The following is a 329,528-nucleotide window of genomic DNA, read 5'->3' on the forward strand; positions in this document are numbered from 1 at the left end:
CAGCCGTCCCAGGTCCTCGCATAGGACGGGTGGTTGTTGAGCTGGACGAAGTGGACGTCGCCCACATCCCACGAGTACGCGAGGCTCCCGCTATGGTCCCTGCGGTACGACGGGAACTCGTAGTAGTCGTCGCTCTCGGAGTAGTCGAACAGGAAGGTGCCGTACGTGCGGACCTGCTCCTTCAAGTGCCACACCATCGTCGAGTTGCAGTGGTTCTCGGAACAGTCATCCACGTAGTTGTCGTAGTCGTGGTTGCCCAGCCCCGCGTACAGGTTCATGTCCAGCCCGCGCTCGTAGATGGAGACGTAGTCGCCCAGGTCCGTGTCCTTGTCGCCGGTCTCGGTGAGATCTCCGTTGACGACCACGCCCGCCACCTTCGAGTCACCGAGGTGGGCCTTCACCGCGTTGAGGGCGATGACCAGATTGGAGTTGTAGTACCTGGCGAGCTCCTCCTCGGACATCGAGCCAAACATATGGGTCTCCTGGGCGCAGAGCTGCGCGGGGACGTCATAGTCGTCGCAGAGCTTCCAGCTGAACTGCGGGTCCGACGCGAAGAGCATGTAGAAGTCATTCGTCGAGAGGTCGCCCCAGGAGAAGGCGGAGATCTTGTCGTTGAAGAGGCCTCCCAGGGAGGGAACGTCCTGGTAGTAGGTCCTGCTCAGCCCCGTACGGTCGCTGTGCTCGAAGGCCCGGAGCCTCATGCCCTTGGGGATGCGGAACGATGAGTACTCATCGTTCAGGAACGAGCCAGTGCCGCCACAGAAGATCGACGCCGTGCCGGCGTAGTTGCTGTCCGTGAACGCGGTGAAGCAGTACGAGAGGCTCCCATGGCTCGTGCGGAGCGTGAAGTCTCCGGTCTGATCGAAGCCGGCGGTCGCCGCGACCACCTGATACTTGCCCGGGCCGAGAAGGAGCGTGAGGCGGCTGTTGGTGCCATCTCCGCTGTCATTGTCGTTGCCCAGGATGACGCCTCCCGCCGCGTCCAGCACCCAGAGGAAGGGGTCGACGCTGGGAGACTCCAGATCGACGGTGACGAGCGCCGTCTGCGAGAGCGTGAGCGTGAACCGAGGGTTGTTGAGCCAGAAGAACGGGCCCCCCGAGACGGTCCAGGCACTGCTCTTCGTCGCGGCCCAGGCGCCATCCACGGAAGACACCAGACCGATCATCAACGCCAGTCCGAAGGAGAGGCGGGGCAAGGCAGTACCGCGCATCGAGCAACTCCTGAGCGAGAGGGAAGCCGCCGGGCCTCGTGGCCGGCGGGCGCCGGAGCATCTCTCTTCAGGTCCTCGATGTCACCAGTTGTTCTGGTATTGCTAGATAAGCGGCGATGTCTGGGCCCGGCGGCGCACCTCAATACCGGCCGCGCAGCCGCTCCCGGGCTGGGAGGATCTCCAGACACGTGGTCCACCAGCCCGTGAGGATCGTCTCCACGAACTCCTCCGGGAGGCGCTCCTCGCGCATCTCGCGGACGAGCTGGTGGAAGTCGTACGCCACGGGGATGAGCTCCACCGGCTCGGGCTTGCGCGTGTCGAGCAGCGCGTACCAGACGTGCGTGGCGCCGTCGTTGGCGGGCCGGCCCAGGGCTCCCACGTTCACCACCCGCCGCCCCGAGCGCAGCCGCCGCTGCCAGTGCAGCCCGGTGTGGGTGCACAGCAGCACGTCCGCCCCTGCCTGCTCGAGCAGCCGCTCCAGGAAGGGGTCGGGCGTGGTGCTCTCCCAGAGGAACTCGTTCTGCTGCCGGGGCGAGCCGTGCACCATCACCAGCCGGGTGCCCTCGGCGTCCACCGAGAGGCGCTCGGGCAGCCCCGCCAGCCAGGGCCGGTGCACCGAGGACGTCTTCTCCTGGGTGTACGCGTAGCTGATGCGCGCGAAGTGGTTGTCTCGCGGATCCGTGTAGCCGCAGCCGCAGTCTTCCAGCCCCAGGCCGATGGAGTGATCGTAGTTGCCCTGCACCGTGGGCATGCCGCTGGCGCGCAGCAGCTCGAGCGAGCGGTCCGGGTGCGGGCCGAAGCCGCCCACGTCGCCCAGGCAGTAGAGCGCGTCCACGCCTCGGGCCCGCGCGTCCGCCATGGCCGCCGCCAGGGCCAGGTGGTTGTTGTAGATGCCGCCGAAGAAGGCCGCGCGCATGGGTGTCTCCGCCTCTCAGGTGTTGCAGCGCAGGCCGTCGAGCACGCACGTGCGGCACGCGTCCCACTTCAAGGAAATGTCCCGGGTGGCCTGTCCCACGCTGTCTCCGAGCCTCGCGTCCGGCTTCTCGATGAGGATGGGGCAGGTGAACACCCCCTGCGCCGTGACGATGCGGCTGGAGGCGCACAGCAGCGAGGACTCCACCGACGCCGCCAGCGCGTGCGCGCCCCAGGCCTCCTCGGGCTCGTACCCGTGCGTGCGTCGCACCTCGCGCCCCAGGCGCAGCAGGGGCAGGAACTTCACCCGGGGCTGGCGGATGCCCAGTCCTCGGACGAACTCGAGGAAGGCCTGGCGCGCGGCGTTTCCCTCCAGCCCCGTCTCGTGCTCCACCACCGTCACCACCGGGGACAGCCCCGCCGCTCCGAGCCGGCGCAAGCAGGAGACGACGCGCTCGAAGGTGCCGCGCCCGCGCACCGGATCATTCTGGGCGGCCGTCATGCCATCCAGGCTCACGCGCAAGTCCAGCGAGTAGCGCGCGGTGCGGAACCGCTCGGCGAGCCACTCCACCCGGGCGTCGTCCAGCAGCAGGCCGTTGGTGATGATCGTCAGCGGGGCCAGCGCCAGCGCCCGGTCCACGAGCGCCTGAATCTCGGGATGGAGGAAGGGCTCGCCGCCGGTGAAGTAGACCTCGCGCATGCCCAGCCGGGTGCCCTCGGCCAGCGCCTCCTCGCAGGCGGCCAGGGTCATCATCGGCACCTGGTCCGCCTTGGGGCCGCAGCTGATGAAGCAGTGCTGGCAGGCGATGTTGCACAGCGTGCCGGTGACCTGGAGCCACAGCGTGTCCAGCCAGCGGAAGCGCACCGTGGGGGCCGGGGCCAGGGGACGCGGCGTGTCGGTCGTGAGCATGGAGAAGTAACTCCCGAGGGTGGGACGAGATGCCCGCTCAGCCCGGCGGCGCGCGGTGGGACACAGCGGCGTGCCATGCGACGCCCAGCCCGTAGCCTACGCCGCTCAGCACCAGCCCGTACACGTTGGCGCCGAGCAGGGCCCGGTAGGCGCCATCTCCCAGCGTGAGCAGCTCCGGCCAGGCGGCGGTGTTCGCCCAGACCCCCACCACGAGCCCCGGGAGGAAGGAGAGGACGAAGGCGGCGGGAGCGGGCCGGTGCCAGCGCCACAGCAGGAAGGGGAAGGTGAACCCGAGCACCATGGTGCCGCTGATGGTGGTGGCCTTGAGCACGTCCGCCGTGGCGAACAGGGGCAGGTTGCCCACCACGGCGAAGAGCACCATGGCAGCTCGGCCGAGCCTCAAGCCGCCGTCCTCGCGAGCCCGCCGGGCCAGCGGCTCGAGCAGGCCGCGGAAGCCGGAGGGGTGGGCGCCTCCCTCGCCGGCGAGGTCCACCGAGACGTGCCGGGCAATCGCCGCGAAGGCCGAGTCCAGCACCGCCCCCGCCGAGTTCATCATCAGCAGGGAGATGATGAGCAGGGCGCCCGTGTCGAGCGCCCGGGCCACGCGCATGGGCGCGTCCCCCGCGCCGGACAGCCCCGCCAGCTTCGCGTGCACGCCGATGAAGCTGTAGAGCACGATGAAGAGGGCGCCCAGCAGCCCCGCGAGCAGGTAGGCGGTGAGCATCCGCCGGGGCGGGGTGACGAAGGCCCGGTCGGTGAGGACCGGATCATGGAAGGGGTAGCTGGCCACCTGCAGCAGGGCGACGAGGAGCAGATCCAGCCCGCCACCCAGCGACCAGGTGCTGGTGGAGAGCAGCGGGCCCGGGCCGTGGGCGGGCAGGATGAAGCCCAGCACCGCGGCGAGTAGCGCCACGGCCAGGGCCAGCTGGAGCCGGTCGGTGAGGATGGAGCCGCGCAGGCCTCCGCGCAGGCTGTAGAGCAGCACGGCCAGGGTGAAGGCGAACGCGGCGGCGTAGTAGGGCAGGGTGCCCGCGGTGCCGAAGTAGCTGGCCACCACGGCGGTGTTGCTCCACACCTCGTTGAAGAGGCGCACCAGGATGGTCAGCGAGAAGAGCACCGCGGCGGGAGTGCCGAAGCGCGCCACGAGGAAGGGGACCAGGCCCTCGTGCCCGGCTCGGCGGATGGTGAACAGGAGCAGGCCAGCCACGGGGATGGAGAGGTACCAGGTGGCGTAGGCCATGCCACCCAGGAGGCCGAAGCGCTCGCCCAGGTTGGCCGCGTTGGTGATGCTCTTGGCGAAGATCCACGTCACGAGCACGCTGCCGGTGAGCAGCGCCGTGGAGGGAGCAGCCCCGCCGGGCGCCTGGGCCCAGAAGAAGCTGCGCGCGGTGTGGGCGCGCGGCACCAGCAGCAGCAGCAGGGCGCCGTAGCCCGCGAGGACGAACCAGCCGAGGGAGGAAGTCACCGACACTGGGAGTCCATCTAGCACGTGCGGCAGGGCGCTGGGCTGCCCCGAGCACGGGAGGTTCTCCCCTTGACGCAATGAGGTGACGGCCCCGCGAGCCTGTCGTCGCGGGGCCGTCAGTGCTCGCTCAGCTCGCGCTCACTGGCACGCGCCAGGGGTGATGGTGCACGTGAGGGAGCAGTAGCCCTGGACGCACGCCTGCGCGTCCGCATCCGAGAAGGCGTGCACCGTCACCGTGCTCCCCGGATCAATCGCGGACTTGGAGCAGAAGTTGTAGGTGTTGCCCACGTTCGGGAACTGCGTCGGGGACTTGAGCTCGACGTAGCCCGAGAGGCCGAGCTGTTGCACCACTCCCTGGGCGCAGGTGGTCGCCTCCGCGGCGCTGTTCGCCATCACCGCGATGGGCTCGATGGCGCACCGGGTGGTCAAGTCCAGCATCCCGACGAAGAACTGGGTCGAGCCGTTGCACTGAGAGGTGTTGGACGTGATGCACGTCTTGTTGTTCCCGTTGCACGTGAGGCCCGGCGCGCAGACGTTGCTGCTGCAGCACTGCTTGTTGAGCTGGCCACACGTCGAGGAGCAGACGTCGGCGGAGTTGGGCTTCGGATCGCACGTCAGCCCTCCCTGACAGGTGTTGTCGAATCCGCAGCACACCTCGCCCGAGCCGCCGCAGGGCAGGCACGTGCCCTGGACGCACCGCGTCCCGGAAGTGCACATGCCAGGCCAGCTGGGGCACGCGCCGCCCTCCTCGCCCGGGGACTTCCCGATGAGCGGGCAGGCGCCCGGCTCGGGGTAGGGCACCTGTGGATCACAGTGCCCCTGGCAGTCGTTGCAGCCGGCAATGACAGCCGCCATCGCCAGCGCGATGAAGAATCGGTTCATCATGATGGAATCCTTTTTCGTGGGAGACGGGGACAATCACAGGCCGACGACGAAGAGCTCTTCCTTGCCGTCCACCGTGCCCTTGATGACGATCTGCTTGTCGTTGGTGACCTTGAGCGCCTCGGTCACCACCAGGCCTTCCCGAGGATCCGCCAGCCGGTTGAGATCGATGAGGCCGTCCTTGGGCGTCCAGAGGAAGCCTACGGACGTCCTGCCGTTGGAGGCCGTGCCGACGATCCAGCCCAGGTCGTTGATGGAGGTGGCCCAGGAGCGCGGGTAGCCCGACAGCTCCCCCAGCCGCTGCACGTTCCGCGAGGCGTCGATCCGCACCGCCGTGCGCAGGCCCTCCACATCCTCGCTGTGTCCCGCCATGACACCGAACTGGTTGACGGAGACCGGCACGGTGGTGGCCCCGGTGGCCATCGCGGGGAGCTCCACCACGCGGCCCTCTCGGAAGGCGAACCCCTGCTTGCTAGAGGACGTGCCCTTCACGCCCACCACATGCCCTGCCTCGCTCATCGCCAGGGCCTGGCTCCAGGTGGCGTCGATGGGCAGATCCGTGAGCCGGCTGCCGTCGTGCATGGCCGCCACCATCCCGCGCTCCGTCGTCAGGCGGTTGCCGAGCACCATGCCGTGGGCATTGATGGCCACGGGCGAGAAGCTGCCCAGCATCACCGCCTGGGTATCGAGCGCCTCGAAGTTCGCCTTGAACGCCTGCGTCGCCCCGCTCTGGGTGGTGAGCGTCCCCGTCATCCACCCCGTCGTCGACAGGGACACCGGGGACACGCTGGCCGCCCCGAAGTGCTGCTTCAGGTCCACGAGCTTCGTGGGGGTGAAGTAGACCGCCTTCTCGGAGACCTGGGCGATGCCCAGCCGCCCCTCGGTCAGATCGATGTAGCGGGTGCACCGGATGCACCCCGCCAGGATGTCGGGCACGTAGAGGATCTTGTCCCAGGGGTGGCGCTTGCCCTCCGACTCGGAGTCCGGGCTGACGTGGATGATCCGCTGCATCACCGCGCCGTTGGTGGCCGCCTTCACCGTGATGTAGCCGGTGAAGTTCGGCTTGAGCGTCGCGGTCACGGTGGCCATCGACTTGCCCTGGGGGATGACCACGTTCGGAGGCAGCTGGAGGTAGCCAGGGGCCGAGCTGGTGAGGCTGACCTTCGTGCCGCCCAGGGGCGCCACCGAGCTCACCCCGGCGCCGATGGTGAGCAGCTGGTTGGTCGTCTTGGCGTACACCTCGCTCGGAGCACCCAGGCTCGAGAGGTTGGGCCGGGGGATTCCCGCCAGGGCCCGGAGCTGCTTGACGGTGACCTGCCGGGTCCACCCGATGCCCAGCATGCCCGAGCCCTCGACGGTGACGTGCGTGCCAGCAGCGACGTACAGAGTCGCGTTGCGGGAGCAGGGGTTCACCGAGCACAGCGCCTGCTGGAAGCCGCTCAGGGGCTGGGCCTTCACCACCAGCTGCCCGTAGGCGCGCTCCAGCGAGTTGGTGCCGTCGATGTCGACGGGCGGGTTGAAGGTCTTGTTGAACGTCCAGGTGATGTAGTCGCCGTTGACCGAGGCGGTGGCGTGGATGAGCTGGTTGTCATTGACGCCGAAGTCCGACAGCCGGACATCCAGCGCCAGGTTCCCTGCGGGCTTGGGGATGTCGTAGCCGAGGGCGCTGTACTGCTCGCCGTCGAGCTCCACGACGAGGTTGTTGAGGAACAGGTTCTGCCCTGCCTGGACATCGGCGACGACGCCCGCCCAGGCCGCGTGGGCCACCAGGCCCACGAGAGCGCACCAGCCCCTCACACAGGACACGAATCGCATGCGTGTACTCCTTGGGTGAGAGTTCTGGGGTATGAACGAAATCCCCGGAAAATCTTCCCGAGCCGCAGCGAAAAAAATGTCTGGGAGGGCCGGGCCCTCGAACTACAGCCGCACGAGCAGCTCGCGGAGGATGGAGAAGCCCTGGCGGAAGTCCTCCAGCCGGGCCTGCTCGTTGGGCGCGTGGTAGTACGCCATCTCCCCGAAGCCGGTGATCTGCACGTCGCAGCCCTGGCGCTGCAAGTCCCTCACGAGCGGCAGCGAGCCGGTGAGCGAGAAGGGCGTGGGGGCCGCGCCGCGCACCTGCTCAATGGCCTCCTTCAGCGCCTGGAGCCCCGGCGAGTCCAGCCGGCAGGCGATGCCCTCCGTCCCGCTGCCCTGGAAGCGGAACGCCAGCGTGCCGCGCTTGCCGGCCGCCGTGCGGGTGCGCGGGAAGCCAGGAATGGCCTCGTCGCGCTCCAGCCGGGCGTCCAGCTCGAGCATGAAGTCCGTTACCGCGCGCTGCATCTCCTTCAAGTCGTGGAAGGGCGTGAGGCGCACGTCGCCGCGCAGCGTGACGTCGGACGGAATCTTCGTCTCCTTCGTGTTGGGCGCCTCCACCACCGTGGCCTTGAGGCTGGAGGAGGAGAGGAAGCCCCACCGCTTCTCGTCCTCCGTGGGAGGGAAGCGCTCGCGGAAGAAGCGCGCCAGCTCCAGCGACGCGGCCATGCCCAGCTCCAGCGCGTTGACGCAGTTCTGCGGCATGCCCGAGTGTCCACCCACGCCCGTCACCTTCAGCTCCCACAGGGCGATGCCACCGGTGCCCAGCGTGGGGCCGAAGTTGGCGCTGTCCAGCCAGTACACCGGCTGGCCCACCAGCTCCTTCAGCCGTCCCTGCTCGGCCACGTAGCCCAGGCCCAGGCCGGGCAGGCCCGTGGACTCCTCGTTGGAGATGAGCACCACCTTCAGCGTGCGGCGCGGGCGCTCACCGCGCTCGGCGAGCTGCGCCAGCAGGTCCGTCAGCACCGCCACGTGGCCCAGGCAGTCCGTGACGCCGCGCCCGTAGAGGATGCCGCCGGGCCCCTCCCACAGCGCGAAGGGGCTGTGCTCCCAGCCCTCGCCCTTCTCGTCCGCGGGCACGACGTCGAAGTGCGCGCCCACGAAGCCCAGCGCCCCGGCACCGGCGTCCTGGCCCCGCACGGTGAGCACCAGGCAGGGGCGGGCCTCGTTGCCGGCGGCCGCCAGGGACTCGGCCTGGATGAAGCCGCTCTGGATGTGGGGCGCCAGCGTGTCCAGCACCACCTGGGCGGCCAGCCGCTCCTCGGGCACCAGCCCCGCGCCAGGGTTGTTCTGCAGCCTCGGCGTCAGGGCGATGAGACGCCGGAGCACATCCAGGAAGCGGTCCTCACGAAGGGCGAGTGCATTCATGGGGGCGGATTGGAGCCGAGCCCCCGGCGGAAGTCACCGGAAACCCTTGGAAGGGCGGGCGAACACCCGCGTCCGCATGGCGACCCTGCCCGCGAATGGACCGACGGGTGGCTACTTCCACCAGGAGCAGCCCCTGCCCTGGTAGGAGCCGCCCCGTCAGTCCAGGCGCTGGCTACTCCGCGAGCGTCCCGAGCTTCTGGGGGGTGGCCAGCGTCAGCTTCTCGGTGCGCAGCGGGAGCGCATCGTCACGCAGATTGAGCGGCTCGTGCATGATGGCGCCCGGGATCCGGTCGGGGAAGCGGTTCGGATTCGGGGCCAGCTGGGTGCCCGGCTTGCCGTGGCGAGCCAGGTCGCGGTCGGCCGCGTCGAGCTTGCGCTCCAGCGAGCCTTCCTTGTTCAGGGGCTTCTTGTCGAAGAGGGTGTCGAGCTTGTCGCCGCCGAGGGAGGGGCCGCGGGCCTCGGAGATGTCGGCCTGCTTGCCGAGCAGCTTGGAGGCCTCGGAGTTGGTGATGTTGCCGTTGGAGATGCCCTCGGCCAGCGTGTCGATCTGACCGGCCTGGCGGGAACCGTCCTCCTCCTTCAGACGGATGCCCAGGTCCGGGATGCCCTTCTCGCCGGCTTCCGAGATGTTCATGCCGGCCAGGGTCTGCATCAGGTTGAGCTTGCGGCGCTCATCGAGGCTGAGCTTGCCGTCGGCCACGGCGCTCCGGGTGGCATCGGAGATGCCCTGCTGCTCGGTGAGCAGCTTCTGGGACTCGCCGGCGGAGATGGTGCCGTTGCGCACGCCATCGGCGATCTGGTTCAGCTGGTTGCTCTGGGTGGCGTCCACGCCGCGCTCGCCCAGGGGGCGCTTGTCGGAGAAGGAGTCGATGAGGGAGTGGCCGGCGAGCTTCTTCTCGGCGAGGGGCTTGGTGAAGATGGCCGCCTCGAGGCCCTTGGCGGGCACGGCCTCGGCGGTGGGCTGGGAGGCGGGGGTCGTCGGGGCCGGGGGAACGAGGTTCAGGGCGGGGTTGGCAATGCGCATGACGAGGCTCCTGGGAGAGACCGACGGGAGGGGTCGGTGAGTACGGGCAGTCTCCACTGCACCCGGTGTGCCACCAGATGCAGCAGGGGCGCCGGGCGGCTGTGCTCCAGTCGTTTCCAGCAGTTATGCGCTCACCCTCGCCAGGCGGCGGAGCGCGGGTGACGGCGCTCACCGGGCTGCCCTGGTGACGGCAGTCATTCTCTGATGACAGCCGTCACCGCCAGCACCTGGGAGCGGTGCGCAGGCGCGGTGTGAGCTGAACTCCCGCAATAGCTCGGGGGCTGCGGAGCCCTCTACGAGCTCACGCAGCCCCCGTGGACATCATCGTTGCCGCCTTACTTCTTGCCGGCGCCCATCACGGTCGACAGCTTCAGCTCCTCGGGGCTCAAGCCCCACTGCACGATCGACAGGCCGCCCGCGGTCTGCTTTCCGCTGTGGGTGGCCGCCAGCTCATGAGGCTCGAACTTCTGCAGGGCCCACGACCCATTCTGCTGCTTGACGTACATCTCGAGCGGCCTGGTGGGGTCGACCGCGCTGGACGGGAACGGCTGATGGGTCCGCAGGTGCTGCTGGACCGCGTTGGTTCCCCCGACGATCTCGTTGCCGTTGCGCAGCGAGCCCGGGCGCAGGCCCCCGGCCTGTTCGATCTGCTCCAGCCGGCCCTGCTTGCTCGTGTCGGTGGCCAGCGTGTAGCGCCGCTGCGCGTCCATCTGGCTCTCGAGCCCGGTCCGCTGTGTCTTCAGCGTGTCGAGCTGCTGCTTCTGGGGGTTCTGGGCCTCCCACTGCTTGATCATGGGGCCCAGCTCCTTCCTCGGCACGCCCTGAGCCACCAGCTGCTGGGTGTACGCCTGGCGCTGGCTCTTCAGCGCCGTCTCCGCCGTGCTGATCTGCGAGGTGAGCTGCTGATGATGGGTGGTGAGCTGCTGCCACTGCTGGGGTTTGGCGCCCACGGGCATCTTGTTGTCGCCCCCCGTGAACTCGGAGAAGTAACCCTTCGACTTCAGCTGGTCGAAGTTCTCATTTCCAAGGTTCTTCCTCCAGTCGGCCTCGTTCCAGCCGGCCTTGTCGCCCTTCTGCAGCGTCTGCTTCTGCTCAGGGGTGAGGTTCAGATTGGGGGGGGTGGCGTCCAGCTTGGTGGGGCGCGCGTACGAGTAGTCGATCAGGTGGACGAGGCCCTGGTTGCGCCCGGCGCCGTTGGTGTTCCATTGGTTGAGCGCCGCCTGCTCCTGGGCCTTCCGGTCGAAGTGGCTGTTCAGGTGCGAGTAGTTGCCCTGGAGCTTCCCGGGCTGAGGCGTCCGGACCGACTGCGTCGGGACCTGCTGCGTGACGTTCGGCAGCTGTGGGGTGGTCGGGGAGCGGGGCGAGGGAGGGGCGCTGCGGGGCGGGGTGCCCGTGGGCCGGGGCATCGACAACGAAGGCAGCGAGTTCGAGCGGAGGGGACGCATCTTCATGGGCGGGCTCCTGAGGGCCTGAGGTGTCCGCCTGTAGAGCATCGCTCGTGCCAACCCCTGCGTGTCTTACAGTGTCACGCAAATCCATGGATTTCGGGTGCTTGCATGATTCGCCGACGGGCCCGGGCTGGCTCGCACGGTGACTGCGGTCATCAACTGGTGACGGCGGTCATCAGGCCCCGAGCGGCGCGAACAGCGTCACGCCCCAGCGGGACTGCACTCCGCGTCTTCACCGTTGCCATGCACGAGGTGCTCGAGGTGCCTTTGAAGGCCCCGTCAGCCCTGCTGCTGCGAGAGCTGGTAGGTGTTTCCCAGCTCGTCCTGGACGATCGTCGCGACGCCGTCGATGGCGGTGACGAGGAGCTGCTGGGAGAGCTGGCGCGTGCGGTAGGTCCACCCTTGCGGCGGAGACAGCCGCGAGCCCAGGTCCGCCAGGGCGTCCTGGCTCAGGTGGCCGAGCTGCACGCTGAAGGACTGCATGACGAAGATCCGGCCCTCGGGGTCCACCAGCTCGTGGACCGGCTTTCCCGGCTGGAACACATAGGTGGTGTTGCGGGCCACCGTGCGCGTGGCGTAGGGCGAGCCCATGCGCAGGCCCTCCGAGAGCGGAATGCGCAGCTGCCCGGCCTTGCGCATCTCGATGCCCCCGAAGCTCTTGCTCTCCGTATCCAGAAAGGCGCTGTGGGTGAACGCGTCGATCATCCAGTATCGAGGCCCGTTCAGGATGACGGCCGAGGCCTGGAACTCCTGCTGGAGCTGCTTCGAGTCCAGGCGCTGCCAGGCCTCCTCCGGGCAGTCGTTGAGCAGGTAGGTGTTGTAGACGTCGACGCGAAGCCCGAGGCCCTCCTGGTATGCCAGCAGCACCTCGCAGTACCTCGCGCCTCGAACGTCCTGGGACTGCTGAGGGGGCGGAGCCTCCGGGCTCTGCGCGGGCTCCGGAGCATTGGCGCAGGCACAGCAGAGCAGCAGCGGGAGCAGCCAGAGTCGCAGGGGAATCAGGGGCAGTCCGTACGTCGTCTTCATGGGGTCCTCGCGGTGGGGGAGGCGCTCGTTCGCCTCGATGCGGTGGACGCACGCCGCGCGGGATGTGAAGCGACGCTGGCTCCGGCTGGCCGGCGGGCGGTAGCGGAGTCGTGATGGAAAGTCGACGCCTACGCCGGAGCTCATGCAGCTCGGGGGATGGCGCCTGGCCCCAGGTCCCGCTGGCCGAGCGTGGGCAGCACCGGGTGTGGATCTGATCCTGAGCGTTGGACAAAGTCGAGAGGATCTGGTGATGAGCGAATCGCCAGAAGCGGTCTCTTCAACGGGGGATGGTGCACGCTCGTTGCTCCCGGATGAGGTGCGGTGAAGAGTAGGGCGTCAGGGGATCAACTCGCAATTCACCGGCCCCCGCCCCATCCCGTTTCGTCCCGCCTGGTTCCTCTCTAGCGGGTCGCATCGAACCCGAGGCTCATGTGTCGGCCTTGGCGAAATGAGCGATCTGGTCGGCGTGGGCCTTCACGAACGCGGGCCGCGCCGTCGCGCGCTTCAGGTAGTCACGCGTCGCGGGATGCGCCGCGAGCCCTTCGAAGCGATCGACGAGGCGCAGCACGTCCGCCATGAGGATGTCGGCGACGGAGAAGGAGCCCGCGAGCCACTCGCGCTTCGCGACCACCGGCTCGAGGCGATCGAGGCGCAGCTTCAGGAAGTCGTCGAAGCGCTTCTCGCTCTGCCCCGAGAACTTGAAGAGGGACCACGGGAGGCTCGCCATCTCGACGGAGTTGAGCGCGGCGAAGATCCACTCGATCACCTCCGCGCGCCCCGTCGGATCGCGAGGCATCAGCGCCTCGCTCCGCTCGCCGAGGTGCAGCAGGATCGCGCCGCTCTCGAAGATCGAGATATCGCCGTCCTTCAGCCACGGCACCTGTCCGAACGGCTGGTGCGCAAGGTGCTCGGGGCCGCGTTCCTTGAACGACACGCTCTCGACGCGATACGGGAGCTTCGCCTCCTCCAAGGCCCAGCGCACGCGGATGTCCCGCACGAACCCGCGCGGCGGCGGAGGAACCCAATCGTAGGTGGTGAGAACGAGATCGCCCATGCGTCGCGTCTACCAGCCCTGATCGACGCTTGCCAGCGCCGCCGCCGCGATCGTCAATCGTCGTTGTCGACGCTGAACACGACGACGCGGTCCGGGCTCGACGAAACATTGCGGGGTGGAGGACCTGCGCGAGGCACTGGGGCATCTGCGCGCGGCCTCCGCCAGCAAGCCCGTCCCCGTCGAGGATGTGTCGCTCGTGCCAGCGGCATGAACGGTGGCACCGTCTTCCGGCTGGGGCGGGATGCTGTGCCACTCGTCGTGTTCATCCTGGGGACCCATGAGGTAGGGTAGGGCGAGCGGTCGGAGGAGGCTGTCCCGTACTTCGGAGAGCACTCATGGGGAAGAAGCGACCCAAGCAGGAAGTGGATCCACTCTTCCTGCCAGTGGGGATGCGGGTGGGGGAGTGGCGGGTGCAAGGGTGGAGAGGCCGGGGCGCCTACGGCACGCTCTACCGAGTGGAGCGGGTGGGGCAGGAGGCAGCTGGCTCGTTTGCGCTCAAGCTGGCCACCCATCCTCGGGATGAGCGCTTCGAACGCGAGGCCTGGCTGCTGTCGCGCATCCAGAGCCCCCATGTGCCCCGGTTCCTGGGGCAGGGTGTGTGGGAGCACGCCTGTGGAGCCTTCCCGTACGTGGTGATGGACTGGGTGGAGGGAGAGACGCTGTACGAGTGGGCCGAGAGGCGCAACCCGACGTGGCGCCAGGCGGCGAGGCTGCTGGCGCAGGTGGCACGGGCGCTGGAGGCCACGCATGCGGTGGGAGGACTGCACCGGGATGTAAAGGGTGAAAACGTGCTGGTGAGGCCCGCGGATGGGCGGGCCTTTCTGACAGACTTCGGTGCGGGGCACTACCGAGGTGCGGCCACGCTCACAACGAAGTTGCTGCCTCCGGGCACGCCCGCCTACCGCAGCCCCGAGGCGCGGGGCTTTCTGCGCGTGTTCCTGCGCCACCCGACGGCGCACTATCCGGCGAGCGCGTGTGATGACTTGTTCGCGCTGGGAGTCATGGCCTACCGACTGGTGACGGACGAGTACCCGCCGTCCACACGCCCCGAGGAGAGCGGCTCCGAGGTGTGGAGTGCGAACGGGCCGGGACCGCGCCCACCGCGCGAGCTCAACCCGCGAGTGCCCCTTGAGCTGGATGCGGTCATCCAGCGACTGCTTGCCATCGCCCCGGAGGAGCGTTTTGGAGGCAGGGCGAGGGATGCCGCCGAGGCGCTGGAGCAGGTGGCGGAGAGTGCGGAGGCTGAGGCGGAGGGCCCGTTGTTCTTCTGGGGGGATGAGCAACGCCCGCGCCTGCGTGCTCCCGGGAGTGTGCGGCGGGCTGAGCTGCAGGACGCCTCTGCGAGGGAGAGAGCGCTGCGCGGAGCGGGTGCGCGGAGTGAAGCGGAGGCCCACCGGGAGCAGGCTGCGCCGCAGCGCTGGGAACCGGTATGGGGAGTGGAGATGGCGGTGGCTCTGCTGGGACTATTGCTCGCGGCGCTATCCGTGGCGTTGCTGTACCGTGGGCAGGGACTGGCCGGGATGGCTTCAGCGATAGTGTCACCGAAGGGAGAGCGCGTGGCGGTAGGCGATAGCATCACTCCCTCTGCGACGCTCGCCCCCATGCGCAGTCACGAACTGCCATCGGCGATCGGGCTGGCGCTGCCCGAGAAGCCCTTTCCCGGTCAGCGTACGCCTCCGTGCACCCGGTATGGCGAGGTGGAGATCCGTGGCGGTTGCTGGTACCGCCTGGGTGATGCCCCAGCGCCGTGCAAGGAGGACGCGTACGACTGGAGGGGAGCCTGTTACCTGCCGTCGTATCCACCTCGGCGCCCGTCTGCGTCCGGGACTCCGTGATGCTTCGTCGCAAGGGCGTACAGGGGCATGAACCCCTGGGCGATAGGCCCTAAAACCGCAGAAGCACACTCCTTTCGTCGTTCCTTAAGAGGTCCTAACAAAAGTCAGGTTTGAGGGTTCCGTCCCCTCGGGAGAGGGCTCCAGTCCTTACTTTTGTTAGGCGCTCTAAACTAAACTGGGTACTTCGGGTCCTCGGAGAAGCCCCTGGCAGTCCCGCCTGCTTCCCAGCGCTCCCTCCACTCTTGGAGACGTCGTTGACGGCGTCAGGAGAGCACTGTAGCTGTAGCCAAGGCATGGGTTCCTCCTATCGCGGGGGTGTGGTTCTCATCCTGAGCACGCTCCGAGGAACCGCCAGGGGTCGGCATGGGCGACCTTTGAAAATTCAGCTACTTGCGAGCCTGCGTAGCCTCTGCGGAGGTTCTGCTCAGGATGAGATCCACACCCTATCGCGGGCATGATGGCTCCATGGCGCGATGCAGGTTACTCGGATCTTGACTTGGGAGATAGGTGGCCTTGCCTGGGATACGAATCTTTGTACTGCTCATCAATAGCTGCCCAGCTGGCCGCGCCGGATGCGAGTCTATTAGCGAATACACTGAGGTCAGGCTTTACTCGCCGATCTCTTTGGCATTCCGTTGATGTAGACGATCTCGGATGAGGGTTGCTTCTCCTGTATTGCGCGCGCGCGAATGTTGTCGAGCGTTTCGATCTTCTTACCCTCGTCGCCCACCTCTAGCACGACGTACGTTGCTGAAAGCGTCTTTTCGCCTTTCTTGTACAATTCGAGTTGCTTGGTGTAGCCCTGCACGAGTTTCACATTAGAAGAAAGTTTGATTTCAACAAGGTGCCGTAGGGTGCTGCCTTTTGAGAACTTGAAGTCCACGGCACCTTGACCGGTCTCGGTCTCAGGATTGATGTCTAGATCGTTGGCTTCGCAGTAGGCGAGGGCGATGGCGAAGAACATCCGCTGAGCAGCCTTCTCTGGACGCCGCTTCCTATGGTGCCAGAGTTCGCGCCAGAGATCACGGTTTTCGATCAAATGCGTGAACTGATCGATGATCTTATCGACGACTGTCTTCATCGACTTGGCGTCATGGACCTTGGGTTTCTCGATCGCTAGCGGCTCTCGGGCGGTCAACTCCTCAATGCCTCTCTTCCAGAAGAGCAACCCGTCTGGATCGGAGTGCACGTCGTAACCGACCTTCGGGATAGAATGGATACTCGCGAGGTAAGCCTCGAAATTCGCTTTGCTGGCGAGCATCTCTTCGCGAAGCTTGTCCTTATCTTTTTGACGGACAGCATCGGCCCAGAGTGCCGCAACCTTCTTGTTGACGTTGCTTCGGAGTGCTTCGCTGATGGCGATGGCGTGCTGGATTCCATCCCAGTCCTTCGCAATTGGCAGGGCACGAAGGATGTCTTGCGGAACGAGAATGATTGGGCTGTCTGGATCGTAGGGGTTCGGAATCAGATTCCCTTTGGACGACCCCACCTTCATCTCCTTCGTCGGAATGCCTAACGTCTTGGCAACGCCCTCGTTCAGTTTGACGAGTGCGGGCATGATCACGTTCGTAGTCATGTCACTGATCAGGTCGGGACCGATCTCCTTCTCGAACAGGGACATCGCAACGAACAAATCTGGATCGGTGACGCCGAGGTTCACAATTGCTTTTGCCGTCTCCAGCAACTGTGCCGTCTTCTTGCGCCCAAACGCCGAGCCAGCGGTTGACACGGCGCCGTAACCAAGGCAGGTGCCCCGAATTTCGGGAAATCGGAGCAGATTTGTGGCGGTTTTCCAATAGGTGTCGCCCATGCTCTTGGATTCATGCAGAAACTTGATGACCAGTTTGAAACGCTGCTCGTAGGCCTCTTTCGCGTCTTTGCTAATCGTCGGATTCGAGCTTGCTGCGAGAAGCAAAGGGTCGATGAACAGTGGTGTATCGACGTTCAAACTCGGCTCGAAGAGCCCAAGCGGGGCCCATATATTCGGCTTAACGTTGAAGTGCTTCGTGAAGAGCACGGGTTTCGGCAACTTGGCCACGGTTCCCCCCAGCAGACTCGGGTGTTCTCAATCTTATAGAATTATATACTGGCAGGCGTGCCCGTTGAGGAGGAGGAAGAGAAGCCAGAAAGAGAGGCAACTCGCAACTGAGTGCGCGGCGACCAAGCGCGCAACGCTAGAGATGTACATAGTCCATGCAGGCCTCAGAATCTTTGGAGGCACCTTGGGGACGAGGAGCGCGTCGAAAAAGCACCCGAGAAGTTGTGAAAGCGAAGGGCTTGGAATCTTTGAGGTTTTTCTCTCGATTCGGGGCTCGTCTCTTGACGAAGATTACGGAACTTGAACCCAAAGCCCAGAGGTAGCGGCGGTCTGTGACTTTCAGCGTTCCGAGGTCATGAGTGACACCACTTCCTCCGCGCAGCCCCAGGACAGGGTGACGCCCGCGCCGCCGTGGCCGTAGTTGTGGATGACCTGGCGCTCTCCCACGCGCTCTTCCTCGAGGCGCACTGTGGGGCGTCCGGGTCTCAGGCCCACCTTGTGCTCCAGGACCTGGAAGTGCGCTCCAGCAGGCAGCAGTCGCCGGCAACGCGCGAGGATCTCCTGCGCCTTTGCTGAGTCGGGCACTAGCGACGCGTTCTCGCCCTCGGCCGTCCCTCCCAGGATGCAGTCGGCGGAGCGGGGGATGACGTAGGCAATCCCTCGCTCCTCGCTCTCATCGAAGAAGAAGCGCGACACGGGCGGCGGAGCCACTCGCAGCACTTCGCCTCGAATCGGGAACAGCGAGTCGTCTCCCACCAGCGTGCGCGCCCCCAGGCCCGTGCAGTTCACGACCACCGGAGACTCCCGCCACGCCTCATCCAACGAGCGCACCTCGCGCTGCAGCAGCCGGCCTCCCAGCTCCCGGAACCGCGCCATGAGGAACGGCAGGTAGCGCGGCATCTCGATGATGGGCGCCTCGAACGAGTAGCCGTGCGAGTACCCCGGCACCATCTCCTCCGCGGTGGTCGCACGCAGGCTCGGCACGCAGGGCGCCCACCAGGGCTCGGGCGGCGCCTCGGTGAACAGCTCAACCCCTCGCACCACCTGGATGCCCGCCTCGGGGTTCGCCGACAGCTCGCGCAGCACTTCGAAGGTGCGCCGCGCCCAGCCCGTCACCCGCTCCTGCGGGAAGGCCCGGTACGGGTACCAGACGGCAGCGGCCACATCCGAGGTGGTGTGCGGCGTCAGCTCCCGCGCCCAGAGCTCCACCGTGTGCCCGGCCTCTCGCAGCCGGATGCCGCACGAGAGCCCCGAGACGCCTCCTCCCAGGACCACGACGTGCATGGCGTCCCTCGCCTCACTGCGCCCGGCGCTCGTCCGCCCGGCGGCGGCGCTCGGCCTCGGCGGGCGTCTCCGGCGGCACCAGCGCGTTCGGCCCCCGGCCAATCAAGTCCTTGCGGCCCGCCTGCTCCAGCGCCTCGCGCGCCAGCGGCCAGTGCTCGGGGTTCCAGTAGAGCAGCAGCGCCTTCTGCAGCTTCTTCTCGCGCAGCCCTCGCGCCGTGTACACCGGCTCCATCTTCAGCGGATCGAACCCCGAGTAGTACATCGCCGTGGCCACCGCCATCGGCGTGGGGATGAAGTCCTGCACCTGGCGTGGCCGCTTGCCGTTCTTCTTCAGCCACAGCGCCAGATCCACCATGTCCTCCAGCGTCGAGCCCGGGTGCCCGCTGATGAAGTACGGGATGTCGTACTGCTCCTTGCCCGCCTCCTCGCTCGCGCAGGCGAACATGTGCTGGAAGCGCTCGAAGCTCTCGATGCCCGGCTTCTTCATCTTCTCCAGCACCCGCGGCGACACGTGCTCCGGCGCCACCGAGAGCTGCCCGCCCACGTGGTGCGCCGCCAATTCCTTCACGTACTCCGGCGAGCGCTCCGCCAGGTCGTACCGCACGCCGCTGGCGATGAAGACGTGCTTCACGCCCTCCTCCTGGCGCACCTCGCGCATCAAGTCGATCAGCGGCCCGTGGTCCGTCTGCAGGTTCTCGCACACCCCCGGGTGCACGCAGGACAGCTTGCGGCACTTGCTCTCGATCGCCTCGCTCTTGCACTTGAGCTTGTACATGTTGGCCGTGGGGCCACCCAGGTCGGTAATCGTGCCGCGGAAGTCTCCCATCCGCCGCAGCGCCCGCACCTCGCGCAGCACGCTCTCCGCCGAGCGGCTCTGGATGACGCGGCCCTCGTGCTCGGTGATGGAGCAGAACGTGCACCCGCCGAAGCAGCCTCGCATCAGCACGATGGAGTGCTTCACCGTCTCGTAGGCCGGGATGCGCTCCTTGTACATGGGGTGCGGCACGCGGTTGAACGGCAAGTCGTACATCTCGTCCATCGCCACCGCGCCCTCCGCGGTGCCCGCCCCGTCCTCTAGCGGCTTCGCCGGCGGGTTCATGTAGATGGCCCGGTTGCCGTGGCGCTGCGCCATCGCCCGCGCGTTGCCCGGGTTGGTCTCCATCTGGAAGTCCCGCGACATCACCGCGAAGGCGCGCTTGTCCGCCACCACCTCCTCGTACGAGGGCAGCACCACCGTCTTCCGGTCCGCCGCACGCTTCGCCGGGTCCGCCTCGTGGGCCTTCATCTCCGCGTCGTTGATGAGGTACGCGGTGCCCCGCACGTCCCGAATCTGATCGATGGACTCGCCCCGGCGCAGCCGGTCCGCCACCTCCCACACCGGGCGCTCGCCCATCCCGAAGATGAGCAGATCCGCCTTGGCGTCGAAGAGGATGGAGCGGCGCACCTTGTCGCTCCAGTAGTCATAGTGGGCGATGCGTCGCAGCGACGCCTCAATCCCCCCCAGGACGATGGGCGCGTCCGGGTACGCCTCGCGGCAGCGCTGGGCGTAGACGATGGTGGCCCGGTCCGGCCGGCAGTTGGTCCTCCCGCCGGGGCTGTACTGGTCCTCGGAGCGGTTCTTCTTCTGCGCCGTGAGCCGGTTCAGCATCGAGTCCAGGTTGCCCGCCGCCACCCCGAAGAAGAGCCGCGGCGGCCCCAGCACCTTGAAGGGCTCGGCCGAGTGCCAGTCCGGCTGGGGGATGATGCCTACCTTGAACCCTCGCCCCTCGAGGAAGCGGGCGATGAGGACGGGACCGAACGCGGGGTGGTCCACGTACGCGTCCCCGCTGACGATGATGATGTCGAGCTGCTCCCACCCCCGCGCCTTCATGTCGGCGCGAGTCGTGGGCAGGAACGGGTGGGGGAAGCGAGCGAGCGTGGCCATGGTATCCGCCTCTCCCCTAACCGCTGGGTGTGTGGGGAGGCAATACTCCCTAACACACACCCGGGCCCCGCTCATGCCGCTACCGCCAGGGAGGGCGGGTTACTCGAAGTCCAGCGTCGAGCCGCCGCTGAGCTCCTTCTCGAGCACCGTGGGCCGGCCGACGATGGTCAGCTTCGAGCCGCCCGAGGCCGACACGCGCAGGCTGTCCGACACCTGCAGGGTGGTGACTCCACCCCCGCTGGAGTCCAGCGAGGCCTTCCGGACGGAGAGCCCGCGCGCGTGCAGGGAGCTCCCGCCCGAGGTGGTGCTGGTGAGCTCCGTGGCCTGCCCCTCCAGCTGCGCCTCGCCGCCCCCGCTGATGTCCAGGGAGAGCCGCTCCACGGCCAGCCCCTTCGCCTTCAGCTTGCTGCCGCCACTGGTGTCGATTCTCAGGGACGGGACGGAGATGGTGCCGCTCAGCTCCACCCGGCCACCGCCCGAGCAGTCGATGTCCTCCATCCGCGGCACCGTCACCTCCACGCGCAGGGGGTTGGGCGAGCTCCAGCCCCGCCCGAACTCATTCTTCTCGTCGAAGTAGATCGAGAGGGTCTCCCCGTTGCTGTCCGTGTGCACGTAGCGCAGCAGGTTGTCATCGCCCACCACGCGGACAGCGGTGGGCTTCGTCGGGTCCACCACGATGGTGGCCGTCAGGCCATTGCTCACCTCGAGCGCCACGAAGTCGCCCGTCCTCCGCTCCTCCTCCACCGAGTTCCCGCTGCCGGAGATCTCCCCGATGCCACACCCGGTGGCGAGCACCGCCCACAGCGAGAGACCCACCCAGCGCGCGCGATTCACGAAAGCCATGGTTCCACTCCCAAAGTTCGGGCCGGTCCTGCCGGCGTCGGCGGGTGGAACACCGAGGCCCGCTCGAACTGTCACTCGCGGAGCCCCTTTTCTTCGCACCCAGGCTCCAGGGAGCCCTGCCGGGGGCAGCGCCACTGGAACCCCCGGGCGATTTGCTTTATGTGTGGGGCCGCTCGACCCCTGCATGACATGACAGACGAACCTCCTCCCCGGCCGCGCCGCTCTCCCTGGTTCCCCCGTGCCTTCCTGGCGCTGGGGCTGTTGCTGTGGACGGCCTGTGGCCAGAAGGAGGCTTCCGGGCTCGAACGCGTGCAGCGCGCGGGCGTGCTCCGCTGGGGCGCCGATGCGCAGGGCGGCGAGCCCTACGCCATGGAGGACCCCGAGCACCCCGGCCGCTACCGAGGCTTCGAGGTGGAGCTGGCCGACGCCCTGGCCCGCGAGCTGGGCGTGCGCGCGGAGCTCGTCCAGAACGACTGGTCCAGCCTCATCCCCACGCTGGAGCGGGGCGGCTCGTTCGACGTGGCCATGAACGGCATGGAGATCACCCCCGCCCGCGCCGGCCGGGTGCTCTTCACTCGCCCCTACTACCTCTTCAACCTGCGGCTCATGGCGCGCAAGGAGGACACCGCCGTCACCGGGCTGGAGTCGCTGCGCGGGCGCCGCGTGGGCACGCTCTCCAACTCCCTGGCGTGGGACCTGCTGCTGCGCGCCGGAGCCCAGGCCATCCCCTACGAGGGCGTCCAGGAGCCGTACATCGATCTGGAGCAGGGGCGGCTGGAGGCGGTGCTGATGGACGACATCATCGCCCAGCGCTACGGAATGCCCCGCCCTGGCCTGCGCGTGGTGGGGGACGTGGGCGAGGGCTACTACGCCATCGCCGTGAGGCCCGGCGAGGAGGACCTGCGCCGGGCGCTGGATGACGCGCTGGGCCGCATCGCCCGCTCGGGCGAGCTGCGGGAGGTCCTCCGTCGCTGGGGCATCGACAACGCCGCCGAGCAGCGGATGGTGGAGTGGACGGAGGCCCAGACGCGCGAGGTGCTCGCCGAGACGGCCACGGCGGAGCTGGGCTGGAGCCAGGTGCTGCTCTTCCTCCGGGCCTCGGTGGTGACGCTGCTCGTCTCCGTGGGAGCCATGCTCCTGGCCATCCCGCTGGGAATGTCGCTGGCGCTGGGCCGGCTCTACGGGCCGAAGTGGGTGGGCGGCTTCATCACCGGCTACGTGGAGCTGCTCCGCGGCACGCCGGTGCTGCTTCAGCTCTACGTCCTCTACTACGGGCTGGCCGCCGTGCTGCGGCTGGATCCGCTGAGCGCCGCCATCCTGGGCCTGGGGCTCAACTACGCGGCCTACGAGGCGGAGGTGTACCGCGCCGGCATCCTCGCGGTGCCCAGGGGGCAGATGGAGGCGGCGCTGGCCCTGGGCATGCCCACCGGGCTTGCGCTCAGGCGGGTGGTGATCCCCCAGGCCTTCCGGGTGGCGCTGCCGGGAGTGACCAATGACTTCATCGCCCTGCTGAAGGACAGCTCGCTGGTGTCGGTGATTTCGGTGGTGGAGCTGACCAAGCGGATGACGATTACGGCGGTGGATGTTCGGAGCTGGTTGTTGCCCGGGGCGCTGTGCGCGGCGCTGTACCTGGCGATGAGCTACCCCTTGTCCCGCCTCGCGAGACATCTCGAGGCGAAGCTGGAGCGGGCATGATCGAGGTACGAGAGCTGACCAAGCGCTACGCGGACCGGACGGTGCTCAACGGCATCAGCGCCACCTTCGCCCGGGGCGAGGTGGTGGCCCTGCTGGGGCCCTCCGGCGGCGGCAAGAGCACCCTGCTGCGCTGCCTCAACGGCCTGGAGTCGTTCGACGCGGGCTCGGTGCGGGTGGGCGACTGCGCGCTCGAGCCGGGGCGGGGCCGGGGCCAGTCCGCCCAGCTCTGGAGCGTGCGGCGGCGGGTGGGCTTCGTCTTCCAGCAGTGGCACCTGTTCGCCCACCGCACCGCGCTGGGCAACGTCATCGAGGCCCCCGTCCACGTGAAGGGCCAGAGCGTGAAGGAGGCCACCGAGCGGGCCCGAGCCCTGCTGGCCAAGGTGGGCCTGTCGCACCGCGAGGGCGCCTACCCCTCGGAGCTGTCCGGAGGCGAGCAGCAGCGGGTGGCCATCGCCCGGGCGCTGGCGATGGAGCCCGAGGTGTTGCTCATGGACGAGCCCACCAGCGCGTTGGACCCGGAGCGGGTGGGGGAGCTGGTGGCCCTGCTGGAGCAGCTGCGCTCCGAGGGGCTCACCCTGTTGACGGTGACGCACGAGATGCGCTTCGCGCGGGCGCTGGCCTCCCGGGTGCTGGTGCTGCACGGCGGGCACATCATCGAGGAGGGCACCCCTGGCGAGGTGCTCGCCAACCCCCGGCACGAGCGGACCCGGGCCTTCCTGGGGCTCGGGCACGCCGCTGCGAGCTGAGCCCTCCCTGGGGGAGGGCCCTCCGCCGGGCCTACTGCGCGGCCAGCACCGAGGCCAGCCGCCGCATGCCCTCGTCGATGAGCTCGGGCGGGCGGTTGGAGTAGTTCAGGCGGATGCACTGGGCCTTGGGGTGGGCGGCGAAGAACGGGCTGCCCGGCACGAAGGCCACCTTCTGCTCGATGGCGCGCGGCAGGATGTCCTCACCCCGCATGCCCCGAGGCAGCTCCGCCCACAGGAACATGCCGCCGTCCGGGCGCGTCCACCGGGTGCCCTCCGGCATGTGCGCCTCGAGCGAGTCCAGCATCGCCTGGCACCGCTGGCCGTAGACGGCGCGCAGCCGCGTCAGGTGCGCGTCGTAGTCGAACTTCGCCAGCAGCCGAGCCGTGGCCCGCTGCGCCAGCGTGCCCGTGTGCAGGTCCGTGGACTGCTTCACGATGGTGAGGCTGCGCGTCAGCTCCCTCGAGCCCACCGCCCAGCCCAGGCGCAGCCCGGGCGCCAGCGTCTTGGAGAACGTCCCCAGCTGCACCACCACGCCCATGTCGTCCAGCGAGGCCAGCGACGGCAGCGCCTCGCCCCGGAAGCGCAGCTCGCCGTACGGGTTGTCCTCGAGGATCAGCACGCGGTGCTTCTGGGCGAAGCGCACCAGCGCGTGCCGCCGCTCCAGCGACAGCGTGGTGCCCTTGGGGTTGTGGAAGTTGGGGACGATGTAGATGAGCTTGGGTCTGCACCGGGTGGCCAGCGCCTCCAGCTCGTCTACGCGCATGCCTTCGTCGTCGCTGCCCACATATTCGATGCGGGCCTGGTAGCCGTCGAAGTTCTGCAGCGCCGCCAGGTAGCTGGGATTCTCCACCACCACCACGTCGCCCGGATCCAGCATCACCTTGGCCACCAGGTCGATGCCCTGCTGCGAGCCGGCGGTGATGATCACCTGATCGATGGTGGCGCTCAGGCCGCGCTCGGCCAGGTGCGCGCAGATCCACTCACGCAGCGGCCCGTAGCCCTCCGTGGTGCTGTACTGCAGGGCCGCCGGGCCCTCGTGGGCGAACACCTCGGCGTGCGCCTGGGCGATGGCCTCCACCGGGAACAGCTCGGGGGCAGGCAGCCCCCCCGCGAAGGAGAGGATGTCCGGTCGCTCGGCCACCTTGAGGATCTCGCGCACCGCGGACGTCTTCATCCGAGACATGCGCTGAGCCAGAGGCAGGGAGACGGCGGGAGTGTTGAGGTGGGTGGTGGCAGCCAGGGTCATGGGTCAGTCTCCTTTCAGCAGCTCGGGGGCGACCTGGACGAGCGTCTCCTCCTTGATGGACGTCAGTACGATGGTGGTGTGCGTCCGCGTGACGCCGGAGATGGTCCGCAGCGTCTCCACGAGGAGCTGATCCAGCGTCTTCGTGTTCGCCGTCTTCACCTTGAGGATGTAGGAGTCCTGCCCCGCGACGCGGTGCGCCTCGAGCACCTCCGGCAGCGACATCACCTTCTTGGCGAAGCTCTCGAAGTACTTGGGGTGCTCGATGTTCACCCCGATGAAGGCCGTGATGTCCTTGCCGAGCTTTCCCGCGTCCACCCGCGCCGTGTAGCCGGTGATGACGCCGCGCTCCTCCAGCTTGCGGATGCGCTCGGCCACCGCCGGCTGCGACAGACCGACCGAGCGGGAGATCTCCAGCTGGGTCGCCCGCCCGTCGCGCTGCAGCATGTCCACTATGCGGTAATCCAGGGTGTCCATGGCCGGAGACCTTATAAATATAAGCCCGTAAGGTCGACGGCATATAGACTATATGTGGTGTGCCAAGCTTTCAAGGGGCACACGCAAGGGCGGCGTCGGCTATTCGAACTTCCCGTGCCGGCCCGCACCCTGAGCGAAGCGCTGGGCTCCGGCAATGGACTCGGCCTCGAGCACCTTCACACCGCCGGTGAACTCCTGACGCAGCGCGGCCTCCAGCGGCAGGCTCGCCTGCTCGTACGCGGAGCGGCGATCGGCGTTCATGCAGGCCTGGGGGAAGGCGGCGATCTCCCGCGCCAGCGCCTCGGCGGCCTGCCGGGCCTGGCCTCGCGGCACCACGCGGTTGACGAGCCCCATGCCCAGCGCCTCCTGCGCGGACACCGGGCGCCCGGTGAGGATGAGGTCCATGGCGCGGGACAGGCCGATCAGGCGCGGCAGCCGCACCGTCCCTCCGTCGATGAGCGGCACGCCCCAGCGGCGGCAGAAGACGCCCAGCACGGCGTCCTCCTCGGCCACGCGGAGATCACACCAGAGCGCCAATTCCAGCCCGCCCGCGACGGCGTGCCCGGAGATGGCGGCCACCACGGGCTTGCCCAGCACCAGGCGCGAGGGGCCCATGGGCCCGTCTCCCTCCGGCGACAGCCGCGGCATCCGCCCCTCGGCCACGGCCTTGAGGTCCGCGCCCGCGCAGAAGGTGCCCCCCTCGCCGAAGAAGACGCCCACCTTCGCGTCCGGATCCGCGTCGAACGCGCGGAAGGCGTCCGCGAGCTCCCGGGCCGTGGCGCCGTCCACCGCGTTGCGCACGTCGGGGCGGTGGAGGAGGACGGTGGTGACGGGGCCACTCTTCTCGACGTGGACGCTCATGGGCGCGGCAGCCTCGCACGGGCCTTCGCTCGGAGGAACCGGCTCGTGCGGGCGGGCCCCGGAAATGCCCGAGCCCCGGGACTGGCGGGGTGCCAGGTCCAGGGGCTCGGGTTCAACACGGCTCGGTGAGGACTAGTCGCCGAGGGCGGAGTTGACCAGGAAGGCCACGGCGCTCATGCCCGCGTCCTCGTTGTTGTAGTTGTTGGCCGGCTCGTAGATGCGGACGCGCTGGTTGTCGTTGATCCAGCGGCTCAGGAAGACGTCCATGGGGACGAACTCGCTGTAGCACTTGTAGCTCTGCCACGGCGCGTCCAGGTACTCCCAGAAGTACTTCTTCTTCTCCATGCGCTGGCAGGCGTGCGCGCCGATGAAGGTGATGACGGTGCTGCAGTGGCTGGAGTTGATGGGGCGGTGGTGCGGGATGAAGTAGCTGAAGTTGTTGAAGAGGTTCAGCTCCTGCACCAGCTTGTCCTGGTCCACCTTCCAGTAGGCGTGGACGGAGGCCTCATCGTTCGGCGTGCGGAAGCGCTCGTACGAGAAGCGCGAGTAGTTGTAGTCCTGCGTGTAGCCCGTGTAGGCCAGCTGATCATTGGGGAACTCGGTGGCCACCATGCGGTTGATGCTGCCGAAGTTGTTCATGTTGAACGAGGCGGGCAGCAGCGCGAACACGGAGTTCAGGTTCCAGGACTGGCGGATCTTGTCGTGCAGCGCGCGGGACAGGTCCGTCGCGTTCGGCGCCAGGAAGATGGGGCCCGAGTCATTCAGCAGGTAGCCGCGCGCCGGGTTCATGATCTTGCGCACGAAGTAGTACGAGGACGAGGTGGCCGCGCCGCCCGCGCTGTAGCCCGTCACCAGCAGCTTCTGCACGCTGGGGAAGCGCGTCTTGGCGTAGTTGGCCGCGGCGATGGTGTTGGCGTAGCCGTTGTGGCGCCACACCAGCGGCGGGTTGGCCCCCGTGGGGTCCGTATAGGTGGCGGTGTTGTTGCCCACGTGCACGTCACCGGTGCAGTACGGCATGTAGACGATGTTCCAGTCCTTGGTGACCAGGTCCCGCTTGCTGCGCAGCGGCAGGCCCGGGTCCGCGCCGTTCACGATGGGCGAGACGTACTTGGCCGTGAACTGGGTGATGTAGTCGTCCGCGATGCCGTTGGGGTTGGCGGCGCCCAGTACTCCGGCGCGGCCGCTACACGTCTCGTAGTCCCAACACGCGCCGCCGCCCTCGAAGAGGAACAGGAGGTTGGGCGAGGTCGTCTTGCGAATCCAGAACTTGTACTGGGAGCCGTTGCCACAGACGGTGCCGGGAAGGGCCACCTTCTCCCAGGCGTAGTTGTTACCGCCGTCGACCAGCACGTCGATGATCGAGGGGAGCAGCACTTCGGCGCGGGAGACCGCCGGCGCAAGCATGAGGGCCAGCAGGCTCGGCAAGAGAAGGCGCTTCATTCAGGTTCCTCCTGTTTCGGGGGGATTGCCTGTTACACCTGTAGCAAATCGAAAGTCCAGGGGTCTTCTAAACCCCAGGGATAGCCGGAAGGCGTGACAGGTAGGAGAGGTGCGGTTGCGAGGAGATGGCACGCCGCGCTATCTGACGCCCCCATGAGCTCGACGGCCCGATGGAAGCTCCCGCTGGCGATCGGTTTGGTCGCCGTGGTGGTTGCGGTCCTCTTCGCGGTGCTCGGCGGCAAGCCGACGGTGGAGCCCCCTCCGCGCGAGGCGACCACTCCAGCTCCTGCTCCGCCGCCCGCCGCGCCCGCGCGCCCAGCGGCTCCGGCCCTGAGCGCGGGCAGCCAGGCCGATCCGCTCGATCGGTTCCTCATGACGCAGCCAGACGAGGCCGCTGCCGCTCCGGCCGGTAGCCCGGTGAAGCTGGAGGAGCTGCGCGCGAAGCTGCCCGACAACCTGTACTGGGAGCTGGACGCCCCCACGACGGATCCGCAGGTGCTCGAGAAGCGCGCCGAGGCGAAGCGGAAGTGGAACGAAGTGTTCGGAAAGATTCAGTCGGGGGATGCCACCGAGGAGGAGATCCACCGCTACTACGATTACCGGCGGAAGCGCTCGGAGGACAACCTTGCGATCGCCAACCTGATGATCTCCGAGTATGGCGACAAGCTCCGGGAGGAGGAGCGAGGGCTGATCGATCTGAGCATCCGGATGCACCAGGATCGCCTGAAGGAAGTGCCTCGGCAGACCGCGGATGCGCTCGAGCGCAAGGCGCTCCAGGACAAGCGCCGCGAGGAGTGGATCCGCAACGGCAAGAAGCCCTGAGCCCGAGGAAGGGCGCTAAGGTGCGCGCCCATGACTCGGTCTCCCGCTCTCTGTGCCCTGGTCCTGGTGTGTGGCGCGCTCGTCGCCCAGGCGGCGCCTCCCGCGCGCCCCGCGGCGAACCCGCGTGGCTGGCAGCTCGAGTGGGCCCGTGGCGCCGTCTTCTATGAAGTCTTCGTCCGCAGCTTCGCGGACTCCAACGGCGACGGGGTGGGGGACTTCAACGGGCTCACCGCGAAGCTGGACTACCTGAGGGAGCTCGGCGTGGAGGGGCTGTGGCTCATGCCCGTCTTCGAGTCGCCCAGCTACCACGGCTACGACGTCGTCGATTACGAGAAGGTGGACTCGGAGTACGGCACGCAGGAGGACTTCGAGCGGCTGCTGCGCGAGGCCCACCGGCGCGGAATCCGCATCGTCGTGGACTTCGTCATCAACCACACCAGCTCCAAGCACCCGTGGTTCGAGGAGTCCGCGTCCTCGCCGAGCTCTCCCAGGCGCGACTGGTACGTGTGGCGCGCGGATGATCCGGGCTGGACGCAGCCGTGGGGCGGCACCCACCGCGTGTGGCACCCGAAGGGGGACGCGCACTACTACGGCATCTTCTGGGGCGGCATGCCGGACCTCAACTACCGCAACCCCGAGGTGCGCGCGGAGGTGAAGCGGTTGGCCTCGCTGTGGCTGTCGCGAGGCGTGGACGGCTTCCGGCTGGATGCCGCCCGCCACCTGGTGGAGAAGGGCCCGGGCGAGCAGCAGAACGACACCCCGGAGACGCACGCCTTCTGGAAGGAGTTCTCCGCCCACGTGCGCGGCGTCCGCCCCGATGCGCTCCTGGTGGGCGAGGTGTGGAGCGAGTCCAAGAACATCATTCCTTATTACGGCGCGACGACGCGGCTGCCGGGCGGCGACGAGCTGCCCATGCTCTTCAACTTCCCCATGGGCGAGTCGATGCTGGGCTCGCTCCAGGCGGGGGATGGGGCGCGGCTGGCCACGCAGCTCACCGAGGTGAGCACCGCCTATCCCCGGGGCGTGCTGGTGGCGCCGTTCCTCGCCAACCACGATCAGGTCCGCGTCGCCACCCAGCTCGAGGGCCAGGAGGGACGGATGCGGATGGCTCCGGCGCTGCTGCTGACGCTGCCCGGCACGCCCTTCCTCTATTACGGAGAGGAGATCGGCCTGCCCAACGGCCCGAAGAGCGAGGGAGATCCCGGCAAGCGCCGCCCGCTGCCGTGGGACGGCACGGAGAAGGGGGGCTTCACCACGGGCAAGCCGTGGGCGCCGTTCGTCGAGGGCTGGCAGCAGCGGAACGTCGCCGCGCAACTGGGTGACACCGGCTCGCTGCTGCACCGCTACCGGCTGCTCATCCACGTGCGCCGCGCGTCGCCCGCGCTCAGGGTGGGTACGCTCCGGCCGCTGCCTCGGAGCAGCGAGGCGCCCTCCGTGGTGGCCTACCTCCGCGAGGTGGAGGGCGAGCGGGTGCTGGTGGTCCACAACGTGGGGGCCGCGCCGGCCACCGTGAGCCAGGTGCTCCCGGGCACGCCCATGGAGCAGCTCTTCGCGGATCCGGACGTGAGCGCGACGGCCGAGCCCGGCAAGAAGGGCACCTGGAAGGTGTCGCTCCCCGCGTACTCCAGCGCCGTGTGGCGGCTGCGGTAGCCAAGGACGGAGGCTCGAGCGATGGCGAACAGGGCGATCCTCACGGGAGCGAGCGGGACGGTGGGCTCGCGCCTGTCCGGCTTCCTGCGGCAGCAGGGCTTCGACGTCATTCCATGGGACAGGAGGCACGTCCCCGTGGACGACTACGCCGCCATGGAGCGGTTCGTTCGCGAGGCGGCGCCCGAGGTGGTCTTCCACCTGGCCACGGCCTCGCAGCCCACGGGGCGGCCGGGGGAGTCCTGGCTCATCAACTACGAGTGGACCAGCGAGCTGGCGTGGATCACCCGGACGCTGGGCATCCGCTTCGTGTTCACCAGCAGCGTGCTGGTATTCACGAACGATGCCCGCGGGCCCTTCACGCGGGACTCCCAGCCGGACGCCACCGAGGGCTACGGCTACGAGAAGCGGCGGGCCGAGGAGCGCGTCTTCCACCAGAACCCCCAGGCCCGGGTGGCGCGGCTGGGCTGGCAGATCGGCGAGGAGCCCACGGGCAACAACATGCTGGCCTTCCTCGAGGGGAAGATGCGTGAGGAGGGCAGGGTGCGTGCCAGTGCGCGCTGGTACCCGGCATGCTCGTTGCTCGATGACACGGTGCGTGCACTGCATGAGCTCTCGAGCGCCGAGCCAGGCCTCTACCAATTGGACTCGAACGAGCGGTGGACCTTCTACGACATCGCCCGAGCGCTGAACGCCCGCCACGGGAACCGGTGGACGGTGGAGCCCTCGGAGGACTTCGTCTACGACCAGCGGATGAAGGAGGAGCGCATCCGGCTCCCCTCGCTCGGAGAGCGTCTGCCCGGGCTGCCCTGAGGTGCCCGTGTCGGGCCCGAGCTCCACCAACTGGTATGCTTGTCATACCAGTTCGCAAGAAGTCCGGCCGACAGCCCGGTCCTGTCAGGGGGAGGCGGGGCCGTGCGAGCAGGCGGGGGCAGGGGCCTCAGTGCTCGGCTGCCTTGTCGCTGGGGACGTGCCATGCTGCCTCCGCGATGAGTGACGCGAGCGGTCGGCCGGCGCGCAAGCCGATGATCGAAGTAAAGGGCCTCTACAAGTCCTTCGGGGGGCAGGAGATCCTCCGAGGGGTGGACCTGGTGGTGGAGGAGGGGACCACCTGCGTGCTGATGGGGGTGTCCGGCTCGGGCAAGACGGTGCTGATGAAGCACCTGGTGGGGCTGCTGCAGCCAGACCGGGGCACGGTCATCATCGACGGCCAGGACATCTCGAAGCTGGACGAGGCGGGGATGGATCAGCTGCGGCGCAAGCTGGGCATCCTCTTCCAGGCCAACGCTCTCTTCGACTCGCTCACCGTCTTCGACAACGTGGCCTTCCCGCTGCGCGAGCGCACGAAGATGTCGGAGGCCGAAATCCTGGAGTCCGTGAACAAGTCGCTGGCCGTGGTGGGGCTGACGCACGCGGCGAAGAAGTTCCCGGGCGAGCTGTCCGGCGGCATGCAGAAGCGCGTGGGCTTCGCGCGCGCGGCCATCCTCCAGCCGAGCATCCTCCTCTATGACGACCCGACGGCCGGTCTGGATCCGCTCACCACGGCCTCCGTCAACGAGGTCATCTTCACGGGCAAGCAGCAGCTGGGGGCCACCTCGCTGGTCATCACCCCGGACGTGGCGTCCGGCTTCCGGGTGGGAGACACCCTGGCCCTCATGCACGAGGGGCGCGTCGTCCAGGCCGGCCTGCCCGAGGAGTTCCGTCGCGCGGAGCACCCGGCGGTGAAGTCCTTCCTGAACACCTGGCTGCAGCGCCAGAACCAGCGCCCCCGCGGAGGCGGAGACGCTCAGGGGACCAGGTAGTACTGCTCCTGCCGGGGGGCGAAGAGCTTCCAGCCCTCGTCCGTCAGCCGGGCGGGATCCTCCTGCATGACGAGGACCTTCTGGCCGCCCCACTCCGGCACCTCGCTCAGCGTGTTCAGCTCCAGGGCGATGTACGAGCCCTGGCGGAGCCGGGGCGGGGGCTCGCGGCGCGCCGTCCCCTCGTCGATGCCCGAGCCCAGGCCGTGCCCGTGGTTGCCCAGCGGATGGCTGTAGATGCGGGCCTGGATGCCTCGCTCGCTCATCTCCGCCAGGGCCGCGTCATAGACTTCGGCGACGGTCCGCTCGGGCCTCGAGGCGCGCAGCATCAGCGCGTCCTGCAGCGCGTGGGTGTGGGCCAGCGCCTGCTTCAGCCCCGCGGGCGCGTCCTCCTCTCCCTCGCGCAGCAGGTACGCCATCCGCTGCCAGTCGCTGTGCAGCCCCATGTAGCTCAGGCCGAAGTCCAGGTGGATGAGGTCTCCCCGCTGGAGCACCAGCTCATCCGTCGCGGGGGATATCAGGTTCCCGAAGCCGCCCGGGGGGACCAGCCCCTGGCGCTGGACGCGCAGGTCCGGCTGGAACCACATGCCCAGCCCCAGCGCTCCCGCGCGATCGTAGAGCCAGCGCCGGATGTCCCCCACCGTCGTCCGGCCCGGAGAAATCACCTCTTGCGAGAGCGCCTGGCGAGCCACCCGCTCGGTGACGGCGACCAGGGTGGTGTAGTGCGGCAGCTCCTCGGGCAGCCGGGTGTCCAGGTACTCCTCGATGAGCGGCTCGGCGCTCACGAAGCGCTGCGCCGCCTCGGGGCCCATGCCCTCGGTGAGGAAGGCGTGGCTGGCCACCGTCAGGCTGCGGGTGATGCCGCGCCGGCCTCCCAGGCTCAGGCCGATGGCGCGCGGCTGGTACTGGAGGAACAGCTCGGACAGCGCATAGGCCTGTCCCGAGGGCGTCCGCGGCGTCTCGAAGAATCTGGAGACGTGCTCCTCGGGCTGGAACGGCAGCGCCACCTTCTTGAGCCCCTGCTCCCCCGCGTCGATGAAGACGAAGATGTCCCGCGTGCTGGCGTACGGGCGCGGCGGGGCGACGAACTGGGTGAGCGGATCGTCGTGGAACTCCTCGTTGACGATGATCCACATGCCCACGCCATGGCGCCGCATCATGGGCAGCAGCAGCTCGTGGCGCCGGGTGAGCCAGCCTTCCCGCACCTCGATCTGCCGGGACCAGGGCAGGAGCTTGGACTCCGGGGGCGGCTCTCCCGAGGAGCCCGAGCGGCAGGCCGACCCGAGGACGCAGCACAGGATCAGCAGGTATCCCCGCTTCATCGCGACTCCTCGTTCCATGCGGCTCTTGCTCCTGCCCGGAATCCCGAGCAGCTTGCCACTTCCTGGGCTTGGATATTCGAGGATCGCGCGGAGCGAAGGAGACCGGAGGGAGCATGAGGCGAGCCATCGCAGGCGGGGTGCTGCTGATCGCGGTGGGGTGGGCGCTGTGGTGGTTCACGCGCCGTCCCGAGGCCACGACGTCCACGGCTCCAACTCCCTCGGCGGAGCGGGTGGAGGTGGCGCGGCCCATGCCAGTCGGGGATGGCAAGGGGGCGGCGGCGCGGCCCGGGGCTCCGCGCGAGACGCTTCCGATCGAAGCGCCCATGCAGGAGCAGGAGGGTGTGCTCGAGCTCTCCGTGCGTGGCCAGTCCGGACCGGTGCCGGGGGCCGCCGTGTCCCTCTTCCTCCGGGGCGCCGAGGACCCCTCGACGCGAGAGCCCTCGTGGCGGCTGGCCGGACGCGGTGAGAGCGATGCGCAGGGCAACCTCCGCCTGCCGGCGCGGCCCGGGAGCTACCTCGTGCGCGCGACGGCCAGCGGCTTCGGCGCGGGCACTCTCGCGGTGCGCCGGCCCGCGGGAGAGGCGGTGACTCGCGCGACGCTCGCCCTCCAGGCACCGCTGCGCCTCGAGGGACGGGTGGTGGAGAAGGAGTCCGGCAACGGGCTGGCTGGAGCCGAGCTGCTGCTCACCCTCGGAGGCTCCTTCCGGCAGCGCGCGCAGGCCCCGGCGGAGCTGCGCCACACCACCGTCGCCGATGTGAAGGGCCAGTTCCGCTTCGAGCAGCTGGCGCCGGGCCGTTACGAGCTCATCGCCACCGCTCCCAGCCGCGCGGCCCGGCGGCTCGCGGACGTGCAGGTGCCCGCGGCGCAGCCCCTGGTGGTGGAGCTCGCCAGCTCCGCCTACGTCGAGGGCTACGTGCTGAGCGCGGCGGGCCAGGGCGCGGACAGCGCGCTCGTCGTCGCGGCGGGCGGCGAGGAGCCCCAACAGACGATGACGGGGCCCTCGGGCTCGTTCTCGCTCGAGGTGGTGCCGGGCACGCTCTCCCTGTCGGCGCGCAAGGGCTCGCTCACGGGCCAGCTGCCGAAGCCGCTGACGATCGCGGCGGGGGCGACGGTGAAGGACGTGAAGCTGGTGCTCTCCGACGCGTGCCGGCTCAGCGGGGTGGTGCGGCGCAAGAGCGATGGCCTCCCGGTGCCTGGGGCCTTGGTGGATCTCACCCCTCATGGCGCGGTGGGGCAGTCCGGCCAGTCGGTGACAGGGGAGGGGGGGCAGTACCAGGTGGAGGCGCCGTGTGGCACCCACGACGTGACGGTGCGAGCCCTCGGGCACGCCGAGCGGAGCCAGCGCGGGCTGGTCCTCCGCGAAGGAGCGCGCTCCGAGCGGGACTTCGAGCTCGAGGAGTCCGGCACCATCACCGGGAAGGTGCGGCGGGAGAGCGGAGAGCCGGTGGCCGGCGCGAAGGTGTCATTCGGCTCGCACCCAGGCTTTCCGAGCGAGGACGTCGCTCCGGCGCTCACCGGCGAGGACGGCAGGTACGTGCTGGAGGAGGTTCCTCCAGGCCAGGGCGTGGTCGAGGTGCGGCCTCCCGGGCTGGATGCCGGGCCCAGCCAGCGCGTGAAGGTGCCCGGAGGCGAGGTGACGCGCGCGGACTTCACCGTGCCGGGGGACGTCGTCCTGCTGAAGGGGCGGGTGCTCGAGGCGAGCGGCGAGCTGGTGGGCAAGCGCGTGGACATCTCCGCCTCCACCTCCGGGCTGGCGTCCCGCTCCCAGTCGGCGACTGACGGCACCTTCGAGCTGTCGCTGCCGCCGGGCGACTGGAAGGTGATGGCCTTCGATGGAAGTCGTGAGAGCAAGCAGGTGCAGGTCTCCCTGAGGCCCCCCGGCCCCGCCGAGGTGGTGCTGCCGCTCGAGTCGCTGGGCGAGGGGATTGCGGTGCGGGTGGTCGAGGCCGACGGCACTCCCAGCCCGAAGGCGAAGGTGGTGTTTCGCGGGGGCCCGAAGAACCAGATCTTCTTCGGCCTCTACGCCGATGCGGAGGGCGAGGGCCTCTACAACCCGAAGCTGTGGCCCGCTCCGAGCGAGCGCTTCACCGCCGTGGCCTACCAGGGGCTGCACAGCGGCTCGGTGGAGACGAGCGTCAAGGCCACCTCCATCGTGGTGCCGCTGGCGGCGCCCGCGTCCATCGAGGGGTGGGTGCGCTCGGCCTCCAGCAAGCCGGTGACGCGGTTCACGCTGCACGTGCCCATCAACGAGTGGATGGGCGTGGAGCGGCTCGAGTTCTTTGGAGATCGCTTCGTCGTCGAGGAGGTGCCCGCGGGCAAGTGGAAGCTGAAGGCCGTGACGCCCGACGGAACCTCAGGGGAGAAGGAGATCGAGGCGGTGCCGGGCCAGCGCACGCAGGTCCAGCTCGAGCTCCAGAAGGGCGCGTCGATCCGGCTGCGGATCGTCGACGCCGCCACCGGCGCACCGCTCCAGGGGTGGGCGCAGCTCGACGGGAGCGCCGAGTATCACGAGACGGTCGACGGCGTGGCCGCCTGGAGCGACGTGGCTCCGGGCCGGCACCTGCTGCGGATCGGCTCGGGGCTTCGGCAGCGCGTGGAGCGGGACATCGAGGTGAGGGTGGGACAGCAGCTCGACCTGGGGGATGTGCGGCTGGTGGAGGGAGAACGGCCCGGCGGGCTGGGCGCGCGCTTCGCCTGGGCACCCACGGGCGTGGAGGTGAGCTGGGTGCTGCCCGAGGGCCCCGCGCAGCAGGCGGGCCTCCGCCCGGGAGACATCGTGGTCGCCTGTGAGCAGGCCACCATTCTTTCGCTGGCGGATCTGGCGCCCTTCGAGCAGGGCACGCCGGGCGCGCCAGTGAGGTTCCAGGTCCGCCGTGGCCCTCGGACGCTCGAGCTGACCCTCGTCCGCGCGAAGTAGGCGCGGCTACCCGTACTTGGACTCCCAGGTGAACACGCCGCTGTCGCGCTCGGCCAGGGGCGCGAGGAAGTCGCGGTACTGATCGAAGCGCGGCTCCAGGTGCTCGTCCGCGAAGCGCTCGAGCTGCGCCGCAGTGGGGATGAGGCTCCCCTTGGGCAGCGTGAGGCGGAGGTAGGCTCGGAACCGCCGCAGCGCCCGGGAGAAGTCCGGCGGACGCACCGGACGCTGCTGCAGCTTGTCCATGAGCGCCCGGGCCCGGATGAAGCCGAGCGAGGCGAACGGATCATCCAGGTACTGGTTCAGCCATGCTCCATAGAGCGAGCCCTCCCACGAGGAGGAGAAGCCGCGCAGCAGCGACACGCCCTGCAGCCAGCCCATGAAGGGCTGTGGGAGCGCGGGGATGCAGAACTGCTCTCCGCCCCGAGGATCCGGCGTGCACGCGGAGATGAGCTTCTGCGTCCAGCGCAGCGAGTCCGCGCGTCGGTCCGGGCTCACCGCCGAGGCGTCGATGTTGATGGAGACGACCTCGCCCGTGTGGCGCTTGAGGAAGTTCTCCAGCGGCGCGGAGATGCCGTAGGTCCGCGCCGCGGGCAGCAGCCGCAGCAGCTCCTCCACGCGAGCGGGCAGCGCCTCCTGCGCGAAGTACCAGTACCTGGACCAGGCACGTTCGAGGATGTCACGCTTCGAGGGCTTGCTGGAGACGTCTCTACCCTCGTTGGCCTGTTCGCTCATGCGGAGGATCACCCGGGCCTGCGCGCGTGTCCCGCGAAGGCCGGCGGCAGCATGTCATGGGGCGCGGCGGGCGGGAACCAGGACGAACGCTCTTCTCGGGGGCCTGGAATGATCGACCGGAAGGGAACGGAGCCAGCAAGCGACGCGCGCGCAGGATCGGAGCCCGTGTAGTTGACGAACACCCCGGCGAGCCACAGGGCCAGCTCTCCGACAGTCGAAGTTACCGGTGTAGCCGCCAGTCGTCCTTTTCGGGGAATAGGCGCACGGCGCATACCGTGCGTCATTCCGTCACGCCGCCACGAGCGCCTTGCGGTGCAGGGCCACCCAGAAGTCCGCGGCCGTCCGCGCGCCTTCGAAGAGGGGCTCGGGCTCTTCTCCGGCGATGCGCGCGCAGAGCTCTCGGGCGCGGGCGCCGTGCTCCAGGTCGGCGTCGAGGTGGACGAGCAGGAAGCGCGCCTGGCTCCGCTGCAGCCCGAGGCGGCCTAGCGCCTCGCGCGTCTCCCGCTGGAGGTGGTGGGCCACGCCCTCCAGGACGATGAGCGCGCCCAGGAACGCGAGCTGCCGCTGCGCGGGGATGCTCTCCCAGAAGGTGTGGAAGGCGGACACCTCGCGGGGCACGTCGGGAGAAGGCGTGCGCCCGAACGCGGCGAGGTCCGCCCTGGCCAGGCGGTAGTGCTCCTGCTCCTCGCGTGCGAGCTCCTGGAAGAAGGCCTTGAGCTCGGGGTGCGTGGCGCGCTCGGCCGCGAGCCGGAGCCGGTCCCCGCTCCTCGAGGTGTAGTGGTACATCATGTCCAGGAAGGCCACGTACCGCTCGGGCGTCACGGCGGGCAGCCAGCTCTGGACCTGCCGCGCCATCACGGCGGTCACTTCCTCCAGCGCATCCATCATGGGGGACATGCTCACTTCCTCCGGCCAGCAATCATCAGGGGCTCCAGGGTCCGGCGGGCGTGCGCGAGGTGGTGCGCGGCCCGCTCCGGCTCCAGCTCGTCCAGCGTCATCACGCCCGCGTCGAGGAACGCCGCGCCGCCCAGCCCTCGCCCGCACGCGGTAGGCACTGCGCGCACGTCCCTGGGCTGGAGCTGGCCGCGCGCATCCCGGGACAGCGAGAGCTGGAGCACGGCGCCGGTCTGACAGGCCCGCGTGGGCATGATGCTCAGGAAGTTCCCGAGCGACCAGGCGATGAGGCCGATGCGAGGCGCTCCCTCGCGGCGCAGCTGCGTGGGGCACCAGGGGTCCGCGCCATTGATGGAGACGAGCTCGACGGGCTGGAGCACGTGGGGCGACGTGCCCAGGATGATGTCCGCGCCGCGCTCGATGAGCCGATAGGCGTGCTGACGCTGGAGGGCCTCGGGCCAGTACTCGTACTCGAAGCCCCAGTGGGGCATGAGCACCACGAGGTCTGGCCCCGCGGCGCGTGCGGCGTCGATGAGGGCGCCCAGCCGTTCCCAGTCTGGCTCGTGCCGGGGGCTTCCGAAGCGCGTGACGGGCACACCCGCGGGAGGGGCTCCGGAGAGGTGGTTGATGTCATACGTCACCGCGGCGATGCCCATCCGCACGCCGGAGACCTCCAGCGAGGCCACGGCCTGCGAGGCCTCCGGGCCGCCCACGCAGCGATGCTCCGGGCGGGCCAGCACGGCGCGGCGGGTCTGCTCCAGTCCGTCCAGGCCCTGATCGAGCGCGTGGTTGTTGCAGAGCGAGAAGACCCGGTGGCGCGCCGTGCCCTCCCAGGCGTCGAGGTACTCGGGTGGGGCGTTGTAGTGGAGCGTCTCGTAGACCCAGCGGGGCACGGGGCGGGAGGCAGCCACGGGCGTCTCCAGGTTGGCGAAGGCCACGTCGGCGTCCGCCAGCACGGCCCGGACGCCGGGCGAGAGCGCCTGACGGAAGCCGCTGCGGATCCACATCACGTCTCCCACGGCACACAGCGAGAGCGCCTGGGGCTCGGTGTGCCTCCAGGTGTCCGAGGCGAGGTGGCGGGCCACGCTGGCGAAGTGCTCCGCATCCTCCGCCAGCCGCGGCTCCGGTACGTGGAGCAGGCTCTTGGTGATGTAGCGGAGGTTGAGATCCCAGCGCGAGAGCGGCCAGCGACCGTCCTCGTAGCGGATGTCCGTGTACAGGTGGCGGAGGGCGCTCATGGGCTCTTTCGCTCCAGGGTGACCAGGCGGACGTCCTCGTCCACGAGGGAGGGACCGGCGCGCAGGGCTCGCCACATGACCTGGAGGTAGCTGTCGAAGACGCAGGCGCCGTGCGCGAGGAGCACCGGCCGGATGCGCGCATGGAGCCGTGCGAGGTTGTAGCCCGGCACGCGCGGGAAGAGGTGGTGGTCCAGGTGGTGGTTGAGCCCGTTCCAGAGGAAGGTGACGAGGCGGGTGCTGCGCACGGTGGTCGCCGTGTGGAAGCGGTCTCCCCGCCAGGCATTGTCGTAGTGGTCGGCGATCGACTTGAGGCCGTTGAGCGGGCTGGCGAAGAGCACCGGCAGGAGCCAGCACTCCGCCGCCGCGCCGAGCAGCCCCTGGGACGAGAGGACCCAGAAGAGGCCCGCGTAGAAGGCGCCATAGCCCAGGAGCACTGCGGCATGTCGGCGCAGGCGGGCCGGCTCGAAGTGCTGCAGGGGATAGAGGACGTTGAAGTAGATGAGGCTGAGCGGGATGCCCAGGAAGACGGTGGAGTAGTAGAGCGCGCTCAGTCCGAACGAGCGCCGCCCCGCGTTGTAGGCATCGGGATCCTTCTCGGTGCGGTTCCAGCGGTGGTGCGCGAGGTGGTCATGTCGCATGGGCTCGTAGGCGATGCCCACGAGCAGGCTGAGCGCGTTGCCGAAGAAGCGGTTCTGCCAGGGCTGGGGGAAGAGGTTCTCGTGCCACGCGTCGTGGTCGAGCTGGATGAGCCCCATCACCGCGCTCCCCGCCAGCATCCACAGCGGCAGCTTCGCCCAGAGGCTGCCCACCTGGGTGATGGCCACGGCGGCCGCGATCCACAACCCCAGGTGGAGGGCGCTCATGCCCAGGGCGCGGAGGGGGCGGATCCGCAGCAACTCCACGAGCTCCGCCCGAGACAGGCCGAAACCGTGCTGCGGGGCGGCGGAGGAAGCAGTGAGGGGCGCGGTGGCGGGCATGGCAAATCAGAGGTAGCGGGGCACTCGCAGGAGGTAGCGCGCGTAGCTCTCGCCGAGGCGCGCCGCGAGGTAGCGCTCCTCCTGGAGCACCAGCGCATGGAACAGCGCTCCCAGGCCGGCGAGCGACGCGAGGGTGAGGAGCGAGGGAGCCCAGAGCGAGGCGCCCACGAGGTAGAGGTAGGAGAACACGTAGATCGGGTTGCGGGAGTACCGGTGGAGCCCGCGCTCGTGCAGGACAGGCGGCTGCTCGCCCGCGTCGACGCCGATCCGGAACGCCGCGCCCATGCCGTACTGGGCGGACAGCATCCCGATGAGCCCCACTCCGCCCAGGACCCAGCCGGCGATTGGCGGGACGGAGAAGAGGGGACGGCTCCAGGGCAGCGTGGACGCGCCGGGCCAGAGCGCCGCCATGACGACGGAGCCCGCCCAGAGCAGGGAGACGCCGCTGATGAGCCGCGTGACGCGCGCATGCGAGGGATCGGCCGCCGTGCTCCGGTACGCCAGGGGGCTTCGTCCGAAGCGCAGGCGATAGAGGAGGCTCGAGCCCAGGTGCCCCAGCAGCAGGTGGAGCGAGATGAAGCCCAGGTAGAGCCCGGGCGCCTCGGCGATTGTCCTCATGGCCCGACCACCTCCGCCGTCAGGCCAAAGGCCGAGCAGGCCCAGTCGGCCAGGCGCCGGGTGAAGTCGCGCAGCTCGCTGGCGCTCCAGAGCCCCTCGAACGTCGCCGGGTTGATGCAGAGCGTCTCCTGGAAGGTGAAGCCGGTGGCTCCCCACGTGGGCGTATGGCTGCGCAGGGAGCGGATGCGCAGCGGCGCTCCGATGAAGTGGCGGTCCAGCCGTCCCATATAGGTGGTCACCAGCGTGTTGGTTCGCGGCTCGGCGATGAGCCCGGGGCGCGCGTTCTTCCGGAGCACCCGGCCCGGGGCCACCCGAGCCACCGCCATGCACTCGAGCGCCGTGGCCCAGTGGACGCCGGTGTCGAGCACCCGCTGGATCTCCGAGCGCACCCACCGGACGAGCCCGGGAGGATCCTCCAGCCGCGCGTGCACCTCTGGGAAGGGCAGCTCGATGGGAACGGCGGAGCAGCCGTTGCCCAGGGTGCGCCCGAGCCCCAGCTCCCGCCGCAGGTCCACGGGCATGCGCAGGCGGATCATCCCGTCTCTCGGGGGCTCGCGCAGGGCTACGGCCGCGAGCAGGGCGGCGAAGAAGACATCGGAGGCGGAGAGGTCCGGTCGCTCGGCAGGCAGCCGCAACCGCGCCGTGGCCATGAGCGAGCGTCCCGCGACATCCCCGCTGCGACGCAGCCCCAGCCCGCGCATCGCCAGCAGCCGGTGGCGAGGGCTCGCGACGGCGAGGCTCTGGCCGGGCCGGCTCAGCGCGGCCTGGAGGACCTTGCCATCGGTGAGCGTCGATGCCGCCAGGGGTGGGGCCTCCGCTCCTCTGCCCGCGCACAGCCCCCAGAGCCGCTCGAGCAGGTGCCCGAGCGCCTTGGCGTCGCCAATGGCGTGGTGGAGCTGGATCGCCAGCATCCAGGGGCCCTGGGCGGCATCGGCCATGGGGTGCAGGTGCAGCCGCAGGGGCAGGTCTCGCGAGAGGTCCATCCGCGCGTTGATGACGCGCGCCACGGCCCCCGGCTCCTCCAGCGGCTCGGAGCCTTCGAGCAGCGCCGCGTTCGCGTCTTCGTCGGAGCGAGGCACGGGGAGCCACTCACACCGGGCATCGTTCCATCCGACTCGGAGGCGCGGGTTCTCGCGCACCAGCGCGCGCAGGCCTCGCCGCAGGGTGGCCACGTCGGGGCGCTCGTCGAGGCGCAGCAGCACCGTGGCCCAGATCGTCGCCACCTCGCCATCCAGGCGGGCCATCAGCGTGTCTACGAAGTTCGCGCGCATCGCTCGATCCAGCCGGCAAAGAGGGCCTGGGAGTCCTTCCCCGCGAGCCGTGCGCGGCCCAGTGCCTCGCAGGCGGCCTTCACGTCTCCCACGTGCTGGAAGACGAGCTCGTCGGGCGCTTCCTGGTGCAGGCGGATGCCGGTCGGGCGGTAGCCCGCGGCGAGCAGGACGGGCGTGGCCTCGGCCACATGTCGCGCATCGCCCATCGAGAGGTGGAGGAGGTCCACACGGGCCCGAGCGGACAGCAGGGTCGGCTCACCCTCCTCGGGGCCCGACGTTCGGACGAGCTCTCGCCGCTCGATGCGCAGGGACTCATTCCAGTCGATCGGCCGCAGGACATGGCGCACGGGGCGAGCACGAGGCTCGGCGGGGACGAGGACGACGGATCCCGACAGTCCCACGCCCGCGAGGATGGACCGCAGCCACTCTCCCCAGCAGCCCTCGGGCAGGTAGCGCGTGCGGGGAGGCAGCGGCCCGAGCACGGTCGTCATCTCCAGCGCCTGCATCGGGAGGCCAGAGCCCTCCACGCCGATCAGCGTCTCGCCGCGCGTGTAGTGGACGATGAGCCCCACGGGCACGGCACTCATGATGCGCGCGGCGTACCGCTGGGCCATCAGGTGCAGGGTGGAGGTGTGCTGGTGCACGAAGCCGACGTGGCCCCTCAGTCGCTCCAGGAGGTAGCGCCACATGCGCGCGTGCTCATCCCGGTCCATGGCCGTGCGCAGGGTGGGGTGGGTGAGGGAGAGCCCCGAGTCCACCGAGTCCCTCCCCGGCGCCGTCCACAGCCCGGTGTGCGAGACGATCGCTCCCTGGGCGTTCAGCTCCCCCAGGCTCAGCAGCCGACCCGAGCGCCACAGGCGCGAGGCGCCTCCGGGCTCATAGAGGACGGGGTAGGAGTACGTATCGCCGTAGCGAGCGTGGAGCAGCTCGCGGAAGGCGGGCTCCTCGGACTCGCTCAGCCAGCGGGAGTGCTCGGTGGGCGCGGCGGAGCGGAGGTCGTCAACCAGGGAGGCGGTGCAGTCTCGGCCCATGCCCTGGGGCAATGCACCTCAGGGGCCAGCGCGGAAGTCCGCGACGTCCCGTTCCTGCTCGGGGCAGGGACGTGCAGCCCTGCTCGCAGGTGTGCCACCGAGTGCACGCAGGCTCCCGAGTAGCTGCACACGGAACCAGCGCCTTTGGGAAGGCTCAGGGCTGGATGTTCAGCTGGCTCGGCAGGCCCATCGGCCAGGTCGTCGCGGTGCAGAGGGCCGCGCCTTCGCAGCGCTCGGCGGGAATGAGCCACTCTCCCACCCAGTACACATCCACCCGGCCCGCGGGGAAGTCCGAGGGGATGGTGAAGCGCACGCCGCCCGCCTCGGGTGTGGCGGGCACCTCCTGTCCATTCAGGGTGACGGCTTCGAACTGGGAGATGTCATCCGTGGGCGGCTCCCACTTCAGGAACACCTCCTGGCCCGGCTTCACGGCGGGGGGCGGAGCGACCAGCTCGAAGCCGTGCCGAGCGTAGTAGTTCGTGAACTCCGCGACGATGCGCTCGTCGCCGTCCTGGATCTCCATCACCGCGTTCCTCGGGTCTCCGAAGAACGGATCGGTGTCCAGCTTGCCGGTGAAGTTGGGCGGCGCATTGAAGCAGCGATCGGGATCGACGATGGGCCCCCCGGGGAACACCTGGAGCGGCGTGCCGTCGAAGCTGGCCGACACGTCCGGGTGCAGCTGGAGGCATCCCGCCTCGGGCTTCAGCTGCTCGAGGAGCGCCAGGAAGTTCCCGTCCCGGGAGACCATGGTGGCCCGCAGGTGGCGACCCGAGAACCGCTCGAGATCGTTTCCAGGCTCGCAAGCCACCAGGGTGGAGGCGCACAGCAGCCCGGGCAGGGCACGTCGGACCAGGAGCGAGAGCACGGAGCGCATGAGCATGCGACGAAGGCTAGCCTAGGAGCCCGGGGGCCCCATGAATCACTTGCGGAGCAGTGTAGACAGGCCGTCAGCGGCGCCCGAGGAACTGGGGATCCGACCAGTCCCACAGACGCTCCGGATGAAAGTCCAGGTCCACCGGTGTGCTGTTCCACTGGTACACCTTGCGAGAGCTGGCGCCGTGGACGTGGATGAGCAGGCTCACCAGCGCCAGCACGCCGAAGGTGGCCGTGAGCGGGCGCCGGGCCTGGGCTCCGCGCCAGCCGAGCGCGCCCACCACCGGGATGAGGAAGAAGGTGAGGTAGGGCACCATGTCCGTGAAGAAGCGCGGCCCGTAGGAGTGCCCCGCCCACCAGTGGGGGAAGGTGGAGATGGCCAGCCAGTGCAGCACCACCACGGCGAGCAGGAAGCCGTGCAGCCGGGTGAAGGTGCGCGCGCGCAAGTCCAGCCACAGGCCCCAGAAGCTCAGCAGCACCACTGGCGTGAAGACGAGCAGCCCGCGCGCGGGGGAAATGAGGTTGCCGGCGAGCGCCTCGCTCATCAGCGCCAGGTTCGTCTCCAGCCGATCCGAGTGATAGTAGGGCGCCAGCAGCTCGCCATAGTTCGCCAGGTTCACCGCGCACCAGGGCACGGCCACGGCGACGGCCCCCGCGAAGAACTTCACCGCCTGCCGAGGGTGCGTCCACAGCACGTACGCGGACAGCAGCAGCACCGAGAGGCTGTTGGTGGGCCGCATGACGTAGGACAGCGCCAGCGGCAGCCCAGCCCACCCGGCCCACCGGGGCTCCGCCTGGGCCTTCACCAGGCACAGCAGCACCAGCGACAGGCAGAGGATGGAGGGGCCGTGCTGCCACAGGGCGCGGCTCGCGGTGGACAGGGCGGGCGTGCAGAAGAGGAAGGCCGAGGCCAGCAGCAGCGCGCGCGGACGGGACAGCTTCAGCGTGCCCAGGACGTACATCACCACGCCGGCCAGGGCCACCAGCACCGAGGCGATGAGGCGCTGCGGATCGTTCCACTCCTCCAGGGGAATCTCCCCCTTCGCGTCGTAGACGTGGCGCCAGCGCTCCACGGGCCGGGCCAGCGCCGGGTGCAGTCCGCCGAGCGGCGCGGCCACCCGGGCGCCCACGTCCATGAGCACCACCACCGGCAGCGCCGCCAGCGAGGGCCCCAGGGGGAAGAAGTTGTAGACATGCCCGCTCTGCTCGTAGACGCCGTGCTGGTACTTCTCGAAGGTCGGCGCGTACTCGTCCAGGGCGATGTTCCCCTCGCGCAGGATGGAGACGGTGGTGGGCAGGGTGAGCTTCGAGTCGAACGGCGTGTTGACGGGGAATGCCGCCAGGATGGCCAGGTAGGCCACGAAGAGCAGCACCCGCTCGCGCCAGACGCGCGGTCGCGAGGGAGCAGGGGCCGTGGGCGAAGGGTTCATGGTTGCTGGACTGCCCGAGTACCACAACACGGCGCGAATGGCTCAGAAGGCCTGCCGGAGCGCCACCGTGAAGCCTCGCTCCGTCCGTCCCCCACCGGCGATGCCCAGGCCGTAATAGAGGTCCAGCTGGAAGACGTCCGCGATGAGCGCGTGGAAGCTCGGCCCGAAGCTGCCCACCACACGGGGGCGCTCGCCGCCGCTGCCCCGGTCGATCAGCCCGAACACCGCCACGTCCACGAAGCCTCCCACCTTGTAGATGTCGCGCGTCAGGGAGAAGCGCACCTCCAGCCCGCCGCTGGCGACATGTCGGGCGTAGAAGCGCTCGTCGAAGACACCGCGCACGTGCAGCCCACCCACCGGCTGCTCCTCGACGAAGGGCACCGTGCCCCAGAGCCAGGCCCCCCGGCTGGTGAGCCACAGGTCATGCCAGCCCACCTCGGTGACCTGCTGGTAGCGGAAGGCCGTGATGCCGTAGCCGCTCCCGGACTCGCGGGGGTAGTGGCGCCCCGAGAACTCGAGCTCGGTGTGGCGGTCGCGGCGGATGTCGTCGGCGTCGAAGACGAGCTGCGCCGTGCCGCTCAGGTACGGCCGGAGCGTGGAGCTGGGGCCCACGCCCGCGGAGACCCCCTGGCCCTCCACGGGGCGGAGCGCGAACACGTCGAGCTGCTCGGCGCCCAGGCCCACGGCCACCGTGGCGCCGCGGAAGATGTCGTAGCTCAGGCCCAGCGAGAGCTGCACGCGGGTGGCGAAGTAGCTCTCCAGGCCGATGTCGGGGCGCTGGCGGCTGGTGAGCTCGCCCCGCGCCGACAGCAGCGGCCGCAGGCCCAGCTTCAGGCGCGGCGTGTACCACTGCACCTCGGCCAGCGCCCGGGTGAGCGCCGGGTAGGCGCGATCGTCGGCGATGCGCGAGCGCATCTTCGCGCCGGCCTGGAGGGTGGCGGCCCAGCGGCTCTTGGGGAGCCAGAGGTTCTCTCCCCGGTACTCGACGCCCAGGCGCACGCCATCCACGCCGCTGAGCCCGGCGACGATGCCCGGGCCCGTGGGCCACTCGCGGCGGCGGAAGACGATGTGCAGCTCGTAGTCGGCCTGCGGAGGGATGAGCGGGTGGCCCACGAACCGGCCGATGTCGTCGATGATGGGCCCGAGGTCCTCCACCTGGGGCCCCACGTGCGTCTTCTCGTTCGTGCGGACGAGCTCGAAGCGCTCCACCTCCACGCCGTTCTCGGCCTTCAGCGCCGCGAACTGGCGCCGGAGGTAGGGCCGGTTGAAGACGTTGTGCGGCAGGCTCAGCCCGAGCAGCACCTGCACCGTGCGCAGCGAGCTCTGGCCGCGCAGGATGATCTTCTCGACGCGCCCCTCGTCGATGTCCACGAGGATGCGGCCCCCCTCGGCGGCCGTCTCGACGCGGGCGAGCTCGTAGCCGGCGCGGCGCAGGAAGCCGAGCAGCCGTGAGCGCACCAGGGCCGCCCCCGCCTTGTCCGCCGAGAAGTCGGCCGGCAGATCCAGGACGGCCAGGTACACCTCGTCATTGAGCACCAGGTTGCCGCTGAAGACGATGGGCGGACGGCGGCGGGCGTGCTCCTCGGCGGCGGCCGGGCTCCAGAGCGCGAGCAGCATGCCGAGCATCGCGAGGCATCTTCCTGCCCCCCGCCAGCTCTTCCACCTCATGTCCCTGCGGCGCTTCATCCGGCTCGTCCCACGCCTCCATCGTACCCTGGACGGTGGAGGCGCGCCTGGGGCGATTGCGGACGGACGGCGAGTCCGCAGCGACTCGCCGCCCGAAGTCACGTCGGATCAGCGCTGGAAGGTGTCCACCGCCTGCCGGCCCACCGCGGGATCATCGGTGAAGAACCCGTCGATGCCGACCTTGAGGTACTCCTGGATCTCCTTGATGGAGCCGGCCGCGTTGTGCGTGGTGTCCGGCCCCTGGGCCTTGAGCGGAGCGTGGAGGAAGGCGTTCTCCGGGCGGAAGGTGAAGGGGTGCACCAGCAGGTTGGCCGCGTGGGCGTTGGCCACCAGCTCGGTGGGCTTCTGGAAGTTGCCCGCGCTGTCCACGCTGATGATGTTCAGCTTGTAGGGGCCCACGCCGTTGGCGTAGGCGGCGATCTTCTGCATCTCCTCCTTGGAGGCCATGTCCCCGTAGGTGCGCGGATCATTGGCCACCACGAAGTCGTAGGGCCGCTTCTCCACCGAGTCCATCAGCTGCACCAGCTTCCAGTTCGGCTGCGTGTTGCCGATCTGGGCGCGGATGGCCTTCAGGTTCGCTACCTCGAAGGACTGGATGAAGACGGTGGCCTGGCTGGCGGTGAACGGGTCCTGCTTCAGCACGGTGATCAGCCGGTCCTCCAGCGGCAGCCCGATGCCCTGGAAGTAGGTCGGGTGCTTGGTCTCCGGGTAGATGTGGATGGTGCGGCCCGTCTCGGCCGACTTCTGCCTGGCCAGCGCGATCACCTCGACGAGCGTGGGGATCTCGTACTGATCATTGAACTGCTGGTTGCCCGGGCGCGTCTGCGGGATGCGCTCGCGCGCGCGCAGCTCCTTGAGCTCGGCCAGGGTGAAGTCCTCGGTGAACCAGCCGGTGATCGACACGTTGTCGATGGTCTTCGTCTTCCGGCGGTCGGCGAACCTGGCGACCTCGGCCACGTTGGTGGTGCCGGAGATCTCGTTCTCGTGGCGGGCCACGAGGTGGCCGTCCTTGGTCGCCACGAGGTCCGGCTCGATGACATCCGCGCCGTCCTCGATGGCCTTGGTGTAGGCGGCCAGGGTGTGCTCCGGCCGCAGGGCGCTGGCGCCGCGGTGTCCGAGCACGAGGACCTTCTCCGCCAGCGGACGTGGGGTCTCGGGCTCCTCCTCCTTCTTGTCCTCGCCGCAGCCCATCAGGCCGATGGCGCAGCCGGTGGCGAACGGCAGCACGGCGGACAGGTGGAGGAAGCGGCGGAGGGAGGCGCGCAGCGGGTGACGCGGAGAGGCGTGGTTGTGCAAGCGAAGCTCCTTGTGGAGGGGGCGCGGAATCTATCCCAACGCCCTGACTCAAAGGAGGCAGCATGGCGGCGCCACCGAGAGGTGACGCATCCGTCACTCACGCTTGCCGAGGAGGATGTCCCCCACGTCCGCCGCCTGTCCCTCTTCCAGTGTAACGGGCACGCGCTCCACGTCCTGGCCGCTGACGACGAGCAGGATGCGCTGACCGGCCGCCACGCCCTCCAGGGTGAAGCTCCCATCCGCCGCCGTGGCCTTGTCCGGATCCATGGGCCGATCCTCCAGGATGAAGACCAGGGCGCCTCCCACGGGAGCCAGGCTGACCGCGTCCACGACGCGACCGCGCACGCTGGCCGTGCCCTTCAAGGGGACCTCCAGCTCGGTCACGACTCCTGGGGCCGGAGTGATGAGGGCGTTGCCTCCGGCGCCGTCCGTCGTGCGGACCAGCACCCGGACGGGCTCGGCGGGCACGTCGCGCAGCTCGAAGCGATCGCCCGGGAACTCCCAGGTGCCGTTGCCCATCGGGAAGCTCATCACATCCTGGGCCTGGAGGGTCATCGTGAAGCCCTTCACGGGCTCACCCCCGCCCGCGCGCACCACCCGCCCTCTCAGCGAGGCTCCGGGCCGCAGCTTCACCACGAGCGTCTGCTCTCCGGCCTTCACTCCCTGCAGCTCGCCCATGCGTCCGCCACTGCGAGCCAGGAGCCTCAGGCGCATGTCGCGCTCGGCCGCCTGGACGGGAGGGGAGAGCGAGAAGTGCCCCTGCTCGTCCGCGACGGTGCCCTGGCGCGTGGCGTGCGGCTCTCCCTCGGGGAACACCATGACGTAGGCGCCCGGGGAGGGCGTGCCGTCCGGCTCGAGGACGACGCCCCGGAGCCTGTCCTTCTCGCGCGCTTCGCCGAACCAGAGCAGCTCGACGCGGGCCGTCTCCCTCGCGGTGACATCCACCGGCTCCGGCTCGGAGATGCCGTTGCCCCGGAGCTCCGCGTGCCGCGCGCGCAGCTCATATCTTCCCGGTGGCAGCGTCATCCGGAAGCTGCCTGACTCATCCACCTCGATGGGGCGCAGGTCCGCGGGGCGGAAGCTCTTGCTCCGGACCAGGGCCACCACGACGAGGGGCTCGTCGGGCAGGGAGCCGCTGACCGCGCGCACCCGTCCCTCCACGGTGCCCATCTCCTCCAGGGTGAAGTCCGCCCGGGTCGTCTGCCCCTCCGTGACGTCCACCAGCTGGCTCACTCCGAGCGAGGCGCCCTCCCTGCGAGCCGTGAGGTTCGAGGAGCCCACGGGCATGCCCTCGAGGCGGTAGCGCCCCTCTGCGTCGGTGCGGGCCTCGCCGGGAGACTCCTCCGCCGAGCCTCCCCAGAGGTCCGTCCTGAGCACCTGGGCTCCGGCTATCGGCTGCCCGGCGCCATCCCTCACCTGGCCCTCCACCGCGCCCGTGCCCGTGAGGTGCAGCTCGATGGAGAAGTGCTCGCCCGAGGCCACCGTCAGCGCGCGCCGGCTGAGCGGAGCGAAGCCCGGGGCCGTCACCACCACGTCATAGCTGCCGGGGGCCAGGTGCTCCACGGCGAAGTGGCCGGTGTCGTCCGTCACGGCGCGGCCACAGTCGCCGCTGCTGCCGTAGGGGCTCACGTCCACGCGGGCTCCGGCGACGGGCGCTCCCGTGCCGCGAGCCACCACGAGCCCCTTCAGCACCGCGCTCGGGCCCAGCTGGATGCGCACGTCGCGCACCGTCTTCCCCGCGCTGACGATGAGGGCCTGCTCCAGCGCGCCCGCCTCGGTGCCTCGCCGCGCGGACACGGTGTGCTCCCCGGCCTCCACCTCCACGGAGAAGCCGCCGCCCGCGCCCGTGGTCGTCACCTCGGGCACGCGTCCGCTGACGAGCACCTCGGCGCCCGCGGCGGGGTGGCCCTGAGCATCCACGACGAAGCCCTCGATGACGCCCGCGGCCTTCAGCTCCACGGTGAGCGGGCCCGCCGTGGGCACCTTGACGCGCCGCAGGACGGCCAGGGTATGCCCCGGCGCCCGAGCCTCCAGCTGGTAGTCCCCCGGCGCGAGCCCCTCCACGCGGAAGCTGCCCCGCTCGTCGCTCGCGGTGTGCACCCGCTCCTCGGTGGGGGCCTCGATTCTCTGCCAGGGCTCCACCATGCGGCCGTGCGCCGTGAGGACGAGCTCCACCAGCGGCAGGGGCTCCTTGGTGCCATGCACCACGGTGCGGCCGGTGAGGGACTGGCCCCGCTCCAGCGTGAGGCGCAGGAGCGTGCGCGCCTCGCCGAACGGGCGCGTCACGTCGCGCAGCAAGGAGCCGTAGCCCGGGGCGCGGACCGCCACCAGGTAGTTGCCGGGCCGCGAGGCGAGCCGGGCCCGCCCCTGCGCATTGGTGAGGCCCGTGCTCGCCAGGCGCCAGGACACCTCGTTGAGGTTCGGATCGCGAGCGCCGCGCCAGTACAGCCGCGCGCTGGCACCGGGCACGGGCTGCCCGCCCGCAAGCACCTCCAGCTCCAGCACCCCGTCCTCCTCGGACGGAGGCTCCACCAGGGAGGGAGTGCTGCCGGCGTCCGCGGTGCCTCGCACGCCCACATCCTCGGGGCGCTCCCGGTACCGCCGGGCGTCGGCGCGGCCGGTGGAGCTTCCAGCCTCGCGGGGCTCGACGGTGGCGGCGATGCCACGGTCCGCCGAGGCGCCGGAGCCTCCCAGGCTCCGGAGGAACAGGAGCACGGCTCCCACAACCAGCAGGGCCGTTGCCGCGATGATGACCTTGCGCATGGAGAGGACTCGGAGGAGGGGCGTGCCGGGAGTGGACCTTATCCTGCTCCTGGTCGACCCGCGCGAATGCTCGCCTTGGCCCGTAAGTTGAAAGGGCGCTCTCCGCGGGCGCGGACCCACTGGAGGGCCGCCACATCAGGCGGTCTCGTTCGCCAGGGAGCTCATCGAGGACTCGGTGCAGCTTGGCGAAGGGCGCTACCACCTGATGGGGGGCAGGTTGAGCCCTCCATCGGTCCGCAGCTCCTCCAGGCGGGTCTGGTTCTGGCGCACCTGAAACCAGGAGCCGGTCCCCTCGGCGCTCTTCTTCCGCGCCTGCTCGAGCGCCTGCTCGACCCGCTTCAGCTCTGCTTCCGTCATTCCTCCGGATGGAGGGTCTCCGTCTCCCGCATCTCGAGCCCCTTCGAAGTCATCGCCCGCATCCCGGCCACCATCCGCTCCCGCGTCCTGGCCCGCGTCCTGCCCTCCATCGCCCCCCGCATCCTGGCCGCCGTCCGTGCCGCCATCCGAGCCACCATCCGAGCCGCCATCGCCTCCTCCGTCCGCCCCACCGTCGGCACCGCCATCCGCGCTCTCGGAGGAGGGCGGGGGCTCGCACTTCTCCACCTCGTCCAGCCACGCGAGCTGGCTGTCGAGGAAGCTCCCGTTGCTCGCCGCCCGGTCCCGGAGCGTGTCCCAAGGCCCGCTCTTCTCTTCCACCTGCGTGAAGCGCTCCCGCGCGCGGGTCCACAGCTCTCGGGTTCGCTCCACTCGGCAGTTCTTCACGTCGAGCTCCGCCGCGCCCCAGTCGTACAGCACGGCGCCATCGCCGAAGAGCCCCTCCAGGAAGCCCGGGTTCATCAAGAGGGCCTCCTCCATGAAGCGGTGCGCCTCGGCGTATCGCCCCTCCCGCGCATGTACCATCGCCAGGTTGTGGGTGGGCACCCACGGGCGGACCTGGAACACGGCGCTCTGCTCGAACGATGAGCCCGCCGCCTCCCACTCGCTCCGGCCGAAGCTCTTGCGTCCCTGCTCGTTGAGCTCGTGCGCGGTCCGCTCCTCGGAGGTACACCCCGAGCCCTGCGCCGTGAGCAGGAGCGCCACCAGCAGGGGCAGCTTCCGGCGGAACACGCGGGACTCCGCGAGGAACAGGAGCACGAAGAGCGCCACCAGCACCCAGCTCCAGTCCCGTCGCGTCATGTGGCGCAGGGAGACCGTGCGTCCGGGCACCGACTCCAGGGCTGGCAGCAGCTCCTCCACCCAGTGGTCCTCGGCCACCACCGCCTTGCCCCCCGTGACGCTGGAGAAGTAGCGCAGGGTGTACGTGTCCCGGGCGGTGCTGTAGTTCAGGACGATGCGCGGCTCCTTCTTGCCCTGGGCGACCTCCTCGGGATCGTAGATGCCGGACGAGTAGGGCTCATCCGCCCCGAACGCCACCGTGTGCACGGGAATGCCGAGCCGCGCGAGCGCCTCCAGCGGGCCATCGCTGGGCTCGGGAGAGGAGGAGGTGTCTCCATCGCTGAGGAACACCACCTGCAGCGGGGACTCGCGGTTGCGCCACAGGTGGACGACGGTGCCCAGGGCCCGGCCGAACTCGCTGCCCGAGGCCTGGGTGAGCCGGTGATCGCGCAGGCTCTGGAGCTGCAGCAGCACCGCCTGCCGGTCCACGGTGATGGGGGCATGGATGGCGGTGCTGCCGCTGAAGCTCACCAGCGCGAACCGCGCGTCCGGCAGCGCCTCGATGAGGTCCTTGGCGAAGGCCTTCGCGGCCTCCAGCCGGTTCGCGTACTTCATCTGGGTCTTCGGGTTGGGGTGCGCATCCGGCACGACCATGCTGAGCGACGCATCCACGATCAGGACGATGTCGCGCGCCTGGCGCTTCACCGGTCCCTCGGAGTGGGTGTATGGCCCGGAGGCGGCGGTGATGAGCAGGGCGCCCATCGTCCAGAGCCACAGGAAGTGCCAGCGCGGGCGGATGCGCGTGTACACGGTGAGGCGGGCCAGCGCCCCCGCGGAGACGCGCTCGCGCAGCCAGTCGACGGCCTCCTTCTGCCGGCCCATCACATGGAGGACCAGGAGGGTCCAGGGAAGCACCAGCAGGAGCGCCCAGGCGTGCTCGAGGCCGATCATCGCAGGGGCCTCCGCAGCCAGAGGCCGTCCAGCGCGAGCCAGAGCGCCACCAGGAGCACGAGCCCCATCGCGCCATACGCGCGCAGCGAGTGCTCCACCTGGGCGCCCTGGACCTGGAGGGGCTTGTGCTCGAGCCGGGTGATCTCATCGAAGATGCGCCCGAGCACGTCGTTGCTGTCGGCTCGGAAGTAGGTGCCTCCCGCCTGGGCCGCTATCTGCTTGAGCTGGGTGTCATTGAGCCGGGTGGTGAGCTGCTTGCCAGCGTCTCCAGGCAGCGGCTTGCCATTCACCCACACCGGCACGGGCTCGTCCTGGCCGATGCCGACCACGTAGAGCCGCATGCCCTTCTCCCTCAGGAAGCGGGCGGCCAGGAGCGGATCCGCGCCGAGGTGGCTCTCGCCGTCGGTCACCAGCAGCACCACCTGATCACGCCCCGGCTCCCGCAGCTCCAGCATCGCGGAGCTGGCCATGAGCAGGGCGTCCCCCACGGCGGTGCCACCGACGCGGTAGTGGTCGACGGACTCGTACGAGATCGAGTCGATCAGATCGACGACGGCCTGGGTGTCGGTGGTGAACGGCGCCTGCGTCACGCAGATGGCGGCGAAGGCATAGACGCCGACGCGGTTGCCGGCGCTGCGGCGGACCAGCTCGGTCGACAGCTTCTTGAGCACCTCGAGGCGGTTGGGAGGGAAGTCAGCCGCCTGCATGGAGGCGGAGACATCCAGCACCAGGGCGAGATCGATGCCATCCTCGTCGAAGAGCTGCACCTCCTCGACCTCCATGGGCCCGGCGAGGGTGAGCACGGAGAGGGCGAGCAGCGCCCCCTCGAGCCCCAGCAGCCACCCCCATCCTCCGCGCGAGCGGGAGGCGACCTCGCCGAACTGGAGCGGCGGGAAGGAGGCCGCCTCGCTCAGGAGCCGCCGCTTCCTCCACAGCACCCACGCCGGCACGGCGGCGAGCAGCAGCAGCAGCCAGGGCAGCTTCCAGGAGATCACGGCTTCCCCCGGAGCTCGATGCGCTTCCACAGATCGAACAGCTGCCTGGCATCCCGGCAGAGCATCCTGAAGGTCTCTCGCTCCGGGGGCCTCTCCCCGTACTGGGCGTCTCGCAGGCTGATGAAGAACCGGCCGGCGCGAGGGTCCGACAAGGCTTCAGCCAGCTCCGTGGCGGTGAGTGCCTCCATCTCCCGGCCGAGCTCACGCTCCAGGAACGAGCGAAGGAGGCTGGCCAGCGCGTGGCATCCCGCCCGGTAGTCCTGGGAGACCATGTAGCTCTCCTCCAGCGCGATGAGCCTGGTGGAGAGCGGCGATCTCTGTGGGCCCACGGGGGCGGCCTGGACGGGGGCGGGAGGGGGCGCCGCCGCCGGGGCCGGAGCGGGAGGCTTCTTGCGCAGGCGCCGCCAGAGCCACCAGGCCGCCAGGGCGAGGAAGGCGACGTGCCACCAGGCGATGGGCCACACCGAGAAGATCGGCAGCGGCTCGCCCAGGGGCTCTGGCAGAGGCGCTATCGAATCCATTGCTGCTTCCGGTGGAAGAAGTCCGACAGGGTGCGGCCCACGGGCGCCTGGGTCGACACGGAGACCGTCAGCAGCCCATGGCGGGCGCCTGCCTCGGCCAGGAAGCGCTGCATCGCCTCCAGCGAGCCCGAAGCGTCCGGCGGGACGGAGCGCGCCTGCGTGGGGCCCTCCGGCGCCATGGCCAGGAGCCGCACGGGGCCCGGCCCCGCGTACTCGAAGGGATCGTAGACGTGGACGAGCGAGACGTCGTGCCGCTGGCCGATGAAGCGCAGATCGTCCGGCACGTCGTGGTCGATGAAGTCGGAGATGAGGAACACCACGAAGCGGCGTCCCCGGAGCGACTGGATGGCGTGGATGGCGGCGCGAGGGTCGGAGACGCGCGTCCTGGGCGGCGGGGCCTGCTGCTGGCCGGCCAGGGCGCGCAGGAACGTGTAGAGCTGCCGGCGGCCTCCCAGCGGGCGTGAGAAGTCCACCACCCGCTCATGGAAGGTGAGAAAGCCCAGGCGATCTCCGGCCTCGATGGCGGACAGCCCGAGCGTGGCGGCCAGCTCCATGGCCGTCTCCAGCTTGCTGCGCTCCTGCCAGCCCGAGTGCATGGAGGCGCTCACGTCGACGGCGACGATGACCTCGCGCTCGCGCTCCTCCAGATAGGTCCGCACGAAGGGCTCATCGAGCCGCGCGGTCATGTTCCAGTCGATGTGGCGCTCGGGATCTCCCTCGGAGTAGTGGCGGGCCTCGTTGAACTCCATGCCGGAGCCGCGCACCGTCGTGACGTAGTTCCCGGAGTAGAGGGAAGAGACGTTGCGCTGGGCGACGAGCTCCAGCGCCCGGACCCGCGTCAGGATTCCGCTCTCGCCGGCCACGGCGTGCCTCACTTCACCGGGACGATGCCGAGGATGTCGCTGACGATCTGGTCTGCCGTCACCCCTTCCGCCTCGGCGTGGTAGGTGAGCAGCACGCGGTGGCGCAGCACGTCGGGGGCCACGGCCTTGATGTCCTCGGGGAGCACCGAGTTCCGCCCCTCGAGCACCGCCCGGGCCCGGGCCACCTGCACCAGGGCGATGGAGGCGCGGGGCGAGGCGCCCAGCGCGATGTGGCCCTTGTGTCGGGCCAGCTCGAAGCGCGCGGGATCGCGGGTCGCCTGCACCAGGTTGGTGGCGTAGGTGATGATGTGCTCGTCGACGTAGGTCTTCTTCCGGGTCTCCGCCTGGAGCTCCAGGATGTCCCCCGCCGCGATGGTCTCCTTGCTCGAGGGGACCTCCCGCTCGTCCATCACCATCCGGACGATCTTCCGCTCATCCTCCACGGAGGGGTGGCGGATGATGAGCTTCATCAGGAAGCGGTCGACCTGGGCCTCGGGGAGCGGGTAGGTGCCCTGCTGCTCCACGGGGTTCTGGGTGGCGAACACCAGGAACGGCTGGGGCAGGGGATGGGACTGATCGCCCAGCGTCACCTGCCGCTCCTGCATGGCCTCCAGGAGCGCGGACTGCACCTTGGGCGCGGCGCGGTTGATCTCGTCGGCGAGGACGATCTGGGCGAACACGGGACCCTGGCGCACCTCGAACTCGCCGGTGTCGCGGCGGTAGACACGCGTGCCGATGATGTCCGCGGGCAGCAGATCCGGCGTGAACTGGATGCGCTTGAAGGTGGCGTTGCACGCATTGGCCAGCAGGCGCACGGCGCGCGTCTTGGCCAGGCCCGGCACGCCCTCCAGGAGCACGTGTCCGTTGGCCAGGAGAGCCAGCAGCAGCCCTCGCGCCAGCTCGTCCTGACCGACCAGGCCGGCCCTCAACCCACGGAGGATCTGATCCGTGCTCTGCTGAATGCGACTCATTCCGCCTCCCGGAGCGGACTATAGCCTCCGAGAGGTGGAATGGGCCTACCAGTCCCGAGGCCAGTCGTAGGCCTCGACCGCCCGGATGAAGTCGCCGAGGCTCGCGGCCTCGAGGAAGATCTGGCCGGTGGGGCGGCGGAAGCCGTCGGCGTGCTCCGGGTAGAGGGGACGCCCCGCGGCCTGCTGGGCGCGCGCGAATGCCTCGAAGCCCTCGTGATCGAAGACCGCCTCGCGGATGCGCCAGGCGCCGTTCTCGCGCACGACACCCGCGAAGACGATGGGACTGCCGAGCGGTCTCGGGCTCGGCTCCGCCCCCTCATCGAGGGAGCGAAGCCAGGTGAGGATCGCGGCACGGCCAGTGGGAGCGCGAGGAGCCATGGGAGGTGAGGATACCTGCACGCTCACCAGATGCGCACGCGCTGCTCGGGCGCGAGGTAGAGCGCCTGTCCGGGCTTGACGTCGAAGGCCTGGTACCAGGCATCGATGTTGCGCACGGTGGAGACACGGGCATCGCTGGGGGCGTGTCCGTCCGTCATCAGCCGGCGACGCAGGGCCGGCTCGCGGTACTTGTTGCGCCAGACCTGCCCGTAGCCGAGGAAGAAGCGCTGGTCTCCGGTGAAGCCGTCGATCACCGGCGCGGGCTTGCCCCCCAACGAGTTCTTGTAGGCGTCGTAGGCGATCGACAGGCCCGCCGTGTCGGCGATGTTCTCGCCGAGGGTCAGCTCGCCATTCACCGCCAGGTCGGGCAGCGGGCGGTAGGCGTTGTACTGCGCCACGAGCGCCCGGCCCGCGGCCTTGAACCTCTCCGCGTCCTCCTTCGTCCACCAGTTCGCCAGCTTGCCGCGCGCGTCGAACTGCGCGCCCATGTCGTCGAAGCTGTGGACGATCTCGTGCCCGATCACCGAGCCGATGCCGCCGTAGTTCACCGCCGGGTCGGCGTTCGGATCGAAGAAGGGAGGCTGGAGGATGGCCGCGGGGAAGATGATGGAGTTCTGCTGCGGAGAGTTCAGCGCGTTCACGAGCTGCGGCACCATGAACCACTCCGAGCGGTCCACCGGCTTGCCCAGCTTGTCCAGGTTGCGCTGATACTCGAAGCGAGACGCGCGCCAGGAGTTGCCGTACGCGTCACCGCGGATGATCTCCAGCCCCGAGTAGTCCCGCCACCTCTCCGGGTGGCCGATGCCGACCTGGAGCGTGCCCAGCTTCTCCTTCGCGCGGGCCTTCGTCTGGGGGCTCATCCACTCGAGCGCGTCGATGTGCTGGCCCAGGGCCGCGATGATGTCGCGCACCATCTTCTCGGCCTCCGCCTTGGCCACCGGCGGGAAGTACTTCTCCACGTAGCGCTTGCCGATCGCCTCGCCCATCGCCTCGCCGGTGACGTCGACGGCGCGCTTCCAGCGCTCGCGCTGCTGCTGCAGGCCACTGAGCACGCGGCCCTGGAACGCGAAGGACTCATCGACGAAGGCCTTGGACAGGTAGGGCGCGGCGCGCTCGAGGGCGTGGAAGGTCAGGTAGTCCTTCCAGGTCTCCAGGGGCTCGCTGCCGACGAGCTTCGCGATGCCCGTGATGGCGCTCGGCTGCCACACGATGAGCTCGCGCTGCTGCCCGAGCCCCGCGGCGGTGAACCAGGCCTCCCAGTCCAGCCCCGGCGCGCGCCTGGCGAACTGGTCCCGAGGCCACGGGTTGTTGCTCTTGGCGGTGTCCTGCGTGTCCACCTGGTTCCAGTGCACCTGGGCGATCTTCTTCTCCAGCTCGAGGATGCGGCGGGCCCGGCCCTCGGCGTCGGAGCTGCCCGCAAGGCGCAGCATGTTGGCGATGTGCTGCTGGTACTTCTGGCGGGCGTCCGTGAGCTTCTCGTTGTCGCCGAGGTAGTAGTCGCGATCCGGCAGGCCCAGCCCGCCCTGGAACAGGTAGGCGGCGTAGCGCGAGGGCTCGTTGAAGTCCTCGCTCACCCACAGGCCGAAGAGCCGGGCGGTGGTGACGTCCCCGATGTTGAGCGCATCGACGTCGGTGCGCAGCGTCTCTCCGAGCGCGGCGGAGAGCTCCTTCCGGTTGGCGATGGAGGCGATGCGGCGCAGCTCGGGCTCGAGCGGCGACAGGCCCTTGGCCTCGATGGCCGCCTCGTCCATGAAGCTGGCGAACAAATCCCCCAGCTTGCGCAGCTCGCTGCCGGCGGGAGCGTCGGCTCGGGCGGCTTCCTCGATGATCTCTCGCGTGCGCTGGCTCGCCTGCTCCGCGAGCTTCACGGCCAGGCCGTAGGCGGAGCGGTCCGCGGGGATCTCGGTCTTCGCGATCCACGTGCCGTTGACGTACCGATAGAAGCTGTCACCGGCAGGGACGGACAGGTCCATCCCGGCGGTGTCGACGCCGAAGGTGCCGTAGGTGGGCTTGGGGGCATTGGCCGAGGCGGCGGGCGAGGCGGAGGCCTGGACCTGCGGCGGCGGTGCGGCCGTCTTTTCGACGGGGGCAGAGGAGGCGCACGCGCAGAGCCAGGCGGAGGCACTGACTGTGAACACGGCACGGGGGACACGTCGGAAGGAAGAGGACATAGGAGTGTGCGAACTCATGGGGAAACGGGAGACAGGCGCTCAACGGCCAGGCCCGCTCCTTAATCCCCGGACATGCGCGGCGGGACGCGTCAAAAATACCTGACAGAAGGCTGTCACAGGGACTGGCCAGAGTGAGGGCATGACCAAGACCGGTCCATACCCGCTCTACTGGAGGAAGACCCCATGACTACCCGCAAGTTCACCGGCAGCTGCCACTGCGGCAAGGTTCGCTTCGAGGCCGACATCGACCTGAGCAAGGGCACCGTCAGGTGCAATTGCACCATCTGCGCCAAGGCCCGCGCCTGGGCAGCGATGATCAAGCCGAGCGCCTTCCGGCTGCTCTCGGGGCAGGACGCGCTGGCCGACTACCAGCGAGAGTCGAAGATGGGGCACTACCTGTTCTGCAAGCACTGCGGGATTCGCCCCTTCGCCACCAACAACGTCGAGGCCCTGGGCGGCGAGTACGTCTCGGTGAACATCGCCTGCCTGGATGACGTGACGCCCGAGGAGCTCGGCCAGGTGCCCATCGAGTACCTGGACGGGCGCAACGACAGCTGGTGGAACCGCCCGGCCGTGAGCAGCTACCTCTGAGAGTGAAGTGGGCCCTCCACGCAATCGGCCGTCGCTGGACGCGTATTCTACATTGTAGTAACTGAATCCCGTCAGCGAGCCGAGGTGCGCGTGTCGCAGTCAGTCCCGAGGAATGAAGGAGGGCGCTCGAAGGCCCCCCGTCTCCCTCTGGCCCTGCTGCGGGCATGGCTCCCCTACGCCGAACGGGACGAGGTGATTGCCGAGCTCACGGCCGAGCTCGTGGCTCGTGAGGCCCGAGAGGGTCGCCGGGCCGCGCGCGCGTGGCTGTGGCGGCAGGTGCTCGGCTCGGTGCCGCCGCTGGTGCGGCGGACGTTCTCTCGCGGCTGGACCGGCTTCGAGCCGGGCTCCAGCCGTCTACGGCCTGGAGGGCCCCGGATGGAGAGCCTCATCATCGATGTGCGGTACGCGGCGCGGCGGCTGCGCTCGCGCCCCACCTATACGTTGCTGGCGATCCTCACCCTGGCGCTCGGAGTGGGCGGGACGGCGGCTGCCTTCGGGCTGGTGCGGGGGATGCTGCTGACGCCGCTGCCGTATGCCGCGGAGGAGCGGCTGGCCCTGTTCTGGAATCAGGGAGACTGGTCCGAGCGGGAGTTCCTCTACCTGTCGCCCGACTGGGCCGGCTTCAGCTCCGTGGCGGCCTACAAGCAGCGGGATCTCCCGATGCGGCGCGGCACGGACTCCACGCCGGAGCTGGTGGCGGCGGTGCCCACGACGGCGGGGCTCTTCGACGTGCTCGGGGTGCGCCCCATGCTCGGCCGCGGCTTCGAGCCCAATGAAGATCGCCCGGGGGCGGCTCCGGCGGCGGTGCTCAGCCACGCGCTCTTCGAGACGCTGGGCGGACAGCCGTCGCTGCTGGGCAGCACGGTGGAGCTGGACGGACGCACGCACACCGTGGTGGGCGTGATGCCCAAGGACTTCTGGTTCCCGGACCCGACGGTGCGCCTCTGGGTGTCCGAGGAGCTGAACGAGGACGATGGCTCCGGCAACTACACCATCGTGGCCCGGCGCGCGCCGGGGACGGACGGCGCCGCGATGGAGCTCGCCCTGAAGCGGCTGGCCTCGCGGCTCGGCGAGCGCTTCCAGTACCCGGCGCAGTGGGACAAGACGCGCTCGCCCGCGCTGACGCCCCTGCGCGAGTACCTGCTCGGGCCGCTCGAGGCCCCGCTGCTCGCGACGCTGGCGGCCATGGGGGTGCTGCTGCTGATCGCGTGCGCCAACGTCGCGGCCCTGATGCTCGGGCAGGTGGACAGCCGCGCCACCGAGCTGGCGGTGCGGATGGCGCTCGGGGCCGATGGCCGGCGGATGACGCAGCAGCTGCTCGCGGAGGCGCTCCTGCTGGGACTGGGCGCGGCGGGGCTCGGCGCGGTGATCGCGGCCCAGGGCTTCCGGCTGCTCTCCGAGGCGCTGCCGCTCGGGCCCCTGGCAGCGCGCGGCTCGCTGGACTGGGGCGTGTTCTTCGCGGCGCTCGTGCTGGCGCTGCTGGCGGCGCTCGCGGTGGCGCTGCTGCCGGCCCGCTCGCTGCGCAAGTCCAACCCGCAGCGCGCGCTCGGGAACTCGCGGACGGGTGGCATCGGGGCGCGCGGAGGAAGGACGGAGGGCGCGCTGGTGGTGGGGCAGGTGGCGCTCGCGGTGCTGCTGACGGCGGGGGCCGCGCTGCTGGTGCGCACGGTGGCGAACCTGCGCGCCATCGATCCGGGGGTGGACACCGGCGGGGTGGCCGTCCTGGACGTGGTGATGGAGGCCAACGTCACTCCGGAGGCGCGGCGGCGGCTGGTGGCGGAGCTGGAGACGGCGCTCGCGGCGGTGCCGGGCGCCCGTGCGGCGGGAGCCACCCAGAAGCTGCCCCTGCGGGGCTCGGGCGACAGCTGGGGCATGGCGGTGGAGGACAAGCCGGACCTGCCCAGGACCACCACCTTCGTGCGGCTGGTGACGCCCGGGTACTTCGCCACGGTCGGCATCCAGCTCATCGAGGGCCGTCTGCTGAGCAGCGACGACCGGGAGGGCTCGGAGCGCGTGGTGGTGGTCAACCAGGCGCTCGTCGCGAAGTACTTCGCCGGTGAGAGCGCCCTCGGGCGGCGCATCGCCACCGGCAGCGGCGAGTGGGCGCGCATCGTGGGAGTGGTGGAGAACGTGGCGGAGGCGGGCCTCACCGACGGCGCGGTGCCGGCACGCTACATGCCGTACGCGCAGATGACGGAGTACTCGCCGACGCGGCACGTCCTGGTCCTCCGCGCGCAGCCGGGCCGCGAGGCCGCGTCGATGCTCGAGGATGCCCGGAAGCAGGTCATCGCCGTCGCGCCCTCGGTGGCGGTGCAGCGCTCGACCACCATCGACGCGGTGCTCGCGCAGGCGCTCGGGCCCGCGCGGCAGGTGATGTCGGTCCTCGTGCTTCTGACGGCGCTGGCGGTGGTGCTCGGCGCGGTGGGGGTCTACGGCGTCACGGCGCACTTCGTCCGCCGGCGCCAGCGTGACCTGGGTATCTGCATCGCCCTGGGGCTGCGCCCCTCGCGCCTGGTGGCGCAGGTGGTGGGCCGGGGAGCGGCGCTGGTGCTGCTCGGGAGCGTGCTCGGCACCGTGGCGGCGCTCGCGCTGGCGCGGCTGCTCTCCTCGTTCCTGTACGGGGTGAGCGCGGTGGATCCGCTGTCGCTGATGGGCTCCATCCTGGCGCTCCTGACCGTTGGAGTCATCGCGGCGCTGGTGCCGGCGTGGCGTGCCAGCCGCCTCGATCCCGCCGCCGTGTTCCGCGAAGTGTAGTCGCTCGCCCGTCCCATCCGCTGTCGTTGCAAGAGGAGGAACCCATCGTGTCGCCCGCACCCAGCACGACATCTGACGCACCGCTCGGCACCTTCGAGGAGCAGGTGCTGCTCGCCGTGGTGCGCACGGGGCGGGCCCCGGACGGAAGTGGCGCCTACGGCATGGCCGTCCGCCGGGAGCTGGAGGAGGTGACGGGGCGCGAGGTGGCTATCGGCGCGGTGTACGCCACGCTGGACCGGCTCGAGACGAAGGGGCTGGTCGCGTCGGAGCGAGGGGAAGGGAGTGGCGGAAGCTCCCGGCGGCTGTTCGTGGTGACGCCTCGGGGGGCGCGCGCGCTGGCGGACTCGCGGGAGATGCGCGAGCGGCTCTGGCGCGGAGTGGATCTCGTTCCCCTGCTGGCTGGCGCGGGGGCACGCAGGGCGACCTGACCAGACGGGTACCCCCGGCGGCCTTCGCCGTGATAACGAGGGGCGCCATGGCTGAGATCTCGGATGTGGAGGTGGGTCGGTTCATCGAGGAGGGCTTTCTCCGCCTCGACGGCGCCTTTCCTCGTGAGCTGGCGGATGAGTGCCGCGCGATTCTCTGGCGCGACACGGGATGCGATGAGGGCAACCCGGCGACGTGGACGAAGCCCGTCGTCAGGTTGAACCAGTACACGCAGGAGCCGTTCCGCCGCGCTGCGAACACGCCTCGGCTTCACGCCGCCTTCGATCGGTTGGTAGGGCAGGGGCGCTGGGTGCCGTGCGGCAGCCTCGGCACGTTTCCGGTCCGCTTCCCGAGCCCCGAGGATCCGGGCGATGCCGGCTGGCACATCGACGCCGGCTTCCCAGGGGACAACCCGGGGGACTTCTTCTCCTGGCGCATCAACGTGTCCTCGAAGGGGCGCGCGTTGCTGATGCTCTTCCTGTTCTCCGACGTGGGGCAGGACGACGCGCCGACCCGCATCCGGGTGGGCTCTCACCTGGATATCGCCCGGCTCCTCGAGCCGGAGGGAGACAGCGGGCTGACGTTCATGGAGGTGGCCGGAAGGCTCGACTCGACGGTGGAGCGTCCGGTGGCGTTCGCCAGTGGCGAGGCTGGCACGGTCTACCTCTGCCATCCGTTTCTGGTCCACGCGGCCCAGCCGCATCACGGCACCCGGCCGCGCTTCATGGCCCAGCCGCCGCTGTTGACCAGGCAGGCGGTCCAGCTTCATCGCGACGACGGCGCCTACTCACCGGTGGAGCGCGCCATTCGCCTGGGACTCGGTCGCGAGAGCCCGCCCCGCCAAGGCGGCTGAACGAAGCTGGCTCGAAGGCGAGCGGTAGGCGAGCGGCCGGGCGCAGGCGCGGTCCCCGCTCCCCATGACCCCTGGTCCTTCGTTGCACCCGGCACCACTTTCACGAACACGTGCGAATGCCGAAACCGCGAGCTCAACACCGTCCAGAGTCCTCCAGCGGCGCGAAGTCAGGAGTCGTCCGGGTCCGAGGGGCTCGCCAGCACAACCTGAAGAACGTGGATGTGGAGATTCCGCGTGACGCGCTGGTCGTCTTCACGGGGGTCTCCGGCTCGGGCAAGTCGTCGCTGGCGTTCGGGACGCTCTACGCGGAGGCGCAGCGGCGGTACTTCGAGTCCGTGGCGCCCTATGCCAGGCGCCTGATCGATCAGGCGGGAGTGCCCGAGGTCGACGCGATCGACGGGCTGCCTCCAGCGGTGGCTCTCCAGCAGCACCGGGGCGCGCCGACGACGCGCTCGTCGGTGGGCAGCGTGACGACGATCTCGAACTCCCTGCGCCTGCTGTACTCGCGTGCCGGGACGTACCCGCCCAACCAGTCGCACCTGGACTCCGACGCGTTCTCGCCCAACACCCCGGCGGGGGCTTGCCCCCGCTGTCACGGCCTGGGGCGCGTCTATGAGGTGACGGAAAAGTCGATGGTGCCGGATGACTCGCTGACCATCCGCGAGCGGGCGATCGCCGCCTGGCCGCCCGCGTGGCATGGCCAGAACCTGCGCGACATCCTGGTGTCGCTCGGCTACGACGTGGACCGGCCCTGGCGGGAGCTGCCCCAGAAGGATCGGGACTGGATCCTCTTCACGGACGAGCAGCCGACCGTCCCTGTCTACGCGGGCTTCACGCCGGCGGAGACGCGCCGCGCGCTCAAGCGCAAGGAGGAACCCAGCTACATGGGGACCTTCACGGGCGCTCGGAAGTACGTGCTGCAGACCTTCGCCACGACGGAGAGCCCGCTCATCAAGAAGCGGGTGTCGCGGTACATGGTGAGCGGCGAGTGCCCGCTCTGCCAGGGCAAGCGGCTGCGCCGCGAGTCCCTGTCCGTCACCTTCGCGGGCCTCGACATCGGAGAGCTCTCCAAGCTGCCGCTGAAGCGCGTCGCGGACATCCTTCGCCCCGCCGTGGACGGGACGGCGCCGGGAGCGGCGAAGCTGGCGAAGGAGCATCCGGAAAAGGCGCTGGTGGCCCAGCGGATCGCCAAGGATCTGCTGGCGCGGATCCAGGTCCTGACCGAGCTCGGGCTGGGCTACCTCTCGCTCGAGCGGAGCACCCCGACGCTCTCGCCGGGAGAGCTCCAGCGGCTGCGGCTGGCCACCCAGGTGCGCTCCAACCTGTTCGGCGTGGTGTACGTGCTCGACGAGCCCTCCGCGGGCCTCCACCCGGCGGACACCGAGGCGCTGCTGCGGGCGCTCGATCAGCTGAAGGGCTCGGGGAACTCGCTGTTCGTGGTGGAGCACGAGGTGGATGTGATCCGCCACGCCGACTGGATCGTCGACGTCGGGCCCGCCGCGGGGGAGAGGGGCGGACGCATCCTTTATAGCGGTCCGCTCGAGGGGCTCGAGGCCGTGGAGGCCTCCCAGACGCGGCACTACCTCTTCGGGGCCGAGACGGTGCGGCGCCGCAAGCCCCGCCCGCCCAGGGGCTGGCTCCGCCTGGAGGGCGTCACGCGCAACAACCTGCGCGACCTCGACGTCTCCTTCCCGCTGGGAGTCTTCACCACCGTGACGGGCATCTCGGGCTCGGGGAAGTCTAGCCTGGTGAGCCAGGTCCTGGTGGAGCTGGTCGCCGAGCGGCTCGGCCACGAGCCACCCTCCGAAGAGGACGAGGTGGAAGAGCTGGAGCGCACCGTGGTGCTCACCACGGGCGGGCGGATCGCCGAGGGGATGGAGAGCCTCAAGCGGCTGGTGCGGGTCGATCAGAAGCCGATCGGTCGCACGCCTCGCTCCAACCTGGCGACGTACACGGGGCTCTTCGACAACGTCCGCAAGCTCTTCGCGGCGACGAAGGCCGCGAAGGCCCGTCGCTACGACGTGGGGCGCTTCTCCTTCAACGTGGCCAAGGGGCGCTGCGAGACGTGCGAGGGCGAGGGCTTCGTGAGCGTCGAGCTGCTCTTCCTGCCGAGCGTCTACGCGCCGTGTCCCACCTGTCACGGGGCCCGCTACAACGCCAGCACGCTGGAGATCCAGTACCGGGGCAAGAACATCGCCGAGGTGCTGGGGATGACCGTGGACGCGGCCCATGAGTTCTTCGAGGGAGAGCCACAGGTGCTCCGCTCGCTGGGCGTGCTGCGAGAGGTGGGCCTGGGCTACCTGCGACTGGGCCAGCCCGCGACGGAGCTCTCGGGGGGCGAGGCGCAGCGGATCAAGCTGGCCACCGAGCTGCAGCGGGTGCAGCGGGGCACCACGCTCTACATCCTGGACGAGCCCACCACGGGCCTGCACCCCGCCGACGTGGACAAGCTCATGGCGCAGCTCGACGGGCTGGTCGAGGCGGGCAACACGGTCATCCTGGTCGAGCACGACATGCGAGTGATCGCGGCGAGCGACTGGGTCATCGACATGGGCCCGGGCGCTGGTGTCGAGGGCGGCCAGGTGGTGGTGGCCGGCACGCCCGAAGAGGTCGCCGCCTTCTCAGGGAGCCGCACCGCGCCTTTTCTGGCGCGTGTCATCGGGTGAGCTGGCGCCCTGGGCGCCCACGTCACTTCTCAGATGCCTCGTCCTCGTCGAAGAGGCCGGTCGGCAGTCCGTCGATGCTGCGGACGTTCTTCTCGTGCTTGTAGGCCTCCAAGCCCTCGGGGCCCTTGGCCTCGGCCCAGCGCTTGAGCGTGTCCCGCTCGCCTCGGTGCTCGAACAACGGCACGCCATAGCCACAGGAGGTCTGCACGAGCTCGACGTCGAGCAGCACCATCTGTCGAGCTCCCAGCGGCTCCGTGCCCCCGTACTCCGAGGCCAGCAGCTGGGCATACTCGGGGCTGCCATGACGAATCACGCGCCCGCGTCCGTAGAGGCGCAGGATCATGGGCGGGCCCTCGAAGGCGCACATCATGATCGTCAGTCGCCCGTCGGCGCGCAGGTGCGCCGCCGTCTCGTTCCCGCTGCCGGTGAGATCGAGGTAGACGACCGCGTTCGTGCCGAGCACGCGCAGCGCGTCCGTGCCTCGGGGCGACAGGTTCACGCGGCTGCCCGCGGCGGCGGAGGCGGTGAAGAACACCCGCTGGCGCTGGATGAACTCGCGGTGCGTCTGCTCGATGCGAGGGAACTGTCTGGCCATGGAGTGGTACCTGGTGCCCGCCTGCTCTAGAGAACCTCGGCGCGGAGATCCGGGAAGACCTTGCCCACCTTGCCGAGCAGGTAGTCGCCATAGGTGCCACGAAAGGCGTGGACGCTCTGCCCATCCCAGCGCTCGGCCTGATCATCGACGCCCGCCTCCGCGAGGACAGCGGCGTCGACCGGACGCACCTCGGCGGTCCAGCTCGGGTCGAAGAAGAACGGCAGGGACAGGCGGTCGCGCCCGGCGCGGTTCCGCACCCGGTGAGGCGTCGAGCGGTAGAGTCCGCGAGTCATCCGGTCGAGCATGTCGCCGATGTTGCACACGAACGAGCCCGGCACGGGTGCCGCTTCGATCCAGCGCACCTGCCCGCCCGCCCGGGACTTGACCTGGAGGCCGCCGGCCTCGTCCTGCTTGAGGATGGTGAGCACGCCATAGTCCGTGTGCTCGCCGACGCCCCAGACGGGCTGCCCGTCCTCGGCCAGCTCGGGGCCGGGTGGGTAGTTGAAGATGCGAAAGAGCACGAGCGGATCGCCGGTGTAGCGCGCGGCGAAGTAGTGCTCGTCGAGGCCCAGGCTGAGCGCGATCCCTCGCATGAGCGAGTGCCCGAGCTGGGTGAGCGCGGCCATGTACTCGAGGACCGCGTCGCCCAGCCCGGCCGGCTCACGCGGAAAGAGGTTGGGGCCATGGAGCGGCGTCCCGGCACGGACGAGCGGGTGCCCGGGGTCGAGCTGGGCGCCGAAGTAGAGGCCCTCCTTGCGATCGGGGCGGCCAGAGGTCAGCTCACCGCCGACGGGGAAGTACCCACGCCACGCGCGCCCGCCCAGCGCCATGCGGATGGCCATCTTCTCCTCGAGCGGGATCGAGAAGAACTGGCGGCTCAGCGCCTCGAGGCGTGCCTGGAGCCCGGCATCGACGCCGTGGCCGACGACATAGAAGAAGCCGCTCTCGCGACAGGCCGCGCCGATCTGGGCGGCGACCTCGCGGCGCGCGGCCAGGCTCGACGAAGGATCGACGAGCGCCTGGACATCCAGGATCGGGACGTGATCGAACCCATCTCCAACGGGCACGGCAGCCATGCGGGAAGCTCCTCGAGGACCGGGAGTATAGGCGGGAGCGCGCCGCTGCTCCTCAGAAGCGACCCGTGAGGCCTCCGAGGACTCCTCCTCCCGGCGTCACGCTGAACACCGGAATCATCTGGAGATCCGAGCCGGCCTTCAGGGCCACCCGCGGCTCATCTCCCCGCCAGGAGTGGGAGACCTCATAGCCGATGATCGATCCAATGGCGGCCAGCGGCGGCATGAGGATGATCCCCGTGTAGCCGGCGAAGGCGGCGACCACCATCCCGACGCCCGTGCCCGCGAATGCCCCCAGCACGGTGGGGAGGAGCGAGCCCTGCCCGTTGAAGAGGGAGCCCACCCCGTACACGGTCATGGAGGAGAGGGCCACGGTCCCGAGCAGCGTAGGGCCGGCGATCAGGACGAACTCCTCGTCATCGCAGACGTCATCGAACGCGTTGCAGTCGCTCAGCGCGCTGCCTCCCAGGAACCCCAGGACGGCTCCGGCCGTCCCCGTCGCTGTCCCCAGCACGGAGCCGAGCAGGAGCCGAGGCACGAAGAGGTCCGCCCCCTTTCTCCGCCGGGGGATGAGCTCTCCCTGGGCCGGAGGCGTCTCCGACTCCGGAGGAGCGGTGACGAGCGGGGGCGTCGAGGAACGCTCGGGTGAGGCCACGGGAGCATCCGACGTCTGGGCGAGCCCCTGGAGCGGCAGGATCATCAGGAGCGCGAGAGCGATTCGGGGCGGGAGGTACATGTCCCGATGCTACTGGCAGTGACTCCGCCCCACACGGTCGGCGCTTCCCTCACTCCAGCAGCCAGGTGGGGCGGTCTGGACCCAGGTGGTTTTTCGTAGGCTTCAAGCAACTCCTTCTCACCTCTTACGACAATGAGCTCAAAGCCTTCGCGCACTTTCTTGGGAGTTGATCTTGAGCACCTACTCGGTCCGTCGCGGTGACACCCTGAGCTCGCTGGCCAAGCGGTTTGGCACCACGGTTTCGTCGCTGGCCAAGGCCAACAACATCAAGAACGTGAACCTGATCCGCGTCGGCCAGAAGCTGACCTTCAAGGATGGGTTCGATCGCCCGACCACGCGTCCCTCTACCCGTCCCGCGGGCGGCACGACCCAGTCGGGCGGCGCGGCGCGTCCCGGTGGCACGACGGGCACCGGTGGCACGCAGAGCTCGGCCCCGGTGGGCGGTCCCGCTCCGGTTGGCAACGGCAAGGGCGTGACGGTGGAGCAGCTGCGCAAGATCATGCCGAGCCTCTCGCAGGCGAAGGCCGAGCAGTACCTGCCGCACATCAACGCCGCCATGCAGGAGGCGGGCATCACCACCAAGAAGCAGCAGGCGGCGTTCCTGGCCCAGCTCGGTCACGAGAGCGGCGGGCTGCGCTACATGGAGGAGATCGCCTCGGGCGCCGCGTACGAGGGCCGTCGGGACCTGGGCAACACGCAGCCGGGCGACGGCACGCGCTTCAAGGGCCGCGGCCCCATCCAGCTGACGGGCCGCGCCAACTACCGCGCCGCGGGCAAGGCGCTGGGCCTCGACCTGGAGAACAACCCGCGGCTGGCCGCGGACCCGTCCGTGGGCTTCCGCACCGCCGCCTGGTTCTGGAACAGCCGCAACCTGAACTCGCTGGCCGAGGCGGGTAACTTCCGCGAGGTCACCCGCCGCATCAACGGCGGCTACAACGGCCTGGCGGATCGCGAGGCCTACTACCAGCGCGCGCTGAACGCCCTGTAGTCAGCGGGCTATTAGCGCAGCGGGACCTTGCAGCAGGATGGTCTCGTCCAGCTGCTCCGCGGGCAGGAGCTCCTCCTGGGGCCCGTCCGCGGAGCTGGCTGTTGGAGATGTAGACGAAGTGAAGCCCCGCCGAGGTAGAAGCGGACGATACGTCCGCGCCCTCGGTCGTTCTGGACGCGGCTCGAGCGGCTCTTCGCCAGCGTGGCGCTCGTGATCGCCACCCTTCAGCGCGTCTCGAGATGGGCTCAGTACCCGCAGCTCCACTCGGGCGGCGGGCACGCCATGCACCAGCCGTTGACCTGGGGGCCCAGCATGCACGCCCCGCCGCAGATCTCGAGCACCGTCCCGGTGGGCACGTGGATGTAATAGCCGGGCCCGTCGACTTCGATCTGGCAGTTGATGAAGGCCAGCTCGCCGCAGGTGCTCTCCTTCTTGCACCTCCCGGAATCGAGTCCCTCCCGCACCCACTCGGCGCTCCGCGAGTAGTTCTCGCGGTACTGATGGTCCTGCATCAGCTCCGTGGCGGACGTGGCCTCTTTCGTCTGGCCCCCACAGCCCAGCAGCAGCGCCCCCGCGGCCAGGCATCCAACGACCGGGATGTTCCACCCGTGAGCTCGAGACATGTCGTCCTCCCATGAAGGCTGGCGGCCCTGTAGGCCTTCGCTCGACCGACTGCAACATGCGGACCAGGACTCGGGTGGAGCGAGCGTGAGGTGCGGACCGGAGCCGGGCTCAGAATTTCGTAACGAAAAAGTGGGATAGTCTGGGACCCGAGGAGTGCTCACCCGGAGGAGTTCGCGGCATGGCGGATGGTTTCGAGTCAGCAAAAGGCCCACGCGCCGCCAGCCCCGCGCAGCCCCAGGCCCAGATCGATGCCGCCCTCCGTTTGGCGGGCGTGTCCGACGCGGAGCGCGCTCGCATCGCCGCGCACCTCAAGAGCCTGAGCGGCGCCGACCTCCAGCGCGAGCTCCTCCTGCTCCAGCAGGTGCTGGCGACCCCCAACGCGCGAGCCGCCATCGGCACCTACGATCGAGTGCTCGGCATGTCGAAGGAGAGCCCTCGGGCCGCGCAGCGGTTGCCGCCGGAGCTCCGCCATGCGTTGGTCAAGGGCGTGGCGGACCCGCGCACCACGACGACCACCGGGCACGAGGGCATCCTGGTGCAGGCTCAGGCGGAGCTGGCTGCTCGGACGCTGCTGCACATGCCGCAGGCGCAGTTCGAGCAGGCGAAGCTCCTGCTGTCCCGGGCAGGGCAGGGCGGAGCGCACGGGCTCAACGAGGCGCGGGCGGATGCCGGGGCCGAGCGCGCCTTCATCCTCAAGTTCATCGCCCAGCGCAGCGAGCGGCTGCGAGCCAACCCCGCGGACGCGGCCACCGGCGGCTCGGACACCGAGGCCAGCCGGACGATGGATGAGATCTCCGGCATGGCCGACGACATGCGCGCCATGAGCCGCACGCAGCTCATCCGCGTGAACTCGTGACGAGCGGATGAGCGCCAGGCGCCTCGACGCGCGGAGCTCATCGTCCTACTCCGACCGCTGGAGGACTCCGCAGGCGATGCGGTCTCCGGAGTTGCCTGACGGATCGGTCACCTGATCATCGGGGAGGGCGTGGATGACGAGCGCGGTGCCGTCCGCATCGAAGACCGAGAGCGGGCCATCGCTGAGCGTCACCCGATCCGTCGTCATCGTGGTGGCGGCCCTGCCGCTCGGGTCCACTTCCAGGTTGGGGAGATCCCCGGCATGCGCGCCGTTGGGTGACTCCAGCCCGTGCTGCTTGTCCCGCGGGTTGAAGTGAGCTCCCGCGCTGGTGAAGGCCGGCCCCTCGCACTTGCCCACCTCATGGAAGTGGATTCCGTGCTGGCCTGGCGCGAGCCCCGTGGCTGCGATCTGGAGCTCCACCTCGTCTCCCTTCTCCACGAGCGTCACCGTTCCGATGCTCTCACCGCTCGCGTTCATCAGAGTGGTCGTGGCGCGCGGCCCGTTGCCGCAAGCCGCCAGTGCCAGTCCGCCTGCCAGCCAGATCATCTTCCGCATGTGTAGTCCTCCCGATCGCTGGCCACTGTAGGGAGGCGGCGGGAGCCATGACGGGGCACATCGCTCCCCTGGAGCCCGGTCAACACTCCGCGTGTCGGCCATGGGGCAGAACCCGCTCCGCGCTACCGCCCTTATTCAGTGGACTCACTTCATCGTGGAGGACGCCCGGAGGCTTGATCGGCTCGAGTCGATCGTTGAAAGTCACGAGCGACCCTTGATAATGATTTTCAATATCAAGAGTCGTTTCGACCTGGACCGTGGATGTTCTCGCCTCGCCCTTCGTTTGCCCTGCTTCTGACGCTCCTCCTGCCGGTGGTCTCCCTCGCAGCCGCCGAGCCGGTGGTGGAGCCCCCTCGTCGAATCGACACCGTCGAAGTCCCATACCCGGCGGAGGCGCTCGCGGCGCGCCGGGAGGGCGAAGTCGTTCTCCTGCTCACCATCGACGAGAAGGGGAGCGTTACCGCCTCGGAGATCGCCAGGTCTGGAGAGGCGGCGTTCGACGAGGCGGCCCGGTCCGCGAGCCTCACCTTCCGCTTTGAACCCGCTCGGGTGGACGGCGCGCCCGTGGCGTGTCGGATCGAGTTCGTCCAGCGCTTCCAGCTCGCTCCTGAGACACCCGCCCCTCCAGAGCCCGTCCCCTCCAGGCCGGATGACGCGGCCGCCACCGCTCCACCCAAGGAAGAGAAGGTGACGGAGACCACCGTCCGTGCCCACTCGGAGGCGGAGCGCAAGCGCCAGTCCGCGGAGGTGGTGAAGGTGGTGGAGATCCGACGCGCCAGGGAGCAGTCCGCGGATCTCGGTCAGGTGCTCGCGCAGCAGGAAGGAGTGTCGGTTCGCCGGACCGGGGGCCTGGGCAGCACCGCGCGCTTTGCCCTCAACGGGCTCACCGACGATCAGGTTCGCTTCTTCATCGACGGCCTTCCGCTCGAGCTCTCGGGCTATTCCTTTGGCGTCGCCAACGTGCCGGTGAACTTCGTGGATCGGATCGAGCTCTACCGTGGCGTCGTGCCAGCCCGGTACGAAGCCGATGCCCTCGGCGGGGCCGTCAACCTCGTCAGCGCCCCCTTGCGAGAGGGCGCCCACGGAGCCCTGTCTCTGCAGGGCGGCTCATTCGGTACCTGGCGCCTCACCCTGGCCGGCAGCTACCAGCCCGAGCCGAGTGGCTTCTTCGTCAAGGCACACCTGTTCGCGGACACCTCCCTTAACGACTACCGCGTCGACGTCGAGACCGCAGACGAGCAGGGTCAGGTGCTTCCCGCCTCGGTCAAGCGCTTCCATGACGGCTACCGAGCCGTGGGCGGTGGCCTCGACGTGGGGCTGGAGTCCCTCGGCTGGGCGGACCGGCTGGTCTTCCGGGCGTTCGGCTCCGGCCATGACAAGGAGCTGCAGCACAACCTGGTGATGCGCGGCACGCCTTATGGAGAGGCCTCCTATGGCGTCACCACCGCTGGCGGCCAGCTCCTCTACGACAAGGCCTTCACCGAAGCGCTGCGCCTGGATGCGGTCGTCGGGTACGGCTGGCAGGCCACGGACTTCGCCGACGTCTCGCGCTGGGTGTACGACTGGTTCGGCCAGCAGGTCCGCGAGAGGGCCCTGCCCGGAGAGATCAACGAGCAGGCGACGGATCAAACCCTCTGGCAGCACGCCCTCTACAGCCGGGTCCACGCCGAGTGGGTCTTCGCCGACGCCCAGAAGCTTCGGCTCTCCATCGCCCCTTCCCAGACCTGGCGCACCGGCGAGGATCGGCTCTCCACTCCCGAGGAGGATGTCCTCGCGGCGGAGCGGACGCTCTTCACCTCCGTGCTCGGCCTCGAATACGAGGTGGAGCTCTTCGACGACACGCTCCAGGTCATCCTCTTCGGCAAGGACTACCGCTACGCGGCCCGGGCCCAGGAGCTCGCCGAGGGTGGTGGCTTTCGGCGCAAGGACCGCGACCTGCAGCGCTTCGGGGGCGGGCTGGCCATGCGCGTGCGCCTGGGCGAGCCGCTCTACCTCAAGGCGAGCTACGAGCGGGCCACGCGCTTTCCCCGCGTGGACGAGCTGTTCGGCAACGGCGTGCTGATCCACGAGAACCTCGATCTGGCGCCCGAGGGGAGCCACAACCTCAACCTCGGGATCGCCACCTCGCCGCTGCGCTCGGGGCTCGGCACCTTCCGCGCGGAGCTCAACGGCTTCGCCCGCCTGCTCAGCAACCAGATCATCCTGCTGGGCGATGCTCGCGAGTCGAGCTACCAGAACGTCTTCGGGGCCCATGCGCTCGGCGTCGAGGCCTCCGCGGGCTGGAGCTCCGCCGGCCGCCTCTTCCACGTCGACGCGAACACCACCCTGCAGGATCTGCGCAATACCTCGGGGGAGGGGACCTTCGGTGCGTTCGAGGGCGACCGGCTCCCGAATCGCCCGTGGCTCTTCGTCAACGGCTCGGTCCGGATGACGCTGCGTGGGCTCGTCGCGGAGCAGGACGAGCTGTCGCCCTTCTGGAACACCCGCTATATCCGCACGTTCTTCCGGTACTGGCAGAGCGTGGGGGCCGGAGAGACGAAGGACGTGATTCCGAACCAGTTCGTCCAGTCCGCCGGCGTCAGCTATCGCCTGACGCGAGAGAAGACCACGGTGGGCCTCACGGCGGAGCTGGAGAACCTGGGCAACGCGAGGAACTTCGACTTCTACGGAGTCCAGAGGCCAGGCAGGGCTGCCTGGCTCAAGGGGACCTTCGAATACTGAAGCGCGCTCGTCAGCGAAGCTTCACCAGCTGGTAGGCCCAGCCCAGCGTCTCGAAGCGGGGCTCGGCCGCGCCCTGGACTCCGAGCTCGTAGACCGTGGTCTTCGCATAGTCGGCGCTCGGGAGCAGGAGGAAGGTGCGACCGTCGAGGCGGAAGGCGTAGTAGCCGCCGGCGAACCTGCCCAGCCCCTCGACGGGCTGGCCCGTCCCCGCCTCCACATTGACGCGCCAGAGCCGCCAGTGGCTGCCGCCCGTGACGGCGGTCGGCTCGGTCTTGTCGTCGATGGTCATGTCCTCGGAATGGAGCACGGCGACGAGGCCCACCCCGTTCGCCAGGTAGCGGAACCCCACCGTCTGACGACCGCCCACGATGTCCGAGAGCTTGCGGGTCCAGCTCGCGTCCAGCGCCAGCTCACCGGCCTTGATGCGGACCGCGCAGTTGTCCGGCCCGTCCTCGCTCAGGACCGGCGCCGCGGTGCTGAAGACCCAGTTGCTGAAGTAGAGGTGACCGGCCTCGTCCTGCGTCGCCATGTCGAGCCCCGGGCAGGGCGCGTCGATCAGCTTGACCAGGCTGTCGTCCGCGTTCGAGTACACGGCGATCTGCGAGAGCTGCGAGAACCGGTAGAAGCGGCTGTCCGTCCAGTAGAAGGGCTGGAACGAGTAGTCGCCGCGCACGGCCGTGCTCCGGTCGTAGCCCGCCTTCACGACCAGCCCGTCGCGCGTGGCCAGGAGCCCGGGTGCCTCGGCGGTCCCGGAGATGCGCATCGTCTCCGGATTCCAGATGATGCGCCGAGACTCCTCGAGCTGCATGTACGCGGTGGACGCGTCGACGAACACGTTCTTGTAGAGCGGCGTCACCGTGGGGCCATAGTTGGCGAAGCTCAGCCGGCCGTCCTCCTGCAGCCCACACCCGTCACTCACCGTGTAGCGGTGGATCTCCGGCGCCTCTCCATCCCCGACGAAGAGCTTTCCGCCGACCGCGCCAATCGTCGCGAACCCCGCATGCTCCGAGGCCTGCTCGAGGTCGATGCTCTGAACGTCGAGAGACTCCAGGAGGCGCACGTACGTCGAGGAGCCCTCGTTGCCGAAGATGGACGTGGCGATGGCGTAGACGGGGTCCGTTCCGCTGGCGGAACACGGCTGGGCGGGCTCGGGCTTGGGCTCGGGGTCGGAGCCGCACGCGGCAAGGACCGCGCCGAGGAGAAGGGCTGCGCTCACAGGCGCTGTCGTGGAACGACGAGTCAGGTTCATGGGGATGCTCCGGGGGGTGTTCGTGCGAGAAGAGTCAGGGGGTTGAAGGGGTGGAGTCGTTGGCCAGCTCCTCCAGCGGGAGCGGTGAGCCTCCGTGACGCTCCATCCGGGAGACGGCTCGAGCGGCGCCCGCCAGCAGCAGCCCGAGCAGGACGAGGCCGAGCTCGGTGGCGAGGATGAAGGAGGAGCCGGAAGCGAAGGGGAGGCGAGAGGTCCGCGCCGCATCGATCAGCGGCACCGCGAAGAGCAGCGCGCTCGCGCCGATCAGCAGCCTCCGCGCGGAGCGTGCGGCGGAGCGCTCGACGAAGGCGTAACCGACCGCTCCCGCCCAGGCGACGAAGAAGAGCGCGTGCTCATATCTCGGACGCTCGTGGAGGGCGGCGGGAAGGAGCTGGTTCGCGACGAACAGCGAGGCCACGGCGAAGGTGAGCCCCGCGCATCCCCCCGCCGTCAGCTTCTCGAGCAGCAGGTCGAACGAGCCGAGCCCTCGGCTTCGTCGGCGCTCCAGCCAGAGGAGGTTTCCCGCCACGATGCCGAACGAGGCGAGCAGCGCCATCAGCGCGTAGATCGCCTTCACCGAGAGGTCTGCCCAGGCGGCGAAGTGCCACCCGTAGAGGGTCTCCATCGTCCGCGAGTAGCTCGTCGCGCCACCTCTCCCCCGGACCCGGATGACCTCGCCGGCCCGTGAGACCCAGACGTGCTCGAACGCGTTGAGGCTCCCGCCGCTCTCGCCAGGAAGATGGACGACGGCGTTGGCATCCCCGAGGTTGTCGATGAAGAACCAGCGGTGCGTCGCCTGGGGGAACCGCTGCCGGGCTCTCTCCAGGGAGAGCTTCAGGTCAGGCGCCGTGGCGGACTCGCCTTTCCGAGGCAGGGGCGACGGCCAGTCGACGGCGCTCTCGACGGCGCGTGCGTCGCCATCGAGGGTCGTGGCCACCACCGCCGGCTGGAGCCAGGCGTACAGGCAGAGCACGGCGCCTGTGAGCGCGAAGAGCGACAGGAAGGGCGCGTTGACCACCCCGAGGACCTTGTGCGCATCGGACCAGAGCACCCGCCGGGCCTGGTGGGGGCGGAACTGCACGAGCTCGCGCACCAGCTTGCCGAGCTGGATCAAGACCCCTGTCACGATGAGCAGCAGGAGCACGATGGACGCGATGCCCGCCAGGTACTTCCCTCCCGGGATGGGATCGAGGAAGTGCATCGCGTTGAGGAACTCGCCCAGATCGCTTCGCTCGCCGAGCAGCTGCCCGGAGACCGGATCCATCCACGAGGACTGGACCGTCCCAGCGGGAGTCAGGCGCCAGATCCGCAGCCAGGGCTCCTCCTCGGCGGGCAGCGAGAGCCCGAACCACGCGGGCTTCGCTTCGACCTCCGCATCCACGATGCGCTGCGCGAGCTCGAGCGCGCGCTCCTCGGAGACGGCGACGGGTCCTCGGAACGCGGGCTCCTGCCAGGGGGCCAGCTCCTCGGCGAAGAGCGCGAAGGCTCCGAGAAAGAAGAGGGCGAAGAGCACGATGGAGGAGAGGGCACCGACCCACGCGTGCGCATCCCAGAGGATCTCGTAGGCCCGAGGAGACAGCTTCACGTCAGCACCATCACGGCCACCGACGCGGCGCCCACCACCGCCGAGCCGAGCCAGGCCCGCTGCCAGCTCCGGGCGAGCAGTGCCAGGCATACCGCCACGACGACCGCGGGGGCCGCCGCCAGCAGGGCGACGAGGAACCGGACCTCCCCGGGCATGGGCAGCGCTCCAAAGAGGGAGAGGTCCGCCAGAACGGCGGCCACCGGCGCGGCCGAGACCGCCGCGGAGATCCGCCCGAAGCCGTGCACGTCCTGGCGTGCCATCAGCCCCCTCCGAGCCACGCCACGACCAGGGCCAGTGCGCCGAGCTGAACCGCTCCCCAGGTGCCACGAGGCCAGAGCGGAGCGCAGAGCGCCAGGAGCGAGAGCGTGAGCATCAGCACCAGCACCACGACCGTGAGCCCCACACCCCAGCCCTCCGCCATGCCACCGGCCACCGCCCCGGCCACCAGCAAGCTGGCACCCGCCACGCGGACGCCCACCCGGTTTCGATGGAGCACCTGCAGCCACCTGCCTCCAGAGCGGGCCGGCACGACCGCCGCGAGGTAGACAGCGGTGGCCCCCAGCAGGCTCAGAAGCATCGAAAGCGCCATGTCCTCACTCATGACGGCACGTTGATAACGATTCTCATTATCAGGTGCGGACGCCCTGGACTTCACCTCCGAGAGCGAGGGGTGTCAAGGAGGAAGAGAGGGCAGTGGGCCCTGGGCGTGTTCAACGCTCTGGCTGAGCGGTGACGCCCAGGCCCTGCGTCGCTGCTCGCCCCCTGGCCCTGGCGCGTGATGCGCCCACCTCACACCAGTGCTCACCGCCTGCCGGGGAGGTGCCCGTGTCGGGCCGGAGCGCCAGCAACTGGTCTGCTTGTCATACCAGTTAGCAACCAGTCCGGCAGACAGGCAGGGGCCCGGACCACGAAGGGAGTCTGTCCCCCAAGGGGGTTGGTTCGGGCTTTCCGGTCCTTCGATGCCGAGGAGGTAGGCCAGGTACTGGTCCTGCGCCACGCCCGTGGGATCCGCGGGCACGTCGATGTCCTCCGTCAGCGTCTTGTAGATGAAGTCGTTGACCTCATGCAGATTGCCCTGCTGCTCGATGGTTTCCAGCACGGCTTCGGTCAGCTCCTCCCCCGCAGCCCGACGGACGTGGCGATCTCGATGAGCTGCGGGAGCACGTGATCCGGGTCCGGGCCCGCGTTGTAGACCAGCCCGAACACCTCTTCCCGGCTCAGGCCGGTGGACTCCGCGATGTCGCCGAGGTCGTAGTTGGTCCCGTCGGCGACCCGCCCCGCGACCTTGCCGAGCTGCTCGGGGTGATCCTTGAAGTAATCGTCCTCCCGCCAGATCTCCTCGAGGATCGCCTGCTGATCGTTGTTGCGCGTCTCCTGCTTGGAGGCCTGGCCGGCGATGATGCCTATCGTGCTGATCAGCGCGCCAACGGTCTCCACCGCCTTGCCGAAGATCGCCGCGGGCGGGAAGAGCTGGATCGCGGACCCGAACGCGTCGGGTGCGGTGGTCAGGAGGGACCACGCAGGTCATCGAGCTGGGTGGAGGGCCACCGCTGCTGCTCCTCCACGGCGGAATGGGCGAAGCGGTCCAGTGGGGCAGCATCCTCCCAGCGCTGGCCCGGAGGCACCGCGCCACCGGTGGTGGTGCGTGCCTTCCGAGACATGCTGGCGGAGGCGATGAAGAAGCGTTCGTTCATCTGAGGGACATCGTCTTCCGGCTTCTGGACGGAGTAGCGTGCGCCTCCGCAGTCCACACCCACTCTCCGGAGTTTCCATGTCCAGACGCCTCCCCCTGCTGATGGCCGCTCTCTGCCTCGCGCTGTCCACCGCATGCGGCTCCGACCCCGAGGCGGGAGACTCCTGCTCAGTCGGGGAGGGCTACTGCCAGTCCTCGAGCGAGGCGCTGGTCTGTGATGGCGGCTCGCTGAAGCTCCTCAACTGCCGTGGCGCCAACGGGTGCTCCAAGGACGACGATGGCGACGCGACGTGCACCTTCGGAGACTTCCGTGCCGGCGATCCGTGCCTCTCCACCCAGGAGAACGCGGCCCAGTGTGACGCCAGCAACGCGAACCAGCTCCTGCGCTGCAGCGGTGGCTCCATGAAGGCGGAGGCCTGTAAGGGCTGCGCGGTCCAGTCCGGCACCATCACCTGTCAGCCGTAGCTGGAGCGCGGGGCCGGGGGCAGGCGCCGCTCTGACGCCTGCTCGGCTGCGCTGGGGAGGGCAGCCAGGGCCGAGCGTGCCCCAAGGTGGGCGCAGGGCCTGGGCCGCGGCCCTCCTCGCCCCCTGTGCGACCAGGCAGGGGCACCGACACTATGTCGGGTCTCCCTCCGCCGCGCTGTAGTAAGTTGGCGCCAATGGTACGTACCTCAGTGCTGGTGTTGATCGGGTTCCTTGTTTTCGCCTCCATCGATGATGCGTTCGCCGCGCCGCCCGAGCCGGTTGCCGCGAAGTCTGTTGGGGAGGCAACGAAGCGGGTCGAGACGGCTCGCGCCGCCCTCGCGACGGCCGTCCAGCGGATCGAGAAGGATCCGCCGAGCAACCCCGACCTCGATGCCGCCCTCGCGGCGGTGGAAGCGCTCAAGGACGCGCTCAACGCGGGCGCGAGCTTCGAGACGGAGGATCTCGACTACGCGAAGATCGTCCTGGCCGCGCGCAAGGAGCTGCGGACGCAGCGCGAGTACGTCGAGGATCGCCGCGCCAAGGTCCACATCCACGAGTTCCGCCGGCGCATCGACGCCGCGCTCGCGCCCATGAATGAGCGCGTGGCGAAGGTGACGGCGAAGGACTCGGGCCCCAAGGAAGTGGACGAGGCTCGGGCCGCGGTGGATGCGCTCAAGAAGCTGGCGGAGGAGGGCCGGCCCCTGACGAAGCAGGATCCGAAGTTCGCCGCGTACCTCTCCGAGCTCGACGCGACCATCTCCCGTCACGAGAAGACGATCGACGAGCGGTGGCTGCAGCAGTCGGCGCAGAAGCAGCGGGGACTGCTGGACGAGAGCCGCAAGGCGCTGGCCAACGCGCTCGCCGAGGTGGGCAAGGCCTGGTCGGACGACAAGTTCTCGGCCGCCGACAAGGCGACGGTGGCGCTTCAGAAGCAGCTCGACGAGGGCCGGCCGCTCGAGGAGAAGGACAAGACGTATCGCGCGGAGGCGGACAAGGCCCGCGCCGAGATCGCCCAGGCGAAGCGCCGGATGGACGAGCTGGTGGTGCAGGCGGGTGTCTCGAGGGTGAAGGCGGAGATGGGGCCCGCCCATGACGAGCTCATCGCGGCCGGCAAGGCGCTCCGCGCGAGGAAGCCGACGCCCGAGCAGTTCGCCGAGGCCAAGACCGCGGCGTTCGTCGTCCGGAAGCTGGTGGAGAAGTACGAGCCGCAGGCCGCGCGCAGCCAGCCCATCGGCCAGTACATCACCGAGGTGAAGAACCTGCTCGTCGAGGTGGAGGTGGCCCTCCAGGTCCGCAGCCTCGATGCGGCCCGCGCCGACGTCATCCAGGCCTTGCGCAACCTCGAGAGGCGGGCGCCGACCCCGGAGCAGTTCGAGGAGGCGAACACGGCGATGGTCGTCCTCCAGAAGACGCTCGAGACGGTGCACGCGAAGAACCCGGCGATCAGCCCGTCCGCCGCCGAGGCGCGGCAGCTGCTCAAGGACGGGAAGGCGACGATGGAGCGGCGCCGCTACGAGGTCGATCTGCAGCAGCAGCGCGCGAAGGTGGACGAGGCGCGGAAGAACGCGGCGGCCCTGGTCATGCAGATCCAGAAGGAGAAGCCCACCGAGGCGCAGCTCGCGGAGGCGGAGAACGCCGTCAAGCAGATCGGCGTGGTGCTGGACGCCGGCGTCGCCTTCGTCAAGAAGGACCGCGACTACTCGCTGTACGCCAAGGAGTCCAAGGAGCGCATGGCGGAGCTGGCCGACCGCATCAACCGGCGGAGGATCGTCCTGTCCGCGGCGGAGGCCCGCGCCCAGCTCACCGAGCAGCTGACCACGGCGAAGGACAAGCTCGAGGCGGCGAAGCGTGCGTCATCGACCGACGCCGACCTCGAGGCGGCCAACAAGGTCGTGAACGACATCATGAAGACGTTCGAGACGCGCGCGGAGCTGGAGCAGCAGGACGCGGGCTACGCGGGGTACGCGGAGCGGGCGCGCAACGAGCTGCTCAAGCTGGTGGAGGCGCTTGAGTTCGCGCGGCAGGCGCGGGCGCTGCGCCGGACGACTGGTGAGGCCCTGGCCGCCGCCAGCGCGACGTCGGAGGCGGCCGCGTCCGCGGCGGACCTGCGCAAGAAGAAGGAGCTGTACGCGAGCGCGCTGGACAAGCTCAAGGCCTGCCAGGAAGACGGCGCCAGGATGGTGAAGGAGAACGCCGGCCTCGGCTCGGTGGACGTGCTCGTCGGCGGTCTGCCCACCAGCCCCCAGGAGGTGATGGCCCAGTGCGCCCAGAAGGCGGCGGCGCTGCAGGAGCCCCAGAAGAAGGTCGACGTCCAGCTCCGGTTCGACGATGGACCGAGGAAGGCCTACGACCTGGCGAAGTCCCTGCTCTCCAAGGGGAAGAAGAGCGAGGCGCTCGATCAGTACAACAACTGCGTCGCCGAGGGGCGCATCCTGGAGAACCGCTACCCCGAGTTCAAGGAGCAGAAGTTCACCGTGGCCGGCACCAGCATGAACGTGCTCGAGCTGATCCAGGTCTGCGTGAAGGAGCGCAAGCCGCTGCAGGCGGCCCGCTGACCCCGAGGCGGGACGTCCACCCCGTCCCGCCCCGGCGGTACCGCTGCGAGGTCTACTCGGCGCGGACCCAGTGCTGGGTCCGCCCGATGAGCGACAGGCCGATGTAGCCGCGGACCTTCAGCTTCTTGCCTCCGTCCTCGACGGAGATCTTGACCTTGTAGGTCTTGCCGTTGCTCGGGTCGAGGATCGTTCCGCCCGACCACTCATCATCGTCCTTCTTGAGGTCGCGCATGATGACCATGCCGATGATGGGCTTGTCCTTCAGCGCCCCCTCGCACTTCTTGCAGACCGGGTTCTGCTCCTCGTTGGGCTCGGGGAAGGTCTTCTCGATCTTCCCGAACAGCTTGCCGCCCTCCTCGTAGATGGCGATGACGGACTTGGGCTTCTTCGTCTCGTCATCGATGGTGGTCCAGCGCCCCACCGGACTCGGGGCCTGGGCCTGGGCCTGGGCCATGGCGCTCGAGGCGAACAGCACGGTCAGCGTGGCCAGTCCCAACCAACGGTTTGCAGTCATTCTGAGATCCTCCGGCACCAGGGAGACATCTCGGGAGGAGCCATGCGCCGTGGTGACGTCCTCCCGCCTTCCAGCTGTACTCCGCGGTGGAGCCTAGCCGCCGGGTGGTGTTCTTCACAGCATGACGGGCTCCGTCATGCCTGTGCCGGTCCCGGCCCTCTCGGAGGGGCCACGCTGGCGCTGTGCCTGGGGCCCGCTGCCGAGCCGTCTGAGGGTGCGGCGGGCGTTCCAGGCCACGGGGGCCCAGGCCCCGAGGAGGTCCAGCACCTTCGACTCGAGCTTCGCGAAGGTGCCCGCCTCCAGCGCGTCGAGCGCGAGGCACTGGGCCTTCGGGGCATCGGAGCCCAGCGCCGCGGCGAGCTCATCGGGGTGGCGCGGCTGGGACTGGACGGCCTGCTCGTACGCGCCCGCCTCCTGGAACCAGAAGTGGTACCGGGAGGGGCACCTACCAGTAGCGCGTCCGCTCACTCTCCCAGGAGGCCTGGCGCCAGCGGCATCCAGGCCTCATTCGGAAAGTCCTGCCTGTCACCGGGCGCACCTGCTCGTGCGAGGACTGGGGCCGGAGCCCTCCCGCTCGAGGCGCCCGAGGTGGCCTCAGCGCATGTTGTTGATGATCGCCATGTTGGCGTCGTGCATCTTCTTCATGATGTTCGAGATGAGGGTGATGGCCTGCTCCTCTTTCTGCAGCTTCAGTGCGGTCAGCTGGAGGTCCCTCAACTCCTCGGGCATCGCTTCGATCTTCTTCATGTCCTCCGCGCTCACGCTCTTGATTTTGCCGAGGACATTTCCCACCAGGTCTGCGGTGATACCCATGTCGTTCCCCCATTCGCTGTCAGCGAGGACCCAAGAGATGGAGGCGGGGGCGATGCATGTCTACGCCAGGCGCTGGTCGCAGGAGACTGTCTTCTGCTGGCGTGAGCCTCGTTCTCGGAGCCTCACCTCGAGGGTCAACACTTCTGCCCCAGGAAGCACGTCCCACGCAGCCCGTAGGCCGAGTCGTACTCAGGCGTAGGGCTGCCCTTGCCCGGCGTCGTCATCCAGTTGTTGGGATCCTTGTCTCCACCGGGCCCCCGCTCCTGGAAGACACGGAAGCTCATGTAGAAGGTGGAGGGATCGAAGTTGCCCGGGGTGCCCCCCACGGTCCGCTCGGCGAGCATCCTGGCTGCTCCCATGGGGGGCAGGTGCTGCTTGTAGACGAGCCGCACCGACTGGAAGTAGGCGGGGTTGCGGCACTCTCTTCCCTCGAGCACCTCGCACTCGTTGAGCTCGTCATCCGTAGCGAGGCCCCAGTCGTCCAGCAGGAGGCTGAAGCCCCGCTCGCAGGAGGTGCCTTGCGCGCGGTTGACTCCACAGACGGTCATCGTCAGGGGATTGAGGTGGCGCTCCTGGAACAGGGCTCCGGGGCCTGAGTCGAGGAAGCTCTGGGGGAACGCGTCCAGCACCCGCACCGTGGCCTGGGCGCGACACCGCATCGTTCCCACGTCCTTGAAGACTTCGCCGGTCCGCTTCACCGGCTTGAAGTGGGGGCGGTGCTCCATGCGCTGGGGACCCGCATCACACGTCACCCGGAGTCCGCTCGCCTGGGTGAAGACGAGCCGCGCCTGGGCCTCGCCCTGCTTCGAGGTACGGCCATCGAAGTCCTGGTAGCGAGCGGTGGTCTCGCGGCCTGGGCTGTCCTGGGCGATGAGCTGCTCGAGAGGCGAGAAGTCTCCGGGAAGGCGGTGCATCTTCGCGGAGCTGGCGTGCCAGAGCGCGCTCGCATTGGCCTCCGTCACCTCGAGCATCACGTAGCCCGTCTCCGCGAAGTGGAGACCGAAGACCAGGACCGTGACGAAGACGAGCAGCCCGAGCGCCAGCTCCACGGTGGCCTGTCCCCTGAGAGCCGCGGTCACCATGCCTGATACCCCTGTTTCGCCAATGCGGCCGCCACCCGGCCAGCCTCGGTATCGGTCGCCCCGAGCGTCGAGACGATGTCCGGGACGTCTCGTGTCTGATCGACGTCCGCGCCCACGAGCGTGGCGCGCCAGAACGGGTTGAGAAAGTTGGGCGGCTCGCGCCATTGTTCCGACCCCACCACACGGTGGTAGTAGGCAATGCCCGCGGACAGCGCCACGGCCCGGGAGATGTCCGTGCCGTCAGACAACAGCAGACCCCTGTTGTCGAACCTCGTGCCCGCACCCGCAGGGCGGAAGTGGAAGCGGAAGAACAGGTTCCAGGGGTCCCCCGGCCGCGACCCGTAGTCGCGCTGGAGCACGGCGTAGTTCTTCGGCTGCCCGTAGAGGTTGCCGGCACTCGCCAGGACGCCGGTGTTGTAGTCCATGTGAGGTGGCCACATGCCTGGGCAGTTGGTGCAGTCGCCCAAGGTGTGCCTCTTCCGCCGAGCATTGGGATCCTGGCCCCCAGTCCACGTGTGCTGGTCCGTGTCATTCCGGGAGTCATCGCTTCGGACGAGCGCCTCGGCTTCCTTGCGCATGGGTGGAAACGTCGGGCAAGGCGACCGCGCACGACGAAAGACGACGATCACCTGTCCATGGTCGTCCGCGTAGGCCGCCTCGCCGCTCACCTTGGCCGCATGCGTCTTGTCCAAGGCGAAGTAGCCACTGCCCTCATCGGATACCCAGACGAGCTCGTTGGAGGGCATGGCTTGGGTGAGCTTTCCGCGAATGAGGTTCGCCCCACCTTTCCTCCCGGTGACGAAGGCGCTGCCCCGAGCGCCCATGGCTGCCGAGATGACGTGCCCCAGCTTCTTGGTCTCGCGGCGCTTGCAAGCAGCTCCCTCGCCGGGGCACGCGCCGCCCAGCTCCCTGCCATTCACGGCGACGGTTGCCTCGAGCGCGGAGACATCGCCCCCTATTTCCCGAGCGATGGCTGGCGCGATCGGATCATAGGTGCTGAAGGGGCGCAGGAGCATGGCCTCCTGCAGGCCTTGGAAGACTTCGAGCTGATCCTGGTGGATGGAGGAGAGCTGCAGGGAGCGCGCCTCTTCTCCCGCGCGCCCATCCAGGTTCCTGAAGATCTGCTCCGCCCGCTGCTCCGCCTGTGTCAGCCTGTCCTGGGTGTCGCTGATGTCCCGGATGGCCTGCGTGGAGCACCGACACAACCGCGCGCACCGGCTGCTCTTGGAGGCACACCCGCAGAAGGCGGTGAGCGGCATGTAGCCCGACACCTTGATGTCCTCGTACGCCTTCTTCGCCGACTCGATGGTGGCGCGGTAGTAGCCGCTCCAGGAGATGAGGCTCTCGACCCCCGTCATGGACACCATGTGGCTCATCAGCGCGCGGTTCATCAGGGAGATGCTGTTGAAGGCCCGGGCGGTGGCTACCGCCTGCGAGTAGGCCGCCGCATCCGCCGCGGTCTCCAGCTCCATCTTCTCCCGAGCCTTCACGGCGATGGACAGCGTGAGGCTCACCATCAGGGTGAGCAGCAGCAGCGTGAGAGCGAACAGGACGAGCGTCTGCCCTCGCTTCATGGAACGGGCCATCGCGACCTCACAAGCTCTGCGGAGCGCTGCCGCAGTTCTGGTTCTGGAAGTGCCTCGCCCGAGCCGGCGTCATCATCCGCATGCCGTGCGTGGCCTGGATGGGAAAGACGTACTGCCTGGCCGCCAGGCGGCTCACGAGCTCTTCCCGGATTCCGTCGTCCAATGACCGGGGCGACTTGCCCGCCTTCCAGCCCGCCTGCCTCCGCGCGAGCATCAGCGGGTTGGCCCCGTTGAAGTCCCTCAGGCCGAGGGATGCCAGGAACATGTGGCTCATCACCCAGTCCGCGAAGGGGATCTTCAGCGGGAACCAGTAGATGAGACGCACCTCCAGCCGCATGCCACCGCCTTCCTGGAAGGGGGCGTCGAACCTGAAGTCCTCCGGATGAGGCACGTCGGCGGACAAGGGCTGCTCGCGCACCAGCCAGAAGACAGGCCCGTCATGCGTCCCGTCCACGCCTGGCAGGTACCGGGGATCAGGGTTCTCCGTGCTGCCTACGCGCTGGCGCCAGGCCATCGCTAGCTTCTCCTCGGGAGTGCTTCCCGGCGTCCCGTTGCCGAGATAGGGCACGATGCTCGGCAGCAGTCCCGCCAGGGCCGCGTGCGCCATGTGCTTGCAGTCGCCGTGGTGCCGGCTGCCCGCGCGCGCCGCCTCGAAGGCCGCGTACTCAGCCATGACCCGACCCTGCAGCATCATGAAGAGCTGCAGCGTCCCGAGGATCAGGAAGAGGGTGAGTGGCAGTGTCAGCGCGGACTCGACCGCCGCCTGACCCGACTCCCCCCGTTGAGGTCCGATCGTCCGTGGAAACATTTCCACACAGGGTGGAGGGAGTTCTTCACGGTGGGAATCCTCGTGGACTGGCGAATGTCATGAAGCACGCGAGGATCCTCGCGCCTCTGCGCGATGGTCGACCGTCTCAGCGGCGGCTGCCTGCGTGAAGACAGCTCATCGCCCTCGAGGGCAGGGCTGCCTTTCTCCGCTGAAGCCGACGATGCAACGACACGGCGATCCAGCGTTGGCCACGCCGGATCGCCGTGCCTTTCAGGGTGAAGCTTCCCTGAGGCGCGGACTCACCACTCGACGCCGCACTCGATGCAGAGCGTGAGGATCTCGCACTGCTGCGGAGTCAGCTCGTAGTCCAGGCAGAGCCGGTCGGCCCGATCGCACTGCGCGGGCGTCGGACACCACAGGGCCTGCGCGCCGGGAGCCCCCTCCACCTGCTGCGCCGGAGCCCCGCTGGCCGCCATGGCCGCGCCCGCCGTCACGCCCACCGCCAGAGCCAGCGCCATCGTTCCCATCTTCCAAAGCTTCTTCATGTCTACCCTCGGCATGATGTGTTTCCAAGGCAGCGGGCCGGACAGCTCCGCTGCACCAGCTGCGCGAGATTGCGAGCGGGTGTGGCCTGTCTATCGGGGCGGCGTGATGGGCGCGTGACGAGGGCGAGGAGGGCTGCACGGCGCCGCGACACGCGAGCCCCATTTTCTGGGACATGCGAGCTTTCATCGTGGAGACACGCGAGCCTCAATTTCTGGGACATGTGAGCTTTGAATGACGGGCGGGTGCGAGGCTGAGCATGTTTGGGAATAATCATCTGGATTCGGGCCTCCAGAGGCCTGGTCATGCTTCGGGGAAGTGATGTGGATGTCCTCACGGGCCGGAGTCGCGAGCGGGACACCGCATCATTCGCGTCCAAGGAGAACCCAGGTGGTGGCGACTGCATGGAAAGCTCAGGTGCTGGGGCTCGCCCAGCTGGAGGGCCCGGAGGGGCAGCGGGTGAGGTTGGAGCGGCGGGCCGCGGCGCTGCTGGCCTATCTGGGTTTGGAGGGGCCCTCGCCCAAGTCCTCCGTGGCGACCCTGCTGTGGCCCGACTCTCCTTCTGCCACGGCGCGCGGCAACATGCGCCAGCTCCTGCGTCGCCTGCGGCTGGCGTCCGGCGGCCTGGAGCTGGTGGAGGCGGACTCCGAACGGCTGGCCCTGGGGTCCTCGCCGCGGCTGGATGTCGCGCTCCTGAGGCACGCGGCGGTGGCTCAGTCCCACGCCGAGGTGCTGGAAGCGGTGCGCGCTGGCGGCGGCGGCGTGCTGCTGTGTGGCCTCGACTTTGACGACTGCGAGGAGCTGGCCGGATGGCTGGATGGCGCCCGCGCCGCCGTGGAGGGCTGGGTGCGCAATGCGCGCGAGGCGGAGCTCCGGCGCCACCTGGCCCTGTGTGATTGGACGGCCGCGCTCACCCTGGCCCAGGACTGGGTGCGGCAGGAGCCCTCGTCAGAGCAGGCCGGCTGTCACCTCATCCGCCTGCACCACCTGCGAGGAGATCGGAGCGCGGCCCTCACCGCCTTCGAGCGCCTGCGCTCGACGCTCGCGCAGGACCTGGGGGTGACTCCCATGCCCGACACCCTGGCCCTGGTGCGCCAGATCGAGAAGGGCACTTCGCTTCCCCGCCCGGTACCTGTCGCCTTCCCCTCGCTGCCCGTGTCCGTGCTGCGCCCTCCGGTGCTCGTGGGCCGTGCCGCCGCCTGGCGCCAGCTGCAGGACGGGTTGAACTCGGGCCAGCTCCTGTTCATCTCCGGCGAGCCGGGGAGCGGAAAGTCCCGCCTGGCCGAGGAGTTCGCGGCCTCGCAGGGGCGGTGGGTGCGGATGGAGGGGCGCCCCGAGGATCCGGACATCCCCTTCTCCTCGCAGGCACGGACCTTCCGCGTGCTCCTGGCGCGCCGACCGGACGTGAAGCTGGCGGACTGGGTGCGCGCGGAGCTCTCGCGCATCGTGCCGGAGCTGGGAGACGCGCGCCCGTTGCCGCCTCTGGCCTCCGAGGCGGCCGAGCTGCGCTTCTACGAAGCGAACGTCGAGGCGATGGGGCAGCTCCTCGCGCATGAGCGCCTCGTCGTCGCGGATGATGTGCAGTACTGGGACAGGGCCAGCGCCCGGGTGTTCGTCTACGCGCTCAAGCGGATGCTGGAGTCCGGTGCTGGCTCCTCACCGCGCCCCTGCTTCATCGACTGTTACCGTCGCGGTGAGCTCCCCCCGTACGCGGAGGCCTACGTCCGGCAGCTCGTGGACTCGGGGATGGCGCGCATCATCGAGCTGGGGCCGCTGTCTCCGGAGGAGGTGCGTCAGCTGCTGGCGGGGCTGGAGCTGCCCGGCGCCGAGGCCCACGCCGACAACCTGGCGCGTTATACGGGAGGCAACCCGCTGGCCATCATCGAGACGCTCAAGCACCTCATCGAGACCGACTCCCTGCACCAGGAGTGGCCCCATCGCCTGCCACCTCCTGGCCGCGTAGGCCCGCTCATCCAGCGCCGGCTGGCGCGGCTCTCGCCCCTGGCGCTTCAGACGGCCCAGCTGGCCGCGCTCGCGGACTCGCACTTCCGCGCCGCGCTGGCTCCCGAGGCGCTCGAGGTACCCGCCAGCGCGGTGCACGCGGCGCTCTGCGAGCTGGAGGCGGCGCAGATCCTGGTGGGGGAGCGCTTCAGCCATGACCTGGTCCTCGAGGCGGTCCGGGCCTCCCTTCCCTCCGCGGCCGCGCGGCTGCTCCATGGCCGGCTGGCCACGGTGCTCGAGCGGGAGAGGGCTCCGGCCAGTCTTCTGGCCCACCACTGGAGGGAGGCGGGGCGAGAGGAGCGCGCACTGCCGCACCTGCTCGCCTCGGCGCACGCGGGCGAGGTGCTCCAGCTGCCCGTGTTGGGCCTGGAGGTGCGCGCCTCCTGAGGGCTTCGCTTCACCCCTCCTCATGCCCTCGAGACAGCGAACCGCAATCTGCGTTTCGTTCAAGCCGCGCCAACGTTGCATGGTTTCAAGTAGCCGGCGCCCATCCTCGAAGGAGCTCCCGATGTCCGCGCCCGGCTTCGCCCGCACGGCGATAGCATTCTCCCTGCTTCTGGTCGTCTCCGCGTGCGGAGGTGACAGCACCACCACCTGCGACGCCTCCAACTGTCTCGGCTGTTGTCAGAGCGACGGCGTCTGTGCTCCAGGCGACCAGGCTCTCGCCTGCGGCTCGGGAGGCGCCGCGTGTGGAGGCTGTGGCTCGCTGGAGCAGTGCGTCGCGGGCGTGTGCAAGCTCGCGAGCTGCCGCGACACCTGCCAGGAAGGCGCAGCACGCTGCGAGGCAGGCAAGCGCGCGGAGTGCGTCCGCGGGGCCGACGGTTGCCTCGCCTTCGCCGCGGCGCAGGCCTGCCAGGGTGGGCTCGTCTGCAGTGGCGGCGCGTGCGTGGAGCGCTGCAGCGATCAATGCACCCAGGGACAGGCCCGGTGTGACGGCGCGGGCGTCCAGACCTGTGAGCGACAGATGACCGGCTGCACCGAGTGGGGCGCGACCACCAGCTGCGGGGCGGGGGTCTGTCGTAACGGCCAGTGCTCGACCGACTCCTGCACGGACACCTGTACCGCTGGGGCGCAGCGATGCGCCAGCGACCGGCGGCAGGAGACCTGTCAGCTCGTCCAGGGGGGCTGCCTGGACTGGGTGGGGAAGGACTGCACGGCGTCGGAGTCCTGCACCCAGGAGCGCTGTGTGGCTACCAGCCCCTGCTCGCCGCCTTGCCCCAACGGGTTCACGTGCAGCTCCGCGCTGGTCTGCGAAGGCGGATCGCTGACCTCCCTCATCCTCAACACGGACATGGTGACGGTGAACGGTCACCTGACGGTGAACGGCGCGATCCCCACCTATGACTCGAGCTATTGCAGCTATCCCTCCCGCGAGCTGGCGAGGCTGACGTTCCAGCACAAGGCCAGCGGCGCGGAGTTCGTGGCGTCCGTGCGCTGCAACCACAATGGGTTCAACTTCTCCACGAGGGTCGCGCCCGGCACCTACGACGTCTTCGTGGAGCCATACTCCTCCAACGACGCCAACCTGCGGATGGCGCCGCTGCGGATGCGCGCGGCGAGCAATGTGGACATCCATGCGGACCAGCCGGACCTGAAGATCAATGAGCTCGTGTATCCGGTCTCCGGAAAGCTGACGGTCAATGGGAGCGTCCCCACGCTCGCGAACACCGCGGCCTGCGCCAACGCTCCAGGCACCCATCTCGTGGATATCTCGTTGAGCCGGGTGACGACGCCTGCTGGCGAAGGCAGCCTGGCGAGCGTCTACATCAACTGCGCCCAGAGCAGTCAGTTCACCTTCGAGACGCTGCTCCCCGCCGGGGAGTACAAGCCCACCATCAAGCCGGCCTTCGGGTCGGGCACCGTGGGGCCGCGCATCCTCCCCGGCTCGATGAACATGACGCCCAACCTCGTCGTCTCGGGTCCCGTCTCCAACGTGGTCTACAATCAGGTGGCGCATGCCGTGAGCGGGAAGATCACCGTCAACGGCGCGACACCCACCTTGAAGTCGGGCACCTGCACCAGCTCGCTCCGGGTCGCGCGCCTCGTCGCTTCCTCCGAAGATCTGCGGTTCCTGGGCTCCATCGACGTCCCCTGTACAGCGGACTTCAGCTTCTCGACCCTCCTGCCGCCGGGCAGGCACTCGGTGTACGTGCACGACGGAGGGGACTATGGCCCCCCGGTGTCGAACCTGTCTCCCGTGGGGGTGAAGCAGTCCCTCAACGTCACGGGGGCCCTGTCGAACGTCCTGTTCAACGAGGTGGTGTACCCGGTCTCCGGGAAGCTCACGGTCAACGGTGCCGCTCCCATCCTGAAGAACCCCTGCCGTTCAACGGACCGGATGGCCATCCTGACGTTCGATCCCGCGGACGGCTTCGACGGCACGGTGACGCTGAGCTGCTCCGACAACTTCCTGTTCTCCACGGTGCTCCCCGCGAATGCCTACGGGATCAGCGCTCGGCCTTTCGATAGCGAGACGACGAATCTCGCGAACGGGAGCTACGCCTTCTCTCAGCTCACTGTGTCGGGGGCCATGAGCAACGTCGTGCTGAACGAGGTGATGCATCCGGTCTCGGGGAGGATCACCCTCAATGGTGGGACGCCCACCGGTCACGAGGCGTACTGTGGCCTGAATGAAAACAAGACCTCGAAGCTCGCGGAGGTGCTCTTCGATAACGCGATCATCTCGGGGACTGACGCCAGCGCCTCCATCACCTGCCAGAAGCCCGACTTCAGCTTCTCGACGCTGGTGCCAGCGGGGAGCTTCAAGGTGGAGACGCGGAAGGGTTTTTACGCGGACTCCTCCTCGACGAACTTCGTTCACGGGACATACCCCGACCTGACGGTCAGTGGGCCGGTGACAAACCTCGTGCTCGACCGAGTCGTGCGCACCGTGTCGGGCCGGCTGACGGTGAACAACCTGGCGCCCACCCTGGATGCGTCCTATTGCGCGAACTCGTCGAGCCAGAACTCCACCCTCGCGAACATCTCGTTCAAGGACGTGTCCTCCAGCTTCGTGCAGACCGCGTCCGTGCGGTGCAAGGATCCAAGCTTCAGCTTCACCGCCTTCCTTCCGCCCGGGACGTATGACGTCCGTGTGTACAAGGCGAACGAGGGCGCGGGCCTGAACTTCACCGACGGCTTCGCGCAGGTGGTGGCGAAGCTCCGCGTTCCCTGAGAGCGCTACACCGCCACTCCGAGCGCCTTGCACACCTCGACCAGGGCGACCTCCGCGCCGGCGGCGATGGACGTGACGTCATCGTCGCTGATGCGCGGGGTGGGGTCGATGTTGAAGACGGGCACGTCGCGCATGCGTGCCGCGCGCAGCACCATGTCCGTCACCCCCACCGCGAACGACGTGCCAGCGAAGATGACCAGGCGAGCCTCCTGCTCCGCGGCACGGCACGCGGCGTGCCAGCCATAGTCCCGGTGCTCGGCGTAGTACTCGTCGAACCACAGGACGTGCATGCGCAGGAAGCCGCCGCACGCCGGGCAGCGCGGCACGTTGGCCTCCACCGGCTCCTTCCGGAAGGCGGTGAGGTCGACTTCGCTGGCGGCGATGGAGCCCTCGGGCTCGCCCAGCGAGCAGTCCGGCACGGAGCAGCGGAAGCGATCGCTGCTGCCGTGCACCTTGATCATGCGCTGGGTGCCCGCCTGCTCGTGCAGGGTGTCGATGTTCTGCGTGACCAGCAGGAAGTCGCCGCCCCGGGCGAGCTGGAAGCGCTCCAGCGCGGTGATGGCGAGGTGCCCCGGGTTGGGCCGCGCGCCCTCGAGCTTCGCGAAACGCGAGAGGTACCATTGCCAGGAGCCCGCGGGGTTCTCGCGGAAGAACCGGTAGGTGCCGAGCTCCATGACATCGCGCTTCCAGATGGCGTCCTTGTCGGTGCCTCGGAAGGTGGGAATGCCGCTGGCATGGCTGACGCCCGCGCCGGTGACGATGAGGATCTGTCCGGGGTGCGTTGCCTGCACGGCCTCGATGAGGGCGGAGAGAGCTTCCTGCATGGGGTGCGAGGGTAGCACGCGAGGGCTCACCCCGAGGCGGCCTTGCGCACCGCCGGACGTTGAGTGTGGCGCCTGACGTACTCCACCAGCTGGGGATGCCCGTCGAGCAGCTTCAGCGTGTTGGCCAGGTGAAGGATGGACGCCATCACCACATCGGCGGCGGTGAAGGACTGTCCCACGAGGAACTCACGGCCGCCGAGGCCCGCGCGGACGACGTCGAGCACGGGCGTGAGGCGGGCCCTGTGCCTGGCCAGCTCCGCGTTCGAGTGCGCGCTGTCCTTCTGCTCCTCGGGCAGCTGCACGTGCCTGTAGAGCGCCATCACCGCCGGATCGAGGGTCAGCTCGGCGAAGGCCATCCACTGGTAATAGGGGCCGCGCTCCACGGAGCCCAGCGGCGGAGCCAGGTGCTTCTCCGGGAACCGGTCGGCCAGATGGAGACAGATGGCCAGGGACTCGAGCAGCGTGACGTCTCCATCCACCAGGGCGGGGAGCTCGCCCAGCGGATGCACCGCCAGGTAGGCGGGGGTGCTGTTCTCCTGTCGGGCGAGATCGAGCCTGACCAGCTCGTAGGGTACCCCGAGCTCCTCCAGCAGCCAGCGGGGACGGACCGCTCGGGTTCGGGGGGCAAAGTAGAGCTTCATGGGCGCGCTCCTGAGGGTGGCGGGAGGCGGCAACATGCGGCGGCTGGGGACTCCCAGACAATCCGGCCCCAGGCGAACTCATTGTCAGGCTAGGCTTGACAGTCATGATCCCACCCGCCGACATGATGCTCTTCGTCGCGGTCGTCCGAGAGGAGAGCTTCACCCGGGCGGCGCACCGGCTCGGCGTCACCAAGCAGACCATCAGCGAGCGCATCCGCAACCTGGAGGAGCGGCTCGGGGTGCGGCTCCTCGAACGAACCACGCGGCGCCTGCGGGTCACCCAGGCCGGAGCGACGTACTACGAGCGCTGCTCCGCCATCGCCGCGCAGATCGACGAGGCGAACAGTGAGGTGCAGCAGCGGCAGGCGGAGCCCACCGGCCTGCTGCGGGTGTCTTCGCCGGTGCTCTATGGCCGGAAGTACCTGACACCCGTTATCTCGGAGTACCTCGCCCGCTATCCCCAGGCGCGGGTGGAACTGATGCTGGCGGACCGCCGGGTCCACCTCGTCGAAGAGGGACTGGATGTCGGGATCCACATCGGCCCGCTCGATGATTCGTCGCTCGTGGCGCGAAAGCTCGGCGAGGGTCCAATCCATTTCGTGGCGAGCCCTCGCTTCCTGGCGAAGTACGGCACGCCGAGCGCCAGGGAGCTGCGCTCCGCGCGCTGCATCGGCTTCAATGCGTTCGAGACGTGGGAGGCGGAGGGAGTGAAGTCTCGAATCGATCCGGTCCTGACCGTGAATGATCTCGAGCTCGCGTGCGAGGCGGCGATCGCCGGGGTTGGCATCGCGCGAGTCCCGGCCATCCTCTGCCGGGACGCGGTCCATGACGGCCGGCTGAAGACCCTCTTCGGTCCCAGGCCCGCGGCGCTGCGGGCCATCCACGTCGTCTACCCGAGCCGGCTGAACCTTCCGGCGAAGGTCCGGCTCTTCGTGGATGCCCTGGCGACGCTGGCCGAGCCGGTGTTGCCGCTGCCCGGGGGCTCACGGCGAAAGCGCTCGTGATGAGCCTCTGACGCAACGGGCCCCCTCCTGTATCCGTACACCCAGGGGGACGGTATCGATGGGGAGAGCACGGCGAGCGACGTCCTCGTGGAGGACAGCTACTTCCGGGGCTCGGAGGACGGCTGCATCGACACCAGGGTGGGCAACATGCTCATCCGCAGCACCGTCGCCGCCGAGTGCAAGCGCAACCTCCGGCTGTGGCAGTCCGTGACGCCGGGGCCGCGCGTCGAGTCCGTGTCCAGCTACCAGCCGCGCGACGCCCACTTCTTCATGCGCTCGGGGCAGACGACGGCGCGCTCCATCGCCGTCCACTCCAGCAATGGCGCGCGGCTCGTGGCCTATGACTGCGACACGCAGTGCCTCTTCCACGCCGAGGACATCAGCGGCACCGCCGTAGTCCCAGCGGCGCCCGGGGCCTTCACTCCCCTGGCCCCGGGCGTCGGGCGCGTCAGCGCAGGAACCACTTCTGGTTGGCGGTGCCGCCGCACTCCCAGGTCTGCAGGCGGGCGCCGCTGGCCCCGTTCCAGTCCTTGATGTCCACGCACTTGTTGGCCTGCGGGTTCACTAGGTCCCCCGCGGCGCTCAGCACGAACTTCTGGGCCGGGTTGCCGTTGCAGGCGACGAGCTGGATGGTGGCGCCATTCGCCGTGGAGCCCCAGGCCACGTCCATGCACTTGCCGAGCGCCCGGACGGTGCCATCGGAGTAGAAGGTCCAGCTCTGGGCGCCGGTGCCATTGCAGTCCCACATCTGCAGCGGGGTGCCGTCGGCGTTGTTCGAGTTGGGAATGTCGATGCACTTGCCATTCCAGCGCGAGACGATGGCGCGACCGCCGGCGGGGGCGGTGGTGGTGAGCGTCAGGCCATAGGCGGAGAGGATGGGCCTGAGCGGCTGGAAGAACGTGGTGCCACCCGTGGTGCAGTTGCCCGAGCCACCCGAGGTGACGCCCTGGGCCTGGTCACCGGAGAGCCAGGAGCCGCCGGAGTCGCCGCCCTCGCAGCAGGCGTTGCTCTGGGTCATCCCATAGACGGCGCCCTGGGCGTAGTTGACGGTGACGTTCTTGGCCTGGATGGTGCCGCAGCGCCAGCCGGTGGTGGAGCCCGAGCGACAGATGGAGGCGCCCACCGCGGCCTCGTTGGAGCCGGCGACGTGGGCCACGCCGCCCGCGTAGTTGTTCACCCACGGCTGCGAGAGCCAGGAGCCGTTGACCTGCACCCACCCGTAGTCGTTGCCGGGGAAGCTCGAGCCGCGCACGGTGCCCTGGGCCGCCCAGTTGGAGCCGGAGGTGGTGGTGCCCACGCCGCCGCAGTGGCCCGCGGTGACGAAGCCTCCGTTGACGGAGAAGCCGATCGAGCAGCGCGCGTTGCCCGGGTAGTAGGCATCACCGCCGCGCAGGTCATACATCGTGCGGGGCTCCTCCTTCGAAGGCACCACGCGAATCGCGCCGTCCGCCGCCACGCCGAGGCCGGCGAGGAAGGAGCGGGCGCTCCACAGGGCGGAGTCCTGGGCGGTGACGACGACGGTGTTGGTGGTGACGTCGACGTACCAGCTGTGGACGGACCGGCCCGCGCGCAGGGCATTGCGGTCCAGCTGCGCCTTCACCTTCTCGAGCTGCTTCTCGCTGCGCGCCACCAGTCGGGGCTCGGCACCAGCGCGGCGGATGGCGTCGGCGCGGGACGCGTCGGTGATGCCGACGATGAGCTTGCTGCCGTCCTCGTTCATCCAGGCACCGCCGAAGGTGTCGCCCAGCTCCTCGCGCAGCGAGTGCTCGAGGCGCGCGGCCACCGCCTCCGTGGCCAGCCGGCGCTGGGCCTGCTCCGGGGGCAGGCGCAGGTCGCGCTGCATCGCGGAGAGGACCTCTGGCGCGGCGTCCGGAAGGGGCACGGCCTCGGGCTCGGCCGCCGTGGCGGTGACAGAGAAGGTGGTCAGACCGGCGAACAGCGCGGTCAGGGTGGTGAGCCTGCTGAGACTGCGGTTCATGAGGGTTCCTTTGAGGTGGGGCTGCGGCCGCCGCCTCGAGCAGGAGGCGTGCCAGCCTGGCAGGGAAGGCGCGGTCCTCTCGAAAGGCGGGGCTTTCCTGGAGAGGTCGGCGATGGTTCGGAACCCGGGAGCGGTGACTCCTGTCACCGCCAGGGACGCGGAGAATTCCGCGACTCCCCTCTGAGTGGCTCGCCTGGTGACTGCGGGCACCGCGTGGTGACTGCCGTCCAGCATTCCGGACAGCGCGGGCCCGCTGGTGATGAGCAGCGACGAGTCCACCGGCCAACAGCTCATCGAGCAGCGCAACCTGGTGCGGTACGCCGGGGCCCCGGCGCGCGATGCGCACACCGCTCCCGCGTCCCTACCGCCTCCCGGCGAGGTGCCCGTGTCGGGCCAGAGCGCCACCGACTGGTATGCTTGTCATACCAGTTCGCAACCAGCCCGGCCGACAGGGAGGGGCCTGGTCCACGCCCCAGGACCCTGCCTCCTTCGAGCTGAACCCGGGCCGGGTCTTCCACCGGACGAGAATGTCCGAAGCACCCCACACAGTGGACAGTGCCCCCCGCGGCGGGAATCCGCGGCGGCTCAGAGCAGCTTCGCCATGATCTCGCGCTCGCGCTGCTCGAGCTTGATCGAGGCGATCGTCCAGTCGATGAGCTCGTCGGCGACCGACACGTCGAAACCGAAGGCGCTGGCGGCCTCCTTCACCGACGCGCGCTCCTCGTTCGCGATCTCGCCGTCGGCGCACGCCACCTCGACGAGCATGCGCAGCAGGGAGACACGCAGCTCGCGGATTCGAATCTTGCTGACGATGTCGGTGAGGCGGCCAGGCTTCTGGAACTCCTTCTCGATGAGCGCGGTGACCTGCGCATCGCGGGGCGACAGGCCGATGCCCGCCACCACATCATCGAGCTGCTGACGCTCGTCCTCGGTGACGCGGCCATCGCTCGCCGCCACGTTGGCCATGGCCTGGACGAACGCCAGTAACTGCTCCTGGGGGTACTCGCTCGACATATCGTCTCCTGGGCGAGCGGCGCGCGGCTGGCCAGGGGCTCGCGGACAGAAGCGGGGCCGGGCTGCTCGGGGGCGCAGGATAGTGGGCGCCCGTGAGGACCGGAAACGGTTTTTCGGTGGGCCTCCTGGGCAGGCGTGTCGCCCCAAGGGGCTGCACCGCCTGTCCTGGCCCGAACAGATATGCCTAGCGGTTGTCGTAGAGGGCGTTGAGCAGCGCACCGTTGCTGGTGTCACCCGACAGCTCCCAGAAGAACGCACCGCCGAGGCCCTGCTCCTTCTTGTAGCTCAGTTCGTGCCTGCCTCGCCCGCCCACCCACGGCCGTAGTACCCGATGCTGGGTGCTGGTGCCGCTCGTCTGCGCCACCAGGGACGTGCCGCTGTAGAGATCGTAGCCCACGAGGCTGCAGCCCGTCCCCGCCGCTGGCGCGGTCCACGACATGCTGACCGACGTCGAGGACTTCGAGGGCGAGGTGAGGCCTGTCGGAACCCCCGGAAGGGTCGAGCAGGTGGCAGCCGATCCGCCGGGGGAACGGGTTCCGGCTCAGGTGACTCGGAGGCTCCCGAGCAGGCCGCCAGGGCCACGAGAAGAGCGCTGCCGAGGATGGCGCGCTCGCACTGGAAACGGGTGCGCTTCATGAGGTTTCTCCCGACTGTTCGCGGCTTCTCGAGACAAGGGGGCGCTGTGCTCCGCCATTGCGAGGAGGCGGGAGCCGCAGCCCCCCTCCCGCGAGCCAGGAGAAGGGAGGCGAATTTTTCGGGTTAATCCCCTCGCGAGTCGGAGGTTCCGCCCAGGCTCGACGACTCCGTGGCACGCGCGGGCGCAGGACGCATGGGCTGCGCGCGGCCGTAGGTGAGTGAGCGCCACAGCCACTCGGCCGGGCCGAAGCGGAAGCGCGACAGCCACACGTGGCTGATGGCCACCTGAAGGGCGAAGACGGCCAGCGTGAGCGCCACGCAGCGCGAGGGCGGCAGCCGGCCCACGAGGCCCAGCCCCCATCCGTCATAGAGGCAGAGGCTCACCACCGACTGGAGCAGGTAGTGGGTGAGCGCCATGCGCCCCACCGGAGCCAGCACCCGCATGCCCTGGCGCCACCGCTCGCGCTGGAAGAGCAGGGCGAAGGCCGCCACGTACACCGCGGCCAGCCCCAGAAAGCCCAGCTCCTGGATGGCGGGCATGAGCACCATCCACGCATCCCTCGCCGGATCCACCACCCCCGCGGCGCGCAGGTGCATCACCACCACCCATGCGCCATTGCCCAGCAGGCCCGGCACCAGCCCCCAGACGAGCAGCCGGCGATGCCAGGGGCGGTTGCGCTCCACTTCCTGCATGAGCAGGTGCCTTCCCGCGAGCAGCCCCAGCAGGAAGCGGCCCAGGATGCCCAGCATCCAGAGCAGGCGGTTGACCTGGGGGAGCATCTCCCAGAGGAAGTAGCGCGCGTTCTCCCTCTGGCTCGTCCAGAAGGAGTGGCTCGAGAGGCCCGCGAGGAACCGTGCGCGCATCTGGGCGGAGTGCTCCTCATGGACCTTGGCCGCCTGGGCCGCGGCCTCGGCGCCGTGCAGCAGGACGGGACCGAAGCGCTGGAGGATGGGGATCAGCAGCGGCGCCGCCACCAGCAGCACCAGCGCCCAGGCCAGCACCGTGCGGTCGGAGCGCTGACGGAAGAGCAGCAGCACGAAGCCCAGCACCGCGTAGGTGGACAGCACGTCGCCTGCCCACACCCCGAAGAGGTGCACCCCGCCGAAGCCCAGCAGCACCAGCAGCCGTCGCGAGTACAGCGGGACGACGGGACTGCCCCGAGCCTCGGCGCGAGTGAGCTGGATGGAGAAGCCCAGCCCGAAGAGGAAGGAGAAGAGGGTGACGAACTTCTGGTTCACCAGGAAGTGGTAGAGGGCATTGACGGCCGCCTCGAGCGGAGGTGCCGCCAGTGCCTGGGCCTGCGCGCGCGGCAGGAGGTTGCGGCCGCTGAACCAGGTGAAGCTGTTGGAGACGAAGACGCCGCACAGCGCGAAGCCGCGCAGCACGTCCAGGAGGACCACCCGCTCGGAGTCATCCACCGGGCGGGCTGGGGCCTCGACCGCCGAGACGGGAAGAGGGGTGGCGGACATGCCGCCAGCAGACGCCCGCCTTCCCCCTGCGTCAACCGCGGCTCCCTTGGAACGACCAGGGCCCTCGGGTGAGCGATCGTGTCCACCCCGGGGCGAGGGGCTGAAGCCGGCTTGGGCCGCCAGGCGTGGGCTTCGAGGCGTTCATCCATTCAGTGGCTTTTCTGTGACTTTATTGTTTCTTCTGATTTCACCGAATTTTTGGGATCGCTCGAATAGCGCGTGCTAGCTTCCGCGCCGCCATGCGCACTTCTCTCCCACTTTCCGCCCTCCTCCTCGCCTCCTCCGTCGCTGCTGGCTGCCTCGGCCCTGAGACGGATGGGGACTCCCCCGACACCCTCCAGGCCATCGAGCAGGAGGTCACGGACCCCACGTTCCGCGTCTACAACATCGTCGAGGCCGTGCTCCCCGCCGGCAACTACGACGGCGTCGCCGGCAACGAGTGCATCGCCCTCCTGAACCCGGAGCACCGCCTCCGCAAGGTCATCCTCGTCGAGACCGCCGGCGCCAACGGCTCCTGCGCGCTCAACGCCTACACGGCCGGCACCGCCTTCAGCTTCACCTGGGGCGACACCTCCGTCTACCAGGGCTCGGCCGGCATCACCTCCATCCGCGCCGCGCTCTCCGACACGGACGGCGCCGTTCACCGCCTCACCGGTGCGATCACCTCCGAGGCCGCCGCCCTCGCCCAGCTGCACGCCTTCTTCACGCAGACCGACGCTCAGCAGGCCAATCAGATTTCCTCCTTCGCCGCCACCCGCGTCCACTCCCTCTACGACTTCGAGGGCCAGGAGGAAGTGTTCGCCGAGGCCGCCTACCAGGCCGTCCGCGTCACCCAGCCCTGCGAGAACCCCGGCTCGCCCGAACTCAACGCCCGCGTCCACAACGGCTTCGTCTACGGCTACACCGCCAGCAACACCGGCAGCTGCCACAGCGGCTGGTTCACCCGGCGCCACACCTACAACCGCAACTGGCGCCGCGTCGCCACGTACGAGTACTCGGAGTAGCACTCCGCGCCGTCATCACAGGAGCGCATCAGCGCGGCTCACGACAGTCGCGCTGATGCGCACGCGCACCGGTCAGGGCTGTCTCGCGCGGCTGCTTCGAAGCCCGCGCAGCTCTCGCTCTCCTCATCCCACGCCCGCTTGCTGCGGCCTGGCACGCCCGCCCCCGGACTGCCGCCGAGCCCCTGAAGCGGACGCTCCTCTGCTTGCGAGCACTGCCTGAGTCGCTCCCCGGGTCCCGGGGCGTGGCCCCTTGACGCCCGATATATGCATCGATATGTATATGCATGAGCATGAGACTCGATGCCTTTCAGACGCTTGCGGACCCCACCCGCCGCCGAATCGTGGAGACGCTGCGGCAAGGCGAGCGACAGGTGAATGACATCGTCGAGGAGGCGGGAATCCACCAGTCAGGGGTCTCCCGGCACCTCCGCATCCTCCACGAGTCCGGCTTCGTCTCGGTGCGACCGGATGGACAGCGGCGGCTCTACTCGCTCAGGCCGGAGCCGTTCCATGAACTGGAGGAGTGGCTCGCTCAGTACCGCGCCTTGTGGGAGGCGCGGCTGGACCGGTTTGGAGCGGCGCTGGAACAACGACAGAAGCAGAAGAGGGGACACAGCCATGAGTGACAGGAAGAACGTGGTGATCGAGCGCACGTACAAGGCGCGGGTCGAGGAGCTGTGGGAGCTGTGGACGACGAAGGACGGCTTCGAGTCGTGGTGGGGGCCGCAAGGCTTCCGCGTGGAAGTCAAAGCCCTGGAGGCGAAGCTGGGCGGCCTCCTGCACTACGACATGATCGCCGACGCGCCCGAGATGGTGGCGCAGATGAAGAAGATGGGCCAGCCCGTCTCCCATGAGACCCGGGGCACGTTCTCCGAGTTCAAGCCCCACCAGCGGCTGGCGCTCACCCACATCATCGACTTCCTGCCCGGGGTGAAGCCCTACGACAGCACGATGGTGCTGGAGCTCTTCCCCTCGGGAGGCAGCGTCCGGATGGTGGTCACCCTGACCCCCATGCACGACGCTCAGTTCACCGCGATGCAGATCGAGGGCTTCACCAGCCAGCTCACCAAGCTGGACAAGCGGTTCCACCTCTAGCTCGAGGTGGGATGGGCACCACGGAGGCGAGCACCGCCAGGGCTCGCTGGCGGTGCCCAGGCGCAGAACAGGGCGTGCTGGCCTGTTGGCGCGCAGATGTTGCGCGAGGCCGCTCGCTCGGCGGCCTGGCTTCAGCACCGGGAGGAGCAGCGCTCATGCCTCGAAGGGCTCCGTGGCGCGAGGGTTGCAATCTCGGGGAGCTGATGGCGCAAGGAGCTGACATGAAGCGAACTGGCGAAGCGGAGACGACGGCGCACTTCCCCGTTCAGGTGCGGTCCACCGAGTACAGCGAAGGCCAGAGCGAGGAGTCGCGCTCGGTTCACTGCTCCGTGGCGAAGGGCTCGGTGCCGCTCGAGCGCTGCATGAGCTGCGAGCGCTACGTGAGCCTGCTCTCCACCGCCTCGGGGGCCGCCTCGCTCCAGTGCAGGGTTCCCTCGGCCAGCGCCGAGGCGGAGGGCACGCCGGACGACCTGGGCACCAGGCTGAGGACGACGCCGGTCTCCGAGGTGATGACGGCGAAGGTCACCTGCGTGGACAGCGAGCTGAACCTGGATGAGCTCGCGCACGTCTTCGAGAAGAAGCACATCCGCGCGGCGCCCGTGGTGGAGGACGGGGGCGTGCTCATCGGGATGGTGTCGAAGAGTGATCTCGTCCGGGGCTGCACCCACGATGAGGAGGACGAGGAGGACGCGCTCGAGGAAGGCGGCCACTTTCCTCCCGACTGCCTGGGCGTCATCGTCGAGGGCATCATGACGACGGACGTCGCGCGGCTGGTCGAGACGGCCTCCCTGGCCGAGGCCGCTCGGATGTTTGCCTCCAGGGGCGTCCATCACATCCCGGTCGTCACGAAGGACGATGTCGTCGTGGGGATGCTCTCCGTGATGGACCTGGCGCGCTGGATCGCGAGCCAGGCCGAGGGCCCCGCGGACAGGTAGGCGCTCATCGTCGTAGGCCCTTCGAGGGGAGAGGGCTCAGCGCGCGGGAGCGGGCAGGGCGGGCGGCTTGGGCGCCGTGAGGCGTGCGAACATCTTCGCCACGAAGGCCCGAGGGAAGAGCGGAACCAGGGACGTGCCCACCCTGTTCGCGAAGCCATGGACGACCGACGAGCGGTTCTTCTGGAAGGCTTCGAGCCCGAGCCGCACGACGCCTTCCGGTGGCACTCGCCTCACGCCTGCGCTGGCCGCATCGCCCGCGCGAGCGAAGAACTGCGTGTCCGTGGCTCCAGGGGATACGCACACCACGCGCACTCCGCGGTCCTTGTACTCGGCCCAGAGCGCTTCACTGAACGAGAGCACGAAGGCCTTGGTCGCTCCGTAGACGGCGAAGTACGGCGTCGGCTGGTACCCGGCGACCGAGGCGACGTGGATGATGCCTCCCCGCCGCCGCTCGAGCATGGGGAGGAAGGCGTGCGTGAGCTCGACCAGGGCTCCGATGTTGAGCTCGATCTGGCCCCGCTGGGACTCGAGGGGGACGTCCATGAACGGCCCATGCACCCCGAAGCCCGCGTTGTTGATGAGCACGTCGAGCTCCAGCCCGCGCCGCGTCACTTCATCGAGCACGCGTCGGGCGGCGTCCGGCTTCGCCAGGTCTTCCGCGATGACCTGGGCGCTCTGGAGTCCTGATGCGAGCGCCTCGAGCTTGTCCTTGCTGCGCGCGACGAGCACGAGCTTCGCGCCGCGTGCGTCGAGCTCCCGCGCGAAGGCCTCTCCGATTCCCATGGAGCTGCCTGTGACGAGTACGGTCTTCCCCGCGAAGTCGAAGTCGTTCATGGGCTGATGAGTAGCGGGCGGTGCGTTTTCTGGAAACGGGCAGGGTTGGTAAGCTGGTTTCCACGCATGGAAACCCCTTACGAGCCGTCATGGGATGATCTGCGGGTGCTGCTCGCCCTCCACCGCCACGGGAGCTTCCTCGCCGCGGGCCGCGCGCTCGGGATGTCGACCTCGAGCACCGCTCGACGGATCGAGGCGCTCGAGAAGGCTCTCGGCCGGCCGCTGGTGCATCGCTCGAGTGCGGGGACCTCCGTGGAGCCGGATGCGCTCGAGCTGATCGATCTCGCGGAGCAGTTCGAGTTTGGGCTGCAGGCCGTGAGGCGCGATGAAGGCGACTCGGCGGCGAGCGGCTCCGTGCGGCTGTCGCTGTCCGAGGGCTTCATCGCGCCCGTCACCCGGGTGCTCTCGGACCTGCGGCGGACACATCCCGCCCTGCTCTTCGAGATCGTCTCCGAGACACGCATGGCCGATCTCTCGAAGCGCGAGGCGGACATCGGTATTCGCCTGGCTCGCTCGACGTCGCCTGTGCTCATCGAGCGCGAGGTCGGGCGGATCCAGCTCGCGCTCTATGCGGCGCGCTCGTATGTGGAGCGCCGGGTTCGGGATGGCCGCATCAAGCGGGACGACATGGGCCGGCACGACTTCCTCGGCTTCGAGACCCACCTGAACAAGATGCCTCAAGCCCAGTGGCTGACAGAGCAGGGCGCGAAGCGGTTCGTGTTCCGGAGCAACTCCTACTTCGCGCTGCGGGAGGCGGCCGAGCAGGGGCAGGGCATCATCGTGATGGCCGCCGGGACGGTGACGCCAGGCTCGGAGCTCATTCAGCTCGAGACGGAGGCCCGGCTCCCAACGGTGCCGTTGTTCCTCGCCTACCACCGCGAGCTGCGCTCCGTGAAGCGCGTCCGGCTCGTGCTCGGTGCGCTCGAGCCCCTGATGCGGGCCGCGACGGCATAGCGGCGGGCCTGCCATTTCTCGAATCTCGGGATTTGATAGTCACGGTAAAAATGCATTTGTAACTGAATTCCACTTGCGCCCCTTTCAACACCTTAGGTAAAAGATTCCTACCTCGGCGGCCATGATCCGACTTCGTAGAGGGGGAGCGCACATGAACTTTCATATCGATAACCTCTGGAATTCAGGGCGGAATCTGGTGGTGGTTTCGCTCGCTCTGCTGACAGCCTGCGCGGATGTCGCAGAGAGCACTCCCTCCCACGACACCCGGACCACCTCCGCTCAGGTGAGTGTGGCGGAGTCGGGGTGCATCGATGTGAACCTGGCCGACTACAACCTGTTCGTCCTGGAGGACTACTCCGGCGGCCATGACGTGGTGGGCAAGGTGGCCGTGGGTGGCAACCTCTCCATGACGAACTTCTCCGTCGGCAACGGGCTCGACGCCAGCGATACCGCCAACGTCCTGGTGACCGGAGGCAACCTCGCCCTGTCGCGTGGCGCTGTCTTCGGGGACACCCGGTACGGCGGCACCTTCACCACGGACCCGTCCGTCATCTTCCCGCGTGGAGCGCCGGCCCAGGGCACGCCCATCGACTTCGCGGCTCGCGGCGCCCAGCTCAAGCAGATGTCCGCTCAGCTGGCGGCCCTGCCCGTCAACGGCACCACCCGCCGTGAGGGCTGGGGAGGCATCTTCGTGCGCGGCACCGACGCCTCCGCCAACGTGGTGGACGTGGCCGCCAGCGCCTTCACCGGCGCCAAGTACTTCTCCATCGAGGCGCCCGCCGGCTCGCTGATGGTGGTGAACATCCGCGGCGCCTCCGCCACCTTCACCGGCTTCGGCATCGCCTTCAGCGGTGGCATCGACCAGCACGGGGTGCTCTTCAACTTCGTCGACACCACCCGCATCGAGGCTCGGGGCTTCGGCTTCTGGGGCACCGTCCTGGCCCCCTACGCCCATGTGGACTTCAGCGACGGCAGCTTCGACGGCGGCATCTACGCCAGGTCCTTCACGGGCAACGCCGAGGGGCACATCAACCCGCTGCCCCGCCGCTCGCTATGCCTGCAGCAGCAGCCCGAGCCCGAGTGCATCAAGGTGAAGCTGGACGACTACAACCTGTTCCTGCTGAAGGACTACTCCGGCGGCCATGATGTGGTGGGCAAGGTGGCCGTGGGCGGGAGCATGTCCATGACGGACTTCTCCGTCGGCAACGGGCTCGAGACCAGCGACACCAACAACGTCCTGGTCGTGGGCGGCAACCTGTCCCTCTCTCGCGGGGCTGTGTTCGGCGATGTCCGCTACGGCGGCAACTTCAGCACGAACCCCTCCGTCATCTTCCCGCGTGGAGCGCCGGCCCAGGGCATGCCCATCGACTTCGCGGCTCGCGGCGCCCAGCTCAAGCAGATGTCCGCTCAGCTGGCGGCCCTGCCCGTCAACGGCACCACCCGCCGTGAGGGCTGGGGAGGCATCTTCGTGCGCGGCACCGACGCCTCCGCCAACGTGGTGGACGTGGCCGCCAGCGCCTTCACCGGCGCCAAGTACTTCTCCATCGAGGCGCCCGCCGGCTCGCTGATGGTGGTGAACATCCGCGGCGCCTCCGCCACCTTCACCGGCTTCGGCATCGCCTTCAGCGGTGGCATCGACCAGCACGGGGTGCTCTTCAACTTCGTCGACACCACCCGCATCGAGGCTCGGGGCTTCGGCTTCTGGGGCACCGTCCTGGCCCCCTACGCCCATGTGGACTTCAGCGACGGCAGCTTCGACGGCGGCATCTACGCCGAGTCGTTCGAGGGCAACGCCGAGGGTCACATCAACCCGCTGCCCGAGCAGACCCTCTGCCGGTAGCGGCCCCCCCGCCCGGTAGGGCTCCCTGCCGGGCGCGGTCTTTCCGAGCTGGTCTGCTTGTCATACCAGTTCGGACCAGACTGGCCCGGGAGGCGGGGCCAGCCGCAGACGGAGAGTCGATGGGGCCGGTCTTCTTCAGCGCCCGTTGGCCACCATGAAGCCCAGGACCGTCAGGCCCCACAGGATGCCCAGCACGCCCAGCACGATGCCGGCGATGGCCTGGCCCCTGCGCCCGATGGGCGGGTGCGCCGTCGGGTCCACGCGTCGCAGGCCGATGATGGAGCACAAGAGCGCCACTGGCGCGACGGGGGGCATGAGGATCCCCAGGATGCTCAGAAGGAAGCCCGCCCGAGCGATGCGGTTGTTGGAGTACAGGTGCCACGCCTTCTGGAGCGCCTCGGGAGACACCTCCTCGCGGAAGAAGAGCTTGTTGCGTGTGTCATTGTAGATGACGAGGGTGATGATGAGGGGCATCACGCCGGACGCGAGCCCCGCCGGGCCCTGGGTGGCCACGCCCACGATCATCGACACGACGGGCACGAAGCACAGCGCCAGCCGGGCGAAGGACAGCCCCGCCCAGAAGCACATGCCGACGGCCGCCGAGACCAACGTCATGAGCGCGAAGAGCAGCTGCTCCGCGCCCGAGGCCAACAGCACCAGCCCGACGATGGCGTTGATGAGCGCGCCGAAGCCGATGAGCCAGGCCCAGAGGTCGCGCTTGCCCCAGTACTTGAGCCGGAACGCCTCCAGATAGTCCACCTCCGGGCGCGTCGCGCAGGAGGCACAGTAGTCCTTGCTGTCGACGGTGCGGCGGTCCTGCGCGCAGAAGAAGGTCCCACACCGCGTGCACGCGCCGAGCGCGGGCATTTCAGGGTGGACAAAGCAGCGCGCCTCCTGGGTGGCAGGGGGGGCGGGTACAGGCTCTAGGGTCACTGGCGGAACTCTCGGGTGGGAGGAAGCAGGGAACTTCCTGGGTCACATCAGCCTACCAGAAGAGCCGTGCGGGCTCCCAGGCGCCCAGGCAGCGATGCAAGCGGCATCCGAGCGACTTCGCGCCCCATTGCTCGACCCTCTGGTCGATAAGGCGCCGGGAACACCATGCGTCAATGCTCCTGGTATATGAGCGCGGCAACCACCCCTTCTCCCGGCATTGCCAGTTGGAGCTCTCCCATGCCCGTAACCCTGCTCAACCCTGACGGAATGATGAAGACCGATGTGTACCGACAGGTGGCGATTGCCACCGGCTCCCGGCAGGTGCACATCGCAGGGCAGGTCGCGTACGACGCGAATGGTCAGCTCGTCGCGCGGGGGGACCTGGCGGGACAGGTGGCGCAGGCCTACCGCAACGTCGCCATCGCCCTTGCGGCTGCCGGGGCCACGTTCCGCGACGTCGTCCGACTGACCTTCTATGTGGTGGACTGGAAGCGCGAGAAGATGCCCGACTTCCTCGCCGGCATCGAGCAGGTCGCCCAGGAGCTGCAGATCGTGCCGGCGCCGGCATCGCTGATCGGGGTCTCCGTGCTCTATGAGCCGGGCATCCTCGTCGAGATCGAAGCCACCGCGGTTGTGGACTGACCCAGGAGGGAGCAGTCCTAGACGTTGGACGGGCAGCCGCTGGGCCGGCTCGATTCAGCTGGAAAGAGGTGGAGCGTTGGACCCTGAAGAAATGCGCAGGGCGTTATCGACGCGTCGGGCGGGCCCGCTGGAATTCCGCGCGGCGCTGACGAGCGTGCCTGCGAGCGAGCGCGATGGTTGGCTCGATCAGGTCTTTGGGCTCGAAGGGCTGCCGCCAGATGGTCCTGAACTGCCGCGCGGGTGCGTTCCGTATCTGCCGAGCTCGGTCGATACGCTGCTGCGCGTGATCGATGGCGCGAAGGTGGGCGCCGAGGATGTGTTCGTGGACATTGGCTCCGGTCTGGGGAGAGCCACGGCGCTGACGCACTTCTTGACGGGGGCGGGCGCGATTGGGATCGAGATCCAGCCTGAGCTCGTCCGCGGCGCACGCGAGCTCGCGTCACGATTGAACGCCGAACGGGTCTCGGTGGTCGAAGGCGATGCCGCGGAGCTTGCGAGCTACATCACGAACGGCACGGTGTTCTTCCTCTATTGCCCGTTCAGCGGTGAGCGGCTCGACCGAGTGATGGCCGACCTCGAGTTGATCGCTCGGACGCGCGAGATACGCGTGTGCAGCGTCGATCTGCGGTTGCCCTCGTGCTCATGGCTCACACCGGTGTCGCTCTCCGGTGACCTCGCCATCTATCGGAGCCTCCGCTGAGTCAGCAGCGCTCGAGCGCCTGATTTGAGCGAGGCGGGTGTCAAGGCAGCTCACGAACCGTCTCGACGAAGAGCCCGAGCGAGGCAGAGCGCTGGGTTTGACTCGGATAGTAGAGATAGAAGTCGGGAACAGACGCGGCTTACGGCTCGAGCACGCGCCGGTGAGCTCATCGTCGAAACCGAGGGCCACCCGTTCTGAGCCTCGCGCTTCTTGCGCACGGCACCTGGCACACCCACAAGGCACGCTTCGAGGAAGATTGGGAACGGCGTTCGTCCGAACGTTCGGACGGAGGCAGGGGTTCGTTCGGAACGCTGCCGAACCGAACGTTCGGATGGAAGCGCTGGGCCTACGCGGGCAGAGTGCCGTTGCCCGTCTGGATGGTGTCCCAGAACTGCTTCACCTTGGTGACGTAGGTGGCGTCACCCGTGCCGGCGGGAATGGCGTTGGGGTTGCCGCGGTCCACACCGTTGGGACCCGAGTTGTAGGCGCGCAGCGCCAGGTCCCAGCTCCCGAACTGCTCCTTCATGTCCTTCATGTAGAAGGCGCCGGCCAGGATGTTGGTCTCCGGATCCGCCAGGTTCTTGCCCTGCAGCTCCGGGTACTTGGCCTGCAGCTCGCCGAAGGTGTTGGGGTTGACCTGCATCAGGCCGGTGTCCGTCAGGCCGTTGCCACCGTTGGTGGTGACGGCGGCGATGTTGCCGCGGGACTCCTGCCAGATCTGCGCGGTCAGCATGGACGCGGGCACTCCAGCCTTGGCAGCCGCGGACTCGATCGCGCCCTTGAACTGGCCCAAGGCCGAGGGGAACCCGGCTCCCAGCCTGGCGTCACCCGACGCGCTGACGGAGCCGGAGTCCGTGGTGGGAGTGGACGTGGGCTCCACGGGGGCCTGCTGGGGAGCGGCGACGCTGCCACTGTCGCCCGCGGGGGCCTGCGGAGCGGCCGGAGCCGTCGGGGCGGCGGCGCTGGCGCCACCGACCGCCTCAACGCCACCGGCGGGCGGGGTGGCCCCGGCGGCGCCCTGGAGCATCTGCTGCTGCTGCTGAATCATCTGCTGCAGCTGCTGAAGCTGCTGCTGCACCTGGGCCTGCACCATCTGCTGGTGAGCCTGGATGATCTGCTCCTGCTGCTTGCCCGCGTCGAGGCCCTGCAGCCCCTGCAGGAACTGGTTCCACTGCGCACCGGGCTGCGGGCCCGCGCTGAAGCCGTCCTGGTGCATGTTCACCCCGCAGGTGCGCCTGGCTCCACCCTCCAGAGCAGCACCGGGCTGGCTGGCGGTCTGCGCGACGCCCACGCGGGCAGCGGCGACGTCCTGGGTGGGGAGGCGAACGGCGGTGTTGCGAGGGGCGATGGGCGAGGTCATGGCGGGGATTCCATTCGAGGCAGTGGAGATGCCATGACCTGGAGCAGGGAGCATGCCAACGGCTCCTGGGCTCCCTAAAGGCCTGAAATGAGCCGTTTTCCCTCGAGAGCGGCCCCGTAGAGGGGAGGGGAGACTGGTGACTGCCGTTCTGCCTGCTGACTGGAGTCACCACCTGGCCGCCCGGGCCGCCCAGGTGCAGGACTCCTGGCCGCGCTGCTGGCCACGTCCGTGACAGCCGCGTGGGCCGACGTTCCCAAGACACGTGAGGCATGGCTGGGGGCGTAGAGTCCGCGCATGGCGAGCGAACGGGATGTCGAGCTGCGGGACGGACGGCGTCTGCGCGTCCACGATACGGGTGACACGGGAGCGCCGACTGCGCTGACGGTCGTGTGGCACCACGGATCGCCGCAGACGGGAGCGCTGCTCGAGCCGCTCGTCGCGGCCGTGGCGGTGAGGCGCATCCGGGTCGTGTCGTACGGCCGGCCGAGCTACGGCGGTTCGACACCGAACGTGGGCCGGGACGTGGCCTCGGCGGCGGGTGACGTCGAGCAGGTGGTCGACGCGCTCGGTGTCGACCGGTTCGCGGTGATGGGCGCGTCTGGCGGAGGGCCGCATGCCCTCGCCTGCGCTGGTGTCCTCTCCGGCCGGGTGGTGGGCGCGGTGTGCCTGGCGGGGATCGCTCCTTACGAGTCCTCCCCCGACTGGTTCGCCGGAATGATTTCCCCCGGAGGACTCCGCGCCGCGGTGCTCGGCCGCGCGGCGCGAGCCCGGCATGCGGAGACGGAGGAGTTCGACGAGGAGAGCTTCACCTCGCTGGACTGGGCCGCGCTCAACGGGCCGTGGAAGTCGCTCGGTGAGGACGCTGTGCGCGCGGGCTCGGCGGGACCGGATGGCCTGGTGGATGACGACATCGCCTTCGTCAGCCCATGGGGGTTCGAGCTCGGCCGCGTCGCCGCGCCGGTGCTGCTCGTGCAGGGAGGAGAGGACCGGGTCGTGCCGCCCGCCCACGCCGAGCGGCTGCTCCGGCTCTGCCCGACGGCGGAGCTGTGGCTTCGCCCTCGGGACGGACACGTCTCGGTGCTCGGGGCCGTCCCAGTCGCGCTGGACTGGTTGCTGTCCTCTGTATCGCACGCAACCCATGGAGGCTGACCTTCAGCTCTTCCGTACGGGCTGGCGGATCAGGGGCTTGAGCTTCTTGGCTGGGGTCTTCCGAGGATCACCGATGGCGGAGAGCTCTCCCAACTTGGACGCGCTCCGGGGCTTGGCTTCCTGAAACGTCTCCTCGTCCACGAAGTCAGGGACCATGATCATCAGGGTCCAGTCCCACTCGTCCTTGCGCCTCGCAGTGAAGCTTTCGGGGTTCGGGGCTGACCAGAGGCTTTCCAGCGGCGACACAACGAAGTCGCGTCCCTTGGCCTTGCAGATGAACTTGGCGGCATAGGCGGCGGGAATCGAACCCGCCTCAAGGCGGAAGCAAACCCCAAGCAGGTCGCGCGGTGGTGAGCGCTACGCAGTAGAGCCGGGAGTGTGGCGCGGCACCCACCCCTGGGGTAGGGTGCGCTGCGGCCTACCTACCTGGAGACGTGCCATGCAGGTCCGCGAGACTCATCCACATCCCGAGCTCGTTCCCGGAGTCGGGATCGGCCCATGGCTGGTGCGTGAGAGGCACGACCGGGGCAGCTTCGGCGTCGTCTTCCGCGTCGAGCGTGCGGGTCATCCCGAGGCGGGACCTTTCGCCCTGAAGGTGGCGGTGGCTCCTGACGATCCGCGCTTTAGCCGGGAAGTCACACTGCTCCAGAGCCTCCAGCACCCTTCCGTGCCGCGCTTCGAGGACAGGGGCTGGTGGACGTCCTCGCGGGGCACCCACCATCCCTACCTGGCCATGGAGTGGGTGGAGGGCATGCCCTTATACCTGTGGGCCCGGGCGCAGCCTCGTACCTCCCGTCAGGTACTCCAGATCCTCGCGCAGCTCACCAGCGCGCTGGCTGCCGCTCACGCCCTCGGTGGCGTGCACCGGGACGTCAAGGGAGCCAACGTGCTCGTCTCCGCCGAGGGACGCGCCGTGCTGCTCGACTGGGGGTGCGCCGTGCACCTCGGGGCCACTCCGGTCACGGAGAGTTCACTCGGGCCTGGCACTACCTCCTACAGGAGCCCGGAGAGCCTCCGCTGGCACTGGGCACACCGTCGCTCTGGTGAGCGGTACGAGCCGAATGCCGCTGATGATGTGTATGCGCTGGGCGTCACTGCCTACCGGCTCGTTACCGGCACCTACCCGCCTCCACTCGAGGAGGTGTCCGGCCCTCCGCGCCGGATCCTCCCTCCGAGGGACCTCGCGACGGTAAGCTCGAGCCTCGACGAGCTGCTGCTCGCGTGCCTCTCCGAGGAGCCCCTCCGGCGACCTCGAGCTTCGTCGTTGGTCGCTGCTCTCGGCCTTGCCGCGCAACAGCCCGAGGCCCGCGCACCCATCCTCCCAACCCCCGCTGCAGCCGCCACGGACCGGACGTCCCGCCCAGGCCCACGCCGCAGGACCGCCCCTTGGCTCCCCGCTGGAACGGCTCTTGCCACCCTGGCGGTGCTCGTGGGGGGCTCTTTGGCTCTTCGGGAGCGGACGGTAACGGTGTCGAACCCCTTCGAGGAGGAGAGGGCTGAGGCGCCGTCTCCAGAGACTCCAGACGCCGGGGCCGCGGAGGAGGCGCTCACCAGTGTGGAGGCGGCCGGAGTCTCGCTGCCGCCCTTCCTGTCACTGGGCAGGCCCATGCCCACGAACGGGGGCCTGCCCGGACAGCGCAAGCCTCCTTGCGCTCCGCGTGCGGAGCGAGAAATCAAGGGAGCCTGCTGGATAGGTCCTCTCGAGGGCCAGACATCCCCGTGCGGCGACCTCATGTATGACCATGCCGGAAAGTGCTACCTCGCATCGTACCCAGCTCCTCGCCAGCCAACCTCGGACGAGCCGAGATGAAGCAGGCCAACAAGCCTGCGCCGGGCTGCCGAGCCGAAGTGCCGGCTTGCACGACAAGTCTACCGATAGTAGTAGGGTGCAACTGGTTGCAGTTTGCAATCACGACTGGAGGAATCCCATGGGAATCTTGACCTTCGCGCTCAACGTGACCTTGGACGGGTGCTACGACCATCGGGAGGGGATCGCGGACGACGAGCTGCACGACCACTTCACGCAGCTCATGGAAGCGGCCGGGGCGATGCTGTGGGGGCGCATCACCTACGAGATGATGGAGAGCTACTGGCCGGCGGTGGCGCGCGACGAGAAGGCCCCCCGAGCGATGCGGGAGTGGGCGCAGAAGCTGGATGCCAAGCCGAAGTATGTCGTCTCGGCCTCGCGACACGACTTTCCGTGGAACAACACCTTCCGCCTCGCGGGGGATTTGCACGAGGCCGTGACGCAGCTCAAGGAGAAGACCCCGCGCGGCGTCCTCGTGGGCAGCCCCATGCTGGCGGCTGGGCTCGAGCGGCTGGGGCTCATCGATGAGTATCGCTTCGTCGTCCACCCGGTTCTCGCCGGCCATGGCCCGACCTTGTTTCAGGGCCTCGAGCGCTCGCGGCGCCTCGAGCTCCTCTCGACGAAGCGCCTCGCATCCGGCGCGATGGCGCTGCATCACCGCCGGGTCGACGCAAAGTAGAGCAGTACGTTCGGACTCACGGAAAGAGGAGCCGCCCCCGATGGCGACGCTCCACTTCATCCGCGGCAAGGCGGGCGCGGGCAAGACCACGCTCGCGCGCGAGCTCGGCCGGCCCCTCCCGGGCGTGTCGGTCGTGTTCGGCGGTACGAAGCGCCTGGCCGTCCTGCGCGCGGGACGGCAAGCCGCCAGGTGACCGCCGGCCCCGGCCTGGTAGACTCCTCCAGGCGCGCCATGAGTTCGTCATCCTCGCAACGCCCCTGGGCCGGCTTTCTGGGCACCTGGGTTCTGATTCCCGAATCCTGCAACTACGAGCAGGGGCTGCCCCCGCGCGCGGGCCGGTACGTCATCTCCGAGGCCGAGGGGCGCCTGACTTTCACGATCGACTGGGTAGACGCCGCTGGTGCGAGCCACCAGGTCACCTTCTCCGGCATTCCTGACGGCGAGCCCGCTCGTTTCGCGGGCGGCGAACTGGCCGATGCGCTCGCCGTCTCGGTGCCTTCCGCGCGTCGCCTCGATTCGGTGGCTTTCAGGGGCGGCCAGGCGCTGATGTTCGCCGAGCGGCAGCTCGACGACGGAGGCACGATGATGCGCGTCGTCCAGCAGGTGAAGCTTCCCGACGGATCGCGCCCCACGAACGTCAGCCTGTACCGGAAACATCTTCCGAGCTGAAGGGATGTCGACGGGCCAGCCGGACTTCGAGCGGTACGGGCCCGGACCCACTCGACCAGCTGGGCCTCGACGGCGCTCTCGAGTCGACGGTTGTTCCACGGCGCGCTCTTTCGGGGTGCCCCCGGCGAGTGTGCACCTGGCCCCTGCGCGAGGGCCGCTCCAGAGGGCGTGGTGTTGAAGCTCAAGCCGCCACAGCCGGCCAAGAGAGCCAGGCCCCTGCCGCGTCCCGGCTGGGAAGGCGGCAGGGCTGGGCAGGAGTGTGGCTGCTGGAGCTGAATGGCTTGCACGCTGGCCTGGAGTGCGGCTCATGGGCTCCCCGTCAGCGTCCCTCACCTCCGCGCTGCTCCCGCCCGCTACGCCCAATAGGGCTCATGTCCTCCTTCTGCTCCTGTTGTTGCCTCGGCCGCCGATGAGCACGTCGTTGCCAGCGCCGCCCGAGAGCCTGTCATTGCCTCGGCCGCCTGCGAGTACGTCATTGCCGCTGTCGCCGGAGAGCCTGTCGTTGCCGCGACCGCCCAGGAGCACATCGTTGCCGTTGCCGCCCGAGAGCCTGTCGTTGCCGCGACCGCCGATGAGCACATCGTTGCCGTCGCCGCCCGAGAGCGTGTCGTTGCCTCGGCCGCCGATGAGCACGTCGTTGCCGCTGTCGCCGGAGAGCCTGTCGTTGCCGCGACCGCCCAGGAGCACATCGTTGCCGTTGCCGCCCGAGAGCCTGTCGTTGCCGCGACCGCCGATGAGCACATCGTTGCCGTCGCCGCCCGAGAGCGTGTCGTTGCCTCGGCCGCCGATGAGCACGTCGTTGCCGCTGTCGCCGGAGAGCCTGTCGTTGCCTCGACCGCCGACGAGCACATCGTTGCCGTCGCCGCCCGAGAGCGTGTTGTTGCCTCGGCCGCCGATGAGCACGTCGTTGCCGCTGCCGCCGGAGAGCGTGTTGTTGCCTCGGCCGCCCAGGAGTACATCGTTGCCATCGCCGCCGGAGAGCGTGTTGTGGCCCTGGCCGCCGATGAGCACGTCGTTGCCGCTGCCGCCGGAGAGCGTGTTGTTGCCTCGGCCGCCCAGGAGCACATCGTTGCCATCGCCGCCGGAGAGCGTGTTGTGGCCCTGGCCGCCGATGAGCGTGTCGTTGCCGCTGTCGCCGGAGAGCGCGTTGTTGCCTCGACCGCCCAGGAGCACATCGTTGCCATCGCCGCCGGAGAGCGTGTTGTGGCCCTGGCCGCCGATGAGCGTGTCGTTGCCGCTGTCGCCGGAGAGAGTGTTGTGGCCCTGGCCTCCGGTGAGCCTGTCGTTGCCGTCGCCGCCGGAGAGCGTGTTGTGGCCCTGGCCGCCGATGAGCACGTCGTCGCCGCTGTCGCCGGAGAGCGTGTTGGTGCCCTGGCCCCCGATGAGCGTGTCGTTGCCACTGCCGCCGGAGAGCGCGTTGTGACCCTGTCCGCCGATGAGCCTGTCGTTGCCGTCGCCACCGGAGAGAGTGTTGTGGCCCTGTCCGCCGATGAGCACGTCGTCGCCGCTGTCGCCGGAGAGCGCGTTGGTGCCCTGGCCCCCGATGAGCGTGTCCCCTGTCCGCCGATGAGCACGTCGTCGCCGCTGTCGCCGGAGAGCGCGTTGGTGCCCTGGCCCCCGATGAGCGTGTCATTGCCACTGCCGCCGGAGAGCCGATTGTTACCCCGGCCGCCGATGAGCGTGTCGTTGCCACTGCCGCCGGAGAGCGTGTCGTTGCCCCGGTCGCCTCTCAGGACGTCATGTCCGCTGCCGCCAGAGAGCCGATCGTGACCCTGCCCCCCGATGAGCGTGTCGTTGCCACTGCCGCCGACGAGCCGATCGTTGCCTTGGCCACCGTTCAAGACGTCACGGCCGTTGCCGCCGGAGAGCGTGTCTTTGCCCTGTCCGCCCACGAGCCTGTCGTTGCCGTTGCCGCCGGAGAGCCTGTCGTTGCCGGTGCCCCCGGAGAGCGTGTCCTTGCCCAGACCGCCTTTCAGGACGTCATGGCCCTTGCCCCCCGAAATCCGGTCGTTGCCCTTGCCGCCGATAATCGTGTCATTGCCGCTGCCGCCATCGATGCGCAGCCCCACCTTGACGCTCTTGTCCGCGACGATGGTGTCTTTGCCAGCGCCTCCGTGGATGACCATGTTCCGAGCTTGCTGCGCGGTGAGCTTCACGGTCCTGCCGTCCGAGGTGACCGTCAGCCCGCCGTCCTTCTGCTGGCGAATGGTCGCGTGGTTGTTGCCAGAGCCGAGGTCCACGATCGTCTTCCCGTGCTTGTCGGTGCGTACGTGAGGCCCTGGTGCTTCGAAGCTGTCCTGCGGGACAGGGGCCTTGGCCTTGGCTTTGGCCTGCGAAGCAGAGGGCTGCGCGCCCTTGGACTCCACTTTATTCGTGGCAGGTGTTTGCTTGCTGGTGCTCGACGTCTTCACGGGGGTCGCCGTGCTCTTCTTCGAGATCTTGGACATGTGTGTTTTACCTGTAGCGAGGTTGAAGGCATTATCCAGACGCCCCACCCGCTGTGGATTCGCCAGAGGGAGTACGCCGATGCTGCCTACGGCTGCGCCTACGGAGGCGACCTGCTGGGCAACAGCGCGGAGCATCCAGGTGGCTTGACCTGATTCCCACTTCCATACCCAGAGGTATCGAACATGCGTAGGTCTCTCATCCCTGGTCTCATGCTCTCCGTCGTCGTTGCCCTCGCGTCCGGCTGTGGCGTCGAGGAGGAGGCGGCGGGGGCCGATCCCATGGCGGGCGCGAGCGAGGAGCAGGCCGCGGCGCCCGGCGAGAACCTCGGCGAGGTGGAGCAGGCCGTCTGTAGCCCCGGTGATCACGCCATCTGCATGGGCTGGGATGCGGGCGGTCGCCGCTGCCTCGCCAACTGCGGGGGGACCAACTACTGGAGGGACACCGGCGAGGCCGCCTGGGGGCTGATCTCGGTGCGTGCTCCTACATCGGCCATGGGGAGTGCGGGTTCTGGCCGCAGGCTACTGCAACAGCATCGGCCAGCCCTACCAGGGCGCTTGCTGGGGCCGCCGCGGCTGATACCCATCCGTTCTTCACCACCAAATCCCCGGGGAGCGTGCACGGGGCTGGGGCTGGCCGTGGCTCATGGCATCATCACCGAGCACGGCGCTCCGCCCCCTTCTCAGAGCGAGAGCGCTTGAGAGCGGCGGGTTGCTCTATGTGGAAGCGGCGGGAATCGAACCCGCCGCCAGGGGATACGCGCTCAGCGCAACGGTAGCTCGTGGAAGAGCAGCCCCTCGAGCCGGAGGCACTGGACAGCCTCTTTGAAGCGCTGGGTGCCGACGAGCACTGTGGCGAAGTTGGCCAGGCAGAACACGTCGGCATGTGTTGGGAGTGAGTCCTTGTCGAGGATCAGTTGTCCGGGCCGAGGGCCCCACCTGAATGCGCGGGGCCCTCACGGCCGTGCCGTCACTCGAGCGTCATGAACTCCGGGTTGGACACGGACCTCGTCATCAGCGCTCCCGGGCCGCCGCTGTTGACGCAGTAGCCCGTCGGGTTGTCGCAACCGCTCGCGGGGTTGCCCCAGGCGGCGGTGATGTTCAGCCAGGCCAGGCTTCCCGTATAGCTCCCCAGCGGCTGCCAGGGGATGGCCACCACATTGTCCCAGGTGTTCCACGCCAGCCCATAGCCCGTGTCATCCGCCAGGAAGTCGCCGTTGAAGATCGTCTCATAGATGTGCCGGGCCGCATCCGGGTACAGGCCGTGGGAGCCGTGGGCCGCGAAGACCTCCGGGTGCCAGCCCGTGAAGAGCATCCCCTTGTCTCCGAAGGTGAACGTCTGCCCATTGGCGTGCTGGCTCAGATAGACCTGCGCCGGACGGCCGTCGATGAAGCGCACCGTGAGGTGCTCCCAGTCACCCACGTGGTTGCCGAAGGTGGAGTAGCCGCCCACGCAGCCCCAGGGCGAGTACCACCCGATGCACACCCGCTTGCCATTGTTGTACGGGTAGAAGGTCCAATAGAGGATGTCCGTCACGTTCGTGGGCTGGCCGCCCTGGGTCCGGCGGATGATCTGGGCGTAGACGGGCACGGACGTCTGATCCGGCCGCTGGCCGTCCAGGAACTGGGGATCCGTGCAGGAGTCACAGCCCAGCGGCTGGTTGGTCACCAGGTGGCCGTTCTCCTCGTGCACGTTGGCCAGATGGAACTGGGTGGAGGAGGGCCAGTAGTACTCGTCCGGAGCCAGCCACACGCGAGGAGCGAACGCCGTGACGGCCCACGTGTCCACGGCCCCACCCCTCAGGTGCTCGTTGGCCGTGGCGCTCTTGTTGAGGGCCCAGTAGCGGTTGCCCCCGGTATCCCCGTGGTTCGGCCGGGCCACGAAGGTGGACGGGCTCAGGCTCCGATGATCCTGCGGAGCAGCCTGCCAGAGCGACACGTCATGATCCGCGCCCGAGCCACTGTCGTTCCACACCCAGCTGGGCACGGCGGGCAGCACGTACTCATTCTTCACGCAGCGGATGAGGTCCGTCGAAGGCTTGGAGTAGCCCAGCGCCGCCACCGCGCCCAGGCAGGTATAGCCCGCGGGAGCCACGGGCTCCCAGAAGGAGCCGTCGTGAGTGCCGCCGGAGCCCCAGTCGCTCCAGATCCAGTTGTAGTCGAGCGGCCTCGCCAGCACGTCACCCTCGCCCCGCACCACGAAGGTCATCCCGGGGGCCCGCCCGTGGCTCCCCATGGCGACATCGCCGAGCGAATAGAAGCCCGGGGTCTGACTGAGGTCCGGCCGCCAGACGGAGACATCGTTGTCGGCACCCGAGCCGGAGTCATCGTAGATCCAGTGGAAGCGGCTCGAGGGCTGGAGCTCCAGCCGCTGCGAGTAGCGCAAGCGGGCCTTGTCCGAGCTCAGCAGGAACTCCGCGCTCTGTCCCGCCGTGGTGGTCGCCGCGACCAGCTTGTAGCTCCCCGGTGACAGGGTGAGGGACAGACGGGCGTGGCCGCCTCCACCTCCGTTGTCGTCCTGGGCGAGCACGTTGCCGCTCGCGTCGAGGAGGTAGAGATAGGAATCCGCGGAGGAGGTGAGGGTGAAGGTCTGGGTTTCCGCGACGCCCGTGTGGTCCAGCAAGAACACGCGATTGCCCGTGCTGTATGGGTTCTGTCCGCCGGAGCCCTGCCAGTGGCCATAGAGCGTGTTGCCGCCGGAGCTCGGGGGACGCTGGGAGGGATCCGGCTCGACCGTCCAGTCGCCAGAGCTCCAGGTGGTGACGCCCTGCGGGCTGTCGGGGCGGTGCAGGTAGTCGCCCTTCCACGAGCGCAGCCGGACCTTTCCTCCTTGCGCGTTCTCGGCCGTCCACTCTCCAAAGCCCCAGGTGGTGACGCCCTGCGGGCTGTCGGGGCGGTGCAGGTAGTCGCCCTTCCACGAGCGGAGCTGGAGCTTCCCGTTGGCCATACACTCGACGGTCCAGATGCTGCCGGAGATGTTGCCCCAGGTGGTGACACCCTGCGGACTGTCGGGGCGGTGCAGGTAGTCGCCCTTCCAGGACTTCAAGAGCACCCGGTCATTGCAGGCGGCCGTGCCCAGCACGGCGCTGGTGCTCGCCTGTCGAACCTCACCGGTAGCCGGCTCGTCGCCTTCGGGCATCCCGCACCCCGTGGAGAGGAGCAGGGCCGTCAGCGATGCACCGGCGCGGAGCATGCTGGCACGGGACGGCGCAAGTGTGTCTCTGACGAGTCGACGAAGCGTGAGGCTGCGGAGGGCAGGCATGTGCTGATTCCTTGCAAAGGGGCGATGGAAGAAGCGCTGCGATTCACGGCGCCGCGCCGAGATTGCACGGGGCACGCCAGCACGACTGTCAGCACATGGGGAGAGGAAGATTCTGGGGTTGGCTCGGCCAGCAGGGCCGCGGGAGAGGCGTCAGTCCTGGCGCCTTGTTGCGCCCCAGACAACAGCCGTTGCGCCTGGCGCAACGGGGAGGGCGGACGGGCCGCGATGCGCGCAGCGGGTACTATACGCCAGCACTGAGAAAGCGCGCCGTCGTCCGGGTGACGGCGACGGCCAACATCGTCTTCAGTCAGTGGAGGCAATGCCTCGGGCGGCGGAATCGTCCTGGATCCGCTCCCGGCCCCCACGCCCAGCCAGCGCGTCTGGTACTCGTTCGACGGCACGGTGGTGGAGAACAACACCGTCTGGACCAGTGGCCGGGGCTACATCAAGATCACGCTCTCGGTCGGCTCACGTCCGTGGTTCGGGGACTATGTCCCCGCGGATGGCTGCGTGGCCCCGTTCGCGTGGCCGCCACCCTGGCGCTAGCCCCCGGCAGCGGCTCGGAAGTGCTCCGCGCGGTGGCCCGCTCCAAGGGCCATCGCGCGTGTCATCACGCGGAGGTGGGGCGCGCGGTGTGCGGCGCGTGCGGCGGCGGGGACTGGCGCCTGCCCGCGGGCTTCCAGAGATCGAGCGCGAAGCGGCCCGGCCCGTAGGCGAAGATGAAGAGGAACAGGAAGCAGAACACCACGGCCAGCTCGCCCATGTTGAGGGTGGGGATCCACTTCCCATCGGCGAAGGCGAACTTCCAGTGGAACTGGATGTAGGCGACCGCCATCGTGCCCGACGACAGGAAGGCCGCGGGCCGGGTGAGCAGACCGAGCGCGATCAAGCCGCCGGCGACGAGCTCGATGACTCCGCCAAGCCAGAGCTGGGTGCCGAACGTTTGGACGTTCCCACCGTAGATGCCGAAGAGCTTCTGCATGCCGTGAAACGCGAAGAGCGCGCCGGTGACGATGCGCAGCGCCGCATAGGAGTACGGCTCGATGAGGGTGGGGAGGGTCTTCCAACGAGTCTGGGCCATGGTTGGCTCCTTCGGGTGCAAGCACGACGTGTATGGAAGGTGTGCACCAAGCTCGTTGGACGTGCTATGCCGATTCGTCCAAATGATTTGACCGGCCGTCCAAGTGGCTGGGACGATTCATCCAGGGAGCTGCTCTTGCGCCCCGGCTCCGCCCCCGCTCGAGGGAGCTTCGGGCTCCCTGGTCGCTTCCTCCTCCCTCACTCGAGGGAGCGCCCTCCGCGACGGTGGGAAGTCGCCGCTACCGCCGCGTTCCCCAGCCACTAGTCGTCATCGTCATCGTCATCGTCATCGTCATCGTCGTCCGAGTCATCGGGGAAGAGGTGGGTGTAGTCCGACCACTTCATCCGGGTCGTCATGGGCCGGTAGCTCACGCCATTGACGGAGCAGCTCGCGTAGTACGTGCCATGGGGCCCTGGCGCACAGCGTTGCGAGCACCGGCCGACGAAGCGCATGGGGGCGCACTGCGTGGATGGAGCCCCAGAGTCCACCGCTCCGCAAGCCCGGGTGAGGTACTCGCCTTCGTCATTGATGGGCCGGTCGACTCCGAAGAAGAGGCTGTTCGGGACGAAGATGTTCCCGAAGAAGCAGGCCTCACGAACGGAGTAGGCCGACAGCTCGCTGGCGGTGAAGGGGATGGGAGTGCCCCCCGCACTCATTCCCAGCACGGAGATGGTCACGTGCTCTCCGTAGCGGTTGACGTGGGCCAGCAGGCAGGCCGTGACGACCTGCTGGTCGTTGGTGCTGGCCGGGTGACCGTTGGCCCAGTCCGGTGCGAGCCCCAGTCCTCCCGCCCAGGTATAGGTCTGCCCCGTCTGGCTGTGGGTGTACGAGCGGCTCTGCCCCGCCGGCACCGCGCAACGCACGACATACGTCATCAGCATGTTCGCGTTCGCGGGGTTGTGGGTGAACCATTGGGTGAAGGCCGCGGCGGACAGGCCGTTGGCGGACAGGCCGTTGGCGGACAGGCCGTTGGCGGACAGGCCGTTGGCGGACAGGCCGTTGGTGGACAGGCCGTTGGCGGAGGTGAGCTCCTGGGACGTGCTCTCCAACGACAGAGGCTCGGTGAGGGACGCCTCGGGGCCGCAGGCCGAGATGCCCACGCCCAGGCACAGGGTGGCGAGCCAGGCAACGGCCCACCGTTTCATCCCCACACCCTGGACGGTGCAGGGAGCTTCCATCATCGGAGCCTTCTTCATGGGGTTCTCCTCGCGGGTGTCAGCGTGCCCATGGGTTCTGGGTATTCCGATTGATAGGTATTTCCTTGCCGTTCGCCCTCCCTCCCGGTGCAGGAGGGCGTGAGGTATCCAACAGGCGGGAGCCCTTTTGTCGGGCTCCCGATATTCTCACCACGGGCACAGCTGACTCAGTCGTCCAGGTTGCCCAGGAAGATCTGGCCGCGGAGCTCGCCGTTGGGCCGGGTCTCGGTGTTGAGGAGGATGTACATCCCGCCGCTCTTGAACTGCTCCACCTCCGAGGTGCTCAGCGCCCGGTCGCCGCACGAATCGGTGCCCTGGCCCAGCTCGAACGCTCCGCTCCGAGACGTGGGCACCTGGAGTGAGCAGAAGACGGGACCGGTGCTGCTCTCGTCGGCGGGGCCGCGGATCTGCGCGGACACGGCGTTGCTCTCCAGCCCCTCGAAGCTTCCGAAGATATCCAGCCTCTTGCCGTCCAGCTTGAGGAGCGCCGATCCCCAGCCCTCCGAAGGGGGCCTGGGGCGCAGCTGCCCGCGAAGCTCGCCGCCGGCGTGCAGGGTCGTGTGGATGTTGACGTAGAGCTTGCCGCCCTGGAGGTTCGCCACGTCCGCGGCGGTCAGCTCCATGGTGCCACAGGAGCCAACCTCCGTCCCCGAGGCGATCGCCCCGGTGGCGGCAATGGGCACCCGGAGCGAGCAGAAGACAGGAGCGGTGCTGTTCTCGTCGGCGAGTCCATGGAAGTGAGCCGCCGTGGCGTTCGCCGAGAGGCCGCGGAAGCTGCCCTGGACGATGAGCCTCGTGCCTTCCACCCAGGACACGACCGAGCCCGAGCCGGCGGTTTGAACGGGGTTGGGCCTCTGCGCCGCACCCGACAAGGAGGCGGTGAGCTCCCGGGGCCGCACCGCCTCGGGCGACAACAGAGCGGCGAGCTCCGTCTCACGGCCACATGCCATCAGAGCCAGAGCCGCGGCACATGCGAAAGAAAAACGATCTACCCTCATCGTGTATCCCCCTCTTTGGGAACTGGAGAGACGCTGCCACACTCGACAGCCTGGCGCTGCTGGCGTGCGGGGTGGCCAGGCTGGAGCCTCGAGAGGGAAGATGGGGCTGCGATGTGCAGTTCGTGGAGGAGGGTTCGCGGTTTCTCTTGCCGGCGGCTGGCCAGCGGCCCACTCTCCGGGCATGGAGAAACCTGGGTCTGAATGGAAGTTGCCTTGGGAGGGTGGGTGCCGCTGCGGGAAGGTTCGCCTGCGGGTCACCCTCCCGCCGCTCCTCACCATGGCGTGTCACTGCACCGGCTGTCAGCGCATGAGCTCGAGCGCTTTCAGCCTGTCGATGGCGATCCCGACGCCCGGCTTCGAGGTTCTCTCCGGAGAGCCGGTGGTGGGTGGGCTGCACGGGCCGACGCAGCACATGTTCTGCGGCTACTGCATGACGTGGATGTTCACGCGGCCGGAGGGCATGGACTTCTTCGTGAACCTCCGGCCGAGCATGCTCGACGACTGGAGCTGGTTCGTGCCGTTCATCGAGACCTACACGGAAGTGAAGCTGCCATGGGCGGCGACGGCGGCCGTGCACTCCTTCGAGAGGTTCCCGGAGATGACCGAGTACGAAGGCCTCACTCGCGACTTCGCCGCGAAGGGGGCACGGCCCAGGTAACCCGCGAGAAGTTGCCGCAATCCTCCGAGGCGAAGGCGATCGACGTCGCCGCGACGCAGGAGGATCAGGCGCGCTTCGAGCAGGTCTTCTTCGATACGCTCAGCGACCGGTAGCTTCGAGGAGGATGGCCGGCATGGCGAACACGGACCCGTCTCGAACGCGCGCGGAGCCCAAGGCATCTCGGCCCGGCAGCTCCCCACAAGAGGCCGAGACGCTGGAACCCGGTGCGCCACTGGCCTCGGTCGAAGCGCAGGGGCCCGCCTTTCCCGTGCCCGGCTGGGAGCGCTATCAGGCGGTGCGCTTCCTCGGGCAGGGTGGCATGGGCCGGGTGTTCCTCGCCTATGACGTGCAGCTGCGCCGCAACGTGGCCCTCAAGTTCGTGCGCGACGCGGCTCCCGAGCTGGCACGCCGCTTCCTCTCCGAGGCCCGTGCCCAGGCCCGTGTCCGGCACGAGCGCGTGTGCCAGGTGTACGAGGTGGGGGAGATCCGGGGCGTCACCTATATCGCCATGCAGTACGTGGAGGGGCAGACGCTGGGCCAGCTCGCGCCGGGGCTCTCGCTGGAGCAGAAGGCCCTGGTGTTGAGGGAGGTGGCCGAGGGCGTGCACGCCGCTCACCGCGCCGGCCTCATCCATCGGGATCTCAAGCCCTCCAACATCCTGGTGGAGCGCTCGGAGGATGGGCGCCTGCACCCCTACGTCCTGGACTTCGGCCTGGCGCGCGACTGGCGCGAGGAGTCCCTGTCCACGGGGACGGTGCTCGGCACGCCCCACTTCATGGCTCCCGAGCAGGCCCGGGGCGAGGTGGCCCGGCTGGATCGACGCGCGGACGTCTACAGCCTGGGCGCTACGCTCTACCACCTGCTCACCGGCCAGCTCCCCTTCACCGGGGGCAATGAGCTGGAGGTGCTCGCCCGCATCCAGTCCGAGGAGCCTCGCCCGCCTCGCGCGCTCGACGCGGACGTGCCGGCGGACCTGGAGGCCATCGCCCTCAAGTGCCTAGAGAAGGAGCGCTCGGCGCGCTACGACTCGGCGCGCGCGCTGGCCGAGGACCTGGAGCGCTTCCTCAATGGCGAGCCGGTGCGCGCACGTCCGGTGGGGCCGTGGCAGCGGCTGGCGCGCAAGGTGCGTCGACACCGGGCCGCGGTGGCCCTGGGCGCCGTGGCCCTGCTCGGGGTGATGCTCGCCCTGGGGCAGGCCGTCTGGACCCGCCGCGAGCTGGCCCTGCGTGAGCGCATCTCCCGCGGCTTCACCGAGAAGGTGGAGCGCATCGAGGCCCAGGCCCGCTACTCAGGGCTCTCGCGGCTGCACGACACGCGCGAGGATCGACAGGTGCTGCGTCAGCGCATGGAGGAACTGGAGGCGGAGATCCGCGAGGGCGGCGAGCGCGCGGTGGGCCCCGGCCACTACGCCGTGGGCCGGGCGATGATGGCGCTCGGAGACGTCGAGGGCGCACGGGCCCGACTGGAGTCCGCGTGGCAGGCGGGCTTCCGCGAGCCGCGAGTCGCCTATGCGCTGGCGCTGGTGATGGGGCAGCTCTACCAGGAGAAGCTCCTGGAGGTGGAGCGGGTGCGCAACCCCGAGGAGCGCGAGGCCCGCCGCCGCGAGTTCGAGCGCCAGTACCGCGAGCCCACCCTCTCCTGGCTGAGGCGGAGCGAGGGCGTGGAGCTGCCATCCCCCCACTACGGCGCGGCGCTGTTGGCCTTCTACGAGGGGCGCTACGACGAGGCGCTGACCCACCTGGACGCCATGGGGCCCGGTCTGCCCTGGTTCCACGAGGCGCCCCTGCTGCGAGGCGATGTGCGGGTGGCCCGCGCCACGGCGCGCTGGGGCCAGGGAGATCGCGCCGGAGCCCTGGCCGATTTCGAGGCCGGGAGGCAGGCCTACGCCGCGGCCGCCGCCACCGCCGAGAGCGTGCCGGCCGTGCACTACTCCCTGGCGCGGCTGGAGTACGGCGCGCTGCTCATGGAGCTCTACGGCCAGGGAGAGGTGAAGCCCCTCTACGAGCGGGGACTTCAGGCGCTCACGCGCGCCCTCACCGTCGCGCCCGACCATGCCGACTCCTGGGTGCAGCAGTCCCGCTTCCACCGCAGGCTGGCCGAGTTCCTGGCTCCTCGTGGCGGACAGGTGGAGCCGCTGCTGGAGCAGGCCACCGCGGCTGCTCGCGGCGCCCTGGCGCTCCAGCCTCGACACTCGCGGGCCCGCCTGGAGCTGGGCCTGAGCCTGCGCCTGCAGGCGCGCGCCCTCCAGGAGCGAGGCCAGGATCCGAGAGAGCTGCTCCGTCAGGCCCATGAGGCCTTCGAGAGTGTCTCCGCCGAGGACCGCAGCTACGGCTACTTCACGAGCCTCGGGCTGATCTTCAACGCGTGGGCCGACTACGAGGATGACACGGGCGCGGACTCGCTCGCGCATCGCAACCAGTCCATCGAGGCCTACCGCGACGCCATCAAGCTCGACGAGCGGCAGATGGATGCCTGGGTCAATCTCGGCGCCGCCTACCTCAAGCGGGCCTCGCGTTCACAGGAGTCGGAGCGCGATCTGGAACAGGCCTTCAGCGCGCTCGAGCGGGCCCGCGCGCTCAACCCCCGCAGCTACGTGCCCTGGTTCTACGAGGCTCGGGTGCAGGAGGCGCGAGCCCGCCGTCTGCGCGAGCAGGGACGCGATGCCGGGCCCGAGCTGGAGCGGGCCGTCTCGCTCTACCAGGAGGCGCTGGCCATCAATCCCCAGCAGCCGCTGCTTCACAACGGGCTGGGCATCGCGCGGCTCCTGCAGGCCCGCCAGGACTGGGAGCTGGGGAGGAGCCCGGATCCTTCACTCGAGCAGGCCCAGGCCGCCCTCGAGCAGGCCCGGAAGCTGGATGCGCGGCACGGCCTCGTGGACCAGAACCTCGGCGAGGTGAGTGCGTGGCGCGCCGTCTACCAGCGGAAGCGGGGAGAGGATCCCGGCCCGAGCGTCCGCGCGGCGCTCGGGGCCTATCAGCGGGCCATGGAGGGGATGCCAGGCTCGTCGCTCCCCTGGACGGGCACGGGTTGGGCCTGGCTCACCCTGGCCACCTGGCAGCTGGAGCACGGGAGCGATCCCCGGCCGAGCCTGGAGCAGGCCTCGAAGGCGCTCCAAGGGGCGCTCGAGCGCAATCCCCGGGATGAGGAGGCTCGGCGCCATCTGGGAGAGGTCCAGGCGGTGAGGGAGCGCTGGCTGGCGAGCCGGAGCCAGGCTCGCACCACGACTCCCTAGTTCGCCCGCGGCCACCGTCGGTGGCGCTACTTCTGCTCGTGATCCTTTGGATCTGGATCCGGCTGCACTTCCACTTCCCCTTGCTTCGTATCACCCAGAGGCCCCGACTTCAGCTTCCTGACCTCGAAGCAGAAGTGGTACTTGCCAGGCGGCACGTTCCCGACGGTCACGGACTGGGCCATGGGCAGCGGCTGGTCTGGGCCGGTCGTCGTGGGTTGTGTGAGGGTGAATCGGTTCATTTCGGGAGACAGGCCCCAGTTTTCTTTCAGCGTGACGACGGTGGAGCCCTTCACGCTCGACCTGCTCAGGAACTGGATCTTCTGCCCGGGTTTCAATACGGGCAGTTTGTCTGGAGGATTGGGCTCAGGCTCGTACGTGTAGCTGTCCGCATGGATGGTGACGGTCAGCGCGATGGTGTCGGGCATGGCGGGGACTCCATTCTCTGCGAGGGAACGACACGCGCCAGCGGCAGGGGGCGCGTAGCTCGAGCAGCCCACCTGCCACTGGCAAGCGTGGCATTCTCAGTTGGCGGTCGTGCTCAGGTCCACGGAGCTCCAGCTCTGGCCGTTCCACTGCATCTCATAGAGGTGGTTGTTCGTCCCCTCGTAGTAGGCGCGCGAGAGGTTTCCGTTGAGGGTGAAGCTCGCCATCGCGCTGCTGGCCGCCGCGGCCCCCGCGCCGGGAGCGCTCGCGAACAGGTTGCGGTAGTACCAGCGCTGGCCCAGCCACAGCTCGTAGACGCGGCTGTCGCTGCCCACATAGTACACGCGCGGATTGGTCTGCCCCGTGGCGTCCTGCACCGAGGTGGCCGTCAGGCCGCTGCTGGCCGAGGCATCGCGCACCGGCCCGTAGACGGGGTCGGCCGGGATGATGGAGTTCAGGTCCGTGTGGCTCCACGTCGCGCTCGCGTTGTTCCACTTCAGCTCGTGGATGTGCTTGTCGGCGGCCATGTAGTACAGGCCCGAGTCACCGTTCGGCATGGCGGCTCCGGCCATCGCGGTGCCCGGCGCGGCGAGCGCGGCTCCCGGGGCGCTCGCGGTGAGATCCCGGTAGTTCCAGCGCTGGCCCAGCCACAGCTGGTAGATGTGGCCGTCGTTCCCCACATAGGCCACGCGCGGGTACATCTGGCCGCCGGGCTCCTTCACCACGGTGGCCAACAGCGGGCTGTTGGGCGCGGCGTTGCGGACCGGACCTTGGACAGGGTCCGCCTGGACGATGGCGTTCAGGTCCGTGTGGCTCCACGTCATGCTCTGCTCGTCCCACTTCAGCTCGTGGACGTGGTTGTCCGCGGCCAGGTAGTACACACGCGAGCCCCCGTTGCCCACCACGGTTCCCGCCAGGGCGGCCCCCGGCGCGGCGAGCGGCGCTCCCGAGGCGCTCGAGAGCAGATCCCGGTAGTACCAGCGCTGCCCGAGCCACAGCTCGTACACGCGGTTGTTGCCGCCCACGTAGTACACGCGCGGGACGCTCTGGCCGCTGGAGTCCTTCACCACGAAGGCCGCCAGGCGGCTGTTGGGCGCGGCGTCTCGAGCCGGGCCGTAGACAGGATCGGCCGGGACGACCGAGTTCAGATCCGTGTGCACCCACGAGCCGGTGAACTTCATCTCATGGACGTGGTTCTCCGAGCCCAGGTAGTACAGGCGTGAGCCATCGGAGCCCACCACGGTCCCCGCCAGGGCACTCTGGGGGGCCGCGAGGAAGCCCGTGCCGAGGCGGGCCTCCGTCGTCGTGGGGGCGAGCGGCTCGGTGGACTCGCTCGGGAGCGCCTCCGTGCCGCAGCCGGGGCCAAACGCCATCGCAGGGGTGAGCATCAAGAGCGGCAGGAACTTCTTCATGGGGTCCTCCAAGGGAGAGGCTTGGGCGCCAGCACCGTGCTGGCGTGCTCGGACCCAGAGCACACGCCGTGCCGGGCGCTCTCTCCGAGCGCGCGCTCGGTGCGAGGGTGCCGGGCGTGCCGCCCCGGTGTGTCGGCGGCGCGAGAGGGTGTGCCGGAGGTGTGCCGGAGCGTGCCGGCCGGCACTCCGAGCCTCGGAGGGCGCTCAGGAGCCGACCGGCGCCAGGCCCAGCTCCCGCAGGCGGCGCAGCAGCCCCCGCCGGGAGACCTCAAGCCGCTGCGCCATGGCGTCCACGTCGCCCCGGCACTCCTGGAAGCAGCGGTGAACCTCCTCCGGACTCAGGGCCTTGGAGGTGCGCACGTTCGGGCTCTTGTCGATCAAGTCGTAGAGCGAGGCCCGGGAGATTCCCAACCGGCTGGCCGCTGCCTTGACGTCCCATGCGCTCTCGCGCAGGGCCGCCAGCAGCTCCTCCTGGCCCACCTCCGAAGCCTTGCGCCGGGTGGGCGTGGGCGTGGCTGGCTCTTCGGATGGTCGCGAGGCGGGCGCCACGGTGAGAGCCGGAGTGGCCACCGGCTCCAGCTCCTGCTCGAGCTGGGGATTGACCTGCGCCTGGGGTTGGCCTCGGCTGCGGACGACGAGCTGCCGCGCTACGTTGCGCAGCTGGCGGATGTTGCCCGGCCAGGCATGGCGCACCAGCCGAGTCGCCAGGGAGGACGGCAGCCATGGCTCCGCGCGGGGATCCTCGGGCTCCAGGCGCCAGGCTTCGCCGAGCGCCTCCAGCTCCTGTCGGGCGAAGTGGAGGAAGAGCGGGCCGATGTCCTCGCGGCGGGAGCGCAGCGGGGGGACACGGATCTCGAAGCTGGCCAGCCGATGCAGCAGCGGGGCCTTGAAGAGGCCCTGGCGGATCTGCTCCTCCAGGTGCGCATCCGTCGCGGCCACCAGCCGTACGTCCACCGCCACCGGCGTGTGCCCTCCCACCGGGTAGAGCTCTCCCGTCTCCAGCGCGCGCAGCAGTAGGACCTGGACCTCGGGGGAGGCCTCGCCCACCTCGTCGAGGAAGAGCGTGCCTCCGTGCGCGGCGCGGAAGTAGCCCTCGCGATCGCGCGTGGCACCGGTATAGGCGCCACGGTGGGCACCGAAGAGCTCGGCGGCGGCCAGCTCCTTGGGGATGGCGCCCAGGTTGACGCTGACGAAGGGGCCCCGGCGGCGGGGGCTTCGCTGGTGGATGGCCCGGGCCACCAGCTCCTTGCCGGCCCCTGTCTCTCCGCGGATGAGCACCGGCAGGCCCAGGTCCGCCACGCGGGCAATGTCCTCGCGCACGCGGCGCACGCCCGCGCTCTGCCCCACCATGCCCAGCTCGTCGCTGCTGGCAGCCGTCGGGACGGGCACCAGGTGGAGCAGCAGCGCGACGCGCTGGGACAGCTCGAGCGGCACGCCCGCGGCCAGCTCCTCACGGGTGAACTCTCGCTCGCCCTGGAGCGGCACTCCGGCCACCTCCACCCGGATTCCACTGTCGCCGAGCTGGAGGCTCACTCCTCCGCCCGCGGTGGGCGCGAGCACCAGCGGCTTGCGGCTGAGGAAGGGATCGGCCAGAGGCTGGCCCAGGGAACTGCCGGGACGGGTGAAGTCCGGAGCGTTGCGAGACAGCGACACCTCCCGCGCCACCGTCAGCCCCTCGAGCAGCAGCTGCTCTCCGGCGCGGCGCGCCACGGGATGGGAGATGATCGTCAGGGCTGGCACGAGCGAGGCGCCCGCCGGTCCCCCGGGACGTGCGGGAGCATCGACCGTGGAGACATCCGTATACGTCGTCTCGGGCATGGGAACCGCTGGGAACGCCGACGGCCGGTGACTCTACCGCAGCCGCCGGGTGTACACCCAGGCGAGGCCAGTCCGAGCGAATGCTCGCGCCTCACGTCACGGTCGCGGCGACGGGGCGGTGAGCCGACAGCTCGAAAAGACGAAGGGCCCGGAACCTTGCGATTCCGGGCCCTTCTTTTTGGCGAGGAGTACGGGACTTGAACCCGTGGCCTCCGGCGTGACAGGCCGGCGTTCTAACCAACTGAACTAACTCCCCACAACCTTGGGCGGAACAGGGATCGAACCTGTGACCCTCGCCTTGTAAGGGCGACGCTCTACCGCTGAGCTATCCGCCCTGGGCGTCCGCCGCTTGCGACAGGGCGGCCTTGTATCGACGGCTCCCGCCACTGTCAAGCCTACGTTTTAGCCGGCCCAATCATTCCCCCGGGCCGTGCCGATGACCCTGGGTCCCGGACGACCAGTCGTGCCACCGCCTGACATTTCGGTGAAGCCCGGGCTGGTCGCGTTGACTTCACTCCCCGAGAGGTGCTGGAAGTCTGCTCTACGGGCAAGCGCGGGCCCGCCCGCAGCGCCGAATGAGCCGCGCCGGAGCTTTGGACCCATGACCCCTGCCACTGACCTCCCCCGGGGAGCCTTCGGGCTCCTCCGGTGGCGCCCCCTCCTGTCCGCCGGCCTCGCCGCCTTCCTGGCTGCCTGCGGAGCCTCTGACCACAACACGTCCCTGCTCGCGGAGGAACTCGCGGACACCGGCGTACAGCAGCAAGAGGCGGTGACCTGGACGCTGGGTGCCAACTACGACGCGACGAAGGCCAACATCGACTTCCGCGTCTACTCCTCGCGCGCCACGCGCATCGAGCTCTACATCTACAAGACGCCGTTCAACGCCGCGGAAGTGGTGAAGTACGTGATGACCAAGGACTCGGCCACGAACATCTGGTCGAAGACGGTCTCGGTCGCCACCCTGTCGAGCAGCTACGGGCTGACGGGCACCGTGTACTACGGCTACCGCGCGTGGGGCCCGAACTGGCCGTACAACTCGACCTGGACCAAGGGCTCGAGCGTCGGGTTCGTCTCGGACGTGGACTCCGCCGGCAACCGCTTCAACCCCAACAAGCTGCTGCTGGATCCCTACGCCAAGGAGATCAGCCACGATCCGAACAACGCCAACCACACCGACGGGACGGTGTTCGCCAGCGGCGCCCACCGCAACATCGACAGCGGCCCGAAGGCGCCCAAGGGCATCGTGCTGGCCGGGGACACCCAGTCCATCGGCACCCGGCCCACGCGCGCGCTGAAGGATGACGTCATCTACGAGGTGCACGTGCGTGGCCTCACCAAGAACGACGCGAGCATCGCCGCCGCCTACCGCGGCACGTACAAGGGCGCGGGCCTGAAGGCCCCGGCGCTCGCGGCGCTCGGTGTCACCGCCGTGGAGTTCCTGCCGCTGCACGAGACGGACAACGACTCCATCGACAACGTGCTCAGCACGGCGGGGGACAACTACTGGGGCTACATGACGCTGAACTTCTTCGCCCCGGACCGGCGCTACTCCTATGACAAGTCGGCGGGCGGCCCCACGCGCGAGTTCAAGGAGATGGTGAAGGCCTTCCACGACAACGGCATCAAGGTCATGGTCGACGTGGTCTACAACCACACCGGCGAGGGCGGAGCGTGGAGCGGCACCGATCCGAACACCTTCAACGTCCTGAGCTTCCGCGGCCTGGACAACCCCACGTACTACAGCCTCACGTCCGACATGAAGTTCAACTGGGACAACACGGGCGTGGGCGGCAACTACAACACCTTCAACCCGACGGCGCAGAACCTGATCATCCACTCGCTGGCGTACTGGAAGGACACGCTGGGCGTGGACGGGTTCCGGTTCGATCTGGCCTCCGTGCTCGGCAACACCTGCCAGCACGGCTGCTTCAACTACGACAAGATGAACAGCGCCACCGCGCTCAACCGCATCCTGACGGACCTGGCGCCGCGTCCTCCCGCTGGTGGCGCGGGCACCGACTTCGTCGCCGAGCCGTGGGCCATCGGCGGCAACTCGTACCAGGTGGGCAACTTCCCGGGCATCTGGTCCGAGTGGAACGGCAAGTTCCGCGACTCGCTGCGCAAGGACCAGAACCAGATGGGGGTGGAGACCGTGACGCCGGGCGAGCTGGCCACGCGCTTCGCGGGCTCGTCGGACCTGTACGGGGATGACGGCCGCAAGCCGTACAACTCCATCAACTTCATGGTGGCGCACGACGGCCTCAGCTTGAAGGATCTCTACACCTGCAACTCGAAGGACAACCTGCAGCCGTGGCCGTACGGCCCCTCGGATGGTGGCGAGGACAACAACCACAGCTGGGACCAGGGCGGAGTGGCGGCGGACCAGCGCAAGGCGGCGCGCAATGGCATGGCGTTCCTGATGCTCAGCGCGGGCACGCCCATGTTCACCGGCGGCGACGAGTTCCTGCGCACCCAGTACTGCAACAACAACGTGTACAACCTGGACTCGGACAAGAACTGGCTGAACTACGCGCTGACCACGGACCAGACGAACTTCAAGACGTTCACCCAGCGGCTGATCGCGTTCCGCAAGGCGCACCCGGCGCTGCGGCCCGCGAACTTCTACAGCACCAACGACACCAACGGGAACGTGATGGAGCAGCACCGCTGGTTCAAGCCCGACGGCACCGTGCCGGACGCGGCCTACTTCGGCAACGGTAACAACCACGCCCTGGCCTTCCGCGTGGACGGCACCGAGTTCGGTGACACGGCCAGCGCCATCTACGTGGCGTACAACGGCTGGTCCGGCGCGGTGAACTTCGTCCTGCCGTGGCCGGGCAACGGGAAGAGCTGGTATCGGGTGACGGATACCTGCAACTGGGCGGAGGGGCCCAACCAGGTGGCCAGCCCCGGCTCCGAGGGGCTCATCGGCGGCGAGTTCACCAACTACAGCGTGTGTGGCCGCGGCCTGCTGCTGCTGATCGCGAAGTAGGGCAGGGGTGAGGCGGCGCGGGGGCGGATGACTGCCCCCAGCGCCAGGGGCCGGGCTTGCTCCAGGGAGCGAGTCCGGCCCCGTTCATTTGCGGGGAGAAGAGGCGCGAGAGGCAGGACTTCCGCGGCGAAGTCCGGTATGGGCGGAATGACGGCGCCCGGCGGCGCCGGAGGGCTCTCCCATGAACGACAGACTCCTGAAGGCGGCACGTCGCCAGCCCACCGACACCACCCCGGTGTGGCTCATGCGCCAGGCGGGCCGCTACCTGCCCGAGTACCGCGCCATCCGCGGCAACATCGCGTTCCTCGATCTGTGCAAGCACCCGGACCTGGCCGCCGAGGTGACGGTGCAGCCCATCACCCGGCTGGGCGTGGACGCGGCCATCATCTTCTCGGACATCCTCATCCCGGTGGAGGCCATGGGCATCGCCCTGGAGCTGGGAGACAAGGGGCCGCACTTCCCCAACCCGGTGCGCACCGCGGCGGACATCGAGCGGCTCGGGGTGCCGGATCCGGTGCAGGGCACGGGCTTCGTGGCCGAGGCCATCCGCCGCACGCGCAAGGCGCTGAATGACTCGGTGCCCGTCATCGGCTTCGCGGGCGCGCCGTTCACCCTGGCCGCGTACATGGTCGAGGGCGGCGGCTCCAAGAGCTACATCCTCATCAAGCGCCTGCTCTTCGAGCAGCCGAAGCTGGCGCACACGCTGTTCCAGAAGCTCACCGACACGCTCATCCCGTACCTGAAGATGCAGGTGGAGGCGGGGGCGAAGATCGTCCAGATCTTCGACTCGTGGGGCGGGGAGCTGGGGGCGTACGACTTCGAGCGCTTCAGCCTCCCGTACCTCACGCGGATGGTGAAGGAGCTGCAGGCCACCGGCGTGCCCGTCATCCTCTTCGGCACGGGGATGTCCACGCACCTGCCGCTGCTCAAGCGCACGGGCGCGGACGTCATCGGCCAGGACTGGCGCATCCAGATGGATGAGGCGCGTCGCATCCTCGGGCCGGACGTGGCGGTGCAGGGCAACCTGGATCCGCTCCACCTGTTCCTGCCGCGCGAGGAGCTGGAGGGGCGGGTGGTGGACATCCTGAACCGCGCCGGGCCGGTGGGGCACATCTTCAACCTCGGCCACGGCATCCTGCCGCCCACGGATCCGGAGGCCGCGAAGTTCATGGTGGAGGCGGTGCATCGGCACGGCATCGCGCTCCGGCAGGGGCAGGCTCCCCAGCGGTAGCGGCACCCGACCTCCCTCGTCCTCCCCGAAGTGTCAGAGCCAGGAAGTAGGGATGCCTGCGAGCCGGAGGTGGGGCTCGCGGGGAGGGTGGCGTGTCGGCGGCGGCGAGAGGGAAGGAAGCGGAGTATCGGGAGCGGGTCGCTCGGCTCGACATCGCTGGCTTGCGCAGGATGTGGGAGGTCCTGTCTGTGGGAGACAACCTTTCAGGTTGGCCTCCAGGCAGGGCCTTGGAGTACCTTGTCCTGAGGGCATTCCAGCTGGAGGGCGCCGAGGTGACGTGGCCGTATGAGGTTCGAAGGAGGGGCGTGCTCCTGGAGCAGGTCGATGGGGCCATCTACGTCGATGGAGTGACCTGCCTCATCGAGACCAAGGCTCAGTCCGAGCCCATCGACTTCATGGCCATCTCGCGGATGAAGGCGAGGCTGATGCGGCGCCCACGCACCGTCATCGGTGCCGTGTTCAGCGTCGGGGAGTTCACGCAGGCCGCCCTGCATCTCGTGGAGTGTCTTCCTCCCCCGGACGTCCTGCTCTGGACGGGGGATGACATTCGATGGGCTCTCGAATGGCAGGCCATGCGCGAGGGCCTGCGGCGGAAACTGCGGCACGCGATCGAGCAAGGCTTCGTGGACCTGGAACTGCCTGATCCAGGAGGAGACTCATGACCACCTACGTCGTGACCAAGGGGCCCATCGAGCAGGCCATGGTGAAGCGGCTCCTGCGGGAACATCCCATTCTGCGGCGGCGGGACATCCAGGTTCTCGTGAGGGAGCGAAGCACGCTGACCTCCGTGGCGCGCACCATTCTGTCCACGAGACACGAGCCGGTGGCCGTGATCCTGGACACGAAGACGATGGACCCTGGCGCCATCCTGGAGCAGCGCCACCTGGCCGAGTGGCACGTGGGGGCCGCTGGCCTCCGCGAGGAGTGGGAGATCGTCCAAGGGGTTCCCGAGTTCGCGGTCCTCCTCTTCCAGGACGAGGACGCTCTGCGCTCACTGCTGCCCGTCTCTCTCTCGTTCGAGCAGCGCATCGTTGCTCGCTATGAGCCCAAGCGGGTGCTCACCGAGGTCTTTGCCCAGGCGGGCAAGCCCTACCCCGAGGCGCTCGTCCGGCGCATCGCCCGGACCCGGCTGTCGCACCTGTGGAAACTGCCCGTTCTCCAGCCTCTCGAGCGCTTTCTGCACGGGGGCTCGCAGGCCCAGCACGCGGGCGACCCGGCCTGAAGTCCGCCGGTTGACTCTAGAATCAATTCTCGTTGACGCGTCGCATCAAGGCTCGTTACAAGCCACCTCACTCGCTGTCAGGAGGGTGAGGCACATGGCACAGAACAACGGCCACCGGCGGGTGGCCATCGTCCGCGGGCTGCGGACTCCATTCGTGAAGGCGGGCAGCGTCTTCGGTGGGCTCACCGCGCTGGAACTGGGCCGGATGGTGGTTCAGGAGCTCGTTCAGCGCGCCGACCTGGACCCCAACGAGATCAACCAGGTCGTCTTCGGACAGGTCATCCCCACGCTGACCTCCCCGTCCATCGCCCGTGAGGTGGTGCTGGCCGCGGGCCTGCCCCGCAGGATCGAGGCCTTCACCGTGGCGCGCGCCTGCGCCACCTCCATCCAGGCCATGACGACGGCCGCCAACGCCATTGCGGTGGGCGAGGCGGACGTGGTCATCGCCGGTGGCACCGAGTCCATGTCGGACGCGCCCATCTTCACCAGCCGCCCGCTGGCGCATGCGCTGGTGGCCGCCTCCAGGGCTCGGAGCCTCCCCGAGAAGCTCAAGCCCTTCCAGAAGCTCAAGGCCAAGGATCTGCTCCCGGTGCCGCCGGCCATCGCCGAGTACTCCACCGGCCAGACGATGGGCGAGAGCGCCGAGAAGATGGCCAAGGAGAACGGCATCTCCCGCGAGGAGCAGGACCGCATCGCCCTGGCCTCGCACCACAACGCCGCGCGCGCCTGGAAGGAGGGCCGCTTCGACGGCGAGGTGATGCACGTCGTCGTCCCGCCGAAGTACGAGGACGTGGCGGCCAGGGACAACATCGTCCGCGAGGACACCAGCCTGGATGCGCTCGGCCAGCTCAAGCCGGTGTTCGACCGCAAGTACGGCACCATCACCGCCGGCAACGCCTCGCCGCTCACGGACGGTGCAGCCGCCCTGCTGCTCATGAGCGAGGAGAAGGCCAAGGCGCTCGGGTATGAGCCGCTCGGTTTCCTGCGCGCCCATGCCTATGCCGCCACGGACCCGGGCGACCAGCTGCTGCAGGGCCCTGCCTACGCGGCGCCCGTGGCGCTCCAGCGCGCGGGCATGACGCTGGCGGACATCGACCTGGTGGAGATGCACGAGGCGTTCGCCGCCCAGGTGGCCAGCAACCTCCAGGCGCTCGCCTCGCCCGCCTTCGCGAAGAAGGCCGGCTGGAGCGCCCCGGTGGGCGAGGTGGACCGCGAGCGGCTCAACGTGAACGGCGGCTCCATCTCCCTCGGTCACCCCTTCGGGGCCACGGGTGCGCGCATCGTCACCCAGGCCCTCAACGAGCTGAAGCGTCGGAACAAGAACACGGTGCTGTGCACCGTCTGCGCCGCTGGCGGCCTGGGCGCCGCCGTGGTCCTGGAGCGTGCGTGATGGCCATCAAACTCGAAGAGCTCGAGGCGAAGCAGGGCTTCACCTACCAGGTCGAGGAGGGCGTCGCCGTCCTCACCATCGACCAGCAGGGCGAGTCGGTGAACACGCTCTCCCCGGAGACGGGCGAGGCGTTCTCGGACCTGCTCGGCCGCGCGGAGAAGGATCCGGCCGTGCGCGCCGTGGTCTTCATCTCCGGCAAGAAGGACAACTTCGTGGCCGGGGCGAAGATCGACTTCCTGCAGACCATCAAGACGGCGGCGCAGGCCGCCGACGTCTCCCGCAAGGCCCAGGAGGGCTTCGACCGGCTGGACGCCTTCCCCAAGCCGGTGGTGGCGGCCATCCACGGCGCATGTCTCGGCGGCGGCCTGGAGTGGGCGCTGGCGTGTGACTACCGCGTGGCCACCGACAGCCCGAAGACGTCGCTCGGCCTGCCCGAGGTGCAGCTCGGCCTGCTGCCGGGCGCGGGCGGCACCCAGCGGCTCCCGGCGCTCATCGGCGTCCAGGCGGCCCTGGAGCTCATCCTCGCCGGCAAGACGGTGAAGCCCTCCAAGGCGAAGCGGCTGGGCCTGGTGGATGAGGTGGTGCCGGTGCCCATCCTTCGCTCGGTGGCCATCCAGCGCGCCCGGGAGCTGTCCGCCGGAGCGCTGAAGGTGGAGCGTCCGCACGGCCAGCGGCTCAAGGCGGTGACGGCGCAGTCGAAGAAGGGCCTGGCGGGCATGCTGCAGAGCCTCGCCAACAAGGAGATGTGGGCCGAGGTGGCGCTCGAGGCCAACCCCATCGGTCGGAAGATCCTCTTCGAGCAGGCGCGCAAGCAGCTCCTGAAGAAGACGCGCGGCAAGTACCCCGCCCCGGAGAAGGCGCTGGAGGCCATCCGCGTGGGCGTGGAGTCCGGCCGCAAGGCGGGCCTGGAGGCCGAGGCCCGGCTCTTCGGCGAGCTGGTGGTCTCCGACGTCTCCAAGCGACTGGTGGAGATCTTCTTCGCCACCACGGCGCTCAAGAAGGAGAACGGCACCTCCAACCCGACCGTGAAGCCGCGCGAGGTGAAGAAGATCGGCGTGCTCGGCGGCGGGCTCATGGGCGGCGGCATCGCCTACGTGGCCTCCACGCTCCAGGGCGTGCCGGTGCGGGTGAAGGACAAGGACGACGCGGGCGCGGGCCGCGCGCTCAAGCAGGTGCAGAGCGTGCTGGACGAGCGCGTGAAGCGGCGCTCGATGACGTGGCGCGAGGCGGCGGCGAAGCAGGCCCTGGTCACCGCTGGCACGGACTACAGCGGCTTCAAGAACGTGGACCTCGTCATCGAGGCCGTGTTCGAGGACCTGAAGCTCAAGCACCGCGTCATCGCCGAGACGGAGGCCGTCACCCGCGAGGACTGCATCTTCGCGTCCAACACCTCCAGCCTCCCCATCACCGAGCTGGCCAAGGGCAGCAAGCGGCCGGAGCAGGTGATCGGGATGCACTACTTCAGCCCCGTCCACAAGATGCCCCTGCTGGAGATCATCACCCACCCGGGCACCGCCGAGTGGGTGACGGCCACCTGCGTGGAGGTGGGCCGCAAGCAGGGCAAGACGGTCATCGTCGTCAACGATGGGGTGGGCTTCTACACCTCGCGCATCCTCGCCCCGTACATGAACGAGGCGGCGTACCTGCTGGCCGAGGGCGCCGACATCGCCGAGCTGGACAAGGCCCTGGTGGAGTTCGGCTTCCCCGTGGGCCCCATCACCCTGCTCGACGAGGTGGGCATCGACGTGGCGCACAAGGTGGGCCCCATCATGGAGGCGGCGTTCGGCAAGCGGATGGCGGCGCCCAAGACGCTCGAGAAGATCATCGAGGACGGGCGCCTGGGCCGGAAGAATCAGAAGGGCTTCTACACCTACACCGGCAAGAAGAAGGAGGTGGACGCCTCCATCTACGCGCTGCTGCCCAACGGCCAGGAGCGCAAGCGCTTCGACCGGACCGAGATGGCCGAGCGGTGCGCCCTGCAGATGGTGAACGAGGCCATCCGCTGCCTGGGCGAGGGCATCCTGCGCAGCCCGAGGGACGGCGATGTGGGCGCCATCTTCGGCCTGGGCTTCCCCCCGTTCCTGGGCGGGCCCTTCCGCTACGCGGACAGCCTGACGCCCGCGGTGCTGCTCAAGCGGCTGGAGCACTACCAGGACAAGTACGGCGAGCGCTTCACGCCGGCGCCGTATCTGGTGGATGTGGTCAACGGAGGCAAGTCCTTCCACGAACGCTGAGCCGACTTGACCCTGGAGCGGTTCTGGACGAAGTCCCACCGCCATGAACCGCTCCGCCCCCCGTACCCTCGCGCTGGTCGTGCTGGTGGCCACCGTCGTCTGTGGCGCCGCCGCCGCGCTCGGTGCCTGGCGCCTCCACTACAAGACGCCGGGGGCCGTGGCGCTGGGCCTCTCGGACTACCTCTCCATGGGGTGGGTGGCCTGGGACTCCGGCTGGTACAAGTTCATCGCCGAGCAGGGCTACGCCTATCAGCCGGGCGTGCAGAGCTCGGTGGCCTTCTTCCCGCTCTACCCGCTGGCCATCCGGGCCTTCATGGCGCTGGGGGCCTCCGTCTACTCCGGAGGCATCCTCGTCTCGCTGCTCTGCGGGCCCCTGGCCGTGGTGCTCTTCACGGCCTGGGCGCGCACCCGGGTGGATGAGCGCACGGCGCTCCAGGCCGGGCTGCTGCTCGCCCTGTACCCCTTCTCCTTCTATCTGTACGGCGTCATGTACTCGGACGCGCTCTTCGTCCTGCTGGTGGTGAGCGCCTTCTTCCTGCTGGAGAAGGGGTACCTGGTGCCGGCGGTGATTCTCGGGGCCATCTCGACGGCGGCGCGGCCCGTGGCTCCCGCGGTGGTGCTCGGGCTGCTGGCGCGCCGGCTCGAGTGGAAGTACTCGCGAGGCGAGCGCTGGAACGTCTGGGACTTCCTGCCCGTGCTCTCCGCGCTCGGCTTCATCTGCTACGTGCTCTACCTGGGCCAGACGTTCGGTGAGCCCTTTGCCTTCGTGGAGACGCAGGGCTCTCCAGGCTGGGATCAGGCCCCCGGTTGGCGGACGTGGTTCAAGGTGCAGTGGTTCCACTCCGTCTTCCTGGCGGGCAACAACGCGGACGTGGTGGTGCGCTATGTCACCCATGCGGTGCTGACGGTGATCGCCATCGTCCTCGTGTGGCCGACCTGGCGCCGGCTGGGGTGGGGCTACGCCGTCTTCACCCTGGCCATCGTCGGAGTGCCCGCCGTGGGGACCAAAGACTTCATGGGGATGGGGCGCTACCTCATCTCCGCCTTCCCGCTGTTCCTCACGCTCGCGCTGCTGCTGAAGGAGCGCCCGCGGGTCCGCTACGCCATCGTCGGGGTGGGGGCGGTGGGGCTCGTCCTCCTCTCGTGGGCCTTCGGCCGGGAGCTGTACATCTCGTGAGCGCGCTCGTCGAAAACGCCGTGTCGCTGTTCTCGAAGCTCCCGCCCGCCGAGCGCTTCCACGTGCGCGCTCGCGCCTTCTCCGCCCCGCTGGAGGCCGTTGCCTGGCGCGTGCCCGCCGGAGGCACCGTCGCCGACGTGGGCTGTGGCCACGGGCTGCTCTCCGCGCTCCTCGCTCTCGAGGATCCCACCCGCACCGTGCACGGTGTGGATCCAGATTCGCGAAAGATCATGTGGGCCTCGCAGGGGCCGGGGCGGCTCCCCAAGGTCCACTTCGAGCAGGGCACCGTGGAGAGCCTCGCGGAGCGGCACCCGGCGGAGTTCGATGCCGCGGTGGTGTGTGACGTCCTCTACCTGCTGCCCCGGGAGCGGTGGCCGGAGTTCCTCCGCACGGTGCGGCGCCTGCTGCGCCCGGCAGGCCGGTTCCTGTTGAAGGAGGCGGAGGGAGACGGCTCCTGGAAGCACTACAAGTGCCTGGCCCAGGAGTGGGTGATGGTGAAGATGCTCGGCCGCACGAAGGCGGGCGGCGGGCTGGTGCTCGAGCCTCGCGGCACCGTGGAGTCCCTGCTGCGGGAGGCGGGCTTCACGGTGCGCGAGACGGTGGAGCTGGATGCGGGCTACACCACGCCCCACATCCTCTATGTGGCGGAGGCCTCCTGAGCAGCCCCTGCAGGGCAGTTGGGTGAAACTCGTGGCCTTGTCCCCTGCCTGTCGGCCGGACCTGCTGCGAACTGGTATGACAAGCAGACCAGTTGCTGGCGTTCTCGCCCGACACGGGCACCTCCCCGAGCAAGGGGCGCGTTCATCGCCGGAAGCAGCAACGGTGGGGTGAAGGTGGCTCCGCCAGCGGTCAAGGCCGGATCAGTCCAGGAAGTAGTCCGGCAGCAGGTCCGCGCCCTTCTCCATGGCGTACTGATCGAAGTCGGTGACGCCGCGTGAGCGCAGCAGATCCTCGTCGATGAAGAAGTTGCCGGTGCAGGAGCGGCTGTCGCTGGTGAGGATGGCGTGGGCCGCGTCCGCCATGATCTCCGGCTTGCGGCTCTGGCGCATCATGTCCTCGCCGCCGAGCATGTCGATGGCCGCGGTGGCGATCGTCGTCCGGGGCCAGAGCGCGTTGACGGCGATGCCCTCGTCCTTGAACTCGGCGGCCATGCCGAGCACGCACATGCTCATCCCGTACTTCGCCATGGTGTAGGCCACGTGGCCCTGGAACCACTTGGGCGACATGTTGAGCGGCGGCGAGAGGTTGAGGATGTGCGGGTTCTTCGCCTTCTTCAGGTACGGGATGCACGCCTGCGAGGTGGCGAACGTGCCGCGCATGTTGATGGAGTGCATCAGGTCGAAGCGCTTGAGCGGCGTCTCGAGCGTCCCGGTGAGGCTGATGGCGCTGGCGTTGTTCACGCAGATGTCGAGGCCACCGAACGTCTCCACCGTCTTGGCGACCGCCTCGGCGATCTGCTCCTCGGAGCGGACGTCCACCATGAGGGGCAGCGCCTTGCCTCCGGCGGCTTCGATCTCCTCGGCGGCGGTGTAGATGGTGCCGGGCAGCTTGGGGTGGGGCGCGGCGGTCTTCGCCGCGATGGCGATCTTCGCGCCGTCACGGGCGGCTCGCAGCGCAATGGCCTTGCCGATACCGCGGCTCGCGCCGGTGATGAACAGGACTTTTCCTTCGAGGGTGGACACAGAGCACTCCTTCAGGTTTCGCGGACGAGCTTACCGAATGGGGCCAGGGCCAGCAGCGCCAGCTTCACGTGCTGGATGGCGAACGGGATGCCGATGATCGTCACCGCCAGCCCCAGCGCGAGCCCGATGTGGCTCAGGAAGATCCAGATGCCGGCGATGATGATCCAGAAGACGTTCAGGGCGCAGCCGATGGCGCTGCTCCCAGGCGCGTCCTGGATGTCCTTGCCGAAGGGCAGCAGCGCCAGCCCGGCGATCTTGAAGCACTGCACCCCGAACGGGATGCCGATGACCGTCAAACAGAGCAGCAGCCCACCGATCAGGTACTCGAGGCAGATGATGATGCCTCCGCCGAGCACGACCCAGAGGATGTTCAGGAGCAAGCGCATGGCCCATAGCTCTACCAGGAAGGCGGGGCTACGTCAGGCGCGGATCTCCGTGCGCCGGGCCTCAGGGGCTCACGGCCGGCAGCCCGAGCGCTCCCTGCAGCTCGCGCAGCTTCGCCTGGATGGCGCGGGCGTTGGTGGGGCCCATGCGCAGCAGGTGCTTCTGGGCGGCACTGAGCTGCTCCAGCTCCGGAGCCGCGTACGCGTAGTTGACCCCAGGGGTGTCCACCACCTCGAGGTCCCCCTCGGGCACCCGGGTGTTGATCATCCGCTGGATGGCGCGCGCCAGGGTCTGGTCGAAGCGCTGACCCGGGGGCGCGATCTCCCCGAAGGCCTGGTTGAGGAGCGGCCGAAGCGTCCTGTACACGCGCGCGGAGGCCTGCGTGTCCAGCGAGGTGAGGGCGCGCGCCACGGCGTCATAGCGAGCGAAGCTCTCCGGAGCGATGAAGGTGCGGCCATCGCGCTCGACGACCTGGAACGTGCCCTGGGGGGCCAGGAACGGCAGCACGGCGCGCGGGCTCTCGCCCTCGGCGATGTTGGCGACCGCCGCCGTGAAGCGCCGGATCAACCCCTCGGTGGCGAGCCAGTTCCGTAGATCGGGATCCTGGGACAGCTGGCCGAGCAGGTCTCTCGCACGGGGATCGCTCTGCTCCAGCGCGGGGAGGGGCTCGCCCGTCGCTTCGTCCTTTTCCGCGGCAGCCGGAGGCGGGGTGGGGGCCGACACCACGGGCGCGGACGGCGCGGGCACCGAGGCGGGGGGCGCCTGTCGGCCGCGCAGCGCGTACACGCCGACCCCCACGCCTACCGCCACGACGAGGACGATGAGGCCCACCAGCAGGGGCTTGCGCGAAGGAGCAGACGGCTGCGGTTCGCTCATGGCTTCTCCGGAATGGCTGGACGGTGGAACGGCCCGGCCTTGTCTGGCAGCCACGCTGGCGTGCTGTCAAACCTCCGCGGAGCGAAGGCTTCCGTAGGTCGACAGAGTGATGCCGCGCTCCTGGACCCGAGCCTTCACCCGAGGGCTCGTGAGGGCGTCCAGCTCCGCCTGCCAGCCATAGGTCCACGCCGGGTCCTCGAGGACGTGGGGAGTGCCTTCTCCCGGGTGGCAGCCCACCTCGAAGTCCCCCTCGGGCAGCGAGTCCAGCAGGGCCAGCAGCGTGGACTCATCGAGCCGGCCCGCCTCGAAGACGCCCCCGGCGCTGACCCGCTTCACCCCCGGAGGAGGGCGCGGCGCCGTGCGAGCCAGCACGGTGAGGATCAGCGTCTTGAGCGCGGGCCCCGGCGCGCGGCGCCACGAGGCGCTCGGGAGCTGGTCCGGCCAGCGCACGGGCAGCCCCTCGCGCCGCGCGAGCGCCTCCACCAGCGGTCGGATGCCGGGAAGCACGTGGAGGTGCTGGTGCGCATCCAGGTGGTCCACCTCGGCGCCCATCGCGCGGGCCCGGGTCAGCTGCGACTCCAGCTCCCAGGCCACCTCCTCGCGCCGCACCCGGCCGGTGAGCCACGCGCGAGCGAACTGCGCCCAGCTCGCGCGGAGCCGGCCACCGGGAGCCACGGTCGGCACCTCGGTCGGAGGCGCGGCGCAGGGCAGCCAGGTGGAGAGGGCCAGGTGGACGCCGAGCGCCAGCCCCTGGGCCCGTGCTCGGGAGATGGCCTCGGGCGCGCTGGGGCCCATCACCAGCAGCGTGGCGCTGGTGACGATGCCCTCACGGTGCGCGCGCAGGATGCCGGCATCCAGTGAAGGGTGCAGCCCGAGATCGTCCGCGTTGACGATGAGGCGCCTGCCACCGCGTCCCACGGCCGAGCCCGCCTACCCGTGCTGCCGGCGCTTGCCAGCCCCGGTGGAGTGCAGCGGCGCCACGTCGGGCGGCAGCCGGACCGGCGTCACCGGAGCCGACGGCGCGCGCGTCTCCGGGTAGAGGTCCACCAGCTCGCGCAGCATCTTCATGATCACCGAGCCGGAGGCCAGCGTGGACACACCGCGAGTGCGTGGGAAGTAGTCCACGCCCATCTGGAAGACGCGGAAGCCCTTGCGGATGGCCTTCACCACCAGCTCCGCGTCGATGAACGAGCCCAGGCTCTTGAGCTCCATGGACTCCAGCACCCGCCGGTGCATCACCTTGAAGCTGAAGTTCACGTCCTTGATGTTGATGTCGAACAACGTGCGGATCAGCATGTTGTAGACGAACGAGTAGATGATGCGCTTGGGCCCCTCGCTCGTGCGGTCGAACCGGAAGGCGCAGATCATGTCCGCCTCCAGGTACTCCATCAGGTGCAGCGCCCGCTCCAGCTCCCGCAAGTCCCACGGCAGGTCGATGTCCGAGTAGACGACGATGTCCTTGGTGGACGCCGACAGCCCCGTGCGCATCGCCCCACCCAGCTTCAGGTTCGTCTCGTGGGTGATGACGCGCAGCTGGGGAATCCGCGACGCCATCTCCTCGCAGAGCTCCTTCGTGCGGTCCGTGGAGGCGTCGTTGACGATGATGATCTCGAAGTCATCCGTGAGCCGCGGCAGCACGTCCAGGGCGCGCGTCACCGCGCGTTCGACGTAGTCCTCCTCGTTCCAGGCGGGAAAGAAGAGGCTGATGCTCGGGTAGTTGGCCACGGAGAATCCTCACGACGGGTAGGACGGGCAGGCTGGCTACCAGAGGGCGCAGTCCCGCGCAATCGTCGGGGTCGCTCCCAGTCGAAGGCCCATGCTACCTTGCTGCTCCGACCTTCGACGGGGACACTGTGGGAGAGAAGCCCTTCGTTCTGCTGCTGGTGGATGACTCCCGGTCGACGGCGCAGACGCTGGCGCGGACTCTCGGCTCCCCCCAGTACGCCCCGCGCGTGGTGCCCGCCAGCCCCGAGGTGCCTCGGCTGGCAACGGAGGTGGACCTCGTCCTGCTGTGCCTGGACGCCTCCGAGGACACGAAGCTCGAGCTGCTGCGGCGCCTGATGGACGTGGAGGGGCCGGGCCGGGGGGCGCCCGTGCTCGTGATTGCGCCCGCCGAGGCCCGCGAGCTGCGCCTGGCCGCGCTCCGGCTGGGCGTGGAGGTGGTGGCCGAGCCCTGGGACGATGAGGAGCTGCGCGCCCGCATGCAGCGCGCCTTCTCCGCCCACCAGGTCCTCGTCACGCTGGCCTCCCAGGTGTCCGAGCTGCAGAAGCTCTCCGTCCTGGACGGGCTCACCCTGCTGCACAACCACCGCTACTTCCAGGAGCGCCTGCGCGAGGAGTTCCGCGTCGCCCAGCGCTACGACGACGCCCTGTCCCTCATCCTGGTGGACCTGGACCACTTCAAGACCATCAACGACACCTACGGCCACCCCGTCGGGGACGATGTGCTGCGCAAGGTGGCCCGGGCGCTCCAGCAGTGCGTGCGCGAGACGGACATCGTCGCCCGCTACGGCGGCGAGGAGTTCGCCGTGCTCCTGCCTCGCACCCCCCTGACGGGCGCCATCACCGTGGCCGAGCGCATCTGGAAGGAGCTGGGCCAGCTGCGCGTGGGCCCCGAGGCCAACCTGAAGGTGACGGCCTCGCTGGGCATCTCCGGCTTCCCCCACCGGACCGTGCTCTCGGCTGATCAGCTGCTGCTCACCGCGGACGAGGCCCTCTACCGGGCCAAGCGAGAGGGCCGTAACCGCGTCTGCCTGCACTCGCCGGTACCCGCCCTGCCGGGTTCCCAGCGGGGCTAGAAAAATCCATTGGCCTTTTGTGGCCGCTGAGAATTGACCCGGGTCATCTCTCTCGAAGTGGGGTCATTCTTGACCCTTTGTCACACGAGGGGTATAGAATGACACCCTTCTGGGATCGTGACGAAACGGAAAACCCAGAAGAATCAACACGTTGTAACGACGGTTTCCCCAAAGGCCGATGGCCACAGCATTGCAAATGTTTGACGGGGAAAGATAGGCGAGGGCTGAGTGGGGCTTGCGCATACACAAGAGGCGGGTTCCCGCGGGCGACTGCTGTTGGTGGACGATGAGGAGAACATCCTCAAGTCCATCCGGCGCGTGTTGCGCCGGGGGGATTGGGACATCGAGACCGCCACGGACGCCGAGGAGGGCCTTCGGCGGCTGGAGCAGTTTGCCCCGCAGGTGGTCATCTCCGACTTCAGGATGCCGGGGATGAACGGGGTGGACTTCCTGACCCGGGTCAAGGAGCAGGTGCCGCTGGCTCAGCGCATCATGCTCACGGGCCAGGCCGATCAGCTCGCCATCGAGGAGGCCATCAACCGCTCGGAGATCTTCCGCTTCATCTCCAAGCCGTGGAACGACAGCCACCTGGTGCTCACCGTCAAGAGCGCGTTCGAGCAGTACGCGCTGGTGGCGGAGAACCAGCGGCTGATGCGGGTGACGAAGGAGCAGAACGCGGAGCTCAAGCAGCTCAACACGGAGCTCGAGGCCCGCGTCGAGTCGCGCACGCTGATGCTCAGCCAGGCCAAGCGGGACTGGGAGCAGACGTTCGACTGCATCGAGTCCCCGCTGTCGGTGATGCAGTCGGACTACATGGTCCGGCGGGCGAACCTGTCGTACCTGAAGGTGGCCTCGGCGGGCGAGGGCGCCAACGCCTCGGCGGCCACGTGCTACCAGTACCTGTTCGGGCGGGACACGCCGTGCCAGGGCTGCCCGCTGCCGGCGGCGCTCGAGAGCGGCAAGAGCGCGCGCGGGGAGATCACGCAGAAGGGGCGCACCTACGTGGTGACGGCCTTCCCCATGCCCGGCGACAAGCGCGTGGTGTGCAGCTACCGCGACGTCACCGAGGAGTACGCGCTCACCAAGCGCCTCATCGAGACGGAGAAGATGGCGGCGGTGGGGCAGCTGGCGGGCGGCGTGGCGCACGAGATCAACAACCCGCTGGGCGGCATCCTGGCGTTCGCGCAGCTGATGAAGCGCGACTCGGGCCGCAGCGAGGCGGACAAGGAGTCCCTCGACCTCATCGAGGAGAGTGCGCTGCGGTGCAAGCGCATCGTCGAGAGCCTGTTGAAGTTCAGCCGGCACAGCAAGCCGGATGACCGGCGCCACTTCGACCTGTCGAAGTGCGTGGAAGACTCGGCGGTGCTGTTCAAGGCGCAGCTCAAGGCCAACCCGAAGGTGAAGCTGGAGCTGAACCTGGCCAACGGGCTGCCCAAGCTGTTCGGAGATCCGGCCCAGCTGTCGCAGGTGGTGCTCAACCTGCTGCAGAACGGCCTGCAGGCGTTGCCACACGTGGAGAACGAGCTGGAGGGTGTGCTGAAGGTGGACACGGGACGCGAGGGCGATCGCTGCTTCTTCGCCGTCTCGGATACGGGCTCTGGCATCGAGGAGCGGCACTTGAACCGCATCTTCGAGCCGTCCTTCACCACCAAGGCCCCCGGCGAGGGGACAGGGCTCGGCCTGTCCATCGCGTACCGCATCGTTCAGGACCACGGTGGTGTCTTCCAGGTCGACACCCGTGTCGGCGAGGGCTCCCGCTTCACCGTGTATCTCCCCGTTCCCCTGCAGCTCGAGAGGTTGCCGTGACCCAACCCAAGCGCGCCAAGATCCTCGTGGTGGATGATGACACCGTCGTCCTCAAGGCCGTGAACCAGATCCTCCAGCGCGAGGGCTACCCCGTGGTTGCCATCGACGACGCGGTGGAAGGTCTGGCCGCGGCGAAGGACCCGTCCATCGATGTCGCGGTGCTGGACATCAACATGCCCCACCTGTCCGGCATGGATCTGCTCAAGGCCATCAAGGCCGAGCGGCCGGACGTGGAGGTCATCATGATGACGGCCTACGCCACGGTGGAGACGGCGGTGGAGGCGGTGAAGGCGGGGGCCTACGACTACCTGACCAAGCCGTTCGAGAACATCGACGACCTGAGCCTCACGGTGGGCAAGGCGGCCGAGCGCAAGGCGCTCAAGGACCGCACCCGCGCGCTGGAGGAGGCGCTCACCGTCCGCAGCCAGTTCGAGGATCTGATCGGGCAGTCCTCGCAGATGCGGGCGGTGTTCAAGCTGGTGGAGACGGTGAGCCACTCCACTGCGACCGTGCTGATTCAAGGGGAGAGCGGCACGGGCAAGGAGCTGGTGGCGCGCGCCATCCACTACCGCAGCCAGCGCAAGGACAAGCCCTTCGTGGCGGTGAACTGCTCGGCGCTGACCGAGACGCTGCTGGAGAGCGAGCTGTTCGGCCACATGAAGGGGGCGTTCACGGGCGCCACCAACAACAAGAAGGGCCTCTTCGAGGCGGCCGACGGCGGCACCATCTTCCTGGACGAGATCGGCGACGTGCCGCCGGCCACCCAGGTCCGCCTGCTTCGCGTGCTGCAGGAGGGCGAGGTGAAGCGGGTAGGCGCCAACGAGCCGGTGAAGGTGGACGTTCGCGTCATCGCCGCCACGCACGTGGACCTGTCCCGCGCCAAGTCCGAGGGCAAGTTCCGCGAGGACCTCTTCTACCGCCTGAACGTCATCACCATCGACCTGCCGCCGCTGCGCGACAGGCCGGAGGACGTGCCGCTGCTGGCGCACCACTTCCTGAAGATGTACTCGGCCAAGCTGGCCAAGAAGGTGACGGGGTTCACGCCGCGCGCCATGGAGGCGCTCACGGTGAACCGGTGGACGGGCAACGTCCGCGAGCTGGAGAACGTCATCGAGCGCGCGGTGGTGCTCACCTCCAACGACTTGCTGGACGTGGAGGACCTGCCGCCCGGCTTCCAGGAGTCCCCGCAGGCCGGCTCGCCGGTGGAGGTGTTCAGCCTGGCGCACCTGCCGTACGCCCAGGCCAAGCGCCTGGCGATGCGCGCCTTCGAGCGGCGCTACCTCACCGCGCTGCTGGAGAAGAACAACAACAACGTCTCCAGCGCCGCGCGCGCCGCGGGAGTGGACCGCTCCAACTTCCGCCGCCTGCTCAAGCAGTACGAGGTGGCGGGCCGCACCATGAAGCAGCGCAAGAACGGCAGCGACAGCGACTCGCCATTAGAGGTCGCCTAGCCCGCCTCACCCGTCCTCGCCCGGCTCGCGGGGCTTCTCCGCGAGCTGGCGCTGGAAGGCCTGGTAGCGCTCGGTCAGCTCGTGCTCCAGCCCGTTGGTCGAGGGCTTGTAGAAGCGCCGGGCCTTGAGCGCCTCCGGAAGGTAGTCCTCCGGGACGTAGTTGCCCTCGAAGTTGTGGGGGTACTTGTAGCCGCCCCCGTAGCCCATGCCCTTCATCAGCCTGGTGGGCGCGTTGCGCAGGTGCATGGGCACCGGCAGCGCGCCCTCCTGCGTCACCGCCGCGCGCGCCGCGCCGTAGGAGGTGAGCACCGCGTTCGACTTGGGCGCCAGCGCCAGGTACGTCACCGCCTGGGTGAGCGGGAGCACCCCCTCCGGCATGCCCACGAACTGGAAGGCCTGGAGCGCGTCCACCGCCACCGCCAGGGCCCGGGGGTCCGCGTTGCCGATGTCCTCCGAGGCGAAGATGACCATGCGCCGGAAGACGAAGACGGGGTCCTCTCCGGCCTCCAGCATGCGCGTCATCCAGTAGAGCGCCGCGTCCACGTCCGAGCCGCGCATGGATTTGATGAAGGCGCTGACGACGTTGTAGTGCTCCTCGCCGCCCTTGTCGTAGAGGAGCATCTTCTGCTGGAGCGCCTCCTCGGCGGCCTTCTTGTCCACCTTGGCGCCCCCGTACGCCGCCGCGGCCTCCAGCGCGGTGAGGGCCTTGCGCGCGTCTCCGCCCGCCGCCTCGGCGATGAACTGGAGCGCCTCGTCGTCCACCTGCACCTTGCCGGCGAGGCCCTTCGGGTCCGCCAGCGCCTTGCGCATGACGGTGATGAGCTCCTCCTCCTCCAGCCCGCGCAGGGTGACGACGCGGCTTCGCGAGAGGAGCGCCGCGTTCACCTCGAAGGAGGGGTTCTCCGTGGTGGCGCCAATCAGCGTCACCGTGCCCTTCTCCACGTGGGGCAGCAGCGCGTCCTGCTGGGACTTGTTGAAGCGGTGGATCTCATCGATGAAGAGCAGGGTGCGCTGGCGGTTCATCTTCCAGCGGTCCTGGGCCCGGGCCACCGTCTCGCGGATGTCCTTCACGCCGGAGAGCACGGCGGACAGGGACTCGAAGGCGGAGCCGGTGGACTGGGCGATGACGCGCGCCAGCGTCGTCTTCCCCGTGCCCGGGGGGCCCCAGAGGATGAGCGAGGGCACCTGATCGTTCTGGATGGCCCGGCGCAGGAAGCGGCCCTCGCCGGTGAGGTGCTCCTGCCCCACGAAGTCCGCCAGGGTGGTGGGCCGCATGCGCTCGGCCAGGGGGGCCTGGGCCTGCTGGTCCTTCTGGCCCGCGTGTTCGAAGAGGTCCATATGGTCGGAACCTATCGCTTCGCGCCATTTCCTCCAGCACGCCTTGCCTGCCTGGACTAGAACCATCCGCCACAGTGCACACCCTGGCCATCGTCGCGAAGAGGGACACGCAGGAAGCCGTAGCGCTCGCGGCGCGAATCCGTGAGCGCTATCCCCACCTCACCGTGCTCGGTGAGCGCTACCTGGCGCATGCGCTGGGCTGGACGCGGATAGAGGACCGGGAGCTGGCCCAGAAGGCCGACCTGGTGGTGGTGCTCGGCGGGGATGGCACCCTCATCTATACGGCGCGGCTGCTGGCCGGGCGGGACGTCCCCATCCTCGGGGTGAACCTGGGCAGCCTGGGCTTCATGACCGAGGTGCCGGTGGACGAGCTGTTCACCACCTTGGATGAGGTGCTCGCTGGCCGCTACAAGGTGGACTCGCGCATGAAGCTCACCTGCCGGCTGGTGCGCGACGGCAAGATTGTCGCCGAGGACGAGGTCCTCAACGACGTGGTCATCAACAAGGGCGCCCTGGCGCGCATCGCGGACCACGAGACGTCCATCGACGGCGTCCCCATCACCACCTACAAGGCGGATGGGATGATCCTGGCGACGCCCACGGGCTCGACGGCCTACTCGCTCTCCGCGGGCGGCCCCATCGTCCACCCGTCGGTGGATTGCACCATCCTGTCGCCCATCTGCTCGCACGCGCTCACCCAGCGCTCCATCGTGGTGCCCGCGGACCGGACCATCCGCGTCACGCTGCGCCGGGAGACGGCGGACACCTATCTCACGCTGGATGGCCAGACGGGCCACCCGCTGCAGGGTAACGACTGCATCGAGGTGGTGCGCTCGCCCAACCGGGTGAACCTGGTGCGCAACCCGCACATGGCCTACTTCACCATCCTCCGGCAGAAGCTCCACTGGGGCGAGCGGTGAGCGGTGGCCGTGTCGGGGCCTCGCCGCTGCTGATAGGGTGAGCGCCTCGTGCGCGAGGACAAGGCCACTCCCTTCGGGAAGTACGAGCTGCTCGAACGCCTGGGCGTCGGGGGGATGGCGAATGTCTACCGCGCGCGCTACACGGCCGCGCCCGGCATCTCCAAGCAGGTGGTCATCAAGCGGGTGCTGAGCGCGTATGCCGAGAACCCGGTCTTCGTGGAGCAGTTCATCCACGAGGCGCGCATCTCGGTGGGCCTGAGCCACGGCAACATCGTCCAGGTCTTCGACTTCGGGCAGGTCAACGACGAGTACTTCCTGGCCATGGAGCTGGTGGAGGGGCAGCCGCTCTCACGGGTGCTCAAGCGCGCCCAGGCCCAGGGGCTCTCGAAGCTGCCGCAGCCCTTGGCGGCGAGCATCGCCATCGAGATCTGCAAGGGGCTACACCACGCCCACACGCGCACGGACGAGCAGGGCCGGCCGCTGGGAGTGGTGCACCGCGACGTCTCTCCGGACAACGTGCTCATCAGCTACGACGGAGAGGTGAAGCTCACCGACTTCGGCATCGCCAAGGCGGAGCTCGCGGGGCGGCCCGTCACGGCCGCGGGGACGGTGAAGGGCAAGCTCTACTTCCTCTCGCCGGAGCAGGCGCGCGGGGACGAGCTGGATGCGCGCTCGGACGTGTACTCGGTGGGGGTGGTGCTCTACCGCATGCTGTGTGGCCGCCTGCCCATCGATGGGCAGGAACCCCTGGTGATGGAGCGCATCGTCCGGGGCGAGCTCACCCCGCCGCTCGAGCTCAACCCGGAGCTGGATGGCCTGCTCGTCCGCATCGTCATGCGAGCGCTGTCCACGTCGCGCGGGGCGCGCTTCCAGAGCGCGGAGGAGCTGCAGCAGGAGCTCTCTCGCTGGATGGCCACCCGGGCGCCGCTCTTCACGAGCAGCACCTTGAAGCATCTGATGGGGTGGCTCCACGTCCAGGAGCTGAAGGCGCTGGGACGGCCTCCCGTGCTGCCCCAGGAGTTCATGAATCACCTCGCGCTGTGGCGCGATCCTCCGGCGGATGGGACTTCAGGAGGGGAGCGGCCGACAGGGCGCCTGGATGGCCCGGGCACCTCGCTTCGAGCGACGAGGCCCGCGACGGACGTCGTGGACGAGGAGAGGCGGGAGACGGAGCTCCTGCCTCGGGTGACCGGAGGGGGCGTTGCCCGCGAGGATGGCTCTGGCGGGCGAAGGCGCCTGCTCTGGAGGGCGCTGGGCGTGGCCGCGGTGGCCTGGGCGCTTCTGCTCGTGTACCTCGCGGTGCGGGGGCCTCCGCCGCTCGAGATCCACTCCGAGCCGCCGGGGGCCCAGGTGCGCCTCGATGGGGAGATCCGAGGCGTGACGCCCCTGACGCTGGAAGACGTCGAACGCGACAGGCCCCACACCGTGGAGCTGATCCTCCTGGGCTGGAGGCAGTGGGAGGAGAAGTTCGAGGCGAAGGCGCTCGGGACGAAGCTGGAGGTGGAACTGGAGGAGCTGGATCGGCCCGCTCCGGCGCAACCGGTGGCCGTCGTCGCGCCTGATGCTGACTCCGACGAGCCCCCCGCCGACTCGACGAGCAAGGACTCCGCTCGTCCCAAGTCCTCGACGCGTTCGTCAGCGCCCCGGCTGCGGATCACCGCCGCTCCCAACCCTTCCGCCGAGGTCGCTGTCACGAAATACAAGCAGGGGCTGAAGCAGCTGTCCCGGGGGCAGCTCGCCAAGGCCAAGGAGCTGTTCTGGGCGTGCCTCGCGAATGATCCCAAGGCCGCCCGCTGCTTCCGGCGTCTCGGCGAGGTCTCCGCGCAGCTGGGCAGCACGGAGGAGGCCCGGGAGTACTACACTCGCTTCCTGGAGCTCGATCCCCAGGGCGAGGGCGCCGAGGAGGCTCGAGCCTATCTTCGGCAACCGCCCGGCAAGGGAGCCAGGTAGCGCCGCCTCCATGTTCCTCGTCCTCTCCAAGATCCTCGACCTGTTCCTCGGCCCGCTCACGTGGGCGGTGCTCTTCCTCGTGGCGGGGCTGCTCCTGCGCCGACGGGCGCGGCTGGCCATCGGGCTGCAGGTGCTGGGGCTGGCGGTGCTCTACGTGTTCTCCATCGAGCCCGTGTCCGGGGCGCTCATGCGGTGGACGGAGAAGGGGGCCAGGGAGACGTATCGGCCCGACGTCGTCTACGACGCCGTCATCGTGCTGGGCGGCGGCCTGGATCCGGACGGTACGGAGGCCTCCGGTCGCCCCGAGTACAACGCAGCGGGCGATCGCATCATGCGTGGCTACGAGCTGCTGCGAGAGGGCCACGCGCGAAATGCCTTCATCGTCGGAGGCTCGCTGGACCCCAGGCCCGAGGCCGTTGTCGAGGCGGGTGTGCTCGCGCGGCAGCTCCAGCAGTGGGGCATCGAGCCCGAGCGCATCTTCACCGAGGGCAGGAGCCGCAACACGCGGGAGAACGCGGTGGAGGCGGAGAAGATCATCCGCCAGCACGGGTGGAAGACGCTGCTGCTGGTGACGAGCGCGGCGCACATGCCCCGGGCCTACGGGTGCTTCGCGGCGGTGGGCATCCGGCCGGACACCTTCGTGGCGGACATCCGGGCGCCTCTCGGGAAGCGGCCGCCGAGCTGGTTGCCCAGGGCGCATCACCTGAGCGTCAGCTCGGATGCGCTCCGGGAGATGGCCGGGCGGTGGGTGTACCGGATGCGCGGCTGGACGAGCGAGTAGCGGCAGGCCCGCTCGCTCAGGGCAGCAGGGCGCGGCGACATTGATGCAGCAGCACGGTACGGTTGGCAGGCCGCTGCTCGTCAGTCCGGCGGCTCCTGATCTCGTCACCGGGAGCTGCGGCGGCGTTCCGCTTCGGCTCTGCCTCTGTCATGGCGTAGGCCTTCCGTGGTGGAGCAACCCGATGAAGATGCTCACTGAGGGCCTGTGCAGGAGCCTCGCGAAGACAGCTGCGGACTCCTCGGGACGGAGCGGGAACGCACGCCTGGTCGCTCCCTGTCACACCGGAGCGGGGCTCACCGGGAGGCGGAAGCCGGCGCGCACTCCCCGCCCGAGGGACTGGTGCCCTGGAGGCGCTGGATGCGCCCGTCGCCCTTCTGCATCGGAGGCGGCTTGCCGCTGCTCAGGGCATCGCTCAGCACTTCTCGTGGCGTGCGGCCCTCCGGGAGCGCGGGCGTGGCGGGGAGGCCTCGGAACATCTCGTAGCCGTCCTTGCCGCCAGCCAGGAAGCTCAGCGTGGCCAGGCTGTACTTCGCCGTCGGGGACAGCGGCTTGCCGGCCACCGTGACGCAGAGGACGCGCTGGCCCTTGGGGCGGCTCGCATCGAAGGCGAAGCGCAGCCCGGAGACCTGGAGGAAGCGTCCGGGTGGATCGGCCACCTCCTCGCTCTTGCTGACGGCGTTCTCCAGCGCCGCGCGCAGGATGTCCCCCGTCACCTCGAGCCGCACGAGCTGATCCCGGTACGGGAAGATGGAGAGCATCTCGCGCCGGGTGAGCTCGCCCGCGGGGAAGATGGTGTCGCCACGGATGGCGCCCCCGTTGACCAGGGCCACGTCCGTGCCGGCGACCTGGCGCAGCGCATCCGCCACGAGCGAGCCCAGGTTCGTCTCCTGGCTGCGGACCGCCGCCTTGCGCGCGTCCAGCGGGACCGAGGTGGTCCCCACGTGCTGCGACAGCTCGGCGATGAGCGGGGAGTACTTCCCCAGCGCCTCGACGAAGGTGGCATCGTCGGCGATGGCGTCCGTCACCGGGTACACCTTCCAGTCCACCTTCTTCACCGTGCCGGTCTCGCCATCCACCTCCAGCGTGACGCGGCCCAGCTCGATGGCATCCGCGGCCACCTTGAAGATGGGCACGCCGGTGGAGCGGTCCTCGACCCGGAAGTGGTCATGCCCGCCGATGATGACGTCCACCGGGGCGCAGCGCGCCAGCTCCAGGTCCTGCGCCACCTCCAGGTGGGTGAGGGCGATGATGACCGTGGCCCCCTGCGCGCGCAGCCGGGAGATGACGGGGATGGCCGTCGAGCAGATGTCCCGGATGTTCGTGTCCTGCGACACGCTGGAGGACACCTCGGTCTCCGGCAGGAGCAGGCCGAACAGGCCCACCTTCACGCCCTCGAGCTGGGTGAGCAGGTAGGGGTGCATCCCCGCGAAGGGCTTGCCCGTGTGGTTGTCGAAGATGTTCGCGGCGAGCCAGGGGAAGCGCGAGGCCTTGATGCGCTCGCGCAGCACCTCGTCTCCGAAGTCGAAGTCATGGTTGCCGGGCACGGCATAGTCCACGCCCAGGGCGTTCCAGGCGTCGATCATCTGCTGGCCCTGCAGCGGCTTGCCGCCCATGGGGCTGATGGACTCCACGGAGGGGGCCAGGGTGTCGCCGGCGAAGAGCGTCAGCGTGTTCTTCGGGGCCTCGGAGAGGATCTGCTTTCGCAGCGTGGCGACGCGGGCGAGCCCGCCCACGCGGCCCTGCTCCATGGGCGTGAACTGGTACACGTCATTGAGGTGGAGCAGGTTGATGCGGACCGTCTCCGGCGGAGCCACGGTCTTCGTCGTCAGGCTGCAGCCCAGCCCGAGGCACAGGACCAGCACCAGCGACGACCAGCGAGGGAGAGGGCGGCGCACGGCGTTCAAGGATGTCACCTCCAAGGACCGCGGACCTTACCCTCCCGGAGGCCGCGCTACATCCACTTGAAGTAGCGTACCGCGATCAGGAAGGGAACGATGCCCCATATGCCCAGTATCAGCACCTGGGGCCCGAGGGCGAGCAGGGAGGTTCCGTCCAGCATGATGGCGCGCAGCCCGTCGTTCAGGGCGGTGAGCGGCAGCAGCTGGATGAACGGCTGCATCCAGTCCGGGAAGTTGCCCGAGGAGAAGAACACTCCGGACAGCACCGTCATCGGCATGGAGACGAGGTTCATCAGCCCGCTGGCCGACTCCATGGTGCTCGCCCGGCTGACGACCAGGAGCGAGAGCCCGCTGAAGCAGATGGCGCCCCAGAGCCCCAGCGCCATGAAGGACCCGAAGTCGCCGAACATCTGAACGTCGAAGAGCAGCCGCGCGAAGAGGATGAAGAAGGCGATCTCGGCCACGGCGAGCATCGTCCGGCCGAGCATGAAGGAGAGCAGGAAGTGGCTGCGCTTCATGGGCGTGGCGATCAGCCGCTTGAGCAGCTTGCCGGAGCGCAGCTGCACGATGGCCCACCCCACGCCCCACAGGCCGGAGGTCATCAGCCCGAAGCCGAGCAGCCCTGGGATGAGGAAGTCGATGTAGCGCGCGCCCGGCAGCGTCACCTGCTGGTTGCGCACCGTCACGCGGTCCTCGCGCCCGTTCAGCCGCTCGAGCGCATCCACCACCATCAGGCGCGCGGTGCGCCCATCCGCCTGGGCGGGGTCCGTGATGAGCTCGGGCTGTGCGCCGGGGATGAGCACCAGGGCTACCCGGCCACGGCGCAGCGCGTCGCGGCCCTCTGCCTCGGGCATCCGCTTCGCCACCAGCCCGTCGATGGCCTCCAGGGCGGGGGCGATCCGGACGGCGTCCGGCCCGTCCACGACGGCCACGGCCAGCTCCGGCAGCTCGCGGTTGCGGAAGGCGAGCCCGAGCGCCAGCGAGGTGAGCAGCGGGAAGACGAAGACCCAGAAGAGGGCGCCGGGCTCTCGCAGGAAGCCCCGCATCCGGAAGAGCACGAGCTGCGACAGCGGCTGCCAGAGGTTCATGAGGCGGTGTCCTCGCGCAGGCTCCGGCCGGTGTAGGCCAGGAACACGTCATCGAGCGTGGCCTGTCGGGTGGAGAGGTGCGCCAGTCTCGCGCCCCGCGCCGTGACGAGAGAGACCAGTCCGGGCAGCGCCCGGTGCAGCTCCTTCACGGACAGGATGTAGCCATCGCCACGGGACCGGGTGGCCACGAGCGAGGGGACCTCCGAGAAGGTGTCGGCCGGGAGGGAAGGGGTGGTGGCGAACTCGATGACCTGCTCGGCGCCGATCGAGGCGATGAGCTGGGCCGGGGAGCCCCGGGCCACGATGCGCCCGTGGTCCATGATGATCACCTGGTCGCAGAGCACCTGGGCCTCTTCCATGTAGTGCGTCGTGAGGACCACGGTGCGGCCCCGGCCCTTGAGGGCCTCGATGACGTCCCAGAGGGAGCGGCGTGACTGGGGATCCAGGCCCGTGGTGGGCTCGTCGAGGAAGAGGATCTCCGGGTCCGCGGCGAGCGCCACCGCCAGGGCCAGGCGCTGCTTCTGGCCGCCGGAGAGCTTCATGACATGCGCCTTGCGCTTCTCCTCCAGCTTCACCAGGGCGATGGCCTCCTCCACCGACAGCCCCTGCCGGTAGAAGGAGCGGAAGAGGCGCACCGTCTCCTCGACGGTGAGGCGATCGTGGAAGTGCGTCTCCTGGAGCGCGATGCCGATGCGCTCGCGGATCTCCTCCGCGTTGTCGCGCCAGCTTCGCCCGAGCAGCCGGACCTCTCCGGAGGTGGGCTGCTGCAGCCCTTCGAGGATCTCCACGGTCGTCGTCTTGCCGGCGCCATTGGGGCCAAGCAGCCCCACGCACTGGCCTACGGGCACCTCGAAGTCGGTGCCGGCGACGGCCACGACGTCATCGAAGCGCTTGATGAGCCCTCGTACCTCGATGGCGAGCGCGGGAGTGGAGGGAGTGGGGCCGGGCGAGGGTTCCAAAGGATGCGAGCTCCCAGGGCACGCCACGGAAGTCCGTGGGGTGGGGACCCTCTCATACCGTGTAGCGGCGGCCCTGCGCGAGCGGCTCGATGACACTGGCCTGGAGATCGAAGTCATCCGGGTAATGGATGAGCCGCATCCGGGCCCGCAGCTCCGTGGGCAGCGCGGCGAGCTTCGCGTAGGGCGTGTGGACGCCGTAATTGGTCTCGTGCACCACGAGGTCCGCCTCGGCCAGCCAGGCGATGAGCCCTTCGTCGAAGGCGGTGTCCGCGCTGTAGCCCAGGCACCGCCCACCGGCGCGGATGCGGAAGGCCGTGGTGGGCAGGTGGTGGTAGGTGCGGCGGCACTCGATGGAGAAGGGGCCGAAGCGCACCGCCGACTCGGTGGAGAGCGGGGTGTGGCTGAAGTAGTCCTCGAAGTGCTTGGGCTGGGGCTGCTCGCCGTGCTTGGGGATGAGGCACTCCATGCCGGCGGCGAGGTGCCCCTCCCATAGCCGATGGGCCACGTCCGGATGGGCGAGCAGGGGCATCTTCCGGCGCAGCAGGAAGAAGGAGAAGTAGCCCAGGCCCTCCAGGCCCGAGCTGTGGTCGGCGTGCAGGTGCGTGAGGGCTACTCCGGCCACGCGGTCCACGTCGAGCGGGACGCCGGAGGACTCGGAGGCCTCGCGCATCATCTTCCGGATGGGATGCGGGCAGTCGATGAGCAGCACCTGGTCCTCCGCCTCGACGGCGAGGCAGGAGGAGTAGTGCAGCGCGGAGAACGCATCCCCGACGCCGAGGGTGACGAACGAGAGGCTCATGACGGGCTCCGAGTTTCGAGCATCCGGGGCGGATGGAAGGTGAGTAGCACGTAGAGCACGCCCACGGCGCACATCACCGTGGCCAGGAGGAAGTGCTCGTAGGGCAGGCCCTGACAGAGGTAGAGGCTCGACAGCAGGCCGATCTTCGTCGAGGTCTTCATGACTCCTCCGTCGGCTGCGCCTCGTCGAGCAGCCCCGCGGCCATGCGCTTCACGGTGTTCGCCGCCGAGCCCGGAGGCACCAGCCCGGGGACGGACGCGGCGAGCACGAAGTAGCCCTGGATCGCCGCGAAGAGGCCGGCGGCAAGAGTCCGGGCCCGACGCTTCCCCGCCACCGCGCCCACCAGTTCCTCCAGCTGCTGAAGGTCCGCGCGGACCACCTTCTCGTAGATGGCGCGCACCTCGGGCTGCCGGATGGCCTCCGCGCTGATGGTGACCCAGCTCGCCACCGCGGCCGGATCCGCGTCGTCGCCCGTGGCCAGGAAGGCGTCCAGGAACGCATCCACCCGCGCCCGGGCACCGCCGCCCTTCACCCGCGCCAGCCGGGACGCCACGCGCTCTCGCACCCGCGCCGAGAGCTGCTCCGCCAGCGTCAGGAGGATCTCCTGCTTGTCCTGGAAGTGGTAGTGCACCAGCCCGGGGCTCAGGCCCGCGGCCTTGGCGATCTCCGCCACCGAGGCCCGCTCGTAGCCGCGCTCGGCCATGACCTGCAGCAGCCCGGCGACGATCTGCTGACGACGCTCTTCGGTGTTGGAGGGGCGGCCCACGGTGGCTTCCTGGTTAAATTGGTTGATTAACCAATTTATAGGCAGACACGGAGCGGGTGTCAACGTCGCTCCGAGGGCACGCCAGGGGGGCCTACAGGGTGATGATGCTGCGCACGCGGTCGGCGCCCAGCCGCTTCGCGCCGTCCAGGAAGCCCAGCACCATGAGGAAGCTGAAGCCCACCAGCTCGCCGCCCAGCTGCTGGGTCAGCTTCGCGGTGGCCTCGGCCGTGCCGCCAGTGGCCAGCACGTCATCGACGACGAGGACCCGCTCGCCCTTGAGCACGGCGTCCTGGTGGATCTCCAGCCCGTCGGTGCCGTACTCCAGCGAGTAGCGCTCGACGACGGTGCGGTGGGGCAGCTTGCCGGGCTTGCGCGCCGGGACGAAGCCCGCGTTGAGCGCCAGCGCCACGGGCGCGCCGAGGATGAAGCCGCGCGCCTCCACCCCGATGACCTTGGTGACGTGCTGGCCTCGGAAGGGCGCCGCCATCCCGTTGATGACCCGACCGAAGAGGGCAGGGTCCGCCAGCATCGGGGTGATGTCCTTGAAGACGATGCCGGGGCGAGGGAAGTCCTGCACGTCGCGCAGGCGAGCCTTGACGTCATCGGCGAGAGAGATGTCGGCCATCATGCGAAGAGCTCCGGGTTGACGCAGTGAGGAGGGCGCCGGCCTTCCAGCGCGGCGAGGAGGTTGTCCACGGCCATCGAGGCCATGCGGCCCCGGGTGGCGTGGGTGGCGCTCGCGATGTGCGGCGCGATGAGGACATTCGGCAGCGTGAGCAGCGGGCTGTCCATGGGAAGCGGCTCGGGATCGGTCACATCGAGCGCCGCGCCTCCCAGGTGCCCCTGGGCGAGTGACTCGGCGAGCGCGGCCTGATCGACCACGGGGCCGCGCGCGGTGTTGATGAGCATGGCGCCACGCTTCATCGCGGCCAGCTCGGCGCGCCCCAGCCAGTGGCGCGTCTCGGGAGTCAGCGGCGTGTGGAGGCTGAGGAAGTCCGACTCGGCGAGCACGGTGGCCTTGTCCACGCGCCGCAGGCCCAGCTCCGCCTCCAGCTCCGGGCGAGCGTGCCGGTTGACGTACAGCACGCGCATGCCGAAGCCGCGCGCCCGCCGGGCCACCGCGGCGCCAATCTTCCCCAGTCCCACCAGCCCCAGCGTCGCCCCATGGATGTCCGAGCCCAGCAGCAGGCTGGGGGACCAGGTGCGCCACCGGCCCGCGCGCACGTACGCGTCCGCCTCCGCCACCCGCCGCGCCAGCCCCATGAGCAGGGCGAAGGCGAAGTCCGCCGTCGTCTCCGTGAGCACCCCCGGCGTGTTCCCCACCGGAATCCGGCGTGCCGTACATGCGGGTACATCGATGTTGTCGTACCCCACCGCCACGTTGCTCACAGCCCGCAAGGAGGGAGCGGCGGCCAGCAGACCCTCGTCCACCCGGTCGGTGAGCAGGGTGATGAGCCCTTCCACTCCGCGTACGAGCTCCAGGAGGGCCTCCCGAGGCGGAGGCAGCTCGTCCTCCCATACTTGCAGCTCCACCTGCCTGCCCAGTCGGCCGAGGGCCTCTCCAGGGAGCTGGCGGGTGACGAGGACACGGGGGCGGACGGGAGGCGCCATGGCAGGCGTTCATGCTCTCACAGCCGCGAGCCATGTGGGGGCGCGGTGTGCCTCGGTCTGAACGGAGGCTCGTATTCCCTTCGACCCGGGCAGCCATCTCTGTGGTACACGAGGGGGTTCCCCTCGCCTGGGGCCTCTGCGACCCGTGCAATCGACCGTCGACACCCGAGAATCTCTTCCTCCGCAGGACGGCCAGTGGCTTCGTGCCCTCAAGGCCGAAGTGCAACCAACGACCTTCAAGAAGGGCCGGGAGTGCGCGGAGAGCCGCCGCGTCTTCGGGCTCAACCGTGAAGGAGACCGCATCCGCGCCCAGGTCGCCGGCTCGTCCGGCGAGCGCTACGAAGTGGCCCTGGAGCCCAAGGACGGCAAGGTCACCTCCTCGTGCACCTGCCCTTCGTGGAATGCCTACGGCCCCCACTGCAAGCACGTGGTGGCCGCGGCGCTCATCTATGCCGCGCGCTTCCGGCCACCTCCTCCACCCTCCCAGGCGGCTCAGTCCGCCCAGCCGAATCAGGCGGCGGCTCCGCGCCCGGCACCCCGGGAGGACGAGCCCGTCGAGGACATCGAGTCCGCTGACGCCGAGGAGGAGATCCCCGCCTCGATGCTCCCGCCCGCGGTCGATCCGGTGAACCTGCCGGCGCTGGCCAAGGTGGAGAGCTGGCTGGGGCTCTCGTCGCTGCCGGACTACGAGTTCCTCTACCGGTTGACGCCCTCCAACACGGGCCCGAGCGGTCGCCACTGGGTGATGGACGTGCGCCGCCAGGACGCCCAGATGAAGGGCCCGGTGCACGTCAAGCGGCTGCTCCAGGCCGGCACGCGCATCGCCCCGGCCGACGAGCGCGTCTTCCTCGTGCTCGCCAAGCACGAGCACCGCTATGACTCGCGCATCGTCCTGTCCGACGAGGACCTCGGAGAGATCCTCGATCTGCTGCGCCAGCGCCGCGTCATCTATCGCGGCACGCAGCTGATGTACTCGGAGGCGCCGGTGCGCCCGCAGATCCACCTGGAGTCCCGGCCGGACGGGGCCACCGCGCGCATCGAGCTGCTCTTCCCGGACGGCGCCAGCTACTCGCTCAAGGACGTCATCCTCCTGGCGGGTCGGCGCACCTGGGTCATCCAGGCCCAGGCGCTGCACCAGGTGGAGCCGGACTTCCCGCCCCGGCTGCTGCGCAAGTGGCTGCTGGAGCCCACCATGTCGTTCCCCGCGTCGCAGCTGGACCGGGTGCTGACGTTCTTCGCCGCGCACCTGCCGCGCTTCCGCATGGTGCTCAAGGCGGACAACCTCGACGTGGACGAGTCGGTGGAGCCGCGCTTCGTGCTCACGCTGGAGGGCACGCCGGACAAGGTGAAGGTGATGCTCGCGGCGCGCTACGGGCAGACCACCGTCCCCGTGTCGCCCACCGCCAGCCACCTGGGCTACGCCAGCGGCGTGGGCGGAGAGAGCCGCAAGCTCTACCGGCGCCGGGAGGACCTGGAGCGCTCGGCGGGCAAGCAGCTCACGGAGATGGGGCTGCGCTACGACGGGCAGACGCACGCCTACGAGGCCAGCGGAGACGCGGCGCTGGAGTTCTGGGCGCGCGGCCTCTCCGGGCTGCCGGAGACGTGGGAGCGCTTCGGCGTGCAGGCCCCCAAGGTGCGCCTGCGCCCGAAGCTGCGTCCGCGCATCCGCGTGGGCATGAGCGGGGTGAACTGGTTCGATCTGGACGCCGAGTTCATCACCGATGATCAGGCGGTGGACCTGGGCGCGGTGCGCATGTGGCTGGAGTCCGGCCGGCGCTTCGTGCCGCTCAAGGACGGCTCCTTCGCGGAGGCCGATCCCGCCGAGCTCAAGCGCGTGGCGGACATCCTCGAGGAGGCCGGCGCGATGCCGGGCCGCACCCGCACGCGGCTGCCGCTGCACCAGGCCGTGGCGCTGGATCTGCTCGCGGACCTGGGCGAGTTCACCGAGGTGGAGGCCAAGGCCCGCCAGGCGATGATGGAGCTGCGCGACACCGCGGGCGTGCCCAAGGTGGCGCTGCCCGAGGGGCTCCAGGCCACGCTGCGCCACTACCAGGAGACGGGGCTGTCGTGGCTCTGGTTCCTGCACCGCCACGGCCTGTCCGGCATCCTCGCGGACGACATGGGCCTGGGAAAGACGATCCAGTCCTTGAGCCTGCTGCAGAAGGTGAGCAACGAGGAGGGCCACAAGCCGTCGCTCGTGGTGGCCCCCACCAGCGTGCTCGCCAACTGGGAGCGCGAGGCCGAGCGCTTCACCCCGGCCCTCAAGACGATGGTGTGGCACGGCCAGGACCGCAAGGAGCGCGCCGAGGACCTCAAGGACGTGGACCTGGTGCTGACCTCCTACGCCCTGGTGCGGCGCGATCTGGAGCAGCTCTCGCAGGTAGGCTTCCGCTACGTCATCCTCGACGAGGCGCAGAACATCAAGAACGCGGACAGCGCCACGGCCCAGGCCTGCAAGTCGCTGCCCAGCGACACGCGCCTGGCGCTCACCGGCACGCCGCTGGAGAACCGCCTCAGCGAGCTGTGGAGCCTCTTCGACTTCCTCATGCCGGGCTTCCTCGGCAGCGCCGAGGGCTTCAGCGACCGCTACGAGCAGCCCATCCAGGTGGCCAATGACGCCACGGCCCGCGACAGGCTGCGCCGCCGCATCCAGCCCTTCATCCTGCGACGCCTGAAGACGGAGGTGGCCAGCGATCTGCCGCCCAAGACGGAGAGCGTGGCGTGGTGCGAGATGGAGCCCGGCCAGGCCGCGCTCTACCGCGAGGTGCTCGAGGAGAGCCGCCGCAAGGTGAACGAGAGCATCGAGAAGGTGGGCTTCAAGCGCAGCCGCGTGTCCATCCTGGCGGCGCTGATGCGGCTGCGGCAGGTGTGCTGCGATCCGCGCCTGCTCAAGCTGCCGCCCAACACGCTCCTGCCCTCCAGCGCCAAGCTGGAGCGCTTCGGCCAGCTCGTGGACGACCTGGTGGCCGAGGGGCACCGCGCCCTCGTCTTCAGCCAGTTCACCGAGATGCTGGAGCTGCTCAAGGGCGAGGCCGACAAGCGCGGCCTGAGCTACCTCTACCTGGACGGCCGCACCAAGGACCGCATGTCCAAGGTGGATGACTTCAACCGCCCGGACGGCCCTCCGCTGTTCTTCATCAGCCTCAAGGCGGGCGGCACCGGCCTCAACCTCACGGCCGCCGACTACGTCATCCACTACGACCCCTGGTGGAACCCGGCCGTGGAGGACCAGGCCACGGACCGTACCCACCGCATCGGACAGACGCGGGCCGTCATCAGCTACAAGCTCATTACCCGAGGCACCGTGGAGGAGAAGATCCTCTCCCTCCAGAAGCGGAAGAAGGACCTGGCCGCCGGGGTGCTCGGGACGGAAGGGGACTTCGGTAAGTTGTTGACGGAACAGGACCTCGAGGACCTGTTCACCGAGAGCTGACCCCCCACGTCGCTCACTCTCCCACCCATCCGCCAGGCATGTGCCTGTACGGAACGTCTGTGCAGTGCCGCCAATACCTGCTAGGGTGTTCAGTAGCAGGGCTCCAAGTGGATTTCGGAGGGCGTGTGCTGCTGGGACTTCGGATTTCGAACGTGGCGGTGATTGAAGAGGTGGAGGTCGGGTTCGGGGCCGGATTGACGGTGCTCACCGGAGAGACCGGTGCGGGCAAGTCCATCCTCGTCGACGCACTCGGCCTGTTGCTGGGCGGGCGGGCGGACGCGGACGTCATCCGGTCCGGGCGGGACGATGCCTCCGTGGAGGGCGTCTTCGCGCGAACCCCCGCGATGGCCGAGCGCCTGGAGGAACTGGGCATCCCGGACCTGGGCGAGGAGGTGCTGGTGCGCCGGGTGGTGGGGCGCAACGGGCGCGGCAAGGCGTACGTGAACGGCTCGCTGGTGACGGTGGGCGTCCTGGCCCGGCTCACCCGAGGGCTGGTGGACATCGCCGGCCAGCACGAGCACGTCAGCCTCTTCGACTCCAGCCTGCACCGCACGCTGCTGGACCGCTACGGCAACCTCACCGAGATGCTCGAGGTGTACGGCCAGCACTACGGCGCGCTGCGCGAGGTGGAGACGCGCATGGAGTCGCTGGGCGGCGACGAGGCCCGCGTGCGCGAGCGCGCCGAGTTCCTGCGCTTCCAGCTGGATGAGATCAACCGCCTGGACCCGGCGCCCGGCGAGGACGTGAAGCTGGACGTGGAGCGCCGCCGGCTGGCCGGGGCGGAGAAGCTCCGGCGCCAGTCCGCCGAGGCCGAGCTGCTCCTGTCCGGAGACGAGAGCTCCGCCCTGGAGACGGTGGGGCGGGCGCTGGGGCTGCTCAACGACGCGGTGCGGTGTGACGCGACGCTGGCGCCCATCGCCCAGTCGCTGGGCACGGCGATGTCGGAGCTGGAGGACGTGCAGCGCCGGCTCAACCGCTACTCGGAGGGGCTGGAGTCCGACCCGGCCCGCCTGGGCGAGGTGGAGGAGCGCCTGGATGCCATCAAGCGGCTGTGTCGCAAGCACGGCACCACGCTGGAGGGCGTGCTCCAGAAGCGCGGCGAGCTGGAGACGGAGCTGTCCACGCTGGAGAACCGCCAGGAGATCCTCGAGGGGTTGGCCAAGGAGCGGCAGGCGGCCGAGGCCCGTGCGAGAGAGAGTGCTACAGGCCTGTCGCGGGCCCGCTCGGCCTGTGCGGGGCAGTTCTCGCTCCAGGTGCGGGAGGGGCTGGCGGGGCTGGCCCTGGGCAAGGCCGCCTTCGAGGTGCGGGTGACGCCGGGGGGCGCGCTGCGGCCCGAGGGCACCGACGAGGTGGAGTTCTTCTTCAGCGCCAACCCGGGCGAGCCGCCGCGTCCCCTGGCGAAGGTGGCCTCGGGCGGTGAGGCCAGCCGGCTGCTGCTGGCGCTCAAGCGGGCCCTGGCCGACAGCGACGGGTGCGGCTGTTACGTACTGGACGAGGCGGACTCGGGGGTGAGCGGGGCCATCGCGGACGTGGTGGGCCGGATGATCAAGGAGGTCAGCGGCCATCGCCAGGTGCTCTGCATCACCCACCTGCCCCAGGTGGCGGCCTATGCGGACGCCCACCTGCTCATCCGCAAGGGAATCAAGGGGGAGCGGACCGTCTCCGAGGTGGTCCCCCTGGCCGCCGGAGCCGAGCGGACGCAGGAACTGGCCCGGATGCTCTCCGGCGTGGAGGTGACGCGGGAGGCCCTGGGGGCGGCGGAGGCCCTGGTGCGCTCGGCCCACCGGTCCCTGGGGACGGCCCCCCGGCCGAGGCGCGAGCCGGCACCCGGGGGAGGGGCCCGGGGAAGGCTCCGGCAGAGCGCCTGACGCAGGTCGAAAGATCCGCGTCCTTGCCCCGCTCCGAGTCGTCACATAGCATCGCCACCGTGTCCAAAACCGCAGGACAGAGCGCGGCACCTCAGATGAAGGTCGTCTCGGCGGGTCTCACCGACGTCGGTCGGAAGCGCAATCACAACGAAGACAGCTTCCTCATCGACGACGAGCTGCAGCTCTACGTCGTGGCGGACGGCATGGGAGGCCACGCAGGTGGTGGCACGGCCTCCCGCATCGCCGTCGAGACCATCGACAAGGAGATGCGGCGCGCCCGGGAGAGCCGGGACAACCCCTTCGTCTCCACGCCCAACCTCCAGGATGCCCTCATTCCCGAGGCGCTTCGCAGCGCCGTGGAGAAGGCATGTCTGGCCATCTACACCGCGGCGCAGGAGGACCCACGCCTGTCCGGCATGGGCACCACCGTCATCTCGCTCGTGGTGAAGGACGACCAGGCCTTCTTCGCCCACGTGGGTGACAGCCGCGCGTACCTGATCCGCGGCGAGCTCATCCAGCAGATCAGCGAGGACCACTCGCTGGTCAACGAGCAGATCAAGGCGGGGATGATCACGCCCGAAGAGGCCAAGCACTCCCGCTACAAGAACATCATCACCCGCTCGGTGGGCTTCGAAGAGGAAGTCCAGGTGGACGTGATGGGCGTCATCACCGAGCCCAAGGACGTCTTCCTCCTGTGTTCCGACGGCCTGGCCAACATGCTCGAGGATCGGGAGATCCACGAGCTGGTGCTCAACACGCCCAACTTCCAGGACGTGCCCAAGCGCCTCATCGACATGGCCAACGAGCGGGGCGGCGACGACAACATCACCGTCATCGTTGTACAAATGCAGGCCTGACGGATCGCCTCGGGCCGGTAGAACCTTCCAGGTGGGGCGGGCGTACTGTTCACCTTGACACCCTGGAAATGCGGATGATAGCAGCGCAAACTGTTCCAGTTCCGGCGAAATGCCGGTGGCTGACGGACTCGAAGGGGAAGGGCGAGGGCGGCAGGTGTGGCGCGCGAGCGGAGGCCCTAGCTTTGCGTGCCGTAGAGCCCACAGAGTGAGCACTTAGGGGAGTTGTTGCGTGGCGAAAAAGTCCTACACCCTCATTGTGGTCTCGGACCACAACGCCCCGGTCAAGCGCTACCACATCCAGAAGTCCTTCCTCGTGCAGCTGGGCGTGGGAGTGTTGCTGCTGGGTGGTATGGCCCTGGGGGCCACGGTTCATTACTTCCACGTGGCGAAGGATGCCGCGGAGAACCGCATCCTGAGGGAAGAGAACCTCACGATGCGCAGCCAGCTGAAGTCGGTGCGCGAGCGCATCGAGCACATCGGCACCACGCTGGACCGGGTGGAGCGCTTCGACCAGAAGCTGCGTGCCGTCACCCTGCTGTCTGATCCGCAGCGCAACCTGGCGATGGGCCCCACGGAGCCCGGCGCCACGGCGCCCACCTCGGACACCCAGTTCACCCAGCTGACCACCACCGAGACGCCCACGGCGCTGATGGGTCGGCTGGACAAGCTGTCGGCCGAGGCGACGCGGCAGGAGCAGAGCCTCCAGGAGCTGCAGGCGTACTTCCAGGATCAGAAGTCGCTGCTGGCCTCCACGCCGTCCATCTGGCCGGCGCGCGGCTGGGTGACGAGCGACTTCGGCTCGCGGCTGGATCCGTACACGGCGGACCGGGTGATGCACCAGGGCCTGGACATCGCGGCGCCGCACGGCAAGGAAGTGTACGCGCCGTCGGACGGCACGGTGGTGTTCTCGGGCCTCGAGGGCGGCTACGGCAACGTGATCGTCATCGACCACGGCTACGGCATCAAGACGCGCTACGGGCACCTGTCCCGCATCATGGTGAAGGCGGGAGACCGCGTGAAGCGCGGCGCGCTGATCGCGGCGGTGGGCAACACCGGCCGCTCCACCGGTCCGCACCTGCACTACGAAGTCCGCGTGAACGGCATCCCGCAGAACCCGCGGAAGTTCATCCTCGAGGAGTAGCCGGCCCGGGGACGAAGCCGTCGAGGCGCACGCGCCTCCGCTGGATGACGTCCGTCGTCCGCTCCAGTCGCTCCATGGCGTGGGCCCGCTCCAGCTCGGCCCACAGCAGCGGCCCCAGCACCTGCCAGTGAGAAGGTTGGTCCACGGTGAGCTCCAGCAGCGTCACCGTGTGCCGGGGCACGTCCTGCGCGGCGGTGTCCGCGGGGAGCACCCGGGCCACATCCTCGGCGAGCCGCGCGCGCGTGGCCTCCTTCTGCTGGGGCTGGACGGTGAGCTGGGAGGTGGGCGTGAGCAGCGCGGCGAAGGCATCCGGGTGGATGCGCACCACCTTCGCGCCCGGGTACTGCGCGGCGAGCGAGTCCACGGTGGCCTTGAGCACCGCGTCTCCCACGCCGAAGCCGAAGCGCGCGTTGACGCCAATCATGCCCTGCACGTCCGCGATGACGGCGCCCACCTTCCAGCCGTCGTGGTGGGCGTGGGTGGACAGATCGAACTCCTCCTTGAGGAGGTGGCCCTGGGTGAGAGCGAGCGCCTGGAGCGCCCCCAGCTTGTCTGGCTGGCCCCGGCGAGCGCGCTCGGCCTCGAGCAGGGTCTCCACGGCGAGCTGGACGGGCTGGGCGCTGCGGGCAACGGCCCAGGGGTGCAGGGCGATGAGGGCGGTGGCGGTGGTGTCGTCGATGGGGTAGGGCATCGCCGCTCTTGTAGCGCGGAGCCCGTGCGCGCGCAGGTTCTGCTCAGCGGCGGTGCGCCGTCACCGTCACCTCGTCGCGGTCATGGTAGAGCTGGCGCACGGTCAGCCCCTTCCAGCCGCCGTCCTCGGTGAGCGTGTGGCGCACGCGCAGGAGGATGGGGTTCTTGTCCTTCATGGGCAGCTTGATGTTGGCCACCAGGTGCGAGGCCCAGCCGCGCCGCCCCCACTTGGCCAGCAGCTGCGCCACCTCGAGCGGGCGCCAGGCCATGTCGCAGAAGAGCCAGTCCGCGGGCTCCTCCGGGGCGAAGGCGAAGGCGCTCTCCTGCACGTGCCGCACGCGAGGGTTCGAGGCCAGCTCGGGCATGAGCTTCGCGGGATCCACGGCAATCACCCGCGCGCCGCGCGCCACCAGCCGCTGCGTCCAGCCGCCGGGAGCCGCTCCGAGGTCCACGCAGACGTCGCCCCGGCCCGGCTCGAAGGGCAGGCCATCGAGCGCCTCCTCCAGCTTCATGGCCGCTCGGGAGGGAGACTCGCCCTCGCGCCGCATCCTCCGCCGGCCGCCGGGTGCCAGGGAGAGGGCATCGCGCGCGTGCACCGCGCCCACCACGGTGACGCCCGGGGCCACGCACAGCGAGACGAGCCGGGCTCCCTCCTCCCGGGCGCGATCCGCATCCTCGAGGAGACGGCCGCTCGGAAGGAGTCCGCGTACGGCCTCGCGAAGCGCCTCGGCCTGGGCCGCGAGCGCGTTGCCCTTGGGGGTGTCCGGCGTGAACGCCTGGAGCACCAGCGGCGACGAATGCGGCAGGGCGCCCACCGCCTGGGCCACCGCGGCGGCGAGCGACTCGGGCGCCTCGTCCTGGAAGCACGCCACCACGCGGCTCCCCTGCCGGGCGAAGGCGGGAGCGAGCCCCTGCTTCCCCTCGCTCTCCACCAGCGCCTCGCCCAGCAGTCGCGGCTCCGCCGAGGCCCAGGCCAGCTCCTCATAGAGGTGGGGCTCGAAGCCGGCGCGGCATGTCCAGAGCCAGCGCCCGGGCCGGGCTTCCAGAGTCTGTGGGGGCATGGGGGGCATCCGCACCCGGGGTGGGATGCGAAGGGCGGGCGAGGCGGGAGCAGGCTTCTCCGCGGGCCGGCCATGGGCACGCGGCGAGCGCTGCGCGGAAGGGTGGGCGGGGCGACGGTTCTGGGGATTTCGGCGTCGTGGCATTGCGTGGTCTCTGTTCCGCTTTACTCTGTCCTGACCGCGCGTAGGGCAGACAGGCAAGAGGAATGCCTCGGGTGCGCGCGTGGTTTTCCCGAGACTCCCTCTTACATCTCCTGGGATTTCCCTTCACTCGCCGCCGCCCTTCGGGGATTCTCCGGCCCGCGAGAGAGCCGAACGAATGATCGAATGGACTTTAAAGAAGCTCATCGGGACCAAGAATGAGCGCGAGCTCAAGAAGGCCCGCCAGAAGGTGATCCGCGTCAACGAGCTCGAGAGCCGGATGCGGGAGCTGAAGGACGAGGACTTCGCCGCCGCCACGGCCCGGTTGAAGCAGGAAGTCGCCAACGGCAAGTCGCTGGACGACGTGCTGTTCGAGGCCTTCGCGCTCACGCGCGAGGCCGCCCGCCGGGTGATCGGCCAGCGTCACTACGACGTGCAGCTGATCGGCGGCATGTTCCTGCACGAGGGGAACATCGCCGAGATGCGCACCGGCGAGGGCAAGACGCTGACGGCCACGTTGCCCACCTACCTCAACGCGCTGTCCGGGCGCGGCGTGCACGTGGTGACGGTGAACGACTACCTGGCCCGCCGCGACGCCGAGTGGATGGGCCGCGTCTACCGCTTCCTGGGCATGACGACGGGCTGCATCCTCCACGAGCTCAACGACAAGCAGCGCCAGGAGGCGTACCGCGCGGACATCACCTACGGGCAGAACAACGAGTTCGGCTTCGACTACCTGCGCGACAACATGAAGTTCCGCCTGCAGGACTACGTCCAGCGCGAGCTCAACTACGCCATCGTGGACGAGGTGGACTCCATCCTCATCGACGAGGCGCGCACCCCGCTCATCATCTCGGGCCCCACCGAGGACAGCACCGACAAGTACTACCGCGTCGACCAGGTGATTCCGGGCATGGTGCCGGACCAGGACTACACCCTGGACGAGAAGGCGCGCTCGGTGTCGCTGACGGACGAGGGCATCGAGAAGCTGCAGAAGCGGCTGGGCGTGGCCAACCTGTACGATCCCAGCGAGATCGAGACGCTCCACCACGTCGAGCAGGCCCTGCGCGCGCACACGCTCTACAAGCGCGACAAGGACTACGTGGTGAAGGACGGCGAGGTGATGATCGTCGACGAGTTCACCGGTCGCCTCATGCCCGGCCGCCGCTGGTCGGACGGCCTGCACCAGGCCGTCGAGGCCAAGGAGGGCGTGAAGATCGAGAACGAGAACCAGACGCTGGCCACCATCTCGTTCCAGAACTACTTCCGCATGTACTCGAAGCTGTCGGGCATGACGGGCACCGCGGACACCGAGGCCGAGGAGTTCGCGAAGATCTACAACCTGGACGTGCGCGTCATCCCGACCAACCGCCCCATGGTCCGCAAGGATCAGGAGGACGTGGTCTACAAGACGGAGCGCGAGAAGTTCGAGGCGGTGGCCAAGCAGATCGAGGAGCTGCACCAGAAGGGGCAGCCGGTGCTGGTGGGCACCGTGTCCATCGCCAAGAGCGAGGTGGTGGCCAGCTTCCTCAAGAAGCACGGCGTGCCGCACAACGTGCTCAACGCCAAGCAGCACCAGCGCGAGGCGGACATCATCGCGCAGGCGGGCCGCAAGGGCGCCGTCACCATCTCCACGAACATGGCCGGCCGCGGCACGGACATCCTCCTGGGCGGCAACGCGGAGGTGATGACCAAGGCGGCCATGGGCGCCGAGCCCGAGCCCCCCGAGCCCGTGGAGGGCCAGACGCCGGAGCAGGCCGCGGAGGCCAAGGCGGCCTACGAGCAGCAGCTGGCCGACTGGAAGAAGAAGTACGACGAGACGCTGGCGAAGTTCTCCGAGCAGACGAAGGCCGAGCGCACCGAGGTGATGAACATCGGCGGCCTCTTCATCCTGGGCACCGAGCGCCACGAGTCGCGGCGCATCGACAACCAGCTGCGTGGCCGCGCCGGCCGCCAGGGAGACCCCGGTGGCAGCCGCTTCTTCCTGTCGCTCGAGGATGACCTGATGCGCATCTTCGGCACCGAGCGCATCCAGGCCCTGATGGAGCGCATGGGCATGGAGGAGGGCGAGGTCATCGAGCACAAGTGGCTCAGCCGCGCCATCGAGGGGGCCCAGAAGCGCGTCGAGGGCCACAACTTCGACATCCGCAAGAACCTCCTCGAGTACGACGACGTGATGAACCAGCAGCGGCGCACCATCTACAAGCTGCGCCGCCAGGTGCTCGCCGCGGGTGCCGGCCTGCCGCTGGTGGAGTACGACGAGGACAAGAAGACCAAGGCGAAGATCCGCACCGAGCGGACCATCTCCTGGGCGGACTTCAAGGAGATGGTGCTCGACTCGCTCGAGGACGTCATCGTCTCGCTGACGGACACCTACCTGCCGACGAAGAACCCGGGCACGTGGGATCTCGAGGCGCTCCAGCGCAACGTGAAGGACGTCTTCAACCTGGAGATGAGCTTCGAGGGCAAGGGCGACCGCGAGTCGGTGGAGGAGGACATCTACAAGGCCGCCGAGAAGGTCATCCTCCAGCGCGATCAGGAGTTCGGCGAGGAGTTCCTGCGCTTCCTGCAGTACCGGTACCTGGCGACCATCGATCAGCTGTGGAAGGACCACCTGCTGGCGATGGACCACCTGCGGCAGGGCATCGGCCTGCGCGGCTACGGCCAGAAGGACCCGAAGCAGGAGTACAAGAAGGAAGGCTACAACGGCTTCATCCAGATGCTGGGAGCCATCAAGACGCAGTTCGTCAGCCAGATGATGCGGGTGCAGGCGCGCAACACCGCCGAGGAGACGGCCCGCATCCAGAAGCAGATGGCCCAGCGCCAGAAGCAGGCGATGGAGGGCCGGGCGAACGAGGAGGGCAAGATCGAGGAGGCCACGGCCGCGCCTCGGGCTCCGGCCAAGGCGGACGGGCCGCGCGTGGGCCGCAACGATCCGTGCCCCTGCGGCAGCGGCCGCAAGTACAAGAAGTGCCACGGCGCCGCCGAGGCGAACGTCTAGACAGTCCGCCCATCCGGCTGCATCGACCGGCGCGGTCTCTCCTCCCCACGGAGCGAGGGCCGCGCCGGTGCCTTTTCAGGGCTCCTGCCTGCTGCGCTCATGGAACCTGGCCAGCGCACGGCCGCCTGCTGGACGGGCGGGCGAGCCCGGTGTGGAGATGTAGGCAAGCCTGAAGCGGTGAAAGCTTGCGGACTCCCGAGGGGTTTTGTTAGGAACCCGCCCGCCCTGGGCTCCACCCTGGGCGGTAGGACGCAGCAAACCACTACTCACACGCTCGTGTCCGGCACCCGGTGCTCCTCTCCACGAGGGGCAAACGGCCGGAGCTTCCATCGAGCGTGGCGGAACAACCGGAGAAGAACCACATGTCGATGGACACGCAGCAGGAGAATCAGGCGCAGGCGATGGCCGCCGCGAGCGGCATCACGATGAAGCAGCTGCTGGAGGCCGGCGTTCACTTCGGCCACCAGACCAAGCGCTGGAACCCGAAGATGAAGCCCTACATCTTCGGCGCTCGTAACGGCATCTACATCATCGACCTGCAGAAGACCGTGGTCATGGCCCGCGCGGCCTTCCGCTTCGTGGCGGACATCACCTCGCGCGGCGGCCACGTGCTCTTCGTGGGCACCAAGAAGCAGGCCCAGGACGTCATCCGCGAGGAGGCCGCTCGCGCCGGTCAGTTCTTCGTCACCAGCCGCTGGCTCGGTGGCACCCTGACCAACTTCAAGACCATCAAGCAGGGCATCGACCGGCTGAAGGCGCTGGAGAAGATGGCCGAGGACGGCACCTTCGAGCGTCTGCCGAAGAAGGAGGTCGCCCAGCTCGAGCGTGAGCGCGAGAAGCTGGAGAAGAACCTGGGCGGCGTGAAGGAGATGTCCAAGCTGCCCCGCTGCGTCTTCGTGATCGACCCGAAGAAGGAGCACATCGCCATCCACGAGGCCACCCGCCTGGGCATCCCCGTGATCGGCGTGGTGGACACCAACTGCGACCCGGACGGCATCGACTTCGTCATCCCGGGCAACGACGACGCCATCCGCTCCATCAAGCTCTTCACCTCGAAGATCGCCGACGCGTGCCTCGAGGGTGCCGCGCGCTACCGCGCCTCGGGCGCCGCCGAGCGCGACGAGCAGGAGGAGCGTGAGGGCCGTGACGACCGCCGGGACCGTGACGACCGCCGTGGCCCGCGCCGTGGCGACCGGGGTGACCGCGGCGACCGCCGTGGCGGTGACCGTGGCGGCGAGCGCCGTGGCCCCCTCGTGGAGATGAAGGGCGCGCCGGCCGCGGCCTCCGAGGGTGGCGAGGCGGCCGAGGGCGGCGAGGGTGGCGAAGAGGCGCAGGCCGAGTAGGCCCGCTGTCCAGCACCCGTACTGAAGTCGGCCGGGTGGTGGGGCCTCCTCACCGCCCGGCCTTTCCATTTCCCCAACCGAAGTACTTGAACCTCAACGCCCCGGACGGCGCATGGCGCCGGGCAGGCGGGGCCTGGAGAAGAACATGGCTGAGATCAGCGCCACGATGGTGAAGGACCTCCGCGAGAAGACCGGCGCGGGCATGATGGACTGCAAGAAGGCGCTCGCCGAGAGCGGCGGAGACTTCGTCAAGGCCGAGGAGTGGCTGCGCAAGAAGGGCATCGCCAAGGCCGGCAGCAAGGAGGGCCGCGTCGCGGCCGAGGGCATCATCGCCACCTACGTCCACAGCAGCCGCATCGGCGTGATGGTGGAGGTCAACTGCGAGACGGACTTCGTGGCTCGCAACGAGGACTTCCAGGCCCTGGCCAAGGACATCGCCATGCACGTCGCCGCGGCCAGCCCGCAGTACGTGCGCCGCGAGGAGATCCCCGCCGACGTGCTGGAGAAGGAGAAGGAGATCCAGCGCGCCCAGCTCCAGGAGCAGAAGAAGCCCGAGGCCATGTGGGACAAGATCCTCGTGGGCAAGATCGAGAAGTTCTACGAGACGGTCTGCCTGGTGGACCAGGTCTGGGTGAAGGACGACAAGAAGAAGGTCGGTGAGATGGTGACCGAGCGCGCCGCGAAGATCGGCGAGAAGGTCTCCATCCGTCGCTTCACGCGCTACGTGGTGGGCGAGGGCATCGAGAAGAAGAAGGATGACCTGGCCGCCGAGGTCGCCAAGACGCTGGGCACCGGCAAGGCCTAAAGGGCACGTCGTCGGCCCGCTGGGCTGACGTGGGGCCGCGCGCTCCGGTCCGAAGAGGACCTGGGCCCGCGGCCCTTCGCGTTTTCCGGGGCCTGCCCGGAGTCCCGGCCGGGAGGTTCACCAGCGACGGTTCTTCCCCGGTCCGCCGACTCCAACGTTGATCGGGGGCGGGGTGGGGGATATGGAGCGGAACCGCATGTCCGACCCGACCCGCTCCCTTCGATACAAGCGCATCCTCCTCAAGCTCTCGGGCGAGGCCCTGATGGGCGATGGCAAGTACGGCATCCACCCGCCCACGCTCACCCGCATCGCCAGCGAGGTGAAGGAGCTGGTGCAGGCCGGCATCGAGCTGGCCGTCGTCATCGGCGGAGGCAACATCTTCCGCGGCGTGGCTGGCGCCACCGAGGGCATGGACCGCGCGAGCGCTGACTACATGGGCATGCTCGCCACCTGCATCAACTCCATGGCCATGCAGGACGCGCTGGAGAAGCAGGGCGTCTTCACCCGGGTGCTGTCGGCCATCAAGATGGAGCAGATCGCCGAGCCCTACATCCGCCGCCGCGCCGTGCGCCACCTGGAGAAGGGGCGCGTGGTCATCTTCGCCGCCGGCACCGGCAACCCCTACTTCACCACCGACACCGCCGCCAGCTTGCGCGCCATGGAGATCAACGCCGAGGTGATTCTCAAGGCGACCAAGGTGGACGGCGTCTACAACGCGGACCCGAAGAAGGACGCCACCGCGCGGCGCTACCGCTCCCTCACGTACATGGACGTGCTCAAGCAGAACCTGAACGTGATGGACTCGACGGCCATCTCGCTGTGCATGGACAACAAGCTGCCCATCATCGTCTTTGACCTGACGACGCGCGGCAACATCGGTCGGGCCGTGCTGGGCAACGGGGATATCGGTACAGTGGTGGGCGCGGCCGAGACGGCCTGGGCCTGAGCTTCTCCTTCCTAGGAGCACACAATGGCGAACGAGGAAGTCGTCACGCAGTTGAAGAGCCGTATCGACAAGACGCTCGATGACCTCAAGAAGGACCTGTCCAAGGTGCGCACGGGCCGTGCCAGCACCAGCCTGCTGGACGGCATCCGCGTGGACTTCTACGGCACCCCCACGCCGCTCAACGGCGTGGCCAGCGTGCAGTCCCCCGAGCCCCGGCTCATCACCATCAAGCCGTGGGACAAGAGCGTGCTGAAGGAGATCGACAAGGCCATCCGCGAGGCGAACCTGGGGCTCAACCCCATGAACGACGGCGAGATGATCCGCCTGCCGTTCCCGCCGCTGACCGAGGAGCGCCGCAAGGAGATCGCCAAGCAGGTGAAGTCCAAGGGCGAGGAGCACAAGGTCGCCATCCGCAACATCCGCCGCGACGCCAACGAGCTCCTGAAGACGCAGCTGAAGGACAAGAAGATCACCGAGGACGACAACAAGCGGCTCCAGGAGAAGGTGCAGAAGGAGACCGACAACGGGGTGGCCGAGGTGGACAAGATCGTCGCGGCCAAGGAAAAGGAAGTCATGTCGGTCTGATTTGGGGGTTTAATGGGGCGCCATGCGCTCCGCCCTCATCGCCGAGCCCGCCATCCCCGTCGCCACGGCCCTGCGCAAGTTCCTCGAGAGCGCGGGCTACGCGGTCATCGTCGTCAGTACCGCCAGCGAGGCGCTCCGGGAGGTCCGTACGAGTCCTCCCGAGCTGCTGCTGGCCTCGCTCTCCCCCTCGCTGGATGGCGAGGCGCTGTGCCGGGAGGTGAAGGAGGAGTCTCCCGAGCTCCCGGTGCTCCTGCTCTACATGCCGGAGGAGGAGAACCCCGAGGAGCGCGCCACCGCCGCCGGGGCGGATGCGTGCCTGGTGGGCCCCCTCAAGCGCACCACGGTGGTGACGTGCGTGGGGCTGATGCTCCAGGTGGCCGAGGCTCGTGCCGCCGCCCGCTCCGCCGCGCCTGCCACGCCTCCCGCGCCTCCGCCGTCGGCCGAGTCCGATGACCTGGCGGCCCGCAAGCTCGGGCTGGAGGGCCCGGGCTCCGCGGACTTCGACTTCCTCAAGCGGCTGCTGCTCATGGAGGTGAAGCGCAGCCGGCGCTACCGTTACCCCATCGCCCTGCTGCTGCTGGAGCTGGACCGCCTGAACGAGCGCACGGCGCAGTTGGGGTCCTCTCAGCGCACCACGCTGCTGGCGGAGACGCTGGGGCTCATCTCCGGGGGCGTGCGGGACATCGACGTCATCGTCCCCACCACCGAGGGCAAGTTCGTGGCCTTCCTGCCGCACACGCCCAAGGTGGGCGCGCTGGTGGTGGCCGAGCGGCTGCGGCAGCGGGTGAAGAGCCTGTCCCGCCTGCCCAACATGTCGGTGTCCATGGGGCTGTCCGTCTTCGAGCCCTCGCCCGTGCGCGGCCAGACGCAGGTGAGCTTCGGCAACCTGATGAAGGACGCCAGCGAGGCGCTGCGCAAGGCCCAGAACGCCGGAGGGGACCGCGTGGAGTACATCGAGCGGGAGATGCCGGAGGACGAGGAGCCGCCGCCGGAGGACTGAGCCGGGGCTCAGGCCGTGTAGGCGAGGTCCGCGCCGCTGATGTCCCGCACCACGTCCGCGACGAAGGCGAAGAGCTCCAGGCCCTTGCCCTTGTCGTCGCGCCAGGTGCCGGTGGCGTCGTCGTAGGTGAAGTGGATGCCCTGGCTCTTGCCGGCCACCCAGATCTGCCGCACGGCGCGCTGGGTGTTGACGATGCACTTCTCCCGCGAGCGGGAGGTGAGGGTGAGCATGTCGCCGGTGCTCTCCGCCTCGAGGATGTCCGGATCGATGGCGTCCGCGGCGGCGAGCATGCGCTTGAAGACCGCGGCGACGAGCTGGTTGTAGCGGGCTTCGTCCATCATCGGCGGCACCCGCTCACTGGATGACGTCGATCACCTGCTGGCCGGGAGGCGCGTAGAACAGGAACTTCATCTGGGGCGCGTCGCCCTCGCCACGCTCCAGGGCGATGACGGTGCCGGGGTTCACCGGCTTGGGGAACGACTGCATGCCCAGCAGGTGGGCGGCCAGCGCTCCCATGGAGGGCTGGTGCCCCACGAGCACGAGGTTCTGGTCCGCGTGCTCGGCGATGACGGGCTCCACGGCGCCCACGGGCATGTCCGGCAGCAGGCAGCGGTGGACGCGCAGCAGCCCCTCGTGCCTGGTGGCGAAGGAGAGGATCTGCGCCGTCTGGACGGTGCGGACCAGGGGGCTCGTCAGGATGAGCGAGATGGGCCCCATGCGCTCCGACAGCGAGGTGAAGTGCTGGGCGGTGTTCGCGCGGGCCTTCGCGGTCAGCGCGCGCGCCTCGTCGCCAAGACCCTCGGGGATCTCCGCGTCCGCATCGCCGTGCCTTACCAGGAAAATCCTCAAAGTCCCTCCACCGCTGCGCGACAAATCGAACCGCGGTTCGTACACGACCGTGGCCGGGTTGGTCAAAGGTAATGCGGGGATTGTTCAGTGGCGGGGATCCCCCCCGGTAGGTTGTCGAGGAGGCGCTGAACCCTGTCCCGCGAGGCGGGAGAATATACTGTGCGCTCGATTCCGTCCCCGTCAGGAGTGGGCATGCGTCGGTCGCTGTGGGTGCTGTGTGTGGTGCTGGGCTTCTCAGGTTGCAAGAAGGAGAAGGCGGAGCCAGCACCCCGGGCGGCCGAGGTGGCCCGGCCCTCGTCCGCCCCGCACGAGGGCGAGCAGGCGCCGGAGGACGGAGCCGGCGGCGCCGAGTTCGGCCCCCACGCGTACACGGTGACGAAGCCGAAGCTGAACGCCTATGTGGGCTACCAGCGCAAGCTGCTGGAGGCCTACGAGAGCCTGCTGAAGGACGTGGCCATGGCCAAGGTGAAGCCGGACGCCGGGCGAGGGGACGCGATGGCGGAAGTCAACGCCACCATGAAGCTCATCGAGGGCAAGGCGAAGGCGGAGGAGGCGGCGCGCAAGGAGGCCGGGCTCACCGAGGAGGACGTCAACGGCATCGCCGAGGTGGTGACGGCCGTCATCGGCCAGCGTCAGCTGACCCAGTCGCTGAAGTTCGACGAGGAGCTGACGAAGCTGGAGGAGATGCAGGCGAAGCTGACGCCGGAGCAGCGCGAGGAGCTGGCGCCGCAGCTGGCCGCCATGCGCGAGCGCATCGAGGACCTCCAGAAGCTCACCGAGGCGCGGCGCACGTACGGGGACGCCAACGTGGACATGGTCCTCACCCGTGAGGAGGACCTCACGAAGAACTACCAGGACATGCTCAACACCTTCAGCAAGAGGTGAGGCGCCGCAAGGGACACCTCACCTCGGTGAAGGCTAGACGCGCTTGAGGGTCGGCGCCTTCTGGAGCAGGTTCGCCAGGAAGACGTCGGAGACCTTCTCCAGCACGGTGTTGCCGCGCAGGCGCTGGTTCAGGTTCACGAAGTCCACCTGGTCCAGCTTCTGGTCCTGGTTGAAGCAGGAGAAGACCCACGTCTCCTTGCCCGTGCGCGGGTCCACGTGCTTCTGGAGGCACTGGGCGCAGATCTCCTTCATCATGCACTGCATCGGCGAGTTGATGGAGCCGATGGCCTCGTGCTCGGGCTTGAGGAAGGGCTGCAGCACGCCGTGGCGGGCCTCCTGCACCGCGCGCATCATCCGGTCCGAGCCGATGGCGATGATGCGGTCCACCTCGCCGAAGGAGATGAACGGCTTGGGCCCCAGCGTGCCCTGCGCGTAGGCCACCATCGCCTGGACGACGTTGCCTCGGAAGGCGGAGTCCTGCGGGCGCCGGGGCTGGATGAGCTCTCCGCCGTCCACGGACCAGACGATCTGGTCCGTGCCGGCCTCGATCTCGTCCTGCTTGAAGCTGTCCAGCCTGGTCCGGTAGCCGGCGAAGTAGAGGACGCGGCAGCCGGCCGCCTTGAGCGAGCGGGCGATGGAGAAGAGCACCGCGTTGCCCAGGCCGCCACCCACGAGCACCACCGTCTCGTTGTGGCCGATCTCCGTGGGCGTGCCGGTGGGGCCCATGAGCACCACGGGCTCGCCCGGCTTGAGCGCGGCGCACAGGCGAGAGGAGGAGCCCATCTCCAGCACGATGGTGCCCATCAGCCCCTTCTCCTTGTCCACCCACGCGCCGGTGAGGGCCAGGCCCTCCATCGTCAGCCGCGTGCCGTCCACCACGGGGGCCAGGCGCTCGAAGTTCTGCAGGCGGTAGAACTGGCCGGGCTCGAAGTGGCTCGCAGCGAAGGGCGACTTCACCACCACCTCGACGATGGTGGGCGTGAGCCGGTTGACGGCCACCACCGTGGAGCTGAACGCCTCGTCCATCTTCCCGAAGTGGGCCGCCAGCTGCTCGTCCCGCTTGCGCTGGGCCAGCTCGTCCGAGAAGTCCGTGGCCTTCAGCTCGCGGGCGAAGAGGCGGGACACCTGGGGGTACCCGTCCTTGGCGCTGGCCATGGCCTTCACCACGTTGCCCGCGTAGGTGGGGTGGTTGTCTCCGTAGAAGGAGATGAAGCGCCCGTCCTTCTCGTACGAGGTGAAGAAGCCCACCCGGGCCAGCAGATCCTCGCTGGCGGGCTCCACCGGCTGGAGCTTGAAGCCCTCGCCTTCCTCCGCCAGATCGAAGCCCTGGAAGTACTCCTTGTTGGCGTCGAGCCGGAAGGTGCCAGGGTACTCCTTCTCGTAGGTGACGTTGGGCGAGGTGCCCGCCGCCACGCAGACGGTGCGCGCGGGCAGCTCGAAGAACTCACCGCTGCCCTTGAGCTTGCCGTCCTTCGTCACCATGCGCTCGAAGCGGATGCCGCGCACCGCGCCCGAGGCGTCCGGCAGGGCCTCCGTCGGGCTCATGCGCTCGATGAAGCGGATGCCCTCCTCGAGCGCCTTCACCACCTCCTCGTGGTTGAGGCGGTAGGCGGGCGACTCGGTGAGGCTGCGGCGGTACACCAGGCTCACGCCGCCCCAGCTGCGCACCAGCTTGATGAAGTCCGGGGCGCGGCCCTCCGCCTGGGCCTTCTCGCGCTCGGCGCGAACCGCCCGCCCGTGCTCCAGGAACGTCTGGTAGGTGGCCTTCTCCTCCGCGTCCAGCCTCGCGAGGATGGCCTCCTCGCCGATCTCGGCCGCCAGGCGCTCGTGGCGCTCGATCATCCGCTCCACCTGCACCGGGTAGTAGGCCATCAGCTCCGTGGCCGTGTCGATGCCGGTGAGGCCGCCGCCGATGACGATGGCTGGCAGCTGCACCTGGAGGTTGGCCAGCGAGTCCCGCTTGAAGGCACCCGTGAGCTGCAGCGCCATCAGGAAGTCGCTCGCCTTGCGGATGCCCCGGATGAGGTTGTTCTTCATCCCGATGATGGTGGGGCGGCCGGCTCCCGCGGCGATGGCGATGTGATCGAAGCCCAGCTTCCACGCGTCGTCGATGGTGAGGGTGCCACCGAAGCGCACGCCGCCGTAGATGCGCAGGTTCTCCCGGCGCGCCAGCGTCAGGTGGATGAGCGTGAGGAAGTTCTTGTCCCAGCGAACGGTGATGCCGTACTCGGACACGCCGCCGAAGCCCTCGAGCACGCGCTCGTCCAGCTCGCGGGTGATGCGCTTCCAGTCGTGGATGGGCTGGAGCGGCTTGCCGTTGCGGCCGACCAGCTCGTCCTCGAAGGGCTCGATCTTCAGGCCGTCCACGCCAGTGACGCCGAAGCCCTCGTTGAGCAGGTAGTGCGCCAGCGTGTACCCGGCCGGGCCCATGCCGACGATGAGCACGTTGCGGCCTCGGTACGGCAGCGCGTACGGCTGGCGGACGTTGAGGGGGTTCCAGCGCGTGAGCAGGCCGTAGATCTCGAAGCCCCAGGGCAGGTCCAGCACGTCCGTGAGGGTGGCCGTCTCCGCCAGGGGGATGTTCACCGGCTCCTGCTTCTGGAAGATGCAGGCCTTCATGCAGTCGTTGCAGATGCGGTGGCCGGTGCCGGGGCACATGGGGTTGTCCAGCACCACCATGGCGAGCGCCGCCACCGAGTTGCCCTCGCGCTTGAGGGCGTGGGCCTCGGAGATGCGCTCATCCAGCGGGCAGCCGATGAGGGGGATGCCCAGCGGGTTCTTCTTGAAGGAGTGGCCCTCGGCGACCGGGTCCTTCGCCTTGAAGCCCTTGGAGCAGGAGTCCTTCTCGCGCTCGTGGCAGATGACGCAGTAGTCCACCTCGTTCATCACGTCGCGCGGGGTGCCGCGGCGGTCGGTGAGCTTGAAGCCGTCGCGGTGGCGCAGGTGGTGCTCGGAGCCCTCGGCGATCTCCGGCAGGTTCGCGTCCGGGCGGTGGAGCTGGACGAGCTGATCGAACACCAGCGGCTTGGGCAGCCGGTGCGTGGGCCAGGTGTGGAACAGGTGCTGCTGCTCCGGGTGGAGCGCGCGAGCGAACGTCCAGCGGTCCGCCAGCGAGAGGAGGGCGCGCACGCCCTGCAGCTCGGCGGCGTCATCTCCCTTGGTGACGAGGCTGGAGCCGAAGGCCTCGCGGCCCTCCGGGGTGGCCACGAGGGCCTCTCGCAGGGTGGCCCAGCGGGAGCGCAGGCCCTCGGCGCGCGACTGCTGGTCGGCGGGCAGCGAGCCGGAGAAGAGGCGCTCGAGGTCCATCAGGGTGAGGATGGAGGTGGCCAGCCCGCGCTCGGGGTCCTCCTTCATCGGGGCCTCGGGGAAGCCGAGCTGCAGCAGCAGGCGCATCCGGGCATCGAGCGAGGGGAACTCGGCCAGCGTGGGCCGGTCCGCCGCGCCCTTCTTGAAGACGCGGCGGGTGATGAAGTCGCGCTTGTAGTCGAACAGCGGCAGCTCGCCCGTGAGGCGCTGCGCCAGGGTCTGCTGGTCGCCCTCGATGTTGAAGAGGCGGGCGATGAAGCGGGAGACGTGGCGGGAGACGCGAATGAGCAGGTCCGACTGGGCGGGGCCGGAGAGGTTGGTGCCTCCGGACTTGCGGTATGTGTCGAAGGCCTGGAAGAGCTCGGGCTCGTGCTCGGTCAGCCAGGCGTCGAAGCGCTCCGCCAGCCGGCGCAGCCCGCGAGGACGGTAGAGGTCCTCGAAGGAGAACCCGGGCAGGCCCAGGGTCAGGGTGGGGCTGGAGTCGGTCGGGGTGGCAGTCGAAGCGCGCATATCACGGGAGGTGTAAGGGGCAACCAGGGGTGACGGCCCCTGAAAAGTGCCTATTTCGCGGGCCACCGCCTGGAATGCAAGCAGGCATCGGCCTTCACCGCGCGGCGGGGCGATGGGAACGATTTCGCTGGCTTTCGTCGCCAGGAGGCCAGCAGGGCGGGCGAGGGTGCTACAAAGGCGCGCCGTGCCTACTGAATCCTCCAACCCCGCTCCCGCCCTGGCCGAGGCGAGGACGGTCCCCAGCGATGGCTGGTTCCTAGCCGCCTGCTGTCTGGCAGCGGCCACCGTGCTGGGACTGACGCTGCAGCTCACCGACGGGACGCTGCGGGAGGATGCCCTCCAGGGGCTGGGGATGACCCTCGCGTTGTGCGCGGCGGCCGTGGTGGGCTCGCGCCTGGGGCGGTGGCACTCGCTGGTGGAGGTGGGGCTGACGCTGATGCTGGCGGGGGCCCTGTTGCTGCAGCTCAAGGAGTTGTGCCTGACGCACCCGGGCCGGCATCTGCATCTCGAGGGCCCGTGGCCCTATGCCCCGCTCTACTGGGGGCTGGCCGCGCAGGCGCTGGCGGCGGGCGCCTTGCTGGCCAGCTCGGACCGCCTGAGGCCCTGGCTCGTTCCGCTGCTGCTGGTGGCGCACTTCGCGCTGGGCGTCTGGATGCTGAAGACCTCGCCGGCGCCCTTCATCGACGTCTTCGTCTTCCAGGTGCAGGGGCCGGATGCGCTCCTGAACGGCAGCAACCCCTACGCCATGACGTTCCCCAACATCTACGGGCACGGCTACTTCTATGGCGAGGGCGTGGTGCAGGGCGGACAGCTGATGTTCGGCTTCCCGTACCCGCCGCTGAGCCTGATGCTCTCCGTGCTGGGGAAGGTGCTCGGAGGGGACCCCCGGTACGCCCAGCTGGTGTTGATTACCCTGGCGGCGGGGCTCATGGCCTACGCTCGGGGCGGGAGGCTGGCGGTGGGGGCGGCGGCGCTCCTGCTGCTGACTCCTCGCGGGCTCTTCATCCTCGAGATGTCCTGGACGGAGCCCCTGCTCGTCGGCCTCCTGGCCGCCGCCGTGTTCTGCGCGTGCCGGTACCCCCGCGCGCTGCCCTACGTGCTGGGCCTGATGGTGGCGGTGAAGCAGTACACGGTCTTCATGCTGCCGTTGATCCCGCTGCTCACGCCCCTGCGAGGGCGCCAGCTCTGGGGGCTGCTGTGGCGAGCGGGGGCCACAGCGCTGGCGGTGAGCCTGCCGCTGATGATCATCAACCCCAAGGCGTTCATCTGGAGCGTGGTGGAGCTCCAGTTCCACCAGCCCTTCCGGAGGGACTCGCTGAGCTACCTGTCCTGGTGGGTGGCGCAGGGGCGCCCGCAGCCGCCGGTGTGGATCGCCTTTGCCGGGACGGGAGTGGCCCTCGCGCTGGCACTCTGGCGCGCGCCCCGGACGCCCGCGGGCTTCGCGGCGGCGGTCGCGCTCGTCTATTGCGTCTTCTTCGCGCTCAACAAGCAGGCCTTCGCCAACTACTACTACTTCGTGGTGGGCGCGCTCTGCGTCGCGGCGGCGGCGGCGAGCCGGCCCGTGGAGGCGTCCGCTCCAGCCAGGTGAGCCTTCGGGCTCAAGCCGTGCGGCGCGGTGGCCTCTGGGAGGGCTTCTCGGGGGAGGCGGGGCCCTTCCCATCCGGAGGCGTCTTGCGCAGCTGCTGGGCCCGCATGGCGCTCTTCTCCTTCGAGTCCTTGAGGACGAAGCTCACGTCGGGCGTCGTCTCCGCCTCGACGTAGATCTGGTACGAGAAGAGCGACTTGCTCAGGCGGATGAGGGCCAGGTTCGCCCCGAGGGCCGCCTTGCCGAGCACGCCGTTGCCGAGCACCTTCGGGAAGGGCGCCGGCACGCCGCGGACCTCCTTGATGCGGAAGCCGTTGTCGCGCAGCAGGTGGCGCAGGCTGCGGAAGGTGAACAGGCGGGTGTGCGTCCGGTCCAGGATGCCGGCCTTGCCGTAGTTGAACTGGCCGCCCAGCAGCATGAGGCGCTGGACGATGAAGGCCACGTTGGGCGTGGTCAGCACCAGCTTGCGCGGCGTGTAGTCGAACTGCTGGCGCAGCTCCGCGAGGAAGCGCTCGGGATCCTTGAGGTGCTCGATGACGTCCAGCAGGAGCAGGTGATCGTAGTCCTTGACGCTGAAGCGCAGGGGCTCGTCCAGGTTCTGGACGTGGACCTGGATGCGCGGGTCGGGCTCGGCGGGCGGGTGCTGGTCCACCACGGCGGTGGTGCAGCCCTTGTTGACGAGCTCGCGCGCCATGCCTCCCGGGCCGGCGCCGATGTCCAGCACCCGGGCGCCGCTGGGCACCGCGTCCAGGGCCCACGAGTGGCTGCTCGCGTAGCCGAGCTTGAGATCATAGTGCCGGTTGTCGTCGCTGATGGCGTCGTAGCGGCGCTGGTAGAGCACGCCGGCGCGGTGGAGGACGTTGCGCACCGTGGCCAGCATCACGTCCTTGGCGTACTTCATCCCGTTCACCCGGGAGATCTCGTCTCCGTAGTAGGTGGGGATGGACAGCTCCTGGATGCGCGCCCCCGAGTTCAGCAGCTGGAGGATGATCTCGGTGTCGAAGTGGAAGTCGTTGGAGTTGAGCTGGAAGGGGATGCGGCGCAGCGCCGCCACCGAGTAGATGCGGTAGCCGCTGTGGAACTCGGACAGGCGGGTGCCCAGCAGGGCGTTCTGGACGGTGGTGAGGATCTTGTTCCCCACGTACTTGTAGAGCGGCATGCCGCCCTTGAGCGCGCCGAAGCGGCTCATCATCCGGCTGCCGAAGACGGCGTCCGCCTGGCTGGAGCGCAGGGGCTCCATCAGGCGCGGCAGCTCCTCGGGGGCGTACTGCCCGTCGCCGTGCACCATGGCGACGAAGTCGAAGCCCTCGGAGATGGCGTAGGCGTAGCCCACCTTCTGGTTGCCGCCGTAGCCCTGGTTGTGCTCGTTGCGCAGGACGGTCATCCGGATGTCCGGATGGTTCTCCTGGTACTCGCGGCCGATCTCGAACGTGCGGTCCTCGGAGGCGTCGTCGACGACGAGCACCTCGCAGTCGTATGTCTGGAAGACCGATGCGGGGATGCGCTCCAGCACCCAGCGCAGGGTGGACTCGGCGTAGTAGGCGATGACGAAGATGAGCAGCCGAGGCTGCTTCGACGGCGCGGTCATGGAGGGCCTCGGGAGCGGGTCTATCGTGAGGCGCGGGGCGCTTCAAGGAAGTGGAGCGGCCGGTGTTCACGGGAGGCGGCCCTCGGCCTCCTGCCCGCCCCTCGGGCGGGGCCTACTTCGCCCGGGGGCGGCGGGGACGCACGGGCACCACGGGGGGCTCGCCGGGCGGAGTGGTGGGCGCCTTCGCGGCCTTGAGCTCCTCTACCTCGCGGCGCAGGCGGATGACCTCGGCCGAGAGCTGGGCGTAGGAGTCCCGGACGTGCCCGTTGAAGACGCGCTGGCGGCTCAGGGTCTCGTTGATGAGCACCTGGCACGTCTTGCGGAAGGCCCACTTGGCCACCACGACGAGCTGGCCCACGCCTCCCCGGTGCGTGTGCAGGGGCATCGGCCGGGTCGGGTCGCTGTGCTCCTCGAGAGCCTGGAGATTGAAGGACAGCGGGTCCACCCGGGGCTCGACGCCCTCTGGAGGGACCTCGGTGGCCTCGGATGTCGGGAGGCCTCGCAGGCGCAGGCGCTCCTCGATGCGGGCGAACAGCTCGCGCGCGGGGATGTCTCGTCCCAACAGCTTCATCGGCGCTTCTCCTCGAGAATGCGATCCATCTCCTGCTGGTAGGCAGCCACTACCTTCGTCCACGAGTACCGCTTCGCGTAGGCAAGACCCTTCTTGCCCATCGGGCCGCGCTCGTTGCCCACCTCGCGCAGGCCGGTGATGAACGAGTCCAGATCCTTGTACGCCCGGCCCGCCCCGCTACGCTCGACCTGGCCCACCAGCACGTCCGAGTGTCCATTGACGAGCACTGGGGTGGACTGGGCGAAGGCCTCGAGCGTGAGCAGCGAGAGGCTCTCGAAGCGCGAGGGCACCACCACGGCGAGCGCCCCGGCCAGCGCGTCGTGCTTGTCCTGCTCGTCGATGCGCCCCACGTAGCGTACGCCCTCTCCGGACAGGTCCATGTGGGCCTCGCCCGCGAGGACCAGGTCTGGCGCGTCCGCGAACCGCTGCCTCAGCGCGCGGTGGTGCGAGAGCAGCTCGGGGATGCCCTTTCCCGGCTCCAGACGGCCGACGTAGAGCAGGTAGGGACGGTGGACGCCGTGCTTCTGGCGGAAGCGCCGGGGCGTCGCGGAGGGCCGGTCCACTCCCACGCCTACCACTCGGGCGCGAGCGTGGTTCGGGTAGTAGCGCTCGATGAGGGAGACCTCTTCGGGGGTGTTGCACATGAGCGCGCGGGGACGCTCGAAGACGTCCGCGTACACGCCGAAGCGGATGGGGGGCTCGTCATGCGCGGTGGGGACGAGCAGCGCCCGGTTGGCCACCATGGGCAGACCCCACACGGTGGGCGCGTAGAGGTAGGTGAAGAAGATGAAGCCGTCGTAGGCGTCGCGGGACGTCTCGAGGTGCGTGAGCAGGCCGGGGGACAGCGGGCCCTGCTCGGCGACCCAGTGCTCCTCGCGCAGCCGCTCGAGACGGCGGTTGAACACCGTGTTCGACAGGGCGTTGAAGGGGCGGATGTTGCGCGTGCGCCTCACCGGGAAGCGCAGCACGGGCAGCCCGTCCTCCCGATCCGGACCTGGAGGGAAGACGTTCTCCCAGGACAGGTGGTTCTTGGCGCAGGTGGTGAGCACGGTGAGCTCGAAGTGCGGCGAGAGGTGCTCGGCGAGCTGCTGCGCGTGGCGCTCGGCACCGCCTGTCACCTGTCCGTAGCGCTGCACCACGATGGCCACGCGTGGGCGCTTGGGCTTGCGCGTGGTCCGGCGCGGTTTGGGAGCGGACGAGGCTGTCTCTCCGAGCGCGGTGGCCAGGGCGCGCTGGGCGTTCTCCGCGGAGAAGTGGGCGAGGCGCCGGGTCTGCCCCTTGAGGATCCGGGCGCGCAGCTTCGCGTTCTCGCTCGCCTCGATGACCAGCTCGGCGAGGAAGGAGAAGTGCTTCTGATTGAAGGCGATGCCCGCGCCTCCGAGCGTCTCCGGGACGGCGGCGGCTCCGAAGGCGAGCACGGGCACCTCGGCGGCCATGGCCTCGATGAGTGGGACGCCGAAGCCCTCGTGCTCGCTCATGGAGACGAAGACGTGGGCGGAGCGATAGGCCGCCACCAGCTCGGCGTGGTTGAGCCGTCCCAGGAAGTGCACTCCCGGCAGGCCCTTGGCGGTGCGCTGCAGGGACTTGAAGTAGCGGCTCCCGGCGTCGTAGCCGCCCACCAGCAGCAGTCGGGCCTCCGGGCGGATCCGCACGAGCTCCGCGTGGAGGGCGAGGAGGTCCTCGAAGCGCTTGTGTGCAGCCACCCGGCTCACGCTCAGCACCGTGGGAGCGCCGCCTTCGAGGCGCTTGCTCAGGGCGGGGTCGGCGTAGGTCTGGGCGAAGCGCTCCGGCTCGATGAAGAGAGGGACGGTGTGGACGTTGCGGTAGCCGGCGGCGCGCAGCTCGGCCGAGTTGAAGTCCGAGACGCCGATGGCCAATTCGACGAAGGGCGCCATGGCGGCGAGCTGGGCCCGGCCAGAGGTGAGCGCCTCGGCCAGCGGCGTGCCCGTGTAGAAGCGCGCGGGGCTGATGTTGTGGAAGACGAGCCCCCGGCGGCAGGGCAGGTGCATCAGGTGGCTGCTCAGGGCCGAGGCGATGCCGTGGTGGTAGAGGACCAGGTCCTCCGGGGCCGGCCGCAGCGCGGAGACGGGGTGGGCCAGGGACTCGAGGCCGGAGCCGACCTCGCCGGCGAAGAGCTCGCCGAAGTGGCCCATGCGGCGCAGGAGCAGCTGCAGATGCAGCGCGGCCTGTCCGGAGGCATCACCCGCCACGAAGCTGGGAATCAACTGATGGACCGCCATGGGGCGCTCTGCCTATCACACGCTCGTGGTATGAGGCGCCCCGTGTCCATTGGCCCCATCGCTTTCGACGCGACCCTCTGGGACGAGCCAACGACGGGTATCGGCCTGTACACCCGCTGTCTGGCCTCGGCCCTGGAAGGGGAGGGTGTCTCGCTGGAGCGCTTCGGCGCACGCGTCTCGGGAGAGCACCCACGAGGGCGGATGGGTCGCACGGGCTACGCGCTGGCCCGCCTGCCCGGGGACTTGAGGGGCTCTCGGGCGCGGCTCTTCCACGCGCTGGGGAACTTCAACCTGCCGCTCACTCGCACGCCCGGCAAGGCGTACGTCCTCACCGTGCATGATCTCATCCCGCTGACCATGCGGAAGACCGTGTCCACGGCGTTCCGGTGGCAGTTCCGCCTGTGGCTGGCGCGCAGCCTGATGCTCGCGGATCGGGTGATCTGCGTGAGCGCGCACACGCGGGACGAGTTGCTGGCCCGCTTCCCCGAGGCCGCCGGGCGCACCGAGGTGGTGCACAACGGGGTGGACCACGTGGATGCCGAGCACCTTGACCTCACGGGCGAGGCCTTCGTGCGAGCCCTGGCGCTGCCCAGGGACTTCGTGCTGTACGCGGGCTCGCTGGATGTCCGCAAGAACGTGGGGCTCGTGCTGGATGCGCTGGAGCGCCTGCGCGCCCGAGGCCGCTCGGCATCGCTCGTGCTGGCGGGACAGAGCTGGTTCGGATCCGGCGCGGTGGAGATGCGTGTGGGACGCATGCGCGCCGAGGGCTTCGACATCCGCCCGCTGGGCTACCAGTCCGCGCCCGTCTTCTACGAGCTGATGCGGCGCGCGGCCCTCTTCGTCTTCCCGTCCCGAGGGGAGGGCTTCGGCCTGCCGCCCCTGGAGGCCATGCGGCTGGGAACCGCCACCATCGTCTCCAACGCGGGCTCCCTGCCGGAGGTGTGCGGAGCCGCGGCCCCCGCGGTGGATCCGGACGATGCCGAGGGACTGGCGGAGGTGGTGGACCGGCTGCTGCGCTCACCGGAGGAGCGGCGGAGCTGGGCGGAGAAGGGCCGGCGCCAGGCCGCGGCCTTCACCTGGAAGCGCGCCGCGGAGCAGACGCTGGCGGTCTACGAGACCGCCCTCGGGAAGGCGTGAGGCGCGCCCCTCAGGCCGTGCCCAGCTCGAGCACCTCGCGCAGCGCTTGCGTCAGGGTGTGCTTCGGCTCCCAGCCCAGGGCACGCAGCTTGTCCGGTGAGCCGACGAGGCTCGGGATGTCCGCGGGCCGCAGCCGCGCCGGATCCTGCTCGATGCGCGCCGGCACTCCCGAGAGCGCCAGCATCTCCTCCAGCACGGAGCGGATCGTCCGGCCCGTGCCGCTGCAGACGTTGTACGTCTGCCCCGCCACCCCCGCCGTCAGCAGCAGCCGGTAGGCCGCTACCACGTCCCGGACATGGGAGAAGTCCCGGATCGCCTCCAGGTTGCCCGTGCGCAGCACCGGCTCCACCTTCCACTTGCCGATGGCTCGCAGCTGCGCGGCGAAGGAGGGCACCACGAAGGTGGCATCCTGTCCCGCTCCCAGGTGGCTGAAGGCCCGCGCCACCACCACCGCCAGCCCGTAGTTCCGGTGGAACTGGAGCCCCGCGAGCTCCGCCGCCATCTTCGACGTGGCGTAGGGGTTGCGCGGCAGGAGCGCCGCATCCTCGGTGGCGCGGCTGCCCTCGGGCACCGGGCCGTACACCTCTCCCGCGCTGATCAGCAGCACCCGGGTCTCGGGGGTGCTCTCGCGCACCGCCGTCAGCAGGTTCACCGTCCCCAGTGCGTTGACGGCGAAGACGCGCGCCGGGTTGCCGTGGCTGCGCGCCACCGAGGAGAAGCCCGCCAGGTGGATGATCCCCTGCGGCTGGGCCTTCTCCACCGCCGTGCGCACCGCCGCCTCGTCCGCGATGTCGAAGTTCAGCGCGTTGCTGTTGGCGCCCTCGGCTCGAGGCCCGTGCGCCTCCACCACCTCGTCGCCCGCCGCGCGCAGCAGCGCGCACAGGTGGCGCCCCGCGAACCCATCCGCCCCCGTGACGAGGATCCGCATCTAGTTCCCACCCGTGGCGAGGTGGAGGGTTTCCTGTCCCATGGTGTCCAAGATGATCGAGCGAGGGGTGTGCATTCCGAGTGTTCCCTGGACGAAAGCCGCGCGGTTGTACCCGAGGCTCTGCCTTGCGCCAACCCTCGGGCCCCAAGACTTCTTGCGCCCCCCAGCTCGCATGGCTAGGTAGGTACGACCCCGGAGGCCGTCATGCGGATTGCTACCCCCGTCGTCATGCTCCTCGTCCTGGCCGGGCTCCCCGTCTGGGCCCAGCCGGCCAGCGTCCAGCCTCTGGCCGAGACCCAGCCGGTGGTTCGAGCGGGCAACGCCCCCCAGGATGTCGCCATCTGGCCCAGCACCAGCGACGGGGGGACGGGGCTCTTCCTCGTGGCGGACTCCGCCGTCGGCCTCATCACCTTCCGGCTGGACGGCAGCGAGTGGCAGGCGCTCCTGTCGGACGGCGTGGCGTCCGGCGTGGACGTCAAGGAAGGCTTCGCCCTGCCCGGGGGGAACGTGCCTCTCGTGGTGGCGGCCAATGGGACGTTCCAGGCGCTCCTCGCGTACATCGTGGATCCGGTCACGCTGCAGCTCCGCCGGGTGGACACGGGGACGGTGAGCATGGCCGGCTTCGCCCCGAGCACCGTGGCGCTCTACCGCAGCCCCACGTCCGGCACCCTCTATGCCTTCACGGCCAATGCCGCGGGCACCATGCAGCAGTTCGAGCTGCGCGCCAACATGGATGGCGGCGTGGAGGGCTTCCCGGTGCGCAACTTCGCGGTGGGCGGAGCCGTCGCGGGCGCGGTGGCGGATGATGAGCAGGGCTTCCTCTTCGTTGCCCAGCAGAACACCGGCATCTGGCGCTACAACGCCGAGCCGGATGCGGGCACCTCGCGCATCAGCGTCGCCCCGGCCTTTGAGCCGCTCACGGCGCCGCTGGGCGGGCTCTCGCTCTACTCGCTCCCCGGCAGACAGGGCTACCTGCTCGCCGCGAGCGCCGGGGGGGATCAGGTCGTCGTCTTCAATCGTCAGGATCCTCACGACTCGGTGGGCACCTTCGTCGTCGTCCAGGATGGAGGCATCGACGCCGTGAATGGCCCGACCACCGTGGAGAGCACGTCCCGTCCGCTCGGGCCGGCCTTCCCCGCCGGGTTCGTGGCCGTCCACGACGCGGTCAACGCCCCCATGCAGAACGACAAGTTCATCTCCTGGACTGCCCTGTCCAGGGCCTTCTCGCCGCCGCTCCAGCTCCCCGCGGATGGAGGCACCACCGACGGTGGAGTCTCCGACGGAGGCACGGATGGCGGCGGTGTCACGGATGGCGGCACGGATGGCGGTGGGGGAGTGACCGGAGGCAATGGGCCCGGCGGCGGGCAGACGTACCCCCCCGACGACAGCGGGTGTGGCTGCGCCACGGCCTCGGTGCCGGGCACCCTCCTCTTCCTGGTGCTGGCCTCCGCGCTGCGCAGCCGTCGGCGGCGGAGCTGATGCCGGTTGCCAGCGGGCGGGCTCCGCGCTGAAGTGCCCGCCCTCATGTCTCGACTCCGCCTCTCCCTCGTCCTGGTGGCCCTCGTGGCCGCCGCGTGCCGCAGCGCCCCTCAGCCCGCGGAACCCTCGACGGCCGCTCGCTCGCAGCCCGTGGCGGCTGCTCCCGCCGAGCCCATCCGGCTCACCATCGTGGGCACCAATGATCTGCACGGCTGGATCGCTCCCCTGCGCACCGCGCACAAGAGCGGCGTGGAGCTCGAGGAGGGCGGCGTGGCCACCCTCGCCAGCTATGTCGCCCGGCTGCGCGCGGACAACCCGGATGGCGTGCTGCTGCTCGATGGAGGAGACCTCTTCCAGGGAACGCTCGCGTCCAACCTCACCGAGGGCGCCGTCGTCGTCGACGTGTACAACCGCCTCGGCGTGACGGCCGCGGCCCTCGGCAACCACGAGTTCGACTACGGCCCCGTGGGCCCGGCCCCCGTGCCCGTGAAGCCTGGAGATGATCCGCTGGGCGCGCTCAAGGCCCGCATCCAGCAGGCCCGCTTCCCCATCCTGTCCGCCAACATCCGCGAGGCGGACGGCGGCCAGCGCCCCGCGTGGCTCGGCAATGACGGCACGCTGCTCGTCACCCTCCGGGGCGTGAAGGTGGGCATCGTGGGGCTGTCCACGCCCTCCACCCCGACGACCACCAACCCCACCAACGTCGTCTCCCTGCGCTTCGAGCCCCTGGCTCCCGCCACCGTGGAGGCCTCGAAGCGGCTGCGCGAGCAGGGCGCGGAGGTGGTCATCGGCGTCATGCACGCGGGCGGCAAGTGCCCGAAGCTGGAGGATCCGAGGGATCTCTCCAGCTGTGAGCTGAAGAATGGGGAGATCTACGATGCCCTCGGCGAGCTGCCCCCGGGCACCCTGGATGCGGTGATCGCCGGGCACACCCACCAGGTCATGGGGCACTTCCTCCACGAGGTGCCCGTCATCGAGACGTACGGGCTGGGGCGCTCGTTCGGCTACATCGAGCTCTTCGTGGACCCGACGAGCCGCCAGGTGCTGCCGACTCGCACTCGCATCCACGCCGGTATTGCCCTCTGCGCCCAGGTGGACGCGACGAGCGGCACGTGCGATGCGCGCAAGCTGAAGGACCAGCCGGAGGTGCGGCTCGTGCCCGCGACCTTCCTCGGCGGCCCCGTGGTTCCGGACACCGACATCCAGACGCTCATCGCCCCGGCGCTCAAGCGCGTGGAGGAGGAGCAGCACCGCGAGCTCGGCGTCACCATCCCCGTGGTGCTCAAGCGCGACTACCAGGGCGAGAGCGTGCTCGGGAACTTCCTCTCGGACTCGCTGCGGGAGGCGGCTCGCGCGGACGTGGCCCTGATGAACCCGGGAGGCCTGCGCGCGGACATCGACGCGGGCCCTCTCACCTTTGGCGATATCTACGAGGTGCTCCCCTTCGACAACACCGTGGCCCTCGTGACGATGTCGGGGGATGAGCTGAAGCGGCTGCTCCAGATCGCCTATGGCATGAAGAAGGGGGGCGTCTTCCAGGTCTCTGGGCTCAAGGTGTCCCTCGCCCGCTGCCCTGGGCCGGAGCGCTTCCAGAGCGCCACGCTCGCCAACGGTCGGGCCCTGGAGCCCGCGAAGCTCTACCGGGTCGCCATGCCCGACTTCCTGGCTCGCGGCGGGGATGGGCTGGCGCCGGGCCTCGACAAACTCCCCCCCGGACGGGTGGATCTCGGGCTGACCCGCCCGGGGAGCCTCCGGGATGAGCTGATCGCGTACTGGCAGAGCCGCAAGACGCCGCTCACCGCTCCCTCCCTGGGACGTATCACCTACCTGGGCGGCACCGCCGAGTGCCCTCCGGCTCCGGCCCACAGAGGGCCGTACTCCCTGTGAGGTAGGGCCTGCGGAGGCGTGGGGGGAGGGGTTACACCCGCAAGTCGGCGAGATTTCAGTGGAATCGAGCCCGGGGCCGATTTTTCGGCCTGGGAGCAGTTTTCAAAACCCGATTTCCTCCTTACTCTAGGGCATGCCGTGCTCGGTCGGAGGGTTCTGTCTGAGCCTGGGAGACCAGGGCACGTGGCGGTAGTTCGGGAGGGATGGACATGCTTTACAAGGTGACCCCGATGATGGCGCCTCCGGCGCCTGAGAAGGCCAAGCCGCGCGAGCAGGGTCAGCCGCGCAAGAAGCGCAAGTCGGCGGTCTATGACGCGGATGGGCACGAGGTGCTCATCTCGCTGATGTGCCTGAAGTGCCGCACGCTCAAGCCGCTGGCGCAGTTCGGTCTGCGCAAGATGGCGGATGGAGCCATCCGGAACCAGCCCTGGTGCCGGACGTGCCGCTCGGGCGCCGGGACGAAGAAGCCCAAGGGCAAGGCCGCCGAGGCCTCGGTCGAGGTGGCCTCCGAGGCCATCGAGGCGCCGGCCTCCGCCGCCGAGGAGTCCACGGCCGCGCTGCAGGTCATGGCCGCCGAGGCCGAGCTGCCGGAGTCCGCGATCGCCGCGGTCGCCCTCGCGGATGATCCGGGCGACGAGGCGGGGGCCGAGGAAGAGCCCAAGGCCGCGTCCGCTCCCGCTCCCGCTCAGGGCTGAGCGCCCACGAGCCAGGATTTCCTCTGAGGTGAGAGTTGGCTCTCACCTGCCGGGAGGGATCCGCCCGAGGGGGAAGCCCCAGCGGAGGCGCTCCGCCGGGGTGTTCACATCGACAGCCGGAGGCCCGCGGGCAGCGTGTCGCCGAGAGCGCGCGCCTCGTCGGCCGCCTCCAGCGCGAGCACCTCGTTCACCATGCGCACCCAGGTCTCCGCGGCCTTCGCCGCGACGAGCGCCTGGGCCGTGCGGGCCCTGAGGGCCGGATCGATGTCGCGCGTGCGGTCGCCGGTGAGCCGCGCGAGCTGCGCCGCCGCGAAGGGGGCTCCGTCGATGCGGCGCAGATCCATCTCCAGCAGCAGCGTGAGCCACGCCTCGGCGGTGTCCACGTCCACCACCTTGTGGCTGCTCCCATAGAGGGGCACTCGCGCGCCCAGTCGCCCGAGCGACCACGCCCAGGGGCCGCCGGACTTCGCCTCGGCGCGGAGGCGGGAGGCTACCCAGCCGCCCAGCTTCGCCTTCTCGGCGGCGGGCAGGTGCTCCAGCGAAGCAGCCGCGCGCACCATCTCATCCAGGCCCTCGGGCTGGATGCCCTTGAGCTTGCCGGCGGGCGGCGCGTCCGGAGGCACCCGGCGGGCCAGGTGAGGCTCCAGGTAGGCCCAGAGCTTGGACTGCTGCGCCTCGGTGAGACCGCCGGAGATGCGGCGCCACATGACCCAGAACTCGATCCACACGGCCTTGTCCGTGTGGAACTGCACGAGCTGTTCGAACAGGCCGAACGTCTGCTCCGCGCGCCAGTGATCCAGCGGATAGCCGAAGCCGGGGCGCAGGGTGTAGCCGGCCAGGCTGTAGAAGACGCGCTCGTGGTCCGCCGAGCGGCGGCGCTTGCTGGCCCCGGCGAACAGGGAGCTCCACAGCTCGCGCAGCACGGGCACGCGCCATGTCTCGCGCGGGCCGAGCACCTTCTCCAGCGTCTTGGACAGCTGCTTCACGTCCTTGGGGCCGATGGGCAGCGGCTTGTTGCCGTAGACGCGCTCGACGTTCTCCTTCGCCTCGGCGAAGCGCGCGGGCATGGACTCGGTGACGGTGATGTCCTGGCCCGAGCCGGAGCCCCGGAGCTCGAACTCGAGGCGCCAGCGCTCGTCGGCGACGTTGGAGACGCAGAACAGCTCCAGGGTGCCGATCTCCGTGAGCGCGGCCCGCAGGTGCACGGGCACCTCCGCCGTCTTCCCCGAGGCCCCCTTGAGGAGCGTGTGGATGGGCGGCAGGGGCTTGAGGTCCTCGGCCAGGGGGATGATGTCGCCCGGCTTGTCGATGCGGTCGCTCGTCGTCGAGTACAGGGTGAACTGCACCGGGCGCCCGAGCGTGAGGGTGAAGGGGCGCTCTCCGAGGTCCACCGCCTGTCCCTCCTCGAAGCCGCGAGGGATGAGGCAGAGGACGGGCTGGTCTCCGCTGTCCGCGGGGCGCTCCAGGCCCACGTAGTAGGCGCGAGCCGCGCCGCCGCCGATGCGCAGGCCGTGGCCGCGCCGGACGAGGCCGTAGTACGCCGCCCCGCGAGCCACCGCCTTCTCCAGCGAGTCATGGCGGAGCAGGGGAATTCGGGGCGCGCCCGGCCACCACGCGGAGATGGCGTCCACCAGCCGCTCGGAGATGCGGGGCGAGTTGAAGACGCCACCATTGAGGAGGATGGCGTCGGGGCGGGGCAGGGCGCCCTCGGAGGGAGGTGCCTCGCCCAGGGCCGCGAAGCCGCCCGCCGCGTGCTGTCCGAGGAAGGCGGCCAGGTGGCGGGTGACCGCCGCGTCCTGGGCGTACGGCAGTCCCAGCTCCTGCAGGGCCATGCGCGCCGCGCGCCGGGGCCTGTCCGTCGGGCCCGAGGTGGGGAAGAAGCCGTCCAGCACGAGCCCCTCCGCCTCCGCCCGTGTCAGCTCCGTGGAGAGCGCCCCACCCAGCAGCCGGCTGCCCTCGGCCACCAGGGAGATGCCGTAGCGCTCCGGCGGGTTGGGGCCGAGCAGAGCCTCCTTCGCGGTTCGCGCGGCCTGGATGGCCTGGGTCCACTGGGTAGCGGACAGGCGCCGGCCATCGGAGAAGAGCTTCTCCTCCACCTTGCGGGCGAGGGCGGCGTCCATGTTGTCGCCGCCGAGCATGAGGTGCTCGCCCACCGCGAGCCGCCGGAGCATGGGGCCTTCCGGCGAGACGCCCGCGTGGACGAGGGTGAAGTCCGTGGTGCCGCCGCCCACGTCCACCACGAGCACCAGACGCACGTTGGCCAGCACCTTGGCCAGGTCCGTGCGGTGGCGCGCGGTGTAGTCGTAGAAGGCCGCCTGCGGCTCCTCGACGAGAGTGAACTTCTCCAGGCCCGCCTTGCGCGCCGCGCTGACGGTGAGAGCGCGCGCCGCCTCGTCGAAGGAGGCGGGGACGGTGATGACCACTTCCTGCTGGGCGAGCGGGGCCTCCGGGTGGGCGAAGTCCCACGCCCGAGCCATGTGCGAGAGCAGCAGGGCGCTGGCCTCCACCGGCGAGAGCTTGGCCACGTCCGCGGGAGCGCCCCACGGCAGGATGGGGGCGGAGCGATCCACGCCCGGGTGGCACAGCCAGCTCTTCGCGGAGGCGACGAGCCGGCCGGGCACGCGCGCTCCCTGCCACCGGGCGAACTCGCCGACGACGTTGGGGCCGGCCTCGCCCCAGGGGAGCTTGAGCGACTCGCCCGCCAGCTCATGGCCTGCGGGGACATAGATGCACGAGGGCAGCAGCGAGCGTGGAGCCACCTCGCCCTGCCGCACGAGCTGGGGAAGGGGAAAGTCCTCGATGGGGGCGCTCGGCCCGCGAGCGGGGTCAATCGACGCGACCGCGCAGTGGGTGGTGCCCAGATCGATTCCGATGATGCGCATAGGCCTCCCGTGCCGCGGTGCTTCTTACTCCTTCATGCGCACGTTGAGCTCCAGCTTCCAGCGGCCCGCGCCGTTCTTCTCCAGGCACCGCAGCTCCAGGGTGCCCACCTCGGTGACCGCCGCCTGCAGGTTCACAGGCGTCAGGTCTCCAAACGGCTGGGGCTGGCCCGGCAGCGTCGTCTCGATGGGCGCCAGCTCCTCCAGATCCTCCCGGCCGGCCACGTCATCGATCATTCCGCCCACCTTGTCGTCGCGGCGGACGGACGAGGCGAAGAAGCGGAACTGCGTGGGCTCGCCTGTCACGAGGCCGAACTCCTGCGGCGGGACGTCAGCCTGGGTGCCTTCCTCCATGCCGAAGGGCGCCACGCACAGCGCCTTCACCGGAGGCTCCATGCCCGGCACCGCGGGCATCGCCGTCTCCACGCCCACGTAGTACGCGCGGGCCGTGCCGCCGCGGATGCGCAGGCCGTGCCCCTGGCGCACCCAGCCGTAGTACGCCGCGCCGCGAGCCACCGAGAGGTCCAGGTCCGCCCCCTCCAGCTCCTTGGCCGGAGCCCCACCATCCGCCGTCAGCCAGCTGTTGAGCACCTCCATGACGCGGGCCTTGAGCGGGCCGGCCTTGAAGACGCCTCCGTTGAAGAGGACGGCGGTGGGGTGGAGGAAGGACTTGCCGCCCACATCCACCGGCGCGTCCGGAGAGGACGCCAGCGCCTGGGCCTGCCGCGTGAGGAAGGCCGCCAGGTGCCGCGTCACCCCGGGATCCTGCGCGTACGGCAGCGCCATCTGCGCCAGACCCGTGCGGCGAGCCGTACGCGGTAGCTCCGTCACCGGCGATGTGGGGAAGAAGCCATCGGTGAGCAGCTGGTCCAGGTCCGCCCGAGGCAGCTCCGTGCGCAGCGTGCCCCCAATCAAGGACGAGCCCCGACCCGGAATGGCGATAGGCACGCGCTCCAGCTTCGGATCCGCGTACAGAGTCTCCTTCGCCTGCCGGCAGCCATAGGTGAGGGCGTTGAACTGCCACGCATCCAGCTTCCGGCCCTCGGCCGCCATCCGCTGGTTCAGCGTGTGCGCCAGCGCCAGGTCCATGTTGTCGCCGCCCAGCAGGATGTGGTCGCCCACGGCCACGCGGACCAGCTCCACCTCACCCTCGCGCTCGCGCACGGTGATGACGGAGAAGTCCGAGGTGCCGCCGCCTACGTCCACCACCAGAATCACCTCGCCGGGCTTCACCCGCTTGCGGAAAGCCTCGCCCTGGGCCTCCAGCCACGCGTAGAGCGCGGCCTGCGGCTCCTCCAGCAGGGTGATGTTCGGGATGCCGGCGGCCTGGGCGGCCTCCAGCGTCAGCTCGCGCGCCGCCGCGTCGAACGAGGCGGGGACGGTGATGATGACGTCCTGCTGGGCCAGCGCGTTGCCGGCCTCCTCGCGCGTGCGGGCAAACGTGTAGTCCCACGCCTCGCGCATGTGGCGCAGGTAGCGCGCCGAGGCCTCCAGCGGTGACACCCGCTGCACCTCCGGCGGCGCCTGCCACGGCAGCATCGCCGAGCGCCGGTCCACCCCCGGGTGGCTCAGCCAGCTCTTCGCCGAGGACACCAGCCGTGTGGGCACCTTGGCCCCATGGGCCCGGGCGAACTCGCCCACCACCGTGGTGGCCTCCGGCTTCCACGGCAGCCCCATGCTGCCGGCGGGGAACTCCTGCTCCCCGGCCAGATAGAGGAAGGAGGGCAGCAGCGTGCGCGCCTCCACCGTGCCCGGAGCCGTCAGCTGTGGCATGGGCAGCATGGACTGCGTGGAGCCTCGGGGCTTGCCCTCCTCGAGGTTGAAGTACGACACCGCGCAGTGCGTGGTGCCCAGATCGATGCCGATCGCGTAGCGGGCCATGGACGGCGTCAGCTCCTTGCCGAGGCTCAGGCGAGCTCGACTTCAGCGGGGGCCAGCACCCGGGGGTCCATCGCCGGGCTGACCGTTGGGAACTTCACCTCCGTCGTCACCCACCCGTGGTGCTTGAGCGAGCCGGTGTACGGAGGCTGGCCCGCCACGTTGCCAGTCAGACGGATGCGCTGCGCATCGAAGCCGGCGGGCACCGGAACGCTCGCCCCCTCGGACTCCTGAAGGATGGGCTTGAGCGCCAGGTACTGCTGGACCACCTTGCGGCAGCCCTCGTGGACGATGCGCGCGGCGGCGCCCACGTCCGCGTCCGGGAACCCGGCCACGTTCTCCTGGAGGAAGTCGATGAGCCGTCCTTCCCTCTGGAGCATGGACAGCAGCACCAGCGCCGAGGCGTGCTCGCGCTCGGGGGGCAGGGCCGGGGGCGGCGCTGGCTTGGGCTCGGGCTTGGGCAGCGATGGGGTAGGCGTGCCCGCCCCCAGCGTGCCCGCGTCATAGGCCTGGCTCAGCGGGTGGACCGCCTGGGCGAAGGCCCCGGAGAACAGGACGCGCCAGAAGCAGAGGAACGCCAGCCAGAGGCGGGCGAAGAACGAAAGCGATGGCTGTTCGGTCATCGGCCCCGGATAACAAAGCCGGCAGCCAAAGCAATTCGCTTGTGCCCAAAATGCAAAGGGCCTCACTGTCTCCAGTGAGGCCCTCTGCTACTTCCTGGTGGAGGTGACCGGGATCGAACCGGTGACCTTCGCATTGCGAACGCGACGCTCTCCCAACTGAGCTACACCCCCACAATGTACCTGCCTGGCTGCTGCTCACTGCCGATCAGTTTGGGGCTGATCAAGTGGAACGGGCAGATACCGGACCCCTGTGAGGCTGTCAAGCGAGAGGAAGGAAACTGCCTTCTCCCATTTGACGCAGAGCATGGCGGGTGTCATAAAAACCCTCCTTCCCAGGCGCATCTTCCTGAATGTCTACCTCCCCCATGAAGACGTTGAGCCCGGCCGAGCTTGCCAAGCTCGAGCACGCGTTCGCCGCTGACCCGTCCTCCGACGCATACAAGCCGCTCGCCGAGGCCTATCTGGGCATGGGCCGCTTCATGGAGGCGATGGTCGTTTGCAAGAAGGGCGTCAAGGCGCACCCGAATGCGGCCGACCCTCGCCTCCTGCTGGCCCGTGTCTACCTCCAGCAGGGCAAGGACAAGAAGGCCCTCGAGGAGGCGCTCGGCGCCCTCCAGGTCCAGCCCTCCGACAAGAACTCGCTGCGCATGGTCGGCATGCTGCAGCTGAAGACGGGTGAGCCCGACCCGGGCAAGGCCAACCTCCTGAAGGCGTGGGAGGCGGATCCGAACGACTCGGAGACCGTCACCCTCCTGCAGCAGTACAAGGTGGAGCCTCCCAAGCCCGCGGCGCCCGCTCCGGCGCCCGTCGCGCCGGTGGCCCCTGTCGCCGCGCCGGTGGCCTCCGCGCCCCAGGCGCCCGTGACGGCCAGCCCCGCGGCCACGCCCGCTCCCGCGCCGACGCCCGTCGCCAGCCCGACCCCCGCGGCCAGGCGCCCCTCGGCCACCGGCACCCCCGCGGTCCGTCCGATTCCCCAGGGCACCCAGTCCGGAGGGACGAGCCCCGCCCGGCCCGTTGCCCGCCGCCCCGTCGTCGTGGACGAGGTGGATGTCGACGACGACGATGACGAGGTGAGCTCGCGGCGCCGCTCGTCCAAGCAGAACCCGACGAGCAAGTACATCACCCTGGGCCTCCTGGTGGTGGTGGTGCTCTCCACCGTCGGCTACGCCTGGTACTCGAGCCACACCAAGAAGCTCAACCGCGAGTACAAGAAGCACCTGGACGCGGCCACCGAGCAGCTCAAGCACGACTCGTTCGCCTCCTACAAGAAGGCCTGCGAGGAGGCCGACAAGGCCCTCGAGGTGTTCTCGGACGGCACCGCCGCGCATGGCTACCTGGCGTATGCCTGGGCCATCCGCTGGGGTGAGCACGGCGGCGGCGACGACGCGCGCCGCAAGGCCCAGGAGCACCTGGAGGCGGCCCAGAAGGGCAAGGAGGACAGCTCGCACCTGTACGCCGCCGAGGCGCTCATCCAGACCTATGGCGGCAAGGGCAAGGAGGCGCTGAGCAAGCTCGAGACGCGCGTGAAGGAGTTCGACGCGCAGGGCAAGGCCAGCTCGCTGCTGTACCTGACGCTGGGCCTCATCCAGATGAACGCGGGCGACCTGGAGCACGCCCGCGACAGCCTGGACAAGGCGCACAACCTGGCGCCGGACGATCCGCGCATCTACGCCGGCCTGGGCGCGGTGTACCGCCGGCTCGGCCAGGACGTCACCGCGTTCCAGCAGTACGACTTCGCGCTGCGCTACGAGAAGGACCACCCCGAGTCCATGCTCGGCAAGTCGCTGCTCATCCTCGACCAGGATGCGCCTCAGCTGGAGCTGTACGAGCTGGCCGCGCGCATGCTCAAGAAGCTGCTGGAGGCCGATCCTCCGCCCTCGCCCAGGCAGCTGGCCGCCTCGCAGCTGGCGCGCTCGCTGCTGATCAGCCGCGTCTCCGTGGCGATGGGTGAGCAGAAGCCGGAGATCCAGACGAAGCTCTCCGAGGTGACGGGCGTGCCCACCGACAAGGAGAAGGCTCGCGCGCTGATGCTCAAGGCCGAGCAGGACGGCTTCGCGCTCGACAAGACGAACCCCGAGCTGCACCTCATCAAGGGCCGCCGCCTGATGCTGGAGGGCCAGACCGACCAGGCCGTCTCCGCCATGCGCGAGGCCATCAAGATGGACAGCACCCGGGCCCAGTTCTACGTGGAGCTGGCCAAGGCGCTCATGGCCAAGCCCGGCGGCGAGAAGGAGGCCGCCGAGGCGCTCACCACCGCCCTCAAGACGATGGGCGACAGCCCCAAGCTGGTGGTGATGCTCGGCAACGCCTACCGCCGCCAGGGCAAGCTGGACGAGGCGCTGACGCAGTACCAGCGCGCGGTGAAGGATCCGAAGGCCAAGAACCCCGAGGCGCGCCTGGCCATGGGCGCCATCTACCGCGAGCGCTCCGACTGGGAGAAGGCTCGCGAGCAGCTCGAGAAGGCCGTGCAGGAGTTCATCGGCCAGCCGGACCGGGCGGCGCTGGCGCTCACGGAGCTGGGCCGCGTCTTCCAGGGCAAGGGGGACGCCACCAAGGCCGAGGAGTACTTCCAGAAGGCCATCGAGTCGGACGGCAACTACGGGCCGGCCTACTACTTCTACGCCACCATGCTCAGCAAGGACCGCAAGCAGAACGACAAGGTCCGCATGCTGGCGCAGGAGTACCTCAAGCTCGAGCCCAAGGGAGAGCACGCCCCCGAGCTGCAGCGTCTGGCCTCGGGCGGGTAGCGCCGCCGGTGCCTTCGACAAGCCGGGCTGATAGCCCCGGCTTGCCGTCGGGCCAGGATGGCTGTATGGGAGGGGTCGCCCAGGGTAGGGGGTGTTTGTCCTACCCGGGCTTCACCGCGCCGGCAGCGAGCCTGTCGAGCCTGACCCTGGAGTCTGCGTGAGCGCGCGCGCCGTGTCCGTACCGAACATCGCGAGTGACCTGGTGTCCCTCACCAAGCCGCGGCTCTCCAGCCTGGTGCTGGCGACCACGGCGGGCGGGGTGTGGCTGGCCCCCGGTGAGCTGAGCGTGCCCCGAGTGCTGGTGACGCTGCTGGCCACCGCCGGCACCGTGGCGGCCGCCAACGCCCTCAACTGCTACATCGAGCGGCAGAGCGATCGCTTCATGGCGCGCACGCGCAACCGGCCGCTGCCCTCCGGGCGCATGGAGCCGGGCGTGGCGCTGTGGTTCGGCCTGTCGCTGGCGGCCGTGTCGCTGCCCGCGCTGGCGCTGGGCGCCAACGTGCTCACCGCGTGCCTGGGCCTGGTGGCCTTCCTGAGCTACGTGCTGGTGTACACGCCGCTGAAGTCGCGCACGTCCGCGGCCATGCTGGTGGGCGCGGTGCCCGGCGCGCTGCCGCCGCTGATGGGGTGGACGGCCGTGACGGGGCAGGTGGACACCGGCGGCTTCGTCCTCTTCTCCATCCTCTTCCTGTGGCAGATCCCCCACTTCCTGGCGATCGCCCTGTTCCGCAAGGAGGAGTACGCGGCGGCGGGCCTCAAGTCCGTGCCGCTGGAGCGCGGGGACGAGTCCAGCCGGGCGCAGATCGTCCTCTACCTGGTGGCGCTGGTGCCGATGACGCTGCTGCCGTACCAGCTGCGCATCGCCGGGCCCTGGTACCTGATGGTGGCCGTGGTGCTCGGGCTCAGCTTCCTGGGGCTGGGGGCATGGGGTTTCTTCCGGCAGCTGGGAAAGCCCTGGGCACGCCAGACGTTCTTCTTCTCGCTGCTCTACCTCACGGGCCTCTTCGTCGCGCTGATGCTCGACAGCGGCATGAGCCTCTAGCAGGCCGCCGAGCAGACGCAGTCGTCGATGCCTGACCCCCTCTGTCTGACCAAGGAGCTTTCTCCCATGAAGCTGCGCACGTTCAGCCTCGCCATGATCGGGGCCGCCGGACTGGCGGTCCTGCCGGGCTGCAAGAAGGACGAGGCGCCCGCCGCGCCCTCCACCCCCGCGGCCACCCCCGAGCCCTCCAAGCCGGCGACTCCCGAGCCGGCCCAGGCGCAGACGCCGCCTGCCCCTGCTGGCAAGAGCACCATCAAGGGCGTGGTGAAGTTCACCGGCACCGCCCCGGCTCCCACCGACGTGGCGCCGAGCTCTGATCCGGCCTGCGAGGGCATGCCGCTGAAGGATCAGCCGGTGATGGTGAAGGACGGCAAGCTGCAGAACGTGCTGGTGCGCGTGAAGGGCAACGTGGCCGGCGCCCCCGCGGCGAGCGCGTCCAGCCCCGCGGTGGTCATCGACCAGGTGAAGTGCACCTACACGCCGCGCGTGATGGGCGCCCAGGCCGGTCAGCCCATCCAGGTGAAGAACAGCGACCAGACGCTGCACAACGTGCGCGCCATGGCGGGCACCAAGCCCATCTTCAACATGGCGCAGCCGCCGTCGATGCCGCCGGTCAACAAGACGACGCCGGCCGACACGGAGCTGCTCCAGCTCAAGTGCGACGTGCACCCGTGGATGAAGGCCTTCATCCACGTCAGCCCGCACCCGTACTTCTCCACCACGGGGGAGGACGGCGCGTTCACCCTCTCCGGCCTGCCGGCGGGCACGTACACGCTCGAGGCGTGGCACGAGACGCTCGGCACGAAGACGGCCGAGGTCACCGTGAAGGACGACGAGACCGCCGAGGCCTCGTTCGAGTTCACAGCGGGCTAGCTCCACGCGGGCGGGCGCGGGCACTGGCCCGGGTCCGGCCGGTCACCCTGGAGGGAGGGCAGCCGCGGCGGGCGGACCTTCCCTCCGGACGCTGAAGCCCACCCGGGCGCCGCCGCCAGGGCGGTTCTCCGCGAACGTCTCGCCGCCGTGCGCGCGGGCAATCCGCTGCACCAGCGCCAGGCCCAGCCCGAGCGAGCCCGCCTCGCGAGCCTCTCCGCCCCGGTCCTTCCGATAGAAGGGCTGGAAGATGCGCGTCTCCTCGCCTGGGAGCAGGCCCGGGCCCCGGTCGTCCACGCAGAAGGCCAGGTGGCCGTCGCGCTCGAGGACTCGCAGCGCCTCCACGCCCTGGCCGTGCTTGCGCGCGTTCTCCAGGAGGTTGGCGAGCGCCCGGCCCAGCAGCGTCGCATCGGCCACCAGGGACGTCCCCGCGGCCTCCACCGAGAGCAGCTCCGTGGACAGCCCGGTCCGCTGGAGAGCGCGGGCCGCCAGCTCCGTGGCCTCCAGGGGGCGGGCCGTCACCTGGCCGAAGTCCAGCCGGGAGCTGGCGAGCAGCTCGCCCACCAGCGCGTCCAGCTCCACCACCTCACGGTCCACGTTGTCCAGCGTCTTCGGGTCGCCGCCGCCGTCCCGGAGGATTTCCGTGAGCACGCGCAGGTGCGCCAGCGGCGTGCGCAGCTCGTGTGACACGGCGGCGAGCAGCTCGCGCTGGTCCGCCATCTGGCGCTCGATGCGGGCGGCCATGTCGTTGAAGGCCTGGGCGAGCATGCTCACCTCTCCCGTGGCACCCTTGCCGAGCGTCACGCGCGTCTCCAGCTTTCCTTCGCCCAGCGCCTTGGCGGCACGGGCCAGCTCATCCATGGGCCGGGTCAGCCGCCGGGCGATGCCTCCGGACATCATCCACATGATGGCCCCCGCGAGCATCAAGGGCAGCACGGTGCGCCAGGGCGTCCAGCGCCGGGAGCGCGCGTAGCAGGCCTGGACCGAGCCGAGCTGGACTCCCTGGCGCGTCACCGGCACGGTGATGGTCGGTCTGTCGCAGGCGCCGCCCGCTCGAAGCAGCAGGGCTCCGGTCGTGTCGCGCAGCTCCAGATCGACGTCCAGGTCGCGGGAGATGCCTTGCACGAGCTCCGCCCGCCGCTCGGGATGCTCCCACACCTCGGCGAAGCGGTTGCCGGCGAACGTCCGAGCCCGCTCCATCTCCTGGCGCCAGGCCGAGCCGCCCACCAGGTTCATCACCGTGGCGACCACCAGGCCCGTGACGAGGATGGACAGCCCGAACCAGATGAAGAGCCGCCGGTGCAGGTGCTCGAAGAGGTAGCGCCCCATGCGCGTCATCCGCAGGCGGTCCCGGTGCCAGCCTCCGTGGTGCCAGTGGCCATGCTTCCAGCCATGCGGCCCATGGTGCTGCATCCAGCGCTCGCGAAGCCGGGAGGCCGGGGCGCAGCTCTCCGGGGCCTCGTCGCCCTCCGGCTCGGGGGCTTGAGGGCGCTCGGGGGACATCACGCACCCTCTTTGGCGAACACGTAGCCCACGCCGCGCACCGTCTTGATGAGCTTGCCTGCCTCATCCCCCAGCTTCTGCCGGAGGTGGGAGATGTGCACGTCCACGGTGCGCTCACCCACCACCGTGTCGCTGCGGCCCGCCTCGCCCAGCAGGGCGTCGCGGGGAATCACCCGGCCCGCGCGCCGCATCAGCGCCACGAGCAGATCGAACTCCAGCCCGGTGAGCTCCACCGCCCGGCTCCCCACCTTCACCTCGCGCCCGGACACGTCCACGGAGATGCCGCTGGACTCCAGCCGGTCCGCCACGGCGGCGGGCTGCGCTCGCCGGAGCACGGCTCGCAGGCGCGCCAGCAGCTCGCGCGGGCTGAAGGGCTTGGCCAGGTAGTCGTCCGCGCCCAGCTCCAGGCCCACCACCCGGTCCGTCTCGTCTCCGCGGGCGGTGAGCATGAGGATGGGAATCTGCCCCTTGGCGCGGATGCGCTTGCACACCTCCAGGCCGTCCATGCCCGGCATCATCACGTCGAGCAGCACCGCGTCGTAGGTGTGGGCCTCCAGTGCGGCCAGCCCGCGGCCTCCGTCCGGTGCGTGGGCCACCGTGATGCCGTTCTGCCCCAGGTACTGCGCGAGCAGCTCGTACATCCGGGTGTCATCGTCGATGAGGAGGACGCGGGTAGGCATGGAGGACTCGGGACTCTAGCGTGGCTCCGAGGGCGTGGGAGCCTCGGCGCGCAGGCCCGCGGGAGACTCGGCGCTGGTGGGGCAGGGCGCGCACGTGCGGGCGGCGCGCTCCTCCATCCAGGCCCGGCGGCACTGCGAGCGGTAGCGAAGGCTGGCGACGCCGGAGGTGTAGCCTCCGAGGGTCCCCAGGGCGAGCACGGCAATCAGGATGCGACGGCGCATGGCGGTATCTCCTTGAAGGGGTGGGGTGTCCAGAGGTGCTCAGCAGTGCCGGTAGCCGCCGTGCCAGCCGTAGCCGCGGTAGCCGTAGCCCCAGCCGTGCTCGATGAGGTCCGCCAGCTCGCGGCGCTGGCGCGGATCCAGCGCCTCGTGCACCTGGGACATCGAGGCCCGCATCGTCTCGCGCAGGTTGGCCAGCAGCGCGTCATGCTTCGCGTGCAGCTCGTTCAGCGCGGCGGAGTCCAGGTGCTCGGCGCGCAGCGCCCGGGCGATGGCGGCGCGGCTGGCGCTCACCTCGTCGCGCATCTTCTCGAAGGCCTCGGTCAGCTCATCCGCCGCCTTGACGAAGACCTTCTCCTGGCCCGGCGAGGTGTCCAGCCGCTCGAACAGCCAGCGCATCTTCCCGCGCCAGCTCCAGCGCCCGCCCCGCCCGTGGCGGTGGTGCCAGCGGCCCCGGCGCAGCGTGAAGATGAGGCCCGCCAGGCACGCGGTTCCAAAGATGAATCCGAACATGGTCCTGCTCCTTGAGGGACCGGGCGACCGTGCGCCCGGGTATCGCGTTGTGCGGAGCAGAAAGTAGGCAGCGGGTGTGAAGGCCATGCCCGGACCCGCGTGAAGAAGTATGAAGCCCCTCGGTGGGGCCCAAAGGAATGAGGGGGGCGACGTGTGGGGTTACAATTGCGGCGCTCCGGTGATAGAGGGGCGGTGCCGGGGCGATGTCCGTCTCGGCCACGGGCGGTCTGGCAATGTCGGCCGTCATCGCAGAAAGAAGAAGAGCAATGGCAACTGGTACCGTGAAGTGGTTCAATGATTCCAAGGGCTTCGGCTTCATCGCGCAGGAGGGCGGGGAGGATGTGTTCTGCCACCACACCGCCATCCAGGCTGACGGCTTCCGCACGCTCGCCGAGGGGCAGCGCGTGGAGTTCGACGTGAAGCGGGGCCCCAAGGGCCTTCAGGCGGAGAACGTTCGCGTCGTCGGCTGACGCGTAATCATCTCGCCATACCGAGGCCTGGCCCTTATGAGGGGCTGGGCCTTTTGTTTTGCTCGTCGGCTACAGAGGGCTGCTCAAGGAGGGCACCGTGCCACAACACCCGGGAATGTCGAAGCGCCAGAAGGAACTGGCCCGCAAAGAGAAGAACAAGGAAAAGGACGTCCGTCGCGAGCAGCGCAAGAAGGAGAAGGCGGAGCGTGCAGGTCAGCCAGGCGAGGCCGGAGTGGATCCGGACATTGCCGGCATCATCCCCGGCCCCCAGCCGCCGCTCGAGGGCTACTGAAGTCACGCTGAGGTCGAGCCCCTGCTCCCTTCCCAGGGGAGGGAGCAGCCGGGCACCCTCGGACTCACCCCATCCCACGCCTCACCTTACCTTCTGCCAGAGACGTTCAGCGGACAACACACCGCGAACCGGAGAAGGAGCGAGGCATGGGTGACACCAGCGTCAAGAAGGTCGAAGCGCGCCACTCGCCGCGAGGAGAGATGGGGCAGAAGTACCTCGCCTCGGGCATCCGCGTGTCCATGCGCCTGTGGGAAGAGGAGCAGCCCGCGGAGCCGGCCGAGCCCGTCGCCCGTGACTACGAGACCGTGGGCTACGTGGTGAAGGGCCGCGCCGAGCTGCACCTGGAAGGACAGGTCCTCATCCTCAACCCTGGGGACTCCTGGCTCGTCCCGCGCGGCGCCCGCCACACGTACAAGATCCTCGAGCCGTTCACCGCCGTGGAGGCCACCAGCCCGCCGGCGTCCGTGCACGGCCGCGACGAGAGCGGCGCCAAGGGGCCGGCCCGCGCCTGAGCGCGGCGGAGGCGGGGAGGGCTCTTGGGGGTGTCGCGAGTCGGACCCTGGTAGTACACAGAGCCCTCCATGGATGAGCGGAAGGAAGGACAGCGAGGCAAGCCCCAGGGCGCGCCGAAGAAGCCCCGGAAGGCGTCTCCGCGCTACCTGGAGAACGCCGCGCTGCACTACCTGAAGCGTTACTCGGCCACGGTGAGCCAGCTCAAGCGGGTGCTCATGCGGAAGGTGGACCGCTCGCTGCGCTTCCACGGAGGGGACCGCGCCGAGGCGCTCGGCTGGGTGGATGCGCTCGCCGAGAAGCTCATCCGCAACGGGCTCATCAACGACCAGGCCTACGCCGGACAGAAGGCCTGGTCGCTGAGGGCGTCGGGTCGCAGCGCCCGGGTGATTGCCCAGAAGCTGCGGATGAAGGGCGTCGCCGCGGACGTCGTCCAGCAGAAGCTGGCCGAGGCCACCGCGGAGGTGTCCGAGGAGGCAGCGGCCCGTATCTGGGCGCGAAAGAAGCGGCTGGGCCCCTTCCGGCGCGACGAGAAGACCCGGCAGGAGCACCGCCAGAAGGATCTCGCCGCCCTGGCCCGAGCGGGCTTCTCGTTCTCGACGGCGAAGAAGGTCGTCGACGGCGCGCCCGAGTAGCCGGGGCGCTACCGGCGCTCGCTGTCCAGGTGCTTCATATGCTCGTCGCTGTAGCGCTCGCCGGCGACCGTCCCGAGCGACTCGAGCGCCGCCAGGTCCTCCTTCGACAGCGGGTGCTCCAGCGCGCCGAGCGCGTCGTCGAGCTGCGCGACGGTCTTCGAGCCGACCACCGGAACGAAGGCCGGCTGGCGCGCGAGCACCCACGCGATCGCCAGCTGTCCCGGCGTCATGCGACGCTCCTGGGCGAAGCGCTGGAGGGTCTCCACCACGCCCTCGTTCTTCTCGCGGTTCGAGCCGGTGAAGCGGGGCAGGTAGGCGCGGTAGTCACCCGGGCCCTTTGGCTTGCTGCCGGTGAGCAGGCCTCGCGAGAAGACGCCGTAGAGCGTCGCGCTGATGCCGAGCTCGGAGAGCACGGGGAAGATCCGCGCCTCGGGGCTGCGGCTCGCCAGCGAGTACTCGATCTGCAGATCGACGATGGGGTGGACGCGGTGCGCGCGGCGGATCGTCTCGGCGCCGACCTCGGACAGGCCGATGTGGCGCACGTAGCCCGCCTTCACGAGCTCCGCGATGGCTCCGATGGTCTCCTCGATTGGAACGTTGGGATCGAGCCGGGCGGGGCGGTAGATGTCGATGGCCTCCACGCCCAGGCGCTTGAGGCTGTAGGCAACGAAGTTCTTCACCGCTGCCGGGCGGGTGTCGACGCCTCCCCAGCTCCCATCCGGCCCGCGGAGCGCGCCGAACTTCACCGAGAGCTGGACCCGCTCCCTGCGGCCGGCGATGGCCTTGCCCACGAGCATCTCGTTGTGGCCCATCCCGTAGAAGTCACCCGTGTCGATCAGGGTGACGCCGCGATCGATGGCGGTCTGGATGGTCCGGATGCTCTCGGCGTCATCGGTCGCGCCGTACATGCCGGACATTCCCATGCAGCCGAGTCCCAGGGGAAATACCTCGGGCCCCGTGGAGCCCAGCTTCAGCGTGCGCTGCGTCTTCTTCGTGTCGTTCGTGCTCATCGTGCGTCCCTCCATCTGCACCAAGGGTACGCATCGACATCATGAAATCCAATGAATAGGATGTATCCAACTCATGCACGGCATCTATGAGAAGGATCTCGACCTGAACCTGCTCCGCGTCTTCGTCGTGGTGGCGGAGGCGGGCAGCGTCACGGAGGCGGCCAGCCGGCTCTACCTCACCCAGCCCGCGGTGAGCGCGGCGCTCCGGCGACTGACGTCCGCGGTGGGGGCTCCGCTCTTCGTGCGCGCGGGACGCGGGCTGGCGCTCACCACGCGCGGGCAGCGCCTGTTCGCGACCGCGCAGCCGCACCTCCAGGCGCTCGTCGAGGCGACCGTCTCTCCGGCCACGTTCGATCCCAGGACGAGCGAGCGGACCGTGCGGCTTGGCCTCTCGGACACGAACGACACGTGGCTCCTGCCCTCGCTCCTGCGGCTGCTGGCGGAGGAGGCCCCGCGCATGCGCATCATCGTGCTCCCGGTCCAGTTCCGCACCGTCGGCGAGGCGCTGAGCTCCTCGAAGGTGGATCTCGCGGTGACGGTGGCGGACGAGCTGCCAGCGGACATCCGGCGCATGTCGCTGTTCAAGGGAGGCTTCGTGTGCCTCTTCGATCCGCGCCACGCCCGGCCCGGCAAGCGCCTGACGATGGAGCGATACCTCGAGCACGAGCACGTCATCGTCTCGTACAACGGAGATCTGCGAGGCGTGGTCGAGGACGTGTTCGGGGTCCAGCGGCGCGTGCGGGTGTCGGTGCCGAGCTTCCACAGCATCGGCGCCATCGTGGAGGGCAGTGCGCTGCTCGCCACGGTGCCGTTCATGGTGGCGCGAGAGCTCACCGCCCTGCGCCCGAACCTCCAGACCACGACGCTCCCGTTCGACTACTCGGGAGCGTCGATGGAGCTGCTCTGGCGGAGCGCGGTCGAGGATGACGAGGCCATCCGCTTCATCCGCGGGCTGCTGGTCCGCGTGGTGAAGATGAAGGAAGGCCGCATCGTCTAATTAGGCGAGGTTGCGCATGATGGTCATGCGCGTGTCTTCCTTGAGGAGCTTGGTGAGCATCTCGGTCACCTGCGTCTCGTTCTCGAGCTTGAACTGGGACTCGAGGAACGGGCGCTGCTCGGGGGGCGCGGCGGCGACCATGTCCGCCTGCACCCGGCTCAGGGTGTCGCGATGGGCGCTGAGCTTGTCGAAGGTCGTTCGCTTGTCTGCATCGACCGCCATCGTCCACTCCTCCGAGAAGACCGTGCGCCTTCCGTCGCGGGAAACACGGACTACCGGTGAGATTATCGCCGTGGAGCGCAGGGAGTTGCCTGGATGATGCAAGGGGCCGGAATCATTGCGATACCCGGCCTGCCTATGCCCGTCATCGGCCCTGGAGCCAGTGCTGATCGGTCAGCTCCCGGAGGCGGGCGTTCTCGGGCACCTGGCGCAGGAAGCGCTTGAGAGCCTCCAGGTCCGGAATGGTGGCGGAACGGGCGAGGAGCAACTGCAGGCCTTCGAGCAGGGCCAGCTCTCCCGAAGCGGTATCTCCCAAGGCGAAGCAGGCCTCGGCGAGCACCTGGAACAGCCCCACGCGGGCCATGCCTCCCGCCTTGCTCGCTTCCAGCTCGCGCAGGGCGAGCTCCACGGTCTCACGGGCTTCGGCCACCTGGCCCTGGCGCAGCAGGATGGCGCCCAGCTGCCTGCGCGCCTCGGGCAGGAAGGGCGCGAAGGGCGCCAGGGTCTCGCACGCCTTGCGGGCATGAGGCTCGGCCTCGTCCAGTGCGCCATCGGCCGTGGCGATCTGCGCGAGCACCAGGTGCGCCACCCCCAGGTTCAGCCGGTTGCTCGTGCAGGACTCCACCCACTTGATGGCCATGGCACGTGCCTCCTGCCGATGGGCCGGATCGGGGCTGACGGCGAGCACCCTGGCCAGGTTCTGCTGGGCGAAGGTGACGCCGAAGCGCGGAGACACCCGCAGGGCCAGGGCCATGCTCTGGCGCACCCGCTCCATGGCCCCCTCCATGTTCCCGAGCGGCAGCAGCGCCTGGGCCATCCGGATCAGCCCCACCACCTCGCCTCGCTCCGCGCCCACCTCGCGGAAGGCCTCGAGGGCCTGCTCGGCCCAGTTGAGCGCCTTCCAGGGATCTTCATGCAAGGACAAGGCGCGGAAGCTCTGCTCGAGGCCCCTCCAGCCGCGCACCAGGCCGTCCCGGGCGATGACGTCCTGTCCGGTGCGCTCCAGTCGCTCGAAGCACGCCTCGGCCTCTCGCTGGGCGCCCAGGTACCAGGTCATGCTGCCCATGAAGCACAGGGACACGCAGTACGCGCTGCGCGCCTCCGGCTCCGGCTCGGTGTCCAGCAGCAGCCGGCACAGGGTGAGCAGGTACTCCTTCTGGGCGCTGTAGCCGCAGCCCAGGCTCAGGCCATCCATCAGCTTGCACCACCGGATGGTGCCCGGCTTCATCTCCGACTGGACGGCCTTGCCCACCTCGTCCAGGGTCGCGAAGTCATTGCGCCAGAAGGCCGTGGCGGCCCGCAGCGCGCGCAACTGCACCGAGGCCTCTCCCGTGGGGCCCAGCGCCAGCGCGGCCTGGATGCACCGCTCCGCGCCCTGCATGTCGTCGTGATCGAAGAGCCGCTCGGCGGCCTGGAGGTAGAAGCGGATGGCGCGCTCGGGCTGCTGACCGAGCCGGGCATGCTCGGCGAGGACGCGGGGATCCGTCTCCCCGCGCTGCTCCAGCCACTGGCCCGCCAGCTGGTGGCCTCCTGGCTGATGGCTCTCGGGCACCAGCGCATAGGCCGCATCCCGCACCAGCGCGTGGCGGAAGCGGTACTCCGTCTCCCCGGGAAAGCGGCTCGAGGGCTGCAGCTCCACCCACTCCCGCTCCACCAGCCGCTTCAGCCAGTGCTCCAGCTCGGAGGCCGTGAGCTCTCCGCCCAGCAGCGTCTGCACGGCGCCCAGCCAGAAGGTGCGGCCCATCAGGCTGGCGGCCAGCAGCACCTGCCGGGCCTGCGGCTCCAGCCGGCCCAGGCGGGCCTGGAGCATGGCGATCACCGTCTGCAGCGTCGCCTCGCCGCGCCCCTCCGCCGCGCCGCGGATGAGCTCCTCCAGGAGCAGCGCGTTGCCGGCGGCCTGCTCCACCAGCCGATCCATGAGGGCCTCGGGCACCTCCGAGCCGAGCACCTCGCACACCAGCCGGGCCACGGCCTTGCGGCTCAGGCCTCGCAGCGGCACCTCCTGGAGCCGGCCCGCCCACAGGTTGGGGAAGATCTCCTGCACCTCGGGGCGGGCCAGGGCCAGGACCATGAAGGGCTGCTCGGCCAGCTCGCGCAGGGCCTCGTCGATGAGCCGGACACTGAGCGCGTCGCCCCAGTGCAGATCCTCCAGCAGCAGCAGCACGGGCTGGTGAGCGCACTCGGCGCGGAGGAAGGCCACCAGGGCCCGGCCGACCTGGGTGCTCATCAGCTGCGGATCTCCCCGCGCGACGCGCAGGCGCGCGCTGTGCTCGTCCGGGAAGGGGATGCCGCACAGCTCTCCGAGGAACTCGGCGACCTCCTGGCCCTGGGGCGCGGGCAGGTGCCGGCCGAGGTGCTGGGTCAGCCGGGCCCTGCGGACCTCGAGGGGCTCGGTGCTGGAGATGGAGCAGAGCCGGCGCAGGGCCTGGCCGAGCAGTCCATCCGCCGAGCCCGCGCTCATGGGATCGCCTCGGCCCACGAGCACCCGGAGCTCATGCCCCTGGCGCTCCAGGCGGCGCAGGAACTCGTGGCGCAGCCGGGACTTGCCCATCCCCGCGGGAGCCGTCACCAGCACCGCCTGCGCGACCGACTCCTGCACGCAGGTGTTGAAGGCCAGCTCCAGCAGGGTGAGCTCCTGCTCGCGACCCACGCAGGGGGTGGGCTTGCCCAGCAGGGGGCGCGAGGCGTCCGCGCCCAGGCTCTCGCCGAGCAGCAGGAACAGATCGGGCCGGGGCCGGGAGAGCTGGAAGCCGGGCCCCAGCAGCCCCGCGGTGACTTCGTCCAGCAGCACCGAGGCCGAGGAGTCCGGGGGCAGCGACTCGTGCTGGCGCAGCAGCTGGCCCGCGCGGTCCATGGCCTCGCCCACGGGGACGTGGGGGGCGGTCCTGGCGCGGCCGGTGGTGAGCACCACGGTGGCCTCGGGCCAGCGCTCCTGGATCAGCAGGGCGCAGCGCGCCGCCAGGGTGGCCGGGTCGGTGGCCGAGCCATGGGTGGCCTTCAGCGTGGCCACCAGCGCGCCATCGGCCAGCAGCTCCACCTGGGCGCCGTGGGGCGTGAGCAGGTTGCGGAGCGTGTCGCGCAGGGCCCAGCGCGAGTCCGGGGAGCGGGGCTCGACGGCCTGCGGCTCCGTGGCCCGGGGCGCGGCCAGCAGCACGCTGACCAGGTGCTGCTCGGAGCCCGTCAGGCGCAGGGGCGGAGTGCTGGAGGACAGGAGCCCGGAGGACTCCGACGCCAGTCCCGCCCCGATGGACGCCATGGCCTCCAGCAGGTGGGAGGCGGCTGGAATCCGGCGCTCCGGGGCCTTGATCAGCATGCGCTGGATGAGCTCCTCCAGGGCCGCGGGGAGCTCGGGGCGAAGGGAGCGGAGGGGCTCGGGCTCCGTGAAGAGGATCTTTCCCAGCGCGGCGACGAAGTGGGGAGCGGAGAAGGGCGGCTTGCCGGTGAGGCACTCGTAGAGGACGCAGCCCAGGGAGAAGATGTCCGCGCTGGCGGTGAGCTGGGCCTGGGAGGAGACCTGCTCCGGAGCCATGTACCCCGGAGTGCCGATCACCATCTGGCTGGCGGTGAGCGCCACGGAGGGCACCGTGTGCCGTGCCAGGCCGAAGTCCAGCAGGACCACGTCCTCGGTGCGCCCGTGGCGCAGGAAGAGGTTGGAGGGCTTGAGGTCCCTGTGGATGATGCCACGCTGGTGGGCCAGGGTGAGCGCCTGCGCCGTCTGCCGCAGCAGGGCCAGGGACTCCTCGAGGCTCAGGGGCTGGCGCGCGAGGCGCTGGGCCAGATCTTCCCCCTGCAGCCACTCCATGGCGATGAAGGGCCTGCCATCGGGAGTGGCGCCATGGGCGATGTAGGAGACGATGCCCGGGTGGCGCAATTCGGCCAGGACGGCGGCCTCGCGGGAGAAGCGCTGGAGGGCCTCGGTGCTGTCGACGTGGAGCAGCTTGAGCGCCACGGGCTGGCCGGTGAGCGAGTCCCGGGCCCGGTAGATGGAGCCCATGCCGCCACGGCCCACGAGCGCCTCGAGGCTGAAGCGGCTGGCCAGGACGGTGCCCGCGGGGAGGGTGGCCGCCTGGGGCGGGGAGGGCGCGGGCTGAGGCGGAGGAAGCAGGGGGCTGTTCATGTCCATGCGCAGCCGTGCGTGTGGCCACCACGCGGCTGCGGAGACTTCGCCACGCAGCCATCGGCGCCGAGCCTGCCTAGCACACGTGCCCGACGCCCTGGCCGGAATCCGGCGCCCGGCAAGGCAGGCGCTCAGGGAGCGGGCTGCCGGGCTGACGGATGAGGGGCTGGTGTCTGTGTCACCTCAGGAGGAGTCTGGCCCACCTGGGGCCCGTGCCTCACTCCGTTACGATTGTAACGGACCTGGCAGCCAGGCGGACGGAGGGACGCGGATGTCGTCGCAGGGCACGCAGGTGTCGGAGCACCTCCCCCTTCCACTGCATCCGCCCGCCCGCCTCACGCACGAGTTCTACCGCGACGAGCGGTGCCTCGGACTCGAGCCGGACGGCCACGTCGAGCAGCAGCTCCGCGGGACACTCCATGCCCGGGAGCTTCAGTGAGGCACTGACAGCCGCCTCGAGCGCCGCCAGGAAGTGGGGTTCATCACGAGCCTCCAACGCCAGCTTGCTCAGCACCTCCGCCGTTGCCGATGAGTCCTTCCAGGCGAGGGGAAGGACGCGGAGCCGGGCGGACAGGGGCCACAGCGACGGATCCGGGGCGAGCGCGTGTGCCACCTCGGCGAGGCGGGGACGCAGGCTCAGCAGTTCCGGGCGAGGCAGGAGCAGCAATGCCTCGATGAGCTTCCGCAGGCGCTGGAGCGCGGGAAGATCCCTCTCGGGTCCGGCCTCCTGCTCCTCCAGTACGGGCGCGGAGACGAGCGCCGACGCGCAGGCCACCACGTGCTCGAAGCCGCGTCCATCGCGTGTCACCTTCACCAGGGCGGTGACGGCCTGTTCCCACCCGATGCGACGGGAGAGATCCTGGATGCGAGCCGCCGCGGCCCGAGCAATCCGCTCCTCGCTGCCCACGGTCCAGGCGTCCAATATCTCGAAGATCCGCTGCTGCACCGCGGGGGCTGGATGCTCCGCCAGCTGGAGGAGGAGCGTGGCATAGCGCGGGCGCAGTCGCGGGGGGAGGGACGCGGGGAGCTGATCGAGGAGGCTCTCGGCCACGAACACGTCCGGGCTTCGAGCCATGGCCTCCACGATTTCCCAGGAGGACTCCTCCGTCGCCAGGAGCTGGCGCGCGGAGTGCCCCACGGCGATACGCACGTCCCGGTGGAGCTGGGGGCAATCCCACTGTTGGCGAAGCAACGCCAGCGCGCGGGCTCCAGGCAGCGTCGCGAGCAGCCGCACCACCTCCTTGCGCACCGTCACCTTGAGGCGGTCGCGAGCGAGCAGCTCGGACAGTGTGGAGAAGCGGGTCGCCACGGGCAGCTGCCGCAGCACCTGGGAAGCCGCGGACATGGCCACCGGGGCCCGCTCTCCGTCCAGGTGCTCCAGGAGGAGCGGGAGCGAGGCGGCGGGTTGATCCAGCCGCGCGAGTGCCCCCAGTGTGGCCTCCACCGTGGGAACGTCTCGCTCCTCGAGGAAGGGCTGGAGGTCTCTGGGCGTCACCACGGGGAGACAGGACAGGATGCGCAGCACCGGCGTCCGTTTCCAGTCGATGTCCACCTCGCCACGCACGACGCGCAGGAGGTAATCGCGGTAACGGGCCTGCTGCCGAGGCAGCAATCGATGGAACCCATGCTCGAGGTGCGGCATCCAGCCCTTGCCGTCCGTGCCGAAGCGGCCTCCCAGCGGGCCGCCGTCGAGATAGGAGTCCAGCCACTCCTGGCGATGCCGGTGGAGATGCTCGAGGACCCTGGGCAGCTGGATGGCCGACGCATCCCGCGCCAGCATCTTGCGCACGCGCTGGTCCCGAAGCCGGGACGGCCTCAGCCAGAGCTGGCTGGCTCGGTACGTATCCCATCCGGACCCCGACTCGGTGATGGATTCGAGCATGGCCTGGAGCATGTCCATGTTCCCAGTGCGCTGGCGGAGCACCTCGCACATGGAGTACAGGAGCTCGTAGCGCTGCTCCTGTCCCAGGGCGCGAAGCCTGGGGAGCAGGGCGGCGAAGAGGTGATGCTCTCCTCCTCGGGGCGGCTGGACGGAGGGGCAGAGGTCGATGCCGTCAGTCCGGCTGGGAAGCCTTTCCAGAATGGTCAGGGCGAACTGGATGAGGGCGCCCCGATGATCCATGAAGTGGGCGCGGATGAGGGAGTGGGCCAGCGTCAGCAGCAACTTCAGGATGGCACTCGAGGTGTCCCGGGCCTCGAGCGTGTGGGTCACCAGCGAATCCAGGAGGGGAATGTGCTCGGGCGTGAAAAGGGAGCCCGGCACTCGGGCGAGCTCTCCGAGGACGTGACGGCGGACCGGCTCTTGTTCGTTCTCGAGACGCGACAGGTCCGACAGCGTCCGGGTCAGTCCCCGGCGGGACAGGGCCGTGCTGCGCACGAGGTGCCCGAGCGCGCTCGCGCGATCCTTGGCCCGGGGGGAGGCGGCTTGTTCGAGCAGCGGCTCGCGCGCGTGCTCGATGGTGCGGAAGGACAGCAAGCGGCTCCTCCACTCGGGACGCTCCTGGGCCTCGGGCAGACCGAGCAGGCGCACCACCTCGGCATCTCGCAGGGTGTCGGGCAGGACGGAGAGGAGTTCGTCGCTCGGATCTCGAGGGAGGGTGTCCTGGAAGGCGTGGGTGTAGAGAGCAGCTCGCTCGGAGGGAGGCGCCCAGCGCAGGAGCCAGACGAGCAGGTTCGGGTCGTCGCGAAGCGCGCGCGCGAGGGTGAGGCGCTGCGGCAAGGACAGGGCCCGTAGCGCATCGCGGAGCGCGCTCCGTCGCAGCACATATCCGTGCTCGTCCTTGCGGAAGGCGGGGTGGATGAGGAGCTGGAGGACCTGCTCCGGATGCTTGCGCATGAGTCCGGGCAAGCCCTTCATCACGAGACGGGGGAGCCATGACGGGACGTACTCGCGCACGAGCGTGAGCACCGCCTCGCTTCGGAGGATGAGCAGCTTCCTCAGGGGCACGCGCCAGGTGGAGAAGAGAGTGCCGCGTTCCGCCCTGGGGGTTTCGGCGAAGCGGGCCTGGATGAAGGCCGTCACCTCGTCCGTGTGGAGGCGCACCATCGTAGGCCAGGCCTGCACGGCATGAGCGAGCTCGGGCAGCAAGCGCCGCACGCCTTGCGCATCGATGGCGGGGAGCAGGAGGGCTGCCTCGAAGTCGCCGTGGTGCTCGCGGACATACGGGAGGAGCCGGGCCGCGAGCCCCGTGCGCCCGGCAAGCGCCACGCCCTTGAGCACCCGCCGACGAATCTGGGGAGACAGCTCGGGGAGTACACGCTCGAGGGCGGCATCGTCTCGGATGGCAGGGCCGGCGAAGCTGGCGGCGCGTATCCGCACCAGGCGCGAGGGGTGGGTGAGGCCACGGAGGAGCACGGCCTCGTCCTGGGCGGCGCGGGCCATGACCAGCGCCAGGGTTGCCTCGTAGGCATCCCCGGCCATCAGCTCCGCCATCAGCGCCGGGAGGGACGGGCTGCCTCGAGCATCGCGGCCGAGCGTGGCCGCTCTTGCGAGGCGTGCCCTGTATCCCAGTGAATCCAGCTCCCCCAACAGTGCGCTGCGCGTCGGAACCTGCAAGCGACCTCTCCCCGAGTGGATGCCGATGGAGCCGCCGCCTGGACGGACATCACCCGCGCGCCTGACATGCCGCGGCGCGTCTCTCAGGGCGTCTCACTGTTGCCTGCCTGCGTCAGGGCGGCCGGGACGGGCTGCCCCACCTCGCCGCAGAGCGCCTCGGCCTTCTTCAGCTCCTGCCGCAGCGCCTTGAGGTGGTTGCGGCTCTTCACCAGCGACTCGCGGCCCACCAGTCGGAAGGCCTCGTCGCGCCCCACCTGCAGCACCGCCTCGGCCAGCACGAAGCCTCGCAGGCTCTCGGCGAAGTCGATGTCGAGCGGGGCCCGCCGTCGCTGCGCCTCCTGCACGAAGGCTCGCGCCGCCTGGCTCATCGCCTCCACCAGCGTGCTCTGCTTCCCTCCTTCATAGGTGAGGGCCTGCTGGATGTGCGTCTCGCGCAGCTCCAGCTCCCGGGTGGCGCCTCCCTGCTGCACCAGGGCCAGCGTGTAGGCGCGGCGGATGATGTTGTCGAGCTGTCGCAGGTTGCCCGGCCAGGAGCCCTGCTCCAGTTGCTGCTCCGCGTCGGGGGCCAGCCGCACCACGCCCTCCGGGTTCTTCTCCCGGTGGTGGCGCGCCAGCATGTAGCGCGCCCAGGCGCCGATCTCGTCCCGCCGCTCGTCCAGGGAGGGCACCCGCACGGGCAGCACGTTGATGCGGTAGTACAGGTCCTCCCGGAACGTGCCTCGCCGGACCGCCTCGGGCAGGTCCGCGTTGGTGCCGATGATGAAGCGCACGTTGGCGCGGTGCTCGCTCGAGGCATCCCCGAGTGTGCGGTACGTGCGCTCCTCCAGCACGTGCAGCAGGCCCGCCTGCGCCTTGAGCGACAGCTTGTCGATCTCGTCGATGAACAGCGTGCCGCCATGGGCCCGCGCCAGGAAGCCCGGGTTGTCCCGCACGGCTCCCGTGAAGGCCCCCTTGCGCCAGCCGAAGAGCTCGCCCATCTGCAGCTCCTCGGGGACCATCGTCAGATCCATGCTCTCGAAGCGCCCCTGCCGGCGCGGCGAGCGCTCATGGCACCAGCGGGCCAGTCGGGACTTGCCGGCTCCGGTGGGGCCGCTGACCAGGAGCGTCTCCTCCTGCTGGGCGAAGATGCGCAGCACCCCCACCAGGCTGGCCATGGAGGCGCCGACCACGGGCAGGAACTCGTCTGTCTCCGGCGCGGCGCCCGGCTGCGGCGCGAGCCCCGAGAGGTAGGGCGCCGCCAGGTCCACCGCGAGCTGGAGCCGAGGGCCCATCTCCCGCCAGATGAACTCCTGGCCGAGCGCGGCCATGCAGTTGGCCTCCAGCGCGATCATCCCATCGATGCGCCCTCCGGCCATGCGCAGCGGCAGGACGCAGACGTGCGTGGCCTCGCGGCTGAGCAGTCGCTGCTGGCTCTCCTGGGTGAAGGAGGCCGTGTAGCGCGCCGGAGCGAGGCTCCGGGCGGACTCCTGGTGCGGCTGGAGCGTGCCCAGGCCCACGTCGATGGAGACGGCGCAGCCATGCTCCACCACGGCCCGCCAGGCGGAGGCGGAGGCCAGCAGCGCCACCTGAGGCCCATCCGCCAGCAGGAGCGAGCCTTCCTTGGGTGGCCAGGGCTCCACCGCCTCTCGCTCGAGCGCCGCCAGTCGCCGGTAGGCATCCGCCGGTCGCAGGTGCACCACCCCCCGCAGCAGCCGCCCCTGCCGGGCGAAGCGGCTGGCCTCCAGGCCCTGCTCGGAGATCAGCAGCAGCGTGCGCAGGGTGAGGAGCGCGGCCTGCTCGAAGTGGCGAGCGGCGTGCAGCCCGGTCACCAGCGATGTGAGTTCCTCGGACATCCCCTTCCTCCCGACGGCCCTCCCAGGAAAGGGAGGAGCCCCGGGATGTGACCACAGCTCCCACGGCCCGTCGCGGAAGGAATGGATCAGTTCATGTCCGTGCGGGTGTGTGGCTGGAGGAGTTTGTGGAGCCTGGCTCGGGCGTCATGCAGGCGTTTGGACACCGTTCCCACCGGGAGACCGAGCGAGCGCGCGATGTCCTGGTACTTCTTGCCCGCCGCGTGCAGCTCGAAGGTGGTGCGCAGCTTCGGGCTCAGGCCACTCAGGGCCTGGGCGAACTGCTCGTTCGTGAGCACGTCGTAGGCGGGGCGCGCGGAGGACTCGGGCTCCTCGGTGAACTCGCGCCGCAGGTGCGGATCCTTGGCCCAGTGCGCCCGGACCTTTCGTCTCCGGCACTGATCATAGAAGAGGCGGGTGAGGGTGGTGCTCAGCCACGTCTCGCAGGCGTATCCGTTGGGAGGAACCTCCGCCTTCTCGAACGCCTGGAGGAAGCGCAGGAGGACTTCCTGCGCCAGGTCCTCCGCGTCATTCACATCGCCACACACGTTCCGGGCCTGGGCCACGAGCCAGCTCCTGTACCGCACGGCGAACGCCCCGCTCCCGCTCTCGTACTGCGTCCTGCTGCTGTGAATGCTGTGGGTGCCTGTCATCGAGGGATTCATCGACGGCGGCATTGAGCATCGGCCGTGCCATCCATCCGCACGGGGCCCGGTGGGCCCGAGGGCCCCAGACACGGCGGCAAAATGCAGCGCGGGCGTGGATGGATGCGGACTGCTGTAAGAAGGGAGAAGTTCTGCTTCCAGCTCGAGGCGGATGCCGCGTGGAGCGGACACGCGGCTGCGTGGTGGCATCACGCGGCGGCAGCTCCTCCGCGGGGCAGGCATCCAGCCACAAAAAGAGAGCGCGCCGGAGCTCCCTTGGAAGCCCCGGCGCGCCCGGACTCACGTGCTGCGTTCCCCCTGCTTTACGGCGCCTGGTTGTTCTCCACGGTGACGTTCAGCGTCATGTCGTCCGTGGAGAAGGCCTCCGCGGTCTTGATGTAGAGGTGCAGCGGTCCCGTCCCGTCCCTGGCCACGATCGCCGTGGTGGTGCCGCTGCCGTCGAGGTCGTCGTTGTCGCAGGACTGCTCCTCGTAGAGCCAGCCGTAGGCATGTGACTTGACGGTGACGTTGTCGGTCTGCAGGGACACGACCACGGTCACGGTGGCGCGCACCTCGTTCTCCACGCACATCGAGTGGGTGAAGGAGGCCACCGGATTCTGCGGGTTGACGTGGAGGACCTCATCGATCCAGAGGGTCTTCCGCTCATCCTCGACGTCGTCCTCCAGCGCATCCAGCCGACCGTGGACACGGACCGCGCGGTAGTACTCGGGGTGCGGCGTGGGGCCCGACTGCGGCGTGACGATGACGTCACGCGTGTACGTGGTGTTGTAGGTGCGGCCGTGGCCGTCGCTCAGCGCGGTGATCTTGAGCTTCTTGGTGCCGGCCGTCGTCCACGTGTAGCGCTTGTCGAAGGCCTGGTCGAACTGGACGCCAGTGAAGGTCTCGGTCGCGCCATCCCAGTCCAGCTGGTAGTGGATGGTGTTGTTCAGCAGCAGCCCCTCCGGGGCCGCCCGCTCGTTGTCCTTCTGGAACGGGAAGCAGGGGCGCATCTGGATGCTGTACCCGGTGATGTCGTGCTGCCCCGTGCTCGAGGGCCCCCGGATCATCGGCTCGAAGGGCGTCCACCGCCCCGCCGCTGGGGGCACCAGGTTCTTGAAGTAGATGTGCTGCCTGCCGGTGGAGAAGACGTCGGTCCACTCCTTCCGACCGATCACCAGGGCGCCGACCTCGGCGGTGACGTTGAGGCGCCAGTTCAGATCGAAGTACCCGCCCTGGACGAGCTCCTCGGCGCCATCGCCGTCGGCATCGCCGCAGTTGTAGCCGTTGTAGCCCCACAGGTCCGCGTCCAGGTAGGGACGCACGCCCACCTGCGCGTACACCGCATCGAAGATGCCGGCGCGCACGGCGGCCTGGACCCACACGGACGGCTGGATGCGGCCCTGGATGCTGGCCGTGACGGGCGTCTCGTCCGAGGGCGCCGGCTTGCCGAAGGTCGTCTCGGAGGTGCAGCCGTCGAAGGTGCACAGGGCCGTGTACTTCACCGAGGCGCTCTTCTCGGCGGTGTAGCTGATCTCCCCGGTGACGCTCGTCTGCACGTCGACGCCCGCGGTGAGCGGCAGGCTGATGTCGATGGGGATCGCCACGGGGCCCACCGGGATGGGGATGATGCCCAGCGTCGGACGGGCGATGGGGAACTGCCACGTCTTCGAGGTGGAGATGCTGCCCTGCAGGGTGGCGCCGTAGTTGAGCCCGCCCTCGGCCACGAGCTTGAGGTAGTTGAGATCGAAGCCTGCCGTGACGCAGCCGAAGAACAGGAACGGCTTGCGGATCTTCAGCACCTGCACCTCGGCATCCGCCTTCGCCGTGATGTCGCCCTTCGTGGTGAGGCTGCCCGTCATGCCCCCGTCCAGGTCCTTCTTGAGGGCGAGCGGCTTGTAGAAGTTGAACGTCTTGGTCTGCGTCCCGAGCGTGTCCGGGCACCCGTCACCGCCGGCCCGCATCGTGGGCTCCATCGGCTCCAGGATGGACTGCAGGTAGGGCGTGGGCGAGCCCTGCTGCTCGGAGAGGGCCAGCTCGTCGAGCACCTTCTTGTTGAGGAAGAAGACCGTCGTCTTGTTGGCGGAGATCGCCGCCAGGTCCTGGCGGAGCTCCTCGGACACCGGCACGTGGGCGATGCCCGTGTCGTCACCCACCACGTACATGTTCGAGTCGTACGCGGGCAGCTCGTCCGTGTTGGCGCCGCTGACGTTGAGGAGCTCCCAGCCGGTGCCCTGGTCGAGGAGGACCTTCACCTGGGCGGCGGAGAACACCTCGGCGGAGGCCTGGTCGGTGTTGCTGAGGCCGCCGGACACGAGCACGCGGCCGTTGCTCAGCAGCGTGGCCGTGTGCTGGTAGCGCGCCACCCCCATCGTGGGCATGACGTCCCACACGCCGCGGACCGGATCGTAGAGCTCGGCGAAGCCCTGGATGCCGGCGTAGCCGTCATAGCCGCCCGTCACGAGCACGCGGCCGTTGGCCAGCAGCGTGGCCGTGTGCTGGCGGCGGGCCTTGTTCATGGGGCTGGTGGAGGACCAGGTCTGCGTGGCCGGGTCGAACAGCTCGGCGCGGGTGGAGGGCTCGCCGTCCGCGGCGCCGCCCGTCACCAGCACCTGCCCGTTGGCCAGCAGCGTCGCCGTGTGGCGCGAGCGGGCCGTGCCCAGGCTCCCCACGCTCGTCCACGTGCCCGTGGCGGGGTCGAACAGCTCGGAGGAGCTCAGCGCGCCCGAGGTACCCTCACCGCCGGTGAGCAGCACCTGGCCGGAGGAGAGCAGCGTGGCCGTGTGCTGGCTGCGCGCCGCGCTCGGGGAGGCCACGGCCGTCCACGTGCCCGTGGAGGGATCGTACAGCTCGGTCGAGCCCAGCACGGTGCCGCCATGCTCGCCGTCCCAGCCGCCCGTCACGAGCACCCGGCCGTCCTGCAGCAGGGTGGCGGAGTGGTGGTAGCGCGCGGTGGCCATCGCGCCAGTCGCCGTCCACGTGCCCGTGGCGGGATCGAACAGCGACGCGGTGATGCCCAGATCGTTGCCGCCGGTGACGAGCACCTTGCCGTTGGTCAGCAGCGTGGCCCTGGCGTGGCGGTAGTTGGCGGGGGCGTCGCCCGTGCTGCTCCAGGTCCCCGTGGCCGGATCGTAGAGCTCGGCGGTGGGGTTGTAGCCGCCCAGGACGAGGACGCGGCCGTCCTGCAGGCGGGTCGCGGTCTGCTGCAGGTGGGCCGAGGCGAGGTTGCTCGTTCGCGTCCAGCCCGTCTCCTCCGAGGTCGTCACGGTGCCCAGGGCCTGGGTCTGGGACTTCGGAGAGGCCAGCGCCGCGGTGGGCTCCTCGGCTTTCTGGAAACTCGAGTCCTCGCAGCCGCTGGCCAGCAGCAGCGCGAGGGCTCCAAACTTCAGGGTTCGCTTCACGATGTCTTCTCCACGATGGGTGCGGATGCTCCGCCGCAGGGGGGCCTGCTCAGTGGCTGGCCTGCGCGGCGGACGTGGAGAAAAACGCGCTCGTGAGCGTTTGTTACCTGGGCGGATTTTCCCGGCATTGGGGGCTCGAGGAGGACACGCGACGCGCGTGCCTCCCACGAGCCCCGCTCCTACCGAGCCGGGATCACGGCCCCGAGCACTTCACCGGGCCACGCGAGCCCTTGAAGAAGTACGCGTAGAGATCCGGCGAGAGCGAGAAGTTGCACGTGTTCATGGCCTCCGGATCGACGTCGGGGTGGGTCTGGAGATAGCGGGCGATGTAGTCACGCACGCCGTCCGCCGAGGTCCACAGCACCTTGCCCTCCTTGAACATGGAGTAGCCGCCACCGCCACCGGCCCGGTAGTTGTTGATGGCGATGCGGAAGACCTGGCTGTCGGTGACGTCCAGCCCGTTGAACTTCAGCCGGGTCAGCCGCGAGCCCACGGGTCTGGAGATGTCGTACGCGTAGTCGATCCGCGAGTAGAGATCCCAGTTGTAGTTCTGCACGGTGGCCACCTTCGCCGTCTCGGGCTTGGAAGGGTCGGGCGGGGCGCTGGCGTTCCACTGGAGGAAGTACTGGGCGTTGTGCTCCAGCGCGCGGCGGAGGATGGAGCCGTTGATCTCCATCACGTACAGCGTGTTGTCGTAGATGTAGATGCTGTACGCGTCGCGCAGGGTGATGTTGCCGGCGGGCAGCATTCCGTCATCGGTGAAGAGGGCGGCGAGCGAGAAGTCCACCGGGTGGCCGTTCTCCTCGGCGGCCTCCTCCTGGACGGTGTTGATGAGGTCGGCCAGGGCATTGTCCACGTAGCGGGCGGCATAACCTCCGGGGAACGGCGCGCGCGTGGAGCCGATCCGGGCGTTCACGTACGAGAGCGTCGTCTCGTGCTGGCTCCGGGTGAGCTCGGCCACCTGGGGATCCATCGCGACAGCGGCGGTCACCGCGTGCAGCCGCGAGTCCTTGCCGTCCACGGTCCAGTGGCCCTCCTGGTAGACGAGGGAGAGATCCACCTGGCCCAGGTGACTGCCCCAGCGGTTGGGCTGGATGAGCAGCACGTCCTGACCCTGGGTGTTCTTCAGCAGCATCTTCGGGATGGGCTGGTGGGTGTGGCCCGTGAGCATCACGTCGATGCCTTCGACCTGCTGGGCGATCTGCACCGCCTCGTTCTCGCCCGGCAGGCTGCCGCGGTCGGCCCACTTCGTGGTGTCAGAGTAGTCCTCGAGCCAGGATGCCGGATTCGACGCACTGCCCGTGGGCTGCTTGTCCGGGCCGCTGTGGATGGCCACGACGACGATGTCGGCCCCCTCCTTTCGCAGCTTCGGCACATAGACTCGAGCCGTCTCCAGCGGATCATCGAAGCGCAGGCCAGGGATGTTCTCCGGGCGCTCCCAGGTCGTCACGCCCGGCGTCACCATGCCGAGCACGCCCACCTTCACCCCGCACACGTCCTTGATGACGAAGGGAGGGAAGGCCTCGCTGCCGTCGGCGCTCTTGCGCACGTTGGCGCCGAGGACGGGGAAGTCCACCTCGCCCCTGAACTTGTTGAGGACGTCGAGGCCGTAGTTGAACTCATGGTTGCCGAGCGCCATCACGTCATACCGCAGCTCGTTCATGGCCACCGCCATGGGGTGCTTGGGGGCGTTGTCCACCAGGGCGTAGTAGGTGCCCAGGGGTGTTCCCTGGATGGTGTCCCCGGTGTCGATGAGCAGGTTGCAGTCGGGGTTCTCCTCCCGGGCCTGTTTGACGAGCGTGGCCACCTTGGCCAGGCCCCGCTGCGCATCCGCGGTCCCGGTGAAGTAGTCCCAGGGATGGATGTTGGTGTGCAGATCGCTGGTCTGGAGCAGCCGCACCGTGCGCGGCGAGGTGTCCACCGGCGGCTGCGGCTCTGGGTCGTCGCAGGCGGTCAGCTGGAGGAGGGCGCAGGAGCCCAGGAGGGAGAGCCAGGCTGCGCGGCGAGGAGTTGCGAGGGGAGACATGGAAGAAGGGACCTCGGAAAAGAGATGCCCGGGAGACGGATTCCCGGGCGCGCGACCCTACTACTCCGGGGAGACATCCCCAGGACGATCGTCTCAGGGCGAGTACAGCTCTCCGGCCGTCGCGTAGTCGAGGTTCTTGCCCGTGTAGCCGCCGACGATCAGGGCCTGCTGGGAGGAGAGCACGGCGATGGGCCTGTCCCGAGGCCAGTTCATGAAGTCGGTGGCCGTCCAGGTATTGGCGGCCGGGTCGTACAACTCGGCCGAGGTGACGGGGGTGCCGCTGCGGCCTCCCGCGACGAGGACCTTGCCCGAGGGCAGGAGCACGGCGGCGTGCTGCATGCGCGACACCACCATGGCGCCGGCGGGAGCCCAGGAGTTGGTGGCCGGATCGTACAGCTCCGAGGAGGCCAGGGTCGACGCGCCAGACCCGCCGGTGACGAGGAGCTTTCCCGAGGGCAGCAGGGTGGCCGTGTGCCCGGAGCGGGCCGTGGCCATGGGCGCGGCGGGGGACCAGGAGCGGTTGGTCGGGTCGTACAGCACCGCGGAGGCGGTGGCGACGGTGTCGACGACGCCGCCGGTCACGAGCACCTTCCCCGAGGGCAGGAGGGTGGCCGTATGGAGATCGCGAGGCGCGGTCAGGGCTGCGGCGGGGGACCAGGTGTTGGTGGCCGGGTCATATTCCTCCGCGGTGGCGCGCCCGACGCCCGCGACGACGAGGACCTTGCCGGAGGAGAGCAGGGTGGCCGTGTGCCCCTGGCGAGCCGTGGCCATGGAGCCGGCGGCGGACCAGGTGTTGGTGGCCGGGTCGTACAACTCCGCGGAGGCGTGGACCGTCGTGCTGCTGGAGGCATCCACTCCACCGGCGACGAGCACCTTGCCCGAGGAGAGGAGGGTGGCCGTGTGCTCGTAGCGGGGCACGGACAGGGGCGCGGCGGCGGACCAGGAGTGAGTGGCCGGGTCATACAGCTCGGTGGAGGAGAGATACTCGAGGTCCGTCCGGGTGATGAGGCCTCCGGTGATGAGCACCTTGCCGGAAGGGAGCGCCGTCGCGGTGAGCCCCGTGCGCGGCGTGCCCAGGGGCCCTGTGGCTACCCATGCGCAGGTCGGCAGCTGGGCGAAGGCGAACGACGTCGACGTCGAGAGCTCGTAGGCGTTGGTGACGACCACGGTGACGGTCGGGGCGCCGCCACAGGAGGTCAGCGTCCAGTCGACCTTGCTGCGGGTGGCGGTCGTCTCACGCTCCACGATCGAGCCCGAGGTGGCACTCCAGGTGAAGGTCAGCGCGCTGTTCTGCGGGTCGCTGGCCGTGACCTCGAAGGTCACGGTCTTGCCGGGGGCAGTCGTGGTGGCGGATTGGAGGACCTCGGTGAAGGTGGGAGGCTTCCGCTCGCCCGTGGGGGGACCTCCAGGGTTGTCCGGGCCATCCGGCGGCGTGTTGCTGTCGCTGCCACAGGCGGTGAAGGAGAGCAGCAGCGCAGCGAATGGGAGGAAGAAGTGCCTGGGGAGGGGTCTGCGCATGGCCTGGTTCCGTTCGGGTGGGGCTCGGGGAGCGATCCCGTCTCGACGAGCTGAGGTATACCCACTATTAACCTGCCCGGGCCGGGTCCACAGGGACCCGAGCTCCAGGCAATCCGTCGGCCGTTTCTCCGAGACGCGTGGAAACAGGGAACCCTCATGGCTGGTAGCAACCTGCTGACTCTGATCGATGACATCGCCAGCTTGCTGGACGACGTCGCCGCGATGACCAAGGTCGCGACCAAGAAGACCGCCGGCGTCCTGGGGGACGATCTGGCGCTGAACGCCCAGCAGGTTGCGGGCGTGAAGGTTGACCGCGAGCTGCCCGTCGTCTGGGCGGTGGCGAAGGGCTCGCTGGTCAACAAGGCGATCCTGGTGCCCGCCGCGCTGGCCATCAGCACGCTGGCGCCCTGGGCCATCATTCCGCTGCTGATGGTGGGCGGCGCCTTCCTCTGCTTCGAGGGCTTCGAGAAGCTGGCCCACAAGTTCCTGCACGGGAAGGAAGAGGACGAGGCCCACCACGGGGAGCTCGTCCAGGCCGTCGCCGACCCTGCGGTCGATCTGGTCGCCTTCGAGAAGGAGAAGATCAAGGGTGCGGTGCGCACCGACTTCATCCTCTCGGCGGAGATCGTCGTCATCTCGCTGGGCACGGTGGCCGCGGCGACCTTCGGTCAGCGAGTGGCGGTGCTGGTGGGCATCGCCCTCATCATGACCGTCGGCGTGTACGGCCTGGTCGCCGGCATCGTGAAGATCGACGACGCGGGGCTCTACCTCAGCCAGAAGCCGAGCAGCTTCGCGCGCACGGTGGGCCGAGGGCTGCTGGCGGCCGCTCCCGTCCTGATGAAGGGGCTGTCCATCGCCGGCACGGCGGCCATGTTCATGGTGGGCGGCGGAATTCTCACCCACGGCATTCCCGCGCTGCATCACCTCAGCGAGGGCATTGCCCATGGGGTGGCAGGCGTGCCGGGAATCGGAGGCGTGCTGGCGGCGGTGGCGCCGACGCTGGTGGATGCGCTGGCCGGGATTGTGGCCGGGGCGCTCATCCTGCTGGTGGTGACGGTGGGCAAGCGCATCTACCAGGCGGTCACCGCGAAGAAGCCCGCCGCGTAGGGCCTCGTCGCCAGCGGCCGCTGAAGCGGGGAGCCACGCCCTCCCGCCCCCGCGCCTCGGTGGAAATCCCGAGGCGAGGGGAGGGGACTGCGAGTGGGCCCTCCCGGATTCGAACCGGGGACCAATCGGTTATGAGCCGACAGCTCTGACCGCTGAGCTAAGGGCCCTTCTGAAACGACGACGGGCGACGGGATGGATATCCCGCCGCCCGTAGCACTGACAAGGGGCTCCGGCTCCCTCGGGAGCCGGGCTCACCGCCGCAGGCTCAGCTCTCCACGAAGGAGCGCAGGCGCTTGGAGCGGCTGGGGTGGCGCAGCTTGCGCAGCGCCTTGGCCTCGATCTGACGGATGCGCTCGCGCGTCACCTCGAAGTCCTGACCCACCTCCTCCAGCGTGTGGTCGCTCTTCTCGCCGATGCCGAAGCGCATGCGCAGCACCTTCTCCTCGCGCGGCGTCAGCGTGGCCAGCACCTTGCGGGTCTGCTCCGCCAGGTTCATGTTGATGACCGCGTCCGCCGGCGACACCAGGCTCTTGTCCTCGATGAAGTCGCCCAGGTGGCTGTCCTCCTCCTCGCCGATCGGCGTCTCCAGGGAGATGGGCTCCTTGGCGATCTTCAGGACCTTGCGCACCTTGTCGAGCGGCAGCTCCATCTTCTCCGCGATCTCCTCGGGCGTCGGCTCGCGGCCGATCTCCTGCACCAGGTAGCGGCTGGTGCGGATGAGCTTGTTGATCGTCTCGATCATGTGCACCGGGATGCGGATGGTGCGGGCCTGATCCGCGATGGCGCGCGTGATGGCCTGCCGGATCCACCACGTGGCGTACGTGGAGAACTTGTAGCCGCGCTTGTACTCGAACTTGTCCACCGCCTTCATCAGGCCGATGTTGCCCTCCTGGATGAGGTCCAGGAACTGCAGGCCGCGGTTGGTGTACTTCTTCGCGATGGACACCACCAGGCGCAGGTTGGCCTCCACCAGCTCGCTCTTGGCGCGCTCGGCCCGCTTCTCGCCCAGGCGGATGGCGTCGTAGTTGCGCCGCAGCGCCTCGACGGGGAGGTTGGCCTCCTCCTCCACCTTCTTGATCTTCCGCACCGCCGTGCGCACGTCGCGGTCCAGCGCCTCGAGCTGCTCCGGCGTGAAGTTCAGCTGCTTCTGCAGCTTCTTGGCCGTGTTCGGGTTCTCGCGCGCCTCCTTCAGCTGAGGCCGCAGCTCCTTCATGTTCACCGCGTTGCGGCGCTCGATGTCCCGCAGCTCCTCCTCGGCCTTGTCCACGCGCTCGATGAGCTGGCGCAGGTTGAGGACGATGCGGTCCACCTGCTTCTTGTTGAGGCGCATCTCCTCCAGGACCTCCATCATCTTGGTCCGGAGATCCTTCACCTCCTGCTTCACTTCCTTCTTCTTGACGTCGGTGAGCTTCTTCTTGCCGCCGAGGTCCTCCTCCAGGACCTCGCAGTCCTTGGCGAACTTGCGGAAGCGCTCGATCTGCTTGTTGATCTGCTCGATCTTGTTGAGCTCGCTCTGGGCCAGCTGCTGGGGCTGCTCACCCTCGACGCCCTCCTCGGGAGCGTCCTCGGCACCCTCGGCCTGAGCCTCCTCGGGCGCGTCCTTGATGACGTCGCGCACGCGCAGCTTGCCCGTCTTCAGCTTGTTGCCGATGTCGAGGATCTCCGCCACCGCGACGCGGCAGGCCAGCAGCGCGCGGAGCACTTCCTTCTCGCCCTCCTCGATGCGCTTGGCGATCTCCACCTCACCCTCGCGGGTGAGGAGGCTCACGCTGCCCATCTTGCGCAGGTACAGGCGGACCGGATCGTTCGACTTGCCACCCGGCTCGTCGTCCTCGTCCTGCTCCTCCTCGTCGGACTCCTGCTTGTTCTCTTCCTCGACGGCGACGGTGGGCTTGATCTCGTTGGACTGCGCCTGCTTCTGCGCGTCGACGATCTCGATGTCGTTGTCGCCGAACATGCTCATCACGTCGTCGATCTGATCGGACGACACGATGTCCGCGGGCAGCGCGTCATTCACCTCGTCATAGGTGAGGAAGCCCTTCTCGCGCCCCGCGGCCAGCAGGTCCTTCACTTCCTTGCGCTCGGCGATGGCCTCCTCTTCGACCTCGTCCTCCACCGCGTCGGGATCGACGTGGACGGCGGCGGCGGCCTCTTCCGCGGCCTCCTCGGGATCGATGTCGTCGGCGGAAGCCTCGGTGGTGCTCTTGCGCTTCTTGAGCTTCTCCGTGGCGGTGGCGACGGCCTCCGCGCGCTCCTCGGCAATGGCGGCCGCAGCCTTCGCTGCACCCTTCGCCGCCGCGGCACTGTCCGCCCCCGTCTTCTTCTTGCGGATCATCGGATCCACCTTCTTCTTGGGCTTCACGGACCCCTTCGAGGGCTTCTGCGTCGGCATTCGGGTACTTCTCCTTAGAAAACAGGTGCTTGGCCTGGAGCGAGCCGGCCGATCTACCGCAAAGTGCTAGAAAGTTACAAACGCGAACTCAAACCGGTTGCAGAGGGGCCTTTGTTCCCGGCACCGAGGGGCGGAGTTCTTCCTTGATGCGCTTCTGCAGGGACACCAGCGCGGTGCGTTCCACCAGCAGCCTCTTCGTCTCCTCCGTGAGATCGGACGCACCCAGCGTCTGCTTCGTGGCCTTCTCAATATAACGGAGCTGCTCCTCGACTCGCCGCAGCGTCAGCTTCCGACACACCGTGAGGAAGGCCTGTTCCAGCGCGGCGCCGCCCTCGGGGAGCTGGCGCAGGGCCACCTCGATGGCGCGCTTCACCGGCTCGGCGGCCTCGAAGAGCGCATCCTCCGTCCCGCTGCCCGAGGTCGCCTGCGCCAGGAGCACGCGCAGTCCGGTGTGGGATAGTTCATCACACGCCCGGTACGGGTCTCTCGCCAGGAGGCGTGGCTCGCGCAGGGCGGCGGCGACGTAGAAGGCCTCCATGGCGTCCGGAGGGCGCGTCGGAGCGGGCTGGGCGGGCGCGGCGGGCCGCTGCTGGGCGCTGGCGGCTCCCTGGGGGGCCGGAGGCGCCGCGGGCTTGGGAACAGGCTTCGCGGGGCGCAGGGCGGCTTCCAGGTCTCCCACGGGCAGGCCGAAGTGGCCGCCCACGGCGTTGAGGAAGGCCGAGCGGACCAGGCCCATGGGGAGCAGGGCTGTCATCGGCTTCAGCCGCTCGAGCGCCGCCATCTTTTCCTCGAAGCTCGCCTGGGCCCCATGGGGCAGGACGGTGGCGAAGATGTGGGAAGTCAGTGGCTGGGCGCCCTGGAGGAGCCGCTCCACTCCGTCTGCCCCTTCTCGACGCGCGAAGGTATCGGGATCATCCCCCTGCGGCAGCAGGGCCACTCGGGCGGCTGCTCCGGCAGCGAGCAGGGGACCGGCAAGCCGCTCGACGGCATTGAGGCCGGCCTGATCCCCGTCCAGCAGGAGGACGAGCTGCTGGGCCTCGGTGCGGCGCAGCAGCTGGAGGTGGCCGGGGGTGATGGCGGTGGAGCACAGGGCCACCGCGTTGCGCACCCCCACCTGGTGCAGGCCGATGCAGTCGAAGTAGCCCTCCACGAGGATGGCCGTCTTGCGCCGGCGGATCTCGTCGCGGGCCTGATCCATGCCGTAGAGCGTGTCGCTCTTGTTGTAGAGCCGGGACTCCTTGGAGTTGAGGTACTTGGGGCCCTCTTCCACGCCCAGCAGGCGACCGCCGAAGGCGATGGGGCGGCCCTCGGGGGCGCGGATGGGGACCATCACCCGGCTGCGGAAGAAGTCGTAGTAGCCGTCGGAGTTGTGGCGGCGCTGCACGAGGCCGGCGTTCACGCCCCACTCCGTCATGCCGTTCTTGGTGAGCTTGTCGGCCAGCAGGCTCCAGGCGTTGGGCGCCCAGCCGAGCCCGAAGGCGTGGGCCGTCTCCTCGGAGACGCCGCGGTTGGCCAGGTACTGGCGGGCGGTGCGGCCCTCGTCCTGCCAGAGCATGGCGCGGAAGTGCTCGGCGGCCAGATCCGTCACCTCCTTGAGCTGCTGGCGCTCCCTGGCGGTGGGGTCCTGGGCGGCCTCGATGTCCACCCCCACCTCGCGGGCCAGATCCTTCACCGCGTCCACGAACGTCTTGCCCAGGTAGCGCTGGACGAAGGAGACGGCGTCCCCGCTCGCGCGGCAGCCGTGGCAGAAGTAGAAGCGCTTCTCCGGCACGACATAGAAGGAGGGCGTCTTCTCCTGGTGGAATGGACAGCGGCCCTTGAACTCGCGCCCGGCCTTCTTGAGCTCCACGTGGCGCGAGATCAGGCTGACCAGATCCACCCGATCCAGGATTTCTTCGATCTTGTGCTCAGGGATCACGTGGCCCGACCCTCGGCTGGGAGAGTGCCGGAGAGCTTGCCCCACGGCTCCGACGTCCAGGGTTGAGACGTCCAGGGTGGCTTCCCCGGCCCCATGACTCCCCTGAATCTAGTCCTCTGGCGGCTGTAGGGAAGCGGGGGAGGCAGCCTCGCTGGCGTGGCGTCTGGCTGTGCGGCTCCAGCGAGGTAGGCACGGGTGGGGCTCCTCCTACCGGATCAGCGCCGCCCGGAGGGGCGGACGCGACTGGCGGGCTGGGAGTAGCCCTTAACGTTGGATCGACGGCAGGGCAAGCTCCCGACCCGAAGCGCGGGTCGGAAGCCTGGCTTCCCGAAGGATCAGGACAGCTTGGCCAGCTGCGCTTTGACTTCCTCGGAGATGGCGCGGCCCTCGGCGCGGCCCTGCACCTTGGGCTGCACGGCCTTCATGACGGCGCCCATGTCCTTGGGGCCCTTGGCGCCCACGGCGGCGATGGCGGCCTGGACTTCGGCGCGCAGCTCGTCGGCGGAGAGCTGCTGGGGCAGGTACTTCTGGAGGATGGAGATCTCCGCCTCCTCCTTCTGGGCCAGATCATCGCGGCCGCCGGACTTGTACTGATCCACGGAGTCGCGGCGCTGCTTGATCAGACCGGCGATGACCTTCTCGATGCCGGCGTCATCCAGGGCGGAGGCCCCCGGCTCCACTTCCTTGTACTTGATGGCGCTCTTGAGCATCCGGATGACGCTCGTGGACAGCTCGTTCTTGGACCTCATCGCGTCCTTGAGGTCCGCGTCGAGGCGCTCTTTGAGGGTGGGCATGGCAATGACTCCGACCTGTGAGGGGGAGGGGACGACGACGGTCGCGAGCCAGGGCAGCTGACTTGGAGGCAGCGCCCCGGCTCACTCAGGGCGCTAGAACGACTTGCGCGCCTTCTTCACCGCGCGCTTCTTGGCGGCGAGGGCCTTCTTCTTGCGCTTCACGGAAGGCTTCTCGTAGTGCTCGCGCTTGCGGATCTCGGAGAGGATTCCCGCCTTCTCGGTGGCCTTCTTGAACCGCTTGAGGGCGCTCTCGATGGACTCACCCTCCTTGACTCGAATACCGGGCAATGCAGTCACCTCCTTCCGCTTTGCGTCAAAAGTCGTGAAAAGGCAGCGGATATGGCGCAGCGGCGGGGAAAACGCAAGAACGGCCGCCAGAACGTGTGTGCGTCTTCGGCTAGAGTAGCGCCCCCGTGACGCCCGCTCTGCTCCTGCTCATGGTGCTCTCGGCTGATCCTCGTGGCGGCGCGGGGACCACCGACTGTTGGAAGGCCTGCCAGCGGCACGTGCAGGAGGCGCCCCTGAGGGCCAAGCTCTGTCGGCTGTGCATCATCCAGGGCGGCACCACGGAGTGGGTGCTGAAGCTCGGAGAGGTGAAGCCGGTGCCGCAGAGCTCGCTGCGCTCGGCGCTCACGGACGAGGACTGGCGCATCCGCTGGGCCGCCGTGCGCGCCAGTGCCAAGGCGCGCGGAGTGCCCGAGCCCCGCGCCCTGGCCGAGTGGGTGACGGAGACCCAGGCCAGGGCCGACCTGGCCGCCTGCCTCACCGCCGCCCGAGCCGCCGCCGAGGCGGGGAGCACCCCCTCTGCCTTCCTGCAGGGGGCCGGGGACAAGGGCGCCGCGGCCGCCTCCCGCGTCCAGGCCAGGAAGGACGCCATCCGCACGGCGCTGGAGGTGGAGCTGTACGCCGAGGATGTGGGGACGCGGCTGCGGGCCTTGTCGCACCTGGCCACCTTCCTCAAGGCGCCCGCCGCGCGGGTGGTGCTCGACGCCATGGAGGGGCGCCCGGAGTCCGCCGACAAGGCCGTGGCGGGAGCCCTGCTCGCCTACGCCGAGCGCAATGAGCTCTCCGTGGGGAAGATGCTCGTCGACGCGGCCCAGCCGCCGGATCAGGCGCGCGTCAACCGCCTCTTCGCCCTCTACTCCGAGGAGCTGCAGGCCCTGCAGCAGGAGCTGGCCTCCAGCGACGCGACGCTGCGGGCTGGCGCGGTGCGCAAGCTGCGCCTCTACGGCCCGCTGGCCCAGCGTGAGCTGGAGCGCGCCCTCCAGGACGCGGACACACATGTGCGACAGGCCGCCGCGCGCGGGCTCGCCCAGGCCGAGGGGCTCACGCTGCTCCAGGCCGCCGGCAAGCGGCTGCAGACGGGGGCGGAGCTCGCCATCCAGCGGCCCTGGCTGGAGGCCCTGGCCCACGAGAAGACCTGCCAGGCGGCGCTGCTGACGTTGGCGGAGGACCCGAGGCAGCCCGTCGCCGTCCGAGGCGAGGCGCTCGGCCAGCTCTCCGAGTGCGACGGGAACCCCCAGGAGCGGGCCCAGCGCGTGGCGCCGTTCCTGAAGGAGGCCCAGCCCCCGCTGCGGGCCGGGGCCCTGCGCGCGCTCTCGGGGCCCTGGTCGGGCGAGGTCGGCGAGGTGCTCACGCCCGCCCTGGGTGATCCGGCTCCCGAGGTCGTCGTCGCGGCGGTGGACACCGCGGTCTTCAAGCGGAAGACGGGCATGGCGGATGACATCGCGGCGCTGCTCGGCTCGGAGCATGCCGAGGTGCGTCAGGCCTCGGCCCGGGCGCTCGAGCGGCTCGGCAAGGACCGCCACGTCAAGGCGCTCACCGAGGCGCTCCGCAAGGACACCGTGGCCGCCGTCCGCGTCTCCGCGGCGCAGGCGCTGGGGCAGCTCGGAGGCCCGTTCGCCGTCTCCGCGCTGAGCGAGGCGGCCGCGAAGGATCCGGACACCCACGTGCAGCACGTGTCGCGCGAGGCGCTCAAGCGCCTGGGGTTCTCCAACCGCTGAGGTGCTCCGGGGACGGGCTCAGGGACCGCTGACGGCCTTGGCGTCCACCCGGTTCCGGCCCGCGCGCTTGGCGCGGTAGAGGTACTTGTCCGCCGCGGCCAGCAGGTCCTCCGGCTGGGCGAAGTCCGAGTCCAGCAGCGTCGCCACGCCCAGGCTGATCGTCACCTTGATGGGCGTGCCGCTGAAGATGAAGTCGCTGCGGTCCACCGCCTGCCGGCACCGCTCGGCGCACGCGTGCGCCTGCTCCTCGGCGGACTCGCGCAGCATCAGCGCGAACTCCTCGCCGCCGTAGCGCGCCAGCAGATCCTCGGTGCGCACCGTGTCGCTCACCCGCTGGGCGATGCGCGTCAGCACGTAGTCACCGGCCGGGTGCCCGTAGACGTCGTTGATCTTCTTGAAGTGGTCCACGTCGAACATCACCAGCGACAGCGGCACCCGGTGACGCAGGCAGTAGGCGAACTCCTTGCGCAGCGTCTCCATGAAGTACTTCTTGTTGTAGAGCCGCGTGAGGCCGTCGCGCGTGGCCGACTCGTAGATGCTGCGCTGGTACTGCTCCTCGAGCTGGTCCTGGATGGAGAACTTGAGGACCGTGTTCGAGCCGATCTGGATCTTGTCGCCGTCGTACAGGGGCGCGGTGTTGACCCGCAGGCCATTGAGGTACGTGCCGTTGGTGCTCCCCAGGTCCACCAGCTGGAAGCGCCCGTCTCCCAGGGCCACCACCTTGGCGTGCTTGCGCGAGATGCCGTCGTCCTCGACCTGGAACTGGGCCTCCGAGCTGCGGCCCAGCACCGTCTCCGAGCGATCGAGCTTGAACATCCGTCCGATGCCCGCCGCGGACTTGGCGCTGATCACGATCAGATAGGCGCTCTGCTGCTGAGCGTTGCTCAGCAGGTCCGCGATCGAATGGACGTTTGTCTTCTCCTCGGACATCTCCCCCCCATCTTAAGGGCCGGTATTTCGTGGCGGCAAGCACACACACCGCCTATGTGGCACAGGAGGCGCCTTTCACGGGGTGTGGGGCTTGCGCCTGCGCCTCCGGGGCTCGGCGGCAGGGGAGGGGGGGCGCCCCACCGTGAGCTCTCCCGCCACGGACGTCTGGATGAAGCGGCGCACTGCCTCCAGGGAGGTATGGGAGCCCAGGGCCTGCATCAGCTTCACCAGCGCCGCCGAGGGCGTCATGTCCCCCCCGCCAATGGCCCCCTCCTCCAGGGCCGCCACGCCGGACTCATATAAGGAGAGGTCCACGCCGTTGCGGTAGGCCTGGCTCACCACCACCACGGGGATGCCTCGCTCCCGGGCCTGGGCGAACAGGGGGCGCAGCGAGCGGCCGAGCGAGGGATCGATCGGGAAGTTACCCGCCCCGTACGCCTCCAGCACCAGGCCCCGCAGGTGCGGCAACAGCGCCAGGGGCAGCGCCGGGTCCAGCCCCGGGTACACCTTGAGGAGGAAGACGCGCGGATCCAACCGCTCGAAGAGGCGGAAGGCGCCCTTGGGGCGCAGGCCCGGCTCGAAGGTGGCGTCCACTCCCAGGGTGCCCAGGACGGGGAAGTTGGGGCTCTCGAAGGCGTCGTACTCGGCCACCTTCACCTTGCGGGTGCGGTTGCCCCGGTAGAGGTGGGAGTCGAAGCAGATCGTCACCTCGCGCGGGCCGTTGAGCGCCGAGAGCACCGAGTCGATGAGGTTGAGCCGCGCGTCGGTGCGGATCTCCCCCAGCGGACGCTGGGAGCCGGTGAGCACCACCGGACGAGGCAGTCCTCGGAGCATGAAGGAGAGCGCACTGGCGGTGTAGGCGAGCGTGTCCGTCCCGTGCGTCACCACCGCGCCGTCGAAGTCCGGCAGCCGACGGTGGAGGTGGGCCGCCATCCCGCTCCACAGCTCTGGCTGCATTTCCGAGCTGTCCAGGTTGGAGAACAGCTCCAGCTCGATGTCGGCCAGCTCGAAGAGCTCGGGGACACGCGCCTTCAGCGTCCGGAAGAAGGCAGAGGGGCGCAGCGCGGAAGGCCGCCCTCCAGCCATCCCCAGCGTTCCCCCGGTATGCAGCAGCAGGACTTTGGGCATGAACGGTCCTTCACTGGCAAAGCCCGCCTTCCTTTACAAGCCCCGCGCGCGTAGCTAAGACCCCCCGGCGTGTCCTCCTACTGCTGGAACCGCGCCGTCCTCCTGCTCGCCGCCGTGTCCCTGACCGGGGTGGCCTGTACCAAGAACCCCGAGGTCGCCCCCGCCGACAAGGGTGCGTCGACCTCTCCGCCCGCCACCCCGGCGGCCCCGCCCGCCACGCCTCCGACGGCCAATCCGGCGGCTTCCGGCTCGTCGCTCGCGGGCATTCCGGGCATGGACTTCTCCTCGCTGCCGCCCGCGGCCCAGCGCGAGCTGGCCACCGTCCTGAGCGACGAGTTCTGCTACTGCGGCTGCCCCCACTCCCTGGGCGCCTGCCTGCGGCAGCACACCCCCTGCAAGCACGCCAAGCGGATGGCCCGGCTGGCGGCGTCGGCCGTGTCCCAGGGCGCCTCGTCCAGCGAGGTCATCGTCGCCCTGTCCCAGTACTACGCCGCGTTCCGCGAGCCGCGCGCGGACCTGAAGGTGGACCCGCGCATGTGCATGGGCGACGCGAACGCCCCGGTGACGGTGGCGGAGTTCTCCGACTTCGAGTGCCCCTACTGCGGCAAGGCCCGCCCGGTGCTCGAGGACTTCGCCCGGAAGAACCCCACCAAGGTGCGCTTCTGCTACCTGCCGTTCCCCCTGCCCATGCACGCCAACGCCATCCCCGCCGGCCAGGCGGCGCTGTGGGCTCGCGACCAGGGCAAGTTCTGGGAGATGCACGACACGCTCTTCACCCAGCAGGAGAACCTGTCGCCCGCGGCGCTGGTGGCCATCGCCAACAAGCTCGGCCTGCCCGGCGCCAAGCTCCAGGAGGTGCTCAAGGGGGACGCCTACAAGCAGGAGCTGGAGGGCTTCCGCGCCCAGGGCAAGGCGGCCAACATCACCGGCACCCCCTCCATCTTCTTCAACGGGCGCGCCTACAAGCTGGTGCCCGACCTGGACCAGCTGACGCACAGCCTCGAGGACGAGCTCGAGTGGCGCGCGAACAACAACGCCTGGCCCGCGGACTGATCGCCCAGGGATGAGTCCTCCCCGCTTCCGCATCGACGGGTCCTCGCAGCTCGTCCCCGAGGAGCGCACCAGTCCGCCAGCCCTGGCGGGCCGCTCGGGTTCGTACGCCCTGATGCCCACGGGGCCGGACCTGCTGGTCTTCTCGCGCGTGCCCGCCGAGGGCCGCTCCATCCCCGCGCCCCGCGTGGTGCTCGCCGGAGACGCCGGCGGCTTCCCGCTCTCGGACCTGATCGCCTTCCTCAGCCAGTCGCGCTGGAGCGGCGTCATCCGCGTGCGCACGCCCGGCGGCGAGCGCTCCATCACCCTGCGCGAGGGCGAGGTGCGCGGCGCCAGCTCCGACGATCCGGCGGACCGGCTGGGCGAGGTGCTCATCCGCCTGGGCTACGTGGATCGGGCGAAGCTCGACGAGGTGCTGCGCGAGCAGTCTCCCTCCAAGGTGGGCCGCGCCCTGGTGGAGAAGGGCTACCTGCAGGCGCACGATCTCTTCAAGTGCGTCACCCACCAGGTGAGCGAGATCTTCCACGCCATCGTGCTGTGCCGCGAGGGCTCGTTCTTCCTCATCGATCAGCCGGTGGACGACAAGGCCGCCCACAACATCCAGCTGACCACTCAGAGCCTGCTGATGGACAGCATCCGGAAGATCGACGAGATGGCGCACTTCCGGAAGCGCATCCCCCACGGGCGGCTCTACGTGGGCCAGAAGCGTCCCTCCGACGGCAAGCTGGAGGCGGACGAGGACCGGGTGCTGGCCATGCTGGACGGCCGGCGCACGCTGCTGGAGCTGGGCCACGCCGCCAAGCTGTCCGAGTTCGACATCACCAAGGTCGTCTTCCGCCTGCTCGAGGGCGGCTACGCGCTGCTCTCCGAGAAGCCGCTGGTGCCGGTGGCCCCGCCCTCGGAGAAGGTCTCCGCGCCTGCCTCCTCGCGGCCGGCCGCCACCGCGAAGCAGAGCCGCGTCGACCACCGCGAGGTGGCGCGCGTCTTCAACCGCATCTTCCGGGAGATCCATGACGAGGTGGCCCGGCAGATCGTCGACAGCGAGTTCATCGCCTCGGCCAACGCGGCCCTCTCCGGACAGGCGCTGACGTCCTCGCCGGTGCTGGAGGGGCTGTCGCTCGCGCCCGATGGCACCATCGACGAGCAGCAGCTCATCGGCGCCTTCGAGCGCCACCGCACGCGCCTGGGCTCCGAGCCCATTGCCTCCTTCAAGCAGGCGCTCAGCGACGTGATGTTCTTCCTCCTCTTTCAGGCGGGAGAGCTGCTGGAGTCCCGCGCGGACGAGGATCTCGCCCGGCGCGTGAAGGAGCTGCTCGCCACCCTCGAGACGCCGTGACGGACCTGCCCCGGCTCACCGAGGACGTGCCCGGCTGCGGGGGCGCCTTCAAGCTCGTCCCCGAGGACTTCGAGGTGGAGGAGCTACCGGCGTACCTGCCTGGCGGGGAAGGGGAGCACCTCTACCTCTGGGTGGAGAAGCGCGGCCGGGACACTCGCGAGGTGGTGAAGGCGCTGTCCCAGGCGCTGGGCTTCCCCGAGGGCGAGGTGGGCGTGGCGGGCATGAAGGATCGGCACGCCGTCACCCGGCAGCTGCTCTCCGTGCCGGCCCGGGCCGAGGCACGGCTGGCCGACTTCTCCATGGAGGGCGTGCGCGTGCTCTGGGCGCGCCGGCATGGCAACAAGCTGCGGACCGGCCACCTCAAGGGCAACCGCTTCCGGCTGCGCCTGCGAGGCGTGAAGGACGTGGGCGCCGCCCGCGAGACGCTCTCCCGGCTGGCGGCGCGAGGCCTGCCCAACTACTTCGGAGAGCAGCGCTTCGGGCGTGAGCGGGACAACGCGGACCGCGGCAAGCTGCTCCTGCTGGGCCAGCGACTGCCGCAGCGGCCAGATCGCTTCCAGCGCAAGCTGTACCTGTCCGCCTTCCAGTCGCGCCTCTTCAACCGGGCGCTGGCCGCGCGCCTCCGGGCGGGCACCTTCGATCAGGCGCTCCTGGGGGACGTGCTGCGCAAGGAGGACACCGGCGGCCTCTTCGTCTGCGAGGCGCCCGAGGTGGACGGCCCGCGCGTGGCCGCCTTCGAGGTGAGCCCGGCCGGGCCCATGTTCGGCCCGAAGATGACGCCCGCGGCCCACGGCGTGGCGGAGGCCGAGGCGGCGCTGCTCGCCGAGGAGGGCATGACGCTCTCGGACTTCACGCGGGGCGGTGGAGAGACCGAAGGCACCCGCAGGCCCTACCGGGTGCGGCTCGGAAACCTCGAGCTCACTCCCGAGGCAGAGGACCTGGTGCTGGCCTTCGAGCTGCCGCGCGGGGCCTACGCCACCGAAGTCCTCGCCGAGCTGCTCAAGGACGGGTGAGCCCGGGGCAGGGCGGGGTGGGACTCGAGGTCCGCACCCCCTCTGGCCGGGCGCCAGCCCCCGTTACGGAGCGGGGGCCGGGGCTCGCTCGTCGATGATGTTGAACTCGGTCCGGCGGTTCTCCGCGCGGCCCGCCTTCGTCGCGTTGGACGCGATGGGCCGCGTCTCTCCGAAGCCCACCGCCTCCAGCCTGCCCGGATCGATGCCCAGCTTGATGAGCTGCGCCATCACCGAGTCCGCGCGCTTCTGGGACAGCTTCAGGTTGGCGGTGTCGTTGCCCACCGTGTCCGTGTGGCCCTCGATGCGCACCTTCTTGATGGACGGCGTGTCCTTCAGCACCTGCGCCACGTCCGCCAGGACGGCGAGGCTGTCCTTGCCGATGATCTTCGCCGAGCCCGTGCCGAACCGGATCTGCTTCTTGATCTGGATCTTGTCCTTGGTGACCTCGACGTTCTTGTACTTCTTGGCGCAGCCCTTCTCCTCCGGGACACCGGGCTGCTCGGGGCAGGCGTCCAGCCGGTCGACGATGCCGTCGCGATCCTTGTCGCTGTCGGGGCAGCCGTTGTTCTCCGCCGGGCCGGAGTCGGCCGGGCACTTGTCGAGCCGGTCGTTGATGCCGTCCTTGTCCAGGTCGGTGTCGGGGCAGCCGCCGTTCTCGGCCGGGCCCTTGTCGGTCGGGCACTTGTCCTGGCCATCCGGCAGGCCGTCACTGTCGTTGTCGAGATCCGGGCAGCCGTCGGTGTCCTCGAAGCCGTCCTTGTCCTCGGGCTCGTCCGGGCACTTGTCCTGCGGATCGTTGATGCCGTCGCCGTCCTTGTCGACGATGGGGCAGCCCAGGTTCTGCATGGGGCCCGCCTCGTTCAGGCACTTGTCCGCGCCGTCGACGATGCCGTCGTTGTCGTTGTCCAGCTCGGGGCAGCCGTCGTCGTCCTGGAAGCCGTCGCGGTCCTCGGCCTGATCCGGGCACTTGTCCTGCTTGTCGACGATGCCGTCGTTGTCCCGATCCTTCGGCGCCTCCTCCGGGCAACCAGCATTGTCCTTCAAGCCGGGGATGAGCGGGCACTTGTCGTCCCCGTCCAGCACACCGTCCTTGTCGTTGTCCGGCTCGGGGCAGCCGTCGCGATCCTCGAAGTTGTCAATGTCCTCGGGCCGGTCCTGGCAGGGATCGTCCTTGTCGAGGATGCCGTCACCGTCGGTGTCCGTCTCCTCGATGCGCACCACCACCTGCTGCTGCTGGGGCTGAGGCTGGGGCTGCTGCGGCTGAGGCTGCTGCGGCTGATCCGGCTTCTCGCGCACCACCACCCGCTGCGGGCCGCAGCTCTTGGACAGCTCCAGGGCCCGCTTGATGGCGGTCTCCGCGGAGCGGATGTGCTCGGAGGCACGGAAGCTGCTGCCCTGGCTCAGCTCGCCCCGGGCGAAGTCCAGGTTGGCCTCCGCCGTGGCCAGCTCCACCGGGGCGCAGCGCAGGGCTCCACTGCGGCGGGCGCGCTCCACGTCCGCCTGGATGACCTCGGAGTCGGCGCGGATCTTCGAGCCGCTGACACAGGCGGAGCAGGCCAGGAGCAGCGCAGTGACGAGGAATCGCTTCATCGGAGGGCGCTCTCGCTTCACGGGTTGGGGCGGCCGTCGGTCGAGGTGGGCTCGGCGCCGGCGGTGGCCATGGCCTTCTCACGGGCCTCGTTGGCGTACTTGGAGGCCTTCACGGCGAAGTCCACGCCGGCCTGGTAGTCCGAGTAGCCCACCTCCTCGCGCGCCTTGTAGATGTAGAGGTTGGCGGCGGTCCACTCGTAGGGGGCCAGCTTCTCGGCTCCCGCGGTGCGCGCCGCCTGGATCTGCACCTCGGCGTCGAGGATGTTCGCGGTCGAGCGCACCGGGCCACACCCGGTGAGGGCGCCCACCACTGCCACCAGTACCGTCAGCTGCTTCATGGACAGGCCTTGAGGTGAGAGGCTGGAAGACGAATGTTCAGGTCGTATCAATCGTGTCCAGGGGGGTCAAGAATCGGGCACATCCAGCGGGCGACCAGGCCTGGAGGCCAGGGTTTTGACAGGCTGGCACGGGCCTTGTCATCGTCCGACACCGTGCGCATGCCCTCCCGTTCCATTGGCCTGGCCGTCCTCCTGCTCGCCTCCCTGGCGTTGGCGGGGCCTCGCTCCACCCAGAAGCGGATCAGCGCCCGCGCCCAGGTGGACGAGCAGGTGGAGCAGCTGATGCGGGGCGCCTCGGTGCCCAGCACCGTCTCGCGCCTGCGCTACATTGGCGAACGCGAGTACGCGGCCGGGCAGCTCCACTCGCTCCTGAGCAAGGTGCTGGAGGATCGCACCCGCCGTAACATCGTCGCCGTCCTGGCCGGGCTGGAGGTGCGCAACGCCGAGTCCGCGCTGGCGCGCCTGGCGGGAGATGAAGACAGCACGGTGCGCATGTACGCCGCGCAGGGCCTGGGGAAGCTGCGAAGCCGCCAGGTGGCGGTGCTGATGCCGCTCTTGGAGGACAAGAGCCTGGGGGTGCGCAAGGAGGCGGCCAAGGCGCTGGGAGCCTCGGGCAACCCCGCCATGAGCAAGGTGCTGCTCGCCGCCCTGAAGAAGGAGACGGAGCTGGAGGTGCGCGCCGAGATGCTCGTGGCGGCCGGACGCGCCGGAGACTCCAAGCAGGCCCCGGCCCTCAAGGGCTTCCTCACCAGCGACTCGGAGAGCACCCGCTTCGCCGCGGCCAAGGGGCTGTGCCTGATGGGCTCCGAGGACGGCTTCGCCTTCGCCAACAAGCTGCTCGCCTCGGAGGACAAGTACGTGCGCCGCCAGGGGCTGGAGCTCTACGAGGGCGTGCCCGCGAAGAAGGCCTCGCCCGTGCTCTCGCCGCTGCTCAAGGACGCCGATCGCACGCTGGCCGCGGGCGCCGCGCGCCTGATGTACCAGGGCGGGGACAAGAAGATGCTGGAGTGGCTCGTGCTGTCCTCCTGGGAGGCCAAGGGCGAGGAGAAGTTCGCCTACGAGAAGGAGCTGGAGACGCTGCAGCTGGCCGATGATCAGCGCAAGGCCATCCTCCGCAAGGCAGGCGTGGTGAAATGATCGGGCTCGCCGTCGCGCTCACTTCGACGCTGATCCTCGCGCAGCCTCCCACCGCTCCCAACCCCGGGGGCTGGGCGGCCCTGACGCCCGAGCAGCGCGCCACCCTGCTCGAGGCGGCCAGGCCCGGCGCGCCGCTCGACCGGCGCCTGCTGGACGTCAGCGCGCGCTTCCTCGGCACGCCCTACGTGGCCTCGCCGCTCGGCGAGGGCAGCGGGGTGGATCCGGATCCCACCTTTCGCATGGACGCCGTGGACTGTCTCACCTTCGTGGAGGAGACGCTGGCGCTCAGCCTGGCGCGCGAGGACGGCGAGGTGCCCACGCTGCTCGAGCGCATCCGCTACGCGAGCACCCCCGTGTACGAGGATCGCAACCACCTCATGGAGGCGCAGTGGTTGCCCAACAACCTGCGCAAGGGCTTCCTCGAGGACGTGACGCGCCGCTACGGCGGGGAGGACACCGTCCAGGTGCGCAAGGTGCTCACCGCGCGCACGTGGACGTCCCGCTCCTCGCAGGAGCTGAAGCTGCCCAAGGAGCGGCAGCCCACGGGGACGTTCTCGCTCGACATCATCCCCCTGGAGCGGGTGATGGCGCACGCGCGCAAGGTGCGCTCCGGCACCATCCTGGTCGTCGTCCGGGATGATCTGCCGCTCAAGGCCACCCGCATCACCCACCTGGGCTTCGTGGTGCAGAAGGGCAAGCGGACGTGGCTGCGGCACGCGGCGCGCAGCGGCTACCTGCGCGTGGTGGACGAGGACCTGGAGACGTTCCTCGCCCGCAACGCGCGGTACACGAAGTGGAAGGTGACGGGGGTGAGCCTCTTCGAGGCCCACCTGCCCGAGGAGGCAGGCGAGCGAGCAGTCGTCCGCTCGCCCTGAGGCCTGGGGCTCAGGTGTGTGGGCTGGCGGCGTTGGCCGCTTCGGTCTCCAGCTCCTCTTCCTCGGCGGCCCGGGCGGCCTCGTCGGAGGTGGCGTCCAGCTGGGCCTTCTCCCGGGCGAGCAGCTCGGTGGCCCTCTGTACGTGCTCCTCGGGCACGAGGATCTCCCACCAGGGCATGGGGTTTCCCGTCGTCAGCACGTCCACCGTGCCTCCTCGGCGCGGCCGGGAGAAGACGGGGATGTGTTCAGACTCCAACATCCGGACGTAGTCCTCGGCGGTGAGCGGATCCTCGGCGGTGCCCACGCGGATGAACTCCCGGGTGTCCCGCTCGTGCGGCAGGGGCAGGCCCCGCTCGCGCATGGTCGCCGCGTCCACCAGCTGGCTCCCGGGACAGTCGGCGCACTCCGTCACCTTGTCCTGGTACTCCGAGCCGCACTCCACGCAGTATTTCATTGCTCCCTCCCTACCCTGAATACTGGGGCCTGTGCTCGAAGTTAGCACGGGGGGATCAGTGGCGCGCTGACTCCCCGAGACTTTCCACGGCAGCCGACAGTCGGTCCACGTCGATGGGCTTGCGCAGCACCACGTCGCAGTGCTCGGAGCCCTCCACCTGCGCGTAGCCGGAGACGAGGATGACGCGGGCCTCGGGCGACAGCTCCTTCACCCGCTGGGCGAGGGCGGTGCCGCACAGGCCAGGCAGGGACTCATCGGTGACGACGACGTCGGGATGATCCGCCTCGAAGGCGGCCAGGCCCGACAGCCCATCGCCCGCGGTGCGGACCTCGAAGTCGATCTCGAGGATCTCCGCCAGCAGCTCCCGGCTGTCGCCATCGTCCTCGACGAGCAACACCTTGATGCGGTCCGTGCCAGTGCCCATGCCTCTGAGCAACCCGCGTCACCGCGTGAAACGTCCTCCGCCGGAGGGGGGCTCTCCACCCTGGTTGGAAGGCGAGCAAGGGAGCAGGGAATGACCCCCTCACCAGCCGGCGCGAGGCTGCCCATCTTCAGGGCCGGAGGTGATGCCATGAAGGTGTTGATGCGAGGCGTGCACCTGTCCCTGACGGACGGGCTGAAGGCTTATGTCGAGGAGCACCTGGTGGGCCACATCGAGAAGCTGTGTGACGACCAGGAGGCGTCGGAGATCGACATCTCGCTGGTGGACATCAACGGCCCCAAGGGCGGCATTGACAAGGAGTGCCGTGTGACGGTGCGGCTGCCGGGCTTGTCGGCCATCCACGTCACGGAGACGGCCGAGACGCTGCATCAGGCCATTGATGCATCGCGCGATCGGATGGAGAACGCCCTGAAGCGGACGCTGGAGCGGCGGCGCGACATGTCGAACCAGGGGCTGCCGCAGGACGTGGCCTCGGACGCGTCCACCTACTAGGGGAGCGAGAGGGCAGGGGCTCGGGCATCCAGGCCGTTGGCCGGACGCCCGAGCCCGAGGGAGGAGCCATCCTCGATTCTTGCTGGCCCGGAGCGGTGAACGCTATAAGCGGGAGCCTCTCTCCACAGGGCCAAAGGACGGCGATGGTTCGCGTCAAGTTCCTCATTTTCGCACTCCTGGCCGTCGGGCTGGGGCTGGCTCACCTTCCCCTCCTGTCGAAGCCGCTGGGGGCGCGCGCCATCGAGGACGCGCAGGCCCAGGCCGCCGCGGGCACCGCCGAGGTGGTGCGCACGCTGGAGGCGCGCAGGGGCATTGCCCGCGCCGTGGCGCTGAGGCTGGCCACGAGCGTGGAACTGGCCACCGCCGCGCAGCAGCTGAGCGCCGCGGAGGTGCCGAACGCGGAGGGCTTCGCCGCGGTGCGTGCCGCCGCCGAGGCCGCGCTGCCCAAGGACCTGACGGGCGTGGTGGTCGGCGTGGTGACGCAGGGTGGCGCCTGGTACGCGCACCCGGGAGAGGAGCCCTCGGCGGACGCCGCGGCGCTGGACCTGAGGGCGCTCACGCAGGCGGACGCTCCCACGGTGGTGGACGCCTTCGGTGCTCCACACGCCTTCGCCTCCGTGCCGCTGGTGTGGCGCTTCGTGCGGATTCCGGGCGCCGAGAAGCTGGAGACGCAGCTGGGCGCGACGCTGGTGGTGGGCGTGCCGCTGCTGCCGGAAGGCGCGCTGGACAATGCCGTGAAGGCCTCGGGGACGGCCGCGCTCGGGCTGGTGAAGGATGACGCGCTGGTGTCCAGCGGCGGCGCCGAGAAGGAGCTGCTCGAGAAGTCTCGCGGCACGCTCAAGGCCGGCCAGCAGGCCGTGGCCGTGCGCAGCGGCCACGTGGCGCTGCTGGGCCCCGCGAAGCTGCCGCTGCTCACCACTGGCAAGGACTACCTGGGCGGCCAGGCGCCGCTCGTGGTGGGCACCCGCCGCGCGCTGGAGGGCACGCCCTATGAGGTGGTGGCCCTGGCCCCGACGAGGCTGATGGAGACGCTGGCGGCGTATCAGCGCAACGCGCTCATCGGCGTGGCGGGGCTGCTCGGCCTGAGCCTGGTGTGGACGGCGCTGATGGGCTCTGGCAAGCGCAAGGCGGACGCGGCCTCCGAGGGCTCGGGCGACACGCTCGGGCTGGGCCATGCGATGGCGAGCATGCCCGCGCCGCAGGCCGCGGCTCCGGAGTCCCAGCCCTACGCCGCTCCGCCCGCCGAGCCCCCGCCGGCCACCCATCCGGGCCTGGAGCTGACGGGCGCCGCGCCCGTGGCCCCGGCCGGTGGCGACTTCCCGTTCGCTTCGCCTCCCTCGGCGCATGACGCGCCAGCGGCCGCGGCGCCTGGCTCGGGGGCCTTCGCGTTTCCGCCGCCGCCCCAGGCCCAGCCGCAGGCGTATGACGCGCAGGCCGCCGATCCGTTCGCGCCGCAGGCCGCCAATCCCTACGGTGCTCCGCCGGCGGATCCCTTCGCGGAGCAGCCCTATGGCGCCGCGCCGATGCCGTTCGACGCCGAGCCGCAGCCGGCTCCGCCCCAGCCCGCGGGCGCGGGGGTGGCCACGGCGGCGCCTCGGGCGGGCGCCTTCCACTTCGAGGAGCTGCCCACGGCGGCCTACTCGCTCCAGCAGGCGGCCGATCCGTACGCCGCCGCGGCCGCGATGGACAGCCCGGAGACGACGCGCGTGGCCGCCATTCCGCGCGAGCTGCTCCAGGCCGCCGCTCGTCCGACGACCCAGGAGCTTCCGGTGCCCGCGCCGTTCGTCGCGACTCCGCCGCCCGCTCCGGCCGTGGCACCCGTGCCCTGGAACGACCCGTCGCAGCAGGCCGTCCCGCTGCCGGGCGCGGCCTACCAGCAGTTCCTGGGCAACACTGGCGATGCGTTCTCCGAGGAGGAGTTCCACTTCCAGGAAGTGTTCCGGGAGTTCGTCCTCACGCGCGAGCGGTGCCTGGAGCCGTCCGACGGCCTGACCTACGACAAGTTCGTGCAGAAGCTGCGCAAGAACAAGGAGCAGCTCGTCCAGAAGTACGCGTGCCGGACGGTGAAGTTCCAGGTCTACGTGAAGGAGGGCAAGGCCGCCCTCAAGGCCACGCCCGTCAAGGACTGAGTCCGTCAGCGACGAGGCCGCGGGCCGGAAGACGGGCCTCGTGCCATCTCAGGGCTCAGGCCGTGCCGTCGAAGCACTCGAGCGCGCTCGCGAACTCCTGATGCCGATGGGCCAGGTCGGCCAGGTGCTCACGGAACGCTCGGGTCTGGTCCTCTGGCTTCATCATCAGCACGACGAGGTATTCGGTGGTGTCCAGCACGGCTGCGACATCACTGCTCCTGCCTTCAGAGGCCTGGCTCCGCGCCAGAACCAGCACCCTGTGGAGGGCGGAGAGGGCGTGCGTGTGCTTGTCGGCTGCGATCATGTCTCGGTTCTCTCCCGCGCTCGATTCAGAGGGCGCGCGGCAGCACCACGCTGAAGCGCGCGCCTTCGCCCGGCTCGCCGCCCACCTCCAGCTTGCCGCCGTGCTCCTGGAGGATGCGGGCGGCGATGGCGAGCCCCAGCCCCGTGCCGCCCTCCTTGGTGGTGAAGTAGGGCTCGAAGATGCGAGCCCGGTGCTCGGGAGGAATGCCAGGGCCGGTGTCCTCCACCTCCACGATGGCGTCCGTCTCCGTGCCCTTCACGCGCACGCGCACGGAGCCGCCCTTGCCCTTCATGGCCTCCTCCGCGTTCTTCACCAGGTTCACCAGCACCTGGGTGAGCTGATCGCGATCCGCGCGCGCCACCACGCCCGTCTGGAGCGTGGGCAGCAGGGTGATGCCCTCCGGAGGCGTGGCGTAGAGGGACAGGACGTTCTGGGCCAGCTCCCCCAGGTCCACCGGGGCCAGCTGCGGCTTGGGCAGCCGGGCGAACCGGCTGAACTCGTCGACGATGCGCCGCAGCCTGTCCACCTCCTCCAGCACCACCGCGGCGCTGTCGCGGAAGAGCGTGGGGAAGCGCGCGTCCTGGGCGCTCTGCGCGGCCAGCAGCGTCTCCAGTGACATCTGGATGGGCGTGAGCGGGTTCTTGATCTCGTGCGCCAACCGCCGTGCCACCTCCTGCCATGCGGCGATGCGCTCGCTGGCCATCAGCCGCTCGGTGGTGGAGCGCAGCTCGGACGTCATGTGGTTGAAGGCGCGCACCAGCTCCTCCACCTCGCCGCTCGCCTGGGCCGTCACCTGCACGTCCCGCGCTCCCTCGGCTACCCGGCGGGCGCCCTCGGTGAGCGCCTCCACGGGCCGGGTGATGCGGCGGGCCATCAGCAGGCCCAGCAGCACCGCGAAGGCCAGTCCGAAGGCCGCCAGGAGGAGGAACGCGCCCGTGACGCCTCGTTCCGCCTCCAGCACCGCCGCGCGGCTGAAGGTGAGCCGCACCTCGGCCGCGTTGCCCAGCGGGATGACACGCTCCACCGTGGGTGCCGGTACGTTGCCTGCCTGCGCCACCACCGTCTCCCCCGAGCGCAGGGAGACCTGGGCCTGGGTGATGCGCGCCAGGTGCTGGGCCAGCCCCTCGTCCAGCAGCACCCCGCCCACCGCCCACAGCCGCAGGTCGTCCACCGGGCGCGCGACGACGAGCGCGGGCACGTCTCGCAGCCCCTCGACGCTCCGCACGCTCACGCGCACGGGGACGGGCTTGGAGGCGTTCTGCTGGGTGACGGCGAAGAGGTTCGGATCCGGGTCTCCGCGCCGCGCGGGCAGGTGACCCGAGGACAGCGTGGTGCCCTGTCCATCGAAGAGGCTGAGCACCGTGAGGCCCCGGCTCTTCATCAGCCCCGCGGCGGTGTCGGCCTGGATGGCGCGGGTGGGCGCCTCTCGAGCGTCACGGGCCAGATCCTCCATGGCCGTGCTCTCCACCAGCTCCTCCACCGCGCGCTGGGCCCGCTCGGCGGAGCGCTCCAGCGCTTCCTGGGCGGAGGTGGTGGCTCCCTCCATTCGGGCGTCGAGCTCGCGCGAGAGGGTGGCGCGCAGGCGGTTGAGCGTCAGGGGCACCACCACCGCCAGCGGCACCAGCGCCAGCAGGGCGAAGGCGAGCGCGAGCCGGGTCCTCAGTCGCATGGAACGCTCCTCACCTTTGTGTCGCGGCGGGTGACGGCTCGGCGGGCTGGAGGTACACGCCGTCGAGCACCGGCAGTCCCTGCGCGTCCAACACGAGCCCGCCCAGCTCCGGAGCCGTGCGCACGCCCAGCCCCTGCGCGTAGAGGGGCAGGATGGGCACCGATGGGGCGAGCGCCACCGCCCGCTCGCGGGCCCGGGCATCTCGCGCCGTCGCGTCCGCCACGGAGCCGATGAGGGGCAGCTCCACGCCGAGCAGATCCTTGCGGCCGCCCGCGTCCAGCACCACGGCCAGCGCCGGGCCGGGCACCGGCGGCAGCAGCAGGGACTGGAGCATCAGATCGAAGTCGCCCTTGGCCCAGCGCGAGCGGAGGATGTTGCGAGGCTGCGGCTCCAGGGCGACCTTGTAGCCGCGGTCGTGGAGCTTCACCTGGATGCGCTCGGCCACCGCGCGCTGGTCCTCGTTGGTGGCGTCGTAGAGCAGCGTCACCGTCCTGCCGCCGCTCGAGGGCGGGGCGGCCGGGCGGGGCCTGGGCGCCTGGGACAGCAGCGCGGGCGGCAGCAGGTGCGGCATGGGCACGGCCGGAGCGCGGACGAAGAGGCGGGTGAGATCCTCGCGGTCGATGGCGCTCTCGAAGGCCTGGCGGAAGTCCGCCGGCACGCGGCGCGGCGAGAAGGTGAGGAAGGTGGCGTAGAGCGGCGGGCTCGTGAGGACGCCCGGCTCGGGGCGCACGCCCAGCGCCAGCTGCACCTCTCGCGCGCCCCACATCCGCGCGAGGCCCCGCTCATCCGTCGCGGTGAGCACGAGGCGATCCAGGTAGGGCCGGCCCTCCGGGTACCCGAGCCGAGCCTCCAGCCGTCCCGGCGTGGCGGTGGCGGCGAACGGGCCCAGCGAGGGGGCAACCGTCGTGAGCGGCAGGGCGAGCGCGGGGTGGCACAGCGCGCGCTCCATGTCCGGCCAGGGGAAGGAGAGCGGCAGCTCCACGATGGCGCCGCTGGAGGACAGCTGGCGGGCCTCTCCCTGGACGGGGAAGAGGAGCGCTCGGTACGGGGTGGGCGCCTCGGGGCCGGAGATCCGCGTCCACGCGCGAGCCAGCGTGGAGGCCAGCGCGAGCGAGGGCAGGGTGAGGCGCACCGTCTGGGCCATGGGCCGGGAGACGTCGCGGGCGATGCCCAGGTGAGGCGCCCCGCTCGTGTCGAGCCGGCACACGGGACGCGACTGCAGGCCGAAGAGCGTGGCGCGCACCGGCGAGTCCGCGAGGGTCGGATCGCCGAGCGGCTCGGTGGAGCCCGTGTGGGCCACCCGCAGCTCGCCCCCGTAGGGCAGGCGGCCGGCCGCGAGCCCGGGCGTGGCGCCGAGCAGGAGGAGGCAGGTGAGAGCGTGGCGGAGCGTCATGGCGCACCCTGGCGCATGAGGAAGACTTCACCGGAGCCGTCCGGGTGCCAGAGGCCCACCAGCACCTCGCGCTGCCGGTCTCCGTCCAGGTCCGCGGTGACGACGTGGAGCGCTCGGCCCGGGGGCAGGGCGCTCTGCCAGAGCACGCCGTGGCTCGTGGGATCGTCCCCGGAGAGCGGGTAGACGCGCACCACGTCTGGAACCGGGAAGAGCTGGGACGAGGTGGTGATCAGCTCCGGCGTCCCGTCCCCATCGAGATCTCCGAGCGCGCTGCCGGCTCCGATCCCCGGGATGCGGATGGCCGGCGCGGTGGCTCGCGGGTAGAGCGAGGCGGAGCCGTCCAGGTGGACGAAGAGCATGCGAGGCGGGACGATGCTCGCGGCGGTGAAGGGCGCGGGGACGGTGAGGATCCGTCCCTCGCCGAGCCGCACCTCCGGAGTGAACGTCGTCTGGCCGGCCGTGAAGGTGCCGCGCTCGCTGGCGCCCAGCGGGGCCGTGTCCAGCGGACCGATGGGACGCAGGGCGCCCTTGACGCGGTCGAGCACGAGCACCTCGCCGTGGGAGTAGCGCGCGGACCAGGCCGCGAGCCGTGGCGGCTGGGGGATGACGGCCACCATGCCGAAGGGCTCTCGGGGCGGCGAGGGGCTCAAGGGGATGCCGTCCAGCTCCCGCTGCGCCAGCAGGCGCCCGTCGTCGGCGTAGACGGAGACGGCGCGCTCGGTGAGGACGATCACCTCATCCTTGTTGTCGCCATCCAGGTCGCCCGCGGCGAGGGCGGCGGGGGCCTGCTCGAGCCGGACGAGCACCGCGCCCATGAGGCGCACCTGGCGAGGACCGCTCGACACCGCCGTCATCGAGGTGGAGGAGGACGTCAGCGGAGAGAGGGCGGCGAGCGCCAGGGCGCCCGCATCCGCCTCGACGACCTGGGCGAGGGCGGCGGCCGGCGTCGCGGGGCGGGTGGGCGTGCGCCCGGACCAGAAGTTCACCCACGTGCCCAGCACGTCACCGCGGGCGCTCAGCTCGCCGCTCTGCACGGAGACGGTGAGTCGCACGAGCGAGCGCGCGCCCCGGTCCCGGGCGAGGTTCTCGGCGGCCTCGGGAGAAGGGGCATCCAGCACGACGGCGCCCAGCTCCAGGCTGGCGAGCCGCGAGGCCAGCAGCGTCCCGAAGGCGCGCTGCAGCTCGGCGGAGGGGCTGCTCAGGTGCAGGGCGACAGGAGGCTCCGGCTTGAGCGCGCGCACGTCCTCGAGCACGAGCTGGACCAGCCGCTCGACGGAGGGCGGCCCGGCCGGCGAAGGAGCGGCGGGCGTGGTGCCTGCGGGCGCCAGAGCCGTCGTCCCCGCCGGAGCGGCGATGGGCCTCCTGGCCGGAGCCGTGGAGGCGGGGGGCTCGGCGGCCAGGGCGAGCGTGGACAGCAGGAGCGTGGCGAGAGCTCGGCGCACCGTCATCTCCGCTTGCCGTCCTCGAGGAAGAAGTTGCTCGTGTCCACCTGGCCGACAGGTGGCGCCTCGGCGGTGGGCTGGGTGCCCTCGAGGAAGGGCTCGAGCCGGCCGGGCATCGAGTTGCCCGCGAGCAGGCCGGTGGCCGGATCGACGCGCACCTGGACGATGCCGGGCGGCACCTCGAACTCGCGCGCCGGCAGGCCCTGGTGCGCCACGCGCATGAAGTCCAGCCAGATGGGCAGGGCGGCGCGGCCACCCGTCTCGGTGCTGCCCAGCGGGGTGTTGTCGTCGAAGCCCACCCAGGCGCTGGCGACCCAGTCCATGGTGAAGCCGGAGAACCAGGTGTCCTTGGACTCGTTGGTGGTGCCCGTCTTGCCGGCGGCGGGGCGGTTCAGCTCGCGCACCGCGGTGGCCGTGCCCTCCTCCACCACGGCGCGCATCAGCGTGACGGTGAGGTAGGCCACCGCCGGAGGCAGCGTCTCCTCGAAGGCCGGCGCGTGCTCCTCCAGCACCTTGCCCAGCGCCGTCTGCACGCGCAGCAGCGTGAGGGGCTCGGCGTAGCGGCCGTTGGCCTGGAGCGTGGCGTAGGCGTTGACGGCCTCCAGCATCGTCACCTCGCCCGTGCCGAGCGCCAGCGTGAGGTTCTCCGGCATCGTCGAGTGGATGCCCGCGCGGCGCGCATAGTCGATGGCCGCCGCCGGGGTGATGGCCTCGATGAGGCGCACGGAGACGGTGTTCTTGGACTTGGTGAGCGCGGTGCGCAGGGACATGGGGCCCTCGAACTTGCCGTCATAGTTCTTCGGCTTCCACTGCTTGCCGGTGTACTGGTCGCGCACGGCCTCGGGCGCGTCGTTCACCGTGCTCAGCGGCGTGAAGCGCCCGCTGCCCAGGGCCGCGGCGTAGATGAAGGGCTTGAAGGACGAGCCCGGCTGCCGCAGCGCCTGCGTGGCGCGGTTGAAGGGCGAGCGCTCGAAGTCGTAGCCGCCCACCATGGCCACCACGTGGCGGTTGGTGGGGTTGATCACCACCAGGCCGCCCTGCACCAGGGGGATCTGATCGAGCGTGGCCTCCACGGCGGCGGGCGCCGGCAGCGCCTTGAGGACGCGCACGCGCACCAGCTGGCCCGGCGCGAAGACGTCCGCGATGTTCGAGGGAGCGCCCTTGCCCTTCTGGCGGGCCCACTTCACGGTGGGGAAGGCGATCTCCGCGGTGCGGCCGATGAGATCCACCTTGGCGATGCCCTTCTTCTCATCCACCGCGGTGACGTAGCCGGTGAGGCGCAGGCCCTCCTTCAAGGGGCGCAGGCGGATGGAGCCCACCAGGGCCTGCTCGGCAGAGGGAGGCGCCTCGCCCTCGGGGGTGAGCTCGGGCCGCTGCTCCTCGGCGCCCTCCTCCTCCTCCGTGGGCTTGGGCTCCTCGCCCGCCTTCGCCAGCGGGGCGAGGTCCGCCACGTACTCCGCGTCCTTCTGTCGGCGGCCCGCCTCCTCGATGCGGTGGGAGATGAGTCCCTTGTAGCGATTGAAGCGCTCGGCCTCCAGGGTCCCCAGCGGACCGCGGTAGCCCTGGCGGCGATCCACCGCCTCCAGGCCGGTGCGCACCGACTCCTCCGCCACGGCCTGCAGCTTCGGCTGCATGGCGATCTCCACGCGCAGGCCGCCCTCGAGCACCGCCTCCTCGCCGTAGCGCTCGATGAGGGTGCGGCGGATCTCCGCCGCGTAGTATGCGCCCACCGGGGGCGGCGGCCGGGGCGCCAGGACGATGGGCTTGTCCAGCTCCGGCTCCACCTGCTCCTTGGGGAGGAAGCCGTGCTGCATGAGCTGGCCCAGCACGTACCGCTGGCGCGACTTGGCGCGCACCATGTTCGTCTCGGGGTTGATGCGGTGCGGAGACTGCGGAGTGCCCGCGAGCACCGCGGCCTCGCCGATGCTCAGGTCCTTGGCGTGCTTGCCGAAGTAGTAGAGCGCCGCCTCCTCCAGGCCGTAGCGCCGGTTCCCGTAGTAGATCTGGTTGATGTAGAGGTTGAGGATCTGATCCTTGGTGAGCGCCTCCTCCACGCGCGGGGTGAGGATCCACTCGCGGATCTTCCGGCCCAGGCTGCGCTCGGGAGTGAGCAGCAGGTTCTTCACCACCTGCTGGGTGATGGTGGAGGCGCCGGACTTGCGGCTGCCGGGGATGAGGTTCTTGATGGCCGCGCGGGTGATGCCGAAGAAGTCCAGGCCCTCATGCTTGTAGAAGTCCGCGTCCTCGGCGGCGAGGAACGCGTCTCGCACGTGCTTGGGCAGATCCTCGATGCGCACCAGCGTGCGGCGCTCCTTGAAGAACTCGGCGCACAGCGAGCCGTCGCCGCACGTCACCTTCGTCACCTGGGGCGGCTGGTAGTTGCGCAGGGCCTCCACCGACGGCAGCTCCCTGCTGAAGTAGAGGTAGGCGCCCACGCCCGTGGCCACCGCCAGCACCAGGCCCACGGCCCCGACGATGAGCAGCCGCTTCGTCCACTTCCAGATGCGAGCGCCGAGCCCGGGAGGCGAGGGCGGCGTCTGGGCCGGAGGTGGAGCCGCGGGCGGCTCGGGAGGGGTGGGGACTTCGGAAGGGTTGGGCATCGCTCGGGCCGGATTCATGAGGCTCGGTGAGAAGGGGACGCACGTTAGACCGATGTACGGGCAACGGGAACCGTCAGCTCCGCTGCCCGCTCCCAGGCCTCACAGGCCCGAGTCCTCGGAGAGTTGGTTGGCGGTGGGGCAGCAGGGCGGCGGCGCGCGAGCACCTCGGCGGCCCGGGCGTTCTCGTTGGCGCGCAGCCAGGCGAGGCCAGGCCTGCGAGCAAGTGGAGCTTCATGGTGGCCCTCCAAGCCGAAAAGGGCGCCAGTGTGGCCCTTGGGAGGCGCTTTGGGCCTCCCGGCCGCTTCAATGCGACGGCCATGCCAGCTGGAGTTCACTCGGGGGCCGCAGGCGGTGTGTCCTTCCAGCCACAGCCCTTCGGCTCGCTTCCCCATTGGCCGGGTGCGCCAGAACCGCGAGGTGATCGCCGCTCCCCTGCGTCGGGGGCAAACGCAGCTCACCTCTCTCAAATGTGAATAATCAGCTGATTTTTTTGTAACAGGCGGCCCGCAACCTCACGAAACAATGGCCATTCCCGTGAGTGAAAAATGACCGTGATGCATTCAATTCGTCGCACGTATAACTTTCCACACTGACTCGGTGAAGCGCCATCCATCCGTCCGAGGAAGCGCTTCGCCGGAAGGCCTTCCGAGGGGGGGGAAGGCCACAGCGGATGTGATGTCGCGAGGGCTGACTGAATGAGCGCTGTTGCCATGAGCATGGATGAGCCTCGTCGTCTCCTGGCGCTGTACAGGCTGGGGGTGCTCGATACCCCGGCGGAAGATCGCTTCGATCACATCGTCGCGATTGCCGCCAGCCTCTTCCACGTACCGTTGGTCGTGGTCGCGCTCACGGATGCGGAGCGTCACTGGTTCAAGGCGCGACATGGCTGGGACAGCACCTACGTGCCGCGCAATGAGGGCTTCTTCTGCCACGCGCTGAACGAGCCGGCGACCTTCGTCGTGACGGATGCCGCCTGGGACGACCGCTTCTTCGACCACCCGCTCGTCACGGAAGATCCGCGGGTGCGCTTCTTCGCCAGCCATGTGCTGCGCGCCCCGGACGGCAGCCCCGTCGGCACGCTGTGCCTCATGGACCATCGGCCCCGTGAGTTCTCGGAGGAGGATCGGTGCAGGCTCGCGAGCCTGTCCAACTGGGTGCGCATGGAGCTGGCCCCTTCCGGCTTGCAGCAGACGCGAGATGCGTTCCAGCTGGAGCGCTTCTTCGAGCTGTCCGTGGACATGCTTTGCATCAGCTCGCTGGAAGGGTACCTGCTCCGGTTCAATGACGCCCTGCTGCGCACCCTCGGCTATGGGCCCGAGGAGCTCCGGGCCCTGACGATGCAGGAGCTGATCCACCCGGAGGATCTGCCCGCGGTGAATGCGGAGATCCTGCGCACCGCTCAGGGGGAGACCCGGCTGAGCTTCGAGTACCGCATCCGCTGTCGCAACGGGGACTGGAAGTGGCTGCAGTGCAACTGCGCCTTCAACGCCAAGGAGGGCCTGTTCTACGCGGTGTCGAGAGATGTGACACAGCAGAAGAGGCTGGAGGCCGAGCGGCGCAGGGTGGAGCAGCTCAAGAACGAGTTCATCTCCACGGTGAGCCATGAGCTGCGCACGCCGCTGACGTCGATCCGAGGTGCGCTCAGCCTTCTGGAAGCAGGGGTGGTGGGGCCGCTACCGGAGACGGTGTCGGACATGGTGCACATCGCCAACAAGAACAGCGAGCGGCTGCTGCGTCTGATCAACGACATCCTGGATCTGGAGAAGGTCGAGGCGGGGCAGCTGGACTTCAGGTTGGAGCCGTTGGTGTTGTCGGAGCTGGTGACGCAGGCGGTGGAGGCTCATCAGGGCTACGCGGCGCAGTACGGTGTGGGGGTGGAGCTGCAGCTGAAAGCGCAGGGGGCGCGGGTGATGGTGGACGGGGACCGGTTCACCCAGGTGCTGGCCAACCTGCTGTCCAATGCCATCAAGTTCTCGCCCGCCGGAGGCCGGGTGCGCCTGCGTCTGGAGCGGCAGGAGGAGCTGCTGTGGGTGAGCGTGGAGGACCAGGGGCCGGGCATCCCAGAGGCGTTCCGCCATCGCATCTTCCAGAAGTTCGCGCAGGCGGATGGCTCGGACGCCCGGAAGAGGGGCGGCACGGGGCTGGGGTTGGCCATCGCGCGCTCGCTGGTGGAGCGCATGGGAGGCCGGCTGGACTTCACCACCCGGGAAGGTGTGGGTACTACCTTCCTGGTGGCGCTGTCCGAGCACCCGCCGCAGCGTTCGGAGAACGCCCCCGTGGAGGCTGAGTCTCCGTAGCTCCAGCACACTCCGATTTCCGGGTGAGCCCTCCCCACGAAAAGCGTGGAAGGCGCGCGGGTGACGTGCGACGGTCCGCGCGATGAAGATCGCCACCTGGAACGTGAACTCGGTGCGGGCTCGTCAGGAGCGCTTGCTCAACTGGCTGAAGAACCACCAGCCGGACGTGCTCTGCCTGCAGGAACTCAAGTGCGTGGAGAAGGACTTCCCGACGGAGGCCGTGCGCGAGCTGGGCTACCACGCGGCGTTGAACGGGCAGAAGACGTACAACGGCGTGGCCATCCTGTCGCGGACGGAGCCCCAGGACGTGCTCAAGGGGCTGTCGGACGACGTGGAGGATCCACAGGCGCGCGTGGTGGCCGCGACGGTGAACGGGGTGCGCGTGGTGAGCGTGTACGCGCCGAACGGGCAGGCGGTGGACTCGCCGGCGTACGAGTACAAGCTGGAGTGGTACACGCGGCTGCGGCGCTACCTGGACACGCGGCACAAGCCCAGCGAGCCCCTCGTGCTGTGCGGCGACTGGAACGTGGCCCCGGAGAACATCGACGTGTGGGATCCGGCGCTGTGGGAGGGGCAGACGCTCTTCACGCTGAAGGAGCGCGACGCGCTGCAGCGGCTGTGCGCGTTCGGCCTGACGGACACCTTCCGCAAGGTGCACCCGGACGAGAAGAAGTTCAGCTGGTGGGACTACCGGATGCTGGGCTTCCCGAAGAACCAGGGCCTGCGCATCGACCACCTGCTCGCCACCGCGCCGCTGGTGGAGCGGCTGACGAAGGCGGAGATTGACAGGGAGGAGCGCAAGGGCAAGCAACCCTCGGACCACGCGCCGGTGTGGGCCGAGTTCCGGGACTGACGCTCCGGCAAGGGGGCGAAGGAGCGGGCGTTCGAGGGGCGCGGGAAGAGCGGCCTCTTCGCACCGTGTCTTGGGAGTGAGAGAGTCCCGCTGACGATTTAGGGATGAGGACTCGATGGACTGCGACTGGCTCATCATCGGTTCGGGGTTCGGCGGGAGCGTGAGTGCGCTCCGGCTGACGGAGAAGGGCTATCGCGTCGTGATGCTGGAGAAGGGCCGGCGCCTCCAGGCGAAGGACTTCCCCAAGACGAACTGGAACCTGAAGCGGTGGCTGTGGATGCCGCGGCTCGGCTGGCGCGGGCTGTTCAAGATGACGTTCTTCCGCCACGTCACCGTGCTCTCCGGAGTGGGCGTGGGAGGCGGCTCGCTCGTCTACGCCAACACCCTGCCTGTCCCGAAGGACTACTTCTTCAAGAACGGCGAGTGGAGCCACCTGGCCGACTGGAAGCAGGAGCTCGCCCCGTACTACGAGAAGGCGCGGCGGATGCTCGGGGCCACGCTGAACCCGCTGAACACCTACCCGGATCAGATCATCCAGGAGGTGGGCAAGGAGATGGGCCGCACGGACTTCCAGCCCACCCACGTGGCCGTCTACTTCGGCCAGCCGAACGTCACCGTGCCGGATCCGTACTTCCAGGGTGAGGGCCCGGAGCGCACCGGCTGCAACTCCTGCGGCGGCTGCATGCTGGGCTGCCGCTTCGGCGCGAAGAACACCCTGGACAAGAACTACCTCTACCTCGCGGAGAAGCGCGGGCTGACCATCCACGCGGACACGGAGGTGACGTGGGTGCGTCCGCTGCAAGGCGGGGGCTACGAGGTGGAGGCGCTGGAAGGCGCGTCCGTCTTCTTCCGGCGCAGGCGGCGCTTCACCGCGCGCAACGTCATCTTCTCGGGGGGCGTGCTCGGGACGGTGGACCTGCTGCTGAAGCTCAAGGCGAGCCCCGATGGGCTGCCGCGGCTGTCGGACCGGCTGGGCGACTACGTCCGCACGAACTCCGAGGCGCTCATCGGCGTGGTGACGCCGAAGCGGGACAAGGATCTCTCCAAGGGCATCGCGATCGGCTCCATCCTCCACACGGATGACCACTCGCACCTGGAGCCGGTGCGCTACTCGGCGGGCTCGGGCTTCTTCCGGCTGCTCTCGGCGCCCTACGTCACCGGGCAGGGCATGGTGACGCGGCTGGCGCGGCTCATCGGCGTGATGCTGCGCCACCCGCTCAAGCTGCTCCGCGTGCTGGCGGCGCGCGACTACTCGAAGCAGGCCATCATCCTCCTCTACATGCGCACGCTCGACGGCTCCCTGAGCATGAAGCGTGGGCGCGGGCCGCTGACGGGGCTGCGCAAGGGGCTCGTCACGGCGCTGAAGGAGGGCCCGGCTCCCACGGCCAACATCCCCGAGGCCGCCGAGCTGGCCCGCCGCGTGGCGGACAAGGTGGACGGCATGCCCATGAGCCTGGTCAACGAGACGGTGCTGGGCATCCCCACGACGGCGCATATCCTCGGCGGGTGCTGCATGGGCGACTCGGCGCGCACGGGCGTCATCGACGCCCAGCACCGCGTGCATGGCTACGAGGGCCTGTACGTCATCGACGGCTCGGCGGTCTCTGCCAACCCGGGCGTCAACCCGTCGCTGACCATCACCGCGCTGGCCGAGCGCGCCATGACCTTCATCCCCGCGAAGCAGCAGCTCGAGCAGGGCCAGACGGACGCCCAGACGGAGCCGCCTCGACCCGCCGCCATCGCTCGCTGAGCTCGCGCTCGGGCGAAGAGGCTCAGAAGTTCACGACGAGCCGGTCCCAGGTCGCGCTCATGGGGACCTCGAGCACTCCGTCCTTCATGGAGCCCAGCTCCAGCGCGCCCGTGACCGAGCGCACCCCCTTGACGCCGTAGATGAACAGCGTCTCCCGCTGGCGCGTGAGGGGCAGGTTGCCCTGGACCTTCCGCTCCACCCAGAAGCGTCCCCGGTCCATGCCCCCGGTGAGGATGGAGGTCCGGGAGGCCCCGTACCCGTCGCCCTCGTCCTCGTAGAGCCGCGTGCGCAGGTCCGGGCCGGCGTGGATGTGCCACTCGAGGTAGTCCCAGTTGGCCGTCGTCGTGTGCGGCGCCGGCTTCGTGAGCGCGATGGCTCCTCCGGCCCGCAGCCACACGGGCACCGTGTCCAGCGGGCCGTCGGCGATGACGTGCTGGCCTCCCTCCCGCACCGCGCAGGCCCTCTCCAGGTTGGGCCACTCCAGCCACTGGCCCTTCGGCAGGTACACCATCCGCCTGGTGTGGCCCGGCTTCGTGATGGGCGCCACCAGCAGCTCCCTCCCGAAGAGGAACTGATCGAACGCGCGCAGCGCATCCAGGTCCGCCGGATCCAGCATGAGCAGCGGCCGCATCACCGGCAGCCCCGTCTCCGCCGCCTCCTGCATCAACGAGTACAGCGTGGGCAGCAGCCGGTACCGCCGCTCCATCGCCTCCTTCGCCAGCGCCAGGTGCTTGTCTCCGAAGCGCCAGGGCTCCTGGAAGGGCATCGGCTTGGCCGCGTGGTTGCGCATCAGCGGATAGAACGTCCCCAGCTGGGTCCACCGCGCCATCAGGTCCGCGCTCGGGCGGCCGATGAAGCCGGGGATGTCCACGCCCGTGAACGCCACCCCCGACAGCCCCAGGCCCATGAGCATCGGCATCGACAGCTCCAGGTGCTCCCAGTGGCTCGAGTTGTCTCCCGTCCACGCCGCCGCGTAGCGCTGCATGCCCGCATACCCCGCGCGCGTCAGCAGGAAGGGCCGGCGCTGCGGCGCGTACTGGCGGAAGCCCTCGAAGGCCGCCTTCGTCATCGCCAGCCCGTAGACGTTGTGCACCTCCAGGTGCCGCCGCTTCCCGTGCCTGGCCGCGTACGGCAGCGTCTTGCCCTCGCGCCGCCTGGCCTCCTCCATCCGCCCGCCCGTGGCCGCCACGCTCCCCGAGGCCTCGAGCAGCTCGAAGCACGCCGGCTCGTTCATGTCGTTCCAGAAGCCCGCGATGCCCTGCTCGAGGAACTCCTGGTGCCAGTTGCCCCACCAGCGCTGCACCTCCTCGCGGGTGAAGTCCGGGAACACCGCTGGCCGCGCCCACACCTCGCCCACCAGCACGTCCCCGCTGTCGGCGCGCACCAGGTAGTCCTGGGCCTTCGCCTCCTCGTACGTGACGTAGCCGGGCTCGGCCTTCACGTTGGGGTTGATGATGGGCACCAGGCGCACGCCCGCGCCGGCCGCCTCGCGCGTGAGCCCCTGCGGATCCGGGAACCGCGTGCGATCCCACGTCCACACCTTGTAGGCGTCCAGGTAGTCGATATCGAGGTACACCGCGTCCAGCGGCAGCCCGCGCGAGCGGTACGCCTGGATGACGCCTCGGATGTCGTCCGCGCTCTCGTAGCCCCAGCGCGACTGCTGCGCGCCCAGGCTCCACAGCGGCGGCAGCGGCGGGCGCCCCGTCAGCGTCACGTACCGCCGCACCACGTCCGCCGGGTGCGGCCCGACGATGAGGTACACGTCCAGCTCCGGGCCCCAGCTCTCCCAGCGCACCCGGTCCGGCTCTGCGTACGCCACGTCCACCTCGGAGCGCCACGTCTCGTCCAGGAAGAAGCCCCACGCGATGCCATCGCGCAGGCCCATGCTGAAGGGGATGGAGATGTAGAGCGGATCCGTGTCCGGGTGGTGCGGCATCACGTCCGTGTTCCAGAACGTGAAGCGCATGCCGCGCTTGTCGAGCGAGCCCACCTTCTCCCCGAAGCCCAGGTACGCCTCGTCCGGAGGGGCGTGCAGCGCCAGCCGCGCCCGGTGGTGGTTCACCGGCATGTGCGGCGAGGACTCTCCGGAGACCGACTCGCACCGCGCCAGCTCCCGGCCCTCCGCGTCCCGGAAGCGCCAGGTGCCCGTCGCCGCCGACAGCTCCAGCGAGGCGCCCTCCGCCGTGAGGTGGATCGTCTCTCCGTCGCGGCGGACCTCGAGGGGCCGCGCCTCGTCGGTGACCACCGCCCAGGACTGCTTGGGCGCCAATTGGGGGTGCGCGAAGCCCACGCCCGCCGAGGAGGGCGCGTGGCGGATGCGCAGCACTCCCGGTAGCGGGCACCGGACCTCGAGCGCGGCGCGCGCTCCCCAGAGGTGCAGGCGAGTGGGCTCGATGGCGGAGTCAGTGAGGCGCATGACCGCGATTGTATGGATGCTGGCCGATCAGGCGACTGCAATCGGAAGGACCGAGGGGGATGCAGGCGTTATCGCAGGAGTTTCGTGACGCAGTGCTCCGGATACCTGCTCCCAGGAGCCAGCCCTCGAGAGAGGGGCTCCGGGGCGGGAGCGGTGACGGCGAAACCCCAGGTGCGACGAGATGAGCAACCGGCCTGCCTGCCTCGGACCGGGAGGCCCGTGGCGCTCCCCGCGCTGCCTTCGAGCAGTGGGGAGCGCGGCGGTGCTCCTCCTGGCCCTCGGATGTGAACCCAAGGATTTCGGAAGGACGACCCCGACGATGAATGGACAGCGAGCAACCCGTTTGAACGACACCCTGGCCCGCCAGGGCCGGCTGGAGGCACGGCCTCGGGCATTGACGGTGGAAAGCCCCCAGCGCGGCAGGATGCCACTGGGACTGGGAGGCAAGCGTGACGGCTTCCTCTACGTGCCGGAGAGCTATCGCGCGGACCAGCCAGCGCCCCTGGTGGTGATGCTCCATGGGGCGGGGGGCCACGCGCAGCACGCCCTGGGCATCCTCCAGCCGCTCGCGGACGCACAGGGCCTCATCCTCGTGGCTCCGGACTCCCGGGGACCGACGTGGGATGTCATCCGCGGCGACTATGGCGCGGACGTCCTCTTCATCGACGCGGCGCTCGCCTGGGTCTTCGAGCACTACGCCGTGGACCCGGAGCGTGTCGCCATCGGCGGCTTCTCGGATGGCGCCTCGTATGCCCTGTCGCTGGGCATCTCCAACGGCGATCTGTTCACGCACGTCCTGGCTTTCTCGCCGGGGTTCGCCGCTCCGCGCGAGCAGCACGGCGAGCCGCGCATCTTCATCTCGCATGGGACGGAGGACGCGGTCCTCCCCATCGACCCTTGCAGCCGGCGCCTCGTGCCCCGGCTCGAAGGCGTGGGGTACGACGTGCTCTACCGCGAGTTCGAGGGGCCGCACACCGTCCCCGCGGAGATCGCGCGCGAGGCGGCGGAGTGGTTCCGGACCGCCTCGAACTGACACGCTCCCGTCGTGTCACTTCTTGCGGAGGACCTCGGCCGGCAGGTTGCGCCGGTGGGGATCGACGATGGCTGCCAGCACCAGCACCAGGGGCGTAGGCAGCATCACCAGTCCGAGGATGAAGAGGAACCGCAGGACGCGAACGAGGAATTGGAAGAGGGCGCGCACGTGTGCGCGCACCCCGGTAGGGCGAGTCATCATGAGCTACTCCGTGAGCTGAGAGGGAAGGCGTTCCAGGGACAGGGGCCTGGGACGGCTCAGCGCAGGAGGGCTCGGTGGACGATGAACAGCGGCTGCGGTGGACCCGGAGGGCGCGTCTCGGGCGCAGGACGCTCGGCGCGGACCCGTGTGTGGACCGGGCGCGGGTGTCCCGCCGTGGGCTGGGAATGCACGGCCGTCGGGGCCGCCCGAGGCTGCTTCGCGGAGGTGGCGCGCTGCTCGACGGAGAGCGTCACCTCGGCCCGGACCGCGGGAAGCGCATGCGCCGGCACCGCGCCCAGCGCGATCGCCAGGCTGGTCAATCCCAGCCTCAGCCAGCGGCTCATGCGGTGCGGAGGTCCGTGCATGTGGGGTTCAACGTAGCCACAGGCCCATTTCTGTCAAACCTGCCCGGCGGCAGAGAGCTCCTCCGCCCAGGTGGCATGGCTCGCGTGGGACTTGGACGCGGGGCATGCTGCGAGGCGGAGGAGCACGGATGGAGCACTTCGAGCAGGTACAGACACTGAGCACGGAGGCGCTGCGACAGCTCCTGGTGACCGGCAGCGCGCGTGAGCGGATCTGGGCCGCCTGGTCGCTCGGGCTTCGGCTCGGGTCCGCAGCGCAGCCGGAGCTCCTTCAGGCCTCGCGCCGTGAGCCGGATGCGGGGGCGCGCCGCCACACTGCGGAAGCGGGTGCCCGTGGAGCAGGAGCCGGATCTGCGGCGCAGGTGGCTGAAGTCCTGGCACGAACTGGAAGGCGAGGGCCCCCTGCTGGCCTTCGCGGTATCCCAGCCCTCTGACCGGATCGAAGAGGTGTTCGCGGTCCTGCACGGCAAGGCGGGCGAGATCGCCTGGGAGAGCCTCGCGCCGCTCGTCGCGCTCGACGAGCCAGAGGCCGAGAAGCGCGTGCTCACGTGGCTGAAGCTTCCAGGCGCTCCGGCTGCGGCTCGAGAGTGGCTGCTCTCCCTGGCGCTCCGAGAGACAGAGCCGCGGATGCCCTGGGAGCCCCGCGCCATGCAGGCCTGGCAGGTCGTGAGGACCGCGCGGCACCTGCTCCTGGAGGCGCTCGAGGGGATGAGTGCGCGGGAACTTGGGGCGGGGGAGTGGCCGCTGCTCTCTGGCCTTCGGGAACTGCTCGAGGCCAGGCCCGCCGATGAGAGAGAGGAGGAGGAGGAGTTCTTCGACGAGGCTCAGGACATGTGGGTCTACGGCCCAAGTGTCGAGACCCAGCTGCTGCAGCGGCTCCAGCAACTCCTCTCCGAGCGCGTGGGATGACCGCCTGAGCAGGTCCGAAGAAGGGCTTGCACCCAGAAGGGAGGCGCCCTGTGCGCGGAGCGTTGCCCAACTGGTATGACAAGTAGACCAGTTCGGACAAAGACCGGCGGCGTCTCGCTGCCGCAGCTGAAGCAGATCATGCCGCACCTGTCGGATGCGCGGGCGCGCGAGTGCCTGCCGCACCTCAACAAGGCCATGCAGGAGGCGGGCATCAACACGCCGAAGCGGCAGGCGGCCTTCCTGGCCCAGCTGGCGCACGAGAGTGGTGAGTTCCGCTACTTCGAGGAGCTGGCCTCGGGCGCGGCGTACGAGGGCCGCAAGGACCTGGGCAACACCCAACCGGGTGATGGCGTGCGCTACAAGGGCCGCGGGCCCATCCAGCTGACCGGCCGCGCCAACTACCGGGCGGCGGGCAAGGCGCTGGGCATCGAGCTCGAGGGCAACCCCAAGCGCGCCGCGGACGTGGACGTGGGCTTCCGCACCGCCGCGTGGTTCTGGAACAGCCGCAACCTGAACACCTACGCGGACGCGGGCAACTTCCGTGAAGTCACCCGCCGCATCAATGGCGGCTACAACGGCATGGCCAGCCGCGAGGCCTACTACGCCCGCGCCAGGCAGGTCCTCGGCGCGTAGCCCACGGTCCGCGGTGCCCTCGCGTCCATGCCTGACGCGGGGGCATACCGAGGTGGCCGGGTTCGCTCAGAAGCGGACCTGGATCTCGTAGCGGCGGTTCTTCGCCTTCTTGGCCGCCGTGTCGTCCGGCTTCACGAGCATCTGCTCCGAGCCGCGCCCCAGCGCGATGATCTCGCCGCTGGGAATGCCGCGAGCCACCAGCTCCTTGACGATGACGGCGGCTCGCTTCTGGCTCAGCTCCTTGTTCTTCGCCGCGTCGCCGGTCGAGTCGGTGTGGCCGGACACCTCGAACTTGTAGTTCTTCACCCCTCCGGAATCGAGCTGCTTCTTGGCGTCGACCAGGGCGGCCGTCAGCTTCTTGAGCTTCTGGTCACAGCCGGCCTCCAGCACGTCCGTGCCGGACTTGAAGCTGCACTGGTTCTTGCTCGCCTCCTGCTTGAGCTTGGAGTTGATCTTCTTCTCCAGCGCGCCCTTGCCCGCGTCGCCCGCCGCCTTCTTGAGCTGATCGAGCGGGCCCTGCGCGAGCGCCACCCCGGGAGCCGCCAGCAGCGACACCGCCATCCACAGCGCCTTCAACCTCATACGTACCTCCGGTGAAAACAGGTGCAGCGCGCCAAGGCTGCCCCGGAGCGCCGCGCTCGTCCATGAGGATGAAGCGCCCCACGGAGGTTGGCGTCCCCGGGCTGACGGAGCAGGATGCGCCGCCCGCCACCCTGGAGGACGAGTACCCGTGAGCACGGAACGCAATGAGCGATGGCAGCAGCTGCTGTCTGGTCACCGCCTGGGCTCCACCCGCCCGCCCGAGTCCCATGACGAGCGGACCGAGTATGACAAGGACTATGACCGCATCGTCTTCTCCAGCGCCTTCCGAAGGCTGCATGACAAGACGCAGGTGTTCCCGCTCTCGACGAGCGACTACACGCGGACGCGGCTGACCCACAGCATCGAGGCCTCGTGCGTGGGGCGCACGCTGGGCCAGCTCGCGGGCAAGGCCTTGGGCCGCCAGGACGTGAAGGTGGAGCCGTCCCACCTGGGCACCCTCGTCGCCGCGGCCTGCCTGGCGCATGACATCGGCAACCCGCCGTTCGGCCACTCGGGAGAGGCGGCCATCCAGCACTGGGTCGAGCAGAAGCTGAAGCCCTGGTCGCCCGAGCCCGCTGGCGACGGCCCCCCGAGCCCGTTCGCCACCGAGGCCGAGTGGAAGGATCTGCTGAGCTTCGAGGGCAACGCGCAGGGCTTCCGTATCCTCAACCGGCTCCAGTCTCGCGAGCGCCAGGGCGGGCTGCGCTACACCGTCGCGACCATCGGGGCCATGAGCAAGTACCCGCGGCCCTCCGTCATCCCGGGCCGGGAGCGGGACAAGCGCCGCGTCTCGGAGAAGAAGTTCGGATACTTCCAGGACGACGCGGAGCTGGCGCGCGAGGCGTTCCAGCGGCTCGGCCTTCAGGAGCGCGAGCCGGGAGTCTTCGCCCGCCACCCGCTGGCCTTCCTCGTCGAGGCCGCGGATGACATCTGCTACGCGATCATCGACCTGGAGGACTCGGCCATGCTGGGCCTCATCCCGATGGAGCAGGCGTGCGCGCTGCTCGAAGGCGCGGCGCGGATCCGCAACGGCTACATCCCCCCGTCGGAGCTCCAGCCCGAGAGCCGCCTGGGCGCGCTGCGCTCGAGCGCCATCGGCGTGCTCATCCAGGAGTGCGTGGGTGTGTTCTCCGAGGTGGTGAAGGAGATGGAGCAGGGGAGCTGGGAGCAGTCGCTCGCCTCCGTCAGGGAGCCCGTGCGCGCCACGCTCAAGCAGATCACCGGCATCACCCGCGAGAAGGGCTACGAGAGCGAGCGCGTCCTGCAGATCGAGAGCGCGGGCTTCAAGACACTCGGAGGCCTGCTGGACATGTTCGCCTCCGCCGTCGTCACGGACTCACCCAACAAGGAGGAGAAGAAGCTGCGCCAGCTCCTCCCCCTGGAGTTCCTCCAGCGCCCCGGACCGCACCAGCCGGACCGCGACGATGCCATCCGCCGCCTCACTCCGTACCAGCGCCTGCTGTGCGTCACCGACTACGTCTCCGGCATGACCGACGGCTTCGCCGTGGAGCTCTACCAGCGGCTGTCGGGCATCAAACTCCCCGCGTAGGCGCCGCGCGCGCTCGGAGACAGGTGCCACTGGGTTGCAATATCAGGAAACTGCAAAATTGCGACAACGCGATAACTGAAGACTTACACGTAAAAGAGAGCATTTCGACTTAGCAGGGATTGACCGTAATGAGTGGCGCCGGTACCTTCACGCGCCGTCTCACCTGGCGCCCCGTGGCGCCACGCATCCCCCAATCCCCCGAGAGGTCGAATGAAGCGCATCAAGCAAGCTGCGTGCACCTTCTCCTTCCTGGCCGTCACCGCGTGCGGTGGCATGGAAGGCCAGGAGTTCCCGGTCGAAGAGGTGAAGGAGGAGATCGGCCAGACGGCCCAGCTCCTGCGGAGCAGCCGTCCCGTCCCCGGGCAGTACATCGTCGTGCTGAAGGACCTCAAGGGCGTGGCGCAGGTGGGCCCGGAGGGCGTCGCGCAGGAGATGGCGCTGAAGACGGGTGGCCAGGTGCTCCACACCTATAAGTCGGCGCTCAAGGGCTTCGCGATGAAGCTGTCCGAGGCCGAGGTCCAGAAGCTGCTCCAGGATCCGCGCGTGGCCTACGTGCAGGAGAACGGCTACAAGCAGGTGGTGGGGACCCAGACGGGCGCCACCTGGGGCATCGACCGCACGGACCAGCGCAACCGGCCGCTGAACAGCACCTACAACTACGCGAACACGGCGAGCAACGTTCACGCGTACATCATCGACACCGGCATGCGGCTGACGCACCAGCAGTACACGGGCCGCGTGGGCAACGGCTTCGACGCCATCACCGCGGGCGGCAACGCCAACGACTGCCACGGCCACGGCACGCACGTGGCGGGCACGGTGGGCGGCACCACGTGGGGCATCGCCAAGGGCGTGACGCTGCACCCGATCCGCGTGCTGGACTGCTCCGGCTACGGCGATGACGCGCAGGTCATCGCGGGCGTGGACTGGGTGACGGCCAATCACGTCAAGCCGGCCGTGGCCAACATGAGCCTCGGCGGCGACCCCTCGCAGCCGCTGGATGACGCGATCGCCAACTCCATCGCCGCGGGCGTGGTGTACGCCGTCGCCGCGGGCAACGACAGCTCGAGCGCCTGCAACTACTCTCCGGCCCGCCTGCCGACGGCCATCACCGTGGGCTCCACCACCAGCTCGGACGCGCGCTCCTCGTTCTCGAACTACGGCACCTGCGTGGACATCTTCGCGCCGGGCTCCAGCATCACCTCGGCCTCGTCCAGCAGCGACACGGGCAGCACCAGCATGAGCGGCACCTCGATGGCCAGCCCCCACGTGGCCGGCGTCGCGGCGCTCTACCTGAGCGAGAACCCCGCTGCCACGCCGCAGCAGGTGCGTGACGCGCTGGTGAACAACGGCACCGCGGGCGTGGTGGGCAGCCCCGGCACGGGCTCGCCCAACGTGCTGCTCTACAGCGGCTTCATCGGCGGCGGCACGCCGGGCGACACCACGGCGCCCTCCACCTCCATCACCGCGCCGGCGGGCGGCTCCACGCTGAGCGGCGTCACCACCATCAGCGCCAGCGCCTCGGACAACGTGGGCGTGGCGAAGGTGGAGTTCTACGCGGGCACCACGCTGCTGGGCACTGACACCTCCGCGCCGTACAGCTTCGACTGGAACACCTCGGCGGTGATCAACGGCGGCTACTCGCTGACCACGAAGGCCTTCGACACGTCCGGCAACACGGCCACCTCGGCCGCGGTGGCCGTGACGGTGAGCAACACCACGGGCAGCTGCACCAGCGCGCAGCAGCTCCTGCTCAACCCGGGCTTCGAGAGCGGCAACGTGAACTGGTCGGCCTCCACGGGCGTCATCACCAGCTCGACGAACGGCAGCGCCGCCCGCACGGGGAGCTACAGGGCCTGGCTGAACGGCTACGGCACCACGAGGACGGAGTACGCCTACCAGGACATCTCCATCCCGGCGACGGCCTGCAACGCCTCGCTCAGCTTCTGGCTGCTGATCACCACCTCGGAGACCACGACGGCCACGGCGTACGACAAGCTCACCGTGACGGTCCGCAACACCGCGGGCACCACGCTGGCGACGCTGGCCACCTACAGCAACCTGAACAAGGGCTCGGCCTACGTGCAGCGGACGTTCGATCTGTCCGCGTACAAGGGCCAGACGATCCGCGTGTACTTCAACGGCACCGAGGACTCGTCGCTGGCGACGAGCTTCTTCATCGATGACACCGCGGTGAACATCACCCAGTAGTCATCGCCAAGGCTGTCACTTCCCGGCGTGGGGACGGAACTGCTCCGGCCTCACGCCGGTTTCTTTTTGCGGGGCTGGCCCGGCAGCCGCCAGGGGCGGCGCTCGTGTGGCTGGCAGGCCTGCTCGTAATACTTGGAGGGCCCGAGGCTCGCGGCGATACTTGGAGCCATGTGCGGCCGTGTAACCATTCAGACTCCTGCAGTGGAGATCGCGCGTGAGTTCGGCCTGGCCGGCATTCGCTCCGCGATCGAGCGTCCCCGGTTCAATCTCGCTCCCACGCAGCTGATGCCCGTGGTGGCCAATGACGGGCAGCGGATGCTGGATGCGTTCCGCTGGGGGCTCATCCCGTCCTGGGCCAAGGACGCCTCCATCGGCAACAAGCTCATCAACGCGCGCTGCGAGACGGTGGCGGAGAAGCCCAGCTTCCGCTCGGCGCTCAAGCGCAAGCGCTGCCTGCTCCTGGTGGACGGCTTCTACGAGTGGAAGCAGTCCACCAAGCCGAAGACGCCGTTCTTCTTCCACCGCAAGGACCGCAAGCCGTTCGCGATCGCCGGGCTGTGGGAGGAGTGGACGGCTCCGGACACCGGAGAGGTGCTGCGCACCTGCTGCATCATCACCACGGGCCCCAATGGGCTGATGGCGCCCATCCACGACCGGATGCCCGTCATCCTCTCGAAGGAAGGGCAGGAGCAGTGGCTGCGCCCGGAAGCGATGGATGCCGCGCAGCTGCAGCCGCTGCTGGTGCCGTGCGCGGATGACTTCCTCGACTCCTATGAGGTGGCGCGCGTGGTGAACTCGCCCACGAACGACGTGCCGGCCTGCATCGAACGGCTGGCCGCCTGAGGTGCGGGCGTCCGAGCTACGGGCGGCGCCGCAGCTTCGCGTCGACGCTCCACGGGCCCGCGCCGATGAGCGACAGCGCCACGAAGACGGCCAGGTAGAGCAGCGCCTTCTCCGCCTTGGTGAACGGATCGCCCTTGTGGATGAGGTGCTGGTAGAGGGCGACGAGCATGGTGAAGCTCGCCATGGCGGACACGGGCCGGGTGAGGAAGCCCACGGCGATGAGGATTCCGCCGACCAGCTCCGTGAGCGCCGCGCACCAGGCGAAGAAGACGGGGAAGGGGAAGCCGAGCGAGGCGACGCTCTGGGAGAAGTCAGTCACGCCTCCCGACACCTTGCCCCAGCCGTGTCCGAACGCGAGCCCCAGACCGAAGACGACCCGCACCACCGTCCATCCCAGCTCTGCCTGTCTCCCCTGCATCCTGGATTCTCCGCTCGCGCTCGATTCGTGGACCTGGCGTGCCTCAGGGAGTGACGTCGCTGGACGGACCGCGCCTCAGTCCCAGGGCCTTCATCTTCTTATAGAAGTGGCCACGCTCCAGATCGAGCAGACGTGCCGCCTCCGTCACGTTGTCCTGCGTATGCGCCAGCGCGTGGAGGATGATCTCCCGCTCCGCATCCTCCACCTGCTCACGGAAGGTGCGGTCCACTCGCGGACGGAAGCCCGCTGGCGCGGCGGGCTCTGGAGGAGGCGGTGCCACCGGCGCGGCAGCCGTCGGAGCAGGCATGGAGGCCGCCACCGGGAGAGGCGGAGGCGCGGAGGGGAGGGCGCTCACGGGCACCGCCGATGAGGCCTGGCCACGGCCGCGCGGCAGCAGCTCCAGCGCCTCCGTGCCCGAGACGACCGGGCCCTCGCAGAGGATGGCCAGCCGCTCCACCAGGTTGCGCAGCTCCCGCACGTTGCCCGGGTAGTCGTAGGAGGCCATCACCGAGAGCGCCTCCGGCGAGAGCTTCAGCGGCTTGCGCCCGTTGCGCGCGCACGCCTCCTTCAGGAAGGTGTCGATCAGGTCCGGCAGGTCCTCGCGCCGCTCGCGCAGCGGAGGCGCGTGAATCTGCACCACGTTGATGCGGTAGTAGAGGTCCTCGCGGAAGTGGCCCCCGGCGATCTCCTTCTCCAGGTTCTTGTTCGTCGCGGCGATGACGCGCACGTCCACCTTGATCGTCTCCGCCCCGCCCACGCGCTCCAGCTCGCCCTCCTGCAGCACCCGCAGCAGCTTGGCCTGCATGGCCGCCGGCATGTCGCCAATCTCGTCCAGGAACAGCGTCCCCTCGTGCGCCAGCTCGAACTTGCCGCGCCGCACGCTCACCGCGCCCGTGAAGGCGCCCTTCTCGTGGCCGAACAGTTCGCTCTCGATGAGCTCGTGCGGCACCGCCGCGCAGTTGAGCTTCACGAACGGGCCCGCCTTGCGCCGCGAGTTCTGGTGCAGCGCGCGCGCGATCAGCTCCTTGCCCGTGCCGTTCTCGCCGGTGATGAGCACCCGGCCCTCGGACGGCGCCGTGCGCTGGATGAGCGAGAAGATGCGCTGCATGGCCGGCCCCGTGCCCACCATGTCATAGCGGCCCAGCTGCGCCCGAAGCTCCTGCAGCTCCTCGATGACTGCCTGGTGCTTGAGCGCGTTGCGCAGCGCCACCAGCAGCCTGTCCCGCGCGATGGGCTTCTCCAGGAAGTCCCGCGCCCCCAGCTGCGTGGCCTTCACCGCCGTGTCGATGGTGCCGTGCCCCGACATCATGATGACGGGCAGCTCCGGCTTCATCTCGTGCAGCCGGGCCAGCGCCGTCAGCCCGTCCATGTCCGGCATCTTCACGTCCATCAGCACCGCGTCCACCGGCCTGGCGGAGATGACATCCAGCGCCACCTGCCCCGAGCTCGCCAGCTCCGTCCGGTAGCCTGCCAGCTGGAGGGACTGGCTCAGCGTGAGCAGGATGTTCTTCTCGTCGTCGACAATCAGGACGGACGCTGGCATGGGTCGTGGACCTCGGACTTCAGGGTGTGGCCGCCGGGCCACACTGTTCGAGAAAGGGCTTTGTGTTTCAAGGACTTCGGCCGTGCGGGGTTCAGCCGGATGCAAGGTCGCGGCCGGGACAAATTGCTTTGACTCACTCGGCGTCTTGAGACTACACGCGGCGACCTGAAGCCCGTCCCTGGACGGGCATCTCAACGAATCTTCTGGAGGGAACGATGCGGCGAATTTCGATGGTGGCAGGGCTCGCTCTCGCCATGGCGCTCATGACGGGCTGTCCGAAGCCCTATCCCAACTGCGAGAACGACGAGGCCTGCAAGGAGCACGGCGAGGTCTGCGTCCAGGGCACCTGCCAGGAGTGCGCCACCGACACCAACTGCAAGGAAGGCTTCACCTGCCAGGCCAACAAGTGCGTGCCCAAGGGCCCCGAGTGCTCCACGGACACCCAGTGCGGCTCGGGCCGCATCTGCGAGGCCGGCAAGTGCGCCCCCGCCCAGTGCAAGGGTGACGACCAGTGCAACGGCGGCAAGTGCCAGAACGGCCGCTGCCAGACGGCTCCGGGCACCTGCTCCACCAGCGCCGACTGCGGCGAGGGCCAGGAGTGCCAGGCGGGCAAGTGCGTGTCGGCCGGCGCCAAGGAGTGCAACTGGGACGCGGTGCGCTTCGGCTTCAACGAGGCCACCCTCACCTCCGAGTCCCAGGGCCGCCTGTCCGAGCTGGCCGACTGCATCAAGGCCACCAAGGTGACGGGGAAGATCACCCTCGAGGGCCACGCCGACGAGCGCGGCACCGAGGAGTACAACCTCCAGCTCTCCAACCGCCGCGCCGCCGCCGTCAAGCGCTACCTCACCGACCTGGGCCTCCCCGCCCGCAGCCTGGACACCGTGGGCTTCGGCGAGGCTCGCCCGGTCAACCAGGCGTCAGACGAGGAAGCGTGGTCGCAGAACCGCCGCGTCGAGTTTCGCCGCTGATCTGAGGTAGGCTCCCGCCCGATGGGCGTTTCTGAGTCCGAAGGGCGACAATCCTACCTTGTATTTGCATGTGGTAGCAGCTGGTACGCGGTACCTGCGGAGAGCGCGGCGGAGGTGGTCACCTTCCCGGAGCTCACGCGGGTACCGGGTGCACCGGCCTACCTGCTGGGCGTCTTCGCGCACCGGGGCGAGGTCATCCCCGTAGTGGACATAGGGCTGCTGGTGGGAACCGGCAGCCAGTCCACGCGGCGCGCGGTGCTCGTCCGGCTGCCGCGTGGCTCGCTGGCGCTCACGGCCAGCACCGTGGCGGGTGTGTCCCTGGTGTCCGGCAGCCTGGAGCCGCTGGGAGCCAGCGGCGTCCACCTGCACCTGCGAGGCCCCGCCAAGGGCGCCCAGCGGGACGTGGCGGTGATTGATGCCGAAGGGCTCTTCGATCACCTCAGCCAGGGGGCCTGAGCCATGGTGGGCTTGCGCGTCAGCGGGACACTCCTGTGCCATGCCGGTCCGTACCGCATCGCGTTCCCCGCGGTGGACGTGGCCGTCATCGACGCGCCCGCGCTCCATGCGGGGCGCGCGCGCTCGGCGCGCCAGGCCTTCGGCGAGCCCGGCGGCGCGTCGCGGGTGCTGCTGGCTCCCTCGGGTGAGACGGTGGGCGTGGACACGCTGGAGATCGACGCGGAGATGCACCGCGTGCTGCCCATGCCGGCGGTGATGCAGCGCATGGCGGGCGGCAGCCTGCTGGGGTTCATCTCCGTGCGCGGGATGCTCTGGCCGCTGGTGCGGCTGGTGGAGTTCGAGCACTACCTGGCCAGCGCCTCCCGGGAGGCCGCATGAGCAAGACCTCGGGGTTGATCGGGCTGACGCGGTGGCTGACCCGCCCGTCCTGGCTGGGCGGCGGTGTGGGCGTGGTGCTCGCGCTGACGCACGGGCAGCTGGAGTACTCGCCACCCGAGGGGGCGTGGGTCCGCTTCCTCACGCTGGTGGCGCTGGCGGTGGGGCTGAACCTGGCCCTCACGCGCCTGCTCGGGCGGCGGGCCACGCGGGTGCTGAGGTCCGTGGAGCAGGGCCGGCTGCCCTCCACGCCCGAGACGCTGCGCCAGGCGCTCCAGGAGGCGCGCGCCATCCCCGAGCGCTGCTTCTGGTACACGCTGCTGGGGTGGCTGGGGGGCACGCTGCTGGTGTCCCTGGCGTTTCCGCCGCTGGTGCAGCAGCCGTGGCTCTTGAGCGTGCGCATCGCGCTGGTGGTGCTGGCGCTGGGGCCGCTGAGCGCGCTGCTCGTCTACCTGCTGGTGGTGCGCCGCAGCCGCACCGCCGCCGAGCGCATCGCCCACGAGGGGCTGTCCGCGCTGGAGGTCATCACCGCGGTGCCTCCCCAGCGGCAGAACATCCGCCGGCGGCTGCTCATCTTCACCGCCATCGCGGTGCTCTGCCCGTCGCTCTTCATCCTGGACGTCTCCGTGTCGCGCGCGGTGCGGGTGATGGATGAGATCCTCCAGGCCGGCAGCCACGCGGCCCAGCAGGAGGTGGTGGCCCAGGCGCACAGCGATCACAACCTGGCGCTGGGGCTGCTGTCGGGGCTCGTCATCCTGCTGGTGCTGGGGACTTCCTACGCCGCGGGCGCCGCCCTCTCCGAGCCGCTGAGCGCCATCACCGAGGACGCCACGCGCATCGCCAGGGGAGACCTGCGCCCGCCGCGCGTCATCCCCGCCGAGGACGAGGTGTGGGCCGCCTCCGCCGCCTTCGTGCAGATGCAGGCCCAGCTGGGGCAGGCGCTGGCGCAGATGCGGCGCGCGGGTATGCAGATCTCCAGCACCACCGAGCAGCTGGTGGCCACCTCCTCCGAGCAGGAGATGGGCGCGGACGAGCAGTCCAGCTCGCTCAACGAGACGAGCGCCACCACGGAGGAGCTGGCCCGGAGCGCGCAGCAGATCGCCGGCAACGCCGAGTCCGTGGCGGGCATCGCCGAGCGGACGTTCGCCGCGGCCCAGGGGGGCCAGCGCAACGCGGCGGCCTTCCTCACCGCCATGCAGCGGATGAAGGAGGACAACCAGTCCATCGCGGACGCGGTGGTGCGGCTCAACAAGCGGGTGCAGCAGATCGGCAAGGTGGTCGAGTTCATCAACGAGATCGCCGACAAGACGGACCTGCTGGCGCTCAACGCGGAGCTGGAGGGCACCAAGGCGGGCGAGGTGGGCCGGGGCTTCTCGCTGGTGGCCGCGGAGATGCGCCGCCTGGCCGAGAACGTCATCCGCTCCACGCGCACCATCGAGCAGCTCATCGAGGAGATCCGCGACGCCACCCACGCGGCGGTGATGGCCACCGAGGCGGGGCTGAAGACGACCGAGGCCGGCACGCTGCTGGCCGCGCAGGTGGACGAGAGCCTGAGCCTCATCCTCGAGCTGGCGCGGCAGACGTCCCACGCGGTGCGCTCCATCTCGCTGGCCACGCAGCAGCAGCAGACGGGCACCGACCAGCTCGCCGCCGCCATGGGCGACATCCTCCGCGTGACGGAGCAGAACGCCTCGGCGACCAAGCAGATGGTGGCGGCCAACAGCGATCTGTCCTCGCTGGCCCGGGACTTGAAGCTCGTGGTGGAGCGCTTCCAACTGGCCGGGAGAGAGGGCTAGCCGATGAGCACCGGTGGCACGACGCGGCGGGCTTCCTTCAGCCGGCACCTGGTGAGGCCCGTGCCCGTGGGCAACCTCGTGGGCGCGGCGCTGGCCTACTACTACGCCTCGCTGACCATGGCGGAGAAGCTGGCCAGGGCCTTCCCGCTCTTCAAGTCCCTGGGCGTGGTGGCCTGCGTGCTCGCCACGCTGGCCGGGGGCGGCATGCTGCTGCGGCGGCTGCGCGTGCTGCGCGGCCTGGAGCGCGGCGACCTGTCTCCCAGCTCGGAGAACCTGGCGCGGGCCGCGGTCGAGGCCACGAGCGCCGCGGATGCGACGTTCGTCAAGTCGCTGATGATGTGGCTCGGCTCCACGGTGGTGCTGGGCGTGCTGGTGAGCACGGTGGGTGGGGTGGGCTGGCGCGCGGGCATGGGCGTGGCCTGCCTGGGGCTGCTGTTCGGGCCCATCACCGCGCTGCTCGTCCACTGCATGGTGACGCTGCGGGCGCGCCAGGTGGTGCTGTGGCTGAGCGAGCTCGGGCTGAGCCACTCGCAGATCGTCTCCGCCATGCCCCGGCGCGCGCAGATCCGCGTCCGGCTGGTGCTCTTCACCGCCATCGCCGTGGTGACGCCCGCGGTGCTCTCCTCCAACCTCGCCTCGGCCCTGGCGGAGCATGCCTATGAGGCGGTGCTCGCCACGCCGGAGCCGCAGCAGGCGCAGCGCGTGCAAGAGCTGCGCATGGAGGCCCTCACCTCCGGCGGGGCGCTGTGTCTGCTCGTGTTCGGGCTGGCGCTCACCACCGCGTACCTGGGTGGCACGCTGGTGGGGCGTCCCATCCGCCAGCTCGCCGACGAGGCGCGGCGCATCGCGGATGGGAACCTGGCGACGCCGCGGCTCATCCCCGCCGAGGACGAGGTGTGGGGCGTGTCCGCCGCGTTCGCGATGATGCGGGCGCACCTGGCGGACGTGCTCTCGCAGCTGCAGCGCGCGGGCGCGCAGATCAGCGCCACCACGGAGGAGATCCTCGCCACCTCGGGCCGCTACGAGGCCGGGGCCGCCGAGCAGGCCAGCTCGCTGGACGAGACGAGCGCCACCACGGAGGAGCTGGCCCGGAGCGCTCGGCAGATCGCGGAGAACGCCGGCTCGGTGGCGGAGATCGCCCAGCGCACGCTCGGGGCGGCGCAGGGAGGGCAGGGCAGCGCGGAGGCCTTCCTCGCCTCCATGAGCCGCATGCGCAACGACAACCAGGCCATCGCCTCGGCCGTCACCCGGCTCAACAAGCGCGTGCAGCAGATCGGCAAGATCGTCGAGTTCATCAACGGCGTGGCCGACAAGTCGGACCTGCTGGCGCTCAACGCGGAGCTGGAGGGCACCAAGGCGGGCGAGGTGGGCCGGGGCTTCTCGCTGGTGGCCGCGGAGATGCGCCGCCTGGCCGAGAACGTGCTGGAGTCCACCAAGGAGATCGAGGGGCTCATCGAGGAGGTGCGTGAGGCCTCGCGCGCGGCGGTGGCGGCCACCGAGGGCGGCGTGCGCGCCACGGAGACGGGCACCTCCCTGGCGCAGCAGGTGTCCGAGTCGCTCAAGCAGATCCTCGATCTGGCCGGGCAGACGTCGGACGCGGTGCGCTCCATCTCGCTGGCCACGCAGCAGCAGCAGACGGGCACCGACCAGCTCGCCGACACCATGGCGGACATCCTCCGCATCACCCAGCAGAGCCTGAACGCCACCAAGCAGGTGAGCACGGCCAACGGGGATCTGCTGGTGCTCGCGCTGGATCTGCGCAACGTGGTGGAGCGCTTCCAGATCAGCCAGCCGCCGCCGAGGAGCGAAGGGTGACTCCCCGCGACAGGCTGCTCAAGCAGTTCCGCGACCTGGTCGGGGTGCGCATGGAGCGCATCAACCGCGCCATCGTGGAGCTGGAGTCCGGAGGCAACGTGGAGACGGGGCGCAAGGCGCTCCGAGAGCTCCACGGCCTCAAGGGCGAGGCCCGGATGATGGGCTTCGACAGCATCAACGTGCTCGTCCACGAGATGGAGGAGCTGGTCCGCTCCAGCGAGGTTGCCCAGTACGCCCTCTCCCACGAGTCCGCCGACGCGCTCCTGAAGTCCGCGGACGCGGTGACGGTGCTCTCGGGCCTGGTGGCCTCGGAAGAGGCTCCCGAGGTGGAGAAGCTGGTGTCTTGGCTCCGGGAGCGCACCAAGGTGGAGCAGACCCAGCTCGGCAGCGGCGTCCCCGAGCCCGTGCTGCTGCCCGCCGTGCCGAAGCCGATTGTGCCCGAGAAGGCGCCGCCCGCGGCTCCCCCGGCGACGGCTTCGCCGCCTGCCTCCCGGCAGACTCCGAGCCCGGTTCCTTCCACGCCTCGGAGCCCTCTTCCGGCCGCCCCGGCTCCGACGGCCTCGCCTCCGACGGCCTCGCCTCCGGCAGCGGCTTCCGGGACTCCGGGCGGGCCGTCCACCTCCGCGCCTGCCACCACCCCGGGCTCGGGCCCTGCAGGCACGAGCCGCCAGCCCGCTGCCAGCACATGGCCGCAGGCGCCCACCCGCTCCGCGGGGGCCGCCACTTCCGGGGCGGGGCCGTCCGGAGCGCCCGCTGCAGCGGCCCAGACTTCGCGGCCGGAGATGCGCGCGGACAGCTCGGTGCGCATCGACGTGGGCAGCCTGGATCTGCTCACCAGCGCCGCCACCAACCTCTCCCAGGTGGCGCGCCGCCGGGAGCTGGCCAACACCCGCCGCCTGGCCCTGGCCCGGGAGCTGGCCCAGCTCGCCCGCGAGGCGGAGGATCTGGGGCCGGCGGGCTCGGCGCTCGCCGCCAAGCTGAGCAAGGCCAAGGATGAGGCCGCCGCGCTCCACCGCGAGTCGAAGCTGCTGGCCAACGAGGAGCTGAGGGATTTGGGGCAGGTGGTCGAGGAGGTGCAGCGCATCCGCATGCTGCCGCTCTCGGTCCTCTTCGAGCCCTATCCGCGCGTGGTGCGCGACATGGCCCGGGAGCTGGGCAAGGAAGTGGACCTGGTGGTGGACGGCGAGGACACCCGCGCCGACCGCGCCGTCGTCGAGGCGCTGCGCGAGCCGCTGCTCCACCTCATCCGCAACGCGCTGGATCACGGCCTGGAGACCCGGGTGGATCGCGTGGCGGCGGGCAAGCGCCCCAAGGGGTGTCTGACGCTGCGCGCCTCGCGCGAGGGCAACCGCATCGTCCTGCGGGTGGAGGACGACGGCCTGGGCCTGGACACGGCGATGCTGCGCAAGGTGGCCGTGCGCAAGGGCTTCCTGGACGAGATGGCCGCTGGCGCCCTCACCGAGGCTCAGGCCCGCGAGCTCATCTTCCTCTCCGGCTTCTCCTCCCGCGAGGAAGTCACCCACATCTCCGGGCGAGGCGTGGGGCTGGATGCCGTGCGCACCGCGGTGCAGACCCTGGGCGGGGACGTGGGCGTCGAGTCCGCGCCGGGCTGGGGCACCATCTTCGAGATCCGCGTCCCCGTCTCCCTCACGGTGGCGCCGCTGCTCTTCGTGAAGGCGGGGGACGAGACGCTGGCCCTGAGCGCCGCCCACGTCACCCGGGCGCTCAAGCTGGACCTCTCCGCGATGACGGAGCTGGCCGGGCGGCCGGCGCTGGACGTGGACGGCCGGGTGCTGCCCTTCGGCCACCTCTCCTCGCTGCTCGGACTGGCCCCGGAGCGCCGCCCGTCCGAGGGAGAGCTGGTGCTCGTGGTCCGCAGCCAGGGCGCCACCGCCGCGCTGTCGGTGGAGCGGGTCCTCGAGGAGCGCGTCCAGGCCATCCTCCCCCTGCGGGGGCTGCTGGGCCGCTTTGGACACCTCACCGGCGCCACCACCCTGGCGGACGGTCGGCTGGCGATGGTGCTGTCGGCCGCCTACCTGACGGCTGGCGCCCACGGCTCGCTCTCCGTCCGCCTGCCGCGCGCGGCCGCCCGGGCTCCCGAAATCCACCGTCGGCGGATTCTGGTCGTGGATGACTCACCCCTCACCCGCGAGCTCATCTCCGCGCTCCTGGAGGCGGTGGGGTACGACATCGTCGCCGCCGCGGACGGCGCCGAGGCCCTCCACCTGCTCACCCAGACCCAGGTGGACCTGGTGGTGACGGACCTGGAGATGCCCGGCCTGGACGGCCTGGAACTCACCCGCCAGCTCAAGGGGCATGACACCCTTAACCGACTCCCGGTCATCATCCTCACCACGCGTGGAGGGGAGGAGGACCGCAAGAAGGGGTTGGCGGCGGGGGCCAACGGCTACATCACCAAGGGCGATCTGGTCCGGCAGGACCTGGTGGACGTGGTGAAGCGCCTGCTGGGGTAAAGGGCACCCTGAGACAGGCGACTCCATTGGGTATACTCCTGGTGGCGCGCACGGGGTATGCACAGGTAATGGGCAAGAAAGTGTCGGTGCTGGTGGTCGATGACTCGCTCATCTGCCGACAGCTCATCTGCGAAGCACTGGGCCAGGACCCGGATCTCACGGTCGTGGGCACGTGCGTGGACGGCAAGGAAGCGCTGGCGCGCGTCAAGGAGCTGCGCCCCAACGTCGTCACCATGGATGTGGACATGCCGGTGATGGACGGGCTCACCGCCGTGGAGCACATCATGGCTGAGTGCCCCACCCCCATCCTGGTGCTCACCGCGGATCCGCGGCAGCAGGCGCCGGAGCTGACGTGCCGGGCGCTGGAACTGGGCGCGCTGGGGCTGCGCGTCAAGCCGTCCATCGACGATGGGCTGGAGGCGTGGAACCTGGCCAAGGAGCTGAAGCTGCTGGCCTCGGTGCGGGTGATCCGCCACCTGCGAGGCCCCAAGCGCATCACTCCGCCGGTGCGCAACGAGCTGCCCTCGCTGCTGCCGCCGAGCATGGGCATGGTGGCGGTGGCCGCCTCGACGGGCGGGCCGCAGGTGCTGCACCGGATGCTGTCGGAGCTGCCGGCGGACTTCCCGGCGCCCATCGCCATCGTCCAGCACATCAACGCGGCGTTCGCCGAGTCGCTGGCGGGCTGGCTGGCCAACTCCTGCCGCCTGAAGGTCCGGCTGGCGCAGGACGGCGAGCTGCTGATGCCGGGGCACGTGCTGATCGCCCCGCCGGGCATGCACATGGTCATCCCGTTCCGGGGGCGCGTGGCGCTCAAGCCGGGCGTGGAGCGCGACGGGCACATGCCGTCGGCCACGGTGCTCCTGGAGAGCGCGGCCAAGGCGTACGGGCGGCGCGCGCTGGGCGTCATCCTCACCGGCATGGGCGAGGACGGCGCGGCGGGCATGCTCGCCATCAAGCAGGCCGGAGGGTTCACGATCGCTCAGAACGAGGAGTCTTGCGTCGTGTTCGGCATGCCGGGCGCGGCCGTGGAGCGCAACGCGGTGGATCACCTCGTCCATGGGGACGAGGTGGCCGCGGCGCTGATACGGCTGTCGCGCGGTGAAGCCCTCGCCCAGGGGCGGTGACGGCGTGACGTCGGCTCGGCCAGGCTCGCTCATCCACGCGTACATCACCACGCGGACGGGCATGGCCCTGAGTGACAACCAGAGGCGCAGGCTGGACGAGCGGCTGGCGGTGCTCCGGGGCTCGCTCTCGGAGCAGCAGTACCTGATGCACCTGCAGTCCGCGTCGGGCGCGGCGGAGCTGTCCACGCTCATCTCCGTGGTGGCCGTCCACAAGACGGACCTGTTCCGGGACGAGGTGCAGCTGGGGGACTTCCGCACCCAGGTGCTCGTGCCGCTGGTGGCGAAGTCGGCGGGGCGGCCGCTGCGCTTCTGGAGCGCGGGCTGCGCCACGGGCGAGGAGGTGGCCACGCTCCTGATGATGCTCGACGAGGCGGGGGCGGATCCGGGCAGCTCGGTGCTGGGGACGGACATCTCCGAGGCGGCGCTCAACCGGGCGCGGACGCTGAGCTTCTCCGCGGAGCAGGTGCGCCGGCTGCCGGCCGTGCTCCGCGAGCGCTACTTCATGCCCGACGGCTCGCGCAGCCTGCTGGTGCCGGAGCTGCGCGAGCGCGCCAACTTCCATCTCCACAACCTGATGGAGACGCCGTACCCCACCGCCGGCGGCAACGAGGGCTTCGACGTCATCTTCTGCCGCAACGTCCTCATCTACTTCACGGCGGAGGCGTTCGAGCGGGTGGTGCTCGCGCTGGCGGAGCGGCTCGCGCCCGGGGGGACGCTGGTGCTCTCCGCCGCGGAGCCGCTGCTGCAAGCCCCGCCCAGCCTGCGCGTCATCCGCAGCGAGCACGCCTTCTTCTATGTGCGCACGCCGAACCTGCTGGCGGCACCTTCGTCCCGGCACCTGCTGACGGGAGGGGGCGCGAGCGAGCCGTTCTCGTCCGGCCTCGAGCGCCGCAGGGACGCGGGGGCCTTTCCGGTGGTAGCGCCCTCGGCGCCTTCGGAGCGTCCGCGGGAGCAGGGGGCCGCGCCGCCCCAGCCACCCCCTGCTCCAGCGCCCGAGTGGCCGAAGGAGACAGGGGCTCCTCCAGGTCCGCCTCCCACGACGAGCGGCGAGCCTCGGAGGGACTCCGGGCGCTACGCCACGGTGCCGGGTGAGCCGCGGAGGGACTCCGGGCGCTACGCCACGGTGGGGACGGAGCCTCGGCGGGACTCGGGGCGCTACGCCAGCGTACCGGGTGAGCCGAGGCGTGAATCGGGCAGCTACGCCACGGTGCCGGGTGAGCCGCGGAGGGACTCGGGGCGCTACGCCACGGTGGGGACGGAGCCTCGGCGGGACTCCGGGCGCTACGCCAGCGTGCCGGGTGAGCCTCGGCGGGACTCCGGGAGCTTTGCCACGGTTGCTCCCGAGCCTCGGCGTGAATCGGGGAGCCATGCCACCGTGTCTCCCGAGCCACGGCGTGACTCGGGCCGCCATGCCGCCGTGCCTTCCGGCTCGTGGCCCGCTGGCAGTCCCCAGTCCGGCTCGTTCCCAGCGGTCATGCCCTCCGAGGGGTATGGCGCCCCGGATGGGTCCGAGGAGCACCCGCTGCTCGCCGAGGCCGACAGCCTCTTCGCCCAGGTGCTCGACGGGGTAGGGGAGACGGACTCGCAGACGGAGGACTACCTGCGGCGCTGCCTGGCGCTGGATCCGGACCTCTCCGCCGCGCGCTACCTGCTGGGAATGCTGCTGGAGCTGCGGGAGGCGTTCGCCGAGGCCGCCTCCGAGTACCGCCGCGCCCTGCGCTCCCTGGAGGACGGCCGGGCGCGCCACACCCCCTTCTTCCTCAACCACTCCCGCCTCCGGGTGGCCTGCGCGAAGGCCATCGAGCGCATGGAGGGGGGCGGCAAGCCCCGCTGACGGGCGGGCAGGCGACAGAGCCTGTGAGAAGGATCGGACGCGCGCGGGTTTTGGCCTTAAGATGCGCCCCCTTATGAGAAGGCTCGCCCTGCTCTCCCTGCTCGCTCTCTCGGGCTGCTTCTACCCAGCCGACCGCGGCCGTGCGCTCGAGGCCAAGGTCGACAGGCTCAGCGCGGACAACACCCGGCTCAACGAGGAGCTGAAGCAGGCGCGCGAGCAGCTCGCCGCCACGCTGCCTCGCATCGACGAGAAGGTCGCCCAGGTCACCCAGGCGCTGGACAGCCTGGAGAAGGGCTCGCGCCGCAACGACGCGGACATCGGCATCCAGCTGCAGAAGACGGTGGAGGACCTTGCGAACCTGCGCGGGCAGGTGGAGACGTACCTCTACCGCATTGGCGAATTGGAGACGGCGCTCGGCCGGCTCACCTCCGAGGCGGAGAAGAAGCAGCTGTCGCAGCAGGGGCCGGACGCGCTGAAGGAGGCCGAGGCCAGGAAGCAGGCCGAGACCCTGAAGCGTCCGGAGGACAAGAAGGAGTTCCTGGCGCTGGCCCAGGACAAGGCGAAGGCGGGGGAGTTGCCCCTGGCGCGCCAGCTCTACTCGGAGTTCATGAAGAAGTGGGCCAAGGATCCCCTCATGGGCGAGGCCCACTTCGGCCTGGGAGAGACGTACTTCACCGAGGAGAAGTGCCGCGAGGCCCTCTTCGAGTACGGCAAGGTCATCCAGGACTTCGCGAAGACGCCGTCCGCGCCGCGGGCGTACCTGCGCTCCTCGGACTGCTTCGCGAAGCTGAAGATGACGGAGGAGTCCCGGCTGGCGCTGGAGGAGCTCATCAAGAGCTTCCCCAAGTCCGAGGAAGCCAAGACGGCCAAGACGAAGATCGCCGAGCTGGACAAGGCGAAGAAGAAGCCGGCGCCGGCACCGGCGCCCGCGAAGAAGGGAACCAAATGAGACTGGGTCGCCTGGCGCTCGCCGCGCTGGCGTTGCTGCTCGTGCCCTTCGTGGCCGGCGCGGCGCCGAAGAACGTGGTGCTGCTCTTCACCGGAGACAATGGGGGCGAAATCGCCCCCTGTGGTTGAATCCACAACCCGTCTGGCGGTCTGGCCAGGCGAAAGATGGCGATTGAAGCAGAGCGTGCGAAGGGCGCGGCGGTGCTCGTGTTGGATGCGGGCAATGCGCTCTTCAAGTTCCCCAACAGCACCGGAGACAAGAACGAGAAGGCGCGAGCGGAGCTCTTGCTCAAGCAGATGGACGCGATGGGCACCGTGGCCATGGCCGTGGGCGCGCGCGACCTGACGCTGGGGCTTAACTTCCTGCGCAACGGGGCCAAGGGCGCGAAGATGAAGCTCCTGTCCGCCAACCTGGTGGACAAGGAGGGCAAGCCCGTGTTCCCGGCCTCCACGGTGGCCACCGTGGGAGGGCTCAAGATCGGCGTGGTGGGAGCCTCGCCGGAGGGCACGCTGCCGGAGTCCAAGGGGCTGCCGGTGGGCCCGGCCGTGCTCGCCGAGGCCAGGCGCCTGCGCGAAAAGGAGAAGGTGGACGTGGTGGTGCTGCTCGCCGCGGTGCCCTACGAGGTGACGCGGCGGCTGGCCTCGCAGGCCGAGGGTGTGGACTTCGTCATGCAGTCCCACGAGGGCCGAGGCCCGGGCGTTGCCTACCGCGACGGCCTGGCCACCATGGTTCCTCCCGGGGAGCGGGGGCGCCAGGTGGCGCGCCTGGAACTGGCCGTGTCCGGCCCGGGCACGTTCCAGGACCTGGCCACCGCCGGTCAGGCCAAGGAGAGCCTGAAGAACCTGGAAGCCAACCTGAAACGGGCCAAGGAGCGGCTGGCGGCAACCAAGGACGAGGCTGCCCGGAAGGCACTCGAGGAGACGGTCGCCTCCTTCGAGGCCCGGCGGGCCGCCCTGCAGAAAGACGCGAAGCTCGACGCAACGGGGATGGCCCGTACGCATCAGTTGTCGTACATCCAGCTGGGGGCGGATAAGCCCTCGGATCCCGCCGTCCAGAAGCTGGTGGAGCGCATCGAGCCCCCGGGCTCGAGTGACCACGGACACCCACATTGAAGCAAGGCGGTCTTGTGCAGCACCCGGCGCGCCGTTATAAGCGCCGGCCACCTCAAACGCTGGACCTCCTCCCCAATGGTGGGGAGGGGCAAGGCGCACTGGAGATGTCGTCATGAAGCCTGAAGCGCACCCGGTCTACCCGCCCGCCCGCATCACCTGCGCGTGCGGCAACATCGTCGAGACCAAGTCCACGCGCGGCTCGTTCAGCGTGGAAATCTGCTCGAACTGCCACCCCTTCTTCACCGGTAAGTACAAGCTGCTCGACACGCAGGGCCGCGTCGACCGCTTCCGCAAGAAGTACGCCGCCACCAACGCCGCCAAGGACGCCGCGAAGGAGGCCGCCGCCGCTGGTGGCGAGGCCGCTGCCGCCGCTCCGGCCGCGGGCGCTGGCAAGAAGGGCAAGAAGGGCGAGGCGAAGGCGTAACGACGCCGTCGCTCAGTCCGTGCTGTCCCCGCCGAGCAGGGTGACGGAGGGCTTCCTCGGGAAGCGCTCCCGCCCTGCTCGCGGCCGTTTCAGGGGGTCAAGTTTTCGAGTGCTACAGATCGAAATTTGGACGTAGCACTCAGGTGACTGCACAGTCCGCCGCGTCAACGAAGTGCGAGACGGAGGCGAGATGTCCGCGGAAGCCACAGCGCTGAAGATTGCTGACCGCTCCTTGAGCGAGAGCCTGTTCGCGAAGGGCGATGCGTACCGGCTGTACCAGGGTGACAGCATCGAGCTGATGAACCAGTTCCCCGAGCAGCAGTTCGACATGGTGTTCGCGGATCCGCCCTACTTCCTGTCCAACGGCGGCTTCACGTGCAAGAGCGGCAAGCGGGCCTCGGTGCAGAAGGGCGCCTGGGACGTGTCGCGGGGCGTGGAGGAGGACCACCGCTTCACCACCGAGTGGCTCAAGGCCTGCCAGCGGGTGCTCAAGCCCACGGGCACGCTGTGGGTGAGCGGCACCCAGCACGTCATCTTCAACGTCGGCTTCGCGATGCAGAAGCTGGGCTTCAAGCTGCTGAACACGGTGACCTGGTACAAGCCGAACGCCAGCCCCAACCTGTCGTGCCGCTACTTCACGCACTCCACGGAGCTGCTCATCTGGGCGTCGCCGCGGCAGACGAAGACGCTGCAGCACACGTTCAACTACGCGCGGATGAAGGCGGAGAACGGCGGCAAGCAGATGCGCGACGTGTGGAACCTGCCGCGCACGGGCGAGGAGGAGCTGACGGCGGACGGCGCCGGGCGGATGTGGACGCAGATTGCGCCGCGCCGCGAGGAGAAGGCCTTCGGCAGCCACCCCACGCAGAAGCCGGTGGCGCTGCTGGAGCGCATCATCGAGGCGAGCACGCCGGAGGACGCGGCCATCCTGGACCCGTTCAACGGCAGCGGCACGAGCGGCGTGGCGTCGCTGAAGCTGGGCCGGCGCTACACGGGCATCGACCTGGATCCGAAGTACCTGGAGCTGACGAAGAAGCGCCTGGACGCCGTCGGCCGCTGAGCCTTGGAGGGGGGACCCATGACGATGAAGTGCCCGAAGTGTGGTCGCCCCATCGAGGCGACCGGTTTGCAGCCTGGCTCCAACGTCACCTGTGTATGCGGCAACGTGGTGGCGGTGCCGAAGAAGGGCATGAGCCGCACGCTGCTGTGGGTGCTCATCGCTGGAGGAGCGGTGGTGCTGGCCTGCCCATGCCTGGGCGTGCTGTCGGCGATCGCCATCCCCAACTTCATCCGGTACCAGGCGCGGGCGAAGCAGGCGGAGTGCAAGGCCAACCTGAAGTCCTTCTACATCGCCGCCCAGATGGCACAGGAGTCGGAGGGCAGCCAGGCGGACCTCTCCAAGCTGGGCTTCAACCCGGAGCGGGGCAACCGCTACGCGTACTTCCTGGGGCCGGGGGCCATGGAGGATCGCAGCGGCGCCCAGGCCACGGGCACGGAGGGGGCGCAGGCCATCGGCGTGGACACGTTCAAGTTCCCGACGGGGCGTGAGCTCACGTTCAGGGATCTGCCGCCGGAGGTGGCCTCTCAGGTCGGGGTCTCGGGCCAGTGCCCGGACTGCTCCATCACCATGGCCTGCGCGGGGGACGTCGACAACAACGCCCTGGATGCGCCGGACGTGTGGAGCATCTCCACCCGCGAACGGCAGGGCCCGCAGGGGGAGACCATTCTCGCGGGAGAGCCCTACAACCACGTGAACGACGTCACCTCGGACTGAGCCACGTCCGAGGGGGGGGCGCTGAGCGCCAGGGGTGCGTGCGGTGGATTCGCGCGACCGTCTCGGGTGCTGGACGGGTTGGACTGACTCGGGGTGTTCCTTCCCTCGGGTTCACAGGGGACCTGCATTGGCACGCGGCGTGCTCAGGCACTGCCGGCGATGCCGGGACCCCATGATCTCTTCGCTCGTTTCACCTTTGGCCAGCCGGAGCGGGCTGCGGCGGAGCTGCGCGCCATCCTGCCCGCCGAGGTGGCGTCTCAAGTGGACTGGTCCAGCCTGCGCCGCGAGTCCGGCAGCGTGGTGGACCCGGAGCTGAGAGAGAGCCAGAGCGACCTGCTGTTTTCGGCCCGGCTCCATGGCGGCCAGCCGCTGCTGCTCTACCTGCTGCTGGAGCACCAATCCTCGGTGGATCGGTGGATGGCGCTGAGGATGCTTCGCTATGTGGTGCGCCAGCTCGAGCACTGGCGGCAGGAGCACCCGGAGAGCGAGGTGTTGCCGCTGGTGATTCCCCTGGTCATGTACCACGGGCCAGAGGGAGCCTGGACCGCGCCGCGTCGCGTGGAGGAGCTGTTCCCGTTGCCGCGTGAGGGTCCCCAGGCAGAGCACTGGCGGGCGCTGGCACCGCGCTTCGAGTACCTGGTTGATGACCTGACGAGAGAGCGAGAAGAGGCGCTGAGGGCGCGTCCGGGGCCACCGCTTCCGCGCTTGACGCTGCTCATCCTGCGCTACGGGAGAACCGAGGAACTCGCCTGGAGGCTGGAGAGCTGGAAGGCCCTGTTCGCGGAGGTCTACGGAGAACCGGAAGGGCTCGAAAACCTGCGCGCGGTCGTCCGTTACCTGATGGAAGTGGGAGACGAGGCCACGCGCCAGGCAGTGAAGCGAGTGTTACATTCCGTGACGAGTGAGCAGCGAACGGAGGAACTCATGATGACCGTGGGGGAGAAGCTCATCGAGCAGGGCCGTCAGCAGGGGATTGCGCTGGGGCGCGCGGAAAGCGTGCTGAGGATTCTGACTCTTCGTGGCATCCCCGTGGACGAGAGTGCGCGCAAGCTCGTCCTGTCTTGTACGGACCTGGCGACTCTCGGCCAGTGGTTCGATCGGGCGCTGACTGCCACCCGTTTTTCGGATCTCATGGAAAGCCAGTGACGCCGAGCCTCACGCCCTCGCCAGGATGCCCTCGATGCCCTGGCGGGCGATGGGGTGGTAGCGCTCGGCGTACTTCTGGAAGATCTCCCGGGCCTTGCCCCGGTACTCCTTGGTGGAGTGCAGCGTGCTGTAGAGGGGCTTGAGGTACTTCATCCGTCCCACCTCGCCCAGGAACTGCTCGGTGCGCTCCAGCGCGGGCGCGTACTGGGCCCGCAGCGCCGCGATCAGCCAGGACAGCAGCACCTCCGAGTTGGTGCTCTTCGTGAACTGGAAGCGCTCGTCCAGCGCCCGGAGCGTGTCGCGCGGCGTGTCCGAGGGCAGCCACTCCAGGAAGAGCTGCCACTCGGCAGGCGTCCACGTCTTCACCTCCTCGCGCGAGGGCAGGGTGCCCTTGAGCCGCTGCAACTCCTCCAGCCGCCGCGAGCGGGGCGAGGGCGCGCTGTCCGGAATCCCCGGCTGGTGCAGGTAGGCCTCCCCGTTCACCTTGGCCAGCACTCCCGGCAGCTCGCGCTCGGTGAAGGCCACCCAGTCCTCGCTGGTGAGCGCCTTGAACCGGAACGTGTCGATGTACTTGCGCAGGTACGCGTCGAACGCTGGCCGCCCCACGGCCGTCTCCATCGCGCACAGCATCAGGTAGCCCTTCTCGTAGGGGATCTGCGAGAAGACGTCGTCCGGATCGATGCCCGTCAGGTGCGTGCGCAGCGCCGTGAGCTGCGGGTGCGCGCGGAAGTGCTCCAGCGCCGTCTCCAGCGAGCGGCGGCCCAGCGCGGCGTGCAGCGTGGCCATCTCCGGGCCCTCCAGCGCCTCGAGGATGCGGCGCTCGGCGAACACGGTGAAGCTCTCGTTGAGCCAGAAGTGCTCCGCGGAGGCGTTCGTCACCAGGTTGCCCGTCCACGAGTGGGCCAGCTCGTGCGCCACCACGTTCACCAGGCTCTTGTCCCCGGCCAGCAGCGTCGGCGTGAGGAACGTCAGCCGCGGGTTCTCCATGCCCCCGTAGGGGAACGAGGGCGGCATGGTGAGCAGATCGAACCGCTCCCAGTCATACGGGCCGAAGAGGGACTCGGCCACCCGCAGCATCTCGTCCACATCCTCGAACTCGGAGGCGGCGTCCTCCAGCAGCTCCGGCTCGGCCCACACCCGCGAGCGCGGCCCCAGATCCTTGGGCGCCAGGCTCCCCACCGCGAACGCCAGCAGGTACGGGGGAATGGGCTGGGGCATCTCGTAGTGCTCCACCGCCTCCACCCCGGGCTCCTCGCGGCGCACGAAGCCGGCCGCCATCACCGCCTTGAGCGCCTTGGGAATCGTCAGCGCCGCCGTGTACCGGATGCGGATGCGCGGCGTGTCCTGAAGCGGAATCACCGAGCGTGCGTGGATGGCCTGGCACTGGCTGAACAGGAACGGGTGCTGCCCGCCCGCCGTCTGCGAGGGCGTGAGCCACTGCAGGGCGCTGGCCTGCGGAGAGGTGCGATAGCGCACCGTGAGCTGGCGCAGCCCCGAGGGCAGCTCGATGCGCAGCCGGCTGCCGAGGATGGGCTCCGGGGACGACAGGGTGAAGGGCAGCGGCTTGCCCTGGGCGTCCACCACTGCACGAATGTCGAGTTCCCGGGTATCCAGATCCAGGGGCCCCGCGGACGCTTCCTTCAAGGTGAGGGTCACCTCCGCGTGCAGGCGGCGCGTCCGGAAGTCCACACGGGCCTTCCAGTCAAGGGTTTCGGTCTCGGGCTGCGTGGTGTCGTTGTACGAGTGTGGGTCGAGGCGGGGCATGGGCCAGAGGGTTGTAGTCGCAAGGGCGACCTGGTGGCGAGACTCTCGATTGACTTTCGGGTCAAACGCCGACATTTGTGCAGTCCCCTCATCCCTACAGGGAGCCTTTTTGATGAAGACGCGGATCCGCAAAGTGGCAGTGCTGGGCGCTGGCGTGATGGGCAGTGGCATCGCCGCGCACCTGGCCAACTCGGGCGTGCGCGCGCTGCTGCTGGACATCGTCCCGCCCAAGGCGGCGCCGGGCGAGGACACCTCCTCCAAGGCCTTCCGCAACAAGTTCGTGCTGGGGGCCCTGGCGAACATGCGCAAGCAGCGCCCCAGCCCCATCGTCTCCGAGCAGGTGTTCACCGCCATCGAGGTGGGCAACTTCGAGGACGACATGGCCCGCATCTCCGAGTGCGACTGGGTCATCGAGGTCGTCAAGGAGGACATGGCCGTCAAGCAGGCCCTGTTCGCCAAGGTGGAGCAGCACGCGCGCAAGGACGCCATCGTCAGCTCCAACACCTCGGGCCTCTCCATCGCCGGCATGCTCCAGGGCCGTGGCCCCGAGTTCCGCAAGCACTTCCTCGTCACGCACTTCTTCAACCCCGTGCGCTACATGAAGCTGCTGGAGCTGGTGGCCGGCCCCGAGACGGATCCCGAGGTGGTGCGCACCATCCACGGCTTTGGCGAGGCCGTGCTCGGCAAGGGCATCGTCTACGGCAAGGACACCACGAACTTCATCGCCAACCGCATCGGCGTGTACGGGATGATGAAGACCATCTCCGAGATGCGCGAGGCGGAGATGACGGTGGAGGAGGTGGACAAGATCTTTGGCCCGGCCATGGGGCGGCCCAAGTCCGCCGTCTTCCGCACCGCGGACATCGTCGGCCTGGACACCTTCATCCACGTGGCGAAGAACTGTTACGACACGCTCACCCAGGACGAGAAGCGTGACACGTTCGCCATCCCCGACTTCCTCCAGAAGATGGTGGAGAAGGGGCTGCTGGGCGACAAGAGCGGCTCGGGCTTCTACAAGAAGTCCAAGGGCGGCGGCGGGGACGGCGAGAAGGAGATCCTCGCGCTGGATCTGAAGACGCTCGACTACCGCTCGCAGAACAAGGTGCGCTTCGAGTCGCTGGGCGCCGCCAAGAACGTGGAGGACGTGCGCGAGCGCGTGGCCACGGTGATGAAGGGCCAGGACAAGGCCGCGAAGTTCGCCGAGCGCGTGACGCTGGACGTGCTGGCCTACTCCAGCCGCCGCATCCCCGAGATCGCCGACGACATCGTCAACATCGACCGCGGCGTGCGCTGGGGCTTCGGGTGGGACCTGGGCCCCTTCGAGACGTGGGACGCGTACGGCGTGAAGGCCGGCGTGGCGCGGATGAAGGAGCTGGGCATCCAGCCGGCCGCCTGGGTGGAGCAGATGCTGGCCTCCGGCCGCGAGTCCTTCTACGGCGTGCAGGACGGCCGGGACACGTACTGGGACATCCCCAGCAAGTCCGTGAAGCCGGTGCAGGAGAGCCCGCGCACCATGCGCGTGGAGTACCTCAAGCGCGGCAACAAGAAGATCACCGGCAACGACAGCGCCTCGCTGTGGGACATGGGCGACGGCGTCACGCTGCTCGAGTTCCACTCGAAGATGAACTCCATCGACGATGACATCATCGCGATGATGAACAAGGCCCTGGACGAGACGGAGAAGAACTTCCAGGGGCTCGTGATTGGCAACGACGGGGCGAACTTCTCGGCGGGCGCCAACATCATGGCGCTGCTGATGGCGGCCAAGAGCGACGAGTTCGAGGCCATCCGGAAGATGGCGGCGGCCTTCCAGGCGGCCAACCAGCGCATGCGCTACAGCGGCGTGCCGGTGGTGACGGCGCCCTTCAACCTCACCCTGGGCGGCGGCGCGGAGGTGACGATGGGCGGCAACGCCATCCAGGCCTCGGCCGAGCTGTACATGGGCCTGGTGGAGGTGGGCGTGGGCCTCATCCCCGGCGGCGGCGGCAACATGCAGCTGCTGCGCAACGTGTACGGCCCCTACGCCTCGGACAAGGACTTCGATCCGCTGCCCTTCCTCAAGAAGGTGTTCCTGTCCATCGGCACGGCGAAGGTGGCCACCAGCGCCGAGGAGGCTCGGGAGGCGGGCTTCCTGAAGGCCAGCGACGGCATCAGCGCCAACCGCGACTTCCTGCTCATGGACGCCAAGGCCCGGGTGCTGGGCATGGCGGCCTCGGGCTTCCAGCCGCCTCGGCCCACGCGCTTCCGGCTGCCGGGGCCCAGCGGCGCCGCCACCATCGACATGATGCTGTACGACATGCAGCTCAACAACCAGATCTCCGAGCACGACCGGAAGATCGGCCAGAAGCTGGCCCACGTGCTCACCGGTGGTGACACCAGCCCCACGGCGCTGGTCACCGAGGAGCGGCTGCTGGAACTGGAGCTGGAGGCCTTCCTGAGCCTCACGGGCGAGGCGAAGACGCAGGATCGGCTCATGCACATGCTGGAGAAGGGCAAGCCGCTGCGGAACTAGCGCGCGGCCTTTATCCAACGTTCCCAGAGCGATTCAGATGGAGACTTTGACTGCCTGGACGCTGTCCAGGCGAGGAGACGAAACATGGCCGGTCGAGTCGTGATTGCCAGCGCGGTGCGAACCCCGTTCACCCGCGCCCACAAGGGAGAGTTCAAGGACACGCGGCCGGACACGCTCGCCGCCCACGTCATCAAGGAGGCGGTGGCTCGGGTTCCCGGGCTGAAGCCGGAGGAAGTGGAGGACGTCATCCTCGGCTGCGCCATGCCGGAGGCCGAGCAGGGGATGAACGTCGCTCGCCAGGCCTCCCTGCTGGCGGGCCTGCCGGACACCGTTCCGGCGATGACGATCAACCGCTTCTGCTCGTCGGGCACCCAGTCGATCGCCCAGGCGGCGCAGGCGATCCAGGCGGGGATGCTCCAGGTGGCGGTCGCCGGTGGCACCGAGTCCATGACGATGGTGCCCATGGGCGGCAACAAGGTGAGCGCCAACCCGGAGATCATGGCCAAGCACCCGGAGGTGTACACCTCCATGGGCGCGACGGCGGAGAACATCGCCACCCGCTACAGCGTGACGCGCGCGGACGCGGACAAGTTCGCCTACGAGTCCCAGCGCCGGGCGGCCACGGCCCGTGAGCAGGGGAAGTTCAAGGAGGAGATCCTCCCGGTCACCACGACGGTGTACGACGACGACGGCAAGCCCAAGCAGGTGACCGTCACGTTCGACACCATCCTGCGGCCGGACACCACGCTGGAGGGCCTGGCGAAGCTGAAGCCGGCCTTCAACGCCAAGGGCGTGGTGACGGCGGGCAACGCGTCGCCGCTGACGGACGGCGCGGCGGCGGCGGTCGTCATGAGCGAGGAGAAGGCGAAGTCGCTCGGGGTGAAGCCGCTGGGCTACTTCCTGGACTACCAGGTGGCGGGCGTGCCGCCGGAGATCATGGGCATCGGGCCCATCCCGGCGGTGAAGAAGCTGCTGGCGAAGAACAAGCTCAAGGTCGAGGACATCGACGTCTTCGAGCTGAACGAGGCCTTCGCGGCGCAGGTGCTGCACTGCATCCGTGAGCTGGGCATCCCGCTGGACAAGGTGAACCCGAACGGCGGCGCCATCGCCCTGGGCCACCCGCTGGGCGTGTCCGGTGCGCGCATGGTGGCCACCATCCTGTACGAGCTGAAGCGCCGCAACGGCCGCTACGGCGTGGTCAGCATGTGCATCGGCGGCGGCATGGGCGCCGCGGCGCTCATCGAGCTGGCGAAGTAGTCCCCGACGCGAACATCCGTGTTGTTCTCTCGAAATGGCCTCTCCCAGCTGCTGGGAGGGGCCGTTTCTTCATGGAGGGAGTGTCCATGCGAACGCGGCAGTGGGTAACGGTGATGGCGCTGGTGCTGGGCGCGGTGTCGAGCCTGGGGTGCGGCTCGGCCCGGGACGACCAGATGCTGACCTATTACTACAAGGGCACCAACACGACCCGCTCTCCGGACGGGCAGATCACGGCCAGGGGGGAGACCCTGCTGCGCCGGGTCTTCGATGGGCCCCGGAACGAGATCATCGAGAACGTGCTCACCCGGGACGAGCAGCAGGTGGTTCAGGAGAGCACCCTGACGTTCCGGGTGTCGGGCTGGTCCATGGTGGATCCCACCACGGGCTTCTCGGGCGAGCTCAAGGGTGACCCGTGGGACTGGGTCCAGTGGACGGTCACGGGGACGCTGCCGAACGGCCTCACCGTTCAGAGCACCAGCAGCATCAGCGAGAACAAGGTCATCGTGGACATGCGCTTCCTGAGCGGAGAGACGCTCCAGTCCACCCTGCGGCACGAGCTGGCCGCCGTCCTGGCGAACAGCTACGACGACCAGCGCGCGCAGTGGCTGCCCGAGTAGCGGGGGCCGTGCTCAGTTGTTCGAGTAGAAGAGGCCGAGCTGCCCCGGCAGCCGCCGGAACTCCAGGGCGGGCATGTCGTCGCTGTTGTAGAAGGCGGGGGAGCGCGAGGAGAGCTCCTGGAGCGTCTCGTCGCCCATCAGCACCAGCCGCTCGAAGCCCGCCAGCCCGTCCTGGATGCCGATGGTCCCCAAGAGCGCCCGGCCTCCGTCGTAGCGCTGCATGAACAGCTCGCGCTGGTGGGGCTGGAGCGGCTCCACCGAGGCGATGACCGTCAGCCCGTTGCCGTACGCGGGGATGCCCTTCACGTGGGGGAACACCTCGCGGATGCCGTGGTAGAGCGAGGCCATGTCCGGCCCGAAGATGTGCTGCGCCAGCACGCCTCCGGGCTTCAGGCGGGAGCGGGCCAGGGCGTAGAACTCGCGGCTGAAGAGGCTCGAGGAGCCCGGCAGGTACGGGTCCGAGACGTTGATCGAGATGATGTCGTAGCGCTCGGTGGCCGTGGCCAGGAAGTGCCGCCCGTCGGTGACGTGGATCTGCACGCGCGGGTTGGAGAAGTAGTCGTGGTTGCCCGGGCTGAACAGCTTCGCGTGCTCCACGAGCGCCGGGACGATCTCCACCGCCTCGATGGAGCCCACCTCCGCCACGCGCGAGAAGGCGCCCGCGGTGATGCCGTAGCCCGAGCCGATGACCAGCGCCTTCTCCAGCTTCGGCGCGTAGAGGATGGGCAGGAAGGCCTGGGACTCCTGCACGTACTGCGTGCTGGCGTCTCCATAGAGGTAGACGAGGTCCGTCCGGTTGTTCAGCACGCGCAGCTTGCTGTCATCCACGCGCACCACGCTGAAGATGCCGTGGGCGTCCTCGGTCCGGACGATGGCCTTCTCGGCATCCACCACCGGCGGCACCTCGAGGCTCTTGGGCGCGATGATGGCCAGGAAGCCGAGCACCGCCACTCCGCCGAGCGCATGGTCCGCGAGCTTGAACTGGGGACGGAACGCGTACGCCAGCCCCGCCAGGGCGATCAGCAGCAGCACGGAGTTGAAGGCGATGAGGCCGTTGGAGCCGATGAGGTTGATGAGGATGTAGCCGCTCGCCAGCGAGCCCACGAGGCTGGCCAGCGTGTTCATGCCGTACACCAGCCCCACCCAGCTGGCCCCGTTCGTCACTCCGGCGGGCCGCGCCGCGAGCGTCAGCGGGAAGATGAGCCCGAGCGTCGTCGCCGGGAACACCACCATCAGCAGGATGAAGAGGACCACCAGCCCCGGCTCCTTGGGCTGGAAGGCCGAGCGCTCCAGCAGCAGCGCGGCCGAGAAGGAGATCAGCGTCAGCGAGCACGCGTACAGCAGGATGCGCCACAGCGGCGTGGACCCGCGTAGCATGGCGCTGCTCATGCGCGCCGCCTGGCCCATGAAGAGCAGGATGATGGCCAGGGTGATGCTCGTCACGTAGATGCGGTTGCCGAAGCACAGTGACAGGAAGCGCGTCCAGGTGATCTCGCAGGAGAGCGCGACGAAGCCCGAGAAGATGGCGAGCGCCAGCATCAGCGGGCGGCTGAGCATCCGCCCCTCGGCGGTGTCGGCAGCGCTGGGGGCGGGTTCCTCGACGGCGGCCTCGGTGGCGGGCGGGAAGAAGCGGTTGGTCAGCAGGGCGACGGCGAAGATGAGGACGTTGATCGCCGTGGCGACCGCTCCGGCTCGGATGCAGCCAAAGTAGTAGATGAGGAAGAAGCTGGAGATGATGCTCCCCGTGGCCGCGCCGATGGTGTTGATGCCGTAGAGGGCGGACACCTGCCGGCGGTCCGGGACGAGCTGGCTCAACAGCGGCAGCGTCATCCCCATGAGCACCGTGGGAACGCCGATGAGCGCCAGGCACACCGTCACCTGCGCGGCCATCCGCGACACCAGCGGCGCCGTGGGCGAGCCGGACATCGACAGGTAGAAGTCCTGGTGGGTGAAGAGCGTCCAGGTGACGAGCAGCGCGCTGAGCCCCACCAGCAGCTCCACCGTGCCGTAGGCCGCCAGCGGGCTCTGGGCCAGCTTCCGGCCGTTCTTCAGCAGCCGGGACATGGCCAGGCTCCCCAGCGCCAGCCCGAGCATGAAGACGGTGATGACGCTGGCCATCGAGTAGATGGTGCTGCCGAGGATGATGCTGAAGCCGCGCAGCCAGATGATCTGGAAGATGAGCGACGTCATCCCCGTGCAGAACAGGAGCGCGCACAGGAAGCGGAAGCGAGAACGGCTGAGTGTGGCGGGAGCGTCGTTCATGGCGTCTCAGTGGCGGCGAGCCGGGAGTAGGGGGCGAGCGTGCGGACCCGCTCGATGTACTTGTGGGCCTCGGTCTTGTCACCTCTCTGGAGGGCCAGACGCGCGAGCGCCTCGGCCACGGCGAGGTCCGAGGGGTTGTAGCGGCTGGCTTCTTCCAGGAGCCCCCGGGCCTTCTCGGGCTCCAGCGGAGGCTGCACCTTCGCGGCGAGCCCCAGCACCTGCGCCATCCACACGGCGGAGGCGTGGTGGCGGGGGTACACCTCGAGCGCTCGCCGGAAGTCGGCCGTCAGGGGCTCGGCATTCGCCAGCACCTCCGCCGGGGGGCGGGCGCCGAACCGGTCGAGCGCCTGGACACCTTGGAGGAAGAGCTGATCCGCTTCGTGGATGCGTTGGGCCTCTTCGGTCAGCGACTGCAAATCCTGGCTCGGCGGGGCGCCGTCCTTCACGTGGGCGAAGACGGAGCCCGGCGGGTACGAGATGATCTGCCGGACGGCGGAGTCGATCTCGGCGGGCGGCTCCTGGGGGAGGAAGTCCAGCACGGGGTTCATGTCCCGGTTCACCATCGGCACGCGCTCGGCGATGTCCTTCAGACGGTCCGGACCCGCGCGGAAGCTGGCGAAGAAGAGCCCCGGCGAGTCCCAGCCGAACGCGCTCAGGTCCTCTCGCGCCACCCGCTCGTACTTCTGCCGCCAGGCCGCCAGGTCGATGGTCGCCTCGTCCCGGAAGCCGATGAGGAAGGCCTCCTGCGTGTTGAGGCCCAGCGGCAGCCACAGCAGGCTCTGGGGGAAGACCTGCTGGAAGGTCTTCAGGATGACCATCGCCTTGGTGGTGCCCGAGTTGAGCGGCAGCCAGGCGAGCGCCACGCCTCCGGGGCGGAGGTGCCGGCGCGCCTCGCGGAAGTGCTCCTCCGTGTAGAGCCGGAGGCTGCCCTCGCTGGCGAGGATCATCGAGTCCGACATGATGACGTCGTACTGCTCCGGGCTCATCTTCAGGAAGTGCCGGCCGTCCATCACGTCCACGCGCACGTTGGGCTTGCTGCTCGCGTGCTCGTTGAGGGCGCCGAAGTACTGCTCGGCCATGGGGACCATGTTCTCGTCGAGCTCGACGAGGTGGAGCAGCTCCGGCTGGTAGAGCAGCAGGGTGCGCGCGAGCTCTCCCACGCCGTAGCCAATCTCCAGCACCCGCTGCGGGTTCGGGTGGACGAGCATGGGCAGGTGCGCCTGGAGCTTCTGGGTCTGCCGCCGCGCGGGCACCGTCTCGCCGGACTGGAAGGGCCCACCCAGCAGGACGCGCTCGCCCTGGGGGTTCTCGGCCACGAGCACCGGCTGCAGGCTGCTCTCCTGCTGCGCGATGATGCGGAAGTCGGGGCGGAGGCTGACGTGCTCGTAGTAGCGGGTGAGCCAGTCGCTGCTGAACCAGACCCCCAGCCCGACCACCGCGAGCCCCACGCCCGTCCCCAGCCATCGGGTGCTCAGCGGGCGGAGCGAGAAGCCCGCAACGCCCGCGGCGATGGCGAGGTTGAGCCCCGCGACAAGCAGGAGGCTGCCCGAGGTGCCAATCACGGGGAAGAGGACGAAGCCGGTCAGGAACGAGCCCAGCACCGAGCCGATGGTGTTGGCCGAGTAGATGCTGCCGACGGTCCGGCCGAGCAGGCGCAGCGGCCCCGCGTGGAGCTTGCCCGCCAGGGGGAAGAGGCCGCCCAGCAGCAGGGTCATGACGAAGAGGATGAGGAAGCCCGCGACCATGCTGACCGTCCGGTTCCCCGCTCCGCTGATCAGGGACAGCAGCGGCAGGCTGAGCAGCCCGAGGAAGCCCAGCACGGCTTCGAAGACCACGAACAGCCTGAGGTCGCTCAGGCCGGCGGGGCTCCAGCGGCTGAAGGCCAGGCTGCCGAGGCTGATGCCCAGCAGGTACACGGACAGGACGCAGGCGAACGTGGTGAGCCGGCCCAGCAGGAGGAAGTCGAGCAGGCGGAACCAGATGACCTCGTACGCCAGCGCGCAGAAGCCGGAGAGGGCGAAGGCGGGCAGGAGGATGCGGCCGTCGAGCGTCTCTCCCCGCTCTGGAGGAAGGGGAGGGGCCGCGGGAGCCTCGGTGTCGGCACGCCGCGCGGAGATCTCCCGGCGGGCCAGGAGCAGGGCCGCGGCGCCCGTGACGGCATTGAGCGCGAGCGCGAGGTGATAGCCGGCCTCGTAGCCCAGCACCCACACCAGCGCGATCATCAGGATGGAGCCCGCGGCGGCTCCCAGGGTGTTGATGGAGTAGAGCTGGCCCAGCTGGGCCTTCAGCCCTTTGTCACGGTCCACCACGTACCGGGCGAGCACGGGCAGGGTGCCCCCGATGAGCGTGGCGGTGAGCGAGACGAAGACGAAGGCGATGAGGAAGACGAGCCACTTGACCGTGGCCTGTGGTGCCCAGGCGTAGAGGGCCGAGTAGAGCGCTTCGATGTGGCGGAAGGCGTAGAACGCGATGAGCCCGCTGAAGACTACGCCTAGCTCCAGCAGTCCATAGGTGCGCAGCGGCCGGGTCTGCCGGTCCGCGAGCCTGCCGAAGAGGTACGCGCCCAGCCCCATGCCGAGCATGAACGCCGTGATGACGGCGGTGACGCTGTGGGAGGTGCCCCCGAGCAGGTACGTGAAGATGCGCGTCCAGAGGACCTCGAAGAGGATCCCCGAGAGGCCCGAGACGAAGAAGAGACGCAGCACCCAATGCTGCGCGGTGGGGACGGGGGCGGCCATGTGGGTCAGGCGAGGATGCCACAGGAGAAGGCTCCTCCGCCCGGCTGGTTGCTGGGCATTCGTGGGCCTCTCCCGAAACAGGGCTGTATCGGGGGCGTGGGGGCATCTCCATTCCCGATGGGGCACATCAAAACAATTCGCTGCCGTGGGGGGCGCCCAGGAAGCACCTTTACAGGCAAGGAAGCGGGAGGTGCCCAGTGACGGATTCCAGCTCGTGGCGCAGGTTCGCGGCTCGGCTCGGGGTGGAGCACTCGATCATCCAGGCTCCCATGGGCGGAGGAATCACCACGCCCGAGCTGGTCGCCGAGGTCTCGAATGCCGGGGCGCTGGGCTCCATCGGAGCTTCCTATCTGCCTCCCGAGGAGCTCATCCGGCAGGCGCGAGCGGTACGCGCGCTCACGCAGCGCCCGTTCGCCATCAACCTGTTCGCTCCCGTGAGCGCGGAGACGAAGGTCGATCCGGCTCCCATGCTGGAGCGCCTGGCGCGCTACCACCAGCAGCTCGGCTTGCCGGCGCCCCAGGTGACGGCGACCGCGCTTCCCGACTTCTTCGAGCAGGTCGAGGCGGTGCTCGAGTCCGGTCCGACGCTCTTCAGCTTCACGTTCGGCATTCCCCCGGCCCGCGTGCTCGAGTCGTTCAAGTCGAAGGGCATCCTGGTGGCGGGAACGGCCACGAGCGTCCAGGAGGCTCGGCAGCTCGAGGCGGCGGGGGTGGACTTCATCGTCGCCCAGGGCGCGGAGGCGGGGGGCCATCGAGGCACCTTCGCCGTTCCGTTCGAGGCCGGCCTGGTCGGGACGATGGCGCTCGTTCCCCAGGTCGTCGACGCCGTGCGGCTGCCGGTCATCGCGAGCGGAGGAATCATGGACGGCCGTGGCATCGTGGCCTCGCGCGTGCTCGGGGCGAGCGGCGTGCAGCTCGGCACGGCCTTCATGACGTGTCGCGAGGCAGGCACCGCGCCGGCCCACAAGGCCGCGCTGCGCTCGGCGCGGGATGATGCGACACGGATCACCCGCGCTTTCACGGGCCGCCCGGGCCGCATGATCTCCAACGAGTTCATCGAGGCGCTTGCGGGCAGCGAGGCCATCCTCCCATTCCCCGCGCAGCACTACGCCACGGTGGCCTTGAGGGGCGCGGCGGCGAAGCAGGGAGAGACGCGCTTCATGGCGCTCTGGGCGGGCCAGGCGGCGTCGCTGACGCGCGACATGTCCGCCGCGGAGCTCGTTCGGGCCCTGGTCGCCGAGTCCGAAGGAGCCGCCGCGTCGGCCCTGCGCGAGTCGCACTCCTGACGTCGAGAGCGGGCGGGGTAGAATCCCCCCATGCGCTTCCAGCCACCCTGGAGTGGGGCCTTTCGCCTCCAGACCTTCGTCCACCGCACACCCGAGGCCCTGCCGCCCGATGCGGTCGAGTCCATCCGGTCAGCCATCCTGGGCTCCTCGCTGCTCGGAGCGAGCAACCTGACGGAGCAGTTCTCGGGCACCTATGGCTTCTCCATCTCCTTCCGGCGCGAGGCCCTGGCCGAGGTGACGGCCCGGTTCCCCGCCTTCGCTCCCTTCCTCGAGGCCGCGCTCCTGCCGGACTGCAATGCGTTCCTGCTCAACCCGCTCCTCATCCAGAACGGACGCGGCGTGGGGGCGCACATCGATCGAAGCCTGAACTTCTATGGAGAGAGCATCGGCTGCCCGCTCGCCGTGAGCGTCCTCTATGTCCAGGTGCCGGAGCACCTCGCGGGAGGAGAGCTGCGGCTCTATCACCGTGGCAGGCGTGTGGCGGCACTGTCCCCCATGCCGAGAGCCCTGGTGACGTTCCGAGGGGACATGATGCACGAGGTGGCGGCGGTCGAGGCCGGAGCCCCGGAGCTCTCGGGGGCACGCATCAGCCTGGTGGTCGAGCAGTACCGCGTGCCCGAGGCCCTGAAGGCGGAGGTGCCTCACTTCCAGGTGCGCAACCGGACGGGAGCGCTGGCATGAGCGAGCTGGTGATGGACAGGTGGATGCCTCAGTCGCCGGAGGAGCTCTTCACGGCCTTCGAGGATCCGTTCCGGCTGCGGCGGTGGTACGGCGCGCCTCCGGGCTGCCACCGCCTCGGGGCGGATGGCAACGTGGCGCCGGGCGAGCCGTTTCGAGTGGAGCTGATCGACGCGCAGGGAGCCCGCTTCGCGCAGCTGGGCCGCGTCCTGTCCGTGGTGCCGGGCGAAGAGCTCGTGATGGAGATGGCCTGGGAAGGAGGAGACTTTGGTCCGGAGACGACGCGCGTCTCGCTCACCTTCCAGCCCGTGGATGGAGGCACGCGGCTCGAGTTGCTGCAGGGCCCGTTCTCGAGTCCCGAGGCGCTCGAAGCGCACCGTGCCTACTGGAACGCGAACCTGGCGCGGCTGGCCCGGGTCGCCGCCGGGGAAGCCGTGCCCTGCTTCGAGGAGTTCTGGGAGGAGTCGCTCGGCTTTGGCGATCCGCTCGGCATGGCCGCCTACGCCGTGCTCGCTGGCATCCGGGAGGCCGGTGCACCGCCCGAGGTCATCTCCCAGCTCGAGGAGACGCTCTACAGCCACCTCGCTCGCCTGCCGGAGGACACGGCGGGGGTGCTGGGGGCGGTGCTCCGCTGGCGGCTCAAGGAGCTCTCCTCTCCCTGAGCCGAAGCGGCGTCAGGCCCGCTGCGTGGGGGGGTCCTCGGCCTCCACGACAGGCACCCCCGCCATGCGCAGCACCCGCAGCGCGTTGGTGGTGTCCACCACGCCGGGGCGCAGCTTGTAGTCGAACACCATCTTCCCGTCCTCGAGGTGGTCCCGGAAGTGGACGTTCACCACGTGCGCGCCCTGCTCATCCGCCAGCGCGGCCAGGGACAGATCGTGCGTCGTCACCGCTCCACAGGCCCCCGTGCCCAGCAGCAGCCGCAGCACCTCGCGTGAGGCGATCTGCCGCTCGCGCGTGTTCGTGCCCAGGAGGATCTCGTCCAGCAGGAACAGGCTCTGACCCTTCGCGGCCTCGGCCGCGTCCAGCACGGCCTTGATGCGCTGCACCTCCGCGTAGAAGTAGGACACGCCCCGCTCCAGCGAGTCCTTCACCCGCATGCTCGTGAGCACGTGGAGCGGGGACAGCGTGAACTCCCGCGCGCAGACCGGCGCCCCGGCCAGTGCCAGCACCACGTTGGCGCCCACCGCCCGCATCAGCGTCGTCTTCCCGGACATGTTGGAGCCGGTGATGAGCAGCGCGTGGCGCGGTCCCGGCAGCGACACGTCATTGGGCACCGGGTTGTCCAGCAGCGGGTGGCCCAGCTCCTTCGCCTCCACCCGGGGCCCCTCGGGCACCAGCGTGGGCCAGGTGAACGCCGGCCGATCATGCGCGAAGCCCGCCAGGCACGAGAGCGCCTCCAGCTCCGCGAGCGACTCGAACCAGCCGCGCACCTCCTTGCCGTGCCGGGCCCTCCAGTTCTCCAGCGCGAACAGCGCGTGGATGTCCCAGAGCGTGAACAGGTGCACCACCGGGTGGAACTGGTGGCGCTTGAACTCGACGAAGGAGTACAGCCGGCTGAAGCGGTGGAAGTGCGTGGAGACCCGGGGCTCTCCCACGCGCTGGAGCCCGGACTGGAGCTTCTGGAGCAGCGGGTGGCGCACCTCCTGGCCCTCGACGCGGGCGAAGAGGGGCGCATAGCGCACGAAGCCCTCCTCGCCGGCGGACATCTTCTCCTCCATCTCCCGGAGCGTCCGGCGCGTGGCCACCACCACCCCGAGCTGAATGAACAGCCCCACCCACCACGCCCAGCGCGGCACCAGGTCGAACTGGCCCAGCACATAGAGCCCGATCGTGATGGGCGGAAGGATGAGGGCCAGCGGCCGGGACCAACGGATGGAGTCGAGCGAGGGGCCCGCCTCGGCCCACTCGATGAAGCGGGCCGGGTTCGCCTTCTCCCGGGACACCACCTGCGCCTCGACGCACAGGTCCTGCCGGAACCCCACCAGCGGCGCCAGCTCGCTCGCCGCGCCCTGCCTCTCCACCACCTCCGCGGCCGAGGCCGGGGCGGACAGCCAGGACGCCAGCCGCTCCTCGCCGGACCGCGTCGCCGTCTCGTTCAGCAGCTGGAAGAGGCTGGCCTGGCCGAAGACGTCCAGGTCCGGAGTGTACAGGTGGGCGCCGGAGAGGAAGCGCTCACCCCGCTCGGTGAACTCGCGCCACGCGCCGCTCAGCCGGGCCAGTCCCCGCTCGTTCAGCGTGACGTACAGCCGCTCGCGAGCCTCCCGGCGGAACACGTAGTGGTGCAGCACGGCCAGCACCGCGTAGACGAGCACGGCCCCCGCCACCGCCCACCAGTAGAGCTTCTGCAGGCGCCCGAAGAGGATGAGCCCCGCGACTCCGGCCGCCGCCAGGAAGGTGAGGCCGCGCAGGTTCGCGTAGCGTGCGTTGACCCGATCCAGCTCCGCCAGCCTCGCCTGGGCGGCGGCTCGGCGCTCGGTGTACGTGCGGTGCGGAGTGGACTCGGCTGAGGCGGTCATAGGTCCCGGGCGTAGGTGGCGGGGCGAGAGGGCCGGCAGGATAACGGCGACGCGGCCCGTGTGGGGATCGTTGATGGGCCTCGGGGGCCGCTTCCGTGAAACTGCCCACGGGCGGGCCGGCGTGCCATGCTCCCGCACGAGATGATCGCCACCCTGCGAGACGGATATCACGCCCTGGCGCTCGGCGTCCGGCTCGCCCGGGAGCTGCTCCCCCAGGTGGACATCGCGCTGGACCAGAAGTGGGGGCCCCTGGCCGCGGCCATCCCGGATCCGGAGCTTCGCCGCCAGGCGCAGGCGAGCCTCCACGGCAAGCGTTTCCAGAGCGAGGGTGGGGCGGCCTACGCCCTCCTGCCCGAGGGTATCCACTCCGAGCTGCTGACGGCCATCGTGGCCCTGCAGACGCTCGCGGACTACCTCGACAATCTGTGCGATCGCTCCACCAGCCGCTCCCCGGAGGACTACCGAGCCCTCCACGACGCCTGGCTGGATGCCTTCAGCCCCGAGCCCCCCACCGGCGACTACTACCGTCTCCACCCCGAGAAGGACGATGGGGGCTACCTCGCGGCCCTCGTCGCCGCGGGCCGTGCCGGGGTGCTCGCGCTGCCTTCCTACGCGGCGGTGGCTCCGGACGTCCGTCGACTGGCGGCTCTGTACGTGGAGAACCAGGTGCTCCAGCACCTTCCGCCTTCCGAGCGGCCGGAGGCGCTTCGGGCCTGGCACGCCCGGGACTGTGGCTGGCCGGGGCTGAAGTGGTGGGAGTTCGCCGCCGCCTCGGCGGGCACCATCGGCATCTACGCCCTGCTGCGCGCCGCGACGGCTCCGGGCCTCGAGCGGCCCCGGATCGACACCATCCTGGAGCGCTACTACCCGTGGTTCAACGCGACCAACACCCTGCTCGACCACTACGTCGATCAGCAGGAGGACGCGGACAGCGGCGATCTCAACTACATCGCCCTCTACCCGGCGGAGCAGCGGGATGAGCAGCTCGCGGCCATCCTCCGCCGCGTCATCCAGGAAGCCAGCCAGCTGCCGGACGCGCGCTTCCACCAGGTCGTCGCCCGGGGCATGCCGGCGCTCTACCTCAGTGAAAAGAAGATGCAGGGGCCCGAGCGGCGAGCGGGCCGCAAGCGGATGCTGCGGGCCATCGGCGTGGTGGGCTGGGCGCTCTACCTGCTGGTCCGAGCCGTCCGCGCCCGCCGACCGTCCCAGGCCTGAGCCCCGAAAGCACAGCGGGCCCGACCGCTTCGCGCGGCCGAGCCCGTGTGTGTTCGTGCGTTCAGGTCTCGGGAGCGGAGGATTACTTCTCCTTGCCAGCGATCTTCCGCAGTGCCTTCTGGTCACGCACGCAGAGGATACGGCCCACGTTGCCGAGCACGCCCTCGCGCTTCATCTCGTTGATGAGCGTGGACACGAACGAGCGGGACGCGCCCACCAGATCCGCCAGGTCCTGCTGGGTGATGCCGCGCAGGTCCGTCTCGCCGCCGTGCGGGCAGCGCTCGCCGTGCGCCTCGACCAGGGTGAGCAGGGTGTCCGCCAGGCGGGCCGGAACCTCCTTGAAGGTCAGGCCCAGCACGCGCTTGCGCAGGGCACGCACGCGCTCGGCGTAGGCGCGCACCACGTCCAGGGCCAGCGCCGGGCGGGCCTCGAGCTGCGCGCGGAAGTCACGGCCCTCGATGGACCACACCTCGGCCTCGCCGGAAGCCACCGCCATCTCCTCGATGGTGGTGCCCTCGGGGCGGAACACCTCGCCGAAGATCTCGCCAGGGCGCAGGATGCTCACCACCGAGCGGGTGCCGTTCTTGCCCACGCGCATCAGGCGCACGCGGCCCGACTTCAGCAGGTACACGCGGTCCGTCGTGTCGCCGTAGCGATAGATGACCGAGTTGTGCGGGAAGGACTCGACCTTGAAGTACCCCTTGAAGTCGATCGCCTCCTGGCCAGGGACGATCTTGTTCGCGGTCACCATCATTCCGGAGCTGGTGGTCTGCAGCGGGGCAACGACGTTGGAACCGATGGGGCCGAGGGGACGGTTGAAGCCGTGCATTGAGTTCTCTCCTGCGAGCTGAAGTGGGTGGGGCTGAATCCCGAGTGCCGAACGCAGGACCTTCTTTCCAAGCTTTGTGCCAACGCGGGAATGAAATGCTCCCGGGGTAACAAACCGAGGAATGCCGGGTACTTAGCGCTCCAGCTCCAAAATCTGGCGAGCGCTGTGTCCGAAACTTGAAACAGAACGTTCAAACAGTCTGATCAACGTGAACGAAACGTTCAATTCCGGGACGGCTTTGTCGAGGCCGAAACAGTGTCGGAAAGCCCACGGGCTTCGACAGGACGCTAACCCTGTCCACCCAAGGACGAGGGGACCGACGGAGAAAGCCCGAATTTCTGGAGCTTGCGCTCCAAGGTCGGCCGGCTGATCCCCAGAATCTGACAGACCTTGCCCTTGTGGCCCTTGGTCACGGCCATGGCGCGCTGGATGAGCATGCGCTCGGCCTCCTCCAGCGTGGGGATCTGGCTGGCGTCGTCCACGGCAGGGGCGGCGAGCAGGGGAACCGGGGTGGGCGTGGTGAGGGCGGGGGAGCCCGGCTCGGGAGCGCCAGGCTCCAGGGCGGGCAGATCGTCGCCCAGCAGCACCTCGCCCGGCGCCAGCACCACGGCGCGGGTGAGCACGTTCTCCAGCTCGCGGACGTTGCCGCGCCAGGGCAGGCGGGTGAGGTGCGCGAGCACCTCTGGCGGCACGCGCGTCACGCGCTTGTGCACCTTCTCGTTGATGCGCTCCAGCAGGTGGTGGACGAGCGGGGGGATGTCCTCGCGCCGCTCGCGCAGGGGCGGGATGGTGAGGGTGATGACCTTGAGGCGCTGGTAGAGGTCCTCGCGGAAGCGTCCGGCGGCCACCTCGTCGGCCAGGTTGCGGTGGGTGGCGGCGATGACGCGCGCGCGCAGCTTGACCTTCTTCACTCCGCCCACGCGCTCGAACTCGCGCTCCTGCAGCACGCGCAATAGCTTGGCCTGGAGCATCAGCGACATGTCGCCGATCTCGTCCAGGAAGACGGTGCCGTCCTCGGCCAGCTCGAACTTGCCCAGCTTGGTGCTGGTGGCGCCGGTGAACGAGCCCTTCTCGTGGCCGAACAGCTCGCTCTCCAGCAGCGTGTCCACGATGGCCGAGCAGTTGATGCCGATGAAGGGCTTGGGCTCGTCGTACGAGTAGTTGTGGATGACGCGGGCGAACAGCTCCTTGCCCGTGCCGCTCTCTCCGTTGATGAGCACGGTGGCGCGGCTGCTGGTGACCTTGCCGATCTCCTTCACCAGCTGCTGCATGAGCGGGCTGGTGCCGACGATGTCACCCAGGCGCGCCGCGGCGTTCTCCACGTTGACGGAGGCGGCCCGGCGCGACAGCTGCCGGTACTCCAGGGCCCGCTCCACCACGAGGTCCAGCGCGGCTGGCTCGGGGAAGGGCTTGTGGATGTAGTCGAACGCTCCGGCCTTCATGGCCCGGATGGTCGTCTCCATGTCGTGGTGGGCGGTGACGAGGATGATGCGCGCGTCGCCGCACAGCGTCTTGAGCTCCTCGATGATCTCCAGGCCGCTGCGGTCCGGCAGCATCATGTCCAGGATGACCACGCTGGGCATGGCCTCCTGGGCGGCCTTGAGGCCCGCGGCCGCGTTGGTGGCCGTCACCACGTGATAACGCGGTGCGCCATCCTGGAGGATCTCCTCGAAGTGCATCTGGAGGTTCTCCAGGAGCCCCACGTCGTCATCGATGATGAGAAGGGTCTCCATGCGGCTCACTCACACGGCGAAGGTGAGTGTGAACACCATTCCCGGGTCCGAGCTTCCCTCGGCCGAGATGTCACCCCCCTGGTTGAGCATGACACGTCGGAGCGCGGCAAGGGAGAGGCCCGCCCCGCGAGCCAGGCGCGAGCCGAAGGGCTCGAAGAGGGTTCCGCGCTCCTCCGGGGGAAGGGCGGCGGCGGAGTCCTTGAGGACCATCAAGGGCTGGCCCGAGGCGCCACGGCGCAGCTGGACCTCGACCTGGGAGTCCTCGGGCTGACCCATGGCGATGTTGAGCAGGAGCTGGGCGAGCACGGGCCGCAGGCGGGTGGCATCCACACGCACCCGAGGCAGCTCCGGATCCTCCTCCACCTTCAGCTCGATGCGGCGCTCGGCCAGCTCGGGGGCCACCATGGCCTGGGCCTCTTGAATCACCGTGCGCAGGGGCTGCTGCTCCAGGTTGGGCACGCTGTCGCGGCCGTACTCGGAGAGCAGCCAGAGCATCCGCTCCATGGTGCGGATCTCCCGGTTGGCGATGGTCAGCCGGCGCTTGTCCCGGTCCGACAGGCCGGTGTTCCGCTGGAGCGTCTGCACCGCCATCTTCACGGAGCTGAGCGGGTTGCGGATCTCATGGCTGAGGGAGGAGGAGAGCTTGGAGATCTGCACCGGAGGGGCGCCGTCCAGCAGGGCGTCCAGGTCCTGGATGGCGGCCGTGGCCTCGCCTGCCTCCAGGCCGAGCACCAGGCGCAGGGGCGCGGGCTCCTCGGTGCGGGAGGGCGGGCCCTCGGCGTAGGGGTTCTGCTTCTCCGCTGCCGGGGGCCTGGGCTTGGGGCCGAGCCGGGCGGAGATGAACTCCACGGCTCGGCGGTCCTCGCGGGCGCGGGTATCCAGCTCGCGGGCGCGCTCGGGAGAGATGCCCAGGGCCAGGTGAAGCGGCGCATCCTGGAGCTCCGCGGCGGAGCGGCGGAGCACGGCGGTGCAGTCTCCCTCCACGCGGGTGATCCGCATGCCTGGGGACCAGACGAGCTGCAGGGCTTGCAGGAGGTGGGCGTTCATTGGTCGGACCTGAACATAACGAGTAAGGTTCCGCGCTGTCCCCATGCACGGTGCCTCGGGCTTCCCGAAGAATCTGGTTTCAAGCTTCCTGTTCCTCTCCGGGGCGACCGCCCTGGTCTATGAGCTCGTCTGGTCCAAGTATCTCGCCAATGTGCTCGGGAACAGCGGGCAGGCGCATGCCGTGGTGCTCGCCACCTTCATGGGAGGGTTGGCACTGGGGGCATATGTCTTCGGGAGAACAGCAGACCGGGTGAAGAGCCCCCTGGCCATGTACGGCCTGCTGGAGCTGGGGGTGGGCATCTACGCGCTGCTGTTCCCCTGGGTGCTGGAGCTGCTGAGCGCGGCATACCTGGCGGTGGCGGTGAAGGTGCCGGACGGGGCGAGGGTGGTGCCCAAGCTGGCGCTGGCGGCGCTGTCCCTGGTGGTGCCCACCATGCTCATGGGCGGCACGCTGCCGGCGCTGGTGCGGCACTTCTCCGCGACGCTGGCCCACGTGCGGCGCGAGCTGGCGCGCCTGTACGCCATCAACAGCCTGGGCGCCGCGCTGGGCGTCTTCCTCGCGGGCGTCAGCCTGGTGCCGGCCATCGGCCTGTCGCTGTCGGCGAAGCTGGCCGCGACGCTCAACATCCTGCTGGCGCTCGGGGCCATCGCGCTGGCGCGCAAGCCCCCGCCCGCGCTCGTCCAGGACACGTCGGCCGAGGGGGCCGCGTCCGCCGAGAGCGGTGACGAGCTGTCCTATCCCCGCTCGGCGGTGCGGGCCGCGCTGCTGGGCGTGGCGCTGTCGGGCTTCACGTCCATGCTCTACCAGGTGACGTGGATCCGCCTGCTGTCCGTCGTCCTGGGGGCCTCCACCTACGCCTTCACGCTCATCCTCACGGCCTTCATCCTGGGCATCGGCCTGGGCAGCTTCTGGCTGATGACGCGCAAGGGGAGGGGGGACCTGCTGCGCCTGTTCGCGTGGCTGCAGGTGGCGCTGGTGGCCAGCGTGTGCGTGGCGCTGCCGCTCTACGTCCGGCTGCCCTACCTGTTCCGCAAGGCGCAGTTCGTGATGACGCGCTCGCTGGACACGTGGCCGTACTTCCAGGGCCTCACCTTCGTGTTCTGCTGCGTGGTGCTGCTGGTGCCGACGTTCTTCATGGGCGCGGCCTTCCCGGCGGCGGCGCGCGTGGCCACCGCGAAGGTGACGGAGGTGGGGCGCCAGCTGGGCGGCGTGTACCTGTGGAACACCCTGGGCACCATCACGGGCGCGGCGCTGGGCGGGCTGGTGCTGATGCCGTGGTGGGGCATGGAGGGCAACTTCATCGCCGGGCTGGTGGGCAACCTCGTGGCCGCCGCGGTGGCCTTCGCCGCCGTCCCCGGGCGCCCCGCTCAGCCAGCCCGCGCCTTCTGGCCGCTGGGTGTCGGAGTGGCCTGCGGCCTGCTGTTCCTCCTGCCCATGTCCGGCTGGGCCACGCGGCTGTCGGGCATCGCGTCCTTCCGCATGATGGAGGCGCCGCCCCGGAGCTACGACGAGGCCGTCTCCACCTTCGAGCAGAGCACCCAGCCCCTCTTCTACCAGGACGACACCTTCGCCACCGTGCTGGTGGGCGAGCTGAAGGGCGGGCACCGCTTCCTGAAGCTCAACGGCAAGGTGGACGCCTCCACCGGCCTGGACATGGAGACGCAGATCCTCGCCGGCCACCTGGGCATGCTGCTGCACCCGCGCCCGCCGGAGAACGTGCTCCTGGTGGGCGCTGGCTCGGGCGTCACGGCGGGCTCGGTGCTGGCCCACCCCGTCAAGCACCTGGACATGGTGGAGATCTCCCCCGCCGTGGTGGAGGCGGCCCGCCTCTTCAAGGCCGTCAACCGCAACGCCGTGGATGATCCGCGGACGTTCGTCCACATCGACGACGCCAAGACGTTCATGGCGCTGGCGCCGCTCAAGTACGATCTCGTCATCAGCGAGCCGTCCAACCCCTGGGTGGCGGGCGTCTCCGGCCTCTTCTCGCGGGACTTCTTCCGCACCGTGGATCAGCACCTCACCGAGGACGGCATCCTGGTGCAGTGGATCCACACCTACGAGAGCAGCGAGGAGATCATCCGGCTCGTCATGCGCACCCTGCGCGAGACGTTCCCCTACGCCACCACCTGGCTGGGCCCGACGGACCTCATCCTCGTGGCCAGCCGCAAGCCGCTGACGTTCGACGCGCGGCAGGTAGCCGAGCGCATGGCCCTGCCGGACGTGCGCGAGGACCTGGGGCGCACCGACATCCACGACGTGTTCGGGCTGCTCGCCAAGCAGGTGCACAGCGACGAGGGGCAGCGCGAGTTCGCCCGCACCGGCCCCATCAACACCGACGACCACAACCTGCTCGAGTACGCCGCGCCGGTGGCCTTCTTCCTCCAGAACCAGGAGACGCGCGTCCACGACGAGCGCCGCGGGCCGGATGGTGGCGCGCGGCTGTGGATCCACCGCTACCTCCAGGAGAACCCGCCCACCGCCGAGCAGGCGGCCCACCTCTACCGCAACCTGGATCGCAACCACGCCATCAATGATCCGCTCCTGCGCGGGGCCGCGGCGCTCTGGTACTCGCTGGCGCCGGACAGCCTGGAGGCCCGGGTGGCGCTCGCCAACACCACCATCGCCCAGAAGGATCTGACGCTGGCCGAGTCAGTGCTCGCGCCGGCGCTGGAGCGGGGGCGCGAGGATCCCCGCTTCGTCTCCGCCTGGCTGCGGCTGATGACGGCTCGGGCCTGGTCCTCGCGCACCGCATGGACGCCTGCGTCCGGACTCACCGAGGCCGTGGCGCTGGGGCGGGCTCGAGTGGCGGCTCATCCGGAGGATGCGGAGCTGGCCAAGGCGCTCAAGGGGATCTGCGAGGTCGTGCCACAGGCCTGTATCCCCTCGGGTCCCGCGGTTTCGGCGCCCGCCGAGGCGGCTCCGGGGACGCCGTGATCCGGCTCCAGGGTCCTCCGGAGAGGCTCAAGTTCCTGGAATTACGCGCCTTTCCATCCATCCTCCCGATGACCGATGGTAGTGCTGGCCGGATCTCTCTAGTGTCCGCATGCCCTCGATATTGAAGGGTGCCGTTTCCCCACCGCCATACCCCCCAGGGAGTATCTCATGAAGGCCCTTCCGAAGAAGCAGCTGCGCAAGGCTCGTGGTCAAGGCATGACCGAGTACATCATCATCGTGGCCCTGATCGCGATCGCGGCCATCGGCGTGATCACGCTGTTCGGCGACAACATCCGCAAGCTGTTCGGCGCCTCCGCGGCGGCCCTGGCGGGTAACTCCAGCGTCTCCAACGACGGTGCGAGCTCCAACGCCACCCTGAACAAGAAGACGATGAAGAGCTTCGCCGAGAACAACGCTTACTAGTTCTCGTTCTGGGGGAGCCCTGCTTCGGCGGGGCACTTCCCGGTGGAAGAGGCGGCGCGGGCCCAAGAGGGACCCCGCCGCCTTTCTGCTTTTCTGGGCTCCAGGTGCCCGAGGCGCTGGAAGCGCTCGATCAAGCCGCCTGCGAGGAGACGGGCTGAAAGCTCGTCCCGCCGTTCTGCCAGTTCGAGATCGCCCTGCCGTGGCGCAGGGTGATGATGTTGGTGGCGGAGGAGGTGACGCGCTGCCCGCTGGTGCTGTCCGTGCCGACCAGCGTCCAGCGAATGGCCACCTTGTCCTCCTCGCCGATCAGATCCTCGATGGTGAAGTGCATGTCCGGGAGCTGCTTCCTCAAGGCCTCCGCCCAGGCCTTGGTCCCCGAGGCCGTGCCCGGCTGGCCGTTGTAGGTGTAGTCCGGGCCGATCAGCTGATCGATCGGGGCCATGTTGCCGTGGTTGAACACCTGCTCCCAGAAGTTGCGCACCAGCTTCTTGTTCTCGTGGACGGACATCGGACGCCCTTTCGCGCTGCGAGGTGGCTGCGGCAGCGAGTCCCATGAGAGTGCAGGGCACAGGCCATGGAGCAAGTTAGGGGAAACCCCCAGAGCGCCTGTCCTCCCCACCGCGAAGAGCGAGTTCTCGCAAGGCAGTGCGTCCGAGCCAGACGCACCCGCGTTCTCCCAGGACGCGGCGGTGACTCAGGGCCAGATCCAGCGCCACCCGAGCATCGGCTATCCTCTCGCCTTCGGATTCCTGCTCGTGCTTCAAGGCCCAGGAAATCGCCTCGGTAACTTCCTCAAGGAGTGTGCCGGTGTCCTGCTTCCACAAGACAAACCCTGTCTTCTCCTTCAACCCCAAGAAGAAGGCCCGCCCCTTCGGAGATGGAAAGGCCGCCAAGGGGGACGACAAGGACAGTGACGCCAAAACGTCCAAGGAGGAGGTGAAGGCCACCATCGACTGCCCGCTCTGCTATGCCCTGGGCTTCCGCAGCGCGTGGCGCGAGACGCTGCTCGGTTCGCTGGCCTCGAGCACCGCGCCCAAGGCTTCCACCGCCAAGGGGGCCGACACCAAGGCTTCCGCTGCCAACAAGAAGGGCGCTCCAGTGGCACCCTCCAAGGGGCCGGACCTGGTTGTGGTCGACGGCGCCTCCTTTGAGGCGGGCTACAAAGCGTTCTGGGATCAGTCGGCGAAGGTGACGGTGGAGCGCAGCCTGCCATGGGCACCCGGGGCGGAGACGAAGTACACCCCCTCCACCAACAAAACGCCCCTGTGCTTCGACATCGTGAAGGGACAGAACGGGGAGACGTACCATGGGTTGATCGCCGCGCTGATCAGCCCGAGCGTCCAGGTGGTCATCGGGACGGAGGGAAGTCCGAAAGCGGCCTCGGCGGCCCAGAAGGAGTTCCTCTACTACTATCTGCCTCACGAGCAGATCGTGAAGGACTCGAAGAGCGCGGCCAGCAGCCGGGAGGAGTGCACGCGGCTCATCGCCCGGTTCTTCAAGGCCAACCTGCTCGTCCAGGACGAAATTCACGCCAGCTTCCGGGACTACTTCAGCGACCGAGCACTCTCCACCGCCATCAAGAACCCCTACGTGGAGGTGTCCTACCTGTCGAAGTTCTACATCAACCGCTTCCTGACCGAGGCGAACGACAACACCAAGACGAAGCTCCCCAAGGCCAGTGCGGTCAATCTCATCGCGCTGGTCTTCGTCCGACGCGGCCACGAGGCGGGGGATGCCCGGGCGATGACCCCGCAGAACCTCGCGGCCATCCTGGAGGGCTTCAAGACAGCCAATGCGGCCGAGGCGCCCAAGAAGGGCACCGCCACCGCGGCGGACGCCAAGAGCGAGTTCAAGCCCTCGGGCAAGGCCATCACGCATGTCATCCTGTTCGGAGACATCGGCCGGCTCGAGGTCGCCAAACTCCAGGAGACCTACGCCCCGGAGAAGGGAGGCTTTACCTTCATCCACCTCCCGAGCCCCTTCTTCGAGGACCCGGATGTGAAGTCCTCGGCGTCATCTCAGGCCATGCAGGCCTTCCGAGGTGTGGGCATCTTCGGCGAGAAGCCCGACCACGCTCCGACCGAGGCGAAGATGATGGCGATCTTCATCGCCTTGCAGGAGCGCTATGGAGACAAGCTCTTCGGCGTCGGCTTCCGCTCTGGCACCCTCGACGGGGCGGGCTTCCTCGGCATCCCCATCCTCTACTTCGATGACACGACCTCCAAGACGGCCAAGGAGTTCGCCCGGTATGCCGACGGCAAGTACCTCGTGAGCCTCGCCAGCGATACGACCTCCACGGACGAGAAGGAGCCTACGTTCGAGCGGATCCTCGAGCTCACGCGCGCGGTCAACACCTTCATCCGCATCAACAACGAACCCATCAAGGACAGCACGGGAAAGGTCATCGTGCTCAATGACAAGGCGCGCGCGCACCTCGTGCTGGCCTTGAGGCTGTGGATCTTCACCGACACGCCGAATCGCTCGGGCCCGCTCTGGCGGAAGCGGGTCGCCTTGCTCACCACCAAGGATCCCCGAACGGTCAAGTACCTCCAGGACCTCTTCGCCGCCTACCATGTCTCCTGAGCCTCGCGCGCCAGCGGAGCCTCGGGAGCCGGATCCGCGCGTGCGTGAGCGGGATCGGCGCCTGTCCGAGTCGACGCTCTGGGCGCTGCAGCGGCGCTACTTCGAGCGGGAGGGCGTGGACGCCTGGCGCACGATGGAGGTGCCGCACTACGTCACCTGCAACCCCGCGCTGGCGCACTCGGTGGCGCTCATCGTCTGCGGATACCTGCGAGACTGCCTGGCGGCGGAGTCCCGCCCCGGCTCGGAGCAGCCCTTCCACATCCTCGAGCTGGGGGCGGGCAGCGGGCGTTTCGGCTACCTGTTCCTGAAGGCCTGGCTCGAGCAGCGCGAGGCCTGGGGCCTGGCGCACGTGCCGGTGCGATACGTGCTGACGGACTTCACCGAGTCCAACCTGTCCTTCTGGCGCAACCACCCATCCCTGGCGCCCTTCGTGGCCCAGGGACTGCTGGACTTCGCCCTCTTCGATCTGGAGCGCAGCGCCACGCTGGAGCTGCGCGAGGCCGGAAGGGTGCTGGGTCCGGGGAGCCTGGAGCGGCCACTGCTGGTGCTGGCCAACTACGTGCTCGACAGCGTTCCGCAGGACGCCTTCCACTTCCAGGGCGGGCAGGTCCACGCGTGCCTCGCCACCCTCACCACGGAGTCGCCGGAGGTGGACCTGGGCTCCGAGGATGCGCTCTCACACCTTCGCCTGGAGCTGGGCCGCTCGCCCGTGGCCGACCCCACCCCTTATGCCGAGCCCGAGTTCAACGAGCTGCTGGGCGACTACGCCCGCCTGGTGGAGGACAGGACGCTGCTGTTTCCGGTGGTGGCGCTGCGGGGCATGCGGCGCCTGGCGGCGCTCTCGGGCGGGCGGCTGCTGCTGATCGCGGGAGACAAGGGCTACGTACGGGACGAGGAGCTGCAGGGCCAGCAGTCTCCGCACATGGCGGTGCACGGCAGCTTCTCGCTGCCGGTCAACTTCAACGCCCTGCGGCGCTGGTTCCAGCGCCAGGGAGGCGAGGTGCTCGAGCCCGCGCACCGACAGCTCAGCCTGCCGCTGGTGGCCTGCATGCTCGGTGCGCCGGCCGCGGGGACGAGAGAGAGCCGGCTGGGGTTCCACCTGGCCTTTGGCGGAGGTGGCTCGGATGACTTCTTCCGCCTGCGCCAGGGTATCCAGGACCACTACGGAGGACTGGAGTTCGACCAGCTGCTCAGCCTGCTGCGCATGAGCCGCCATGACTGCCGGATCCTCAGAGACTGTATGCCGGTGCTGTCGGCGCAGGCGGAGGCGCTCACCGACGTGCAGCGTCAGGAGTTGCGCGACGCGGTGCGGCGCACCTGGGACAATTACTTCCACATCGGCGAGGAGCGGGACCTGGCCTTCGAGTTCGCGCTGCTGCTTCACCTGGCAGGAGAGGTGGAGCAAGCCCTGGCGCTCTATCAGGAGTCCCTGCGGCTCTACGGGGAGGATCCGCGCACGCGGTGGAACATGGCGCTCTGTCTGTTTCGGCTCCATCGCCAGGAGGAGGCCGCGGGCTGTCTGGCCAGGGCCTGGGAGGTCGCGCCGGACTTCGCGCCGACCCGAGGCCTGCTCATCAAGGGAGACTGAAGCGGCCCGGCGCCCTGGCGCGGTGGGGCTCCAGCGACCTCCCCTCGTGCCAGTTCCTCGCCATGGCTCCGACGAAAAATGCCTTCTGATACGGATGCAGGCGTAAACGGCAAACCTTGAAAAAACAGCCATTTTTTGAGACTTCCCTGCGCGCGATCCCCCGAAATGGAAGGAGCACCGCATGCGGAGCCGTCTCGGCCTCGGGCCCTGGAGCTGTCTGTCCCTCTCGTTCATGTCGGTCCTGGCGCTGAGCCAGGGCTGCAACCCGGTGATGGAGGAGGAGCAGGAGACGCTGCCTGAAGCGGAGGCGCCCGCGGGCGAGGTGGCCCAGCCGCTGGCCGCGCCGGGCTTCGCCGAGCTGCACCACCACATGTTCGCCGAGGAGGCCTTCAGCGGCGGCTGGTTCCACGGCAAGCACACCGGCACCCTGGCCAGCTGCGACGGGGGCATGCCGGAGAGCTCCCACGCGCGCGTCCGCATGGACCTGAGCAACATGCTCAACCTGTGCCCCAACTCGGGCAGCGTGAACCTGGGCGGCGTGCCGCTGCTGTCCGCCTTCTTCGGCATCGGCGGCGCCGCGGCCTCGGAGTTCATCGGGAAGATCGAAGGCACCGAGGGCGACACCGGCATCCACCTGGGCCGCGCGAGCGTGAACACCCAGTGGCCACGCTGGGACACCATCGCCCACCAGCAGGCGTGGGAGGGCTGGCTCCAGAAGGCGCACCAGGGCGGCATGTCCCTGGTGATGATCTCCCTGGTGAGCAACGAGTTCCTCTGCAAGGCGCTGCCCTACCAGAACATCAAGCGCCCCTGTGACGAGATGATGGACGTGGACGTGCAGCTGCAGATGGCCCGGGACTTCGACGCGCGCACCAGCTGGGCGGAGATCGCCCTGTCGCCGGCGCACGCCCGGCAGATCATCGCCTCCGGCAAGCTGGCGATGGTGCTCTCCATCGAGTCCAGCAAGCTGTTCGGCACCAAGGACTGGCGCGCCGAGCTCAACCGCGTCTACTCGCTGGGCGTGCGCTCGCTGCAGCCGGTGCACCAGCTGGACAACCGCTTCGGCGGCGCGGCGCCCCACAACCCCATCTTCCAGGCCGCCCAGTTCCTGGAGAACTGCCACATCGACACCGACTGCGGCATCACCGGCAACGGCTTCACGCTGGGCTTCGACGTGGACGCCAACTGCAAGAACGTGAAGGGCCTGTCGGCCGACGGCAAGCTGCTGGTCCAGGAGATGATGAACAAGGGCATGCTCATCGACCTGGCGCACATGTCCGAGCGCAGCATCCAGGACACCTTCGCCCTCTCCCAGGCCCGGACGTACTACCCGCTGTACATCTCCCACGGCCACTTCCGAGAGGTGATGAACCCGGAGCTGGCCGCCACCGAGAAGACGACGCCGGCCTGGGTGGTGAAGTATGTGCGGCAGACGGGCGGCATCTTCGGCCTGCGCACCGCGCATGACGAGACGCGCGCCTACACCAAGACGACCGTGGCCAACAGCTGCCAGGGCTCCACGCGCTCGCTGGCCCAGGCCTACGAGTTCGGCCGCCAGGGCCTCAAGGTGCCCATGGCCTTCGGCGCGGACCTCAACGGCTTCATCCAGCAGACCCGCCCGCGCTTCGGCAACCACGGGGCGTGCTCGGCCGGCTTCAAGGCCGAGGCGGATGCGCAGATGAACCAGCAGCGCCTCACCGGCCCGGGCCGGCTGGGCACCGACTTCGACGTGTACGGCCTGGCCCACGTGGGCCTGCTGCCGGACGTGGTGAGGGACCTCAAGCAGCTGGGGGTCAACACCGCGGGCCTGGAGGGCTCCACGGAGACGTTCATCCAGATGTGGGAGCGCGCCAACACCACGCGCACGGGCATGGCGAACGCGGCCACGGACATCGACACCTCCGGCGTTGCCGCCTACGTGCCCAAGGCCACCCGCGAGGCGCAGTACCCGCAGATCTGCGGCAAGGCCTACGCCCCCAACTCCAAGCAGGTCGGTGACACCTGCCGCTTCGCCCAGGAGTGCGTCAGCGGCACCTGCTCCACCACCGAGGGCTGCTCCGGCTCCACGGGCACCTGCATCTGCGACGCCGACAGCGACTGCGCCACCGGCTACTACTGCGGCCGCGGCCTCAACCTGGGCTCCTGCATGAAGAAGAAGCCGCGCGGCGAGCTGTGCACCGGAGGCTGGGAGTGCCTCTCGGGCAAGTGCAGCTGGCTGACCTGCACCTGATGTCGTGCTCGGGCTCGGGCCGTCCCGGAGCTTCCGTGGACGGCCTGGGCCCTCGCTGGTGGAAGGTCCCTGGGCTCTCGAGCAGGCCCCCGAGCGGGTGTAGGACTTTCAACCATCGGAAGGAGGGCGACTTTCACGTCGTTTCGTGAGCCCGTTAGCCTTCCTCGGGTCAATTCGTGACACATGCTCGACTTTCCGGGGTACACGCTCGTTGGAGCGATCAAGTCGAACAGCACGAACCCGCTGTTTGATGCGGTGCGTGATGCAGATGGCCTGAGGCTGATCCTCAAGACGCCCGCGGCGCCGTCTCCCGGCCCCCGCGAGTGCGCGCGCTACCGGCGCGAGTACGACATCCTTCAGCGGCTCCGAGACGTGCGCGGCGTGCTGCGCGCCCACGCCTACGAGGAGCTCGCGGAGCGCCCGGTGCTCCTGCTGGAGAAGGTGCCAGGCGAGCCGATGAGCAAGCTCATCGGTCCCCCGTGCGATGTGGCGCGGGCGCTCGAGCTGGCCATCGACCTGGCGACGACGCTCGCGGAGCTCCACCGGGGCGGCGTCATCCACAAGGATCTCAAGCCCTCCAACATCCTCGTCACCCCGGAGGGGGGGACGTACCTGTTCGAGTTCGGCAGCGCGACGCTGCAGCGCGTCGAGCACGTGGCGGCGGTACCCGCGACCCTGATCCAGGGGACGCTGGCCTATATGTCCCCGGAGCAGACGGGGCGGATGAACCGCGCGGTGGACTACCGCAGCGACTTCTACTCGCTGGGCGTCACACTCTACGAGCTGCTCACCGGCCACCGGCCCTTCCAGGGGCGCGATGCGCTGGAGTGGTTCCATGCCCACCTGGCGCTGACCCCTCCGCCGCCGCACGAGCTCGTCCCGTCCATCCCGCCGGCCCTGTCCGCCATCGTGATGAAGCTCCTGGCCAAGCTGGCCGAGGAGCGCTACCAGAGCGCCCATGGCCTGCGGGCCGACCTGGAGCGGTGTCGCGCCGCCCTGCACCCGGGAGTGCTGGAGGAGTTCCCCCTGGGCCAGCACGACGTGCCCGGCCGCTTCCAGCTCCCCCAGCGGCTCTACGGGCGGGATGCGCAGGTGGCCACGCTGCTCCAGGGCTTCGAGCGCGTGGCCCAGGGCGGGTGCCCGGAGTTCATGCTCGTCAGCGGGTACTCGGGCATCGGCAAGTCCTCGGTGGTGTCCGAGCTGCACAAGCCGGTGGTACGGCGCCGCGGCTTCTTCCTGAGCGGCAAGTTCGACCAGTTCCAGCGAGACATCCCCTACGCCACCCTGGCGCAGGCGCTGCGCGGGCTGACGCAGCAGCTGCTGGCGGGCACCAACGAGGAGCTGGCGCGGTGGCGCGAGCAACTGCACGACGCGTGGGAGGGCCAGGGCCAGGTGCTCGTGGATGTGGTGCCCCAGCTGGAGCTGGTGGTGGGCCGTCAGCCGCCCGCCCCCGAGCTGCCCCCCATGGAGGCCCAGGGGCGCTTCACCCGACTGCTGCAGAAGCTGTTCGGGGTGTTCTCCACGTCCGAGCATCCGCTCGTCCTGTTCCTGGATGATCTCCAGTGGGCGGACCTGGCCAGCCTCCGGCTCCTTCATTCCCTGCTCACCCACCCGGAGACGCCGCTGCTGCTGGTGATTGGCGCCTACCGGGAGAACGAGGTGAGCCCCTCCCATCCGCTGGCGCTGTCCCTGGCGGAGATGCGCAAGGCGGGAGCGCGGATGACGGACCTCCGCCTCGAGGCGCTGAGCCTCGAGCAGGTCCAGCTGCTCGTCGCCGACTCGCTCCCGGGAGCGGAGCAGACCGTCGTGGGGCCACTGTCGGCGCTGGCCCACGAGAAGACCGGCGGCAACCCGTTCTTCCTCATCCAGCTGATGAGCACGCTGGTGCAGGACGGCCTGGTGACGCGCACGACCGAGGGGCGGTGGCGGTGGGATGCCGAGGGCGTCCGGGCGAAGGAGTACTCGGACAACGTCGTCGACTTCCTGGTGAGCAAGCTGCGCCAGCTGCCGCTCCGGGCGCAGCACCTGCTGCAGCTGGCCTCGTGCGCGGGCAGCAGCTTCTCGCTCCAGCTGCTGATCATCATCTCCGGCATGGCGCCGGGCGAGGTGGAGCAGGGCCTCGAGCATGCGCTCCAGGAAGGCATGCTGGTGCGCGGCGGGCCGGAGCAGTACCGGTTCCTCCATGATCGCGTCCAGCAGGCGGCCTCCGCGCTCATCCCCGAGCCGGAGCGCAAGGCGGTGCACCTGCGCATCGGCCGGCTGCTGCTGGCGAGCCTGTCCCCCGAGGAGATCCGCGAGAAGGTCTTCGACGTGGTGGCGCACCTCAACGCCGGAGCGGACCTGATCGAGGACCCCGGGGATCGCCACCGCCTGGCGCGGCTGAACGCCGAGGCCGGTGCGAGGGCGCGCGCGGCGACCGCGTTCCGGGAGGCCGCCGACGCCTACAAGTCGGCCTTCGAGCTCATCCCCGGCGATCCCTGGGAGACGGACCGAGACCTGGCTTTCAAGGCCTGGCTCGATCGGGCCAGCAGCGAGTTCATGTGCGGCAATGCCGCCGAGACGCGCCGCCTGGTGGAGCAGCTGCTGCCTCGGGCCCGGAGCCGCGCGGAGATGGCCGCGGTCTACCGGATGAAGAGCGACATCCACGTCATCGCCAACGAGGCCCAGGACGCCATCTCCTGCCTGCTGGAGGGCCTGGCCCGGCTCGGCATGCCGATGTCTCCGCACCCGTCGTGGGAGGAGGTCACCGCCGCCAACGAGGAGGTGTGGGCCCTGCTGGGCGAGCGCTCCATCGAGAGCCTCATCGACCTGCCTCCGATGACGGACCCGGAGGTGAAGGCGGTGATGGATGTGCTCTCCGCGCTGTTCATGCCGGCCTTCATCACCGACAACAACCTGCTGGTGCTCCACCTGTGCCGGATGGTGGCGCTCAGCCTCCGGCACGGCAACTCGGAGGCCAGCGTGCACGGGTACGCCTGGTACGGGCTCGTGCAGGGGTCCGCCTTCAGGCGGTACCGCGAGGGCCACGCCTTCGGGGTCCTGGCGTGCGAGCTCGTCGAGCGCCGCTCCTTCCCCAACGCGCGCGGCAAGGCGCTCTACACCCTGGAGCTCATCAACTACTGGACGCGCCCGCTGTCCCGCTCGCTGGAGCTCATCCGCGACGCGTTCCACCACGCGCTCCAGGCCGGGGACTTCCAGGTCGCCTGCTACTGCTGCAACCACATCGTCACGGACCGCCTCACCCTGGGCCACTCGCTGGATGAGGTCTACCAGGAGTCCGTGGCGCGGCTCGACTTCGTGCGCAAGGCGGGCTTCCTGGCCGTGCGGGACGGCCTCCAGCACACCCAGCGCTACGTGCAGCAGCTCCGAGGGCTCTCGCGCTCGTTCGACACCCTGAGCGGCGATGACTTCGACGAGGAGGCCTTCGAGGCGGGGCTGACGCCCCAGCACCACAGCACCATGAAGTGCTGGTACTGGATCCTCAAGATGCAGTCGCGCTTCATGTGCGGCGCATACGAGCAGGCCCGGGAGGCGGGAGTCAGGGCCGGAGAGCTGCTCTGGTCCTGTCCGGGCCACATCCAGCAGCTGGACTACCACCTCTACGAGGCCCTGACGCTGGCCGCCTGCTACCCCTCGGCGGATCCCCGGGAGCAGTCTCGCTACCTGGATGCCATCCAGCGGCACCAGCGCCAGCTGGAGGCGTGGGCGAGCAACTGCCCCGAGAACTTCCGCGCCCCGGAGCGCATGGTCTCCGCGGAGCTGGCCCGCATCACCGGCCGGACGGAGGACGCGCTGCGCGCCTATGAGGAGGCGCTCTTCTCCGCGCGGGCGCATGGCTTCATCCAGAACGTGGGGCTCGCCAGCGAGCTGGCGGCGAAGTTCTGGTATGCGCGCCAGGCGCCCACCGTCGCCGAGGTCTACGCCCGCCAGTCCTGGGAGGCCTGGCAGCAGTGGGGCGCTCGAGGAAAGGCGAGGCACCTGGAGGCGCAGTGGCCCCACCTCGTCTCCTTCACGGCCTCGCGGGGCTCGCTGCTCGAAGTGGGCTCCACGCACCTCGAGGCGCACACCCTGGCCAGGGCCCAGCAGGCCGTCTCCAGCGAGCTGGGGCTCGAGGGGCTGGGGACGACGCTGGTGCGCGTGGCCCTCCAGGCCACGGGGGCAGGGTGGGGCGCGCTCCTGTTGCCGCAGGAGGACCAGCTCACGGTGGTCGCGCTCTCCGGCGCCACGCCCGAGGGCGCGCCGGATCGCACCGTCGAGGACACCCTGCCGTGGACGCTCATCTCCTACGTCCGGCGGGCGAAGGAGCACGTGCTCATCGGCGATACCTCGCAGCCGCACCCGTTCGCGTCAGATCCGTGGCTCGGGCGCGGCCTGGCCCGCTCGGTGCTGTGCCTGCCGCTGCTGCGTGGCGAGCAGTTCCTCGGGGTGCTGTACCTGGAGAATGATCTCTCGCCCCGGGCCTTCACCGCCGCGAGCCTCACCCTGATGGGACACCTGGCCTCGCAGGCCGCCATCTCCCTGGAGAACGCGCGGCAGCATGCGGACGTGCAGCGCTCCGAGGCCGCCCTGCGCCGCGCCAACGACGAGCTCAAGCAGCGCCTGGAGGAGCGTACCTGGGAGCTGCAGCAAGCCCAGGCCCGACCGCCGGATCCGCACCGTGACGCGGTCCACTCCGAGATGGCCGCCAGCATGCTCCACAACGTGGGCAACGTCCTCACCAGCGCGGTGGTCAACCTCCACAAGGTGCGCGAGCAGCTGGACGCCTCGCGGATGGGGCGGCTGAAGCAGGTCGCCGCCTTGATGGAGGAGCATCGCGAGGATCTGGCGGACTTCCTCACGCGGGATTCGCAGGGCACGCAGCTGGCCGGCTACCTGATCGGCCTCGCCGACGAGCTCGTGCGCGAGCACTCGACGCTGCGCGCGGGCACGGGCGAGCTGGGCAAGCAGATCGAGCACCTGCGCGCCATCATCCAGGTCCAGCATGCCTACGCGCGCAGCTCGCTGCTGCCCGAGGAGTGCGATCTCGCCCGGATCGTCGAGGACGCCCTGAGCATCCAGATGCCCGCGCTGCAGCGGCATGGCGTCGCCGTGACGCGGGAGCTGAAGGTGCTGTCCAAGGTGCGGCTGGACAAGCACCGGGTGCTGCAGATCCTCATCAACCTCATCAGCAACGCCCGCAACGCCATGAACGAGATGCCCGAGTCCCGGCGGCAGCTGCACGTGCGGCTGGACGTGAAGGGGGACACGGCCCGCATCCAGGTGGTGGACACGGGCATGGGAATCGCTCCCGAGCACCGCGAGCGGCTCTTCTCGCAGGGCTTCACCACCCGCGAGGACGGCCAGGGGCTGGGGCTACACTCGAGCGCGCTGGCGGCGAAGACGCTGGGAGGCCGCCTGACGCTGGAGAGCGAAGGACCAGGCAAGGGAGCTGTCGCCACGCTCGAGCTCCCGCTCGCGTAGCCCCGAGTGGCGAGGGCGCCCGTTCTGGCCTGGCAGCCAGCGCGTCTTCACGCTCATGAGGGAGTAGTCCTGCCCCTGGAAAAGTTGGTATAGCTGTAGGACCGAGCGGCGATGGTCGCCGCCCGCGAGCACCTGGAGGCTTCATGAACTCGCCCCTTGTCCCTGCCGCGGTTGCTGTCCTGTTCGCCCAGGGGGCGCAGGCCGCCTAGTCGGTCTCGAAGGTCCGTCGCAGCGCGGTGCTGGCCCTTGCTGGGTGCCCTGAACCAACCAGGTGCGCCGCAGGCACCGCTCTGTCCGGAGTCCTTCCAGTGTTCATCGAGTCCCTCGGCTGGAATCCAGCCCTCGCTCACGCTTTCTCCACCCTGCTGTCTCAGTCCACTGTTCCCCTCGT

At 69.4% G+C, this 329,528-nt stretch carries 264 protein-coding genes, 4 tRNA genes and 4 pseudogenes (1 of these 272 running past the window's edge); 122 read left to right on the forward strand and 150 right to left on the reverse strand.

All coding sequences use genetic code 11. The features are described from left to right. From KY572_RS15970 to KY572_RS16020, 11 genes are all read right to left on the reverse strand, one after another. Positions 1 to 1,211 carry the 5' portion of a metallophosphoesterase gene (locus KY572_RS15970; RefSeq protein WP_224243479.1) on the reverse strand. The gene continues 475 nt to the left of window position 1, outside the view, so only the first 1,211 of its 1,686 coding nucleotides appear in the window; its start codon is at positions 1,209 to 1,211; the stop codon falls past the left edge of the window. 139 nt (positions 1,212 to 1,350) lie between these two features. Further along, positions 1,351 to 2,127, reverse strand: coding sequence for a metallophosphoesterase family protein (locus KY572_RS15975; protein WP_224243480.1), 777 nt, complete (start codon positions 2,125 to 2,127; stop codon positions 1,351 to 1,353). 15 nt (positions 2,128 to 2,142) lie between these two features. Next, the gene (locus KY572_RS15980; protein WP_224243481.1) at positions 2,143 to 3,033 is read right to left on the reverse strand and encodes a radical SAM protein; all 891 of its coding nucleotides are present in this window, start codon (positions 3,031 to 3,033) and stop codon (positions 2,143 to 2,145) included. Positions 3,034 to 3,070: 37 nt separating this feature from the next. Then, the gene (locus KY572_RS15985) at positions 3,071 to 4,498 is read right to left on the reverse strand and encodes an SLC5/6 family protein (RefSeq protein ID WP_224243482.1); all 1,428 of its coding nucleotides are present in this window, start codon (positions 4,496 to 4,498) and stop codon (positions 3,071 to 3,073) included. A gap of 138 nt (positions 4,499 to 4,636) precedes the next feature. Then, positions 4,637 to 5,383, reverse strand: a complete 747-nt coding sequence (locus tag KY572_RS15990; RefSeq protein ID WP_224243483.1) for a hypothetical protein — start codon at positions 5,381 to 5,383, stop codon at positions 4,637 to 4,639. Between the two features lie 33 nt (positions 5,384 to 5,416). Continuing rightward, positions 5,417 to 7,195, reverse strand: coding sequence for a hypothetical protein (locus KY572_RS15995; RefSeq protein ID WP_224243484.1), 1,779 nt, complete (start codon positions 7,193 to 7,195; stop codon positions 5,417 to 5,419). A gap of 102 nt (positions 7,196 to 7,297) precedes the next feature. Continuing rightward, positions 7,298 to 8,599, reverse strand: a complete 1,302-nt coding sequence (locus KY572_RS16000) for a M20/M25/M40 family metallo-hydrolase (RefSeq protein ID WP_224243485.1) — start codon at positions 8,597 to 8,599, stop codon at positions 7,298 to 7,300. Between the two features lie 172 nt (positions 8,600 to 8,771). After that, entirely contained in the window at positions 8,772 to 9,623 is an 852-nt protein-coding gene (locus KY572_RS16005) for a hypothetical protein (protein ID WP_224243486.1), read from the reverse strand. Positions 9,624 to 9,958: 335 nt separating this feature from the next. Beyond that, positions 9,959 to 11,074 carry a hypothetical protein gene (locus KY572_RS16010; RefSeq protein WP_224243487.1) on the reverse strand — a complete coding sequence of 372 codons (1,116 nt, stop codon included), beginning with the start codon at positions 11,072 to 11,074 and terminating at the stop codon, positions 9,959 to 9,961. A 276-nt stretch (positions 11,075 to 11,350) separates the two neighbouring features. Beyond that, a complete protein-coding gene (locus KY572_RS16015) occupies positions 11,351 to 12,097 on the reverse strand; it encodes a hypothetical protein (RefSeq protein ID WP_224243488.1) in 747 nt (248 codons plus the stop codon). A gap of 427 nt (positions 12,098 to 12,524) precedes the next feature. Next, positions 12,525 to 13,151 carry a glutathione S-transferase family protein gene (locus KY572_RS16020; RefSeq protein ID WP_224243489.1) on the reverse strand — a complete coding sequence of 209 codons (627 nt, stop codon included), beginning with the start codon at positions 13,149 to 13,151 and terminating at the stop codon, positions 12,525 to 12,527. 335 nt (positions 13,152 to 13,486) lie between these two features. On the opposite strand from KY572_RS16020, the gene KY572_RS16025 reads away from it, so the two are divergent. Next, positions 13,487 to 14,986 carry a serine/threonine-protein kinase gene (locus KY572_RS16025; protein WP_224243490.1) on the forward strand — a complete coding sequence of 500 codons (1,500 nt, stop codon included), beginning with the start codon at positions 13,487 to 13,489 and terminating at the stop codon, positions 14,984 to 14,986. Between the two features lie 601 nt (positions 14,987 to 15,587). Here the strand turns inward: KY572_RS16025 and KY572_RS16030 are convergent. The 4 genes from KY572_RS16030 to KY572_RS16045 all read right to left on the reverse strand — a co-directional run bounded on the left by KY572_RS16030 (position 15,588) and on the right by KY572_RS16045 (position 21,075). Beyond that, on the reverse strand, positions 15,588 to 17,024 hold the full coding sequence (locus tag KY572_RS16030; RefSeq protein WP_224243491.1) for a hypothetical protein: 1,437 nt from the start codon (positions 17,022 to 17,024) through the stop codon (positions 15,588 to 15,590). A 339-nt stretch (positions 17,025 to 17,363) separates the two neighbouring features. Continuing rightward, the gene (locus KY572_RS16035) at positions 17,364 to 18,308 is read right to left on the reverse strand and encodes an FAD-dependent oxidoreductase (protein ID WP_224243492.1); all 945 of its coding nucleotides are present in this window, start codon (positions 18,306 to 18,308) and stop codon (positions 17,364 to 17,366) included. A gap of 13 nt (positions 18,309 to 18,321) precedes the next feature. Beyond that, complete coding sequence (locus tag KY572_RS16040; RefSeq protein WP_224243493.1) at positions 18,322 to 20,232, reverse strand: YgiQ family radical SAM protein; 1,911 nt, start codon at positions 20,230 to 20,232, stop codon at positions 18,322 to 18,324. Positions 20,233 to 20,331: 99 nt separating this feature from the next. Continuing rightward, positions 20,332 to 21,075, reverse strand: a complete 744-nt coding sequence (locus tag KY572_RS16045; protein WP_224243494.1) for a head GIN domain-containing protein — start codon at positions 21,073 to 21,075, stop codon at positions 20,332 to 20,334. Between the two features lie 189 nt (positions 21,076 to 21,264). Between KY572_RS16045 and KY572_RS16050 the strand changes: the two genes are divergently transcribed. Together KY572_RS16050 and KY572_RS16055 are read left to right on the forward strand one after the other, a co-directional pair. Further along, positions 21,265 to 22,770 carry an ABC transporter substrate-binding protein/permease gene (locus tag KY572_RS16050; RefSeq protein WP_224243495.1) on the forward strand — a complete coding sequence of 502 codons (1,506 nt, stop codon included), beginning with the start codon at positions 21,265 to 21,267 and terminating at the stop codon, positions 22,768 to 22,770. Next, on the forward strand, positions 22,767 to 23,516 hold the full coding sequence (locus tag KY572_RS16055) for an amino acid ABC transporter ATP-binding protein (RefSeq protein WP_224243496.1): 750 nt from the start codon (positions 22,767 to 22,769) through the stop codon (positions 23,514 to 23,516). Before KY572_RS16050 ends, KY572_RS16055 begins: the two co-directional genes overlap by 4 nt. Before the next feature lie 31 nt (positions 23,517 to 23,547). On the opposite strand, the gene KY572_RS16060 is transcribed toward KY572_RS16055, so the two are convergent. From KY572_RS16060 to KY572_RS16075, 4 genes are all read right to left on the reverse strand, one after another. Continuing rightward, positions 23,548 to 24,762 (reverse strand): aminotransferase-like domain-containing protein, encoded by a 1,215-nt coding sequence (locus KY572_RS16060; protein ID WP_224243497.1) that lies wholly within the window; start codon positions 24,760 to 24,762, stop codon positions 23,548 to 23,550. 3 nt (positions 24,763 to 24,765) lie between these two features. Continuing rightward, positions 24,766 to 25,236, reverse strand: coding sequence for an Lrp/AsnC family transcriptional regulator (locus KY572_RS16065; protein ID WP_224243498.1), 471 nt, complete (start codon positions 25,234 to 25,236; stop codon positions 24,766 to 24,768). Between the two features lie 99 nt (positions 25,237 to 25,335). Further along, positions 25,336 to 26,097 carry a crotonase/enoyl-CoA hydratase family protein gene (locus KY572_RS16070; protein WP_224243499.1) on the reverse strand — a complete coding sequence of 254 codons (762 nt, stop codon included), beginning with the start codon at positions 26,095 to 26,097 and terminating at the stop codon, positions 25,336 to 25,338. Between the two features lie 132 nt (positions 26,098 to 26,229). Further along, positions 26,230 to 27,537, reverse strand: a complete 1,308-nt coding sequence (locus tag KY572_RS16075; protein WP_224243500.1) for a pectin acetylesterase-family hydrolase — start codon at positions 27,535 to 27,537, stop codon at positions 26,230 to 26,232. Positions 27,538 to 27,690: 153 nt separating this feature from the next. On the opposite strand from KY572_RS16075, the gene KY572_RS16080 reads away from it, so the two are divergent. The 4 genes from KY572_RS16080 (at position 27,691) to KY572_RS16095 (ending at position 31,808) form a co-directional block, all read left to right on the forward strand. After that, positions 27,691 to 28,359 carry a hypothetical protein gene (locus tag KY572_RS16080; protein ID WP_224243501.1) on the forward strand — a complete coding sequence of 223 codons (669 nt, stop codon included), beginning with the start codon at positions 27,691 to 27,693 and terminating at the stop codon, positions 28,357 to 28,359. Positions 28,360 to 28,389: 30 nt separating this feature from the next. After that, the gene (locus KY572_RS16085; protein WP_224243502.1) at positions 28,390 to 30,009 is read left to right on the forward strand and encodes an alpha-amylase family glycosyl hydrolase; all 1,620 of its coding nucleotides are present in this window, start codon (positions 28,390 to 28,392) and stop codon (positions 30,007 to 30,009) included. Between the two features lie 21 nt (positions 30,010 to 30,030). Then, positions 30,031 to 30,819, forward strand: a complete 789-nt coding sequence (locus KY572_RS16090) for a sugar nucleotide-binding protein (protein WP_224243503.1) — start codon at positions 30,031 to 30,033, stop codon at positions 30,817 to 30,819. A gap of 176 nt (positions 30,820 to 30,995) precedes the next feature. Next, a complete protein-coding gene (locus KY572_RS16095; protein ID WP_224243504.1) occupies positions 30,996 to 31,808 on the forward strand; it encodes an ABC transporter ATP-binding protein in 813 nt (270 codons plus the stop codon). Here the strand turns inward: KY572_RS16095 and KY572_RS16100 are convergent. Next, positions 31,793 to 33,145, reverse strand: a complete 1,353-nt coding sequence (locus KY572_RS16100) for a M24 family metallopeptidase (protein WP_224243505.1) — start codon at positions 33,143 to 33,145, stop codon at positions 31,793 to 31,795. The genes KY572_RS16095 and KY572_RS16100 overlap by 16 nt on opposite strands. Positions 33,146 to 33,240: 95 nt before the next feature. Between KY572_RS16100 and KY572_RS16105 the strand changes: the two genes are divergently transcribed. Continuing rightward, positions 33,241 to 36,045 carry a carboxypeptidase regulatory-like domain-containing protein gene (locus KY572_RS16105; RefSeq protein ID WP_224243506.1) on the forward strand — a complete coding sequence of 935 codons (2,805 nt, stop codon included), beginning with the start codon at positions 33,241 to 33,243 and terminating at the stop codon, positions 36,043 to 36,045. A gap of 6 nt (positions 36,046 to 36,051) precedes the next feature. On the opposite strand, the gene KY572_RS16110 is transcribed toward KY572_RS16105, so the two are convergent. The 19 genes from KY572_RS16110 to KY572_RS16200 all read right to left on the reverse strand — a co-directional run bounded on the left by KY572_RS16110 (position 36,052) and on the right by KY572_RS16200 (position 58,859). Next, positions 36,052 to 36,777, reverse strand: coding sequence for a hypothetical protein (locus tag KY572_RS16110; RefSeq protein ID WP_224243507.1), 726 nt, complete (start codon positions 36,775 to 36,777; stop codon positions 36,052 to 36,054). Positions 36,778 to 37,065: 288 nt separating this feature from the next. Then, positions 37,066 to 37,674, reverse strand: a complete 609-nt coding sequence (locus tag KY572_RS16115; RefSeq protein WP_224243508.1) for an iron-containing redox enzyme family protein — start codon at positions 37,672 to 37,674, stop codon at positions 37,066 to 37,068. A gap of 2 nt (positions 37,675 to 37,676) precedes the next feature. Further along, complete coding sequence (locus KY572_RS16120) at positions 37,677 to 38,909, reverse strand: CapA family protein (protein ID WP_224243509.1); 1,233 nt, start codon at positions 38,907 to 38,909, stop codon at positions 37,677 to 37,679. Continuing rightward, complete coding sequence (locus KY572_RS16125; RefSeq protein WP_224243510.1) at positions 38,906 to 39,886, reverse strand: fatty acid desaturase family protein; 981 nt, start codon at positions 39,884 to 39,886, stop codon at positions 38,906 to 38,908. The genes KY572_RS16120 and KY572_RS16125 overlap by 4 nt, the downstream gene beginning before the upstream one ends. A 6-nt stretch (positions 39,887 to 39,892) precedes the next feature. Further along, the gene (locus KY572_RS16130) at positions 39,893 to 40,504 is read right to left on the reverse strand and encodes a methyltransferase family protein (protein ID WP_224243511.1); all 612 of its coding nucleotides are present in this window, start codon (positions 40,502 to 40,504) and stop codon (positions 39,893 to 39,895) included. Then, on the reverse strand, positions 40,501 to 41,775 hold the full coding sequence (locus tag KY572_RS16135) for a condensation domain-containing protein (RefSeq protein ID WP_224243512.1): 1,275 nt from the start codon (positions 41,773 to 41,775) through the stop codon (positions 40,501 to 40,503). The genes KY572_RS16130 and KY572_RS16135 overlap by 4 nt, the downstream gene beginning before the upstream one ends. Further along, entirely contained in the window at positions 41,757 to 42,806 is a 1,050-nt protein-coding gene (locus tag KY572_RS16140; protein ID WP_224243513.1) for a hypothetical protein, read from the reverse strand. Before KY572_RS16140 ends, KY572_RS16135 begins: the two co-directional genes overlap by 19 nt. A 154-nt stretch (positions 42,807 to 42,960) precedes the next feature. Beyond that, a complete protein-coding gene (locus KY572_RS16145) occupies positions 42,961 to 43,686 on the reverse strand; it encodes a hypothetical protein (RefSeq protein WP_224243514.1) in 726 nt (241 codons plus the stop codon). Between the two features lie 67 nt (positions 43,687 to 43,753). Beyond that, the gene (locus KY572_RS16150) at positions 43,754 to 45,109 is read right to left on the reverse strand and encodes a glycosyltransferase family 39 protein (RefSeq protein WP_224243515.1); all 1,356 of its coding nucleotides are present in this window, start codon (positions 45,107 to 45,109) and stop codon (positions 43,754 to 43,756) included. 42 nt (positions 45,110 to 45,151) lie between these two features. Then, positions 45,152 to 46,735 (reverse strand): BamA/TamA family outer membrane protein, encoded by a 1,584-nt coding sequence (locus KY572_RS16155; protein WP_224243516.1) that lies wholly within the window; start codon positions 46,733 to 46,735, stop codon positions 45,152 to 45,154. A 168-nt stretch (positions 46,736 to 46,903) separates the two neighbouring features. Beyond that, entirely contained in the window at positions 46,904 to 48,091 is a 1,188-nt protein-coding gene (locus tag KY572_RS16160) for a glycerophosphodiester phosphodiesterase (protein WP_224243517.1), read from the reverse strand. A 93-nt stretch (positions 48,092 to 48,184) separates the two neighbouring features. Beyond that, complete coding sequence (locus KY572_RS16165; protein WP_224243518.1) at positions 48,185 to 50,854, reverse strand: carboxypeptidase-like regulatory domain-containing protein; 2,670 nt, start codon at positions 50,852 to 50,854, stop codon at positions 48,185 to 48,187. Positions 50,855 to 51,049: 195 nt separating this feature from the next. Then, positions 51,050 to 52,960: a VWA domain-containing protein gene (locus KY572_RS16170; RefSeq protein ID WP_224243519.1), complete on the reverse strand. Its 1,911-nt coding sequence runs from the start codon at positions 52,958 to 52,960 to the stop codon at positions 51,050 to 51,052. Next, on the reverse strand, positions 52,957 to 53,955 hold the full coding sequence (locus tag KY572_RS16175; protein ID WP_224243520.1) for a vWA domain-containing protein: 999 nt from the start codon (positions 53,953 to 53,955) through the stop codon (positions 52,957 to 52,959). Before KY572_RS16175 ends, KY572_RS16170 begins: the two co-directional genes overlap by 4 nt. Then, positions 53,952 to 54,476, reverse strand: coding sequence for a hypothetical protein (locus tag KY572_RS16180; RefSeq protein WP_224243521.1), 525 nt, complete (start codon positions 54,474 to 54,476; stop codon positions 53,952 to 53,954). Before KY572_RS16180 ends, KY572_RS16175 begins: the two co-directional genes overlap by 4 nt. Next, entirely contained in the window at positions 54,464 to 55,339 is an 876-nt protein-coding gene (locus tag KY572_RS16185; protein WP_224243522.1) for a DUF58 domain-containing protein, read from the reverse strand. Before KY572_RS16185 ends, KY572_RS16180 begins: the two co-directional genes overlap by 13 nt. Positions 55,340 to 55,347: 8 nt before the next feature. After that, positions 55,348 to 56,310, reverse strand: coding sequence for an AAA family ATPase (locus KY572_RS16190; protein ID WP_224243523.1), 963 nt, complete (start codon positions 56,308 to 56,310; stop codon positions 55,348 to 55,350). A gap of 45 nt (positions 56,311 to 56,355) precedes the next feature. After that, entirely contained in the window at positions 56,356 to 56,688 is a 333-nt protein-coding gene (locus KY572_RS16195) for a hypothetical protein (protein ID WP_224243524.1), read from the reverse strand. A gap of 23 nt (positions 56,689 to 56,711) precedes the next feature. Beyond that, the gene (locus KY572_RS16200; RefSeq protein WP_263451717.1) at positions 56,712 to 58,859 is read right to left on the reverse strand and encodes a M13 family metallopeptidase; all 2,148 of its coding nucleotides are present in this window, start codon (positions 58,857 to 58,859) and stop codon (positions 56,712 to 56,714) included. 183 nt (positions 58,860 to 59,042) lie between these two features. Between KY572_RS16200 and KY572_RS16205 the strand changes: the two genes are divergently transcribed. The 5 genes from KY572_RS16205 (at position 59,043) to uvrA (ending at position 66,149) form a co-directional block, all read left to right on the forward strand. After that, positions 59,043 to 59,450: a GFA family protein gene (locus tag KY572_RS16205; RefSeq protein ID WP_224243526.1), complete on the forward strand. Its 408-nt coding sequence runs from the start codon at positions 59,043 to 59,045 to the stop codon at positions 59,448 to 59,450. Positions 59,451 to 59,642: 192 nt separating this feature from the next. After that, a complete protein-coding gene (locus tag KY572_RS16210; protein WP_224243527.1) occupies positions 59,643 to 62,204 on the forward strand; it encodes an ADOP family duplicated permease in 2,562 nt (853 codons plus the stop codon). Positions 62,205 to 62,251: 47 nt separating this feature from the next. Beyond that, complete coding sequence (locus tag KY572_RS16215; protein ID WP_224243528.1) at positions 62,252 to 62,632, forward strand: PadR family transcriptional regulator; 381 nt, start codon at positions 62,252 to 62,254, stop codon at positions 62,630 to 62,632. Between the two features lie 47 nt (positions 62,633 to 62,679). Continuing rightward, entirely contained in the window at positions 62,680 to 63,483 is an 804-nt protein-coding gene (locus KY572_RS16220) for a phytanoyl-CoA dioxygenase family protein (RefSeq protein ID WP_224243529.1), read from the forward strand. Positions 63,484 to 63,599: 116 nt separating this feature from the next. After that, positions 63,600 to 66,149, forward strand: a complete 2,550-nt coding sequence (gene uvrA, locus KY572_RS16225; RefSeq protein WP_224243530.1) for an excinuclease ABC subunit UvrA — start codon at positions 63,600 to 63,602, stop codon at positions 66,147 to 66,149. 22 nt (positions 66,150 to 66,171) lie between these two features. On the opposite strand, the gene KY572_RS16230 is transcribed toward uvrA, so the two are convergent. Genes KY572_RS16230 through KY572_RS16240 form a run of 3 tightly spaced genes read right to left on the reverse strand, consistent with a single transcriptional unit; the run spans position 66,172 to position 68,553 of the window. Further along, on the reverse strand, positions 66,172 to 66,744 hold the full coding sequence (locus KY572_RS16230; RefSeq protein ID WP_224243531.1) for a pyridoxamine 5'-phosphate oxidase family protein: 573 nt from the start codon (positions 66,742 to 66,744) through the stop codon (positions 66,172 to 66,174). 26 nt (positions 66,745 to 66,770) lie between these two features. Beyond that, positions 66,771 to 67,820 carry an isopenicillin N synthase family dioxygenase gene (locus tag KY572_RS16235; RefSeq protein ID WP_224243532.1) on the reverse strand — a complete coding sequence of 350 codons (1,050 nt, stop codon included), beginning with the start codon at positions 67,818 to 67,820 and terminating at the stop codon, positions 66,771 to 66,773. 52 nt (positions 67,821 to 67,872) lie between these two features. Next, complete coding sequence (locus KY572_RS16240; RefSeq protein ID WP_224243533.1) at positions 67,873 to 68,553, reverse strand: hypothetical protein; 681 nt, start codon at positions 68,551 to 68,553, stop codon at positions 67,873 to 67,875. Between the two features lie 178 nt (positions 68,554 to 68,731). On the opposite strand from KY572_RS16240, the pseudogene KY572_RS16245 reads away from it, so the two are divergent. Further along, positions 68,732 to 69,541: pseudogene (locus KY572_RS16245) on the forward strand (glycoside hydrolase family 19 protein); the annotation flags it as partial. A 245-nt stretch (positions 69,542 to 69,786) separates the two neighbouring features. On the opposite strand, the gene KY572_RS16250 reads toward KY572_RS16245, so the two are convergent. After that, positions 69,787 to 70,164 (reverse strand): hypothetical protein, encoded by a 378-nt coding sequence (locus KY572_RS16250; RefSeq protein ID WP_224243535.1) that lies wholly within the window; start codon positions 70,162 to 70,164, stop codon positions 69,787 to 69,789. A 179-nt stretch (positions 70,165 to 70,343) separates the two neighbouring features. Here KY572_RS16250 and KY572_RS16255 point away from each other — a divergent pair, with 179 nt between their 5' ends. Further along, positions 70,344 to 71,021 carry a hypothetical protein gene (locus KY572_RS16255; RefSeq protein ID WP_224243536.1) on the forward strand — a complete coding sequence of 226 codons (678 nt, stop codon included), beginning with the start codon at positions 70,344 to 70,346 and terminating at the stop codon, positions 71,019 to 71,021. A 45-nt stretch (positions 71,022 to 71,066) separates the two neighbouring features. Here the strand turns inward: KY572_RS16255 and KY572_RS16260 are convergent, their stop codons facing one another. Further along, positions 71,067 to 71,576, reverse strand: coding sequence for a superoxide dismutase family protein (locus KY572_RS16260; protein WP_224243537.1), 510 nt, complete (start codon positions 71,574 to 71,576; stop codon positions 71,067 to 71,069). A 261-nt stretch (positions 71,577 to 71,837) separates the two neighbouring features. Between KY572_RS16260 and mxcH the strand changes: the two genes are divergently transcribed. Beyond that, the gene (gene mxcH, locus KY572_RS16265; protein WP_224243538.1) at positions 71,838 to 74,297 is read left to right on the forward strand and encodes a TonB-dependent siderophore myxochelin receptor MxcH; all 2,460 of its coding nucleotides are present in this window, start codon (positions 71,838 to 71,840) and stop codon (positions 74,295 to 74,297) included. Between the two features lie 10 nt (positions 74,298 to 74,307). On the opposite strand, the gene KY572_RS16270 is transcribed toward mxcH, so the two are convergent. The 7 genes from KY572_RS16270 to KY572_RS16300 form a co-directional block, all read right to left on the reverse strand. Next, positions 74,308 to 75,513, reverse strand: a complete 1,206-nt coding sequence (locus KY572_RS16270) for an MxcI (RefSeq protein ID WP_224243539.1) — start codon at positions 75,511 to 75,513, stop codon at positions 74,308 to 74,310. A 67-nt stretch (positions 75,514 to 75,580) separates the two neighbouring features. Beyond that, the gene (locus tag KY572_RS16275; protein WP_224243540.1) at positions 75,581 to 77,131 is read right to left on the reverse strand and encodes a PepSY-associated TM helix domain-containing protein; all 1,551 of its coding nucleotides are present in this window, start codon (positions 77,129 to 77,131) and stop codon (positions 75,581 to 75,583) included. Next, the gene (locus KY572_RS16280; RefSeq protein WP_224243541.1) at positions 77,128 to 77,391 is read right to left on the reverse strand and encodes a hypothetical protein; all 264 of its coding nucleotides are present in this window, start codon (positions 77,389 to 77,391) and stop codon (positions 77,128 to 77,130) included. The genes KY572_RS16275 and KY572_RS16280 overlap by 4 nt, the downstream gene beginning before the upstream one ends. After that, complete coding sequence (locus KY572_RS16285; protein ID WP_224243542.1) at positions 77,391 to 77,720, reverse strand: hypothetical protein; 330 nt, start codon at positions 77,718 to 77,720, stop codon at positions 77,391 to 77,393. Before KY572_RS16285 ends, KY572_RS16280 begins: the two co-directional genes overlap by 1 nt. Positions 77,721 to 77,804: 84 nt before the next feature. Beyond that, positions 77,805 to 78,230 carry a hypothetical protein gene (locus KY572_RS16290; protein ID WP_224243543.1) on the reverse strand — a complete coding sequence of 142 codons (426 nt, stop codon included), beginning with the start codon at positions 78,228 to 78,230 and terminating at the stop codon, positions 77,805 to 77,807. Positions 78,231 to 78,238: 8 nt separating this feature from the next. Beyond that, a complete protein-coding gene (locus tag KY572_RS16295; RefSeq protein WP_224243544.1) occupies positions 78,239 to 78,568 on the reverse strand; it encodes a hypothetical protein in 330 nt (109 codons plus the stop codon). 68 nt (positions 78,569 to 78,636) lie between these two features. Further along, entirely contained in the window at positions 78,637 to 78,825 is a 189-nt protein-coding gene (locus KY572_RS16300; RefSeq protein WP_224243545.1) for a hypothetical protein, read from the reverse strand. A gap of 77 nt (positions 78,826 to 78,902) precedes the next feature. On the opposite strand from KY572_RS16300, the gene KY572_RS16305 reads away from it, so the two are divergent. Both KY572_RS16305 and KY572_RS16310 read left to right on the forward strand, forming a co-directional pair. Beyond that, on the forward strand, positions 78,903 to 79,289 hold the full coding sequence (locus KY572_RS16305) for a hypothetical protein (RefSeq protein ID WP_224243546.1): 387 nt from the start codon (positions 78,903 to 78,905) through the stop codon (positions 79,287 to 79,289). 194 nt (positions 79,290 to 79,483) lie between these two features. Next, the gene (locus KY572_RS16310) at positions 79,484 to 81,844 is read left to right on the forward strand and encodes a hypothetical protein (RefSeq protein ID WP_224243547.1); all 2,361 of its coding nucleotides are present in this window, start codon (positions 79,484 to 79,486) and stop codon (positions 81,842 to 81,844) included. 52 nt (positions 81,845 to 81,896) lie between these two features. On the opposite strand, the gene KY572_RS16315 is transcribed toward KY572_RS16310, so the two are convergent. The 7 genes from KY572_RS16315 to KY572_RS16345 all read right to left on the reverse strand — a co-directional run bounded on the left by KY572_RS16315 (position 81,897) and on the right by KY572_RS16345 (position 87,153). Continuing rightward, positions 81,897 to 82,358 (reverse strand): DUF2147 domain-containing protein, encoded by a 462-nt coding sequence (locus KY572_RS16315; RefSeq protein WP_224243548.1) that lies wholly within the window; start codon positions 82,356 to 82,358, stop codon positions 81,897 to 81,899. 114 nt (positions 82,359 to 82,472) lie between these two features. Continuing rightward, on the reverse strand, positions 82,473 to 82,826 hold the full coding sequence (locus KY572_RS16320) for a hypothetical protein (protein ID WP_224243549.1): 354 nt from the start codon (positions 82,824 to 82,826) through the stop codon (positions 82,473 to 82,475). A 126-nt stretch (positions 82,827 to 82,952) separates the two neighbouring features. After that, complete coding sequence (locus KY572_RS16325) at positions 82,953 to 83,171, reverse strand: hypothetical protein (protein ID WP_224243550.1); 219 nt, start codon at positions 83,169 to 83,171, stop codon at positions 82,953 to 82,955. A 134-nt stretch (positions 83,172 to 83,305) separates the two neighbouring features. Next, entirely contained in the window at positions 83,306 to 84,253 is a 948-nt protein-coding gene (locus KY572_RS16330; protein ID WP_224243551.1) for a hypothetical protein, read from the reverse strand. Continuing rightward, positions 84,247 to 85,839, reverse strand: a complete 1,593-nt coding sequence (locus KY572_RS16335) for a hypothetical protein (RefSeq protein WP_224243552.1) — start codon at positions 85,837 to 85,839, stop codon at positions 84,247 to 84,249. Before KY572_RS16335 ends, KY572_RS16330 begins: the two co-directional genes overlap by 7 nt. A 7-nt stretch (positions 85,840 to 85,846) precedes the next feature. Continuing rightward, positions 85,847 to 86,647, reverse strand: coding sequence for a TadE/TadG family type IV pilus assembly protein (locus tag KY572_RS16340; RefSeq protein ID WP_224243837.1), 801 nt, complete (start codon positions 86,645 to 86,647; stop codon positions 85,847 to 85,849). A gap of 260 nt (positions 86,648 to 86,907) precedes the next feature. After that, the gene (locus KY572_RS16345) at positions 86,908 to 87,153 is read right to left on the reverse strand and encodes a hypothetical protein (RefSeq protein ID WP_224243553.1); all 246 of its coding nucleotides are present in this window, start codon (positions 87,151 to 87,153) and stop codon (positions 86,908 to 86,910) included. 391 nt (positions 87,154 to 87,544) lie between these two features. Here KY572_RS16345 and KY572_RS16350 point away from each other — a divergent pair, with 391 nt between their 5' ends. Next, positions 87,545 to 89,539: an ATP-binding protein gene (locus KY572_RS16350; protein ID WP_224243554.1), complete on the forward strand. Its 1,995-nt coding sequence runs from the start codon at positions 87,545 to 87,547 to the stop codon at positions 89,537 to 89,539. Positions 89,540 to 89,660: 121 nt separating this feature from the next. Beyond that, positions 89,661 to 92,327, forward strand: a complete 2,667-nt coding sequence (locus KY572_RS16355; RefSeq protein WP_224243555.1) for a hypothetical protein — start codon at positions 89,661 to 89,663, stop codon at positions 92,325 to 92,327. 5 nt (positions 92,328 to 92,332) lie between these two features. Here the strand turns inward: KY572_RS16355 and KY572_RS16360 are convergent, their stop codons facing one another. Beyond that, positions 92,333 to 93,151 carry an SIR2 family NAD-dependent protein deacylase gene (locus tag KY572_RS16360; protein WP_224243556.1) on the reverse strand — a complete coding sequence of 273 codons (819 nt, stop codon included), beginning with the start codon at positions 93,149 to 93,151 and terminating at the stop codon, positions 92,333 to 92,335. A gap of 26 nt (positions 93,152 to 93,177) precedes the next feature. After that, positions 93,178 to 93,792 carry a glutathione S-transferase family protein gene (locus tag KY572_RS16365; protein WP_263451719.1) on the reverse strand — a complete coding sequence of 205 codons (615 nt, stop codon included), beginning with the start codon at positions 93,790 to 93,792 and terminating at the stop codon, positions 93,178 to 93,180. Between the two features lie 104 nt (positions 93,793 to 93,896). On the opposite strand from KY572_RS16365, the gene KY572_RS16370 reads away from it, so the two are divergent. Together KY572_RS16370 and KY572_RS16375 are read left to right on the forward strand one after the other, a co-directional pair. After that, the gene (locus tag KY572_RS16370; protein ID WP_224243558.1) at positions 93,897 to 94,796 is read left to right on the forward strand and encodes a LysR family transcriptional regulator; all 900 of its coding nucleotides are present in this window, start codon (positions 93,897 to 93,899) and stop codon (positions 94,794 to 94,796) included. Positions 94,797 to 94,883: 87 nt separating this feature from the next. Then, positions 94,884 to 95,330, forward strand: a complete 447-nt coding sequence (locus tag KY572_RS16375; protein ID WP_224243559.1) for a hypothetical protein — start codon at positions 94,884 to 94,886, stop codon at positions 95,328 to 95,330. Here KY572_RS16375 and KY572_RS16380 read toward each other — a convergent pair. From KY572_RS16380 to KY572_RS16395, 4 genes are all read right to left on the reverse strand, one after another. Then, on the reverse strand, positions 95,245 to 96,774 hold the full coding sequence (locus KY572_RS16380) for a S1 family peptidase (protein ID WP_224243560.1): 1,530 nt from the start codon (positions 96,772 to 96,774) through the stop codon (positions 95,245 to 95,247). The genes KY572_RS16375 and KY572_RS16380 overlap by 86 nt on opposite strands. 585 nt (positions 96,775 to 97,359) lie before the next feature. Further along, a complete protein-coding gene (locus KY572_RS16385; RefSeq protein ID WP_224243561.1) occupies positions 97,360 to 97,788 on the reverse strand; it encodes a tellurite resistance TerB family protein in 429 nt (142 codons plus the stop codon). A gap of 184 nt (positions 97,789 to 97,972) precedes the next feature. Continuing rightward, entirely contained in the window at positions 97,973 to 98,227 is a 255-nt protein-coding gene (locus KY572_RS16390) for a hypothetical protein (protein ID WP_224243562.1), read from the reverse strand. 320 nt (positions 98,228 to 98,547) lie between these two features. Then, on the reverse strand, positions 98,548 to 99,894 hold the full coding sequence (locus tag KY572_RS16395; RefSeq protein ID WP_224243563.1) for a DUF418 domain-containing protein: 1,347 nt from the start codon (positions 99,892 to 99,894) through the stop codon (positions 98,548 to 98,550). Between the two features lie 239 nt (positions 99,895 to 100,133). Between KY572_RS16395 and KY572_RS16400 the strand changes: the two genes are divergently transcribed. The 4 genes from KY572_RS16400 (at position 100,134) to KY572_RS16415 (ending at position 102,928) form a co-directional block, all read left to right on the forward strand. Further along, positions 100,134 to 100,898: a hypothetical protein gene (locus KY572_RS16400; protein ID WP_224243564.1), complete on the forward strand. Its 765-nt coding sequence runs from the start codon at positions 100,134 to 100,136 to the stop codon at positions 100,896 to 100,898. A gap of 290 nt (positions 100,899 to 101,188) precedes the next feature. Continuing rightward, positions 101,189 to 101,524, forward strand: a complete 336-nt coding sequence (locus KY572_RS16405; protein WP_224243839.1) for an ArsR/SmtB family transcription factor — start codon at positions 101,189 to 101,191, stop codon at positions 101,522 to 101,524. After that, complete coding sequence (locus KY572_RS16410) at positions 101,517 to 101,993, forward strand: SRPBCC family protein (RefSeq protein ID WP_224243565.1); 477 nt, start codon at positions 101,517 to 101,519, stop codon at positions 101,991 to 101,993. Before KY572_RS16405 ends, KY572_RS16410 begins: the two co-directional genes overlap by 8 nt. Positions 101,994 to 102,214: 221 nt before the next feature. Further along, positions 102,215 to 102,928 (forward strand): CBS domain-containing protein, encoded by a 714-nt coding sequence (locus tag KY572_RS16415; protein WP_224243566.1) that lies wholly within the window; start codon positions 102,215 to 102,217, stop codon positions 102,926 to 102,928. 36 nt (positions 102,929 to 102,964) lie between these two features. On the opposite strand, the gene KY572_RS16420 is transcribed toward KY572_RS16415, so the two are convergent. Then, positions 102,965 to 103,762: an SDR family NAD(P)-dependent oxidoreductase gene (locus tag KY572_RS16420; protein ID WP_224243567.1), complete on the reverse strand. Its 798-nt coding sequence runs from the start codon at positions 103,760 to 103,762 to the stop codon at positions 102,965 to 102,967. 66 nt (positions 103,763 to 103,828) lie between these two features. Here KY572_RS16420 and KY572_RS16425 point away from each other — a divergent pair, with 66 nt between their 5' ends. Both KY572_RS16425 and KY572_RS16430 read left to right on the forward strand, forming a co-directional pair. Next, a complete protein-coding gene (locus tag KY572_RS16425) occupies positions 103,829 to 104,716 on the forward strand; it encodes a LysR family transcriptional regulator (protein WP_224243568.1) in 888 nt (295 codons plus the stop codon). A gap of 199 nt (positions 104,717 to 104,915) precedes the next feature. Beyond that, positions 104,916 to 106,556, forward strand: a complete 1,641-nt coding sequence (locus tag KY572_RS16430; protein ID WP_224243569.1) for a choice-of-anchor A family protein — start codon at positions 104,916 to 104,918, stop codon at positions 106,554 to 106,556. Positions 106,557 to 106,691: 135 nt separating this feature from the next. Here KY572_RS16430 and KY572_RS16435 read toward each other — a convergent pair whose 3' ends face one another. Beyond that, on the reverse strand, positions 106,692 to 107,423 hold the full coding sequence (locus KY572_RS16435; RefSeq protein WP_224243570.1) for a hypothetical protein: 732 nt from the start codon (positions 107,421 to 107,423) through the stop codon (positions 106,692 to 106,694). A gap of 303 nt (positions 107,424 to 107,726) precedes the next feature. Here KY572_RS16435 and KY572_RS16440 point away from each other — a divergent pair, with 303 nt between their 5' ends. Together KY572_RS16440 and KY572_RS16445 are read left to right on the forward strand one after the other, a co-directional pair. Further along, positions 107,727 to 108,131 carry a RidA family protein gene (locus tag KY572_RS16440; protein ID WP_224243571.1) on the forward strand — a complete coding sequence of 135 codons (405 nt, stop codon included), beginning with the start codon at positions 107,727 to 107,729 and terminating at the stop codon, positions 108,129 to 108,131. A gap of 76 nt (positions 108,132 to 108,207) precedes the next feature. After that, positions 108,208 to 108,831, forward strand: a complete 624-nt coding sequence (locus KY572_RS16445; protein WP_224243572.1) for a protein-L-isoaspartate O-methyltransferase — start codon at positions 108,208 to 108,210, stop codon at positions 108,829 to 108,831. Positions 108,832 to 109,177: 346 nt separating this feature from the next. Here the strand turns inward: KY572_RS16445 and KY572_RS16450 are convergent, their stop codons facing one another. After that, complete coding sequence (locus KY572_RS16450; protein WP_224243573.1) at positions 109,178 to 110,191, reverse strand: lytic transglycosylase domain-containing protein; 1,014 nt, start codon at positions 110,189 to 110,191, stop codon at positions 109,178 to 109,180. Between the two features lie 294 nt (positions 110,192 to 110,485). Here KY572_RS16450 and KY572_RS16455 point away from each other — a divergent pair, with 294 nt between their 5' ends. Then, positions 110,486 to 111,340 (forward strand): alpha/beta fold hydrolase, encoded by an 855-nt coding sequence (locus KY572_RS16455; protein ID WP_224243574.1) that lies wholly within the window; start codon positions 110,486 to 110,488, stop codon positions 111,338 to 111,340. Between the two features lie 3 nt (positions 111,341 to 111,343). Here the strand turns inward: KY572_RS16455 and KY572_RS16460 are convergent, their stop codons facing one another. Next, positions 111,344 to 111,502: a hypothetical protein gene (locus KY572_RS16460; protein ID WP_224243575.1), complete on the reverse strand. Its 159-nt coding sequence runs from the start codon at positions 111,500 to 111,502 to the stop codon at positions 111,344 to 111,346. A 277-nt stretch (positions 111,503 to 111,779) separates the two neighbouring features. Between KY572_RS16460 and KY572_RS48120 the strand changes: the two genes are divergently transcribed. The 4 genes from KY572_RS48120 to KY572_RS16480 all read left to right on the forward strand — a co-directional run bounded on the left by KY572_RS48120 (position 111,780) and on the right by KY572_RS16480 (position 114,495). Continuing rightward, positions 111,780 to 113,150, forward strand: a complete 1,371-nt coding sequence (locus tag KY572_RS48120) for a serine/threonine protein kinase (RefSeq protein WP_224243576.1) — start codon at positions 111,780 to 111,782, stop codon at positions 113,148 to 113,150. Between the two features lie 118 nt (positions 113,151 to 113,268). Beyond that, the gene (locus tag KY572_RS16470; protein WP_224243577.1) at positions 113,269 to 113,826 is read left to right on the forward strand and encodes a dihydrofolate reductase family protein; all 558 of its coding nucleotides are present in this window, start codon (positions 113,269 to 113,271) and stop codon (positions 113,824 to 113,826) included. A 40-nt stretch (positions 113,827 to 113,866) separates the two neighbouring features. Beyond that, positions 113,867 to 114,019 (forward strand): DEAD/DEAH box helicase family protein, encoded by a 153-nt coding sequence (locus KY572_RS16475; protein ID WP_224243578.1) that lies wholly within the window; start codon positions 113,867 to 113,869, stop codon positions 114,017 to 114,019. Positions 114,020 to 114,057: 38 nt separating this feature from the next. Next, positions 114,058 to 114,495 carry a hypothetical protein gene (locus KY572_RS16480; RefSeq protein ID WP_002621693.1) on the forward strand — a complete coding sequence of 146 codons (438 nt, stop codon included), beginning with the start codon at positions 114,058 to 114,060 and terminating at the stop codon, positions 114,493 to 114,495. Between the two features lie 369 nt (positions 114,496 to 114,864). Here KY572_RS16480 and KY572_RS47215 read toward each other — a convergent pair whose 3' ends face one another. Next, positions 114,865 to 116,040, reverse strand: a complete 1,176-nt coding sequence (locus KY572_RS47215; protein WP_317987861.1) for a calcium-binding protein — start codon at positions 116,038 to 116,040, stop codon at positions 114,865 to 114,867. A 20-nt stretch (positions 116,041 to 116,060) separates the two neighbouring features. Then, a pseudogene (locus tag KY572_RS48125) lies at positions 116,061 to 117,077 on the reverse strand (calcium-binding protein); the annotation flags it as partial. Between the two features lie 48 nt (positions 117,078 to 117,125). Between KY572_RS48125 and KY572_RS16495 the strand changes: the two are divergent. Next, positions 117,126 to 117,641, forward strand: a complete 516-nt coding sequence (locus KY572_RS16495; RefSeq protein WP_224243579.1) for a hypothetical protein — start codon at positions 117,126 to 117,128, stop codon at positions 117,639 to 117,641. Between the two features lie 62 nt (positions 117,642 to 117,703). On the opposite strand, the gene KY572_RS16500 is transcribed toward KY572_RS16495, so the two are convergent. From KY572_RS16500 to KY572_RS16520, 5 genes are all read right to left on the reverse strand, one after another. After that, the gene (locus tag KY572_RS16500) at positions 117,704 to 117,856 is read right to left on the reverse strand and encodes a double-CXXCG motif protein (protein WP_224243842.1); all 153 of its coding nucleotides are present in this window, start codon (positions 117,854 to 117,856) and stop codon (positions 117,704 to 117,706) included. 53 nt (positions 117,857 to 117,909) lie between these two features. Continuing rightward, positions 117,910 to 120,078, reverse strand: a complete 2,169-nt coding sequence (locus KY572_RS16505; RefSeq protein ID WP_224243580.1) for a Vps62-related protein — start codon at positions 120,076 to 120,078, stop codon at positions 117,910 to 117,912. Between the two features lie 733 nt (positions 120,079 to 120,811). Further along, positions 120,812 to 121,282, reverse strand: coding sequence for a DoxX family protein (locus tag KY572_RS16510; RefSeq protein WP_224243581.1), 471 nt, complete (start codon positions 121,280 to 121,282; stop codon positions 120,812 to 120,814). A gap of 260 nt (positions 121,283 to 121,542) precedes the next feature. Continuing rightward, positions 121,543 to 122,478, reverse strand: coding sequence for a hypothetical protein (locus tag KY572_RS16515; protein ID WP_224243582.1), 936 nt, complete (start codon positions 122,476 to 122,478; stop codon positions 121,543 to 121,545). Between the two features lie 167 nt (positions 122,479 to 122,645). Continuing rightward, complete coding sequence (locus KY572_RS16520; RefSeq protein ID WP_224243583.1) at positions 122,646 to 123,428, reverse strand: CHRD domain-containing protein; 783 nt, start codon at positions 123,426 to 123,428, stop codon at positions 122,646 to 122,648. 229 nt (positions 123,429 to 123,657) lie between these two features. Between KY572_RS16520 and KY572_RS16525 the strand changes: the two genes are divergently transcribed. Together KY572_RS16525 and KY572_RS16530 are read left to right on the forward strand one after the other, a co-directional pair. Next, on the forward strand, positions 123,658 to 124,134 hold the full coding sequence (locus KY572_RS16525) for a GFA family protein (protein ID WP_456077669.1): 477 nt from the start codon (positions 123,658 to 123,660) through the stop codon (positions 124,132 to 124,134). 133 nt (positions 124,135 to 124,267) lie between these two features. Further along, on the forward strand, positions 124,268 to 127,366 hold the full coding sequence (locus tag KY572_RS16530; protein WP_224243585.1) for a serine/threonine-protein kinase: 3,099 nt from the start codon (positions 124,268 to 124,270) through the stop codon (positions 127,364 to 127,366). A gap of 26 nt (positions 127,367 to 127,392) precedes the next feature. Here the strand turns inward: KY572_RS16530 and KY572_RS16535 are convergent, their stop codons facing one another. The 5 genes from KY572_RS16535 to KY572_RS16555 all read right to left on the reverse strand — a co-directional run bounded on the left by KY572_RS16535 (position 127,393) and on the right by KY572_RS16555 (position 131,354). Continuing rightward, entirely contained in the window at positions 127,393 to 127,791 is a 399-nt protein-coding gene (locus KY572_RS16535) for a hypothetical protein (RefSeq protein ID WP_224243586.1), read from the reverse strand. A gap of 96 nt (positions 127,792 to 127,887) precedes the next feature. Next, positions 127,888 to 129,201 carry a hypothetical protein gene (locus tag KY572_RS16540; RefSeq protein WP_224243587.1) on the reverse strand — a complete coding sequence of 438 codons (1,314 nt, stop codon included), beginning with the start codon at positions 129,199 to 129,201 and terminating at the stop codon, positions 127,888 to 127,890. Between the two features lie 204 nt (positions 129,202 to 129,405). Beyond that, entirely contained in the window at positions 129,406 to 131,019 is a 1,614-nt protein-coding gene (locus KY572_RS16545; RefSeq protein WP_224243588.1) for a sigma 54-interacting transcriptional regulator, read from the reverse strand. Between the two features lie 179 nt (positions 131,020 to 131,198). Further along, a tRNA-Asp gene (locus KY572_RS16550) sits at positions 131,199 to 131,275 on the reverse strand. Between the two features lie 7 nt (positions 131,276 to 131,282). Continuing rightward, a tRNA-Val gene (locus KY572_RS16555) sits at positions 131,283 to 131,354 on the reverse strand. Between the two features lie 266 nt (positions 131,355 to 131,620). Here KY572_RS16555 and KY572_RS16560 point away from each other — a divergent pair. From KY572_RS16560 to KY572_RS16595, 8 genes are all read left to right on the forward strand, one after another. Further along, the gene (locus KY572_RS16560; protein ID WP_224243589.1) at positions 131,621 to 134,011 is read left to right on the forward strand and encodes an isoamylase; all 2,391 of its coding nucleotides are present in this window, start codon (positions 131,621 to 131,623) and stop codon (positions 134,009 to 134,011) included. A 181-nt stretch (positions 134,012 to 134,192) separates the two neighbouring features. Then, the gene (gene hemE, locus KY572_RS16565; RefSeq protein ID WP_224243590.1) at positions 134,193 to 135,242 is read left to right on the forward strand and encodes a uroporphyrinogen decarboxylase; all 1,050 of its coding nucleotides are present in this window, start codon (positions 134,193 to 134,195) and stop codon (positions 135,240 to 135,242) included. 92 nt (positions 135,243 to 135,334) lie between these two features. Further along, a complete protein-coding gene (locus KY572_RS16570) occupies positions 135,335 to 135,904 on the forward strand; it encodes a hypothetical protein (RefSeq protein ID WP_224243591.1) in 570 nt (189 codons plus the stop codon). Beyond that, positions 135,901 to 136,464, forward strand: coding sequence for a hypothetical protein (locus KY572_RS16575; RefSeq protein ID WP_224243592.1), 564 nt, complete (start codon positions 135,901 to 135,903; stop codon positions 136,462 to 136,464). The genes KY572_RS16570 and KY572_RS16575 overlap by 4 nt, the downstream gene beginning before the upstream one ends. A 94-nt stretch (positions 136,465 to 136,558) precedes the next feature. Continuing rightward, positions 136,559 to 137,854 (forward strand): acetyl-CoA C-acyltransferase FadI, encoded by a 1,296-nt coding sequence (gene fadI, locus KY572_RS16580; RefSeq protein ID WP_224243594.1) that lies wholly within the window; start codon positions 136,559 to 136,561, stop codon positions 137,852 to 137,854. Beyond that, on the forward strand, positions 137,854 to 140,088 hold the full coding sequence (gene fadJ, locus KY572_RS16585) for a fatty acid oxidation complex subunit alpha FadJ (protein WP_224243596.1): 2,235 nt from the start codon (positions 137,854 to 137,856) through the stop codon (positions 140,086 to 140,088). The genes fadI and fadJ overlap by 1 nt, the downstream gene beginning before the upstream one ends. Positions 140,089 to 140,131: 43 nt before the next feature. Further along, complete coding sequence (locus KY572_RS16590; protein ID WP_224243598.1) at positions 140,132 to 141,265, forward strand: mannosyltransferase family protein; 1,134 nt, start codon at positions 140,132 to 140,134, stop codon at positions 141,263 to 141,265. Next, positions 141,262 to 141,924, forward strand: coding sequence for a class I SAM-dependent methyltransferase (locus tag KY572_RS16595; RefSeq protein WP_224243600.1), 663 nt, complete (start codon positions 141,262 to 141,264; stop codon positions 141,922 to 141,924). Before KY572_RS16590 ends, KY572_RS16595 begins: the two co-directional genes overlap by 4 nt. A gap of 201 nt (positions 141,925 to 142,125) precedes the next feature. Here KY572_RS16595 and KY572_RS16600 read toward each other — a convergent pair whose 3' ends face one another. From KY572_RS16600 to KY572_RS16620, 5 genes are all read right to left on the reverse strand, one after another. Next, positions 142,126 to 142,947 carry an SDR family oxidoreductase gene (locus KY572_RS16600; RefSeq protein WP_224243601.1) on the reverse strand — a complete coding sequence of 274 codons (822 nt, stop codon included), beginning with the start codon at positions 142,945 to 142,947 and terminating at the stop codon, positions 142,126 to 142,128. Between the two features lie 11 nt (positions 142,948 to 142,958). Further along, positions 142,959 to 143,333, reverse strand: coding sequence for a YccF domain-containing protein (locus KY572_RS16605; RefSeq protein WP_224243603.1), 375 nt, complete (start codon positions 143,331 to 143,333; stop codon positions 142,959 to 142,961). Between the two features lie 61 nt (positions 143,334 to 143,394). After that, on the reverse strand, positions 143,395 to 144,207 hold the full coding sequence (locus tag KY572_RS16610) for a DUF3014 domain-containing protein (RefSeq protein ID WP_224243604.1): 813 nt from the start codon (positions 144,205 to 144,207) through the stop codon (positions 143,395 to 143,397). 66 nt (positions 144,208 to 144,273) lie between these two features. After that, on the reverse strand, positions 144,274 to 145,125 hold the full coding sequence (locus tag KY572_RS16615; protein WP_224243606.1) for a carbohydrate deacetylase: 852 nt from the start codon (positions 145,123 to 145,125) through the stop codon (positions 144,274 to 144,276). Between the two features lie 12 nt (positions 145,126 to 145,137). After that, on the reverse strand, positions 145,138 to 145,932 hold the full coding sequence (locus KY572_RS16620) for a glycosyltransferase family 2 protein (protein ID WP_224243608.1): 795 nt from the start codon (positions 145,930 to 145,932) through the stop codon (positions 145,138 to 145,140). A 128-nt stretch (positions 145,933 to 146,060) separates the two neighbouring features. On the opposite strand from KY572_RS16620, the gene KY572_RS16625 reads away from it, so the two are divergent. The 3 genes from KY572_RS16625 (at position 146,061) to KY572_RS16635 (ending at position 150,262) form a co-directional block, all read left to right on the forward strand. After that, positions 146,061 to 147,005 (forward strand): GGDEF domain-containing response regulator, encoded by a 945-nt coding sequence (locus KY572_RS16625; protein ID WP_224243610.1) that lies wholly within the window; start codon positions 146,061 to 146,063, stop codon positions 147,003 to 147,005. Positions 147,006 to 147,233: 228 nt separating this feature from the next. Then, on the forward strand, positions 147,234 to 148,811 hold the full coding sequence (locus KY572_RS16630; protein WP_224243611.1) for an ATP-binding protein: 1,578 nt from the start codon (positions 147,234 to 147,236) through the stop codon (positions 148,809 to 148,811). Then, complete coding sequence (locus tag KY572_RS16635) at positions 148,808 to 150,262, forward strand: sigma-54-dependent transcriptional regulator (RefSeq protein ID WP_224243612.1); 1,455 nt, start codon at positions 148,808 to 148,810, stop codon at positions 150,260 to 150,262. The genes KY572_RS16630 and KY572_RS16635 overlap by 4 nt, the downstream gene beginning before the upstream one ends. A 6-nt stretch (positions 150,263 to 150,268) precedes the next feature. Here the strand turns inward: KY572_RS16635 and KY572_RS16640 are convergent, their stop codons facing one another. Continuing rightward, positions 150,269 to 151,600 carry a replication-associated recombination protein A gene (locus tag KY572_RS16640; RefSeq protein ID WP_224243613.1) on the reverse strand — a complete coding sequence of 444 codons (1,332 nt, stop codon included), beginning with the start codon at positions 151,598 to 151,600 and terminating at the stop codon, positions 150,269 to 150,271. Between the two features lie 74 nt (positions 151,601 to 151,674). Between KY572_RS16640 and KY572_RS16645 the strand changes: the two genes are divergently transcribed. Genes KY572_RS16645 through KY572_RS16655 form a run of 3 tightly spaced genes read left to right on the forward strand, consistent with a single transcriptional unit; the run spans position 151,675 to position 155,251 of the window. After that, entirely contained in the window at positions 151,675 to 152,520 is an 846-nt protein-coding gene (locus KY572_RS16645) for an NAD(+)/NADH kinase (RefSeq protein WP_224243614.1), read from the forward strand. Positions 152,521 to 152,568: 48 nt separating this feature from the next. Next, entirely contained in the window at positions 152,569 to 154,470 is a 1,902-nt protein-coding gene (locus KY572_RS16650; RefSeq protein WP_224243615.1) for a protein kinase domain-containing protein, read from the forward strand. 10 nt (positions 154,471 to 154,480) lie between these two features. Next, positions 154,481 to 155,251, forward strand: a complete 771-nt coding sequence (locus tag KY572_RS16655; RefSeq protein ID WP_224243616.1) for a YdcF family protein — start codon at positions 154,481 to 154,483, stop codon at positions 155,249 to 155,251. 293 nt (positions 155,252 to 155,544) lie between these two features. On the opposite strand, the gene KY572_RS16660 is transcribed toward KY572_RS16655, so the two are convergent. The 8 genes from KY572_RS16660 to KY572_RS16695 form a co-directional block, all read right to left on the reverse strand. Beyond that, positions 155,545 to 157,146, reverse strand: coding sequence for a bifunctional metallophosphatase/5'-nucleotidase (locus KY572_RS16660; RefSeq protein ID WP_224243618.1), 1,602 nt, complete (start codon positions 157,144 to 157,146; stop codon positions 155,545 to 155,547). A gap of 56 nt (positions 157,147 to 157,202) precedes the next feature. After that, positions 157,203 to 158,237, reverse strand: a complete 1,035-nt coding sequence (locus KY572_RS16665; RefSeq protein ID WP_224243620.1) for an ABC transporter permease — start codon at positions 158,235 to 158,237, stop codon at positions 157,203 to 157,205. After that, a complete protein-coding gene (locus tag KY572_RS16670) occupies positions 158,234 to 159,196 on the reverse strand; it encodes an ABC transporter ATP-binding protein (RefSeq protein WP_224243622.1) in 963 nt (320 codons plus the stop codon). The genes KY572_RS16665 and KY572_RS16670 overlap by 4 nt, the downstream gene beginning before the upstream one ends. Positions 159,197 to 159,248: 52 nt before the next feature. After that, the gene (locus tag KY572_RS16675) at positions 159,249 to 159,995 is read right to left on the reverse strand and encodes an MBL fold metallo-hydrolase (protein WP_224243623.1); all 747 of its coding nucleotides are present in this window, start codon (positions 159,993 to 159,995) and stop codon (positions 159,249 to 159,251) included. Then, positions 159,992 to 160,156, reverse strand: coding sequence for a hypothetical protein (locus KY572_RS16680; RefSeq protein WP_224243624.1), 165 nt, complete (start codon positions 160,154 to 160,156; stop codon positions 159,992 to 159,994). The genes KY572_RS16675 and KY572_RS16680 overlap by 4 nt, the downstream gene beginning before the upstream one ends. Further along, on the reverse strand, positions 160,153 to 160,761 hold the full coding sequence (locus tag KY572_RS16685) for a TetR/AcrR family transcriptional regulator (protein ID WP_224243626.1): 609 nt from the start codon (positions 160,759 to 160,761) through the stop codon (positions 160,153 to 160,155). The genes KY572_RS16680 and KY572_RS16685 overlap by 4 nt, the downstream gene beginning before the upstream one ends. Before the next feature lie 91 nt (positions 160,762 to 160,852). Beyond that, positions 160,853 to 161,389, reverse strand: a complete 537-nt coding sequence (locus KY572_RS16690; RefSeq protein ID WP_224243628.1) for an adenine phosphoribosyltransferase — start codon at positions 161,387 to 161,389, stop codon at positions 160,853 to 160,855. Next, on the reverse strand, positions 161,386 to 162,372 hold the full coding sequence (locus tag KY572_RS16695) for a 2-hydroxyacid dehydrogenase (protein WP_224243631.1): 987 nt from the start codon (positions 162,370 to 162,372) through the stop codon (positions 161,386 to 161,388). The genes KY572_RS16690 and KY572_RS16695 overlap by 4 nt, the downstream gene beginning before the upstream one ends. Positions 162,373 to 162,517: 145 nt before the next feature. On the opposite strand from KY572_RS16695, the gene KY572_RS16700 reads away from it, so the two are divergent. The 4 genes from KY572_RS16700 (at position 162,518) to KY572_RS47805 (ending at position 169,671) form a co-directional block, all read left to right on the forward strand. After that, positions 162,518 to 165,805 (forward strand): DEAD/DEAH box helicase, encoded by a 3,288-nt coding sequence (locus KY572_RS16700; RefSeq protein ID WP_224243633.1) that lies wholly within the window; start codon positions 162,518 to 162,520, stop codon positions 165,803 to 165,805. Positions 165,806 to 165,930: 125 nt separating this feature from the next. Then, positions 165,931 to 167,673, forward strand: a complete 1,743-nt coding sequence (gene recN / locus KY572_RS16705) for a DNA repair protein RecN (protein ID WP_224243634.1) — start codon at positions 165,931 to 165,933, stop codon at positions 167,671 to 167,673. A gap of 95 nt (positions 167,674 to 167,768) precedes the next feature. Then, the gene (locus tag KY572_RS16710) at positions 167,769 to 168,530 is read left to right on the forward strand and encodes a Stp1/IreP family PP2C-type Ser/Thr phosphatase (RefSeq protein WP_224243635.1); all 762 of its coding nucleotides are present in this window, start codon (positions 167,769 to 167,771) and stop codon (positions 168,528 to 168,530) included. A gap of 229 nt (positions 168,531 to 168,759) precedes the next feature. Continuing rightward, entirely contained in the window at positions 168,760 to 169,671 is a 912-nt protein-coding gene (locus KY572_RS47805; protein WP_224243636.1) for a M23 family metallopeptidase, read from the forward strand. On the opposite strand, the gene KY572_RS16720 is transcribed toward KY572_RS47805, so the two are convergent. Further along, a complete protein-coding gene (locus KY572_RS16720) occupies positions 169,655 to 170,362 on the reverse strand; it encodes a nucleotidyl cyclase domain-containing protein (protein WP_224243637.1) in 708 nt (235 codons plus the stop codon). The genes KY572_RS47805 and KY572_RS16720 overlap by 17 nt on opposite strands. 43 nt (positions 170,363 to 170,405) lie before the next feature. Continuing rightward, positions 170,406 to 171,422 carry a 23S rRNA (cytidine(2498)-2'-O)-methyltransferase RlmM gene (gene rlmM / locus KY572_RS16725; protein ID WP_224243638.1) on the reverse strand — a complete coding sequence of 339 codons (1,017 nt, stop codon included), beginning with the start codon at positions 171,420 to 171,422 and terminating at the stop codon, positions 170,406 to 170,408. A gap of 319 nt (positions 171,423 to 171,741) precedes the next feature. Here rlmM and secA point away from each other — a divergent pair, with 319 nt between their 5' ends. From secA to KY572_RS16755, 6 genes are all read left to right on the forward strand, one after another. Further along, entirely contained in the window at positions 171,742 to 174,564 is a 2,823-nt protein-coding gene (secA, locus tag KY572_RS16730) for a preprotein translocase subunit SecA (protein ID WP_224243640.1), read from the forward strand. Between the two features lie 401 nt (positions 174,565 to 174,965). Next, positions 174,966 to 175,907 (forward strand): 30S ribosomal protein S2, encoded by a 942-nt coding sequence (rpsB, locus tag KY572_RS16735; protein WP_407659964.1) that lies wholly within the window; start codon positions 174,966 to 174,968, stop codon positions 175,905 to 175,907. A gap of 145 nt (positions 175,908 to 176,052) precedes the next feature. Continuing rightward, complete coding sequence (gene tsf, locus KY572_RS16740; protein ID WP_224243642.1) at positions 176,053 to 176,712, forward strand: translation elongation factor Ts; 660 nt, start codon at positions 176,053 to 176,055, stop codon at positions 176,710 to 176,712. Between the two features lie 196 nt (positions 176,713 to 176,908). Continuing rightward, positions 176,909 to 177,658: a UMP kinase gene (gene pyrH / locus KY572_RS16745; RefSeq protein WP_224243644.1), complete on the forward strand. Its 750-nt coding sequence runs from the start codon at positions 176,909 to 176,911 to the stop codon at positions 177,656 to 177,658. Between the two features lie 24 nt (positions 177,659 to 177,682). After that, on the forward strand, positions 177,683 to 178,243 hold the full coding sequence (gene frr, locus KY572_RS16750; RefSeq protein WP_224243646.1) for a ribosome recycling factor: 561 nt from the start codon (positions 177,683 to 177,685) through the stop codon (positions 178,241 to 178,243). A gap of 22 nt (positions 178,244 to 178,265) precedes the next feature. Then, the gene (locus tag KY572_RS16755) at positions 178,266 to 179,243 is read left to right on the forward strand and encodes a diguanylate cyclase (RefSeq protein WP_224243648.1); all 978 of its coding nucleotides are present in this window, start codon (positions 178,266 to 178,268) and stop codon (positions 179,241 to 179,243) included. A gap of 8 nt (positions 179,244 to 179,251) precedes the next feature. Here KY572_RS16755 and cyaY read toward each other — a convergent pair whose 3' ends face one another. Then, positions 179,252 to 179,584 carry an iron donor protein CyaY gene (gene cyaY / locus KY572_RS16760; RefSeq protein ID WP_224243649.1) on the reverse strand — a complete coding sequence of 111 codons (333 nt, stop codon included), beginning with the start codon at positions 179,582 to 179,584 and terminating at the stop codon, positions 179,252 to 179,254. A gap of 13 nt (positions 179,585 to 179,597) precedes the next feature. Then, positions 179,598 to 180,092 (reverse strand): SixA phosphatase family protein, encoded by a 495-nt coding sequence (locus KY572_RS16765; protein WP_224243652.1) that lies wholly within the window; start codon positions 180,090 to 180,092, stop codon positions 179,598 to 179,600. A 192-nt stretch (positions 180,093 to 180,284) separates the two neighbouring features. Between KY572_RS16765 and KY572_RS16770 the strand changes: the two genes are divergently transcribed. Next, positions 180,285 to 180,977, forward strand: a complete 693-nt coding sequence (locus tag KY572_RS16770; protein WP_224243653.1) for a hypothetical protein — start codon at positions 180,285 to 180,287, stop codon at positions 180,975 to 180,977. Positions 180,978 to 181,010: 33 nt separating this feature from the next. On the opposite strand, the gene KY572_RS16775 is transcribed toward KY572_RS16770, so the two are convergent. Continuing rightward, complete coding sequence (locus KY572_RS16775; protein ID WP_224243654.1) at positions 181,011 to 184,793, reverse strand: FAD-dependent oxidoreductase; 3,783 nt, start codon at positions 184,791 to 184,793, stop codon at positions 181,011 to 181,013. Positions 184,794 to 184,977: 184 nt separating this feature from the next. On the opposite strand from KY572_RS16775, the gene KY572_RS16780 reads away from it, so the two are divergent. Next, the gene (locus KY572_RS16780) at positions 184,978 to 186,381 is read left to right on the forward strand and encodes a hypothetical protein (RefSeq protein WP_224243661.1); all 1,404 of its coding nucleotides are present in this window, start codon (positions 184,978 to 184,980) and stop codon (positions 186,379 to 186,381) included. A 10-nt stretch (positions 186,382 to 186,391) separates the two neighbouring features. Here the strand turns inward: KY572_RS16780 and KY572_RS16785 are convergent, their stop codons facing one another. The 3 genes from KY572_RS16785 to KY572_RS16795 form a co-directional block, all read right to left on the reverse strand. After that, the gene (locus KY572_RS16785) at positions 186,392 to 187,966 is read right to left on the reverse strand and encodes a bifunctional glycosyltransferase/class I SAM-dependent methyltransferase (RefSeq protein WP_224243662.1); all 1,575 of its coding nucleotides are present in this window, start codon (positions 187,964 to 187,966) and stop codon (positions 186,392 to 186,394) included. Positions 187,967 to 188,078: 112 nt separating this feature from the next. Then, the gene (locus tag KY572_RS16790; protein WP_224243663.1) at positions 188,079 to 188,537 is read right to left on the reverse strand and encodes a hypothetical protein; all 459 of its coding nucleotides are present in this window, start codon (positions 188,535 to 188,537) and stop codon (positions 188,079 to 188,081) included. Then, the gene (locus tag KY572_RS16795; RefSeq protein ID WP_224243664.1) at positions 188,534 to 190,777 is read right to left on the reverse strand and encodes a glycosyltransferase family 4 protein; all 2,244 of its coding nucleotides are present in this window, start codon (positions 190,775 to 190,777) and stop codon (positions 188,534 to 188,536) included. Before KY572_RS16795 ends, KY572_RS16790 begins: the two co-directional genes overlap by 4 nt. 42 nt (positions 190,778 to 190,819) lie before the next feature. Here KY572_RS16795 and KY572_RS16800 point away from each other — a divergent pair, with 42 nt between their 5' ends. Continuing rightward, positions 190,820 to 191,914 carry a glycosyltransferase family 4 protein gene (locus KY572_RS16800; protein ID WP_224243665.1) on the forward strand — a complete coding sequence of 365 codons (1,095 nt, stop codon included), beginning with the start codon at positions 190,820 to 190,822 and terminating at the stop codon, positions 191,912 to 191,914. 10 nt (positions 191,915 to 191,924) lie between these two features. Here KY572_RS16800 and KY572_RS16805 read toward each other — a convergent pair whose 3' ends face one another. Beyond that, the gene (locus KY572_RS16805; protein ID WP_224243667.1) at positions 191,925 to 192,842 is read right to left on the reverse strand and encodes a GDP-mannose 4,6-dehydratase; all 918 of its coding nucleotides are present in this window, start codon (positions 192,840 to 192,842) and stop codon (positions 191,925 to 191,927) included. Positions 192,843 to 193,046: 204 nt separating this feature from the next. Between KY572_RS16805 and KY572_RS16810 the strand changes: the two genes are divergently transcribed. The 3 genes from KY572_RS16810 to KY572_RS16820 all read left to right on the forward strand — a co-directional run bounded on the left by KY572_RS16810 (position 193,047) and on the right by KY572_RS16820 (position 196,903). Further along, positions 193,047 to 194,321: a myxosortase-dependent phytase-like phosphatase gene (locus KY572_RS16810; protein ID WP_224243674.1), complete on the forward strand. Its 1,275-nt coding sequence runs from the start codon at positions 193,047 to 193,049 to the stop codon at positions 194,319 to 194,321. A gap of 45 nt (positions 194,322 to 194,366) precedes the next feature. Continuing rightward, entirely contained in the window at positions 194,367 to 196,208 is a 1,842-nt protein-coding gene (locus KY572_RS16815; protein ID WP_224243677.1) for a bifunctional metallophosphatase/5'-nucleotidase, read from the forward strand. A 209-nt stretch (positions 196,209 to 196,417) separates the two neighbouring features. Beyond that, positions 196,418 to 196,903, forward strand: a complete 486-nt coding sequence (locus KY572_RS16820) for a hypothetical protein (RefSeq protein WP_224243678.1) — start codon at positions 196,418 to 196,420, stop codon at positions 196,901 to 196,903. A 104-nt stretch (positions 196,904 to 197,007) separates the two neighbouring features. On the opposite strand, the gene KY572_RS16825 is transcribed toward KY572_RS16820, so the two are convergent. From KY572_RS16825 to KY572_RS16840, 4 genes are all read right to left on the reverse strand, one after another. After that, positions 197,008 to 199,785 carry an Hsp70 family protein gene (locus tag KY572_RS16825; protein WP_224243682.1) on the reverse strand — a complete coding sequence of 926 codons (2,778 nt, stop codon included), beginning with the start codon at positions 199,783 to 199,785 and terminating at the stop codon, positions 197,008 to 197,010. A 24-nt stretch (positions 199,786 to 199,809) separates the two neighbouring features. Further along, positions 199,810 to 201,663: an Hsp70 family protein gene (locus KY572_RS16830; RefSeq protein ID WP_224243683.1), complete on the reverse strand. Its 1,854-nt coding sequence runs from the start codon at positions 201,661 to 201,663 to the stop codon at positions 199,810 to 199,812. A 26-nt stretch (positions 201,664 to 201,689) separates the two neighbouring features. Next, a complete protein-coding gene (locus KY572_RS16835) occupies positions 201,690 to 202,283 on the reverse strand; it encodes a DUF2760 domain-containing protein (protein ID WP_224243685.1) in 594 nt (197 codons plus the stop codon). Positions 202,284 to 202,378: 95 nt separating this feature from the next. Further along, a tRNA-Ala gene (locus tag KY572_RS16840) sits at positions 202,379 to 202,454 on the reverse strand. Positions 202,455 to 202,633: 179 nt separating this feature from the next. Between KY572_RS16840 and KY572_RS16845 the strand changes: the two genes are divergently transcribed. The 3 genes from KY572_RS16845 to KY572_RS16855 all read left to right on the forward strand — a co-directional run bounded on the left by KY572_RS16845 (position 202,634) and on the right by KY572_RS16855 (position 206,945). After that, a complete protein-coding gene (locus tag KY572_RS16845) occupies positions 202,634 to 205,030 on the forward strand; it encodes a tetratricopeptide repeat protein (RefSeq protein WP_224243687.1) in 2,397 nt (798 codons plus the stop codon). A gap of 157 nt (positions 205,031 to 205,187) precedes the next feature. Then, positions 205,188 to 206,072, forward strand: a complete 885-nt coding sequence (gene cyoE / locus KY572_RS16850) for a heme o synthase (RefSeq protein WP_224243688.1) — start codon at positions 205,188 to 205,190, stop codon at positions 206,070 to 206,072. A 66-nt stretch (positions 206,073 to 206,138) separates the two neighbouring features. Then, on the forward strand, positions 206,139 to 206,945 hold the full coding sequence (locus KY572_RS16855) for a carboxypeptidase regulatory-like domain-containing protein (RefSeq protein WP_224243689.1): 807 nt from the start codon (positions 206,139 to 206,141) through the stop codon (positions 206,943 to 206,945). 42 nt (positions 206,946 to 206,987) lie between these two features. Here the strand turns inward: KY572_RS16855 and KY572_RS16860 are convergent, their stop codons facing one another. From KY572_RS16860 to KY572_RS16875, 4 genes are read right to left on the reverse strand one after another with little or no spacing between them, the layout of a single operon-like run. Beyond that, positions 206,988 to 208,445 carry a sensor histidine kinase gene (locus KY572_RS16860; protein WP_317987857.1) on the reverse strand — a complete coding sequence of 486 codons (1,458 nt, stop codon included), beginning with the start codon at positions 208,443 to 208,445 and terminating at the stop codon, positions 206,988 to 206,990. Further along, positions 208,445 to 209,125: a response regulator transcription factor gene (locus tag KY572_RS16865; RefSeq protein WP_224243690.1), complete on the reverse strand. Its 681-nt coding sequence runs from the start codon at positions 209,123 to 209,125 to the stop codon at positions 208,445 to 208,447. Before KY572_RS16865 ends, KY572_RS16860 begins: the two co-directional genes overlap by 1 nt. Positions 209,126 to 209,140: 15 nt before the next feature. After that, positions 209,141 to 209,347, reverse strand: coding sequence for a hypothetical protein (locus KY572_RS16870; protein ID WP_224243692.1), 207 nt, complete (start codon positions 209,345 to 209,347; stop codon positions 209,141 to 209,143). 39 nt (positions 209,348 to 209,386) lie between these two features. Then, entirely contained in the window at positions 209,387 to 209,857 is a 471-nt protein-coding gene (locus KY572_RS16875; RefSeq protein WP_224243694.1) for a periplasmic heavy metal sensor, read from the reverse strand. Between the two features lie 266 nt (positions 209,858 to 210,123). Here KY572_RS16875 and KY572_RS16880 point away from each other — a divergent pair, with 266 nt between their 5' ends. From KY572_RS16880 to KY572_RS16895, 4 genes are all read left to right on the forward strand, one after another. Then, on the forward strand, positions 210,124 to 210,327 hold the full coding sequence (locus KY572_RS16880; RefSeq protein WP_224243695.1) for a cold-shock protein: 204 nt from the start codon (positions 210,124 to 210,126) through the stop codon (positions 210,325 to 210,327). Between the two features lie 97 nt (positions 210,328 to 210,424). Next, a complete protein-coding gene (locus KY572_RS16885) occupies positions 210,425 to 210,619 on the forward strand; it encodes a hypothetical protein (RefSeq protein WP_224243851.1) in 195 nt (64 codons plus the stop codon). 146 nt (positions 210,620 to 210,765) lie between these two features. Then, positions 210,766 to 211,131: a cupin domain-containing protein gene (locus tag KY572_RS16890; RefSeq protein ID WP_224243697.1), complete on the forward strand. Its 366-nt coding sequence runs from the start codon at positions 210,766 to 210,768 to the stop codon at positions 211,129 to 211,131. 69 nt (positions 211,132 to 211,200) lie between these two features. After that, positions 211,201 to 211,764 (forward strand): regulatory protein RecX, encoded by a 564-nt coding sequence (locus KY572_RS16895; RefSeq protein WP_224243701.1) that lies wholly within the window; start codon positions 211,201 to 211,203, stop codon positions 211,762 to 211,764. A gap of 8 nt (positions 211,765 to 211,772) precedes the next feature. On the opposite strand, the gene KY572_RS16900 is transcribed toward KY572_RS16895, so the two are convergent. Further along, positions 211,773 to 212,774 carry an aldo/keto reductase gene (locus tag KY572_RS16900; RefSeq protein ID WP_224243703.1) on the reverse strand — a complete coding sequence of 334 codons (1,002 nt, stop codon included), beginning with the start codon at positions 212,772 to 212,774 and terminating at the stop codon, positions 211,773 to 211,775. A gap of 73 nt (positions 212,775 to 212,847) precedes the next feature. Here KY572_RS16900 and KY572_RS16905 point away from each other — a divergent pair, with 73 nt between their 5' ends. Beyond that, a complete protein-coding gene (locus tag KY572_RS16905) occupies positions 212,848 to 213,771 on the forward strand; it encodes a LysR family transcriptional regulator (protein WP_224243705.1) in 924 nt (307 codons plus the stop codon). Here KY572_RS16905 and KY572_RS16910 read toward each other — a convergent pair whose 3' ends face one another. The 8 genes from KY572_RS16910 to KY572_RS16945 form a co-directional block, all read right to left on the reverse strand. Next, positions 213,772 to 213,993: a hypothetical protein gene (locus KY572_RS16910; RefSeq protein WP_224243710.1), complete on the reverse strand. Its 222-nt coding sequence runs from the start codon at positions 213,991 to 213,993 to the stop codon at positions 213,772 to 213,774. Between the two features lie 142 nt (positions 213,994 to 214,135). After that, positions 214,136 to 218,107: a serine/threonine-protein kinase gene (locus tag KY572_RS16915; protein WP_224243714.1), complete on the reverse strand. Its 3,972-nt coding sequence runs from the start codon at positions 218,105 to 218,107 to the stop codon at positions 214,136 to 214,138. A gap of 217 nt (positions 218,108 to 218,324) precedes the next feature. Further along, positions 218,325 to 221,540, reverse strand: a complete 3,216-nt coding sequence (locus KY572_RS16920; RefSeq protein WP_224243715.1) for a hypothetical protein — start codon at positions 221,538 to 221,540, stop codon at positions 218,325 to 218,327. A gap of 206 nt (positions 221,541 to 221,746) precedes the next feature. Then, complete coding sequence (locus KY572_RS16925; protein WP_224243716.1) at positions 221,747 to 223,495, reverse strand: sigma-54-dependent transcriptional regulator; 1,749 nt, start codon at positions 223,493 to 223,495, stop codon at positions 221,747 to 221,749. A gap of 86 nt (positions 223,496 to 223,581) precedes the next feature. After that, positions 223,582 to 224,379 (reverse strand): RNA polymerase sigma factor, encoded by a 798-nt coding sequence (locus KY572_RS16930; RefSeq protein WP_317987858.1) that lies wholly within the window; start codon positions 224,377 to 224,379, stop codon positions 223,582 to 223,584. A gap of 80 nt (positions 224,380 to 224,459) precedes the next feature. Further along, positions 224,460 to 227,534: a Kelch repeat-containing protein gene (locus tag KY572_RS16935; RefSeq protein ID WP_224243718.1), complete on the reverse strand. Its 3,075-nt coding sequence runs from the start codon at positions 227,532 to 227,534 to the stop codon at positions 224,460 to 224,462. A gap of 193 nt (positions 227,535 to 227,727) precedes the next feature. Continuing rightward, positions 227,728 to 229,560 carry a bifunctional metallophosphatase/5'-nucleotidase gene (locus KY572_RS16940; RefSeq protein ID WP_224243719.1) on the reverse strand — a complete coding sequence of 611 codons (1,833 nt, stop codon included), beginning with the start codon at positions 229,558 to 229,560 and terminating at the stop codon, positions 227,728 to 227,730. Between the two features lie 93 nt (positions 229,561 to 229,653). Then, a complete protein-coding gene (locus KY572_RS16945; RefSeq protein ID WP_224243720.1) occupies positions 229,654 to 231,078 on the reverse strand; it encodes a Kelch repeat-containing protein in 1,425 nt (474 codons plus the stop codon). A gap of 156 nt (positions 231,079 to 231,234) precedes the next feature. On the opposite strand from KY572_RS16945, the gene KY572_RS16950 reads away from it, so the two are divergent. After that, positions 231,235 to 232,185: a DUF808 domain-containing protein gene (locus KY572_RS16950; protein ID WP_224243725.1), complete on the forward strand. Its 951-nt coding sequence runs from the start codon at positions 231,235 to 231,237 to the stop codon at positions 232,183 to 232,185. Between the two features lie 94 nt (positions 232,186 to 232,279). Here KY572_RS16950 and KY572_RS16955 read toward each other — a convergent pair. The 5 genes from KY572_RS16955 to rpsU form a co-directional block, all read right to left on the reverse strand. After that, positions 232,280 to 232,352 (reverse strand) — tRNA-Ile (locus KY572_RS16955). A 98-nt stretch (positions 232,353 to 232,450) separates the two neighbouring features. After that, positions 232,451 to 234,577: an RNA polymerase sigma factor RpoD gene (rpoD, locus tag KY572_RS16960; RefSeq protein WP_224243727.1), complete on the reverse strand. Its 2,127-nt coding sequence runs from the start codon at positions 234,575 to 234,577 to the stop codon at positions 232,451 to 232,453. Between the two features lie 88 nt (positions 234,578 to 234,665). Then, positions 234,666 to 236,495: a DNA primase gene (gene dnaG, locus KY572_RS16965; RefSeq protein WP_224243729.1), complete on the reverse strand. Its 1,830-nt coding sequence runs from the start codon at positions 236,493 to 236,495 to the stop codon at positions 234,666 to 234,668. Positions 236,496 to 236,830: 335 nt separating this feature from the next. Continuing rightward, positions 236,831 to 237,289, reverse strand: a complete 459-nt coding sequence (locus KY572_RS16970; protein WP_224243731.1) for a GatB/YqeY domain-containing protein — start codon at positions 237,287 to 237,289, stop codon at positions 236,831 to 236,833. Positions 237,290 to 237,382: 93 nt separating this feature from the next. Continuing rightward, positions 237,383 to 237,577, reverse strand: a complete 195-nt coding sequence (gene rpsU, locus KY572_RS16975) for a 30S ribosomal protein S21 (protein WP_002614080.1) — start codon at positions 237,575 to 237,577, stop codon at positions 237,383 to 237,385. 125 nt (positions 237,578 to 237,702) lie between these two features. On the opposite strand from rpsU, the gene KY572_RS16980 reads away from it, so the two are divergent. After that, positions 237,703 to 239,292 (forward strand): HEAT repeat domain-containing protein, encoded by a 1,590-nt coding sequence (locus KY572_RS16980; RefSeq protein WP_317987860.1) that lies wholly within the window; start codon positions 237,703 to 237,705, stop codon positions 239,290 to 239,292. Between the two features lie 18 nt (positions 239,293 to 239,310). Here the strand turns inward: KY572_RS16980 and KY572_RS16985 are convergent, their stop codons facing one another. Together KY572_RS16985 and KY572_RS16990 are read right to left on the reverse strand one after the other, a co-directional pair. Next, complete coding sequence (locus tag KY572_RS16985) at positions 239,311 to 240,222, reverse strand: GGDEF domain-containing protein (protein ID WP_224243732.1); 912 nt, start codon at positions 240,220 to 240,222, stop codon at positions 239,311 to 239,313. Between the two features lie 75 nt (positions 240,223 to 240,297). Then, a complete protein-coding gene (locus KY572_RS16990) occupies positions 240,298 to 241,350 on the reverse strand; it encodes an asparaginase (RefSeq protein ID WP_224243734.1) in 1,053 nt (350 codons plus the stop codon). Positions 241,351 to 241,419: 69 nt separating this feature from the next. Here KY572_RS16990 and KY572_RS16995 point away from each other — a divergent pair, with 69 nt between their 5' ends. From KY572_RS16995 to truD, 3 genes are read left to right on the forward strand one after another with little or no spacing between them, the layout of a single operon-like run. Next, on the forward strand, positions 241,420 to 242,403 hold the full coding sequence (locus KY572_RS16995; RefSeq protein WP_224243736.1) for a DsbA family protein: 984 nt from the start codon (positions 241,420 to 241,422) through the stop codon (positions 242,401 to 242,403). Between the two features lie 10 nt (positions 242,404 to 242,413). Then, the gene (locus tag KY572_RS17000) at positions 242,414 to 243,736 is read left to right on the forward strand and encodes a DUF4388 domain-containing protein (protein ID WP_224243737.1); all 1,323 of its coding nucleotides are present in this window, start codon (positions 242,414 to 242,416) and stop codon (positions 243,734 to 243,736) included. Further along, positions 243,733 to 244,749 (forward strand): tRNA pseudouridine(13) synthase TruD, encoded by a 1,017-nt coding sequence (gene truD, locus KY572_RS17005; protein WP_224243739.1) that lies wholly within the window; start codon positions 243,733 to 243,735, stop codon positions 244,747 to 244,749. Before KY572_RS17000 ends, truD begins: the two co-directional genes overlap by 4 nt. A 63-nt stretch (positions 244,750 to 244,812) precedes the next feature. On the opposite strand, the gene KY572_RS17010 is transcribed toward truD, so the two are convergent. Continuing rightward, positions 244,813 to 246,339: an OmpA family protein gene (locus tag KY572_RS17010; RefSeq protein ID WP_224243741.1), complete on the reverse strand. Its 1,527-nt coding sequence runs from the start codon at positions 246,337 to 246,339 to the stop codon at positions 244,813 to 244,815. A gap of 17 nt (positions 246,340 to 246,356) precedes the next feature. After that, positions 246,357 to 246,677, reverse strand: coding sequence for a DUF4398 domain-containing protein (locus tag KY572_RS17015; RefSeq protein WP_224243743.1), 321 nt, complete (start codon positions 246,675 to 246,677; stop codon positions 246,357 to 246,359). Positions 246,678 to 246,836: 159 nt separating this feature from the next. Here KY572_RS17015 and KY572_RS17020 point away from each other — a divergent pair, with 159 nt between their 5' ends. Together KY572_RS17020 and KY572_RS17025 are read left to right on the forward strand one after the other, a co-directional pair. Then, positions 246,837 to 247,814 carry a HEAT repeat domain-containing protein gene (locus KY572_RS17020; protein ID WP_224243744.1) on the forward strand — a complete coding sequence of 326 codons (978 nt, stop codon included), beginning with the start codon at positions 246,837 to 246,839 and terminating at the stop codon, positions 247,812 to 247,814. Next, positions 247,811 to 248,689 (forward strand): N-acetylmuramoyl-L-alanine amidase-like domain-containing protein, encoded by an 879-nt coding sequence (locus KY572_RS17025; protein ID WP_224243745.1) that lies wholly within the window; start codon positions 247,811 to 247,813, stop codon positions 248,687 to 248,689. Before KY572_RS17020 ends, KY572_RS17025 begins: the two co-directional genes overlap by 4 nt. Positions 248,690 to 248,699: 10 nt before the next feature. On the opposite strand, the gene KY572_RS17030 is transcribed toward KY572_RS17025, so the two are convergent. Then, a complete protein-coding gene (locus tag KY572_RS17030) occupies positions 248,700 to 249,143 on the reverse strand; it encodes a putative signal transducing protein (protein WP_224243746.1) in 444 nt (147 codons plus the stop codon). Between the two features lie 55 nt (positions 249,144 to 249,198). Continuing rightward, complete coding sequence (locus KY572_RS17035) at positions 249,199 to 249,567, reverse strand: response regulator (protein ID WP_224243748.1); 369 nt, start codon at positions 249,565 to 249,567, stop codon at positions 249,199 to 249,201. Between the two features lie 147 nt (positions 249,568 to 249,714). On the opposite strand from KY572_RS17035, the gene KY572_RS17040 reads away from it, so the two are divergent. Both KY572_RS17040 and KY572_RS17045 read left to right on the forward strand, forming a co-directional pair. Beyond that, a complete protein-coding gene (locus KY572_RS17040) occupies positions 249,715 to 250,077 on the forward strand; it encodes an HPF/RaiA family ribosome-associated protein (RefSeq protein ID WP_224243749.1) in 363 nt (120 codons plus the stop codon). A gap of 143 nt (positions 250,078 to 250,220) precedes the next feature. Next, positions 250,221 to 252,206, forward strand: coding sequence for an MXAN_5187 family protein (locus KY572_RS17045; RefSeq protein WP_224243750.1), 1,986 nt, complete (start codon positions 250,221 to 250,223; stop codon positions 252,204 to 252,206). Between the two features lie 55 nt (positions 252,207 to 252,261). Here KY572_RS17045 and KY572_RS17050 read toward each other — a convergent pair whose 3' ends face one another. From KY572_RS17050 to KY572_RS17070, 5 genes are all read right to left on the reverse strand, one after another. Beyond that, complete coding sequence (locus tag KY572_RS17050) at positions 252,262 to 252,510, reverse strand: hypothetical protein (RefSeq protein ID WP_224243751.1); 249 nt, start codon at positions 252,508 to 252,510, stop codon at positions 252,262 to 252,264. Between the two features lie 25 nt (positions 252,511 to 252,535). Beyond that, on the reverse strand, positions 252,536 to 254,179 hold the full coding sequence (locus KY572_RS17055) for a sensor histidine kinase (RefSeq protein ID WP_224243753.1): 1,644 nt from the start codon (positions 254,177 to 254,179) through the stop codon (positions 252,536 to 252,538). 10 nt (positions 254,180 to 254,189) lie between these two features. Next, positions 254,190 to 255,572, reverse strand: coding sequence for an ABC transporter substrate-binding protein (locus tag KY572_RS17060; RefSeq protein WP_224243754.1), 1,383 nt, complete (start codon positions 255,570 to 255,572; stop codon positions 254,190 to 254,192). Further along, positions 255,569 to 256,927 (reverse strand): FG-GAP repeat domain-containing protein, encoded by a 1,359-nt coding sequence (locus KY572_RS17065; RefSeq protein WP_407659965.1) that lies wholly within the window; start codon positions 256,925 to 256,927, stop codon positions 255,569 to 255,571. The genes KY572_RS17060 and KY572_RS17065 overlap by 4 nt, the downstream gene beginning before the upstream one ends. Before the next feature lie 89 nt (positions 256,928 to 257,016). Next, the gene (locus KY572_RS17070) at positions 257,017 to 259,614 is read right to left on the reverse strand and encodes a penicillin-binding protein 1A (protein WP_407659966.1); all 2,598 of its coding nucleotides are present in this window, start codon (positions 259,612 to 259,614) and stop codon (positions 257,017 to 257,019) included. A 710-nt stretch (positions 259,615 to 260,324) separates the two neighbouring features. Between KY572_RS17070 and KY572_RS17075 the strand changes: the two genes are divergently transcribed. The 3 genes from KY572_RS17075 (at position 260,325) to KY572_RS17085 (ending at position 264,514) form a co-directional block, all read left to right on the forward strand. Beyond that, positions 260,325 to 261,911: an ATP-binding protein gene (locus tag KY572_RS17075; protein WP_224243758.1), complete on the forward strand. Its 1,587-nt coding sequence runs from the start codon at positions 260,325 to 260,327 to the stop codon at positions 261,909 to 261,911. Between the two features lie 82 nt (positions 261,912 to 261,993). Then, on the forward strand, positions 261,994 to 262,764 hold the full coding sequence (gene xth / locus KY572_RS17080) for an exodeoxyribonuclease III (RefSeq protein WP_224243760.1): 771 nt from the start codon (positions 261,994 to 261,996) through the stop codon (positions 262,762 to 262,764). Positions 262,765 to 262,879: 115 nt separating this feature from the next. Next, positions 262,880 to 264,514, forward strand: coding sequence for a GMC oxidoreductase (locus KY572_RS17085; protein WP_224243762.1), 1,635 nt, complete (start codon positions 262,880 to 262,882; stop codon positions 264,512 to 264,514). Positions 264,515 to 264,536: 22 nt separating this feature from the next. Here the strand turns inward: KY572_RS17085 and KY572_RS17090 are convergent, their stop codons facing one another. Then, the gene (locus tag KY572_RS17090) at positions 264,537 to 266,930 is read right to left on the reverse strand and encodes a glycoside hydrolase family 31 protein (RefSeq protein WP_224243763.1); all 2,394 of its coding nucleotides are present in this window, start codon (positions 266,928 to 266,930) and stop codon (positions 264,537 to 264,539) included. A 343-nt stretch (positions 266,931 to 267,273) separates the two neighbouring features. Between KY572_RS17090 and KY572_RS17095 the strand changes: the two genes are divergently transcribed. Beyond that, on the forward strand, positions 267,274 to 267,963 hold the full coding sequence (locus KY572_RS17095) for an alpha/beta hydrolase (protein ID WP_224243764.1): 690 nt from the start codon (positions 267,274 to 267,276) through the stop codon (positions 267,961 to 267,963). A 15-nt stretch (positions 267,964 to 267,978) separates the two neighbouring features. On the opposite strand, the gene KY572_RS17100 is transcribed toward KY572_RS17095, so the two are convergent. Both KY572_RS17100 and KY572_RS17105 read right to left on the reverse strand, forming a co-directional pair. Then, positions 267,979 to 268,164, reverse strand: a complete 186-nt coding sequence (locus tag KY572_RS17100; RefSeq protein ID WP_224243767.1) for a hypothetical protein — start codon at positions 268,162 to 268,164, stop codon at positions 267,979 to 267,981. A 56-nt stretch (positions 268,165 to 268,220) separates the two neighbouring features. Continuing rightward, the gene (locus tag KY572_RS17105) at positions 268,221 to 268,529 is read right to left on the reverse strand and encodes a hypothetical protein (protein WP_224243769.1); all 309 of its coding nucleotides are present in this window, start codon (positions 268,527 to 268,529) and stop codon (positions 268,221 to 268,223) included. Positions 268,530 to 268,811: 282 nt separating this feature from the next. Here KY572_RS17105 and KY572_RS17110 point away from each other — a divergent pair, with 282 nt between their 5' ends. Both KY572_RS17110 and KY572_RS17115 read left to right on the forward strand, forming a co-directional pair. After that, complete coding sequence (locus tag KY572_RS17110) at positions 268,812 to 269,435, forward strand: hypothetical protein (RefSeq protein ID WP_224243771.1); 624 nt, start codon at positions 268,812 to 268,814, stop codon at positions 269,433 to 269,435. Between the two features lie 123 nt (positions 269,436 to 269,558). Next, a pseudogene (locus KY572_RS17115) lies at positions 269,559 to 270,068 on the forward strand (glycoside hydrolase family 19 protein); the annotation flags it as partial. 66 nt (positions 270,069 to 270,134) lie between these two features. Here the strand turns inward: KY572_RS17115 and KY572_RS17120 are convergent. Then, positions 270,135 to 270,650: an OmpA family protein gene (locus tag KY572_RS17120; protein ID WP_224243773.1), complete on the reverse strand. Its 516-nt coding sequence runs from the start codon at positions 270,648 to 270,650 to the stop codon at positions 270,135 to 270,137. A gap of 148 nt (positions 270,651 to 270,798) precedes the next feature. On the opposite strand from KY572_RS17120, the gene dgt reads away from it, so the two are divergent. From dgt to KY572_RS17135, 3 genes are all read left to right on the forward strand, one after another. Continuing rightward, the gene (gene dgt, locus KY572_RS17125) at positions 270,799 to 272,199 is read left to right on the forward strand and encodes a dGTP triphosphohydrolase (RefSeq protein ID WP_224243774.1); all 1,401 of its coding nucleotides are present in this window, start codon (positions 270,799 to 270,801) and stop codon (positions 272,197 to 272,199) included. A gap of 210 nt (positions 272,200 to 272,409) precedes the next feature. Then, positions 272,410 to 274,410 (forward strand): S8 family serine peptidase, encoded by a 2,001-nt coding sequence (locus tag KY572_RS17130; RefSeq protein WP_224243775.1) that lies wholly within the window; start codon positions 272,410 to 272,412, stop codon positions 274,408 to 274,410. A 168-nt stretch (positions 274,411 to 274,578) separates the two neighbouring features. Beyond that, positions 274,579 to 275,253 carry an SOS response-associated peptidase gene (locus KY572_RS17135; protein ID WP_224243776.1) on the forward strand — a complete coding sequence of 225 codons (675 nt, stop codon included), beginning with the start codon at positions 274,579 to 274,581 and terminating at the stop codon, positions 275,251 to 275,253. A 16-nt stretch (positions 275,254 to 275,269) separates the two neighbouring features. Here KY572_RS17135 and KY572_RS17140 read toward each other — a convergent pair whose 3' ends face one another. Beyond that, complete coding sequence (locus KY572_RS17140; RefSeq protein WP_224243777.1) at positions 275,270 to 275,671, reverse strand: DoxX family protein; 402 nt, start codon at positions 275,669 to 275,671, stop codon at positions 275,270 to 275,272. 43 nt (positions 275,672 to 275,714) lie between these two features. Beyond that, positions 275,715 to 277,214: a sigma-54-dependent transcriptional regulator gene (locus tag KY572_RS17145; protein ID WP_224243778.1), complete on the reverse strand. Its 1,500-nt coding sequence runs from the start codon at positions 277,212 to 277,214 to the stop codon at positions 275,715 to 275,717. Between the two features lie 215 nt (positions 277,215 to 277,429). On the opposite strand from KY572_RS17145, the gene KY572_RS17150 reads away from it, so the two are divergent. From KY572_RS17150 to KY572_RS17215, 15 genes and pseudogenes are all read left to right on the forward strand, one after another. Beyond that, positions 277,430 to 278,182 carry an OmpA family protein gene (locus KY572_RS17150; protein ID WP_224243779.1) on the forward strand — a complete coding sequence of 251 codons (753 nt, stop codon included), beginning with the start codon at positions 277,430 to 277,432 and terminating at the stop codon, positions 278,180 to 278,182. Between the two features lie 21 nt (positions 278,183 to 278,203). Beyond that, positions 278,204 to 278,638 carry a chemotaxis protein CheW gene (locus tag KY572_RS17155; protein WP_224243780.1) on the forward strand — a complete coding sequence of 145 codons (435 nt, stop codon included), beginning with the start codon at positions 278,204 to 278,206 and terminating at the stop codon, positions 278,636 to 278,638. Between the two features lie 3 nt (positions 278,639 to 278,641). Then, positions 278,642 to 279,016: a protein CrdC gene (locus KY572_RS17160; RefSeq protein WP_224243782.1), complete on the forward strand. Its 375-nt coding sequence runs from the start codon at positions 278,642 to 278,644 to the stop codon at positions 279,014 to 279,016. Beyond that, the gene (locus tag KY572_RS17165; protein ID WP_224243784.1) at positions 279,013 to 280,809 is read left to right on the forward strand and encodes a methyl-accepting chemotaxis protein; all 1,797 of its coding nucleotides are present in this window, start codon (positions 279,013 to 279,015) and stop codon (positions 280,807 to 280,809) included. The genes KY572_RS17160 and KY572_RS17165 overlap by 4 nt, the downstream gene beginning before the upstream one ends. 3 nt (positions 280,810 to 280,812) lie before the next feature. Continuing rightward, on the forward strand, positions 280,813 to 282,624 hold the full coding sequence (locus KY572_RS17170; protein ID WP_224243786.1) for a methyl-accepting chemotaxis protein: 1,812 nt from the start codon (positions 280,813 to 280,815) through the stop codon (positions 282,622 to 282,624). Continuing rightward, positions 282,621 to 285,098: a hybrid sensor histidine kinase/response regulator gene (locus KY572_RS17175; protein ID WP_224243788.1), complete on the forward strand. Its 2,478-nt coding sequence runs from the start codon at positions 282,621 to 282,623 to the stop codon at positions 285,096 to 285,098. Before KY572_RS17170 ends, KY572_RS17175 begins: the two co-directional genes overlap by 4 nt. A 68-nt stretch (positions 285,099 to 285,166) precedes the next feature. Further along, entirely contained in the window at positions 285,167 to 286,222 is a 1,056-nt protein-coding gene (gene cheB, locus KY572_RS17180; protein ID WP_224243790.1) for a chemotaxis-specific protein-glutamate methyltransferase CheB, read from the forward strand. Between the two features lie 4 nt (positions 286,223 to 286,226). Beyond that, positions 286,227 to 288,056, forward strand: coding sequence for a CheR family methyltransferase (locus KY572_RS17185; RefSeq protein WP_224243792.1), 1,830 nt, complete (start codon positions 286,227 to 286,229; stop codon positions 288,054 to 288,056). Between the two features lie 73 nt (positions 288,057 to 288,129). Further along, positions 288,130 to 289,005, forward strand: coding sequence for a tetratricopeptide repeat protein (locus tag KY572_RS17190; protein ID WP_224243793.1), 876 nt, complete (start codon positions 288,130 to 288,132; stop codon positions 289,003 to 289,005). Then, complete coding sequence (locus KY572_RS47230; RefSeq protein ID WP_263451723.1) at positions 289,002 to 289,133, forward strand: hypothetical protein; 132 nt, start codon at positions 289,002 to 289,004, stop codon at positions 289,131 to 289,133. The genes KY572_RS17190 and KY572_RS47230 overlap by 4 nt, the downstream gene beginning before the upstream one ends. A 36-nt stretch (positions 289,134 to 289,169) precedes the next feature. Further along, the gene (locus tag KY572_RS17195; protein ID WP_224243794.1) at positions 289,170 to 290,117 is read left to right on the forward strand and encodes a bifunctional UDP-sugar hydrolase/5'-nucleotidase; all 948 of its coding nucleotides are present in this window, start codon (positions 289,170 to 289,172) and stop codon (positions 290,115 to 290,117) included. Positions 290,118 to 290,229: 112 nt separating this feature from the next. Next, positions 290,230 to 290,445 (forward strand): annotated as a pseudogene (gene rpmE / locus KY572_RS17200) (50S ribosomal protein L31); the annotation flags it as partial. Between the two features lie 286 nt (positions 290,446 to 290,731). Next, entirely contained in the window at positions 290,732 to 291,601 is an 870-nt protein-coding gene (locus KY572_RS17205; protein ID WP_224243795.1) for a DNA-methyltransferase, read from the forward strand. Positions 291,602 to 291,619: 18 nt separating this feature from the next. Then, complete coding sequence (locus tag KY572_RS17210) at positions 291,620 to 292,315, forward strand: fimbrial protein (RefSeq protein WP_224243796.1); 696 nt, start codon at positions 291,620 to 291,622, stop codon at positions 292,313 to 292,315. 159 nt (positions 292,316 to 292,474) lie between these two features. After that, on the forward strand, positions 292,475 to 293,461 hold the full coding sequence (locus tag KY572_RS17215; protein ID WP_224243797.1) for an Rpn family recombination-promoting nuclease/putative transposase: 987 nt from the start codon (positions 292,475 to 292,477) through the stop codon (positions 293,459 to 293,461). 9 nt (positions 293,462 to 293,470) lie between these two features. On the opposite strand, the gene KY572_RS17220 is transcribed toward KY572_RS17215, so the two are convergent. After that, positions 293,471 to 295,225 carry a M1 family metallopeptidase gene (locus tag KY572_RS17220; RefSeq protein ID WP_224243798.1) on the reverse strand — a complete coding sequence of 585 codons (1,755 nt, stop codon included), beginning with the start codon at positions 295,223 to 295,225 and terminating at the stop codon, positions 293,471 to 293,473. Positions 295,226 to 295,337: 112 nt separating this feature from the next. Between KY572_RS17220 and KY572_RS17225 the strand changes: the two genes are divergently transcribed. The 3 genes from KY572_RS17225 (at position 295,338) to KY572_RS17235 (ending at position 299,611) form a co-directional block, all read left to right on the forward strand. Beyond that, a complete protein-coding gene (locus KY572_RS17225; protein ID WP_224243799.1) occupies positions 295,338 to 297,737 on the forward strand; it encodes a 3-hydroxyacyl-CoA dehydrogenase/enoyl-CoA hydratase family protein in 2,400 nt (799 codons plus the stop codon). 84 nt (positions 297,738 to 297,821) lie between these two features. Next, positions 297,822 to 298,994, forward strand: a complete 1,173-nt coding sequence (locus KY572_RS17230) for a thiolase family protein (RefSeq protein ID WP_224243800.1) — start codon at positions 297,822 to 297,824, stop codon at positions 298,992 to 298,994. 86 nt (positions 298,995 to 299,080) lie between these two features. Continuing rightward, positions 299,081 to 299,611 carry a hypothetical protein gene (locus tag KY572_RS17235; RefSeq protein WP_224243801.1) on the forward strand — a complete coding sequence of 177 codons (531 nt, stop codon included), beginning with the start codon at positions 299,081 to 299,083 and terminating at the stop codon, positions 299,609 to 299,611. Between the two features lie 12 nt (positions 299,612 to 299,623). Here KY572_RS17235 and KY572_RS17240 read toward each other — a convergent pair whose 3' ends face one another. Both KY572_RS17240 and KY572_RS17245 read right to left on the reverse strand, forming a co-directional pair. After that, positions 299,624 to 301,873: a fused MFS/spermidine synthase gene (locus KY572_RS17240; protein ID WP_224243802.1), complete on the reverse strand. Its 2,250-nt coding sequence runs from the start codon at positions 301,871 to 301,873 to the stop codon at positions 299,624 to 299,626. Beyond that, complete coding sequence (locus KY572_RS17245; protein ID WP_224243803.1) at positions 301,870 to 304,611, reverse strand: fused MFS/spermidine synthase; 2,742 nt, start codon at positions 304,609 to 304,611, stop codon at positions 301,870 to 301,872. The genes KY572_RS17240 and KY572_RS17245 overlap by 4 nt, the downstream gene beginning before the upstream one ends. A gap of 197 nt (positions 304,612 to 304,808) precedes the next feature. Here KY572_RS17245 and KY572_RS17250 point away from each other — a divergent pair, with 197 nt between their 5' ends. Genes KY572_RS17250 through KY572_RS17260 form a run of 3 tightly spaced genes read left to right on the forward strand, consistent with a single transcriptional unit; the run spans position 304,809 to position 307,237 of the window. Further along, complete coding sequence (locus tag KY572_RS17250; RefSeq protein WP_224243805.1) at positions 304,809 to 305,897, forward strand: NAD(P)H-dependent flavin oxidoreductase; 1,089 nt, start codon at positions 304,809 to 304,811, stop codon at positions 305,895 to 305,897. 30 nt (positions 305,898 to 305,927) lie between these two features. Then, positions 305,928 to 306,578, forward strand: a complete 651-nt coding sequence (locus tag KY572_RS17255) for a 2OG-Fe(II) oxygenase (RefSeq protein ID WP_224243807.1) — start codon at positions 305,928 to 305,930, stop codon at positions 306,576 to 306,578. Further along, positions 306,575 to 307,237, forward strand: coding sequence for an SRPBCC family protein (locus KY572_RS17260; RefSeq protein ID WP_224243808.1), 663 nt, complete (start codon positions 306,575 to 306,577; stop codon positions 307,235 to 307,237). The genes KY572_RS17255 and KY572_RS17260 overlap by 4 nt, the downstream gene beginning before the upstream one ends. Before the next feature lie 12 nt (positions 307,238 to 307,249). Here KY572_RS17260 and KY572_RS17265 read toward each other — a convergent pair whose 3' ends face one another. Continuing rightward, the gene (locus KY572_RS17265; RefSeq protein ID WP_224243810.1) at positions 307,250 to 309,094 is read right to left on the reverse strand and encodes a MutS-related protein; all 1,845 of its coding nucleotides are present in this window, start codon (positions 309,092 to 309,094) and stop codon (positions 307,250 to 307,252) included. Between the two features lie 126 nt (positions 309,095 to 309,220). Between KY572_RS17265 and KY572_RS17270 the strand changes: the two genes are divergently transcribed. Then, positions 309,221 to 310,309 (forward strand): DUF2600 family protein, encoded by a 1,089-nt coding sequence (locus tag KY572_RS17270; protein ID WP_224243811.1) that lies wholly within the window; start codon positions 309,221 to 309,223, stop codon positions 310,307 to 310,309. An 82-nt stretch (positions 310,310 to 310,391) separates the two neighbouring features. On the opposite strand, the gene mrpC is transcribed toward KY572_RS17270, so the two are convergent. From mrpC to KY572_RS17285, 3 genes are all read right to left on the reverse strand, one after another. Then, positions 310,392 to 311,138, reverse strand: coding sequence for a Crp/Fnr family transcriptional regulator MrpC (gene mrpC, locus KY572_RS17275; RefSeq protein WP_224243812.1), 747 nt, complete (start codon positions 311,136 to 311,138; stop codon positions 310,392 to 310,394). Positions 311,139 to 311,425: 287 nt separating this feature from the next. Then, positions 311,426 to 312,871 (reverse strand): sigma-54-dependent transcriptional regulator, encoded by a 1,446-nt coding sequence (locus KY572_RS17280; RefSeq protein WP_224243813.1) that lies wholly within the window; start codon positions 312,869 to 312,871, stop codon positions 311,426 to 311,428. 9 nt (positions 312,872 to 312,880) lie between these two features. Continuing rightward, positions 312,881 to 313,918 (reverse strand): sensor histidine kinase, encoded by a 1,038-nt coding sequence (locus tag KY572_RS17285; protein WP_224243814.1) that lies wholly within the window; start codon positions 313,916 to 313,918, stop codon positions 312,881 to 312,883. 43 nt (positions 313,919 to 313,961) lie between these two features. Here KY572_RS17285 and KY572_RS17290 point away from each other — a divergent pair, with 43 nt between their 5' ends. Together KY572_RS17290 and KY572_RS17295 are read left to right on the forward strand one after the other, a co-directional pair. Beyond that, entirely contained in the window at positions 313,962 to 316,853 is a 2,892-nt protein-coding gene (locus KY572_RS17290; protein WP_224243815.1) for a spermine/spermidine synthase domain-containing protein, read from the forward strand. Positions 316,854 to 317,021: 168 nt separating this feature from the next. Beyond that, on the forward strand, positions 317,022 to 317,276 hold the full coding sequence (locus KY572_RS17295; RefSeq protein ID WP_224243816.1) for a hypothetical protein: 255 nt from the start codon (positions 317,022 to 317,024) through the stop codon (positions 317,274 to 317,276). 130 nt (positions 317,277 to 317,406) lie between these two features. On the opposite strand, the gene KY572_RS17300 is transcribed toward KY572_RS17295, so the two are convergent. After that, positions 317,407 to 317,784, reverse strand: coding sequence for an ester cyclase (locus KY572_RS17300; RefSeq protein ID WP_224243817.1), 378 nt, complete (start codon positions 317,782 to 317,784; stop codon positions 317,407 to 317,409). A gap of 299 nt (positions 317,785 to 318,083) precedes the next feature. Between KY572_RS17300 and KY572_RS17305 the strand changes: the two genes are divergently transcribed. The 4 genes from KY572_RS17305 (at position 318,084) to KY572_RS17320 (ending at position 329,137) form a co-directional block, all read left to right on the forward strand. Continuing rightward, on the forward strand, positions 318,084 to 319,859 hold the full coding sequence (locus KY572_RS17305) for a hypothetical protein (protein ID WP_224243818.1): 1,776 nt from the start codon (positions 318,084 to 318,086) through the stop codon (positions 319,857 to 319,859). A gap of 40 nt (positions 319,860 to 319,899) precedes the next feature. After that, positions 319,900 to 321,447, forward strand: coding sequence for a tetratricopeptide repeat protein (locus KY572_RS47810; RefSeq protein ID WP_224243820.1), 1,548 nt, complete (start codon positions 319,900 to 319,902; stop codon positions 321,445 to 321,447). Positions 321,448 to 321,628: 181 nt separating this feature from the next. Continuing rightward, complete coding sequence (locus KY572_RS17315; protein ID WP_224243821.1) at positions 321,629 to 323,677, forward strand: membrane dipeptidase; 2,049 nt, start codon at positions 321,629 to 321,631, stop codon at positions 323,675 to 323,677. A 183-nt stretch (positions 323,678 to 323,860) separates the two neighbouring features. After that, positions 323,861 to 329,137 (forward strand): trifunctional serine/threonine-protein kinase/ATP-binding protein/sensor histidine kinase, encoded by a 5,277-nt coding sequence (locus KY572_RS17320; RefSeq protein WP_224243822.1) that lies wholly within the window; start codon positions 323,861 to 323,863, stop codon positions 329,135 to 329,137. Positions 329,138 to 329,528 lie beyond the last annotated feature (391 nt).

The sequence above is a fragment of the Hyalangium gracile genome, from assembly GCF_020103725.1.
In the GTDB taxonomy this organism is placed as follows: domain Bacteria; phylum Myxococcota; class Myxococcia; order Myxococcales; family Myxococcaceae; genus Hyalangium; species Hyalangium gracile.

Bases quoted from the DNA above. Each gene is read 5' to 3' on its own strand.
- KY572_RS16150 (WP_224243515.1), bottom strand. From the start codon at position 45,109: ATGAACCCTTCGCCCACGGCCCCTGCTCCCTCGCGACCGCGCGTCTGG.
- KY572_RS16140 (WP_224243513.1), bottom strand. From the start codon at position 42,806: ATGGGCCGAGACTGCACCGCCTCCCTGGTTGACGACCTCCGCTCCGCC.
- KY572_RS16520 (WP_224243583.1), bottom strand. From the start codon at position 123,428: ATGGCATGTGGCCGTGAGACGGAGCTCGCCGCTCTGTTGTCGCCCGAG.
- KY572_RS17300 (WP_224243817.1), bottom strand. From the start codon at position 317,784: ATGTCCGTCCACGAGAACAAGAAGCTGGTGCGCAACTTCTGGGAGCAG.
- KY572_RS16365 (WP_263451719.1), bottom strand. From the start codon at position 93,792: ATGAAGCTCTACTTTGCCCCCCGAACCCGAGCGGTCCGTCCCCGCTGG.
- KY572_RS16985 (WP_224243732.1), bottom strand. From the start codon at position 240,222: ATGTCCGAGGAGAAGACAAACGTCCATTCGATCGCGGACCTGCTGAGC.
- KY572_RS16905 (WP_224243705.1), top strand. From the start codon at position 212,848: ATGCACGGCATCTATGAGAAGGATCTCGACCTGAACCTGCTCCGCGTC.
- KY572_RS16575 (WP_224243592.1), top strand. From the start codon at position 135,901: ATGACCACCTACGTCGTGACCAAGGGGCCCATCGAGCAGGCCATGGTG.
- KY572_RS16525 (WP_456077669.1), top strand. From the start codon at position 123,658: ATGGAGAAACCTGGGTCTGAATGGAAGTTGCCTTGGGAGGGTGGGTGC.
- KY572_RS16405 (WP_224243839.1), top strand. From the start codon at position 101,189: ATGAGACTCGATGCCTTTCAGACGCTTGCGGACCCCACCCGCCGCCGA.
- uvrA (WP_224243530.1), top strand. From the start codon at position 63,600: ATGCCGAAACCGCGAGCTCAACACCGTCCAGAGTCCTCCAGCGGCGCG.
- KY572_RS16420 (WP_224243567.1), bottom strand. From the start codon at position 103,762: ATGAACGACTTCGACTTCGCGGGGAAGACCGTACTCGTCACAGGCAGC.
- KY572_RS16775 (WP_224243654.1), bottom strand. From the start codon at position 184,793: ATGCGCGCTTCGACTGCCACCCCGACCGACTCCAGCCCCACCCTGACC.
- KY572_RS16060 (WP_224243497.1), bottom strand. From the start codon at position 24,762: ATGACCCTGGCTGCCACCACCCACCTCAACACTCCCGCCGTCTCCCTG.
- KY572_RS17235 (WP_224243801.1), top strand. From the start codon at position 299,081: ATGCGAACGCGGCAGTGGGTAACGGTGATGGCGCTGGTGCTGGGCGCG.
- KY572_RS16910 (WP_224243710.1), bottom strand. From the start codon at position 213,993: ATGGCGGTCGATGCAGACAAGCGAACGACCTTCGACAAGCTCAGCGCC.
- KY572_RS16200 (WP_263451717.1), bottom strand. From the start codon at position 58,859: ATGTCCTCTTCCTTCCGACGTGTCCCCCGTGCCGTGTTCACAGTCAGT.
- KY572_RS16025 (WP_224243490.1), top strand. From the start codon at position 13,487: ATGGGGAAGAAGCGACCCAAGCAGGAAGTGGATCCACTCTTCCTGCCA.
- KY572_RS16305 (WP_224243546.1), top strand. From the start codon at position 78,903: ATGTCCAGACGCCTCCCCCTGCTGATGGCCGCTCTCTGCCTCGCGCTG.
- hemE (WP_224243590.1), top strand. From the start codon at position 134,193: ATGAACGACAGACTCCTGAAGGCGGCACGTCGCCAGCCCACCGACACC.
- KY572_RS17290 (WP_224243815.1), top strand. From the start codon at position 313,962: ATGCACGGTGCCTCGGGCTTCCCGAAGAATCTGGTTTCAAGCTTCCTG.
- KY572_RS16415 (WP_224243566.1), top strand. From the start codon at position 102,215: ATGAAGCGAACTGGCGAAGCGGAGACGACGGCGCACTTCCCCGTTCAG.
- KY572_RS16310 (WP_224243547.1), top strand. From the start codon at position 79,484: ATGGTACGTACCTCAGTGCTGGTGTTGATCGGGTTCCTTGTTTTCGCC.
- KY572_RS16480 (WP_002621693.1), top strand. From the start codon at position 114,058: ATGAGTTCGTCATCCTCGCAACGCCCCTGGGCCGGCTTTCTGGGCACC.
- KY572_RS16250 (WP_224243535.1), bottom strand. From the start codon at position 70,164: ATGTCTCGAGCTCACGGGTGGAACATCCCGGTCGTTGGATGCCTGGCC.
- tsf (WP_224243642.1), top strand. From the start codon at position 176,053: ATGGCTGAGATCAGCGCCACGATGGTGAAGGACCTCCGCGAGAAGACC.
- KY572_RS16515 (WP_224243582.1), bottom strand. From the start codon at position 122,478: ATGAAGAAGGCTCCGATGATGGAAGCTCCCTGCACCGTCCAGGGTGTG.
- KY572_RS16125 (WP_224243510.1), bottom strand. From the start codon at position 39,886: ATGCCCGCCACCGCGCCCCTCACTGCTTCCTCCGCCGCCCCGCAGCAC.
- KY572_RS17045 (WP_224243750.1), top strand. From the start codon at position 250,221: ATGGTTCGCGTCAAGTTCCTCATTTTCGCACTCCTGGCCGTCGGGCTG.
- KY572_RS16045 (WP_224243494.1), bottom strand. From the start codon at position 21,075: ATGGCTTTCGTGAATCGCGCGCGCTGGGTGGGTCTCTCGCTGTGGGCG.
- KY572_RS17280 (WP_224243813.1), bottom strand. From the start codon at position 312,871: ATGGAGACCCTTCTCATCATCGATGACGACGTGGGGCTCCTGGAGAAC.
- KY572_RS17070 (WP_407659966.1), bottom strand. From the start codon at position 259,614: ATGCCCAACCCTTCCGAAGTCCCCACCCCTCCCGAGCCGCCCGCGGCT.
- KY572_RS16640 (WP_224243613.1), bottom strand. From the start codon at position 151,600: ATGGACCTCTTCGAACACGCGGGCCAGAAGGACCAGCAGGCCCAGGCC.
- KY572_RS16235 (WP_224243532.1), bottom strand. From the start codon at position 67,820: ATGGCTGCCGTGCCCGTTGGAGATGGGTTCGATCACGTCCCGATCCTG.
- KY572_RS16120 (WP_224243509.1), bottom strand. From the start codon at position 38,909: ATGAGCGCCCTCCGCCACCTGTACACGGACATCCGCTACGAGGACGGT.
- KY572_RS17020 (WP_224243744.1), top strand. From the start codon at position 246,837: ATGCCCTCCCGTTCCATTGGCCTGGCCGTCCTCCTGCTCGCCTCCCTG.
- KY572_RS16165 (WP_224243518.1), bottom strand. From the start codon at position 50,854: ATGCGCAAGGTCATCATCGCGGCAACGGCCCTGCTGGTTGTGGGAGCC.
- KY572_RS16180 (WP_224243521.1), bottom strand. From the start codon at position 54,476: ATGGATTCGATAGCGCCTCTGCCAGAGCCCCTGGGCGAGCCGCTGCCG.
- fadI (WP_224243594.1), top strand. From the start codon at position 136,559: ATGGCACAGAACAACGGCCACCGGCGGGTGGCCATCGTCCGCGGGCTG.
- KY572_RS47230 (WP_263451723.1), top strand. From the start codon at position 289,002: ATGAGACTGGGTCGCCTGGCGCTCGCCGCGCTGGCGTTGCTGCTCGTG.
- KY572_RS17225 (WP_224243799.1), top strand. From the start codon at position 295,338: ATGAAGACGCGGATCCGCAAAGTGGCAGTGCTGGGCGCTGGCGTGATG.
- KY572_RS16335 (WP_224243552.1), bottom strand. From the start codon at position 85,839: ATGGCCCGTTCCATGAAGCGAGGGCAGACGCTCGTCCTGTTCGCTCTC.
- KY572_RS16055 (WP_224243496.1), top strand. From the start codon at position 22,767: ATGATCGAGGTACGAGAGCTGACCAAGCGCTACGCGGACCGGACGGTG.
- KY572_RS17120 (WP_224243773.1), bottom strand. From the start codon at position 270,650: ATGAGGTTGAAGGCGCTGTGGATGGCGGTGTCGCTGCTGGCGGCTCCC.
- KY572_RS16035 (WP_224243492.1), bottom strand. From the start codon at position 18,308: ATGCACGTCGTGGTCCTGGGAGGAGGCGTCTCGGGGCTCTCGTGCGGC.
- KY572_RS16085 (WP_224243502.1), top strand. From the start codon at position 28,390: ATGACTCGGTCTCCCGCTCTCTGTGCCCTGGTCCTGGTGTGTGGCGCG.
- KY572_RS17140 (WP_224243777.1), bottom strand. From the start codon at position 275,671: ATGCAGGGGAGACAGGCAGAGCTGGGATGGACGGTGGTGCGGGTCGTC.
- KY572_RS15995 (WP_224243484.1), bottom strand. From the start codon at position 7,195: ATGCGATTCGTGTCCTGTGTGAGGGGCTGGTGCGCTCTCGTGGGCCTG.
- pyrH (WP_224243644.1), top strand. From the start codon at position 176,909: ATGTCCGACCCGACCCGCTCCCTTCGATACAAGCGCATCCTCCTCAAG.
- KY572_RS17285 (WP_224243814.1), bottom strand. From the start codon at position 313,918: ATGAACGCCCACCTCCTGCAAGCCCTGCAGCTCGTCTGGTCCCCAGGC.
- KY572_RS17100 (WP_224243767.1), bottom strand. From the start codon at position 268,164: ATGATGACTCGCCCTACCGGGGTGCGCGCACACGTGCGCGCCCTCTTC.
- KY572_RS17215 (WP_224243797.1), top strand. From the start codon at position 292,475: ATGCCGGGACCCCATGATCTCTTCGCTCGTTTCACCTTTGGCCAGCCG.
- KY572_RS16790 (WP_224243663.1), bottom strand. From the start codon at position 188,537: ATGAAGCTGTTGGGACGAGACATCCCCGCGCGCGAGCTGTTCGCCCGC.
- KY572_RS16130 (WP_224243511.1), bottom strand. From the start codon at position 40,504: ATGAGGACAATCGCCGAGGCGCCCGGGCTCTACCTGGGCTTCATCTCG.
- KY572_RS16530 (WP_224243585.1), top strand. From the start codon at position 124,268: ATGGCGAACACGGACCCGTCTCGAACGCGCGCGGAGCCCAAGGCATCT.
- KY572_RS17245 (WP_224243803.1), bottom strand. From the start codon at position 304,611: ATGGCCGCCCCCGTCCCCACCGCGCAGCATTGGGTGCTGCGTCTCTTC.
- KY572_RS16540 (WP_224243587.1), bottom strand. From the start codon at position 129,201: ATGAAGAAGTTCCTGCCGCTCTTGATGCTCACCCCTGCGATGGCGTTT.
- KY572_RS16830 (WP_224243683.1), bottom strand. From the start codon at position 201,663: ATGGCCCGCTACGCGATCGGCATCGATCTGGGCACCACGCACTGCGCG.
- KY572_RS17210 (WP_224243796.1), top strand. From the start codon at position 291,620: ATGACGATGAAGTGCCCGAAGTGTGGTCGCCCCATCGAGGCGACCGGT.
- KY572_RS16795 (WP_224243664.1), bottom strand. From the start codon at position 190,777: ATGGCGGTCCATCAGTTGATTCCCAGCTTCGTGGCGGGTGATGCCTCC.
- KY572_RS16875 (WP_224243694.1), bottom strand. From the start codon at position 209,857: ATGTTCGGATTCATCTTTGGAACCGCGTGCCTGGCGGGCCTCATCTTC.
- KY572_RS16090 (WP_224243503.1), top strand. From the start codon at position 30,031: ATGGCGAACAGGGCGATCCTCACGGGAGCGAGCGGGACGGTGGGCTCG.
- KY572_RS16560 (WP_224243589.1), top strand. From the start codon at position 131,621: ATGACCCCTGCCACTGACCTCCCCCGGGGAGCCTTCGGGCTCCTCCGG.
- KY572_RS16065 (WP_224243498.1), bottom strand. From the start codon at position 25,236: ATGGACACCCTGGATTACCGCATAGTGGACATGCTGCAGCGCGACGGG.
- KY572_RS16610 (WP_224243604.1), bottom strand. From the start codon at position 144,207: ATGAGCGAACCGCAGCCGTCTGCTCCTTCGCGCAAGCCCCTGCTGGTG.
- KY572_RS16385 (WP_224243561.1), bottom strand. From the start codon at position 97,788: ATGTCGAGCGAGTACCCCCAGGAGCAGTTACTGGCGTTCGTCCAGGCC.
- KY572_RS16325 (WP_224243550.1), bottom strand. From the start codon at position 83,171: ATGGGTATCACCGCAGACCTGGTGGGAAATGTCCTCGGCAAAATCAAG.
- KY572_RS16220 (WP_224243529.1), top strand. From the start codon at position 62,680: ATGGCTGAGATCTCGGATGTGGAGGTGGGTCGGTTCATCGAGGAGGGC.
- KY572_RS17165 (WP_224243784.1), top strand. From the start codon at position 279,013: ATGAGCAAGACCTCGGGGTTGATCGGGCTGACGCGGTGGCTGACCCGC.
- KY572_RS16695 (WP_224243631.1), bottom strand. From the start codon at position 162,372: ATGGCGCCTCCCGTCCGCCCCCGTGTCCTCGTCACCCGCCAGCTCCCT.
- KY572_RS16080 (WP_224243501.1), top strand. From the start codon at position 27,691: ATGAGCTCGACGGCCCGATGGAAGCTCCCGCTGGCGATCGGTTTGGTC.
- KY572_RS16400 (WP_224243564.1), top strand. From the start codon at position 100,134: ATGCGCACTTCTCTCCCACTTTCCGCCCTCCTCCTCGCCTCCTCCGTC.
- rpsB (WP_407659964.1), top strand. From the start codon at position 174,966: ATGGCCGCCGCGAGCGGCATCACGATGAAGCAGCTGCTGGAGGCCGGC.
- KY572_RS16230 (WP_224243531.1), bottom strand. From the start codon at position 66,744: ATGGCCAGACAGTTCCCTCGCATCGAGCAGACGCACCGCGAGTTCATC.
- KY572_RS16000 (WP_224243485.1), bottom strand. From the start codon at position 8,599: ATGAATGCACTCGCCCTTCGTGAGGACCGCTTCCTGGATGTGCTCCGG.
- KY572_RS16505 (WP_224243580.1), bottom strand. From the start codon at position 120,078: ATGCCCGAAGGCGACGAGCCGGCTACCGGTGAGGTTCGACAGGCGAGC.
- KY572_RS16070 (WP_224243499.1), bottom strand. From the start codon at position 26,097: ATGAGCGTCCACGTCGAGAAGAGTGGCCCCGTCACCACCGTCCTCCTC.
- KY572_RS17010 (WP_224243741.1), bottom strand. From the start codon at position 246,339: ATGAAGCGATTCCTCGTCACTGCGCTGCTCCTGGCCTGCTCCGCCTGT.
- KY572_RS17060 (WP_224243754.1), bottom strand. From the start codon at position 255,572: ATGACGCTCCGCCACGCTCTCACCTGCCTCCTCCTGCTCGGCGCCACG.
- KY572_RS16105 (WP_224243506.1), top strand. From the start codon at position 33,241: ATGAGGCGAGCCATCGCAGGCGGGGTGCTGCTGATCGCGGTGGGGTGG.
- KY572_RS16145 (WP_224243514.1), bottom strand. From the start codon at position 43,686: ATGCTCATGCGCTCCGTGCTCTCGCTCCTGGTCCGACGTGCCCTGCCC.
- KY572_RS16510 (WP_224243581.1), bottom strand. From the start codon at position 121,282: ATGGCCCAGACTCGTTGGAAGACCCTCCCCACCCTCATCGAGCCGTAC.
- KY572_RS16005 (WP_224243486.1), bottom strand. From the start codon at position 9,623: ATGCGCATTGCCAACCCCGCCCTGAACCTCGTTCCCCCGGCCCCGACG.
- KY572_RS16920 (WP_224243715.1), bottom strand. From the start codon at position 221,540: ATGGCGGAGCTGATGGCCGGGGATGCCTACGAGGCAACCCTGGCGCTG.
- KY572_RS17190 (WP_224243793.1), top strand. From the start codon at position 288,130: ATGAGAAGGCTCGCCCTGCTCTCCCTGCTCGCTCTCTCGGGCTGCTTC.
- KY572_RS16330 (WP_224243551.1), bottom strand. From the start codon at position 84,253: ATGGTGACCGCGGCTCTCAGGGGACAGGCCACCGTGGAGCTGGCGCTC.
- KY572_RS16190 (WP_224243523.1), bottom strand. From the start codon at position 56,310: ATGAGTCGCATTCAGCAGAGCACGGATCAGATCCTCCGTGGGTTGAGG.
- KY572_RS16020 (WP_224243489.1), bottom strand. From the start codon at position 13,151: ATGGGCGATCTCGTTCTCACCACCTACGATTGGGTTCCTCCGCCGCCG.
- KY572_RS16360 (WP_224243556.1), bottom strand. From the start codon at position 93,151: ATGCAGGAAGCTCTCTCCGCCCTCATCGAGGCCGTGCAGGCAACGCAC.
- KY572_RS17320 (WP_224243822.1), top strand. From the start codon at position 323,861: ATGCTCGACTTTCCGGGGTACACGCTCGTTGGAGCGATCAAGTCGAAC.
- KY572_RS16755 (WP_224243648.1), top strand. From the start codon at position 178,266: ATGCGCTCCGCCCTCATCGCCGAGCCCGCCATCCCCGTCGCCACGGCC.
- KY572_RS17040 (WP_224243749.1), top strand. From the start codon at position 249,715: ATGAAGGTGTTGATGCGAGGCGTGCACCTGTCCCTGACGGACGGGCTG.
- KY572_RS17315 (WP_224243821.1), top strand. From the start codon at position 321,629: ATGCGGAGCCGTCTCGGCCTCGGGCCCTGGAGCTGTCTGTCCCTCTCG.
- KY572_RS16940 (WP_224243719.1), bottom strand. From the start codon at position 229,560: ATGTCTCCCCTCGCAACTCCTCGCCGCGCAGCCTGGCTCTCCCTCCTG.
- KY572_RS16195 (WP_224243524.1), bottom strand. From the start codon at position 56,688: ATGGCTCCTCGCGCTCCCACTGGCCGTGCCGCGATCCTCACCTGGCTT.
- KY572_RS16040 (WP_224243493.1), bottom strand. From the start codon at position 20,232: ATGGCCACGCTCGCTCGCTTCCCCCACCCGTTCCTGCCCACGACTCGC.
- KY572_RS16590 (WP_224243598.1), top strand. From the start codon at position 140,132: ATGAACCGCTCCGCCCCCCGTACCCTCGCGCTGGTCGTGCTGGTGGCC.
- cyaY (WP_224243649.1), bottom strand. From the start codon at position 179,584: ATGATGGACGAAGCCCGCTACAACCAGCTCGTCGCCGCGGTCTTCAAG.
- KY572_RS17015 (WP_224243743.1), bottom strand. From the start codon at position 246,677: ATGAAGCAGCTGACGGTACTGGTGGCAGTGGTGGGCGCCCTCACCGGG.
- KY572_RS17030 (WP_224243746.1), bottom strand. From the start codon at position 249,143: ATGAAATACTGCGTGGAGTGCGGCTCGGAGTACCAGGACAAGGTGACG.
- KY572_RS16170 (WP_224243519.1), bottom strand. From the start codon at position 52,960: ATGATCGGCCTCGAGCACGCCTGGGCGCTCCTGCTGGTGCTTCCCTGG.
- KY572_RS16535 (WP_224243586.1), bottom strand. From the start codon at position 127,791: ATGCCCGACACCATCGCGCTGACCGTCACCATCCATGCGGACAGCTAC.
- KY572_RS16380 (WP_224243560.1), bottom strand. From the start codon at position 96,774: ATGAACCGCAGTCTCAGCAGGCTCACCACCCTGACCGCGCTGTTCGCC.
- mxcH (WP_224243538.1), top strand. From the start codon at position 71,838: ATGTTCTCGCCTCGCCCTTCGTTTGCCCTGCTTCTGACGCTCCTCCTG.
- KY572_RS17055 (WP_224243753.1), bottom strand. From the start codon at position 254,179: ATGCGACTGAGGACCCGGCTCGCGCTCGCCTTCGCCCTGCTGGCGCTG.
- KY572_RS16855 (WP_224243689.1), top strand. From the start codon at position 206,139: ATGAAGCTGCGCACGTTCAGCCTCGCCATGATCGGGGCCGCCGGACTG.
- KY572_RS16930 (WP_317987858.1), bottom strand. From the start codon at position 224,379: ATGCCTGCCCCGCGGAGGAGCTGCCGCCGCGTGATGCCACCACGCAGC.
- KY572_RS16450 (WP_224243573.1), bottom strand. From the start codon at position 110,191: ATGACCTCGCCCATCGCCCCTCGCAACACCGCCGTTCGCCTCCCCACC.
- KY572_RS16665 (WP_224243620.1), bottom strand. From the start codon at position 158,237: ATGAACCTCTGGCAGCCGCTGTCGCAGCTCGTGCTCTTCCGGATGCGG.
- KY572_RS15980 (WP_224243481.1), bottom strand. From the start codon at position 3,033: ATGCTCACGACCGACACGCCGCGTCCCCTGGCCCCGGCCCCCACGGTG.
- KY572_RS16845 (WP_224243687.1), top strand. From the start codon at position 202,634: ATGTCTACCTCCCCCATGAAGACGTTGAGCCCGGCCGAGCTTGCCAAG.
- KY572_RS16720 (WP_224243637.1), bottom strand. From the start codon at position 170,362: ATGCCCTACCCCATCGACGACACCACCGCCACCGCCCTCATCGCCCTG.
- KY572_RS16655 (WP_224243616.1), top strand. From the start codon at position 154,481: ATGTTCCTCGTCCTCTCCAAGATCCTCGACCTGTTCCTCGGCCCGCTC.
- KY572_RS16015 (WP_224243488.1), bottom strand. From the start codon at position 12,097: ATGAAGACGACGTACGGACTGCCCCTGATTCCCCTGCGACTCTGGCTG.
- KY572_RS16435 (WP_224243570.1), bottom strand. From the start codon at position 107,423: ATGCCCGCGCTCGGCGCGTGCACGCGGTGTGGGACCTTCTTCTGCGCG.
- cheB (WP_224243790.1), top strand. From the start codon at position 285,167: ATGGGCAAGAAAGTGTCGGTGCTGGTGGTCGATGACTCGCTCATCTGC.
- KY572_RS16890 (WP_224243697.1), top strand. From the start codon at position 210,766: ATGGGTGACACCAGCGTCAAGAAGGTCGAAGCGCGCCACTCGCCGCGA.
- KY572_RS16680 (WP_224243624.1), bottom strand. From the start codon at position 160,156: ATGAAGACCTCGACGAAGATCGGCCTGCTGTCGAGCCTCTACCTCTGT.
- KY572_RS17255 (WP_224243807.1), top strand. From the start codon at position 305,928: ATGCGCTTCCAGCCACCCTGGAGTGGGGCCTTTCGCCTCCAGACCTTC.
- KY572_RS16300 (WP_224243545.1), bottom strand. From the start codon at position 78,825: ATGAACGAACGCTTCTTCATCGCCTCCGCCAGCATGTCTCGGAAGGCA.
- KY572_RS16690 (WP_224243628.1), bottom strand. From the start codon at position 161,389: ATGATGGCCGACATCTCTCTCGCCGATGACGTCAAGGCTCGCCTGCGC.
- KY572_RS16475 (WP_224243578.1), top strand. From the start codon at position 113,867: ATGGCGACGCTCCACTTCATCCGCGGCAAGGCGGGCGCGGGCAAGACC.
- KY572_RS17075 (WP_224243758.1), top strand. From the start codon at position 260,325: ATGAGCATGGATGAGCCTCGTCGTCTCCTGGCGCTGTACAGGCTGGGG.
- KY572_RS48120 (WP_224243576.1), top strand. From the start codon at position 111,780: ATGCAGGTCCGCGAGACTCATCCACATCCCGAGCTCGTTCCCGGAGTC.
- KY572_RS16260 (WP_224243537.1), bottom strand. From the start codon at position 71,576: ATGCGGAAGATGATCTGGCTGGCAGGCGGACTGGCACTGGCGGCTTGC.
- KY572_RS17135 (WP_224243776.1), top strand. From the start codon at position 274,579: ATGTGCGGCCGTGTAACCATTCAGACTCCTGCAGTGGAGATCGCGCGT.
- KY572_RS17295 (WP_224243816.1), top strand. From the start codon at position 317,022: ATGAAGGCCCTTCCGAAGAAGCAGCTGCGCAAGGCTCGTGGTCAAGGC.
- KY572_RS16410 (WP_224243565.1), top strand. From the start codon at position 101,517: ATGAGTGACAGGAAGAACGTGGTGATCGAGCGCACGTACAAGGCGCGG.
- KY572_RS17265 (WP_224243810.1), bottom strand. From the start codon at position 309,094: ATGACCGCCTCAGCCGAGTCCACTCCGCACCGCACGTACACCGAGCGC.
- KY572_RS16950 (WP_224243725.1), top strand. From the start codon at position 231,235: ATGGCTGGTAGCAACCTGCTGACTCTGATCGATGACATCGCCAGCTTG.
- KY572_RS16860 (WP_317987857.1), bottom strand. From the start codon at position 208,445: ATGTCCCCCGAGCGCCCTCAAGCCCCCGAGCCGGAGGGCGACGAGGCC.
- KY572_RS16870 (WP_224243692.1), bottom strand. From the start codon at position 209,347: ATGCGCCGTCGCATCCTGATTGCCGTGCTCGCCCTGGGGACCCTCGGA.
- KY572_RS16785 (WP_224243662.1), bottom strand. From the start codon at position 187,966: ATGACCGCGCCGTCGAAGCAGCCTCGGCTGCTCATCTTCGTCATCGCC.
- KY572_RS16815 (WP_224243677.1), top strand. From the start codon at position 194,367: ATGTCTCGACTCCGCCTCTCCCTCGTCCTGGTGGCCCTCGTGGCCGCC.
- KY572_RS16340 (WP_224243837.1), bottom strand. From the start codon at position 86,647: ATGTTTCCACGGACGATCGGACCTCAACGGGGGGAGTCGGGTCAGGCG.
- KY572_RS16345 (WP_224243553.1), bottom strand. From the start codon at position 87,153: ATGAAGAAGCTTTGGAAGATGGGAACGATGGCGCTGGCTCTGGCGGTG.
- KY572_RS17025 (WP_224243745.1), top strand. From the start codon at position 247,811: ATGATCGGGCTCGCCGTCGCGCTCACTTCGACGCTGATCCTCGCGCAG.
- KY572_RS16100 (WP_224243505.1), bottom strand. From the start codon at position 33,145: ATGGAACGAGGAGTCGCGATGAAGCGGGGATACCTGCTGATCCTGTGC.
- KY572_RS16075 (WP_224243500.1), bottom strand. From the start codon at position 27,537: ATGAAGCGCCTTCTCTTGCCGAGCCTGCTGGCCCTCATGCTTGCGCCG.
- KY572_RS17035 (WP_224243748.1), bottom strand. From the start codon at position 249,567: ATGGGCACTGGCACGGACCGCATCAAGGTGTTGCTCGTCGAGGACGAT.
- KY572_RS17050 (WP_224243751.1), bottom strand. From the start codon at position 252,510: ATGATCGCAGCCGACAAGCACACGCACGCCCTCTCCGCCCTCCACAGG.
- rlmM (WP_224243638.1), bottom strand. From the start codon at position 171,422: ATGCCCCCACAGACTCTGGAAGCCCGGCCCGGGCGCTGGCTCTGGACA.
- KY572_RS16315 (WP_224243548.1), bottom strand. From the start codon at position 82,358: ATGACTGCAAACCGTTGGTTGGGACTGGCCACGCTGACCGTGCTGTTC.
- KY572_RS17085 (WP_224243762.1), top strand. From the start codon at position 262,880: ATGGACTGCGACTGGCTCATCATCGGTTCGGGGTTCGGCGGGAGCGTG.
- KY572_RS16355 (WP_224243555.1), top strand. From the start codon at position 89,661: ATGTCCGCGCCCGGCTTCGCCCGCACGGCGATAGCATTCTCCCTGCTT.
- KY572_RS16710 (WP_224243635.1), top strand. From the start codon at position 167,769: ATGAAGGTCGTCTCGGCGGGTCTCACCGACGTCGGTCGGAAGCGCAAT.
- KY572_RS16820 (WP_224243678.1), top strand. From the start codon at position 196,418: ATGCTTTACAAGGTGACCCCGATGATGGCGCCTCCGGCGCCTGAGAAG.
- KY572_RS16605 (WP_224243603.1), bottom strand. From the start codon at position 143,333: ATGCGCTTGCTCCTGAACATCCTCTGGGTCGTGCTCGGCGGAGGCATC.
- KY572_RS16115 (WP_224243508.1), bottom strand. From the start codon at position 37,674: ATGTCCCCCATGATGGATGCGCTGGAGGAAGTGACCGCCGTGATGGCG.
- KY572_RS17150 (WP_224243779.1), top strand. From the start codon at position 277,430: ATGCGGCGAATTTCGATGGTGGCAGGGCTCGCTCTCGCCATGGCGCTC.
- KY572_RS16280 (WP_224243541.1), bottom strand. From the start codon at position 77,391: ATGGCACGCCAGGACGTGCACGGCTTCGGGCGGATCTCCGCGGCGGTC.
- KY572_RS17000 (WP_224243737.1), top strand. From the start codon at position 242,414: ATGAGTCCTCCCCGCTTCCGCATCGACGGGTCCTCGCAGCTCGTCCCC.
- KY572_RS16900 (WP_224243703.1), bottom strand. From the start codon at position 212,774: ATGAGCACGAACGACACGAAGAAGACGCAGCGCACGCTGAAGCTGGGC.
- KY572_RS16495 (WP_224243579.1), top strand. From the start codon at position 117,126: ATGCGTAGGTCTCTCATCCCTGGTCTCATGCTCTCCGTCGTCGTTGCC.
- KY572_RS16455 (WP_224243574.1), top strand. From the start codon at position 110,486: ATGGCGAGCGAACGGGATGTCGAGCTGCGGGACGGACGGCGTCTGCGC.
- KY572_RS16915 (WP_224243714.1), bottom strand. From the start codon at position 218,107: ATGAACAGCCCCCTGCTTCCTCCGCCTCAGCCCGCGCCCTCCCCGCCC.
- KY572_RS16460 (WP_224243575.1), bottom strand. From the start codon at position 111,502: ATGATCATGGTCCCTGACTTCGTGGACGAGGAGACGTTTCAGGAAGCC.
- KY572_RS16240 (WP_224243533.1), bottom strand. From the start codon at position 68,553: ATGTACCTCCCGCCCCGAATCGCTCTCGCGCTCCTGATGATCCTGCCG.
- KY572_RS17130 (WP_224243775.1), top strand. From the start codon at position 272,410: ATGAAGCGCATCAAGCAAGCTGCGTGCACCTTCTCCTTCCTGGCCGTC.
- KY572_RS16425 (WP_224243568.1), top strand. From the start codon at position 103,829: ATGGAAACCCCTTACGAGCCGTCATGGGATGATCTGCGGGTGCTGCTC.
- KY572_RS16050 (WP_224243495.1), top strand. From the start codon at position 21,265: ATGACAGACGAACCTCCTCCCCGGCCGCGCCGCTCTCCCTGGTTCCCC.
- KY572_RS16010 (WP_224243487.1), bottom strand. From the start codon at position 11,074: ATGAAGATGCGTCCCCTCCGCTCGAACTCGCTGCCTTCGTTGTCGATG.
- KY572_RS17260 (WP_224243808.1), top strand. From the start codon at position 306,575: ATGAGCGAGCTGGTGATGGACAGGTGGATGCCTCAGTCGCCGGAGGAG.
- KY572_RS16205 (WP_224243526.1), top strand. From the start codon at position 59,043: ATGACTACCCGCAAGTTCACCGGCAGCTGCCACTGCGGCAAGGTTCGC.
- KY572_RS16155 (WP_224243516.1), bottom strand. From the start codon at position 46,735: ATGCTCGGCATGCTGCTCGCGCTCTGGAGCCCGGCCGCCGCCGAGGAG.
- KY572_RS16470 (WP_224243577.1), top strand. From the start codon at position 113,269: ATGGGAATCTTGACCTTCGCGCTCAACGTGACCTTGGACGGGTGCTAC.
- KY572_RS16865 (WP_224243690.1), bottom strand. From the start codon at position 209,125: ATGCCTACCCGCGTCCTCCTCATCGACGATGACACCCGGATGTACGAG.
- KY572_RS16370 (WP_224243558.1), top strand. From the start codon at position 93,897: ATGATCCCACCCGCCGACATGATGCTCTTCGTCGCGGTCGTCCGAGAG.
- KY572_RS17155 (WP_224243780.1), top strand. From the start codon at position 278,204: ATGGGCGTTTCTGAGTCCGAAGGGCGACAATCCTACCTTGTATTTGCA.
- KY572_RS16825 (WP_224243682.1), bottom strand. From the start codon at position 199,785: ATGCGCATCATCGGAATCGATCTGGGCACCACCCACTGCGCGGTCGCG.
- KY572_RS16395 (WP_224243563.1), bottom strand. From the start codon at position 99,894: ATGTCCGCCACCCCTCTTCCCGTCTCGGCGGTCGAGGCCCCAGCCCGC.
- KY572_RS15990 (WP_224243483.1), bottom strand. From the start codon at position 5,383: ATGATGAACCGATTCTTCATCGCGCTGGCGATGGCGGCTGTCATTGCC.
- KY572_RS16835 (WP_224243685.1), bottom strand. From the start codon at position 202,283: ATGACCGAACAGCCATCGCTTTCGTTCTTCGCCCGCCTCTGGCTGGCG.
- KY572_RS16770 (WP_224243653.1), top strand. From the start codon at position 180,285: ATGCGTCGGTCGCTGTGGGTGCTGTGTGTGGTGCTGGGCTTCTCAGGT.
- xth (WP_224243760.1), top strand. From the start codon at position 261,994: ATGAAGATCGCCACCTGGAACGTGAACTCGGTGCGGGCTCGTCAGGAG.
- mrpC (WP_224243812.1), bottom strand. From the start codon at position 311,138: ATGCACGGCTTCAACCGTCCCCTCGGCCCCATCGGTTCCAACGTCGTT.
- KY572_RS16895 (WP_224243701.1), top strand. From the start codon at position 211,201: ATGGATGAGCGGAAGGAAGGACAGCGAGGCAAGCCCCAGGGCGCGCCG.
- KY572_RS16110 (WP_224243507.1), bottom strand. From the start codon at position 36,777: ATGAGCGAACAGGCCAACGAGGGTAGAGACGTCTCCAGCAAGCCCTCG.
- KY572_RS16970 (WP_224243731.1), bottom strand. From the start codon at position 237,289: ATGCCCACCCTCAAAGAGCGCCTCGACGCGGACCTCAAGGACGCGATG.
- KY572_RS17105 (WP_224243769.1), bottom strand. From the start codon at position 268,529: ATGCACGGACCTCCGCACCGCATGAGCCGCTGGCTGAGGCTGGGATTG.
- KY572_RS17195 (WP_224243794.1), top strand. From the start codon at position 289,170: ATGGCGATTGAAGCAGAGCGTGCGAAGGGCGCGGCGGTGCTCGTGTTG.
- rpoD (WP_224243727.1), bottom strand. From the start codon at position 234,577: ATGCCGACGCAGAAGCCCTCGAAGGGGTCCGTGAAGCCCAAGAAGAAG.
- fadJ (WP_224243596.1), top strand. From the start codon at position 137,854: ATGGCCATCAAACTCGAAGAGCTCGAGGCGAAGCAGGGCTTCACCTAC.
- KY572_RS16925 (WP_224243716.1), bottom strand. From the start codon at position 223,495: ATGTCCGAGGAACTCACATCGCTGGTGACCGGGCTGCACGCCGCTCGC.
- KY572_RS16440 (WP_224243571.1), top strand. From the start codon at position 107,727: ATGCCCGTAACCCTGCTCAACCCTGACGGAATGATGAAGACCGATGTG.
- KY572_RS17090 (WP_224243763.1), bottom strand. From the start codon at position 266,930: ATGCGCCTCACTGACTCCGCCATCGAGCCCACTCGCCTGCACCTCTGG.
- KY572_RS16675 (WP_224243623.1), bottom strand. From the start codon at position 159,995: ATGAGCCTCTCGTTCGTCACCCTCGGCGTCGGGGATGCGTTCTCCGCG.
- KY572_RS16390 (WP_224243562.1), bottom strand. From the start codon at position 98,227: ATGTCGTGGACCGCGCCAGCGGCGGGGACGGGCTGCAGCCTCGTGGGC.
- KY572_RS17240 (WP_224243802.1), bottom strand. From the start codon at position 301,873: ATGAACGACGCTCCCGCCACACTCAGCCGTTCTCGCTTCCGCTTCCTG.
- frr (WP_224243646.1), top strand. From the start codon at position 177,683: ATGGCGAACGAGGAAGTCGTCACGCAGTTGAAGAGCCGTATCGACAAG.
- secA (WP_224243640.1), top strand. From the start codon at position 171,742: ATGATCGAATGGACTTTAAAGAAGCTCATCGGGACCAAGAATGAGCGC.
- KY572_RS17205 (WP_224243795.1), top strand. From the start codon at position 290,732: ATGTCCGCGGAAGCCACAGCGCTGAAGATTGCTGACCGCTCCTTGAGC.
- KY572_RS16805 (WP_224243667.1), bottom strand. From the start codon at position 192,842: ATGCGGATCCTCGTCACGGGGGCGGATGGGTTCGCGGGGCGCCACCTG.
- KY572_RS16945 (WP_224243720.1), bottom strand. From the start codon at position 231,078: ATGCGCAGACCCCTCCCCAGGCACTTCTTCCTCCCATTCGCTGCGCTG.
- KY572_RS17160 (WP_224243782.1), top strand. From the start codon at position 278,642: ATGGTGGGCTTGCGCGTCAGCGGGACACTCCTGTGCCATGCCGGTCCG.
- KY572_RS16990 (WP_224243734.1), bottom strand. From the start codon at position 241,350: ATGCCCAAAGTCCTGCTGCTGCATACCGGGGGAACGCTGGGGATGGCT.
- KY572_RS17230 (WP_224243800.1), top strand. From the start codon at position 297,822: ATGGCCGGTCGAGTCGTGATTGCCAGCGCGGTGCGAACCCCGTTCACC.
- KY572_RS17270 (WP_224243811.1), top strand. From the start codon at position 309,221: ATGCTCCCGCACGAGATGATCGCCACCCTGCGAGACGGATATCACGCC.
- KY572_RS17145 (WP_224243778.1), bottom strand. From the start codon at position 277,214: ATGCCAGCGTCCGTCCTGATTGTCGACGACGAGAAGAACATCCTGCTC.
- KY572_RS16880 (WP_224243695.1), top strand. From the start codon at position 210,124: ATGGCAACTGGTACCGTGAAGTGGTTCAATGATTCCAAGGGCTTCGGC.
- KY572_RS16810 (WP_224243674.1), top strand. From the start codon at position 193,047: ATGCGGATTGCTACCCCCGTCGTCATGCTCCTCGTCCTGGCCGGGCTC.
- KY572_RS16285 (WP_224243542.1), bottom strand. From the start codon at position 77,720: ATGGCGCTTTCGATGCTTCTGAGCCTGCTGGGGGCCACCGCTGTCTAC.
- KY572_RS16255 (WP_224243536.1), top strand. From the start codon at position 70,344: ATGGCGGATGGTTTCGAGTCAGCAAAAGGCCCACGCGCCGCCAGCCCC.
- KY572_RS16095 (WP_224243504.1), top strand. From the start codon at position 30,996: ATGAGTGACGCGAGCGGTCGGCCGGCGCGCAAGCCGATGATCGAAGTA.
- KY572_RS17170 (WP_224243786.1), top strand. From the start codon at position 280,813: ATGAGCACCGGTGGCACGACGCGGCGGGCTTCCTTCAGCCGGCACCTG.
- KY572_RS17220 (WP_224243798.1), bottom strand. From the start codon at position 295,225: ATGCCCCGCCTCGACCCACACTCGTACAACGACACCACGCAGCCCGAG.
- KY572_RS16545 (WP_224243588.1), bottom strand. From the start codon at position 131,019: ATGCCCGAGACGACGTATACGGATGTCTCCACGGTCGATGCTCCCGCA.
- KY572_RS16135 (WP_224243512.1), bottom strand. From the start codon at position 41,775: ATGCGCGCGAACTTCGTAGACACGCTGATGGCCCGCCTGGATGGCGAG.
- KY572_RS15975 (WP_224243480.1), bottom strand. From the start codon at position 2,127: ATGCGCGCGGCCTTCTTCGGCGGCATCTACAACAACCACCTGGCCCTG.